The organism is bacterium, assembly GCA_019637795.1.
GTDB lineage: Bacteria > Desulfobacterota > Binatia > HRBIN30 > CADEER01 > JAHBUY01.
In genome coordinates this window covers 1-453,546 of record JAHBUY010000005.1, presented here as the reverse complement: position 1 = coordinate 453,546, position 453,546 = coordinate 1, and the positions used below count along the sequence as shown (strand labels likewise).

The following is a 453,546-nucleotide window of genomic DNA, read 5'->3' as shown; positions in this document are numbered from 1 at the left end:
ATGAACGCCGGCACCAGCTCGGGATCGCGGCGCAGCTCGATGCGATCGACGAAGGGAAGGGGGCGGCCGACCATCGCCGGGTCGAGCAGCCCGTCGGCGGCGTCCTGCGGCTCGCCGCGGTCGGGATACACCGCGCCGGGGGCGCGCCACTCGGGATGGGTGATGCCGTACCAGTTGTCGTTGCGCTCGAGGACGATGCGGTTCAGGCGGTCGTAGTGGCCGAGGCGGAAGGGGCCGGCGCCGACCGGGTGGTCGGCGAGCGGCGGCCGGCCGTCGCGGCCGTCGTAGGCGGCGACCGCCTCCCAGGCCATCGGCGCGGTGAACGGCATGGCGAACCAGTAGACGATCTGCGGATAGGGCTGGTCGAGCTCGATCTCGAGGGTGAGCGGGTCGAGCGCGCGCACGCCGGCGATGCCGCCGAGCGCCGCGTACTGCTCGTGCGCCGGCCGCGCCGCGAACGCCGGGTCGACGCGCGCCGCGCGCAGCCGCTCGGAGAAGTCGCGGAAGCCGCGCAGGCGGGCGAAGGTGTCGATCACCGGGCTGCCGACGTCGGGGTCGGCGATGCGGGCGAGCGCGAAGGCGACGTCGGCGGCCTCGATGCGGCGCGTCGTCTGCCCCCCGCCGCCGCGCGCGAAGCACGGGTCGTCCTGGAAGCGCAGATCCGGGCGCAGGCGGAAGGTGTAGGCGACCCGTCCCTCGGGCCGCGCCTCGCCGTGCGGCACCGCCTCGGCGAGCCCCGGGATCAGGCGGTACGGGCGATCGAGGTAGTGGTACTCGAGCAGGGTGTCGAAGACGTTGCCGGTGATGACGTGGTCGATCACCGTGTACGAGACCTGCGGGTCGAGGGTCTTGGGCGGCGCCTGGAAGGCGACGTAGACGATCTTCGCGGCCGCATCGGCCGATGGATAGGGATCGTTGGTGCAGCCGTTCGCGCCCAGCAGCAGCGCGGCGAGCCAGGCGGCGAACGGGATCGTGGCGCGGGCCGGCGCAATCATCTAAATGGTGCGCCTATGGCGCAGACGTTCGACGGGTACAAGCGCATCCTGCTGCCGATCGACTTCTCGGATCACTGCACGCCGGCGGCGATGCAGGCGGCGTGGCTGGCGGCGCGGTCCGGCGGCGTCATCCATCTCGCGCACGTCGTGGTGAACCCGCTCGACCCGATCTACGAGCCGGACGCGGTCGAGCACTGGGTGGTCGTCGAGCACGCCAACGCCAAGGCGCGGGCCCTGCTGGAAGGCGTCGCCGGCACCTGCCTGCCGCCCGAGACGCCGCGCGAGCTGCACATCCTCGGCGGCGATCCCTACGCCAAGCTGATCGACCTGGCGCGCGTCCTCGCCGCCGACCTGGTGGTCATGTCCACCCACGGCAGCAGCAACCTCGCGCAACTGGTCATGGGCAGCGTCGCCGAGAAGGTCGCGCGCCACGCCACCTGTCCGGTGCTGCTGGTGCGGGCGCCGCGGTGAGCGGCCGGGGTGGGGGCAGGGGCGCCCACCCCCGCGTTGCGGCATGCGTTCGCTCCACCTGACCGCCAATCGCCTCCGCCATCACCTGCTGGAGTGGGGGAGCGGCGACCGGGTGGTGCTGCTGCTGCACGGCTTCCTCGAGCACGCCCACGTCTGGGAGCTGGTGGCGCCGCGGCTGGCGGCGGCGGGGCTGCACGTCTACGCGCCCGACTGGCGCGGTCACGGCGATTCCGAATGGGTCGGCGCCGGCGGCTACTACCACTTCGCCGACTACGTCGCCGATCTCGACGGCATCGTGCTGGCGCTCGGCGGGCGCGCCGCGCTGGTGGCGCACTCGATGGGCGGCAACGCCGCGCTGCTCTACGCGGGCACCGCCCCGGAGCGGGTGGCGGCGGTGGTGTCGATCGAGGGGCTGGGACCGCCGGACGTCGATCCCGCCGAGGCGCCGCCGCGCTACGCGCAGTGGCTCGCCGACCTCGCCCGCGCCACGGCGCGGCCGCGCCCGCCGCTCGCGCCGGCGGAGGTGCGCGGCCGGCTGCGCGCGCGCTATCCGCGGCTGTCCGAGGCGGCGCTGACGCTGCTCGCCGAGCACGGGACGCGTTCCGCCGGCGCGGGTCGGGCGTGGAAGTTCGATCCCCTGCACCAGACGCGCTCGCCGCAGCCCTACTACGCGGCGCAGGCGCGCGCCTTCTGGCAGCGGATCGCCTGTCCGGTGCTCTACGTCGAAGGCGACGACAGTTGGGTGCGGTTGGCGGATCTCGCCGAGCGCCTGGCGGCGCTGCGCGCCAGCCGCGCCGTCATCCGCGGCAGCGCCCACCACCCGCACCTGGAGCAGCCGGAGGCGCTGGCGGAGGTGCTGGTGCCCTTCCTGCGCCGCCTCTGAGCGCCGCCGCTCCCGCGACGCGGCGCCGGACGGGCAACGCCGCGTGTGGCGGGCTCAGTACGCGCCGCCGAGCTTGCGGTGGTCCCAACTCGCGATGCGCGCCGGCCGGACGATGACGACCGTGCGCTTCTGCGCCATCATCTTCGCCGCCTGCGGGACCATGTCCTCCGGCATCTCGGGGTTGTTGCGGCGCAGGATGTGGGCGGCGTAGCGCTCGACCGCGATCGGATCGTCGACCAACTCGGCGTGCCCGTTGATGGAGACGCCGCGCAGCTCGTCGTAGGTGGTGCCGTCCTCGACCAGCACGGCGATGCGCGGGTCGCGCCGGAGGTTCACCACCTTCTGCGACTTGGTGAACGTCTCGAAGACGATGGCGCCGTCGACCACCGCGAACCACAGCGTGGTGAGCTGCGGCGTGCCGTCCTTGTTGAGGGTGGCGACCTGGAGACTCTTGCGGCCCTCGATGAACGGCCAGAGCTCCTCGTCGGTCATGCGGATCGCGTCGCGTCGCTTCGGCATGAGCGCTCCCTATCGCGTCCGTTTTCGACCGCCAAGCGCGCCGGCCGCGGCGGCGCGACGGAGGCGCGGCGGGGGAGCGGCGGATCGGGCTCCCAACGTGGTAGGGGGCGAGAGGGAGGAGGCGATGAGCCGCGCATGGGACATTGAAGGCAAGGTCTGCGTCGTCACCGGGGCGACCTCAGGCATCGGTCGGGTCACGGCGCTCGAGCTGGCGCGGCGCGGCGCGCACGTCGTGCTGACGGCGCGCTCGCGCGAGAAGGGCGAGCCGGTGGCGGAGGCGATCCGGGCCGCAACCGGCAACGCGCGCGTCGAGGTCCATCCGCTGGAGCTGGGCAGCCTGGCGCGGGTGCGCGAGAGCGCCGCGGCGCTGCTGGCCCGCGACCGGCCGCTCCACGTCCTGATCAACAACGCCGGGCTCGCCGGCCAGCGCGGTCTGACCGAGGACGGTTTCGAGCTGCAGTTCGGGGTCAACCACCTCGGCCCGTTCCTGTTCACGGCCCTGCTGCTCGACCGCCTGCGCGCCTCGGCCCCCGCCCGCGTCGTCACCGTCGCCAGCAAGGCGCACGTCGATGCCAAGCAGGGCATCGACTTCGCCGCGGCGCGCCGGGCGACGTCCTCGCTGACCGGGCTGCCGGAGTACGCCGTGTCGAAGCTGGCCAACGTCCTCTTCTCCAGCGAGCTGGCGCGGCGCCTCGAGGGCACCGGGGTCACCACCTATGCCCTGCATCCGGGCGTGGTGGCCACCGACGTCTGGCGGCGCATTCCGGCCCCGGTCGCCTGGGTCATGAAGCGGTTCATGATCTCGTCGGAGGAGGGCGCCGCGACGACGTTGCACTGCGCCACCGCTCCCGCCCTCGCCGCCGAGAGCGGGCGCTACTACGACGATTGCCAGGAGCGCGCGCCGAGCCGGGTCGCCCGGGACGCGCACCTGGCGCGCGAGCTGTGGGCGCGCAGCGAGCAGATGACCGGGTGGTCGTCCGCCTGACGGGCGCGCCGTTGCGATGCGGGCTGCGCCCTACGAACCATCCCGGCGGCGCCGGCGCCGCGCCGGCGCCGCCGGCAGCGCGCGCGCCGCGAGCAGGTCGGGCAGGCCGTCGCCCTCTCGGAATGTGTCGCAGAGCGCCGCGAGCGCGGCGCGCTCCGCGGCGCCGCGGCCGCGGGCCTGCAGCAGGCGGGCGAGACTGGTGGCGGCGCGCAGCTCGTACCAGCGCGCTCCTCGGCTCCTCGCCAGCGCGATGGCGTGCCGCAGATGCGCCTCCGCCGCGCCGGCATCGCGGGCCCCCCGCATCTGCGCCTCGGCCAGCAGTCGATAGAGCTCCGGCTCCGAGTGCGCCTCGCCCGACTGGGTCGCGAACTGCAGCCCGTCGTGAACCACCTCCTCGGCGCCGGGACGATCGCCGCGCAGCAGCTCGTCCGCCAGCAGGCAGCAGAGCTCCGAGCGGTCGAACACCTCCCCGGTCTCGCGCTGTCCCGCCAGCGCCGCGCGCATGGCCGCGAGGCCATCATCGAGACGCCCCTCGCGGGCGAGCAGCCATCCGGACAGGAACCGGGCGCGTTCGAGCCAGCCGGCGAAGCCGTGGTGCGTGGCCAGCCCCATGGCGCGCTCGATCGAGCTGCGGGCGCCGGTCGCGTCGCGCAGGATCGCCTGCACCTCCACCGCCAGGATGCGAATCGTCGATTCGTTGTACGCGCCGCTTGCCGACGCCGCGGCGATCGCCTCGCGCGCCAGGCGCCGCGCCGTATCGGGCAACCCGCGCTTGCCGGCCACCAGCGCGGAGACCACGAGCGCCGTCGCTCTGAGATCGACGCCCATGGCCGAGGCCGGAATGCTGTCGCAGCGCAGACTCTCCTCCAGGTCGGCGCCGGCCGCCGCGAGCTCGCCGAGTCGATAGCGCACGCTGCCGGCGCAGAAGTAGGCCGCCTGCTTCATCGGCGGCATGCCCATGCCGTTGGCGAGATCGACGAGCTGGCGGTTGATGGCGGAGGCGTCCTGATAGCGCGCGGCGAAGGTGAGGGCCGTGGCCAGTCCCGCCGCTGCGACGAACTGCAGGGCGGGGGTCTGAGCGGCCTCGGCGAGCGCGCGCGCGTCCTCGAACAGCGTGCCGACCCGCGCGTCGACGAACCCGAGGGCGAGCTGGCGGGCGTGGGCGAGCGCCAGGCGCGCGGTGATGCGTTCGGTGTCCCGATCCGCCAGCCCCGGGGATCGCTCGATGAGGTCGAGGACCCGCTCGCGCATCGCTGCGGCGTCGCCCGGCGCGCCGCGCTGCACGGCGGCATCGGCGGCCGCGCGGAGGTAGTGGATGGCGCGAGGGACGTCGCCGGCGCGCTCGTAATGGAAGGCGAGCTGCGGCGCGAGGTCGTCGACGCCGCCACCCATTTCCATCTGCTCGGCGACGCGCCGGTGCAGGTGCCGGCGACGGGTCGGCGGTAGGCGATCGTACAACACGTGCTGGACGAGCCCGTGCACGAACTCGATCGCCGGACCGTGCACGTCCCGCGCTGCGCCGGCATCGCTGCTCGGACGGAAGATCCGTCCGCGCGACGCCAGCCCCTGCCACAGCTCCTCGATGCGTTCCGCGCTCTCGCCGCGCAGGGCGGCGAGCGCCGCCGTCGTGAGCGGACCGGTCGCGACGCTGGCGGCCTCGGCCAGCGCCAGCTCCGCGGCTGACAGCCGCGAGAGCTGGCGCTCGAGAAACGTGCGGAGGCTGTCCGGAATGGCCCGCCGCAGCTCGTCCACATCGCCTGCCAGCGACCGGCCGGCGGCGGATTCCGCCAGCAGGCCCTGCGCCAGCAGGTCGTCGACGACCGCCGAGACGAAGAACGGATTGCCCCCCGTCTGATACGAGAGCCAGCGCACCACCTGGTCGCCGAACGACGCGCCGGGGCAGCGCTCCGCCAGGTACGCGCGCACCGACGCCTCCGAGAATGGAGCGAGAGGGATCTCGCTCGCCAGGCGCTTGTTCGCCAGCTCCGTCTTGACGCCCAGGATGGGGTGATCGACGGCGACGATGTCGGCGCCGCGCAGCGTCACGATGACCATCAGCGCCGCGGGTTGGCGCCGGCGCGCCAGCAGGTTGAGCACGTCCGTCGTCGCCAGGTCGGCCCAATGCGCATCCTCGATGACGAGCACCAGTGGCTGGGTCGCCGCGATCTCGTCGAGGGCGGCCGCGAGCTCGCGCATCACGGGAGCGGCTCGCATCGGCTCCGGTAGCGACGCGGCGGCGGCGCGGTCGCGCAGCGACGGCATCTGCGCCAGCCAGCTCGGCGCGTGCCGCCGGAGCGCATCGACGATGCGAGGCGCGCCGGCGCCCTGCGCCAACTGCTCGAGCGCTTCGAGCAGTGGCCGATACGGCTCGTGCTGTCCAAAGGACTCGATGCATTGGCCGAGCGCCGAGACGACGGCGCCCGGCGCGAGCGCGTCGTCCAGCCCTGCGAGGAAGGCATCCACCAGCGTCGTCTTGCCGCCCCCGGCCTCGGCGGTGACGAAGACGACCTGTCGGTGGCGCTCCAGCGCGGCGGCGAGATGGCGGTGGAGCGCCGCCAGCTCGGCGTCCCGGGCGATGAGACCGGGTGCCGACCGGGGTGGGAGGTGGCCGCCGCGCGTGTCGGCGGCCGGCGCATCGGCGGTCGCGGCCACGATCACGTCGGCGGTCTCCGCGATCCACCGAAAGCCGCGCCGCGCGACGGTCTCGATGAAGCGGGGCGCGCGGCGGTCGTCGCCGAGGGCGTCGCGCAATTCGCCGATCGACTTGTTGAGCGTCCCCTCGGTCACGGCGATGCCGGGCCAGACGGCATCGAGCAGGTGATCCTTGGTGACCAGGATGCCGGGGCGCGTGGCGAGCTCGCGCAGCACGGCCCACGACTTCGGCCGCAGGCGTACGGCTCGCTCGCCGCGCCACAGCCGTTCGGCCACGAAGTCGATGCGAATCGGCGCGTTCGACGGCGTCCGCCGACCTTCCATCGGGCGGACGGTAGGCCGGGCGGCGCGCCGCCGTCAATTTGCGATGTGGTCGGCCGGCGGCCCGGCGCCGCCCTCGGCTCCTGCCGCCGCGCGCCGGGTTTCCAGAATGCTTCCAAGAAATTGCCAGGTTTCGTCGATACGCCGGCGGCGCGGCGGGGCTATTGACGGCGCCCATGAGCAACCACGTGCCCTCGACCCGCCGTCAGGCCGCCGCGGAACCGCCCCCCGCCCTCGCCGAGCCGCAATCGTCAGACGCCCGCGCCACGACCCAGCGCGTCTTCGTGGTTCGAGTCAGCCCCGACTGCTCGCTGGCGCCGGGCGACTTCAGGGGCCGGGTGCAGCATCTGTCGTCGATCGACGGCGGCAACTTCAGCTCCATGGACGGCCTGATCGCGATCATGCGCCGGATCCTGGCGTGCCGCGCCGGCGAGTCGGGCCTGGAGGAGGCGGACGAATGACCCCCATCGACAGGACACTGCCCACGCCCACCGCGTCGCGGTCGGCAGGGCCCACCGCTCAGATCAGCACGGAGGAGAGAACGATGGAAAGGACAGCGCAGCGCAGACGCATCATCGGCATCCCAGGGGTGGCCCTCCGCGCCATCGCGGCCGGCCTGTTGGCGGGCGCGGTCAGCACCGCCGCGCTCGCCGCGGCGAGCCTCCCCGGTTCCGCATCCTGCTCCGACACGCCGACCGCCGTCCGGGCGGACGCCAGCGGCAAGGCGAACAAGACGCCGACGCCGACGAAGACCTTGCGCCCGACCAACACGCCACGGCCGACCAACACGTCACGGCCGACCAACACCCCGCGGCCGACCAACACGCGACGGCCGACGCGCACCCCGCGGCCGACCAGGACGCCGCGCTGGACCTGGACGTCGAGCCCGCTCACGGCGACGGCGACGGCGATGCCCACCTGGACGGCGACCATCGAGCCGACCGAGGAGCCGACCACGACGCCGACGCAGGCGGCGACGGCTACCGCGACGGAGCGATCGACGGAGACCGCGACGCCGACCGCGACGGCGACGCCCGGCAACGGCAGTCCGGTCGACGACGACGGCGATGGGGTTGCCGACGAGATCGACAACTGCCCGCACATCGTCAACCCCGATCAGGCCGACCAGAACGGCAATGGCGTCGGCGACTACTGCGACCCCGACGCGGCGCTGACGACCGGCGCGCTCTGGATCCTGGCGTTCGAGAACGGCGAGCCGATCAGTTTCCCCGCGAATCGGATCTGGTTCGATCTCTTCGCCGCGACGGACGACGACTCGCGCGGGCAATGGCTGGCCACCACCTTCCCGGGGTACGTGTACGGTCCGGGAGGCTGGCTCTCGCCCCTGCCCCCGGGCCGCTACGTGCTGGCCAACACCGGAAACGACAACGGCCTGGGCCTGGTGGCCGACCGGGTGGTGACGATTGCCGCCGGCGAGGTCACGACGGTCGCGATCGAGACGTTTCCCACCGGCCTCATCGAGGTCCACGCCGTCGACGGCCAGGGACAGCCGGTCCCGGGCGCCTGCTTCGAAGCCTCGTGGCCGGGCCATGTGATCGCCGGGTGCGACGGGACCCACACCGGCGTCATCGTCCTGCCCTGGATCTCGCAGGGCGACATCCTGCTGCGCGAGACGGCGGCACCGGCCGGCTACAGCCGCGTCGCCGACCGCAGCATCTTCGTCGCCGGCGGACAGGTGGCCCAGCTCGACGTCGTTCACGAGAAGCGCGGCGTGCTGACGGTGCGCGTCGTCAACGCCCTGACCCAGGAGCCGGTGCCCAACGCGTGGGTCGACATCTTCTCCCATGCCCCTGGCCAGTCCGATGCCCACATCGCAAGCATCGCCGACGGCGCCCAGTTCGATCTCGATGGCATCGCCAACGGCGAGCTGGTGACCGATCTCGTCGATCCGGGCGAGGTCCTGATCCGGCCCACGCTGCCGACGCCGGGATGGCAGGACAGTGGCGACCTCGCGATCCTGATGACCCGGGAGGATCAGACCGTCACGCTCGCGGTCACGCCGCCGGGAGCGGTCACGGTGACGGCGAGCGACGGCAACGGCGTCCCGGTGGTTCCCGTCGCCTGCTTCTTCTGGCTGTTCACCGACATCGGCGGCGGCGAGCCGGGCCAGCTCGCGCCGCTCCCGTGGACCTGCGACGACAGCGCGGAAACGAAGACGTTCGCCTTCGTGCCCGCCGGCGACTACGTCCTCGTCGAGCTCGGCGACTGGCCCGGCTTCCGGCACGCGCCGAATCGGCCGGTCACGGTCTCCCCTGGCGCGGACATCACGATCGCCGTCGTCCTCGATCCCGCCTGATCCGACCACGCGAGCGGGCCGTTCCACGCGGACGGCCCGCTCGCCCGCGGCGGTGTCCGGGGGCGGGAGAGCCGCAGACCGGCGCCGGCGCCCACCGTGTGCACGTGAGGAGACCGATGCTGCAGACGCTCATGCGCCCGATCGCCGCCGCCCATTTCGCGGAACGGTGTCTGCCCTGCCCGAGGGACGTCGATGCCGACGGCATCGTCGGGCGCGGCAGGCGGCGCCGCCCGCGATGCCGGCCGGTCTCGATGTCGCCGCTACGGCTCGGGCCGCAGACGCGGGCGCGGTGGCGGGCGCCGGGTCGTTTCGTCGCGGTCGCGCGGCGGCGTCACCGGCGCTCCGGCTTCGCCGGCGTTGGCGCGCCGCCAGATCAGCCAGGCGATGCCGCCGATGGCGGCCAGCGGCAGCAGCGACAGCAGGGCCGTGGTTGCCACGTAGGCGTCCATGCGGCGGGCGTCGGCTGCCATGCACACCGGGCAGGCGAGGGCGAGGCGCGGCAGGACGACGAGCGCGGCGGCCGGGACGGCGTGCACGAGGCGGCGCGGCATCGGCTCAGGCCAGGTAGACGGCGACGTACAGGAAGGGCCACACGCCGACGACGAACCCCCAGAAGATCTCCGCCGCCCACAGGGCGCTCGGCGTCAGCGTCCCCGCCGCCAGCCGGGCCCGGGTCCAGGCGAGGCCGAGGATGGCCGCCAGCGCGTGCAGGGCGTGGGCGCCGACGATGAGGTAGAAGAACGCGCCGTAGCTGCTCGACGTCATCGTCAGGCCGAAGCGGATCAGGCGGGTCCACTCGACGCCCTGCACGGTGACGAAGGTCGCGCCGAGCAGCATCGCGCCGGTGAGCCAGCGGCCGACGCTCGCCTCGCGGCGGGCGCTGGCGACGTGGGCGCGGGCGAGGCAGGCGCCGCTGGCGAGCAGGACCAGGGTGTTGAGCGCGGTCACCTCGACCGGCAGGCGCGGCTGGCCGAGCGGCGGCCACATCGTCGCGCCGGCGCGGGCGACGGCGAAGGCCGTGCCGAGGCCGGCGAAGAACATCAGCTCGGCGACGACGAAGATGAGCATGCCGGCGACGCCGTTGGGCAGCACCGCGCCGCGCTCGCGCGCCGTTCGTCCCGGCGCCGCCGCCACCGCCATCGTCCGCGCCACCGTGGACCTCAGTGGTGGACCGGCGGCGTCGGCGGCACGAAGCCGCTGGCGTCGCGCCAGTTCTGGCCGCTGCTCTTCATCACGTCGGGCGCCACGCCGGCGAACAACACCAGGATGAACACCAGCATGGCGAGCAGGATGTACCAGATGTACCGCTTCTCGACGTTGAGGTGCATGAAGTAGCCGGCGACCATGGTCGCCTTGACGACCGCCAGCCCGAAGGCGGTGATCAGCGTCACCGCCTCGATGCCGAGCGTCGGCCCCAGCACGCTGATGACGAAGAGCGCCAGCAGGATGCCGTAGATCCTGACGTAGTTGGTCTCGTGCGCGCCGTGCGCCGCGTTCGATTCGCTCATGGTCGGTCTCAGCGGGCGATGTAGAAGAGGGGGAAGAGGAAGATCCACACCGCGTCGACGAAGTGCCAGTAGGTGCCGATCAGCTCGACGCGGTGCAGGTTGCGGTCGCGCCGGGCGTCGGCGGCGATCAGCGTCATCAGGATCATGCCGACGACGACGTGCACGCCGTGCAGGCCGGTGGCGGTGTAGTAGAAGGACCAGAAGGTGTCGCGGAACAGCGTGAAGCCGTGCGAGATCTCGGTGCTCCACTCGAACGCCTTCACCAGCAGGAAGATCGCCGCGCCGCCGATCGTGGCGTAGAGCAGGCGCGCGGCCCTGGGGCCGTCGCCGCGCAGCGCCGCCTGGTGGGCGAGCACGGCGAAGAGGCTCGACGTCAGCAGCACCACGGTGTTGAAGCCGCCCGCCCAGGTGTTGGTGTGCGAGGCTTCCGCGTGCCAGTGCGGGTGGTGGAGCCGGAACATCACGTAGGCGGCGAGCAGGCCGCCGAAGATGACGATCTCCGAGGCGAGCACCCACCACACCGCGAGGCGTCCGGTGGGGATGCCGGTGGCGCTGCGGGTGGTGGCGAGGGGGACGTGAGCGGCGGACATCGGGCCTCCGGGGTCAGTTGGCGACGTGCTGCGGCCAGTAGTCGTCGGCGCGTCCGGGGACGCTGTACTCGTACGGGCCGCGGTAGACGCTGGGCATGGTGGCGAAATTGCCGTGCGGCGGCGGCGACGGCGCCGTCCATTCCAGCGTGTTCGCGCGCCAGGGATTGGCCGGCGCCTTGGGCCCGCGGAACAGGCTCCAGAAGAAGTTGAACAGGAACACCACCTGGAAGAGCAGCAGGATCACCAGCGACACCGTCGCGACGATGCGCAGCTCCTGCAGGAACGGCGTCATCTGCATGGGGAAGTTCTCGTAGCTGTAGATGCGCCGGTGGTCGCCGCCCATGCCGGTGATGAACAGCGGGATGAAGATGAAGTTGAAGGGGATCACCGTGCCCCAGAAGTGAATCTTCCCCAGCGTGTCGTTCATCATGCGGCCGAACATCTTCGGGAACCAGAAGTAGAGCGCCGCGAAGGTGGCGATGATGGCGATGGGGAAGAAGGTGTAGTGGAAGTGCGCCAGCACGAAGTAGGTGTCGTGCAGGTAGATGTCGGTGCCGCTCGAGCCGAGGAAGATGCCGGTGACGCCGCCGATGAGGAACTCGGCGATGAAGGCGAGGGCGAACAGCATCGGCGTCGGGAAGGTGATCGAGCCGCCGTACAGCGTGGCGATGAAGACGAAGGTCATCTCGGCGATGGGGATCGAGATCAGCAGCGTCGTCACCGTGAACAGGTGCGCCATGCGCGGATCGATGCCGGCGACGAACTGGTGGTGCGCCCAGACGAGAAAGCTCAGCACGCCGGTGCCGGCGGCGGTGAGGAGGACGGTGTTGTAGGCGAACAGCTTCTTGCGCGAGAAGACGGTGATGATCTCGGCCACGATGCCCATCGCCGGCAGCAGCACCACGTACACCTCGGGGTGGCCGAAGAACCAGAAGAGGTGCTGCCAGAGCAGCGGATCGCCGCCGCCGGCCGGATCGAAGAACCGGGTGCCCAGGATCTGGTCGAAGAGCAGCATCACCGCGCCGGCGACCAGCGGCCCGACCGAGGCCATGAAGAGGATGCTGGCGATGATGATCATCCACACCACCATCGGGATGTAGCTCGCCTTCATGCCCGGCGCGCGCGCGTTCATCACCGTGGTGACGAAGTTGATGCCGCCGAGCAGGAAGGCGACGAACTCGAGCGCCACGGCGACGAGCCACAACGGCGCGCCGTAGGGCGTGAGGTTGTAGGCGCCCTTGGCCGACAGCGGCGGGTAGGAGGTCCAGGCGCCGCCGAAGCCGCCGCCCGGCACCGCCAGCGAGCCCAGCAGCACCAGCGCGCTGAGCAGGAAGATCTGGTACGAGAGGCGGTTCAGGCGCGGGAACACCATGTCGTCGCAGCCGATCATCAGCGGGATGAGGAAGTTGCCGAGCGCCGCGATCAGCACCGGCATCGCCACCCAGAAGATCATGATCGAGCCGTGGTTGGTGACGAGGGCGTTGTACTCCCCCGGGGAGACGACGCCGTAGCCCGGCACCGGGGCGTCGGGCCAGGCGAGCTGCATGCGGAAGACGTAGGACATCAGGCCGCCGATGACGGCCATGGCCATGCCGGTGAACAGGTACTGGCAGCCGATCACCTTGTGGTCGGTGGAGAAGACCCAGCGGCGCCAGACGCTGCCGTGCGCGGCGGCGTGGGCGGCGGTGTCGTGGCTCATCGCGGTCGATCCTCCTGCGACCCGCTCACGCCTGGCGGTCGCGCAGCCAGGCGGCGTGCGCCGACTCGGTCTCGACGTACAGGCGCGCCGGCATCAGCGCGTGGCCGATGCCGCAGATCTCGGCGCACTGGATGTCGTACTGGCCGATGGTGGTGGGCTGGAACCAGCCGGTGATGATGCGCCCGGGGACGGCGTCCTGTTTCAGGCGGAAGGCCGGCACCGAGAAGCTGTGCAGGACGTCCTTCGAGGTCAGCTCGAAGTGGTAGACGGTGCCGTTCGTCACGTGCAGCTCGTTGACCTCGGTGACGTCGTCCTCGGTGCCGAGCTGCTGGTCGGGGCCGGGGTGGACGAAGGTCCACGCCCACTGCTGGCCGATGACGCGGATGGTCTCGTCGGCCGGCGGCAGCACCTGCTTGACGTTGCGCCACACCATCACGGTGGCGGCGATGAGGAAGACGTCGCAGGCGATGACCAGCGCGTGCGGGATCGAGATCCAGCGCTTCTCGGCCTTCTCCTCGCCGGTGATGTACTGCGCCGGCACGCCATCGCGCCTGCGGAAGCGGAACAGCAGCCAGAAGAAGACGGCCTGCGCGAGCAGGAACCAGAAGCCCACGGTGAGGAAGATGCTCGTGAACAGCCAGTCGATGTCGCGCGCGTAGGTCGAGGCCTCGGGCACCAGCCACTCGATCATCGCATGTCCTCGTCGCGCGCCGCGCTCAGCGCAGCACGAAGATGAAGCTGCACAGGGCGAACGCCAGGCAGCCGCCGACGGCGATCCAGAAGACGCTGCGCGCCGTGTGTTCGTCGATCGGACCCTTGGCCATCGCCGCCGCTCCTCGCGTCCCGTGTCACTTGCGCAGCGTGCGGACGTACGCCGCGACGTCCTGCACCGCCTGCTGGTCGGCCAGGGTCGCCGACATGCCGCGCATCTGCATGCCGGTGACGTCGCCCTCGGCGCTGCCGCGCCGGCCGCTCTTGAAGTTGTCGAGCTGGGCGACCAGGTACCAGTCGCCCTGGCGGGCGATCGGCGGCGCCTTCAACTGCTCGTTGCCCATGCCGTCGGGGCCGTGGCAGGCGAGGCAGACGGCATAGGCTGTCTGGCCGCGCCCGGCGTCGCCGCCGCCGACGTCGGTCGGCGGCACCGGCGGCAGGGTGGCGACGTAGGCGGCGACCGCCTGCACGTCGGCGTCGGTGAACAGCGCCATCGCCATCGGCCGCATCTGCAGGCCGGCGGCGTCGTCGGGGTGATAGCCGCGCCGCCCGGCCTTGAAGTTGCCGATCTGGGTCGCGACGTACCAGGCGGGCAGCGCCGCGATCACCGGCGCGCGGCGGTCGAGGCTGCCGGCGCCGTTGGCGCCGTGGCAGGGGACGCAGGTGTCGAACAGTTGGGCGCCCCGCGCCACGTCCTGCGCGCCCGCCTCGACCGGCGCCGCCAGCGTCAGCGCGAACAGGCCGCACCCGGCCGCGCGACCGACCCTCTTCAGCAATGCCACGGGCTCCCCCCTCTGCCTCCGGCCCCGCACCCCGCGGGTCCGGCTTCGATCGAAGCGCGCCATTTGGACCGAGAGCGGCGGCCGATGCGCTGACGTTGGTCAGGGATCGAGATGACGAAGGTCAGCAGGGCGGCGCGTCGCCGGTGGCCGCCCGCCCGGGGGGCGCCCGGTTGCATCGCCCGACGCCGCCAGCGATGGTCCGGCGATGCCCGCCGACGAATCGCCGCGCGCCGTCCTGCTCGGCGTCCAGCTCCCCGGCGTCGACGACGCCGAACACGCCGCGTCGCTGACCGAGCTCGGCCGCCTGGCCAAGACGCTCGGCCTGCAGGTGGTGGCGCGGATCAGCCAGAAGCGCGCCGCGCTCGCCCCCGCCGCCGTGGTCGGCGCCGGCAAGCTGCGCGAGCTGGCGCGGCTCACCGGCGGCAGCGGCGTCGTGCCCTCGGGCGTGCCGAGCCATCGCCAGCGGCGCGGCGGCCGGCCGCTCGAGGACGGCGAGGGCGACGACGGCGCGGTCGAGGCCGACGACAGGGCCGCCGACGAGGTCGACGGCGCGGCCGACGCGGCGAGCGAGCCTCCCGCCGCGCGGGCCAGCGTCGTCGTCGTCGACCACGAGATCTCGCCGTCGCAGGCGCGCAATCTCGAACGCGCCACCGGCGCCGAGGTGCTCGACCGCAGCGCCGTCATTCTCGCCATCTTCCACCGCCACGCGCGCAGCCGCGAGGCGCGCCTGCAGGTGGAGATCGCGCGCCTGGCCTACATGGCGCCGCGCCTGCGCGAGGGCGGCGGCGCCGACCGGCAGGGCGGCGGCATCGGCGGCAAGGGCGCCGGCGAGTCGCAGATCGAGCTCGACCGGCGCAAGGTGCGCGACCGCATCGCGCAGTTGCGCCGCGAGCTGGCGGCGATCGAGCAGGACGCGGTCACCCGCCGTCGCCGCCGCGCCGACCAGGCGACGGTGGCCATCGTCGGCTACACCAACGCCGGCAAGTCCTCGCTGATGCGCGCCCTGACCAGCAGCGAGCCGCTGGTCGCCGATCAGCTCTTCGCCACGCTGGACACCACGGTGCGGGCGCTGCAGCCGGAGAGCGTGCCGCGCATCCTGGTCAGCGACACGGTCGGCTTCATCAAGAAACTGCCGCACGACCTGGTCGCCTCGTTCCGTTCGACGCTCGACGAGGCGCGCGAGGCGTCGCTGCTGGTGCACGTCGTCGACGCCGCCGACCCCGACTTCCCGGCGCAGATCGCCGTCACCGCGCAGGTGCTGGCGGAGATCGGCGCCGCCGACCAGCCGCGCCTGCTGGTGCTCAACAAGGCGGACCGCCTCGACGCCGCGCGCCGCGACGATCTGCGCGCCGCCTATCCCGACGCCCTGCTGCTGTCGGCGCGCCTGCCCGACGACGTCGCCGCGCTGCGCGCCCGCATCGTGCAGTTCTTCGAGCGCGATTTCGTCGAAGCCGAGCTGCTCATCCCCTACGCGCGGCAGCGCCTGGTCGGCGACGTGCACGCCGCCTGCCGGGTGCTCGACGAGCGCTGCGACGATGCCGGCCGCCATCTGCGGGTCCGCGCCCACCCGGCGGTCATCGCCCGGCTGCGCGCCGCCTGCTGAATGCGCCGGCGACCCGTCGGGCATCGCGGGGACGGCGGACGCGGGCGAGACATCCCGCCCCTGGGGCTCCGGGGCTCGCATTGCGCGGTCGCATGTGCGACAGGTGGAAGAAGTTGAATACCACCCCACCCCCGCCGTGCGGCGTCGCAGAGCCTGCGGACGCGGCCGCGGGGAGTGCAGCGACGGCCCCTGCAGCCTCACGAGGGCCCGGGCCGTCCGCAGACATCGGAGAAGCATGAGCACATCGATTGAACACCTTGGCCTGGTCCCCGCCCTGGCCGACGCCGTGGCGGACATGGGCTACACCCAGGCCACCCCCATCCAGGCCAAGGCCATTCCGGTCATCCTCACCGGCCGCGACCTGATCGGCTGCGCCGCCACCGGCACCGGCAAGACCGCCGCGTTCCTGCTGCCCATCCTGCAGCGCCTGGCGGAGCCCCGGCCCGACGGCTGCCGGGCGCTGATCCTGTCGCCGACGCGCGAGTTGGCGATGCAGATCGACGAGCAGGCGCTCGCCCTCGGCTATCACCTCGGCCTCAGCGCCGTCTCGGTGGTCGGCGGCGTCGACATGGGGCCGCAGGAGCACGCGCTCAAGCAGGGCAGCGACATCGTCGTCGCCACCCCCGGCCGGCTGCTCGACCACATGCGCTTCAACACCGCCAAGCTCGGCAACGTCGAGGTCGTCGTGCTCGACGAGGCCGACCGCATGCTCGACATGGGCTTCCTGCCGGACGTGCAGCGCATCCTCGCCGCGCTGCCGGCCGAGCGGCAGACGCTGCTGTTCTCGGCCACGCTGTCGCCGCGCATCCTCGATCTCGCCGCCAGCATCCTGCGCGATCCGGTCACCGTCACCGTCGACCGCCAGCGCCCCGCCGAGCGCATCGATCATCAGACGTATCGCATCAGCCAGGGTCGCAAGGCGGCGCTGCTCAGCAGCCTGCTGCGCCCCGGCGGCGACATGCGCTCGGTGATCGTCTTCGTCAAGCGCAAGGTCGACGCCGATCGCCTGGCGCGCGGCATCACGCGCGGCGGCGTGCCGAGCACCAGCATCCATTCCGACCGCAGTCAGCCGGAGCGCAGCGAGGCGCTCGAGGCCTTCCGCCGCGGCGACTTCCCGGTGCTGGTCGCCACCGACGTCGCCGGCCGCGGCCTCGACATCAGCGGCATCTCGCACGTCGTCAACTTCGACGTGCCGCGCACCTCGGACGACTACATCCATCGCGCCGGCCGCACGGCGCGCGCCGGCGCCACCGGCCAGGTGATCACCTTCGTCGCTCCGGACGACGCCTACCAGATGGCGGACATCGAACGCGCGCTCGGCATGCGCCTGCCGGTCATCGACCACCCGCTGGGCAGCGGCGAGGAGGCCGCGGCGGCGCCCCAGGCGCGCCGTCGCCCGCGCGGCGGGCCGCCTGCGGCACTCCGCGCCCGGCGCCAATGCCGCGATTGACCGACGGCGCCGCCCCGAGCACGCGCCGCCGTCACCTTGCACCGGGGCGCCCGCCCGGCTGCGAGCTGATCGCGGTCCGCGGGGCGGCGCTGCTCCACGGCGGCGGCGCTGCCGACCCTGACCGCCGCGCCGCGGCGCCAGCCACCCCCAGCGGTCGCGAAGCGCCGCCGCGCGCGCGGTCCGCCCGCCGCCGCCGACCTCGCCGGTCTCCGCGCGCGCGGCGCGCATCGCGGCGCGCCGCGACGTGTTGCAAAGGGCCGGGGCGATTGCCAGAACGAACCGGTTCGGAACGCGGGCGGGGAGGCCCGTGCTCCCTGAGGAGCGACGCCATGGATTTCAGCATCTCGGCCGAGGACCGCCTGTTGCAGCAGTCGGTGCGCGACTTCATCGAGGAGAAGGCCAATGCCGGATGGCAGGAGATCGAGCGCACCGACACCCTGCCGCACGAGCTGATCGAGGGGGCGCGCGACGTCGGCCTGCTCGGGCTCTCGATCCCGCAGGAGTACGGCGGGCTCGGCCTGTCGGTGGTGCAGAAGACGCTCTGCCACGAGCAACTCGGGCGCGGGCCGTGGGGCCTGGCGAGCTTCATCAGCGTCCACACCGGCATCGGCTGCGTCGGCATCGTGCGCTTCGCCAGCGAGGAGCAGAAGCGCCGCTACCTGCCGAAGATGGCGACCGGGGAGTGGATCGGCTCGTTCGCGCTGACCGAGCCGCAGTCGGGATCCGACGCCGCCGGCCTGCAGACCCGCGCCGAGCGCACGGGCGACGGCTACCGCGTCAACGGCCACAAGATCTTCATCACCAACGCGCCGCGCGCCCACCACTTCGTGACCTTCGCCCGCACCGCGGCCGGCATCTCGGCGTTCATCATCGATGCCGACTCGCCCGGCGTCTCGATCGGCCAGATCTTCGACACCACCGGCCACCGCGGGTCGCAGATCTCCGAGGTGGTGTTCGAGGACGCCCGCATCCCCGCCGACGCCCTGATCGGCGAGGAGGGCAAGGGCATGGAGTACGCCAAGCGCTGTCTGTCCGAGGGGCGGACGACGCTGAGCGCGCGCTGCGTCGGCACGGCGCAGAAGGCGCTCGAGCTGGCGGTCGAGCATGCCGAGCAGCGCAAGACCTTCGGCAAGCCGCTGATCGAGCACCAGGCGCTGGCCTTCCGGCTGGCGCAGATGAGCGCGCGCACCGAGGCCTCGCGCCTGGTCGTCTATCGTTCGGCGTGGATCCTCGATCAGGGCGGGCAGTCGATCCGCGAATCCTCGACCGCCAAGTACTTCGCCGCCGAGAGCGCGTGGCAGACCGTGGACGACGCGATGCAGATCTTCGGCGGCTACGGCTACATCAAGGGCGAGTACATGATCGACCGCCTGTGGCGCGACCTGCGCGTCGGCCGCGTCTACGACGGCTCGAGCGAGATCCAGCAGATCGTCATCGCCGGCCGCCTGCGGAAGGGCGATCTCGAGACGGCCTGGGCGTGAGCGGCGCGGCGTGCTCGGCGCGCCGCGTCATCACGGCGTCAGCCGCAGGCCCGACGCGGCGTGCGCGGCGGCCAGGAGCACCGCGGCGGCGCCCAGCCAGGGGTGCCAGTCGCGGGCGGCGCGCGAGCCGCGCGCCATGGCGCGGGCGGTGAGCGCGCTGCCGGTGAGCAGCAGGGCGAGCGCGGTGCCGGTGCGGAAGTGCAGCGACGCCGCGAGGGTCAGGTCGTCGCGGTCGAGCAGCACCGACAGCGCTCCGCCGAGCCAGCTCAACAGCACCGCGAGGTAGGCGATGCGCGCCCAGCGCGCGTGCCGCGCGGCGCGGGCGGCGCGGTCGCGGCGCGCGGTGCGCAGCGTCAGGCCGAGGGACCCGACGTACACCAGCAGCGCCAGCGTCGCGGCGCCGGCCAGTGGATGCAGGTAGGCGACGGCCGGCACGCTCAGGCGCTCTTCAGCAGCGCGTCGGCGGCGGTGACGCCCGACCACACCGCGCCCTCGATGGTCGAGCCGGTGAGCCAGTCGCCGGCATAGAACAGCCGGCGGCGCGGTCGACGCAGGAAGGCGGCCATGCGGCGGTAGTGGCCGGGCTGGGTGATCACCGTGCCCTCGGGACGCGGATAGAGGCGGACCCAGTCGGGGTCGGCGAGGCGGCCGAACACCTCCTCGGCGTCGCCGCGCAGCGCCGCGGCGATGCGGCCGGGGTCGCGGTCGAGCAGCTCGGCGCTGCGCCAGCCCATCGCCTGGATGGCGAGCAGTTCCTTGCCCTCGGGGACGTAGGCGGGGCAGAGCGTCGACCAGGTGCGGACGCGGGCGATCGCGTGCCGGCCGGGTCCGGCCGGGGTGACCAGCGGATACTGCACCGTGATCGGGCGTTCGTAGCCGAAGTAGAGGACCACGTTGGGCATCGTGCGCACCGCGGCGACATCGGCGCGGTCCTCCGCTGCCAGCGGCCCGTCGAGTCGGGCGATGGCGGACGCCGGCGCGGCGAGGATGCAGGCGTCGGCCTCGACGACGCCGCCGGCGTGGGACACCTCCACCGACCGCTCGCGCAGCTCGATGCCGCTGGCCTGGCAGCCGGTGCGCACCTCGATGCCGGCGGCCAGCGCGTCGCAGATGGCCCCCATGCCCGCGGGCACGACCAGGAGCTGCCAGCCGAGCGCGTGGCGTAGCAGCGCCTTGCCGAGCGCCGCCGACTGCTCCTCGGCGCCGATGTAGAAGAAGGGCTCGACGCCGGTGCGCAGCAGGTACTGGTACGCCGTGTCGCCGACCGTGCGCCGGCCCCACTGCTCGAGGGTCTCGCCGCGATCGAGCCAGGCGAGGCGGGTCGGCCGCGCCACGTGCACGCGCCGGCGCAGCGCCGCGCCGGCGAACATCGCGGCGGTGCGCAGCTTGCCGCCGAGACTGATCAGCGGGAAGCGCAGGATGCGGCGCGGCGCGTTCAGCTCCATCTCGATCTTGCCGAACGGGGTGGCCATCGAGCCGAGTTGGGTCGCCGGCGCCTCGCTGCCGATGCCCAGCGTCCGCAGCAGCGCCAGGGTGGCGTCGTAGAAGGTGGTGAGGAAGCTGGCGCCGGTGTTGACGGTGAACTCGCCGACCCGCTCGCTGCGCGTGCGGCCGCCGATCGCGTTCGACGCCTCGAGCACGGTCACCTTGACGCCGGCGGCGGCCAGGCGGTGCGCCGCCGCCAACCCCGCCGGCCCGGCGCCGACGATGACGCAGGTTCGCGACATCACGCCGCGCGCCGGGGCGCCGGGGCGCCCGCAGGCGCCGCATCGCTGCGCGCCTCGATGCCCCTTTGCGGGTGGGTGCTCAGGAGATCCGTCGCCATGTGTGCTCGGCAATCCGTTCGACGCGTCGGGCGCGCTCCAGGCGGGCGAGGTGCTGCGCGATGGTGCGGCGCTCCGCGGCGTCGGCATAGCTCAACTGGGCGTGCGGCGGGTAGAGGAAGCGGTGGCGCACCAGCTCCTCGAGGGTGCGCGGCGCGGCGAGATGGTCGAGCAGCGCGGCCTCGCGTTCGCCGATGCGGGCGGCGAAGCGGTCGAGCTTGGCGAGGAAGGTGGCGCGGTCCTCGATGACGCCGGCGTGGTGGAACGACACCCAGACGCGGGCCTCGATCTCGCGCACCCGCGCCAGCGAGCGCTCGAAATCCTCGAGGTCGGACCAGGCGTCGCCGTAGTACGGCCCGAAGCTGCTGAGGTCGATGTCGCCGAGGAACAGCACGCCCTCGGGCTCGACGAGCAGGGCCGAGTGGCCACGGGTGTGGCCGGGCAGGTGGATGGCGCGCACCGCCGTGCCGCCGAGGTCGAAGACCGCGCCGTCCTCGTACGCGCTGGCGTCCGGCCGCGCCGCGTAGTGGAATTCCTCCACCACCCAGGTGCGCAGCGTCGCCAGCAGGCGGGCGTCGGCGTAGCCGTAGATGGCCAGCAGGCCGTCGAGGTGGTGCAGGCCGGGCAGGTCGGCGCGGTGCGCGACGACGCGCGCCGTCGGGAAGCGGAAGAGGCCGGCGACGTGATCCTCGTGCACGTGGCTCTGGATGACGAGGTCGACCGCGCCCAGCTCGCCGGCCCGGCGGGCGACGCTCAGCGAGGGATCGACGACCGCCACCGCGTCGCGGCCGCGGATCCACAGCGAATTGCCGTCGGGGTACTTGCCGGTCTTCTCGCCCACCAGGACGGTGACCCGGCCGAAGGTGCGGTCGGTCGCTCGCATCGGAACCTCCCGTCACTGCCAGCCGGGCGGTCGCGGGTCAAATTTCGTGCTGACAGGCGACGCGCGCCGGCTATCCTGCGCGGCGGAAGGAGAACCGCCGTCATGCGCCGTCGCCTCATCGTCGTTCTCGCCGCAAGTGCCATGCTGTGCGCGGTCCGCGCGTCGGCGCATGATCTCGATCCGCAGCAGGATCGGCCCCGCCACCCCGGCGCCGCGGCCCTGGCCGCCGTCGGCAACGTCGTCTACGCGCCGGTGCGTTTCGTGGTGACGCTCCTCAACGCCGGCACCGGCGGGCTCACCGGCCACCTGACGATGGGCGACCGGGTCGCCGCCAACGACGTCTTCGGCCTCACCGACGGGCAGGGCTTCCTGCAGCCGGAGATGTTCACCGGCCAGGAATCGCTGGCGTTCGGCGAGTATCGCTACAGCCTCCAGGTGACCAAGCCGTAGCAGCCCGTTGAAAGACCGGTCGGCTACTGCGGCCGGGTCTTGCGCGCCGGCGGTTCGCTGCCGAATCCTCGACACAACCGACCAAAGCATTTCACCACGGAGGCACGGAGACACGGAGTAACGCGGACAAGAGGGGGTTCGGGGCGAGATCCCCAACGCCATCAGCAATGGCCATAGGGATCGCATCCACCCGCCATTGCGACGCTGCACCCTCCGTGTCTCCGTGCCTCCGTGGTGAAGGTGTTTTCTCCCATCGTGGTGAAGGTGTTTTCTCCCATCGAGGTTGATCCCTCGCCCTCGCTGCGCGGCCCGCTTCTTCAACGGACTGCCTGGTCTGGCGCCGGTCGGTTGGCCGCGCCGCGTCCGCTCGCTAAGGGGAGCGCATGGCGGCGGCGGACATCGCGATCATCGGCGCCGGCGTGATCGGCTGCGCCATCGCCCGCGAGCTGGCGGGTCGCGGCGCCGGGCGCATCGTCGTCATCGACCGCGGCGAGCCGGGCGGCGAGGCCTCCGGTGCCGCCGCCGGCATGCTGGCGGTGGCCAGCAGTCGGGCCCGGCGCGGCGCGCTCGCCGACCTCAAGCGCGCCAGCGCGGCGCTGGCGGCGCCGTTCGCCGCCGCGCTCGCCGCGGAGACCGGGATCGAGGTCGAGTACGCCGCCAACGGCGTCCTCGACCTCGCCTTCTCCAGTCGCGAGGCCGAGCGGCTCGACCGCTTCGCGACCCGTCAGCGCGAGCGCGGTTTCGCGGTCGAGCTGTTGGACGGCGACGCGGTGCGCGCCCGCCATCCCGAGATCAACCCCGCGGTGCGGGCGGCGGCGCGCTTCGCGGACGACGCATCGCTCAACGCCGGGCGACTGGTGGAGGCGCTGCACGTCGCGGCGGCGCGCCGCGGCGTCGAGTTCCGCCTCGGCACGCCGCTGCGCCGCATCGTCGCGCGCCGCCGCCGGGTGGAAGCGCTGGCCGTCGGCGACGACCTGCTGCCCGTCGGCCGGGTGGTGATCGCCGCCGGCGCCTGGTCCGGCGCCGTGGGCTCGCTGCTGCGGGCGCCGATTCCGGTCTGCGCCGACCGCGGCGAGATGCTGGCCGTCCGGCCGCGGGCGCCGCTGGCGCTGCCGATGTTCTGGGGCGACGCCTGCCTGGTGCCGCGGCCGAGCGGCGAGGTGCTGATCGGCAGCACCAGCGCGCCGCGGGCGCGCGCCAAGATGGTGACCGCGGCGGGCGCGGCGCTGCTGCTCGGCCGCGCCGTGCGCATGGTGCCGGAGCTCGCCGACGCGCCGGTGACTCGCGTCTGGTCGGGCCTGCGCCCGCTCTCCCGCCTCGGCCGGCCGCTGCTCGGCCCGCTGCGCGGCTGGGACAACGTCACGCTCGCCTGCGGCCACCACCGCACCGGCGTGCTGCTGGCGCCGATCACCGCCCGCCTCATCGCCGAGCTGCTGCTCGAGGGCGCGACCAGCATCGACCTGCAGCCGTTCTGCTCGCGCTGAGCCCGGCCGCGACGGCCGCGGTTGTCGGCGCCGCCCGGACCGGGTAAGCGGCGGCGCATGAGCGAACGCAGCCCCATCCCGATCACCTTCGAGCGCGATGGCGATGCCGTGCACCTGACGGCGATCCGGCCCGCCGGGGAGGGGCCCTTCCCGGGGCTGATCCTCATTCCGGACGTGCGCGGCGTGTCGGATCACTACCTCGACGTCGCGGCGCGCTTCGCGGCGGAGGGGTTCTTCACCGCCGTGATCGATCTGTACAGCCGGGAGGGCGCGCCGACGCTCGCCGACATGCCGGCGGTGTTCGCCTGGATCGCGGCGCTGCCCGATCAGCGCGTGCTCGCCGACCTGGCCGGGGCGGCGGACGCGCTGGCGGCGCGCCGCGAGGTGCGCGCCGATGCGGTCGGCATCACCGGCTTCTGCCTCGGCGGTCAGTACGCGCTGATGGCCGCCTGCCGCGTGCCGCGCCTGCGCGCCTGCGTGAGCTGGTACGGCATGCTGCGCTACGCCGAGCACACCGAGCGCAAGCCGCTCAGCCCGCTCGAGATGGCGCCGCAACTCGGCTGTCCGTACCTCGGCCTGTTCGGCGCCGAGGACGGTCTCATCCCGCAGGCCGACGTCGAGGAGCTGCGCGCGATTCTCACCCGCGCCGGCAAGTTGTTCGACCTGCGCGTCTACCCCGGGGCCGGTCACGCTTTCTTCAATGATGCGCGCCCCGACGCCTACCGTCCGGAGGCCGCCGCCGACGCCTTCCCGCGCGCCGTGCGCTTCCTGCGCGCTCACCTCGGCTAGATCCATCGTCCCCGGCGCCCAGGCGTGCCGCGGCACCTGGGAGCGGAGCGGCCGGGCCACCACCGCCATCGCCACGAAACTGTCGCTTTCCGGCGCTTCGTCCGGTTCGAGGCTGGTGCGTCACCGCCGGCGTCGGCGCGGCGTGACGCCGGGCGCGCCGGCCGCGCTGCGCGGCAACATGGCACGTCCCCTGCTGCATCGCTCGGTCAGATGACTGGCTCCCTCTCCGCGGCGACGCCGCTCCATTCCCTGTCGGCGGCGGACACGGCGCTGCTCCGATTCCTCTTCAAGCACGGCCTCGTCGATGCCGACACCGCCGCCGCCGCCGAGCGCAGCGCGTGCGACCGCAACCAGCACCTGGTCGAGGCGTTGTGTGACGACGGCTTCGTCGACGAGACCGCGCTGGTCACCCTGCTGCAGCGCGAGCTGCACCTGCCGCGGGTCGATCCCAGCAGCAGCGCCGACGTGGCGTCGCTGACCGACGACGCGATCCTCACCGGCCACCTCGCCGCCGTCGTCGGCCTCGACGACACCCACATGCTGCTGGCGATGACCAACCCGTTCGACCACGAGCTGATCCGCCAACTGCGCTTCGCCTACAACGTGCGCATCGAGCCGGCGGCGGTGGCGTTGAGCGACCTGCGGGCCGCGTTCTCGTCGCCCGCGCCGGCCGACGGCGCGGAGGCGACGGTCGCGGTCAAGCGCCGCGAGGACTCGCAGAGTCCGATCGTCAAGATGGCGGCATTGCTCATCGAGCGGGCAGTGACACAGCGCGCCAGCGACATCCATCTCGAACCGACGGCCGATGGGCTGACGATCCGCTACCGCATCGATGGCGCCCTGGAGGAGGTGTCGCGCGTCTCCGCCGCCGTCCGCGGCCCGCTGACGGCGCGTCTCAAGGTGATGGCGCGGCTCGACATCACCGAACGCCGCGTGCCGCAGGACGGCGGACTGACGATGACGGTCGCCGGTCGGGCGATCGACTGCCGGGTGTCGACGTTGCCGACGCAGTACGGCGAGAAGGTCGTGATCCGGCTGCTCGACGCGCGCCGCGCCCTGGTGACGCTGGACGAGCTCGGTCTCGAAGCGGCGGAGCTGGCGACCCTGCAGGAGGTGCTGCGTCATTCCGAGGGCCTGATCCTCACCACCGGACCGACCGGCAGCGGCAAGTCGACGACGCTCTACGCCATGCTGCGCGCCATCCAGACGCCGGCGCTGAACATCGTCACGGTCGAGAACCCGATCGAGTACCGCCTGCCGGGGATCAACCAGACCGAAGTGCGCGAGCGCCAGGGCATGACCTTCGCGGCCGCGCTCCGCTCCATCCTGCGCCAGGACCCCGACGTCATCCTCATCGGCGAGATCCGCGATCGCGAGACGGCGGAGATCGCCATCCAGGCGGCGCAGACCGGACACCTGGTGCTGTCGACGCTGCACACCAACGATTCGATCGGCGCCATCACCCGACTGCAGAAGCTCGGCATCGAGTCGGAGCTGATCGCGTCGACGCTGTTGCTGGTGATCGCGCAGCGGCTGGTCAGGCGGGTCTGCCCCGCCTGCGCCGAGCCGGCGCCCGCCGAGACCTATGCGTCGCTCCGCTTCGCCGCCGCGCTCGAGCCGGGCGCGGTGCGCCGCGGACGGGGATGCGTCAAATGCCGCCAGACCGGCTATTTGGGGCGCATTGGCGTCTACGAGCTGCTGCGCACCACCAACGACGTCCGACGGGTGATCGAGGACGGCGGCAGCGAGACGGCGCTGCGCGATCTCCTGCGCCGGCAGGGCTCGCGCACGTTGATGCAGGTGGCGCTCGACAAGATCCGCCTCGGTCTGGCCACGCCGGAGGAAGTGGCGGCGGTGATCAAGGCGGACGAGATCGCCCGCTGCCGCGAGTGCGGCGCCGAGCTCGACGAGCGCAGCGGCGCCTGTGCGGCGTGCGACACGACGCCGGCCGCCGCCGCGGCGGCAGCCGTCACGGTCGCCGCGCCGGCGCCGGCGGCCGCGCCGCCGGACGACCGCGTCATCAGCATCCAGGCCGGCAAGGCCATCGGCGGCGGCGCCCTGCTCGCGACCGCGGTGCGGGCGCTGAGCAGCGCCGGCGGTCTCGACGACCTGGCGGCGCAGGATCTCGAGCTGGCCATCGCCGAGAGCTGCGCCCTCGCCGCCGACAGCGACGCCAGCGGCGAGGTCCACCTCGAGGTCGAGGTGTCGCGGCAGCACTGCCGGGTCTGCGTCTGGGACCGCGGCGCGCCGTGGGCGTGGCCCGGACCGGGCGCCCGCATGCCCGACGTCGACCTGCTGTCGAGCGACATCGGTCCCGAGGTGCGCGCGTTCGTCATCCGCTCCGCGGTCGATGCCGTGAGCTACGAACGCGCCGGCGACACCAACCGCCTGTGGTTGACCAAGCACGCCGCGGACGACGTCCGGCGAGCGGAGCCGGCGTGACGGCTGGCCGACGATGCCGCCGGTGTCGGAACGGCCCCAGGGCTCCGCCGATGGAGGCTTTCTCGATCCCGCCGCGCGTCGGCGCGCGGCGCCGTGGCGAGCGGACGCGGAAGTGATGCCGGCCGGCGGCGCCATGCCGCTCGCGACCTCCGATCCCTTTCGGGCGCTGGCCGCCGAGATCGAGCGGCTGCCGCCCGTCGCCATCGCCATCGACGAGACCCCGCCGCGCCGCCGCCGCGTGGGGCCGTGGGCGCTCGTCCTGCTGGCCGCGGTGGCGGTCGCGGCCGCTGCGTTGTTGAGCTTTGGGGGTGGCGAGCGCGACGTCGCGCCGGTGCCCGTGTTGGTGCCGCCGAGCATTGCCGACAATGCCTGCGCCGCCCGGGCCGCGATCATCATGCAGGCCGTGGCCGCGCACGTCGCGCGCACCGGCGCTCCGCCCAGCAGCCTGGCGGCGCTCTCTCCAGCCGAGCTGACGGTGCCGCCGGTCGATCCGGTCAGCGGCGATCCCTACATCTACGAGTTGCAGCCGGGCGGCGCAGTCACCTTGAGTTGTCCGACCGCGCCGGCCCGCGACTGACCCGGCGGCGGCGCCGAGCGCGAAAGCCAACCGCTGCCGCTGGCTGCCCCGTCCCGCGCCACGGGCGCCCCTGAGCAACCGCGTCCGGCACTGCTATCGGTGCCGGAAAGGAGGCGATCTCGGTTGGGATGGCACGCCGGGGTGCGGGTGGCACGATGGTGAACAGGAAGACAGGGCGGAAACACGACGATCTCCCCGCCGAGGCGGGCCGGTTCCAAGCGCTGATGCGGTCGCGCGAGCAACGGTTGACGGACGGCGCCGCGCTGCGCGATCGCGTCCGGCGGCGCAGTCACGGCGAATGGAAGCGGCCGCCGAAGCGCCGCGATCCGATCGCGATCCTCGAGGCATCGAACCGCGACCGCCTCGCCGAGTTGGTGCCCATCCGCTACGGGCGCATGCTGCGCACGCCGTTCACGTTCCTGCGCGGTTCCGCCGGACTGATGGCGCACGACCTCGCCGCCATGCCGAGCACCGGCGTCCGCGTCCAGGCCTGTGGCGACTGCCATCTGCTCAATTTCGGGCTGTTCGCGACGCCGGAGCGCAACCTGATCTTCGACATCAACGACTTCGACGAGACGCTGCCGGCGCCCTGGGAATGGGACGTGAAGCGCCTGGCGATCAGCTTCGCGGTGGCGGCGCGCGCCAACCGCCTGAGCGACGCGCAGGCCAGGTCGGCCGCCGCCGAGTGCGTGCGCGCCTATCGCGTCCGCCTGCGCGAATGTTCCGAGATGAGCCCGCTGGACGTCTGGTACGACCATCTCGATGCCGAGCAGATCATCGCCATGGCGCCGAACGCGAGGATCCGCAAGGCGCGCGCCCAACTCGTGGCGCAGGCGCAGGAGCGGCTCGGCGACTATCTCTACCCCAAGATCAGTGGCGAGGTCGGCGGTCGGCGGCGGCTGATCGACCAGCCGCCGGTGCTGTTTCACGTCTTCGAGGAAGGGCGCCTGCACGAGATCGTGCACGAGGCGATGACCGCCTATCGGGCCAGCCTGCCGGAGGAGCGCCGGGTGTTGTTCGACCGCTACCGCCTCGAGGATCTGGCGATCAAGGCGGTGGGGATCGGCAGCGTCGGCACGCGCTGCTTCGTGGGCCTGTTCTTCTCCGCCGAGAACCACCCCTTGCTGCTGCAGTTCAAGGAGGCGGGCGCCTCGGTGCTCGAGCGGTACGCCGGAAAGAGCGCGTACGAGAACCACGGCCAGCGCGTCGTCACCGGCCAGCGCCTCATGCAGTCGGCCAGCGACATCTTCCTCGGCTGGACGCACGGCCGCGGCGGTCGCTCCTTCTACGCCCGCCAGTTGCGCGACATGAAGCTCTCGGCGCCGGTCGAGGGGGCGACCGCGACCCAGATGCACCTGTACGCCGAGCTGTGCGGCCGCACGCTGGCGCGCGCCCACGCCAAATCCGGCGACGCGGCGCTGATCAGCGGCTATCTCGGCAAGTCCGACGCGTTCGACGAGGCGATCGGCGACCTGGCCCTCGCCTACGCCGATCAAACGGAACGGGATCACGCCGCCCTGGTCGCCGCCGTACGCGCCGGCCGCCTCAAGGCGGTGATCGAGGAGGAATAGGGCGGCCGTCGGACGTCGCATCCTGGTCGCCCCGCCCCCGGTACCATTCGTTGGCGAGCGGCACCCAGCGGCGGATCCAGTCGAAGCGCGGCTGTTGCCACACCGACGCCTCGTCGTCGGCGAGCGGCACGTCGGGACGCGACAAGAGGAAGTGCTGCGCATCGATGCGCGACGCCGCCGGCGGTGAGAGCAGCACCGTGAGCGGGGGATCGAAGAAGACGCGACCCGCGTCGCCCAGCTCGACGACGTAGATCGTCTGGTCGTTGCGCGACACGAAGACCACCCCCTCCGGTCCGAGAGCCGATCGCACGCGCGCCAGGTTCGCGATCAGCGTCGCGTTGCCGTCGGCCGAGCGGACCGCCAGCTTCAGCACGCTGTTGTCCCTTGCTGCTCGGTCGCCCGTCGCGGCGTCCACGACCAGCACCAGCAGAACGGTCGCCACCGCCAGCGCCGGCACGGCGCGTGCGGGGAGCGGGGCGATCAGCGGCAGCACGCCGATGGCCGCGGTCGCGGCGCCGAACGCGGCGATGCCGACCAGATAGTCGTAGTAGTGGTGCGCCAGCGGCGCGATCGGCAGGCAGGCGATCAGGAAGAAGTCGATGCCGAAGGCGAGCAGTCGCCAGCGCGGGTGTCCGCTCAGCGCCCGCCGGGTCGCGAGCACGGCCGTCGCGCAGAGACCGACCCCGAGAAGGGTCGCGGCGCCCGGCGAGAGCGCGGCCAGGGTGAGCAGGTTCAGGCTCGCGCACGCATACCGGCCGATGTTCATCAGCAGCGGCAGCGGGTGGATGGCGATGGCGTAGCCATACGTCGGCCAGCCGACGGCCGTGTAGTACGTCAGCTTCACCGCGGCGTACGCCACCACCACCAAGCCGGGGCCGCAGACGTCGCGCAGGAGGGACCGCCAGGGCTGCGGCCGCGGCGAGAAGGCCGCGACGACGACGAGCAGGAGCGGGCCGACCGCCGCGTGCTCGCTGCAGAGCAGCGCGACGCCCTGCAGCAGCGTCGCCGCGATGGCGCGCCTGGGCCACCGGCTGACCTGCCAGCACAGCACCATCGCGAAGACCGCCAGCGCGCTGCCGACCATGGTGAAGGCCGCCACCCAGAACACCGCCACGGCATGGCCCGGTGCCGCCGCGTAGAGGAGGGCGATGCAGAAGCCCAGCAGCAGCGATCCCGCGAGGCGCGTCGCGATGGCCAGCGCCAGCACGGTGCTGGCGGCGAAGGCGGCGAGCTGCACGAGATGGTAGCCGCTCGCGTCGGTGGCGAAGAGGCCGTGCAGGAGGAAGAAGTACGCCGCCTGCGTCAACGGCCGATAGAGGTAGAAGCCCGCCCGCGGGTTGAGCTGGAAGAGGGTCGCGATCCCGGATGCCGACCACGGCGTGGCGGCGGCATCGCGCACGAGCCAGAAGTCGTCGAGGAAGAAGAAGCCGCGGACGCTGTCGCCGTAGCGGACGAGCGAGAAGGCGACGAGCAGCAGGGCGGCGCCAGCGAACCATGCCCGACGACCCCGGCGGGACGCGATGCGCGGCCGCGGAGGCGCCGCTTGGACCGTGGTCTCCGTCATCGGACTCGCCGCGGCATTTCTGGCCCCGCCGCCGCGGTCGCGTCAACCGCGCCCGCCACGCCGCTCCTCATCAGCGGCCCGCGCCGTCGCCGCCCCCCGCGCCCCCTGCGGCGTGCCGCGCCTTTTGGACCAGAGGCGCTGAGACTGAAAGCGGCACGCTACGTCCTCGCCGCGCGCCGCGTCGGTGCTGGAGTTACCCAGGCGGCGCCGCTGCCCGCGGACCAGGCGGAGGTGGTCGAGGTGCTCGACGCCATAGCCGCCGACGCGGAGACGATTCGCCAGGTCTACGCGCAGATGCACAGCGCTGAGATGGATGATGTCGGCGCGCTCACCGCCGCCGAGAAGCCCAGCGGGCCGCAGCTGGAGGCCGAAGGCCCGGGCAGCGGCATCCGGCGTGCGCAGGAGCGGCTCGAGCGCCGCAAGCAGCGCCAGCGCGAAGCCGCCGACCTTGGGAGGCGGTACCCCGCCGAGCGCGTAATCATCCGGCCCCCTGCGGGCAGGCCGGGCGTCCGCCCTCCGGTTGAGGTGGAGGTGGTGACGTTGGGAATGAGGATTGAAGAAGCAGTCGCCAGGCTGCTCGCTGCCGCCGCGGCGCTCGACGCGAACGCCGGCGCCGACGGTGGGCACCATGATAGCTAGTGCAGCTCGTCGAGGACGTCGCTCCGCAGTCGCTTGTATTCCTGATCCGACAGAAGCCCCTTGTCGTGCAGACTCTCGATTTTCTTGAGCCGCTCTTCGACGGAGCCCTGCGCAACGGCCGGCGCCTTATTCGCCAGGGAGGTAACCGGCTGCAACTCGACTTCCGCAGGCGGGAAGTACGTCACACTGCGAAAAATGAGCAGGATACCAGCGGTGAAGACGGCACCCACGATGCGTCCCGGCGCGACGCGTCGGGTGAACACGCCATCGGCCGCTTCATAGTTCTCTTTCTCGACTTTGTAGGTGTACTGCTTCGCACCGCTGTCTTCCGGCAGCTGGTAGTCCACCGGCGTGATGCCGACGAACTTACCGTTGATCGTTGCCTTTGCTCCCGGCGGATAGGTTTTGAGGCTCAGCGTCTGCGTCCCGCACCCGGCGGCGGTGATGACAGCACACGCAGTCGCGACTGCTGCATGGCGCATATATTCCCCCCTGAAAAATCGGTCCGCGATTACGGAACACCGCGACGAAATGCAACCGGCGTCGTTAGCCGACGGTCGCGGTGCCCACCGCGCAGACGAGGAGCACGACCATGCCCACGACGAATAGATCCATGAGTGCCGCGTCGCACGCCCACCTGTTACCCGTTACGCCTGTTGCCCCAGGATTCGGGATGCGGCCGGCCGCGCGAAGAGGTCACGCGCACGCTGGATCCCTCGGCACCTGCTGCCGCATGCGGTCGTGTGTTGCCGCGCCGGCGATGGCCCTGCTAGGCTCGCCCGCGATGACGCTCACCGCCGTATTCGAGCCCGCGGAGGAAGGCGGGTTCATCGCATACGTGGAAGAGCTACCCGGCGCCAACACGCAGGGCGAGACGCTCGAAGAGGCACGCGCCAACCTGCTCGACGCGGTCGCCCTGCTGCTGGAAACGAACCGCGAAGCCGCCGAACGCGAGATTGCCGGCCGGCCGGTGATCCGCGAGCCGCTGCATCTCGGCGAGTGAAACGGGTCGACCTGATTCGCCACCTCGAAGCGCACGGCTGCGCATTCGTGCGCGAAGGCGGCGCCCATACCGTGTACCGCCACGCTGCCAGCGGCCGGCAATCGACGGTCCCGCGGCATCGCGACATCAAAGAGGGACTCGCACGCCGCATCTGCGACGCGCTGGGCGTGCCGCGCCCGTAGTGCCATCCGCGGCGGCGCCGCGCGCGCCGAGGGGCGTGGACCGCAACACCCGGCCGAGGGACGACCATGTCTCTTATCGATTGAGAAGACTGATGGTCATGCAGTAGACGCTCCGTCCAAGGGGGGACGGCTGTGAAATACGGCAGACGTGGGGTCGCGATCGCGGCATCGCTAGCGGTGATCATGTTCCTTCCGACGATCGCGATGGCGGGCCCCGCGCGATTCGTGGACAACCATGACGGCACCATCACGGACACGCGGTACGGGCTGCAATGGGAGAAGAAGATCAGACGAGAAGGGTTCGCGGGCGACTACTCGGACCTGGCGCACGCGGATAACGCCTATCCTTGGTCCGGCTTGTGCGAGGGGAACCCGGCGAAGCTCTGCCAACCAACGTCCGAGGCGGCGGCTCTGTGTGCGGCCGAGCGGGAGGGGGCAGCGGTGGGGTGCGATGAATGCGCCGAGGCCGAGGGGCCGTGCGTCGCCGACAGCATTCTGGCCAGCGAGGTTCCCAAGACCGCGTGGGCCGTCGCGGCGGCACGGAACGCGATGAGCTTCGCGGGCCATGCGGATTGGCGATTGCCCACACGGAAGGAGCTCCGCAAGATCCGTCATCGCCGCCACGAGGGCCGGGGCGGAAATATCTTCTCGGCATTCGACGCAGCAGGGTGCGGGCCGTCGTGTACGGACATCACCAGCGAAGCCTGCTCCTGCAATCAAAGCGGAGAATACTGGTCGGCGACCACCTACCCGCGCGATGCGACGATGGCGAGGGCCACCTACTTCAGTTACGGCGGAGCATCCTCGCACAAGAAGGGCGGCACCAGGGAATACGGGTACGGTGGGTTGTACGTGCGCGTGGTTCGCGGGCCGCGGTTGAAGTAGGTTGCGGTCGACCGCTCCGAGGAGGGGCGTCACGCAGCGATCCAGGCCCCAGGGGTGGGCGCCGTGAGGAGCGCGCTACGCGGGCGCGGCGGCCGGGGGCAGGTCAGAGGCATCGCACCCTCCCCCGATGCGCGTACGCGTGGCACAGGGCCGGCGCGCGCGGAGCGACGTACCTGTTCTCGTCCAACTCGATTCCGCGAGGCCGAGCGGGCGCATGGCGTCCGCGACGTGCCGCCGGGTGCTTACCTGGTGCTCACCCGGCGCGTCTCGCTGAGCACGAGCCCGCGAAGAAGACGGGAGCCCTTGCGCCGCAAGGGCTCCCAAGAGCGCGCCCAGCATGATTCGAACATGCGACCTTCTGATTCGTAGTCTCAGGTAGCCCGTTTTCGCTCACCTTCGCTCTGCTCCGCTGCGGCGCGCTCCAGCCCTTGTGGCAGAAGGCGAAAGCGGCTATCTGCCGGCGCGATGCGTGCGTGCGCGTACTCTGCGAAACGCTGCCTTTTGCTTACCTAGTGCTTACCCACTAACCCGCTGATTGTTGGCTAGAACCCGCTGATTCTTGCCCGGAGGAGCCGCCATGCCCGACACGTCCAAGCGTGTGCACCTGACCAAGCGCGCCGCCGACGCCGTGGCGCCGCGCGCCGGCGGCGACGTGGTGCTGTGGGATGACGAGGTGCCCGGCTTCGGGATGCGCGTGAAGCCGAACGGGCGCAAGTCCTATGTGCTGCAGTACCGCAACGGGAGCGGCACCAGCCGCCGGGTGACTATCGGGAAACACGGCGTGCTGACGGCCGAGGGCGCTCGCGCCGAGGCGCGCCGGCTGCGCGCGCGCGTCGCCGAGGGCGGCGACCCGGCAACCGAGCGCCAGCGCCAGCGCCAGGCCGACTCGCTCGACGCCTTCGCCAAGCGCTATCTCAGCCACCATGCCGAGGCGCACAAGAAAGCCGCGTCAGTCGTGAATGATCGGCTGCTCTTGAAGCTGCACATCCTGCCGGCGCTCGGGAGTCGCAAGCTCGCCGACATCACGCGCGAGGACGTGACCAAGCTGCACCAGGCGATGCGCAAGACGCCGTACGCGGCGAACCGGATGCTGGCGCTGCTCTCGAAGATGATGAACCTGGCCGAGAAGTGGGGCGCTCGCCCGGACGGCTCGAACCCCTGTCGGCACGTCGAGCGCTTCAGGGAGAAGCGCCGGCAACGCTTCCTGGCGCCGGCCGAGCTGGTCGAGCTGGGCAAGGCGCTGGCCAAAGCCGAGCGCGAGAACGTCGAGCATCCATCGGTGGTGCCGGCGCTGCGCCTGCTGCTGTTCACCGGCGCCCGCCGCGGCGAGGTGCTCGGGCTCCAGTGGGCGCACGTCGACTGGGAGCACCAGTGCCTGAACCTGCCCGACTCGAAAACCGGCGCCAAGGCCGTGCACCTGAACGCGCCCGCACTGCAGGTGCTGCAGGCACTCGCCGAGGGGCGCGCCGATGACTCTCCGTGGGTGCTCCGCGGCCGGGCGAAGGGGAGGCCCCTGGTCGGACTGCCGCACGCCTGGCAGCGCATCCGCACGGGCGCCAAGCTGCCTGACGTGCGCTTGCACGACCTGCGGCATTCGTTCGCGTCGGTCGCGGCCGCCGAGGGCTCGAGCCTGCCCATCATCGGCGCGCTGCTCGGGCACACGCAGCCGGCGACGACGGCGCGCTACGCGCACCTGGCGGCCGACCCGCTGCGCGAGGCGGCCGAGCGCGTCGGCGCCCGCATCGTCCGGCTGATGCAGCCGCCGGCGGACGCGGCGGGCAGTGTGGTCCCGCTGCGCCGCCGCCGGGGCGGAATGCCGTTGCGCCAGCGGGCGCGGGGGCGCTAGCATCGACGCCATGACGCGGCTGCGCGCCATCCACGACCCGGAGCAACTGACCGCCAGCCTCGACCGCGTCGAGAAGGGCGAGCGCGTGCTGGTCGAGTCGGGTGGGAAAGCCGTGGCCGCGCTGGTGCCACTGGCCGACTTGGCCGCTCTCGAAGCGCTCGAAGATGCCGAAGATGTCGCCGCCGCCATGGCGGCGCTCGCCGACTCCGACGGCACAGTATCGCTCGCGGAATTGAAAGCGCGGCTCGGCCTGTAGGGCAGGGCCCGCGGTGGCCGCCTATCGGGTCGAGATTCGCGCCATCGCGCGCAAGGCAATCGAAGCCCTGCCGCGGCCCGCGCAGCGGCGCGTTGTCGCCGCCATTGAAACGCTGGCCGAGACGCCGCGCCCCGCCGGCTGCAAGAAGCTCCGCACGCCTGCCGGCGTCGACCTCTACCGCCTGCGGGTGGGCGAGTATCGCGTGGTGTACAGCGTAGAGGATCAAATGCTCGTGGTGCTCGTGGTGCGCGTTGCGCATCGCCGCGAGGTGTATCGCTGAGCAGCGCCGCCGCCCCGCCCCCAGCGTCCAGCCGCGTCGCAGTGCGGCACTCTAGGCGCGTCCGGGTCGATGTGATATGGGCGGCGCGCATCATCGTTCCGCCGCGCACGCGGCGGCCCCATTAGCTCAGACTGACCGGGCGCGGCGGAGAGACAGCCGCCGCGCAGGATGAGTCGCGCACGCGCGAGCGCAGTGCTCGTGGTGTGCCCATCACCCAGAGCTGCGACCTGACACGGTCGCGAAAGGGGCGGTCATGGTAGGCGAGCGCATGATGCGCGAGTCGGAGGTAGCGGCGCTGCTCGGCGTGAGCCGACGGACGCTGCAGGGGTGGCGGTGGCGCGGCGGAGGCCCGCCGTACGTGCGCATCGGCGGCGCGGTGCGGTACGAGCCGGCCGAGGTGCGCGCGTGGCTCGACGCGCAGCGCCGCACGTCTACCAGCGACAGCGGCGGCGAGGTGTCGCGATGATCGGCGCGGCGACTGCAGACGCGATGGCGGCCGACATGGCCGAGGCGCTCGGCACGCCCCCGCGGCGCTGCGCTGCGCTACTGCGCCTGGCCGACGTAGCGCCGGCACCGGTGGACTGGCTCTGGCCGGGACGCATCCCGCGCGGCATGGTGACGTTCGTTGATGGCGACCCGGCTGCGGGCAAGACGACGATCGCGCTCGACCTCGCTGCACGCGTGAGCACGGGCGCGGCGTGGCCCTGCGGCGCAGCGGGAGGCGAGCCGGGCGCGGTGCTCTACCTCACGGCGGAGGACGCGCTGGCGCAGACCATCCGCCCGCGCCTCGATGCAGCGGGCGCCGACTGCGCGCGCGTCTACACCCTCGACGCCGAGGCGCACGGCGGCGTGACCATGCAGGATGCCGACATCCTCGCTGACGCGCTGGAGCGCACCGGCGCGGTGCTGCTGGTCGTCGATCCCCTGACCGCCTATCTCGGCGCCGGTGTCGACATGCACCGCGGCGAGCAGACGCGCCCGGTGCTGCGCCGTATCGGCGCGCTGGCCGAGCGGCACGGCTGCGCGGTGGTCATCGTCCGCCACCTGCGCAAGTCGGGGACGGACCGCGCGCTGTACCGCGGGCTCGGCAGCGTCGACCTCGCCGGCGTCGCGCGCAGCGTCCTGCTGGCCGGTGTCGACCCGAGCGACGCGGACCAGCGCGCGCTCGCCCACATCAAGCTCTCTGTCGGTCCGCACGCGCCGACGCTCGGATACGCCATCGAGTCGGTACGCGTGCCGCTCAGCGACGGGCGCTGTGCTGACGTGGGGCGCGTGCGCTGGACGGGACCGAGCGACCTGACCGCCGACGCGCTGCTCGCTGCGGCGCCGGACGCCGACCAGCGCAGCGAGCTGGCCGAGGCCGTCGACTGGCTGAGAGAGCGGCTGGCCGAGGGGCAAGCGGTATCGCGCGCCGTCGAGCGCGAGGCGGGCGGCGCCGGTATCAGCGCCCGCACGCTGCGGCGGGCGCGCAGCGTGCTCGGCGTGCAGTCGCGGCGCACCGGCCTGCCCGGCCGCCGTGGCGGCGGCGAGTGGGTGATGGCGCTGCCCGGCTGCGCCGTCGCCGACGCCGACGAAGAGACAGGCGTGATCGCCTAGGGCGCGGCGATTAGGCGGCCGAGCGCGCACGCTTGGACGCCTTAACGATGATTTCACCGGCAGGCACCCGTAAGTGCACGACGCATCATGTCTTTGAGGCGCGATTAAGATGACCACGATTAAGCTGACCAAGGTGAGTTGGTCACCTAAACGGAGGACCGATGGACCGCACGGCTACTGAGCTGCTCGACGTGCTCACCCGCCGCGGCGTCCGGCTGCACGTCGACGACGCTGGCCAATTGCACTACCGCGCGCCGCGCGGGGCGCTGGATGAGCAGACGCGCGAGGCCCTCGCTCGCTACAAGGCGGAGTTGCTCGCCGCGCTGCGCGCCGAGCCGATAACTGACGGCACCGTCGCCGCCGTACTGCTGCGCGGCACCTGCTGGGGCGAGCTGTGGCTGATCGCCGGCGATGACGTGCTCGCCGAGCATCCCGACGTCGAGCGCAGCGGCCTGCCGGTTGTGCGCTTCGCCGAGCTGCCGTACCTGCACCGCCTCGACGCCGAGGGGCTGCGGGCGCTCGGCCTGGTCAAGCGGACGTGGCCGACGGCGCGGGTGCTCCAGTGACGGCGCCGACGGTCGCGCTCGACTTCGACGCGGAGGCGCTCGCCCGGGCTGGGCTCCCGGCGCTCGGGCGCCGCTATCTGCTCTGGCGCACGTTCCCGCCGCGCAAGCCGGGCGGCAAACCGGTCAAGTCGCCGTGCGCGCCGGCCGGCTACCCAGTCACGGGGCACGACGAGCGGCGGTGGCTCGACTTCGAGCGCGCCGCGCCGCTCGCGCAGCGCTGCGGCTACGGGCTCGGCGTCGCGCTCGGCTGGGGCGTGGGTGGGCTCGACCTCGACCGCTGCCGCGCCGAGGACGGCACGTTGTCTGACCTGGCGCGCCGTCTGCTCGGCTACTTCCCGACCTATGTCGAGCGCTCGCCGTCAGGGACGGGCTGCAAGGCATACTTCCTCGCCGGCCCGGCATTCCGCGTCTCGGCGAAGGATGACGAGCGCGGCGTCGAGCTGTACGCCGGGCGGCGGTTCTTCGCGCTCACCGGGGCGCCGCTCGGCGAGCTGCGCCCGCTCGCCGACTGCACCGCCGCTGCCTGCACGCTGGCCGCGGTGCTGCGCCCGCCGCGGCCAGCGCCAGCGTACACGGGACCGCCGCGCCCGCTCGGCGAGACGGCGAGCGAGGTGCTCGCCCGGTGCGATACTGTGCGCGAGCGGCCGAGCATCCACGGCGGCACGGTCTACACGCTGCGGCGCTGCCCGTGGACGGGCGAGGAGCACGACGGCGGCGGACCGTACGCCATCGCATTCCCGGACGGCGCCCTACGTGTCTGCTGCGAGCGGAGCAGCCACGGACCGCGGACGGCGATGCTACGCGGCGCTGGAGCGCGGCGGTGAGCGCTCGACGGCGGCAGCGCGCGCGACGCGCCGACCTGGCGCCCGCGGTCCCCTCAGCGTGCCCGCCGCCCTTGACCGACGCCGAGCGCGCCGAGGTGCAGGCCTTCGCGGCGCGCCAGGCGAGCCGACCGCGCCCGCCGCGTTTCAAGGCCGCCAAGAAGGCCGACGGCAGCGAGGCGGTGTCGCCGGCGGACGATTCCGGCTCGGCACTGTTCGTCGCGCGTGTCGCGCGGACGGTCGGCGCCAGCGAGGAAGCGGCGGCCGAGTGGCTGATGGGCCAAGCGGCGCTGGCGACCGAAAGCGCGGCGCTCGCCGACAAGTGCAACACCGCCATGGCACTGCTCGCCGGTATCGGGCCGCGCGACGAAGCCGAGGGAATGCTAGCGGTGCAAATGGTCGCCGCCCACAACCTGGCGCTGTCGATGGCGCGCCGGGCGCTCAAGACGGACCGCGTCGACTTCCTGGCGACGTACAGCAACCTGTCGGCGAAGCTGATGAACGTCTACACGCGGCAGTTGGAGGCGCTCGCGCGGCTGCGCGGGCAGACGGGACAGCAGACGGTGCGCGTCGAGCACGTCACGGTGCAGGCCGGCGGGCAAGCCGTCGTCGGCAACGTGGCGCCGAGGGGGCGGGGGGATGACGAGCAAGGCTGACGAACAACCCCATGCACCGCGACCGCGGCCCCACACACCGCCATCCCACAGACGGCGCGGCTGGCTGCGCCACGGCAATCCCACTGGCGACCCGTCGACGGCGCCACGCTGCGAAGCGCAGACGCGGACGGGGACGCCATGCCGAGCACCGCGGGTGCGCGGCCGGGGGCGCTGCCGGATGCACGGCGGCGCGCACGGTAGCGGCGCCCCGTTGGGAAACCAGAATGCCTGGAAGCACGGCGAATACAGCGCGGCGGCCGTGGTGCAGCGGCAGGCGGCGAGGGCGCTGCTCGGCTACTTCCGGCGCGGCATGCCTCCGGCGCCTGGCGTCGACGTGGAGGCGCTGCGGGCGACCGCCAGGCGTGGCCGCCCATGACACTGCCCGATCGCGTGGCCGCCCATGGAGGCGCCCTGGCGCTGACCGTGCGCGGTGGCTGCGTCGAGCTGCAGTGCCGGCGTTGTGGACTGACGCTACAGCAGCCGTTCCGAGAACCGATCGCCGCGCAGTGCCCACGCTGCGGCGCGGACTGGCGGCGGTAGCCGCGAGCAGCCGGGCGCAACCCGGCGCCGGCGAGCGGTCGCACTGTCGCAGCGTCGCAGGGCGGCCGGCGACATCTGCAGCGCTCGACGAGGGGCAATAATTCTACAGAATCACTGTTGACACTCCCAGGATTCGCTCGTATACAGAAGGGGAATCGCAGCGAATCGCATGGGAGCGACGATGGCAAAGGCGGTGGCGTACCTGAGGGTTTCGGGCAAGGGGCAGGTGGACGGCGACGGCTTCCCGCGCCAGCGCGAGGCGGTCGTGCGCTACGCCCGGGCCGCGGGCTTCGAGCTGGTCGGCGAGTACCGCGACGAGGGCGTGAGCGGCGCGAAAGAGCTGGAGGACCGCGAAGGGCTCTCCGAGCTGCTGGCGCGCATCCGCTCCAACGGCGTGCGCGTGGTTATCGTCGAGCGCGCCGACCGCGTGGCGCGCGACCTGCTGGTCGGCGAAGTCATCCTTGGCCAGTTCCGGGACCTTGGCGTCAAGGTGATCGCGGCCGACAGCGGTACCGAGCTGACCGCCGGCGACGATGACCCGACCCGCACGTTGATTCGCCAGGTGCTCGGCGCCGTGGCACAGTTTGAGAAGGCCGTCATCGTCTCGAAACTCAAAGCCGCGCGCGTCCGCAAGCGCCGCGCTGAAGGCCGCTGCGAGGGCCGCAAGCCGTTCGGCGCGAAGCCGGGCGAGGCCGAGGTGGTCGCCTACATCCTCAAGCTGCGACGCAAGCCGAAGGGCGGCGAGCGCCTCAGCTTCCAGGCCATCGCGGACCGCCTGAACGCCGAGGGCGTGCCGACCCGCACCGGGCGGCCGTGGGCGGCCGAGACGGTGCGCGGCATCGCGCAGCGCCGGCGGTCGGGGCAGGCGGCATGAAGGAGCGCGGCGCGCTGCCCGACCGCGAGGCGGCGGCGCTCTGGGCGCTCGCTCGGCAACGGGGCGTGCACGTGACCGAGCACGCGGCGCGCCAGTTCTGTGCCCGCATCGCGCCCGGCCTGAGTCTTGAGGAGGCGCGCGCCGCCATTCGCGACGAGCTGGTCGCCCGCGGGCGGGCGCCGCGCCCCTCGCACAGCGGCGCCGGCATCATCGTGCGTGCGCGCGGCGGGCGCTATGCCTTCCGCGCCGTCATCACCCCCGCCAGCGGCGGGCCGTTGCCTGAGGTGGTCACGATCTACGCGAGCGGTGCCTGACGAGGGCCGCGAAACGGCGCCGGGTGCTTACCTAGTGCTTACCCAGGCAATCCGTCGGCGCTGAGCCCCAGCCCGCGGAAAGGCCGGGAGCCCTTGCGCCGCAAGGGCTCCCAAGAGCGCGCCCAGCATGATTCGAACATGCGACCTTCTGATTCGTAGTCAGACGCTCTATCCAACTGAGCTATGGGCGCGTGCGGGTTCGGTAGGACTTGGCCGTGTACCACGCGAGTTTTTGCGTCGCAAGGCAGGGGTGGACGCGCGGCGCGTTGGCCGTCGCCGGCGCATCGGCGCGCGTTGCTTTTCGCCCGCCGCGCCACTAGGGCGGAGCGCGCATGGCGCACGACGACAATCACGGCCTCGATCGCGAGCTGGTGGATTTCACCGTCCTCGACCGCTGGATGGACGAACGGGGATTGCCGGCGGGCGCGATCGGCGACGTGCGGGTGCTCGCCGGCGGGACGCAGAACGTGCTGGTGCGTTTCACGCGCGGCGGCGGCGACTACGTGCTGCGGCGCGGGCCGCAACACCTCCGGCCGGCGAGCAACGAGGTCCTGCGGCGCGAGCAACGGGTGCTGACGGCGCTCGCCGGCACCGACGTGCCGCACCCGCGCTTCATCGCCGGCTGCACCGACGAGACCGTGATGGGCGGCGCCGTCTTCTACCTCATGGCGCCCGTCGAGGGGTTCAATCCCTCCACCGGCCTGCCGCCGCTGCACGCCGGCGACCCGGCGATCCGGCGCGCCATGGGGTTCGCGGCCGCCGACGCGCTGGCCAGTCTCGGGCGCGTCGACCATGTCGCCGTCGGGCTCGCCGACTTCGGCAAGCCGGAGGGGTTCCTGGAGCGCCAGGTCGGCCGCTGGATGAAGGAGCTGGAGTCGTACGGCCGCTACGGCGGCTATCCCGGGCCGCAGATTCCCGGTCTCGATGCCGTCGCCGCCTGGCTGGATCGCCAGCGACCGACGAGCTGGACGCCGGGGATCATGCACGGCGACTATCACTTCGCCAACCTCATGTTCGCGCTCGACGGGCCGCGCCTGGCGGCGATCGTCGACTGGGAGATGTGCACCATCGGCGATCCGCTGCTCGACCTCGGCTGGCTGATCGCCACCTGGCCGAGCGAGGGGTTCGCGAGCCCGGCGGCGGCGCTGGCCGAGGGCGGGGCGCTGCCGACCACCGACGAGGTGGTGGCGCGCTATGCGCGCGGCTCGCGGCGCGACCTCTCGGCCATCCAGTGGTACGCCGTCATGGCCTGCTTCAAGCTCGGCATCGTGCTCGAGGGCACGCACGCCCGCGCCTGCGCCGGCAAGGCGCCGAAGGCGACCGGCGATCTCCTGCACGCCATCACCCTCGGCCTCTTCGCGCGCGCCCAGGAGCTGATGGCGCGCTGATCGGCGCGCCGTCAGAGCAGCTCGCTCGCCAGGTGCGCGAGCTTCGAGCGCTCGCCCTTCTCGAGATTGACGTGGGCGTAGAGACGCTGCCCCTGCATCTTCTCGATCAGATAGCTGAGGCCGTTCGACTGCGCGTCGAGATAGGGGTGGTCGATCTGGAAGACGTCGCCGGTGAACACGATCTTGGTCCCCTCGCCGGCGCGGGTGATGATCGTCTTCACTTCGTGCGGGGTCAGGTTCTGCGCCTCGTCGACGATGAAGTAGATGCGGTTGAGGCTGCGGCCGCGAATGTAGGGGAGGGCGGAGACGGTGAGCTTCTCGTCGTCGAGCATCTGCTGGATCTGCTGGCTCGCGGGTTTGCCGTCGCCGTTGCCGTTCTGCCCCATGATGACCGCCAGGTTGTCGTAGATCGGCTGCATGTAGGGGTCGAGCTTGGCCTTCACCTCGCCCGGCAGGTAGCCGATGTCCTTGTTGCTGAGCGGGACGATGGGGCGGGCGAGGAAGATCTGCCGGTACAGCCGCCGCTGCTCCAGCGCCGCCGCCAGCGCCAGCAGCGTCTTGCCGGTGCCGGCGGTGCCGGTGAGGCTGACGAGCGGGATCTCCGGGTCGCAGAGCACGCTGAGGGCGAAGGTCTGTTCGGCGTTGCGCGGCGAGATGCCGAACACCGGCGCCTTGTTGACCCGCCGCACCACCCCGTCGGTGGGATCGAAGCGCGCCAGCGCCGACTTCTGGTGATTGCGCAGGATGAGGCTCTCGTTGGCGATCAGCGGCGTCCGCAGCGCCAGGTGCTCGGGGGGCACGGCGCCGCCCGCGTAGAGGTCGTCGATGACCGTCGCGTCGAGGTCGCTGACCTCCCGCTTGCCGGTGTACAGGGTGGCGAGATCCTTGACGTGGTCGGTCAGGTAGTCGTCGCTCATCAGGCCGACGGCCTTCGCCTTCAGGCGCAGGTTGACGTCCTTCGACACCAGCACGACGCGGCGGCGCGTGTTCTCGCGCGCCAGCGTGTAGGCGCAGTTGAGGATCAGGTCGTCGGGCTTGCTGCGCGAGAAGTTGAACGCGAGGTCGGGATGGAGCTCGCGCTCGAGCTGGATGCGCACCGTGCCGTGGCCGGGGCCGATCGCCACGCCGCGCTCGAAGATCGCCTCGCCGCCGAGCGCATCGAGCGAGCGCAGGAATTCGCGGGCGTGGTAGTTGATCGACTGGCTGCCCTTCTTGAACTGGTCCAGCTCCTCGAGGACGGTGATCGGAATGACGATCCCGTGCTGCTTGAACTGGGTCAGACACGAGCTGTCGTGCAGGATGACATTCGTGTCGAGGACGAACGTCTTGCGCGCTTCCGCCACCGCCATCACCCCTCCACTGCTCCCTCCTATACGGCACGCGGCGGGCGGCTCACAACAAAAAACCCGAGCCCGCGCGCCCGCGATGCGGGGCGCCGTCCGCCCGCTCGCCGGCGCGGCGCTCAGCGGCTCGGCGCGCCGGCCGACTGCGGCTTCAGCGTCATCCGGTACACCGTCTGGCCCTCGCCGTTGACGATGCTGACCGAGAGGCGGCCGCTGGCGAGGACTTCGATGACGCCGAAGTTGAACCAGCGGACGGCATCGTCGAACGAGGGGATGCCGTCCGCGCTCGGCGGCGCGTAGAAGAAGAGGCGCTCGGGGCGGAAGGTGGGGTCGAGCGCCTGCTGCGGGAAGACGCCGGCGTTGAGCGGGCCGGTGATCAGCTCGCGCGACTCCCACTGCGGGTCGTCGGCGATCGGCCGGTAGACGAAGCCGGTGGCGAAGTGGACGTCGGTGGTGATCCAGAGCGGGTTGCGGACGCCCCGCTGGTGCAGCACCGCGAACAGCTCCGCCGCCTCGTGTTCGAAGCCGCGGTCGGTGTCGCCGGAGGCGAAGCCGTCGCCGTTGGTGGGGATGGCGAGCGGCACGCTGGCGACGATGATCTTCCAGGTCGCGGTCGAGGCGCCGATCGCCTCCTCCAGCCAGCGGCGCTGCTGCGGGCCGAGCAGGCTCTTCGGCGCCGCGGGATCGTCGGGCGCGCCGTTCGGGTCGCGGTACTGGCGGGTGTCGAGGAGGAAGATCTCGACGTGCTTGCCCCAGCGCTGGCTGCGGTAGAGCCGGGTGGGATCGGCGGCCGGCGGTTGCAGCGGCTGATAGTCGAGGAATGCCGCCAGCGCCGGCGCCAGCAGATGGACGTCGGGTTCGCCGGGCGGCGAATCGTGCGCCGGACCGGCATCGTTGACGATCTCGTGATCGTCCCATACCGCCGCCATCGGCGTGCCGGCGAGCAGGGCCTGCTGGCCGGGATCGGCGCGGTTGTAGCGCCAGTGCGCCCAGTAGCCGGCGCGATCGCGCGCCGGCGGCGGACCCGGAATCTGCGCGTTGCCGTAGCGGCCGGTCGGGTGGCAGGCGTCGTCGCCGTAGATCATGTCGCCGAGGGCGATGAAGAGATCCGCCTGGCGCGCCGCCATCACCGGGAAGATCGGGTAGCCGCGGGTCGCGTCGCGGCAGACGTTCTGGCCGCCGAGGTCGCCGCTCCACAGGATGCGCAGCGGCCGCGCCGCGTCGGGCGCCGGCGCGGTGGTGAAGTGGCCGTCGGCGCCGTCGCGGTCGCCGCGCGCGTTGTCGCCGTCGGCGCTGCACCAGGCGCGATAGGCGTAGCGCGTGTTCGGGGTCAGGTCGGCGAGCGCGATGCGGCCCGTGTAGTCGCGCTCGGCGTCGACCGCCACCTCCGCCTGCCGCTCGCCGTCGAGGCGAACGTGGAGGGACCCGGCGCGGTCGCAGCGGCCCCAGACGATGGCGCTGGTGTCGGAGACCTCGCCGACCGCCATTCCGTGGGTGAGCGTCGGCGGCGTGGGCGAGACGCCGCCGCGCAGGCCGCCGCAGGCGGCGAGCAGCGCGGCGAGCGCCAGCATCGGGCGCAACCGGGTGGTCATCGCCGCACCGCCGCGGGCGGCAGGCGCAACAGCAGCGGCGCGCCCTCCGGCGCGCCGATCGCCTCCAGGCACGGCTCCGCCGCCGCTCGGCCGCACGGCCGCACCAGATCGCGGCGATAGAAGACCGTCTCGCCGCCGCTGGCGACCGCCGCCCAGGCGCCGCCCAGCGCCGACAGCAGCGGCTCGGGAGCGAGGGCCGGGCTGATGGCCAGGACGTCGAAGTCGGCGCCGATCGCCGCCGCGGCTGCGGCCACGTCGGCCACGGCGGCGTCGGCCAGCTCGGGGAGCCGCCAGGCGCCGACGCGCAGCGGGCGCGCCGCCGGCAGAGGCAGGGGAGTCGGGGTCAAGGCCGCCGTGGCGACCGGCGTCCCACCGGCGGTCACCGCCTCTGCCGCGCCTGCCGCGGGCGCGGCGGCGGCAGGCGCGGCGCCGGCGATCAGTGGCGTCGGCGTCGCCGCTGGGGCGGTGCCCTGGCAGCGGGCGATGGCGTCGTCGTCGGCGGCGATGGCCGGATCGCGGATCCACGCCTCCCAGGCGCCCGACCAGCGCGGGCTGTTGAAGTCGCCCAGGGGCCGGGCGAGCAGATAGTACTGCCGCCCGGCCTGGGCCTCGAACGTCAGCTCGCAGACGCCGGTGCCGGCCTGGGCGGGGAGCGACTTCAACCCCAGCGCGCGCGCCGGCAGCTCGAAGACCAGCGTCAGGTGGTGCGGACCCGGGGCGACCTCGAAGGCCGAGACATCGAAGGCGCCGCCGCGGCGGTGCTGGCCGTCGATCTCGCGGACGACCGTGGATCCGACGTTGATCACCGCCACCTCGCCGGGCGAACGGGGCGGGGTCGGCGACATGTGCGCGGTGCAGCCGGCGAGGACGAGCGCGGCCGCGACGAGGCGGATGTCAGGACCTGTCGATTCCCCGGTGCGCACGGCCTGCCGCCTTTAGCCGGCCGACGGGGCCGGTCTCAAGGGGGCGGAACGCGGCAGTCGAAAAGCTGACGCATTCCTTCATTCCGCGGGATTGGCGACGGGGCCGCGGGGCGCCTGCCGGCGCAGAAACCGGGGAACCTGGCTGTGCATGTTCCCCATCGGAGTGGTGGGCGAATCGGCATGCATCTTGCCTTTGCTGAGCGAAGAAGGACGCACGCGAGGTGAAGCACATGACTGACGAGACTCGTACGACCACCGTCGAATCGCGGCCGGCCGCGCCCGACACCGTGCCCCCGCCCTCGCACGCCGAGGTCGAGGCGCAGGGTGGCGTGATCCGCTACCTGCGACGGCAGGTGGGGCTGACCCAGGAGGAGCTGGCGCACGCCCTCGGCATCACCGTCGGCACCGTCAGCCGCTGGGAGAAGGGACGCTTCCGTCCGAGCCGGCTGGCGCGCACGCTGATCCTGGACTTCGCCCGCTCGCACAACGTGGCGCTCGACCTCAAGTCGGCGTCGCGCTCGAACTAGACCCCCCGAACCGCGACGCCCCCGATGCGGCCGGGCGTGACGCGGGGGCGCCGCTCGCCCCCGCCGCCGGCCGCTCCTACGGCCCCTTGCAGTTGGCGCCGTCGAGGACGCTGCCCTTCAGCTTGGTCTTGCACGAGGGCTTGGGCGAGGTGGCAATCGGATTGCCGGTGAACAGGGCCTCGGCGCACTGACCGGCGCGCGCCTGGGCGCTGGCCACACCCGGCGCCGGCTGCGCGCCGAGCGCGACGTCGACCTGAATGCGGGTGAGCGGCAGGTCGGGATCGCGCAGGAGGGTGGCGCTCTTCGCCTTCACCTTGAACTGCAGCGCCCGCTTGCTGGACTGCCGCCCGTCCTTGATCTGCACCGAGCTCACCCCCTGGGCCGAGCCGGGCGCGCAGGCGGGCGGCAGCGCATCGCTGCGGTTGCGATACTTCCAGATCGTGGCCGCCGGCGAGCCGCCGCTGGTCCAGCCGTCGCCGGCGATGCAGCCGGCGCCGCCGGGCACGCTGAGGTCGAAGATCGGCCCGCTCGCGTCGGCGGCGTAGAGGTGCACGCCGTTGCTCGCCGGATCGATCGGCAGCGCCGCCGGCGGGACGTTGAAGAGGCCCTTGATCAGCATGCCCTGCGCGCCGTCGTGGGCCGAGAGCTTGGTGGCGAGGAAGCCGAACTTGGCCGGGAACTGATCCGGCGGCGTGGTCGGCGGCGAGGTCCAGGCGATGGTCGTGCACTCGTCGACGTCGTCGATCTTGCCGTCGTGATCGGTGTCGGCGCAGCCCGGAATGGGAACGAACTGGCAGCCGGCGGACTGGGCGCAGGTGTCGATGGTGCAGGGATCGTTGTCGTTGCAGACGGCGGGGACGCCGCTGCACACCCCGTTCAGACAGCCGTCGTTCACCGTGCACGGGTTGTTGTCGTTGCAGGCGTTGAAGTTGTTGGTGTGGAGGCAGCCGCCCTCGTCGCTGCAGGTGTCGTCGGTGCAGACGTTGTAGTCGTTGCAGTTCGCCGCCGTGCCGACGCAGACGCCGGCGACGCAGCGGTCGTTGCTGGTGCAGGTGTTGCCGTCGTCGCAGGCGGCGGTGACCGGGACGTGGAGGCAGCCGCTCGCCGGGAGGCAGGTGTCGAGCGTGCAGGGGCTGTTGTCGTCGCAGTTGGCGGCCGCGCCGCCGACGCAGACGCCGGCGACGCAGACGTCGCCGACGGTGCAGGCGTTGCCGTCGGAGCAGGCGCCCTGGATCACGGCATAGAGGCATTCCAGGCCGTCGGCCGAGCAGGTGTCGGTGGTGCAACTGTTGCCGTCGTTGCAATCGGCGTTGGATTCGCAGACCCGGCAGGGCGCCAGCAGCGGATCGAGCACCGGCGTGGTCGCCGGCGAGAAGCTGGCGGCGATGGTCGGCGGCGCGGCGCGCGTGCCGTAGCGGACGCTGATCCCGCCCGAGCCGGCCTGGAAGACGCCGCGCAGGGTCAGCTTGTCGTGCGCTTCGACGCGGATGTCGCCGGCGTTGCCGGTGGCGGTCACCCGCGCGGTGCTCGCGGTGTCGACCTTGCAGCCGATCAGACCGAGATCGCCGCCGCCGTCGACCAGGGCGCTGCCGCCGCTCGCGGTGACGGTTCCAGACACCGTCAGGCTGCCCGTGGCGTTGAGCTCCAGCAGGGTGGCGCCCGGCGAGGTGGTGGTGCGCCCGTTCGCCCGCAGTTGGCCGGCGACGACGATGTCGCCGTCCGACTGCAGCACCAGATCGCCGGCGCCGCCGGTGCCACCCTGGAGGTCGATCACCGCGTTGCTGGCGACCTGGATCAGGGTGCGCGCCGACACGTCGAGATCGCCGCCGTCGCCGTCCGTGCCGTCGCCGCTCATCCGCAGTGAATTGTTGAAGAAGACCCGCCGGGCGTCGATGTCGAGGAAGCCGCCGGAGCAGTCGAGGCCGCGGCCGCGCATGTCGATGGGGCCGTTCAGCAGGACGTCGCCGGTGGCGAAGATGTCGATGTCGGCGGCGTCGCCGCAGTTGCCGCCGCTGCTGCCGCCCAGGCCCGTCAGGGTGCCGATGGTGACGGTGCCGCCGTCGATGGTGGCCAGGCCCGCGTCGCCGTACTCGCTGCTGCCGGACAGGTTGAGGTTGTTGATGGTCAACGCGCCGGCGGCGGTGACGTCGAGGTAGCCGCCGCCGGACTGGCCGCCGGTGAGGACGAGGGAGCCGCTCAGGATGACGTTCCCCGGGGCCTGGATGACGAGCGTGCCGCCGGCGCCCTGGCTGCCGCCCGAGAGCGAGATGGTGCCGCTGTACGCGACGTCGGCGGCCGAGGTCATGGTCACCGTCCCGGCGGAGGCGATGATGCCGTCGGCGGCGACGTTGATGCGGCCGCTGCCGGAGATGGAGCCGATGCCGGTCGTCAGGGTCAGCGTGCCGCCGTCCTGGCCGGTGAGGCGGATATCGCCGGCGGTGGTCGTGCCATTGAGCTGAATCGCGTTGACGGCTTGGATGGTGAGGGTGCCGCCCGGGCCATTCGAGCGGCTGCCTTTGATGACGCCGTCGCCGGTGGTGCGAAAGGTCCCGCAGCGGATCGTCAGGCTGCTCAGCGCGCCGCCCGGCAGCGGCGACATGGTGATCTGCTTCTGCAGCACCACCGTGCGGGTGCCGAAGTCGAGCACGATGCCGGGATCGGCGGCCTTGTCGGCGCTGATCACGCAGGGGTCGCCGGTGCAGAAGGAGTTGGGGTTGCTCAACGCCAGGGCCCGTCCGACGGCGCACACCGCCAGCACCCCCACCAGGACTCTGCCACCCCAACCGACCATCGATTCGCCTCCCGCGCCGCCGCGCCAGCCGCCGGCTCGCGTGTCGCCGCCTGAATCTCCCCCCCGGGATCGACTGCCGGCCCGCTCCGGACAGTGCGCTCCTCGTAGCAAGGACGCCGGGCATTCTCTAGGGCGAATTGCGCTTCCCGATTGCTGCGGCAGTCGGGATCGTTGCGGCTCCCGGGGGGACCGCCCTCTGGGGCAGCAGAGGGCGGCCTTTCGCTCCGGGGGGTACGCCCGTTAGGGCGCCGGATGTGTCGAGAGCACCCTACCGCACTCTACACGGCAGTCTAGTTGGGACTTTCCCCCATATGACTAGGGAATTCCCTATGCGGCGGCCTGCGCTCGGCGTGGCGCCGGCGGAGGCGGGCGAGCCGGCGAGGCGCGCGCTCAGGTCGCGCGCGGCGGTCCGATCCGCAGCTCGATGCCGGCCATCCGCTCCATCAGCTCGACGATGTCGGTGAAATCGCGGTCGCCGAGGCCGGCGCCGATGGCGGCGACGAAGGCCTGGGCGATCTGCGCCGCGGCGGGGGTCGGGACGCCGTGCTCGCGCGCCACGTCGAGCAGCAGTCCCGCGTCCTTGGCGGCGAGCGCCAGGGAGAACTGCGCCTCGCGGCCGCGCGCGTTGATCCCCTCGACCATGCGATCGGTGAAGATGTTCCCGGCGCCACCGCTGCGGATGATGTCGATCATCGTCCGCACGTCGATGCCCGCTTTCGCCGCCACGGCCAGGCCCTCGAGCGAGACCCAGGTCGCCGAGAAGGCCATCAGGCTGTTGATCAGCTTGGCGACGTTGCCGAGGCCGAGCGGACCGACGTGGAACGTCGCGCGGCCGAGGCGCGCGAGCAGCGGCTGCACCGTGGCGACGGCGTCGGCGTGACCGCCGACCATGAACACCAGCGTCCGCGCCTGCGCGCCGGGCGCGCCGCCGGTGAGCGGCGCCTCGACGAGATGGTGGCCGGCCGCCTCGAGGCGGGCGCCGACGGCGCGCAGCAACGCCGGCGCGTTGGTCGACAGATCGACCAGCACCGAGCCGGGCTCGGCGGCGGTGAGCCAGTCGGCGGCGACGGTCTCGAAGGCCCGCGGCGTCGGCAACGACGTGAAGGTCACCTCGCTCACGCGCGCCACCGCCTCGGTGTCGACCGCCTTGCGCGCCCCGGCGCCGACGAGGCGGTCGCCGCGCGTGGGGTCGCTGTCGAAGACGGTCACCGCGTGCGCGTCGGCGACCAGGTTGGCGGCGATCGCTCCACCGATGTTGCCGAGCCCGATCACTCCGACGCGCGCCATGGTCCGCTCCCCGTTCTCATCGATGCTGCAGCACGCGCCCGGCGGCGGCGCCCATGATGCGCCGGACCAGCGCCCGCGGCAGCGCGGCGGCGAGGCCGCTCATCGTCCAGTTGCCGAAGCCGGGCACGCACACCACGTCGCCGCGCCGATAGCGCTGCAGCGCCGCCTCCACCACCGCCTCGGCGCTCATCCAGGCGAGCGACGGAATGCCGCTGGCGTCGATGCCGGCGCGCTCCTGGAACTCGGTGCGCGTGAAGCCCGGGCAGAGCGCCATCACCCGCACGCCGCTGCCGCGCAGCTCTTCGTGCAGCGACTCGGTGAAGCTGTTCACGAACGCCTTGGTGGCGCCGTAGGTGGCGTTGAACGGCGCCGCCTGGAAGCCGGCCATCGAGGAGACGTTGATGATGCCGCCCTGCCGGCGCCGCAGCAGGCCCGGCAACGCGGCGCGGGCGAGGCGCGTGAGGGCGACCACGTTGAGGCGGATCTCGTTCTCCTCGCGGTCGACGTCCAGCGTGGCGAAGGCGCCGATGGTGCCGAAGCCGGCGTTGTTGACCAGCAGCGCGAGGTGGGGGTCGTGCGCCACCGCGTGCTCGACCTCGCGCAGCGCCGCGGCGTCGGTGAGGTCGGCGGCGACCGCCCGGGCGTGGATGCCGTGCGCCGCCTCCAATTCGGCCGCCAGCCGCTCGAGCGGCCGCGCCTGGCGCGCCACCAGCGCCAGGTCGTAGCCGTCGCGCGCCAGGCGCCGCGCGAAGGCGGCGCCGATCCCCACCGAGGCGCCCGTCACCCACGCCCGCCTGCCGTTGCCGCGCTGCTCGCTGCTCATGCCCGGTGTGTATCGAGCCGGCCGCGCGCCGGGCAAGGGCGCGACGCGAGGCATCTGCTCGATCACCTGACCGGGCGCCTCGCCGGTTGGGATGATCGAATGCGGAAGTCAATGCGAAAGCGCTCGAAAGTCCGCCAGCTCTGTGGTTTCAATGACGCCTTGCGATGACCGCTCGGTACGCGTTTCTGCACGCCGCTGACCTGCGCCTCGACGCGCCGTTCACCGGCGTCGGCCGGACGCCGGCGCCGCTGGCGGCGGCGCTGCGCGACGCCTCGCTGCACGCCTGGGACGCGCTGGTGGCGACCGCGATCAGCCGCCGGGTCGCCGCCGTGCTGCTCAGCGGCGGCCTGTGCGATGGGCTGGAACGCGGCGCGCGCGCGCAGGTGCGCCTGCGCGACGGCGTCGCCCGTCTGGTCGAACACGGCATCCCCGTCTTCATCGCCCTCGCCGCCCGCGATCCGCGGGACGGCTTCGCCGCTATCGACGACTGGCCCGACGGCGTCGTGGTCTTCGGCCACGGACGCGCGGACGCCGTGCCGCTGCGTCGCGACGGCGCGCATCTCGCCACCGTGCACGGCGTCGGCATCGATCCGGAGGAGGGGGCCGAGCTGGCGGCCCGCCGGCTGCGCCGAGGCGATCTCGCCGGGCCGCACATCGCCCTGCTGCCGAGCCCGGTCGGGCGCGGCGGGGTCGCGCTCGACGCGCTGCGCGACGCCGGCATGGACTACTGGGCGCTCGGCGGCGGCGCCGAGCTGGCGGTGCAGCACGCGCGCGACCCGTGGCTGGTGAGCGCCGGGACGCCGCAGGGGCGCAGCCCGCAGGACGTGGGTCCGCGCGGCGCCGCGTTGGTCGAGGTCGAGGATGGCGTCATCGCCCGCGTGGGCCTCGAGCCGCTCGATCGCGTCCGCGCGGCCGTCGTGCGGATCGACGAGGCCGACGATGGCGCGGCCCTGCGGCAGCGCCTGCGCGACGCCGCGGCGGCGCTGCGCGCCGCCCATCCCGAGCACGTGCTGCTGCTGACGGCGCTGCTCGGGTCGCGCGCCCGCGTCACCCGCCTGGCGCGCCAGCCGGACCTGCGCGCCGCCCTGCTCGCCGAGGCGCGCCGCGACGCCGAGCGCGACGATCCGCTGCTGTGGTGGGCGGCGCTGCGCGCCGCCCCGCCGGGCCCGCTGCCGGCCGCCGCCGACGACCTGCCGGGCGAGGTCGCGCGCCGCCGCGCCGTGCTGGCCAGCGACGCCGAGCGCACGCTGCGCTTCGTGCAGCAGCGCTTCGAGCCGCTGCGCGACACCTGGAGCGCGGCCCTCGATCCGCGCGACGTCGATCCGCTGCTCGACGACGCGGCGGCGGTGGCGATCGACGCCCTCGTGCTCGGCGACGGCGACCGATGAAGATCCGCGGCTGGGAGATCGACGGCTTCGGGGCGCTGCGCGACAGCGCCGTCGATCGCCTGCCCGACGGCCTGACGGTGGTGCACGGCGCCAACGAGGCGGGCAAGACGACGCTGCTCGAGTTCCTCCGCCGTTCGCTCTTCGGGCCGCTGTCGAACGGCGCCGGCGTGTCGTACGCGCCGCTCGGCGGCGGCGCCTATCGCGGTCGGCTGCGCGTCGAGGGCGGCGACGGCGCCTACGTCATCGCCCGCGATTTCGCCCACGCCGCGCTGCAGGTGACGCGCCCGGACGGCTCGCTCGGCGGCGCTGCCGATCTGGCGCGGCTGCTCGGCGGCGCCGACGAGAAGCTGTTCCGCGCCGTCTTCGCCATCGCCCTCGACGACCTGCAGTCGCTCGCCGGCCTCGACGAGGCGGCGGTCAGCGAGGCGCTGTTCTCGGCCAGCCTGGCCGGCGCCGGGCGCTCGGCGCGCGCCGCGCTGACCCGGCTGCGCGCCCAGGCGGCGCGGCGGCTGGATGAGACGGGCGCGGCGCAGATCGGCGCATGCATTGCCGCGCTCAACGCCCTGCGGCCGCGGCTCGCCGCCGCCCGCCGGGCGGCGGAGGAGTATCCGCGGCAGCGCGCGGCGGCGGCGGCCGCCGCCGCCCACGCGGCCGCGCTGCGCGAGCGTCTCGCCGTCGAGCGGCAGCGCCGCCAGCGCGCCGCGGCGCTGCTGCGCGCCTGGCCACTGTGGGACGCGCTGCAGAACGCGCGCACCGAGCTCGCCGCGATCGTCGCCCTGCCGGTGCCGCCGCCCGAGGTCGCGGGCGAGCTGCAGCGCGCCCGCGAGCGTCTGCTGGCGGCGCGCGGCGCCCTCGACGCGCTGCGCGCCGAACAGGCGGCGGCGGAGGCGCAGCGCGGCCTGCTGCCGCCGGACGACGGCGCCGCGGCGCTGGCGCCGGAGATCGACGCCCTCTGCGGCGATCTGACGCTGCACCGCTTCCAGCTCGCCACCCTGCCGGCGGCGCGCGCCCGCGCCGAGGAGGCGGCCGCCACGATGCGCGCCCGCCTGCAGCGACTCGACGACGCCGGAACCGAGGCGGCGGTGCGCGAGTGGGGTCGGCTCGGCGTCGATCGCGAGCAGGTGCGCGACTGGCAGGTGCGGCTGAAGCGCCACGACGAGCGCGCCCGCGCCGCCGCCCTGCGCGCCGAGGCGGCGCAGCGCCACCGCGATTCGCTGCGCGAGCAGTACGAGGCGGCAACGGCGCAGTTGCCGGCGCGCCCGCCGCTGCCGGCCGAGGCGGTGGAGGCGCGCCGCCAGGCGCTCGACGCGCTGCGGAGCGCCGTCGTGGCCATGCTCGACAAGCGGTCGCGGGGCGAGGGCATGGCGCAGACCGTGTTCGACCGCGAGCAGGTGCTGCGCGCCTTCGACGCCGAGCGGGACGCGGTGCCGGTGGCGTGGCTGCCGCCGCTGCTGGCGCTGCTGGCGGCGGCGACGGTCCTGGCGACGCTGTGGAGCGCCATGGGCAGCATGCCGGCGGCGACCCTGGGAGCGAGCGCCGCGGTCGCGCTCGCCGCCGGGGCGATCCATGTCGGCCGCCAGCGGCGGTCGGCGCTCGGCCGGCGTCGCGATCGCGAGCGGGCGCGCCGCGTCCTGCGCAGCGAGCTCGAAGCGGCCCGCCGCGGCCGCGATCAGGCCTGGCACGCCGCCGCCGAGCTGGCGGAGCAGATCGCGCGCGACGGCGAGGCCCTCGGCCTGCCGCGCGCGCCGACTCTGGCCGACTGCGACGCCGCGGCCGCGGGGCTCGACGCCGAGGACGCGGCGCGGGTGCGCGACGGCGGCGCGCGCGCCCAGCTCGCCAGCCTCGAGCCGGCCCTGCGCGGCGCCGAGGAGGCCTACGCGGCGCGCGAGACCGAGCGCCTGGCGGCCGAGGCGGCGCGCGACGAGGGCGAGATCGAGTGGCGCGCCTGGGTGGAGCGCGCCGGCGTCCGCGGCGCGGTCGATCCGGAGCTGGTGCTCGAGCGCGTCACCCGCCTGCAGGCGGCGCACGAGGCGCTGCTGGCGCACGATGCCGCGGAGCGCGAACGGCGCCAGCTCGAGCCGATGGTGGCGGCGTGGGAGACGCGCGCCCGCGCCGTGCTGGCGCGCCTCGGCGACGCCAGCGGCGGCGGCGAGGCGCTGGTCGAGCGCATCGTCGGCCTGCGCGCCCGCCTGCAGGAGCAGGCGCCGCTGCGCCAGCGGCGCGCCGCGCTCGACGCCGAGGTGCGCGAGCGCGCGCTTCGCCTCGCGGTGGCGAGCGAGGCGCTCGATCAGGCGGAACGCGAGCTGACGGCGGTGCTGGCGCGCAGCGGCGTGCGCGACGAGCAGGACCTGCTGGAGCGGCGGGCGGCGGCGGCGCGGCGGCAGCAACTGCAGCGGGTGGTCGCCGAACGCGAGGCGCTGGTCGCCGAGCGCGTCACCTGGCCGGAGGCGTTCGACGACCTGGCGCGCGGCGCGGTCGGCGAATGGGAGGTCCTGGCGGCGAACGCCGACGCCGTGCTCGCCGAGCGCGAGCGCGAGCTGGACGCCGCGGACGCGGCCGGGCGCGCCGCCGGCGCCGCCTGCGCCGCGCTCGAGCGCGCCGACGAGGTGCCGACGCTGGAGCTCGAGTGGGCGGCGTTGACCGCCGAGCTCGAGGAGGCGGTGCGCGACTGGCGGGTGCTGGTCGCGGCGGCCGGTTTCGTCGAGGAGGCCGAGCAGGAGTTCGAGCGCACGCGGCAGCCGGCGGTCCTGCGCGAGGCGTCGCGCGCCTTCGCCACCGTCACCGGCGAGCGCTACGAACGCGTCGCCCAGGACGAACGCGCGGCGGCGCTGGTGGTGGTCGAGCGCGGCGGCCTGGTGAAGCAGGCGGGCGGCGACCTCAGCCGCGGCACCGCCGAGGCGCTCTACCTGGCGGTCCGCCTCGGCCTGGCCGGCGAGCTGGCGCGGCGCGGCACGGCGCTGCCGCTGGTGATGGACGACGTGCTGGTGAACCTCGATCCGGAGCGCGCCGCGGCGATGGCGCGGGTGCTCGGCGAGGTCGCCCAACGCCACCAGGTGCTGTTCTTCACCTGCCATCCGTCGACCCGCGATCTGCTCGTCCGCGCCGGCCACGCGGCCCGCGTCGTCGAGCTCTGAGGCGGCCGATGCGGCCCGGCACCGACACGCTCCTGGCCAAGGCGACGCGCGCCCTGGCCGCGGCCGAGGCGGCGCTGACCGCCGGCGCCGCCGACATCGCCGCGGGGCGCGCCTTCTATGCCATCCTCTACGCCGCCAAGGCGCGGCTGAACGAGAGCGGGCTGCGGCTGCGCACCCACGTCCGCGTCGCCGCCGCCTACGCCGCCCTGCCCGAGATCGAGGAGGCGCCCAGCGAGTGGTTGGACGAGGCGCTGGCGCTGCGCCGCCGGCTGGCGGCGGAGCCGGGCGGGCTCGACTTCACCGCCGCGGCGGCGCTGGTCGAACGCGCCCGCCGCTTCGTCGGCGCCGCGCGCTGAGCCTGCTGGCGACGGACGGAGGCCCCCCGGCGGCGCGTCCGCCGTGCCGCGGCGCGCCTTGCGCGTCCCGACCGGCGTCGGTACGGTCCGCCGACACGACGGAGGCGACATGCGACTGAACGGACGAGTGGCGGTGGTCACCGGCGCCGGGCGCGGGCTGGGCGAGGCGATCGCCCTGCGCTTCGCGGCCGAGGGCGCAGCGGTGATGCTGAACGACATGGACGCCACCACCGGGGCGGCGACGGTGGGGCGGATCGAGCAGGCCGGCGGCCGGGCGGCGGCGGTGATCGGCAGCGTCACCGACGAGGCGACGGTGCAGGAGCTGGTGGCGCGCGCCGTCGCGGCCTTCGGCGGCGTCGACATCCTGGTCAACAACGCCGGCATCACGCGCGACAAGCTGCTCAAGGACATGCGCCTCGAGGACTGGGACGCCGTGCTCGACCTCAACCTCCGCGCGACCTTCGTCTGCTGCAAGCACGCGACGCCGCTGATGGTGGCGAAGGGCTGGGGGCGGGTGATCAACATGAGCTCGCGCGCCCACTACGGCAACAAAGGGCAGGTCAACTACGCCGCCTCGAAAGCCGGCGTCATCGGCCTCACCCGCTCGCTGTCGATGGAGCTGGGCAAGTTCGGCGTCACCGCCAACTGCATCGCGCCGGGCATCATCGCCACCCCCGGCGTGACCTCGCTGCCGCACTACGACCGCCTGGTCGAGCGCGTCGCCCCGACCCTCCCGATCCCGCGCCTTGGCCGGCCCGAGGACGTCGCCGGCGTCGCCGCCTTCCTGGCCAGCGACGACGCCGAGTACATCACCGGCGAAACGATCCACGTCTCGGGCGGGCGGTACGGGTGATGCGAGGACGTTTGAGTCGGCTGTCACGCTGCTGGGCTGTCAGGGGTCCCGACCTCCGGCCCCTGACAGCCTGACAGCGAACCTCGATACGACAAAACACCTTCACCACGGAGGCACGGAGCCACGGAGGGTGCAGCGTCGGACTGGCGGGTGGGTGCGATCCCCATGGCCATTGCCGACGGCGTTGGGGATCTCGACCCCGGACCCCCTTTTGTCCAGGTTACTCCGTGTCTCCGTGCCTCCGTGGTGAAGCGTTTTCGTCACATCAAGCCCCAACAGCCTTCTCACATGTACCGGCCGCCGTTCGGGCTCAGCACCTGTCCGGTGACGAACGACGCCTCGTCGGACACCAGATAGGCGACGGCGGCGGCGATGTCGTCGGGCACGCCGATGCGGCGCACCGGGGCGCCGGCGATGGCGCGCTCGCGGATCTCGGGAGAGACCATGGCGGCGGCGACCATCGGGGTGTCGATCAGACCCGGGGCGACGGCGTTGACGGTGATGCCGGCCGGGCCGAGCTCGTGCGCCAGCGCTTTGCTGAAGGCGATGATGCCGCCCTTGGCAGCGGCATAGTGCGACAGCCCGGGGCCGCCGCCGCTCAGGCCGGCGACCGAGCTGACGTTGACGATGCGTCCCCAGCCAGCGGCGACCATGTCGGCGACCACCGCCCGCACGCCGTGGAAGGTGCCGGTGAGGTGGACATCGAGCATGCGCCGCCACTGCGCATCGCTCATGTCGGCGAGCAGCGCGATCTCTCCGATGCCGGCGACGTTGACCAGGATGCCGGCGGCGCCGAGCGCGGCGCGCGCCGCGGCGACGGCGGCGCGCACCGCCTCGCCGTCGGCGACGTCGACCGCCCACGCCGCCGCCCGGCCGCCGGCGGCGGCGATCGCCGCCGCGGTCTCCTCGGCGCCGGCGCGGTTGAGATCGAGCACGGCGACGGCGGCGCCGTCGCGCGCCAGCCGCCGGCAGACGGCTCTCCCGATTCCCGACGCGCCTCCCGTGACCATGGCGACCCGTTGCATGGCGGCGCTTGTAGCAGGGGCCGCGGGGTGTCGTCAGCCGTGACCGGCGGCGCGCACTTTCCTGCCGGCAACCGTCCATCCCTCGACGCCGCGAGTGCCGCGGCGGCATGAAGCCTCGATAGCCGCATCGTGCAGCGGCTGGCATGTCACTTGAAGTGACGGGCGCCAGAGGGCGTGAGGACTCAGGGCGCGGGGTACGGAGTGGAGCACCGGGAGACGCTGCATCTGCTGCCGCAGTGGGCATCGCTGAACAAGGTGGTGCTCGATCTGCTCGAGCAATATCAGCCGGCGATGGCGGTGAAGCGCCTCGGCACCGGCCTCGATCTCGATCCCGGCCTGCCGCTCAGTTGGGCCGACCGCGCGCAGCTCGAGTTCGGGGTCGGCCGCATGCTGCGCCACGCGGTCAAGCATTCGCGGCGCGGCGGGCTCATCCTCTGCCGCACCGGCATGGACGGCGAATGGTTGACCCTCACCATCGGCAACGACGGGCCGCGCCTGCGGGCCGAGGACGCCGAGGCGATGCTCAACCGCGACGACGTCGCGCTGACCGACCGCGGCCTCGAGGCCGACCTGGCGAGCGCCCAGGCCATCGCCGCGGCGCACGGCGGCCGCATCGAGCTCGACCGCTCGCACGATCGCGGCGCCTGGTTCGTGATGAAGCTGCCGGCGATCGCGCGCGAGAACGAGCGCCTGCTGGCGGCCATCGACGAGGTGCACCGCGGCCGCTCCGATCTGGTCGCCGGCATGTCCTACGAGCTGCGGACGCCGCTGCACGTCATCATGGGCTACACCGACCTGCTGCTCGAGGGCGCGTTCGGCTATCTGAACCGCGACCAGCTCGACACCCTGCGGCGCATGGACCAGGGCGCGCGCGAGCTGCTGGCGGTGATCAACGGGGTCATCGACCTGCGCGCCCTCGACGCCTCGCGGGCGCCGCTCGAGCTGCGCCAGGGGCAGCTCCCGGACCTGGTGCGCGGCTGCTGCCAGCTCATCGTCGAGGTGCTGGGGTGCGACGTCGGCCAGGCGTGGGTGTGGCAGCCGGCGACCGACGTGTACGTCCCCGTCGCCTCGCACGGCGCCTTGCGCCAGCACGCCGCGCCGCCGCGCGAGGCGCGCCTGCCGCGCACCCGGCTGGTGTCGCTGTTCAGCCGCCGCAACGGCCACGGCGGCGTGGTGGTGGAGGCCAACGAGCTCTTCGCGCCGCCCGCCAGCTACGGGCACGGCCTCAGCCGCTGTCTGCTGGTGCCGCTGCATCGCAACGGCGCCGAGCTCGGCCTGGTGGTCGCCGGCGTGCAGAGCGGCGGTCGGGTGTTCGGCGAGGAGCAGTCGCAGGTCGCCCAGGGCATCGCCGACCTCGCCGCCCTGGCGCTGGAGAACGCGCGCCTCGCCGAGGAGCTGTCGCAGACGACGCGCCTCAAGTCCGAGCTCATCGCCGGCCTCTCGCACCGCTTCCGGGTGCCGCTCGACGTCATCATCGGCTACGCCGAGCTGCTGCTCGAGGGCCAGTTCGGACACGTGACGCCGGACCAGGCGGGGGTCATCCGCGAGCTGCGCAGCAGCGGCGTCGATCTGCTCGCGGCGCTCGACCGGGTGGTCGACACGGCGTGACGGGCTTTGCACATGAACCCGTCGCGTCTCACGTGAGGCTGTTACGCTGTTGAGCTGTTCGCTGTTAGGGCCTGAGAATTGCGGCCCTCAACAGCGAACAGCCCAACAGCTAACAACCGACCGGCGCTGATTGGGTTCGACCGTGGGCTTTCTGTGCAAAGCCCGTGGCGGTCGCAGGCGGCCTTCCGGCATCGACGGCGTGCCGGCCGCTGGCGGGTGCCCGCTTGGCCGGTTGAACCGAGCGGCGGTTCCCGACTAGACGGGTCAGGTGGATTCGCTCGACCGCGACCTCTTCCGCCGCATCCAGGACCGCATGGCCATCGTCGGCATCGGCCATCTGCCGTTCGCCAAGGACATCGGGCGGCCGATCGGCGATACCGCGGTGGAGGCGATCCAGCTCGCGCTCGCGGACGCCGGGCTGGAGAACGAGGACGTCGACGGCATGTCGATGTTCGAGATGGAGCACACCCACGAGGTGTCGATCGCCCGCCGCCTCGGGGTGCGGAATCTGCGCTGGTGGGACAAGATCTCGTACGGCGGCGGCGCCTCGTGCGCGACGATCATGCACGCCTGCGCGGCGATCGCCAGCGGCCTCGCCGAGGTGGTCGTCTGCCACCGGGCGCGCAATCGCGGCGCCAAGACCTCGCGCCCGTGGTCGCAGGAGAAGGGCCTGGTGATCGACGACAAGGCGCTGCACGTCCCCTGGGGCCTGATCCGCCCGGTGGACGTGATCGGCATGTGGGCGCACCGCCACATGTACGAATACGGGACGACGCGCGAGCAGCTCGGCAATGTCGCCATCGCCGCCCGCACGCACGCGCAGCGCAATCCCTACGCGATGATGCGCGATCGCCCGCTGGACATGCCGACCTATCTCGCCGGCCGGGTCATCGGCTATCCGCTGACCCTCTACGACTGCTGTCTCGAGACCGACGGCGCGCTGGCCTGCGTCGTCACCTCGATCGAGCGCGCCCGCGACCTGAAGCAGAAGCCGGTGCTCGTGCACGCGATTGCCCAGGCCTCGGGGCCGAACCCGGTGCACCTGGCGAACTACAATACGCCCGGCATGCAGACGACGTCGGTGGCCTGCGCCGAGCTGCTGTGGCAGCGCTCGCAACTGAAGCCGGCCGACATGGACTGCGCCCAGATCTACGACGCCTTCACGCCGCTGGTGGTGATGGGCCTCGAGGATTACGGCTTCTGCGCCCGCGGCGAGGGCGGGCCCTTCACCGAGAACGGCCGCATCGAGCTCGGCGGCGAGCTGCCGGTCCTCACCTCCGGCGGCGGCCTCTCCGAGGCCTACGTGCACGGCTTCAACCTGATCCTCGAAGCCGTGCGGCAGATCCGCGGCACGTCGTGGAACCAGGTGCCGGACTGTCGCGCGACGCTGGTCACCGGCGCCTCCGGCGTCGCGACCAGCGCCATGGTGGTGCGGGGAGCATGAGGGCAGGGGGGGATCGATGACCGGTGACCGTCGAGCAGTGCGCGGTGACGGAGCAGCGACGGCGATGGTGCGAGTCGCATCATCTCCGCGCTGCGCGCGGGTGGCGCACCACCTGCGGCGAGCGGTCACCGGGGAGCGGCCGGCGCTCGGGTTGGGCTCCGCGCCATGACCCTCCATCCCGACTATCCCCTCCCCGACGTCAGCGATCCGGTCACCGGCCCCTTCTGGGCCGGCTGTCGCGAGGGCCGGCTGCGCGTGCAGCGCGATCGCAAGACCGGCGAGGTGCACTGGCCGCCGAAGCCCGGCTACTGGAAGGGCGGACGGCTCGAGTGGATCGACGCCAGCGGGCGCGGCGAGGTGTACTCGTACGTGGTGGGCTACGAGCCGTTTCTCCCGGCGTTCAAGGAGCTGCTGCCGCACATCATGGTGCTGGTGCAGCTCGCGGAAGGGCCGCGGTTGGTCGGCTACATGGTCGGCGCGACGCCGGATCGGATGCGCATCGGCATGCCGGTGCGGGTCGTCTTCAAGCGGTTGACCGACGACGTCACGCTGCCGGTCTGGGAACCGGCCTGAGGCGCGGCCGCGCCCGGCGCCGGCGCGGTCAGGCGGTCGTGTTCGCGGCCGCGGAGCCGGTGCGTTCGCGGAGCAGCGAACCGGCGATGGCGGTCGCCAGGATGCCGGCGATGACGCCGAGCGAGACCGAGATCGGCAGCTTGTAGAGATCGGCCAGCACCATCTTGCCGCCGACGAACATCAGCACGAAGGAGAGACCGACCTTCAGGTAGTGGAAGCGGTCCATCGCGCCGGCGAGCAGGAAGAACATCGCCCGCAGCCCGAGGATGGCGAAGATGTTGGACGTGTAGACGATGAAGGGATCCCTCGTGACGGCGAAGATGGCGGGGATGGAGTCGATCGCGAACACCAGATCGGTGACCTCGATCAGCACCAGCACCAGCAGCAGCGGGGTGACGAAGCGGCGGCCGTCGCGGCGCACCGTGAAGCGGCCGCCGTGGTACTCGGGCACCGACGGCACCAGGCGGGTGAACCAGCGGAAGAGGGGATTGTGCTCCGGGTGCGGCTCGACGTCGCGCTGCCACAGGAGCTTGAAGCCGGTGAGCAGCAGGAAGGCGCCGAAGAGGTAGATGATCCAGTGGAAGCGGGCGAGCAGCGCCGCGCCGGCGAAGATGAAGAGCGCCCGCATCACCAGCGCGCCGAGAATGCCCCAGAAGAGCACCCGGTGCTGGTAGGCGGCGGGCACTTTGAAGGTCGAGAAGACGACCAGGAAGATGAAGATGTTGTCGACCGCCAGCGCTTTCTCGATCAGGTAGCCGGTGAGGAACTCGAGGCCGCGCTGGGCGCCGAAGCTCGCCGCCAGCCAACCGTTGAACGCCAGCGCCAGGGTGATCCAGACGACCGTCCAGGTCGCGGCCTCGCGCGGGCGGACCTCGTGGGCATGGCGATGGAAGACGCCGAGGTCGAGCGCCAACATCCCGAGCACGAGTCCGGTGAAGGCCAGCCACATCGCCGGCGTCGCGATCGAGGTGATTTCCATGTCGCCGGAGGCTAGGGCCGACCCCGCTATGCGACCAATAGATAGTTCCGGCGCGGCGGATCGCGTTTTTCGAAGCGGCGCCGCCAGGCGGCGAGTGGACGGCTCAGGCCGCGCTGGATGGCTCACGCGCCGCCGCCGTCTGGTGTAACCGGTGGACGCCGTGCCGCGCGCTGTCCCCTCTCCAGAGATCGTCGTCTTCGCGGCGCTGGGTTGGGAATGCCGGCCGGTGCTGCGCGCCCTGCGCGGCGTGCGTCGGCTGCGCGGCCTGCGCGTTCCGGCGTGGCGCGGCGCGGCGCGCCACGGCGAGGTGTGGGTGGTGCGCAGCGGCGTCGGCCCGCGACGCGCGGCGGCGGCAGCGGCGGCGGTCGACCTCTCGGCGTGCGCCCTGGTGGCGTCGACCGGCTGCGCCGGCGGCCTGGCGCCGCCGTTGCGCCCCGGCGATCTCGTGCTCGCCAGCGCCGTGCACGCCGACGATGCCCGGCACGACACCGACCAGGCGGCCCGGGCGCGACTCCTGGCGATGGCGACTGCCCGCGGCATGACGATCCACGAAGGGCCGATTCGCTGCAGCGCGGTTCTGCTCGCCTCGCGCGCGGACAAGCGCCGCGCCGCGGCCGCCGGCGCCGTGGCGGTCGAGATGGAGGCGGGGCCGATCGCCGCCGCCGCGGCGGCCGCCGGGCGACCGTTCGTGTCGATTCGCGCCATCATCGACGCCGCCGAAGACGACGTGACGCTGCTGGCCCGCGTCGGCGATCCGGTATCCGGACAGCTCCGCCCGGCGGCGCTGGCCGCCCACGTCCTGCGGCACCCCGGATCCGTCAGCGAGCTCTGGCGGCTGCGCCAGGCGCAGCAGGCCGCGGGGAACGCCCTCCGCCGGTTCTTCGCCTGCTGGTTTCATGAGAGCATGGCCTGACCTTCAGGTTAGGCGACTTGACGACCCCGGTTCCCTCCCGTAAAGGCCCTAACCGCGCGGTTAGTAGCTGGTCAGTCCGCAAGGCGCGCGCGCTGGCTGACCGAGAGGTTAGGGATGGAAGAAGTGGTCGCTCGAGCCTACGGCAACGTTCCCCTGATCCAGTCCTGGGGGATGCGGGAACCGGCCCTGAACCTGCCCTACACCGGCAGCCTCTCGCTGACCCTCGATCGGCTGGAGAGCACGGTCCGCTGGCAGGCCCGACGCGATCTGCGCCACGACGAGCTGACGGTGAACGATCGCCCAGCCGCCGGGGCGATGGGCGAGCGGCTGCGCGGGTTCATCGACCTCCTGCGCCGATGCGCCGGGCGCACGACGCCCTGCGCGGTGTCGATCGCGACCGGGCGCACGTCCGGCATCGGGGCGACCGCCGCCACGTTCGCGGCACTGGCGCTCGCCGGCAGCGTCGCCCTCGAGCTGCCGACGGCGCCCCGGCAGCTCTCGATGCTGGCGCGGCGCGGCACCGGCTCGGCGGCGCGCTCCGTGTTCGGCGGCTTCGTGGAAGGCGTCGGCGGCGAGCTCGGCGACGGTTCCGACTGCTACGCCGAGCCGCTGGCGCCACCGGCGCACTGGTCGTTGGCGGCGCTGATCGCCGTCGTCGATGCGACGGCGCCGCCTGCCGACGCGCACGCGCTGAAGCGATCGCCGTTCTTCCCCGCCTGGCTGGAGGGACACGAGGACGACCTCGACGCGGCGCGCGCGGCGGTGCGCGCGCGCGATCTCGAACGCCTCGGCGGGTTGATCGAGCACCACTGCCTGAAGGCGCGCGCCGTCGCGCTGGCGGCGACGCCGGCGATTCTCGGCTGGGCGCCCGGCACCGTGGCAGTCGTGGAGCGGGTGCGCGCGCTGCGCGCCGCGGGACAGGCGGTGTACTTCACCCTCGGCGCCGGACCGCACGTCACCGCGCTCTGTCCGCCCGACGCCGCGGCGGCGGTGGCGGCGGCGCTGGTCGAGACGCCCGGCGTCGCGCGGCTCATCTGCGCCGCGCCGGGCGCCGGCGCGACGGTGGTGCAGGCGGCATGAGCACGGCGTGGACGACCTCGGCCGGCGTCGGCGCCGCGCTGCGCGACCGCAAACAGTCGCACCTGGCCCTCTGCCGCACCCAGCCGGTCGAGCACGCCCTGAAGACGACGCTCTTCGAGGAGGTCGAGCTGATCCACAACGCGGTGCCGGAGCTGGCGCTGGCGGAGATCGACTGCTCGACGACCTTCCTCGGCAAGCGGCTGCGGACGCCGCTGCTGATCAGCGGCATGACCGGCGGCACCGAGGACGCGGGGCGCATCAATCGCGACCTCGCCGCGCTCGCCGAACGCGCCGGCGTCGCCTTCGGCCTCGGCAGCCAGCGGGTGATGCAACGCGACCCGGGCGCTGCCGACACCTTCCGGGTGCGCGCCGTCGCGCCGTCGGTGCCGCTGCTCGCCAACCTCGGCCTGACGCAGGCGGCACGACAGTCGACCGCCGCCGTCGCCGCGCTCGTCGAGGCGGTGGACGCCGACGCCGTCTGCCTGCACCTGAACCCCGCCCAGGAGCTGATCCAGCCGGAGGGCGACCGCGATTTCCGCGGCGGGCTCGCGGCGCTGCGCCGCCTGTGCCGCGAGCTGCCGGTACCGGTGATCGCCAAGGAGACCGGCTGCGGCATCTCGCGCGCCGTCGGCGAGGCGCTGCGCGACGCCGGCGTCGGCATCGTCGACGTCGCCGGCGCCGGCGGCACCTCGTGGGTGCGCGTCGAGGCGCTGCGCGCCGACCGCGACGGTCAGGCGCTCGGCGAGGCGCTCGCCGGCTGGGGCATCCCGACCGCCGCGTCGCTGCTCATGCTCGACGGACTGGGACTGCAGCGCATCGCCAGCGGCGGCGTCCGTACCGGGGTCGAGATCGCGAAGGCGCTGGCGCTCGGCGCTGATCTCGCCGGCGCCGCCCTGCCGGTCTTCCGCGCCTACGGCGACGGCGGCATCGCGGCCGCCGCGGCCTGGCTCGAGGCGCGGCGGCAGGAGCTGCGCGCCGTCATGCTGCTCACCGGCGCCGCATCGCTGCGCGCGCTGGCCCGCCAACCGCTGCTGCTCGGCCCACGCCTCGCGGCGTGGGTACGCGCCGCCCGCTCGCCCCACCCACGTCTCGACGAGGAGCCCGATGTCCAACGCCAGCCCGATGCTCACCGGCGCGCGCCACGCTAGCCGCGCGCGCGGCGCCGCCGCGACGGCGCCGCTGGAGCGCCTCGACGCCGCCATCGCCCGCAGCCAGGCCGCCTTCCTGCGCCAACAGCACCGCGAGGGCTACTGGCACGCGCCGCTCGAGGCCAACGTCTCGATGGACGCCCAGTACCTGTTCCTCAACCGCTTCATGGGACGGCAGCCGACGCGCATCGATCGCCGCATCGTCGACCACATGCTGGCGACCCAGAGCGACGACGGGAGCTGGCCGCTGTACGCCGGCGGTCCCGGCCATCTCAGCGATACCATCGAGGCCTATTTCGCGCTCAAGCTCGCCGGCTTCGCCGCCGACGAACCGGCGCTGACCCGCGCCCGCGAATTCATCCGCGCCCACGGCGGCCTCGCCAGGGCAGGCGTCTTCACCCGCACCTTCCTCGCGTACTTCGGGCAGTTCCCGTGGAGCGGCCTGCCGGCGATGCCGGTCGAGCTGGTGCTCCTGCCGCCGTGGTGCCCGATCAACATCTACGCCCTGTCGAGTTGGGCGCGCGAGACCGTCGTGCCGCTCACCATCCTGATGGCGAAGCGGCCGCGCATCGCCATCGCGCCGGAGGAGGAGATCGCGGAGCTGTGGCTCGAGCCGCCGACCGCGGCCGCGCTCGCCTATCCGCGCAGCCGCCAGTGGCTGAGCTGGCGGAACGCCTTCCTGGCGCTCGACCGGACGCTGAAGGTGCTCGGTCGCAGCCCGTGGAAGCCGCTGCGCCGGCGCGCCCTGGCGCGCGCCGAGCGCTGGATCCTCGACCGCCAGGACGTGAACGGCGGCTGGGGCGGCATCCAGCCGCCGATGGTGAACTGCGTCATGGCCCTGCGCGCCCTCGGCTACGCCGACTCGCATCCGGCAGTCGCCAGGGGGCTGCAGGCGATCGACGACTTCGTCATGGCCGACGGCGATCACCTCTTCTTCCAGCCCTGCGTCTCCCCGACCTGGGACACCGCGCTGATGGCGAAGGCGCTGCTCGAGTCCGGCGTGCCCGGCGATCACCCGGCGCTGCGCCGCGCCGCCGACTGGCTGATCGCCAACCAGATCCTCGTCCCCGGCGACTGGTCGGTCTACAACCCCGACCTCGAGCCCGGCGGCTGGGCGTTCGAATTCGCCAACGACTGGTACCCCGATGTCGACGACAGCGCCGTCATCCTGATGGTGCTCAAGCGCATCGCCCACGCCGAGCCGCGGCGCGCCGATCGCGCCATCGCCGCCGGCCTCAACTGGGTGCTCGGCATGCAGAGCCGCAACGGCGGCTGGGGGGCCTTCGACACCGACAACGACCGCGCCTTCCTCAACCAGATCCCGTTCGCCGACATGGAGGCGATGATCGACCCGCCGACCGAGGACCTGACCGGCCGGCTGCTCGAGATGATGGGCGCCTACGGCCACGACCTGCGCTTCAACCGCGCCCGCCGCGCGCGCGAGTTCCTCCTCCGCAGCCAGCGCGCCGACGGCGCCTGGTGGGGGCGCTGGGGCTGCAATTTCATCTACGGCACCTGGTCGGCGCTGGCCGGCCTGCGCGCCATCGGCGACGACCTCGACGCCGCCCACATCCGCCGTGCCGTCGCCTGGCTGCGGGCGCGACAGAACGCCGACGGCGGCTGGGGCGAGACGATGGCGTCGTACGACGACGAGCGCCTGGCCGGCCGCGGCGCCTCCACCCCGTCGCAGACCGCGTGGGCGATCCTCGGCCTGCTCGCCGGCGAGGACGGCGTCTCGCCGGCGGTGCAGCGCGGCGTCGACTACCTGCTCGAGCGGCAGCGCGCCGACGGGCAGTGGGACGAGACCCTGTTCACCGGCACCGGGTTTCCGCGCCACTTCTACCTGCGCTACGACATGTACCGGAACTACTTCCCGCTCATGGCCCTCGGCGGCGCGCGCCAGCGCCTGGGCGGCGCGATGGCGCCACCGGCGGCATGACCGGAGCGGACTCCTCGCCGCCCGCGGCGCCGTCGCTCGAGGCCGCCTACGAGCACTGCCTCCGCCTGGCGGCGGGGCACTACGAGAACTTCACCGTCGGCTCGTGGCTGCTGCCGCGCCATCTGCGCCGGCCGCTCGCCGCGCTGTACGCCTTCGCGCGCGGCGCCGACGACCTCGCCGACGAGGGCGAGGCGCCGGCGGCGATCCGTCTGGCGCGGCTCGACGACTGGGAGCGCCAGCTCGAGGCCTGCTTCGCCGGCACGGCCGACACGCCGGTGTTCGTCGCCCTCGCCGATACCGTGCGGCGCTTCGCCATGCCGCTGGCGCCGTTTCGCCGCCTGTTGCGCGCCTTCCGCCGCGACGCCGCGTTCACGCCCTTCGCGACCGTCGACGAGCTGATCGACTACTGCCGCGACTCGGCGGCGCCGGTCGGCCACCTGGTGCTGGCGCTCTTCGGTCATGCCGACGCCGCGCGCCAGGCGCTCGCCGACCAGCTCTGCATCGGCCTGCAGCTCGCGAACTTCTGCCAGGACGTCGGCGTCGACGCGGAACGCGGCCGCGTCCATCTGCCCCTCGACGTGCTGCGCGCGCACGGCGTCGATCCGGCGGCACTGCGGGCGCCCGCCATGCGCGCGCCGCTGCAAGCCGTCCTGCGCGCCGAGGTGGCGCGCGCCCGCGGCTATCTGCTCGACGGCCTGCCGCTCGCCGACCGCGTCGCGCCGCGCCTGGGGCGCGAGGTGCGCCTGTTCGCCTGGGGCGGACTGGCGATCCTGGCCCGCATCGCGGCGCAGGACTTCGCCGTCGTCGACGCCCGCCCGACGGTGCCGCGGCGCCAGAAGGCCGCGCTGATCCTGCGCGCCCTGCTGCGCCGCGAGCCGCCGCGCCGCCTGCTCGCCACGCCGCCGCTGGCGCGCGATCCGCAGCTCGCCGAGGCCTATGCCTACTGCGCCGAGGTGACGCGCCGCAGCTCGAGCAATTTCTTCTACGCCTTCCGCCTGCTGCCGCCGCCGCGCCGCGAGGCGCTGTGCGCCGTCTACGCCTTCTGTCGCTTCGTCGACGACATCGCCGACGACGCCGCGCGGCGCGATCCGGCGGCGCTGCTCGGGCGCTGGCGCGACGAGCTGACGCGCCTCTACGAGGGCGCCCCGACGCACCCGATCGGCCGCGCGCTGGCCGACGCGGTGCGTCGCTTTCCGCTGCCGCGGCAGTGCTTCCTCGACCTCATCCGCGGCGTCGAGCTCGACCTGACGCGCCGGCGCTACGCGACCTTCGACGAGCTGCACGAGTACTGCTACCTCGTCGCCGCCACCGTCGGCCTGCTGTGCATCGAGATCTTCGGCTACCGCCAGCCGAGCGCCCGCGACTACGCCGTCGACCTCGGGGTCGCGTTCCAACTCACCAACATCCTGCGCGACGTGACCGAGGACGCGGCGCGCGGCCGCCTCTACCTGCCGCTGGAGGACCTGCGCCGCTTCGACTGCCGCGAGGCGGACCTGCTCTCCGGCCGCTACTCGCCGCGCGTCGGCGCCCTGCTGGCCTTCGAGTGCGGCCGGGCGCGCGCCTACTACCTGCGCGCCGGCGGCGCCCTGGCGCCCGAGGATCGCGCCGCGCTGGCGCCCGCCGAGGCCATGCGCCTGATCTACGAGCGCCTGCTGCGGCGCATCGAAGCCCGGCACTTCGACGTCTTCGGCGGCGGCAAGGTGACCCTGCCGCGCTACGAGAAGGTGACGCTCGCCCTCGCCGCCTGGGGGCGCGCCCACCTCGCCGGGTTGCAGGCGTGAGCGAGATCGTCGTCATCGGCGGCGGCTTCGCCGGTCTCGCCGCCGGCGTGGCGCTGGCGGCCGGCGGGGCGCGCCCGCTGGTGCTCGAAGCCGGGCCCCAACTCGGCGGCCGGGCCCGCTCGTTCACCGACGCCGCCAGCGGCGAGCGGCTGGACAACGGCCAGCACGCGATGCTGGGCTGCTACACCCACACGCTGGCGTTTCTCGAGCGCATCGGAACGGCGGGCCGCGTCGTCCGCCAGGATCGGCTGCGCGTGGCGATGCGGGACCGGACGCGCGGCGCCGGGCGCATCGTCGGCGCCCGCCTGCCCGGACCGCTGCACATGGCGGGCGGCGTGCTGGGGTACCGGCTGCTGCGGCCGGGCGAGCGCCTGGCGGCGCTGCGCGCCGGGGTCGCCATCCTGCGCCGCCATCGCCGCGGCGACGCCTCCCTGGCCGACTGCACGGTCGCCGAGCTGTTGCGCGCGCTCGGCCAGTCGGCGGCGGCGCAGGCGAGCTTCTGGAACCCGGTCGCCGTCGCGACCCTGAACGAGCTGCCGGAACGGGCCGCGGCGCGCCCCTTCGCCGCGGTCCTGGCGCGGGCGTTCTTCGGCGGTCGGCGCGACGCCCAGTTCGTGCTCCCGGGCACCGATCTGAGCGACCTGTACACCGGCGCGGCGGAGCAGTTCATCGTCGCCCGCGGCGGGCGGGTCGAGACCCGGGCGGCGGTCACCGGGCTCGCGCTCGGTCCGACCGGGGTGCGCGCCGTGCGCCTGCGCGACGGCCGCCGTGTCGCCGCCGCCGCCTGCATCGCCGCCGTGCCGCCGCGCGCCCTCGCGGCGCTGCTGCCGGACGCGCTGCGCGCCGCGCCGCTGCTGCGCGGGCTCGACACCTTCGCCGGCTCGCCGATCGTCTCGGCGCACCTGTGGCTCGACCGGCCGGTCATGGCGGAGCCGTTCCTCGGCTGCATCGGCACCACCGCGCAGTGGTTCTTCAACCGCAGCGCGCTGCAGGCGCGCGGCGCGACCGATGGGCAGTGGCTGAGCGCAGTGATCAGCGCCGGCCATGCGATCGTCGACTGGCCGGCCCCGCGCATCGCGGCGACGATCTTCGATGACCTGCGGGCGCTCCTCCCCGATGCGGCCGGCGCGACGCTGCGCCGCGCCGTCGTGGTGAAGGAGCGACAGGCGACGATTTCCAACACCCCGGCGACCGAACGGCGCCGTCCCGGAGCGGCCACGCCGCTCGCCAACCTGTGGCTGGCCGGCGACTGGACCGCCACCGGCCTGCCGCCGACGATCGAGAGCGCGGTGATGAGCGGCCACCGGGCCGCGGCGCTCGCCCTCGGCCGCGGACCCACCGAGGAGCCGTGATGCGATTCCCGCTGCACATCGTCACCGACATGCTGAAGTGGCAGGCGCGCAACTGGTGGCGCGGCGCCGCGCGCTATCCGTACGTGCTGATGCTCGAACCGCTGCACACCTGCAACCTGGCGTGCGTCGGCTGCTCGCCCGAACGCTACAGCGGCGATCTCGGAGACCGCCTGTCGCTGGACGACAGCCTGCGCGCCGTCGACGAGGCGGGCGCCCCCGTGGTGTCGATCTGCGGCGGCGAGCCGACGATCTACCCCGAGCTGGCGGAGCTGGTGGACGGCATCATCGCCCGCAAGCGCCACATCTACCTCTGCACCAACGGCATCCTGCTCGAGCGCTTCTACCGCCGCGGCCGGCCGCACAAGCGGCTGGCGATCAACGTCCACCTCGACGGGCTGCGCGAGACGCACGATTTCGTCGTCCGCCGCGCCGGCGTCTTCGACCAGGCGATCGCCATGATCCGCGAGGGCAAGCGGCTCGGCTACGCGGTGTGCACGAACACCACCATCTATCGCGAGACCGACATGGACGAGGTCGAGGCGATGTGCGCCCAGCTCAAAGCCCTCGGCGTCGACGGCATCCTGCTGGCGCCCGGCTATCGCTACGAGAAGCTGGCCGGCGACCACTTCATGTATCGCGACGAGATCCACCGCAAGTTCGCGCGCGTGCTGGCGCTCGCCGAGCGCTACCCGATCTCGTCGACGCCGCTGTTCCTGCAGTTCGCGGCCGGCCGGCGCGACTACCCGTGCACGCCGTGGGGCAATCCGACCCGCACGCCGAAAGGCTGGAAGGGCCCCTGCTACCTGATCGAGGACCGCTATTACGGCTCCTGGTCGGAGTTCTGGAAGGGCGTCGACTGGACCTACTGGGAATCGCGCCGGGATGCGCGCTGCCAGAACTGCCTGATGCACTCGGGCTTCGAGCCGTCGGTGATGCGCGGCCTCAAGGACAGCCCCCGCGACGTCCTGACGATGGCGCGCTGGATGCTGTCGCGGCCGGCGGCCTGAGGCCGGTCGCGCGAGCGCCGCCTGCCCTTTGCCCTTGCCCGGCCTTGCCCAAGAATTCGCTGCTCCCGCGAGGCAGCCCCAGGTTGTTAGTTAGGTTGCTAGGTTGTTAGTTGTTAGGCCTGAACGGCTTCTGAGACCAACAACCTAACAACTAACAACCCAGCAACCTTTCTTGGGCAAAGCCCCCTTGCCCGTATCCCGGCCCTGACCAGAGGATCCGGCGAGGAGGGCGGGGCGGGCGAGGGCGGGATCCTCCCGGGCCGGCATCGGTCGGACGCCGGGCCGGTGTGGTCGACGGGGGTTTGTCGCTGCGGCGCGGTCGCGATCGGCTGAGGCGGCGCCGTGTCGAGCCCGGGCACGTGGCATGGCGGGTGCATCGGCCGGGCGTGATGGGGAGCGGCGGCGTGTCGTTCGGCCGGGACAGCGCGGCGGGCAGTCTGTCCGAGCTGCTGCTGCAGCGGCTGCGGGTGGGGCTGTGGCTCTGCCTGGCGATCTACGTCCTGTTCATCGTCATCGTCCTCGCCGACCTGCAGGCGACCCCTGATGTCCGCCTGCAGATCGCGTTGCTGCGCGGCCTGTGCGCCGCCGCTTTCGCCGCGGCGCTGCTCGCCCTGCGCCGGCCGGCGGTGCAGCCCTACGCGCTGCCCATCGGCGTCGCGGCGATGATTCTGGTGGCGATCTCCGCCGGTGCCTCGGGGGTATTGATTCCGCGCGACAACGCCCTCGTGCCCATGTCCTTCGTCGTCATGTCGATGTTCACGGCGGCGCTCCTGCCGTGGGGATGGCGAGCGCAGGCGCTGCTGGTCGCGGTGCAGGCGGCGACCCTGGTGGTCAACGCGCTGCTGGTTCCCGGCGGCGGCGCCGGCGCGCTGCTCCAGCCGACGCTGCTGCTGACCTTCGTGGCCTTCGTCGTGTCCCTCGTCGTCGCCCGCGAGGTCAGCCGCCATCGCGCCCGCATCGAGGATCGCGAGCAGGAGCGCGATTGCATGACGGCGGCGCTGCAGCAGAGCGAAACCCGCCTGCGGACGCTGATCGAGCAGACCTCCGATCTGATCACCATCGTCGATGCCGACGGCATCGTGCGCTACGAGAGCCCCTCGTTCGCGCACATCTTCGGCGGCCCCGCCGACGTCATCCTCGGGCAGTCGCTGTTCGCCTTCGCGCATCGCGACGACGCGGCGGCGATCCGCCAGGCGTTCGCGCACGCGCTCGCGTCCGCCGAGCCGATTCCGCCCACGCGCTGCCGCTTCCGTCGCTTCGACGGGTCGTGGTGCACCGTCGAGGCGGTCGGCAAGCGCCTCGACGACGCCGGCGGCGGCCGGCCGGGGATCATCTTCAATTCGCGCGACGTCACCGAGCGGGACCGCGCCGAGGCGCTGCTGGCGGTGCAGAAGCAGGTGCTCGGCATGATCGCCGAGGACGCGCCGCTGTCCGATTCCCTGCAGGCGATCGCCCACTTCGTCGAAGCGCAGGCGCATCGGGCGCTGTGCTCGATCCTGGTGCTCGACACCGCGACGGGGATGTTGCGCCACGGAGCGGTGCAGAGCCTGCCGCCGGCATACGCCGCCGCCACCGCATCCGTCGCCTTCGGCCCGGCCGTCGGCAGTTGCGGCACCGCCGCCTTCACCCGCCAGCGCGTCGTCGTGACCGACATCGCCACCGATCCGCGGTGGGTCGACTACGCGGCGGTGGCGCTGGCGCAGGGGCTGCGCGCCTGCTGGTCGACGCCGGTGCTCGCCACCACTGGCGCCGTGCTCGGCACGCTCGCCGTCTACTACCAGGAGCCGCGTGGGCCCACGGCCGCCGAGCTGCGCCTGGTCGAGACCATGGCCGATCTCACCGCCATCGCCATCGAGCGCAAGCACGCGGCGGTCGAGCTGCGCCAGGCGAAGGAGGCGGCGGAGGCGGCGAGCCAGGCGAAGAGCGAGTTCCTCGCCAACATGAGCCACGAGATCCGGACGCCGATGAACGGCGTCATCGGCATGACCGAGCTGGCGCTGAACACCGCGCTCACCGCCGAGCAGCGCGAGTACCTGGAGATGGCGAAGTCGTCGGCCGACTCGCTGCTGGCGGTGATCAACGACATCCTCGACTTCTCGAAGATCGAGGCCGGCAAGCTGGTGCTCGAGGCGAGCGAGCTCGATCTCGACGCGGTGGTCGACGCGACCCTGAAGACGCTGGCGGTCCGCGCCCACGCCAAGGGGCTGGAGGTGGTCTACGATCGCGCCCCGGACGTGCCGCCGGTGCTGATCGGCGACGCCAACCGCCTGCGTCAGATCCTGGTCAATCTGGTCGGCAACGCGGTGAAGTTCACCGATGCCGGCGAGGTGGTGGTGCGCGTCGAGCTCGAGGCCGCGCACGGGACCGAGGTGACGCTGCGCCTGTCGGTGCGCGACACCGGCATCGGCATCTCGGCCGAGCAGCAGACGCGCATCTTCCAGGCGTTCGAGCAGGCGGACTCCTCGACTACCCGCCGCTACGGCGGCACCGGCCTCGGGCTGGCGATCTGCGGCCGCCTGGCGAACATGATGGGCGGCCGCCTCTGGGTGGAGAGCGAGCCCGGGCGCGGCAGCACGTTCCACTGCACGGCCCGCGTCGGCGTCGCCGCGCTGGCGCCGCGCGCCAACCTCGACGGCGAGACGGTCGCCCAGCTCCGCGACCTGCGCGCCCTGGTGGTCGACGACAACGCCACCAACCGGCGCCTGGTCGAGCAGTGCCTGCGCAACTGGCGCATGCTGCCGACGGCCGTGGAGAGCGGCGCCGAGGCGCTGCGCGCCCTGATCCGCGCCCGCGCCGCCGGCACGCCGTTCCCGCTGGTGCTGATCGACGGCCGCATGCCGGAGATGGACGGCTTCGCGCTGGCCGCCCGCATCCAGGAGGATCCGACCCTCACCGGCAGCACGGTGCTGATGCTGACCTCGGACGATCGCCCGGGCGACCTGGCGCGCTGTCGCGAGCTCGGCATCGCCGCCTATCTGGTGAAGCCGATCCGCCAGTCGGAGCTGCTCGACGCCATCGTCACCGCGCTCGGCTCGCCCGAGCCGCGGGCGAGCGCCCCGCCGCCGGCGCCGCGCGCCGCCGGCGGCCGCGTCCTGCGGGTGCTGCTGGCCGAGGACAACCAGGTCAACCAGCGGCTGGCGGTGCGGCTGCTCGAGAAGCGCGGCCATCAGGTGGTGGTCGTCGACAACGGCCGCGATGCGGTCGCCACCGCGGTCGAGCAGCGCTTCGACCTGGTGCTCATGGACGTGCAGATGCCGGAGATGGACGGCTTCGAGGCGACGGCGGCGCTGCGCGCCGCCGAGCGCGGCACGGGCATCCGGCGGCCGATCATCGCCATGACCGCGCACGCCATGAAGGGCGACCGCGAACGCTGTCTGCTCGCCGGCATGGACGACTACCTGGCGAAACCGATCCAGCCCAGCGAGCTGTTCGAGCTCATCGACCGCATGCTGCCCGTCGAGGCCGACGCGCCGGCGCGCCACAGCGCCTGAGCGCGCGTCGCCCTCGCGGCGCCGGTGGTGTATGGCCGGCGCGTGACGCGCACCGGGTCGCTGGCGATCGCCGTCGCCTCGTCCGCCCTCTTCGCGGCGCTCGCGGGTCATCAGCTCGCCGCCCCCGGCCTCTACTACGACGAGGCGCACCAGGTGCCGGCGGTCTTCGCCTGGCTGGGCGGTCGGCCGGGGCACTTCTGCCGCGCCGTCCTCGGCGGCGTGCCCTGGATGACCATGAGCTACAGCGGCGCGGTCAAGTCGGCGCTCTTCGCCCTCGTGCTGGAGGCCAGCGGCTGGTCGTTCACGGTCGCCGCCTGGCGCTGGTTCGGCGTCGCCTTCGTGGTCGCCGGTTGGATCTGGTGCGGCAGCGCCGTCGGCCGGCGCTGGGGTGGGGTGGCGGCGCTGGTCTTCGCGGCGCTCCTCCTCACCGATGTGACCCTGCTGCTCACCACGCGCCACGACTGGGGGCCGACGGCGCTGGCGTTCGCGCTGCGCTGCGCCTTCATCGCCGTGTGGCTGCGGAACGACCGACCGACGCCGGCGGCCGCGGTCGCGCTCGGCGCCATCGTCGGGTTCGCCCTGTACGAGAAGCTGAGCAACGTGGTGCTGCTGCCGGCGCTGGCGATCGCCCTCGCCGGCGCGCCGCGCCGCCAGCTCGCGCTGGCCGTGCTCGGGCTGGCACTGGGCGGGGCGCCGCTGGCGATCGTCAACGCGGTGACGTGGTGGCAGGGCGAGGGGCCGATCTCGCTCTCGGACCTGACCGACCCGACGGCGCGGCCGTGGTGGCAGATCCTCGGCCACTATCTCTCGCTCGGCCAGGGCGACTGGGTGCGCCGCTGGGTGCTCGATCTGCCGGCGCCGCGACCGCTGATCGGCAGCGAGGCGCTGCTGACGCTGGTCGCCATCGGCGTCGGCTGCGCGCGCCGCGCGTCGCGCCGCTTCATGCTCGCCTACGTCGCCATCCTCGTCGTCCTGCTGCTGCTGCCGCGGCGCACCGGCGCGCACCACTGGATCGCCGGCACGCCGTTCCAGTACGTCGCCCTGGCGGTGCTCGCGGCGGGGCCGGCGCGGCGGTGGGGCGCGGCGCGGATGCTGGTCGCGCTGCTGGTGCTGCTGCGCCTGCCGACGTTGGTGACGACGATGACCGCGATCGCCGACCATCGCACCGCGCCGCGCTTCGATCCGGCGCAGACGCGCGCCGCGCAATGGCTGGCGGCGCAGCCGGACGCGATGGTGGTCGCCGCGACCTGGGGGATCGGCAACCAGATCGTCGCCTTCGCCAACGGTCGGCGCGACGCCTTCTACGAGCCGATCTACGACGACCGCGAGGTGGATGCCTTCCTCGACGCGCTCGCGCACAGCGACCGGACGACGCTGTACGTCGCGACCGTGCCGTCGATGACGCCGCTGTTCGCGCCGCGAACGGCACGGATCCTGGCGGCGATCGCCGGCGACGGGCGTTGGCGCGAGGCGCCGCTGGAGCCGCCGCCCGCCAACCCGGCGATCGTCATGGTGCGCAAGCTCGTGCGCGGCGATCCATGACCGCGGAGCGCGCGGGCGGCGTCAACCCGGATCGCAGCCGTCGGCGCCGCCGGCCATCCGCTTGCATGCCGTCGGGGTGTCCGTCCGGTCGCAGAGGGTCGCGTAGTAGTTGCACATCGCGTGATCCTCCTCGAGGTCGGTGAGATCGCGGATCGGTCGGCCGAAGGTGATGCCGTATTCGCTGTCGATGTGCTCGTAGAAATAGAAGGTGGGGTCGTCGCCGTGGAAGACCACGGCCACCGCCGGCGGCAGCTTCGGCACCTCGTCGTTGCTGTTGGCGATGCGCCAGCTCGTCGGCAGGGCGTCGACCAGCGAGGCGAACTCGGGATCGCCGACGCGCGGGCTGGCGAAGTTGTAGAGGATCGGCGCCGAGAAGCGGGTCGCCCGCGCCAGCTCCGGCGCGGCGAGCGTGGCGAGGGCGGCGCCGAGGCTGTGGCCGGTGACGTACAGCGTGGTGTAGCCGCTCGACGCCGCGAGCCCGTTCACCTCCGCGATGATGGCGGTGTTGACGGTCTCGTAGATGGTGGTGAACCCGGTCTCCGTCTTGCCGCCGCCGCTCACCGGCGCGTACGGCACCTGGGTGAAGGTCGCGTCGGAGATCCATTCCGCGATCGTCTTGGTGCCGCGGAAGACGACGTAGATCGCGTTGCCGCTGGTGGCGACGAAGGCGATCGGCACCTCCGACGAGAACGGCTCACCCGGATAGTGCTCGGGGGTCAGATACTGGGCCTGCAACGTGTACGGCGGCGGCAGGGAGAACGTCGTCCCCTGCTCGTAGTCGGTGAGCATCTGGTACGACTGCAGACAGAGCCGCCCGAGGGCGAGCGCGAGGCCGAGATCGAACGGCTGTTGCTCCTGTCCGATCACCGGCGTGGGCGTCGGGGTGGCGCCGCCGCCGTGGTGCCCGTCGCTCCCGCAGCCGCCGAGGAGGGTCGCGAAGCCGATCGTCAGGAGGAGCCGCCGCAGCATGACCATGGCCCCTTCTAGCCGGGGTGAGGCTTTGAGCAAACCGCGATGGGGGATCCGCTGGCGGGCCCGCCGCGGCGGGAGCCTATTCGACGGCGAGGGTGCGGAAGTAGGCGTCGTTGTCGAACGGCTGGCCGAGCAGGATGCCCTGGCCGCCGCGGTAGCCGTCCGGGTCGCAGGGCGGGGCGCCCTGATCGGTCAGCCACATGAGGACCGCGTCCTCGGCCGTCAGCTCGATGACGTAGCGGCGGCCCGGCTCGAGCGGCAGCGGCGTCGGGAAGAGGAAGCGTTGCCAGCCGGCCGCCGACGGGGGGAAGGTGGCGAACCGGGTCGCGCTGCCGAGCACCGCGCCGTCGATGGTGTCCTCGTGGACGAGCATCGAGACGCTGCCCTCGTACGGCGGCGCGGAGGCGCGCAGATACACCTCGGCGCCCGCCAGCAGCGGATGGGTCGGCGTGAACTCCTGTCCGATCGGCTGGTGGGCGCGGATCTGGTAGATGATGCTCGGCTTGTCGCAGGGGCCGACCGGACCCTCCCAGCGTTGGTCGATCACGGTTGGACAGCCGTCGAGCGCGTGCCCGACGGCGGCCACCAACTCGCCCACCGACACGCGGCCGTCGCCGTCGGCGTCGGCCGCGACGCAGCGGTCGAGCGCGCTCTCGCCGAGGGCGATCGACACGGCCAGCACCAGGTCGGTCACCCCGACCGCGCCGCGGCTGGCGCAGTCGCCACTGCAGGCGCCAACCGGCGCGGCCACGAGGCTGAGCGCCAGCAGCGCGCCGCCGAACCCGGCGGCGGCGCGGGCCGCGAATCCAGTGCTCGCCGGCGCCGGCGTCACAGCATGCCCAATTCGAGCTTCGCGGCCTCGCTCATCATGCTCTGGTTCCAGGGGGGATCGAAGACCACCTGGACCTCGGCGTCGGCGACCCCGGGGAGCGCGGCGATGCGGCGGCGGGCGTCGTCGGCGATGATGTCGCCCATGCCGCAGCCCGGAGCCGTGAGGGTCATCTTCACCGCCACCTTGCTGCCGCCGCTCGCCAGCTTCTCGATGGCGAGGTCGTAGACCAGCCCGAGCTCGACGATGTTGACCGGGATCTCCGGGTCGTACACCTGTCGCAGCTCGGCGTAGACCTGGTCCTCGCTCACCGGCGCGTTGGGATCGACGGGCGCCTGCGCGGCGCCGCCCGCCGTCTTGCCGATGGCGTCGGCGTTCGCCCCGGAGAGGCGATACAGCCCGCCGAAGCTCTGCACCTGCAGCGTGTAGCTGTCGCCGAGCGACTGGGTGATCACCGCCGGCGTGCCCGCCCGCAGCGTCGTCGTGACGCCCTGCGGGATCATGACCACCTCGACGTCGCGCGACAGGGTTACTTCTTCGAAGGGCATTGTCGACTCAATCCTTCACCGCCGCGGCGCGGAGTCGCGGAGAGCGCCTGCTGGCGGGCAGCCTCCGTGTCTCTGCGTCCCTGCGGTGACCATCGTCATTCCGTGGAGACGGGCTCGTCCTTGCCTTCCAGGGCCGCGCGGGCGGTGTGCCAGCACAAGGTGGCGCACTTGACGCGGGCGGGGAATTCGCTCACGCCCGCGAAGACGGCGAGCTTGCCGAGCTGCTCGGGGTCGGCGTGGCCGTGGCCGGTGACCAGATCGTGGTATTCGTTGAAGATCGCGTCCGCCTCGGCGCGGGTCTTGCCCTTCAGCGTCTCGGTCATCACCGAGGCGGCGGCGGTGGAGATGGCGCAGCCGTGGCCCTGGAAGGCGCAGTCGCTGACCCGCTCGCCGTCCATGTCGACGTAGACGGTGACGGTGTCGCCGCAGAGCGGATTGTAGCCCTCGGCCTTGGTGCCGTGCGCGAGGGCGTGGAAGTTCCGCGGCCGCTTGCTGTGCTCGATGATGACGTCCTGGTACAGCTCGCGCAGCTCGTCGTTCACGCGAACACCTCGATCACCGAGCGGACGCCGGCGACCAGCGCGTCGACCTCCGCCGTGGTGTTGTAGAAGGCGAACGACGCGCGCGTCGTCGCCGGGACCCGGAAGCGCTGCATCACCGGTTGCGCGCAGTGGTGGCCGGCGCGCACGGCGATGCCGTCGCGGTCGAGGATGGTGCCGATGTCGTGCGGATGGACCCCCTCGATGACGAAGGACAGCACGCTCGCCTTGTCGTGCGCCGTGCCGATGATCCGCACCTGCGGCAGCTCGGCGAGGCGGGCGGTGGCGTAGGCGAGCAGCTCGTGCTCCCAGGCGCCCATGGCCGGCAGGCCGATGCCATTGACGTAGGCGATGGCGGCGCCCAGGCCGACGACGCCGGTGATGTTCGGCGTGCCGGCCTCGAACTTCGCCGGCAGGCCCTTGTAGAAGGTCTTCTCGAAGGTCACGGCGCTGATCATCTCGCCGCCGCCCTGGTAGGGCGGCATGCCGTCGAGCAGCGCCGCCTTGCCGTAGAGCACGCCGACCCCGGTGGGGCCGAACAGCTTGTGGCTCGAGAAGGCGTAGAAGTCGCAGTCGAGCGCCTGCACGTCGACCGGCAGGTGCGGCACCGCCTGGGCGCCGTCGAGCAGCACCGGGATGCCGTGGGCGTGCGCCAGGCGCACCATCTCGGCCACCGGGTTGACGGTGCCGAGGGCGTTGGAGACGTGCACCACCGAGACCAGTTTGGTGCGCGGCCCGAGCAGGCGGGCGTAGGCCTCGAGGTCGAGCTCGCCGGCGTCGTTCATCGGGATGACGCGCAGCACGGCGCCGCGCTCGCGGCAGACCATCTGCCAGGGCACGATGTTGGAGTGGTGCTCCATCGCCGAGACGACGATCTCATCGCCGAGGTTGCACACCGCGCGGGCGTAGCTGTGGGCCACCAGATTGATGCTCTCCGTGGTGCCGCGGGTGAAGATGATCTCCTTGCGGTCGGCGGCGTTGAGGAAGTCGCGCACCGCGTCGCGCGCCGCCTCGAAGGCCGCGGTGGCGCGCTGGCTGAGGGCGTGCACGCCGCGGTGGATGTTGCTGTAGTCGGTGGCGTCGAAGCGGGCGACGGCGTCGATCACCTGGCGCGGCTTCTGCGCCGAGGCGGCGTTGTCGAGGTAGACGAGCGGCTTGCCGTGCACCTGCTGGGAGAGGATGGGGAAGTCGGCGCGCAGGCGCTCGACGTCGAGCGCCGGGGAGGCGGCGCGAGCGGCGGTGGTGGCGGCGCGGCTCACGCGAGCGCTCCCACGACGGCCGGCAGGCGATCGGCCAGCATGGCCTCCATCTGTCGCCGCAGCGACTCGACGGCGATCCGCTCGACGAGCTCGTTGGCGAAGCCGTAGATCAGCAGGCGGCGGGCGTCGGGCTGGTCGATGCCGCGAGCGCGCAGATAGAAGATCGCGTCGTCGTCGAGCTGGCCGATGGTCGCGCCGTGGCTGCACTTCACGTCGTCGGCGAAGATCTCGAGCTGCGGCTTGGTGTCGACCTGCGCGTCGTCGCTGAGCAGCAGGTTCTGGTTCATCTGTTGCGCGTCGCTCTGCTGGGCGTCGGGGCGCACGAACACCTTGCCGTTGAAGACCCCGGTGGCGCGCCCGGCGAGGATGCCCTTGTACAGCTCGCGGCTGGTGCCGCGCGGCGCGGCGTGGTCGATGGTGGTGTGATGGTCGACGTGCTGGGTGCCGTCGGCGATGTACAGGCCGTCGAAGTCGCAGACCGCGCCCGGCGCGTCCAGGCGGGTGGCGATGGCGCTGCGCGACAGCGCCGCGCCGAGGGCGACGGCGTGCGAGGCGAAGCGGCTGTCCTGGCGCTGCTCGGCGGCGATGGCGGCGAGGTGGTAGGCGCGCGTGTCCTCGCGCTGCACCTTGTGGTGCGCGATCGACGCGCCCGGGCCGACGACGATCTCGCTCACGGCGTTGGTCCAGTAGCGGCCGCGGCCGACGTACTGCTCGATCACGCTGGCGGCGCTGCCCGCGTCGGCGACCACCAGCACGCGCGGGTGACTGACGGTCGGCGCGCCGTTCGCCAGCGACACGAACAGGCAGTGGATCGGCGCCGCCAGCCGGCAGCCCGCGGAGAGATGCACGAACACGCCGTCCTGGACGAAGGCGCTGTTGAGGGCGACCACGCCGTCGTCGTCGATCGCCGCCAGCGAGCCGAGGTGGGGCTCGACCAGCGCCGGCGTCACGGCGATCGCCTCCGCCAGGCTGCCGACGGCGGCGCCCGGGGGCAGCTCGCGGCGGGTCGACAGGGCCTCGGCGAAGCGGCCGTTGACGAAGACCAGCTCGATCGCGCCACCGAGATGGTCGGCGGCGGCCAGCTCGCCGGCGCCGTCGATGCCGTCCGGGGCGAGCGCGAAGCTCTCGCGCGCGATCGGCGCGAGGTTGGTGTATTTCCAGTCCTCGATGCGGGTGGTCGGGAAGCCGAGCGCCGCGAAGCGAGCCATGCCGCGCTGGCGCAGGGCGCCGACGAACCCCGGCGCGCCGGCCGGCAACTGGCGTGCCGGCGCCAGGTGCTGCGCGATGTCGGGCTGCGCGGTCATGGCGCGGCGGCGACCTCGATGCCGGCGTAGCCATCGCGCTCGAGCTCGGCGGCGAGGCTCTTGTCGCCCGACTTGACGATGCGGCCGTGCGCCAGCACGTGCACGACGTCGGGCACCAGGTACGTGAGGAGGCGTTGATAGTGGGTGATGGCGACCACCGCGTGCTGGTCGTTGCGCAGCGCGTTGACGCCGTCGGCGACGACCTTCAGCGCGTCGATGTCGAGCCCCGAGTCGGTCTCGTCGAGGATGGCCAGCCGCGGTTCGAGCACCGCCATCTGCAGGATCTCGTTGCGCTTCTTCTCGCCGCCCGAGAAGCCTTCGTTGACCGCGCGGTTGAGGAACCTGGGGTCGAGATCCACCAGCCGCATCTTCTGCTTCACCAGGGCGAGGAAATCCATGGCGTCGATCGGCTCCTCGCCGCGGTGCTTGCGCAGCGCGTTGAGCGCCGTGCGCAGGAAGTAGGTGTTGCCGACGCCGGGGATCTCGACCGGGTACTGGAAGGCGAGGAAGACGCCCTCGCGCGCCCGCTCCTCCGGCGCCATCGCCAGCAGGTCCCGGCCGTCGTAGCGCACGCGCCCGCCGGTCACCGCGTAGCCGGCGCGGCCGGCGAGCACGTTGCACAGCGTGCTCTTGCCCGAGCCGTTCGGCCCCATGATCGCGTGCACCTCGCCGCGCCGCACCGTCAGGTCGATGCCGCGCAGGATCTCGGTGCCGTCGACCGAGGCCCGCAACCCTTCAATCTCGAGAATCACATCACCCATAGGTTGTTTTCTTCACCACGGAGGCACGGAGACACGGAGGCAAAACCCAAAGCGGATGTCTCCGTGGGCGCAATCCTATCCCACGCTGCCTTCCAGGCTCACGCCGAGGAGCTTCTGCGCTTCCACGGCGAACTCCATCGGCAGCTCCTTGAACACCTGCTTGCAGAAGCCGCTGACGATCATCGACACCGCGTCCTCGGCGGAGAGGCCGCGCTGCATGCAGTAGAAGAGCTGGTCGTCGCTGATTTTCGAGGTGGTCGCCTCGTGCTCGACGGTCGCCGAGGCGTTGCGCACCTCCATGTAGGGGAAGGTGTGGGCGCCACACCGGTCGCCGATCAGCAGCGAGTCGCACTGGGTGTAGTTGCGGGCGCCGGCGGCGCTCTTCATCACCTTCACCAGGCCGCGGTACGAGTTCTGGCCGCGGCCGGCCGAGATGCCCTTCGACAGGATCGTGCTGCGGGTGTTGCGGCCGATGTGGATCATCTTGGTGCCGGTGTCGGCCTGCTGGCGATGGTTGGTGAGCGCCACCGAGTAGAACTCGCCCACCGCGTTGTCGCCCTTGAGGATGACGCTCGGGTACTTCCAGGTGATCGCCGAGCCGGTCTCGACCTGGGTCCAGGAGATCTTGGCGTCGGCCTCGCAGAGACCGCGCTTGGTGACGAAGTTGTAGATGCCGCCGCGGCCCTCGGCGTCGCCCGGGTACCAGTTCTGCACCGTCGAGTACTTGATGGAGGCGCCGGCGTGCGCGTACAGCTCGACCACCGCGGCGTGCAGTTGGTTCTCGTCGCGCATCGGCGCCGTGCAGCCCTCGAGGTAGCTGACCGTGGCGCCGTCCTCGGCGATGATCAGGGTGCGCTCGAACTGGCCGGTCTTGGCGGCGTTGATGCGGAAGTAGGTCGACAGCTCCATCGGGCAGCGCACGCCGCGCGGGATGAAGCAGAAGGAGCCGTCGCTGAACACCGCCGAGTTGAGCGCCGCGAAATAGTTGTCGCTGTATGGGACCACCGAGCCGAGGTAGCGCTGCACCAGCTCCGGGTGCTCGCGCACGGCCTCGGAGAACGAGCAGAAGATGATGCCGTGCTCGGCGAGCCGGCTCTTGAAGGTGGTGGCGACGGAGACGCTGTCGAACACGGCGTCGACCGCGACGCCGGCCAGCAGCTCGCGCTCGCGCATCGGGATGCCGAGCTTCTCGTAGGTCTCGAGCAGCTTGGGGTCGACCTCGTCGAGGCTCTTGGGCGCGTCGGCGGCGGACTTGGGGGCCGCGTAGTAGGTGATGTCCTGGTAGTCGATCGGGTTGTAGTGGACGTTCTGCCAGCGCGGCTCGGTCATCGTCTGCCAGTGGCGGAAGGCGCGCAGGCGCCACTCGAGCATGAACGGCGGCTCGTCCTTCTTCGCCGAGATGAGGCGGATGACGTCCTCGTTGAGGCCGGGCGGAATGGTGTCGGCCTCGATGTCGGTGACGAAGCCGGCGTCGTATTCGCGGTTGATGAAGTCTTCGATCTTCGGGCTGGCGGAGGACATGGCAACCCTCTCCTACCCGCCGGCCGCCGGGCGGGCGGCGGGCAGCGGCATGACGCGCGGGCGGCGGGCGAGATCCGCCAGGGTGACGCTGTCCAGCGCCTGGCGGATGGCGAGGTTGATCAGGTTGAGATGGCCGCGCACCGGGCAGATCGGCTCGTGCGAACAGTCGCTCGGCGCCGCCGAGGTGCAGGTGGTGAGGGCGATCGGCCCCTCGAGGGCGGCGATGGCGCTGCTGACGGTGATCCGTTCCGGCGCCCGCGCCAGGCCGTAGCCGCCGTTGACCCCGCGCTGCGACTGCAGCAGGCCCTCGCGGGTCAGCAGGCGGAGCAGCTTGCTCACCGTCGGCAGCGGCAGATGGGTCTCCGCCGCCAACTCGTTGGCGGTGTGCACGGCATCCGGCGCCGCCGCCATATGGCTGAGCAGCACGATGCCGTAATCGGTGAGCCTGCCGATGCGAATCATTGATACCGGACTGGATTGGTCTTGTTTCTCTAACCAACCCGGGCCGGCGCATGCAACAGGGGGGGTGGGGGATCGCCCGTCAGCGCGGTGGCCGCCGGCGCTCGTGGAACCAGACGCGATAGCGCGCCATGCGCGCCGCCTGCTCGGCGGGCGCGTGACGCCGGCAGGTGGCCATCTCGGCGCTGCCGGGGGCGGCGCCCCAGCGGACCTCGACGCAGTCGTTGGGGTTGTAGGCCATCTCCAGCGCTTCGGCGCGGCCGAGGAGGTCGGCCAGGGTCAGCGTCCACGGCGAGCCGTCGCTGCGGGTGTAGGTCAGTTGCCGCGCCGCCGACTCGGCGCGCAGCAGGTCGTCGAGGTCCGCCCGCACCTCGGCGGCGCGGCGCCCCGCCGGCATGGCGAAGCGCTGCGGCTGCGCCTCGACCTTGGCCGGGAAGGCGCGCACGACGTCGAGCGCGATCAGGAGGCGCAGGTCGCGCGACGGGGTCGCGAAGTCCTCCCAGGCGCCGCTGGTCTCGAAGATCGAGGCGCCCTCGGGCATGGCGATGACGCCGGGATGGGCGGCGACGTACGCCTCGCCGTTGGCGACCGAGCGCAGGCGCGCGCGCATCTGCTCCTCGAGGGCATCGATGGTGGCGCGGAACACGCGCTCGGGGTCGACCGGCCGCGGCGAGAGCACGGCATCGACCCGATCGTAGAAGCCCTCGACGCCGGCGTCGTACTGCTCGAGCCCGTAGTCGCCGTAGTCGGGCGCGGCGGCGATCTCGCGGTTGGCGAGCGGCCGCAGCGCGCCGCGCTCGCCGACGACCGGGCGGAAGCGCTTGAATCCCGGGCTGCCCAGCGTCGGATCGAGGGCGAAGAGGAAGTTGCCCCGCCAGTAGCGCTTGCGCGCCACCGTGCCATCGGGCTGGGCGTCGACGGCGAGGAGGAGGCCGGGGCTCGACGGCGTCTGATCGACGCGCTGGACGAGCAGCAGCGTGTGCCCGTAGGGATCGGCGTACACGGTGCCCGGGCGCAGCCCGTCGACGGAGAGACGGGTGGGATAGAAGTCGCCGCCGTCGCTGGTCGCCGGCACGCGGCCGTTTCCCGACTGCACGGCGTCCTCCAGGGCGAGGAAGAAGCGCTGCGCCGCGGCGAGCTCGTCGCCGCCCGCCGGCAGGGTGGGGGCCGCCGACCAGCGCGGACAGCTCGGTGGGTGGCCGCCGTCGCCGCGCGAGCACTCGGACCAGCCGAACGGCAGCCCGAGCTTCCAGGCGAAGTAGGCGCGCAGCACGTAGGGCAGGTCGGCGCAGTCGGGCTCGAGGCGCAGGCCGCGCTCGCCGTCCTCGCCGAGCCCGAGGTGATCGAAGAGGAAGTTGCGCTCGGGTTGGCGCGTCACCTCGTGCAGCGAGCGCCAACTCGGTTCCGCCGCCAGCGGGTCGTCGAACAGCTTCTCGATCCACGCCGCGTAGAGGTCCTCGCTGGCGCGGTTCCACTGCCGGGCGATGGGCCATGCGCCGTCGCCGACCGGACGGCGCCCCGCCGCCGCGTCCACCCGCACCTCCTCGCACGCCATGGTCCCACCCAGGCACGCCCGATACGTGCCGGGGTGGCGGGTCGTCACCTCGACCTCCCACCAGTACGGCGGCCCGCCGTGGCGCTCGCGGGTGCGCGCCAGCAGCACGCCGCGCGGGTCGAGGACGGTGAGGGCGACGTCGAGCGGGCGTTCGGCGACGGCCATCGCGCGCAGCGGCCCGCCGGCCACCGGCGCGGCCGGACTGGCAAGGACGGCGACCGCATCCGGCGCGGATTCGCTCGCCGCCGCCGCGCCGGCGACGATGAGGAGCAGCCCGAGCGTCACTGGCGCTGGCGGCCGCGTGCGCCATCTCCCGATGCCCTTCACCCCCGATCGGGGACGCGTGCCGAGATCCCCCGCCCGAGCCTTGCCGATCATCCCGAGGCCATCCGCGCCATCATTCTCTTCTCCGCGCGCTCCGCGGTCAAAAAAGAGACGGCGCCGCGGCGCGCATCATTCCTGGTGACTTTCGCCGCCGTCCCGGCTACCTGCTCTTCGTCGTGAGGGATGGGGGCGCGAACGCCGCTGGGTGGCGCACGGGGTGGGTCCTGGCGTTGCTGACCTGGGCCCTGGCCGGCTGCATGGCCGCGCCGTCGCGGCTGTCGCCGCCGCCGGCGGCGCAGGTCGAGCCGGCGGCGCAGGCGTGGCCGCGTCGCGAGGTCCTCGACCTCGCCCTGCGGGCGTTCCGCTGCGGCGCCCGCGAGGGCCGCTTCCCCCGCCCGCTCCTGACCGTGATCGACTACAGCCTGCCGTCGACCGAGCGACGCCTGTGGGTCATCGACCTTCGCCAACGCCGGGTGCTGCACCAGGAACTGGTCGCGCACGGCGACCGCAGCGGCGACACCATGGCGGTGGCGTTCTCCAACGAGCGCGATTCGCACCAGTCGAGCCTCGGCCTCTTCCGTACCGACGAGGCCTATACCGGCAGTTACGGATACTCGCTGCGCCTCACCGGCCTCGAGCCCGGCGTCAACGACAACGCCCGCGCGCGCGCGATCGTCGTGCACGGCGCCTCGTACGTGAGCCGCGCCACCATCGCCCAGTACGGCAGGATCGGCACCACCTGGGGGTGCCCGGGCCTGCCCGAGGACGTCGCGCCGCAGGTGATCGACGAGATCGCCGGCGGGTCGGCGATCTTCGCCTACTATCCCGAACAGACCTGGCTGCGCACCTCGCGCTACCTGCACTGCGACGGCTCACTCGCCAGCGCCTCCGACGCCGACGCGCTGCTGGCGGGGCCTGGCGGGGGCTGACGGTCGGCGGGCCCGCGAGCGGGGACGCGATCCCCGACGCCGGGTCCTCGCGCTCGGCCGCCGATTCGTCGCCGTGCGGTCCATCGCCGCCGGGGCTGCATCGAGGACCGGCCAGCCGATCGCCGGGTCGGCGACGAGGTTGCGCATCGATCGGGGTTCGCTCGCTCCCGGATCGCGCTACTCTCCCTCCATGGCCGGCAACCGGACCCGCGCGGCCGGCGTGGCGCGATGGCGGTGGATCCTGCTCGCCGCCGCGCTTGGCGCGGCGGCGCCCGCCGGCGCATCGCCGCCCGCCGCCGCGCCGCCGCCGGCGCCGCTGCGCGCCTGCTTCCTCTCTCTGAACGAGCCCGACGAGCTCGACGTCTTTCGCTCCCATCTCGACGCGCAGCGCTTCGTCTTCACCGATCTCGGTCCCGCCGCCGCCCACCCGCCGCTCAGCGCCGCGACCAGCGGCGCGCCCCAGCCGTGGCTGCGCAGCGCCTGCCGCGCCGACCTCACCTGCGATCTGGTCGTCGTCTCGGGCGAGTTCGCCGGCCGGTTCTTCGGCCGCCGCGGCTACTCGCTCAGCCTGCAGGAGCTGGAGGAGGCATCGTGCGATCCGCGCTGCGCCGGCCTCTTCCATCGCCCGCGCGAGGTGTTCCTGCTGGCCTGCAACACCCTCGCGTCCAAGGACGCCGACAGTCGCACCCCCGAGGAGTATCTGGCGGTGCTGCTCGACCACGGCTTCGATCGCGCCGCCGCCGAGCGCGTGGTGGCGCTGCGCTACGGTCCGCTCGGCCCGAGCTTTCGCGAATCGCTGCGGCGCATCTTCGCCGGCGTGCCGCGCCTGTACGGCTTCGCGTCGGTGGCACCGCGCGCCCGCTACAGCGCCCCGATGCTCGAACGCTACCTGCGCGCGCGCCCCGACTACGGCGCCGCCCTGGCGACGCCGGGCGCCGACGGCACGCCCAATCGGGCCCTGCTCAGCGCCTTCGCCGGCACGGCGTTGATCCAGAGCAGCGGCATGTCGGCGGCGGAGAGCGCGGCGACCCAACACGACCAGATCTGCGCCCTCTACGACGAGCGGCGATCGGTGGGCGAGCGCCTGCGTGTCGCCTACGGGCTGCTGCTGCGCCCCGATGCCCTGGCGTTCGTGCCCACGCTGCAGGTCTTCCTCGCCCGTCATCCGCCGGCTGGCTACGACCAGGCCGAGCGCTCGGTGCTGACGGAGATCCAGGCGCTCGACGGCGCCCGCAGGGCCGTGCTCGACCTGCTGCCGCAACTGCACGCGTCGGCCCTGCAACTGGAGCTGGCGCACTTCGCCACGCTGGTCGGCTGGCTGCATCCGGCCGAGCTCCACGCCCTCGCGCTGCGCGCGGCCAGGCAATTGCTCGCCGAGCCGCTCAGCGACGAGACGGTCGACATCCTGTGCGCGATCACGGACCACGACTCGCTGCGCGACGACATCGCGGCCGAGCAGATCCCGCCACTGGCCTACGGCGATCCGCAGGGCCTGCGCCTGATCGCCTGCCTGGCGCCGCGCGACCGGCGCGTGCCGGCGCACGTCGTGCCGGCGCTGGCGGTCGGCGGCGACCCCATGCTGCGGGTGTGGGCGGCGCACGCGCTCGTCCGCCTCGAGCCCAACGACGAGGCCGTGCTGCTGGCGGTGGTGCCGTACGTGCGCGACCCCACGCCGGCGGTCGCCGAGCGCATCCGCTGGCTGATCCAGTCCCGGCGCCCGCTGCCGCCCGCCGTCGCGCGCGCCGTCGCCGCGGTCGACCCGACCCTGCTGCCGCCCCCCGCGCGCGGTCGGCGCGGTGGATAGCGTCGGCCGCTGCCGTGTCCCCTGTCGCGCCATACCCGGCGCGCGGGCCGCGATCTCCGCGCCGTCGTCGCCGCGCCTCGTGGTGTTCGCCACAGAGGAGCGCGGAGGGGCGTGCTCCTCCGCGCCCTCTGTGGCGGCGGGGCGACGCCCGGGGACGGGATCCGGCGTCGCCAGCTCGGCCGATCAGTCGCGCCCGCGCTCGTCGCGCCGCGCGTCGCCGCGATCCCGGTCGTCGTCCCGGCCGCCGCGGTCGTCATCGCGGTCGGTCCCGTCGCAGGGCCGGCCGCGCTGCGCGGTGGCGGTCGGCGTCCGCGTCGGGGTGGCGGTCCGCGCCAGCGTGGGCGTGCGGCTGGGCGTCGGCGTCCGCGTCGGGGTCTGGGTGCGCGTCGGGGTGCCGGTCCGCGTCGGATTGCCGATGACGATCGCCGTCGCCGTCGACTCCACGAAGGTCGCGGTCTGGGTCGGGGTCGCGGTCGCCGGCAATGGCGTCCAGGTGTCGGTCGCGGTCGGCGTGCTCGTCGCCGCCGCCGGCGGCGCGCCGGCGACGATCTGGAAGACCTCGCCGCCGCCGTCGACGATGTAGAGCTCGCCGCGCGCGTCCTCGCCGAAGGCGGTGATGTCGTCGATGCTCAGGCCGCCGCCGGGGGTGAGCTCGGCGGTGTGGTCGGCGTCATCGACCGCGACGCCGCCGTCGAGCGCGACGCTGCGGACGAAGGCGCTGCAGTGGTCGCCGTAGAAATATCGGCCCTGCAGATCGGGGAGGGCGCAGCCGCGGTAGACGAAGCCGCCGATGACGGCGCAGCCCTGGCCGTGGTCGTACTCGCGCACCGGGAAGGTGAAGCCGGCGGTCGGCGCCGGGCAGCTCGGGAACAGCGGCGCCGGCTCGAAGCAGAGGCTGCCCTCGAAGACATCCCAGCCGAGGTTGGCGCCGGCGCTGCCGGCCGGCAGGACGTCGATCTCCTCGCGCTGGTCCTCGCCGACGTCGCCGATCCAGAGCGCGCCGGTGACGCGGTCGAAGCCGAAGCGCCACGGATTGTGCAGCCCTTTCGCCCACACCAGGCCGAACATCGGGCCGAGCGCCGCGTTCGGGTTGTCGGGCGGCACGGCGTAGAAGGGCGGGGTCTCGACGTCGACGTCGAGGCGCAGGATCTTGCCCAGCAGGCTGAAGGCGTTCTGGCTGTTGTCGGACGGATCGCTGACGCCGCCGCCGTCGCCGAGGCCGTAGTAGAGGCGGCCATCGAGGCCGAAGGCGAGCTGGCCGCCGTTGTTGGTCGGGAACGGCTGCGGCACCACCAACAGGATGCGCTCGCTGCTCAGCGCCACGACGTCGGGCGCCGCCGTGGTGCTCTCGAAGCGCGACAGCACCGACATCCCGCGACCGTCGGTATAGGCGACGAAGACGCGGCGGTTGTTCCGGTAGTTGGGGTGGAAGGCGATGCTCAGCAGGCCCTGCTCGGCGCCGCTGCTGACGCGGCCGACGAGATTGAGGAACGGGGTCGGCAGCAGGCCGCCGTCGCGCAGGATGCGCACCGTGCCGCCGCGCTCGACGAGGTAGAGGCTGTTGGGATCGAGCGGCGGCGCGGTCACCTGCACCGGCTGGCTGAGGCCGGCGGCGACCCGCACCGCCGCGAGCGCCGTGCCGCTGTGGGTGGCGACGCCGGCGCAGAGCGCCGACGCATCCTCGAGCTGGCAGGTGGCGGAGCAGCCGTCGCCGCTCGTCGTGTTGCCGTCGTCGCATTCCTCCGGGGCGAGCACGGCGCCGTCGCCGCACTGCGCCGCCACCGTCTCCGGGGCGGCGGCGAGCGCGAGCGCGATCAATGCGCCACCGAGGTGCGTTGCCACGCTGTGTGAACGCCGAGCGGTCATCGCGATCCCCTCTCCCAGCGCGCCGCGCGCGCCCGCCGCCGGCGTGCCGCGCGACGTGATGTGCGCGGGCTCATGCCGGGGAGCGGTCGCGCTCGCCGCGACTGCTGCAGTGTTCGATGCGGTCGCGAACGCAGTGCAAGATGCGTTCTCGCAGCGCGACAATCGCGTCAGTGCCGCGAAGTGGTCGGCGCCGTCGAGATCGTGGCGCCGCGCGCGTGACGGTCCGTCGAGCGCGTGGCGCGCGCGGCCGTCAGGCGCTCTCGCGCGCGGCCGCTTCGCCGAGCTCGGCGGCGATCAGCGCCCGCACGTGATCGGTCAACGCCTCGACCGAGAGCGAGGCGACGCGCGCATACGGGATCGCATCGAGGACCCGAATGCGGATCGCATGCCGTCCCTGCAGCACGAAGCCGCGCTTCGGCAGCGCCGCCGCGGTGCCCTCGACGACGATCGGCAGGATCGGCGCGCCGACCCGCTTGGCGAGCGTGAACGCGCCGTGCTTGAACGCCTTCAGGCGGCCGTCGGCGGAGCGCGTTCCCTCGGGGAACATCATGATCGAATTGCCCTCGCGCAGCGCCTGCTCGCTGGCCACCATCATCTGCTCGACGCTCTCCTTGTCGCCGCGCCGCAGCTTGATGTAGCGGTTGAGGCTCATGTTCCAGCCGATGCAGGGGACGCGGAAGTTCTCGATCTTCGATACCCATTTGAAATGGGTGAAGAGGCGGAAGAGCACCAGGATGTCGAGCAGCGACTGGTGATTGGCGACCATGACGTAGGCGGCGCCGGGATCGATCTTGTCGCGGCCCTCGACGTGCACGCGCCACACCGGGTTGAGCCACGAGTAGAGCGACGCCCAGAAGCAGGTGAACCGGTGCAGCAGCACGAGGCGCCGGTCGAACCAGACGGTCGCGGCCCAGATCAGCACCGCGATCGGAAACAGCAGCAGCGAGCTGACGACGAGGAACACCCAGAACAGCGTCGAACCGAGACGGCGCAGCAGCATCGGACCCATCTACCACAGAGGGCGCTGAGGGCCACAGAGGAGGGGCGATGAGCTTCCAGGTTCCCGAACACATCCGGCCGCTGCGCGCGCGCGTGCGGCAGTTCATCGAGGAGCGCATCTATCCGCTGGAATCGGCGCTCGACGCCGGCGGCGAGGCCGGCCGCCTGGTGCTGCGCGGGCTGATGGCGGACGCGAAGGCGGCGGGTCTGTGGGCGCTGGGCCATCCGCGGGAGCTCGGCGGCGGCGGCCTGCCGTTCCTCGACTACGTGTACGTCAACGAGGTGATCGGCCGCTCCGAGCACGCGATGGTCGCGCTCGGCACGCACTCGCTGCAGGACTCGATCATGCTCAACCTGCACGCCTCGCCGGAGTGGCGCGACCGCTACCTGGCGCCGCTGGTCGCCGGCGAGGTGTTCCCCAGCTTCGCCATGACCGAGCCGGAGGTCGCCAGCTCGGATCCGACCCAGTTGCAGACCACGGCCACGCTCGACGGCGATCACTGGGTGATCAACGGCCGCAAGTGGTTCACCACCGGCGCCAACGTCGCCGCCTACACCACGGTGATGGCGCGCACCGAGCCCGCGGCGCCGCCGCACGCCGCCTTCAGCATGATCATCGTGCCCACCGACACGCCCGGGTACACCATCGTCCGCGAGGTGCCGGTGATGGGCATGCACGGCGGCCATTGCGAGGTGGTCTACGAGAACGTCCGCGTGCCGCGGCGCAACCTGCTCGGCGAGCGCGGCGCCGGCTTCCTGATCGCCCAGCAGCGCCTCGGGCCGGGGCGGATCTTCCACTGCATGCGCTGGCTCGGCCAGGCGCAGCGCGCCTTCGACCTGATGTGCGAGCGCGCCCTCGGCCGCGCCGCGTTCGGGTCGCCGCTCGCCGACAAGCAGCAGGTGCAGCAGATGATCTTCGAGACCGCGGCCGAGATCCAGGCGTGCCGGCTGCTGACCCTCGACGCGGCGCACAAGATCGACCAGGGGGATCCGGCGCGGGTGGAGATCGGGCTGATCAAGGTGGTCGGGGCGCAGATGCTGCACCACGCGATCGACCGCGCCATCCAGGTGTTCGGCGCCAAGGGCGTCAGCGCCGACACGCCGCTCGAGCGCATGTACCGCCATGCCCGCTTCGCCCGCATCTACGACGGGCCCGACGAGGTGCACCGGGTCAGCGTCGCCCGCCTCATCCTGCGCGCCTACCAGCGGGGCGCGGGCTGGGACTTCGGCGGCTGAGCCGCGACGGTCAGCCGGCGATGCGGATGGTGAGGAACAGGACCAGCGCGCCGAGCAGGGTCATGAAGGTCGTCCAGAAGGTCGGATGCGCGTGGTGGCTCTCGGGGATGAGGTCGGCGGCGCCGATGTAGAGGAAGAAGCCGCCGAACAGGGCCATCAGCAGGCCGAGCGATGCCTGGGAGGCGCTGACGAGCAGGGTGAGGAGGATGCCGAGCACCGGCGCGATCGCGTCGAGCAGCAGCCAGCGCAGGGCGCTGCGCAGGTCGCCGCCGTGGCGCACGATCACGTTGACGGTGTTGATGCCGTCGGAGAAGTCGTGCACCAGGATCGCCAGGCCGACGACGAGGCCGACCGACGGCGAGACCTGGAAGGCCAGGCCGATGCCGATGCCGTCGAGCAGGCTGTGCAGCGACAGCGACCCGGCGCGCACGCTGCCGCGGGCGTCGACGCCGTGGCGGTGGCCGTGATCGTGCTCGCCGCCGGCGTGGGCGTGTCCGAGCAGGAGCAGTCGGTCGAACAGCAGGTAGAGGAGGAAGCCGGCGGCGACGACGGCGGTGACGGTGGCGGGCGGGTGGTGGCCCTCCGACAGCTCGATCGCCTCCGGCAGCAGGTCGAAGAACGCCACCGCCACCACCGCGCCGGCGCTGAAACCGAGGATCAGGTGCAGGCGGTCGCGCAGGCGCAGCGCCACGGCGCCGCCGAGCATGGTGGCGGCGAACGCCGCGGCGGCGAAGACGAGGACGTTCATGCGGCGCGTCCGACGCGGGCGAGCGGAGGCGGCTCCCTATGGCGCGCGGTAGGCGATGGCGCGGTATTCGACGAAGGGCCCCGCGTCGCCCTCGCCGTCGCGCTCGAAGACGAGGGCGTCGGCGCCCATCGACGCCGCGGCCTGGCGCAGCGCCGTCTCCACCTGCTGCGCGCTGGCGCCGCCGCGCGGCGTGGCGCGGATCTTCCCGAGGCGCACGTACGGTCGGACCGGATGGCGGCGCAGCACCTCCACCTGCGCCGGGTCGGTCGGCGCCAGCGTCGGCGCGCCGAGGCGCGGGAACTTCGAGGTGAGGACGCTGCCGCTGCAGGCGGCGAGCAGCGCGACGGCGACGGGCACGAGGCGGACGGCCCGCGGCGCGGGTCCGCACGCGGGCCGAACGCGCAGCGGACTACGTATCATACGACTCCGCGTTCGCCATCGCCGCGCCCAGCTTCGCCAGGTGCTGGGTGGCGCCGCCGAGGGACAGCTCGATCGCCTTCGACCAGAGGAAGTAGCGGTGCACCGGGTAGTCGAGGTCGAGGCCCATGCCGCCGTGCAGGTGCTGGGCGGCGTAGGTGGTGAAGTGACCGCCCTGGGCGGCCCAGAACTTGGCGACGTCGACGTCCTCGCGCGCGGCGCGGCCCTCGGCCAGCTTCCACACCGCCTGCCAGGCGGTCCAGCGCATGCCCTCGACCTGGATGAAGGCGTCGGCGGCGCGCTGCGCCACCGCCTGGAAGGTCGCCAGCGGCTTGCCGAACTGCTTGCGGGTGGTGAGGTAGCTGGCGGTCATGCGCAGCGCCGCCTCGGCGACGCCGACATTGGTCGCGCACAGCGCCGCGATGGCGCGCTGCACGGTCCAGTCGACGATCGCGCCGCCGCCCTGCGGGTCGCCGAGCACGTCGTCGGCGCCGACGGTGGCGCCGCTCAGCCGCAGCTCGGCCAGCGGCTCGCCGTTGGTGGCGACGTCGCGCTGCAGCTCGACGCCGGCGGCGCGCGGGTCGACGAGGAAGACCCCGGCGGCGGCGTCGCCGGTGCGCGCCGGCACCAGGATGCGCGCCGCGAGGTGCGCGGCGGGGACGCAGGCCTTGGCGCCGTCGAGCCGCCAGACGGCGCCGTCGCGCCGGGCGGTGGCGGTGATCGCCGCCGAATCGTCCCAGCCGTTCTCGGTCAGCGCCGCCGTCAGCACCGTCTCGCCGCGCGCCACCCCGGGCAGCCAGCGCTGCCGCTGCGCCTCGGAGCCGAAGAGGTTGATCGGCAGCGCCGCCAGCGCCAGCGTCGGCCACAGCGGCACCGGCGCGACCGCGCGTCCCTGCTCCTCGAGCAGCACGGCGAGCTCGAGGAAGCCGAGGCCGCTGCCGCCGACGTCCTCGGGCAGCGCCACGCCGAGCAGATTGGCCCGGGCGAGCTCGTCCCACAGCGCGCGGTGGAACCATTCCGGCGACTGTTCGACGGCGCGCAACTGCTCGTGCGTGCCGTGGTCCTCGAAGATCTTGCGCGCCAACTGGCGCAGCGCGTCCTGTTCCTCGGTGAAGGCGAAATCCATCTCGGTGTGCCTCTGTCCGTCTCGTGGGGGATCAGCGAATCGACCGCGGCATCTGCAGCCCGGCCATGGCGATGATGTCGCGCTGCACCTCGTTGGTGCCGCCGCCGAAGGTGAGGATCAGCATGGCACGATAGAGCATCTCGAGGCGACCCTGCAGCACGGTGGCGGCGGAGTCCTTGCGCAGCGCGCCGCCCTGGCCGACCACCTCGAGCAGCAGGCGGTAGGCGTCGACGTAGAACTCGCTGGCGTACACCTTCACCGTCGAGGCGTCGGCGAAGTTGACGCCCCCGTTGGTCATGCACCACGCCTGCCGCCAACTGAGCAGCCGCAGCGCCTCCCACCCGGCGCGCACGCGCGCCAGGTTGAGCTGCACCCACCCCTGATCGATCACGCGGCGACCGTCCGCGAGCCGGGTGGCCCGCGCCCACTGCCGCACCTCCTCGAGATTGCGGCCGAGCGGGCCGACGGTCATCAGGGCGATGCGCTCGTGGTTGAGCTGGTTGACGATCAGCGACCAGCCCATGTTCTCGCCGCCGACCAGCGCCGACTTCGGCACCCGCACGTCCTCGAAGTACGTCGCGTTGGTGCGCACCCCCGCCATGGTCCAGATCGGCGTCAGCTTGAAGCCGGGCAGCTTGGTGTCGACCATGAAGATCGAGATGCCGGCGTGCTTGGGGGCATCGGGGTCGGTGCGCGCCGCCAGCCAGATGTAGTCGGCGTAGTTGGCGAGGCTGGTGAAGACCTTGGTGCCGTTGATGACGTAGTCGTCGCCGTCCTTCACCGCCCGGGTGCGCAGCGAGGCGAGATCGGTGCCGGCCTCCGGCTCGGTGTAGCCGATGGCGGCGTGCAGCGTGCCCTGCAGGATGCGCGGCAGGAGCTCCTTCTTCTGCTCCTCGCTGCCGAACTGCATGATGGTGTTGCCGACCGAGTTGATGGTCAGGAAGGGCAGGGGGAAGCCGGCCCGCTGCACCTCGTCGCTGAAGATGAACTGCTCGATCGGGGTCCGCCCCTGGCCGCCGTATTCGACCGGCCAGCCGATGCCGATCCAGCCGTCGGCGCCCATCTTCTGCAGCGCCTGGTGGTAGAGCGGGCCGCCGCCGCCCTCGCCGCTGCTCTGGATCTCGCGCGTCAGCTCCTCGGTCATCATGGCCGCGAAATAGGCGCGCAGCTCGTCGCGGAGCTTCTTCTGCTCGGGGGTGAAGTCGAGGTACATGGAATCCTTTCGGAGGTCGTCAGGTCGTCACGTCGTGGTGTCGTTGGTCGGAGGACGCGGATCGGTTCGGCGCCACGACGAACACCCTCGCACCCGCACGACCTGCAGTTACTCGCCCCAGTTGCTCAGGTCGACTCCCAGGGCCTTCAGGCCGGCGATGATGCGCGCCGGCTTCACCGCCACCGGCGGCCAGTCGTAGCGGTGCATGCGGTTGGCGGCGGTGTCGGCAACGAAGCGGCGCGCCTGGTCGAGGGTGACGAGCACGCCGCGGCGGGCGATCCGCTGCTCGTAGCGCTCGGCGTGGTCGGCGTCGTGGACGAAGTTCATGCTGTCGCACATCGAGACGATGTTGGTCGTGTTCCAGTCGCGCGGGCTGGCGCTGATGTGGATGCGCACCGCCTCCGGCGACGCCGCCAGCACCGCGCCATCGCGGGTCGTGATCGACACCGGGGCGAGGCAGCAGGCGCAGTACGACTCGAGGCGGATCTCCCTGCCGGCGAACGGCGGCATGCGCGACAGCGCGATCGATTCCATCGCGCAGCCGGCGTAGCAGTGGAAGCGGCCGTCCAGGTGCACCTCGACCTGGCTGGGAAAGCTGGAGAACGGCTGCGCCTTCAGCAGGTTGCAGTTCTGCGTCTCGTGATCGACGACGCAGATCACCCCGAGGTCGAGCTGCCGGTAGGCGGCGATGATCCGTTCGCGGTCGAGCCCGGTCGCCTCGTGCGCCGCGCGCAGGTTGGGGCCACGCCCGTTGGCGCACCAGTACTCGTAGATGAACTGGCGCAGCGTCAGCGCGTCGGCGCTGAACTGGAACTCGGGAACGTCCTGGGTCATCCGTCGATCCGCAAACGGGCGTTTGGCTAACACAGATGCACACCGATGGCCACCGATGGGCGCCGACGAGCGCGGATGCAGCCTGGCTGCGTGCGCTGCCGCGGCGGGGGATCGGTCGACTACGCGCCGTACTTTTCCACCAGGTCGCGCAGGGTGACGTAGAAGACCGACACGAAGGGGATGGCGAGAGTGCGTCTTCTTGCCGGCCGATCGTCGGCTCCGGCCTGGCGGGCGATGTTCTGGCGCGCGATCGCCAGCCGCGCAGCGTCGTGCGCAGCTCGACGTAGGCGCTGGCGACGTCGCCGATCAGCGTCACCAACAGTCGTAGCGCGACGCCGCCGCGTGTCCTTCTTCCAGCACCCGACCCTCTCCGCTGCGGCCCCTTGTCACCACGGCGGCCGCAGGGGAACGCGCGTCGCCGGCGGCGCCGGCGCGTGCGCTCCGCGATTGCTACTCGAACGCGCCGTGCCGCCCCTTGCCGCTGGCGAAGCGGGCGGCGCCCGCCGCCGCTTCGTCGAGCACCGCCATGCCGCCCTCGGTCTCGGCGCGCAGCGCGTCCGGCAACGAGAGGTCCCACTGCCGGTAGGAGGACAGGCGGTCGGCGCGCAGGCAGCGCTGCGGGAAGGCGGCGATCTGCGTCGCCAGCCGCACCGCCTCGCGCCGCGCCGTGCCGGGCTCGACCAGCCGATTGGCGAGTCCCATGCGCAGCGCCTCCTCGCCGGACACGCCGCGGCCGGTGAGGATGAGGTCGAGGGCGTGGCTGTGGCCGAGCAGGCGCGACAGGCGGATGGTGCCGCCGTCGATCAGCGGCACGCCCCAGCGCCGGCAGAAGACGCCGAACACGGCGTCGCGCGCCGCCACCCGCAGGTCGCACCAGGCCGCGAGCTCGAGGCCGCCGGCGACCGCGTAGCCCTCGACCGCGGCGATCACCGGCTTGTCGAGTAGCAGGCGCGACGGCCCCATCGGCCCGTCGCCGTCGAGTCGCACGGCGTTGCCGCGCCCGAGCGCCACCGCCTTGAGATCGGCGCCGGCGCAGAAGGTGCCGTCGGCGCCGGTCAGCACCGCCACGGCGAGCGTTTCGTCGGCCGCGAAGCGGCGGAAGGCCGCCGCCAGCTCGGCCGCCGTCGGTCCGTCGACCGCGTTGCGCGCCTGTGGCCGATCGATGGTGACGATCGCGACCGGCCCCTCGACCTCGTAGTGTACGGCGTCCATCCGTCGTCCCTCCGTCTCCAGCCCATACGCCAGAAGCGGGGCGTGCTTGAAGCCACGGCGCGCGACGGCGTAGAGCGCCGGGATGGCGACCTGGGGCGAGCTGCTGCCGCGTCTCACCGAACAGCCGCGCGAGAACGGCAGCGCGGCGCTGCACGAGACGGCGGCGTGGCTGGCGGAGACGCTGCAGCGGCTGGGAATGGAGGTCAGCACCGTCGCCTACACGGCGCACCCGTATCGCCTGCGCCTGGCGGGCGTGCTCGCGCTGCTTGGCGGGCTGCTCTACGCCTGGTGCCTGCGCGCCCGCCGGCCGCTCCTCGCCCTCGCCCTGGCGGTGGCGCTGCCGGCGCTGCTGCTGCTCGAGCTCGATCGCTACGTGCCGATCGTCTCGTGGATCGGCGCCGTGCCGCAGCATCACGTGGTCGCCAGGCTGCCGGCGCAGCAGCCGCGGCAGCGGCTGATCCTGGCGGCGCACTACGACACCAAGACCGATCTGCTCGACCACGTGCAGCGGGCGCCGATCGAGCTGCTCGGCCTGCCGGTGACGGTCCTGATGATCGGCGCCGCCGCGTGGGCGGCGCGCCGCCGCTACCGCCGCGGGCCGCTGCCGCGCCTGGCGCGCATCGCCGCGTGGGCGGCGCCGCTCTACGGGCTGGGGCTCTTCCTGTCGCTGAGCGCCGGCATGGTCGTCGCCGCGCGCAGCCCGGGGGCGCTCGACGACGGCGCCGCCTGCGCGACGCTCGTCCGCCTCGCCGAGCGCCTGCGCGCCGCCGGCCCGCTGCCGCGCACCGAGGTCGAGATCGCGCTCCTCTCGGGCGAGGAGATCGGCGTCCAGGGCTCGTGGGAATGGGCCCGCCAGCGCTTCGCCGAGGCGGCCGATCTGCCGACCGGCGTCATCAACCTCGAGTTCATCGGCGCCGCGCCCGACCTGGCGGTGTTCGGCAGCGAGAAGTTCTCCCTCCGCGCCTTCCCGCCCGATCCGGCGCTGCTCGCCCTCCTCGATGCCGTGCACCGCCAGCAGCGCGGCAAACCGCTCTACGTCACCTGGTACGGCGCCGCCACCGACGCGCGCTCGTTCCTCGCCCACGGCGTGCCGGCGCTGACCCTGTCGAGCGACCTGCCGCGGCACGCCCTCGGTCGCGGCATGCACGGCGCCACCGACTCCCCCGATCGCATCTACCCCGCCGCGCTCGACGCGACCCTGGACTACCTCGAGGCCGCCGTCCGCGCCGCCGACCAGCGCGGCCTGCGCTGAGGCGCGGCCGGTTGTACGGAGGCGCGCCGCAATGCTCTAGTCGGGTCATGATGCCGTGCCGCGCGACGCGATGGGGGCGCGCGCTGGCGTTCGCCGGCGCCCTGGTCGGAGCCTCGCCCGGCGCGGGCGACGAGCGCGGCGCGCCGGGCGCGACGATGGTGCGCGACATCTGGGCGCGGACCCAGCCGATGTCGAGCTGGCCGCGCGAATTCCACCGCCTCGGACCGTGGACGGTGTTCCTCGCCACCACGCCGGCGGCGGGCGAGGAGCTGTGGCGCAGCGACGGCAGCGCGGCAGGCACCAGCCTGGTGACGGATCTGGAGCCCGGCCCGTGGAGTTCCGAGGTGCAGTGCATGGTCGAGCGCGGCGACAGCGTCTACTTCCTCGCCCGCGTGCCCAGGGTCGACGACGTCTCGCGCGAGCTGGCGCTGTGGCGCAGCGACGGCACGGCGCAGGGCACGGTCGAGCTGGCGCGCGTCGCCGGCGACCGCCGCTTCCAGGGACCGTGCGCCATCGCAGCCACCTCCGAGCGGGTGATCTTCGCCGCCGTCCACCGTCAGGACGACGGCTTCGCGCTCGACGTCTGGCGCAGCGACGGCACCGCCGCCGGCAGCGAGCGCATCGCCCGTCTCGTCTCCGCCGGTCGCTGGGATCCGCACCTGTTCGCGGTCGGCGACCGCGTCTACTTCGACGCCCTGAGCGACGGCGCGCCGGCGCTCTGGAAGACCGACGGCAGCGGCGGCGGCACGCGCCTGGTGAAGACGCTCGCTGCCGCCGGCGAGACGGCCTATCCGATTCCACTCGCGGCGCTCGGCGATCAACTCCTCTTCGCCGTGTACGGCCGCGAGGGGACGGCGGCGTTGTGGCGCAGCAACGGCACCGCCGGCGGCACCGCGCCGGTGGTCGAGCGCACCTTTCCCGCCGAGCTCGGGACGCCCAACCTGGTGCTCGGCGGCCGGATGCTGTTCTCGGTCGCCGGCGAGGGCATCTTCGCCACCGACGCCACCCGCGCCGGCACCGCCCTGGCGGTGGCGGGCGTCGAGGCCGCCGCCTTCGCCCGCCTCGGCGCCGCGGTGCTGTTCCTCGGCAGGGACCCCGACGGCAGCGCGCTCTGGCGCTGGGACGAGCGCGCCGCCGCGCCGGCCAGGGTCGTCGATCTCGGCCAGGCCGCCTTCGGCCAGGAGATCGCGGCGCTCGACGGCCAGGTGCTGTTCACCCTCGCCTCCGGTCCCGAGAAGAGCCTCTGGCGCAGCGACGGCACCGCCGCCGGCACCCGGCTCCTGACGACGCTGCCGACCATCGATGCGCTGAGCGGCGCTGGCGGCCGCGCCTTCTTCGCCGCCCCCGGCGACGACGAAGCGAGCGAGCTGTGGACGAGCGACGGCACCGCCGCCGGCACCCACCTGCTGGCCGACATCGCCGCGGACGATCAATTCACCGACTCCTCGTTCCCCGCCGATCTCGTCGCCGTCGGCGACCGCCTCTTCTTCACCGCCGTCGACACGGCGGCGCGCGGTCGCCAGTTGTGGGCGAGCGACGGCACCGCCGCCGGCACCGCGCTGGTGCGCGAGATCGGCGAACCGTACCGCGCCAACGACATCGGCGACCTCACCGCCTTCGCCGGGGCGCTGTTCTTCGCCACCGGCCGTCCGTCCACCGGCAGCCCGCAGGCGCTGTGGCGCAGCGACGGCACCACCGCCGGCACCGTGGTCGCCCAGTCGCGCTTCGCCGGCGCGCCGTACCGCCTGACGGTGGCCGGCGGTGCGCTCTACTTCCTGCTCGCCGACTACGGCTGGGTGTGCCGGACCGACGGCAGCGACGCCGGCACCGGTTGCGGCGGCGGCTTCCGGCAGGTGCGGGAGATGGTGGCGCACGGCGACCGCGTCGTCCTCAGCGCCGACCCGTTCATGCAGGGCGCCGAGCCGTGGATCAGCGACGGCACGATCGAGGGCACGCGGCTGATCAAGGACATCGCCCCCGAACCGGGGCGCGGCTCCGAGCCGCGCCTGCTGGCGACGCTGGGCGAGCAGACCTACTTCGTGACTACCGACGACAGCCGCGCCTCGGTGCTCTGGCGCAGCGACGGCAGCGAAGCGGGGACCCAGCCGGTCCGCAGTTGGCCCGGAACCGCCGAAGGGGTCGCCGTGCAACGGATGGTCGCCAGCGGCTCCCAGCTCTTCCTCAGCGTCGACGCCGCCGACGCCAGCACCGGACTGTGGGTCAGCGACGGCACCGCCGACGGCACCCGTCTGCTGCGCCGCTTCGACCCCGCCGCGGATGGCAGCGCCGGCATCCTCGCGTTGGCGCCGTTCGCCGGCCGGGTGGTGATGAGCGCCGCCGACGGGCCGCACGGCGCCGAGCCGTGGATCAGCGACGGCACCGCCGACGGCACCCATCTCTTGCGCGATCTGCGCCCGGGGCCCGACAGCTCGTCGCCGCAGTCGTTCGTCGACCTCGGCGATCGCTGCGCCTTCGTCGCCTGCACCGATCTCGGATGCGAGCCGTGGATCACCGACGGCACCAGCGCCGGCACGACCATGGTTGCCGACGTCGCGCCCGGCGTCGCCTCCTCCTCGCCGTCCGGCTTCGCCGCGCTGCACGGCACGCTGTACTTCGCCGCCAGCGACGGCGTGCACGGCTGGGAGCTGTGGCGCGAGGGCGCGGCGCCGACCTGCCGCGGCGACTGCGGCGGCGACGGCCGGGTGACCATCGAGGAGCTGATCCTGGCGGTCGGCATCGCGCTCGGGTCGCGCCCGGTCGGCGACTGCCGCGCCGTCGATGCCAGCGGCGACGGCCGGGTGACGATCGACGAGCTGATCGCCGCCGTCGGCGCGGCGCTGGCCGGCTGCTGACGGGCGCGGATGGTCGACGAGGACGCCGGCAGCCGCCGTGTCGCGGTGATTCGGGTCGCGGCCGGCGTGCAGGCCCCGGCGCGCGACGCCGTCGCCTGCGAGGAGCCGCTCGAGATCCAGGTGCGCGGCGTGTCGGTGGCGGTGCTGATGCGCACGCCGGGGCACGACGAGGAGCTGGCGCGCGGCTTCCTGGTCAGCGAGCGCATCGTCGGCTCGGCGGACCAGATCCTCGCCGTGCGCCACTGCCGCGTCGTCGCCGATCCGGCGGCCGAGGACAACGTCGTCGCGGTCAGCCTGCGCGACGACGTCGCCCTCGACCTCGAGGCGCTGCGCCGCAACTTCGTCAGCAGCGCGAGCTGCGGCGTCTGCGGCAAGGCCACGATCGAGCAGGCGCTGGCCACCGCGCCGCCACTCGACGTCGCCGTCCGCGTCGCCCCGGCGGTCGTGCGCGAGATCATGGCGGCGCTCGCCGCCGCGCAGCCGCTGTTCGCCGCCACCGGCGGCATGCACGCCGCCGGCCTGTTCACCGTCGTCGGCGAGCGGCGCGTCGTGCGCGAGGACGTCGGCCGCCACAACGCCGTCGACAAGGTGATCGGCTGGGCCTGCGCGCGCGGCGTGCCGCCCGCCGGCCACGTGCTCGCCGTCTCCGGCCGCATCTCCTTCGAGATCGCCCAGAAGGCGCTCGCGGCGCGGATCCCGATCGTCGCCGCCGTCTCCGCCCCCACCTCGCTGGCGGTCGACCTCGCCGAACGCGCCGGCCTGACCCTGATCGGCTTCGCCCGCGGCGAGCGGTGCAACGTGTACGGCAACGCGCGGCGCGTCGGGTGAGCGGCGGGCGGTGCGACGCGGGCACCGCGGGCGCGGCAACTTCCGAGTTGACACCCCCTCCCAACCCGATACTTACCGCTGCGGTCGACGCGTGAAGGAGGAGCCATGCAACTCGGCATGATCGGTCTCGGGCGCATGGGCGCCAACATGGTGCTGCGGCTGATGAAGGCGGGGCACCAGTGCGTGGTCTACGACGTCTCGCCGGAGGCGGTGCAGGGACTGGTCGCCCAGGGCGCGGTCGGCGCGACGTCGCTCGACGACTTCGTCGCCAAGCTGACGGCGCCGCGCGCCGCCTGGATCATGGTGCCGGCGGCGGTGGTGGACCGAACGCTGGCCGATCTCAGCGGCCGGCTGCAGCGCGGCGACATCATCATCGACGGCGGCAACTCCTACTACATCGACGACATCCGCCGCGCCGGCGAGCTGCGCGCCAAGGGCATCCACTACGTCGACTGCGGCACCAGCGGCGGCGTCTGGGGCCTGGAGCGCGGCTACTGCCAGATGATCGGCGGCGAGACCGAGATCGTGCGCCACCTCGATCCGATCTTCGCCGCCCTGGCGCCGTCGCGCGACGCGGCGCCGCGCACGCCCGGGCGCGAGAAGATCAGCGGCAGCACCGCCGAGGACGGCTACCTGCACTGCGGTCCGAACGGCGCCGGCCACTTCGTGAAGATGGTCCACAACGGCATCGAGTACGGGCTGATGGCGGCCTACGCGGAGGGCCTCAACATCCTGCACAAGGCGAACGTCGGCAAGGCGACGCAGGCGGTGGACGCCGAGACGACGCCGCTGCGCCATCCCGAGCACTACCAGTACGACTTCAACCTCGCCGACATCGCCGAGCTGTGGCGCCGCGGCAGCGTCGTCGCCTCGTGGCTGCTCGATCTCACCGCCCAGGCGTTCGCCGGCGACCCACAGCTCGGGCAGTTCGCCGGCCGCGTCTCCGACTCCGGCGAAGGGCGCTGGACGGTGCAGGCGGCGATCGAGGAGGGCGTGCCGGCGCACGTGCTGAGCGCGGCGCTGTTCGACCGCTTCGCCTCGCGCGCCGAAGCGGACTTCGCCAACAAGGTCCTGTCGGCGATGCGCTTCGGCTTCGGCGGGCACCTGGAGAAGAAGAGCTGATGCCACGCGGAGGACGCCGAGCAATTGCTCCGCGCGCCTCGTGGTCTCCGCGTTGATGGGCCATCGAGCCGCATGGACGTAGAGGTTCTCCCGGATGCCGAGGCCGTCGCGAAGCGGGCGGCGACGCTGATCGCGGCGGCGGCGCGCGAGGCGGTGAAGGCGCGCGGGCGCTTCAGCCTGGCGGTGAGCGGCGGCCACACGCCGTGGGTGATGCTGCGCCTGCTGGCGGCCGAGGACGTGCCGTGGCCCGGCGTCGACGTCTTCCAGGTCGACGAGCGGGTGGCGCCGGACGGCGATCCCGACCGCAACCTCACCCACCTGCGCGAGAGCCTGCTCGCCGCGGCGCCGCTGCCCGAGGCGCAGCTCCACCCGATGCCGGTGACCGACGCCGACCTCAACCGCGCCGCGCAGGAGTACGCCGCGACGCTGCGCGCCGTGTGCGGGGCGCCGCCGGTGCTCGATCTCGTGCACCTCGGCCTCGGGCCGGACGGCCACACCGCGTCGCTGGTGCCGGGCGACGCCGTGCTCGGCGTCCACGCCGCCGACGTCGCGCCGACGGCGGGCACCTACCAGGGCCGGCGGCGCCTGACCCTCACCTATCCCACGATCGACCGCGCGCGGCAGGTGCTGTGGGTGGTCACCGGCGCCGAGAAGGTGGAGGCGCTGCGCCAACTGCGAGCCGCGAATGCGGCCATCCCCGGCGGACGCGTGCGCCAGGAGCGGGCCCGCCTGCTCGCCGATCGCGCCGCCGCCGGCGAAGGGTGAGCGCGCCGCGCCATGGCTGATCCGCGCGCCGACGCGAAGGAGCAGGCCGGCCGCCGCGCCGCCGACTACGTCGTCGACGGCATGACCGTCGGCCTCGGCACCGGCTCGACGGTCCACTTCACCATCGTCGCGCTCGGTGAGCGCCGGCCGGACATCGTCTGCGCCGCGACCTCGGAGCGGACGCGCGCCCTGGCGACCGGCCTCGGGCTGCGGGTGGTGCCGCCCGACGAGCTCCTGACGCTCGACATCGCCATCGACGGCGCCGACGAGGTCGACGCCGGCTGTAACCTCATCAAGGGCGGCGGCGGCGCGCACGCGCGCGAGAAGATCATCGCCGCCATGGCGCGGCGCTTCATCGTCGTCGTCGACGAGGCGAAGCTGGTGGAGACGCTGGGCGCCTTCCCGCTGCCCCTCGAGGTGCTGCCCTTCGCGCCCGCCGTCGCCGCGGCGCAGGTGCGCGCCCTCGGCGCCCGCGCCGTCACCACCCGCGGCGAGCGCAGCGACAACGGCAACCTGCTGATGGACGCGTCGTTCGGGCGCATCGTCGATCCGGCGTCGCTGGCGGCGCGGCTGGATGCGATTCCGGGCATCGTCGAGCACGGGATCTTCCTCGCGTCGATGGTGGAGCGCGTGGTCGTGGCCGGTCGCGACGGCGTGCGCGAGCGGGCGCGCTGAGCGGCGGCGGGAGGAGCGACGGCATGCGGGTCCTGGCGATCGACATCGGCGGCACGCACGTGAAGATCCTGGTCAGCGGCGAGACCGAGAAGCGCGCCGTCGCGTCGGGCCCGACGATGACGCCGCGCCGCATGGTCACGGCGGTGAAGAAGCTGGCGCGGGGATGGACGTACGACGTGGTCGCGATGGGCTATCCGGGGCCGGTGCTGCACAACGCGCCGATGTTGGAGCCGCACAACCTCGGCCACGGCTGGGTCGGCTTCGACTACCGCCGCGCCTTCGGCAAGCCGGTGCGCATCCTCAACGATGCCGCGATGCAGGCGCTCGGCAGCTACCGGGGCGGGCGCATGCTCTTTCTCGGGCTCGGCACCGGGCTCGGCACGGCCCTGGTCATCGAGGGGCAGGTGGAGCCGCTCGAGCTCGCGCACCTGCCGTACAAGAAGGGCCGGACGTTCGAGGACTACGTCGGCCTGCGCGGCCTCGAGCGCCTGGGCAAGAAGAAATGGCGCAGGGAGGTGGCGGAAGTGGTCGCCCGCCTGCGCGCCGCGATGCAGGCCGACTACGTGGTGGTCGGCGGCGGCAACGCCAAGAAGCTCGCCGACCTGCCGAAGGGGGTCGAGTTGGGCGACAACGCCAACGCCTTCCTCGGCGGCTTCCGCATGTGGGAGGGCGAGTCCGCGCGCGGCCGCCGCCAGCGCCAGCCGCCGCCGACGCGCAAGCGGGCCTGAGCGCCGCCGGGCGCGTCGCCGGGCGGCGGTCAGATCTCGGCGCCGCCGGCGTCTTCGTCGAAGGCGTCGAGCGGCGCGGCCGAGATCGCGTCGTCGACCGCCGGCGTCGCCGGCAGCGGCGGGCCGTCGGCCTCGGCGAAGGCGGGGAGCGCGTCGTCGCCCGTCACGGCTTCGATCGGCACGACCGCGTCGTCGTACGTCGCGGTCGTCTCGACCTCGCCGCCGGGGCGGGGCGGGATCACCTGTTGCATGACCAGGACCGCGAGCAGCGACGCGATCGCCACGCCGCTCCCCACCGCGCCGGAGCTGGGCAGGCGCAGCGACGGCCAGGCGCGGGCGCGCCCGCCGGCGCCGCGGCGGCGATCGAGCCACTCGCCGGTGGCGGCGATGGCGACCAGCAGCGCCGCCGCCAGCGGCAGCATGGCGGCGCGGGCGAGCGGCGTCGGATCGAGGAGCGTCAGCAGCTCGAGGATCGGCACCTCCAGGAAGAGGTGGGCGGTGTAGACCAGCAGGCTCTTGCGCCCCAACTGGCAGAGCCACTCGGCGCGCTCGCGGACGAGCGGGCTCCGCTGCCACAGCGCCGCCGTCCACGCCAGGACGAAGGTCGAGGCGATCAGATACCAGGCGAGCTCGGCGGGGCTCAGCGGCACCTTCACGAAGGCGAGGCCGGCCGGCGGCGCCGGCAGCGGCAGGCCGAGCGCCGCGCCGTTGCGCACCGCGAACACCAGCGCGAAGGCGCTCGAAACGGCGACCAGGAACCGCGGCGTCGGTCCGGCCGCGAACCACCGCCGCAGCGGGTCCGACAGCACGTAGCCGGTGACGAAGATGGCCTGCCACAGCAGCGGCGGGAACGGCCAGGTCGTCCCCGCCGATCCGGCGTAGCCGGCCGCGTAGACCGCCGCGCTCAGCGCCAGCAGCGCGCCCGACCCGAGGCGCCGCCGCAGGGAATCGAGCAGGGGCGTCGCCACCAGCAGGATGGCGTAGAGCGCCAACAGCCCGCCGGTGACGCCGGGCGAGGCGAAGGTGAGCAGGGGGAGCAGGTCGGCGGCGCGCGGGGCGTAGCTCGCCGGCGATCGTGCCCCCTCGATGAGGACGAAGGCCAGGGCCGCGGCGCGGTCGATGGTCAGCAGCAGGAGGGCGCGGCGGAGCAGGCGGCGACGGGCCTGGCGCGCCGCCGCCGGTGGGCCGGCCAGCGCGGCGCCGAAGACGCGCGCCACCGCGATGCCGGAGATCATCACGAAGGTGCCGGCGGCGAAGCGCGTGTAGGTGCCGATCCACAGCGCCAGCGTCGCCGGCATGCCGATCGGGTAGAGCGCCAGGTGCACCCACGTCATGTCGATGAGCGCCAGGCCGCGCCACAGGTCGAGCAGCGGCTCGCGGCGCGCGGAAGATGTGGTGGGGGTCGGCGGCAAGGAGCCTACCCTAGCCGCGCCGGGGGCGGATGGCGAGCCGTGCCGCCGGTCGCCGGAGGGCGGCGAGCGGAAAATCCTTGCCCGCGCCGCCGCTCCTGCGGCATGGAGAGCGCGGGAGGAGGCGATGCCACTGATCCGGCGGGCAGGCCTGGCGTGGGTGGCGCTGGCGGCGTTGGTCGGCGCCGCGGCGGCGCAGAACCATCCCTTCGCCTCGCATCCGGGGAGCTACGCGGCGGGATCGATCCTGCCCGACCACCTCGGTCAGGCGGCGCTCGACCAGGCGACGCGGGATTTCTACGACGCCTGGAAGGCGCGCTTCCTGAAGCAGACCTGCGGCGCCGGGCGCTACGTCGTCGAGGCGAGGACGCGCGCCGGCAACCTCACGGTCTCGGAAGCGCACGGCTACGGCATGCTGCTGGCGGCGCTGATGGCGGGGCACGACCCCGACGCGCGCGTCATCTTCGACGGCATGGTCACGTTCTTCCGCGAGCATCCGTCGGTGTTCACGCCGTCGCTGATGGCCTGGTACCAGCGCAAGTCGTGCGGCAGCGGCCAGGGCGCCGACAGCGCCACCGACGGCGACCTCGACATCGCCTACGCGCTGCTGCTCGCCGACAAGCAGTGGGGGAGCTGCGGCCCGATCGACTACGCGGCCGAGGCCGCCGCCGTGCTCGCCGGCATCGCCAGCGGCGAGGTGGACGGCAGCGGCTCGTACATGCGGCTGGGCGACTGGACCAATCCCGCCGAGGCCACGTACTACCAGTCGACCCGCTCCTCGGACTTCATGCCCGACCACCTGCGCGCCTTCGCGGCGGCGTCGGGCAATCCGCTGTGGTCGAACATCCTCGATCACACCTACGGCGTCTTCGACGCGCTGCAGACGACGCACAGCCCGCTGACCGGCCTGTTGCCCGACTTCATCGCCAACCCGCTCGGCACGCCGGCGCCGGTGGGGCCGAGCTTCCTCGAGGGGCCGAACGACGGCGCCTACGACTACAACGCCTGCCGCGATCCGTGGCGGCTCGGCACCGACTTCCTGGTCTCGGGCGATCCGCGCGCCAAGACCGCGGCGCAGCGCATCACCACCTGGATGCGCGGCGCCACCGGCGACGATCCGGGCAACATCAAGTCCGGCTATCAGCTCGACGGCACGCTCAGCGCCGGCGCCGACTATCGCTCGATGGCCTTCGTCGCGCCGCTCGGCGTCGCGGCCATGGTCGACGCCGGCAACCAGGCCTGGCTGAACGCCACCTGGGATCTGGTCGCCGCGACTTCGCTCGCCGACGAAGCGTACTACGAGAACACGCTCAAGCTGCTGGCGATGATCGTCATGTCCGGCAACTGGTGGACGCCGCAGGCGGTGGCCGGCGGCTGCGTGCCGCCGCCGAGCGCGCCGTTGTGCGCCGGCGGCGGCGCGCTCGGCGCCGTCCAGCTCAAGCTCGGCGGCCTCGCCGCCGCGCCCGGCTCGCAGAGCCTGACCCTGAAGGCATCGCTCTTCTTCCCCGGCGGCATCCCGGTGGCGCCGCCGTTCGCCGATGGCGCCCAGCTCCTGATCGAGGACCTCGGCAGCGGCGGCGCGTCGGTCTACGAGCTCAGCCGCTTCACGACGCCGGTGCCGGCGCCGGCCGCCGGCGGCTGCGCGCCCGGCGACGGCTGGGACGCCGCGCGCAGCCTCTACCGCAACCGCTCCGGCGCCCTCGATCCGCCCGCCTGCACCGCCGGCAGCGCCAATGGCCTCGGCCAGATCCGCTACAAGGTGCGCGGTCCCTCCGACCTCGACCTGCAGATGAAGGCGCGCAACGCCACCATCGCGCCGCCGCTCGGCCCACTCCGGCTCACCTGGGTGCTCGGCGCCACCCAGGCCGCCAGCGACGGCGGCGCGTGCGCCTTCAGCACCGCCGTCACCTGCGCCAGCAACGGCGGCGGCAGCGTCAGGAAGTGCCACTAGGGCGCGCGCGTCCGCCGGCGCGCCCGGCGCCAGTGGGCCGGCGCGCCCTCGCGAGCGGCCCGCCCTGCCGATCCAGCGACGTTGCGCCGCGCCGCGGTCGACGGCGACGGCAGCATTGACGACCGCGATGGCGATGTGGTTAGCGGGCGGCGTGTGGTGGTGCGGGGTACGAGAGCGTGATGGGTTCGGCGCGCTCGCACTGCTGGCGGGCCTGCTCCTCGCGACACGCGGCGCGGCGGCGCCCGGCCCGGTCCCGAGCATCTTCGAACCGCTGTCGCCGCCGGCGCACGAGATCCACGCCCTGTCGCTGCTGCTGCTCGGCATCTGCGCCGCGATCTTCGTCATCGTCGGCGCGCTGCTGACCTACAGCATCGTCCGCTTCCGTCAGCGGCCGGGCGACGACGACCGCGAGCCGCCGCAGGTCTACGGCAGCAACCAGATCGAGCTGGCGTGGACGGTGGTGCCGACGCTCATCGTCTTCGTCCTCTTCCTGGTGACGACGCGGACGCTGATCGCGGTGGAGAACGCGACGCCGCCCGGCGACGCGCTGCAGGTGCGGGTGATCGGCCACCAGTGGTGGTGGGAGTTCCGCTATCCGGACCAGGGGGTCGTCACCGCCAACGAGCTGCACGTGCCGCTGGGGCGGCCGACGTTCCTGAGCCTCGAGTCGGCGGACGTGGTGCACAGCTTCTGGGTCCCGCAGTTGAACGGAAAGACCGACGTCATTCCCAACCGCGTCAACCGCATGTGGTTCCAGCCGGCGGTCGCCGGGACCTACCTCGGCCAGTGCGCCGAGTACTGCGGCACCCAGCACGCGCGCATGATGCTGCGCGTCGTCGCCCACCCGCCGGAGGAGTTCGAGGCCTGGGTCGCCGGTCAGCGCCAGCCGGCGGCGGTGGATGCCGCCGCGACGGCCGGCCGCGACCTCTTCCAGTCCGTCGCCTGCGTCAACTGCCACCGCATCGGCGGCACCGTCGCCGACGGCGTCTTCGGCCCCGATCTCACCCACCTGATGAGCCGCGAGACCATCGCCGCCGGCGCCGCCGTCAACACGCCCGACGCGCTGCGCGCCTGGATCACCAACCCCGACGCCATCAAGCCCGGCGCCCTGATGCCGGCGATGAAGCTGGCCGACGCCGACGTGAAAGAAATCGTCGCGTATCTGGCGACGTTGAAATGACGCATTCCACCGCAGAGGCGCAGAAGCGCGGAGATCACGGACTGGCGTTGCGAGGCCGCCGCGACGCCGCGTCGCGGCGGTGAAGAGCAGACCATGGCTGTCGCCGAACATCCGATCGCCATTCCCTGCAGCCGCCCGGGGGTCACCAGCGTGCTGCACGAGTGGGTGACGACGGTCGACCACAAGAAGCTGGGGATCATGTACATCCTCTCCGGCCTGGTGTTCTTCGTCGTCGCCGGGCTCGAGGCCTCGGCGATGCGCATCCAGCTCGCGGTGCCGAACAACACCTTCCTGTCGCCGCAGGTGTTCAACCGCTTGTTCACCATGCACGGCACGACGATGGTGTTCCTGGTCGGCATGCCGATCATCGTCGGCATGGCGAACTATCTCGTCCCGCTGATGATCGGGGCGCGCGACCTCGCCTTCCCGCGCCTCAACGCCTTCGGCTTCTGGATGTTCTTCTTCGGCGCGCTGCTGCTCTACTTCAGCGTCCTCGGCGGCGACGGCCTGTACGGCGCCGGCTCGATGCCGGACGTCGGCTGGTTCGCCTACGCGCCGCTCACCGGCCGCGCCTTCTCGCGCGGCAACAGCACCGACTACTGGATCGTCGGCCTGCTGGTCGGCGGCGTCGGCAGCCTGACCACCGCCGCCAACCTCGTCGCCACCATCTGCACGATGCGCTGCCCGGGGATGACCTTCCGGCGCATGCCGCTGTTCGTCTGGCTGCTCTTCGTCGTCTGCCTGCAGATGCTGGTGGCGCTGCCGCCGCTGTCGGCGGCGCAGGTGATGCTGCTCTTCGACCGCTTTCTCGGCGCCCACTTCTTCGACACCCAGGCCGGCGGTTCGGCGGTGCTGTGGCAGCACTTCTTCTGGATCTTCGGCCACCCCGAGGTCTACATCCTCATCCTCCCCGGCTTCGCCTGCGCCTCGGAGATCATCCCGGTGTTCTCGCGCAAGCCGATCTTCGGCTACGCGATCATGGTCGCGGCGACGGTGGCGATCGGCTTCATCAGCCTCGGCGTCTGGGCGCACCACATGTTCACCGTCGGCCTGAGCACCGGCGCCAACGCCTTCTTCGTCTTCTCCACCATGCTTATCGCCGTTCCCACCGGCATCAAGATCTTCAACTGGCTGGGGACGATGTGGGGCGGCCGCATCCGCTTCGCGACCCCGATGCTCTTCTGCACCGGCTTCCTCTTCCAGTTCCTGGTCGCCGGCCTGACCGGCGTGATGCTGGCCACGGCGCCGTTCGACTGGCAGCTCTCCGACTCCTATTTCGTCGTCGCCCACTTCCACTACGTGCTGATCGGCGGCCTGCTCTTCACCATCTTCGCCGCCATCTACTACTGGTTCCCGAAGGTCACCGGCCGGATGCTCAGCGAGCGGCTGGGGACCTGGCAGTTCTGGATCTTCGCCGCCGGCTTCAACCTCACGTTCATGCCGCAGCACATCTCGGGCGTGCTCGGCATGCCGCGCCGCATCTACACCTACGACGCCGGCCGCGGCCTCGAGCTGTGGAATGGGCTCTCGACGGCGGGCGTGCCGCTGCAGATCCTCGGCGTGCTGCTGCTGGTGCTCAACATCGCCTGGGCGCTGCGCCGGGGCGCGCCGGCGGGCGACGACCCGTGGGACGCGTGGACGCTCGAGTGGTCCACCACCTCGCCGCCGCCCGAGTACAACTTCGAGACCATCCCGACCGTCCGCTCGCGGCGGCCGCTGTGGGATCTGAAGCACCCCGACGATCCCGACTGGAGGTACGAGTGAGCGCCGCCGTCGCCGTCGAGCCCGCCGACCACGGCGCCAACCGCGGCCGGGTGGGGATGGCGTGCATGATCCTCGCCGAGTCGTGCCTGTTCGCGGTGTTCGTCGCCGCCTACCTGTTCTACATCGGCAAGAGCCTCAGCGGGCCGTATCCCCAGGACGTGCTCGACACGCCGGTGGCGGCGACCGTCGCCCTGCTCTCGAGCTCGCTCACCATCACCCTGGCGGTGCGCGCCCTGCGCCGCGGCGGGCGTGGCGCGTTCGCGCTCTGGTGGGCGCTCACCATCGCCCTCGGCGCCTACTTCCTCCTCGCCACGGCGCTCGAGTGGCGGGGCCTGATCTACGGCCACCACCTGACCATCTGGACCAACCTCTTCGGCACCACCTATTTCTCGCTGGTCGGCTTCCACGCCGGCCACGTCACCGTCGGCCTGCTGCTGCTCGGCCTGGTGCTGGTGTTGGCGCTGCGCGGCGCGGTGCGCGCGGCGGACGCCGAGCGCGTCGAGGTGCTGTCGTGGTACTGGCACTTCGTCGACGTCGTGTGGGTGGTGGTGTTCACCGTCGTCTACGTGGTGGGGCGATGAGCGACCGCGACCACGTCGAGTTGCCGGCGCCGACCGCCTGGCCGATGATCGCCGCGCTCGGCATCGCGCTGCTCTTCGCCGGCCTGGTCATGCATCCGTTGGTGTCGGTGGTCGGCGGCGTCCTGACCCTCGCCGGCGCCGTCGGCTGGTTCGGCGAGGTGCTGCCGGTCGAGCGCCGCGAGCGCGTGCCGCTGCGGCCGCCGGCGCAGCGCCCCCGGCCGGTGCAGCCGGCGCCGCGCGCCGTGGCGCAGTTGGTGCCGGGCGTCGAGGGCCACCGGCTGCGCCTGCCGGTCGAGATCCATCCCTACTCGTCGGGGGCGCTCGGCGGGCTGGTCGGCGGCGCGGCGATGGCGGTGGTCGCCTGCGCCTACGGGCTGATCGCCCATGGCAGCCTGTGGTACCCGATCAATCTGCTCGCGGCGGTGGCGATCCCGTCGCTGGCCGCCGCCGACACGGCGCGGCTGGCGGCGTTCGACGCCCTGGCGTTCGGCGTCGCGGTGATCGCGCACCTGGCGATCTCGCTCTTCGTCGGCCTGGTCTACGCCGCCATCCTGCCGATGTTCCCGCGCCGCGCCACGCTGGCCGGCGGGCTGGTCGCGCCGCTGGTGTGGAGCGGCGTGCTCTGGGCCTCGCTCGGCGTCGTCAACCCGACGCTGAACGCGCGCATCGACTGGCCCTGGTTCGTCGCCTCGCAGATCGCCTTCGGGCTCGCCGCCGGCGCCCTCATCAGCCGCACGCAGCGCATCCGCACCATGCAGAGCCTGCCGCTCGCCGCCCGCGCCGGCATCGAGGCGCCGGGTCTGAGCGAAGGGAAGGGTGGCGAGTGAGAACCTGGATCGCGGCGCTCGCGCTGCTCGCGCCCCTCGTCGCCTGCGACAGCCTGCCCGGCAGGCCGACGGCGGCGGAGCGGCCGCTGCGGCCGGCGGAGGTCACCGACTTCGCCACCCTCTACCGGCAGAACTGTTCCGGCTGCCACGGTCCGGACGGACTGCTCGGCGGCGCGCGGCCGCTGAACGATCCGGTCTATCTCGCCGTCGCCGGCCGCGACCGGATCATCGCGCTGACGGCGCAGGGCGTGCCCAACACGACGATGCCCGGATTCGCGCCATCGGCCGGCGGCACCCTCACCGACCGACAGATCGAGATCCTCGCCGACGGCATGCTCGGCCAATGGGGGGCGCGCGGCCTGCGCGATTCGATGCTGCCGCCCTACGCGCCCAGCGCGCCCGGCGCGGCGAGCGCCGGCGCGCAGGTGTTCGCGGCGCGCTGCGCCGAGTGCCACGGCGCCGACGGCAGCGGCGGAGCGAAGGGCGGCTCGGTGGTGGACGGCGCCTATCTCGGCCTGGTGAGCGACCAGGCGCTGCGCTTGGCGGTGATCTGCGGCCGCCCCGATCTCGGCATGCCGCCCTGGCGCGGTCGCTCCAGCGACCAGCCGACGAGCGACCAGGAGATCAGCGACGTCGTCGCCTGGTTGGTCGCGCAGCGGCCGCAGTTTCCCTGATCGTCACCGCAGAGACGCAGAGACGCCGAGACGAGACCCATGAAGGCAGCCACCCGCAGTCGAGCAGACGATCTCCGTGCCTCTGCGTCTCTGCGGTGAAATTCTTCGGAGTGCGAATGAAGACCACGCGACGCAACTTTCTCGTCACCCTGGGCGTGGCGCTCAACGCCATCGCCGGCGCGCTGCTGGCGGTACCGATCATCGGGTATCTCGGCGGGGCGCTGAAGAATCGCAAGCGCGATCAGGCGTGGATCAGGCTCGGGGCGCTCGCGGACTTCCCGGTCGGTCAGACGCGGCTGGCGACCTACACCAATCCCTTCACCACGCCGTGGGATGGCGAGACGGCGGAGATCCCGTGCTGGGTGCGGCGCATCGCCGACGACCGCTTCCAGGTGTTCGCCATCAACTGCACCCACCTCGGCTGCCCGGTGCGCTGGTTCCCGGAGTCGGGCCTGTTCATGTGCCCGTGCCACGGCGGCGTCTATTACGAGGACGGTGAGCACGCCTCCGGCCCGCCGCCGCGCCGCCTCTACGAGTACGAGTATCGCGTCGACGGCGACCAGCTCCTGGTCCGCGGCGGCCAGTTGCCGACGCTGGCGCAGGGGGTGTGAGCTGACGGCCGACGGCTGACAGCCGGGAGCTCGCGATGCGCCTCGCCCGATCCATCGCCGTCTGGCTCGACGAACGCCTGCACCTGACGCGGCTGTTCGAGTCGACGGCCGGACACACCGTGCCCGCCAGCTCGGGGAGCTGGTTCTACGTCTTCGGCAGCGGCACCCTGCTGTGCTTCGTCATCCAGATCGTCACCGGCATGTGCCTGTCGCTGACCTACGTGCCGTCGGCGGACCAGGCGTGGACCAGCCTGATCTTCCTCAATTACGAGCAGTACCTCGGCTGGTTCCTGCGCGCCGTCCACAACTGGGGCTCCAACTTCATGGTGGCGATCATGACGCTGCACATGATCCAGGTGTTCCTGTTCGGCGCCTTCAAGTACCCGCGCGAGCTGACCTGGATCACCGGCTGCGTGCTCTTCCTGTGCGTGCTCGGCATGGCCTTCACCGGCCAGGTGCTGCGCTTCGACCAGGACGCCTACTGGGGGCTCGGCATCGGCACCGCCATCCTGGCGCGCACCCCGGTGCTCGGCGCGGCGCTGACGTCGCTGCTGCTCGGCGGCCCGATCATCGCCGGCGAGACGCTGTCGCGCTTCTTCACCCTGCACGTGTTCGTCCTTCCCGGCCTGATCATCGCCATGATCAGCGTCCACCTGCGCCTGGTGCTGGCGGCCGGGATCAACGAGTACCCGCGGCCGGGGCAGCCGGTGGATCCCGCCACCTACCGCGAGGAGTACGAAGCGCTGCTGCGGCGCGAGGGCGTCGCCTTCGTGCCGCACGCGATCGGCAAGGACCTCGTCTTCGCCGGCGTCCTGATCCTCGCCATCCTCGGCTGCGCCGCGCTCTTCGGACCCGCCGGTCCGAACGGGCCGCCGAACCCGACCCTGATCGAGACCAACCCGCGCCCCGACTTCTACTTCCTGCCGCTCTTCTCCGTGTTCGCGCTGCTGCCGCCGTACATGGAGACGTTCCTCATGCTGACCGCGCCGGCGATCGGCATCGTCGTGCTCTTCCTGGTGCCGTTCCTCTCCAACCGCGGCGAGAAGAGCGCGCGCCGCCGCCCGGTGGCCGTGGTCGGCGTCATCCTCATCATGCTCACCCTGTCGGTGCTCGCCTGGCTGGGCACCTACTCGCCGTGGTCGCCGGTGATGGACGCCTGGAGCGGCGCCGCGACGCCGGTGGAGCTGGTGAAGGGCCGCACGCCGCTCGAGCTGCAGGGCGCGGTGGTGCTGCAGGCCAAGCAGTGCCGCAACTGCCACAGCCTGGGCGGGCAGGGCGGCCTGCGCGGGCCCAGCCTCGACGCGGTGGCGACGCGCCTCACCCGCGACCAGCTCGTGCGCCAGGTGCTGCAGGGCGGCGGCAACATGCCCGCCTACGGCAAGAACCTGCGGCCGGCCGAGGTGACCGCGCTGGTCGCCTTCATGTCCACCCTGCGCCCCGACTACGAGCCGCGCGCCGTCGACGTCGCCGGGCCGTAGCGCGCGCGAACGCCGGCCGTTCCCGGCCGGGCGCTGCCAAACCGTGTCGTCGCCGGCTGCGGTCGTCGGGGGCGGGATCCTGCGGGCGAGACACGCGCGGCGCGGCCTCGATCGGATCAGCTCCGCGGCAGCCCGCGCGGGGCTTGCGCCGCCGCCGACGTTCGCGCTCCCGGCAGGCCGACCGCCGTCGGAGGTCGGCTTGCCGCGCCGAACGGTTCATGCAAGAACCGGCGGCTGTTCAACCTGTCTAATGAGATGCCCGTAGTCGAAACGGCCCTTCTTCGTTGGATCGTGCTCTGCCCGCTGCTCGGCACGATCCTCTGCCTGTACGCCGCCAAGAGCGGTCGCGACGCGATCGCGAAGTTGGCCGGCCCGCTGTCGGTGCTGGCCGCGTTCGCGGTGACGCTGGCGGCCGTGGCGCAGCTCTGGCAGTTGCCGCCGGAGGGCGCGCTGCTGGATCGCATGTACACCTGGATCCACGCCGCGCCGCTCACCCTCGAGGCGGCGTTCCGGCTCGATCATCTGAGCAGCGTGATGATCCTCGTCATCACCGGCGTCGGCTTCCTGATCCACGTCTACTCGCTCGGGTACATGCACGACGATCCCGACGTCGCGCGGTTCTTCGCGTACATGAACCTGTTCACCGTCTCGATGCTGATCCTGGTGCTCGGCGATTCGCTGCCGCTGCTCTTCATCGGCTGGGAGGGCGTCGGGCTCTGTTCCTATCTCCTGATCGGCTTCTGGTACCTCGACGAGGCCAACGCCGACGCCGGCCGCAAGGCCTTCATCGCCAACCGGATCGGCGACGCCGCCTTCCTGGTCGGCATGTTCCTGCTCTTCTGGAGCCTCGGCCAGGTGGATGCGCCGACGCTCGCCTTCACCGACATCAACCACCTCGCGCCGAAGTTGGCGGAATGGTCGCCGGCGGTGGTGACCGCGATCTGCGTCCTGCTCTTCATCGGCGCCACCGGCAAGTCGGCGCAGATCCCGCTCTACGTCTGGCTGCCCGACGCGATGGCCGGCCCGACCCCGGTGTCGGCGCTCATCCACGCCGCCACCATGGTGACCGCCGGCGTCTACATGATCGCCCGCCTGTCGCCGCTCTACGTGCTGTCGCCGTCGACCCTCGAGCTGATCGCCGTCATCGGCGCCGCCACCGCGTTCTTCGCGGCCACCATCGGCCTGGTGCAGCGCGACCTGAAGAAGATCCTCGCCTACTCGACGGTCTCGCAGCTCGGCTACATGTTCCTCGCCCTCGGCTGCGGCGCCTTCTCGGCGGCGATCTTCCATCTCATGACGCACGCCTTCTTCAAGGCGTGCCTGTTCCTGTGCGCCGGGAGCGTCATGCACGCGCTGCACGGCGAGCTCGACGTCTTCAAGATGGGCGGCCTGAAAAAGGCGATGCCGATCACCGCGCGCACCTTCCTGGTCGCGGCCCTGGCGATCTCCGGCTTCCCCGGCTTCTCCGGCTTCTTCTCCAAGGACCTGATCCTCGAGGCGGCGTACATGAGCGGCCACACCTGGCTGTGGCTGACCGGCGTGGTCGCCGCCGGCATGACCGCCTTCTACGTCTTCCGCGCCTACTTCCTCGTGTTCGAGGGCGTCAGCCGGGTGGACGAGGCGGCGCGCCACCACCTGCACGAATCGCCGCGCACCATGACCATTCCGCTGATCGTCCTCGCGGTGCTGTCGCTGGTCGGCGGCTTCATCGGCCTGCCCCATGGGCTGCTGTGGGGCGACGAGATCGGCCACTACCTCGAGCCGTCGGTCGCCGCGCTCGGACACCTGCCGCATCCCAGCACCGGCACGCTGGTGTTCCTCATCGCCGTCGCCAGCGGCGTCGGGCTCGCCGGCATCGGCCTCGATTACCTGATGTACGGCCAGCAGTCGGACCTGCCCGATCGCATCGCGGCGCGCCTGCGCGGGCTCTACACGCTGTTGTGGAACAAGTACTACGTCGACGAGCTCTACGACGCGCTGGTGATCACGCCCTACGTGCGCCTGTCGCGCTACTTCTGGCAGACCGTCGACGCGCGGTGGGTCGACGGCGCGGTGAACGGCGTCGGCGACCTGGTGCGGGTCCTCGGCGGGCGCGCCCGCCGCATCCAGACCGGCAACGTGCAGGCCTACGCGCTGGCGATGTTGATCGGCGCCATGGTCGTGGTCGCGGCGCTGGTGATCTGAGAGGCGCGCGATGCCGATCCTGTCGCTGATCATCTTCACGCCGATCGTCGGCGCGCTGCTGGTGGGCCTGCTGCCCGGCGAGCCGCTGCAGATCCCGCGCCGCGCCGCCTTCGCCTTCTCGCTGATCCCCTTCCTGCTGTCGCTGGTGATGCTGGGGATGTTCCAGCCCGGGGTCGGCGAGCTGCAGTTGACCGAGAAGGCCTCGTGGATCCCCAGCCTCGGCGTGTCCTACTCGCTCGGCGTCGACGGCTTCTCGCTCTGGCTGGTGGTCCTGACGACCCTGCTGACGCCGTCGATCATCCTCGCCGCCTGGGGCGACATCGAGAAGTACTGCAAGCACTTCATGATGCTCATCCTCGCGCTCGAGGGGATGATGCTGGGGGCGCTGCTCAGCGTCGACCTGTTCCTCTTCTTCCTCTTCTGGGAGCTGATGCTGTTCCCGATGTTCTTCGTCATCGGGGTGTGGGGCGGTCCCAACCGCCGCTACGCGACCATCAAGTTCGTGCTCTTCACCATGAGCGGCAGCGCCCTGATGCTGGCGGGGATGATCTATCTCGTGCTCCGCCACGCCCAGTCGCACCCGCTCACCTTCGACATCGTGACCCTCTACTCGGTCGACCTCAGCGAGCTCGAGCAGGTGCTGCTGTTCGCGGCGTTCACCCTGGCGTTCATGATCAAGGTGCCGATGGTGCCGCTGCACACCTGGCTGCCGGACGCGCACACCGAGGCGCCGACCGGCGGCTCGGTCGACCTGGCCGGCGTGCTGCTGAAGATGGGCTGCTACGCCTTCCTCCGCTTCTCGCTGCCGATGTTCCCGCACGCTGCCGAGCAGGCGTTCCCGGTGATCATGACCCTGGCGGTCGTCGGCATCGTCTACGGCGCCATGGTGGCGCTGTTGCAGCCGGACATGAAGCGGTTGGTCGCCTACTCCTCGGTCAGCCACATGGGCTTCGTGATGCTCGGCCTATACGCCTTCAACAACGTCGGCGTCACCGGCAGCGTCCTGCAGATGATCAACCACGGCCTCTCGACCGGGGCGCTGTTCATCCTCGTCGGCTACATCTACCATCGCCGTCATACCCGCATGATCGACGAGTACGGCGGCCTGTGGAGCATCATGCCGGTATTCGCGGCGCTGTTCCTGGTCATCACGCTGTCGTCGATCGGCCTGCCGGGCACCAACGGCTTCGTCGGCGAGTTCCTGATCCTGCTCGGCGCCTTCCGCGCCCATCCCCTGGCGGGCGGCATCGGCGTCCTCGGCGTCGTGCTCGGCGCGGCCTACATGCTGACCCTCTACAAGCACGTCTTCTTCGGCCCGGTGACGAACGCCGTGAACCGGACGCTGAAGGATCTGTCGGCGCGCGAGGTGCTGGCGCTGGCGCCGATTCTGATCCTGGTCTTCTGGATCGGGCTCTACCCGAAGCCGTTCCTCGATCGCATCGAGCCGACGACCCAGATGCTGCTCGGCCGCCTGAGCAAGGCGGGCGCGACGCGCTGGATGGCGGACGCGCCGCTGCCGCACACCCTGACGGCGCGCGCCGAGTAGCGCGCTGGCGGCGCGACGGACGCTGGGCGGCGCGCGCGTGCTGGATGACGCCGCCGGTGGGCGCGCCTTGCCGCCGGCGCGTGCGCCTGTCAGGTAACCCGCTCGGAGGGAGTGTCGCGTGCAGTATCCCGACTACCAGCATCTGCGTTTCGAGCAGCGCCCCGACGGCGTGCTGCTGCTCACCCTCGATCGGCCGCCGGTCAACGCCACCGACGAGCGCATGCACTGGGAGCTGGCCGAGGTGTGGAAGACCATCGGCGCCGACCCGGCGGCGCGGGTCGTGCTCGTCACCGGCGCCGGCACGGCGTTCTCCGCCGGCGGCGACATCCGTCTGCTCGAGGGCATGGCGGGCGACGCGGCGGCGGTGTCGCGCACCCTGCGCGAGGCCGCCGACATCGTCTACAACATGGTGAACCTCGAGAAGCCGATCGTCTCGGCGATCAACGGCGTCGCGGTCGGCGCCGGGTTGGCGGTGGCGCTGATGGCCGACATCTCGATCATCGCCGAGACGGCGCGCCTCACCGACGGCCACCTGCGGCTCGGTGTCGGCGCCGGCGACCACGCCGCCATCATCTGGCCGCTGCTCTGCGGCATGGCGAAGGCGAAGTACTACCTGATGACCGCGGAGTTCCTGGACGGACGCGAGGCGGAGCGCATCGGCCTCGTCAGCCTGTGCGTGCCCGCCGCCGACCTCATGGACCGGGCGTCGGCCGTGGCCGCGCGCCTCGCGGCGGGGCCGCAGAACGCGGTCCGGCTCACCAAGCGCGCGCTCAACGGCTGGCTGCGCGTCGCCGGGCCGATCTTCGACACCTCGCTCGCCTACGAGATGCTCAACTTCATGGAAGCCGACGTGCGGGAGGGGATCGCGGCGCTGAAGGAGAAGCGGAGCGCGCGCTTTCCGTCGGCGCGGTGACGCGGCGCGCGATGCCCGACGATCTGGGGCGGCTGCACACCGCGCGCCTGCTGCTCACTCGCATCGCCGCCGCCGATCTCGACGAGCTCCGTCGCATGCACCGCGACCCGGTGGTGATGGCGACCCTCGGCGGCGTGCGCTCCGACGAGGTCAGCGCCGACATCCTGACGCAACTGATGGCGCACTGGGACGCGCACGGCTTCGGCTACTGGATGGCGCACGAGCGCGCCACGGGCGCGTTCGTCGGTCGCGGCGGCCTGCGCCGCGTCGTGGTCGGCGGCGGCGACGAGGTCGAGGTCGGCTACGCGCTGATGCCGCAATTCTGGGGCCGCGGCCTCGCCACCGAGCTGGCGCGCGAGTGCGCGCGCGTCGGCTTCGAGGTGCTCGGCCAGCGTTCCCTGGTCGCCTTCACGCTGCCGACCAACGTCGCCTCGCGCGCGGTCATGCAACGGGTCGGCTTCGCGTACGAACGCGACGTCATCTGGGCCGGCATGCCGCACGTGCTGTACCGGCTCGACGTCGCGGGCTGGCGGGAGGCCGCCGGGACCCTCTGACCCTGCGCCGACCCGGATCGCGACGCGGACGCGCTCAGCGTCGCGCGCCGTCCGCCGGCGCCAGGCGCAGCGCCGGATCGAACCACTCCAGGATGCGGGCGTTCTCCTCGCGCGGATAGGTGTGCGACAGGTCCGCGATCTCGCGGTAGGTGACGTCGGCGCCGGCGCGCTGCAGCTCGCGGTGCGCCATGCGTGCCGTCGCCACCGGGAACATCCAGTCGCGCGCCCCGTGGACCAGGTAGACGCGGCGGCCGGCGGCGCGCGCCAGGTTGCCGTTCAGCAGGTTGGCGGGGTGCAGGACGCCCGAGACTGGGGCGAGCGCGGTGAAGGGCATGTCGTCCCGGAGGCCGCACAGCAGCGTGTAGGTGGCGCCGTCGGACAGGCCGGTGAGGAGCACGCGGCGGTCGTCGACGCGCCAGTGGGCGCGCACGTAGTCGACCATGGCGCGCAGCGCCGGCGCGTCGACGTCCTCGTCCATCAGCGACCACGTCGAGCCGAGCGATGTCGGTGCCAGCAGCAGACAGCCGCGGCTGCGCGCTTCGGTGAGCCAGGTCCAGAGGAAGTCGCCGCCGCTGCCGCTGCCGCCGTGCAGGGCGACGACCAGCGGCCAGTCGCGGGCCGGGTCGTAGGACTCGGGCACGTAGAGCGAGAAGCCGCCGCGGGCGCCGTCCTTCTGGCGGGCGACGATGATGCCGGTCGGGTGTTCGGGATGCGGCTCCGGGTCGAGCTCGGCGGCGCGGTCGTGCAGCGCCGGCTCGAGGAAGAAGCGCCCGACCGGCGGCAGCACGCGGCGCAGCGGATACAGCAGCTCCTGGGCGCGGCAGTGCTGGTGCATGGCGCCGAGGACGCGGGGGATCGCCTGCGCCGGCGATGCCTCGTCGCAGAAGAGCGCGAAGGCGCCGTCGGCGGCCTCGGCGGACTGCCGGATCTGGCTCGCGAAGTCGTCCAGCCCGCTCGGCACCGGCGCGGCGGTGAACGCCGCCAGCGCGGCGCGCAGGCGCGCGTGGATCGGGCCGGCCGCCTCGCGCAGCGCTGGCAGGTGCGGCGGGTCGAGGTGGCGTCGCACCTCCTCGAAGGCCGACAGGGCGGTGAGCAGCGCCGGGCCGAGCTCGCCGAGCCGCTGGTGGAACGGGTCCGCGGTCATCGCGGGGACCATATCAGACCCCGCGCGGCCGCGGACTCCAACCCCGCGACAACCCCCGCGACCCCTTGGCGATCGGAGCGGGGCGCGCTAAACGCCGCGCGGGAGGGGGTGCTCATGCGTTCATCGTTGGTCTCCGTCGTCATCACCACGGTCCTCTGCGCCGCGGCCGCCGTCTCCGCCGCCGACCTGAAACCAGGCGAGGCCGCGTACCGGCGCTACTGCAGCGCCTGCCACGGCATGGCCGGCAAGGGGGACGGGGTGGTGGGCGGCCTCATGACGCCGCGGCCGGCGGATCTCACGGTGCTGGCGAAGAACAACGGCGGCACCTTTCCGACCCTGCGGGTGATCAACATCATCGACGGGCGCGAGACGCTGCGCGCCCACGGCGAGAGCGAGATGCCGGTGTGGGGCGAGGTGTTCACCCGGCAGCGCAGCCAGGCGACCAACGCGCGCGCCCAGGTGCGCGGCCAGGTGCAGGAGATCACCAGCTACCTGCAGTCGATCCAACAGCAGTAGCGCCGGCGGCGGACGCGCCGGCGCGCGGGCATCAGTCCGCGGCCGGCGGCGCGTTCACGGTCGCCGGCGCAGCACCAGCCACTGGTGCAGCGCGTAGACGGCGACCGCGAGCGCCGGCAGGGCGAAGTAGGGCCAGTAGGTTCGCCACGGCGGCAGCGGCGGCGCGGCGTCGACGTCGAACGTCACCGCCGCTGGCGGGTGGCCGGCGCGGTCGATGGCGACCTCGACCCGCCAGGCGCCGGCAGCCGGCAGGTCGAGCAGCGCCGCGTAGAGCAGCTTGTTGGTCGCCTGGGCGCGGCTGGCGGTGGCGGTGACCATCGTCTCCTCCGGTTGCGGGTTCCGCAGGGTGACGGTGACGCCGGCATCGCCGATGACGTCGCCGCTGCGGCCGTCGAGCAGCAGCGCGCTGACGTCGATCGGGCCGGCGCGCAACGGCGTCGGCGAGGTGAAGACCGTGATGACGAGGTCGCCGACGCGCTCGCTGAGGCGTACCGCGCCGCCGTCGGCGCCGGCGGGCGCGGCGAGCGGGAGCGCCGCCAGCAGCAGCGCGGCCGGCGCGATGCGCGTCCGGCGCCGAGGTGGCGGCATGTCAGTGCACCATGCCGCGCATCTGCATCGGCTGGAAGACGATCCAGGCGCCGGCGACCCAGAGCGCGATCGCCAGCGCCGCCCACGGCAGGTGCAGCGCGACCGCCGGCCGGCCGCGGCCGTGGTTGAGCTCGAGGGCGGTGCGCCAGCCCACCGACAGGCTGAGGAGCAGGCCGGCATCGAGCAGCAGCAGCTCGAGCGGCGTGAGCCAGGCGGGCGCGTGCATGGCCGCCGCGTGCGACCAGTCGGGGGAGCCAAGGGCGACGCCGAGGTCGGCGAGGGCGCGCTGCGCCACCGGCACCGCCGTGCCGATGCCGGTGGCGAAATGGAAGAGGAAGTGGGCGCTCCACATGGCGAGGCCGATCGGGACCAGCGCCAATGCCAGGCGGCAGGCGAGGGCGCGCGGCGTCGCCGTGGCGCCGCTCCAGCGGTGGCCGATGGCCACCGCGGATCCCAGCGCCGCGACCGGGAGCGCGACCAGCGCCACCGGCAGCGCGGCGAGCGTCAGCGCCAGCGGCGAGTCGAGGCCGAGTCGCGCGGCGAGGGCGGCCTCGGCGCGCAGCACCGGCTCGAGCATGCCGGCCGCGTTGGCGAAGGCGCCGAACACGCAGAGCAGCGCCAGGGCGGCGATGTCGGGGCGTTCGGAGAGTCGCCGCAGCGAGGAGCGCGGCGGGTCGGTTGCCAGCTCCGCCGCCGGGGCGACCGCCAGGAGGCCGACGTTGTCGTGCGGGCAGGCGCGGACGCAGTCGAGGCAGAGGGTGCAGTCGAGGTTGCCGCGCTTCTCGGGAACGAAGAGCTCGAGCTCGCAGCCGCGCCGCGTGGGGGTGCCGCGGATGCAGTCGGCGCCGGCGCAGCTCCGGCACGTCTCCGGGTCGCGCGCGGCGATCGTGAACGGCGACACCGTGGCGTGCACGAAGTGGAACTGGCCGATGGGGCAGAGGTGCTTGCAGAAGGCGGCGCCGCGGAAGATGCCGTCGACCACCAGCGCGGCGGCGAAGTAGGCGAGGGCGATCGCCGCCGTCAGACGCGGGGCGTCCCAGAGGGCGAACGCCTCGTAGGCGCAGAGGTAGACGACGAGCAGGGCCGCCGCCAGCCATTTGCCGCGCAGCCGGCGCGGCCAGGCGCGGCGCCCCGGCAGCAGTCGCCGGCCGAGCGCGCGCGGCAGCATGAACGGGCACGCCATGCAGAACACGTTGCCGACGGCGAGCAGCGCGATGACGACCAGGCCGCGCCAATAGGTCCACGGCAGCACGCCGGCGAGGTTCATCGGGCTCATGCGCGGTCCGAGCAGGCCGTCGGCGATCACCGCCGCGGCGAGCAGCAGCATCAGGGCCTGGGCGGCGCGGCGCAGCGCCAGCGAACGCAGTGCGGCGCCGAGCCGGGGCACGCGCAGCAGGTCGAGGCGGCGGCGCGGCGCCGGAGGGGGACGGGGCGGTGCCGCCCTCGGCGCCAGGGCGCTGCCGTTCAGCCAGCCGATGACGATCGCCGCCGCGGCGACGAGATAGGTGGCCGAGCCGGCGACCCACATCAGCGCGCCGGCGGCCGCCTGATCGCCGCGCGCGTCCAGCGCGGTGAGCGCCGGCGCCGCGGCGTAGGCGGCGTAGAGCGGCCGATCGGCGAAGACGAAAAGGGCCGCGAGCAGGGTGTTCTGCGCGTCGGCGAGGAGGAGATACGGCACCATCGCCCAGCGCGGCCAGCGGGCGCGGCTGGGGTAGGGCTGCACGACCGGGAACCAGAACAGCAGGCCGGCGACGAGGAAGCAGGCGTGTTCGAACTGGTGCCAGTCGGGATCGCGCAGGGCGAGCTGGTAGGGGCCGGGGAGGTGCCACAGCAGGGTGGCGATCACCAGCGCCAGCCACGCCACCAGCGGGTGGACCACGAAGCGGCCGGCGGCCAGCAACGGCGGCCAGGCGAGGAAGGGGCCGAGACCGTGCTTCGCCGCTCCCTGCGGCAGTCCGCGCAGGAGCGGCAGCGCCGGCGCGCCCAGCCAGAGCAGGGGTGGCGCGACCATGGTGAGGAGGATGTGCTGCAGCATGTGGACGCGCAGCAGCAGCGGCGCGAAGGCGTCGATCGGCGAGGCGACGGCCAGGATGACGGTGGTCACGCCGGCGAGGAAGGCCGCCAGGCGGGCGGCTCCGAACTGCGCCGGCAGTTGGGCGCGCAGCGCCCGCCAACCGCGCCAGTAGAGGAGGACGGCGAGCACCGCGAGCGTGGCCGGCAGGAGGGGCAACTGCCAGGAGGCGAGCGCGGCGGTCGCGGCGTCCATTGGCTCCACCTCGACTGCGCCGGCCGGCCTGTCAACCGCCCGCGGCATCGCTTGTCGCTGCTCAGTGATTCTGTCCGCCCTCAACTGCTCAGTGATTCCGTCCCCCCGGGGTTCATCGTGGTGGTGACGGGATCATGTCGGTGGGGGAAACGGAAGGAGCCCGCAGGGCGACTGGAGTTTTCCCCACCGAGGCGGCGCTCGGCGGCCGCCGCCGCCGGCGCTTGAGCGTGCGGAGGGCGCCGGGCGAGGTGGCGGCGGCCGTGGCGATCACCGTGTCGCCGCCGTAGACGCGCCAGCTGCCGTCGAGGAGCTGGCGCACCTCGACGCGCGTCCCCGCATAGCTGCGCTTGCGCGGGCCGGGCGGGATGTCGAGGACCAGGCCGCCGATCCGCACGGTGTTGTCGTTCAGCACGGTCGCCTCGTACTGGAAGCTGCAGATCCGGCTCAGATCGGTCCCCCGTCGCACCGGCCGCCACGCCGGGGTGGCCTCGGCCGGGGGAATGGCAAACCGCTGGTTGTGCTCCGCCCGAAAGGCCTCCAGCACGGCATTGGCCTCCTCCACGGTCGTGGCCCCCACCAACCGGAGCTCGGAGACCAACCGATCCTGCAGCGTGCCCCACAGCCGCTCCACTCGGCCCTTCGCCTGCGGCGACAGCGCGTAGATCACCTCAATCTCCAAGGCCGCGAGCGCCCGGCCCACCTGCGTCGGGTCTTGGACCCCGCGTAACTCCTCTTCCAGCGTCCAGTGCGCGTCGTTGCGCTTCAGGCTCCCGTGCCGATCCATGTAGGCGCTGTACGGAAGTCCTTTCGCCTCCGCGATCGCTCGCAGCACCCGCAGGTACCCTGCCGCGCACTCCTGCTCCACGAACGACGCCCCAGGCAGCAGCTCGCCGGTCGCGTCATCGATCGCTCCCATCAGGCACAGCATCGGCCCGCGCCCCTCGAGCCACTCGTGTCGGCTGCCGTCCCAGAGGATCATCAACCCCGCCTGCGGTTTGCGGTCTCTGCGCCGGCGGTGTTTCGGGGCGCGCCGCCGGCGCGGCGGCCCGATGCCCGCCGCGCGCAGCAGCCGCTGCACGCTGGCCCGAGAGACCTTGACCCCTTCCACGTCCCCCAGCTTCTCGGTGAAGTGCTGGTCGTTGAACCCGTCGTACTTCTTGCGCCGCAGCTCCAGGATCTGCTCCCGCACCGCTTCCCCCAAGCGGTGCTTCGGCGCCCGCCCCGTGTTCCCGTGCTGCACTCCTTTCGCCCCACGCCGCCCCACCGCCCGCCGCAGCCGTCGCACCTGCCGCTTCGACAGTCCCAGCACCTCCGCCGCTTCTCCCACCGTCAGCGCCCCTCGCTCGATCCGCTCCACGGCGTCCAGCCGCTTCCATTGCCGCTTGCTCATCCTCTCCATCCCTCCTTCTTTGCCGCGGAGGGGCGGACATTTTCACTGAGCAGTTAGGCGGACAAAATCACTGAGCTTCAACACCGCCCGCGGCATCGCTCCCGTGCCGCGCGCTCCGGCCCGGCGCGGGGTGGCGAGACGCCGTCATGTCCTACCGCGGCTTGCGTCAGGCCGTCCCCGCGCCCGGTGAATCGCGGTGGTGTTTGCCGGTGCGTCGCAGTACGCTGCGCGCGCGTTGGAGGGCGGGCTTGGGCGGTGGAAGGCCAGGCGGGGTGGCGCGGGCAGCATCGACGGCGCTGTGCGGGATTCTCCTCGCGTTCGGCGCGGCGCGGGGCGATGACGTCGGGGCGGCGGTGCCGGCGCCGACACCGATGCCGCCGACGCTCCCGGCCGCGATGCGCAGCTTCGATCGCGTCTCCGACCTGATCCAGGAAGGCGAGACGGACATCGAGCGCTGGTGGGCCGGGCAGTATCTGACCGGCAACTGGTTCGGCTGGCGGCAGCGGCTGAGCGACCTCGGCCTGCAGGTCGCGCTCACCTACACCGCCGACATCCTCGGCAACGCGACCGGCGGCGTCGATCGCAAGGTGCGCTACTTCCACAACATCGGGCTCGACTTCCTCTTCGACCTCGACCGGCTGGTGCACATCCCGGGGGCGCACTTCCACCTCGCGGTGTCGCAGCGCACCGGCAAGAGCCTCTCGGACGAGGACATCCACAACGTGTTCAACGTCGCCCAGGTCTGCTGCGGGCCGTACACCCAGGTCGTCACCGTGGCCTGGGAGCAGCAGCTCTTCAACGACCGCCTGGGCATTCGGGCCGGCCACCTGTCGATGGGCGACGACTTCGCCACCTCGCCGCTCTACTGGCAGTACGTGACCAGCGGCATCGACGGGAACCCGGGCTCGCTGGTCTTCAACGTGCCGTTCACCGAGTATCCGGACGCGACCATCGGCGTCCGCATCCGCGGCCGGCCGATCGAGCACCTGACGATGCAGGTCGGCGTCTACAACGACGACCTCGACACCAACGCCGCGCACGGCGGCAACTTCGCGGTCAACTTCTCGGACGGCGTCATGGTGCTGGCCGAAGTGAGCTACCACGATCACCTGGGCGACGTGCGAGAGGCGCTGCCCGGTCACCTCACCATCGGCGGGTTCTACCACACCGGCCGATTCCGTCGCCTCGACGCGCCGGCGGGTTCGACCCTGCCGTCGGACACCGAGTACGGCAACGGCGGCATTTACGGCGCCATCGACCAGATGGTGTGGCGCTTCGCCGACGCCCCGGACCCGCGCGGCGTGCTGCCGTTCGTGTCGCTCGTCGGCGCGCCGAACGCCGACGTCAGCACGTTTCCGTTCTTCTTCAATTCCGGCGTCGTCGTCCGGGGCCCGCTTCCATCGCGGCCGTACGACGACGTCCTCTTCGGCCTCCTGTACGGCGAGTTCTCCAACGTCCTGCGCCAGGGGCAGCGCGCTGCCGGCGAGCCGTTGCAACACTTCGAGATGGTGCTCGAGCTGTCCTACATCCTCCAGCTCACCCCGTGGCTGCAGCTCCAGCCCGACATCCAGTACGTCATCGAACCCGGCGGCACCGGCGACATCCCCAACGCCCTGGTGCTGGGGGCGCAGATCGCGATCAACATCTGATAGCGGCACACGTCTGATAGCGGCACACGTCGGCCGGCTTCCTCCCCCGGGGCCAGCGGCCGTCTCGCCGCCGCGCCGGGCGGGAGCCCCGCCTGCCCCGTGCGGCACCCCCAGGGGGGAGGGTGGGTCACCGGAGCGCCGGCGGGGCTCGACCGTCAGGACAGGCCCTCCGAGACCAGGTGGTCGCGCATCGCCACCATCAGCTCGGCGAAGGCGTCGAGCACCCGCTCCGGCCATGGCGGTCCCTGCGCCAGCGCCGCCAGCACCACGGTCAACCCGGAGTGCAGCATCTCGTCGGCGCCGTCGAGCTCCAGCGCCTCGGTGAGGACTGGTCCAGAGACCTCGATCTCGCAGGTGAAGAGTCCGACGCTGTCGGCGATCAGGTGTGTGGGCATGCCTCCTCCATTCCTCGACGGGCCGCTGTGGTCCCATCTGAGATGGGTTGGAAGACGGCCAACATCCGACGCGCGGGTGCCAACAGGCGCGACAATCCGCGTTGGGGTCCTAGGGAAAACCCTAACGGCGCGTAGGGAAAATCCCATCTAACCGGAAAAATTCCACCGTGGTAACGACCCCTTACGCATCAATTCCCGGGGCTGGGGGAGACCACATGAGCCGCCGCTGCATTTCCGACGAGTCTGGACGCTTCAATTTCGAGGTAGAGGTGCACGGCACCGTTCTCGAGGGCGCCATCGGCCACAACGACGCCGAGGAGGTCCTCAAGTGCGCGCTGATCATGGCGCTCTCCGTCCTCGCCCAGGACGGCCCCTGGCCGACCGCCGCGCTCCAGTCCATGAGCACGTTCATGACCGACATGCGGACATCGCTCATCGGCGAGCTCCACTGAGCTGACGGGCTGTTCGGGCGCGCCGCCCGGGACCTTTGCGAGCCCGCTTGCCCCTGTGGGTTGGCGAGGTTACGTTGGCGTCCGACGTTCCTACTTGAGGGGGCGATCTGGGTTCGACGGAGGTCGTGAAGCGGCAGTTGCGTGCAACGGGTACTTGGGGCCCGCCAAAACCCAGGCTGCGAAAACTAAACGCAGACGATTCGTTCGCTCTGGCTGCCTAACGGTCGCCAGCGTCTGACCGGCACGCGCCCGTAGGGCCGGACCCAGACGTCATAAATTCGGGATAAGCTCCAGCCAACGCTCGTAGGCCGGGGACGAAAACTCACGAGCTGGCCGTCGCGGATCCTGCCGGTGGGAGCCAAGACGGCGAGATCAAACCACCAGGCTACGCACGTAGACGCTGACGTGAATCACTTCCGGACGGGGGTTCAATTCCCCCCGCCTCCACTTTCGCAATACATTCGAACCGGACTCCGGAGCGGGTTCCTCCTCGGGATCCGGCTCTGAGGAGGGCCGAGGCGTCCAGGCTGGAGCGGGCTCGGTGATCGGGGCGCCCGACGTCCGGCTGGAGCGGCTCCGGGACGATCGGGCCTTGTGATCCGGCGCGACGGCAGGGCGCTCACTCCGTCTTCTCTTCCAGCCGCTTGCTGACTCAGGCGTCGGACGGGGATGTCCCGCTCCCTGTTGAAAGGCCCTGAGCGGCGGCTCCAGCGATGGGCGTCTACGCGACCTCCTTTCGGGTGTCGAGGGCCGAGCGATCGAGCGCCCGGATGAGGGCGGGGAGATCGGCGTGGCCGCGGATGCGGCGGAAGCTGCGACGCGCCTCGTGCAGCCCGGCGGCGATCCAGCGAACGAGCATGTGGCCGTCGCGCCAGCGGCGCACGTTGCGGATGAAGCGGCCGACCAGGCCGTTGAGGTTCTCGATCGCATTGGCGCTGCGCAGCGTGCGGTAGAGCGCGCCGCTGACGCCCAGGCCCGGCAGCGTGAGCGTCTCATCCAGTCCTTCGCGCAACGAGGCGGCCGCGCCGGGGTGCGCTCGCTCGAGGCCGGCGGCGAGCTGGGTGAGGCGCCGCTTGGCCAGGGCGGCGTCGGGCAGCGCGTAGGCCTCGGCGAGCGCCCGGCGCAGGCGCGGGCGCTCGGACTCGGGCAGATGCTCCAAGACGTTGCGGGTCTTGTGGACCTGACAGCGCTGGACCACGCCGAGCGCGCCGCAGCTCTCCCGGATCGCCTTCCGCAGCCCGGTGCCGCCGTCGATGATGAACAGCGTCGGGCGGTCGAGATCCAGCCCGCGCTGGCGCACATCGGCGAGCAGCGCTTTGCAGACCGCTGCGTTCTCGGTGGTGCCCTCGCGCAGGGCCAAGACGTGCTTGCCGCCGTGGGGATCAACGCCGACGGCCAGCAGGATCACGTGGTCGCGGAAGTGCAGCCCGTCGATCAGGACGATGCGGATGTCGAGCCCGTCCAGCGGCGTGGCCAGCCAGGTGGTCAGTTGCGCGGTGGTCAACGCCACGAAGCGGCGCGACACCGCGCTCTTGGAGACGGCCCGCTCGGGCAGCTCGGCCGGCAGGGGGGCGAGCGTGCGCGCATACTGGCGTGTGCTGACGCCGACCGCGATCGCTTCCAGCGTATGGGCGTCGAGCGGATCCTGGGCACTGGCGTAGGTGAAGCTCGGCAGCGCGAGTTCCTCGCCCGCCACGCTGCGGGCGCGCAGCCGCGGCAGCACGATGCGCCGCCCGCCCAGCACCACCTCGCTCGGCGCGCTCCCGCTGCGGTACGCCCGGCGGGCGGGGTTGGGCAGATGCTTCGGCCCGCAGAGCTGCTCGCGGTCCTGCTCCATCAGCGCCTCGAACACCTGCTGCCCGGCCGTCAGGCACAGTCCGAAGAAGGCGGTCTTCGCGTCGGCCAGCACCGTCACCAGCGGCAGCGGCACCTGCACCATGGCACGCGCCTCCGTCGATCGGGCTTCCCCCGCGGATCCTCCTGTGCGACTTCTCTTCATGGCGGCTTCCTTTCTTGGTTGTGGTGACCCCGTCCTTACCGGACGGTGAAAGGAGCCGCCGCTCTTTTTTCAGAGAATCAGTTCAACAGGATCCGGGACATTCCCCGTCGGACGGCGGCTCGAAGATAGCCGTGCGCGATCGACTCAGTCCTCGATTTCTGCCCACGGGGCCGCCGCGTCAGTGAGGCGATCGCCATCGTGCCCGGCGCGAATCAGCGCCATCATCGGGTCATCGGCGGGGGCCTGGCTGCGCCGCTCGATCAATTCTCGGACATGGGCGAGCAGGTCGGTGATCGCGGTTTCCGCGCGCGTGATCTGATCCGGTTCCATGAACAGGAACACGGGGCTGAGTGCATCCACTACCTCGGCGTGGACACCGGGCCCGGGCGCGTGGCGGCCGCCGAGCCTACGCGACGCGATGCGAGCCGCCGACGAGCCGCAAACCACCGGCGCGCACGAACTGCCGGAAGTCGGCATCCCTGGTGACCAGGCCGACGTCGTGGTCGATGCAGCTCTGGGCGATCAAGGTGTCGGCGAGTCGTGCCCGTCGCTTCTGGCCGAGCACCTTGGCGCGCAGGGCCCCAGCCCGCTCCCAGTATCCAGGCAGCAACTCCAGCCGTGGGATCTGCACGAGGAGCTCCGCCACCTGTTTCGGTAGTTTCGGGTCGCTCAGCATCTCGGTCAGTACCACGGGGGGCAGGTATGCGGCGAACAATCGATCGACGAGGTCGGCATCGCGTCCCGTGGCGCCCGCGAGGAAGGCGAACACACTCGAGTCGAGGGCGATCATGGTCGGTCTTTCCGAAGGGTGTCCAGGTCGATCGAGAAGCGTACTTTCCCCCGCAGCCTGCGGAGCCCCTCGAATGCCGGGCCGGCAGCCACCAGCTTGAGGCCGTCGCAGATGGTGGCCGTGAGGTTCTTGCCGCTCGATCGTTGCGCCTTCTCGAGCAAGTCCGCCGGAAGCTGGAGGGTTACCTTGCGCGCTGCGCTCATGCGGCGATGGATACCAGGCGATGGATACCAGCGCCTCTGCCGTATGCCAATACGGCCCATGCCCCCATGCCCCCGGGAGATGTCGCTGGCGCCCATGGATGGGATGGGGCGGCTGCCCTCCTCTCGCACCTGACAAGCAGAGCCCCTGTGAATCGGCCGAGTCCTCCCTGGGATCGGCGTCGAGAGATGACACTACCCGACGTCGCGCAACCTACCGCTCATTGTGAGCGTCCCGATCGCTGTCCCGAGTCGCGTTTGGGCGCCGAAACGGGTCAAAGCCCAGGGCCGATTCTCAAAGACGGTGCCGTGCTGCTTGCCGCGGGAGCCGCAGGTGTGTATGACATTTGACTCAACCTGTCATACGAAAGGAGACGGTCCATGGCCAGTCGCGCAATCACCGTCCGCATCCCCGCGGCGCGGCTGCGCAAACTGATGCGCGCCCGCAAGGCCGCGACGCAGTCGGAGCTCATCAACACCCTGTTGGCAGAGGAGGAGGAACGACTCCACTCGCACGCAGTGCTGCGCGATACGGCACGAACCGTGCGCGCCGCCGACATCGATGCTCGCCTTCTTTGACACCAGTATCCACGTCGACATTCTCCGAGGGACACGCCCGCTCGCTCAGGTCCTCGAAGCCGCCGGCAACCCGCCGGTGCGGCTGTCGCCCGTGGTCGCGAGCGAGCTCCTGCGAGGTGTGTCGGGTCGGGGCACGCGCAGCGTGATGCGGTTGGTGCGCGCATTGGTTCCCGTGGAGCCACCGTCATGGCGCGCCTGCTGGCTCGAGACCGGTCGGCTGCTGCCGCGCGTGTTCCCTGATCACGAGGCGATCGGACTGGCGCGGCTGCAGAATGACCTGCTGCTCGCACTGACGGCCCGCCACACTGCGAGCCTGTTCGTGACCGGCGATGCGCACTTCACCGCGCTGCGGCGGCATGTGTCGTTCACTGTGAAGGTCTTGCCGTCGGCCTAGGTTCCCGCTGCCGACTTGCACCATCTGGAGCAGCGACAGCCCCGCCGGGCAGAACTTCTGCGGCGAATGCGGCGCTGCACTCGGAAATCGATGTCCGCAGTGCGGCGCGGACAACCCGGCGGGCAAGAATTTCCGCGGCGATTGCGGAACTGCCCTCACCGGGATCCGGTTCGAGGAGTGCAGGAGTGCCAGGGCGTCCGGGCTGGAGCGGGCTCGGTGATCGGGGCGCCCGACGCCCGGCTGGACCGGCTCCGGGACGATCGGGCGTTGCGATCCGGCGCGACGGCGGGTCGCCCACTCCGTCTTCCCTTCCAGCACGATCCTTAGGGTCGCCAGCCCCTCGCTGACCCAGGCGTCGGACGGCGGCTCGAGGGTCGTTGCGCGCGATCGACTCAGTCCTTCGATTTCGGCCCGTGGGTCGGCGGCGCGCGAGGCTGGGTGCGGGTTGGGTCGGCCCGCCGTCGGTTCGCGGCGCTTCGGGGAGGTCGAGATTGCGCCGCGCGCTCGGGGGCGGGTAGGCACGACGGAATGCTTCCGGAGCACCTCGCGGTGTTGATCCTCGGCGTCCTCCTGATCGCCGTCCTGTACTCGTCGGTCGGCCAGGCGGGAGCGTCGGGGTACATCGCGGTGATGTCGCTCGTGGGACTCGCGCCCTCGTTCATCAAGCCGGCGGCGCTCGCCCTCAACACCGTCGTGGCGCTGATCGCCGCCGTGCAGTTCCATCGCGCCGGCCACTTCGCGTGGCGCCTGTTCTGGCCGTTCGCCGCGCTCTCGGTCCCGCTGGCGATCCTCGGCGGCGCCGTCAGCCTGCCGAGCCGTGTGTTCAACGTGCTGGTCGGCTGTCTGCTGCTCGTGTCGGCGCTGTCCTTCGTGCTGCGGCCGTCCAGCGCGACCGCCGCGCGGCCGCCCACGCGCGCGGTGGCGATCGGCGTCGGCGCGCTGCTCGGGCTGATCGCCGGAGTGACCGGGACCGGCGGAGGGATTTTCTTCACGCCGCTGCTGCTCGGCATGCGTTGGGCGACCCCCCGCCAGGCCGCCGCGGCCTCGGCCTTCTTCGTCCTGGTCAATTCGCTGGCGGCGCTGGTCGGGAACGTGAGCAGCGCCCGCGCGTTGCCCATGTCCGTCGTCCCGCTGGCGGGTGCGGCGATGGTCGGCGGGAGCGTGGGGGCATGGCTCGGCAGCCGACACCTGGCGCACGCCGTGATCGAGCGCGTGCTCGCCGTCGTCCTGCTGATCGCCGGCGGCAAGCTGATCCTCGTGCCGTGAGGAGGGCGCCCCCGGAGTCGCTCAGCGCGGGGCGAAGAAGATGATCCCCATACCGAGCAGGCAGACGCCGCTGCCGACCAGGTCCCACTGGTCCGGCCGCTGCCTCTCGATGACGCCCAACCACAGGACGGCGGTCGCCACGTAGACGCCCCCGTAGGCGGCGTACGTGCGACCGGCCGCCGCCGGGTGCAGCGTCAACAGCCACGTGAACAGTGCCAGGCAGCCGGCGGCCGGCAGCAGCACCCAGGCCGGGGCGCCATGCCGACGCCACAGAAACGGCAGGTAGCATCCGAGGATCTCCGCCACCGCGGTGAGGAAGAAAAGGGCCGTCGTTTTCCCGATCTCGACCATGCCGGCGTCCTTACCGGAGCACGTGGGGCGTTGCATCCGTTCGCGATCGATCCTGGCCGAGGTGCCGGTCAACCCGTCGGATCGCGCGACGGATTGGGGGCGGGCGCGCCACGGGACCGGCGGCGCGCCTCGGCGTTGTTCTGGCGGGCGACCCTGTGGCACAGGATGCCCGTGATGGCTCCGACCCGCCCGGCGCCCCGCCTGCGTTTCGACCGCCACGAGCTGGCCGGGGCGTTCGGTGACATCGGCACCGATCTGCCGCTGCTGATCGCGCTCATCGCCACCTGCGGTCTCGACCCGGCCAGCGTCTGCATCCTCTTCGGTGCCCTGCAGATCGCCACCGGGCTCGTCTACGGCATCCCGATGCCGGTGCAGCCGCTGAAGGCGATGGCGGCGATCATGTTGGCGCAGCGCCTGTCGCCGGGAATCCTCGCGGGCGGCGGGCTGGTCGTCGGGGGCGCGATGCTCGTGCTGGCGGTGACCGGCCTCCTCGACTGGTTGACGCGTGTCGTCCCCAGGGAGGTCGTGCGCGGCATCCAACTCGGACTCGGTCTCACGTTGGCGACGCTGGCGTTGAAGGAGTACGCCAGCGCCGACGGCGTGGGCGGCTACGTTCTCGCGGCGGCATCCGTGGCGCTGCTGCTGGCGCTGCGCGGCCAACGCCGGGTGCCCGCGCCACTGATCGTGATGGGACTGGGCGTGCTCTACGCGGGCGTGTTTCGGCTCGAGGGACATGCGCTCGCGGGAGCCATCGGACTGCGACTGCCCATCGTCCAGATGCCGAGCGCCGACGACCTCCTGCGCGGCGCCCTGCTGCTCGCCCTGCCGCAGATTCCGCTGTCGCTCGGGAACTCGGTGATCGCGACCAGCCAGACGACGAGAGACCTCTTTCCCGATCGCGCCGTTCCGGTGCGCAAGATCGGCATCACCTACGGCGTCATGAATCTGATCGCGCCGTGGTTCGGCGGCGTCCCGGTGTGCCACGGCTGCGGCGGGCTGGTCGGCTTCTATGGGTTCGGCGCGCGCACCGGCGGCGCGCCGGTCCTCTACGGAACGATGTACCTGTTGTTGGGGCTGATCTTCGCCCCCGGGTTTGCGGACGTCGTGCACGTGTTCCCGATGCCGATTCTCGGCGTGGTGCTGTTGTTCGAGGGGGTCACGCTGATGACCCTGGTGCGCGACGTGGCCGCCGACCGCGGCGCGCTGTGGATCGCGTTGGTCGTGGCGGCGGCCGTCGTCGGCCTGCCGTATGGATACGTGGTCGGGTTGATCGGGGGGACGCTCATCGCCTGGGCGGTGCGCCGCGGCTGGGTGACACCTCCCGCGCTGGCGAACGGCTGAGTCGCCGCCGTCTCCCGGCCCACCGCACCGTCCCGGATGTCGGGCAATCCGCCGCGCGCCGGCGCTGGCGGCATCCGCAGCGGGGCGACCGACAAGCGGATGAGCGCTGCGACGCGCCCACGGAGGGCGGGCCGCGGCGGCGGGTCGATCAGGCGCAGGCGGCGAGGGCGGTGGCGCGGGCCCGTTCGAGGCGGGCGGTGAGCTCGATGCGCAGCGCCTCGACCTCGGCGTCGTCGGCGTCGGGCGCGACGTGGAGCGCCGGCTCGAAGGCGAACACCATGCGCGCGAAGGGCAACGGCACGATGGTGCGATCCCAGGAGCCGAACTCGAGGTGCGGCGTCGCCCACCAGGTGCCGGGCACGATCGGCAGGCCGGTGGCGCGGGCCAGCAGAATGGCCCCGCGCTTGGCGATCCCCGCCGGACCGCGCGGACCGTCGACGATCACCCCGGCGCTGCAGCGCGCGTCGTTCACCTCGCGGATCATCGCCTGCAGCGCCTCGGCGCCGCCGTGCCGGGTCGATCCGCGGGCACTGCGCAGGCCGAACATGCCCATGGTGCGCGAGATCAGGTCGCCGTCGCGGCTGGCGCTGACCATCACCACGCCGTCGCGGTCGCGGAAGTGGAACGGCAGGTAGAGCATCCCCTGATGCAGGCCGGCGAAGCAGATCGGTTCGCCCCGGCGGAGGAATTCGTCCTCGTGCTCCTTGCCGAGATAGGTGATGCGGCACGAGCGGAAGAGCAGGTGGGAGCATCCGAAGAAGAGCTTGGGGATGCTCCACACCAGCAGGCGCGTGGGCAGCGACGTCCGTTTCCGGAGCAGCGCCATCAGCCGTCCAGGCGTCCGGCGGTGCTCGCCAGCGCACGGCGAGGACTCGCGGATCTCATCATCCAGCCGACGCCGCCTGCCAGGCGCGAGAGCACGGAACGACGGGGAAGGCGGCGGCCGCAGCGGGCGGGAGCATCAGAGGAGGATCCGTGCGGCTGTCCGGCAGAGCGACAGCGGCTTGCCTCCTGCTCCACCTTTCTCACGACTCGCCGCACCATCGTCCGTCAGCGCCGGCACCGCAAGGGGGGCCATGCGGGCCGTCCGGGCCGACTCCGCCCATCGCCGAGATGCGGCCGCGCGCCGCGTCCGGAATTCCTCCTTGTCGGGAGCGCGGCGATGCCGCCGGCCGGCACGCCGTCGCCCGCCGTGGCTTGCCCTCCAACTACCCGTTCAGTAAGGCACCAGCGCGGAAGGGTGGACGATGAGCAGATGGACATCCCGCGCGGCGGCCGTCACCTGGATCCTGGCGCTGACGGCTGGTTGCACACAGCCGGCGAAGCCGGTCGCCGAGCCCGTGCGGCCGGTCAAGACCAGCCTCGTCACCGCCGGCGGCGCAGCCCGTGAGCGGCTGCTGCCGGGCACGGTCGAGGCATCGCGGCGCGTCGAGCTCGCCTTCCAGGTGCCCGGGATCATCGCCCAGCTCCCGGTGCGCGAGGGGCAGGCGGTCAAGCAGGGGGAGCTGATCGCGCAGCTCCGCCAGGACGAGTTCCAGACGCAGCTCACGGCGCGACAGAGCCAGCTCGACCAGGCGCGAGCGGCGCTCGATCGGCTGGTCGCCGGCGAGCGGCCCGAGGAGCGGCGTCGCCTCGAGGCGCAGGTGCGCGCCGCCGCGGCGCGGCTGACCAACGCCCGCACCGAGTTCAGCCGCTTCCAGCAGTTGCTCAGCTCGGGCGCCATCTCGCGCCAGGAGTTCGATACTGTCCGCACCGCCTATCTGGTGGCCCAGGAGGAGCACGCCGCCGCCCGCCAGTTGCTCGAGCAGAGCGCCACCGGGCGCGCCGAGGACATCGCCGCCAGCGAGGCGCAGGTACGCGGGCTGGAGGCGCAGGTGGTCGACGCCAACATCCAACTGCAGGACAGCACCCTGCTGGCGCCCTACGACGGCGTCATCGCCCAGCGCTTCGTCGAGCCGAACCAGAACGTGCGCGCCAAGCAGCCGATCGTCCGCTTCCAGGACGTCGACGAGATCGACATCGCCGTCGACGTGCCGGAGACCCTGATGGTGGTCGACATCCGATCGGCCGACATCCTGCAGATGACCGCCGAGCTCACTGGCGCGCCCGGCGTGCAGTTCCCCGTCCACATCCGCGAGGTCGCCCAGGAGGCCGACCCGACGACGCAGACCTACCGCATGCGGGTCGCCATGAAGGTGCCGCCGGGCATCACGGTGCTGCCCGGCATGACGGCGGCGGTCCACCTGACCTACCGCCGCGCCAGCATCCTCGGCGACGCCATCCTGGTGCCGCTGTCCGCCATCTACAAGGATCCGGAGGGCGAGGCGGTGGCCTGGGTGATCGGCGCCGAGAACGTCGTCCAGCGCCGGCCGGTCCGGCTCGGCGCCGTCACCGGCTCGCAGATCGAGGTGGTGGAAGGGCTGGAGCCGGGCGACCGCATCGCCATCGCCGGCGTGCGCTTCCTGCGCGACGGCATGACCGTCCGCGACCTCGGTGACGAGCTCGGAGCGCGGGCGTCGTGAACAGCGGCGAATTCTCGGTTCGCAACAGTCGCATCGTCGCCACCGCGGCGGCGATCGCGGTCCTGGCCGGCATCGGCGCCTACCTGTCGATGGGCCGGCTCGAGGATCCCGAGTTCACGATCAAGGAGGCGCTGATCATCACGCCCTATCCGGGCGCCAGCGCCGCCGAGGTGGCCAAGGAGGTCACCAACCCGATCGAGAGCGCGGTGCAACAGCTCGGGCAGTTGAAGCGCGTCGAGTCGGAGTCGACGCGCGGCCGCTCGGTGGTCAGCGCCATCATCCGCGACGAGTTCCACGCCGACTCCATCCCGCAGGTATGGGACGAGCTGCGGCGCAAGATCAACGACGTGCAGCCGCTGCTGCCGCCGGCGGCGCGCGGCCGTTCGATGGTGGTCGACGACTTCGGCGACGTCTACGGCATCTTCCTGGCCATCACCGGCGACGGCTTCACCCAGGCGGAGCTGCGGCGCTACGCCGAGTTCTTGCGCCGCGAGCTGCAGACGGTGGGCGACGTCAAGAAGGTCGATCTCTTCGCCGAGCCGCAGGAGGTGATCTACCTCGAGATGTCGCGCCAGCGCCTGGCGCAGCTCGGCATCAACGAGGAGGTGATCTACCGCCAGATGCAGGCGCGCAACGTCGCCGCCGACGGCGGCCGGGTGCGGGTCGGCGAGAGCTACCTGGTGGTCGATCCGCAGGGCGCCTTCACCTCGCCGGAGGACATGCTCAATCTGGTGATCGGCGCCGGCGGCTCCGGCGCCCAGCTCACGCTCGGCGACGTGGCGACGCTCGAGCGCGGCGAACAGGATCCGCCGCGCCGCCTGCTGCGTTTCGACGGCCGACCCGCCATCGGCCTGGGCATCTCGACGGTGCGTGGGGGCAACGTCGTCACCATGGGCGAGGCGGTGCGCGCCAAGCTCGACGCGTTGCGCGCCCTGCAGCCGATCGGCGTCGAGATCGAGGCGATCAACTTCCAACCCGAGGCGGTCGACGTGGCGACCAATGCCTTCGCCTTCAACCTCGTCAAGGCGGTGACGATCGTCTTCGTCGTGCTGCTCATCGCCATGGGCATACGCGCCGGCCTGTCGGTCGGCCTGGTGCTGTTCCTGACCATCCTGTCGACGTTCACCATCATGTACCTGATGGGCGGCATCCTGCTCGAGCGCATCTCGCTCGGCGCCTTCATCATCGCCCTGTGCATGCTGACCGACAACGCCATCGTCGTCACCGAGAGCATCAAGGTCGGCATCGAAGGCGGCAGGGACAAGCTCACCGTCTGCCGCGACGCCGTCGCCCACAACCAGTGGCCGCTGTTCGGCGCCACCGCCATCGCTGTCGTCGCCTTCGCCGCCATCGGCCTGTCCGAGGACAATACCGGCGAGTACACCAACTCCCTGTTCTGGGTCATCTTCATCTCGCTCACCCTGAGCTGGGTGGCGGCCGTGACGGTGACGCCGCTGCTCGGCTACGCGCTGTTCAAGCCGCTCACCGGCGAGCGCCGCGACCCCTACGCGGGCGCCTTCTTCCAGGGCTATCGCCGCCTGCTGGTGGCGGCGCTGCGCCGCCGCTGGCTGGTCCTGCCGCTGCTCCTGGTCTCCTTCGTCGCCGCGATCTACGGCTTCGGCAAGGTGCCGCAGAACTTCTTCCCGCCGGCGACGCGACCGCAGTTCCTGGTCGACACCTTCCTGCCGGCCGGCTCGCACATCCTGGACTCGGAACGCTTCGCCGAGCAGGTCGAGCAGTTCATCCTCGCCCAGCCCGGCGTCGAGCACGTCTCGAGCTTCGTCGGCGGCGGCGGCCTGCGCTTCCTCCTCGTCTACACGCCGGAGCGCGAGAACCGCGCCTTCGTGCAGTTCCTCGTCCAGGTCGAGGACGAGAAGCAGATCGACGGCCTGCTGGTCTCGGTCCAGCAGTACCTCGACGACAACTACCCCGACGCCAACGCGGTGGCGAAGAAGTTCCTGCTCGGGCCCGGCGCCGGCGGCCGCGTGCAGGCGCGCTTCAGCGGGCCGGATCCGGCCGTGCTGCGCCAGCTCGCCGACCAGGCGGAACGCATCATCGTCGCCGACGGCGGCGCCATCGGCATCCGCGACGACTGGCGCGAGCGCGAGAAGGTCATCGAGCCCGACCTGCGCGAGGTGCAGGCGCGGCGCAACGGCCTGACCCGGGTCGAGGTGGCGCAGGCCCTGGAGACCGGGTTCGAGGGCCGAACGGTCGGCTTCTACCGCGAGCCGGGGAGCAGCGGCGGCGGCGTCTTCCCGCAGGAATCGCGCCTGCTGCCGATCGTCGCCCGGCCGCCCGAGAACGAGCGGCGCTCGGTGGACGCGCTGTACAGCATGCAGATCTGGAGCCCGGCGGCCGGGCGCATGATCCCGCTCAACCAGATCATCAGCGGCATCGAGATGGGATGGGAGGACCCGGTCGTCATGCGGCGCGATCGCATTCCGACCATCACCGTCCACGCCGATCCGCGCGCCGGTCTGCCGAGCGAGCTCTTCAACCGCGTCCGCGCCCCGATCGAGGCCATCGCGCTGCCCGAGGGCTACCGCTTCGAATGGGGCGGCGAGCACGAGGACTCGGCCAACGCCCGCGCCGCCCTGGCGACCTCGATCCCCGGCGTCCTGCTGGCGATGGTGTTCATCGTCGTCTGCCTGTTCAACTCGCTGCGCACGACCATGATCATCGTCCTGACCGTGCCCTTCGCGATCATCGGCGTCACCATCGGCATGCTGCTCACCGGCCTGCCGTTCGGCTTCATGGCCATGCTCGGCGTGCTGGCGCTGGGCGGCGAGCAGATCAAGAATTCCGTCGTGCTGATGGAGGAGCTCTACCTGGAGATCGGCAAGGGCAAGGCGCCGTACGACGCCATCCTCGACGCCGGCGTCGCCCGCCTGCGGCCGGTGCTGCTGGTCGCCATCACCACCATCCTGGGCATGATCCCGCTGGTGACCGACGCGTTCTTCGGCGCCATGGCGGTGACCATCATGTTCGGCCTCGCCTTCGCCTGCGTGCTGACGATGATCGTCGTGCCGGTGCTGTACGCGATCATCTACAACGTCCAGGCGCCGGCGCCGTCCGGCGCGGCGCGCTGACGACCCCGCGGCCCGCGGCCGCGGCGGGCCCCGCGCGTCACGCCGGCAGCGCGGCGCGCAGGCCGAAGAAGTCGGCGATGCCGGTGAGCACCAACTGCGCGCCGATCGCCACCAGGACCAGCCCCATGAAGCGGGCGACGATCGCCTGGCCGCGCTCGCCGAGGCGCGGCTGCACCCAGCTCGACAGCGCCAACACCACCCAGACGAAGGCGGCGACGACGGCCACCGCCGCGATCATCAGCACCGGCCGGCCGGCGTCGGCGGCGCGCGCGGTCATGGTCATGGCGGTGATGATCGTGCCCGGCCCGGCGATCAGGGGCATCGCCACCGGCACGATGAGATGCTCGGCGGCGCGCGCCGGCACGGTCTCGTTGGCCCCGGCGCCGTGGCCGCTGCGCAGCATGTCGAGCCCGGCCAGGGTCACCACCAGGCCGCCGCCGACCCGGAAGGCGGCGAAGGAGATGCCGAACATCTCCAGGACGATGCGGCCACCGACCACCGCGCCGATGAGGATGGCGAAGACGGCGAGCGCGACACGGGTCGCCGCCTGGCGGGCGGCGGGCGCATCGCCGCCCGGCACCAGCGACAGGAACACCGGCACGGCGGCGAGCGGGTTGGCGATCGCGATCAGCGCCACCAATGCCTGCAGGGCGTTGCCCGGGTCGCCCGCGGCCATCAGCGCGACGGATCCCCGGGCCCGTCGATGCGGATCATGCGCCAGCCGGCATAGGCGCTGATCACGGTGATGATCGGCGAGAGGATGTTGAACAGGGCGTACGGCGCGTAGTGCAGGGTGGCGACGCCGAGCGTCGCCGCCATGTAGGCGCCGCAACTGTTCCAGGGGATCAGCGACGAGGTGACGGTGCCGGAGTCGCCGATGGCGCGCGACAGGACGATCGGCGCCAGACCGCGCTGGCGAAAGGCGTCCTTGAACATGCGGCCCGGCAGGACGATGGCGATGTACTGGTCGGCGGTGACGATGTTGGTGCTGATCACCGCTCCGACGAGGTACAGGACCAGCCGGCCGATCGACTGGGCGGAGGCGATGACCGGGGTGATCAGCCGCTCGAGGACGCCGGCTTTCTCGACCACGCCGCCGAAGGCGAGGGCGGTGATGATCAGCCAGACCGTGCCCAGCATGCTCTCCATGCCGCCGCGCGAGATCAGGCGATCGATGGCGGCATCGCCGGTGTTGGACACGTAGCCGTCGGCGAGCGCCAGCCAGACGCCCTTGAGCAGCCCCAGGGCGCGCGGCAGGTGCTCGGCGCCGGCGTAGGCGATGACCCGGTCCGGGGCGACGACCACCGCCAGCAGGCCGCCGACCAGGGCGCCGAGGAAGATGGTGGTGAAGGGCGGCAGCTTGGCCACCGCCAGCACCACCACCACCGCCAGCGGCAGAAAGTGGATCGGCGAGACGTTGAACAGCCGCTGGATGGCGTCGACCTTCTGCGAGGCGTCGAAGTCTCCCGGCGCGCCGAGGTACCAGAACAGGGCCAGCGCCCCCGCCATCGCCGGCACCGAGGTCCACAGCACGGCCCGGATGTGCGCGTAGAGATCGGCGCCGGCCGCCGCCGCCGCCAGGTTGGTGGAGTCGGAGAGCGGCGACGATTTGTCGCCGAAGTAGGCGCCGGAGATGATCGCCCCGGCGGTGACCGCCGGGCTGAGATCCATGTTGATGGCGATGCCCATCAGGCCGATGCCGATCGTGCCGACGACGGTCCACGAGCTGCCGATGCTGAGCGAGACGATGGCGCAGATCACCGCCGCGGTGAGGTAGAAGTAGTGCGGGTGCAGGATCTGCAGGCCGTAGTAGACCATGGCCACCAGGGTGCCGCTCATCGCCCAGGTGCCGATCAGCGAGCCGACGGCGAAGAGGATGAACATGGCGCCGATGCCCGACGAGACGCTGGCCACCGCCGCCTCCTGCAGCGACGCCAGCGAGTGGCCGCAGCGCCAGCCGATGAACACCGCCACCATGGTGGCGACCACCAGCGCCACCTGGTTGGGCCCGAGCGCGCCGGCGTCGCCGAAGAGCGCGAACGAGAGACTGACCAGTCCGATCAGGCTGACGATCGGCACGAGCGCCTCGACGAGAGTGACAGGCCGCGGCGACGAAGCGCTGGCGTCGGTCATGGGTCGGGCTCCCTTTGCACACTCCGGCGGCACAGGGCCAGCCCGGGCGGCGCGGCGCGCGCCTTGACCGCGGCGCGATCGCATGTGAGCTGGCGGCGTGTCGCGCCATCGTCTCGCCGCCTGCCTCGCGGCGTTCGTCGCCGCCTGCGTCGCGCTGTCGTGGCGCGCCATGGCGGGCGACACCTGCCCGGGAGACCTGCGCGGCGACGTCGCCGTCGTCGTCGACAACCGCCACGGCGGCGACCAACCGATCCGCGTGCACCTGCGCGGACGCCGCGTCGCCGGCGCCTGCGCGCCGGCCGGCGCCGCCACGACCTACGACACCATCCTCGAGCTGCCGGCGGGCTGCGCCGGCGCCTGCGATTGCGGCGCCGGCAGCGCCTGCGCCTGCGCCGGCGGCGTGCCGCGCTGCACGCGCCGGCTCGACGGCCTGGCGCCCGGCGAATGGCTGCACCGCGTCGAGGTCGAGGCCAGCGGCCAACGCCAGGCGCGGCGCGGCCTGGTGATGGCCGACGCGGCGGCGCCGGCGGCGCTGCGCTGGACCGCCTACCGCACGGTCGTCACCGTGCGCTCGGACGCCGACGACGGCGCGCCGGGCACGCTGCGCCAGGCGGTGGCGGCGGCCGCGGCGGGTCCGCCGTCGCTGATCCAGTTCGCGCTCCCGCCGCCGGCGACCGGGCCCCTGGTGGTGCGCCTCACCGATCCGGCGCCGCTGCGGATCGACGCCGAGATGGTGATCGACGGCACCGACGACGACGGCAACCCGTCGCCGCTGGCGCCGTTCGCGGATCGCCGCTACCGCGCCATCATCGAGCTCGATCCGCGCGATCCGACGCGGCCGAGCGCCGCCGCCATCCGCATCGCCGCCCCCGACGCCGGCCTGCGCGGCGTCTACGTCCGCCGCCTCCTCGGCGCCGACGCGCGCATCGCCCGGCTCGACCAGGACGTGCTCGCCTTCGACGCCGGCGCCCGCCGCGCCTTCGTCGAGACGGCGCTGCTCGACGGCGGCAGCGCCCACCGCGCCATGCAGGACTGCCCGGCCAACGACCGCGCGGCGGCGCGCAATCCCGCCCAGGGCAAGGACTGCGTCGACGTCGAGGCGACCGGATACCACGACTGGGCCGACGCCGTCGTCGTCGCCGACAGCGAGCTGCGCCACTGTTACGACCGGGCGGTGAAGTCGCGCGACGCTGCCACGGTCGTGCGCCGGAGCTGGATCCACCACAACGCCCGCGGCGGTCTGTTCGCGCAGAGCCCGCGCGGTCGGCTGCAGGCGGAGGAGAACCTCATCGAGGGCAACGGTCGCAACTGCCCGACAGCGGCCCGCTGCCGCGGCGGCCCGCGCGACGGCCAGCCGTGCTGCGCCTGGGGGCTGGAGGAGGGCGCCTGCCGCGCCGCGCCGCCGCCCGCCTGTCCCGGTGCCGACGATGCCGGCTGCGGCGACGGGATCTGCCGCCCGCTCGACGCCGCGCCGCCCGCCTGCGATGCGACGGCGACGCGCGCCGCGGCGGCGCAACTGTCGGCGGAGCCCGATCCGAGCGTCGCCCTGCGGACGCGCGGCAACGTGGTCCGCGACGGCGAACGCCGCGGCGTCTTTCTCCGCCACCACGCCCGCGGCACCCTGCAGGACGACTTCATCTGCGGCCACGAGCTGGGAATCGAAATGGCGGCCGACGCCGGGCGCGGCGTGCCGATCGCCGTCGTCGGCGTCGCCAGCGTGCGCAACCGGCGCGCCGGGGTGCTGCTCAACCAGCAGGACGGACGCGTCGCCGAGGCGAGCTTCGGCGCTCCCGCCATCCCCGGCCGCAACGCCTTTACCGGCAACGGCAGCGGCGCCGGCGCCAATTTCAACATGGGCAGCGCGCAGGCGCGGCGCTCGGCGGTCGGCAACCAGTGGCAGCACGGCGGCGAGGGGGCGCGCTGCCGGGCGGCGCAGGTGACGCGCCGCGACGTCGCCGCCGCCAACCCCCACCTCGCGGTGGCGCCCTGCGAGGCGCCGCGCCAGCCGAGCGGCGGCACGGCCGTGCAGTCGGTCAGTCCCGCGGCCGGCCGCGAAGGGACGGTGCTGCGCATCGGCGGCCGCGGCTTCAACGCCATCGACGGCTACGGGCGCGGCGGCGCCTCCGGCTGTCTCGACGTGGCGGCGGGGAACACCTGCGCGCCGCTGCGCGGCACCTGCGTCGAGCTCGAACGCCTCGACGGCGGCTGGACGCCGGCGCCGGTGCTGGCGGTGACGCCGACCCAGCTCGTGGTGCGATCGCCGTTCGACTGCGTCGCGCCCCGGCGCGTCCGTGTGCGGCGCCTGAACGCCGCCGGGCGCGCCGCAACCTTCACCTCGGCGGAACCGCTCTACTGCCGCAACGAATGAGCCCGCCGACGCCGTCGATCCTCCGCCGGGCGCGCATTGACCGTGTCGCATCGCTGTGTGTATGCGCTGCGCGGACGTTGTCGCGAGGCGAAGAGGGAATGCGACCTGGCGCCGGCCGTGCGCCCCTGCCGTTGGCGTTGCTGCTGGCGCTGCTCATCCTGGGCGGCTGTCAGTTCGGCGCTCTGGGCGAGAACCTGCGGGTGCTCGACCGCTACGGCTACCTGCGCGGCCAGGTGACGCCGCCGCCCGGCGGCGAAGCGGCGCCGCTGGTGGTATTCGCCACGGCGGCTGGCGCTGGCGCGGAGGCGGCCGACTGGGTGGTCCTGTCGCGCCCCGGGTCCTACTTCCTGGTGGTGCCGGCCGGCGCCTACCGGGTCGGCGCCTTCGAGGATCGCGACGGCTCGCTGACCCACGACGCCGGCGAGCCGGTCACCTGGGCGCGCGGCGGCGAGCCGATCGAGGTGCGGTCCGGCGCCACCGTCGCCGGCCTCGACCTGCCGCTGGCCGCCGCCGGCGCGGCGCCGATCGACGTCGGCCTGCTACCGGTGCGCCAGTCCGGCGAGGTGTCGGAGCTGCCCGCCAGCCGCATCGGCGAGGTGGTGACGCTCGAGGACGCGCGCTTCTCCGAGGACAACGCCCGCCTCGGCCTGTGGCAGCCGGCCCGCTTCCTGATCGACGTCGGCGCCGGCATCTACTTCCTCGAGCCCTACGATCCGCAGCGCACGCCGGTGCTGTTCGTGCACGGCGCGCTCGGTCATCCGGCCAACTTCAAGGCGTTGATCGAGCGGCTCGACCACCGTCGCTTCCAGGCGTGGCTGGCCTACTACCCGAGCGCCGTCGGGCTCGACGTCGTCGCCGCCGCCCTGGGCCGTTGGCTGCAGGCGCTGGAGGTCGAGTACGGCTTCCCGCGCCTCGCGCTGGTGGCGCACAGCATGGGCGGGCTGGTGTCGCGCGCCTACCTGGTCGGCGACCCGGGCGGTCTCGGCGGCAGCCTCGACGCCCTGACCTTCGTCACCATCGCCACGCCCTGGCAGGGGCACGCCGGGGCGGCGCTCGGCGTCGCCCGGGCGCCGGTGGTGGCGCCGGCGTGGCGCGACCTGGCTCCCGGCAGTCCGTTCCAGACCCACATCCTGGGCACGCCGCTGCCGCGCTACGCCGCGCACGACCTCTACTTCGCCTACGGCGGCTCGCGCCGCAGCCGTATCGCCAACGACGGCGTCGTCACCGTCGCCAGCCAGCTCGACGCCCGCTCCCAGGCGCAGGCGCGGCAGATCCTCGGCTTCGACGCCGGGCACGCCGCCGTGCTCGACGATCCGGCCGTCGCCGCGGCGTTGCAGCGCAGCCTGGCCGGCGTGGCGCCGCCGTGAGCGCCCGCTCGACTGCGCCGCGTCGCGGTCTCAGCGATCCATCGCCGGCAGGCCGGCGCGGATGCGGTCGGAGAAATCCGCGGCGCCGTCCGCCGCCCGCGCCGCGCGGTTGATGTGCGAGCGCTGGCGCAGCTCGGCGAACGGCAGCGAGGTGTCGATGCGGCCGGTGGCGTAGAGATAGCGATCGATCAGGCCGTTGAGGACGTGGCGCCAGTCGAGTCGTCCGTGGCGCCCGGCGGCGTTGGCGTAGCGGATGATGTTGATCGTGCAGTTGTTGCTGAGCAGGTGGTACCACTCGGGGTGGTCGGCGAGCTGGTTGATGCGGTCCAGGTAGACCAGGAACAGACGTCGCGCGGTCTCGCGGTCGGTGAGGATGCGGTAGAGGAAGACCTCCTCCCCGCGGTGGCTGGTGCGCGAGCCGACCACGTCCGGCTCGCTGCCGACGACGTAGATCAGCTCGAACTGCTTGAACAGCGACGCGACCGGCGCGAACGTCTCGCCGACCTCGGGGCGCGTCTCGATCGAGATGCTGAGCGGCGGGGCGTTGTCGAACACGAAGCTGACGAAGGTGTGGCCGATCGGCCCGGGCATCCAGAAGGAGACGAAGAAGTCCACCGCCACCAGATGCGACAGCTCGACCTCGCGGTCCACGTAGCGGACGGTGAAGTCGTGCCGACTGCGGTAGGTGAAGTCGCGCACGCCGGTGAGGCGCACGCGGTCGCCGTCGATGACGGCGCGCGGCAGCACCGCCACCTCCGGCCGCCAGTTCCGCTCCTGCGATGGCTGGATGGTGCTCCACCACACCAGCAGCGCGGCGAACGCGGCGGCGAACAGCCAGCGGCCGCGGCGCGGCGCCAGCCACAACGCCCACACGCCGAAGACCAGGAAGACGCCGGCCGCCGCGGTGCGCGCCCAGGGCCACGGCAGGTTGGAGTAGTGGATCGCCAGGGTCGACCAGAGGAGCACCAGGGCGCGGATCAGGAACCACAGCAGGGCGCGGCTCCAGCGCAGGAGGGCGGCGAGGCGGCCGCGACGTTGGGGAGCCGGGGACGTCATGTGATCGACCGGCCAGCGGTCTACCAGGCGCCCCGGGGCGTGCCAATGGCGGCGCCGGCGGCGGGCGCGCCCGCCGGTCGGCGGATGCACCCTTGACGACCGGTCGGAAAGTTGCGCAAGCAGCGCCGCATGGCGACGCATGCGCGACAGGGGCGGCCGTGCATCTTCGGCCGGGGGACGCGGTGGCTGCTGGCCATCGCGCTGGCGATTGGTTTCGGGGTGCCGGCGACGGCGCGCGGCCAGGAGGCCGACGAGCTGATCCTGGGCGAGCTGATGGCCGACGGCGCGCACCCCTCGCTGCGCGTGCTCGGCGAGGGCGGCTTCGTCTACCAGGGCGACGCCGACATCGACAAAGGCGGCAGCCTGCAGGTCTATCGCTACGACCTCGGCCTCGCCGGCGGCCTCGGCCTGATGGATCACCTGCGCTGGGGCAACACCTTCTTCTTCGGTGTCAACGACTACGATTTCGGCGGCGGCAGCCCCTGGAACGTCATCTACTCCATGCGCCTGGGCAGCAAGCTGACCTACGACATCAACCAGCAGTGGGGCGTCTCGGCCGGCGGCATCCTGATGTTCTCGCCCGAGGACGGCGCCAACTGGGGCGACAGCGTCAGCGGCGGCGGCCTGCTGGCCGCCGAGTACCGCCACAGCGACACGCTGTTCGCCGGCGTCGGCGTGGCGGTGATCACCCAGATCGAGGACGACCCGACGGTGGTGCCGCAGGTCGACCTGCGCTGGATCCCGGGGCCCAACTGGATCGTGCGACTGGGCGGCGTGCCGGCCAGCGGCGGGGCGGCGGCGTCCGGCGAGGTCGCCTACCAGTTCCCGGTGCCGCTCGAGATCGGGCTCGGCCTCCTCTATCAACAGCGCCGCTTCCGGCTCAACGATTCGAGCCTGGCGCCGAACGGGGTCGGCGTCGACAACAGCCTGCCGCTGCGCGTGCGGTTGGGGTGGAACTTCAATGAGCACATCGGCCTCAACGTGCTGGCGGGCGCGGCGTTCGCGGGCGAGGTGGAGTTGGAAGACAGCAACGGCAACCGCATCGCCTCCTCAAACTACGATCCGGCGCCGTACGTCGGCCTCCGCCTCGCGGGAGCCTTCTGAGGCCGCTCCCGGCTCCACCGGCGATCAGGCCGAACGACTTCCTCGCCGGAGGCGGGGACCTGGCCTGGCTCGGCGAGACGGTCGGCCGCAGGCGCGTCTTCCCCAGCGGTGGCCATCTCGGCAGCCTGCGCCAGCGGGCGGTTCAGGCGGAGATCCTCGGCGCCATCTCGGACCTAGCCTCGATACGACACAACACCTTCACCACGGAGGCACGGAGGGTGCAGCGTCGGAATGGCGGGCGGGTGCGATCCCCATGGCCATTGCTGATGGCGTTGGGGATCTCGCCCCCGAACCCTCTCTTGACCAGGTTGCTCCGTGTCTCCGTGCCTCCGTGGTGAAATGTTTTCGTCACATCCCTCCGCTGCCCGACCGCTTGTCGAGTTGGATTGACCTGATACACGAAGTCGGCGCTATGCGAGCTCTTGATCCCAGACCGCGGGCGATGCCAGCCGGGGCCTTCTTCGGTCGCCCCCGTCCCTGACCCCCACCTGAACGAGGAGGCGAACATGGCAGCGCAGAGCGAGCAGAAAGTCCCCCTGGCCACCCTCACGGCGATGGTGGTCGGCGGCATGGTGGGGGCGGGGGTGTTCTCGATCCCGCGCAACTTCGCCCAGGCCACCGGCGTCTACGGCGCCCTGATCGCCTGGGCGATCGCCGGCGGCGGCATGCTGATGCTCGGCTTCGTCTTCCAGACGCTGGCCACCCGCAAACCCGATCTCGATGCGGGCGTGTACGCCTATGCGCGAGCGGGCTTCGGACCCTATCTGGGCTTCATCTCCGCCTTCGGCTACTGGGCCAGCGCCTGCGTCGGCAACGTGTCGTACTGGGTGCTGATCAAGTCGACCCTCGGCCGCATGTTCCCGGCCCTCGGCGAGGGCAACACGCCGCTCTCGGTCTTCCTCTCCTCCATCGGCATCTGGGCCTTTCACCTGCTGGTCATGCGCGGCGTCAAGGAGGCGGCCGGCATCAACAAGGTCGTCACCATCGCCAAGGTGATCCCGCTGCTGCTGTTCGTGGTCCTGGCGCTCTTCTTCCTCAGGACCGACGTGTTCGTCGCCAACCTCTACGGCGGCGATCCGGCGGTGTACGGCGGCCTCTTCGAGCAGGTGAAGGCGACGATGCTGGTGACGGTGTTCGTCTTCCTCGGCATCGAGGGCGCCAGCAACTACTCGCGCTTCGCGGAGAAGCGCTCCGACGTCGGCGTCGCCACCGTCACCGGCTTCCTCGGCGTGCTGGCGCTCTTCGCCTCGGTGTCGATCCTCGCCTACGGCATCCTGCCGAGCGCCGACATCGCCCGCCTGCAGCAGCCGTCGGTCGGCGGCGTGCTCGAGGCGGCGGTCGGGCCGTGGGGCGCGGTGTTCATCGGCGCCGGGGTGATCGTCTCGGTGCTCGGCGCCTACCTGGCGTGGACCCTGATGGCGGCGGAGGTGCTGTCGATCGCGGCGAAGAAGCTGGACATGCCGGCCTTCCTCGGGCGCGAGAACGCCGCCCAGGTGCCGGCGGCGGCGCTGCTCATCACCTCGCTCCTGATCCAACTGGTGCTGCTGGCGACCCTGTTCTCCGACGATGCCTTCACCTTCGCGCTGTCGCTGTGCAGCCATATGTCGCTGATCCCCTACTTCCTCTCGGCCGCCTACATGCTGAAGCTGCTGCTGACGCGCGAGACCTACGACGCCGACGCCGGCGGTCGGGGCAGGGACATGGTGGTCGCCGTGCTGGCGACCGGCTACACGATCTTCCTCCTGGTCGCCGCCGGCATGAAGTTCATGCTGCTCGGGCTCATCATCTACGCTCCGGGGACGTTCCTGTTCTTCATGACGCGGCGCGAGCAGCGCCTGCAGCTCTTCTCGCCGGCGGAGTGGATCCTGTTCGCGGCGGTGGTGCTCGGCGCCATCGTCGGCCTGCACGGACTGGTGACCGGCTACATTACGATCTGAGCGACTGCGACTGACGACGGAGGTTCACATGGCAGCAGAGAAGAAGGGCGCGGCGCCGGCGTTCGGCGTCCATTCCGAGGTCGGCCAACTGCGCAAGGTCATGGTCTGCGCCCCCGGCAGGGCCCACCAGCGGCTGACCCCGAGCAACTGCGACGCGCTGCTGTTCGACGACGTGCTGTGGGTCGAGAACGCGAAGCGCGATCACTTCGACTTCATGACCAAGATGCGCGACCGCGGCATCGAGGTCGTCGAGATGCACAACCTGCTCGCCGAGACCCTGGCGGTGCCGGAGGCCAAACAGTGGATTCTCGACAACCAGGTGGTGCCGAACCAGGTCGGCCTCGGCCTGGTCGACGAGATCAAGAGCTACCTCGGCGGTCTGTCGAACCGCGAGCTGGCCGAGACCCTGATCGGCGGCCTCTCCACCCACGAGTTCCCCGAGACGCACGGCGGCGAGGCGATCGCCATCGTGCGCGAGGCGGCGGGCGAGACCGAGTACCTGCTGCCGCCGCTGCCGAACACCCTCTACACCCGCGACACCACCTGCTGGATCTACGGCGGCGTGACCCTCAACTCGCTCTACTGGCCGGCGCGCCACGAGGAGACCATCCTCACCACCTCGATCTACAAGTTCCATCCCGACTTCGCCGGCAAGGTGAAGGTGTGGTGGGGCGACCCGACCCAGGACTGGGGCCAGGCGACGATCGAGGGCGGCGACGTCATGCCGATCGGCAAGGGCAACGTGCTCATCGGCATGAGCGAGCGCACCTCGCGCCAGGCGATCAGCCAGGTGGCGGCGGCGCTGTTCAAGCAGGGCGCCGCCGAGCGCGTCATCGTCGCGGCGATGCCGAAGCTGCGCGCCGCCATGCACCTGGACACCATCTTCACCTTCGCCGACCGCGATTGCGTCCTGCTCTATCCGGACATCGTCAACCACATCACCGCCTATTCGTACCGGCCGAGCAGCCATCCGAGCGGGGTCGAGCTGCGCAAGGACGAGAAGCCGTTCGTGCAGACGGTGGCCGAGGCGCTGGGGCTGAAGAAGCTGCGCGTCGTCGAGACCGGCGGCAATGCCTACATGCGCGAGCGCACCCAGTGGGACAGCGGCGCCAACCTGGTCTGCGCCTCGCCGGGCGTGGTCTTCGCCTACGACCGCAACACCTACACCAACACCCTGCTGCGCAAGGAGGGCATCGAGGTGGTGACCATCGTCGGCGCCGAGCTCGGCCGTGGCCGCGGCGGCGGCCACTGCATGACCTGCCCGATCATCCGCGACGCGGTCGAGTACTGAGCGGGCCATCGCGCACCGCGCACGGGGGGTTGCCGATGCGATCGATCGTTCCGTTGACCGTCCTGCTCGTCCTCCTGGCCGCGGTGGCCAGGGCCGAGCAGGACAGCTTCCTGAACCGCGACCAGACGTCGGCGGCCGAGACCTATCTGCAGAGCGACGGCGCGGTGGTCGGCGACCAGCCGGCGGCGAGCGCATGGGACACCTGGACCGGCGAGGCGCCACCGTCGAAGGGATTCGAGATGCCCGGCATCTGGCCGATCCTGCAGACCGCGCCGGAGCTGCAGACCCTGGTCGCCGGCCCCACCTTCCGCAACCAGAAGAACCGCATCGAGCTCGGCGCCGGCCTCGCCTACATCAACTCGCGCTGGCGCTTCCCCTTCGAGCTCAGCGTCGAGCCGACCTGGCGGCGCAACAAGAACGCCGACCCCGACAACCGCTACTTCAGCCGCGTCCGCACCTTCGCGCTCGTCGACCTGTGGGGGCGCGGCAGCGACTGGGAGTCGACGTCGTTCGCCATGACCGGCTTCTACGACACCCAGAACAACTCGTTCGACACGCTCGAATTCGGCGGCTCGGTGACCCAGGTCATCGGCCGCCGCCTGGCGATCTCCGGCAACCTGCTGTGGGGCGGCGAGTGGGCGAACGGCGCCAAGTTCAACAACGCCGCCCTCGGCTCGTTCGGCGTCTCCTACAACCTCGGCGCCGGGGCGCGCTTCGGCGGCTTCTTCGAGCCGCACAACAACCTGTACGGCGAGAACGACTTCGGCGGCTTCGTGTCGTACCAGGGACTGCCCTTCGGCGAGCTGGCGGTCAACGTCGGCAAGCACGAGTTCGTCATGGTCCGTTTCATGGTGTCCTATGCGCTGGAGCGTCCATAGGGCGGCGGCGCTGCTGCTGCTGCCGCTGCTCCTCGGCGCCACCGCGGGCGCCGTCGAGAGCTTCCTCGATGGCAATCCCAAGGCCCCGGAGGCGATTCCCGATCGGCGCCGCGGCGCGGCAACGCCACCGGCGACGGCGGCGCCGATGGTCACGCCGTCCCCTGCGCGCTGACGGCGCGGCGCGCGCCGTCAGCGCGTGGACAGTCCCGGAAGGTCGTGTATACATCCTCAGCCCGGATTCCAGTCGCGAAGGGAGCCACCGATGTTGAACACCTCGTTCGGTCACGGCGACATCCTCATCTGGTTCGTGGAGATCTTCTTCTTCGTCGTCTGGTTCTGGCTGCTGATGTCGGTCGTCTCCGACCTGTTCCGCGACCACGAGGCGTCGGGCGTCACCAAGGCGATCTGGGTCGTGCTGGTCTTCTTCTTCCCGGTCTTCGGCATTCTCGCCTACCTGATCGTCCGCGGCGGCGGCATGGCCGAGCGCGCGGCCCGGGCGCAGAAGGAGGTCCAGGATCGCTTCGACGCCTACGTTCGCTCCGTCGCCGGCGCCTCGTCCGCCGGGCCCGCCGACCAGATCCAGAAGGCCAAGGCGCTGCTCGATGCCGGGGCCATCGATCGCGCCGAGTTCGAGCGCCTGAAGGCGAAAGCGCTCTCCTGAGAGAGGCGCCAACGGTCGCCCGCCCACATGGCGAGCGACCGTGGCGCGGCGCATGGCGAAGCGCGCCCGTCCCATCGCCGTCGTCACGGCGCTGTGCCTGCTCGCCGCCTTCGTGCTGCCGGCGGTGCCGCAGCCGACCGGCTACCACGACTTCGCCGACCACCGGGCGTGGTTCGGGGTCGCCAACTTTCTCGACGTCGCCTCGAACGTCGGTTTCCTGCTCGTCGCGCTGCTCGGCTTCGGCGCCGTCTTCGCGGCTCCCGCCGCTTTCGCCGAGAGGCGCGAGCGGGTGCCCTATCTGGTGTTCTTCACCGGCATGCTGCTGACCGCCATCGGCTCCGCCTACTATCACCTGGCGCCCGACAACGAGCGGCTGTTCTGGGATCGGCTGCCGATGACCATCGCGTTCATGTCGCTGCTGGCGGCCCAGGTGGCCGATCGCCTCAGCGTCCGCGCCGGTCTCCTGCTCCTGGTGCCGATGCTGCTCCTCGGCGCCGAATCGGTGGTGTACTGGCGGGCGACGGAGCGGGCCGGCGCCGGCAACGTCGTGCCCTACGCCATCGCCCAGGGCTACACCGTGGTGATGCTGTTGATGATCACCTGGCTGCACCCGTCGCGCTACACCCGCGGCAACGATCTCTACTGGGTGTTCGGCGCCTACGTGGTCGCCAAGGTGTTCGAGACGCTGGACGGCCAGGTGCTGGCGCTCGGGCACGTGATCGGCGGCCATGCCCTCAAGCACCTCGCCGCCGCGGCCGGTGGCCTGGTGATCTGTCGCATGTTGATGTTGCGGACCCTGCAGCCCCCGCGCGCCGTCGGCTCGTCCACGCCGGCCGGCGCGGTCCGCCGGCGGAGGAACCCGATGCGAACCCACCACGCGCTGCTCGCCCTCGTCCTCGCCGCCGCGCGGCCCGCCGCCGCGGCGGACGCGCCGTTGATCTGCTTCGGCAGCGAGCCGTCCTGGAGCGTCGCGCTGGTGACGCCCGACACGGCGCAACTGACGCTGCCGGAGGCGCCGGCGGTGGCCTTTCGCGGCGCCAGCAGCCGCATCGACGCGCTGCGCGAACGGGTGTGGCGTGGCGCGCCGGCGAGCGGCGGCGGCGATCTCGTGCTCTTCCTGCGCGACGCCGCGTGCAGCGACGGGATGTCGGACGTCGCGCACCCGGTGGTGGCGCGGGTCTCGCTGCCGGACGGGCGCTTCCTCGCCGGCTGCTGCCGCCTCGCCGCGGCGAACGCCGCCGCCGCGGCGGAGTCGCCGGCCGCGACGCCCGGGCCGCCGGCGCCGATCGAGGGACCGCTGTGGCGGCTGACCAGCCTGCGCGGCCTGGACGCGAAACAACTCGCCGCCGTGCGCCAGGGCGTGACCGTTCGCTTCGACGGCGGCCGCCTGCAGGGCTTCAGCGGCTGCAATCAACTGGTCGGCTCGTACACCGTCGCGGGCGATCGGGTGACGATCCCCGCCATGGCCGGCACGATGATGGCGTGTCCGCCGCCGGTGATGCGGGTCGAGGACGCCGTCAAGGCGGCCCTCGCCGGCACGCTCCGCTTCGCCGTCGCCGCGGACGGCCTGACCCTCACGCCGCCCGCGGAGGACGAGCCGACGCTGACCTTCGTCGCCGCGCCGGCGCCGCGCCTCGACGGCGTCGCCTGGGAGGTGACCGGCTTCAACAACGGCCGCCATGCGGTGGTCAGTCCGCTGCTCGGGACCACCCTGACCCTGACCTTCCAGGACGGGACGGTCAGCGGCACCAGCGGCTGCAACACCTTCCGCGCCAGCTACACGCGCGACGAGCGCCGCCTCAGCATCGGCCCGGCGGCGGTCACCCGCACGCACTGCGACGGCAGGGGCGTCATGCAGCAGGAGCGCGAGTTTCTCGCCGCGCTGGAGTCGACGACGACCTGGGCCATCGACCGCGATCTGCTGGACCTCCACCGCGCCGACGGCGAACGCGTGCTGTCGGCGCGCCGCAAGGACAAATAGGCCGGGCGGGCGCCGCGCCGCCGCACGCGGCGGCGCGGCGCCCGGATCACCTCACGGGGCGATGGTGACGCCGAGGACGTCCTCGCTCCACAGCTTCCACTGGCCGTTCTCCTGGTGGAAGAGGACGATCGCGTCGACGGTATTGTCGGTGAAGCCGCTGCCGGGCTTGCCGGTGGTCTTGGCCTTGATGCGGGCGACCGCGAACTCGTCGTCGTGCCCCATGGGCACGAAGTCGACCAGCTCGGTGGTGACGTCGAGGTCCTTGAACTGCGCCTCCGCCGCCTTCTTGGTGGGTTCGTAATCGGGCGAGCGGCTGTCGACGCCCTGCATCAGGGCGTTGATGTCCTTCTTGTTGTAGGCCTCGAAGTTGCCCGCCATGACCTGCCGCAACGACTGGATGAGCGGGCCGTCCATGACGAAGGCCGCCGCCGGCCGCGCCGCGGCGCCGCCCAGCAGGGCCAGGATCGCGAGTCGAGCCACCCACGCACGCGCCTTCATCGCCGTTCCTCCTTCGCCTCTCTCAATTGAGAACATTGTGTCCTCGCTGGCGCATGCAGTTGACGTAGGCGCGCTGGAACGCCTGCTCGGCCTGCGACGCGCGCTGGGCGCCCATGCCGATGCCGCCGGCCGCCGCGCCGACCGCCGCCCCGCGCCCGGCGCTGCCGAAGGCGGCGCCGATCGCCGCGCCGGCGGCGGCCCCGACCAGTCCGCCGGTCGCCGCGCCCTGCACCGCCTGCTGCGGCGCCGAGCCGGAGACCTGGAAGGCGAGCTGCCGGCACTCCTCCATGTCGCGGCTGACGTACTGCGCCCGCGAGCTGCCGAATGTGTCGACCGTGGGTCGCCACGGCTGTTGCGTCTTGCAGCCTGCGCCGAGCAACAGCAGCAGCGTCGTACTGGCTGCCAACGTTCGTGTCATCACACGTCCTCCCTGAGGGCAGTGGGTTCAGAAGCGAAACGCATTCCCTGCGGCTGACGGCGCCGGCCGTGCGCGCGCGACCCGCCGCGCGCACCCGCGCAACCTGACGGTCCATCGCCGAAAGCGGCAGGCTCGTCAACCCGCGCCACAGGCGATCCGCGGGCCCGCGAACGACGCGGCGGCGTCCGGTCAGCGCGGCGCCGCCAGGTGCGATTCGACCCGCCGCACGGCCTCCGCCAGGTCGGGGTGGTCGGCCACCGAGCGCGCATAGGCCCTGGCGCGCTCGCGCAGCGCCGGATCGGCGAGCATGCCCGCGATGGCGTCGCGGATCGCGGCGACCTCGGCGTCGGGGGGGAGGACGGCGCCGAGGCCGAGGCGGGCGACGCGGTCGGCGATCAACGGCTGATCGCGGCCCATCGGGAAGCACAGCATGGGCACCCCGTAGGTCGCGCCCGCCAGCGCGGTGCCGTGGCCGGCGTGGGTGATCAGCAGGTCGGTTGCCGGCAGGATGAGGTCGTGCGCCACGAAGCGCACCACGCTGGTGTTGTCGCCGGGGCGCAGGGCCTGCGGATCGATCGCCGGCCCGCTCGTCACCACGGCTTCCACCGCGAGCGGCGCCAGCGCGTCGCACAGGCGCTGCAGCAGGGGCTGTTGCATCTGATTGCTGGTGCTGAGCCCGACCAGCACCAAGGGGCGGTCGGGCGCGCGGCGCTGCCACGGCGCGGCCGCCTCGTGTCCCGCGCGACAAGGGCCGACGTGCACGACGTGCGGCGCCGGATCGTCGACCTCGTCGAACGAGCGATAGGTCGGCACCAGCACCAGCGCCGCCGCCTCCACCAGCGCCTGGTGCGAAGCGAACGGCGCCACGCCCAGCTCCGCCGCGTAGGCATTGGTTTCGTCCAGCCGCGACGCCGTCACCGGCGCGAACGGCCCGAGCAGGATCTGGTACGGGAAGTGGCCGAGCGCCGTCGTCGGCAGGCCGGTGCGGTGTGCCGCGACCAGCGCGTGCGTCAGGCAGAGGTCGACGAGCAGGCCATCCGGGCGGCGGTCGGCGACCGCCGACAGCAGCGCCTCGCCGAATGACCGCGCGTACCAGACGTGCTCGAGCACGTAGCCCAGCTCCTCCGCCGGCTGCATGGCCAGGTGCGCGTCGTAGCGCCGCAGCCCGGGCACCGGCAGGCACTCGGCGCCGTCGCCTGTCAGCGCCTCGCGCAGCGAATCGTGCGCCAGGGCGCGCAGCCGATGCCCGCGCGCCAGCAGGGCGCGCGCCAGCGCGCGCTGCGGTGGCAGGTTCCCCGCCCCGTCCCAGGTGACCCAGACGAAATCAGCCACGGGCGTCCTCCTATCACGAGCGACCGGCACTGCGACCCAGCCGGGCCGACCCAGCCGACCCGGCCGGCGTTGACCGTCCGGGGGCTTTCTGCGACAAGCCCGGCGAACGCAACGCTGCAGTCTGGTGGGGGCGACGTACGACGACGAGCGGAAGCACTGCCGGCACGAGCGAGTCGCCGCCGGTGGGTGATGAGCGGGGAGGTGGTGTGCGACGCTCGTTCGCGGCGACGGGGGTCGCGGCGCTCGTGGTGGCCATCGCCGGCTGCGCCGTCGGACCCGACTTCGTCCGGCCGGAGCCGGCGGTGCCGGCGGCCTACCGCAGCGAGCTGGCGCCCGCCGAGGCGGGGTCGTTCGCCGACGACGCCTGGTTCGACGTCTTCCACGACGCCACCCTGCGGGAGCTGATCGACGAGGCCCTGGCGGCCAACTACGACCTGCGCACCGCCTCGGCGCGGGTCGAGCAGGCGCTGCACCAGGTCGGCGTCACCCGCTCCGAGATCTTCCCCCAGGCGAGCTACCAGGGCGGCGTCCAGCGCGGCCAGTCGTTCCTCGGTCCGAACACCGACAACCAGACCTTCAACACCTTCCTCGGCACCTTCAACCTCGCCTGGGAGCTCGACGTGTGGGGGCGCATCCGCCGCGCCACCGAGGCGTCCGAGGCGGTGCTGTACGCCACCGACGACGTCCGCCGCGGCGTCGTGCTCAGTCTGGTGAGCGGTGTCGCGGCGTCGTATTTCACCCTCCAGGAGCTCGACCTGCAGCTCGACATCGCCCGTCGCACCACCCAATCCTTCACCGAAACGGTGCAGCTCTTCACCCGCCGCTATCAGGGCGGCGTCGATTCCAAGCTCTCCGTCGAACGCGCGCGCGCCGCCCGCGCCCAGGCGGCGGCCACCATCCCGCAGATCGAGCAGCGGATCGTCCAGCAGGAGAACGCCATCTGCATCCTGCTCGGCCGCGCGCCCGGACCGGTGCCGCGCGAGCCGCTGATGACCATCGAGGCGCTGCCGCCGCAGACCCCGCCGGGCCTGCCGTCCGAGCTGCTGCGGCGCCGGCCCGACGTCCTCGCCGCGGAGCGATTGATCGAATCGAGCAACGCGCAGGTCGGCGTCACCATCGCCAACTTCTTCCCGCGCCTCGGCCTGACGGCGCTCTACGGTGGCCAGAGCTCGGACCTCGAGAACATCGTCAAGACGCCCGGCGTGGTGTGGGCGATCGCCGGCTCGCTCGTCGGCCCGATCTTCCAGGGCGGCCGGCTGACCGAAGCGTACCGCGCCCAGGTCGCCGACTGGGAGGCCACCAAGGCGCAGTACGTGCAGACGGTGCTGACGGCGCTCACCGAGGTGTCGAACGCGCTCATCGCTCAGCAGAAGCTGGAAGGGGTGCGCGCCGAGCAGCAACTGGCGGTCGACGCCCTGCGCGAATCGGTGCGCCTCGCCCTGTTGCGCTACAACGGCGGCCTGTCGACCTACTTCGAGGTTCTGGAAGCGCAGCAGCAGCTCTTCCCCGCAGAGCTGGCGCTGGCGCAGACGGATCTCAGCCGCATCCTCGCCGTCGTCGATCTCTATCGCGCCCTCGGCGGCGGCTGGCAGAACAACGACCTCGCGGTCGACCCCGGCTTCTGGCCCACCGGGCCCTGAGTCGCGCCGCGGGGCGCGAAATCCGCTCGCGAAATCCGCTGTTGACACTCCCGCCCTGGCGGCTCAGGCTCGCACTGCTGGGACGTCGCTATCCAGATCGGTACATGCAGACGGTAGATCTTGCAGAAAGGGTGCGAGTTCGGTCGCAGGGACAGCCGCGGGCCACGAGCCCAACGCAAGACGGACGGTTGAGAGCCGGACGTGCTGTTGACTCCGCCTCGAAAGTCGCACCGCAAAGTCTGGGCCGCGCGCTCGCGCGCGCGAACCGGCGGGGAGATGCGGCTCCTCCCCCTGCCCCTCTTCCGTCATCGGAGGCGCGGTGGCGGCGCGCCTGACGCGGCGGCAGTTCCTGGTGGCCGCCGGCACGGTCGCCGCCAGCGCCCTGGTGCCGAGCGGGGCGCGCGTCGCCCACGCGGCGCCGGGGGCGGGTCCGCGGACCATCTACCGCCTCTCGGTGCGCGGTCGGCGCGGCTCGCGGGCGTCCAAGCTGCACAACGCGAACCTGCGCTTCGCCACCGCGCAGGCGGCGGATCAGCACCGCGCCCATCCCGGTGACCGCTCGCGCATCGTCACCCTGGTCGTCAGCGCCGACGAGTTCGACCGCCTCTTCACCGCCCGCCGGAGCGAGGTTGCCGACCTGCGGGCGCTCGGCGGCCCGGTGCTGGTCGGTGACTGCAACCGCGACGGCACGGTGTCGATCGACGAGCTGGTGCGCGGCGTCACCATCGCGCTCGGCAGCACGCCGGTCAGCGAGTGCCCGCCGTTCGACCGCGTTCCCGACGGCCGGGTCACCGTCGACGAGCTGGTGCGCGGCGTCACCAACGCGCTGCGCTGAGCCTCAGAACACCGGCACGCCGGCGAGCCCGGCCATCGCCCAGGCGGCGAAGCCGACGACGATCGGGATGGTGAGGTTGTCGTCGATCCGCAGCGGCACCAGCTCGAGCAGCAGCGCCACCGCGCCGATGCCGAGCGCGGCGGCGGCGATCATCCAGGCGGACGCGCCGGTGCCCCAGCGCAGCACCGCGACGGCGATCAGCAGCGCCGCCGCGAAGAACGCGGCGGTGCCCTCGAGGCTGCGCGTGGCGGTGATGCGATGGCGGCCGAAGCGGATGCCGACCACCGCCGCCAGCGGGTCGGCAATCGCCAGGGTGTAGATCGCGATCAGCGCCGGCAGCTTCGGCAGCGCCAGGATGGTGAGCAGGACGGCGATCGCGAACGGCGTCATCGCCGATTCGCGCACCTGCTCCTCGGCGCGCACGAACAGCCGGTTCACCCACGGCAGGCGCCGCGCCACCAGCTCGGGATAGGCGATGCGGACGCGGTCGGCGATGTAGACCAGGCAGGCGACGGCGCCGAAGGTGTGCACCACCTGCTCGTGGCTGAAGAGCAGCGCGTAGGCGGTGGCGATGGCGACGCCGTTGCCGAGATGGAACAGTCGACGACCGAGCTGCAGGTCGTGGCGCGTCGCCGAGGGCGCGCGGGCGGCGAGGTCGGCGTCGGAGTTCACGGCCTCCCGCTGATGACCCAGCCGGCGCCGGCGCGCAAGCGGCGCCGCATCGATCGACGGCCGCGGCGTCCGCGCCGCGTCTTCGCAGCGCCGGGGTGCGATCGCCTGCCCGCCGGCGGTGTCCGGGGCCGCCTGGCCCCGCCGACCGGCGTGACCGGCGCCCCGTCCGGCGACGGCAGGCGGCGGAGGAGCGCGAAGTCGACCTGCCGCCGCTGCAGCGAGACGTTGGTCGCCTCGACCTCGACGCGATCGCCGAGGCGGAAGCGCTGGCCGGTGCGCAGGCCCTTGAGCGCCCGCTCGCTGTCGATGAACGTCCAGCGGTCGCCGGGAATCGCGTCGGCGCGCACCAGGCCTTCGACCGGATACGCGTCGAGCTCGACGAAAAGACCGGCGCCGATCACCGACACGACGGTCGCCGGCTCGGGCTCGAGCAGGTGGCCGAGCATGAACTCCGCTTTGCGCAGGTCGAGCATGGCGCGTTCGGCTTCCATCGCCTCGCGCTCCGCCTGCGAGCTGGCGGCGCTCGCCGCTTCCAGCGCCGCCGCCGCGGCGCGCGCCTCCTCGACGCGGCCGTCGAGCAGGCGGCCGATCTGGCGATGGACCAGCAGGTCGGGATAGCGCCGGATCGGCGAGGTGAAGTGACAGTAGACCGGAAAGGCGAGCCCGAAGTGTCCGGCGTTCGCCGTGCTGTAGCGCGCCTGCCGCAGGGCGCGCAGCACCTGGCGCGAGAGGACGCGGCCGAGGCGGTGGCCGGCGAGGCGATCGAGGAGCTGCTGCACGTCGGCCGGTTCCACCACCTCGTCGTACGCGATGCGCAGGCCGAACGGCGCGAGCAGCTCGTTGAGCTCGTCGACGTCGTCCGGCGCCGGCGGCTCGTGGATGCGGTAGGGGAAGGGGATGCCCTGGTCGCGCAGCCAGCCGGCGACGGCGCGGTTGGCCTCGAGCATCAGCTCCTCGATCAGGCGATGGGCGTCGTTGCGCGGCGCCACCCGCACGCCGATGCTGCGGCCTTCCTCCGAGAGATCGACCAGCGCCTCCGGCAGGTCGAGGTCGAGCGAGCCGGCGCGCACCCGGCGCTCGCGCAGCGTCAGCATCAGCTCGCGCATACGGCGCAACTGCGGCAGCAGGGGCGCGAGCTGCGCTCGCCAGGCGGCGATCTCGGCGGTCTCCGCCGCCGAGAGGACGGCCGCGACCTGGGTGTAGGTCAGGCGGGCGCGGCTGCGGATGACGGCGCGCCGGCAGGTCAGGCCGCGGCGCCGGCCATGGGCGTCGAGGGGCATCTCCGCCGCCAGCACCAGGCGGTCACGGTCGGGCTGCAGCGAGCACAGCCCGCTCGACAGGCGCGCCGGCAGCATCGGAATCGCGCGGTCGGGGAAGTACACGCTGGTGCCGCGCGCCGCCGCCTCGCGATCGAGCGCCGAGTCCGGCGGCACGTAGTGGGCGACGTCGGCGATCGCCACCCACAGCGTGCCGCCGCCGTCGGGCCGCTCCTCCAGACAGACGGCATCGTCGAAGTCGCGCGCCGTCTCGCCATCGATGGTGACGAAGGGCAGGGCGCGCAGGTCGGCGCGCGCGCGCAGGTCCTGCGGCCGCGGATCCTCGGGCAGGCGCTCGGCCTCGGCGGCCGCCGCCGGCGGAAAGGCGATGCGCAGGCCGTGCTCGCCGGCGATGGCGAGGAACTGCACCTCGGGATCGTCGCCGGGGCCGAGGACGCGATCGAGCACGCCGCGCACGCCGGCCGCGCCGCGCGGCGGCGGCGTCAGGCGGACGCGCGCCACCAGGCCGGCGTCCTCGCGCCGCGGCGACGGCGCCCCGCTGAGCTCGACGACGGGCAGGCGCTCGTCGAGCGGGACGGCGAACCAGCGCTGCTGCCGGCGCTCCAAGGTGCCGATGATCTCGTCGTGCCGGCGTTCGAGCACGGCGGTGACGCGCCCGGTGGCGCGTTGGCTGCGCCGGTCGCGGCGCACGATCTCGATCCGCACCCGGTCGCCGTGCAGCGCCAGGCCCTCGAGGCCGGCGGGGATGAGGACGTCGCGCGGCCGCGCCGCCGCGGCCGGCGCGGCGATCTCCACGAAGCCGAAGCCGGCGCGCACCCGCAGGTAGCGGCCCTCGAGCGCGCTGGCGTCGCGGCGGCCGCGCCGGGCGCCGGCCGGCCGTCCGGCGGCCTCGCGGCGCGCGCTCTCGCGTCGCCACTGGTAGCGCGTCTTGCCGATGCGGCGCAGCCGCTGCGCCGCCACGCCGGCCTCGAGCGCGGCGCGGAGGCGCTTGCGATCGTAGCGGTCGAGCGACAGCAGGGCGGTCATCTCGGGGATCGACAACGGCCGCGGCGCGCGCTGCTCGAGCAGCGCCAGGCAGGCGGCGACATCGTCGCCGGGCTCTTCGTCGCGCATCGCCGGCGACGCTGTGCTTCGCCGGCATCGTTGTCAACGCCGGCGCGCTCCGGCCGCCGCCACCGCGCTGACCCGCCGGCGACCACCTGCTACAGGCAGCGGATGGCGCTGCTCCTCGGCTGTCAGGCGATCACCAAGGCCTATGGTGCGGCGCCGCTCTTCTCGGCCCTGTCGTTCGGCATCCACGACGGCGACCGCATCGGCCTGGTCGGGCCGAACGGCTGCGGCAAGTCGACCCTGCTGCGGGTGCTCGCCGGCCGCGAGCCGCCCGACGCCGGCAGCGTGTCGCTGCGCCGCCTGACGCGCCTCGCCTACGTCCCGCAGCACCCCGGCGACGGCGGCGCCCACACCGTCGCCAGCCTGCTCGACGCCGCGCTCGCGGACAGCGACCTCGACGGGACGGCGCGCGCCGCGCGGCGACGGGCGACGCTCAGCCGCTGCGGCTTCGGCGAGCCGGACGCGCCGGTGGCGACCCTCTCCGGCGGCTGGCGCAAGCGGCTGGCCATCGCCGAGGCGCTGGTGTGCGAGCCCGACCTGGTGCTGATGGACGAGCCGACCAACCACCTGGACCTCGACGGCATCCTCTGGCTCGAGCAGATGCTCGGCAGCGAGCCGGCGGCGTGTCTCGTCATCAGCCACGACCGCTGGTTCCTCGAGCACGTGGCCCGTCGCATGTTCGATCTCGATCCCGTCCACCCCGGCGGCTTCTTCGAGACGCGCGGCCGCTACAGCGAGTTTCTCGAACGCAAGGACGCGGCGCTGCGCGAGCAGGCGCAGTGGCAGGAGACGCTCGGCAACCGCGTGCGCCGCGAGCTCGACTGGCTGCGCCACGGCGCCAAGGCGCGCACCACCAAGGCCCAGGCGCGCATCGACGAGGCGGCGCGCCTCGCCGGCGAGCTCGCCGCGGTGCAGCGCCGCAGCGCGCGCCGCGTCGCCGGCATCGACTTCGCGGCCAGCGAGCGGCGCACCCGGCGCCTGCTGGTCGCCGAGCGCGTCGGCAAGTCGTTCGGCGCCCGGCGCGTGCTGGAGGACGTCAGCCTCGTCCTCGGACCCGGCACGCGCCTCGGTCTGCTCGGCCCCAACGGCAGCGGCAAGTCGACGCTGATCCAACTCCTGGTCGGCGGGCTGCACCCCGACGCCGGCCATATCGAGCGCGCCGAGGGGCTGCGGGTGGCGCTGCTCGACCAGCACCGCGGCGCCCTCGATCCGACCCAGACGCTGCGCCGGGCGCTGGCGCCGCAGGGCGATCAGGTGGTGTTCGGCGGCCGCTCCATCCACGTCGCCGGCTGGGCGCGGCGCTTTCTGTTCCGCGCCGAGCAACTGGCGATGCCGGTCGGCCGCCTGTCGGGCGGCGAGCAGGCGCGCGTCCACCTGGCGCTGCTGATGCTGCAGCCCGCCGACCTGCTGATCCTCGACGAGCCGACCAACGACCTCGACATCCCGACGCTCGAGGTCCTGGAAGAGAGCCTGCTCGAGTTCCCGGGCGCGGTCGTCCTGGTCACCCACGATCGCTTTCTCTTCGAGCGCGTCACCACCAGCGTGCTGGCGCTCGACGGCAGCGGCCGCGCCACCGCCTTCGCCGACTACCGGCAGTGGGAAGCGGCGCGCCGCCCGCCGACGCCAGCGGTGGCGAAGCCGCGGCCCGCGGCGGCGCCGAAGCCGGCGGCGCCGAAGCGCCTGAGCTGGGGCGAGCAGCGCGAGTGGGAAGGCATGGAGGCGGCGATCCTCGCCGCCGAGGAGTCGCTGGCGGCCCGCCACGCCGCGGCCCACGACCCGACGATCGCCACGCGCGCCGACGAGCTGGCGGCGCGCTGGCAGGCGGTGCACGAGGCGCAGCAGGAGGTGGACCGCCTCTACGCGCGCTGGGCCGAGCTCGACGCCAAGCGCGGTTGAGCGCCCACTCCGCGATGCCGATGGCGGCGCGCGGCGGCGGTGATGGGTCGACATCGCCCGAGGGTGGCCGCCAGGCCCGGCAACCCGGCTGGACACTCCAAACCGCGGGGCGTAAGGCCGAGGTCTATGCGGAATCGGGCCGTGGCGCGGGTGGTGGCGGGCGTGATGCTGGCGGCGATCGCGCTGGCGCCGCGCCCGACGCGCGCCTTCGTGACCTTCGAGGTCGGCCAGGTGCGGCCGCTGGCGCGGACGCCGGACGGGCGCACGCTGCTGGCGCTGAACACGCCCGACGCGCGGCTCGAAGTCTTCGCGCTCGACGGCGCGGCGCCGCCGCGGCACGTGATCTCGGTCCCGGTCGGCCTCGAGCCGGTGGCGGTGGCGGCGCGCACCGACAGCGAGGTCTGGGTGGTCAACCACCTGTCCGACAGCATCAGCATCGTCGACCTGGCGGCGACGCCGCCGCGCGTCGTCCGCACCCTGCTGGTGGGCGACGAGCCGCGCGACATCGTCTTCGCCGGCCCCAGGGACGGCGGCGGCCACTTCCGCCGCGCCTTCATCACCACCGCGCGTCTCGGGCAGAACCTGCCGCCGTCGGTGCCGATGAACCTGACGACCCCCGGCACGCCGCGCGCCCTGGTGTACGTGTTCGACGCCACCGACCTCGGCAGCGGGCTCGGCGGCACGCCCGAGACCGTCGTCGAGCTGTTCGGCGACACCCCGCGCGCGCTCGCCGCCACCGCCGACGGCGCGACCGTCTACGCGGCGGTGTTCCAGTCGGGCAACCAGACGACGACGGTGACCGAGGACGCGGTGTGCGACGGCGGCGCCGCGGCGCCGCCGTGCGCGCTCGACGGCGTGCAGGTGCCGGGCGGCCTGGCGAACGCGCAGCTCCCCGGCGGCCTGCCGCCGCCGAACGCCAACGTCGACGGCGATCCCGGCCCCGAGGTCGGCCTGATCGTGCGCCGCAACGCGGCCGGCATCTGGCAGGACGAGCTCGGCCGCAACTGGAACAACGGCGTCCGCTTCGATCTCCCGGACCAGGACGTGTTCCGCATCGACGCCCTCGCCGCTCCGCCGCGCCAGACGGCGGCGTACGCGCACGTCGGCACGATCCTCTTCAACATGCTGGTCAATCCCCGCACCGGCGCGCTCTACGTCAGCAACACCGAAGCGCGCAACGAGGTGCGCTTCGAGGGCTCGGGCGAGCACGGCAGCTCGCTGCGCGGCGACCTGCACGAGAGCCAGATCACCGTCATCGCCGGCGCCACCGTCGCGCCGCGCCATCTCAACAAGCACATCCGCGCCCTGCCGGACGGCTATCTCACCATCCCGATGCCGGCCGGCATCAAGGAGGCGAGTCTGGCGACGCCCGTGGACATGGCGTTGGCGAGCGACGGCACGCTGTACGTCGCCGGCTTCGGCTCCAGCGCCGTCGGCGTCTACGCCAGCGACGAGATCGAGCGGGACACGTTCGTTCCCGCCGCGGCGAACCTGATCGCGGTCAGCGGCGGCGGGCCGTCCGGCCTGGCGCTCGACGAGGCCAACCGGCGCCTCTACGTGCTCACCCGCTTCGACGACGCGGTGAAGGTCATCGACACCGCGACCCGGCAGGAGATCGCGCAGGTGCCGATGTACAACCCCGAGCCGCCGCCGGTGCGCAACGGCCGGCGCTTCCTCTACGACGCCCAGCTCACCTCCAGCAACGGCGAGGCCTCGTGCGCCACCTGTCACGTGTTCGGCGACCTCGACAGCCTGGCCTGGGACCTCGGCAATCCCGACGACCCGGTGAAGCCGAACTACAACCCCCTCGGCCCGACCGGGACCCGCGAGCCGTTCGATCCGTTGAAGGGGCCGATGACGACGCAGACCCTGCGCGGCATGAAGCACCAGGGGCCGATGCACTGGCGCGGCGACCGCACCGGCGCGATGTTCGTCACCGATCCGCTCGCCTACGACTCGACCCTCGCGTTCGAGGCCTTCAACGTCGCCTTCGAGTCGCTGCTCGGCCGCGACGAGGGCGAGCTCTCGGCCGACGACATGGCGGCGTTCACCGAGTTCGCGCTCGAGATCGAGCCGCCGCCGAATCCGGTACGCGGCCTCGACAACCAGCTCACCGCCGCGCAGAGCCGCGGCCGGGCGCTGTTCCGCGACCGCCGCCTGATCACCGACACGGCGGCGCACTGCGCCGGCTGCCACACGCTCAATGCGGCGGACGGCAACTTCGGCACCCTCGGGCAGTCGACCTTCGACGACGAGCCGCAGCCGTTCAAGGTGCCGCAGCTCAAGAACGCCTACCAGAAGATCGGCATGTTCGGGACGCCGAACGGCCGCTTCTCCGACGTGCTGCCGCAGCACGCCGCCTACCAGGGCGAGCAGATCCGCGGCTTCGGCTTCCTGCACGACGGCAGCATGGCGACGGTGTTCGACTTCCTGCGCGCCCGCGTCTTCCTCCTCGACGACCACCAGCGCGCCGACCTCGAGCAGTACGTGCTCGCCTTCGACACCACCTTCGCGCCGATCGTCGGCCAGCAGATCACCCTCACGGCCGACACCGCCGACGTCGCGGGACCGCGTGTCGACCTGCTGATCGCCCGTGCCCGCACGCCGTTCGATCTCGTCGACCATCCCGGCGCCAACGAGTGCGACCTGGTGGCGCGCGCCGTGGTCGACGGCCTGCCGCGCGGCTACCTGCTCGATCCGGCCAGCGGCGCCTTCCGCAGCGACCGCGCCGCCGAGGCGCCGCTCGCCGATGCCGCCCTGCGCGCCATCGCCACCGCCAGCGGCGAGCCCGTCACGTACACCTGCGCGCCGCCGGGCGAGGGCCGCCGCCTCGCCCTCGACCGCGACGAGGACGGCGTCTTCGATCGCGACGAGATCGACCGCGGCTCAGATCCCGACGACCCGCGCGATCCGTTCCTCGAGACGCCGACGCCGACCGTCACCCTGACGCCGACCGTGCCGCCGACCGCGACCCGGACCAAGACGCCGGGCGTGCTGCCGGGCGACGCCGACTGCAACGACGTGCTCAACACCGCCGACGCGCGCGCGGCCGCCCGCGCCGTCTTCGACCGCCGCGCCCAGGCGCAGTGCGACGCCGACTGCAACAAGGACCGCCGCGTCAGCGCCGCCGACGTCACCTGCATCATCACCCTCGTCGCCAACAGCGCGCAGGAGTGAGCCGGCGCACGCGCCTCGGCGCGGCGGCGAATCCACCGGTCGGGCATCCGCCGGACCACGCTTGCCACTGCTTCGCGGCGCGGGCTACAGGCCGGGCATGGGACAGCGGATCGGATTCACGCGCCTGGCCGGGGCGCTCGGGGCGGAGGTCACCGGCATCGACCTGCGCCAGCCGATCGACGATGCCACGTTCGCGGATCTCGAGGCCGGACTGCTCGAGCACCAGGTGCTCTTCTTCCGCGACCAGCGCATCGAGCACGCCCATCACCGGGCGCTGGCGCGCCGCTTCGGCGCGCCGGTGACCCATCCCGCGTATCCGTCGGTCGAGGGCTTCCCCGAGATCACCGTGCTCGAGAGCACGGCCGAGAACCCGACCAAGATCGACACCTGGCACACCGACATGACCTTCCTCGAGCAGCCGCCGCTGGGATCGATTCTGCGCGGCCGCATCATTCCCGAGCACGGCGGCGACACCATGTTCGCCAGCCTGTTCGCCGCCTGGGACGGGCTCTCGGACCGCATGCGGCGCTACCTCGACGGCCTCACCGCGCTGCATTCCTTCGCCCACGGCTTCCGCCACAGCCTCGCCGAGCCCGGCGGCTGGGATCGCCTCGGCGAGACGGTGCGCGCCAATCCGCCGGTGCGCCACCCGGTGGTGCGCACCCATCCGCGCAGCGGCCGCAAGGCGCTGTTCGTCAACCGCCTCTTCACCACCCACATCGAGGGCCTGCGCGAGGCCGAGAGCGACGCCGTGCTGCGCTTCCTCTTCGATCACCTGGAGACCCCGGAGCTGAGCTGCCGCTTCGCGTGGCGGCCCGACTCCCTGGCCTTCTGGGACAACCGCGCCACCCTGCACCGGCCAGTCAACGACTTCTTCCCGGCGCACCGCCGCATGGAGCGCATCACCATCGCCGGCGACCGGCCGCGATGAGCCTGCGGCTGCTCGTCCTCGACGCCTACGACGCCGCCGGCCGGCAGGCATTGCAGGGCGCCGGCGCGACGCTCGCCGGCGAGCTCTATCGGCGCTTGCTGCAGACGCTGGAGCCGACGGCGCACGTCGCTGTCGCGGCGCTGGAGTCCGACGGCTTCCATCCGCCCGCCGCGCTGGCCAGCTACGACGGCATCGTCTGGACCGGCTCCAACCTCACCGTGCATCGCGATGGGCCGGCGGTGCGCCAGCAGCTCGAGCTCGCCCGCGCCGCCTTCGCCGCGCGCGTGCCCAGCTTCGGCAGTTGCTGGGCGGTGCACATCGCGGTCACCGCCGCCGGCGGCCGTTGCGCCGCCAACCCGCGCGGCCGCGAGTTCGGCGTCGCTCGCAAGATCACGCTCACCGACGCCGGCCGCGCCCACCCGCTGTACGCCGGCAAGCCGCTCGCCTTCGACGCCTTGACCAGCCACGAGGACGAGGTGGTCGAGCTGGGCCCGCACGCGACGCTGCTCGCCGGCAACGGGTTCTCGCGCGTGCAGGCGGTGCACGTCGAGCGCGACGGCGGCGTCTTCTGGGCGGTGCAGTACCATCCCGAGTACGACCTCATCGACGTCGCCCGGCTCGCCATCCTGCGCGCGCCGCAGTTGATTGCGCAGGGCTTCTTCGCCGACGCCGACCAGGCGGCGGGCTACCGGCACGAGCTCGAGGCGTTGCACGCCGACCGCTCGCGGCGCGACCTCGCCTACCGCCTGGCGGTGGACGACGACGTGCTGCAGCCGCGCGTTCGCACCCGCGAGGTGCGCAACTGGCTCGAGCAGCTCGTCAAATCGGGGGTGAGACGATGACCATCCGCGCCCTCTGCATCACCAGCGCCGCCGCTCTGCTGCTGGCGGCGTGCGGCGATGACGATCACCCGGGGCGGACGCCGACCGGCATCCCGACGGCCGCCTTCACCGCGACTGCCGGCGCGCCGCGCACGGCGACGCCGACGGCGACCGGCGGCGGGCAGCCGCAGCCGACGCCGACGGAGAGCCAGCCGGCGGGCAGTCCGACCACGCCGGCCGCCGCCTATACGGTGACCGCGACGCCGACGGCCGGCCGCAGCGCCGCGCTGGCGATCGGTTCGGCGCTCGCCGAGCCGGCGGAGGTGATCGAGATCAGCGTCGTGCTGACCGCCGGCGGCGCCGTCGCCGGCACCCAGAACGACATCGGCTTCCCGCCCGAGGCGCCGATCGTGGCGACGACCGCCGGGCGGCCCAATTGCAGCGTCAACCCGTCGCTTGGAAAGGGCGGGACCAGCTTCGCCTTCCAGCCGCCGGGCTGCGCGGCGGGAGGCGACTGCGCGGCGGTGCGCGCCATCGTTCTGGCGCTCGACAACGTCGATCCGATCCCGATCGGTGCGCTCCTCTACTCGTGCCGCGTCGCCGTCTCGCAGAACGCCGCCGACGGCATCTATCCGCTGCCCTGCACGAACGCGGCGGCGAGCGATCCGGACGGCAACGCGCTGGCGACGACGTGCGCGCCTGGCTCGGTCGTCGTCGGCTCCCTGCGCACGCCGACGCCGACGGCGCCCGCGATCACGCCCACCGTCGTTGCCCCCACCGCCACCGTCACCGTGCCGCCGACGCCGACGCCACGCACCGGCGCCGAGGGCGCGCTGCCGCCGATCGGCGCCGCCGGACGCTGGTTCACCGATGCGCTCGGACGCGTCGTCCAGTTGCGCGGCGTCAACATGGTGGCGAAGCGGGATCCCTTCTATCCGGCGGCGTTCGGCTTCGGCGGCGACGACGCGGCGTTCCTCGCCGCCAACGGCTTCAACGCGGTGCGCTTGGGCATCGACTTCCGCGGCCTGATGCCGACCCCCGGCGTCGTCGAGACGGCGTACCTCGACCACCTCGCCGAGACGGTGCGGGTGCTGGTCGCGCACGACCTCTTCGTGCTGCTCGACTTCCACCAGGATGGCTTCGCGCCGATGTTCAACGGCAACGGGCTGCCGGACTGGATGGCGATCAGCGACGGCCTGCCCAATCCGCCCGATGCCGTGTTCCCGCTGTACTACATCCAGAATCCGGCGATGCAGCGCGCCTTCGAGAGCTTCTGGGCCAATCGCCCGGGGCCCGGCGGCGTCGGCATCCAGGACTATTTTCTGCAGGGCGTGCGCGCCGTCGCCGCCCGCTTCGCCGACGAGCCGCGGGTGCTCGGCACCGAACTGATGAACGAACCCTGGCCGGGCGCCGACTGGGGACCCTGCGCGCTCGACGCCAACGGCTGCCCCGACATCGAAGCGCAGCGGCTGCGGCCCTTCTACGATCGCGGCGCCGGCGCGGCGCGCGCCGAGGCGCCGTCGCAGATGGTGTTCGTCGAGCCCTTCGTGCTCTTCAACTTCGGCCAGGCCAACACCAGCCTCCCCGGTCCCGACGAACGGCTGGCGCTGTCCTTCCACTCCTACGCGCTCGATGCGGCGAGCGAGGAGGGCGTGGTCGCCAGGGCGGTCGCGGCCGCCGAGCGCGATCGGCGACCGGTGCTGTGCAGCGAGTTCGGCGCCTCGGTGGATCCGGTGCTGCTCAATCGCATCGCCGGCCAGCTCGAGCAGGGCCTGGTGCCGTGGCTGTTCTGGTCATACGACGAGAACATCACCATCGACCTGACGCGGCCGCCGGGGGGCGACAATCTGCGCAGCAGCGAGGCGTTCGACGCCCTCGTCCGGCCGTATCCGGTCGCCGTCGCCGGCACGCCCACCGCGATCAGCTTCGATCCGGCGACCAGGGTGTTCCGCTTCGAGTACGACACGACGGCGCCCGCCGGCGGCGCGCTCCCGCCGTGGGTGCTGACCGCGGTGTCGGTGCCGGCGCGTCAGTATCCGGGCGGCTACCTGGTCGAGGTCGAGGGCGCCGTCGTGACCTCGCCGCCGGATGCGCCGTTGCTGACCCTGCAGCGCACGCCCGGCGCGGCGGCGGTGACCGTGGCGATCGCGCCCGCCGTCTGAGCCGACGAAGAGCGCGACGAGCGACGCGTGTGCAACGGGTTGCCGCGTCCGCGGCGAAGGACACGACGGCCGTGTCGTTCGTCGTGCAGTCAGTCGCTATTCGCCGCCACCGGGAAGACCTCGACGTTGGACAGGATCGATCCGCGCAGCAACGAGATGGTGAGCAGCGGCACTTCGAGGAACACGGTCAGCGAGGCGGCGAAGACGATCAGGCCGCGGGCGACGCGGGTGGCGAGCAGTCCCTCGGGGAGCAGGCCGTAGACCACGACCAGCGCCATCGCCGTCACCGCGAACCCGGACAGGCTCATGATGACGAACTGGCGCTGCGAGTTGCGGCGGCTGTCGAAGCTGAAGAGGAACGGCGAGCCGAGGCGCGCCGGGGCGGCGACGCGCGAGCCGGTGGCCAGCGCGCCGACGAGATGGCCCCACTCGTGCGCCAGGTGGCCGACGACGAAGGCGCCGATGCCGAGCAGCGCGCCGCTCAGATCGGCCGCCGGACCACGGCCGGCGGAGAGCGGCGCCGCCGCCCACCAGGCGAGCAGCACCAGGGCAACGACGGCGAGATCGCGAGCGAGCAGTCGGCCGAACATGGTCGCGCTCACGCCGCCGGCGGCCGGTAGAGGCCGCGGCCGGTGATCAACGGCAGGTCGAGCATCGACAGCAGCCCGGGGGCGGCGTCGCAGACGGCGGGAATCGCGTTCACCAGGCGGGTGGCGGTGAGGACGACGCCGCCGACCGCGTGGTCCCCGTGCTCGTCCTCGAACTCGAGCTCGCAGCGCATCTTCGGGAAACCGGTGATGACGACGCGATAGCTGCCGTTGCCGGTCGGCCACTCCGGGGCGAGGGCGTCGTCGAGCCGGGTGACGTGCTCGACGACGATCGGGGCGCGGCCGCCGGCGATGCCCTGCACCTCGAAGCGCAGCGCCGCCATGGTGCCCGGCGCGACCGTGTGGGCGCCGATGCGGATCGGCCGCACCGCCGGCCGCTTCTCGTAGGTCGAGCGGATCGTCTCCAGCTCGATGCCGAGGCCCTCGGCGAGCAGGCGTACGGTGCCGCCCCAGGCGAACTCGAGCGTCCCCGGCGTCAACAGCAGCGGCGTGTCGTCGAGCGGCTTGCCGAAGCCCATGGTGTCGAAGAGCACCGTCGGCTGGTCGTAGGTCGCGTAGTTGATGATCTCGAGCACCCGCACCTCCTCCCAGGTGCCGCAGAGGCCGGTGAGGGTCAGCGGCAGCAGGTCGTTGGCGAACCCGGGATCGATGCCGGAGGTGAAGAACGAGGTGCCGCCGGCGCGGCAGGCCTCCGCCAACTGGTCGCGCACGGCGGGCACGAACGACCGCGGATGCACCAGCGGCACGATCGAGCTCGACACGACGTTCTTGCCGCTGGCGAGGATGCGGCAGATGTCCTGCGCCGCCTCGAACGGCCGCAGGTCGGCGGTCGCCGTGTAGCAGACGCAGTCGGCGTCGAGCGCCAGCATCGCCTCGACGTCGTTACTGGCCCGCACCCCGACCGGTCCGGCGCCGCACAGCTCCCCGGCGTCGCGCCCCGACTTCTCGGCGCTGTGCACGCAGACGCCGACCAGCTCGGTCTGCGGGTGCGCGATCAGGCAGCGGAGCGCAAACAGCCCGACGTTCCCGGTTCCCCACTGGATGACCTTGTATGGCATGTGCTGCCCTCCGTTGCGGCTCGAAAGACGAAAGACCAGGGCAAACGGCAACGATCGACCGGCAAGGGGAGCGCGCCGTTGCCCGACCATTCGCGCCCCCGCGCGTCCGTCCTTCCGCCGTCCGCCGCCAGCCGAAGCGACCCTACCACGTGCTCGTATCGGTGAAGCTCGTCACGCCGATGAAGTCCTGCTTGCCGAGCGGCACGCCGTTGTGGCGCAGGATGGCGTAGGCGGTGGTGACGTGGAAGTAGAAGTTGGGGACGGCGATGCGGATGACGTAGCGGTCGCCGCGCACCGAGTTGCCCTGCATCCACGCCGGCGCCACCGCGCGGTCCTCGCCGCCGGCGAAATCGCCGGGCGCGAAACCGGCGAGATACTCGCGGCAGGTCTGGATGCGCCGTCGCAGCTCGGCGACGGTCTTCTCGGTGTCGGGATGCGACGGCGGCTTCTTGCCGGAGAGGTAGGCGGCGGCGAATTTCGCCTGGTCGCAGGCAGACTGCACCTGCTGCGCGAGGGGGTACTGGTCGGGCGCCAGGCGCGCCTCGGCCAGCATGTCGACGTCGAAGCCGCGCTGGCCGGCGTACGCGGCCGCCGCCTGCAGCCAGCGATCGAGGTTGTCGAGCATGACGGCGAAGTGGGCGAGGGTGTCGAAGAGCTGCATGATTCACTCCTTGCGGCGCGGTGGCCGCCTCTGACGAGCGATACGACGAAACACCTTCACCACGGAGGCACGGAGACACGGAGGGTGCTGCGCGGGAATGGCGGGTGGGCGCGATCCCCATGGCCATTGTTGATGGCGTTGGGGATCTCGCTCCCGAACCCTCTCTCGTCCAGGTGACTCCGTGTCTCCGTGCCTCCGTGGTGACGTATTTTCGTCACGGCAAGGCTCGATGTGGAACGGCGCCTCCGCCGCGCCGATCCAGGGGAGGGCGTGCGCGCCCGACGCATCAGCGGCGGCCGCCGAGCTCGGTGGCGCGCCACAGGTACCAGCTCGCCGCCGTGCGATAGGGGCGCCAGCGCGCGCCGCGCCGGGCGACGGCCTCGCGCTCCGGCAGCGCCCGCTTGCGCAGGGCGACCGCGAAGCCCTTGCGGATGCCGTAGTCGTCCAGCGGCAGGACGTCCGGCCGGCCGAGGCGGAACATGAGCAGCATCTCCACCGTCCAGCGGCCGATGCCGCGCACCGCGGTCAGGGTCTCGATCAGCGCCGCGTCGTCCATGCGCCGCGCCGCGGCGAGCGAGGGGATCTCGCCCGCCAGCTCGCGCTGCGCCAGGTCGCGCAGCGCCAGCAGCTTGGGGCGCGAGAGCCCGGCGCCGCGCAGGGGCTCGTCCGCGGTCTGCAGGATGTGCGCCGCCGTCGGTCCGTGCCGGGCGCGCGGGAAGAGGGCGCAGACGCGGCCGTGGATGGTGGCGGCCGCCTTGCCGCTCAACTGCTGGTAGACGATCGCCTCGGCGAGGGCGGCGAAGATGCTGGGCGTCCGCTTGAGCTCCATGGCGAACGGCCCGACGGCGTCGATGATCCGCGCCAGCGCCGGATCGACGGCGCGCAGGTGGGCGACCGCCGCCGCTGGGTCGAAGGCAAAGCCGCCGTCGCGGGAACGCATCACGCAGCAGCTAGTACGCCGGCCGGGGCGGTGGCAACGCGGAAATGCGTGCGGCGCCGTGTTCGCCGCCGCCGGGGGTAGCGGACCGAGCCGCGATCCGGGGTCGGACGACTCACCGCAGAGGGACCGACTGCCACAGGCGCGGCGGTGGCCCGTCGCGCATCGGTCCGGGCGCCGTTTCGCCTGGAACTGGCACGCGGCTGGCTGTTATGACAATCGCGTGACAACCAGCCCGCCACGTCAGAAGCCGGCCGAGATCCAGGCCTATTATCGCGATCCGACGGTGGTCGCGGAGTACATCGAACGCCGCACCGCGCAGCCGCTGAACGGCATGCTGCACCGCCGGCAGGTGCAGTTCATCGACCAGGTGATCGGCGAGCGGCGGCCGCAGCGGGTGCTCGAGGTGGCGCCCGGGCCCGCCCGGCTCACCGCCGAGCTGGCGTACGCCGGCCGCGGCATCGCGGTCGACGGCAGCGCCGAGATGCTGGCCGTGGCGCGCGACCGCCTGCGCGCCCGTCCCGGCCACTGGCTGGTGGTGCGCGGCGACGCCTTCGCGCTGCCGGTGCCCGATGCGAGCGTCGACCTCGCATTCGCCATCCGTTTCGTCCGCCGCTTCGCGCCCGAGGTTCGCCGCCGGCTGTACGCCGAGATTCGCCGCACGCTCACCCCCAACGGGGCGCTGATCGTCGATGCGCAGAACCGGGCCGTCAGCCTGCCGCACCGGCAGCGGAAGGGGCTCGACAGCTACCCGGTGTTCGACGCGCTGTACGACCGCGACGAGCTGGTGGGGGAGATCGAGGGCGCCGGCTTCCGGGTGCGGCGCCTCGAGGGGATGGTGCGGCACTTCGCCGTGCAGTCGCGCCTGAACCGCCTCCGTCACCGCGGCCTGGCGCCGGTGGCGAGCGGCATGATCGGTCTGATCGAGTGCCTGCCCAGCCGCGCCCCGTCGACCTGGATGGTGCTTGCCGAGGTGACCGGATGACGGCATCGGGCGGCGCGCCGGCGCGCGCCGGGGACGAGAACGGCGTCCTGACGGTCGATCTCGCGGGTGTCCGTGCCCGCCTGGCCAGCGACTTCCCGCCCTTCCTGGAGTATGCGCGGCAGCACATGGCGCCGCTGCGCGCCCGCGGCGAGGGCGCGCCGCGCATCAGCGCCCGCCTCTTCTGGCACGAGGGGCCGCCGCCGAATCGGCTCGAGGCGCATCCCGATCTGCAGGGCTGGGATCGCGCCGACCGCGACCTCTACCGTCGCGATCGCTCGCTCGCCTGGTTCCGCATCGACGACTTTCCCGATCTCCACCTGCGCCTCACCCACGACGGCGACGAGCTGACCATCGTCGGTCACTACTACCACCGGCTGAGCAAGACGGCGGGGCGGGACTGGCTGCGCCGCGCGGTCTACCGCCGCTCGCTGCCGACCCTGCGCCGGCGCCGCTTCACCACGCTGCTCTACTATCTCGTCTACTATCCGTGCTTCTGGTGGCTGGAGCACCGAGGCCTCGGTCACCCCATCCATGCCGGCGGCGTGCAACTGCCGGACGGGATCGTCGCGCTGGCCGGGCCGAGCGGCGTCGGCAAGTCGACGTTGGTGGCCGGCCTGGCGTCCGATCCGACGGCGCGCCTGTTGTCCGACACCTTTCTGATCCAGCGGGGCACCAGCGTCCGCGCCGTGCCGGAGCCGCTCTTGCTCGATCAGTGGAGCCGCGGCTGGCTGGGCAGCAACGCCGACGTGCTGCTGCCGATCCCGCATCGCTATTCACTCGGCCGCGGCGGATTCCACTGGCCGGACGAGCAACTGGTCGGCGGCGGCGAGGTGCGCCTGCTGGTCTTCCCGCAGCGCGCCGCGACCCACTACGTCCGCCCGCTGCCGCCGCAGCAGGCGCAGGGCCGCATCCGCGCCGGCGACCTGATCGTCAACGACGTGCGCCGCTACTGGGCCTACGCCTCGGTGCTCGAGGTGCTCGACCCGACGCCGCTGGTGCAGGCGCGCGAGCAGAGCCTGGCCGAGCTGGTGAACCGCGTGCCGGCGTTCGAGGTCGGCCTGACCGCGGACGTGCCGCGCCCGGTGATGGTCGGCCTCATCAACGGCCTCCTGCAACGGGAGACCGCCGGCGGCGCGAGCATCAGCGCCAGCGCCTGAGGCCGGCGCGGCGGCGGCCTGGCCGTCGCGAAGCTGACGCCTGCTGGACCGCGGCGGGCCGAGCCGTCACCGCGCCGCCGCTCGGGCGGCGTTTCATTCGCTCGCCCGAGCGGCGGCGGTCGACACGCGAATTGCTAGGTGACCCAGCATGAGCGGCCGGCGCGGGCCCGAGCGGGTGCCATGCGGGATGCGTTGAGCAGCGATATCCGCGCCCTGCTGCGCGCCGAGACGCAGCCGCAGGTGCTCGACCGCATCGCCGTCGTCCTGCTCATTTCCGGCATCGCCCTTTTGGCCGCGGTGCCGATCGGCCGCGAGTTGCCGGTGTGGCCGCAACTGGCGGCGGCGCGCGGCATCGGCGCGGCCGTGCAGTTGCTCGCGGCGCTGGGGTTGCGGCGTGCTCGACGGGCCTCCTGGCGCCTCGCCACCGCCGCCGCGGTGGCGGCCTTCGCCACCTCGAGCGCCTCGACGCTGGCGATCGCGTTGATCGCCGACGATTCGCTGCTGCTCCTGCTGGTCGTCACCCTGACCACCATCGGCGCCGCGATCGTCGTGCCGTGGGGCGTCGTACCGCAGATCGCGCTCGGCACCATCACCACGCTCTGCTGGCTGCCGTTCATCGGTCGCCAATCGGCCAACGTCACCGTCGGCGTGCTGTCGGCGTTCGCGGCGTCGATCTATCTGGCGTGGCTGCTCGACCGCCAGCGCCAGCGCCAGAAGGCGGAGGCGTTGCTGCGCGTCGGGCACGAGCGGGCGCTGCAGCAGGTGGCGTCCGACGCCGCGCCGCGCCAGGTGCTGGAGACGCTGCTGGCGGTGCTGGCGCAGCAGGCGCCGGAGGTCCGGTGCATCGCCTTCCTGCGTGCCGCCGCGGCGCCATCGCGCCTCGAGCCGGTGGTCTGGAGCGACGGGCTGGCCGCCTACGTGCAAGCGATCGGCGCGCGCGTCCTGGGCGCTGCCGGCGACCCCTACGCCGCCGCCGCCGCCGGGCAGGCCGTCGAGGTGGAGGACGTGCTGGCAGACACGCGGGGCGTGGCGGTGCGCGATGCCGCCGTCGCCAGCCGTGTCACCAGCGTGTGGTGCGAGCCGATGCGCGACGCCGGCGGCGCCGTGCTCGGCGTCTTCGCCTGTCACGCCGGGCGGCGCCGCCGCCCGACGCCGGCCGAGCGGGAGCTGGTCGCCGGCGCGATCCGCATCGCGGTGGTCGCCATCGAGCGGCGGGCGGCGCGCGAGCAGCTCGACCGCAACCTGGCGGCGCTCGAGGCGGCGCGCGCCAGCGCCGTGCGGCAGAGCGAGCGCCTGCACCAGCAGGCGGTGGAGCTCGCCGAGGCGCGCGACCAGGCGTTGGCGTCGACCCGCGCCAAGTCCGAGTTCCTCGCCAACATGAGCCACGAGATCCGCACGCCGCTGAACGGCATCATCGGCCTGACCGAGCTGCTGCTCGACGCCGACCTGACGGCGGAGCAGCACGAGCAGGTGCTGACGGTCAGCCGCTGCGGCGAGCACCTGCTGCGGGTGATCAACGACATCCTCGACTTCTCGAAGATCGAGGCGGGCAAGATGGAGATCGAGCAGGTCGAGCTCGATCTCCGCGCCGTGATCGAGGAGGTAGCGGAGGTGCTGGCGCCGAGCGCGCACGAGAAGGGGTTCGAGATCGTGTGCGACGTGCCGCCGGCGCTCGCGGCCGGGGTGCGCGGCGATCCCGGCCGCTTGCGCCAGGTGCTCACCAATCTGGTGGCCAACGCCATCAAGTTCACCGAGCGCGGCGAAGTGGTGATCGCAGCGCGCCTGCGCGCCGAGAGCCCGCGCCGACGCCGCATACGCATCGCCGTGCGCGACACCGGCATCGGCATTCCGGTCGAGCGCCAGGCGGCGATCTTCGAGAGCTTCACGCAGGTGGACGGCAGCACGACCCGCCGCTACGGGGGCACCGGTCTGGGCCTCACCATCTCGCGCCAGCTCGTCGAATTGATGGGCGGCGAGATCGGGGTCGAGAGCACGCCCGGCGTCGGGAGCTGCTTCTGGTTCGAGCTCGGGTTCGAGCCCGCCGCCGCCGCGGTGGCGCCGCTGGCGGCGCCGGTCGAGCACCTGCGCGGCCTGCGCATCCTGATCGTCGACGACAATGCCACCAACCGCACCATCCTCCGCGAGACGCTGCGCGCCTGGGGCTGCCGGCCCGAGGAGGCGGCGAGCGGCGCGGCGGCGCTGGCGGCGCTGGATGACGCGGCCGGCGACCCCTTCGCGCTGGTCGTTCTCGACATGCAGATGCCGGAGATGGACGGCGCGGAGACGGCGCGGCGGATCCGCGCCGACGCGCGTGTCGCCGACCTGCCCCTGCTGTTGCTGTCGTCGACTGCGGCGCTGCGCGACAGCGGCGCGACGCCGTTCGCCGCTGCGCTGGCCAAGCCCGTGCGCCAGGCGGCGCTCCTGCGCACCCTGCGCGAGATCCTCGGCGGCCGCGCCGAGCGGCGCCCGCGTCGTGTCGCGCCGGCGCTGGCGAGCGGGGGCGAGAGTCCGCGGGTCCTGCTCGCCGAGGACAACGCGGTGAACCGCACCGTCGCGCTGCGCATGCTGCAGAAGCTCGGGTGCCGCGCCGAGGCGGTGGAGACCGGCCGCCAGGCGGTGGGCGCGGTCGAGCGCGCGCACTACGACCTCATCCTCATGGACGTGCAGATGCCGGAGATGGACGGCTTCGAGGCGACGGCGGAGATCCGCCGGCGCGCCGACGACCGCCGGCGCACGCCGATCATCGCCATGACCGCGCACGCGCTCGAGGGCGACCGCGAGCGCTGCCTCGCCGCCGGCATGGACGACTACGTCAGCAAGCCGATGACCATCGCTGCCCTGGCGGAAGCCCTGGCGCGTTGGACGAGCACCTGACCCGGGCGGTCGGCGGCCGTCTGGGCGCGGGAGCCTCGCGTCCCGACGGTCGAACGGTCAGCCCCGCCGCGGCGGCGGCTCGCGGAGGATCGTCGGTCGGCGGGTGATCGCGGTCACCGGGCGGCCCCGAGCACCAACCCGGCCACGTAGCCGTCGCCGCCGGCGGCGATGTCGAGCAGAACGTCCGAGTCGTAGATCGAATCGGTGGCGTTGGTGGTGCTGCGCTGGTCCCTGGCGCTGTAGGGCGCGAGCGCGTAGACCGCGTCGGTGACGGGCTCGGGAAAGTAGAGCTGGGTGACGAGGATGGTGGTCGCGTCGAGGTGGACGCGGACGTGGATGTGGGTGGTGCGGCCCGGATACCAGCCGGGATAGATGGTGACGAAGCGCACCAGGCCGTCGGCGTCGGTCACCTGGAAGCCGCGCAGGAAGCTCTGGCCGCGGGCGTCCACGCCTCCGGGTTGGCCGGCGAAGCCGGAGTACACGCCGGCGGCGTCGGCGTGCCAGACGTTCACCAGCGCGTCGCGGATCGGCGCGCAGCCGGCGACGTCGACGATTCGCAGGGTGAGGCTCAGCGGCACGCCCTGGCGATCCTCGCGGATGTCGCTGCGCGCCAGGCCGACGTCGATGAAGTAGGGGCCGAGCGTCTGCTGCGGGCTGAGGATGCAGTCGATCTGCTCCGGCGTCACCGTCGCGGTCGCAGGCGGCGTTGCGCTCGGCGCGGCGGTGGGCGTCTCGCTGGGCGAGGCGGTGGGCGGCGGGGACGGCGGTGCCGTCGGGGACGCGGTCGGCGACTCGGGGATGGAGGTGGCGGAGCGCGTGGGCGACGGCACCGCGGTGGAGGTCGCGGCCGCGGCGGTGGCGGTCGGCACGGCCGTGGGCGGCAGCGCGGTGGCCGTCGCGGTGCGGCTCGCCGTCGCGCTGGCCGTCGCGTCGCCGCCGTTCGAGCCGCCGCCGCAGGCGGTGACCACGGCGCCGACGCCGAGCACGCCCAGTCGTTGCAGGGCGTGACGGCGCGAGAGCGCGGGGGGCGGGGGCGTCATCTCGTGTCCTCCTCCGGCGGCGGGGATGCGTGCCTCACCAGGTATAGCCGAGTTGGCTGCCGACGCCGACGTCGGGGCTGCCGTTGGTGAGGCCGATCGACACGTAGGCGTCGAGCGACCACGGCGGCGTCACCACCCACGACACGTAGGGGACGAGCTCGAGGCGCTGGCCGGTCTGCGCCGTCGGCGGCTGCCGGTAGTCGAGCAGCGCGCCACTGCTGAGGATCGGCGAGAAGCGGTAGAGCGCGCCGACGGAGGCGGTGATCACGTCGTACAGGTGCGTGCCGGGCGGGCTGCCGAGGAAGCGGTAGCCGAGGCTGCAGAACGGCGCCCAGCGGCCGAGCGTCCACGTCAGCTCCGATTCGATGCCGAAGTCGGGCTCGCCGGTGCCGAGCCCGTCGCTGCGACTGGCGGTCGGAATCTTGATGAGGCCGATCGCGTCGACGTAGGGCAACCAGGCCGGCACCGGCTCGTCCGCCGGCAGCAGGCGCTCGACCGGCAGCAGATACGAGCCGCGCAGCAGCAGGTCGCCGAGCCCGTCGGCCGTGCCCTTGGTCTGGATCGGCCCGTTGGGGCCGTCGATGATGCCCGCCGGACCGCTCACGTACAGCCAGGGGATGGTGCCCTGGACCCGCCAGCGCTCGACGTCGGCGGTGAGAACGAGCGGGACGTACTGGATGACCGTGTTGCTCGAGCCGGTGTAGTCGCCGCTGCTGAAGTGGTAGCCGAGGCTCGCCTTGACCTGCCACCACAGCGGCCGGGGCGTCGGCGCGGCCGCTGGGTCCGCTGTCGGTGCCGCGGCTGCGTTCGCCAGGCGCGCCGTCAGCAGCAGGGCGCACGCGACCAGCAGGAGGCGCATGGCTCGCTGCTACGGGTTCGTCCTGACGACCGCAAACGACGGGGCGATGGCGTTGACGGGCGGGCATACGTCGGGGAGCGGAAGCGGCAGTCGACGCTGGCGGGGGCCGCGCGTCGACTGCCGCTGCGGATCAGCGTGGCGGCCGCGTCACTGGCCGCTGCCGCAGGCGGTGCGGCAGGCGCTGAGCGTGGTGCGACAGGCGGTCGCCGCGGTGGCGAGGTCGCCGAGGCAGGAGTCGGCGCAGGTGGCGAGGGCGTTGACCGCGGTCTTGCAGGCGGTGGCCATGCGGTCGGTGGCGCACGCAGCCTGCGCCGCGCTGACCTCGCTCGCGCAGGCGCCGCTGACGCAGGTGAGCGCGGTGCTCTCCGCCGCGTCGTTGCAGGCCTTGGCGTCGCCGGCGCAGGACGCCTCGCAGGGGAAGAGGAGTTGCGCCAGCAGGCCGCGGGAGTGCGGCGCGCTGGGAGCGCTGGGGCGGCTCGGCGGCGTGTTCTGGTTGCCGCCACGGCCGTGGGCGAAGGCGGGCACGGCGAGCAGGGCGCCGAGGGCGAGGATGGCGGTGATGGTCCGGGTGGTGGTCATGTCGTTCTCCTTGGTTGGAAGTGGATTGTGGTCAGCGAGCAGGCTCGGCCGCGGGTGATCACCGCCGGTCGAATGAGGGCGGTGCGTGGACGGCGCGCATGGCGTCTCCCTCCTTTCTCCTCGTCGTTGCCGCCGCCCGCGGCCTGTGCCTGGGTGACCCGTTTTCGACAGGGATGGATCACTTCGTGGGATTATTTCCCACGCAAATGGCGTTTGCAAAGAAAAGGTGGTATGGATTCCCACGTGGCTGAAATCACAGGGGAAAATGGCATCTCCCATCAGCCGTCGGACGGCCTGGTGGCCGGCATCAGGCGCATTCTGCGACCGCTGGTCCGGCTGTTGATCGCGCGCTCGTTGACCTTTCCGTGGGCCGCGAACCTCTTGCGGGCCGTCTACGTCGAGATCGCGCTGCGCGAGTTTCCGGTCGCCGGCAAGCGCCAGACCGACAGCCGCATCACGTTGCTCACCGGGGTGCATCGCAAGGACGTGAAGCGGCTGCGCGCCCAGCGGCGCGACACGGCGCGGCCGCCGCGCGGCGCCTCGCTCGGAACGCAGTTGATCGCGCGCTGGACCGGGTTGCCGGAGTATCGCGACGAGCAGGGCGCGCCGCGTCCGCTGGCGCGTTTGGCGACCGCCGGCGAGGAGCATTCCTTCGAATCGCTGGTGCGCTCGCTCAACACCGACATCCGGCCGCGCGTCGTCCTCGACGAGTGGCTGCGCCTCGGCCTGGTGACCCTCGACGAGGCGGATCGCGTCTGCCTCGAGGCGCGGGCCTTCATCCCGCGCCAGGGGTCGGAGGCGATGGCGTATTTCTTCGGCCGCAATCTTCACGACCACATCGCCGCCGCGGCGCACAACCTGCTGGGCGAGCCGCCGCCGTTCCTCGATCGCAGCGTGAACTACAACCATCTGACCCCGGAGTCGGTGGCGGAGCTCAGCGAGCTCGCGCGGCGGCGCGCCATGGAGGTGCTGCAGGAGCTCAACGCGCGGGCGCTGGAGTTGCAACAGCGCGACGGCCATGGCCCCACTGCGTCGTGGCGTTTCAACCTCGGAGTCTATCTCTTCCGCGAGGATCAGACGCCGACCGACGAATCGTCCGATGAGCCGAAGTAGCGCCCTGACGGTCGCCCTTCTCGCGTGGGTGCTGGCCGGCGGCGCGCCGGGCGCCCACGCCGACAACCGCTGCGCCGACGGCGGCGGTCCGCGGCCCGACGAGAGCGGCATCGGCGGCACCGGCCTGCGCGCTGGCGGCGACGACGACGGCATCGGTGGCACCGGTCTGCGCGCTGGCGATGACGACGATGGCATCGGCGGCACGGGCATCTCCGCCGCCGACACCGGCGTCATCGGCACCATCACCGGCTTCGCCAGCATCTGCGTCGGCGGCGTCGAGATCCACTACGACGCCGACAGCCCGGTGCGCATCGACGGCCGCGCCGCATCGGCCGCCGAGCTGGCGGTGGGGCAGGTGGTCGAGGTGGTGGCCAGCGGCCGCGGCGACGAGCTGACGGCGCGCCGGATCGGCGTCACCCATCTCGTCGCCGGCCCGGTCACGGCCGTCGACGCGGCGCGCAACCAGATCGAAGTGATCGGCCAGACCGTCCGCCTGTCGGCGGCGACGCGCGGCGCGGGCGACGGCGCCGCCGCGGCGAGCGACTTCGCGCCCGGCGCGGTCGTGCAGGTGAGCGGCCTGCGCCAGGCCGACGGCGCCATCGCGGCGACGCGCGTCGCCACCGGCCGGCCGGAGCTCGCCTGGGTGAGCGGTACGGCGGCGGATCCGACCGCCGACACCGTGGCCATCAGCGGCACGCCGGTGCGCGTCAGCGACGGCGGCGCGCTGGCGAGCGGCGAGGAGGTGCGCGCCAGCGGCCGCTGGGACGGCCGCCAACTGATCGCCGAGCGGCTCGATCGCCTTCCGGCGCTGCCGTTCGCCGGCCGCGTCGGCCGACTCGAGATCGAGGGTTTCGCCAGCATCGCGGCGGGCGATCAGTTGCGCGTCGGATGCTACGTGCTCGAGGTGCCGGCGGGTGCCGCCGCCGAGATGCTGCCGGCCGCGACCGGGGCCGAGCGGGTGCGGGTCGAGGCGGTGATCGACGGTGGGCGCGCGGTCGTGCAGCGGCTCGACGTCGCGCCGCCGCTGCCGCCGCGTCCGCAATCGATCGGCGACGGGTCGGCGGCGCGTCCGCCGCGCCAGCCACCGCCCGATCGCGGTCGCCCACCGGCGGTCGGCCCGGGGCGCGACGAGCCGCGCCCCGGGCCCCCGGACGGCGCGCGCCCCGAGGCGGTGATGCGACCCGATCGGCCGCAGCGGCCGGCGCGTCCCGATCTGCCGGACCGCCCGCCGATCGAGCGCCCGCCGCTGCCGGAGCGGCCGCCAGTGCCAGAGCGGCCGCCGATCCCGGAGCGGCCGCCGCGCATCGAGCGTCCGTTCAGGCCGGAGCGACCGGCGCCGTGACCGGCGCGACGGCGGTGCTACACTGCCGCCGGTGAGCGCTCCGCAGGGACGTGGTGGCCGGTGGATGCGGCGGCTGTTGCTGGCCGGCCTGGCGGGTGTCCTGCTGCTGCTCCTCCTGGTCGCCCTGCTGCCGTGGCTGGCGCGGCCGCTGGTCGCCGGGGCGTTGAGCGTCGCCCTGCGCCGGCCGGTGTCGATCGCGGCGCTGCGCTGGGACCTCGCCGGTCTCGCCGTCGTCGCCGACGACGTCCGCATCGGCGCGCCGCCCGAGGTGGTGTCGGTGCGCCGGGTGACCGTCGTCGCCGCGGCGCGCGCCAGCGACTGGCGGCACGTCGTCCTGCGGCGCATCGCCGTCGAGGCGCCGAGCGGCGACGTGGCGCTGGACGATGTGCTGGGCGGCGACGAGGGCGGCGCGGCGGCGCGGCCGCCGGCGCTGCCGGTCGCGGTCTCGGTGCGCGAGCTCGTCATCAGCGACGCGGCGCTCACTCTGCACCCGCCGCGCGGCGCCGCGCAGGTGGCGCTGGTGGTCACCCGCGCCGCCGCCAGCGACCTCGCGCTCGGCAGCGGCGGGACCCTGGCGTTGAAGGGCGAGATCGACGGCACCGTCGACGGGGCGCCGCTCGGCGGCACGGTCGAGATCCATCTCGATGCCGACGGCAAGCGCGTCAGCGGCTCGCTGCGGGTGCAGCACCTGGCGCTCCGTTCCGCGGCGCTGCCGCTGCCGGCGGCGATCCGCTCGCTCGGCGGCACCGCCGACGCGACCGCCACGCTGGCGATCGGCGATCCCCCCGGACGCGCCGAGGTGCAGCTCGACCTGCGGGTCGGCGAGGTCGCGCTCGACACCGCGTACGGCGCGACGCTGCGCGCGGCGCGGGTCGAGGTGCCGGCGGCGCGGATCGATCTCGCTGGCCGTCGGATCGATCTCGGCGCCGTCAGCGTCCGCGATCCGGTGCTCGCTCTCGACCTCGCCGCGGCCGGACCGCCCGCCGCCGCGGGCCCGGCGGCGGCGGCGTGGTCGGTGCGCAGCGGACCGGTCAGCGTCCGCGGCGGCGAGGTGCGCCTCCGCCGCGGCGATGCCAGCACCGCGCTGCGCCTCCAACGCCTGCGCTGGGACGGCCTGCGCGAGGCGGCGGTGCCGTTGTCGCTCGCCGCCAGCGTCGCCGGCGGCGGCACGCTCGCGGTCGAGGGCCGGGTGCGGATCGATCCGTTGCGCGCCGATCTGACGCTGCGCGTCGACGCGCTGCCCGCGCCGCCCTGGACGCGGCTGCTCGACCTGCCGCTGCAACTCGCGCGCGGCGCGGTCAGCGGCACGGCGCAGATCGCCTATGACGATGGGCTGCGCAGCGTCAGCGGCGACCTGCAGGCCGCCGACGTCCATACCCTGCCGCCCGATCCGTCGCGGCCCACCGAGGTCCTGGCGGTCGCCACCGCCAGCGCCGCGTTCGCCTGGGTCCCGGGCGATCCGACCACGATCGACGTCAGCGCGGCGGCGCTGCGCTACCCCTATGCGATGGTGGTGCGCAGCGACGCCGGCACCTTTCCCTACTCGCTGCTCGGCGTCGGCGGCGCCGGCTCCGCCAGCGCCGGCGCGACGCCGGCGACGCTGCGGATCGCGCGCATGACGGTGGAATCCGGCAAGCTCGAATTCGTCGACGAGACGCTGGCGCCGCCGTTCTGGACGAGTCTCACCGACATCGCCGCCAGCGCCGAGCAGATCGCCATGCCGTCGGGCACCGTCGAGCGCTTCACCCTCGCCGGCAAGCGCGACGAGCTCAGCCCGGTGGTGATCGCCGGCACGCTCGGCGACGAGGGGCTGGGCGGCCGGGTCGAGGTCACCGACGTCCTGCTCGACTCGCTCAACCCCTACATCGCGCCGCGGCTCGGCTACCGGATCACCGCCGGCCGTCTCTCGACGGTGGCGACGGCGCATCCCAGACCCCCGCTCCTGGTGTCCGCCGCCGACGTGGTGCTGAAGGGCGTGGACGTGCTGCAGACCGGCACCGACGTCATCCTCGAGCAGAGCGGCGTGCCGCTGCCGATCGCCCTCAGTCTGATCGCCGACGTCGGCGGCCGGATCGACCTGCGGCTGCCGTTCTCGATCGACACCACCTCGGGCGACGTAGCGGTCGGATCGGTGCTGTGGCAGGCGGTGCGCAAGGCGCTGGTTGCGGCGCTCACCAGCCCGCTGCGCGTGCTCGGCAGCCTCTTCGGCACCGGCGGGGCGCCGCACGCCTTCGCCGTGGATCCGATCCCCTTCGCGGCCGGCAGCGCCACGCTCGACGCCGCCGGGCGGACGCGCGTCGCCGAGATCGCCCGCATCGTGCAGGCGCATCCGGGGCTGCTGCTGGTGCTCCTGCCGCAGCTCACCGATGGCGATGTCGCCGCGGTCAGCGCCGCCGGCGCCGCGGCCCTCGCCCGCGAGCGCAACGCGGCGGCGCGCGATGCCTTCCTCGGCGGCGGCCTGCCGCCGAAGCGCCTGCTGCTGGCGCCCTGGGCGCCGGACAAGGGCGCCCGCGCCACCGGCCGGCCGGGCGTGTACGTCGAGCTGCAGGACGCCGGCTGAGGATCGTCCAGCGGCGGCCAGCTCGGCGACCAGCGGGGCCCAGCCGTCGAGCATCGCCAGCACCGCGTCGGGCGCCGCCGGCGGGACGGCGAGGATGGCGCGCGCGATGCCCATGTCGCGGTAGCGGCGCAACTGATCGCCGTCGCCCGGCGCCCAGAAGAGGGAGAGCTCGATCGTGGCGGGATCGCGCCCCGCCGCGGTCGCCCTGTCGCGCAGGGCGGCGATGGCGCGCGGCAGGTCGCGCATCGCCAGGCCGATCGGCACCCAGCCGTCGCAATACGCGACCACCCGGTCGAGGCTCTTGCGCGAGGCGCTGCCGAGGATGATCAGCGGGTGCGGCTTCTGCCCCGGCTTGGGCAGCGACCAGATCGGGTCGAAGCCGCCCCCGCCAGCGCGAGCGCGCGCAGGCGTCCGCGGTTCAGAACAGGTCTCCGGCCGCCAGGCGGTGACAGAGCTCCGCTGCGGGCAGGAGAAGTTGACCAGCTCCGTATCCGACAGCGCCGCGATGTTGAGGAACGCGGAGAACGTCGGCAGGCGGCGCACCAGACCCTCGGCGGCGACCTCTTCCTTCAGGTAGTCGGCGACGTAGGCGTTCAGAAGCGGCTGCGGACGCTGCGCCAGATAGTGGCGGGGCAGGTAGCCGTGATTCACGAGCCGCGGCAGGTCGACGCCGGCGCCGATTTCTGCCGCCGTCAAGCCGAACAATTCGTGCCGCACCGCCCGCCCGCCGAGGAGGTTGGCGGCGCCGCGGCGCACCTTGCGCGCGCTCGATCCGCACGCGCGAACTGCACCCCGTGCTGCGCGAGGAGGCCGTGCACCTCATCCAGCAACTGCCGCACCTTCTGTACCTCGTCGATGACGACCTGCGCGACCGGCCGCTGACGCAGTTCCTCGCGCCGGCGCTCCGGGTTCTGCAGATAGCGGCGATAGTCCTCTGCGCGCAGGAGATCGATCCACATCGCCTCGGGATAGACCTCGCGCAGCCGCGTGGTCTTGCCCGCCTGGCGCGGGCCCCAGAGGAAGAACGTCTCCCTTCCCGGCGCTGGAAGCTGGAGGGATCTCTTGAACATGCACTTCAAATTATCATGATAATCTGAATCGGAAACATCGCTCATCGAGCCAGCCCTGCGGGCTGAAGCCAGCCGCTGCATCGGCGTGGCCAGCGTTCGCTGGTGTCGCGCGTATGCGCCGCAGTCTCCCCAGTCTCTCGGTGCCGAGGAGAGCGTTGGACGTTCGACGACTGGAACCGACTCCTGCCCGCCTTCCGCAGTGGCGTCGGGAGGCGTCTACCGGTCCGCGCCGCGTCCGAGCGCTGGTATGGAGCCGCGCGTGGCCGCCGACCGCGCGCCGAGCGCTTCGGTCGGGTGTGGCTCAGCCGCGGGCCTGGCCCATCCGCATCGCCACGTTGGCCATCGCCGCCTGCCAGCGGCGGGGCATGAAACGCAGGCTCCACGCCGCGACGGCGTTCATGGCGCCGGCCACCTTGCTCGGCGTGCCGCGCAGCATCGCCGTGATGCCGATCTCGGCCACCGGGCGGCTCGGCATCATCGACAGGCGCTGGTAGAGCGTGCGCGCTTGGCCGGCGACCGCGAGGAACTCGGTCTCGGTGACGCCGGGCGACAGCACCGACACCTTCACGTTGCTGCGGCGCAGCTCGTAGCTGAGCGCTTCGCCGAAGCTCAGCACGAACGCCTTGGCGGCGGAGTAGGTGGCGTAGGTCGGCGACGGCTGGTAGGCGCCGATCGACGAGACCTGCAGGATCCATCCGCTGTCGCGCCGCAGCATGTCGCGCACGAACAGCTTGGTGAGATGGACGAGGGCGATGATGTCGAGGCGCAGCATCTCCTCCTCGCGCTCCCAGAGCACCTCGGCGAACGGTCCCCAGACCCCGAAGCCGGCGTTGTTGATCAGCACGTCGACGGTGCGGTCCATGTCGCGCAGCCGATCGTACAGCGCCTGCGCGGCGCCGAGCGGCGACAGGCTCATGGCGATGACGTCGACGCGCACGCCGTGCGTGGCGATCAACTGGTCCGCCAGGGCGCGCAGGCGGTCCTCGCGCCGCGCCACCAGGACCAGGTGGCAGCCGCGCTCGGCGAGAATGGTGGCGAAGTCGAGGCCGAGCCCGCTCGAGGCGCCGGTGACCAGCGCCGTCCGTCCGTGCAGCACGTTCATGCGTTCCTCCTCCCGCCGGCGCGGGCGTCGCAGCCGTCCGCGCCGCCTGTAGCGCCGCGCCGGGGGCGGCTCAAGGGTCGCCGCTTCTCTTCCCCGGAACCGGGTGATAGCGGCGGAGGATGCGTCTCTCGCGCCCGATGCGCCACCTCGCGTCGTGCACCGGCGCCCTCGGCGTCGGCCTGCTGGCCGTCATCGGCCTCGCCGCTCCGGCGCGCGCCTTCAGCGGCCGCATCGCCTACTCGGGCGCGCTGGGGCCGATCAGCTCCCGGCGGCCGCTCTGCGTCTGCGTGTACACGCGGCCCGATCTCGGCAACCGCCTCGGCTGTCTGCTGTATTCGCGCAACGACGTCGCCTACGACCTCAGCAACCTCGGCGACCGCGACTACTACCTGATCGCCTTCGTCGACCTGCGCGTCAACGAGCGCCGCGATGCCGACGAGCCCTACGTCATCTTCGAGGGCCGCTCCGGCGCCCCCGGCGATCCCCTGAACGGGCGCTCCACCCGCGCCGACGTCGACTTCGTCTTCGGCGACGAGAACCTGGCGCCTGCGGCGACGCCGACCGAGACGCCGCCGATCGCGCCGACGCCGACGGTGACGACCTCTCCTGCGCTCGCCGGCGACTGCGACGGCGACGGCACGGTGTCGGTCGACGAGCTGGTGCGCGCCGTCGGCATCGCCCTCGAATCGGCGCCGCTGGCCGCGTGCCCCGCCGCCGATCGCGACGGCGACGGCACCGTCCGCATCGACGAGCTGATCGCCGCCCTCGGCGCCGCCCTGGCCGCCTGACGAGCGCTGCGCCGGCCGCGCCGGAGGGACGAAGCAGGGGCAGCTCCGTGGCTTTGACGGGGCTCGATCGAACGAGCCAGTCGGACCACATGAAGGCGGCGCCGGTGACGGATATGAAGAGTCGCCTCAGCCACTACCTGCGGGTCGTGGCGCGTGGCGAGAGCGTCACCATTCTCGATCGCGGCCGTCCCGTGGCGCGCCTGACGCGCGTCGAGGCGGACGACGCCGAGCTGGAGGCGCTGGTGGTCTCTGGGCTCGTCCGTTCCCCTCTGGCTGCGCTGCCACGGGCCTTTCTCAGCCGGCGCCTGCCGCGGGCGAGAACCTCCGTGTCGCGGGCGCTGGCCGAGGATCGCGAGGATCGCTTCCGAGCGTGCGCTACTGGGACGCATCCGCCCTGGCGGCCCGCTGTGTCGCCGATCAGCCGCTGACGTCGAAGCGCACCGGGACGGTGATCTGGATGCTGTCCCCCGCGAGCTCGGCGGGCAGCGGGTCGAACGGCGCGGCGCGCGCGACCATCGCGGTCGCCTCCTCGTCGAGCAGCTCGCTGCCGCTGGAGCGCTGGACGCTGACCGCGGCGGGGCGGCCGGCGCGGTCGATGACGATTCGCAGCGTCGCCGTGCCGGTGCTGCCGCGCCGCCGCGCCAGCGCCGGATAGCGCTTCACGGCCTCGAGGCGTCCGCGCAGGCGGCCGAGGTAGCCGGCGAGGGCGTTGCCCGCGGGATCGCCGGCGGTGCCCGGCCGATGTCCCGGACCGCTGCCAGCTCCACTGCCGCCGCCGGCGGCGTCGCTCGGCAGTCCGGCCGGCGCGCCCGCGGTCATCGGCGGTGGAGCCGCCTGCGCCGTCGCCGCGCGCGCCGGTCGCTGCGGCCGAACGACGGGGCGCGCGGCGGTCGTCAACTTCCCTTTCATCGCCTCCGGTCTAGCCGCCGGCGGCGCCGCCGCGACCAGCGGCGCCGGGTCTGGCGGCGCCGCCGCGGGCGGCCCGGCGCTCGCTCCGACGCCGCCGGCGTCGCGGGTGCCCAGGAGGGTGACGCGGATCGGCGCCGGCGGTGGCGGCGGCGCGACGGCCACCGCCATGCAGAGCGCGAGCAGGCCAAGGTGCAACAGCAGCGAGATCGCGATCGCCGGCGCGTGCGCTGGGCGGCGGCCGTTGCCCGGCGGTGCGTTCCATGTCTCGCAGGCGGTGGTCATCGCTGCGCCGGCATGCGGCGCGGCAGCACGACGGGGGCGGCGCCGTCCGGATGTTCGGCGATCACGACCTCGATCCCGAACACCGCCGTGATCAGCCGCGGACACAACACCTCGCGGGCGAGGCCGTCCGCCACCACCCGTCCGCCGGACAGCACGATGATGCGATCGGCGTGCGCCGCGGCCAGAGTGAGATCGTGCAACACGACCAGCACGCCGGTGCCGTCGCGTGCCCAGGCGCGGGCGCGTTCCAGCACCTGCTGCTGATGTGACAGATCGAGGGCCGCGGTCGGCTCGTCGAGCAGCAGGTAGCGTCCGCCGCTCGCCGGACGCTCCCAGATCTGCGCCAGTGCGCGCGCGAAGTGGACGCGCTGCCGCTCGCCGCCCGACAGCGTGGGGTAGGGCTGGTCGCGTAGGCCGCCGGCGCCGGCGGCGCGCAGCGCGGCATCGGCGATGGCGCGGTCGCCGGCGGCGCCGGCCCGCCCCCGGTGCGGGGCGCGGCCCAGCCGCACGACCTCGAGCGCCGTGAAGGCGAACGTCAACGCGCTGCGCTGCAACACCACGGCGCGCACGCGTGCCAGGGCGCGCGGCGACCAGACGGCGAGCGGACGATCCTCGCAGCGCACGACGCCACTGGCGGGTCGGCGATCGCCGGCGAGCGTCTCGAGCAGCGTCGACTTGCCCGCGCCGTTGGGACCGACCACGGCGACCAGCTCGCCGGGGGCGACGGCGACGCTGACCTCGCGCAGCAGCGTCGCCGAGCCGGCGCGGACGGTGAGGGCGCGGCCGCTCAGCACGATCACTCCTCGACCCGGGCCCGCCGCAACAGGAAGAGGAAGAACGGCGCGCCGACCAACGCGGTGACCACGCCGAGCGGCAGCTCTGCCGGGGCGACGGCGGTGCGCGCCGCGACGTCGGCGCCGACCAGCAGCGCGGCGCCGAGCGCCATCGAGCCGGGGATCACCACGCGATGGTCCGGCCCGCCGGCGAGACGGACGAGGTGCGGCACGACCAGGCCGACGAAGGCGATGACGCCGCTCAGCGCTACCGCCGCGCCGACGCCGAGCGCCATGAGCAGCACGGTGCGGCGCTGCAGGCGTTCCACGTCGATGCCGAGATGGCGCGCCTCGCGCTCGCCGAGCAGCAGGAGATTCAGCGGCCGCGCCGACGCCAGGAGCCCGAGCAGCGAGGCGACGAGCAGGGGCGCGGCGATGCCGAGCCCCTGCCAGGTGACGCTGCCGAGGCTGCCGAGCGTCCAGAAGGTGAGGGAACGGAGCTGGGCATCGTTGGCGGCGAAGGCGAGCAGGCCGGTGCCGGCGCCGGCGAGCGCGTTGACCGCGATGCCGGCGAGGAGCAGGGTCGCCGGCGCCGTGCGGCCGTCGCGGTTGGCGATGCCGTACACCGCGGCGGTGGCGGCGAGGCCGCCGAGGAAGGCCGCCGCCGGCAGCGCCGCCAGGCGCAGCCAGTCGGGCGCCCACGCCGGCGCCGGAGTCAGCGCGACGACGGCGGTCGCCGCGCCGAGCGCGGCGCCGGCGGCGGTGCCGATCAGGGCCGGATCGGCGAGTGGATTGCGGAACAGCGCCTGCACCGCGGCGCCGCCGCCCGCGAGGGTCGCGCCGGCGAGGGCGCCGAACAGCGCCCGCGGCAGGCGGATCGCGAACAGCACCGCGTCCTGGCGGGACGCGTCGGCCCACGTCGCCGTGCCCCAGCCGCCGCGCGCCGCGACGAGCGCGAGCAGATCGGCCGGGGCGATCGGCACCGCGCCGATGCCGAGCGCCGCCAGCACGGCGAGCGGCACCAGCGCCGCGAGCACGGCCAGCGGTACGGCGCGCGGCAGCCGCGCCCCGCGGCGGGGCTCGGCCGCCGGCGCCAGCAGGGTCATCGGGCCGCGACCTCCGGGTGCAAGTGGCGGCCGAGGTCGCGCACGGCGTCGCCGAGGCGCGGTCCGAAGCCGAGCAGGTACAGGTCGTCCATGACCACGAGCCGGCGCGCCTGGCCGGCGGGGGTTTGGGCGAGGCCGGGCTGGGTCCAGATGGCGGCGGCGCCGCCGGCGGCGTCGACGCCGCGGCTGAGCATCAGGAGCACGTCCGGCGCTGCCGCCACCACCGCCTCGGAGGTCAGGGCCTTGAACCCCTCGATCTCGGCGACGGCGTTGCGGCCGCCGGCGAGGCGGATCATCGCGTCAGGCCCGGTGTCGCGCCCGGCGACCGCCAGGCTGCCGGCGCGGGCATAGACGAAGAGCACGCGCGGCGCCGACGTGGCCACCGCGCGCTCGCGCTCGGCCGCGGCGAGGGCGCCGCGCATGGCGGCGATCAGTCGCTCGCCCTCCGCCGCGCGATCGAGCCGCGCGGCGACCTGCGCGATCTTGTTGGCGGCGCCGTCGGCGCTGTCGGCGGTGGGGATGACGTCGACCCGCACGCCAGCAGCGCGGAGCTGGTCGAGCGCGGCCGGCGGTCCGGCCTGATCGCTGGCGAGGATCAGCGTTGGCCGCAGGGCCAGCACGCCCTCGGCGGAGAGCTGGCGCTGATAGCCGATCTTCGGCAGGGCAGCGGTGGCGGGCGGATGGACGCTGGAGGTGTCGGCGCCGACGACATGGTCGCCGGCGCCGAGCGCGTAGACGATCTCGGTGACGTCGCCGCCGATGGTGACCAGCCGCTGCGGCGGATCGGTGGCGGCGCCGGCGGTCCCGGTCCCGAGCGCGGCGCAGAGGGTGAGAATGACGGCAGACGGTCTCATAGCTCGAATTGCACTCCTGCGAGGAAGGCGCGGCGGCTGACCACGGCGCCCATCTGCCCGAGCGTCGGCGCCTCCACGCGGTTGTCGAAGATGTTCTGCCCTTCGAGGAAGACCGTGGTGTAGCGCAGTGCCGGGCCGAGGCCGCCGTCCTGATCGATGAACCAGAGCAGGCGGTCGAGCTGGGCGCTGAGCTTGACGCTCCACAGCCAGTGGGCGGCGATGACCGTGTTGCCGTCCGTGCCGGGCAGGGTCGGCGGATCGTTGGGCAAGGCCGCGTACATGTTGTCCTCGTACTCGCCCCAGACCTGCAGCGCGCTGCCGAGCGGCAGGTACTCGTAGCTGAGCGCCGGCAGGAAGCGGTTGGGCGGACGGAACGGCAGCGCGTCGCCGTCGCTGCCGAGCGGGCAGCCGCTCTCGCACTGCGAGTCGAGATAGCCGTAGCTCAGATCGAGCCGCAGGCGATGGGCGGTGAGCGGCCACCACGGCATCGCCGAGAAGTCCGTGGACACCGTCAGCTCGATGCCCTGGGCGAGGGCCCGCGCCGCGTTCTGGTACTGGAAGACCTGCTGCGGGCCGCCGGCCGGGCAGGGCGGCAGGCCGCTGATCCCGCAGACCGAGTTGATGAAGATCAGGTCGTCGAAGTCGTGGCGGTAGAAGATGAGGAAGCCGCTGACGCCGACCAGCGGTTGGAAATCGAGCTGGAGATTCCACGCCAGGTCGGTTTCCGGTTGCAGGTTCGGGTTGCCGAGGATGGCGTAGCCGAAGCCGGGCGACGGGGTGTTGATGTCCTCGCTGTAGAGCTCGAGCAGGTTGGGGGCTCGGTAGCCGCGGGCGACGATGCCGGTGAGCCGATAGTCGCGCGTCGGACGCCAGGCGACGCTGAGGCGCGGGTTCAGGTCGGCGCCGTAGAGGCGGTGGGCGTCGATGCTGGTCCCGAGCACGGTCGAGACCCGTTCGCCGATCAGGATCTCGTCTTGCAGATAGGCGCTGTTCAGCCAGGCGTACTGGTCGACGTCGGGGCTGACGCCGAAGCCGCGGCTGTCGATCGTCTCATAGCGGAAGCGATCGCCGGCGGTCAGCAGGTGCGACTCCCCGCAGAGGCCGCTGGCGATGGTGCGCAGGACGCGCGGCTCGGCGACGACGTCGCTGTACCGGGTGTCCTCTTCGAAGCCCGGCAGTGAGTTGTCGCGGGTGAAGCCGTACCAACTGGCGCCGAAGGTCGGTTCCCAGGCCTCGCTCAGGCGCCAGCGCCAGTCGCCGCCGATGGTGGTGTTGGCGCGCGTGCTGTCCGGCCCCTCGCGGATCGGGTTGTAGTCGGCGTTGAGGCTGAGGAGATGCCCGGTCGCCGGTTCGTAGTCGAGGTCCACCGAGAGGTCGTTGCGCACCTGCGTGGCGTTCGAGTCCTCGAACTGGCGGCTGATCGCTCCGTAGAGCTGCGCCAGCGCCACCTCGTTGTGCTGGTACGACAGAAAGTAGCCGATCGGTCCCAGGCGCCAGCCGTGGCTGGCTTCCACCAGCAGGCTGTCGGCGGTGCCGGCGGCGGTGGTCAGCGACGCGTGCGGCTCCGTGCTGCCCTCGCGGGTGACGATGTTGATCACGCCGCCCATCGCGTCGCTGCCGTAGATGCTCGACGCCGGGCCGCGGATGACCTCGATACGTTCGACGTCCTCGACGGCGATGTCGCGCAGGTCGACGACGCCGTTGACGCCGCCGCGGAAGCGGCGGCCGTTGCGCAGCACCGCCACCTGGTTGGCGTTCGTGCCCTGCATCCGCACGGTGCTGGCGCCGAGGCCGAACTGCTCGTTCTGGCGGACGTAGATGCCGGGGATGCGGTTGAGCGCCTGCGCGATGTCGCGCGCCGACACCGCTTCGATCTCCTGGCGCGAGATCACCTGCACGGGCACCGGCGCCTCGTCGACCGAGTATTCGGTGCGCGTGCCGGTGACGACGATGTCGTCGAGGGCGTGCACCGGCTCCGCTGCCGCTTCGGGCGGCGGCGCCGTCTCCTGGGCGCGGCTCGGTGTGAGCGCGGGGGCGCAGAGCATGGCGACGAATCCGATCACGGCCGCCCCCGCGGCGTGGCGCGCCACGGGGGCGAGCACGAGCATGGCACCGATCGACTCAGCAGCCGCCCAACGCCGCATTGACGGCGCGTACCAGCTCGTCGATCGCGACCCGTCCGTCGCCGTCGGCGTCGAGGGCGGCGCAGTCGCCACCGCCGCCCAGACCCATGGCGACGCCGAGCACGATTTCGTCGATCGTCACCACTCCGTCGCCGTTGCAGTCACCGGCACAGGTGCTCGGCGCGCTCGGCGCCGCGGAGGCGATTGGCGTGGGCGTGGCGGGCATGGCGGTGGTGGTCGGCGTCGGCGTGCCCGCGACCTCGGGGTCGAGGTCGACGCGGAGGTACGGCAGAAACGAGCCGTTGACCCCCGGTGGGCCGGCGCCGTGGTCGCCGAGATTGTCGAGCGACGTGGCGCTCGGCGAGTCGGTGGTGCGGAAGACGACGCCGACGGCGACGGGGGCGGCGGCGAGGATGGCGAGCACGTCCCCCGTGACGTCGACCTCGAAGACCAGCGGGCCGGTCTGGGCCAGCGTCTGGTCGGTGATGCGGCCCTTGGGTTCGACGATGTGCGCCGGCCGGCCGATCTCCAGGTGATCGGCGATCGTCACCACGCCGTCGCCGGCGTAGAGGTGAATGAGCATGCGCTGGCTGGCGGTGCCGCGGAAGCTGGTCCCGGGGCCGAAGGTGCCGATGACGTCGTCGATGTTGAATACCAGCGTCGCCGAGCGCAGGCCGGCGACGGCGTTCGCCGGCAGGGCGGCGATCGGAAACTCACCGATGCCGCGCACTTCGGTGATGCCGAGCTGCAGGCCGATGGCCAGTGTGTTGTAGCCGGTGGGGAAGTCCGGCACGCCGTCGAACAGCGCCAGCATGGGGAAGCCGTCGACGATGGAGTCGAACGCGGCGCCCTGTTCGACACCGACGACGACCTCGTCGGCGCCGGCGGGAGGGGTGGCGAGCGCCAGCAGGACGGCGATCAGGGCGGAAAGGCGGTTGCGCATGTCGATGCTCCGGCAGGCAGTGCACGCGGCCGGCCGGCGGATCCGGGGGCCGCGCCGCGGAGACCGCGGCGCGGCGTGACCACCGGCCGGTCGCGTGTTCGGTTCAGGCGCTCAGTTGCCACACAGCGCCGGATAGGTGCCGTCGAGCCCGACGGCGGTGATCACTGCGCACGCGGTGGCGTATTCCGCGGCCACCGCAGTGGAGACCTGGGCGCGGTGTTGGCCGGCGATACAGCTCGCGACGTCGGCGAAGCTGGCGGCGCTGGGCGAGCACGGCGTGCCGAGGTCGATGGGAAGCAGCCCGGCGCACTTCTTGGCGATCGCGGCGGTGAGCTGGGCGATCGCCTTGCCGACCTTCGAGCCCGGATCGGCGGGCGCCAGCGCGGCGGCGCACTTGGCGCTGATGGCGCCGAAGGCGCCGCCCTCGGCAGCGGCCCTGAGCGCGCCGTTGAGACACGTCACCAGTGCGCCGTGCAGCGTCCTGGTCAGCTTCGCGCCGCCCTTGCTGATCGCCGCCTGACAGCCGAGCTGCAATTTGTCGTACGTCGGCGGCTCGCTCGCCACGGTGGCGACGGTCAGGTACGGCATGCGCGAGCCGTTGACGCCGGCGGGTCCGGCGCCGCTGAAGCCGAGGTTGTCGATCGACGTCGCGGTGCCGGCGTCGGTGGTGGTGAAGACGATGCCCATGTGGGTGGCGTGACCGTCGAGCAGGGCGCGGAGCGCGGCCGTGACGTCGACGTGGAAGAACAGCGGTCCGGTGACCGCCAGCGTGGCGTCGGTGATGACGCCGTGCGAGGTGGTGTCGACCACCGCCAGCGGCGCGCCGGCGACGTTGCCGAAATCGGCGAGGTCGATCACGCCGTTGCCAGCGTAGCGGAACAGCACGATGGTCGACGCGGCGACGCCGCTGAAGGTCGTTCCCGGCCCGAAGGTGCCGATGACGTCGTCGATGTTGAACGTCAGTGTCGCGGTGGCGATGTCGGACGAGGCGAGACCCGCGAGCGGCGCCAGCGGCAGCTCGACGATGCCGCGCTCCTCGGTCACGCCGGGCTGTAGCGCGACCGCCATGGCGTTGCCGGCGAAATCGCCGATGCCGTCGGGCGCCAGGCCCGGGGGCGGGAAGGGGAAGCCGTCGAGGATGCCGTCGATGACGGTGCCGGCGGTGCTGTCGTCGATGACGATGGTGTCGGCGCGGGCGCTCGCGGCGAAGGCGAGGCCGAGGGCCAACGTGGTGAGAAGGGTGCGGACGTCGTGAACGGTCATGGGTGATCTCCTCCAGAGCGTGGGCGACGGAGGTCGCCGCGTTGGTGATGAGGGCTCTGGGTGATCACCGCTGGCCGCTGGCTGGGCGGGCGCTACGTGGGCGGTGGGCGGGCGTCGGGCACCGGGACGACGACGTGGCGCTTGCAGCGGCGGCACTTCAGCTCGAGGCCGGCCGGCGTCCAGCGCGCGAGGAGGCTGCCACAGGGGCAGCGGACGTCGCCGTCCGTTGCCGTGGCGTGGCCATGGCAGGGCGCCGACACGGCCTGCCAGCCGCCGGCGAGTGAATCAGGCCGATGCGCCATGGCCCGCGGCCTCGGATGGCGGCGCGCTGTGGAACACCTCGTGGATTTCGAGGTGCGGGTGCTGGGTGAAGGTCCCCGCCGGCAGGGTACCGATGCGGGCGTGTCCGCGCCTGAACTCCTCACTATGGGTCCAGGCCTCGAACGACGACCGCGAACGCCACTGGGTGAGGATGACGTACGGCTGCCCAGCGGCGGTGGGGCGCAGCAGGTGGATGGCGACGAAGCCCGGCATCGAGTCGACCAGCGCGACGCGGGTCTCCAGCATCGACTCGAATGCGTCGCGGTGCGCGTCGGCGACGTGGATGCGGTTGGCGACCAGGATCATGTTTCCCCTCCGATGCGAATGTTCCGTGCAGACGGCGGGCGTCCTGCGCCGCGCGCACCGGCAGTCCGGCGCGGCCATGTGAGACGACTCACATATTGAGAATGATTTTCAAAGTCAAGCGATGCTGCGAGGAGGACGCCGCGCAGGTGTGGTGCCATGGGCACGCCCCGATCGGAGCGCGGGCGAGCGGCGAGGTCGCGGCAGGGCGAAGGTGGCGACACCTTCGCCCTGCCGCGATGCGTGGCCCCCGTGGGCCAGGTGCTCGCCGCGTCGGAGGTCTTCGACCGCTTCGAGGCTAGTTGTGGTGCGCAGAGCCCTCGGCCGGCGTGAAGGACAGCGTCAGGTCGCTGGAGCTCTCGTAGCCGGAGGCGGTGGTGGTGACCTTGAAGGACACCGAGTAGCTGCGCGTCGGGGTGCCGGTGGGCAGCGCCAGTTGGGCTTGCATGTCGGCGTGGAAGTCGGGCGCGCTGCCGAGCAGCACGGTGGCGCCGACGCGGTCGAGCGTGGTGTCGCCGAGGCGCATCGTCAGGCCGGCGTCGAGGGCGGTGATCTCCAGGGTCACCGGCGTGTCGGCCGCCAGCGCGTACAGCGATTCGTCGGGCTCGCTCTCGGCGAGCGGCTCGATACCGGGGTTCACCGTGGTGAAGACCTGCGTGCCGCCGGTGCACTCGTCGTCGCTGCCGCCGAGGCAGTCGGAGAGCGAAGCGGGGATCGCTTCGCTGGTGTCGAATTCGGGGTGCAGGAGGAGGGCGCCGCCGTTCTCCTCCGTCGAGGCGACGAAGACCTCGCGGTGGCCGTCGTCGGTCGCGGGGCGGCCGGCGCGGAAGAAGCGCTGGCCGCTGATCGGGGTGCCGGCGGGGAAGGCGAGGCCGAAGCTGTTGAACAGCGGTCCGCAGTCGGCGTCAGTCGGCGACGACATGCATCCCGGGTCGGTGTTGGGGGCGTTCTCGTCGATGTCGTTCTGCGACAGCAGCGCCTTGAGATCGGCGATGACGACGTCGTGGGTGATGTCGAAGCTGCCGAGCGCGACGGTCGCGACGTTGGGCGCCGAGCAGGACGTCGGCGGCCGGCTCGGTCCCTCGCCGACGCAGCCGGTGCTGCCGAGGTGGATGCGGAACTTGTCGTCGGCGGTGTCGACGCGGACGAACTTGTAGCCGAACTGCCAGTTCCAGAACATCGCCGTGAAATTGAGCGGCGACGGCGCGGTGGCGGCGTTGCCGTGGTTGAGGTCGAACGGCAGACCGAGGTTGAACGTGAGACCGGTGTAGACGCCCGGCGGCACGGTGCCGCGCAGGGTGGTGTTGGTCGCCTCGTTGCCGAACGCCGCGCAGGCGCCGGCGCCGTTCTCGAGGTCGATCAGGGCGACGTTCTGGTACTGCCAGATGCCGTCCTGTTCGAGCTGCACCGGCACCTCCGTGCCGCCCGGGGTGACCAGGCGGACGTCGGAGACGTAGAAGCGGAAGTCGGACGGCACGAACTGCGAGTCGCCGGTGCCGATGCCGGAGTACGACTGCCCGCAGGCGAAGGGCCGGTCGCCGACCATGCCCTTGAACTCGATCGCGACCGGGCGCTCGGGGCAGCCGCCGAGGGCGTTGTTCACCGCCGTGATCAGCTCGTTGACGGCGACGACGCCATTGCCGTCGGCGTCGCCGACGCACTGGCCGTTGGTGTCGAGGCCGGGCGTGTGCTCGTGCGCCCGGGCACGGGAGGCGGCGGCCGCCGCGAGGGCGAGTCCGCAGGCCAGGATGATGCGGGATGCGTTGCGCATGTCTCCTCCTAGAGATGCAGTCAGTAGTGGTGGACGATCTGTGTCAAGAATGCGGCTGGCGCACGGTCAGAAGCGCCACGTGGCGCCGCCGCGGAGGCGGTAGTCCGGAACGATCTGCAGATTGGTGTTGTTGAGCAGCACCGGCAGGTCGGCCGCGATCTCGGCCGCCAGGTGCGTGCCCCAACCGAAGGCGAACTGGGGGCCGAGGTAGAGTGAGGTGATGCCGGTGTCGTTCAGGCGAGTCTCGCCGACCCAGTCGTTGCCCTTGGTTTCGCCGCTGAAGAGCGCCTGGGCGCGGAAGGCATACGGCTCCCCGAACAGCGCGTCGCCGGTGGCCAGGTAGAGGCCCGGGCCGGCGCCGAACAGCAGGTCGTTGGCGAACCGGTACTGGTAGGCGCCCTGGTTGCGCGCCATGTACTGGATGAAGGCCGTGGCGAAGGCGCGCTGCCAGCTCGCGAAGGCCTGGGCGCCGATGACGCCGTCCACCGAGCCCGACCCGAGCGTCAGGTCGTGCCCGTGGACGCCGCTCGGCGGACCAGTGCTGTGATGGCCGTAGAGGTCCGGCGGCACCCGCACCCGTTGCAGGCAGGAGGTCGGGTCGGGAAACGGTATGCACGGCGGTTGGGTTCCCTGCTGTTCCTCCGCGAGAAATGACGGGCTGCCGCTCGGCAGCTTGACGCCGGCGAAGGCGACGACGTGGGCGACGCTGTCGAGATCGGCCCACGAGAGCAGCTTGCCGATGGCGATCAGCGACAGGTCGCCGAACCCGGTGACGTTGCCGTCGTCGATGCCGGAGGTGACGGCGCGCCGGTAGTCGCGGCTGATCACCGGCACGTTCAGTTGCACGCCGAAGCGCGGGAAGACGTTGTACCCGAACATGAACTGGGTGATGGAGCTGGCGATCTTCTCGCCCGCCGGGTTGGCGACCTCCCGGCCGTTCTTCTGCAGGGTGTGGAAGTACGTGAACTGCTCGCCCAGGCCGACGCGAAAGCCGGTCTGGTCCTCGCGCGCCTCGCTGGTGGTGTAGATCGCGCACAGGTCGCACGCCCGCGCCGGCGGAACGGCGCCCGCCGCCGCCAACGCGGCCATGACCGCGAGCCCGCGCGCGCGCGCGACGGCGGAGCGGCCGCCGCGGACGCGGAAAGTCCTCGAGAACAACGACACCCCTGGAGGGCTTTGTGCCCTCCGACGAAACCGCTGGGAATGCGACCAATCGCCGCACCCAGCGGCGCGATGGATGGATGATGGAACGGAACGCGCCGCTCAGGCGGCCACGTCGGGGGGTGGCGTGTCGGGTGGTTCGCCGCAACGGCCGCCGGAGCTGGCGGACCCTGGCGGCGCGGCGGCGACGCGCGGCGCCCAGCGCCACGACAGGGCTCCCCCCGGCAGCATCGGTGCCAGGTCGAGTCCGGTGATGGCGGCGTGCGCGCCGCAGGGCGGCCGGCTGATGCGCGGCGCCGACGTTGCGCTGTCGGCTGATGCCGGGGCGTTGTGGCAGCGCAGGCGGGGCGTGCCGTGCCGCTGCTGCTCCGCGTGCGCGCCGCCGCGGTGGGCGGCGTGCATCGGGCAGTCGGGCGGGCAGAGATCGCAGCCGCCGACGCTGGCGCGCAGCGGCGCGGTGAGCAGCAGGAGCGCCGCCGTCAGGGCGATCGCCGCCAGCGATCGCCGCTGGCCGCGCCAGCGACCCAGGATGGCATCCCCTCGCATCATGATCCGCTGCGAACAGTGAAGGATCGACCGCGGCTCAGTCAACCGGCCCCCGCCGGACAACGCCGTGGCGGCGGGTCAGCGGAGCTGGAAGCGGATCGGCTGCTGGACGATCACGCGCACGGCGCTGCCGTGGTCGTCGCGGCCGGGCCGGAAGCGCCAGCGGCGGAAGGCCGCGAGGGCGGCGTCGTCGAAGGGCGGTTGCGACTGCAGCACCCTGAGGCTGTCGCCCTCGATGTCGCCGCTGCGGTCGATGATCGCCTGCACGACGACCACCCCCTGCTGGCCGCGGGCGCGCGCGATCGCCGGATAGACCGGCTGCACCACGCTCAGGACCGACGGCGCCACCGCCACCTGGTCGGGGCGGAAGACGTCGTCGCCATGTCCGCCGAGGCGGCCGCCGTGCCTGCCGCCCGGCGCCCCGCCGGCGACCCCCATGGCGCCGCCGACGCCGCTCCCGAGCTCGGGCGCGGCAGCGACCGGCGCCGCCGCCGCCGGCTCGGCGGCGGGCGGCGGTGGCGGGGCGGGTTTCGCCGCCGGCTTCGGCCTGGCGGCGATCTTCGGCTTGGGCGCCGGTGCCGCCGGCTGCGCCCTGGGCGCGGGTCGCGGGATGACGGCAGGCTGTGGCTGCGGTGGTTCGACCGGCGCGACGTTCGCCGCCGGCTCGCCGAGCGTCGGCGCGCTCGGGGCGCCGGGCAGGGGCAGGGGCGCCGGTTCGCGGATGATCAGCGGGATGATGTCGCGCTCGGGGTCGGCGATGCGCAGCGTCGCCGTGGCGAGCGCCAGCAGCGCGGCGAGGTGCAGCGCCCCGGAGAGCGCCGTCGTCACGGCGCTGCGCCGCCCGATCCAGGTGCGCGGCGGCGCCGCCAGCTCGCTTCGCTGCTCCATCGCGATCGACCCTACAGAGAGCACAGCGGGGCGGGAGAGGCGATGCATCGCATCCGTGCCGATCAGAAGAAGACCTGCAGTCCGCCGCGTGCTCCGAACGGGTTGCCGGGGGTGAACGAGATGCCGTCGATGCCGTCGGCGAAGGTGTTGGTCGCCGGGCGACTGCCCTGCACGGGGCACGGCTGGCCGGTGCTCGGCGGGCTGTTGAAGTCGAGGCCGCTGCGCTGGTTGACGCAGGTGGACTCGGCGAACTGCGCCTCGCGCCAGGCGGTATCGGTCAGGTTGGTGAGCGCGAGCGAGGCTTCGACGTTGCGCCAGCGATAGCGCAACAGCAGGTCGAGCAGGGTCCAGCCCTGGGCGGTGAGCGTGTTCTGCTCGTTGGCCGGCCGCGAGCCGAGGTAGCGGAAGCGCAGGGCGGCGCCGAAGCCGCTGGCCCAGCCCTCGGTGAATTCGGCGGTGAGGCCGCCGTTCATCACCAGGCGCGGCGCCAGCGGAATGTCGGTGCCGCAATCCTGGCCGGTGGGACTGCTGAGATCGGGAACGCAGACCTCGGAACGGAAGTGCGGGTCGGCGAAGGTCAGGTCGTAGTCGGCGAAGAGCCAGTCGGTGAGTTGGTAGCGGGTCTCGAAGTCGACGCCCCACCGGCGGGTCGGCGGGCCGGGGATGAAGTTGCTGGTCACCGGATCGAGGTCGGCGTCGACGTTCCCGGCATCGCCGGAAAAGACGAGCTCGCTGTCGAGGTCGAGCAGCCAGATCGCCGCCGCCATGTCGAGGCGGTCGAATTGGCGGGTGCGCACCCCCGCCTCGTAGCCGTAGCCCTGGGCCAGCCCGTCGGTGCCGGTGAGGATGACGCTGCGGGCGTCGTTGGAGTGAAAGCCGTAGCCGAAGTTGAGGTAGTACTCGGTGTCGTACCAGGGACCGAGGACGAGGTTGGCTTTGGGGCTGGGCAGGCCTTTGACGTTGGTGCCGTCGATGTAGACGGACTCGAAGTTGGGATCGAGGCCCTGCTGCGGCAGGTGGTTGCCGACGTTGAAGAAGAAGACGTCGCCGCGCACGCCGCCTTCGAGGCGGGCCCAGTCGGTGAGGAAGATCTGCTGTCCCCACCAGCCGCTCAGCGACTGCTCGCCGACGCCGACGTCGTTGACGGTGAAATACGGGTTGCGCCGCACCTGGTTGCGCAGCGAGACGTCGATCTGGTCGCGGCGGGTCGAGATCCCGAGCTCGCTCTGCATCGGCACGTTGCCGAGCCACGGCACGCCGCCGACCGAGTAGAAACGATTGTACTGGAGGAAGCCGCCGAACAGCAGGCGGGTGTCGGTCTGCTCGATGCCGTCCCCGGGGACGTACTGCGCGTTGGGGATCGACGGGTTCGGCGCCTGCGGGCAGGTGACGCCGAGTCCGGCGCAGCGGTCGATGACCTGGTTGCTCCCCGGCATGGTGTAGAAGCGCAGCCCGGTGTTCTGGAAGAAGGAGAAGTCCGAGAACAGGCGCAGGTGGTAGCGGCTGCCCCACAACTGTCCCGTCCAGCTCGCGCCGTCGCCCGGGTCGTAGCTCCACAGCATGCTGAGGTTCTCGCGGTCGGTGTGCCCGCCCTCGCTGGAATCGAGCGAGCCGAAGCGACCGATGTCGCCGGGCTGGCTGCCGACGACTCGAGCCGGGATCTGGCCGGAGCCGTCCCAATCGCCGGAGTAGACCGAGCCCAGGAACTGCAGCTTCTGATCCGCTGCCTGGGTGATCGTCACCTTGCCGAAGCCGTTGTAGCGCCAGTAGTTCTGCGGGTTCTCGAACGGGCCGTTGCTGTTGTAGACCTCGGCGGCGAGCAGGTTCTTGCCCCAGGGCACCGGCACCGAGCCGCCGAGCACGTAGCGCTGGGTGTCGAACGAGCCGCCCTCGGCGAGGGCGAAGCTCTCGCGGAATTCGTCCTTGGTGGTGATCTTCAGCGCTCCGGCGAGCGAGAAGTCGCCGAGCTCGACGAAGTACGGTCCCTTGAAGAGCTGCAGATTGTTCACGGTCTCCGGGATCAGGTAGTTCAGATCGGCGTAGCCCTGACCGTGGCCGTGGGTGACCATGTTCACCGGGATGCCGTCGGTGAACAGCGCGAAGTCGGTGCCGTGGTCGGCGTCGAAGCCGCGGATCAGGTACTGCACCGCCTTGCCGCCGCCCTGGTGCTGGACGACGGTGAGACCCGGGACGTTGTTGAGGATCTCCTGCGTCGTGGAGTGCGGCCGCAGGGCGTAATCGCGGGCGCGGATGACCTGCGACGAGGCGGCGCTGAGCGGCTTGTCGGCTTCGACCACCAGCTCGTCGAGCGTCGTCAGGCGCGGCCCGCGCTCCTCGCGCCGCGCGCCGGCGGGCGGCGCGTCGGTGGTGGTGTCGTCGGATGGTGGGTTGCCGTCGCGTGCGGTCTCGGGTGGCGTGGGCGGATCGGCGGCGGGCGCTTGCGCCAGCGCGGCGACGCCGCACAACGACACCACGAGCACCGCGAGCGGGACGAAGGTCCGGCTCGCATGCATGTGTCTTCCCCCCGGCTCCCGCCGGGCGGGAGCGGTCGATCAGTCGCTGTGGAACGACGGTCTGATCAGCGGACGGGGACGCGCGGCGGGCCGCGCGCCGTGGCGGGCGCGGCGAGGCGTGTCGGGGGACGGCGATCGACGCTGGCAAGCAGCGGCGCCAGCGGGGCGGCGACGGCGAGGAACGGCGCCGCCACCGCGACGGCGGCGTGGTAGCGGGTCTGCTGGTGGACGTGGCCGGCGGCGCTGCCGCGGTCCTGGTGGTACGCGGGGCGGCGCCCGCCGTCGCGCGCCGGCGCCGGACGGTCGGCGGCGGCGAACAGCGCGCGCAGGCCGGCGTCGGCGTGGACGTGCGCGTGCTCGCCGCCGGCGTGGCGGTGGTAGACCAGCGGCGCGCGCGGCGCCGCGAGCGTCGCCAGCAGGAGCAGCGCGCCGGCGACGCGCACGTCGCCGAGCGGGCGCAGGGCGCGCAGGCTGCCGCCGCGCCGCCGCCGGCGTCCGCTCATGCGTACCACCAGGCCCAGAGCGCCAGCACGCCCTGCAGCGGCAGTCGGACCCAGTTCCAGATCCCGGCGCCCTCGGGATTGCCGAAGAGCGGCACGTTGTTGAGCGCGATGTGGATGTTGGCCGGGAAGACCGCGATGAGCAGCAGGATGATGCCCCACGCCGCATAGGGCCGCAGGCGCGCGCTCAGCACCGCCAGGCCGAGCCCGATCTCCGCCGCGCCGGAGAGCAGGATGAGGCCCCGATGCCAGGGCAGGTACGGCGGCATCATCGGCATGTACACGTCGGGGCGGATGAAATGCATGACGCCGGCGACGACGTAGAAGGCGGCCATGATCCAGAGCAGGATCGTCTTGATGCGGGACATGGGAGCGACGGTGGCGATGGCAGGACCGTTGGCGAGCCCGATCGGTGTCACCCCGGACGGCAAAAGGCAACGGCGGACTCTCGATCGGGCGCTCCGCCCCGCCAGGGAACCAGGAGGCGCCCGGCGCGGTGCATTCGCATGCGCGCTCGGGATCGGTGTAAGCGACGGGTCGTGGCGGTGGCGCACCCCTCTCCCCCGGCTTCGAGCCCGCGCGAGCGCGCCGGCGGGTGGCGCCTGGCGCTGCTGTGGGTCGTGCCGATGCTCCTCGCCCTGCTGGTCTGGGCGCCGCTGGTCGACAACCAGTTCTTCGGCGACGACTTCGTCATCCTCTTCCATCTGCGCGATCGGAGCCCGTTCGAGTTCCTGCTGCGGCCGCACGGGTGGCACCTGTACGGCACCACCGGGGCGGTGTTCCTGGTCGCCGACGCCCTCTTCGGGCCGCAGCCGCGGCCGCTCTTCTGGCTCGTGCTGTGTACCCACGTGGTCAACGTCGGCCTGCTGTTCGCGGTCATTCGCCGCCTCGCCGGCAGCGATCGCCTGGCCTGCCTCGGCGCCGTTCTGTGGGGCACGTCGCCGGTCCTCGAGGCGGCGCTGGGATGGCTGGCGGTCTATGGTCAGGTGCTGGTTGCCACCGCGACCTTCTGCCTGCTGTGGCACCTGGCTCGCCTGGCCGACGGGGCGCGGGCGTCGGCGTGGGCCCCGGTGGGATGGGCGCTGCTCCTGTTGGCCGCCGTCACCAGTTTCGGAGTCGGCATCGGCATCGCCCTCGCCATGCCCCTGGCCGCCTGGCTGATCCTGCCGCCCGGACCGACCCGCCGCGCGGCGGTGCCGACGATGGCCGGCGTCGCGCTCGCGACCGTGGCGACGTACGTGGTCATCTCGCGCTACGTCGCGCTGCGCGGCTCGGGCGGCTACGGCTTCCTCGCCTCGATGGACTTCTGGACCCCGACGATGGGGTTCGTCGCGCACCTGTTCGGCTACGCGACGGGGCGCGCGTTGACGGGCACGCTGGCACCGGCGGCGCCGTACCCGGGACCGGCCGCCGCCCTCCTGGCGGGAGCCGGCGCGGCGCTGCTGGTGGCCGCGCTGGCGCGCGGGCCGCGCGCGCTGCGCCGCCGCACGATGGCGGTGCTGATCGTCGCCGCCGGGGGATACGGCCTGATCGCCGCCGGACGCGCCATCTTCCTCGGCGGCGGCGCCGCCGCCGGCCGGGTGAATCGCTATCACTACCTCGGCCTGGCGTTGGTGGTGACGGCGCTGTGCATCGCCGGCAGCGCCGTGACGGCGCGCTGGCGCGTTCCGCAACGGCTGCGGGATGGAGCGCTGGCGCTGGCGATCGGCGTCCTGGTCGTCGCCTGGGCGCGCTCGGCGCCGCGCATCGACCATCACGACGACGTCGCGCGGCAGGCGCAGGCCGCGTTGCGGTCGATCGACCGCGTCATCGATGCCGTGCCGCCGGGCGACAGCGTGTTCGTGAGCAATTCGCCCTTCGCCGGGCTCGGGCCGTTGTACACCGCGAAGACCGTGTTCCCGGGCTGGGCGGGCCTGTTCGTCATCTACCACCCGGACAACACGGTGCGCGGCCGTCCCGTGTACTTCATCGAGCCGAGTTGGCAGGTGCGCGAGACCATGCGCGGCCGGCGCACCGCCGGCCTGCTGGTCAGCCAGACGCCGCTGCCATCGCTCCCCGGCCCCTGACGCCGCGGCGCGGCGCGCTGTCCGGGCAGCATTCGGGACGGTGAAGAGACGCCTTCGGCGTGTCATGATCGTTCCGGGCCGGCCGCACGGCTCGCTGCGCTCGACGCCAATGACGATCCGCGACGACATCCATCACGACCTGCCGCACGACCCCACCCGGCGGCGCTATGAGGGGGATCCAACCGCCGCGGCGGCGCTGGAGAAGGATCCGGCCCTCGCCGCGGCCCTGCGTCGCCGGCTGCTGGCGCGCCTGGGCGGCGAGGCGGGGCCGCCGCCGCGGGTGGTCCGACGCGGCGGCCGCTGGCAGGTGCCGCTGGCGGCGGCGGTGGCGCTGCTGCTGTCGATCCTCGGCTATCGCGAGATCGGCTTTCGCGCGGAGCGCGCCCGCACCAGCGCGACGCTGTCGGCGCTGCAGTACGCCCTCACCGCCCGCGAGGGCGAGCTGGCGGCCGCCAACGTCACGCTGGCGCGGCAGGAGCGCGACGTCGCCGAGCTGCGCGCCGCGCTCGCCGCGGCGCAGGCCTCGGCGGCGATCCTCGATCATCCCGGGCTGCGGATGGTCTCCCTGAAGACCACCGTTGACGGGCAGCCGGCGGAAGGACACGTCCTGCTCAGCCCGCCGACCGGCCGGGCGCTCTTCTACGCCTTCGGGCTTCCGGCGCTCGCCGCGGCCGAGGTCTACGAGCTGTGGTGGATGACCGAGAAGGCGGGGCCGCTGCGGGCCGCGATCTTCCACCCCGACGCGCAGGGCGTCGCACGCGCCGACCCGTCGCTGCCCGACGACGCCGGTGCCGTCCGGGGGGCGATGGTGACCGTGGAAGCCGCCGGTGGCGCGCCCGCGCCCCGGGGCTCGGTGGTGCTGCAGGGCGACGCGCCCTGACCCCGCGGCGGCGCGGTCGCGGCAGATTGACCCAACTGCCACGAGGCTGCAGAGTCGGCCGGGTGGCGAAGGCTCGGATTCTCGCGTGGCCGGGACTGTTGGTCGCGCTCGTCTGCGGGGTCGCGGCGCCGGCGCCCGCCGCCTGTGTCGGCGACTGCGACGGCAACGGCGCGGTGGCGATCAACGAGCTGGTCACGCTGGTCGACATCGGGCTCGACGGCGGTGGGGTGGCCCGCTGCCTCGCCGGTGACGTCAACGGGGACGGCCTCATCACCATCGAGGAGCTCGTCGCCGCGGTCGCGGCGGCGCTGAACGGCTGCCCGGCGACGCCGACGGCGTCGCCGCCGCCGGCCACCGCCACGGCGATCGGCACGACGACGCCGGTGGACTCGCCGAGCGCCACGGCGACGGGGTCGCCATCGCCGTCGCCGAGCGGCACCGAGACCGCCGTCGCGACGGCGAGCGCGACGCCGGCGGCGTCGGCCAGCGCGACGACGACCGGCGGGCTCGTCGACTCGCCGACCCCGACGCCGCCCGCCACGGCGTCGGCGACCGCCAGCGCCGAGGCGACCGAGGCGCCGCCGACCGCGACGGCCGAGGTCAGCGACACCGCCACCGCGGTGCCCACCGCCACCCACTCGGCGACTCCCTCGCCGTCGGGCACCGCGACGTCGTCGAACACCGCCACGCCGTCGGCCAGCGCGACCGTGCCGCCGCCGGCCAGCGCCACGGGCACGCGGACGCCGACGACGACGGTGACGCCGAGCGGCACGGTCACCGCGGCGGCCACCGCGACCGCCGGCGCGACGAACAGCGTCACGGCCGCGCCCACGCTCACGGCGACGGCGTCCACCACGCCCACCGCCACGGCGGTGGCGCCGTCGCCGACCTCGACGCGGACCGAGGTCCCGCTGGCGACCGCGACGGTGACGAGGACCGCGACCGTGACCCCGACCGCCAGCCGCTCGCTCACCCCGACCCGCACCAGCACGGCGACGCGCACCGCCACCGCCACCGCGTCGGGCACGCCGACGGCGACGGCGATCCGCACCGCCACCGAGACCCGCACCCCGACCGTCACGCGGAGCGCGACGACGACGCTCACGCCGACGCCGACGCTGACGTGGACGCCGACGCGCACGCCGACCCGCACCGCGACCGCGACCCCCAGCGCCACCGCGACGCCGAGCGCGACGCGCACGCCGTCCGCCACCGCCACCTTCACGCCGAGCGCGACGGCGACGCCCGGGCTCGGGCCGCGCCGCTTCTCGCTCGCGCCGGCGACCAGCACCCTGGCGCTGCTGCCCGACATCGGCACCTTCCCCGGCTTCACCGGCTATCTCGACCTCGCCGCCGGCGTTCCGGATCCGCAGACCGGCATCGCCCGCGTCGCCGTCGTCGGCGCCTCCGAGTTCCTGGCCATCGACGTCGGCGGCGGCTTCACCTTCTGCATCCGCCCGCTCGTGCCGGTGAACGATGCCGGCATCCTGTCGTGCGACGGCGGCATCGACCTCGGCGTCACGACGACGATCGATCACGACATCGGCGTCGTCGGCGTCGACGGCTTCACCGCCGGGGACTGCGCCGCCGCCGGCGGCACGGTCGAGGGGGCCAACGACCCGCACCCCGGCGTCTGCAACGGCCGCACCGAGGTCGGTCCGTCGCCGGAGACGGACTCGGGCCCGGGGGCGCTGCTCATCGGCGAGGATGCGCGCTTCGCCACCCACGGGCTGCCGGTCGAGATCTCCTTCGAGGCCGGCGCCTGCGCCACCCACCAGCACCGCTCGAGCACGATCCTCGGCCTGGTGAGCGGCATCTCGCGCGCCGTCATCCACGATGCCGACGCCGAGCCGGACGCGGTGATCCAGATCGACGCCAAGGGGGAGGGCTTCTCCTGCGCCGCCTGGAACGCCGAGAACGGTCCCGGCCGCCTGGTGCTGGCCGTGCCGACGCTGCACGGCTTCAACGACGCCGACCTGGTCACCGTCTTCACCTTCGATGACTGAGGCGGCGCGCCGGCGGCGGGGCGGGCGCGGCGCGCGGCGTGGCGCGTCGTCAGGCGAGGGCGGCGACGATCCGTTGCGCCAGGGCGGCGCCGGTCGCGTGGTCGAGCGTGCCAGCCGGCCAGGCGATGCCGAGACCGGTGTCGGGCGATGGCTTGGGGATGATGTGGAAATGGACGTGCATCACCACCTGGTGCGCGGCGCTGCCATTGTTCTGCAGCACGTTGTAGGCGGTGGTCCCGGTGACGCGCATGATCGCCCGCGCCAGGCGGGGCAGGACGCGGCCGATCGCCGCCGCCGATTCGTCTGAGAGCTGGTCGATGGTGGCGGCAGGCTCCTTGGGGATCACCAGCGCGTGGCCGGCGCTGAGCGGACCGACGTCGAGAAACGCCAGCACCCGCTCGTCCTCGTACAGTTTGTGGCAGGGAATCTCGCCGCGCAGGATCTTGCCGAAGATGGTGTCCGCCATGGACGCGAGAGTACGCGAGGCGCCGCCGCCGGCGCAACGCGCCCGATGAGCCGCGCCATGTCCGCGCGACTGCCGATCCACATCAAGCTCAGCTACGGCATCGGCCAGGTCGCCGAGGGCGTGAAGAACACCGCCTTCAGCGTCTTCCTGCTCTTCTACTACAACCAGGTGCTGGGCCTGCCGGGCGCGTTGGCGGGTCTGGCGCTCGGCCTGGCGACGGTCAGCGACGCCATCACCGACCCCCTGCTGGGCTCGATCTCCGACAGCTTCCGCCACCGCTGGGGGCGACGCCATCTCTTCATGTACGCGGCGGTGCTGCCGCTCGCCGTCAGCTTCACGCTGCTCTTCATGCCGCCCGCCGGTCTCGGTCCCTGGGGGCTGTTCGCCTGGCTGCTCGGCGGCACCATGGCGGTGCGCGGCGCGATGACGCTCTACGGCGTGCCGCACATGGCGCTCGGCGCCGAGCTGTCGACCGACTATGCCGAGCGCACGGCGATCGTCGCCTACCGCAACGTCTTCGGCTTCCTCGGCGGCGTGTTGGTGGTGGTGGTCGGCTGGGGCTACTTCTTCCGCACCCAGCCGGGGTTCCCGGAGGGACAGCTCAATGCCGGACAATACCCGCTGTTCGGCATCTGCTGCGGGCTCGCGGCGGCGGCCAGCGTGCTCTGCTCCGCGCTCGGCACCCACGCCCGCATCCCGCTGCTGGTGCAACCGCGGTACGCCAGCGAGCGGCTGTCGATCGGCCGCCTCTTCGGCGAGATGCGCGAAGCGCTGGCCAATCCCTCCTTCCGCGCCCTGTTCATCGGCACCGTGCTGCTGTTCATCACCCGCGGCATCGAGCAGGGGCTGGGGATCTACATGGCCACCCACTTCTGGCTGATCTCGCCGAGCGAGATCCTGCGCGTGCAGGGCGCGGGCCTGGGGGGCCTGTTCGCCGGCACGATCCTGTGGGTGCTGGTCTCGCGGCGGGTCGACAAGCGGCCGGCGTTCCTCGCCGGCGTCATCGTCTTTTCGATCTTCTCGCTGCTGCCGCCGCTCGGCAAGCTGCTCGGCTGGTTCCCGCACCACGACAGCGCCGGCTACGTGCCGCTGCTCGCGACCCTGGCGGTGATCGCCTCGCTCGGCGCCGCCGCCGGTCTGGTCACCTCGGGGTCGATGATGGCCGACATCGCCGACGAGCACGAGCTCGACACCGGCCGCCGCCAGGAGGGCATCTTCTTCGGCGCCCTCCTGTTCGCGGTGAAGGCGACCTCCGGCCTCGGGCAGTTCATCGCCGGCTGGGGGCTCGACCTGATCGACTTCCCGATGCGCGCCGCGCCCGGCACCGTGCCGAGCGAGACCACCGACGCGCTGGCGATCCTCTACGGCCCCGGCATCGCTTTCCTCGCCGTTCTCTCGGTGATCGTGCTCTCGCGCTACCGCATCACCACCGCCCGCCATGCCGAGATCGTCGCCGCGCTGGCGCGCCGCGCCGAGCTCACCGCGACCGCGGCGCGCGCCGGCGCGCTGCCGCCGCGGCGCGACGGCGCGCCGGCCGCGACACCGGCGCGCGCCGATGCCGGCGCGCCGGGCGAGCGATGACGGACGCGCCGCTGGAGCGCGTCGCCAAGCTGATGGCGGCGCGCGGGTTGTGCAGCCGCCGCGAGGCCGAGCGCCTGATCGACGCCGGCTGCGTCCTGCTCGACGGCGTCCCGGTGGCGGCCCAGGGCGCCAAGGCGGCGGCGGACGCCGACATCCGGGTCACCGACGCCGGCCGCCGTCTCCTCGGCGGCCGCAGCACCGTCCTGCTGCACAAGCCGCTCGGCATCGTCAGCACCCAGCCCGAGCCCGGCCAGACCCCGGCCTGGCGACTGGTGCGCGCCGCTACCCGGCGCGGTCCGATCGCGCCCGCGGTCGAGCAGGACCTGCTCGCCGATCGGCAGTCGCTGTCGGTCGCCGGCCGGCTCGACCGCGCCAGCCGCGGCCTGCTCGTGCTCACCCAGGACGGCACCGTCGCCCGCCGCATCATCGGCGGCCAGGGGGTCGAGAAGGCCTACCTGGTGCGCACCGCCGCGCCGGCCACCGACGGGCAGGTGCACAAGCTCAACGGGCCGATGCGCCTCGACGGGCAGGCGCTGCTGCCGATGCGCGTCTCGCGCGTCGACGGCGACACGCTGCGCTTCGTGCTGGTCGAGGGCAGGAAGCACCAGATCCGGCGCTGCGCGCGCACCGTCGGCCTGACGGTGGTCGATCTCTTCCGCGTCGCCGTCGGGCCGCTGGCGCTCGGCGACCTGCCGGAGGGATGCTGGCGGCTGGCGTCGGAGGACGAGCTGGCGGCGTTGCAGCGCGACGGGCGGGTGCGGCCGGAGCCGACGCGGCGCGGGCGGGGGCGCGGGCCCGCCGAGGGGCGCGGCGGCAGCGGGCGCGCCGACGCGCGCGGCTCGGCGGCGGGCCGGTCGGGCGACCGGCGGAAGGCGCCGGGCAGGAGACAACCGTGAGGACTCGGCCACGATGAGACGTTCAGACCCCATCCTCCCGCTTCCCGCCGGCTGATCGCCTGCCGGTTGCCGTGCGTGCCTCCCGGATGCGCTTCTTCGCCACCTGCGCTCGCGCCCTCGAGCCGTTGCTCGCCGACGAGCTGCGCGCGTGCGGCGCCAGCGCGATCGAGCCGACACGGGCCGGAGTGGCCTTCGCGGGCGGGCTCGAATCCGCCTACCGGGCGTGCCTCTGGTCGCGCGTCGGCAGTCGCATCCTGCTGCCGCTGGCGCGCTTCGAGGCGGCGACGCCGGAGGCGCTCTATGCCGGCGTGCAGGGCATCGACTGGACGGCGCACCTGGCGCCGCGGCGGACGCTGGCGGTCGACTGCAGCACGGCGCAGTCGGCGATCGCCCACTCGCACTACGCGGCGCTGAAGACCAAGGACGCGGTGGTGGACCAGCTCCGGGCGCGCCGCGGCGCGCGGCCGGACGTCGACGTCGAGCGGCCGGACGTGCGCATCAACGTCCATCTGCACCGCGACCTGGCGACGGTCAGCATCGACCTCTCCGGCGCGAGTCAGCACCGGCGCGGCTACCGGGTGAAGGGCGCGGCCGCGCCGCTGAAGGAGACGCTCGCGGCGGCGGCCCTGCTGCTCGCCGACTGGCCGCGGCGCGCCGCCGAGCGGCAGCCGTTGGTCGACCCGATGTGCGGCACGGGGACCTTCCTCGCCGAGGCGGCGCAGATCGCCGGCGACGTCGCGCCGGGGCTGCGGCGCGCCCACTTCGGCGGCGCCGGCTGGGCGGGGCACGACGCCGCGCTGTGGACGCGCCTGCGCCGCGAGGCCGAGCAGCGGGCGCGCGCCGGCGCGCGGCGGCGGCCGCAGATCCTCGGCTACGACGCCGACCCGCGGGCCGTGCGCGCCGCCGCCGACAACGCGGCGCGCGCCGGGCTGGCCGATCGCATCCGGGTCGAACGCCGCCGCCTCGCCGACTGCGCCCCGCCGCCCGGCGCCGCCGCCGGCCTGCTGATCACCAACCCGCCGTACGGCGTGCGGCTGGGCGAGGAGGCGCAGCTCGGCGCACTCTACGCCGAGCTCGGCGACGTCATGCGCCGCCGCTTCCTCGGCTGGAGCGCCTACGTGCTCACCGGCAGCAGCGCGCTCGCCAAGCGCATCGGCCTGCGGCCGGCGCGCCGCCTGCCGCTGTGGAACGGCGCCATCGAGTGCCGCCTGCTCGAGCTGCCGATCTCGTCCGCACCGGTGCAGGACGCCGCGGGCCCGCACTGGCGCCGCTGACCGCCCCGGCGGCCCCTCAGCGCACGCCGGCGATCGGCTGCATGGCGGTGTCGCAGACGCCGCCGACGGCGACGGTCGCGGGGCGGGGCGGCGCGCCGCACGACTCGTCGCCGGCGCGCACCCGGCAGGTGATGCGGATCGGATCGCCGCCGGCCAGCCAGCGCGGCGTCTTGCGCTGGCGGCCGACGCTGGCGAAGCGGCAGCCGGGCGGCGTGCCGTACGGGGTGCAGCCGGTGGGTCGCTTGAGCGCGATCTTGCGCCCGTCGATGACGAAGCCGGGATAGCGGTCGGCGAGCTGCACGACGTCGCGATCGCCGCCGTCCTCGACGTCGGCGATGCGGAAGCGATAGCCGGCGCCCTGCGGCTCGTCGACGCGGACGCGGCTGTTGACGATCAGCGCCCAGTCGTCGCCGCGGCGCGCCACGGCGGCGGAGACGTACTCGAGCCGCGGCTCGTCGGGGAAACACTTCCCCATCGCCGGTGGGTGGTAGTAGTGCCGCAGTTGCGTCAGTCGCGCCACCGGCTCGCCGGGGAAGGCGCTCTCCAGGCCGCGGGCGCCGCCGAACAGGATGTCCTCGACGTCGCCGACGTTCTGCGCGTACATCGCCTGCAGCCGCCCGTAGGCCGGCACGCCGGCGAGGTCGGGGCGGAGGAAGCACGAGGTCAGGCCGGTGGTCTGGGTCAGCACCTCGTCCCAGATGTTGTACTGCGCCACCGCGGTGGCGACGCCCTCGAAGTCGCCGTCGCCGCGGCAGCCCTGGCCGCGCAGGCAGCGCTCGAGGCCGCGGTTGCGGATCGACAGCGCGATCAGGTTGCGCTCGCAGGCGCCGTAGGCGGTGCAGCCGCGGCCGAGGTGCCCCTCGTAGAGGGCGGTGCGCATGACGTAGTCGAGCTGCCGTGCCTGGCGCAGCGCGTCGCGCGGCCAGCGCCCGGCGTTGGCGGCGGCGAAGGCGTCCCAGGCCCGCTGCAGCGCCTGCCGCCGATCCATCAGCCCCAGGTTGGCCGATGCGCACTGCGGCGAGACGTGAAAGGCGCGCACGATCTCGTCGCGCTGGCCGCGCGCGGCGGCGGCGGTCGCGCCCGGCGGCCGCGGCGGGTCGAAGCTCGGCGGCTTGTTCATCGCGTACAGCGACGCGGCGCTGACGACGTAGCGGGTTCCCGGCGGGCAGTGGTGGTTGTCGACCGTCAGCGCCTGGCGCCGCGCCGCGACCTCCTTGAAACGAGCGCTGTCGGCGGGAGTCGCGGCGCGGGCGTCGACCACCACCTCGAAGCCGACGTAGGGCGTGCCGTCGCGATCGGTGAGCGGCGCGCCGTCGCGCAGGACCAGGCAGGGGACGACGCTGGTGCCCTGGGCCAGCGTGCCGGCCGGCCGGGTGGGGAACGCGTCCAGCGGATAGTAGGGGACGCCTTCCGGACCGTTGAACTGATAGACGGTCAGCAGCGGCGTGGCGGGGATCGCGCCGGCGGGGGCGGCGAGCAGCAGCGACAACAGCACGAGACGGGCCATCGACCCGCCAGCCTGGCATTTTCGTCGCGCACAGCCCAGAGGAACGGGAAGGGGAAAGGAGATCGCCATGCACGAGTTGCTCTCGCTGTCGTTGACCGAGCTCTGCGAGCGCCTGCGCCGGCGGACGGCGTCGCCGGTGGAGGTGATGCAGGCGGTGCAGGCCCGCATCGACGAGACGCACGCGGACCTGAACGCCGTGGTCCTGCGCCGCGATCCGGAGACCTGCTTCGCCGAGGCGCGCGCCGCCGAGCGGCGCTTCGCCGACGGGACGGCGCGCCCGCTGGAGGGCATCCCGCTCGGCGTCAAGGAGCTCGAGCCGGTGGCGGGGATGGCGTGGAGCGAGTGCTCGCCGCTGTTCGCCGACCGCGTCGCCGACCACGACTCGGTGCAGGTCCAGCGGCTGAAGGCGGCGGGCGCGATCGTCGTCGGCAAGACCAACGCGCCGGAGTTCGGCGCCCCGGCGTTCACCCGCAACCGCCTGCACGGGGTGACGCGGTCGCCGTGGAATCTCGAGCTGACGCCGGGCGGTTCGAGCGGCGGCTCGTCGGCGGCGATCGCGGCCGGCGTGCTGCCGCTCGCCACCGCCGGCGACGGCGGCGGCTCGATCCGCATCCCCGCCAGCTTCACCGGCTGCTTCGGGCTGAAGACCTCCTTCGGCCGCGTGCCGCGCGAGCAACTGCACCACTGGGACTACGGCGCGACGGCGGTGTACGGACCGCTGACGCGGACGGTCGAGGACGCGGCGCTGGTGCTCGACCAGGTGGTCGGCGTCAGCGAGCTCGATCCCACCAGCCTGCCGCACCCCGGCTTCTCGTATCTCGAGCGGGTGCGCGGCGAGGCGCCGCGCGGTCTGCGCATCGCCTACTCGCCGGATCTCGGCTACGCCGTGGTGCAGTCCGACGTCGCCGCCGCGGTCGAGGAGGCCGCCGGCGTCTTCCGCGCCCTCGGCCATTCGGTCGAGCGCATCGCGGGCGGCCCGCCGGAGGCGGGTCGGGCCTGGGGACTGCTCGGCGCCTTTCTCCTCGCTTCGCAGCTCGATGCGCATCTCGCCGGCCGCGAGCACCTCATCGGGCGCGGCCTGATGAGCGGCATCGCGCTGGCGCGGCGGGAGATGAACGCCAGCCACTTCGGCGAGCTCGCGGCGCTGCGGGCGGCGATCGTCCGCTGGTGCGCCGCGCTCTTCGACCGCTACGACCTGCTGCTGACCCCGACCGTGCCGTTCGACCCCTACCCGGCGCCGGGGCCGTATCCGCAGGAGACCGAGGGGCGGCCGCAGCCGTGGTCGAACGTCGGCTCGTTCACCATTCCCTTCAACCTCTCGTGGCATCCGGCGGCGACGGTGCGCGTCGGCCTGTCGCGCCGCGGCCTGCCGATGGGGATGCAGATCGTCGCCGCGCGCCAGCGCGACGACCTGGTGCTGCAGGCGGCGCGCGCCTTCGAGCGCGAGCGCCCCTGGCATCCGCACTGGCCGGAACGCTGGTGAGGCGCCGGCGCGCGACGCATCCGCCGGCGGCGTTGCCCCGCCGCCGGCGCGGCGATAGGGAGCGGGCGTGCTGACCCTGATCAATCCCGCCACCGGCACGGTCCTGGCGACCCTCGACGCCGACACGCCGGCGATCATCGCCGACAAGGCGGCGCGCGCCCGCGCCGCGCAGCCGGCCTGGGCGGCGGCGCCGGTGCGCGAACGCATCGCCGCGCTGCGCCGCTTCCGCGACCGGCTCCACGCCGACGTCGAGCCGCTCGCCCGGCTGCTCAGCGAGGAAGTCGGCAAGCCGATCACCCAGGCGCGGGCGGAGATCGGCAACACGCAGCGGCTGGAGTTCGTCCTCGAGCACGGCGAGGCGGCGCTGGCCGCCGAGGAGGTGTTCGCCGACGGCGGCGGCAGCGAGCGCATCACCTGGGAGCCGCTCGGCGTCGTCGCCCACGTCTCGGCCTGGAACTATCCCTACTTCGTCGCCGCCAACGTGCTGCCGCCGGCGCTGCTGGCGGGCAACGCCGTGCTCTACAAGCCGTCGGAGCTGGCGACCCGGACCGGGCTGGCGATGGTCGAGCGCCTGCGCGACGCCGGCGTGCCGGCGGACGTCGTCCAGCCGGTGGTGGGCGGCGGCGAGGCGGGGGCGGCGCTGGTCGAGGCCGACATCGACGCGGTCTACTTCACCGGCTCGTACGCCACCGGCGTGCGCATCGCGCGCGCCGCGGCGCCGCGCCTGCTGCGCGTCCAGCTCGAGCTCGGGGGCAAGGATCCGATCTACGTCTGCGACGACGTGCCGGTGGCCGAGACCGCGGCGGCGGTGGCCGACGGCGCCTTCTACAACGCCGGCCAGAGCTGCTGCGCCGTCGAGCGGGTGTACGTGCAGCGCGCCATCGCGCCGGCATTCATCGACGCGTTCGTCGAGACGGTGCGCGGCTTCGCCGTCGGCGATCCGCTCGACCCCCGCACCTACATCGGCCCGCTCGCCCGTCGGCCGCAGCTCGCGGTGCTCGCGGCGCAGGTCGCGGACGCCCGCGCCAGGGGCGCCACCGTGCGCACCGGCGGCGCGCCGCTGGAAGGGCCGGGCAACTACTTCGCGCCGACCGTGCTGACCGACGTGGATCACGCGATGACGGTGATGCGCGAGGAGTCCTTCGGCCCGGTGATCGGCATCCAGGTGGTGGGCGACGACGCCGAGGCGGTGGCGCTGATGCGCGACACCGAGTACGGGCTCACCGCCGGGGTCTACACCCGGGCGCGGGCGCGCGCCGAGCGCATCCTCGCCGCGATGCCCACGGGCAGCGTGTACTGGAACTGTTGCGACCGCGTCACCCCGCGCCTGCCGTGGTCGGGCCGCCGCCACTCCGGCACCGGGCTGACCCTCTCCACGCACGGCATCCGCGCCTTCGCCCAGCCGAAGGCGTGGCACCTGCGAGGGTGAACGCGCCCGCGGTCACTTCTTCAGCGCCGGGATGACGTGCTGTCCCATCAGCTCGATGGACTCCATGACGGCGCGGTGCGGCACCTTGTAGGGATTCATCAGGCAGAGGAGCAGATCGCAGCCGGCGGCCTCGTAGCGCTTGGCGGTCTCGATGCAGTCGGCGGGCGTGCCGACGATGCAGGCGCCGCTGGATTCCAGGAAGTCGTAGGTGAGGAAGCTGGTGTCGAGATCGGCGAGCGCGTCGCCGTAGGCGTAGGTGCCGGACGCCTGGCCGAGCTCGCGCATCCACTTGGACACCGACGCCACCGCCTCGGTGCCGCGTCTGGCGTACCACTCGAACGACTCGGCGGCGTTGGCGCGCGCCTGCTCGCGGCTTGCGGCGACGTTGACCATGGTGAAGGTGCCGGCGCGTCCGTTGACGAACTTGCCGACCGGCGTGGCCCGCGTCAGGCCGTCGCGGTAGAGGTCGATGCGCTCCTTCAGCTCCTCCGGCGGCGTGCCGATGGTGAAGGAGAGCAGTCCCATGCCCTTCTCGCCCATGATGCGGTGGCTGTCGGGGCTCGACGTGGCGCCCCACAGCGGCGGGTGCGGATCCTGGATCGGCTTCGGCAGGACGCGGCGCGGCGGGATGTGGAACTGCTTGCCGTTCCACTCCAGGACGTCGTTCGTCCAGGCGGCGACGACGACGTCGAGCGCCTCCTCCCAGAGCTCGCGCGTGCGGTGCGGATCGATGCCGAAGCCCTCGAGCTCGGCGCGGGTCGACGAGCGGCCGGTGCCGAATTCGACCCGGCCGTCGGAGAGGAGATCGAGCACCGCCGCCGATTCGGCGGAGCGCACCGGGTGGTTGTAGGGAAAGGGCATCAGCCGCACGCCGTAGCCGAGCCGCAGCCGCGAGGTGCGGGCGGCGATGGCGCCGTACAGCACCTCCGGATTGGAACAGTGCGAGAACTCCTCGAGGAAGTGGTGCTCGACGGTCCACAGGCTGTGGAAGCCGGCCTGCTCGCCGAGCACCGCCTGCTCGAGGACCTGGTGGTAGGCGTCGCGCTCGCTGCGCCGCGTCCACGGGCGGGCGACGGGGATCTCGTAGAAGAGGGCGAATTCCATGGCTACCTCCCCACCGTGACGCTGCCGTCGACGCCGACGCCGCTGATCACCTTGCCGCCGGGATCGCTGAAGCCGACCCGCGACAGGCGCAGCGGCTTGGCGCCCGAGGTCGCGTCGAGGCTCACCTCGACGGTGCAGGTGTAGAGCACGCTGCCGTCGGGGATGGTGTCGATGTTGGAGAGCGACAGCACCAGCGCCCGCATGCTGTCGCAGGCCCCCGGGGCGCAGAGCTGCGGCACGAAGGTGAAGGCGGTGCCCTCCTTGCCGAGCGCGGCGTTGGCGCGGCAATCGGGCCTGCCGTTGGCCTTGCGGACGACGGCGATGGCGTGCGGGTCGAAGCTGATGTCGTTCTGCGTGCCGGCGATCCGCGCCCCGCCGGTCTGCAGGGTGGCGGTGATGGTCACCGTCGCCCCGGGGCCGGCGGTGGCGCTGCTGAGGATGATCTTCGGCCGCCCGCGGCCTTCCGGCGGCGCGCTCACCGTCTGTGGTGGCTTGCCGAAGGTGTGCGCGCAGCCGGCGAGCATCGACGACGCGGCGATCGCCGCGAGCAGTGGTCGCATTCCTCTCCTCTCCTCCCGTCCCGGCGATTGAGCAGAGCCGGGGGAGCCTGCGCAAGAGGCGACGCGTTCGCTGGGTCGGCCGCGACCCGGGCACGGATCTCTTCGCGGAGGCGCGGTCGATGCCGTGCGGCGTGGCGAGCGACGGGGCCGACCCGGCGCGCGCGCGGGTTTGTGCGTCGGCGCCGGCCGTGCGAGGACACCGCCATGTACGACGGCGCGGACTACTACCAGATCGAGGAGCTGCTGGAGCCGGAGGAGCGGTTGGCGCGCGACACGGCGCGGCAGTTCGTGCGCAACGAATATCTGCCGGTGGTGACGCGGCACTTCCGCGACGGGACGTTTCCGGTCGAGCTGTCGCGGCGGGTCGGCGAGCTGGGGTTCTACGGCGCCAATCTGCCGACCGAGCACGGCTGCGCCGGGCTGAACAACGTCGCCTACGGCCTCATCAATCAGGAGCTCGAGGCCGGCGACTCCGGCCTGCGCTCGTTCGTCAGCGTGCAGTCCGGCCTCGTCATGTACCCGATCCACGCCTTCGGCTCCGAGGCGCAGAAGCGGCACTGGCTGCCGCGCCTGGCGCGCGGCGAGGCGATCGGCTGCTTCGGGCTCACCGAGCCCGACTTCGGCTCCAACCCCTCCGGCATGCTGACGCGCGCCGTGCCGGTGGACGGCGGCTACCGGATCAGCGGCACCAAGCGGTGGATCACCAACGGCTCGATCGCCGACGTCGCGCTGGTGTGGGCCAAGGTCGCCGACGGCGACCGCGACGTCGTCCGCGGCTTCCTAGTGGAGAAGGGGACGGCCGGCTTCACCGCCGGCGACATGCACGGCAAGTTCAGCCTGCGCGCCTCGATCACCTCCGAGCTCCACCTCGAGGACTGCGTCGTTCCCGCCGAGGCGATGCTGCCCGGCGTGCAGGGGATGCGCGGCCCGCTCTCCTGCCTGACGCAGGCGCGCTACGGCATCAGTTGGGGCGCCGTCGGCGCCGCCATCGCCTGCTACGAGTGCGCGCGCGACTACGCGCGCGCGCGCATCATGTTCAGCCGCCCGATCGCCGGCTACCAGTTGGTGCAGGCGAAGCTGGTCGACATGATCACCGAGATCACCAAGGCGCAGCTCCTCTGCCTGCGCCTCGGACGCCTCAAGGACGCCGGCCGCATGCGCCCCGAGCAGGTCAGCCTGGCGAAGATGAACAACGTCTCACAGTCGCTGCGCATCGCCCGACTGGCGCGCGACATCCTCGGCGCCAACGGCATCACCGACGAGTATCCGATCATACGGCACATGCTGAATCTCGAGACGGTGAACACCTACGAGGGCACCGAGGACGTGCATCGCCTGATCATCGGCAAGGACATCACCGGCTGGGACGCCTTCGGACAGTAGCGAGTCCGCCCCGCGCGCCGGGGCGCGCCGCTTGACCCGCCCCGGGGCGTTCCCGAGTATTGCCCGAGGCTCGGCCGGATGGGCCGAGCGCGCGTGGGAGATCCGACATGGCGGTCGTGGATGTCGTGCGTTCCGTGGTTCGCGGCGCGACCCGTTCGCGCTGGGTGATGCTGGCGCTCGCGGCCGTCGCCGGCGCGGCGGTCATCGTGGCGGCGCAGGTGGCGATGCGCTTCGTGCTGCCGCACCGGCCGAGCACGGTGCTCGCGGTGGTGGACGGGCAACCGATCAGCGTCGAGCGCCTGCGCGCCGAAGTGGCCCTGCGCGGCGGCGAAGAGGCGTTCGCGACGCCGGCGCAGCGGCGGGCGCTGCTCGACGAGATCATCCGCGTCGAGGTGCTGGCGAGCAATGCGCGCAAGGAGGGCTACGCCGATCGGCCGGACGTGCGCCGGACGATGGACCAACTGCTCGCCGACCGCTACGCGCACGACGCGATCGACCAGCCGCTCGCCGGCCTGACGGTGACCGACGCCGAGATCGACGCCTACTACCGCGCCCATCCGGCGGAGTTCACCGTGCCGCGCTCGGCGCGGGTGGCGCTGATCGCCGTGCGGGCGCCGGCCGACGTCACCGCCGAGCAGCGCGAGACGCTGCGCCAACGGGCGCAGCAGGCGCGCACCCTGGCGCTGGCGCAGCCGCAGGGCGTCGACTTCGGCGACCTGGCCGACGAATACTCCGACGATCCCACGACCCGCGAGCGCGGCGGCGAGGTCGGCTGGATCACCGACGGCGGCGACCATCCGCACCTCGAGCCGGCGGTGCTGGCGGCGATCTTCGGACCGAAGGGCGAGGAGGACCTGCCGCCGGTGATCGAGACGCCGAGCGGGTTCTACGTCGTCAGGCTCATCGAGCAGCGGCCGGGCGCCACCCGGCCGCTGGGCGAGATGCGCGACGCGATCCGCCAGCAGCTCATCCGCCAGGCGCGCGCCGACCGCGCCGCCAAGCTCTACGCGGCCGCCCTCGCCAAGGTGCCGGTCAACGTGAGCGAAGCGGCGGTGGCGGCGATGGAGGCGGCGCAGGAGAGCGCGGTGGGGCTGTCGGCGGCGGCGCCGCCGCCCAAGGGCGGCTGAGCGGCGCGGCGGGCGCTCAGACCCGCTGCACCTCGCCCGGGGAGAGCGGGATGCCGAGCTCCTCGAGCTTGCGGTAGAGCGAGGACAGCGACACGCCGAGTCGCTCGGCGGCGCGGCGCTTGTCGTGATCGAGCCGCGCCAGCACGGCGAGAATGTGGGCGCGCTCGTAGGCGCGCAGCGCCTCGCGCAGGTTGTCGCCCGCCGGCGCCGGGATGTCGCTGACGCTGCGCAGGCCGCGCGGCAGGTCGGCGGTGGTGATCCACTCGCCGTCGCTGACGATCATGGCGTGCTCGATGACGTTGTCGAGCTCGCGCACGTTGCCCTTCCACGGCAGGGTCATGAACAGCTTCAGGGTCGCGGCGTCGGCGCCCTTGAACTGCTTCTTCAGCTCGCGGTTGTGCAGGCGGATGAAGTGGTCGACCAGCGGCGGAATGTCCTCGCGCCGCTCGCGCAGCGGCGGGATCTCGATGCCGAAGACGTTGAGCCGGTAGTAGAGGTCGTCGCGGAAGCGGCCGCCCTCGACCTCGCGCCGCAGGTCGCGGTTGGTGGCGGCGATGATGCGGACGTCGACCCGGGCCGGCGTCGTCGAGCCGATCGACAGCACCTCCTTGCTCTCGATCACCCGCAGCAGCTTCACCTGCAGCCCGATGGGCAGGTCGCCGATCTCGTCGAGGAAGATGGTGCCGCGGCGGGCGTGCTGGAACAGGCCCTCCTGGTTGCCGACGGCGCCGGTGAAGGAGCCGCGCAGGTGGCCGAAGAGCTGGCTCTCGAGCAGGGTCTCCGGGATGGCGCCGCAGTTCACCGGCAGGAAGATCGCGTCGCGGCGGTCGCTGAAATGGTGGATGGCGCGCGCCACCACCTCCTTGCCGACGCCGCTCTCGCCGGTGATCAGCACCGTGCTGGGCGCCGGCGCGACGCGCTTGATGAGCTGCATGACCTCGCGCATCGCCGGCGACTGGCCGACCAGGTGCTCGACGTCGACCTGCCGGTCGACCTGCGCCCGCAGGTACTGCCGCTCCCAGGCCACCTGTTTGTGCTCGATCAGCGACTGCACCTTGTGCAGCACCTCGTCGAATAGCACCGGCTTCAGGAGATAATCCTGCGCCCCGGCGCGCAACGCGTCGACGGCGCTGTCCACCGTCGCGTGCGCCGTCATCAGCAGCACCAGCGTCTGCGGCGCCACCTCGTGCGCGTGTCGCAGCAGGGTCAGGCCGTCCGCCCCGGGCATCCGCAGGTCGGAGAGGATGACGTCGAACTCGCGCGCGCCGAGCGCCGCGATCGCGGCGCTGCCGTCGGGCACGGCGACGACGTCGTAGCCTTCCTCGGCCAGCACCTGCGACAGGCTGTCGCGGACGCCCTCCTCGTCTTCGGCTATCAGGATGCTGCCGCGCGCCCCCGTCGCCTCACCGCTCATGCTCCCTCCGCGAGGTAGCTCGCCAGCAGCCGCAGGCAGTCCGATTCGCTCAGCAGGCCGACCAGCCGGTCCTCGGCGTCGACCACCGGCAGACAGCCGAAGCGCCCTTCCAGCATCACCTCGACGGCGTGTCGCACCGGCCAGTCGGCCTCGGCGGTGACGACGTCAGCGGTCATCACCTCGGCGACCCGGATCTTGGCCAGCCACTCCCGCTCCGCGGCGGGCCGGAACTGCAGGGCCGACGAGACCGCGCCGCGGAACAGATCGCGCTGCGACAGGATGCCGACCAGCTTGCCGTCGCGCACCACCGGCATGTGGCGGATGCGGCCCAGGGTCATGATGTCGCTGGCCAGATCGAGGTGATCCCCGGCATCGAGGGTCACCACCTCCGTGGTCATCACGTCGCTGACTCGCTGCGCTCGGTCGCCCATGCGTCTTCCCAAATACAACATGCATGCCGTGGCACGAGCCGTGACGCAGCACAACCTCCGACCGGGCCTCGTTCCCATCGCTGGTACGGGAAGCACGGGTCGCCCAGGCGGGATTCCCGGCGGTGGGAAGGTCCTGGAAAGGAGTCTCCTGGCTGTCCTTTGCCCGCTGGCTGTCCTAGATGTGCGCCGTCGTGGTGAGCGAGGCGGTGCGAGCGCGTCTGCGCTACGTGCGGGCGCGGGGAGACGAGGATCTCACGCGTTTCCCGGATTTTCTCATCCTCGGGCCGCAACGCACCGGCACCACCTGGTTGCATGCGCATCTGCGCTTCCATCCGCAGATCTTCCTGTCCGAGCCCAAGGAGCTCTACTTCTTCTCCAGCCTCGAGCGTCGCGATGCGAAGCGCTTCGTCTCCGACCAGCTCGACTACTACCTGCGCTTCTTCCGCGACCCGCTGTGGCGCGTCGCCGCCAAGAACGCCATCTGCCTGCGCCGGCACGGCGAGCTCTACCGGCCGATCGTTCGCGGCGAGGCGACGGCCAGCTACGCGGCGATGGCCCCGGCGGTCATCGACGACCTCGTCGCCCTCAAGCCGGACATCCGCGCCATCCTGATGATCCGACACCCCGTCGATCGCGCCTGGTCGCACGCCAAGAAGGACCTGGTGCGCAACCGCAAGCGTCGGTTCGAGGACGTCTCCGCCGACGAATTCCGCCGCTTCTTCGCCGATCCCTACCAGCGGCACTGCGCCCGCTACGCCGAGCTGGCGGATGTCTGGGGATCGCGCCTGCAGCCGGGGCACCTGTTCGTCGGCATCTTCGACCAGATCGCCTCCCGTCCCGAGGCGATGCTGCTCGACGTCATGCGCTTCCTCGGCGTCCGCGCCGACCGCCGCTACATCGACCCGGACGCCAAGAACCCGGTGAACCCGACCGCCACCACCCGCATCCCCGCCGACCACAAGCAGTACCTGGAGGCGCTGTTCGCCGACGACCTGCGGGCGGCGCGCGAGCGCTTCGGCGTCGACTGGCGGTGATGAGCGGGCTCGCGAACCGTCTCGCCGCTTCGGCGGCGACGATCCGCGCGCTGGTGCGGGTTCTCACCTGCGCCGGCGTGGTGGGATGGTGGCTGTGGGCGTGGCCGCCGAGCCAGAACCCCGAGCAGTGGACCGACAGTTGGTTCTACGCCGGCCCGGGCGCCTGGTCCTTCCTGCGCCCCTGGCCGACGGTGCTCTTCTGGAAGACGGTGGGGATCACGCCCTACGCCGTCTATGCGCTGCACACGCTGTCGGTGCTCTGTTGGGCACGCCTCGGCTGGGTGAGCGCCGGACCGCTGGGAGTGGCGGCGGCGCTGACCATCTCGGGAACCGATCTGGTGCGTTCGTGGAACTTCACCGTGCTCAGCGAGCCCTTGGCGATCAGCGGCCTGGCCTGGCTGGCGGCGGAGACCGTCGAGTTGCGCGACCGTGACAACTGGCGCCGGCGACTGCTCTGGCTGGCGGCGGCGGTGCTGGCGACGACGCGGGTGGCGACCGCGCCGCTGGTGCTACCGGCCGCGGTGGCGGCCGTGGCGTGGCGCAGGTCGCTGCTGTGGATGCTGCCGGTCGCGTTCCTGCTCGCGGCGGCGCCCATCGTGCAGCAGCACCACTATCCCGAACACGAGCGCGAGCAGGCCGCCAATCTGGCCGCCTTCCGGGTCGGCCAGGTGCCCGCGCTGTTGTCCTGGATGCAGCAGCGCGGCATGCCGTGGCCGTTGCCGGAACGGTGGGCCAACGTCATGTACCCCAACCGCGCCGAGATGCGGAATGACGCCGAGGCGCTGGTCGACTACATCGAAGGTCCCTTCTACCCGGTGTATCAGCGCTTCCTGCTCGCCCATCCCGAATACACGGCGCGCACGGCGCTGTGCATCGGGATGGCGCAACCGCCGCAGACGCTCTACCCGAATCACGGCATCCCCGAGTGCGACGCCTGGTGGAAGGAGGTCGGCGCGCACGTCGGCTACTTCACCTGTCTGATCCTGGCGCTGATGGTCGAGCCGTGGGCCGGCATCGCCTCGTTGCTGATGCCGGTGCTGACCTACCACGCCAACGTCAACGAGCTCGAGCGCCTCAACGCCGTCACCTGGGCCTGGACGTGGATGGTCGCCCTGCTGCTGGTGCGCGCCGGCCTGCGGTGGATGCGCCACGCCGCGCAGTCGGTGCGCGCGTATCGTTCCGCGCGCCGCGTCTCTGCGCCTCCGCGCTAGGACCCTGGGTCGGGCTGCGCGCGCCGGGCTGGTGGCCGGCGCGCCGCCGCGCGATGTTCCGTGGCGTCAGTGGCCGCCGAGCTGCGCCAGATTGCCGGTCACCGTGTCGCGAAAGGCCCAGTCCCACGGCGCCAGGTCGAGGGCGCGCCGATAGTCCGCGGCGGCGCCCTCGAGGTCGCCCTGGAGATGGCGAACGCCGCCGCGATTGGCGTAGCCCTTGGGATCGTGGGGACGCAGGCGCACGAAGGCGTCGTAATCGGCGAACGCGCCGTCGAGGTCGCCGCGCGTCCGCTGCACGTTGCCGCGGCCGAAGTAGGCGTCGGCATAGCGCGGATCGCGGTCGATGGCCGCGGCGTAGTCGGCGGCGGCGCGATCGAGATCGCCCTTCGCCTCCCAGGCGGTGCCGCGGTTGACGTGGGCGATCGCGTTCTCGGCATCGAGCGCGAGGGCGTGGTTCCACAGCGCGATCGAGTCGCTCCAGATCCGCACCTGGCGCGCGGTGAGCGCGGCGAGAACGATCAGGGCCGCCATCGCCGCCGCGGCCGCCAGCCGCGCCTGCCGCTCCGCGAGGCGGCCCAGCGCGGCCGCGGCGAGCAGCGCGAACGGCAGGCAGGAGAGATAGGTGTAGCGATCGGCCGCCGCCTGCGGTCCGGTCTGCGCCACGCCGAGCACCGGGGACACGACCGCCGCGAAGCACAACCAGCTCACCGCGAGCCACGGCCAGCGCCGCCAGCCGGCGATGGCGGCGGCGGTGATCGCCAGGACGACGGCCGCCGCGGCGAGGTACGCCGGGCGCGCGGCGTCGAGGTGCGGATCGAGGGGATAGACGGGTGAGAGCTGGATCGGCAGCAGCGTCTTGCCGAGGTAGAAGCAGAGGCCCCACGCGGCCTGCGCCGCGCGCGCCGCGATGCCGTGCTGCTCGAGACTGAGCATCTCCGCGCCCTGGCGCTGCGCCAGGAAGGCGAGCACGGCGGCGATGGCGGCGGCGGCGAGCCAGGGCAGCTTCTCGGCCAGCAGCGCGGCGCGCGTCTCGCCGGGCGCCGGCCGCCGCAGCGGATACGCATCGAGCGCGAGCAGCACCACGGGCAGCGTCATGCCCCACGCCTTGGCGCTGAGCGAGAGGACGAGCAGGCCCACCGACGCCGCGTGCCAGCGCCGGCGCACCGGCGACGGCCGCGGTGCCGCCTGCATGCGCAGGTAGGCGAGAATCGCGCTCAGGTAGAAGAGACCCGAGAGCACGTCGCGCCGCTCCGACACCCATGCCACCGACTCGACGCGCAGGGGGTGGATGGCGAAGAACAGCGCCGCCGCCGCCGCCGTCCAGCGCAGCCGCGCCCCGTCCGGCGCGGGCGCGCCGCGCGAGCCGTGCGCCAGCCGCAGCAGGCGCAGGCAGATCCAGTAGAAGAGGACGGCATTCGCCGTGTGCAGCAGGACGTTGGTCAGATGGTAGCCGCGCGCGTCCATGCCCCAGAGGAGATAGTCGAGGCCGAGCGTCACCCAGGTCAGCGGCTGGTAGTGCCCCATGTGGAAGGTGGTCGCCATCCAGCGCAGGTGCGCCCAGGAGAGCCCGCGGTAGTAGGCGTTCAGGGTGAAGTTGAGCTCGTCGTCCCAGACCACGAAGTCGTGGCCGAGCGCCGGCGCGAAGCAGGCGAAGACGACGACCGCGACGGCGAGGGGAAGGAGCGGCCAGGCCGCGGATCGACCGGAAGGCGGCGGCGGTTGCGGGCGTGCGGACACAGGGGCTCCGCGCCGCGGTGGGGGACGTTTCTGCGTGCGCGCAGCCATGGCGGGCGGGTGGAAGACCCTTACCGGCGCCGACGCGCGAGCGTCAACGCGCGCCGCCACCCGCCGCGACGTCGCGCGCGCTGCGCGCGCCAGCGCCGGCCGGGCGTCGGATCCGCCGGCGGCTGGTCCAGCTACGTCAGGCGCAGCAGGCGATCCGCTTCGAGCAGGCGGGCGCGGATCGGGATCTCGACCGGGCAGCGCGCTTCGCACGGGGCGGGGCAGGTGACGCAGCGGTCGGCCTGACGGGCGAGGGCGGCATAGCGGCGCATGCCCTCCTTCTCGCGTCCGTAGTCTTCGAAGTACATGCGGTAGCGCAGCACGTCGTTGATCGCGATCCGCTCGGGACAGGCGTCGAGGCACTGGCCGCAGTGCGGGTGGCAGTAGGTGCCGGCGATCCGCTGGTCGTAGCGGCCGAGGACGGCGAGGTCGTGCCCGTCGAGCCGGCCGCCCGACGCGTAGAGGTATTCGTCGACGTGCTCGGGCTTGAAGAAGGACACGACGAGGCAACTGACGTCGGGGTTGGAGAGCACCCAGCGGAACGCCGCCTGGGCGTACGAGGCGGCGTCGGCGCGGAACGCGGCGAGGTTCTGGTGCCGCGCGCCCTTCAGGGTCTTCATCGCCACGATGCCCACGCCCTGCGCCGCCGCGTCGTGGATGATCGCGTCGAGGTTGGCCCAGATGCCGTGATGATAGGCGAGCATCATGACGTCGAAGCGCTGCGACGCCAGCGCCGCCCGCGCCACCTTCTCGAGGTCGGGGGTATGGGTCGAGACGCCGAGGAAGCGGACCTTGCCCTGTTCCTTCAGGCGGTCGAAGGCCTCGTGGGCGTTGGGGTCGAGCAGGCGCTCGACCTCGTCGCAGGCATGGATGTGGACGAGGTCGACGTGGTCGGTCTGCAGGCGCCGCAGGCTGCCCTCGATCGCCTCCATGTACGCCGACACCGGGCTGCCGGCGGGGAGGTGGCCGTCCGGGGTGCAGAACTTGGTGGCGACGAACATGCGGTCGCGATGGCCCTTCATGGCGCGGCCCATCGCCTCCTCGGATCCGGCGCCCGAATAGTCGGGCGCGGTGTCGAAGTAGGTGACCCCGCGCTCGATCGCGTCGCGCGCGATCGCCTCGCCGTTCTCGCCCTCGATCGCGCCGGTGCCGAGCGCGATGTCCGAGACGGTCGCGCCGGTCCGACCGAGCGGGCGATAGGCGCGGACGCGCGCCCCCTGCCACGCCGGCAGCACGCGCGGCGCCGTCTTCTCGACCTCGGGGCGGAAGATCTCCTCGATCGGCTGCCGCCAGCGCCGGTACGGACGCGCGACCCCGAGCCCGCCGACCGCCGCCGCGCCGACGATCGCCGCCGTGCCGGCGACGCCGCGCGCCAGGAACTGGCGGCGTTCGAGCGCCGCCTGCCGCTCCGCCGCCGCGAGGCCGCGCAGCCTGCGCGCCAGGAGCGCCCGGGAGATGGCGCGGTAGGTGAGAATGGCCGCGGCGCCGAGGACGGCGGCGGTGAGCGCCACCCCGGCGTACGACAGGCGCGCCGGGTCGATGCCGATCAACCACCACGTGACCCGCGCCGCGACCAGCTCCCAGGAGAGCCATGCCGCGCCGATCCAGAGCGCGAGCAGGACCAGCGGGTGTTGCGAGCGGGGACGCGGCGCGTCGGGGTCCATGACCTCCTCGTGTAGCCCAGGACGTTCGGTGGTGCTACTCGCGTCCCCACGGTCATGGCGCCCGGCGGCGATCGTCCCCGCTCACCCTCGGCTGCGGCGGTCGGCCAGCCGCGACGGGGGTCGGGCGCCGGTCGGGAATCCGCTGACGGACGAGAGGGGCACGCGATGGGGTGGGCCGGGACGCTGCGGCACGGGTTGCACGTGTGGACGTGGGTCGAGCAGGCGCGCTTTCGCGGGCCGCGCGACGGCGACGCCGTGGCCATCACCATCGACGACGGCCCCTGCCTGGAACACTCGCTGGCGTTGGTCACCCTGCTCAACCGCCGCGGCGCCCGCGCCTCGTTCTTCTGGCTCTCCGACCGGGCGCGCGCCCTCCGGGCCGCATCGCCGGAGTATTTCCAGGCGCTGCGGGACGGCATCCGCGAGGGCGGGCACGAGGTGGGCGTGCACGCGCCCGACGACTACCAGCCGACGCTGGCGACGCGCCTGCTCGGCAAACTGACCTACGGGGAGCTGTCGACCGCGAAGCAGGTGCTGGAAGAGCTGGTCGACTCCCGCGTGCGCCTGTACCGGCCGCATTACGTCCAGCTCGGGCCCGAGGTCGTCCATGCCACGGCGCTCGGCCTCGCCACCGTGTTCGGCAACGTCGGGCGCTATTTCATCGACCCGCTGGCGCCGGCGGCGCGCCAGATCGAGCGCCTGTCGCAGGCGCCCGCCGGGACCATCCTGGTGTTCCACGAGAGCGCGACGATGCGTCGCCCCGGCAGCCGCATCCTCGAGGTGTTGCCCGATGTCCTGGAGCGACTGCGGGCGCGCGGCCTGCGCGCCGAGCGCGCCTCCGCCGTGCTCGGGCTCGCCTGACGCCGCGGCGACACCGAGCGCGCCGGCGGCGGCATCGCCGCCCGCTCAGTCCGCCACGGGCTCGGGGCAGGTGCCGACGGACTCGCAGATCCGGCGGCCCAGCGGCGGCAGGCGGCGCAGGCTGGCGCGCAGCGCGCCCTCGTCGGGGCGCGTCTCGATGAAGTCGGGCGGGTAGTTCTTCAGCGCCATCGGCGAGGGGTCCGCGGCCAGGACGAGCCGCCCCGAGCGCGCTCCGCCCCGCTCGAGGACGACGTGGCGCGCCGGCAGCGCGCCCCGGTAGTCGACGCCGTCGACGCGCACGATCCGCCACGGCGCGACGCCGATGAGCCCGACGATGTCGACGTGGCGCTCGCGATCGCTGCCGGTGATCTCGATCGGCAGCTCCCAGGCGAAGCGGCGGTCGCGGGCCACCGCCGGTTCCTGCCGCGCCAGCGCGGCTTGGAAAGCGGGAAAGATGCGCTGGTAGAGATCCCGGTAGCGCCCGGTATAGGCGATGGCGTCCGAGTCGATGTCGATGCAGTCGGGGACGCCCGTCGCCGCCAGCGGCTCGAGGCAGACGCGCGACGGCGCCAGGCGGACCCAGCCGTCGAGCGGCAGGATCCAGGCGCGCCGGCCGCGCCCGAGGTCGAGCTCGGTTCCGCCCGCCGGCAGCGGCCCGTCGGGCCGGTTGGACTGGGAGAAGGCGAGGACCCGCAGGTCGGGCATCGGCCGCTCGGGGGCGGCGTCGGCGCTCGGGGCGAATGCCGAGATCGCCCCCATCAGCTCGAGGCCCTGCGGGCCGCGGAGATGGCGCTGCACGTCGGGAAAGACGTATCCCGCGCTCCAGAAGTGCCGCGCCAACGTCTCCGCCTCGCGCATGCGGTAGGTGGGCGCGGCCGGGGTCCCGGTCGCGACGCCGAGCCGCCAGCCGATGCCGACGCCGAGCTCGATTGCGAGCAGCGCCAGCGGCAGCGCCGGCGCGGCGAAGCGGCCGACCCCGCCGCGCGCCCGCCAGCGGCGCAGCGCGAGCGCGGCCAGGATGGCCAGGGCGGGAAGCGAGAACAGGACGTAGTGGGGCCGGAGGAGCAGCGAACGCGCCGCCGCCGAGGCGGCGATGATCGCCGCCGCGTTGAAGGCGACCGTGCCGACGAGGAGCAGCACCAGCCGCCGCTCGACGGCCAGCGCCAGCCAGCGCCGTCGTCCCCAGGTCGCGATCGCGAGCCCGCAGCCCGCCGCGCCGGCGATCAGCGGCACCGTCCACGGCGTCATCAGCAGCGCCCGCGCGTTGTCGATCCAGGTGTGAAACGAGGCCGCCAGCGCCATGGCGACGCCGCTCGCCACCCCCGCCGACAGGGCGCGAAACGGCCGCGGGCACGACATCCAGGTCGTCACCAGGAAGACCGGCACGCCGAGCAGCAGCACGGGGTGCATCTCCGCCGCGAGCGCGAGCGAGGCGCCGCAGGCCGCGGCGGCGAGCGACGAGCCCCCCGCCGCCACCTGGAGCAGGGTGAGGGTCGACGCCACCAGCACCGGCGCTCCGAGGTACCCCGTGTCCGCCAGCGGAAACGCGGCGGCGACGACCAGCAACGGCAGGAGAATGCCAACCGGTGTCCAGCCGACGTCGGCGCCGAACCATCGGCGGACGCCGCGATCGAAGACGGCCATGCTCACGCCCCAGGCCATGGCGACGATCATCTGCAGGGCGACCATGCCCAGGCCGCTCGCGAGCACGGCGGCGAAGCAGCGGATCATCAGGGTCCCCGTGCGCAGGCCCGCGAAGGTCGTCGCGTTGCCCTCGAAGCGCCCCGAGGCGAGCCCGTCGCGCGCCAGGAGCATGGCGAGGTTGGTCTCCTCGTAGACCGGGATCTCGCCCGCCACCGCGAGCAGGTACGCCGTGCTCAGTATCGCGATCGCGAGCCCGCGCAGCATCCGACGCGGCTCTACTGGTTGGCGGTGCATGGCACAAGCCGCCACCGGCGCGGCGCGGCGATCGCGATCCGCGACGACCGCGCCGTCCTTGACTGGATTCGCCAGCGCCTCCTCGCGCGCGAAGCGGACTTGGCGGTATCGACGGTGAGAACGCGCCGGTCGGTATCAGGGGAAGCCGGAGCGACGAGGGACCGCGGACGACGCGTCAACGAGCCGCGGGCTGGCGGACGAGGGCCATCAGCTTCCCGTCGTCCGTCGTTGCATCACCGCTTGGTGACCGCCGTGCCCAGCGCGGCCAGCGTGGCGACGAGTCCGAGCAGCCCCCAGGGTGACGCGGCCGGCGCGTGCTCCACCGGGCAGGCGCCGATGTAGATGGCGGCCGACGCTTCCGCGTCGCTCCGCGCCGAGCCGGCGCCGGTCAGGGCAGCGAAGGCGGCGGCGCCGGTGTCGAGGCGGATGACGTCGCCGACCGTGGCGGTGAAGAGCGCGCGTTGCGTGTCGCTGTTGGCCTGGTTGGGGAGGAAGTTCGCCTGGAACGTGGCGAGGGCGTTGTTGTTCAGGAATACGCCGCCCGGGTTGGCCGGCGGCACGCCGCCCACCTGTGCGATGGCGTCGACGTTGTTCGGCGGCCCGCTGGCGGACGTCGCGGCGGCGAAGCGCACGACGTAGCAGATCGGCGTCGTCGCGCCCGGCGCTCCGGTGAGGGTGGCAGTGATGGACTGGGTCGCCGTGTTGTTGCTCGAGGAATCGCAGTCGACTCCCTGCACGCTGCCGCGGGCCGCGCTGCCGATGGACACGTGCGTCGACGAGAAGCTGCTGGGGTTCTCGCTCTCGCCGCTCACGCGACAGGGGTCCGCCATCGCGGTCGGCGGCGAGGTGTGCGCCTCCTGGCTCACGACCTGCAGCCGCACGTCGGCGGCGCCGGCGACCCCGGCCCAGGCGAGGCTCGCGATCGTCATCAGGATCCGTGCCGTTCGCATCGTTCGCTTCCTCCAGCCCGGCGCTGCCTATCGCATCGATGCGACGCTGTCACGCCCGGTGGACGATCTGCGGCCGGTGGCGGATGTGAGCCTCGATGCGACGGAGGAAGACCACCGCGGAGGCGCCGGCGCTGAGGGGCGCCGGGAATCGGAGCCGGGTGCCAGGAGCCCAAGGTCGCGCCTGCCGGCGGCATCGCCCTCCGGGCCGCCGGCCGCAGCGCGATTCGCCCCGTTCGTCAGACACCGACGCAGGTGAAGCCGAGGGCACGCGCCGCCAGCGCCTGACGGGCGTCGTGGGTGGCGAAGAGGAGGTCGCCGGCGCGGCGCTGGCGGACGGCCAGGGCGCTGGCCAGGTGCAGCGCATCGAGCGTCCGCACGGCGGTGGCCATCGGCTCCCCGGCGCGGTCGAGAATGCGGCGGCCGATGCGGACGATGCCGATGGTGCGCTCGACGCGCCCGAGCTCGGCGACCGCGTCGGCGACTCCGGCGTCGTCGAGGGCGCCCGCCAGGCGCAGCCGGTCGAGCGTGCGCCGCGTCTCGACCCGTAGGATCTCGCTGCTGTAGGCGGCGTCCCAGTTGCCCCAGCCGGCCAGCGTCGGCCGCTGGCCGAGGATCACCCGCAGCACCGCGCTCGAGTCGAGATAGACGATCATCGCTGGTCGCGGCTGTCGCGCAGCGCCGCCACGACGTCGACCCGCTTGCGCAGCCGTACCGACCGGATCTGCTTGAGCGGAATCGGGGGCGCCTTGGCCGGCAGGATCTCCACGTCCTCGACCTCGCCGCAGGGAATGAGCACCGCGATGGGGGTGGCGCGATCGCAGACCAGCAGGCGCTCGCCGTTGCGCACCTCGGCGAGATAGCCGCTCAGCCCCGCCTTCAACTCGGCAATCTTGACCTGCTTCATCGCCACTGCCTCCCGGCGCGCCGGCGTCCCGGCTGGCGCGCCGCCCAACCTGACCACTTCTGGTCAGCTCGGGTCAAGACGGCGCGCTGGCGCGCCGGCCCGGTCGCGGCATCTTGCCGGCCTTCGACGTCGCTCGCAGCGTCACGCCCCCTTGGAATAGTTCCCGATATTCCTGCGACGGCGTTCCTCGCGAGGACCGCCGATGACCGGCAACCTGCTTGGGCCCATCTCGACGACGGTGCACTAGCCTGTGGTCGCGCGAACCGGCCAGAGCGTCGCCATCAGCCAGCTCACCGCGAGGCCCACGAGGCAGCCGAAGATGACCTCGGCGACCTTGTGCAGGCCGTGCTCGACGCCGGTCAGCTTGGACTCGTGCATGAGCCCGGCGGCGATGACGATCGCCGCCGTGATCGGCGCCTGCCGCCACATCGTCTGGATGCGGACGACGTACGAGGAGATCAGCACCGCCACCCCCAGCGCGAGGGGCAGCTTCCACTCCTTCTCGCCGCCGACCAGCAAAAACAGCAGTCCGATCGCGCAGCCGACGAGCACGTTGATCATGCGGCTGCGGAACATGCGCTTGGCCTCCACCACCTGCGGATCGGCCGCCGCGATCATCGACGCGATGGCCCAGATCGGGTTGGTGTCGGCGACGTGGCGCAGGACGTACCAGAGCACCGCCGACGCGATGCAGACGTTGAGCGCGAAGCGGACCCCGAGCAGGTCGCCGTGGAGCAGGTCCGGCCGCTTCACGATCGGCGCGCGACGACTGGCGGTGAGGGGTGACGGAACACGGCCGCCGTCTCACTCGTGGGCGTGCGGCGGGTTGCCCTTGAGCCGGTAGACGACCCCGGTCTTGGTCGCGCCGAGCGAGATCCAGTCCTTGGCCTCGTCCTGCAGGCCGAGGAAGAACGCCTCGGCGCGCCGCATCGCCTGCTCGTTCAGGTCCTCGCGCCGCTTGAACTTGATCTGGAACGCGAACTCGCCGATCAGCGGCCGGTGGTCGCCACGGGTGCGCCACAAGGCGACATTGGGCACCGCCGTGACGCCGCCACCGAAGTCGAGGCTGCCGATGTCCTGCAGGATCTCCTCGACGATCGTGTCGGAGACCATGTCCAACCGCTCGCCCGGCTTCCGCTTGAGCGAGCTCAGCGCCGGCAGGATGCTGACGATCGTGTCGAGGGAGGTGCGATCGCCCTCCTGCATGGCGCTCAGCCCGAACTCCACGTTGTGCGAATAGAGCATCCGGATGCCGCCGAGACGGTCCTTGAGCGGCAGGGCCTCGGCCTTGAACTTGATCCGGAAATCGCCGCGGATGTTCGGTCGCACGTCCATCTCGGCCGCCTTCTGGATGTCCGGGTGGCGGAACTTGAAGACGATCTCGGGATCGCCGATCGGGAAGCCCTCGAAGTACGGAATCCGCCGGCGCAGGATGAAGGCGTTGTTGTAGAGGCGGAAGTCGGGCGTATCCATGAAGAGCACTTCACGGATCTGCAGCGGCTCGTCGGCGAAACCGTCGCCGTCGAAGTCGACCCCCGCGGCGGCCGCCGGCCGCCGCATCACCTTGGCGAAGTCGAAGAAGCTCTTGCGCGAGGTGAAGTGGTTCGGCCGGAGGATCAGCTTGGCCTCGAGGTACTGCACCTCGTTGTACGGCATCCCGTCGGCATAGCGCCCCGGCTTGACGTCGGGGACGCGCCGGGCGCGCCCGATCCGCTTCGGCGCTCGTGCGCGCGGTGGTTTCTTCGTCGCCGTCCTGTTCGTCGTGGTCTTCTTCGCCGTCTTGGCCATGGGCCACTCCTCCCGCCGTCCCGTCAGTGTCTAGCCTCGATGTGACGAAAATGAGTCCACCACGGAGGCACGGAGACACGGAGGGGACAGCATCGGGTTGGCTGGTTGAAGGGAATCCGTACGGTCATTGCTGATGGGGTTGGGATCCCGGCCCCGTGCCGCTCGTTCTCCGGGCTGTTCCGCGTCTCCGTGCCTCCGTGGTGAGAGTTCCTCCGTGACGTCAAGGCTAGCTGTGTTCGCGGTGCTCGGCGAGCACCCCGCACGGCCCGCCGGCGGCGATCGCGCGCTCGCCCGATCGAGTGTCCGGGCGCCAGCGAAGCCCCCAACGCGGCTCAGCCGCGATCCTCGCCCACCGCTGGCAGCCGGCAGCGCCAGAACAGGTCCCGGAGCACGGCCTTTCCCAGCACTCCCTCCAGCCTCTCGAAGGCGAAGAACGGAACGAAGGCCCAGAACATGATGACGCGCTCGGCGCGCAGCTCGTTCCGCCCGCGGCTCGCGAGCTCGGCCGCGCCCGCGGACAGGCCCTTGCCGCCGCGCCAGGCGGCGGTGGCTCTCGGCCTCGCCGGCGCGGCGCTCGACGAACAGCGGCGACGCGCCGGCGGCCGCTACGGCTCCGGAGTTGGGGTCGCGGTTTGCGTGCGGGTCGGCGGGGCGGGGCACCCGGACCGCGCGTTCAGGCACGCGGTGCACAGATCGACCTGGCCACCGCCGTTGGCGGCCGCAGGACAGGACGAAAGCGGCGCGTTGCCCAGGCGGATAGCGCAGATCGTCCGCAGCTCGCTCGAGCTGACCAACGCATCGCCATCGCAATCGCCGACGCAGAATTCTGACCCTCCCGACCGCGTGCACCCCGCGCAGGTGGCGAAGTCGACGCCGCAATCGGGAATGGCAGTGTCCGTTGCCCTGGCGGTCGGCGTCGCGACGAAGGTCGGCGTCATGGAGAAGGTCGGCGTCACGGCGACGCTCGCGGTCACCGTCGCGGTGGGAAGCGGCGTCGGGGTGTTGCGCGTCGTCTCGATCGCCAGCAGCACCGCCGGGTCGGCGCTGGCGGTGGTGAACGCCAGTGCAGTTGCCGCGTCTGGGGTCAGGCCGTCAAAGGAGAGTTGGGCGGTCGCCTGCTCGACGGCGCGGAGCACCTCCAGCGCGCCAGCGTCGGAGTAGTTCTCGAACCCGTTGGCGTTGAGCAGCTCGACGGCGGCCTCGGTCACCGGCGAGATCGTCGTCGATGCGAAGATCGCGCCGCGCGTCAGGCTCCCCCGTAGCGCCCCACCGGCGCCACCGAAGGCCAGCGTGCGGTAGACCACGGCCTCGGTGATGCCGGCCTGGACGATCAGCGGCGCGCCCGCGTCGGCCGTCGGGACCTGAACCGACCAGGCCCCGCCGCGCGCGACCGTCGTCGCTCCGACGATCGTGAGCCCCTGCTGATGCAGACACTGGGCCCGGTCGTCGCAGCGAAAGACGGTGACAGGCGTTCCCGTCTCGCAGGGCAGGAGGCCGGGGTCGCCGGGCCCTGGCGCGGCGCAGGAGCCGCTCAGGGTGATGGTCGACGGGCCGGTGGTGGGAGTCGCCGGACATCCGGTGAGGGCGCTGTTCACGCCCTGAACGAGGCAATTGATCGGCACGGTGCCGTTGCCCTCACAATCAAATGCCTGACATGTCGTCGGCGGTTGGCTGCCGAGCGCGATGTTCACGCCGACGACCAGCTCGTTGATCGCCACCCGGTCGTCCCCATCGCAATCGCCGACACAGGCCACCGCCGCGCCCGGCCGCAGCCCGAGTCCGACGACGATCAGTGCCACGGCGATCGGGCGGCTCCATTGGCGCCGTCGGTCCGCTCGCCCGCCTCTCCGTGTCTCGAGAGGCGCCAGGTCGCCACCATCCGTGCTGCCCGAGATCGTCACGCTCCGCGAGGTCATGTTCTCCCCTTCGTCGCGGCGGTCACGCATTCGCCGTTGGCTGCTGTGCACGCAGGGCTCGGTCATCGAATCGCTCATGATCGATGGCCGAGGCCACGTCCTCCCCTCATCGCAGACGAACGCGAACAGTTGCAAGGTTTCCGCGGTCGCCGTGAGCCGGCGCGCCCCGGGTCTCGCCGTCGCGGCGGCCGCCCAGCGCCGGGGATGCCGACAGCGAACCCGTGCGTCGATGAGGGGCGGGGCGCCGTCCGCCCCGACCCCTACTGGTCAGCTCGGGGGCGGGGCGTCGCCAACGCCCGGCGCAGCGCCGCCTCGATCTCGGCCAGGACCGCCGCCGCCGGGCGGCTGGTGTCGATCGTCAGGTGCGGTTCGTCGTCGGCCAGCGGTTCGTAGGTTGCGCGCTGGCGTTGGTAGACCGCCCAGTCGGCGTCCGACGGGTCGTCGGCGCGCGCGCCGCGCCGCGCCAGGCGGCGGCGGGTCTCGGCGTCATCGGCGCGGCACTCGACGAAGAGCAGCGGCGCGCCGGCGGCGCGGGCGACGGCGGCGGCGCGGTCGCGGTGCTCGCGGCGCTGGAAGGTGGCATCGATGATCGCGCCGCGGCCGGCGGCGAGCGCGGCGCCGGCGCCGTCGTGCAGGGCGGCGTAGGTCGCGGCGCTGCGCTCGGGGGTGTAGAGCTCGGGGCCACCGCGCTCGGTCGGCGCCAGGCCGGCCAGCGCCTTGCGGGTGCGGTCGGAGTTGAGGTGGACGAAGCCGGTGCGGGCGGCGAGCGCGGCGGCCACGGTCGACTTGCCGCTGCCGCTGAGGCCGCAGACGACGACCAGCGGCGGCGCGTCGCCCCACGTGTAGCGGAGGGCGAGGGCGAAGTGGCGGACGGCGCTGGCGCGCGCCGCGGCGGCGTCGGCGGGGGCGACCTCGGCCTCGCGGCTCTTCAGGCTGTCGACCTTGCCGCGGATGTAGGCGCGCTGGCAGGCGTAGAAGGGGATGAGCGCCGGCAGCTCGGGGTCGTCGGTCTGCCCGGCGTAGCTGGCGACCAGCCGCGCCGCCAGGTCGTCGCGGCCGTGACAGGCGAGATCCATCGCCAGGAAGGCGAGGTCGGCGGCGACGTCGCGCCGGCGGAAGGCGGGGTTGAACTCGATGCAGTCGACGATCACCAACTCGCCGCTCTCGAGGCAGTAGACGTGCTCGGCGTGCAGGTCGCCGTGGCCGTCGCGGATGCGGCCGGAGACCTGGCGGCGGCGCAGCAGCGGCGCCAGCGCCGCCAGGCGGGCGTGGCACCAGCCCTGGATCGCGGCGTCGTCGTCGGCGCTGATGGTGTCGCCGTGCAGGGCCGCGACCTCGGCGAAGTCCTCGTCCATGAGGCGGGCGATCTCCGCCGGGTCGCCGCCGCGGGCGATCGCCGGGCTGGTTTCGGCGGCGGCGTGAAAGGCCGCCAGGCGGGCGGCGATGCGGTCGATCAGGGCCGCGTCCGCGCCGCCGGCGTCGAGCAGACTGGCGAGCACGCGCGCCTCCGGCAGGCGGCGCATGTGCACCGCGTACTCGACGGCGTCGGCGGCGTCGGCGGGGGCGAGCGCGAAGCCACCGTCGCGCGGCACGATCGCCAGCACGCCGCGGTAGACGTCGTCGGCGAGGCGGCGGTTGAGCCGCACCTCCTCCGCGCAGAAGTGGCGGCGGCGGGCGAGGGTGGAGAAGTCGAGGAAGGCGAAGCGCACCGGCTTCTTCAGCTTGTAGACCTGATCGCCGGCGAGCAGGACGTAGGAGATGTGGGTCTGGCGCAGCTCCACGGATGCCGGCGGCGCCGGATAGAAGCCCGGCTCGAGCATGGCGCGGACGACGGGCGGCAGGGGGTTCACAGGGGCAGCGGCGGTCCGGCGTCGTCGTCGCGGTACAGGCGCTTGGCGACCTGCCAGCCCCAGGTCGCGAAGCCGACGGCGCCGAGCAGCGCCACGGCGGTCCACAGCCATTCGTCGGTGAAGACGGCGAAGGCGAGACAGCCGACTGCCGCCAGGCCGAGGGTGTAGAGCAGTCCAGGTGTCGGCGGCGGCAGCCTCATGAGCCGCATTCCAACACAGCGCCCGAGCCGGGCCAAGTCGAAGACGCAGGTGGGCTGCGGATGGGGCCGTCTCCGGCGGCGCGGCGCGCCGCCGCGCCGGTCGCCTACTGGACGGGCGCCTGGCGGCGGCCGGTGAACCAGAAGGCGAGCGCGAAGGCGCCCATCAGGGCGATGCCGAGGGCGGCGCCGAACGGCCAGTTGCGGGCATTGCCCTTGAACTGGTTCTCGATGATGTTGCCGATCATGTCGACCTTGCCGCCGCCGAGGATGTCGTTGACGGCATAGAGGCCGAGCGCCGGCACGAACACCAGCAGGATGCCGGCGGTGATGCCCGGCGAGGTCATCGGCACGATCACCTTGGAGAAGGCGCGCAGCGGGCCGGCGCCGAGGTCGAAGGCCGCCTCGATGAGGGCGTTGTCGAGCTTCTCCACCGACGTGTAGATCGGCAGGATCATGAACGGCAGGAAGGTGTAGACGAGCCCGAGGATCACCGCGCCGGGGGTGTAGAGCATCTCGAACGGCTGCGCGATCAGGCCATACTGCAGCAGCACGCTGTTCAGCAGCCCCTCGTTCTTGAGAATCGTCACCCAGGCGTAGGTGCGGATCAGGAAGCTGGTCCAGAACGGAATCATCACCAGCATGAGCAGCAGGTTGCGCTGCTGCTCCGGGGCGCGGCCGATGAAGTAGGCCACCGGGTACCCCATCGCCAGGCAGATCGCCGTGGTCAGGGCGGCGAAGACGATGGAGCGGACGATGATCTGCAGGTAGGTCGGATCCAGGACCGCCGCGTAGTTCGCGAGCGTGAAGTTGAACACCACGCCGCCGAGCGTGCCGCGCTCGCAGAAGCTGTACACCAACATGATGAGGGTCGGCGCGACGACGAACGCCAGTACCCAGAGGAAGAGCGGCGCCACCAGCAGCCACGCCGCGCGCCCCGGTTCGCGCTGGCGGACCGGGGTGGCGGCGCTGACGGAGGTTGCGGCGGTGCGCATGCGGTCTCGGGGTCGGGCGATGGTTGCCAGGTCGTTCGGTCGTCAGGCTGTCGGGTGTCCGGGCCGGTGACCGGGTTCACCGCTCTCAACTGACAACCCGACGACGCGGCACCGTTCCAGCACCCTGCAACCCGATTCCGACCGGTGCCCCGATCGCATCACCCCTGCGCCTTCATGTCGGTGACCAGCTTGTCGATCTGGACCGCCGAGTCGCCGATGTCGCGGAAGGTGTCGAGCTTCGGGCTGCCCGGCGGATAGCTGGCGGGGTTCGCGAGCTCCTCGGGCGAGAGGACCTTGCGCGCCTCGAGGTTGGGGTTGGTGTAGGGGAAGTCGGCCGAGATGAGCTTGCTGACGTCCGGGCGGAGGACGTAGTTCATGAACAGCATCGCCGCCTCCGGATTGGGCGCGTTGGCGGGAATGGCGAGGCTGTCGATGAACTGGTGCGCCCCCTCGCTCGGCAGGATGTACTTGAACTTCGGGTTCTCGTTGTAGAGCAGCGCCGCCTCGCCCGACCACACGACGCCGATGTCGACGTCGCCGTTGAGCAGCGCCGTCTTCGGGCTGTCGGAGTCGTACACCTTCACCAGCGGCAGCCACTGTTTGAGGATCGGCTTCACGGCCTCGAGGTTCTCGGGGGTGACGTCGTTCGGTCCCTTGCCGATGGTCGCCAGCGCCCAACTGACGATCTCGCGCGGGTCGTCGAGGACGACGATGCGGCCCTTGTACTTCTCCTGGAAGACGTCCTTGAAGCCCTTGATGTCGTCCTTCACCTTGTCGGTGTTGACGACGATGCCGACCGAGCCCGCCATCCACGGGATCGAATACTTGTTGTCGGGATCGTGGGGCAGGGAGCGGTACTCCTTGCCGAGGTTGACCGCGTTCGGCACCTTGGCGGGATCGATCGGCAGCAGCTTGTTCTCCTTCACCAGCGCTTCGATGGTGTACTCGGAGGGCTGGATCAGGTCGTAGCGCTGGGCGCCCGACACCAGCTTGGCGAGCATCTCCTCGTTGGAGGCGTAGGTCTCGTAGTTGACCTTGATCCCGGTCTCCTTGGTGAAGCCGTCGATCACGCCCTGCGGCACGTACTCCGACCAGGCGAAGAGGTTGAGCTCCTTGGGCGGGGCCGACGCGGACTGGCAGGCGGCCAGGGCGGTCACCAGGACGGCGGCGACGAACGCGATGCGCTGCATTGGAGCCTCCTTGCTCGGCGCTCAGGAATTGCGCCGCTTCAGGATCTCGGTGGCGATGACCAGCACCGCCGTCGAGAGGATGAACACGGTCGAGATGGCGTTCAGCGTCGGATCGAGTCCCTTCTTGACCCGCCCGAAGATCTCCAGCGGCAGCGTCCGCGTGCCGGCGCTGGCGGTGAAATAGGTGACGATGAGCTCGTCCAGCGACAGGGTGAACGACATCAGCGCGCCGGAGATGATCGCCGGCATCAGGAACGGGACGAGCACCCGCCGGAAGGCCCCGGCGGGGGTGGCGCCGAGATCCATCGCCGCCTCCTCGAGCGCCGGATCGAGGCCGGACAGCCGCGCCTGCACCGCCACCATCACGAACGGGAAGCAGAAGGTGACGTGGGAGATGATGATGGTGCTGTAGCCGAGCTCGAGGTTGATCACGACGTAGAGGATCAGGAGGCTGACGCCCATGATCACCTCGGGGATGATCATCGGGATGAAGATCAGCGTCTGCCAGAGACGCAGCGCCGGGAAGCGGTAGCGATAGAGCAGCCAGGCGCCGCCGGTGCCGAGGGCGACCGACAGCACGGTGGTGACGGCGGCGACGATCAGGCTGTTGTTCAGCGACTGCAGCAGCACCCGGTCGTGCCAGATCGCCGCGTACCACTTGAGCGTGAAGCCCTCCCAGAGAATGTTGAGGCGCGAGGTGTTGAAGGAGAAGCCGATCAGGATGGCGATGGGCAGGTAGAAGAACGCCATCACCAGGGCGGTCCAGGAGCCGAGCAGCCAGTTGATCCGCTTCATTCGGGTGGAAGGCGTGTACCCGTCGTGCGGGGGAAAGCCAACCGCTCAGGCGCCGTACACCTCGAGCGCCGCGTCGAAGGTGTTCAGATGGACCCGCACCACCTGCGAGGTGTCCTTGGTGTAGCCGCCGGCGAGCACCCAGGCGACGGGGATGCCGGCGGCGCGCGTCCAGGCGAAGACGCGGCGGTCGCGCTCGCGCAGATCGTCGTGGTCGAGGGCGAGCGGCGAGTAGGGATCCTCGCGATAGGGATCGGCCCCCGCCTGGTAGAGCAGCAGGTCGGGTCGTCCCCAGGCGAGGATGCGCCGCATCCCCTCCTCCAGCGCCGCCAGGAGGACGGCGCGGCCGCTGCCGTTGGGCAGGGCGATCGACTGGTGGTTGGCGCCGTCGACGTGGCGCACCGTGGCGACGTCGCGATGCGCGGTGTTCTGGTGGTAGTCGTTGCCGTAGATCGAGAGGGTGAAGAAGTACGGGCGCGCCGGCGCCAGCGACGCGGTGCCGTTGCCGTAGTGCAGATCGAGGTCGAGCACCGCGATGCGTCGCGCCGCGCCGGCGCCGTGCAGCAGCTCGGCGGCGACCACCAGGCCGTTGAAGGTGCAGAAGCCCTCGCCGTGGTCGGCGTGCGCGTGGTGGAAGCCGCTCACCACCGCGGCCGCGATGCCGTCCCGCAGCGCCCGCCGCGCTGCCGCCACGCAGCCGCCGCCGGTCAGGCACACCGAGGGGTAGAGCTGCGGCGACCAGGCGAACTTCTGCGACTCCGCCAGCGCCCGCGGCTCGCCGGTGCGCACCGCCGTGACGTATTCGCGCGTGTGCACGCGCAGGAGATCGTCCTCGCGCAGAGGCGCCGGCTCCTCGAGGCCGATCCCCGCTCGCCCGCGCAGCCCGTCGGCGACGAGCGAGAACTTGGTGATCGGCATCACGTGGCCCTCGCCGATCGGGGCGGCGTAGCCGGGGTGGTAGTAGGCGGTGATCGTCATGCGCCCTGGAAACACAGATGGACGCCGATGGCCACCGATCGACACCGATGCGCGCGAGCGCGAGCGCGGGCGCGGGCGATCGCCGGCGGAGGAGCGCCCTCGTGGTGTGCGGTGGACATCGCGGTCACGCGAGCGGCGAGCGCAGCGCCACTTCCTCGCCCGGGCCCGGGAAGTGATCGAGCAGCGCCCAGAGAGGCGCCATGTGGTCGGCGCGGCAGTGGACGCCGAACATGGTGTAGAGGGCGCGGACGATGCCGCGCGCCTCGGCGCCGGGCAGGGTGGTCTCGTGCTCGCGGCCGACCCGGCGCACCACCAGGGCCAGCGGCACCGGCTGCAGGGAGCTGGCGTCGATCTCGGCCGCCGGGCGGAAGTCGGGCTGCACGTAGCGCACGGCGTCGGGATCGATCTTGAGAAAGCCGGCGCGGTCGTAGGAGCGCAGCCGCGCCATGATCATCGGCGTGTGGCCGTCGGGATGCTCCATTTCGGCGACCAGCGTGATGCGGTCGCCCGCCGGCTCGCCGGCCGCCGCCGCGCACTCGCGCCCGGCCTGCAGCGGGAAGGCGCGGAGCCAGGCGGAGAGGCCGCCGCCGCGCAGGGGCGGCTCGACGATGACATGGGAGAGATGGACGACGACCTGCCCCGGATGGTCGTCGCGGTGCGGCGGCATCGGCACGATGGCGGTGTGGTCGCGCAGGCCCACGATCTCGTCGCCGGCGAGCACGGCGAGCATTTCATAGAGCAGGGCGTGATGCTCGACCGGCCGACGCGGATCCCAGCCCAGGCGTTGGGCGATCACCGGCTCCTTCTCCATCTCGCCGCGCGCGCCGAACTCGCGCCACAGGCGGTCGTACAGCCGCCGGAACAGCGGATGCGCCGGGGAGCGCACGCGCTCGACGCGCAGCCCCGCCCATTCCATTTCGAGGCCCCGCAGGTCGCCCGGCGCCAAGTCTTCGGGGATCAACCGCGGCGGCTCCACCATCGGGCCACAGATGAACACAGATGGCCGCGGATGAACACCGCTGGTCCGGGCGGCATCGCCTCGGCGCGGGATGGGGTGGGCGCCGCGGGCTTCCGCGGCCATTCCGTGTTCATCGGCTTCCGCGGCCATTCCGTGTTCATCGGTGGTCTCCACGCCGGCGGTGCACTATCCTCCGGGCATGGACGCCAGCCATCTCGCGACGCTGCGCCGGCTCGACGAAGCGCACCTCCTGCACCCGTTCACCGACCACCTCGACCTGCACCGGCAGGGCACGCACGTCATCGAGCAGGCCGCCGGCTGCCACGTCACCGACGAGACCGGCCGCCGCCTGCTCGACGGCCTCGCCGGCCTGTGGTGCGTCAACGTCGGCTACGGCCGGCGCGAGATCGCCGATGCGGTGCACCGGCAGATGGCGTCGGTCTGCTACTACCCGTCGTTCTTCAACACCACCACCGAGCCGACGATCCTGCTCGCCGACAAGATCGCCGCCGCGGCGCCGCCCGGCCTCGGCAAGGTGTTCTTCTCGAACTCCGGTTCCGAGGCCAACGAGACGGCGCTGAAGCTGATCCGCGCCTACCACAAGCTGCGCGGCCGGCCCGGCAAGACGAAGATCCTCACCCGCTCGTTCAGCTACCACGGCGTCGGCCTGGCGACGACCAGCATGACCGGCCTGCCGACCTGCACCGAGCCGTTCGATCTGCCGCTGCCCGGCTTCCTCCACGTTCCCGGGCCGCACCCCTACGGCGTCGACAGCGACCTGTCGCCCGCCGCCTTCGCCGCGCACTGCCTGGCCGAGACCGAACGCGTCATCGCCCGCGAGGGCGCCGACACGATCGCCGCCCTGTTCGCCGAGCCGGTGCAGGGCGCCGGCGGCGTCATCGTGCCGCCGCCCGGCCACCTGCGGGCGCTGCGCGACCTCTGCCGCCGGCACGACATCCTCTTCGTCGCCGACGAGGTGATCACCGGCTTCGGCCGCCTCGGCGCCTGGTTCGCGTCGGTGCTGTGGGATCTCGAGCCCGACCTGCTCACCCTGGCCAAGGGCATCACCAGCGGCTACGTGCCGCTCGGCGCGACGCTGGTCAGCGAGGCGATGACCGAGGTCTTCGAACGCGGCGGCTATCTCGCCCACGGCTTCACCTACAGCGGCCATCCCGTCGCCACCGCCGCCGGGTTGGCCAATCTCGAGATCCTCGAGCGCGAACGGCTGATCGAGCGCGTCCGCGACGACGTCGGCCCCTACTTCCAGCAGCGCCTGCGCGCGCTCGCCGGCCATCCGGTGGTGGGCGAGATCCGCGGCGAGCAACTGATCGGCGCCGTCGATCTGCTGCCGCGCGGCGGCCGGTCGGCGCGCCAGACGCCGCCGGTGCTCGGCGCGCGCGCCGTGGCGCTGGCCCGCGCCGAGGGCCTGATCGTCCGCGGCATCCGCGATCTCATCGCCATCGCGCCGCCGCTCATCGTCAGCCGCGAGGAGATCGACTTCATCTTCGCCACCGTCGGGCGCGTGCTCGATCGGCTGTGGGACTGAGACACGGATGAACACCGATCCCCACGCCCCGCCCGCCGATGGACACGAAGCCACCCCTCCGCCCACTGAAGCAAAGAGGTGGGGCGGGGATCGGTGTTCATCGGGGAGCCGGGGGGGCGGGGATCTGTGTTCATCCGTGTCACGAGGGAGCCGATGACCGAGCCCGCGCGCGACACCGGATTCGTCCCCGCCCTCGGCTATCACTGGTTGACCCGCCTGTACGATCCGCTGCTTGCGCTCACCATGCGCGAACGCGCCCTCAAGCAGCAGTTGGTGGCGCAGGCCGGACTGCGCCCGGGCGCCGACGTGCTCGATTTCGGCTGCGGCACCGGCACGCTGGCCCTGCTGCTGAAAGCGGCGTGCCCGGCGGCGCGGGTGGTAGGGATCGATCCCGATGCCACCGCCCTGGCGCTGGCGCGCCGCAAGCTCGCCGCCGCGGCCGTCGACGTCGAGCTGCGCCAGGGCTTCCTCACCGCCGATACCTTCGCCGCGGCGAGCTTCGACCGCATCGTGTCGTCCCTCGTGCTGCACCACCTCACGCACGACGAACGCGCCGCGGTCTGCGCCGTCTTCCGACGCATTCTGCGACCCGGCGGCGAGCTCCACATCGCCGACTTCGGCGCCCCGCGCGGCGCCTACGCGCGCGTCGTCAGCCGGCTCTTCCGCCACTTCGATGGCGCGGAGAGGACCGCCGACAATCTCGCCGGCCGTCTCGCCGACCAGATCGCCGCCGCCGGGTTCGCGGCCGTGGCGGTGGTCGCGCATCGCGGCACCGTGTTCGGCACCGTCGACTATCTGCGCGCCGTCGCCCCCGCGAGCGCCTGATGCCGGGGGACCGCCGCCGCGCGCTCGCCGCCGCGCTGGTCGCCGCGCTGCTGTTCGGCGCCGCCACGCCGCTGCTCAAACCGCTCGCCGACCGCGTTCCGCCGCTGCTCGTGTCCGGCCTGCTGTACGCCGGGGCGGCGCTGGCGATGCTGCCGGTCGCCGGCCGCCGGAGCGTCCGCGCTCCGCTCGACGCCGCCAACGCCCGGCGGCTCGCCGGCGCGGCGCTCGCCGGCGGCGTGGGGGCGCCACTGGCGCTGCTCGTCGCGCTGCGCCTGGCGAGCGCGGCATCGGTGGCGCTGCTGCTGTCGTTCGAGGCGGCGGCCACGGCGCTGCTCGGGGCGCTGGTCTTCCGCGATCCGCTCGGGCGGCGCGGCTGGCTGGGGGTCGGTCTCGCAGTCGCCGCCGGCGCGCTGCTCGCCTCCGGCGCCGGAGCGCCCGGCGCGCTCGCGGCGCTGTTGGTGGTGACCGCCTGTTTTCTCTGGGCGCTCGACAACCACTTCACCTCGCTGATCGATGCGTTGCCGCCGGCGCGCACCACGCTCATCAAGGCGGCGGTCGCGGGCGCCGTCAGCCTGCTCGCCGCGGCGCTGCTGACGCCGGCGGTGCCGACCGCCGGCGAGGCGCTGTGGGTGCTCGCCGTCGGCGCCGGCTGTTACGGCCTCAGCATCGCCCTGTACATCGGCGCCGCGCAGTGCCTGGGCGCGGTGCGCTCGCAGGCCGCCTTCGCGACCGCGCCCTTCTGGGGGGTCGCGGTGGCGGCGCTGTTCCTCGGCGAGCGCCTCAGCGGGACGATGGTGGTCGCCGCGGGGCTGGCGGCGACGGCGGTGATCCTGATCGCTCGCGACCAGCACGCCCATCGCCATCGCCACGCCGCGGTCGAGCACGCGCATCGCCATCGCCACGACGACGATCATCACGACCACGTCCATGCCGGGCTGCCGGCCGAGCTCGAGCACGTCCATCGCCACGTCCATCCGGTGCTCGAGCACGAGCACCGCCACGTGCCCGACCTGCATCACCGGCATTCGCACTGAGGACGAGCCGTCCGCTGTCAGCCGTCGTCCGCCAGCACGAATGATGGCGGCTGCAGCATGGCCAGGGGGTTCCCAAGTGGCGGCGCTCGCCTATAATCCAGCCGACCAATGGCTCGCGGGAGATGACTCGTCACGTCCTCGCCATCTGGCTGGTGGCGATGCTGCTCGGCGCGCAGCCGCTCGAGGCGCCCTGTGCGGCCGCTTCCTGTTGGCTGGTCCCGGCGATGAGGTGCTGCCAGCACGGCGGCCTGACGCGGCCGGCCTGCTGCTCGCCGGGGCTGCGGCTGGGTGTCCGGGCGCTGGCGACCAGCGACAACACGCCGAAGGGGAGATGGATGGGGGTGGCTACAGGGCCGTCGATCCTCCTCGCCGTCGCCGCGCCGGCGGCGACGGTCGCGATCACCTCCCGGACGCGTGTTGGCCCCCGGCGGGGTAGCTTGTTCGCTCAGCGTACGTCGCTCGTCGTTTGAGGCGGCCCAGGCGCCTGCGGAAGCACTCTCGCGCCCATTGTTCACCCACGCATTCACAGGAGAGGCCCATGAATACCTGGAAGTCGTTTCGTTTCTCTGCCGCCGCGTTCGCCCTCGGGTTGCTGATCGGCGGCGCAGCACCCGTCGTCGCCCAGACCATCACCGCCGACAACGTCGGCGAGATGGTGCAGAAGGCCAGCACCGCCGCCGAGCACACGGCGCTCGCGGACTACTTCCGCGCCCAGGCGAAGGTTGCGAAGGACAACGCCCAGAAACATCGCTCCATGCTGGTCAGCGGTCCGGCGAAGTCCTCGCGTGAGGTCTGGGACGCGCACTGCCGGCGGCTGATCAAGAGCTTCGAGGCCGAGGCGGCCGCGTATGCCGACCTCGCGAAGGAGCAGGACGTGCTCGCCAAGCACGTCGCCGGAAAGAAGTGAGCTGGCGCGGGCTGGGGCGTGCTCGCGCCCCAGCCCGCTCCGCGGCGCGTCGTTCCTCCATTACCGGGATCGCCACCTGCCGCACCGCGGGCTATCGGCGGCAGGGGATGTTGTCAAAGAAGCGCTGGCGCTAGGTGTTGACGACCACCATCACGGAGGAGGGCACATGATCGCACGCATCGCACTCGTGTTCGGGGCAGCCGCCCTGCTGGGCGCCGCCATGGCGACGCCGGGAGGCGCGGCCGAGGACGGCAAGGCGTCGTTCGCCGCTCTCAAATGCACCACCTGCCATTCGGTCACCGCCGCCGGCATCGAGTCCAAGAAGCCGAAGCCGAAGGGTGGCGACCTGTCCGGCATCGGCGGCAAGCACGACGCCGCCTGGATCCAGGACGTGCTGGCCAAGAAGGCGGACACCGGCAAGGGCAAGAAGCACTCGGTGAGCTTCAAGGGCACGCCCGAGCAGGCCAAGGCGATCGCCGACTGGCTGGCGGCGCAGAAGTAGGACCGGCGCCACGGCGTGCGCGGATGCCCGCAGGCTGGTCCGCGCGCGCCGTGGCGGCTCGCTTCGCTCAGCCCTGCCGGCTCCAGACGATGCGGTAGAGGGCCGGGAGGACGACCAGCGTCAGCGCGGTGCTGGTGACGAGGCCGCCGATGACCACGGTGGCGAGCGGGCGCTGGACTTCGGCGCCGGTGCCGGTGGCGAGGGCCATCGGCAGGAAGCCGAGCGAGGCCACCAGCGCGGTCATCAGCACCGGCCGCAGGCGGGTGAGCGCGCCCTGGGTGATCGCCTCCTCCAGCGCCGCGCCCTCGCGCCGCAACTGGCGGATGAACGAGATCAGCACCAGGCCGTTGAGCACCGCGACGCCGGAGAGGGCGATGAAGCCGACGGCGGCGGTGATCGAGAACGGCATGTCGCGCAGCCACAGGGTCGCGACGCCGCCGCTCAGCGCCAGGGGCACGCCGCTGAAGATGATCAGCGCGTCGGCGAAGGAGCCGAAGCTGGCGTAGAGCAGCAGCAGGATGACCAGGAAGCAGAGCGGGACGACCACCGCCAGGCGGCGGCGGGCGTCGAGCAGGCTCTCGAACTGGCCGCCCCATTCGAGCCAGGTGCCGGGGGGCAGGTGCACCGTCGCCTCGACCCGCGCCTGCGCGTCGGCGACGAACGACCCGAGGTCGCGGCCGCGCACGTTGGCCTGCACGACGACCCGCCGCTTGCCGTTCTCGCGGCTGATCTGGTTCGGGCCGTCCTCGAGTCGCAGGCTCGCCAGGGCGCCCAGCGGCACGAAGCGCAACGGCGCGCGGCCGACGTCGTCGCCGCCGAGCGCCAGCCCCCGGCGCGGCCGGTCCTCGTGCGAGAGCAGGATCGGCAGCCGCTCCAGGACGTCGAGGTCCTGGCGCGCCGCCTCGGGCAGGCGGACGACGATGTCGAAGCGCCGATCCCCCTCGAACAACAGGCCGGCGCGGTGGCCGCCGACGCCGGCCGCGACCACCGCGTGCACGTCGGTGACGCTCAGGCCGTAGCGGGCGATGGCCGCGCGGTCGACGTCGATGCTCAGCACCGGCGCGCCGCGCACCGGCTCCACCCGCACGTCCGCGGCGCCGGGGATGGCGGCGATCGCCGCCGCGACCGCGGCCGCCGCCGGCTGCAGCACCGCGAAGTCGTCGCCGAACAGCTTCACCGCCAGGTCGCCGCGCACGCCGGCGAGCAGCTCGTTGAAGCGCATCTGGATCGGCTGCGTGTATTCGTAGCGATTGCCCGGAATGCGGCCGAGCGCCGCGGCGACGCGCTCGCGGACGGCCTCCTTCGGCGCGTCGGGGTCGGGCCACTCGGCGCGCGGTTTGAGGACGACGAAGGTGTCGGAGAGATACGGCGGCATCGGGTCGGCCGCCATCTCCGCCGTGCCGGTGCGCGAGAAGACCAGCGCCACCTCGGGGAACTCGGGAAAGGCGCGCTCCAGGTCGCGCTGCATGCGCGTCGACTGCTCGACCCCGGTGCCCGGAATGCGCGCCGCGTGCACCAGCAGGTCGAGCTCACCGAGCGTCGGCACGAATTCCTGCCCGAGTCGGTTGAACAACAGCACCGCGCCGGCGCACACGGCGACCGCGCCGCCGACCACCAGCCAGCGCAGGCGCAGGGTCCAGCGCACGGTCGGCCGGTAGGCGCGACTGACCAGGGCGATCACCGGATTGGTGTGCGCCCGCGCCGGCTCGCGCACCCAGATCGCCACCATCGCCGGCACGAACGTCAGCGACAGCACGAAGGCGGCGACCAGGGCGAAGATCACGGTCATCGCCATCGGCCGGAACATGCGGCCCTCGACCCCGGTGAGGAACAGCAGCGGCACGTACACCAGGATGATGATCGCCTCGCCGAAGGCCGTGGCGCCGCGCACCTGGGTGCTCGCCTCGCCGACCGCGGCGAGGCGCTCGCTCAGGGTGAGCGGCCGGCCGAGCGTCTCGCGGCGCTCGCCGAGGACGCGCAGGCAGTTCTCGACGATGATCACGGCGCCGTCGACGATGAGGCCGAAGTCGATGGCGCCGAGGCTCATCAGGTTGCCGCTGGTGCGCGTCTGCACCATGCCGATGGCGGTGAGCAGCATCGACAGCGGGATCGCCAGCGCCGTGATCACGGCGGCGCGCAGGTTGCCGAGCAGGGCGAAGAGCACGGCGATGACCAGGATCGCGCCCTCGAGCAGGTTGGTGGCGACGGTGCGGATGACGGCGTCGACGAGCTGCGAGCGGTCGAGCACCGGCGTCACCACGACGTCCGGCGGCAGGGTGCGCTGGATCTCGGTCAGCCGCGCCGCGACCGCGCGCGCCACCGTCCGGCTGTTGGCCCCGAGCAGCATCATCGCCGTGCCGCTCACCACCTCCTCGCCGTTCTGGCTGGCGCTGCCGGTGCGCGGTTCGCCACCGATCGACACCCGCGCCAGGTCGGTGAGGCGGATCGGCGTTCCGCCGCGCTCGGCGACGGCGATGTCGGCCAGCGCGTCCACCGACTCGATGCGCGCCGAGGCGCGCACCACGTAGGCGGCGCCGTGGTGCTCGATGACGCCGGCGCCGGTGCTGAGATTGTTCGCTTCCAGCGCCGCCACCAGGTCGGCGAAGCCGAGGCCGTGCGCGGCGAGCTGGCGCACGTCGGGCTCGACCACCACCTGCTTGACGAAACCGCCGATGGCGTCGATGCCGGCCACGTCGGGCACGCCCTGGAGCTGCGGCCGGATGATCCAGTCCTGCACCGTGCGCAGGTAGGCCGCCTGCTCGATCGGCGTGCGCAACCGTTCGCCTTCGGGGGTGCGGTAGGCGCCGTCGGGCTGCCAGCCGGGCGCGTCGTCGACGACCGCGGCGCCGCGGCCGTCGGGGTGCGCGAAGGCGACGGTCCACATGAAGACGTCGCCCAGGCCGCTGCTGATCGGCCCGAGGCGCGGCTCGGCGCTCGCCGGCAGGCGGTCGCGCACCGCCAGCAGCCGCTCGCCGATCTGCTGGCGCGCGAAGTAGATGTCGGTGCCGTCGCGGAAGACCGCGCTCACCTGCGAGAAGCCGTTGCGCGACAGCGAGCGGGTGCGCTCGAGGCCGGGGATGCCGGCGAGGGCCGTCTCCACCGGGAAGGTGACCTGGCGCTCGATGTCGAGCGGCGACAGCGACGGATCGACGGTGTTGATCTGCACCACCGGGCCGGTGATGTCGGGCACGGCGTCGATCGGCAGCACCCAGAGGGCGCGGGCGCCGAGCGCGGCGACGGCGAGCGTCGCCGCCACCACCGTCCAGCGCCGCTGGATGGAGAAGTGGAGGATGCGGTCGAGCATGGCGCCGATCCTCAGTGGTCGTCGTGGCCGCTCTCGTCGGCCTCGAGCTCCGCCTTGAGGAGGAAGGTGCCGTCCTCGGCGTAGCGCGTGCCGGCGGCGAGGCCGTCGACGATCTCCACCCGCTGCCTGCCGCTGCGCCCGAGGCGCACCGGCCGCGGCTCGACGCGATCGCCGTCGACCACGAACACCACCGGCGCGCCGCCCATGCGCTGCACGGCGCTGCGCGGCACGACGACCGCGGCGGGTTGGGGATCGAGCACGTGCGCGGTGACGAACAGGCCGGGGCGCCACAGGCCGGTGGCGTTGGCCAGGACGACGCGGGCGATCGCGGTGCGGGTCGCCTGGTCGAGCACCGGGCTGATGAAGGAGACGGCGCCGTCCGCCTCGCCGACGCCGTGGCCGCCGAGCACGCGCACCCGCTCGCCGATGCGGACCGCCGCCAGGTCCTTCTGGTAGACGTTGATCTCGACCCAGACGGTGGCGAGATCGGCGACGACGAACGCCGGCGCCCCGGGGCCCACCGTCTCGCCGGGGGTGACGTGCTGGTCGATCACCGTCCCGTCGAAGGCCGTGGTGAGCGGGTAGGGGGCCAGCGTGTCGCTCTCGACGATCGCCAGGGTCTGGCCGGCGCGCACCGCGTCGCCCACCCGCACCCGCACCTCGCGCACCCGGCCGGCGAACTGCGCCGCCACGTGCGCGGTGCGCTCGGCGTTCGGCCGCACCTCACCCGGCAGCTCGACGCCGGTGTCGACCATGCCGGGGCCGGCGCTGGCGAAGCGGACGCCGAAGCGCTCGAAGTCGGCGACGGTGAAGTGGGAGTCCTCGTGCCCGGCGGGCGCCGCGTCGGCGCCCAGCGGCGGCGCAGCGGCGGCGAGCACGAGCAGCAGCGTGGGGATTGTCCTCCGGCGGCTCATCGCAGCACCTCGCCGGGCAGCGCGTCGGGGTCGGTCGGCTCGCCGTCGTCGGGTGGCCGGCCGAGCAGCCGCTCGAGCTCGGCGGCGGTCTGGTGATAGGCGGCGAGGACCTCGATCTCGCGGCTGCGCAGGTCGAACAGCGCCCGTTGCGCGTCGCCCAGCTCATCGAGCGGCAGGGCGCCGCGGCGAAAGGCGGCGCGGCTGGTGGCCAGCGCCGCGTCGGCATCGGGCAGGGCGTGCTCGCGCAACACCGCCGTCTGCGCATAGCCGGCGACGAGGGCCGCCTGGGCACGGGTCACCGCGGCGCGCAGCGCCACGGCGGCGGCGCGCCGCTCCGCCTCGCCGGCGGCGAGGTGGCTGCGCGCTGCCTCGATGGCGCCCTGGCGGCGGTCGAACACCGGCAGCGGCAGCGTGACCTCGGCGACCAGGGCGACGTCGCCGGTGTCGCTGAAGTAGCGCGGGCCGGCGCCGAGCAGCAGGTCGGGCACGGCGCCGGCGCGCTCGGCGCGCACCGCCGACTGGCGGGCGCCGAGCTCGCGCTGCCAGCGGGTCAGCTCCGGCGCCGCGTCGAGGCGCCCGAGCAGTGCCGGCAGCGGCGGCGGCGGCGCCAGGTGGCGCAGGTCGCCCTCCGCCGCGGTGAGCGGCGGGTCGTCGTCCGCCCACAGGGCCGCCAGGGCGGCGCGCGCCGCCGTCAGCTCCTGGTGGCGCCGCAGGCGCAGCAGGACGGCTTCGTTGCGCAGCAGCCGGGCGCGCAGGACGTGCACCTCCGAGGCGGCGCCGGCCCGCGCCTGCGCCGCCACCGCCGCCACCGTCTCGGTCGCCAGCGCCTCGAGCCGGTCGGCCAGGTGGAGCTGTTCCTGAGCTGCCAGCACGGCGACGAACGCCTGCGCCACGCTGGCCGCCACCGCGGCCTGGCGCAGCTCGACGTCGGCGGCGGCGGTGTCGCGCTCGCCCTCGGCGACCGCGACGCGCGCCGGGCGCTTGCCGCCGAGCTCGACGCGCTGCAACAGCCTGGCGGTGGTCTCCGCCGATTCGACGCCGGCGAGATCGCCGGAGCCGCCGATGTTCTCCGCCTCGAGCCGCAGCTCGGGATTGGGCAGCAGCCCGGCCTGCCAGACCTGCGCCTGGCGGGTGCCGACGGCCAGCGCCGCGGCGTCGATGTCGGGATTGTGGCGGAGCGCCGCCGTCAGCGCCTCGCGATAGGTGAGCGGGGCGGCGGCGGTCGCGGTGGTCAGGGTCAGGGCGAACGTGAGCGCGGCACGGTGGCACAGCATGAGTCGTCTCGCGGGTCGGCCGCGTCCGTCGGTGGACGCGGCGGGATCGTCAGGAGCCGCAGGGCGGCGGGTGGCGGATCCGCGGCGCGAGACTCAGAGCTGCAGCACGATGCTGCGCGGCGGTGCCGGACGATCGGGCGCCGCGACGGTCGCCCGCCGCGGCGCGGCGGTGGCGGTCGCCACGCGAGCGTGGCGCGCCGGCACCAGGGCGGCGAACGCCATGCCGCAGCCGTCCAGCGACGGCGCCCCCCGCAGGCCCACGGCATCGACGAGCACCGGAATGTCGCGGCAGCCGTGCGCCGCGTCCTCATGCCCGGGGTCGCACTCGTCCTCGAGGCAACGGGTGTATCCCGGCGGGGCGGTTTCGAGCTCGACGCAGCCGTCGCTGGAGACGCAGATGACGACGGCGTTCGCCGGCGCCAGGGCGGCGAAGAGCTGCAGGGCGAGCGCCAGCAGGAGCGTCGGACGGAACATCGGCATCACGTGTCTAGCACAGGAGCGGCCGCCGGCCAGCGGCGGGCGGGCGCGGCCGCGCCGATCGGGGATGGGCGATCGTCGCGGGAGCGCCGTCGCGAGTCGTCACGGCGCCTCCGTGACGGCGGCGCGCGGCGACGGGAAGCGGTCCTTCCACAGGGAGTACAACACCGGATAGACCAGCAGCTCCATGCCGAACGAGGTGAAGACGCCGCCGACCATCGGGGCGGCGACGCGCTTCATCAGATCGGCGCCGGTGCCGATCGACCACATCAGGGGCAGCAGCCCCATGAACATCGCCGTCACCGTCATCATCTTGGGCCGGATGCGGCGCACGGCGCCGTGCACGATGGCCTCCTCGAGATCGGCGCGCCCGTTCATCCGCCCGGCGCGGCGGCGTTCGTCGTAGGCGAGGTCGAGGAACAGCAGCATGAAGACGCCGGTCTCGGCGTCGAGGCCCATCAGCGCGATCATGCCGACCCAGACGGCGATCGAGAGGTGGTAGCCGAGCGCGTAGAGGAGCCAGATGGCGCCGACCAGGGAGAACGGCACGGCGAGCAGCACGATGCCGGCCTTCACCGCCGATTTGGTGTTCAGATACAGCAGCAGCGCGATGAGGAAGATGGTGAGCGGCAGCACGAAGACCAGGCGTTGGCGGACGCGCGCCAGGTTCTCGTACTGGCCGGACCAGATCAGCGAGTAGCCGGTCGGCAGGGTCAGCCTCTCGCCGACCACCTGCTTGGCCTCGTCGACGTAGCCGCCGATGTCGCGGCCGCTCATGTCCACGTACACGTAGCCGGCGAGCTGGCCGTTCTCGTTGCGGATCATCGCCGGCCCCTCGCGCTTGCGGATGTCGGCGATCTGCGCCAGCGGGATCTGGGCGCCGCCGGCGGTCGGCACCAGGACGCGGCGCAGCGCCGGCAGATCGTCGCGGAAGTCGCGCGCGTAGCGCACGTTGACCGGGTAGCGCTCGCGGCCCTCGATGGCGGTGGTCACGGTCTCGCCGCCGATCGCCGAGAGGATCACCGACTGGGCGTCGTCGACCGACAGGCCGTAGCGGGCGAGGGCGGCGCGATCGAGGTCGAAGTCGAGGTAGTAGCCGCCGGCGGTGCGTTCGGCGAGGACATTGCGCGTCCCCGGCACGCCGCGCAGGATCGCCTCGAGCTCCTCGCCGATGTGCTGGATGACCGCGAGGTCGGGGCCGAGGATCTTGATGCCGATCGGCGTGCGCACGCCGGTGGACAGCATGTCGATGCGGTTCTTGATCGGCATCGTCCAGATATTGGGGATGCCCGCGAAGCGGAGCTGCCGATCCATCTCGTTCTGCAGCTCCTCGAAGGTGCGGTGCGGCGGCACGAAACGGGCGCCGATCGCCTGCACCCAGCGCGGCCAGTCCGAGTACCAGCGCGGAACGCGCCGCCACTCCGACTCCGGCTTCAGCAGGACCGTCGTCTCGACCATCGAGAACGGGGCCGGGTCGGTCGGGCTGTCCGCGCGCCCGGCTTTGCCGAAGACCCGCGCCACCTCGGGGAAGGTCATCAGCACGCGATCCTGCGCCTGCAGGATGCGCTGCGCCTCGGTCACCGACATGCCGGGGAGGGCGGTCGGCATGTAGAGGAAGTCGCCCTCGTTGAGCGGTGGCATGAACTCGGAGCCGAGGCGGAGGTAGACCGGCACCGTCGACGCCACCAGGGCGAGCGCGACGATGAGGGTCAGGGCGCGGTGTCGCAGCACGAAGCGGCACGCCGGCTCGTAGAGAAAGAACAGGACCCGGCTGATCGGGTGCCGCTCCTCGCGGTAATAGCGGCCGACCACCAGCAGGTTGGCGAGGCGGGCCAACGGTCGCGGTCGGAAGCGGAAGTCGGTCATGCGCGTGAACAGCATGCGCATGGCGGGATCGAGGGTGATGGCGAGCAGCGCCGCGATCGCCATGGCGAGGTTCTTCGAGATGGCGAGGGGCCGGAACAGGCGGCCCTCCTGGTCGACCAGCACGAAGATCGGCAGGAAGGCGACGGCGATCACCAGCAGCGAGAAGAAGACCGACGGCCCGACCTCCTTGAGCGCCTGCAGGCGCACGGCGTGGAAGTCGCCGCGGCGGCCGCCGGCGACCCACTCCTCGAGCCGTTTGTAGGCGTTCTCGACCTCGACGATGGCGCCGTCGACCAGCACGCCGATCGAGATCGCGATGCCGGCCAGCGACATGATGTTGGCGCTGAGGCCGAGATAGTAGAAGGGCAGGAAGGAGAGGACGACCGACACCGGAATGGTGACGATCGGGATGATCGCCGACGGGATGTGCCAGAGGAAGACGAGGATGACCAGGCTGACGATCAGCATCTCCTCGCCGAGGGCGTGCAGCAGGGTGTCGATCGACCGTTGGATGAGGCCGGAGCGATCGTAGGTGGTGACGACCTCGACGCCGGGCGGCAGCGACGGCTGCAGCTCCGCGAGCCGCGCCTTCACCCGCTCGATGACGGTGAGGGCGTTCTCGCCCTGGCGCATGACGACGATGCCGCCGACGGTGTCGCCGAGGCCGTCGAGGTCGGCGACGCCGCGCCGCATGTCGGGCCCGACGACGACGTCGGCGACGCTGCGCAGCAGGATCGGCGTGCCGGTCCTGGCCTCGACGCCGACCACCGCCTGCGCCAGGTCGTCGACGCCCTTCAGGTAGCCGCGGCCGCGCACCATGTACTCGGTGCCGGCGAATTCCATCAGCCGCCCGCCGACCTCGTCGTTGCTCTTGCGCACCGCGTCGATGACCTGGGTGAGCGGGATGCCGTAGGCGAGCAGGCGGGTCGGATCGACGTTGACCTGGTACTGCTTGGTGAACCCGCCGACGGCCGCCACCTCGGCGACGCCGGGGACGGCCTGCAGGTGATAGCGCAGGTACCAGTCCTGCAGGCTGCGGAGCTGCGCCAGGTCGTACTGGCCGCTGCGGTCGACCAGCGCGTACTGGTACACCCAGCCGACGCTCGTCGCATCCGGTCCGATCTCGGTGCGCACCCCCTCGGGCAGCCGCGGCAGGATCTTGCTCAGGTACTCGAGCACCCGCGAGCGCGCCCAGTAGAGATCGGTGCCGTCCTCGAAGATGACGTAGACGTACGAGTAGCCGAAGTCGGAGAAGCCGCGGATCGCCTTCACCTTCGGCGCGCCGAGCAGCGCGGTGACGATCGGGTAGGTGACCTGGTCCTCGAGGATGTCGGGGCTGCGGTCCCAGCGCGAGAAGACGATCACCTGGGTGTCCGAGAGGTCGGGAATCGCGTCGAGGGGGACGCGGCGGATCGCCCACCAGGCGCCCGCCAGCGCCACCGCCGTGAGCACCAGGACGAGCACCCGGTTGCGGGCGCTGAATTCGATGATGCGCTCGATCATCGCCGCCTCAGGGGATGTTCTCGCGCTGGAAGGCGGCGACCGCGGCGCGGAAGCGCGATTCCGAGTCGATGAGGAAGTTGGCGGAGGTGACGACCTCCGCCCCGGGATCGACGCCGGCGACGATTTCCGTCCAGCCGTCGGCCTCGCGGCCGGTGCGCACGGCGCGCGGCGTGAAGCGGGTGCCGTCCTCGATCACGAAGATGAACTGCTCGCGGCCGGTGTCGAGAATGGCGTCGCTCGGCACCGCGACCACCTCGGCGGTCGGCACGTGGATGAGCGCGGTGACGAACGACTCCGGGCGCAGCGAGCGGTCGGCGTTGCCCACCTGCACGCGCACCCGCGCCGTGCGCGTCGCGGCGTCGAGGATCGGGTCGATGGCCGCCACCGTGCCGTGGTAGGTGCGATCGGCCTGCGACGGCACGCTCACCGTCACCGGCTGGCCGGGCCGCACCGACTCGATCTCGTACTCGTACACCTGGGCGTAGATCCATGCGGTGGCGCCGGGCAGCAGCAGCGCCTGCGGGTCGCCGCCGCCGCGGCCGATGTCGCGCACCTGCGCCTCGGACAGGCCGAGCTGGCGCAGGCGCAGCGCCGCGGCGCGGGCGATGGCGTCGCTGCCCTCGCGCGTCTCGGGCAGCGCCTCCTGCAGCCGCGCCCGCCCGGCCAACGCCTGCCGGTAGTCGTTGATCGCCTGGTAGAGCGCCGGGTCGTAGGCGACGGTGCCGACGGCGCGGATGTCGCGCGACAGCGGCCGGCGTTCGACGCGGCCGCGGCGGACGCCGATCAACTGCTGCCGTTCGCGCGACAGCGAGAACGCGGCGTGGCCGGCGACCTCGCTCGCGCCGACCGGCGATTCGCCCGTGTCGTCGGCGTAGACCGGGAGGTAGTCCATCCCCATCTCGTCCTGCGCCGGCACCGGCGAGGTGACGTCGGCGCGCATCGGATGGCGATAGAAGAGCGGCGTCCGTTCGCCGCGCGGCGCCGGGGTGATCGGGTGCGTGCCGTCGTCCACCAGGCTCAGCGGCATCTGGCAGATCGGGCAGGTGCCGGGATGCTCGGAGACGATCTGCGGGTGCATCGAGCACTGGTACTTCGGCGCGTGCCGGGTGGCGGTCGCCGCCGGGCCGGCGGCGAGGCGGGCGTCGAGCAGCGGCCGGCCGGCGTAGCCGGCGGCGAGCGCGGCGAGCAGCAGGAGGGCGACGAGGAGATGGCGCGGGCGCATGATCGGCCTCATTCCGCGGCGGCGTCGAGCGCGCCGCCGACGGCGCGTTCCAGCGCGGCGACGGCGCGCAGCCAGTCGGCGGCCGCCTCGGCGTGCTGGAGGTGGGTGTCCTGCATGGTGCGCAGGGCGTCGAGCAGGGCGGCGAAGCTCACCGCGCCGCTGGCGTAGGCGGCCTCGGTGGCCGACACCGCCTGCTCGGCGTGCGGCACGTGCGTGCTGCGCGCCAGCTCGTACTCGAGCGCGGCGGCGTTGGCCTGGGCGTACGCCTGGGCGACGTCGCGGCGCACGCCGTCCTGCAGCCCGCGCAGGGCCGACTCGGCGCCGCTGACGCGCACCCGCGCTTCGCTCGTCGCGGCGCCGTACTTCTCGAGATGGGCGAAGGGCAGGGTCACCGACGCCATGGCGCCGAAGCCGTCGCTGCGGCCGTAGTTGAGGAAGCGGCCGACGCTGACCTCGAAGTCCGGCAGGTAGCCGAGCTCGGCGAGCGCCACCCCCGACTGCTCGCGCTCGATCATCGCCCGCTGTCCGGCGAGCTCCGGGCGCGTGCCGAGGGCGCGTTCGATCAGCGTCGCCAGCGGGGTATCGATCGGCCGCACCGGCGGCGGCTCGGGGTCGCCGAGCGGCGCGTCCGGGGTGCGGCTGAGCAGGGCGTTCAGCTCGGCGCGGGCGGCGTCGATCGTCAGGCCGGCGGTGCGCTGCGCGATGACCGAGTGGGTGAGCTCCACCTGGGCGCGCAGCACGTCGGCCTGCGCCGTCTGTCCGATGGCGTACTGGCTCTCGGCGGTGCGGGCCGAGCGCTCGAACAGGGCGCGGTCGCGGGCGATGATGCGGGCCCGCTCGCCGGCGAACCAGAGGTCGGCGTAGGCGCGGGTGACGGCGGCGCGCACGTCGAGCCGGGTGCCGCGCGCCTCCTCGCCGGCGGCGTCCGCCTCGTGCGTCGCGGCCACCCCGGCGAGCCGGCGCTTGCCGGGGAAGGGCAGCTTCTGGGTCAGGCGGAAGATGTTGTTCTCGGCGGCGTCGATGCGCCACGACTCGGGAATGTCCCAGGCCTCCCAGCTCAGGGTCGGATCGTCGAACGCCGACACCTGCGCCGGCCGGGCGCGCAGCGCCTGGGCGCGCTGACCGGCGGTGGCGATCGCCGGGTTGTCGCGCAGCGCGATGGCGAGGACGTCGGCGAGCCGCAGCGGTTCGGCGAGCGCCGGCCGCGTCACGGCGAGCGCGGCGAGGATGAGTGTGGCTGGCGAACGCCCCCAGCGGGCGAGCGCGCGCAATGCAAGCTGCATGATCTGCTCCTGTGTGCAGCGCCCGGCAGGGCGCGACATCGCGGGGCGGTCCCCGCGCCGGCGATCGATCCCGTCGACGGGATCGCCGGTTCACAGCAGCAGGCAGGTGTGCTGGCGGAGCAGGGAGTCGGGTGGTCCGATCCCGGGCGGCGGCGCGGCGGTCAGCGGCGCGCTGAGGAGCGCCGCGGTCGTCGCCGGCAGGCGGGCCGGCAGGGCCAGTGGCAGCGGCGCCTGCGGCGCGCGTTCGAGCGCCGCGGCGGGCGCCGGCGCGGCCTTGCCGAGACGGCCATCGCAGCAGCTTCGCGCCTGCTGGATGCCGTCCACCGGACAGCAGCGCATGCGGGCGCGCGTCATCTGCGCGCAGGACGTGGTGGCGCAGGCCGACGACATCAAGCCGCCGAGGGCGATGACGACGACCAGCAGCGCGGTACCGACGCGGCGCAGCATGACCCGGCGATCATGCGAGCCGGCGGGGTGGGTGTCAACGGCCATCTGCGAACAGATGTAGCCGTCGCGCCGCGGCGTGCCAGTGCCGCGACGGGTGGCCGGCGGACCAGCGCTCAGCGCCGCGGCGAGCGGCCGGTGAGGCGGGTGTAGAGCTGGTAGCCCAGCCAGCGCAGGGGCTCGGGCGGCAGGCGGGGCAGGGGCTTCTGATGGAAGGGAAGATCCCGCCAGCGGGCGGCGTCGCCGCTGTAGAGGTCGCGCAGGACTTCGCCGGCGAGGGCGCCGAGCGCCAGGCCGTGGCCGCTGTAGCCGAGGGCGTAGTACAGGTTGCGGTGCGCGCCGGTGACGCCCATCGAGCAGACGCGGTCGAAGGTGATCGCCAGCGGTCCGCTCCAGCGGTGCGCGATCGGCGCATCGGCCACGCCCGGAAAGTAGCCGCGCAGCCGGCGCTCGACGGCCGCGAACCGCGGCCGGGCGGCGTCGGGCGAGGGGAACGTCGGCGCGCCGCCGTAGCGGTAGCTGTAGGCGAGGTTGCCGCCGCCGCCGAACAGCAGGCGCCCCTGCGGCGTGCGGCAGCCGTAGGCGATGCGGTCGCGGTCGTCGGCGAAGCCCTCGGCCGCGCCCCAGCCGAGCGCCGTCCAGCGGCGCGCCGAGAGCGGCGCGGTGGCGACGACGTGCGAGTGCAGGGGCAGGATGCCGGCGCGGAAGTAGCCGAGCAGCGGGGTGTAGGCGTTGGTGGCGAGGACGGCGGCGGGGGCGCTGACGCTGCCGTCGGGGGTCGTCACGGTGATCGTCGCGCCCTCGCTGACGCGCAGCACCGGCGTGTCCTCGTGGATCGCCACCCCGCGCTCGAGCAGCCGCGGCCGCAGGCCGCGCAGCAGGGCGGCGCAGTTGACGCGCGCCGCGGTCGGGTCGCGCACCGCGCCGTGGGCGCCGCGCAGCGGCACGGCGCTCGCCGGCAGGTGCTCGAACGGCAGGCCCCAGGCGCGCCAGGCGTCCACCCGCGCCGCCGCGGCATCGGCCGAGCGTGCGGTCGTCTGCACCTCGAGACATCCGGTGCGGGCGAAGCCGCAGTCGAGGCGGCTCGCCGCCGCCAGCGCCGCGACGATGTCGATGCCGCGGCGGGTAGCGGCGAACACCCGTTGGGCGGTGGCGGCGTCGCGCGGCTCGACGCCGTTGATGCCGTTCAGCACCTGGCCGCCGTTGCGCCCGCTGGCGCCGTTCGCCAGCGCCCGGGCTTCGAGCAGGACGATGCGGCGGTCGGGAAAGCGCTCGCTCAGGTGCCAGGCCGTGGACACCCCGGTGATGCCGCCGCCGATGATCGCCACGTCGGCGGTGACCGCGCCGCGCAGGGACGGCAGCCGCTCGTAGGGCGGCAGCTCGGACAGCCAGGCGGAGGTGTTGTCGTCGAGGGGCGCGGGACGCATGCGAAGGTTGTCAGCCTCGATGCGACAAAAGACTTTCACCACGGAGGCACGGAGACACGGAGAGTGCTGATCTCGAAGCCCGCTCAGCGTTCATCCCAAAGCTCATTGGAAATGGAGTGAGAGGGAGGGCCCGCGCCTTCGCTATGGCACCGAGCCCTCCCTGTCTCCGTGCCTCCGTGGTGAGGAGTCTTTTGTCTCAAACACCTTCACCACGGAGGCACGGAGACACGGAGGGGGCAGCGTCGGAATGGCGGGTGGATGGGATCCCTATGGCCATTGCTGATGGGGTTGGGGATCTCTCCCGAACCCGCTCTTCTCCAGGTTCCTCCGTGTCTCCGTGCCTCCGTGGTGAAATGTTTTCGTCATATCAAGGTTGGGTTGTCAGGGTGTTCCGTGGTTCGTCAGAGCGCGGACATCGATTGGCGACCTCAGAGTAGCAAGCAACACCATGGCAACCGAACAACCCATGCTTTACTCCACCCCATCGGAGTGGGCATCCTGCCTCAGCATGGCCCTCGGCACCCGCGTCCGCCTCTGCCTCAAGGACCTCTACCAGCAGGACATCATCGAGATGATCGAGCGCGAGACGCGGCGCTACGAGCTGTGCTCGATCGAGCATCCGGATCATCCCGACTTCAGCCGCAGCTACGCGATCCTGTGGAACGCCTTCGGGCCGCAGGGCGAGATGGAGCCGGAGCACGCGATCCGTCGCTTCCTGCTCGACGACGCCTTCGACCCGCTGCCGTCGGGCACGTTCATCCGCTATTTCCTGCTCGTCGCCAAGGATCGCGACGGCAACCTGCGCGGCGTGCGCGACGGGTCGGTGATCTACAACCCGCGCTGGGCGCCGGACCTGTGCACCGTCTACCTGTCGCACATCTTCATGCTGCCGGAGGCGCGCGGCACGGTGCTCACCTACTGGCTGCGCATCGCCCCGGTCGAGCTGGCGGTCGAGTACCTGTTCCAGCTCCACCATCGCGGCCTGGTGGCGCTGCCGCAGCCCGACCAGCCGGGCCGGTACTTCGGCGTGCAGATGAACCTGGCGGCGGAGATGGAGTACTTCTCGCCCGACGATCGGCTGTCGCTGCAGCGCATCCTCTTCTACGGCCGCGGCGGCTTCGACGTCATAGACCCGCGCCACTTTCCCTATCGCCAACCCGACTTCCGCGATCCGGCGGTGATCCAGGCCACCGGCAACACGCCGGTGCCGTTCATGTTGCTGCTGCGGCGCATGGGGCGCGAGCGGCAGGCGCGGCTGCCGCTCGACGAGGCGCGGGCGACGATGCGCCTGCTCTACGACGAGTTCGCCTGCTTCTGCACCCCGGAGTTCCTGCAGAACAGCCTCGACATCGTGCTGCAGCGCCTCGAGGACCGGCAGGCGAAGGGCAAGACCGACGTCGCGCTGCTGCCACTGCCGACCGGGCCGCGCAACCTGCATCGCCTGAAGCGGCTCTTCCGCTACGACATCTACCGCCGCTACTACCCGCAGGCGCCGGGCACCGCGCACTATCTCGAGCGCCTGCGGCCGCTGCTCGCCGCCGATCCGCGCTGGTTCGACGCCCAGGTGGCGTCGCTCGCCGAGGAGCTGGGACGCACCCCGCACTACGTCTACGGCTCGCGCGACAAGCGCTACGAGGTGGATGCCATCCCGCCGCTGCTGGCCGAGGTCGACGATGCCTTGCAGGCCGATGGCGCATCTGCCAGAAGCCCCGAGCGCGCGAGCCCGGCGGCGCCGGGGCGCGCCACAGAGGAGCGACGCGGCTGAGCATGGTTTCGACCCCGCCCGCGGGTGACCCGGCCACCCCGGTCATCGCGCTGGAGAACGTGCACAAGCGCTACGGCTCGTTCGTCGCCGTCGAGAACGCCAACTTCGACATCCCGCGCGGCGAGTTCTTCTCGATGCTCGGGCCCTCGGGCTGCGGCAAGACGACGATGCTACGGATGATCGCCGGCTTCGAGGAGGTCACCCGCGGCCGCATCCGCCTCGACGGCGTCGACGTCTCCGCCGTGCCGCCCTACCGCCGCAACGTCAACACCGTCTTCCAGCAGTACGCGCTCTTCCCGCACATGAACGTGTTCGAGAACGTCGCCTTCGGGCCGCGCACCAAGGGCGTCGCCGAGGCGACGACCCGGCAGCGGGTCGAGCAGATGCTCGACGTCGTCCGCCTGCGCGATTTCGCCACCCGACGCCCCGATCAGCTCTCGGGCGGGCAGCGGCAGCGCGTCGCCCTGGCGCGGGCGCTGGTGAACTTCCCCAGCGCGCTGCTGCTCGACGAGCCGCTGAGCGCCCTCGATCTCAAGCTGCGGCAGGCGATGCAGATCGAGCTCAAGCGCATCCAGCGCGAGGTCGGCATCACCTTCGTCTTCGTCACCCACGACCAGGAAGAAGCCCTGACCATGTCCGACCGCATCGCGGTGATGAGCGAAGGACGGGTGGAGCAGGTGGGCACGCCGGAGGAGATCTACCATTCGCCGGCGACGGTGTTCGTCGCCGGGTTCATCGGCACCGCCAACCTGCTGCCGGCCGTCGTCGAGCAGGTGAACGGCACGCGCGCCGTGGTACGGCTGGCCGGCGATCACCGCGTCGAGGCGCCGATCGGCCACGGTGAATTCCACCCCGGCGGCCATTGCGTCGTGATGTTGCGGCCGGAGCGGATCAGGCTCACCCGCACGCCGGCCGAGACCCGCTGGAGCGCCATCCCGGTGCAGGTGGGGGAGGTCATCTTCCAGGGGCCGGTGCTGCGCTGCGTGCTGCGCGACGCCGCCGACGGCGAGATCATCGCCAACATCGACGACGACGAGCGCCCGGCGGGCCTGGCGCGCGGCGCCCACATGTGGGCGTCGTGGGACCCGAACGGGGCCCGCCTGCTGCCGCCGCGCCCGTCGACGGTGGAAGCGGAATAGCCGGCCACTCGCCCCCTTGCCCTCATCCTCGCCCGCTCCTCGGCGCCAGCAGGGCCAGGGCAAGGAAAGGGCAGGGGCGAAGCGGGTCAGTATTCCATCGCCAGGCTGAGGGTGCCGACCGGGAACGGGTTGTCGTTCGAGTTGATCGCCTTCAGCGTGTCGTTCAGCACCAGCACCCTGATCCCGGCGCCGACGCTCCAGGCGCCGAAGTCCTCGGGGATGAAGGCGAGCGGCATCGTCGCGGCGAGGCCGAAGCTGAAGAAGCCCCAGATCGGGTCGTCGACGCCGTCGTTGTAGTAGTCGTAGAGCGAGATGCCGACGGCGAGCGGGACGCTGAGGGTGACCGGATACTTCTCGGGATCGAGCATCGGCACGGTGATCTCCAGCCCCGGCTCGACGGCGAATTCGCCGTAGCCGCCCTTGGTGGTGCCGAACGAGGTGTTGTCGGTCTCGAAGGCGAAGGTCGCCGTCGGGCCGAGCGCGAAGGGGCCGAGCAGCTCGCTGTCGTCATAGGCCAGGCCCACCGCCACCTCCTGGGTGGTCGCGAAGGCGCCGTTCGGGCTGGTGTAGACGTTGTAGGTGACCGAGGTTTCGATCCCGCCCTGCCAGCCGAGGGTCAGGCTGGGGTAGTAGTCGGTCTCGTACAGGTTGGTGGGACCGCCGGTGGCGCCGGTCTTCTCGGTCTGAAAGCTGTTCCAGATCCCCATGCCGAGCGTGGCCGAGCGCAGCGGCGCGTCGCCTTCCCAGAGGTGGAAGTTGAGCTGCGCCGACGGCTGCCAGATGAAGCCGTTGCGCTCCTGCAGGATGCCGCGGAAGAAGTAGGCGGTGGTGAAGTCGTTGGTCAGCCCGAACGACAGCCGCCCGTGGTTCGGTCCCTTCGCCACTTCCTCTTCCTTCGGCTCGGGCGTGCCGAGGGTATCGGAGCCGCGCTCGTCGAGTGCCGGCGCGGCGTCGTCCTGGGCCCGCAGGTTGCCCGGCAGCAGGACGACCAGCGCGGCCACCGCCGCCCACCCGATCTGGCGGGCGCCGCCGGTCCAATGACGACATCGACCCATACGTTCCCCCTTTCCCTTCCACCCCACCCCATGTGGGTCGGCCCATCACGAATCCGAAACGCGCTTACACCCAACGTCGATGCTGCCGCAAATCGCGGGCGGCGCCGGGCGCGCTCCGTCGCCTCCGCGGCAGGGCGCTCGGCCGTGGCGATGATTGCGCCCACGGCGGGGCTCGGCTAGCCCCTCGGCAATGGGGAACCGGCGGCCGAGCGAGCCGAGCCCGGACGCGTTGCACGACCTGCAGCTCACGGATGCGCGCTGGCGGGCGGTGTTCAGCGCCGCCCGGGACGCGATCATCAGCATCGACGCCGCCGGCATCATCACCCTGTTCAATCCCGGCGCCGCGCAGGTGTTCGGCTATCGCGAGGACGAAGTGCTGGGACGCAACGTCGCCATGCTGATGCCGGAGCCGTACGCCGCCGATCACGACGCCTTCATCCGCCGCTACCAGCGCACCGGCGTGGCGCACGCCATCGGCCGCGTCCGCCACGTCCAGGCGCGGCGCAAGAACGGCGAGGTCTTCCCCATCGAGCTGACGGTGTCGGAGGCGCGGCTCGGCGACGAGGTGCTCTACACCGCGATCCTGCGCGACATCTCGGAGCAGCGCGAGCTGCAGCGGGTGGTGCGCGAGCGCGAACGCCTGGCCGATATCGGCGCCATCACCGCCAAGATCGTGCACGACCTCGGCAACCCGCTGGCCGCGCTCTCGATGCAGGCGCAACTGCTGCTGCGGCGTGCCAAGCGCGGCGACTTCGCGCCGGTGTCGAAGGTGCGCGACCCCGCCGAGCAGATCCTGCAGACGCTCGGCCGGCTCGAGACGCTGGTGCGCGAGTTCATGGAGTTCGCCCGCGAGCAGCGACCGAGCCTGCGGCCGATCGCCGTCGAGCGCCTGCTCCGCTCCTGCGTCGACATGTGGCAGCCGCTGGCGCAGGAGCGCGACATCACCATCCGGCTCGACGGCCGCCAGGCGCTGCCGGAACTGCGCGGCGATGAGATCATGTTGCGCCGCGTCCTCGACAACCTGGTCAAGAACGCGATCGAGGCGATCCAGCAGGGACCCGGCAGCATCGTGGTGCGCGCCGAGCTTCCAACGGCCGCGAAAATCTCGCTCGTGGTCGAGGACGATGGTCCCGGGGTTCGCGAAGGACTCGACGTCTTCCGGCTCTTCGAGACAACCAAGTCGGAGGGGACTGGAATTGGCCTCGCGGTTGCTAAACAACTCGTCGGAGCCCACGGTGGCTCGATCGCTCACCAGCCGCGCAAACCGCGCGGCACGGTGTTTCGCATCGAGCTGCCGTTGGGGGGTCCAACGAGCCGTGAGTAGGTAGAACCAATGGTGCTGTTGCTGGACGACGACGAGGACTTCCGCAAGGCCCTGGCGGACAATCTCGCCGACGACGGAATCGCCGTTCAACAGTTCGGGCGTCCATCGCAGGTGCCGCCGCTGGAGAGTCTGGAGCGGCTGACGATGCTGATCCTCGACTATCAGATGGATGGCGAGAACGGCCTCGACTTCGCCGACCGTTTCCACGACACCCATCCCGACGTGCCGGTGGTGATGGTGACCGCCTACTGGAGCGCGCACCTCGATGCCGAGGTCGAGCGTCGCGGCTACCTGCAACTGCGCCGCAAGCCGGTCGACTACGAGGAGCTGGCGCGGCTCCTGCCGCCGCAGTGAGCGCGGCGCGCCTCCCGCTTCTCATCCGCATCCCGCCAGGGCCGCTTCGACGGCGGCGACCAGCTCGTCGACGGTGACCGTGCCGTCGCCCGAGCGGTCCATCGCGGCGCAGGCGTCGAGGCCGCTGCCGGCGAGCGCGATGGTGACGCCGCGCACCAGCTCGTCGACGGTGACGGCGCCGTTGCCGTCGCAGTCACCGACGCAGCGCGGCGCCGCGACGTCGACCGACACGGTGGCCAGGTTGCCGTCGGTGTCGCCGTCCGAGGCGGTGAAGGTGAAGGCGTCGGATCCGGCGAATCCCGCCTCCGGGAAATAGCGGGCGGTGGCGCCGTCGAGCCCGACGGTGCCGTGCTGCGGCTGCGAGACGATGCGCAGCGTCACGGGGGTGCCGTTGGCGTCGCTGGCGACCAGCGGGATCGACACCGCCGCGCCCGCCCTGGTGGTCGCGGTGCCGTCACTGGCCACCGGCGGCGTGTTGGGGTTGCGGCTCTCGCTGCCGGGTCCGTTGTGGCAGTTCCAGCAGCCGACCTGGAAGCCGGGCCAGAAGTGCTTGCTGCCGAAGTCGGTGCTCAGCATCCGGTCGCCCCTGACGCGCGACAGCGGCGTGCCGCGGAGATCGGCGCCGTGGCAGGCGCGGCACTGGTCGAGGCGGCCCTCGGCGGCGTCGGGATGGCTCTCCACCCACGCCTGGCCGAGCGGGTGCAGGCCGTGCGGGCCGCCGTTCACGGTGCGCGGCGTCTGCGCGTGGCAGGCGGTGCACTCGGCGAGCGCGCCGGCGTGGCCCTGCAGCGCGATGCTCTGCAGGTTGTCGTTGCGCCCGGCGCTCGGGTACTCGGCGTGGGTCGAGCCGTGGCAGGCTTCGCACTGCAGGCCGCCGTGGCCGGTGGAATAGCGGTACAGCGAGTGGCCGGCGAGCGGCGTGTCCGGCTGCGTCGCGAAGGTCGGATCGACCGCCTGGCGCACCGCGCCGTTGGCCTCGAAGACGCTCGTGTAGCGCAGGGCGCCGGCGTTGTTGACCGCGGTGCCGGTGTGGCAGCTCTGGCACGCCGGCTCGTCGAGCCAGCCGGTGCGGTCGGCGCTGGCGACGTCGCGCATGCTGCCGTGGCAGCTCTGGCACTGCATGGCGAGGCTGCCGTCGGCCGCCACCGCGCTGCCCATGGCGCCGCGCAGGCAGCGGGTGACGGACCCGGGGTGGCAGCGATAGCACGCCCCACGGTTGTTCTCGTCGTCGAGGCGCAGGCCGGTGAGCGGGTCGACGACTCCCGCCATCCGCTTGTGGATCGCCTGCGTCAGCGGCTCGATCCCCGGCAGGCCGCTGCCCGGCAGGGCTTCCGAGAGATGGCAGCGGGCGCAGAGGATCGGGGTGCCGCCGGTCGCCGTCGCGTACAGGCCGGCCGGATCGTAGCCGGCGCTGGCCAGCGCGTCGGTGAAGGCCGCGGTGCCGCCCTCGAGGTCGTCGTGCAGGAGGAGCACGTTGAGGCGGCTGTCGCGTTCCGGGTCGGGATCGCGCACCCAGCCGCCGGACGGTCGGGCGGCCGGACTGGATCCGGAGGCGTGGCAGGCGCGGCAGTTCAGCTCCTCGGAGACCGGCAGCACGATGTCGGTGCGCGCCAGCTCGCCGCCGCCGGCGTCGCGGGCCACCAGGCGCATCAGGGGATAGGTGTTGATGGCGCCGTTGTCGTCGTGCGGCGTGATCGGGATGCCCTCGGCGAGGAACCAGCTCTTCGCGGCATCGAAGCTCATCGGCTGGGGGACGTTGGCGGCGCCCGGCATGGCGTTGCCGGCGAGGCCGACGTCGGGGGCGGGCGCGACCCCGAACAACGCCTGCACGTACGTCCAGAAGTTGGTCTTGCCCGCCGACGTGGCGTTGATCGAGCCGTCCGGGTCGGCCACCGCCTGATAGGTGACGGTGATGCCGTTCGCGGCGCCGACCAGATGCCCGTTGGGGTCGACGAGCTGCGCCGCGATGGTGTTGTACGGCGGCAGCAGGGCGAACACCTGGTAGTCGGGGTCCATGCAGTGCATGCCCAGGTTGTTCCAACCGACCAGGGTGTAGCGCCCCGCGGCGGCGGCGCCGCGCGGCAGCGCCGCCATGGTGAGCCCGGCGATCAGGGACAGGGGCAGAGACAGGGAGAGGCGGATCGGTCTACGTGGCATCATCGCTCACCTGCTAGAGACGAAACAGTAGCGGCGGATCTTGCGCCATGACACCCGCGACGTCTCACACCCTTCTCATGACCCTGGCCATGCCCGACGGCGGCGCGATGCTCGACGCGGCGGCGCGCCTGGCGGCGGCGGCGATCGGCGGCCTGGCCGTGGGCATCGAGCGCCAGTGGTCGGGACACGCGCAGGCTCATTTCGCCGGCGTGCGCACGTTCACCCTGCTCGGCGGCGGCGCCGGGCTGGCGGGGTGGCTCTTCGCCCAGGGCGCGCAGCTCCCCGCGGCGGTGCTGATGGCGGGCGCCGCGGCCCTGATCGTCGTCGCCTACCGGGTCTCCAGCCGACACGACGTCGACGGCACCAGCGAGGTGGCGGCGCTGGTGGTCATCGCCGCCGGCTTCCTCAGCGGCTTGGGCGAGCTGGCCCTGGCGAGCGGCGTGGTGGCCGTCACGGTGCTGATGCTGGTTGAGAAGAGCCGCCTGCACGCCTGGGTGCGGAGGCTGAACGACGCCGAGATCCGGGCCGGCGCCCGCTTCGCGGTGATGGCGGTCGTGATCCTGCCGCTCCTGCCGCAAGGCCCCTACGGGCCGCTCGGCGGCGTGCGCCCGCGCCTGCTGTGGATGCTGGTTCTCCTCTTCTCCGGGCTGAGCTTCGCCGGCTACATCGCCCGTCGCGCCATCGGCGCGGGCCGCGGCACCGTGCTGACCGGCCTGCTCGGCGGCATCGTCTCCTCGACCCAGGTGACGCTGGCGCACGCCCGCGCCAGTCGCGATCAGCCGACCCTCGGGTTGCCCCTGGCCAGCGGCGCCCTGGCCGCGTCGACGGTGCTGTTCGCGCGCACCGCCCTGGCCGCGGCGATCCTCGCGCCGTCGCTGGCCTGGGCGCTGCTGCCCTGGCTCGCCGCGCCGGCCGCCTGCGGCCTGCTGGCCACGCTGCTGGCGCTGCGGCCGTCGGCGGCGCCGGAGAGCGCGCCGGCGCCAGAGAATCCGCTGCAGCTTCGCGGCGCGCTGCAGATGGCGCTGCTGTTCCAGGCGGTGCTGATGGTGGTTGGCATCGCCCGTCAGGCCTTCGGGGCTACCGGTCTGCTGGTGTCGGGCGCTCTTCTGGGCCTCACCGACGTCGATGCGGTCACCGTGTCGATGGCGCGCATGATCGCCGACGGCGCCGATGCCCGCGCCGCCGCCCAGGCGCTGGCCGTGGCCATTCTCTCCAATACCCTGCTCAAGCTGACGCTGGCGCTGGTCGTCGGCCGGGGCCGCTTCCGTCTCGTCATGGGCGCCGGTCTCGGCGTCATGGGCGCCGCCATCGCGGCCAGCCTGCTCCTCCTCTGATCCGCTTCTCTCGGCCCCACGGGGCCGCTGTCCCGCCTGGAGAGCCGCGCCCGGCGCGGCCGCTCGACGCCCCGGCGTGGCCACCGCGCGCCTGGCGGGGCAGCGGGGGCGGATCACGGCCCGATCGAAAGGCGGCGCGTTGTAGCAGATCGCACCGGTCCTACCAGTCCTGACGATACGGGCATCGGGATTTCCCAGGCATGGGAGATCGTTGGCCGTGGATCGGCGCTGAGCGCCGATTCACGGCTGGCACGCCGCTCGCTCTCATGTAGCCGCACATGGGACGAGGACTGGCGACAGGGCGGCGCCCCACGGGGCGCAGGAAGGAAGATGCCATGTACTACTTCTTCGACTTCCGCGGCGCCTATCTCGGATACCTGGACGACACGGGGGAACTCTTCGACGAGCGTGGCGTGCGCTGGGGGCGGCTGGTGCGCGGCGGGCGGGTGATCGGCGCCGACGGACGCGAGCGCGGCTACCTGAACGCGCAGGGGTGTTTCTTCGAACCGGGCGGCGCCTGTCGCGGCTATCTGCGCGACGAGACGGCACGGCCGCCACTTGCGGAGCTGAGATGATGTCGGCTGAGCGCGGCGCGAGGCGCGAGGCGGTATCCGACGACGAGTTGGAGACCGCGCTCGAGGAGGCCGCCGATCCGGTGGCGGCGACGATGGAAGTGGCCGAGAGCGAGGAGACGGACGTCGAGCTGTCCGGGCGGCCGGACGCCGAGCGCCTGTTCGCGGTGGCCCTCGGTCGCGAAGGGTTGCTGAGCCGCGGCGAGGAGGAGGTGCTGGCGCGGCAGATCACCAAGGCGCGGGCGCGCATCCGCAGCGTGCTGCGCGGCGCCCGGCGGCTGAGTCGCCTGGCGCTCGGCAATGCCGGCCGCGGCGTCGTCCGTCCGGAGCAGGATTTCCGCGAGCGCGAGGCCGTGGCCATCCTGCGCTATGCCGAGCGGGCGGTGGGAAGCCGCCATCCGGGCAGCAGCGGCGGCATGACCCGGCCGCAGATGCGCGCCTTCATTCGCGAGCTGCGCGCCGCGCTGACCGCCTACCGCGAGTTGCGCGATCAGATGGTGCGCGCCAACGTCCGCCTGGTGGCGACGCTGGCCCGCCGCTACCACCATCCCACGCTGACGTTCCTCGATCTCTTCCAGGAGGGGACCTTCGGCCTGATGCGGGCGGTGGAGAAGTACCAGCCGGCGCGCGGGGTGAAGTTCAGCACCTACGCCTCGTGGTGGATCTGGCAGCAGCTCGGCCGCACCGCCGACATGCAGGGCGATCTGATCCGCACGCCGGTGCACTGGAACCAGTTGCGGCGCCGCGTCGGCCGCACCCACACCGACGGCGACGACAGCGTGCTGGCGGACGCCGAGGGCATCGCCAGCGAGCGCTTCGCCACCATGACGCAGGCGTTCCACTACGTCTCCACCGAAGCCCAGACGGACGACGACCGGCCGCTGGCCTCGGTGCTGCCCGCCGCCATCGCCGATCCCGAATCGCAGGTGGCGCAGACGGTGCTCGGCCAGCGCCTCGGCGCGCTGGTCGAGGGGTTGCCGCCGCGCGAGCAGCTCATCGTCCGCCGCCGCTTCGGCCTCGGCCGCGAGGACCCGCATACCCTGGAGGCGCTGAGCAGCGAGCTCGGGGTCAGCCGCGAGCGCGTGCGCCAGCTCGAGACGCGCGCCCTGGCGCGCCTGCGCAAGGCGTGCATCGCGGAGGGGCTCGGCGACTATCTCGGCTGACCACGGCGCGGCCGTCCCCCCCGGCCGTGGCGGGTCAGTCGAGCAGCCGCACGCGCAGCGAGCGCAGCGCGTGCGGCCGCACCTCGCAGCGCAGGGCGTCGCGGTGGTGCACGACGGCGGCGCCGTCGGCGCTCTCGTCGAGGCGCACCGATTCGACGCTGCGAATCGGCAGCGCGATGGTCAGCCGCGCCTCGAGCGGGGCATCGGTGGGGTTGAGGACGCGGACGATCACGCCGTCCCCGTCCTCGGCCGGCTTGAGCGCCGAGAGGACGATGCCGTTGCGCTCCAGCGACAGCAGCGAGCGGCCCGGCGCCAGCAGCGGCGCATGGCCGGCGATGACGCCGCGCAGCCCGAGCTCGGCGTCGCGGGCCGCCACCGGGTCGGCGCCGGCGAGCAGTGACAGCCGCGCCTCGAGCGGGCCCAGCATCTGCGCGCCGTCGACCGGCATCACCGGCCCCGCCGGCTGCATGCGGCTGCGCAGGGAGAAGCGCGCCAGCCAGCCGACGGCGCGCAGCAGGGTGACGACGATCTCGCCCGCGTCGGTGACCTCCGCCTCCGGCAGCCCGGGGGCGACGACGGTCAGGCCGTTGGCGCTGATCCATCCCTGGTGCGGAAAGGTGGCGGGCGCCGGGTGCACCCAGTCGTGGTCGTGCGGCCCGTGGTGGGTCGGCGGTCCGACGTCGAAAGTGGTGGCGGCAACCACCGCGGTCGCCGCCCCGGTGGGGATGCGCAGGCGCACCCGATGGTCGCGGGCGGTGTTGTGGATGCGCACCACGACGTCGACGCGCGGGACGCCGGGGGCGACCCGTACCTCGGTGATCACCCGCAGCGCCGTGCCTTCCTCGGCGCGCTGCTCGCGGTCCTCGTGGACGCCGACCGGGACGTTGAGGACGCGCGTGATCTCGAGCCGGTGGATGCCGGAGGGATGGCGCAGGCGGCGCCAACTGACGGCCGCCAGCTTGCCGCCGGGATCGCCGGGGATGGCGTCGAAGTCGTAGGTGTCGCCGCCGTCGCCCAGATCCTCGATCGTCAGCAGGCCGCCGAAGCGGCGGCCGCCGAGCTCGACCGCGATCGTGCCGTCGTCCGCGACCTCGGCGCGCACGTCGCCGGCGGCGATGTCGCGTCCCTCGTCGACCACCTCCTCGCCGCGCGCGATCTGCGTCAGGGTGAAGCGGCGGTACCCGAACGGGGGCACGTCGGCGGCGACGAACTCGAGATCGAGCGGCGACTGGATCGGCAGCCAGCGCGTGCGCTGCGGGTCGTCGGAGGGGACGATGCGCACCGGCTGGCCGTCGATCGCGAAGCCCGGCTCCTCGAAGGCGGCGAGCGTGAAGCGCGGGAACTGCGGCTGGCCGAGCTGCAGGCTGAAGCTCGGATAGGGATCGAGGGCGACGTGGACGACGTCGGTACGCAGATGCGGCGACGGGTTGAACACCGCGACGTCGTGCTCGACGACGTCGGGGGTGCGCCGCTCGACGTCGTGGCCGGCGAGCCGCTCGAGCAGTCGGGTGACGGTTTCACGGGCCAGCCCGTTGGCGCTCTCGTAGCGGCCCATCACCTGCGCCGCGACCGCATCGACCGAGCAGCCGCACAGCGAGTCGTGCGCCTGGTTGTGCAGCACCCGTTTCCAGGCGAGGCGGACGGCCGGCCGCTCGTCGAGCGCGCCGAGCGCGTGCGCCAGCGCCGCCCACGGTTCGGCCCAGCCTTCGAGCAGCGCCTCGCAGCGGCGGTTGGCGAGCTTGATCGGCATGCGCGTCGACCACACGCCGGGCAGCAGGTTGGCGAGCCGGGCGCCGACCAGCGGGCCGCGGAATGGCGGCTGATCGAGCGGGGGCGCGACGACCAGATCGTCGAGCAGGCCGCGTTCGACCGGCGCCTCGACGAGCGCCTGCAGGGCCTCGGCGACGGCACCCACGTGCGCGTCGGGCAGCATGTGATCGAAGCCGTTCATCAGCAGGCGCGGTCCGCCGCCGGCGTCGAGCTTCTGCAGATAGGCGGCGAGCCGCGCCGCCGCCTGCTCGGCATCGTCTGGCAGGCAGGCGGCGTTGAAGTAGCCGTCGCGCAACAGCAGCGCGGTGACCACGCTGCCGTCCGGCGCCTGCCAGCGGTAGAGGCCGCCGAGGCGGTCGATCTCGCTGCCGTTGCCGCGCCAGTAGATGAAGGTGTCGAGGCCGAAGCCGGCGAAGAGCTGCGGGAACTGCGCCGGGTGGCCGAAGGAGTCGGGGACGTAGGCGATGCGCGACGGGCGGCTGCCGAACTCCGCCGCCAGGCGCGTCCCGTAGAGGAGGTTGCGCACCAGCGCCTCGCCCGACGGCAGGAGCGAGTCGGGCTGCACGTACCACGGGCCGGTGGCGAGCCGGCCGGCGCGCAGCCAGGCCGCGAGCTCGTCCCGGCGCTGCGGCCGCACCGCGAGATAGTCCTCGAGCACCACCGTCTGCCCGTCGAGCAGGAAGTGATAGCCCGGGTCGGCGTCGAGCAGCTCGAGCACGCGATCCACGGCGTCCGCCAGCCGCCCCCGGTACGATTCGAAGGTGCGATACCATTCGCGATCCCAGTGGAAGTGGGAGACGATCAGGCAGCGGCGCATGCCGTCAGTTACGCGGATACGCGCCGACGGGGCAAGGGGAGGGCGGGCGGCGCGCTCCCATCCCGGCGTCGCGGCGCGCGTCTCGCCGGCGGCGCGTTCCCGCGCGCCGCCGCCGCTGGTGCGCGGTCGCCGATCGGGTATAGTCCGCGCATGCCGACGCTCGACCCGCGCGCCGAGCAGCAGGTGCAGGCCTATGCCGCCGAGGTCGTGCAGGCGCTCGGCGAGGCCGCCGTCGGCGTCGTCCTCTACGGCAGCGCCGCGGGCGCCGATTGGGTCGCCGGCCGCTCCGACATCAACACCGCCATCGTCCTGCGGCGCGTCGCGGTGGCGTCGCTCGACGCGCTGGCGCCGGTGGTCGCGCGCTGGCGGCCCAAGGGCTTCGCCCTGCCGGTGCTGCTCGACGAGGGGCAGGTGGCGCAGGCCTGCCGGCTGTTCCCGATGGAGCTCGACGACATCCGCCGCCAGCACCGGCTGCTCGCCGGCAGCGATCCCTTCCTGGCCCTCGGTACCGACGAGGCGGCGCTGCGCCGCGAGTGCGCCCAGGAGGCGTTCGGCAAGCTGCTGCGCCTGCGCGCCTACTACGTCGAGCACGCGGCGCGCCCCGCCGACCTGGCGACGATGATGCTCGACTCGATCAGGAGCTTCGTCACCGTCACCCGCCACCTGCTGCGCCTGCGCGGGATGGCCGAGCCGCCCGACTTCGCCGCCGTGCTGGCGGCGGGCGAGACGGTGGTCGGGCCGCTGCCGGCGCTGCGGCGCGTGCTGGCGCAGCGGCAGGCCGACAATCCCGCCGGGCTCGGCCAGCACGCGGCGAGCTACGTCGACGAGATCGAGCGCCTGGTCGCCGCCGTGGTGGCCGACTGTGCGTAGTCTGATTCCCCTGCTGGTGGGGGTGCTCGCCGGCGCCGCCGCCGCGCAGCAGATCCCGGCGCCGCGCGGCTTCGTCACCGACCAGGCGGGCGTCATCGACGCCGCCAGCCGGGCGCGCATCGAGGCGCTGGCGCAGGAGCTGCAGCAGAAGACCGGCGCCGAGATCGCCGTGCTGACCGTGGACACGACGGCGCCGCTCGACGACTTCTCCTACGCCATGAAGGTCGCGGAGGCGTGGAAGGTCGGCGAGAAGGGGCAGGACACGGGCGTGCTGGTGCTGGTGGCGGTGCGCGACCGCAGGGTGCGCGTGGTCACCGGCTATGGCGTCGAGGGCGTGCTGCCCGACGGGCTGGTGGGCAGCATCCAGGATCGCGAGATGGTGCCGGAGTTCCGCGCCGGCCGCTACGGCGAGGGGATCTGGCGCGGCGTCGCCCAGATGGCGCAGCGCATCGCCGGCGAGCGCGGCGTCGCGCTCAGCGGCGTCCCCGCGCCGCGCCCGCCCGCGGCGGCGCCGCAGATTCCCTTCTGGGTGGTCGTGCTGGCGTTGGTGCTGGTGATGCTGCTCATGAGCCGCGCCACCCGCCGCGGCCTGCGCGGCGGTGGCGGCCCGGTGTTCATCCCGGGCGGGTTCGGCGGCCGCCACGATGGCTTCGGCGGCTTCGGCGGCGGTGGCGGCGGCTTCGGTGGATTCGGCGGCGGCGGCTTCGGCGGCGGCGGCGCGGGGCGGAGCTGGTGAAGCGACGATGCGACGGAAGGAGGGGATCATGCGACGGATGCGCGTGGCAGTGACGAGCGTCGTGCTGCTGCTGACCATGAGCGGCTGCGGCTACAACACCATGGTCACCATGAAGGAGGCGGTCGATTCGGCCTGGGCGCAGGTGATGAACCAGCTCCAGCGCCGCAACGACCTGATCCCGAACCTGGTCGAGGTGACCAAGGGCTATGCGACGCACGAGAAGGAGATCTTCGAATCGGTCGCCAACGCCCGCGCCCGGCTGCTCGCCGCGAGGACGCGGGACGAGCAGATCGACGCCGCCACCGACGTCTCCGGCGCCCTCGGCCGCCTGCTGGCGATCGCCGAGAGCTACCCGCAGTTGAAGGCCAACGAGCAGTTCGCGCGCCTCTCCGACGAGCTGGCGGGCACCGAGAACCGCATCGCGGTCGAGCGCAAGCGCTACAACGACACGGTCCAGGAGTACAACACGTACGTGAAGCGCCTGCCGCAGGCGCTCTATGCCCGCTTCATCGGCTTCGGCCCGGAGAAGTACTTCGAGGTCTCGGCGGCCGCGCAGCAGGTGCCCAAGGTCGATTTCGGCACCGCGCCGTGAGCGCGCGGGCCCGCCCGGCCGTTGCGCCGCTCAGTTGCGGCAGAAGGGCACCGGCGCCGACACCACCTCGGCGCCGTCGAGGGCGCGGCGGCGGACGCGCAGCTCGGTCGGCGCCGCGCAGGTGATCGGCGAGCGGACGACCAGGTGGGTGGGGGTGACGCCGAGAACGTCGGCGACCTCGACCCACTGGCCGTCGGCCAGGACCTCGACGCAGGTGCCGCGCAGCGGCGCGCAGCCGTTGCCGCTCGCCAGGGCGCGACAGTCGCGGCTGCCGCCGGCGTGCCCGGAGATGGCGTCGAAGCCGCGACCGACGATGCGCACCGGCTCGCCGGCGGCGGCGCGCGATGGCGTCACCGCGTCGATGACGGGCGCGGCCGTCGAGGCGTGCGGCTCGGCGTCGCTTGCGTCGACCCGATCCGGCGCGCCGGTGTTGCTGTTGTTGGTGTCGTTGCGCGAGATCGCGGTGGCGCTGCAGGCGTCGGCGCTGGCGCCGCTGCTCGGGTAGCAGTGCTGCCACTGGTTGCCCCGCGCCGCCGCGAGCACGGCGGTGTCGACCAGCGCGTTGACGAAATTGCGCTTCAGGCGCGCCGTGCCCGCCTCGGTGAAGCCGTTGTTGGTGAAGGCGTTGCCGCCGGCGTCGCCCTCGCTGCCGAAGTCGGCGCTGCGATAGCCGTTCAGGCGCACGCCGGAGTCGCCGTTCCAGACGGTGGTGACGCCGCGCGCCGACACCTCGGGGGCGCCGCCGGTGTCGTCGACGCAGACGCCGTCGAGGCAGATGCCGTCGTCCTCGCAGTCGCCCTCGCTCAGGCAGGGCACCGGCGGCATCGGCGTCGCCTGTTTGACCAGGATGCCGATGCCGGCGCCGCTGCCGTTGCTGATGCCGCAGACGTAGTCGCCGTTGATGGCGCCGGCGGAGCGGCCCTGGAAGTAGAGGCCCTGCAGGACGCCGCCGCGCACGACGTTGCCCTCGGTGACCAGCGCCGTGCGGTTGCCCTGCGCCGACAGCTCCGAGGCCTGGGTGCGGGTGATCGCCTGCGCCGGCCCGCAGGCGCGCGGGTCGCCGCTCGGGCAGTTGCGGCCGCTGCCCTCGATGAGGTTGCCCACCGCCTCGATGACGCCGGTGCCGGTGGTGCCGGCGGTGGGTGACAGGGCGAAGACGCCGCCGCGCAGGTTGTGATGGATCCAGTTGCGCTCCAGGCGCAGGGCGCCGAGCTTGCTCTTCACGCCGCGGTCGTGACAGTAGCGCAGCTCGCTGTCGGCGACGACGATCGGATCGTCGGCGGTGGCGCCGGTGTTGCGCGCCTCGACGCAGTCCTTGCCGGTGGGCGCGTGCGTCTCGCCCTGCGCCACCTGGGCGCTGCTGATGGCGCGCCCGCCGCCGTCGAGGAGGCAGGTCGCGACGGCGCCGCCGCGGCTGCCGGCGTCGAAGTCGACGAGGTCCTGGTCGCCGCAGCAGATGCTCCCCTCGGCGGCGAGCTGGCGGACGATGGCGAGCCCCTCGAGGCGCACGCCCTCGGCCTGCACGCGCAGCACGCCGCCGTTCGACTCCTGGCAGGGGCAGGCGAGGCCGGGTTTCGGATCGGGGTTGGCGTTCTCGGCGACCAGGGTGATGGTCGTCGGGTAGAAGCGCTCCGCGAAGCCGTCGAGCGGCGACGGATGCCCGGCCGCGTCGCGGCCGTCGATCATGGTGCCGGGCGCGCGCAGGCGCAGCGGCGGGTTGCGGTCGACGCGGATGCGGACGCGGCCCTCGCCGTCGGCGAGGCGGTCGGCGGCGAAGCGGATGAGCGCCGGCGGCGGCGCCGTGGCGGACGCGTCGACGGCGTCGCGCAGGGTGCAGCTCTCGTCGCACACGCCGTCGCCGGCGTCGTCATCGCGCGTCACCGTGAGCAGCGAGCGGAAGAGCCGCCATTCGACGATGGCCGGCGCGGCGGGATCGGCGACGACGAGCGTGCGCTGGTGCTGCGCGTACGCCGCGCTGCCGGCGGCGACGCCGATGTGGTGCAGCCAGGTGCCCGGGGCGAGCCCGTCGGGCAGGCGCTGCTCGACCGGGTCGGCGTCCTCGGCGGTCACGGTCAGGGCGACCGGCCCGTAGGCGACCGCGCGCCCCGCGGCCGCTGGGCCATCCAGGCGGACGCCGGAGAGTTGCAGCGCGGCGTCGTCGGCGCCGGCAGGGCGCACCCGCAGCAACAGCGTCGCCGCGTCCGGCAATGGGGTCGCGGTGGCGGTGCCGGTCTCGGTCGGCGTCGGGCTGTCGGTCGCGGTGGGGGGCGGCGTGTCGGTCGGCGTCGCGGTGCGGCTGGCGGTCGGCGTCGCCGTGGGCGTCGAGGTCGCGGTGTCGGTCGGAAATGGCGTGTGCGTGTCGGTGGCCGTCGGGCTCGCCGTCGCCGTGCGGCTCGTCGTCGGCGTCGCGGTCGCCGTGGGGGTCGCCGGACAGCCGTTCAGCACGCTGCCGGCGGCGGCGATCAGGTCGTCGATCGTCACCGCGCCGTCGCCGTTGCGGTCCGCCGCGGGGCAGGCGGCGACCGGCAGCGTGCCGAGCGCGATGGCGACGGCGCGGACCACCTCCTCGACGCCGACGACGCCGCTGCCATCGCAGTCGCCGGGACAGGTCTGCGCGCCGATCGGCGCCGCCGGCGCCAGCGCCGACACGGCGAGCAGGCAGGCGATCAGGCGACGCCGAGCGGCGCGGCGGACTGCGGTGGGCACGACCATCATGGAGCCGCGGAACGAGCGGGCGGGACACAGAATGGGTACGCCGCCGCGTCGCGTGAGGCAACGAAAACGCCCGTGGCGGTGCTCACGCTGCCCGCGTCGGCGGGGAGGGGATGGCGTCCTGGCGAAGGGGCGCGTCGCCCTCGCGGCGCATGTCCGCGGCGAAGATCTGCGTCCCGCGGGTCTCCGGGAGCACCCAGACCCAGATGCCGGTGAAGAGCGCGAAGCCGGCGCCGAGCGAGATGCCGAGCCCCAGGTCGCGCGCGTTGCCGATGCCGTGCGCGGCGACCCAGGTGATGATCAGCGGGGTGAAGAACTGGACGCCGCGCGCCAGATTGAACGCGGCCCCCATGGCCGTGTTGCGGATGCGGGTGGGAAAGAGCTCGGCGAAGATCGGTCCGTAGGCGGAGAAGTTTCCCGTCCCGACGCCGACCAGGAACATCGAGGCCAGGATCAGCGCCGGCAGCGCGACGAGGTCGCTCCAGAACCAGGTCACCAACAGCAGGCCCGTCGCCCAGATGACCGAATAGATGCTGTAGGCGATGCGCCGCCCGTGCCGGTCGGCGATGACGCCGAAGGAGAGATAACCGAGCAGCGCCCCGCCCTGGGTGACGAGCATCCAGACGCCCGACCTGGCCATCGAGAAGTGGAGGCGGTCGTAGAGGTACGCCGGCATCCACGAGTAGGTGAACCAGTAGGCGGACATGTCGGTGACGGCCAGCACGAGGCCGACGAGGAACAGGCGTCGCAAGCCGCGGTCGCGCCGCAGCGAGACGAGGAAGTCGCCGCCGGACACCTCGGCGCGTTCGGGGTGCCGCTGCCACTCCTCCCAGATGTCGGACTCGGGCAGGAAGCGGCGGATGACGATCACCAGCGCCGCGGGCAGCACCGAGATGAAGAAACACGTCCGCCATCCCCAGCTCGGCCCGAACGTCTGCGCGAACAGCGGCTCGAGGAAGGCCCCGACCACCGTGGCGAGCGCGATGCCGACCGGGGCGCCGGTCTGCATCACCGCCGAGACGCGGGCGCGCATGCGCGCCGGGAAGGTCTCGCCCACCATCGTCTGCCCGGTCGCCCACTCGCCGCCGACGCCGAGGCCGGTGATGACGCGGAAGAGCAACAGCGCCGGCAGGCTGACGCCGAACCCGCACAGGAAGGTGCCGAGCGAGTAGGTCAGGATGGTGGCCGACAGCACCAGCTTGCGGCCGACGCGATCCGCCAGCCAACCGAAGAACAGGCCGCCCACCGCGGTCGCGGCGAGGCTGGAGCCGAGCAGGAGGGAGAGCTCGCTGTCCGCCAGTCCGAGGTCGCGCTGGATCGCCACCAGGAGGAAGGAGAACAGCATCAGGTCATAGAAATCGAAAACCCATCCCGCCCACGCCATGGCGAGGATGAGATAGTGGCGGGCCGAGGGTGTCTCGTTCTGGTTGAGCAGCACGACGCCGAGTCGCCTTTCCGTGCAGCGCCGCCGACGAGCGGGCCGCGGCGCGCGGTCGAGTCTGCGCCACCGACCCGAAAGTTCAAGCGACGAACTTCCACGGGGCTGCCGGGCGGTCAGAGCAGGGTCAGGCGGGCGTTGAGCACCACCGCGCCGGCGCCGGGGGCGAGCAGGGCGATGGGGTCGAGCTCCAGGGCGACGATCTCGGGAACGATCTCGACCAGCGCCGAGACGCGGCGGATGAGATCGAGCAGCGCGGCGCGATCGGCGGGGGCGCGACCGTAGTAGCCGTCGAGCAGCGGCGCCAGGCGGAGGCGATCGAGCATCGCCGCCGCGTCGACGTCGCTCACCGGCGGCAGGCGGTGGGCGACGTCGCGGGCGAGGATGCCGATGGCGCCGCCGAGACCGCAGGTGACCAGCGGGCCGAAGGTGGGATCGACGCAGACGCCGACGCGCGCCTCGAGCACCGGTTCGATCTCGCGCTGCAGGATCACCTCGGCGAGCCCCGGCGCCGCGGCGCGCAGCTCGGCGATGGCGGTCGCGACGTCGGCGGCGGTGCGCAGGCCGAGGCGCATGGGCCTGGGAGCGCGCACGCCCTCGGGATGCGGCGCGCGCACGGCCTTGACGACCAGCGGGTAGCCGAGGCGCTCCCCGGCGTCGGCGGCCTCGTCGAGGTCGACCTGCTCGCTCATCGCCTGGGCGATGCCGCCGGCGCGCAGGATCGCCGCCAGGTCGGCCGGCGCGACCACGACCGGACCGGTCGCGCCGGCGCGGACGCGATCGACCACCGCGCGCACCGCCTCCTCCTCCGCCGCGGCGAGCGCGCGCACCTCCCCGACCGGTCGCTGCCGCCACGCCGCGTAGCGCGCCGCCGCCGCCAGCGCGTGCGCCGCGCTCTCCGGGAACTCGTACGCCGGCAGCCGCCCGCGGGCGCCGGCGTGCAGCGCCTGCGGGATGCGGCCGCCGCAGAGGAAGACCGCCAGCACCGGCTTGTGCGCCGGCACCGCGGCGGCGCCGGCGGCGATCGCGGCGGCGTAGGCGTCGGCTTCGGCGGCGCGTGGCGAGACGAAGATGGCGACCACGGCGTCGACGTCGGCCTGGGCGCCGAGCGCGGCGAGGGCGGCGGTGTACTCGGCCGGGCGCGCCGGCGCCAGCAGATCGAGCGGGTTGGCGAGGGTCACCGCGGCGGGCAGGGCGCCGCGCAGCGCCGCGCGGGTCGCCGCGTCGAGCGCCGGCAGCCTCAGGCCGCCGGCGAGGCTGGCGCTGGCGAAGAACGCCGCCAGGCCGGCCGCGTTGCTCGCCGCGGCGACGCGCGGCCCCGCCGGCACGGGTTGGTTGGCGAGCAGCGCGGCGACCTCGAACAGCTCCTCGAGGCTGTCGGTGCGGATCACGCCCGCCTGCTCGAAGAGCGCGTCGACGACGATGTCGCGTTCGCCCGAGGCGGCGTCGCGCAGGGCGCCGCGGCTGGCGGCGACGGCGACGATCGGCTTCTGCCGCGCCACCATCGGGGCGAGCCGCGCGAAGCGGCGCGGATTGCCGAAGGCCTCCAGGTAGAGGAGCACGACGGTGGTGCGCGGATCCTCGTTCCAGTAGGCGAGCAGGTCGTTGCCCGAGACGTCGGCCTTGTTGCCGACCGAGACGAAGCTCGACAGGCCGATGCCGAGGCGCGCGCAGCGCTCGAGCAGGGCCAGGCTGACGGCGCCGCTCTGCGCCAGCAGGCCGACGCCGCCCGGCGTCACCGCCCGGTCGGCGGCGGTCGCGTCGAGCGACACCGCCGGGTCGGTATTGAGCACGCCCATGCTGTTGGGGCCGATCAGCCGCATGCCCGAGGCGCGCACCAGCGCCGCGAGCTGGCGCTGCGCCTCGCGCCCGGCCGGGCCGGTTTCGGCGTAGCCGCCGGAGGCGACCACCAGGGCGCGCACGCCGGCGGCGGCGCAGTCCTCCACCACCGCCGGCAGCTCCTCCGCCGGCACCGCGACGAGGGCGAGGTCGACGGGGGCGCCGATGTCGCCGACGCGCGCGAACGCCGGCAGCCCGGCCACCGCCGTCGCCTGGTGGTGCACGGGGTAGATGGGGCCGCGGAAGCCGCCGCGCCGCAGGTGGGAAAGGAAGGCGCCGCCCAGCGAATCGGGCCGCGGCGAGGCGCCGACCACGGCGACGGCGCGCGGCGCCAGCACGCTGCGCAAACTGGCCGCGGCGGCGGCGCGCTCGCGGCGCTCCTGGACCGCGAGCGAATCGGGGGTCGCCTCGGTCGGGAACGAGAGATGGAAGACGCCGTGCTCGAGCGCCCGTGTCACCCGGAAGCCGCTGCGCAGGAAGACCGCCAGCATGCCGTTGTTCTCGCCCAGCACGTCGGCCTCGAATTCCTCGATGCCGTGGCGGCGGGCGATGTCGGCGAGGTGCTCGAGCAGCACGGCGCCGATGCCGCGCCGCTGGTGGTCGTCGGCGACCGCGAAGGCGACCTCGGCGCGGCGCGGCTGCCCCGGCGCGCCGATCTCGGCGTAGCGGCCGACGCCGATGATCCGCTCGTCGCCGTCGCCGCGCAGGGTGGCGACCAGCCCCACCTGGCGGTCGAAGTCGAGCTCGGTGAACTGCCGCAGCTCGTCGTCGGTCAGCCGCTTCTTGACGCGGAAGAAGCGGAAGTAGACCGAGCGGGCGCTGAGGCGCGCGAAGTGGTCGTTGAGGCGCGCCTTGTCGTCGGGGCGGATGGCGCGGACGTGGATCGAGCCGCCGTCGCGCAGCACCCGATCGGCCGCGAAGGTGGCCGCGTCGCTCGCCATGCGTTCCTTATCCACAGATGGACGCGGATGGCCACAGATGGGCACGGATGACCACGGATGGCCACCGCGGAGCGCCGGGTCGCGGCCGCGCGCTGCTGGGAACGTCGGGTTGGCCGTGCGGATTCGCACTCCCGGCGCCGTGGCGCGGGTGCTAATGGCCCCGCATGAGCACGCACGCCGAGGTCTACGAGCAGAAGCTGCGGACGCCGCGGCAGGTGGTGGACGATCTGCGCCGCAACGACACGGTGGCGGTGCCGATCGCCACCGGGCAGCCGGCGGCCTTTCTGGCGGCGCTCGGCGAGCGCGACGACTGGGATGGGCTGACGGTGTTCAGCGGCCTGCTGATCGAGCCGTACGGCTTCCTGCAGCGCCGCGGGGTGCAGTTCATCAGCGGCTTCTTCGGGCCGATCGAACGCATGATGGTCGCCGCCGGCGTGCCGATCGACTACCTGCCGGCCGACTTCATCGGCTGGGAGCGCTACGCCCGCGCCGCCAAGCCGCGGGTGCTGGTGTCGGCGGTGGCGCCGATGGACGAGCGCGGCTACTTCAGCTTCGGCCTGCACGCCGGCGCCACCTTCGAGGCGTTCATCGATGCCATGCGCGACCGCGACCGCCTGGCGGTCGTCGAGGTGGTGGCCGACATGCCGCACGTCTTCGGCCTGGGACAGTACGGCGGGCACCGCGTGCACGTGTCGGAGGTCGACGCGGTGATCGAGTCGGACCGCCACGCCTTCGTCCTGCCGGACATCGCGATCGGCGACGCCGATCGCACCATCGGCGCCAGCGTCGAATCGCTGGTGCCGGACGGCGCGACGCTGCAGTTCGGCATCGGCGCCATCCCCAACATCGTGGCGCAGCTCCTCGCCGACGGCCGCAAGGGCGACTTCGGCATCCACACCGAGATGTTCGTCGACGGCATCATGCGTCTGCACGCGGCGGGCAAGATCACCAACCACAAGGGCGTGTTCGACGGGTTCTCGATCGCCACCTTCGGCGCCGGCAGCGGCGAGCTCTACCGGTGGCTCGACCACAACCCCGAGGTGCGGATGCTGCCGGTCATGCAGGTGAACGATCCGGCGGTGATCCGCCGCAATCGCCGCATGGTGAGCATCAACGGCGCGATCGCCGTCGACCTCAACGGCCAGGTGATGGCCGACACCATCGGCGCCCGGCAGTATTCCGGGGTCGGCGGTCACGAGCTGTTCGTCATCGGCGCGCACGACAGCGAGGACGGGCGCAGCATCATCTGCCTGCACTCGACGGCGACGGTGAACGGCGCGCCGGTCTCGAGCATCGTCGCCAGCCTGCCGCCGGGCACCCCGACCAGCACGCCGCGCCACCATGTGCAGTACGTCGTCACCGAACACGGCATCGCCAACCTCGGCATGCTCACCGCCCGCCAGCGCCGCGAGGCGCTGATCGCGATCGCGCACCCGGACTTCCGCGCCGATCTCGCGCGGGCGGGCGGCGACGGGCGCTGACGAGCGGCGGCTGGCCAATCTCCGGTCGCCCCTTGACGGCTCGCCGTGACGGGGAGAGAAGAAAGGCAGCGCATCATTCCAGCCCTGGGAGGATCCGCCATGGCGATCACGCAGCCGCTGTCCGAGAGTGGAGCCGCCAACGTCACCGGTCGTCCGCGAACGGTTCGCCGGGTGACCGCCCGCCTGCAGGGGGTCGACCGCGCGCTCCTGCGCGCCTTCCTGCGCTTCGCCGGCGACCCGCCCCTGCGCTGCGTCCTGCCCGACGAGACGGTGATCGATCCGCCCCACGGCGAGGTGGTCGGCACGGTCCGCTTTCGCGACCGACCGACGCTCTACGCGATGCTGCGGATGCCGGAGATCGGGTTCGGCGAGGGCTACACCGACGGCCGGATCGAGATCGAGGGCGACCTCGTCGAGGTGGTCGCCGCCGCCTATCGCACGCCGCCGTCGCCGTTGATCGAGCGGCTGTTCTTCTCCGCGCGCAAGCCGCGCGCCAACTCGCTGCGCGGCTCGCGCCACAACATCCACCAGCACTACGACCTCGGCAACGACTTCTACCGCCTGTGGCTCGACGAGCGGATGCTCTACACCTGCGCGTACTACCCGACGCCAGCGGCGACCCTGGAGGAGGCGCAGGTGGCGAAGATGCACCACGTCTGCCGCAAGGTGGCGCTGCGCCCCGGCGAGCGGGTGGTCGAGGCCGGCTGCGGCTGGGGCGCGCTGGCGCTGCACATGGCGCGGCACTACGGGGTCACCGTACGCGCCTTCAACATCTCGCACGAGCAGATCGCCTACGCGCGCGAGCAGGCGGAGCGGCAGGGCCTCGGCGATCGCGTCGAGTTCGTCGAGGACGACTATCGCAACGTCACCGGCACCTACGACTGCTTCATGTCGGTCGGCATGCTCGAGCACGTCGGCGTCGCCAACTACGGCACCCTCGGCGCGCTCATCGATCGCTGCCTCGAGCCGCACGGCCGCGGCCTCATCCACACCATCGGCCGCAGCCGGCCGGCGCGCCTCAATGCCTGGGTCGAGAAGCACATCTTCCCCGGCGGCCAACCGCCGTCGCTGGGGCAGATGGCGGCGATCTTCGAGCCCGCCGGGCTCTCGGTGCTCGACGTCGAGAACCTGCGCCTGCACTACGAGCGCACCGCCGCCGAGTGGCTGCGGCGCTTCGAGGCGCGCGCCGACGACGTGCAGCGGATGTTCGACGCCCGCTTCGTCCGCGCCTGGCGGCTCTATCTCGCCGGCACCACCGTCGCCTTCCGCCTCGGCCTGCTCCAGCTCTACCAGGTGGTGTTCGCGCGCCAGCGCCACAACGGCATTCCCTGGACGCGGGCGCACGTGTACGCGGACGGGTGCTGACGTGGCGACCCGTGGACGCGCCGCTGCGCTGCGTGCCGACGGCGCGGCGGCACCGCGCGAGGGCGGCAGCGACGTGAGGCATGGAATCGGCTGACGTCCTCATTGTCGGCGGCGGTCCCGCCGGCTCGACGGCGGCGTGGGCGCTGCGCCAGCAGGGCGCGGACGTCCTGGTCTGGGATCGCGCGTCGTTTCCGCGCGACAAGATCTGCGCCGGCTGGATCACGCCGCACGTGGTGGCGGCGCTGGGCCTCGATCTTTCGGCCTACGCGGCGGGCGGGCGGACCTGCCAGCCGATCCGCGGCTTCCAGGTGAGCCGGCAGGGCGACCGCGAAGCGCGCGTCCGCTACCCCGATGTCGTCAGCTACGGCATCCGGCGCTGCGAGCTCGACCACTACCTGCTGGCGCGCGCCGGAGCGCGCCGGCATCTCGGCGAGCCGGTGCGGACGCTGGTCCGGCGCGACGGCCACTGGGTGGTCAACGACGCCGTGCGGGCGCCGGTGCTGATCGGCGCCGGCGGCCACTTCTGTCCGGTGGCGCAGCGGCTCGGGGCCCGGCTCGGCCACGGCGAGCCGATCATCGCCGCCCAGGAGACGGAGTTCGCGATTCCGGCCGCGGGCAGCGGCTACCGCGTCGACCCCGATTTGCCGGAGATCTTCTTCACGCGCGACCTCAAGGGCTACGGCTGGGTGTTCCGCAAGGGCGACCACATCAACATCGGCCTCGGCCGGCAGGGCAACGCGCATCTCGCCCAGCACGTCGCCGCCTTCGTCGACTGGCTGGCGGCGCGCGGCACCGTGCCGGCAACGCTGGGCGGCACGCTGAAGGGCCATCCCTACCTGCTCTACGGCCAGGCGCCGCGGCCGCTCTCCGGCGATGGGGCGCTGCTGGTCGGCGACGCCGCCGGCCTCGCCTATCCGAAGAGCGGCGAGGGTATCCGGCCGGCGGTGGAGTCGGCCCTGTTGGCGGCGCGGGCGATCGCCGGCGCCGGCGGTCGCGTCGATGCCGGCGCCCGCGACGCCTACGAGCGCGCCGTGGTCGATCGCTTCGGCCCGCGGCAGGCGGCGCCCAGCCTGCTCGACCGCCTGCCGTCCGCGCTGCTCGCCGCGCTCGCCGGCCGGTTGTTCGGCCAGCGCTGGTTCGCGCGCCGCGTCGTCCTCGACGACTGGTTCTTCCACGCCCGGCAGGCGCCGCTGGCGGCGCCTGCCTGAGGCGCCGCCGCTGTTGCCGGCGCAGTCGATCTGCTAGGACGCGCCGCATGCGAACCCTCGAGCGCATCGGCGTCGGCACCAACTTCTCCCCCCAGGCGGACGTGGCGCTCGGCGTCGCCGTGGCGCTGGCCCGCGCCACCCGGGCGCACGTCGACCTCGTGCACGTCGTCCACCGGCCGCCGCTCTACGAGCGCATGGTGCTGTCGGAACAGAAGCTGCTCGCCGACCTGCAGCAGAAGGCGACGGCGCGCCTGCAGCAGTTGGCCAGCGCCCCCGCCTTCGCCGGCGTCCCGATCGCCGTGCACACGCGCACCGGGGCGCCGTTCGCCGAGTTGTTGGCGGTGGCGCAGGAGCAGCGCCACGACCTGATCGTGGTCGGCGCGCGGCAGCGCGGCGGGCTGACCGATCTGCTGCTCGGCAGCACGGCGGAGCGCGTGCTGCGCAAGGCGCCGACGCCGATCCTGCTCGCCAAGGCGCCGTTCGCCGATCCGCCGCGCTGCATTCTGGCGCCGACCGATTTCTCCGAGGCATCGCAGCCGGCGCTGCAGGAGGCGATCGCGCTCGCCCGCCGTTGGCAGGCGCGGTTGGTGCTGCTGCACGTCATCGAGCCGATCGTCCAGGCGTACGCCTGGGCGAGCGACCTCGCCGGCGGCGAGATCTACGTCATCGAACCGGAGGAGTTGCAGCCGGAATGGGCGGCGCTGCTCGAGCACCTCGACCTGACGGGCGTGCAGTGGGAGCAGCGGACGATCAAGGGCGACGTCGCCACCACCGTCGCCGCGGTGGCGCAGGAGCTGCCCGCCGACCTGGTGGTCGTCGGCACGCACGGCCGCACCGGCCTGGCGCACGCCCTGCTCGGCAGCGTCGCCGAGGGCGTCGCCCGCGCCGTCGAGCGCAGCGTGCTCGCGGTCCGCACCGGCAGCGAGCCGTTCGCGGTCCCGTGAGGCGGTCCCGAGGCCCTACTTCACCCGGATCGTCAGCACGGGAACCGGCGACGAGCGCACGACCCGTTCGGCGACGCTGCCGAGCAGCAGGTGGGTCATGCCGGTGCGGCCGTGGGTCGACATGACGATCAGGTTCGCCTTCACCGACTTCGCGGTGTCGACGATCGCCTGGTAGGGGGTGCCGGTCTGCAGCAGGGTGCGCAGCTTGACGCGCTTGCGCGCGTAGCGCGTCTGCAGGCGTTCGAGCTGCTGTTTGCCGCTCTTGCGCTGCTCCTCGAGCAGGCCGACGGAGGCGCCGGCGGCGGCGCCGGCGAGGTCGGGCACCGCGTAGTAGATCGGCTCGACCACGAACAGCGCGCACAGCTCGGCCTTCAGCGGCTGGGCGAAGTCGGCGGCGTAGTCGAGCGCCTTCAGTGAGGCGGGGGAGAAGTCGATCGGCACCAGGATGCGGGTGATCTTGGGCATGGACGGGTCCTTTCCGGTCAGGCCGCGCGCACCTTCAGATGCTGCACGGCGTCGATGAGGATGTCGGCACGGCTGAGCGCCTCGATCACGGCCTCGATCCGCGGCGCGGTGACGCGGACGAAGAAGCGGCGCGCGCCGCTGCCGTCGCCGGTGGCCTGGAAGGTGCCGAGGCCGAGCACCGTCGCGCCGGCCTGCTCGACCGCCTGCACGACCTCGGCGAAGCTCTGGCGCGGCGAGGTGAAGGTGAAGTCGATGCGCGCGGCGTGCTCGCCGACGCCGATGCCGTCGAGCAGGCCGTCGAGGATGTCCGTTTCGGTCAGGATGCCGATGACCCGGCGCTGCGCGTCGACCACCGGCAGGGCGCCGATGGTGTGCTGGCGCATGAGGTGCGCGGCGCGCTCGATCGGCTCGTCCGGCCCGATGGTGATGGCCGGCTCGCTCATCGCGGCGCTGACCCGCGTCGTCGGCAGGTACCCCTTGTGCTCGCGCAGGTCGCGGTCGCTGAGCATGCCGACCAGATGCCCTGCCGGGTCGACCACCGGCGCGTGGCGGAAGCCGCCCTCGGACATCGCCCGCGCCACGTCATCGAGTCGGTCGTTCGCGGTCACGCAGTACGGCTTCTCCTTCATCCACAGAGAGACCTGCATGGCGCTTTCTCCTCGGAGCTCTCATTGAGCAAGTGATGAGCCATGGCCGGGGTCGTCCGCGCACGCGTCCTACCACAGGTTTCTTCGCAATCGTAGGCGAGACCGCCGCCGGCTTCTCGCGGCTGCGAAGAAATGCTTCGCGCCACTGCGAGGAGCGGGTCGCTGCGGGTCTGACGCGAGGCGCGCCGCACGGGTGGCAGGAAACTTGCGGATTGTCTGGGCGTCGCCGACGGGAAGCGCAGCCCGGGGGCAGAGGAGGAGTCATGCAGGTGCATCTGTCGTTTCGCGACATGGAGCCATCGCCGGCCGTCGAGGAGCGGGTACGCGAGCGCGCCGCTCGCCTCGAGCGCTACTACGATCGGATCACCGCCTGCCGGGTGGTGGTCGAATCGCCGCACCACCACCATCACAAAGGACAACTGTATCGCGTCCGCATCGACCTGACGGTGCCGGAGCACACCATCATCGTCGACGGGCGCTCCGCCGACGGGTCGCACCAGGACGTGTACGTGGCGATCCGCGACGCCTTCGACACCGCCCGCCGCGAGCTCGAGGACTGGGTCCGTCGGCGCCGCCCGCACTGAGCGGCGCCCTGCCGTTCCCCTACGGCGCGCGGCTGGCGTCCAGCCACAGGCGCTTGAGATCCTTGGGAAGCTGGCTGAAGACGTCCCAGGCCTCGCCCTCGGTGCCGCTCGGGCTGCCGAGCAGATGCTGCAGGACGGCGAAGACGGCGCGGGTGCCGCGCTGCGCCTCGGCGTCGTCCGGCAGGGCGGCGTGCTGGCGAACGCGGCCGATGAACTCCGGCAGGTGCAGGCGCTCGACCGGGCGGTCGTCGCGCTCGTTCTCGAGCCACAGCTTCTTCAGGCCGGTGGGAAGCTGGGCCGCCACGTTGCTCGCTTCCTTGGGCGTGATGCGCGCCCGCAGCTCCTGGAAGACGACATAGGTGATGGCTTCGGCACGCCGCTCGTCGCAGCGCAGGCGGGCGGCTACTTCGCGAAAGAAGGCGCGATCGTTCATGTTCCCCTCTCTTGTTGCCGAGTGTAGCGCCGAATCGCGCCCGCGCGTAGAGCCGAGCTCGGTCCCCGTCCCCGGATGGCGCGGCCGGCCGCAGTCTTCGCTGCACCACTGCTCGCCCGCCCGCAGCGAACACCAGACGATGCTGCGCCGCCAGCCGCCGCGCTCGCGCCGCTCGACGGCGTTGATCAGCGCCTGGGCGCCCTGGCGGGGACAGCGGACGAATCCCGATCGATTGCGGATGGCCCACCGGCCCCCGGGGTCTCGTGTCGTCCCACGGCTCATGGGGCCAGGCCAGCAGATCGCGCGATGCCGGCAAAGGGCTGGGCGCAGTGCGGTGGCTGATCATTGTCAGCGGCTTGCCTTTCCCACGTCTGCGACGCCGGCCGCGACGCGCGCGCGGCCGGCACCGGATCCGTCCCTGGCGCAGCGATTGCGAGACGAGGGGCACGGGGTGCGTGGCATGGAGCATCAAGCAGAACGCCTGCGGGGCGAGGACCTGACGTTCTGGTGGCTCGATTCGCCGCAGCAGCCGACCACGATGGCGATGCTCATGCTGCTCGATCGGCCGCCGGACCGCGAGCGCCTGCGGGCCGCCCTGCGGCGGAGCATCGCCGCGGTGCCGCGGCTGACGCAGCGCGTCCGCGATGCTCCGCTCGACCTGACCTTGCCGCACTGGGAGGACGATCCGACCTTCGACCTCGACTACCACCTCCGCCACCACGCGGTGCCGGGCGGCGCGTGGGCCGAGCTGCTGCGCGAGCTCGGCCCGGCATACGAGACGCCGTTCGACCGCAGCCGTCCCCTGTGGGAGGCGCGGGTGTACGACGGCCTGGCCGACGAGCGCGCGGCGCTCTTCTTCAAGCTCCATCACGCGGTCGCCGACGGGGTCGGCGGCAACGCGATCTTCGCCGCGATGACCGACTGGGACCGCGCCGGCAGCGCCGATGCGGATGCGGCGTCGCCCGCGGCGGGGCGCAAAGGGGCGTGGCCGCGCCCGCAGGGCTTCGGCGAGCAGCTCGTCGAGGCGCTGCGCGACCGGGTCGAGCTCGACCTCGAGCGGGCGGCCGCGGCGGCGCGGACGCTGGTCGACACCGTGCAGCACCCCGGCCAGATCGCGCGCGCGCTCACCGCCCTGCGCTCGCTGGCGGAGACCATCCGTTTCGACAGCCACTCGCCGCTCAAGGGCGCGGCCGGCCGGGCGCGGCGCCTGAGCGGCATGGCGCTGCCCTTCGCGGACATGCGGGCGCTCAAGGCGGCGCTGGGCGGGACGATGATCGACGTCATCTGCACCGTCATGGCCCGCGCCATGCGGAGCTGGCATCGCGCCCACCGGCTGGGTGAGGTTCGCGAGCTGCTGACGCTGGTGCCGATCAACCTGCGCAGGCCCGAGGAGTGGACCGAGAAGGCCGCCACCGGCAACGTCGCCACCGGCATCCTGGTGCGGCTGCCGATCGCGATCGACGATCCGCTGGCGACCTTTCACGCCGTGCGGGCGCGGATCGAGGCGGCCAAGGCCGATCCCTCCGCCAACGCTTCGCCGATCCTCGCCGAGGCGCTCAGCGTGCTGCCGCGTTCCCTGATCACCTGGCTCACCGAGGGCACGTTCGGCAATCTCGACTTCATCGTCACCAACGTGCCCGGCATTCTGGTGCCCCGCTACCTCGCCGGGGCCGAGATCCTCGCCGCCTACCCGTTCGCGCCGGTGGCCGTGCGCAGCCCGGCGAGCGTCGCGCTGTATGGCTATCGCGACGCGCTGTTCATCGGTATCACGTCGGACATGGCGACGATGCCGGACGTCGAGCGCTTCGAACGCGCCGTCGAGCGAGCCTTCCGCGAGTTGCAGGCGGCGGCCGGCATCGAACCGCCGGCGGCGCGCCGGCGGCGGAGCCGGGCCGCGACTCCGCGCGGCCGCGGCAGCAGGAGGTCGCATGCGCGACGTGCGTAGGGCGCCGCTGGTCGCGGCGGCGATCGGCGTGCTGGTGCTGGCAACGACGGCCCGGGCCGCCGACGGCCGGGGGCTCTATCTCCGACAGTGCGCGCCGTGCCACGGCGTCGACGGGCGCGGCGACGGTCCCAATGCGGCTCTCTTCGCGATGCACCCGCGCGACCTGCGCGAGGGATTCCTGGCGCGCTACCCCACCGACGAGCTCGTGAAACGGGTGCGCAGCGGCGAGCCGCTGCGCCTGGCGGTCGATCCCGCGGCGCTGCGACGGCGCACCGCCGACGTCGAAGCCATGGTCGCCTATCTGCAGCGGTTGCCGACCATCGACTGGCGGCAGGCCGACCCCGGCTGGGAGATCTACGTCGATCGCTGCGCCGGTTGCCACGGGCCGTACGGCACGCCGCTCGCGCCGCCACCCGAGGGGGTGCGGCCGCCGCGTTCGCTGGCGGACCCGGCGTTTCAGGCCTCGCTGTCGGACGAGACCATGGTCGAGGTCGTGCGCCACGGTCGCGCCGGCATGCCGGCGCTGGTGCCGCGCCTGAGCGATGCCGAGGCGCGCGACGTCGCCGCCTACGTGCGCCTCTTCTCGCCCGGCTTCGAGACCTACACCACCACCTGCGCCCCCTGCCACGGCGATCACGGCGTCCCGACCGGCGACTCGGGCGAAGCGGTGCGGCAGCCGACGGTGATCTTCAACCGGCAGTACTTCGCCGCGCACGATCCGGAAGCGCTGCGCGGGACCATCTGGCACATGCTCGACGAGCATGCGCCGGTGATGCCGCACTACGCCGGCGTCCTGACGGAGGCGGAGGCGCGCGCCATCGTCGACTACCTGCGGGCGACGCGCTGAGCCGATGCCGGCGGCCGCTCGCGCGCCATGCGGGGCAGGCAATCCGGGCGCCGACCGCTATATTCCCCGTGCGAGAAGTGGGTGCTCGGAGAGGAGGGGCACATGTCCACGATCGAGACCCTGATGGCGACCGAGATGATCACCGTCGCGCCGGGCGACAGCGTGGCGGAAGCGGCGCGGCGCATGCTGGCCAACCGGGTCGGCGCCGTGCTGGTCGTCGAGGGCGGGCGGTTGCGCGGGCTGGTGTCGGAGCGCGACATCGCGGCCCGGGTCGTCGCCGTCGGTCGCGACCCGGAGCGGACCCTGGCGGCCGAGGTCGCGACCCGTGATGTGGTCAGCGTCGACGTGAATGCGCCGGTGCGGACGGTGTTGGAGACCTTCCGCTCGCACCGCGTGCGCCACCTGCCGGTCCTGCGCGATGGCCGCCTGGTCGGCATTCTCTCGACCCGCGACTTCCTCGCCTTCGTGGTCGAGGGGCTGGAGCGGCACATCGAGCGCGCCCGCTACGACGCCTCGCTGGCCGCCGGCGCCGATCCGTACGACCACTTCGGCGGCGGCTACGGGAAATGACGGCGGTCGCTACGTCGCCGCCGTCGCCTCCGTCTGCGGCGGCTTCTCGATGATCTGCACCTGGGTGACGCGGTTGCGCGACAGGTCCGCGACCACGATCTCGTAGCCGGGGACGTGGATCGACTCGCCCCGGCGCGGAGTGCGGCCGAGGGTGTTGAAGACCAGGCCGGCCAGGGTGTCGCCGGACTCGGCGGGCACCTTCCAGTTGGTCTGGCGGTTGAAGTCGCGCACCTTCACCCGGCCGAGCGCCTGGTAGCGTCCGGGCGCGACCTCGCGGATGGTGAGCAGCTCGTCGCGATCGAATTCGTCGCGAATCTCGCCCACCAGCTCCTCGAGGATGTCCTCCTGGGTGACGATGCCGAGCGTGACGCCGAATTCGTCCTTGACGATGGCGAAGTGGACGAACGCGTTCTGCATGTCGGTGAGCAGCTCGAGGATGCGCTTGCGCTCCGGCACCTGCAGCACGGGGCGCAGGATGCGGCGCAGGTCGGCTTTGCTGTCGCGCACCAGCTCGACGAGGTCCTTGAGGTGGGCGACGCCGAGCACGCGGTCGATCGAGCCCTCGTAGATCGGCACCCGCGTGTAGCCTTCCTCGAGCACGCTCTTCAGCAGGTCCGCGGTCGGGGTGTCGACCGAATACGCCACCACCTCGGTGCGCGGCACCATGATGTCGGCCACCGTCATGTCGACCGCGCGCGCCGCCGCGGCGATGATGCCGATCGGGCGGTCGCCGGTCGTGGTCTGCGCCTCGGCGCCGCGCGCCAGGCGCATCAGCTCCTCGACCGAGCTCATCTGCGGCGCCGTGTCGGCGCCGCCGGCGAGGCGCTCGACGAGGGGATCGACGACGCGGTCGTAGAGCACGTGCAGCGGCCGCAGAAGCTGGTGCAGGAGATAGAGGGGCAGGGCGACGAGGTAGGCGACGCGCTTGGGGTGCGTGGCGGCGAAGGCCTTCGGCATCACCTCGCCGAAGACGAAGGTCATCAGGGTCATGACCACGGTCGCGACGACGATGCCCCAGGAGTCGCCGAGGTAGCGAACGGCCAACGCGGAGGCGACCGCGGCGCCGAGCGTGTTGACGATGTTGTTGCCCAGCAGGACGGTGACCAGCAGGCGCTGGATCGAGTGCAGCAGCTCCCGCGCCGCCAGCACGGCGGGGCCCGTGGGGCGCTTGACGTCTTCCTCGAGGTCGGCGCCGCGGATGCGCAGCAGCGCCGTCTCGCTGCCGGAGAAGAAGGCCGATCCGACCAGGCAGACGAGCAGGATCAGCAGGTAGGTGACGGACTCCATCAGCGCGTCGTCAGCGGCGCGGAGGGGGGCTCGGGGTCCACGGGGCGGGAACGTACCTTGCGCGCCGGCGCCGGGCAACCGGGCGCGCCACTCTCACCTCCGGCTCACAATTCGCGGCGCCGGCGCCTGGGTCGCTTGCCGGCATGGCGGGATGCGGATAAGTGGGCCCTACCCTCGAGGGAGACGGCTGCGCGCAGGCGGCGGCCGCGGGCGAGCTCGTCGAGAAGAAAGAGGCCCGATGCCAAGCGCCAGGCGCCGTGAGCGCGATCAACTGTTCCAAGAGGCCGAGCGGCCGGTCGCCGATTTCAGCTTCAATGCCGAGACGGCGTCGGTGTTCGACGACATGCTCGAGCGCTCGGTGCCGTTCTACGGCGAGATGCAGCGCATGCTGGCCCAGTTGGCGGGCGATTTCGCCGCCGACGGGACCAACATCTACGACATCGGCTGTTCGACCGGGACGACGCTGGCGCTGCTCGACGCGCTGCCGCAGCAGGTGACGCTGGTCGGGCTCGACAACTCGCCCGCCATGCTCGAACGCGCCGAGGCGGCGCTCGCCGGCCGGCTGCGTCACCCATACGAGCTGCGGCATGCCGATCTCAACGAGGGCCTGTCGATCACCAACGCCTCGGCGGTGGTGATGAGCCTGACCCTGCAGTTCGTCCGGCCGGTGCACCGCGAGGGCTTGCTGCGCGAGGTCTGCGCCGGCATCAACCGCGAGGGCTGCCTGCTGCTGATCGAGAAGCTGGTGGCGCAGGAGTCGCTGCTCAACCGGCTGTACATCCAGCACTACTACGAGTTCAAACAAGCCAACGGCTACAGCGAGCTGGAGATCGCCCGCAAGCGCGAGGCGCTGGAGAACGTCCTGATCCCCTATCGACTCGAAGAGAACGACCTCATGCTGCGGCGCGCCGGCTTCCGCGCCGTCGACGTCTTTTTCAAGTGGTACAACTTCTGTGGCATCATCGCCGTCAAGTGACGCGGCGGCGGCGCCGAGCGGGATCGACGGCGCGCTGGTCGCGTTCGGCAACCTGGTCTTCCGCTATCGCAACGGCCTAGCGCCGGTCCTGCTGGCTGGCGTCCTCCTGCTGACCCGACCGCGGCCGTTCGGCCGGTCGACGACCAGCGAGCTGCTGTGGGACGCGGCCGGGCTGCTGGTGGCGACCGCCGGCCAGGCGCTGCGCGTCCTGGTGATCGGCCTCGCCTACATCCAGCGCGGCGGCAAGAACCGCACGATCGCCGCCGACAAGTTGGTGGTCGACGGCATCTTCGCCCACGTCCGCCACCCGCTGTACGTCGGCAACTTCCTCCTGCTGACCGGGCTGATGATGATCTGGAACGCCCCCGGCGCCTACGGGATGCTCGCCGTCGCTGGGCTGGCGCTGTTCTCGATGGCGCGCGCCGAGGAGGTGTTCCTGTCGCGCAAGTTCGGTCCCGCCTTCGACGACTTCTGCGCCCGCGTCCCGCGCTTCATCCCCAATCTGCGCGGCATCCGGGCGACGATGGCGCGCTTCGCCTTCGACTGGAAGCGGGTGGTGCGCAAGGAGTACGGCACGACCTTCGCCTTCGCGAGCTGCGCCGTGGCGTTGATCGCGCTGCAGTGGATCGAGTGGGACGGCCGCGCCGGGCTGACGCGGGCGCTGGCGACGCTGCTGCCGGCGTGGCTGGTCATCGTCGCCGCCTGGGCGACGGCGCGCTGGATGAAGAAGACGCGGCGCCTGGTGTCGCCCGACTGAGTCGCGGTCGCGGGGCGCCTTGACCGCCGCCGGCACCCTCTCTATTTCGGCGCAGATGGCGGGGGAACGCGCGCGTGTCGTGGTGACCGGTCTGGGGGCGGTGTCGCCGCTCGGGATCGGCGTCGCGCCGAACTGGGAGGCCGTCACCGCCGGCCGCTCCGGGATCGGCCCGATCGAGCTGTTCGACGCCTCGGCGCTGCCGGTGCGGATCGCCGGCGAGGTGCGCGGCTTCGATCCCGCCGCCTACCTGGAGAAGAAGGACATCAAGAAGGTCGACCGCTTCGCGCAGTTCGCGATCGCGGCGGCGCAGATGGCGGTCGACGACGCCGGCCTGCGCATCGCCTCCGACGAAGCCGGGCGGGTCGGCGTCGTCATCGGCGTCGGCATGGGCGGCCTGGCGACGCTCGAGGAGTACCACAAGGCGTTTCTCGAGGGCGGCCACAAGCGGCTGTCGCCGTTCGTCATTCCGCGCGTCATCGCCAACATGGCGCCGGGGCTGATCGCGATCCGCTTCGGCTGCACGGGCGTCAACTACACGCCGACCAGCGCCTGCGCGTCCGGCGGGCAGGGTGTTGGTGAGGCGTTCCGGTTGATCCGCGACGGCGAGCAGGACGTCGTCATCAGCGGCGGCGCCGAGGCGGCGATCACGCCGCTCGCCGTCGGCGGGTTCGCCGTCATGCGCGCCATGTCGACCCGCAACGAGGAGCCGACCCGCGCCAGCCGGCCGTTCGACCGCGATCGCGACGGCTTCGTCATCGGCGAGGGGGCCGGCGTCCTGGTGCTCGAATCGCTCGCCCGCGCTCACGCCCGGGGCGCCCGTATTTACGCCGAGGTGGTCGGCTACGGCGCCAACTGCGATGCCTACCACATCACCTCGCCGGCGCCCGAGGGCCGCGGCGCCGCCGAGTGCATGCGGCTGGCGCTGGCGAGCGGCGGGCTGGTGCCCACCGACGTCGACTACATCAACGCCCACGGCACGGCGACGCCATACAACGACGCCAACGAGACGCAGGCGATCAAGCGCCTCTTCGGCGAGCACGCGGCGCGTCTCGCCGTCAGCTCGACCAAATCGATGACCGGCCACCTCTTCGGCGGCGCCGGCGGCCTCGAAGCGGTGTACACCGTGCTGACGCTGCAGCACGCCGTCATCCCGCCGACGATCAACTACGAGCACCCCGATGACGAGTGCGATCTCGACTACGTTCCCAACACCGCCCGCCACGCCCCGGTGCGCGTCGCCCTCTCCAACTCCTTCGGCTTCGGCGGCGCCAACGCCTGCGTCGCCTTCCGGCGCTGGGAGGGCGCGTAGGCGCTCGTCATCCGCGCCGGCGGTGGTATGGTCGCCATGGGGTGACCAGTGACCGGCGCCCGGTGACCGGTCGGTCGCGGCCAAGCTGATGCGTACTGAGACGGTTCTACTTCCGGTCACCGGCCACCGGACACCGGTCACGCCATGGGAGCGGTCGTGACCCTCGACGATCTCTTCCGCCGCCGACTGCTGTTCGTGGTCGGCAAGGGCGGCGTCGGCAAGACGACGGTGGCGTGCGCGCTGGCGCTGGAGGGGGCGCGGCGCGGCAAGCGGGTGCTGCTGTGCGAGGTCGACGGCGTCGCCCGGGCGCCGCAGTTGCTGCAGGCCGAGCCGGGTCCGCTCGGCCAGGCGGTGCCGACGCCCGCCGGCCCCTGGCTGATGGCCATCGAGGGCAAGGCGGCGCTGGCCGAGTACCTGTCGATGATCATTCCGGTGAAGCGGCTGCTGCAGGCCGTCTTCCGGAGCCAGCTCTACCAGTACTTCGTCGCCGCGGCGCCGGGGCTGAAGGAGCTGATGACGATCGGGAAGATCTGGTTCGAGGCCGAGCGCGGCGACGACGGCGGGCGCGGGCCGGGCTGGGATCACGTGATCGTCGACGCGCCGGCGACCGGCCATGGACTGCAGTACCTGCGCATGCCGGCGGCGGCGCGCGACACCTTCGAGATCGGGCTCGTGCACCGCGAGGCGCAGCGCCTGGTCGATCTGCTCACGGATTCGGCGCGCACCGCGGTGAACCTCGTCACCACCGCGGAGGAGATGCCGGTCAACGAGACGATCACCATGCACCGCGCGCTGCGCGACGACCTCGGCATGCCGACCGGCCTGCTGTTCGTGAACCGGCTGCACGCCGGCGGTCTGGCGCTGGAGGACGCGCAGCGTCTCGAGCGCGCGGCCGGCGGCGCGCGCGACGCCAAGGCCGGGCCGCTGCTCAGCGCGGTGGCGACCCGCGCCCGCGAGGAGATCGGCTGGGCGGAGCTCAACGCCCGCCATCGCGCCCGCCTGGTGGGCGCGGTCGACCTGCCGGTGATCGACCTGCCGTTCCTGTTCGCCGAGGAGTTCGGCTACGCGGAGCTGCGGGCGCTGGCGCAGCGCCTGACGGTGCCGGCGTTGTCGACGCGCCGCGCGGGGCGGACGTGAAGTCGCTCGCCGAGGTGGTGGCGCGCCACCACGTGGTGATCTGCGCCGGCAGCGGCGGAGTCGGCAAGACGACCACCGCGGCGGCGCTCGCCGTGCACGGCGCCGAGCAGGGCCGGCGGACGATGGTGATGACCATCGATCCGGCGCGCCGCCTGGCCGACGCGCTCGGGCTGCGCTCGCTCGGCAACCAGGCGCGCAAGGTGCGCATCGGCGGCGGCGCGCTCGACGCCATGATGCTCGACCAGAAGGGCGCCTGGGACGCGCTGGTCGAACGCTACGCCCCCAGCGCCGAGGTGCGCCACCGCATCCTCGCCAATCGCTTCTACCAGCACCTGTCGGAGAGCTTCGCCGGCTCGCAGGAGTACATGGCGATCGAGCAGCTCGCCGAGCTGCACGCCAGCGGCCGGTACGACCTGATCGTCGTCGACACGCCGCCCGCCCGGCACGCGCTCGACTTCCTCGACGCGCCGCGCCGCATCGCCGCCTTCCTCGATCGCCAGGTGATCCGCTGGTTCATCAAGCCGTACTTCTCCGCCGGCTGGTCGACGCTGCGGGTGATGAACCGCGCCGCCGGCACCCTGCTGCACCGCCTCGAGGATGCCACCGGCGTCAAGGCGCTGGTCGAGATCTCCGATTTCTTCAACGCCATGAGCGGTCTGTTCGACGGCTTCGAGGCGCGGGTGCAGGTGGTGGACAAGCTGCTGCACTCCAAGCACACCGCCTTCGTCGTCGTCACCTCGCCCGAGGAGCAGGTGCTGGGCGAGGCCGAGGAGTTCTGTCGCCAACTCGCGGCGCTCGACGTGTCCCTGCGCGCGGTCGTCTTCAACCGCGTGCAGCGCGAGGCGCTGGCCGGCGTCCGCCGCCTCGACGAGGCGTGGCTGCGCGAGCTGGTCGGCAGCGTCATCAAGCGCAGCGGCCACGCCGACCGCCTGGTCGACAACTTCCTCGACTACGAGATGCAGGCGCGCGGCGACCAGGTCCGGATGGAGGCCTTCCGCCGCCAACTGCCGCCGCGCACCGTCGTCGCCGCCGTTCCCAACTTCGACGAGGACCTGCACGACATCACCGGCCTGCGACGGATGATCCCGCACTTCCTCGCCGCGTAGTCCGCGGCCGCGGCGTACCGCTATGTCGGGTCGCGCTGCCGCGGCCGTCCAGCGTCAGGCGGCTTCCCCGGCGCGGTAGGTGTCCCAGCGGCCGCAGCCGCCGCAGTAGCCGACCCAGGCTTCGCTGCTGCGGCCGCACACCGAACAGCGGTGGTCGGCGGCGGCGGCGCCGAGGCGGTCGGCGGCGCCGCTGAGGGCGGTCCAGGCGGCCGCATGGTCGCCGCGCTGGTGGTGCAGCTCGGCCCAGGCGCGCTGTACGGTGGGGGCGTCCTGCTTGCCGATGGCGCGCAGCTCGCGTTCGGCGGTCTCGGCGTTGCCGCTGGCCAGGGCGGTGCGGGCGAGGAGCAGGCGGGCGCCATCGCCGTCGAGGTCGCTCCAGTGTTTGCCGAGCAGGGCGAGGATGCGCTCGTGCTCGCGGGCCGAGCGCTCGTGCGCCAGCAAGCGCTCGATCAGCACCAGCCGCGGCTGGGCGCGCAGCGCCTTCTCCCACAGCTTCATCGCCTCGTCGACGCGGCCGCACTCGGCGAGCGCGTCGCCGAGGCTGACCTGCGCCGGGACGAAGGCGCGGTCGCGCTGCACGACCGCGTCGAGCGCCGCGGCGCGCTCCGCCGGATCGCTCAGGGCCAGCGCCGCCTGGTAGCGCAGCTCGGTGAGGCGGCCCTGCTCGCCGGCCCGTGCCGCCGCCGGCAGCGACTCGAGGTAGGCTGCCTCGACGTCGGCCGCCTCGCGCCAGCGCTCGGCCTCGCGGTAGAGCTCGCGCAGGCTGATCAGGACGCGCGGCGCGTGCGGGAAGCGCACCCGCAGCGTTTCCAGCATGCGGATGGCCTCGAAGATCTCGCCGCGCCGGCGCAGGGTCTCGCCGAGCGCGTAGCGCAGATCGGCGTCGTTCGGATCCTCTTCGAGCGCCGCCTGCAGCACCTCCTGGGCGGCGGGATACTCGCCGGTGTCCATGTACGACGAGGCGAGCGACAGCGCCGCGGCGCTGTTGCCCGCCTGGCGGCGCCAGGCTTTGCGCATCAGGGTGCGGCTGCGTTCGAGCTCGCCGGCCCAGGCCGCGGCCTCGCCCGCCTCGTGCCACGCGGCGGCCTGCGCCGCCTGCTTGGCGCTGCGGCGGGCGCGCCAGTCGCCGAGCCGGATCGAGAGCTGGCGCATGCCGCCGCCGACCAGCACGAGCGCGCCGCCGGCGCAGAAGGTGAGGATCAACAGCACTCCCAGCATCGGCCGGAAGCTGTGCAGGTGGGTGGGATGGAACTCGACCTCGCCCGGGTTGAGCGCGATCAGCAGGGCGAAGATGGCGACGAGCGCGATGCCGCCCAGCACGAAGAGGCCGCGCTTCATGGCTGGCCGCTCAGCGGGCGTTGCTGGCGAGGCGCAGGTCGCGCGCCTGACTGCGATACGGCTCGGGGAGCTGGACCACCGTGCCGCGCGCCCACAGGCGCTCGAGATCGTAGAACTCGCGCACCGACTCGAGGAAGATGTGGACGACGACGTCGCCGTAGTCGATCAGCACCCAGTGGCCGCTGCTCAGCCCCTCGATCATGCGCGGCTTGCGGCCGAGGCTGCCGAGGCCCTCCTCGATGCTGGTGGCGATCGCCTGTACCTGGGTGTCCGACCGGCCGGTGCAGATGAGGAAGAAGTCGGCCAGCGAGGTGAGGCCGCTCACGTCGAGCAACAGGAGATCGTACGCCTTCTTGTCGAGGGCGTAGCGGACGCACAGGAGCGCGGTCTCGCGCGGGTCGGTGGCGGGCTTCTTCAAGAGACGACGCGGCCCCGGTAGAGCCCCTCGCGAAGCACATGACGCTCGACGGCCGGCGGCAGCAGGTAGCGCACCGAACGTCCGCTGCGCAGGCGCTGGCGGATGTTCGAGGCCGAGATGTCGAGCGCGGTCACGGTGAGGAATTGGATACGGGTCCCCGTGCGATGAATCAACGTGGTCTGGTCGTCTGCGTAGCAAAAGTCCCCGCGAGCGGCAACGGGCAGGAGCGCGCGCGGCCGGCCGCGCGCGCCCGGAGGGCGGGTCCACACGGCGCAGTCGGCGAGGGTGAACAGTGTCCGATAGTCCTTCCAGGTGCCGATGTCGCGGAAGGCGTCGAGCCCGAGCAGCAGGACGAGTCGCGCCGTCGGGCCGAGGCGCAGCCGCAGGCTGCGCAGGGTGTCGACGGTGTACGACGGTCCGCGCCGTTCGATCTCGATATCGGAGACGCGGAAGCGTGGATTGCCGGCGGTCGCCAGCCTGACCATCGCCAGACGGTGCGTGGCCGGGGTGATCCGCCGCTGCGGCTTGTGCGGCGGATCGGCGGCGGGGATGAACAGGATGTGGTCGAGCCCGAGCTGCTCGCGCGCTTCCTCGGCGCAGCGCAGGTGCCCGAGATGGATGGGATCGAAGGTGCCGCCGAAGATCCCGAGCGATCGGCGCGCCGGGCGCCCTACCCGCGCCGGCGGGGCGGGGGGGCCTGCCGGCCAGCGTCCGGGCGCCGCGGCGCGCCTGCGAGGGCCGCCGCGGCTCACGAGCGAATCTGCCCGTTGCCCTGGATCACGTATTTGTAGGTCGTCAGCTCGCGCAGCCCCATGGGCCCGCGGGCGTGCAGCCGGTTGGTGGAGATGCCGACCTCGGCGCCGAAGCCGAACTCGAACCCATCGGTGAAGCGGGTCGAGGCGTTCACGTACACCGCCGCCGAGTCCACCGCCGCGGTGAAGGCCTGGGCGTGGGCGACGCTGTCGGTGACGATCGCGTCGGAGTGTCCGGTGCCGTAGGTGGCGATGTGCGCGATGGCCTCGTCGAGCGACTCGACGACGCGGATCGACAGGATGAGATCGAGATATTCGGTGCGCCAGTCCTCGTCGGTGGCGACGGCGGCGTCGGGCAGCACGGCGCGGGTGCGCGGACAGCCGCGCAGCTCGACGCCGGCGGCGCGCAGCGGCGCCGCGACCTGCGGCAGGAAGCGCGCCGCGATCTCGCGGTGCACGAGCAGCGTCTCCATGGCGTTGCAGACGCCGGGGCGCTGCACCTTGGCGTTGACGGCGATCGCCTCCGCCATCGCCAGGTCGGCGCGGTCGTCGACGTAGACATGGCAGATGCCGGCGTAGTGCTGGATCACCGGGATGGCCGACTGGCTGGTGATGGCGTCGATCAGACTGGGGCCGCCGCGCGGCACGATGACGTCGACCAACTCGCGCTGGCGCAGCAGCGCCGCCACCGCGGCGCGGTCGGTGGTGGGGATGAGCTGCACGGCATCCGTCGGCAGCCCGGCGCTGGCAACCCCATCGGCCAGGCAGGCGGCGATGGCGCGGTTGGTGGCGAAGGCCTCCGACCCGCCCTTGAGGATCACCGCGTTGCCGGACTTCAGGCAGAGGCCCGCGGCGTCGGCGGTGACGTTCGGGCGGGACTCGTAGATGATGCCGACGACGCCGATCGGGATGCGCACCTGGGCGATCTCGAGCCCGTTCGGGCGCCGCCAGCGGGCGATGGTCTCGCTGAGCGGATCGGGCAGGGCGGCGATCTCGTCGAGCCCGGCGGCCATCGCCTCGAGGCGCGGCGGCGTCAGCGTCAGGCGGTCGACCAGCGCGGCGCTCAGCCCGTCGCGGCGGGCCCCCGCGACGTCCTCGGCGTTGGCGGCCACGAGCGCGTCGCCGCGCGCCCGCAGCCGCGCCGCGGCGGCGCGCAGGGCGCCGTTCCTGGCCGTCGCCGCGCTGGTCGCTAGGCCGCGTGCCGCCTGGCGCGCGGCGCGGCAGAGCGCGACGACCTCGTCGCCGATGTCGGTCATCGGGTTCGTATATCGACGCGCCCGAGCCGCTTCAATCGCGGTCGCCGGTCGGCGCGACAGGGATGAACGCGGATCCAGCCGCCCCGCCTCTCCGACGAGCACCGAGCTCCGCCGCCCGCCTCGGGAACGGAGGAGGGAAGAGGGACTGGGGCGGGAGGATTTCTGCCCATGGCTGGGTTGATCGGCGCCCATCCCTTGCGCTGCGCGCCGCGTTGCCCGAGGGAACAGCGGTGTCCGCACCGGCCCCCGACCGCCTTCCCGCCCTCACCAAGTCCATCTACGGCCTGGGCGATCTGACGATCAACGCCGCCCTGGCGTCGCTGGCCCTGGTCTACACGTCGTACTTCCTCACCCAGGTCGCCGACCTGCGGCCGGCGCTCGCCGGCCTGGTGCCGCTGATCGGCCGCGCGGTGGACGCGGTTACCGATCCGCTGATGGGGCGGATCTCCGACCAGACGCGCTGGCGCGCCGGCCGCCGCCGGCCGTATTTCCTGATCGGCGCGCTGCCGTTCGGCCTCAGCTTCGCAGCCCTGTGGATCGATCTGCCGGCCGCGTCGCAGGCGGTGAAGTTCGCCTACTACGCGGCGATCTACTCGCTCACCTCGGTGTGGATGACGGTGCTCGCCATTCCCTACCTGGCGCTGCTGCCGGAGATGGCGACCGACTACGACGAGCGCACGTCGTTGAACACCTACCGCAACGCCGGGTCGCTGGTCGGCGTCTTCGTCGCCGTCGCCATGCGACCGCTGGCGGAGGCGTGCGGCGGCGGACCCGCCGGCTACGGGCTCGCCGCGGCGCTCGTCGCCTCGTTGCTGGTGGCGCCGTGGCCGCTGATCTACCGCCACAGTTTCGAGCGCCGCGAGTTCCGCGACCGGCCGGCGGCGACCGCCTGGCGGCGCGAGCTGCGCCAGGTCCTCCGCCACCGCTCGTTCGCGCGCCTCACCGCCGCGTACCTCAGCGGCCGCATCGCCATGGATCTGGTCGGCGCGCTGCTCATCCTCTACCTGGCGTACTGGATCGGCCGCCCCGACGACTTCGAGATCGTCATGGGGCTGTTCCTGCTCGGCGTCGCCGCGGCGCTGCCGTGCTGGTTGCGCCTGGCGCGCGGTCGCGACAAGGCGGCGATGTTCCTCGTCGGCTCGCTGTGGTGGATGGCCGGGAGCTCGCTGTTCATCTTCGCCACGCCGCAGTGGTCGGTCGGCACGCTGGCGCTGGTCGCGGCGCTCACCGGCATCGGCTATGCCGCGGTCGACCTGATGCCGTGGGCGATGCTCGGCGAGGTGATCGACGAGGACGACCTGCTCACCGGCGAGCGGCGCGAGGGCGTGTACAACGGCATCTTCACCTTCCTGCGCAAGCTCGCGGGCGCGCTGGCGGTGTTCCTGGCGCTCGGGCTGCTGGATCTCCTCGGGTTTCAGCGCGGCGGCGAGCAGGCGGAGCCGGTGCGCCAGGCCATCCGTTGGATGACCGCGCTGGCGCCGGCGTTGTTCCTGCTGATCGGCATCGCCCTGTTGTGGCGCTATCCCCTGACCCGGCGGGTGCACGAGGAGATCCGCGCCGGTCTGGAGGCGCGGGCGCGGCGTTGAGCGTCAGCGGCCGTCGACGCGGACGAGCGGGTCGCCGATCGGCGCCAGCGCGTCGTCGAGCAGGCGGATGCTGCGTTCGTCGACGACGATGAAGTGGCGGCGCTGGCCGGGGCGGTCGGGATCGAGCTGGTAGACGAGCGCCTGCTCGTCCTCGGGGACGCCGCGCAGCGTCGCCCAGGTGCCCTCGCGCTCGACGGTGCGGCCGTTCTGCGCCGCGCCGAGGTAGGTCTCGCGCAAATGATAGAGCTGCAGCCCCTCCCAGTTGCCGGCCAGCAGCAGCTCGGTGCGAATGCCGTCGCAGCCGGCGCACGGCAGGACGCCGGCGAAGCGCCCCACCTGCTGCAGGTCGGTGGCGCGCGGCCCCGGGGTCGCGACCGCCATCGCCGGCAGCGCTGGCGGCACCTGCCGGGCGCAGCCGGCGACGGCCAGCAGCGCGAGCGCGCCGGCCAGGGCGAGGCGAGGCGCCGTCATGGCTTCGCGCGCGCTTCGGTGAGGACGAGATCGTCGCGGTGAATGGCTTCGTTGCCGGCGGTGTACTGCAGCACGGCTTCGATCTCGCTGCTGTGCAGGCCCTTGATCCGGTCGAGCTCGGCGGCGCTGTAGCTGACCAGGCCGCGCGCGAACTCGGCGCCGGCGGGGGTCAGGCAGGCGACGCACTCGCCGGCGCCGAAGCCGCCGCTGACCCTGGTGATGCCCTTGGGCAGCAGGCTGCGGCCGCCGGCGCTCACCGCGGCATAGGCGCCGGCGTCGACGGTGAGCGCGCCCGCCGGCCGCAGGGTGTGGGCGATCCAGTGCTTGCGGCGGGTCAGCCGGTCGCCGGTGGCGAGGAAGAGCGTGCCCTCGTCGGCGGTCGGATCGAAGACGCGCGGCAGGACGCCGGGGCGCAGGCCGTCGGCGATGACGCAGGGAATTCCCGCCTCGCTCGCCTTGCGTGCCGCCTGCAGCTTGCTCGCCATGCCGCCCTTGCCGAGCGGCCCGGAGCTGCCGGCCAGCGCCTCGACCTCGCGCCGCACCGCGTCGACGACCGGCACCAGGCGGGCGCCGGGATCGCGGCGCGGGTCGGCGGTGTGCAGGCCGGCGACGTCGCTGAGGATCACCAGCAGGTCGGCGTCGATCAGCGTCGCCACCAGCGCCGACAGGTTGTCGTTGTCGCCGAAGTTGAAGCGCACCTCCTCGACGGCGACGCTGTCGTTCTCGTTGACGATCGGCAGCACGCCGGCGCCGAGCAGCTCCTCGAAGGTGTGACGGGCGTTCAGATAGCGCCGCCGGTGCGCGAGGTCGTCGTGGGTGAGGAGGATCTGCGCGACGGGCAGCCCGTGGGCGCTGAAGCGCTCGTCATAGAACGCCATCAGGCGGATCTGTCCGACCGCGGCCGCGGCCTGCTTCTGCGGCACGGTGCTCGGCCGCTCGCGCAGCCCGAGGCGCGCCATGCCGGCGGCGACGGCGCCGGAGCTGACGAGCACGACGGCGTAGCCGCGCCGGCGCAGGCCGGCGAGCTCACCGACCAGGCGTCCGATGCGTTCGCGGTCGATGTCCTGCGGCCCCGACAGGATGCTGCTGCCGATCTTCACCACCACCCGCTTCACGCGCGGGAGGAGGGCCTGCTTGTGTTGGAGCTGGTCAGTCACTGGGCAAGCCGAAACCACAAATGAACGCGAATGGCCACGAAGGAACACGAAGGAGGAGCTCGATCGGCGTGGTGTTCTTCGTGGTCATTCGTGTTCTTCGTGTTCCTCTTTCGCGTCGAGGCGCTGTACGACCATGCGCAGCAGCGCCGTGACGCCGGTGCCGGCGACGGCGGAGATGGGGTGGATGGTGACGCCGCGGGCGGCGAAGCGGGCGGCCAGGTCGTCGACGAAGCCGGGCGGGGCGGCGTCGATCTTGTTGGCGGCGACGACCTGTGGCTTGGCAGCGACGGCCGGATCGTAGAGCGCCAGCTCCCGGTTGATGACGTCGTAGTCGTCGAGCGGATCGCGGCCGCTCATGCCGCTGGCGTCGAGCAGGTGCAGCAGCAGGCTGGTGCGCGAGACGTGGCGCAGGAAGCGGTCGCCGAGCCCGTGCCCTTCGTGGGCGCCGGCGATCAGGCCGGGGATGTCGGCGACGACGAAGGTGCGGTGGTCGTCGACGCGCACGACGCCGAGATTCGGCACCAGGGTGGTGAAGGGGTAGTCGGCGATGCGCGGGCGGGCGGCGGAGACGCGGCTGATGAAGGTCGATTTGCCGACGTTGGGGAAGCCGAGCAGGCCGACGTCGGCGACCAGTTGCAGCTCGAGCCGCAGGCGGTGCTCCTCGCCGGGCAGGCCGGGCTGCGCGTACCGCGGGGCCTGGTTGGTGGAGCTCTTGAAGTAGGCATTGCCGCGGCCGCCGCGGCCGCCGCGGGCGACGACGACGCGCGTTCCGGGCGCGGTGAGGTCGGCGATCACCTCGCCGCTGTCGACGTCGCGGACGATGGTGCCGAGCGGCACCCTGGCCACCGCGTCGGCGCCGCGATGCCCGTGCTGATCCTTGCCGCGGCCGTGCTCGCCGCGCTTCGCCGCCAAGCGCGGCTGGTACTTGAAGTCGAGCAGCGAGGTCAGGCTGGGATCGACCTCGAGGATGACGTCGCCGCCGTCGCCACCGTCGCCGCCGTTCGGTCCGCCCTTCGCCTTGAACTTCTCGCGCAGGAAGCTGACGCAGCCGGCGCCGCCGTGGCCGGCGATGACTTCGATCTGGGCCTCGTCGACGAATTTCATGACGCAACCCAGGGGCGGACGCGCGGCGCCCGCGACCGGGACGGCGAACCGCCCCGGCGAGCTACGGCTTCGGCAGCACGTGCACCTGCTTGCGGTCCTTGCCCAGACGCGCGTACTGCACGGTGCCGTCGATGAGCGCGAACAGCGTGTAGTCGCGGCCCATGCCGACGTTCTTGCCCGGGTGGATGCGGGTGCCGACCTGGCGGACCAGGATGTTGCCCGCCCTGGCGACCTGGCCGCCGAACACCTTGACGCCGCGGCGCTGCGCGTTCGAATCGCGCCCGTTGCGCGTGCTGCCCTGTCCCTTTTTGTGCGCCATCGCTCACGCTCCCGCTTCGATGCCGGTCACCCGCAGGGTGGTCAGGTACTGCCGGTGGCCCTGGCGGCGCCGGTAGTTCTTCCGCCGCTTCTTCTTGAACACCAGGATCTTCTTGCCGCGGCCCTGCTTGATGACCGTCGCCGTCACCCGCGCCCCCGTGAGGGTTGGCGTGCCCACCCTGAACGTGCCACCGCTGCTCGCGGCCAGCACCTCGGTGAAGCTGAGCTCGGCGCCCGGCTCGCCGGTCAACTTCTCGACCGTGAGCACGTCGCCCGGCGATACGCGGTACTGCTTCCCGCCGGTCTTGATGACGGCATAATCCATTGCGCTGCCTCCGCGGCTGAATCCCGGTAACTAGTCGACGGGATTGAGGCAGTCAACCACGGTTCCCCCCGCGGCCGCCGCCGCGGGGGCGCGGCCGCTGCGCCCCTGCCGCTTGAGGGGGCACGGCGACCGCCGGTATCCTGCCGGCGATGCCGGCGATTGCGGTGGATGCGATGGGCGGGGAGCACGGGCCGGAGGCGGTGGTGCAGGGGGTGGCGGCGGTGTCGCGGCAGACCGACATCGACTGCGTGCTGGTCGGCGACGAGGCCCGGCTGCAGCCGCTGCTCGAGGCGACCGCCTACAACCCGGAGCGGATCGCGATCCTGCACGCCAGCGAGGCGATCGGCCTGCAGGAGGAGCCGCGGGCCGCGGTGCGCTACAAGCGCAACAAGGCCTCGCTCTTCGTCTGCCTGCGCGAGGTGGCGCAGGGCCGCTGCGCGGCGGCGGTCAGCGCTGGCAATCCCGGGGCGGCGATCGCGGCCGCGCTGCGCGAGCTGACGCTGCTGCCGGGCGTCGGCAAGGCGGCCCTGGCGAGCGTCTACCCGCGGGCGGCGGAGGGCCCGGAGCAGGACACGCTGGCGCTGGCGCTCGACGTTGGCGCCACGGTGCGCTGCAACGCCGACGAGCTGGTGCGCTTCGCCGTGATGGGCAGCACCTACGCGCGCGTCATCTCGCGCGTCGCCGAGCCCCGCGTCGCCCTGCTCAACATGGGCCGCGATCCGCTGCAGGGCGACGAGACGCTGACCGCCGCCCACCGGCGCCTGCGCGACCTGCCGGGCATCAACTTCGTCGGCAACATCGAAGGCCACGAGCTCACCAGCGGCCGCGCCGACGTCGTCGTCTGCGAGGGCCTGCTCGGCAACATCGTCCTCAAGCTGCTGGAGTCGGTCGCCAACATGGCGGTCGATCTCACCAGCTCGGCGGCGCAGCGCACCTGGCGCTGGCGCGCCGGCATGGCGATCATGGCCTCCGGCGCGGACCGGCTGCGCGCCCTCGCCGACTACGCTTCCTACGGCGGCGCGCCGATCCTCGGCTTCGAGCAGGTGTTCATCAAGGCGCACGCCCGCTCGCAGGCGCCGGCGATCGCCAACACCGTCAAGGTCGCCGCCAAGGCGGCGCGCGACGGCCTGATTCCGGCGCTGCGCGACGCCCTGGCGCCCCTCGCCGACGAGTGAGCCGGCGATGCACGCCGACGGTGGCCCATGAACGCCGACCCGACGCCGCTGATCTTTCGCTGGGACCTCGACAAGACGTACCTGCTGAGCGAGTTCGAGAGCCTGCGGGAGATGATGCGCATTCCGTTCGAGCGCGCCGAGGACAAGGTCGCGGCGCCGGGCGTGGCCGCCCTGATCCGCGGTCTGCGGACGACGGCCCTGGGGCGCGGGCGCGCCGTCCGGGTGTATTTCCTCTCGGCCAGCCCGCCGCAGATCGGGCGCGCCATCCGTCGCAAGCTCGAGCTCGACGGCATCCTCCACGACGGCATCGTCTTCAAGGATCAGTTGCAGCGGCTGTTCCGCGGCAAGTTCCGCCATCTGCGCGAGCAGGTGGGGTACAAGCTCACCGAGCTGCTCAAGGCGCGCCAGGCCGAGCCGCCGGCGGCGCGCGAGTACCTGTTCGGCGACGACTGGGAATCCGATCCGCTCATCTACTCGCTGTACGCCGACGTCGTCGCCGGGCGGGTGGCGCCGGCGACCCTGTCGGAGCTGCTGCAGGCGGCGCGCGTCGACCGGCCGCTGATCGAGGAGGCCGTTCACCTGGCGGCGGCGCTGCCGCACGCCGACGCCGTGGCCCGCATCTACATCAACCTCGAACGCCCGACGCCGCCGGCGACGTTGCGCGTCTACGGCCCGCGCCTGGTCCCCAGCTTCAACTACTTCCAGACGGCGGCCTGTCTGTTCGCCGAGGAGGCGCTCTCCGCCGCCGGCGTCGGCGACGTGGCGCGGGAGCTCATCGAGGAGTCGGGATTCACGCCAATCCGCCTCGCCAACTCGCTCGATGACGTCGTTCGCCGCGGCCATCTGCCGGCGCCGATGGCCGACCTGTTGCGCGAACGCTTGGCCATCGCCGGATTGCTGCCAGCGCCGGCCCGCCCGCGGTATCGCCGCTGGTGGCGTCGGTCGGCGCCACCCGCGCCGGCGGCGCCGCCGGCGCCGCCGGTCGAGTACCGCGCCCTGGTCGGCGCGCAGGAGGGAGCGGCGGAATGAGCGAGGTCGTGGTCGTGCTGGTCACCGTGCCGACGCGCGAGGACGGCGAGCGCCTGGCCGAGGCCCTGGTGGGCGAAGCGCTCGCCGCCTGCGTCAATCTCGTCGGCCCGGTGCGCTCCATCTACCGCTGGCAGGGCGAGGTCGCCCGCGACGACGAGCACCTGCTGCTGATCAAGACCACCCGCGCCGGCTACGCCGCGCTCGAGGCGCGGGTGCTGGCGCTGCATCCCTACGAGAATCCCGAGGTGATCGCGCTCCCGGTGGAGCGGGGCGCGGGGGCGTATCTGCGGTGGGTGGCACGGAGCGTCGGCGGCTGAGACCCGCTCGCGCGTCACCTCCCCACTGCCCGCGCCCTGGCCAGCGCGCTCATGCTCGCCGGCTCGGTTGGGAGCGGGGCGAGGCCGCGACACGCGGGGGCGTCACATGCGGCGGTACATGTCGGCCGACACGCCCTGGATCCGCAGCCCGGCGCCGGTGTCGTCGAGAATCTTGCGGTCGGACTGACGGAGGTCGAGGTTCTTCATCTGGATGCGCAGGTTGTTGGCGCTGTCGGCGTTGGCCAGGGCCTGTTCGGTGTCGATGCGACCGGTCTTGTACAGCTCGAAGATCGCCTGGTCGAAGGTCTGCCCGCCCTCCTGGGTGCTGCGCTCCATCGCTTCCTTGATGGTGTCGACCTCGCCCTTCTTGATCAGGTCCTTCACGTACGGCGTGTCGATCAGGATCTCGAGCGCCGCGACCCGCTTGCCGTCGATGCCGGGCACCAGGCGCTGCGACACGATGGCGCGCAGGTTCAGGGAGAGCTGGAGGAAGATCTCCGGGTGCCGCTCGATGGGGAAGAAGTTCATGATGCGTTCGATCGCCTGGTTGGCGTTGTTCGAGTGCAGCGTGGCGAGGCAGAGATGCCCGGTGTCGGCGAAGGTGATCGCGGCCTCCATGGTCTCGCGGTCGCGCACCTCGCCGATGAGGATCACGTCCGGCGCCTGGCGCAGGGTGTTCTTGAGCGCCGATTCGTAGCTCTGGGTGTCGAAGCCGATCTCGCGCTGGGTCACCAGCGAGCGCTTGTGCGGGTGCATGAACTCGATCGGATCCTCGACCGTGACGATGTGACCGGCGGTCTGCTCGTTGCGCCAGTCGAGCATCGCCGCGAGCGTGGTCGACTTGCCGGAGCCGGTGGCGCCGGTGACCAGCACCAGGCCGCGCTTGGTGAGCACGATGTCCTTCAGTACCGCCGGCAGGCCGAGACCGTCGATGGTCGGGATCTGCATCTTGATGGTGCGGACGACGACGCCCACGGCGCCGCGCTGGCGGAAGACGTTGACCCGGAAGCGGCCCATCTTGCTCGAGCTGATCCCGAGGTTCATCTCCATCTGCTCTTCGAAGGTCGCCCGCTGGCGCTCGGTCATCAGCGAGTTGGCGAGCGCCTCGACCTCGGTGGGCGTCAGCGGCTCGCCCGCGACCGGATGGTTGATGCCCTCGATCCGGATCACCGGCGGGCTGTCGACCGTGATGTAGAGATCGGAGGCCCCGCGCTCGACCATCTCGAGGAGCAGGGACCGGATGTCGGCCGCCATCGGCTACGCCCTCACGCGCCCTAGGATCGCAGGCCGCCGAGCCGCGACGCGGGCTGCGCGCCGTTCGGCCCGCCCGGCCGCTCGACGGCGTTGCTGGCGAAGAGGTTGGGAGTGAGCGTCCGGTACTGCGCCTCCTCGGCGGTCACGACGTTGCGCCGCACCAGGTCGATCAGCGCCATGTCGAGCGTCTGCATGCCGACCTTCTGACCGGTCTGCATCGCCGACGGGATCTGGTGGATCTTGCCCTCGCGGATGAGGTTGCGCACCGCCGGCGTGCCCATGAGGATCTCCAGCGCCGCGACCCGTCCGCCAGCGCGCTTCTTCAGCAGCGTCTGGGTGATCACCGCCTGGATCGATTCCGAGAACATGATGCGGATCTGCTCCTGCTGCGCCGCCGGGAAGACGTCGATGATGCGGTCGACCGTCTTCGGCGCGCTCGAGGTGTGCAGCGTGCCGAAGACCAGGTGGCCGGTCTCCGCGGCGGTCAGCGCCAACGAGATGGTCTCCAGGTCGCGCATCTCGCCGACCAGGATGACGTCCGGATCCTCGCGCAGGGCGCCGCGCAGGGCGTTGGTGAACGACATCGTGTGCGGGCCGACCTCGCGCTGGTTGATCAGGCACTTCTTCGAGTGGTGCACGAATTCGATCGGGTCCTCGATGGTGAGGATGTGTCCCTCGAAGCTCTCGTTGATGTAGTCGATCATCGCCGCCAGGGTGGTCGACTTGCCGGAGCCGGTCGGCCCGGTGACCAGCACCAGGCCCTTCTCCTTGTCGCAGATCTCCTTGAGGATCGGCGGCAGGCCGAGGTCCTCGACGGTCATCACCTTGGTCGGGATGGTGCGGAACACCGCGCCCTCGCCGCGGCGGCCGCGGAAGACGTTGACGCGGAAGCGGGCCAGGTCGCCGAGCTCGAAGGAGAAGTCGACGTCGTTGGTCTCCTGGAACTGCCGGCGCAGGCTGTCCGACATGATGTCGAACACCATGTTGTGGACCTCCTCGGGGCTCAGCGGCGGATACTCCAGCTTCTTCATGTCGCCGTTGATGCGCAGCCGCGGCGGCTCGGCGGAGGTCAGATGGCAGTCCGAGGCCCCCGACCGGTGGGCGAACGTGAGCAGCTCCGTGATGTCCATTCCCTCTCCCTCGCACCTGATCCGTTGAAGGGCGGCCAACGGGGCACGCCCGGCGGCCAACAACACAAGCAACGCGCACGCCAGTTGCGGGGCGGATGCGCGAGGGGGAGGTGGGAGCCCGCGCGATCGGGTGGCGCCGTCACGGAATTGCCGGACGAGCGGATTCCACCCGCGTCAGCCGACCATGCTGCGGGCCATGAAGTCGTACAGCAGGTTGGCGAAGCCGTGATAGGCGGCGGGGACGGCGATGCTGCCGGTGCGCTCGCGCAGCCAGCCGGCGAACAGACCGAAGAAGGCGACGCGCATGCGGGTCAGGTCGCCGGTGACGATGTGGCAGAGGCCGAAGAGCAGGGCGGCATAGATCAGCCCGCGGCCCCAGGGCGCGCCGAGGAAGCGGCGCGGGCGGCCGTAGGCGGCGTTCATCTGGGTCTGCAGGTAGCCGCGGAAGAAGAACTCCTCCGACAGGCCGACGACCACCAACTGCGCGAACGCCGCCTGCAGCGGATCGGGCGGCAGCGTCGCCTCGAAGTGCAGGCCGAGCACCCAGCGCGCGAAGGCGTAGTGGAGCAGCGCGTAGCCGCCGAAGATCACCGCCGCCGTGGTCAGGTGGAAGCGCGGCGACCCGAGGTTCTCCCAGGTGAGGCCATAGGCCTCGTAGGGACGCCGGGTGAGCGTGATGATGGCGAACGGGACCAGGAACCACAGGGTCGGAAAGCGGAGCCAGATGGCGAGTGGCAGGGTGACGAGCATCGCCGCCACCGCTTCGCCGACCGAACCGAGGCGCGGCGGGGCGTCAGCGCCCACTGACCACCACCAGCGCCGGCGCGCCGAGATCCGCCAACTGCCGCGCGGCGCGCTCGGCGGCGCCGCGGCTGGCGAACGGACCCGCCCGCAGTTGGTAGAAGCGCGCGTCCGGCGCGTCGACCAGCACCAGCCGCACCGGGCCGGCCACGCCGTCGAGCCGCCGTTGCTCGCGGCGGGCGCGCTCGTAGTCGACGTAGACGCCGACGTGCACGCGGTAGCTGCCGCCGCGGTCGACCACGGGCGGCGCCGCCGCGACCGGCACCATCGCCAGCGGCGCCGGGCGCGCCGGCGGCGGCGGCGCTGGCGGCGGCGCCGCGGCGACCGGAATCGCCTGCGGCAGGAGATCGCCCTCGACCACCTCGACCCGCACCGGGGCGATGCCCGAGCGCACCATGTCGAGGCGCTGCGCGGCGGTGTACGAGAGATCGATGACGCGATCGTCGACGTACGGCCCGCGATCGTTGATGCGCACCCGCACCGACCGGTCGTTGCTGAGGTTGGTGACCTCGACCCAGGTGCCGTGCGGCAGCGTCCGGTGCGCCGCGGTCAGCCCGTACTGGTCGTAGACCTCGCCGTTGGCGGTGCGGCGGCCGTGGAAGCCCGGGCCGTACCACGAGGCGACGCCGATCTGGCTCGCCCCCGGCACCGGCTCCAGGGGCTTCGGCGCCTTGCGGAACAGCCCGCAGCCGGTGCCCAGCACCGCGAGGCCAACCGCCACCGCTGCCACACCCCACCGCATCGGCTGCAGTATCGCCGATCCGGGGGGGAAGACAAAGCCGTCCGTGTCCTACCGCGGGGCGGAACACGGATGAACACCGACCCCGCTTCCCCACCCCCCAATGAACACCGAGCCGCCGCTTCCCCGCCTGCCAATGAACACCGAGCCGCCTCCCAGCCCGGGTCAACCCCGAGCGGAGGATCCGGTGGCCGGGTGGGAGTCCGTGTTCATCGGGGGGCGGGGGCGCGGGTCCGTGTTCATCCGTGTTCGGGAGAGGCGTATCCCGGGCCCGCTGTCCGTCGGTGTCTCAGGTACCCGCCACGGTCATGCGCGCGATCTTGAGCGTCGGCGCGGCGATGCTGTGGCGCAGCACCAGGTCGGAGCCGACGACTTCGATGTCGCGCAACATCTGCAACAGGTTGCCGGCGATGGTGATCTCGCTCACCGGGTAGGTGAGCTGGCCATTCTCGATCCACAGCCCCGAGGCGCCGCGCGAGTAGTCGCCGGTGGTGGCGTTGACGCCGAAGCCCATCAGCTCGGTGACGTAGAGACCCTGGCGGACGCTGCCGATGATCGCCTCCGGCGTCGCCGTGCCGGCGGGCAGGAAGAAGTTGGTCGGGCTGACGTGCGGCGAGTCGCCGACCGAGCGCGCCGCGTTGCCGGTGGGCCGGCACGACAGCTTGCGCGCCGCGTAGGTGTCGCAGAGGTAGCTCGTCAGCACGCCATCCTCGATGACCGGCGTGCGGCGCGTGGGCAGGCCCTCGCCGTCGAATGGCTTCGAGCCCAGGCCGTCGGCCAGCAGGCCGTCGTCGTAGACGCTCAGCGACGCCGGCGCGATGGTCTGGCCGAGCTTGCCGGCGAGGAACGACAGCCCGCGGTAGATGGCGCCGCCCGACACCGCGCCGGCGAGGTGGCGCAGCAGGCTCCCCGCCATGTCGGGATCGAAGACCACCGGGCACTCGCAGGTCGCCACCTGTCGGGCGCCGAGCCGGCGCAGGGCGCGCGCCGCGGCGGTGCGGCCGATCGACTCCGGCGATTCGAGCCGCGCCAGGTAGCGCTGCACGCTGTACCAGTGGTCGCGCTCCATGCCGCCGTCGTGGGTCGCCACCGGCACGCAGCTCAGCGAGCAGCTCGAGCTGCGATAGCTGCCGGAGAAGCCGTTGCTGGCGGCGTAGAGGACCAGGTGCGAGCCGCCGTCGAATTCGGCGCCCTCGGAGTTGGTGATGCGCGGGTCGGCGTCGCGCGCCGCGGTCTCGGCGGCGAGGCACCATTCGGTGGCCTGCTCGGCGGTCACCTCGCCGACCGCCGGGTCGAAGAGGTCGAGCGTCGGCGGCGCCGTCGCCAGCTCGGCGGCGTCGGGCAGGCCGCTGAACGGGTCCGGCGCGGTGACCCGCGCCAGCGCCACGGCGTCGGCCGCGAGCTGCGCGAGGGCGGCGGGCGAGAAGTCGGCGGTCGACAGGATGGCGCTGCGCTCGCCGGCGAAGGCGCGCAGGCCGAGGTGCTTGCCGCGGGCGCGCTGCACCTTCTCGACCGCGCCGAGGCGGACGCCCACGGTGAGCGCGTCGCCCTCGGCGACCACCACGTCGGCCGCCGTGGCGCCGTGCCGCGCCGCCCCGCGCAGCAGGATGTCGGCGATCTCCTCCAGCGACAGGGCGCTCACGCCTGCGTCCCGCCGACCGTCATGGAGTCGATCTTGATCGTCGGCATGCCGACCCCGACCGGCACCGACTGGCCGTCCTTGCCGCACGTGCCGATGCCCTCGTCGAGCGCCAGGTCGTTGCCGACCATGGACACCCGGGTCAGCGCCTCCGGCCCGTTGCCGATCAGGGTCGCGCCCTTCACGGGTCGGGTGACCTGGCCGTCCTCGATCAGGTAGGCCTCGGTGGCGGAGAAGACGAACTTGCCGCTGGTGATGTCCACCTGGCCGCCGCCGAACGAGACCGCGTACAGGCCCTTCGGCACCGAGCGGATGATCTCCTCCGGCGTCGACTCGCCGGCCAGCATGAAGGTGTTGGTCATGCGCGGCATGGTCATGTGGGCGTAGCTCTCGCGCCGGCCGTTGCCGGTGAGCGGCGCGCCCATGAGGCGCGCGTTCAGGCGGTCCTGCAGGTAGCCGCGCAGGATGCCCTTCTCGATCAGCACCGTGCGCCCGGTCGGCGTTCCCTCGTCGTCGCAGTTGAGCGAGCCGCGGCGGTTGGCGAGGGTGCCGTCGTCGACCACGGTGCAGAGCGGCGACGCGACCAGCTCGCCGACGCGGCCGCTGAACGCCGACGTGCCCTTGCGGTTGAAGTCGCCCTCGAGGCCGTGCCCCACCGCCTCGTGGAGCAGCACGCCCGGCCAGCCGGGGCCGAGGACCACGGTCATCGCGCCGGCCGGCGCGTCGACCGCCGTCAGGTTGCGCAGCGCCTGCTCGGCGGCGATCCGCACCCAGCGCTGCCAGCGCTCGCCCTCGGTCAGGAAGGCGAGCTCGACCCGGCCGCCGCCGCCCGCGGTGCCGTGCTCGCGCTTGCCATGCTCCTCGGCGATGCAGGTGACGCTGAGCCGCACCAGCGGCTGCACGTCGCCGACCACGACGCCGTTCGAATTGACGATCAGGATGATCTTCTGCTCGACGCCGAGGCTCGCCATCACGTTGCGGATGCGCGGGTCCAGCCGCCGGGCGGCGATGTCGATCTGATTCAGCAGCGCGATCTTCTCGTCCAGCGCGGCATCGAGCGGCGTCTGCGCCAGCGGGTAGAGGTCGTGCGCCGGACGCGCCGGGCGCACCGCCACGGGCGCGCGCTGGCCGCTGCCGTCGGCGATCGCCTGTGCCGTCTGCGAGGCGAGGCGCAGGGTGTCGACGCTGACGTCGTCGGTGTGCGCGCAGCCGGTCTTGTCGCCGGCGACGACGCGGACGCCCGCGCCCTGGGAGACGTTCTTGGCGGCCTTCTTGACGATGCCCTCCTCGAGCACGAAGGCCTCGGAGGTGCGGAACTCGAAGTAGAGGTCGGCGAAGTCGGCCTGGCGGGCGATGGCCGTGCCGATGGTGTCCTCGATCGCCTGCTCGTTGAGCGCGAACCGATCGAGGAAGAAGCGACGTGGCTCGAGCGCGGTCGACATAGGCCGCCACGGTAGCAGGCCGGGCGGACCGCCGGTAGCACGGTCTCGCGCCTGCGGGCGGGGTCAGGCGTCGAGCAGCGCGTGCCGGTCACAGCGGGCAGGGCGAGGTCGTCGGCTTCGCCGCCTCCGGCGACTTCCGCGCCTGGCCCCGCGCTGCCGCGCGCCGCGGCGCTCGGCAAGCACGTGATGGTCGGCGCCATCGACGCCGCCAACGGCGCATCGATCCACATGCACGAGCAGCTCGGCTTCACCCGCGCCGCCACGCTGCGCGAGGTCGGTCGCAAGTTCGACCGTTGGCTCGACCTGGTGTTCGTGCAGATCGTGCTCGACCCGCCGCGCGAGGAGCCCGGCCGCGGTGGATCGGCGCCTGGCTAGCGGCAGCCGTCGAGGGCGTTGGCCACGGCGCCGACGAGCTCGTCGATGGTCACCAGCCGGTCGCCATCGCGGTCGCCGAGACACGGCGTCGGGGTGGCCGTCGGCAGCGGGTCCATGGGCACCCAGACGTCGACGACGTCGGCGTCGTCGACGTGCACCGGGGTGTCCTGCCAGCAGCCGGCGGCCGTGCAGCTCGAGGGCGCGCCGTCGTAGGGGGTGGCGACGATCAGGTAGTCGCCGGGCGGAATCTCGCGGAAGCAGAAGATGCCGGGCGATGCGTACGTCGCGATCCGCCGGGACGGCAGCAGCATCGCGTGGACGGTTGACGCCGGCGTCGGCTCGCCGGGCTGCTCGGCGGCGCTGCCGCAGATGCGGAACAGGGGTGACGGGCGCGGCCCGACCATCGTGGCGACGACGACGACGTCCTCATCGGCGACCGTGACCACCGAGTCGATCCGGCAGCCGAAGGGATTACATCCGCCGGCGCCGAGAATGTAGTTGCCCGGCGCCAGATCGGAGAACGTGTACGACGGATACGGACGCGTGGCATCGCGTGTCGCGGCGTGTGTGGTGCTGGAGGGGATGGGGCCGCGCAGCGACGGCGGTTCATATGGAACGCCGAACGCGCTGCACCATGAGCTCGGGACCTCGGAGTAGCAGGCGGTCACCGAATACGTGCGCGGCGTCGCGATGGCGGTCGGGGTGGCGTCGGGATCGACGTGCGTCGAGCAGCCCGCCGGCGCGGCGTTGCAGGCGCAGCGCCGCGAGCAGTCGAGCATGCACTCGGGCATCCCGGGGCAGCGCTCGGCGACGCAGGCCGCAAAGCACCGCCCGACGTCGCAGGGGCAGTCGCCTGGACCCGGCTGCCCGCCGTTGGCGAGGCAGGCGCAGTCGCCGCCGGCCGCCACCCCGGCCAACAGCGCGAGCGCAACGACCATGACCATCGCGAGGGTCAGGTGATACCAGCGTCCGAGATCAGTCAATGCGTCGCTCAGTGGCTGGCGCGCAGGAGACCCGGCAGAAGGGCGATCAGCTCGCGGTCGGCGTCGAGGAAGTCGAGCCCCGCCAGATCGGCCAGCTCGACCCAGCGCAGGTCGGCGAACACCAGGTTGCGCGGCTCGCCGGCGAAGCGGTCGATGCGGAAGAACACCAGCGCCACCGGCGGGCCGCCCGCATAGGCGTGCTCGTGCCGCCACAGCTCGGCGCCGACCTCGACGTCGATCCCCAGCTCCTCGCGCAGCTCACGCCGCAGGCACTGCGCCATGGTCTCGCCCGCCTCGCGCTTGCCACCGGGGAACTCCCACTTGCCGGCGTGGGATTGATCGGCGCGCCGCTGACACGCGAGCACTTGCCCATTTCGCACGAGAATCCCGGCGCTTACGTGGATGGGGTCGGACGGCGTCGACATCGCGGGCGGTCGGAGTTTTCGGCCTCAAGCGGCCTAACGCGGCCTGACGTAGCACTCCATGCGCACATAGCGCGAGGGCGGGCCGGCGACCGGGACGGCGCCCATCGGCCGCGACTCATCTTCTACGGCTCGATTCCGTTCGCCGTGAGGAAGGTGCGGAGGTCCTGCGTTGTCGTAGTGTGTCCGACGACCGTCTGCGTCTGGTCGCGCATGAACTCTAGTATCTCGCCGAGCAATTGGCCCTGATGGATCTCTCTCGTTGTCCCGTCCGGCAACTGCACCCCGACCGAGAACCCGGCGCTGTTGGTGCGTAAGAAGTTGAGGGCGGCGACAATCTCATTGGGGTACGGGTCGAGTTTGCTCGACACGACGCCGATCACCGATCCGTCATCGAGGTTCAACAACGGGCCGCCAGAGTTCCCGGGGTTGAACGCCGCGTTGATGAAGAAGCGGGGCGCGACGCCGCCGTCTGTCTTGACCTGCGCGGCGCCGGAGATGAACCCGACTGCGAGAAGCGGGCGCTCACCTCTGTAGCCGGCCGGATAGCCCCATGCGGACACAGGCATCCCGAACTGAAACTCGCTCTGCGTGCTTATCGGTAGTGTCGGCCCCGTGAACGGCTTCGACGTCGTGAGAAGCGCGAGATCAAGCCGAGCGTCCGATACGATCGCCGTGACCCCCGTTGGTTGCAGCGCACTGTTTATGATCACGACCTTCGCTCGATCGCATTCCGCCACGACGTGGGCGGCGGTAATCACTCGGCCGCTTCGATGAAAGAACCCGGTTCCGTGTCCGCGGTCGCATGCGACCCTATTGAGTCTCGCAGAATATAGTGACGGGATCTAGAACAGCTCCGCTTGCTGCCAGAAGGCGGTCACCAGCGTGGGGCGGCGCTGCATTCGGCGCAAGGCGCGGCGCGCCACGGTGGTGAGCTGCGAGAAGTCCTTCGGACAGAAGTTGGGCAGCTCATGCTTCTTCCAGTACCCCCAGATGTATTCCACGGGGTTCAGCTCCGGCGCGTAGGCGGGCAGGTACTCCAGGTGAATCGCGCCGCGCTGGCGAGCGATGAAGTCCTTCACCAGTCGACTGCGTTGCCGCAGCCCATCCCAGGCGATGAGCAGCTTCCGGGAGGCCCGTTGGAGACGGCCCAAGAAGTCGACGATCTCCGGACTCTTGATCGTGCCGGGTACAGCCGGAAGTAGAACTGCCAACACGTTACGCCCGCGATCGCCGAGAGTCCTTCCAGTGGAAGTGATACTGGAGGACCGGGGTCCGCCCCCGCGGCGCCCATGTCCGACAGCGGTGCGGGCGCTCACTGAGTCCGCTTTCATCGATGAAGACGATGGCGCTCGCGGCGGGCTTTTAAGGGCGGGCCAGTGCTCGCGTTTCCACCAGCGGATACGGGCTTCGTCGTACCCAGGGCGCGCCGGTCGGCCGCTGGCAGCTCCACCCGAGCTGCCGGAGCAAGCGCCAGACGTGGCCGGATGGGGCCCGCGAACTCCTGCTCGATCAGCTCCGCGACGCGCCCGGTGGTCCACAACCCGGTGGGGTATCCGAGCGCTTCCGGGCCGCGCTGCAGGGCGCGTTCGAGCTGGCGGCGTTGCGAGGCGGTCAGGCGCGGTGGGCGCCCCGCGCGCCCCGCCTTCTTCAGCCCGGCCCGCCCGTGGGTCGCCAACTGCTGCACCCAGCGACTCACCGACTGGCGATGGACGCCCACCCGCCGCGCCACCTCGGCCGGGTGGTGTCGGTCAAGTGGTGGAAAAGAGTCGCGCCTCGCATCCGGCAGCGTAACCAGTAATGGACTCTATGCGGTCAGGCCGCGTTGCTCCGTTGGGTAACCGCCGGCATCTCCTGCCAGCCGACCATGCGCCGCAAGGTGATCTGCCCGCTGCGGATCAGGCCGAAGAGCAGCAGCAGGACGGCATCCTCGCTCGGCAGGCTCGCCTGGGTCTTGGTGCGGCGGCGGAACTCCTCGTTGATGCGCTCCAGCGCGTTGGTGGTGCGCAGCGCCTTCCACTGCGCCACGGGATAGCGCAGGAAGGTGAAGAGGCGATCCCCGCCTCCTCGAAGCTGCTCCACGCCGCCTGCAGCGCAGCTTCCACTTGCGGCTGAACGCCACGCGCGCCTTCTCCACGTCGGCCGCCGTCGCGGCGTAGATCATCCGGCGGTAGTCCTCCGCGGCCTCGCGCAGGTGCGCGCCGGGGCCTTGGCGAGCAGGTTCCAGAGCTTGTGATTGGTGCAGCGCTGCACGTCGAGCTGCGGCCAGGTCGCCTGCAGGGCCGCCTTCCAGGCCGGGCGTTGCCGTCGATCACCGCCAACACCGGGCGTCCCAGCTGGCGCTTCTGCAGCGCCTCCAACACCTCCTGCCAGGCGGCCTGCTCTCCCGCCCGCCACGCGCAGATCGAGCAGCACCCGCCGCCCGTCCGCGCACGTCCCCAGCGTCACCAGCACCGGGACCCGTACCCGCTTGCCGATGCGTGACCCGCGGATACCAGCCGTCGAGAAACAGGTAGCGGATCTGCTCGGCCGCCAGGGTCCCGCTGGCTCCACGTGGAAGTCTTCGCGCAACCGCCCGACCAGGCGCGAGATCGCGTCCTGCCCAGCGGCGCGCCGCAGCAACGGCGCCAGCGCCCCGCGCAGCCGCCGCGTGTTGGTGCCGCTCAGGTAGATCCCCAACAGCCTCGTCGACCCGCGCCGTGCCCGCGCGCGTAGCGCTCGAACATCGCGCTGCGCCACTCGCCTCGCCGGCGGCGTCGTGCAGCCGGGCACGCGCAGCGCGAACGTCGTCGGTCCCAAGCTGGTGCTCAACGTCCGCGCGGCCGCCGGCCGTGGCGATAGCCCACTCGCTCGCCGCCCACTCGCGCCGATTTCGCCGCGCCCAGCGCCGCTTCCAGCTCCTCCTCGACCAACACCTCGATCGTCTCCCGAATCCGCTCCCGCATCACCTGCTCGATCGAATCGCGGCCGAACGCTTCTCCCGGTCTCGTCCCCTTGCTATCGCTTCCCATGGCGTCATCCTCCGGCACCCGCTCTGGCCAGCGGGCGCGAGCTGTGGGTTACAACTCGCCGGATGATGACGCCTTTTCGCTTTTCCACCAATCAGCCGACACTACCCTCGGCCGGTTTCACCCCGGCCTTCAGTAACCGCGCGGCCTCCAGTCGCCGCCGTTCCAACTCATCAAAATCCCGCTTCACCCCCGCCGGATTTCCCATGGATCGTCGTGTATCACATCCGCCGCTCAATGTCACTATATTTTACGATACTCAATAACTACACTGGCAACCGCGACGGCTCGGTTTTTTCCAGCGAGCTCGCTCAGTTGTCGTGCGAAACCAAGTTGGTCGTCGGCCACGGCCGCGTTCGCAATCAACACGGAAAGCGCGATTGCTCCACTTCTCCACGCGCCGGAGCGCCCAAGGCGCATCATTCGACCTCGAAAGTGAAGCGGCTCGGGCGGTCGGTGTAGAGGCGGTGGTCAACGAGACGGATCCGGCCGCAATAGGTGAAGTCGTCGCGCGGGTGCTCACGGTGGAAGAGGTGAATCTCGTCGCCGTTCGCGCGGGTGTTGATGGTGCGGTCTTCGGCGAAGTGATCGTCCGGGCCGTCGATCGTGAGGGTGTGGCCGTCGAAGTGGTTGGAGTAGCGCTGCGCTGTTGGCTGCTGCCCCTCGCCCTCGGTGATAAAGAGGATGAGCTTGTTGTCGTCCCGCGGGGTCACGAGGCCACGTGCGATCGCGTGGAAGCTGCGGTATCCCCACAGTGCAGCAAGCCGCTGGCGCGAGTAGCGGGATCCTCTCTGGATGCCCTGGAAGCTAACCGGCATGAGCTACTCCGTCTCCGTCGTCGAAGGCCCTGTGCGCATCTTCGTAGCGGGTAATCACCTCGGCCCGCCGATCGGCCAGAGCGATCGTTCCCTTGGTCTTGCGATCAGTCCAATACTCTCCTGCCATACTGGTCGGCCGCTGCTCGGGACCGTGCGTGTCGACCGACAAGGTGCCGAAGTGCATCGGGCTCCGCCCCGTCCGGAGTTCGGGCTTCGGCTTGTTGTGGTAGACGCCAACGACGGTGTAGCCGGTCGTCGTTTTCTTTGATGTCTCAATGCAGTGGGCGGTGAGCCACGACTCCGACTCGGACGTCATCAAGTGCATGGTGATCTTCGAGTACGTCTGCTCGATTCCCATGTAGGCGGTGATCGGCCCGATTCGCCGGCGCGTCACGGGATCTTCCCACTCGGAGTCAAGCAGCACACGCCATGTGCCGCGAAGATCGGGCTGCTTTGAGAGCCACCCATACGCGATGGGCCATCTCCACGCCCACCGGTTGAAGACCGTGGCGGCTAAGCCGACGGCGCTCACGGCTGTCCCGAAGGGAGCGGCATGTGCCCATGACACCGTCGTACCGCTGAGAATAAGGGCGACGCCCCATGCGATGCCGGCGACGACGAGCAGCGCGGCGATTTGCGGCCGTGTCGGCATCAGCCTATCGGCGGATCCCGACGTACTCCCACGCGGTTTCGATGAAGCTGTGTGCCTGTTCGCGTGTCCACGGCTGAATAGGTCGGAAGAGGTACTTGAGTTCACTGACCTCGCCCCACTCCTTGCACGGCTCATCGGTCAACGTGTCGACCCACAACGACGTGAGCGCATCCTGAACGATGTCCTCCCACCGTTCGTGATCAAGCCTGGAGTCGGCGACGTTCCACGCGAGACACTCAAGAAGGAAGCCGCACATCGGCTTGGCGACCTCAATGCCGGCGTCATCCATTTCGTTGCGGAGCGATTTGAGGATGCGGACGAGTCCTTTGTAGGCCCGGTTGGTCCGCAGGTTCTTCGCCACGCCGTTCTCGTAGTGCTGCTCAGGCCAGTTGATGATCCGCCACCCGTTGTCGGGAAACAGGACGACGCCCGACTCGTGGTAATACTTGCCTTCGTGTTCGAAGTACCGCCGGTGCTCGAAGAACGGCGCGACATCAGCGTCAACCAACTGACTGTTCGCGCGGATGTCGAACGCCTTGTTTCCCCGGTGGACTGAAGAGCGCCCGAAGTAGTCGACCAACGCCTCTTCGACCTCGTTCTTGAACGTTGCGTAGCCGTACGTCGCTGGCTGGTGTCCGAGCTGATCGCCGGTGATGCCGGGCGGATAGTAGGGATTGAAAGTGTCGACGCAGAGCACGCCTACGTCGACATCGCTTTCGCGCGGGCTGTTCACCCGGTTGCGAAAGGACCCATGAGTGAAGACGGTGATTTCACGGTACTGGAGCTTCCGGCTTGCGCGGATGGCTTCCCGCACTGCGCGTTCTGCGTTGGCGCACCGCTGTTGTTCAGCCTCGCTCGGCGGTCGCGCCCACACCGCAAACGTGTTCTCCCAATCGCGCGACTTAACCGGGGCTTGAACCTGCATCTTCGCTCTCCTTTCGCCGGGGGGAGATTGCCACGCGGCGAGCTCCATTTGCAACCCCTGGTGCTAAGTTTTCTTACACACCCCTCTATCTAGTGTAGTCAACTCAAAAGGGCCTGGAAGCGCGTTGGCCGTTCCCCGGGGGTGATGATATTCGCTTAGCGAGCCGCGGCTAGGTCGATGTCGGACGGTATCGGCCGCCTCGTGAGGGCGAACCCGGTCGCCGACCTCTCCGATGACCTGCCGCGGAACCGCCCGCCCGAGATCGAGCCCCTCGAACGCGACGAACTGACTGCGTTCCTCGCCGAAGCTACGAAGCGACTCGACCCGGCCGACTACCTCCGGACGTTCGTCCTCGCCCGGACCGGGATGCGGGTCGGTGAGGCGACCGGGCTTCGCGTCGGCGACGTTATTGAGTCTCGCAGAATATAGTGACGGGATCTAGAACAGCTCCGCTTGCTGCCAGAAGGCGGTCACCAGCGTGGGGCGGCGCTGCATTCGGCGCAAGGCGCGGCGCGCCACGGTGGTGAGCTGCGAGAAGTCCTTCGGACAGAAGTTGGGCAGCTCATGCTTCTTCCAGTACCCCCAGATGTATTCCACGGGGTTCAGCTCCGGCGCGTAGGCGGGCAGGTACTCCAGGTGAATCGCGCCGCGCTGGCGAGGGTGGTGTCGGTCAAGTGGTGGAAAAGAGTCGCGCCTCGCATCCGGCAGCGTAACCAGTAATGGACTCTATGCGGTCAGGCCGCGTTGCTCCGTTGGGTAACCGCCGGCATCTCCTGCCAGCCGACCATGCGCCGCAAGGTGATCTGCCCGCTGCGGATCAGGCCGAAGAGCAGCAGCAGGACGGCATCCTCGCTCGGCAGGCTCGCCTGGGTCTTGGTGCGGCGGCGTGGAATCTCCGTTGATGCGCTCCAGCGCGTTGGCGGTGCGTTTCCACTGCGCCACGGGATAGCGCGCAGGAAGGTGAAGAGTGATTCCCCGCCTCTTCTTCGAAGGCTGCTCCACGTCAGCTCCTTGCAGCGCAGCTTCCACTTGCGGCTGAACGCCACGCGCGCCTTCTCCACGCCGGCCGCCGTCGCGGCGTAGATCATCCGGCGGTAGTCCTCCGCGGTTCTCCTCGCGCAGGTGCGCCGGGGGCCTTTATGAGCAGGTTCCAGAGCTTGTGATTGGTGCAGCGCTGCATCATCGAGCTGCGGCCAGGTCGCCTGCAGGGCCGCCTGCGTCGGGGTTGCCGTCGATCACCGCTACCACTGGTCCAGCTGGCGCTTCTGGTAGCGCCTCCAACACCTCCCGGCCAGGCGGCCGTGCTCTCCTCGCCCGCCACGCGCAGATTTACAGCACCTCGCCGCCCGTCCGCGCACGTCCCCAGCGTCACCACAGCACCGGGACCCGTACCCGCTTCTTGCCGATGCGGACCCGCGGATACCAGCCGTCGAGAAACAGGTAGCGGATCTGCTCGGCCGCCAGGTCCCGCTGGCTCCACGTGGTGAAGTCTTCGCGCAACCGCCCGACCAGGCGCGAGATCGCGTCCTGCCCAGCGGCGCGCCGCGCAGCACGGCGCCAGCGCCCCGCGCAGCGCCGCCGCGTGTTGGTGCCGCTCAGGTAGATCCCCAACAGCCCTCGTCGACCCGCCGTGCGCCGCGCGTAGCTCGAACATCGCGCTGCGCCACTCGCGCTCGCCGGCGGCGTCGTGCAGCCGGGCACGCGGCAGCGCGAACGTCGTCGGTCCCGCTGGTGCTCAACGTCCGCGGCCGCCGGCCGTGGCGATAGCCCACTCGCTCGCCGCCCACTCGCGCCGATTTCGCCGCGCCCAGCGCCGCTTCCAGCTCCTCCTCGACCAACACCTCGATCGTCTCCCGAATCCGCTCCCGCATCACCTGCTCGATCGAATCGCGGCCGAACGCTTCTCCCGGTCTCGTCCCCTTGCTATCGCTTCCCATGGCGTCATCCTCCGGCACCCGCTCTGGCCAGCGGGCGCGAGCTGTGGGTTACAACTCGCCGGATGATGACGCCTTTTCGCTTTTCCACCAATCAGCCGACACTACCCTGGCGAGCGATGAAGTCCTTCACCAGTCGACTGCGGTGCTGCCGCAGCCCATCCCAGATGATGAGCAGCTTGCCGGGGAGGGCCCGTTGGAGACGGCCCAAGAAGTCGACGATCTCCGGACTCTTGATCGTGCCGGGGTACAGCCGGAAGTAGAACTGCCACCACGTTACGCCCGCGATCGCCGAGAGCGTCTTCCAGTGGAAGTGATACTGGAGGACCGGGGTCTGCCCCCGCGGCGCCCATGTCCGACAGCGGTGCGGGCGCTCACTGAGTCCGCTTTCATCGATGAAGACGATGGTGCCGTCGCGGCGGGCTTTTTTTTAAGGGCGGGCCAGTGCTCGCGTTCTTCCACCCAGCGGATACGGGCCGTCGCGCTCCAGGGCGCCCGGTCGGCCGCTGGTGCTCCAATTCCGGAGCTGCCGGAGCAAGCGCCAGACGTGGCCGGGATGGAAGCGCTCCGCGAACTCCTGCTCGATCAGCTCCCCGCGACGCGCCCGGTGGTCCACAACCCAGGGTATCCGAGCGCTTCCGGCCGCGCTGCAGGGCGCGTTCGAGCTGGCGGCGTTGCGAGGCGGTCAGTGCGGCGCCCCGCGCGCCCCGCTTCAGCCCGGCCCGCCCGTGGGTCGCCAACTGCTGCACCCAGCGACTCACCGACTGGCGATGGACGCCCACCCGCCGCGCCACCTCGGCCGGTTTCACCCCGGCCTTCAGTAACCGCGCGGCCTCCAGTCGCCGCCGTTCCAACTCATCAAAATCCCGCTTCACCCCCGCCGGATTTCCCATGGATCGTCGTGTATCACATCCGCCGCTCAATGTCACTATATTTTACGATACTCAATAACCTCCGAGACGGGTACGCGATCGTCCGCCGGACGTTCGACGACACGTTCGGAACCGGCACGCCGAAGTCGGGGAAGACGCGCCGAGTCGACCTCTCACCGCAGCTCGTCGCCGCGCTCCGCGCCTGGCTCACCGAGCGGGCGGTCGTCGCCCTCGACCCAGTCCGCCGGCGTGACGCGTGGGTGTTTCCGGCGCCGGAAGATCCGTCGAAACCGGCGCCGGTCGACCGCTACCGCCGCCGCGTGAACGAGGTCGCCCGCCGCGTCGGGATCGGCCGCTTCAACCTCAAACTCCTCCGCCACACGTACGCCTCGCACCTACTGGTGTACGAGAACGCGCCGCCCCACTACGTGCAGGCGCAGCTCGGCCACCACTCGCCGGACTTCACACAACGGGTGTACGGCCACCTGCTCGCCCGCGACCGCGGCCGGTACGCCGACCGGCTCGACGATCACGAGGTGAACGGATGGTCGAGCGAGCGCGATACGGGAAAGACCCGAACCTAGCGGGCATCCGACCCAATCTGATCGTGAGGTGGGGGCGCGAGGCGTGCTCCCTTCCGCAGATTGCAGTCTCTGCAGAGCAGCTCGACGTTCGCAGCCACGCTCGCACCGCCCCACGCGCGGGGCACGACGTGATCGAAATGGAGATCACGCCGCGACCCGCAGTTCCGACAACGCCCACCGTCCCTTTGCCACACGAAGATACGGGTATCGTGCGAGATCGGATCAGCATTCCGGGCAGAGACTACGATCGCGGTCCGCGGTCGAGTTGCGACGGAGGGATTCCGACGTAGACGAAGCGGCTTTGGCATTCCCGCGATCCGTGACATCAGAGCTTGATCTCCGCCAACGTCGCCAAGTCGTCGATCGCCCGATAGAGGTTGCGCAGCATAATCAACTTCTGCGGATTCCCGCTCTTCAAGTCCTGCAGGTCGCTGACGGGCGCGGCCTTGAGCTTCTCGGTCGCCTTTTTGATCGCGTGAAAGAGGTCGCTTTCCAGCGACGGATCCTCCTGAATGAGCACTCTCGAAGCCTCGACGAATCCGCTGTCGTCGAGCGCCTTCAGGGCGTCGGGATTCGCGAGGATTCCCGGAAGAGCGCGAACCTGTCTGGCGTCGGTGATCCGACCTTCGGACAACCACCGGTGGAACCGCTGCTTGAACTCGTCGAACATCTTGTACTCTTCGCGAAGCTCCTTCTTCTTCATCAACTCATGGAAGAAGCTGAACTTCCTCACATTACCGGATGCAGGATTCGCAACGAGGAAGTCGGTCATCGCCGAGTAGGCACTCAGAAGTTCGACGATCTTGGACTTGCTGAGACGCAGGTGATTGCTCAACCAGTCGTAGGTCTTTCCATACACGTTGAAGAGATCATGAACGTGCTTCGCCTGCTCGTAAGCGTCCCATCGGATCTTTCCCGCGACGTGCATGTCGGCGAGCAACACCGCGAGATCTTCTTCGGTCAGATCGACATCGAAGATCATCGCCGGCATCGTCGCGAAGCGCTTGTCTCCCGGATACTGCTCGAGCAGGTGGCGACACGCGACGGTTCGGCAATTCCCTTCGCGGACCCGGTACTTGTCCCCTCGGCGTTGGACGATCAGCTGCTCATAGACTCCGCCATTCTGCTGGATCGACTGCGCTAGTGCCTTGACGGAGTCCTTTTGCCAAACGAGCTCGTCGAGCTCCTCTTGGCTGATCGACCCTGCCTTCTGTCCAATGAGGTACTGGATGCGAGGGTTCCCGGGGTCCAGTTCGCAACTGTCGACCTGAATAGACCCTCTGGTGAACGGTATGTCCTTCCCCTGGACGGTCATTGTTTGTGGCGACATCAGTATTCCCCTTTCGTTGATGAGATGACGCCATAGTACGGCTTAGTTCTCGATGTGTCAAGAAGTAATTCGGTACTGATCGAAACCAAACGGTACTAAGTAGGACCATGAGGTACCGATGACCGCATTCGACCGCACACCACGCGCATCCGGCTCGCGGAACGCGTTGGGAGAGAATGCGTACCGGGAAACTCCCATTTGCCGGCGTGGGATTGGTCCGCGCGTCGCTGACACGCGAGGATCTTCCCGTTTCGCACGAGAATCCCGGCGCTGACGTGGATGGGGTCGGACGGCGTCGACATCGCGGGCGGTCGGGGTTTTTCGGCCTCGGCCTGACGCGACCGGACGTAGCACTTCATGCGCACATGGCGCGAGGGCGCGGTGGAGGCCGCAAACGCCGCGCTTCCCGCCATCTCCGCGACTGTGGGATGATGCGCGCCAGGAGGGACTCACCGTGCGGGGCATCGGGCGGTCGGGAATCGGATTGGTTCTCGTGTGCGCGCTCGGCGCTTCGCTGGCGTCCGCGACCACGGTGACGCCGTCACGGACGGCGACGCGAACGTGCACGCCGGGGGCGAACCCGGCGCCCGGGTGCGGGTACGAAGGTCCAACGTTCACGGCCACGAGTACGACCGCGACGCCGACCGCGACGGGGAGGTCCGAGGCCTGTTGTCAGCTCGCGGAGTCGTGCCAGCGGCCGCCGATGCCGTTTCGCCCCTGCTATCCGTTTCTTCCCGGCGCCCAGGGCTATCCGGCGCCATACGAGTGCAATGAGATATCCGGGCGCTGCGAGCTGCCAGAACCGTCGCGCACGCCGACCTGCACGCCGCATTCTGGTTCGGCCACTTGTGGGCCGGACGAGTCGCGGGTCTGCCCGCCCGATCCCTGCGGCTACTGCGAGTGCGTCGAGAACACGCCGACGCCGACACCCACGCGCACGGCGACCTGTTCCATGAGCCCTCCGCCGGGCGGGTGCTCGCCCACGCTGCTCGTGTGTGAAGATCCGCGCTGCCACCAGCGTTGCTCGTGTCGCACCGTTCCGCCCACACCCAGCGCCACGCCGACCTGCGCGCCGCCACCGGCGGCGCCGACCTGCGCGACGGGAACGACCTACCTCTGTCGCGACGAGTGTCGGAGCGACTGTTACTGCGCCACCGAGACACCGCCCCCGTCTCCGACGGCCACGCCCACCGGCGAGTGTCGACCGACCGTACCGCCGCCCTGCGATGACGGCGAGACCGCCGTGTGCGCCGACTACCGCTGCGCCGTCGGGTGCGAATGCGCGTGCACCGGCGACTGCGACCGCAACGGCATCGTCGGCATCGAGGAGATCATCACCGCCGTCAACATGGCGCTGAACGGCAATGCCTTTCCCACCGGATGCCTGGCTGCCCTGTGTGGGTGCCGACCAGGGTCCTTCTGCCGAAACCTCGGCGTCACGGTCGAGTGTCTGGTGCGAGCGGTGGGCCACGCGCTCAGCGGCTGCCCGGGCGAGGCGGCGACGCCGACGGTGACGCCATCGCCGATCGTGACGCCGACGATTCCCGCCGCGCTGTCGGCGGCGGTCGCCGCCGTCTGCGGATCGGGACCTGGCGAGAGCCGCGAGGTGAGCGCGGCCGACGGCGCCTACACCATCGCCTGCGATCGCTTCGAGCACTCTCTCGGCGCCGTCGTGCGCCCGTTCGCCGACGCCGCCCTGGCGACCGCCGCGCTCGACGATCTGCGCGGCCGCGGGGCGCCGGTGGCCTTCCACGATCTCGATGCGGTGGCCTGGTCCGCACGAGCGCAGAGCGATCCGGCCCTTCGACAGAACCATCTCTGGGTGGCGGGCTGCTGGCTCGTCTGGGCGTACAGCGTCGATGTCGGCCTGACCCTGCTGAACCCCGTGGCCCTGTCGGAGGCGATCTACTCGGCCGGCGTCGCCGATGGGCTCTTCGACACCTGCGCGTCCGCGCCGACCCCGACCCCCATCGTCGCCTGCGATGCGAGCCTGAACGGACCAACCGCCGGGCCGGCGCCGGGCCAACAGGTCGTCTTCCGCCTCGCCGACGAGAGCACGATCACCCTGCCCGACGGCTCCATCGAGCCGCTGCGCGGTTCGCTGCTGACGTCGTCCTGTTTCTCCCCGAATACCTTCTTTGCCGCGCGCATCGAGGCGCTACGGTTCACGTCGGCCTCGTTGGTCGTCGAATCCGGCTGCGCGGCCATCGGCCGCGCCGTCGCCTCGACCCTGTATGGCGGCGACATGCCGGTCGAGCTGTCGAGCGCGGTGCGGATCGGCGGCGATCTCTTCACCCTGAGCGGGCGCGGTTCCCAGGTCAGCGATCCGGCGGCGACCCGCTTGACCGTCCAACTGACGGCGGGTTCGTACCGCTTCCACCTCGTCGCCGCCGGCGACGTGCCAGCGAACCCTGGAGCGGAGTCGCCGCTCTGCGCCGCATGGGGCTTTGCATAGACCCCACCTGTCCGGTGCCTGGCGACTGGCCGGGCCGGCGCGGTCACTCCTCCATGCTCGGCGTCACGGTCGGGGTCGGCGACGGGGCGGGGCAGAAGCCGGCCGGCGTGGGGGGGATGCTGCAGACGGCGGTGTCCTGGGTGATGACCTGCAGGGGGCGATTCCAGGTGGCGTCGTCGGGGAAGCAGGTGACCAGGGGCGCGCCGGCGTCGGCGTAGGACTTCGGCGTCCAGCCCGCCGGCAGGGTGAAGGCATAGCCGAGGCAGCCGCTGGCCGGGCAGTCGGAGAGCGACAGGCCGTCCGACGTCGCGGTGGTGCCGGCGACGCGGGTGGCCCACTTGCGGCAGATCGACGTCACGGTGTCCGCCAGGTCGGGCTCGGCGAAGCCGCTGGCGAGGGTGCAGTGGGTGTTGTCCGTGGAGACCTCGCAGGCGTCGCGCGGGATGCACTTCTCGTCGTCGTCGCGGGTGGCGAAGGCGAACTGGTCGGCGATCAGGCCGCCGGCGCCGGCGATGATGCTGTTGTCGAAGGTGACCTCGAGGATGCCGTCGGCGTTCTGGCTCACGTTCTGGTTGAGCGCCGCCAGCAGGTCGTCGCCGGTGACCGGGGTCACCGCCAGGTTGTTGCTCGGCTCGCCGGCGATGGTGAGGTGGGGCTGTACCCACACCCACTGCCCGGGCGCCGCGGCGCCGGTGTAGAGTTGGTAGGTGACGTTCGAGTCGGCCTTGGCGAAGAGCTGGTAGACCACGTAGCTCGTGCCGGGCGAGAAGGACGGCGGGCTGAAGGACGAGCCGGGGATGCAGGCGGTCGACTGCCCGGCGGCGTCGGTGTCGATGTAGTACACGCCGCCATTGGCGGTGAGATAGGGCGCCTGGCCGTTCTGCGCGCCCATCATGAAGCTGGCCTGGTCGCAGCTCCACGTCGATCCGTTGCAGATCGGCCCGCCGCACGGCGCCTCGTCGGCGAGCAGGCGCTGGCGGTAGATGGGGACGGCGGGGAAGGGCGCCATCAGATTCCACGTCCCGGGGTCGATCGCCGTGCCGTCCGCGGTCAGCGGCGCGATGACGCTGGTCAGGAACTCGCTCGGGGAGGTCTGGACGCCGTAGCTCAGGCACTCGGGGGCCTGTGACGGCGCGTCGAAGAAGTGGTTGGCGCTGACCGACGAGGTGCGGCGCCGGGCGCTGTCCGCCGGCAGGCTGTCGCAGCCGTCGCCCCAGCAGGTGCCGGTGAAGGTGCCGTCGAGGTCGTTGAGGATGGTGGAGGCGTCGATCGGCGTGATGCCGTTGTAGGTCTGGAGCGGTTGGTATTTCGACGGCTGCGAGGGGTTGGCGAGGTTGCCCTGGACGTAGTCGTTGTACTGGTCGACGACGTTGTGGCGCACCGTGTTGGGGCCGAAGGCGGTGTTCTCGAAGGCGAACGCGGGCGGGTAGTAGAAGCCGTTGGGCTGCTTCCAGCCGACCGTGGCGTCGATGACGCACATGCCGCCGGCGGTGGACGGATCGGCCTCGACGCTCGGCAGTCCGGCGCAGCTCTCGGGCTGCACGGTGGACATGTAGATGCCGCACTGCGGGTTGCCGTCGGTCACCGCCGTGGGGTCGCATTCGATCGCCGGCGCGTGCGTGAAGGCGTTGCCCTCGGCGAAGAACGGGCCGTCGTAGATGTTGATCAGGCGTTTCGGCTGGAAGCCCTGGGTGAACAGCGACGTGCCGTCGACCGGCAACGCGCAGGCGTTGTGGCCGCAGTCGGCGATGTCGAGCGCCGGCCCGAGGCGGCCGGCGTCGGGCGACTCCGGCTGCGTGCTGCCGACGTAGAGGCTGTCCTTGGTGATGGTGAAGTAGCCCGGCGGGGCCTGCGTCCAGGCGCCGCCGCTGACGAAGGTCAGACCGCCGAAGAGCTGATCGGTGACGGCGCCGTTGGTGAAGGCGTAGAACTGCGGCCGCAGCCAGATGGAGCCGAAGTCGACCGGCGCCCAGTTGAACGAGGTGGTGAAGCGATCGATCAGGGTGAGCGCGCACGAGCTGGCGTTGCCGCCGGTGTCGGCGCTGGTGCGCTGGGTGGCGCAGCCGACGCCGCCGATGAGCACCGGCAGGTAGTCGCCGGCCACCTGCGGCAGCATGTCGTCGGTGATGTCGTACGGATTGACCGCCGGCGTGTAGCCGTAGTTGGCGGCGCTGAAGGTCGGCGGGTCGACCTGCAGGGTGGTCTCGAGCGCGTACTGCGCCGTCGAGCAGGAGTTGCCGCGGAAGCGCTTCAACGGCGCCTGCCGCGCCGACGCCTGGTTGTATTTGGCATAGCCGGCGGGGGTGGTGGTGCTGGTCGACCATTTGAGCTGCTGGCTGGGGCCGCTGACCCCGGAGCCGAGCAGCCAGTAGCAGGAGCCGTAGCCGCCGACGCCGACGACCTTGTTGCCCACCAGCTCGTTCCAGGTGTTCATCAGCCAGAAGCCGACCGGGAAGTAGCTGTCGCTGCCATAGGGCGGGCCGGCGGAGACCGACGGCAGGATCGGCGGGCTGAAGCGCGAGGTCGGGCTGCCGGGTTCCTGGGCCTGGAAGTACTCGACCAGCGAGCCCTGCACCGACACCGCGAGGTTGTGGCAGAGCAGATTGTCGATCTCCGTGCCGTCCTCGATGTAGTAGCCGTGACCGTTGGAGCGGAAGCCGACGTTGCGCGCCACGGTGACGTTGTGGGTGGCGTGGATGGTGACGAAACGGTTCAGCGAGTTGTGGATCGAGGAGTCCTTGAGGAAGGCGTTGGTGTAGGCGGTCGACTTCGCCATGTGGAAGTGGACCGGATAGTGGGCGAGGCGGCCGCCCTGGCCGAGCTGGTCGAATTCGGCGCCCTGGACCTGGAAGCGCGCGAAGCCCTGGCGGGCGATGACGTGGCCGCCGAAGTAACAGCGGCCGGGCGTGGTCGCGTTGCCGCCGGCGCTGCCCTGGTAGCCGCAGTCGGCGGCGGAGGGGAACGGCTCGTCATAGGTGTCGCCGAGCGAGTAGACGCGGATGTCGCGCGACAGCAGGCCGACGGCGGCGCGGGTGTCGACCTGCTGGTTGGCGCTCGGCGGATCGGGGATGTCCCTGCTGACGTCGTAGATGTCGCCGGAGTGGGTGAAGTCGAGCGGCGCGTTGAGCGCGATGGCGCTGCCGTTGGGCGGGGCGGCGATCACCACCTCCTCGCTGTGGCTGGGGTGCCAATCGGTGCTGGTGACCACCAGGCGGTCGCCCTGCTGCCAGTTCACGGCGCGGTCGAGGGTGATGCTGCTGCTCTGCGCCGGCGCCGTGTCGTCCAGACGCGCCCAGCCGCCGCCGCTCAGCGCCGCCCAGGCGGTGGGATCGTCCTGCGCCGTCGGTGTCGGCACGGCGCAGGCGGTGTCGGCGGTCGACGGATTGGTGCGGTTGGCGGGATCGACGCCCTTGGCGCCGAACAGCTCGAGGCTGCCGCCGTAGGCGACGGCGAGCACCTTGTAGCCGAAGGCGGCGCCGCCATCGAACGGCAGGCCGCCGCCGTGGTGATCGGTCTCGCCCTCGAAGAGCGCGTTGTCGCCGATGTCGGGAGGGGGGGTGGTGCTGCTGCACGGATCGTCGGAGCCCGCCACCGTGCAGTAGTGCGGCGTCGCGACGAGCTGGTGGGAGAAGCACGGCGCGGGGAAGCCGAGCGCGTTGACGCAGCCGATGCCGCGCGTGCTCGGCGTCGGCGTCCGCCCCTGGTCGGTCGGGTCGGTGCCCCACAGGCCGACGTCGAGCGTGCCGCCGTAGGAGCCGAACGGGCAGCACCACGAGCCGGCCTTCACCCGACCGCCCTGTTGCACGAGGATCGAGCTGGCGCGGAAGTCGATCGGTTGGCCGTCGTCGGCGAAGTACAGCGTGCCGCCGTCGACGACGTTGACGTAGCCGTAGGCGTACTGGCCGCTGCCGACGACCAGGCACGAATCGACGATCAGGTCCGGCGGCGTGCCGCTGATGCTGTCGGCGTTCGGCGGCAGCGGCGTGCAGCTCGGCGGCGGGCCATTGTCGCCGCAGGCGACGTCGCAGGTGCCGGGCGCCAGGGTCGGTGTCGGGATGCCGCCCGTCGGGGTGTCGGTGGCGGTGGGGGAGTTGGAGGCGGTCGGCGTCGCGCTCGCGGTCGCGGTTCCCGTTGCCGTCGGCGTGGCGACGACGACGCACGCCGCGCCGGGGTCGTCCTTGCACAGCGTGTTGACGATGCCGCCGTCGAGCGCGAAGCACTGCGGCGTGGTGCTCGCGGTGCAGCATCCGCCGCTGCCGGCGCACACCGCGCAGGCGCTCTGGTCGGCGCCGCTGCACGGGGCGAGCATGTCCGGCGTCGCCGTCGGCGTGGCGGGTGGCGTGCCGGGCGTGGAGGTGGCGGTGACGCTGGCCGTCGGCGTGGGGACCACCTCGCAGGCCTCGCCGGGATCGTCGTTGCACAGCGTGTTGACGATGCCACCGGCGAGCGGGAAGCACTGGGGAGGGGAGGTCGCGGTGCAGCAGCCGCCGCTGCTGGCGCAGACGGCGCACGCGCTCGCCTCCGCGCCGCTGCACGGGGCGAGGCCGCCGGGGGTCGGCGTCTCGCCGACGCAGACCCCAGCCGGAGCGCCGTAGACGCTGCACAGCACCGGGCGGGTCGGGGTGACGCTGGGCACGGTGATGGTATCCGGTATCCGACCCGTCGGCGTCGGCGTCGCCGCCGGCGTGCCGCCGTTCGATCCACACCCGCCGCTCGCCATCACCAGCGCCGCCAGCAGCGGCGCGGCGAGCGCGCCGGCGCTGCCGACGGGCAGGCGGAGGAGGGATCTCGGACGGGCGGGAGGACGAGCGGGGGACGCCATGGTCGGTGCGGACAGCACGGCGCGTGCCAGGCATGTGTCGCGGGCGTGCGGCGCGTCACATGCCTGGCGCGACGCCGGGGAACGGCGGCGAGCGCACGTCAGTGGACAACAGCGTCGGCGCGATGCCGCTCGCCGTCGTCGAGGAGTGGCGCGGCGCCTCGCGGCCGTGCTACCCGGGCGCCGCGATGGTGAGGGGATGACGGCGGGTCCGGTGCGCTTCGCGTTGCGCAGCGGCGAATCGTGGCGCGACCCCTTTCCGATGTACGCGGCGCTGCGCGACCACGACCCGGTGCACCACGTGGCGGCGGGCGACTTCTACGTGCTGACCCGGTTCGACGACGTGTGGGCGGCGGCCGGCGATGCCGAGACGTTCTCCTCGGCGCAGGGGCTCACCGTGGCGTACGACGAGCTCGCCGTCACCGGGCTGGCGGTGGCGATGCCGATGGTGTTCCTCGACCCGCCGGCGCACACCGCCTTCCGCCGCCTGGTCACCAGGCAGCTCACGCCGCGCCAGGTGGCATCGATCGAGCCGGCGGTGCGGGCGTTCGTCGCCGAGCGGCTGGACGCGTTGCCGGCGACGGGCGCGGTCGACATCGTCGCGCATCTCTGCAAGCCGCTGCCGAGCTTCGTCGTCGCCCATTACCTCGGCGTTCCCGAGGCCGACCGCCCGCTCTTCGATCGCTGGACCGAGGCGATCGTGCAGGCGGCGGCGGGCGGCAAGGCGGGGGCGGCCGGCGACCCGTTCAGCGAGCTGCTCGGCTACTTCGTCAGCCTGATCGAGCGCCGACGCCGCGAGCCGGCGGACGACATCGTGACCGACCTGGTGCGCCTCGGCGAGGACACGGTGACGACGGCGCGCATCCTCGGCTTCGCCTTCACCATGGTGACCGGCGGCAACGACACCGCGACCGGCATGCTGGCCGGCGCCGCCTGCCTGCTGACCGAGCAGCCCGAACAGCGGGCGCGCTTGCTCGCCGAGCCGGCGCTGATCCCGAACGCCGTCGAGGAGATTCTCCGCCTGACCTCGCCGGTGCAGAACCTGGCGCGCACGACCCGGCGCGACGTGACGCTGCGCGGCGTGACGATTCCCGCCGGCCGCAAGGTGCTGCTCGGCTACGGCGCGGCGAATCGCGATCCGCGCCAGTTCGGCAGCGACGCCGAGGCCTTCGACGTCACGCGCCGCATCGCCAAGATGCTGACCTTCAGCTACGGCACCCATTACTGCATCGGCGCCGCGGCGGCGCGGCTGCAGGGGCGGGTGGTGCTGGAGGAGCTGCTGCGGCGCTGGCCCGACTTCCACGTCGACGTCGCCGCCGGCCGCTACGCCGAGGGCAACTACGTGCGCCGGCACGTGACGCTGCCCTGGCGCGCGTGCTGAGCCGCGCGCGGGGGATCGAGGGCCCCGGCTTGCAGGTGACCGCGTTCCGCGCTCTGGCTACGGGAGACTGCCGCGGCGGGCGCGGCGATCGCGCCCGGAGGAGGAGCTGCACGTGACCGACAGCATCGAGTACACGCCGCCCAAGGTGTGGACCTGGAACAAGGAGAGCGGCGGGCGCTTCGCGCAGATCAACCGCCCCATCGCCGGCGCCACGCACGAGAAGGAGCTGCCGGTCGGCCGGCACCCGCTGCAGCTCTACTCGCTCGCCACCCCGAACGGGGTGAAGGTGACGGTGATGCTGGAAGAGCTGCTGGCGGCCGGCCACGCGGAGGCGGAGTACGACGCCTGGTTGATCAACATCGCCGGCGGCGACCAGTTCGGCTCCGGCTTCGTCGCCATCAATCCGAACTCGAAGATTCCCGCGCTCCTCGACCGCTCGACGCCGCAGCCGACGCGGGTGTTCGAGTCCGGCGCGATCCTCCTCTACCTCGCGGAGAAGTTCGGTGGCGCCTTTCTGCCGACCGACGCGAGCGCGCGCGCGGAATGCCTGTCGTGGCTGTTCTGGCAGATGGGCGCGGCGCCCTTCCTCGGCGGCGGCTTCGGCCACTTCTACGCCTACGCGCCGACGAAGATCGAGTACGCGATCGACCGCTACGCGATGGAGGTCAAGCGCCAGTTGGACGTGCTCGACCGGCAGTTGGCGACCCACGAGTACGTCGCCGGCGCGGAGTACACGATCGCCGACATGGCGATCTGGCCGTGGTACGGCGCGCTGGTCAAGGGCCTGCTGTACGAGGCCGCCGAGTTCCTCTCCGTGCACGAGTACCGGCACGTGCTCCGCTGGACGGACGCGCTCGCCGCGCGCCCCGCGGTGCGCCGCGGCCGCATGGTCAATCGCGCCTGGGGCGAGCCGGCGACGCAGCTCCCGGAGCGCCACGCCGCGAGCGATTTCGACCGGCTGAAGGCGGAGTAGGCGAGGGACGGGGATCGTCGGGGGCGGCGGCCGCCGCTCAGTGCAGCGTCGCGCCGCCGTGGCGGCGGATCTCGATCAGCTTCTCGCGCACGACGTCGGCGCTCTCGTCGTGCGGCGCCAGGGCGAGGAAGCGCTCGAGGTCGGCCTGCGCCGCCGAGTAGCACTCGAGCTGGTGATAGAGCAGGCCGCGATCGCGCAGCTCGGGCGGCAGCTCCGGCTGCACGAGGAGGATGCGCTCGCTGCAGGCGAGCGCCGGCTCGAACTCGCGCGCCTGCAGGAAGACCTGCTTCAGGTTGCGCAGCATGCGCACCAGGATCTCCTTCGGCGTGGCGCGCCGGAGGTAGGCGCGGTCGAACGGCGTCTCCGCGCCCATCACCGCCTGCAGCCGCTTGGCGCACTGCTCTTCGCTGAGCACCAGGCCGAAGAACGGGTCGAACACGATCTCGACCTCGCCCTGGTACTTGGCGAGGAAGTGGCCGGGAAAGCCGATGCCGTGGACGACCAGCCCGGCGCGGCGCGCCACCTCGATGTAGACGATCGCGAGCGTGATCGGGATGCCGGTGCGGCGGTCGAGGACGTCGTTCAGGAAGCTGTTGCGGCGGTCGTAGTAGTCGTCCTGGTTGCCGGTGAACCGCTGCTCGCGGGCGACGTACTGGATCAGGGCGCGCAGCCGCGCGTCGTCCGACCCGGCGCCGGCGACGTGGGCCCGCGCGCCGTCGCCGAGCGCGTCGAGCATGGCGAGATAGCGATCGCCGTCGAGCCCGGGATACGCCTCGGCGGCGATCAGCAGCGCGACCTCGGCGAGGTCGATCGCGTCGTCCGGCGCCTGCACGGCGGCGGCGAAGCGCGCCCGCGGATCGTCGATGGGCGACATGCGGGTGGCCATAGCCGAACCGCGCCGGCAAAGGGAAGCGAGTCGGCGGGGGCCACGGGGGGCCACGGCGCCCCGCGGTCGGCGTCGGTGGGGCGCGGCCGGCGGCGCCCCATGGACACCGCGGCGAGGGGTCATCTATATCGGGGGCGTGATGGGAAACGGATCGGGCAAGGGCGTGCCGCCCGCGTTGCTCGACGTGTTGGAACGACCCGGGCCGCTGGTCATCCTGCCGCACGACAACCCCGATCCGGACGCGCTGGCGAGCGCCGCGGCGCTGCGCTTTCTGGCCGCGCAGTTGGTGGAGCGCGATGCGACCATCGCGCTCGGCGGCTACGTCGGCCGGGCCGAGAACCGCGCCATGCTCCGCTACCTCAACATCCCGCTGGTTCCGGTGCAGGACCTGCGGCTCGACCACGGCACGCGCATCGCGCTCGTCGACACCCAGCCGGGGCGCACGAACAACTCGCTGCCCGCCGGGCTGCAGCCGGCGATCGTGATCGACCATCATCCGCGGTACACGCCGGTCGGCGACCTGCCGTTCAGCGACCTGCGCGAGGGCTACGGGGCGACCTCCACCATTCTCACCGAGTATCTGATGGATCCGCGGTTGCGCATCGAGACCAAGATCGCCACGGCGCTCTTCTACGGCATCATGGCCGAGACGCAGGATCTGGGGCGCGAGGCCTCGACGCCCGACATGGACGCCTGCAGCTTCCTCTATCCGCACACCAACAAGCGCCGGCTGGCGAAGATCGAGAACGCCCGCGTCCCGCGCGAGTACTTCTCCGCCTTTCGCGCCGCCATCGAGTCGGCCAGCATCTACGGCACGCTCGTCGTCTCCATCCTCGGCGAGATCCGCTACCCGGACATGGTGGCGGAGATGGCGGACTTCCTCCTGCGGCTGGACGAGGTCGACTGGGCGGCGGCGATCGGCCGCTACGGCGCGTACCTCTACGTCTCGCTGCGCACGACCAATCGCGACGTCAACGCCGGCGACATCCTGCAGCGCGTGCTCGGCAGCGACCACGCCGGCGGCCACGACATGATCGCCGGCGGGCGTCTGGTGCTCCCCGCCGGCGCCGACTGGCGCGAGGCGGCGGCGCGGATACGCGGCCGCCTGGTGGCCGCCGTCGGCCAGCAGCAGGCCAACGCCGTCAGCCTCTGCGACGCCAAACCCTGAGCGCGCTTCCCCTGCCGCACCCGCGTGTGGTAGCGCCGAGAGGTTGCAGAACGGGGCGAAGGGGACGGGAGGCGCGACCGCGGGGAGCGCCCGCGCCGACGGCTGGTCCTCTCGCCGGTGATCCCATCCTCGGAGGAGCAATGGATTTCGGATTCAGCGAAGAGCAGGAGATGCTGCGCCAGAGCGTGCGCGAGTTCCTCGAGGCCGAGTGCCCGATGACCTACGTGCGCCAGATGATGGAGGACGAGCGCGGGTTCTCCGAGGAGCAGTGGCGCAAGATGGCCGAGCTCGGCTGGACCGGCCTGATCGTGCCCGAGCAGTACGGCGGCGCCGGCCTGAACATGGTCGACATGGTCGTCGTGCTCGAGGAGATGGGCAAGGTCGTCTTCCCCGGCCCGTTCTTCGCCTCGGCGATTCTCGGCGGCATCGCCATCGACCTCGGCGGCAGCGAGGCGCAGAAGCAGCGCTGGCTGCCGGGCCTCGCCGACGGCTCGCGGCGCGCGACGCTGGCGCAGGTCGAGGAGAGCGGCCGCTGGGACGCCGACGGCATCCAGCTCGCGGCGCAGGCGGCGGGCGGCGGTTTCACGTTGTCGGGCACCAAGCTGTTCGTGCACGACGCGCACAACGCCGACCTGCTGATCGTGCCGGCGCGCAGCGGCGGCCGCGGCGTCAACGGCATCACCATGCTGGTCGTCGAGCGCAAGGCGCAGGGCGTCGGCGTGCGGGTCCTGAAGACGATGGATCAGACGCGCAAGCTCTGCGAGGTCACCTTCGACGACGTCGCGGTGGGCGCTGACGCGGTGCTCGGCGCGGTCGGCCAGGGCTGGCCGCTGCTCGACCGACTGGTCGACCGCGCCAAGGTGGCGCTGTGCGCCGAGATGTGCGGCGGCGCCCAGAAAGTGCTCGAGATGAGCGTCGAGTACGCCAAGGTGCGCGAGCAGTTCGGCAAGCCGATCGGCAGCTTCCAGGCGATCCAGCACAAGTGCGCCAACATGATGGTGCAGGTGGAGAGCGCCAAGTCGGCGACCTACTACGCCGCCTGGGCGGTGGCCAACGACGTCGCCGAGGCGCACCTGGCGGCGTGCATGGCGAAGGCCTACACCTCCGACGCCTACCGCTTCGTGTCCGCCGAGGGCATCCAGATCCACGGCGGCATCGGCTTCACGTGGGAACACGACATGCATCTGTACTTCAAGCGCGCCAAGGGCTCGGAAGTGACCTTCGGCGACGCGACGCACAACCGCGAGTTGGTCGCCCAGGTGGTGCTCGACGGCCCCGAGGCCGGCGCCGCGCCGGCGTGAGCTCGGGATGCGACGCGGCGGGCGGCGCGACCGCGCCACCCGCCGCCCGTCAGTCGACGACGCGCGCGTATTCGTAGAATCCGACGCCCTCGCTGCCGCCGCGCGTGACGCGCGCCAGGCCGAGGGTCACCCGGGCGCGGCGGCCCGGTGACAGCGGGCGCACGATCGACAGACGCGCCGTCGCGTCGGCGGCCAGGCCGCCGGCCGCGTCGCCGACGACGATCCGCCGTGGCGCGTAGGGCTCGCCGTCGAAGGTGATGGCGAGCGCGCCAGTGGCGCGCGCCGCCGCGCCGTCGCGATCCGTCTCCAGCAGCGTGCCGCCGGGCACGCGATGGCGGAGCGCGAGCGCGCTGCCGTTGGCGAGCGCGGCGCGCAGGACGAGGTGCGACCGCCAACCGCTCTCCGTCGGCTGGCCGACGCCGCCGGCCGGGGCGAAGCCGATGGCATCGACGCGCTGGGGGAGGCCGTCGAGCGTCACCGTGCCGCGCACGCGGCCGTGCTCGCCGCCGGCGCGCGGGGTGAAGGTGAGATCGGCGTGCACGGCGAGCAGGCGCGACGCCGCCAGCGCGCGCTCGAGATCGACGTACAGGGCGCCGTCGGTGGCGCACAGCGCCCAGCCATCGAAGGCGAGATGCGACCCGCCGGCGGCCGTGGGGGTGAACCACGGGCCGCCGCGGGCGCGGTCGCCGGCGTGCGGGTCGTCGCCGGTGAAGAGCGCCACCCGCCCGCGGTCGAGAAAGAGCAGCAGGCGGCCGCTCGTTCCGCCGCCGCGCTGCGGATCGACGCGGGCCAGCAGGCCGAGGCCGCTCGCCGGGTCATAGACCTGCAGCGCGGCGGGCGGGGGCGGCGGCGGCGCGCGGCGCCGCGGCACGGGCGGCGGCGCCGCGGCGACCGGCGCCGGCGCCGCGAAGGCGTCGCGCAGCGCGCTCGCGAACGCCCCGCGCAGCGGACCCGGCCAGCGCAGCGGAGCCGCGAGCTCGAGCTGGACGGCGTCGACGCGATCGGCCGCCACCCAGGCGCGGATCCGGGGGGCGAGGAGGGAATCGCCGTCGCGGCGGAAGAGCTGCAGGAGGTTGTTGGCGTGGCGCCCGGGATAGCGCTCGCCCAGCGGCGCGGCGATGCCGCGCGCCGCGCAGGCGGCGCGCAGGGCGGCGAGGCGGCTGGTGACGTAGCGGACCGAGGCGGTGAGCGCCGGCGCGTGGCGGGCGGCGTCCGCCGGATGCGCCAGCGGGTGGCCGATGCCGATGTCGCACTTCGGCTGCAGCGTGTTCCAGCCGTGGAGGAAGAGCACCTCGGCGCGCTCGTGGCGGGCGAGGATGTCGGCGAGCAGCGTCTCCAGCAGCGCCGGAAACCAGGGGGCGGCGCGGGCGACCTGGGAGATGCGGTTCAGGTCGAGCTGGTTGCGGTCGAGGCTCGGGTTGGCGATCAGGCTGGCGTCCAGCGTGGTCGCCAGCTCCTCCGCGAGCCCGGCGGTGTGCAGGTCGTTCACCTTCACCGCGCCGCGCGCCGGGCGGATGGCGTCGCGGGCGCCGCCGTGCGGCGCCACCAGCAGGAGCGGGCTGCCGCCGCCGCGCACCCGGCACCAGGCCGGCACCTCGCGGGGACGATTCATGCGTCGGCGATCCTAGTGTCCCGAGTTGGAAGTTCGTTGCCTATTTCGCCGGCAATCGGCGCCCCTGGCAAGGCGTCCCGACGCAGGAATATCGGGAATATTCCAAGGAGGGGCAACGCAGTCAGGGGCGTCGAGGGCCGGCGAAATAGGTGACGAACTTCCAACTCGGGACACTAGCCGAGGGCGGTGGTCGGGCGACAGCCGCACGGCGCGTCGCCGCGAACCGGCGCGGCCGGGCAGGGTGGGGCGTGCGTCTTGCGACCGGGCCCGAACGTGCGACAATCCGGTCCGCGGACATGCTCCCGCGCTCCGGGAGGGAAACCACCAGCGGGCGGAAGGAGGTGACGGGAATGCGATCGGATCTACGGATCGCGGATCTGCGGCGCCGCGAAGGCAGCCGCAGCAAGCTGATGAACGTCAAGATCCCGACCGCACTGAGCGAAGCCATCGACCGGATGGTGCAGGAGCTCGGCGCGGTCAAGACCGACGTGGTCATCGCCCTGCTCAACGAAGGGCTGGATCGCTCGTCGGAGATCCTGCGCGGCTGGCGGCCGAAACCGGTGGTCGTGGCGCCGCCCAAGCGCGTCTGCACGCGCAAGGGGTGCGGCCGCCCCTACGTCGCCAAGGGCCTGTGCGCCAGCCACTATCAGGCGGCGCGGCGCGACCGGGGGAGAACGCCGGCGGGGTGACGCCGCCTGGCGGTCAGGCGTAGTGCGAGCGGCGCTTCACCGCGAGCGAGCGCTCCAGATAGAAGATCTCGACCTTCTCCGAGGCGCCGTCGCGGCTGACGAACTTGTGGCCGCGCAGGATGGTGTCGAGGACGCCGAGATCGGGCCGTCCGGCGAAGTCGCGGGTGGCGACGATCTCGGTCGACGCGAAGACGGTGTCGCCGGCGAACAGCGGCGCGCTGTGGCGGCCGGTGCGGTAGACCAGGTCGCCGAGCGAGTTGTCGGCGACGTCCGGGCAGGAGAGCCCGAGGCAGAGCTGGAACGGGATGCCGCCGAAGATGATGAGCTGCCCGCCGACGAAGCGCTCGGGGTTCTGATCGATCATGTGCTGGTTGCAGTGCACCTGTGACGTGTTGTCGAGCATCGCGGTGAGGGCGATGTGCTCCGCCGTCATGGTGCGGCCGCGGGAGTGCTCGATGACGTCGCCCGGGGTGAAGTCCTCGAAGTAGGTGTCGTCGTTGCTCAGGTGGGCGAGCGAGCGGTACGGCGTCGCGGCGTCGTAGGCGGGCAGTTGCAGGTGGCAGTGCACCGGCGCCGCCTCGGTCGACGCCTTGACGACCTCGGCGTCGGCGGCGTTCTTCCACACCTGCACCTTGCGCTCGTAGGTCAGGACGACCTCGTCGTGCTGGTTGCGGCCGGTGGTCTGGACGTGCACGACGCCGAGGGATCTGTCGCGCGACGACGGCGTCACGCCGAGCACGATCGACGTGCTCTCGATGGTGTCGCCCAGGTACACCGGGGCGCCGAAGCGCATGTCCACGTACTCGAGGTTGGCGCGGGCGTTCTCGGAGACGTCCTCGACGCTCTGGCTGAAGACCACCGCCATCACCAGGCCGGGCGGCAGGATGAGGTCGCGGTACCCGTAGAGCTGCGCGTAGCGGCGGTTCTTGTGCAGCGGGTTGGTGGTCATCGCGAACTCGGTGAAGGCGTTGAACAGGCCCTCGGTGACCGTCTTGCCGACCTTGTGGCGGAGCACGCCGCCGATCCTGAAATCCTCGAGGAAGTTGCCGGTCTTCTTGCGGATGATGGCCATGCGCGATCCCCCACGGGCGGCGTGAATCTGAGCTGCTTAGCAGGCGTGCCCGGGTGCTCCAAGACGACCGGCGGGGCTCGCGCCGCGCGATGAGGGGGGCTTCAGGAGAGTGTCCGAAAGGCGTTGGGTTTCGCCGCGCCGGCTGTTACAGCATCGGAGTGGTGTTGCTGCGACGGGCTCTCCTCTTGGCGCTCCTGATCGGGTTGGTGCGGGTGTCCGGCGCCGCCGCGCAGGGGCGGCCCGACTGCAGCACGGTGTTGCGCGAGCTCAATCGTGTCCACGGCACGCCCGACTCGGGGCGCGTCGCGTTCAAGCTGAAGACCGAGAGCGACTGGGTGGAGAAGTGCGCCACGACCTACGGGCGGCGGGTGAAGCGCCAGCCGAGCAAGCCGGACGAGAACGACCAGGACCTCAGCGCCAAGGCGGAGGAGCGCGAGTACGAGGAGACCGCGCGCGAGGAGGCCGGTCAGCAGGCCAACATCGTCCAGGGCGACCTGGACAACTACAAGGATCGCGACCGCCTCCGCGGCATCGATCCCGATTCGAGCGAGGAGTGGGAGCCGTACATCACCCACGAATGGCAGCCCTACGTGGGCCACCAGTGGGAGCCGTACCTCCTCGACGACGACCATCCGAACGAGGAATGAGGCCGCCGACGCGGCGGCGACTTGGGGGGACGCTGAACATGGCATTGCTGGTCCTCGTGCGACATGGGGAGTCGCAGTGGAACCTGGAGAACCGCTTCACCGGCTGGGTCGACGTTCCGCTCACCGGCACCGGCCGGCGCGAGGCGGCGCGCGCCGGCGCGCTGCTCAAGGGCACGCGCTTCGATCTCGCCTATTCGTCGGTGCTGCAGCGCGCCAGTGAAAGCCTCGACATCATCCTCCGCGAGCTGGGGCAGGTGGACCTGCCGATCGCCAAGGACGAGGCGCTGAACGAGCGCCACTACGGCGACCTGCAGGGACTCAACAAGTCCGAGACGGCGAAGAAGTACGGCGACGAGCAGGTCCACATCTGGCGCCGCAGCTACGACGTCCCGCCGCCCGGCGGCGAGAGCCTGAAGGACACGGCGGCGCGCACCCTGCCGTACTTCGACCGGGTGATCGCGCCGCAGATCGCCGCCGGCAAGAACGTCCTGGTGGTCGCGCACGGCAACTCGCTGCGCTCGATCGTCATGCAGCTCGACCAGCTCACCCGCGAGCAGGTGCTCGAGCTCAACATTCCGACCGGAGTGCCGATCGTCTACGACATCGCGCCGGACCTGACGATTCGCTCGAAGCGCATCCTCGGGCAATGACCGATCCGCGGCGGCGGAAGACGGTTCGCCTCACCACCCGTGGCCGCAAATCGGGTCAGCCACGCACGGTCAGCCTCTGGTTCGTCATCCAGGGACCGCGCACCGTGCGTGTCCAGCACGCCTCGCCAGCCCCGGCGCAGTGGTACCGCAACCTGGTCGCCGACCCGCACGTCACGCTGGACTTCGGCGACGGCCCCATCGCCGCTCTCGCCCGTCCGCTCACCGATGCGGAGGATGTGCAGAACGTGCTCGCGGCCATCCGGCGCCGCTACTGGACGGCGCGGCTGATCCAGTGGCTCGGCCGCAGGGCGACCCCGATCGCCGCCGAGATCTCCTGGTAGCCCCGCTCGTCCTTGCCCTGATTTCCCCGCGCGCGAACCAGCGGAGCAGGACCGGGTTCATCCCCCGGGAGGGGGGACGTGGAATGGGCGCTCGGGGGGGGCGAGGGGCGCGCGGGGGGAGGTGCGCTCCCGGAAGTTTCCTTCCCGCCCATTCCACTGGAGGACAACGAAGGATTTCATTTCCCTCGCTGGCAATGTCCCTATCCAAAGCAATGGGCGGGCCAAGATGCTGGGAGCACCCGACCCAGCATCTTCCATGGATCCGCCCCGATCACGGGGCGGGATTTCTGTAGCGCTTCTGCAATGACCGTTGCACTTGCGTCAGGCGCGCTCGATGTAGCCCTTCTTTTCGAGGAACTGCAGGAGCTGGTTGAGGCACTCCTCCTCGCCGTCGCGGTCCGTGTGAACCGTCAACTCCGGGCTGAGAGGTGCTTCGTAAGGCGCTGAAATGCCAGTGAATTCTGGTATCTCGCCGGCGCGGGCCTTCTTGTAGAGACCCTTCACGTCGCGCCGCTCGCAGACCTCGACCGGGCAGTCGACGTGCACCTCGACGAAATCGCCACCGTCCATCAGGGCGCGGACGGAGTCGCGGTCGGCCCGGTAGGGGGAGATGAAGGCGGTGACGTTGATCACGCCGGCGTCGGTGAACAGCTTCGCCACCTCGCCGATGCGGCGGATGTTTTCGGTGCGATCCTTGGGCGAGAAGCCGAGATCCTTGTTGAGGCCGTGGCGGATGTTGTCGCCGTCGAGGACGTAGGCGCGGACGCCGCGCTCCCACAGCTTCTTCTCCAGGGCAACGGCCAGGGTCGACTTCCCCGAGCCGGACAGCCCGGTCATCCAGATGGTGCAGCCCTTGTGGCCGGTGATGTTCTCGCGGTCGGCCTTGGTGACCATCCCGGCGTGCCAGGTGATGTTGCGCGACTTCGGCGTGCTCATGACGTTGCGTATCCTCCCCTCGTGGAACCGCAACCCTTATCGGAGGGCACGCGGGGCCTCAAGCCGGTCCCGCCAGAGCCGGTCCGGCGGCTCGATTCGCGTCCGCCCCGCGGACAGAATTGCACCGATCCGGCGGGCGGCGCGTACAGAGACGTCCAGGGCGGCGCCGGCGGCGGCGGCAGCAATCAACGCCCACGGGGCATCGTCCTTGCTCCCGCTTGCACGTCTGCAAGGCGGTGCGTGCTTCCCGGCCGCCTGCAGCGGAGCGGAGGCGGTGATGCACGAGCGGGTCCTGATCGTCGACGACAACGAAGATGTGCGCCGGATCCTCGCCTTGCGCTTCGCGCTGGCGGGATTCGAGGTGCGCGACGCGGCCGATGGGCGCGCCGGACTGGCCGAGCTACGGGCTGGCCAGTGGGATCTCGTCCTGCTCGATCTCATCATGCCGGAGCTCGACGGCTTCGAATTCCTCGCCCAGTTGCAGGATCCCGAGCGGGAAGCGGCGCCGCCGCCGGTGGTGGTGATCACCCAGTACGATGACGCCGTCTACCGGCAGCGCGCGCTGGCGCTCGGCGCGGCGCAGTACGTCGGCAAGTCGTCGGCGCTCGACCGCGCCTTTCCCGGCGCCGTTCGCAACTGGGTGCAGGAGCTGAAGGCGCAGCGCGCCAGCCTGGCGCGCTGATCGGCGCGGCGCCGTTCGCCGCGTCGGCGACCGGTCCCGCCGGCGGCGAGGCGCCGAGACTCACTGCCCCTGTTGCCGGGGGGCGGTGCGGATGGCGCGGTCGAGCGCCCAGGAGCGGATGTGCTCGACCTGCTCCTTCATCGTCTTCGAGAGCGGGACGATCTTGGCCGTCTGGTTGAGCAGGTCGTCGCCGGTCAGGACGCGGTTCTCGAGCTTCGCGGTGGTCAGGGCCGACACCACCAACTGTTCGATCTCGGCGCCGGTCCAGCCGCGGGTGAACTGCTTGAGGCGATCGATGCCGAGGGCGGCCGGATCCATGCCGCGGCGCTCGAGGTGGATGCGGCAGATGTCGAGCCGCTCGTCGTCGGTGGGGAGGTCGACGAAGAACACCTCGTCGAAGCGGCCCTTGCGGATCATCTCGGCGGGCAGCAGGTCGATGCGGTTGGCGGTCGCGGCGACGAAGAGGCCGCGCGTCTTCTCCTGCATCCAGGTCAGGAAGAAGGCGAAAATGCGGCCCTGCACGCCGGCGGCATCGTCGGCCTGCGACGACACGCCCATTTCGATCTCGTCGAACCACATCACCGCCGGCGCCATCTCCTCCATCGTCCGGCAGGCCTGGACGAACACGCCCTCGGGATTGCCGTGGCGGCCGGAGAAGACCTCGATCATGTCGATGCGGTAGAGCGGCAGGGAGAAGGTCTGGGCGATCGCCTTGACGGCGAGGCTCTTGCCGCAGCCCGAGATGCCCATGAGCAGCAGCCCTTTGGGCACCAGGTCGCGGCTGACCTCGTCGCGCATCTCGAACAGGCGGCGGCGCTCCGCGAGCCACTTCTTGAGCACCGGCGCGCCGCCCACGTTCTCCATCCCGCCCGGGTCCGAAATGTACTCGATGACGCCGGTCTTCTTCTTCACCAGCAGGTGCTTCTCCTCGAGCAGATAGGGGACCGAGCTGCTGTCGAGCTTGGGCGCCGCGGCGGTGGCGCGGCGCAGGGCGTGCCGGACCTCGTTCAGCGTCAGGCCGAGCAGGGCGCTGCCGAGCTGGGCGATGGTGCCGGGATCGCTGTCGACCGCGATCCCCTTCTCAGCCAGGGCTTTCGCCTCGATCTCGACGATGGTGCGCATCTCGGCGAGGTCGGGCAACGGCAGCTCGATCAGCGCGATGTCGCGGTTCAGCTCGTCGGGGATGTAGGCCACCGGGGAGGCGATGACGATGAACTTCCCGCTGTCGAGACAGCTCGCGTAGAGGTCGCGCAGGCGGCGGCGGACGTCCTGTTCGTGCAGCGCGTCGTGGAAGTCGCGCAGGACGAACAGCGCCGCGCCGTGGTGCGACAGGATGTGGTCGAGCGCCGCCCGCGGCTCGCTGGTGGCGGCGACGGCGGCCCCGTCCGGGCCGCGCAGGCCGTCGGTGACGGTCCAGGTGTAGACCGGGACCGGATGGGGGAAGAGCCGTTCGGACGCCTCCTGCACCATCTGCTGCACCCGGCTCTCTTCGGCCGAGTGGATGTAGATCAACGGGCGCCCGGCATCGATGAGATCCTTGAGCCGGGACAGGGCACGGGAGATCGGGGCAGTACCTTCGCTCATCGAATGGGGGAGTGTATCGGGCGGCAGCGACCGCCTCAACCGAGCGTCAGCGGGCCGGCCGTCTCGGCCGCCGCGGGGAGCGACGCTTGCAACGATGCAAGGCACCGGGCGGGGTCGCGCGGGCGGCGGGTCCAAAGGTCCCAGGGCGCGCGCGACGATGTCCCACCCGACCCCTCGCCGGCGGTCCGGTTCCTCCCGGCCGGCGATTGCCGGCGCCGCGGTCTCGAGGTTGCACGACGCGGCTGGCGAATGGCTGCCCACACTCGTCCCCTCCGCGCCCTCCCGCGTCCCCTCGGCCTTCTCCTGCGCGCCGCCGTGCTCGCGCTCGGCGTGCGCCCCGTGCCGGCCCGTGCCCAGCCCTTCGTGCTGGTGACCGAGAAACACTCGAACGGCGTCACGGTGATCGATGCCGTGACCAACAAGGTCACCGGCACGATCGGCGTCACCGGCAGCCCGTCCGAGATCGCCGTCTCGCCGAACAGCCGCCTGGCATACGTCGCCAACGCCAGCGACCACGCCAACAACGTGGCGGTCATCGACACCGCCGCGCTCAAGGTCGTGCGCACCATTCCCGTCGGCCACCGGCCGCTCGGCGTCGCCTTCGCACCTGACGGGCGACATGCCTACGTCACCAACCAGGGCGACGGGACGGTGGCGGAGATCGACGTCGCCAGTAGCGCGGTGCAGCGGACGATCGCCACCGGCGGTCAGAGCCCCTCCGGGGTCGCGGTCTCGCCCGACGGGGCGACGCTCTACGTCACCAACAGCACCGACCTGGAGCTGTCGTCCAAGGGCACCCTGGCGGTCATCGATCTCGCCAGCGGCGCGATGCGTGCCCAGGTCGACACCGGGCGCAATCCCTTCGCCGTCGTGGTGTCGCCCGACGGCGGCACGGCGTACGTGGCGAACAGCAACTCCCTGCAGACGCGCGGCGCGGGAACGATCGCGGTGGTCGACACCGCCACCGCGACCGTGGTCGCCACCCTGCCGGTGGGCGACAATCCGCTCGACCTCGCGCTGTCGCCCGACGGCGCCACCGCCTACGTGACCAGCTTCAGCACCGACACCGTCGACGTCATCGACACCGCGACGCGGACGATCACCGACCCCATCCACGTCGGCAAGGGGCCGTTCGGGATCGCCCTGGTCGGTGACGGGCGCTACGCCTACGTCGCCGATCGCCAGCCGTTCGGCACCGCGGCGCGCGGCGACGTGTCGGTGATCGACACCACGACCAACCGCGAGGTGACGCGCATCGAGGTGGGCGAGAATCCCACCGCCATCGCGGTGGTCGACGCCGCGCTGCCGAGCTGTCCGGGCGATTGCAACGGCGACGGCCGGGTGTCGATCGACGAGCTGCTGCTGGCGGTCAACATCGCGCTCGGCGGCGCCCCGATCGACCAGTGTCCGCTCCTCGACGGCAACGGCGACGGCACGGCGACGGTGAACGAGATCCTCGCCGCCGTGGACGATGGCCTGACGGGCTGCGCGTCGCGGTGAGCCGGCGGCGCGGGCGGCGGCCCCGGAACCGGTGGCTCAGCCGACGGCGCCCGCTTCGATCAGGCGCGCGATCTCGTCCGCGGCGAAGCCGTACTCGCCGAGGACGGCGCGGGTGTGCTCGCCCACCTCGGGCAACGGACGGCCGCCCTCGCCGGGCGTGCGCGACAGGCGCGGCGCCGGCGCCGGCTCCAGCTTGCCCTTGGCGTCGGAGACGAGGAGCCGCCGGTAGGCGTTGTGCGGGTGGTCGGCGACCTCGCCGAGGTTGAGGATCGGGGCGACGCAGGCATCGCTGCCGTCGAAGACCGCGCACCACTCGGCGCGCGTCCTGGTGGCGAAGATCTCGGCGAAGCGCGCCCCGGTCTCCGCCCACTTCGACTGGTCCATCTGGTGCGGCATCGTCGCCGGGTCGATGCCCAGTCCCCGCAGCAGGGCGGCGTAGAACTGCGGCTCGATCGCGCCGACCGACACGTACTCGCCGTCGCGCGTGCGGTACGTGTCGTAGAACGGCGCCCCGCCATCGAGCATGTTGGTGCCGCGCTCGTCGCGCCACATGCCCGAGTTGCGGAACTTGTAGACGAAGCTGGCGAGGTAGGCGGCGCCGTCGACCATCGCCGCATCGACGATCTGTCCTTTGCCGGAGTGGGCGCGCTCGAGCAGGGCCAGGGTGATGCCGAGGGCGCAGAGCATGCCGCCGCCGGCGAAGTCGCCGAGCAGGTTCACCGGCGGCAGCGGCCGTTCGCCCTTGCGGCCGATGAGCGCCAGCGCGCCGGAGAGGGCGATGTAGTTGGTGTCGTGTCCGGCCATGTTGGCGTAGGGGCCCTCCTGCCCGAAGCCGGTGAGGCGGGCGTAGACCAGGCGCGGATTGCGCCCGGTGGCCACGTCGGGGCCGAGGCCGAGGCGTTCCATCACCCCGGGGCGATAGGGTTCGAGCAGGACGTCCGCCTGCTCGAGCAGGCGCAGGACGGTCTCGACGCCGTCGGGGTTCTTGAGGTTCACCGCCAGCGAGCGCTTGCCGCGCGCCAGTTGGTCCATCGAGCCGGCGCCGACGCGGTCGACGCGCACGACGTCGGCGCCGAAGTCGGCCAGGATCATGCCGCAGAACGGCGCCGGCGCCAGGCCGGCCATCTCGACGACGCGAATTCCCTGCAGGGCGCTCATGGGGACCTCCTCGAACGGGAGTCCTGCCTACGCAGGGCTCCGGACAAAGACAAGACGACGCGCGGCCGCCGGCGCGCGGGTCAGGCCGACTTCGCTGCCGCCATCGAGCCGGCCGACTCGCCGCGGCCGAGCACCCGGTACCAGACGCGCACCGCTTCGACGAGGATCAGTGCCACCAGGGCCATGAAGAGGCCGGTGACGGCGGCGTCGATGCGCAGATTGACGATCTGGACCCGGGTGGCGGCGATGCGTTCGGCGGCGACGGTGCCCGCCTGCAACGCGGCGCTCAGCGCGTCGGCCTGGGCCAGGAAGCCGAGGCTGGGGTCGGGCGAGAGGATCTTCTGGTACCCGGCGGTCATGGTCACCGCCAGCAGCCAGGCGAGCGGCAGCAGCGTCGTCCAGACGTAGCGGCCGCGCCCGTCGCGAATCAGGAAGGTCGTCGCGACGCAGAGCGCGATCGCGGCCAGCAGTTGGTTCGAGATGCCGAACAGCGGCCAGAGGATGTTGATGCCGCCCAGGGGGTCGACCACGCCCTGGTAGAGGAAGTAGCCCCACGCCGACACCACCAGCGTGCTCGACAGCAGCACGCTCGGATACCAGCTCGTGCGCCCGAGCGGCTCCCAGATGTTGCCGAGCAGATCCTGCAGCATGAAGCGCCCGACCCGGGTTCCCGCGTCGAGGGTGGTGAGGATGAACAGCGCCTCGAACATGATCGCGAAGTGGTACCAGAAGGCGAGGGCGCTGCCGTTCAGCGCCTTGGCGAAGATGTGCGCCATGCCGACCGCCAGGCTCGGCGCGCCGCCGGTGCGGGCGAACAGGCTCTGCTCCTGGATCTCGGCGGCGAGCGCCGCCATCTGCTCCGGCGTCACCGGGAAGCCCCAGCCGCTGATCGTCGCCGTTGCCGTCGCCGGATCGGCGCCGACGACGCCGGCCGGGCTGTTGATGGCGAAGTAGACGCCCGGCTGCAGGGCGGCCGCCGCGATCATCGCCATGATGGCGACGAAGGATTCGAGCAGCATGCAGCCGTACCCGATCATCGGCGCGTCCGTCTCCTCGCTCAGCAGCTTCGGCGTCGTGCCCGACGAGATCAGCGAGTGGAAGCCGGAGATGGCGCCGCAGGCGATGGTGATGAAGGCGAAGGGGAACACCTTGCCGGCGAAGATGGGCCCGGTGCCGTCGACGAAGCGGGTGAGCGCCGGCAGCTCGATCTCCGGCCGCATGGCGATGATGCCGATGGCGAGCGCGAAGATGGTGCCGAGCTTGACGAAGGTGGAGAGGTAGTCGCGCGGTGCCAGCAGCAGCCACACCGGGACCACCGAGGCGGCGAAGCCGTAGAGGATGATCGACCACGCGAGCTGCGTGGCGTTGAGCGTGAACATCGCCGCCAGCGTCGGGTGCTCGCCCACCCAGCGCCCGCCGACCAGCGCCAGCGCCAGCAACAGCAGGCCGAGGATGGTGGCGCCGAGCACGTCGTGCGGCCGCAGCCATTTCATGTAGGCGCCCATCAGCATGGCGATGGGGATCGTGGCGCCGACGGTGAACGTGCCCCACGGGCTGTGGCGCAGCGCGTTGACCACCACCAGCGCCAGGACGGCGATGAGGATCACCATGATCGAGAAGACGCCGACCAGCGCCGCGAAGCCGCCGATCGGGCCGATCTCGTCCTTCGCCATCTGGCCGAGCGAGCGCGCGTCGCGGCGCAGGCTGCCGCAGAGGATGCAGAAGTCCTGCACCGCGCCGCCGAGCACGACGCCGACGAGGATCCACAGCGTTCCCGGCAGGTAGCCGAACTGCGCCGCCAGGGTCGGCCCGATGAGCGGCCCCGGTCCGGCGATGGCGGCGAAGTGATGGCCGAACACCACCCAACGGTTGGTGGGGACGAAATCGCGCCCGTCGTTGATGCGCTCCGCCGGCGTCTGCCGCGCCGGGTCGAGCGCGAACAGCTTGGCGGCCAGGAAGGCGCCGTAGAAGCGGTAGGCGATCGAGTAGACGGCGACCGCGGCGATCACGAACCACACCGCGTTGATCGTCTCGCCGCGCCAGAGCGCCAGCATGCCGACGGCGACGGCGCCGATCAGCGCGACGGCGATCCATGCCAGCGCTGCCAGGATTTTCATTGCTCCGCCCCTCCCTCCCCACTCCGCGCGCGCCGCGGGCTCGATGGTCCCTGGGCGTCCGCCCTCGCCGGCCCGCCCGGAAACGCTTCTACCAGCCCCGCAGGTCCACCGGCCAGGTGTCGATCACGTCCTCTCCGTCCACCAGGTGCAGACGCTCGTGGTAGGCGATGGTCGGATCGACGTGCGCCGGCGCGACGCGCACCCGGTCGCCGACGCGCAGCGGCTGCTCGGGGCTGAACGTGGTGTGCTCGTCGGAGCAGAACCACACCGAGCCGCCGCGCACCGTCGGATTGCCGTGATCCATGCCGAGGGACTTCAGGCCGCAGTCGGCGACCGCATAGGCCGGGGAGACGGAGATCACCGTCGACCACAGCCACAGCGCCTGCGCGAAGGGCAGTCCGAGCTTGCCGTAGGCGGTGTCCATCAGCGCGTACGACCCGGCCTGGATCTCGTTCGCCCAGACGTTGATGTCGTACGTGCCGGTGCCGCCGGCCGAGATCACCTCGCCGCCGACCGCGCGATGGGCGGCGAGCAGCAACTCCATCGCCTGCGCGCACAGTTGGCTGCGCACCGCCCGGTCGTTCATGCCGACGGCGTGGCCCTCGTAGCCCATGACGCCGCGCACCGTCAGCCCCTTGGCGCGCGCCAGGTCGGCGAGCCGGCCGGCATCGCCCGGATCGCAGCCACAACGCGGCAGGCCGACGTTGACGTCGATGATCACCTCGCGCACCGCGCCGCCGGCGCGCGCCGCCGCGTCGATCGTCGCCTCGGAGTCGACGGCGACGGTGATCCGCGCCGCCAGTCCGGCCAGCCGCTCCGGCTGCAGCGTCTCGTTGGCCAGCATGAGGTCGCCGCCGAGGCCGGCGGTCGCCATGCCGATCATCTCCCGCACCGTCGCGCAGCAGAACGTCTGGTGGCCGGCGGCGGCCTGGCGGCGCGCCAGCGACGTGCACTTGTGCGCCTTGACGTGCGGACGCAGACGCTCGCCGGGCAGCGCGGCGGCCATGGTCCGGAGGTTGTGCTCGAGGGCCGGCGCGTCGATGAGCAGGGCCGGCGTCACCAGGTCGTGGACAGAGGGCATCGTTCTCCTCGGGGCTGGTGGCGGCGCCGTCCGCGCCGCCGGCGGGGGCTCATGCGCGGTCGTCCGGGGGCAGGGTGAAGTGGAAGGTGGTGCCGCCACCGGGATTGGGCGTGTGCCAGAGCGTGCCGCCGTGAGCGATGACGATCGAGCGGCTGATCGCCAGCCCCATGCCGAGCCCGCCCGGCTTGGTGGTGAGGAACGGGTCGAAGATCCGGTCGGCGACGGCCGGATCGATGCCGCTGCCGTTGTCGCCGACGGCGACCTCGACCACGTCGTCGGCGATCGTCGCGCGCACCTCGACCAGGCGGGGCTCGGGCGCGCTGCGCGTCGCGTCGACGGCATTCAGCATCAGGTTGACCACCACCTGCTCGATCTGGATGCGATCGACGAACACCGGCAGCGCCGGCATGTCGCTGCCCACGGTGAGGGCGACGTCGTGGCGGCGCGCCGTCGCGGCGACGATCTCGAGCGCGGCGCGAATGATCTCGGCGGCGTCCGCCCAGGCGCGCGGCGCCTCCTCCTTGCGCAGCAGCTCGCGCACCCGCCGGGTGATCTCGCCGGCGCGCAGCGCTTCGCGCGCGATCGCTTCGACGGTGTGCAGCAGCTCGGCCTGGTCGACCCGGCCGGCGACGAGATGGTTGCGGCAGCCCTGGGCGTAGTTGGCGATGGCGCCGAGCGGCTGGTTGACCTCGTGCGCCAGGCTCGCCGCCATCTCGCCCATGGTGTGCAGGCGCAGCACGTGCGCCAGCTCGGCCTGGTGCTGGCGCGCGTCCTCCTCGGCCCGCCGCAGCTCGGTGATCTCGCGGCCGAAGACGGCGACGCCGGTGACGGCGCCGTCCTGCACGGTGGGGTTGAACGCCACCAGGAACTGTCGGCCGCCGCCGATCGGCAGGGTGCGCTCGACGGTGAAGCGTTCGCCGGCCATGCCGCGTTCCAGCAGGCCGCGCCACTGCGCGGCGAAGTCCTCTGGAATCTGGCCGAGCGATGCGTGCACGGGGGGCAGGCTGCCGATCAGCTCCGGAATGAGGCGCGAGGCGGCGGTGTTCAGGGCCACCAACTGCCAGTCGCGGCTGAGGGCGCAGATGGGGTCGATGCTGCTCTCGATGATCGACGCCAGGGTCGCCTCCGAGCGACGCAGCGCGGCCTCCATCTGCTGCCGTTCGGTGATGTCGGTGGACATGCCGCAGATGCCGTAGACATTGCCTTCGGCATCGCGGAGCGGGAACTTGACCGAGATGTAGGCGCGCTCGCGGCCGCGGATCGGCACCAGCTCCTCGATGTGCAACGGGCCGCCGGATTCGAGCACCAGGCGGTCATTGGCGCGCACCGCCTCGGCGGCGGCGTGGGGGAATACGTCGTAATCGGTTCCCCGCCCGACGAACTCGGCGCCGCGCACGCCGAACAGGCGCTCGAAGTGCTGGTTCACCAGGAGGTACCGGCCCTCGAGGTCCTTCAGGTAGATGACCGCGGTGGAATGGTTGATGACGGCGCTGAGCAGGCGCTCGCCGCGGCCCACCTCCTCGAGCGCGCGCAGCCGCTCCAGCGCCTCGCGCTCGCGGCCGTGGATCGCCTGCTCGAGCTCGGTCGTCCGCTCCTGGACGCGCCGTTCGAGCTCCGCGTTCAGTCGCCGCACCTGCTCCTCGGCGCGCTTGCGCGGCGTGATGTCGACCGCCGTCGCGACGGCGCCGATGATCGTGCCGCCCGGGTCGCGCAGCGGCGCGGCGCCCAGGTACATGTGCTGCTGGGTGCCGTCGGCGAGGTCCTTGCGGAGCTCGATCGGCGCCACCACCTCGCCGCGCAGCGCCCGCCGCAGCGGCCACTGTTCGACCTGCAGGGGGCCTCGCTCGTGGTGCCACTGCCCCCAGAAGGCCGCGTCGTCGGCGATCCGGCTGCCGGTCGCGTCGCGGTCGGCGAAGCGCTTGGCCGCGGCGTTCAGGTAGATGAAGCGGCCGGCGGTGTCGCAGATGGCGATCGCCCCCGGCGCGTCCTCGAGCGCGGAGGCGAAGACGGCGCGTTGGGTCTCGACGCTGATGTCGGGCGTCGACTCGGCGCTGCCGAGCACCCCGACGATCGCGCCGCCGCCGTCGCGCAGCGGTTCCAACCGGCAGCGCACGCGATGGCCTTCGACGACGGCCATGACCTCCGCGGCGGCGTCCTCCAGCGCCGCCCGGTGCCCCTCGACGAGCGCGCCGCCGGTCTCGCCGAGGGGCGCCAGGGTGGCGGCGAGATCGGCGCCAACCGTCAACCCGAGGGCGCGCCGCGCCGCCGGCGAGGCGTACCGGCAGCGCAATGTCCGGTCGGCGGCCCAGACGACGCCCGGGAGCTGCCCGAGCAGGGCGGAGAAGAGCGATGTCTCGCTCGCCGGCGCATCGCCAGCCGGCGCGGGCACGGGAGCCGTGGGCCGGATCGCCATCGCTACGCCAGTTACCCCGTCCGGGATCGCAAGGCGACCCCGGACCGCGCCCTGTCACCGGAAGACGATTTCGAAGGGGGGGAGGACGAGATCGAGGACCCCGTCGGTCAGCGGGGTGCCGTCGCTGGCGCGAAAGACGCGAATGCCCGGTGCGCGTCGCGTGCGATCGGCCAGGTAGAGCTCGCCGCGGTCGTTCAGCTCGATGTCGAAGAGCGTGTAGCCGCTGCTCGTGTGGTGGGTGGCGAGCAGACGCCCGGTGGCGGGGTCGAAGGAGACGAGCGCGTTGGTGAAGCCGGGACGGCTGATGATCGCATAGGCGAGGTGGTCGGAGACGATGGCGAAGTCGGTGATGTCGCCGCCGAGCGCGGCCTCGGTGACGACGAAGCCGCTGGCGGTGCCGGTGCGCAGGTCGACGCGCTCGAGGCCGCCGTCGAGGACGTTGAACTCGCCCGCCTCGGCGATCCACAGCGCGCCGTCGCGCACCGTCAGGCCCTTGGTGGCGGCGAACGGGTTGGCGCCGGTGAGCTCGATGCCGCCGAGCACGCGATCGGTGGCGAGGTCCACGACCGCGAGGGCGCCGTTGGTCGCCGGCAGGCGCAACACCGACTTGATGTCGAGCCGCTGCAGCGACACGTAGAGCCGGTCGCCGACGATCGCCATCTGATCCATGTCCGGAATGCCGTCGGCGTCGGCGAGCGAGGAGAGATCGATGCGGCCGCGGAGGAAGCCGCTGCAGTCGCGCGGCGCCGCGGGATCGACGATCAGCAGCTCGCGTCTCTCGAACAGCGTGACGTACGCCTTGTGGGCGGAGACCACCGCGATGTCGTGTGGGTTGGTGCCGTTGCCGGTCGAGCACTGCAGCCGCGTCCGCAGGCCGTTGGCGGGGTCGAGGACCTGGAGGTTGTCGGCATACAGGCGGTTGAGGACGTAGATCAGGTCCCCGAACCCGCGCGCCACCGCGTCGCGGAAGATGCGCCGCTGCGGCGTCGAGGGCGTCACCGCGCGCGGCGCTGCGAGGGCCACGGTGGCGAACGATCCTTCCTCGAAGGTGCTGGTGACGACGAAGGCCTGGGTGTCCGCCGGGCAGCGCCCGAGCGCATGACCGACGGCGGCCACCAACTCGTCGATGCCCACCGCGCCGTCGCCGTCGCTGTCGAACGCGGCGCAGGCGAGCGGCGCGCGGCCGTCGAGCACCGCGTTGACGCCGATCAGCAGCTCCGCGATCGAGACGGTGCGATCGCGATCGCAGTCGCCGGTGCAGGCCGCCCCCGCCGGGAGGGCGACGAGGAGCAGCAGCAGGCCGCAGATGGCGCGGAGGCGGTCCGCCGCGGTCCGCGTCGTCGCCGCGCCCGTCACAGCGTCACCGTGATGCTGCCGAACAGGGTCAGGCCCGGCAGCGGGAAGTCGCCGAGGTCGCGGATGTCGGCATTGGTGATGTTCGCGGCCTGGAACTGGACGGTCATCCACGGATACGGCTGCAGCGAGGCGCCGACGGTGTGGATCGAGCGGCTCGGCACGGTGATGAAATTGCCCACCGTCGTCGGGTTGGAGCTGATGAACGTGTACTCGTAGTAGGTGCTGGCCCAGGGGACGAAGGCCTCGAGGCGCAGGAACAGCTCGTCGTCGGGGCGCAGCGGAAGCTGGTTGCCATCGGTGTAGTCGCCGCTCCGGTCCTCCGACTGCTGGTGCGTGTAGTTGAGCTGCAGGCCGAGGTGCCGCAGCGCGGCGCCGGCGGCGCTGAGCTCGAGGCCGCGCACCCGCGCCTTGCCGATGTTCATGGCGCGGAACTGGTCCGGGCTCGTCGCCTCGAAGGTGATCAGGTCGTCGTAGTCGGTGTTGAACAGCGCCAGCTCGAGCAGGGCGCGGTCGATCCAGCGCCAGGCTCCGGACGTGGCGGTGGCGCCGACGTCGGCGTTGAGTCCCTTCTCCGGTTTGAGGTCGGCGTTGCCGAGCACGCTGCCGGTGTTGCCGAACAGCTCGGCGAAGTTCGGCGCCCGTTGGAAGTAGCCGACGTTGCCGCGCAGCGCTGCCCAGGGGGTCAGCCGCAGCATGGCGCCGAAACTGGGCGAGACCAGATCGAGGTTGTTGGTCATCGGCGGCGTGTCGGGTTGGTTGGCGAGGTTGACGCCGCTGAAATCGTCCAACAGGTGCTCGTAGCGCAGGCTCGGCACCAGCAGCAGGCGGTCGTCGAACAGACGCGCCTCGTCCTGCGCCGCCAGGGTGACGCGCAGGCGGGTCTGGTCGGGTCCGTCGGCCGGCACGTCGACGGCGGCGCCGTTGTACGGGAAGAACTGCTCGTAGGCCACCTCGTCGAACCAGGACAGCGACTGCTGCCACGGCGTGTACCAGGTGCCGGTGTTGCTGCCGCCCGCCACGGCGGTCTGGTTGTGGGTGTCGTAGGGGCCGAAGTCCTGCGGCGGGCTGAAGAAATTCTGGAAGCTGTAGACGCCGTACAGCGTGCCGGAGGTGTCGACGGCATTCCCCGCCAGCCCCGCCGCGGACAGGCGCAGGTAGGTGAGCGAGCGCAGCTCCTCCAGCGACGGCTGCGTGAACTGGACCGTCGCTGGCCCGGGTACGCCCTGGCTGCGATAGAAGAGCTCCTGCGTGCCATCGAGGCGGAGCCCGTCGCCGAGGTCGCGCCCGGCGCGCGCCAGGCCGCCGACCGCGTCGAACTGGTTGTTGACGCGCGTCGTCTCGCCGTCGTCGGTCGGATTGTCGGGGGTTCCGTTGTCGTTGAAAGAGGTGAAGTTGCCCTTGCTGCCGAGGTAGGTGACGTGGCCCAGCAGGTCGACGCCGTCGACCTGCTGGGTGTGCGAGGCGACGACCTTGCGGGTCTCGAACGAGCCGTAGCCGGCCTGCAGCTCGGTCGACGGGGTGGCCGACGGCGGTTTGGTGATCAGGTTGACGACGCCGCCGATGCCGCCGCCGCCGAAGCCGACCGGGATGGTGCCGCGGTAGACGTCGATGCGCTGCAGGCTGTCGAGGGGCAGGGTCGAGAGATCGACGGTCTGATTCTGCGCCTGCGAGAGCGGCACGCCGTCGAGGTACACCGGCACCTGGTTGGCGGACGAGCCGCGGATCGAGATGGTGGAGAAGGCGCCGAGGCCGCCGTAGCGCTGCACCTGGACGCCGGCCGCCTCCTCCAGCGCGTCGACGGCGGTGTCGAGGGCGCGGTTGCGACTGCCGACGTCGACCTCCGAGACGAAAGCGGTGGGCGCCTTCCGCTCGGCCTCGCTCGGCGGCTCGGCCGTGACCTCGACCTCGGGCAGCAGCACCGCGCCGGCGGGCGGTTCGTCGTCGGCGCGCGCCGCGACGGCGACGAGGAGGAGTCCGGACCCGATCGCGGCGCGCATGTACCGGCTCGCCGCGCGCATCAGCGGGCTCGCGCGATGGCGGCGAGATCGGCCGCGGTGATCAGACCGTCGCCGTTGACGTCCACCTGCGCGCCGGAGGCCACGTCACCGCCACCGGCGTCGTCGCGCCGGTCGCCGTCGCCATCGAAGATCTCGCGCACCAGCCAGGCGCGGTCGGCGTCGTCGACGCGGCCGTCGCCGTCGAGGTCGCCGGGCAGCACGGCGGCGGTGGTCGGCGTCGCCGTGGCGCCGGCGAGCGGCGTCGCGGTGGGCGTGAACGTCGGGGTGACACTGGCCTGGCTGCCGGGATCGCAGGCGTGCAGCGCCGCGATGGCGTCGAGATCGAAGCCGCCCTTGTCGCCCGGCGGGATGCGGTCGCCGGGGTCGGGGATGTCGGGACCGGGGTCGGTGATGCGCACGAAGGCGACCCACGGCAGGCCGACGGCGGCGAGGTCGAAGGCATCGCCGCCGGACACCGTGGGATCGAGCGGGTCGATGCCGTTGTCGGGGTGGCTGAGCACGGGGGTGCGGCCGGCGAGGCCGGAGTGGGTGATCGGGTCGTAGGGCAGGTCGATGAAGGTGGTGCCGTCCTGGCTGACCGAGACGATGCCGTATTCCTCGAACACCGGACCGTCGGGCGTGCCGACGTGGAAGGCGTTCTCGAAGACGGTGAAGTCCGGGCCCGGTCCGTCGCAGATCACGGGCAGATCGAAGCGCAGGGTGATGACGCCGCGGTTGCCGAGCGAGACGACGTCGAGCGACTGCTGCAGCGGGCCGCCGCCGCGCGGCGGGCCGAGGACGATGTCGGGCAGCAGGTCGCTGCCGAAGCCGCCGCCGTCGCCGACCGTGAAGTCGACGACGGCGTCGGCGAACGGATCGCCGGCGGCGCTGACGGCGCTCGCGGCGAGCAACGCCGCCGCGAGCGCCGCGATCAGGTGGCGATGGGTCGGCACGCGCTCACGGAGCCGGCGAGCAGACCAGCTTGACGACGTCCGTGTCGACCCGGCCGTCGCCGGTCCTGGCCTTCACCTTGAGGGTCGCCTTGCCGTCCTTCTTGCCGCCGCCGCTCTGCCCGACCGGCAGGGCATAGCCGTCGCTGAACTGGCAGGTGGTGCCGCCGATCGGCAGCGCCGCGTCGATCGAGCGCGCCAGCGTCGCGATGGCGGCGCTGGCGGGCTTGGCGTCGAGGCGCAGCTCGGCGATGGTGTCGCCGTCGCTGCAGTCGCTGAGGTTGGGGTCGGCGACGTTGAAGCACAGCCCGATCGGGAAGAGGCAACTGTCGTTCACCGTGCCGTCGGCGTCGCAGGCGGCGCCGTCGACGCAGGTGGCGGTCTTGCCGGTCGCCGCGAGGCCGTAGAGCTCGACGGCGCAGTCGCTCTTCGAAGCGCCGCCGCCGGCGAGCAGGCGGTCGATCGGCGTGAAGCGGTGCAGGGACCTGTCCTCGGCGGCGCCGGTGAAGGTGGACGAGAGAATCTGCACCCGATGGGTGAACGGATCGACGGTCATGCCGGATGCGAACGTCAGGCCGCCGGCAAAGGGGACCGAGCTGCCGGTGGCGATGTCGAACGACACGACGTCGGCGCCGAAGTTCCCGGAAGCGAGGAGGCGGCCGTCGCTGTTGAACGCCAGGTCGAGCGACCCGAAGCCGTAGCTCGGGCCGGCGAAGGGCACCGGCGGCAGCGGCGTTCCGGCGGCGGTGTAGCGGCGGACCTGGTTGTCGAAGAACGGCAGGCCGAGGTTCTCGGCGACGAACAGATCGCCGCTGCCCGGCGCCAGGGCGATGCCGCCGGCGTAGGCGAGGCCCGATACCAGGGGGCTCACGCTCGGGCCGGCGGTGATCCTCAGGACCCTGCCGCTGGTGCCGCCGGCCGCATCGCTCACCAGCACGGCGCCGCCGGCGTCGATGGCGACGTTGGCGGCGAACTCGATGCTGTTGGCGGGCAGCAACTCGAGCCCGGCGGCGCCGAGGCCGCTCGCCGTCGAGGCGTTGGGGATGCGGAACACCGTGTCGCCGGTCTGCGCGCCGGTGTTGCCGGCGAACGAGGTGGTGATGCCGAGGTCGGCGTTGTCGGCGTTGTCGGTGACGTACAGCGCGTCGGTGGCCGCATCGTAGGCGCAGTCGGTGATCGAGCTGAAGCCCATCGCCACCAGGCGCAGGTCGCCGGACTCGCGGGCGAGAACGATGGCCTGGGCATTGGCGGTGAAGGTCGCGCCGATGCCGACGAAGGTGCCGCCCGGCCCGGCGGCGATGCAGCCCTGGGTCAGGTTGGCGAGGAGCTGTGTCGAATAGATGTAGCCGGCCGGCGCGGTGACGCCGCCCACCGCCGGACCGGCGAGCACGGCGCCGGCGACGAGCGCGGCGGTGACGGTGCGGAGCTGCTGCATGGTTCCCCCTCCAGAGAAGTGATTGGCGATCGCGATGTCGGAACGCGGGCCTGCGCGGCCCGCGGGCGGAGCATGGGTGGGATGCGCGGCGGATCGCGACCGCCTCGAGAGCGATCGCCGGTGCGGCCGGAGGAGTGCCGCGTGGCCCGTCGGGCCAACAAAAAACCCGGCGACGCATGCGCGTCCCGGGTATGGTTGGGAGAACCTGTCAGCATGATTCTCGTCCCCACACCCCGGAGGACATCGAACTACGCTGCTGAGCCAGGTCTCCTGGCTTCCGGCTTTCTACTGACGGCGCCTTCCCATCCCCTTTCGGGACAGTGGCGAACGTGCCGCGTTCGTTACCGGTTACAGTGGCGGGGGCCGCGCCGGTGTCGCACCGGCTTCCCTCAACTCATCAACGTTGCGTGCTGGCTAGCACGAGCCTTTCGCGCCGGTCAATACATTTGGCCCCATCTGTTGCGCTCGCGGCTCGGCACCGGGAAGGTGACGGGGATGCGACGCGCCTGGCTCATCGCGCTGGTGCTGGCGCTCGCCGCGCCCGTTGCCGCGGCGGCCCCGCAGCGGATCATCTCGCTGGCGCCGTCGGTGACCGAGACGCTGTTCGCGCTCGGCGTCGGCGAGCGCGTCGTCGGGGTTTCCACCTACTGCGACTATCCCGAGGCGGCGACCCACGTCGACAAGGTCGGCACCTTCCTGCAGCCGAATGTCGAGCGCATCCTCGCCAAGCAGCCGGACCTGGTGATCGCGGTGCCGAGCCCCGGCAATCGCGCGCCGGTGGAGCGGCTGCGCGACCTCGGCCTGCCGGTGCTGATCGTCGACCCGGAGCGGATCGCCGAAATCCTCGAGGCCGTGCGCCGCATCGCCGACGCGGTCGGCGAGCCGGAAGCGGGGGCGCGCCTGGTCGCCGACATCGAGCGCGACGTGCGGGCGGTCGAGGCGCGGGTGGCCGGCGTGGAGCCCGTGCGCGCGTTGCTGCTCGTCGGTCGCGCCCCGTTCATCGCCGCCGGTGCCGGCACGTACCAGGACGAGCTCGTCACCCGCGCCGGCGGCACCAACATCGCCGCCGGCAGCGGTCAGCGCTGGCCGAACCTGAGCCTCGAGCTCATCGTCGCGCAGGCGCCGCAGGTGATCATCGATGCCAGCATGGGCAGCGAGGAGGCCGCCGACGGCGCCGCGTCGGTCGCCTTCTGGAGCGACTTCCCGACCATCCCCGCGGTGCGCGACCGGCGCATCCACGGCTATCGCGCCTACGAGCTGCTGCGCCCGGGGCCGCGCGTCGCGCAGACGCTGGCGACGGTCGCGCGCTTCCTCCATCCCGAGCGCTTCGCGTCCGCCGATCCCTGAGCGAGCCTCTACAAATCGCCATCCGACGGTGCTACGAGGCGCCACCATGCGAGCCGCCGTTCTCGAGCAGGCCGAAGCCCCGGTGCGCTACTGCGACGATGTCGAGATCGCGCCGCCGCGCGCCGGGCAGGTGCAGGTGCGGGTCACGCACTGCGGCGTCTGCCACTCCGACCTCAGCATCGTCGACGGCGTGTTCCCGTCGCCGACGCCGATCATTCTCGGCCACGAAGCGGCCGGCATCGTCTCCGCGCTCGGCCCCGACACCACCGGCATCGCGGTCGGCGACGCGGTGGTGCTCAGTCCCATCCCGCCCTGCGGCGCCTGCTACTGGTGCGTCCGCGGCGAGCCCGGCGTGTGCGTGAACGCGACCGCCATCCAGACCAACACGTTCGCCGATGGCAGCACGGGGCTGAGCCGCCGCGGCGAGACGATCTTCCGCGGCGTCGGCCTCGCCGCCTTCGCCGAGTACGTCAACGTGCCGGTATCCGGGGCGGTGAAAATTCCCGGCGGCGTGCCGCCGGAGGTGGCCTGCGTCGTCGGCTGCGCGGTGCAGACGGGAGTCGGCGCGGTGCTCAACACCGCGCGCGTCGAGGAAGGGGCGACGGTGCTGGTGATGGGCCTGGGCGGCATCGGGCTCAGCATCGTCCAGGGCGCGCGCCTGGCCGGCGCGTCGCGCATCATCGCCGCCGATCCGGTCGCGGCGCGGCGGGAAAAGGCCGAGGCGCTCGGTGCCACCGATCTGCTCGATCCGGCCGGAGTCGACGTCGCCTCGGCGGCCTTCACGCTCACCGGCATCGGGGTCGACTACGCCTTCGACGCCGTGGGCCGCGCGAGCCTCATCCAGGCCGGGGTGGCGGCGACGCGCGCCGGTGGCACGACGGTGTGCGTCGGCGCGGCGCCGATCGAGGATGCGGTGACCCTGTCGCCGGCGGCGCTCTTCACGCTCACCGAGAAGAAGGTGGTCGGTTGCGCGCTCGGGAGCTGCAACGCGCTGCGCGACATCCCGCGCCTGCTCAACCTGTATCGCGCCGGCCGCCTCGACCTCGACGCCCTGATCACCGCTCGCCGCCCGCTGGCCGAGATCAATGCGGCGATGGACGATCTGCGGGCCGCGCGAGGCGTGCGCACGGTGCTGCACTGCTCGTGACGAGCGGTTCCCCCGATCGCGGGTCGCGCGCGCGCGTCGGATCGGGGGCTCGTCCACGGACGGACGCGAATCGGCGAACGGGGATGCGCGTGCCCGACACCCATCTCACTCCGGCGCGCTTCCGGCGCGTGCTCGCGGCGCTGCTGGCCATCCTCGTCGCCGCCATTCTGCTCAGCGCGCTCATCGGCAGCGAGTCGATCGGGTTGGCGCGGGCGGTCGCCGACGCCGGGGTCGACCGCACCATCCTCTTCCGCATCCGCCTGCCGCGGGCGCTGCTGGCGACGGTGGTCGGCGCGGCGCTGGCGACCGCGGGGACGGTGCTGCAGGCGCTGTTGCGCAACCCGCTCGCCGACCCGCACATGCTCGGCGTCTCCGGCGGCGCCGCGGTCGGCGCGGCGGCGATGCTGATGCTCGGCGGCAGCGGCGCGCTGCCGGCGGTGCTGGTGCCGATCGGCGCCTTCGCCGGCGGCCTGCTGGCGATGGTGATCGTGTATCGGGTGGGCAGCGTCAACGGCCGCTTGCAGCCGTACATGTTCCTGCTCGCCGGCGTGGTCACCAACGCCTTCTGCGGCGCGCTGATCATGGCGCTGAACGCGCTCGCCGACTTCTTTCAGGCGCACGGCATCCTCTTCTGGCTGCTCGGCAGCCTGCAGACGCAGAGCTATGCGCTGGTCGCCGCCAGCGCCGCCTACGTGCTGGTCGGCCTCGCCTGGTTGACCCTGCACGCGCGGCGGTTCAACGCCATGAGCCTGGGCGAGGAGAGCGCGGCGCAGCTCGGCGTCGATGTCGGCCGCGTGCGCCGCACCGCCTTCGTCGTCTCGTCGCTGCTGGTCGGCGCGGCGGTGTCGGTGAGCGGCATGATCGGCTTCGTCGGTCTCATCGTGCCGCACATCACGCGCCTGTTGATCGGCGCCGATCATCGGCTGCTGCTGCCCGCCTCGGCGCTCACCGGCGCCATCTTCCTGCTGCTCGCCGACACCGTCGCGCGCAGCGTCGGCGGCGGCATGGAGATCCCGGTCGGCGTCGTCACCGCCCTGTGCGGCGGGCCCTTCTTCGTCTACCTGCTGCGGCGCGAGGGGGGGCGCGGTGTCGAGTGACGCGGCGCTCGCCCTCGCGGGCGTGACCTTCGGCTACGGCGCCGAGGCGGTGGTGCGGGACGTCTCCTGCGCCGTGGCGCGGGGCGAATTCGTCGGCGTGATCGGGCCGAACGGTTCGGGCAAGTCGACGCTGCTCAAGCTGATGAGCGGCTACCTGCGGCCGTGGCGCGGCAGCGTGGCGATCGAGGGACGGGAGGCGGCGCGCCTGTCGCGCGCCGCCCTCGGGCGCGTCGTCGCCGTCGTGCCGCAGGACACTGCGGTGACGCTGCCGTTCACCGTCATGGAGATGGTGCTGCTGGGCCGCACGCCGCACGGCTCCGGCTTCGCCTTCGAGGGCGAGCGCGATCTGGCGGCGGCGCGGCGGGCGATGGAGCGAACCGAGACCCTGGCGCTGGCGGGACGTCGCGTCACCGAGCTGAGTGGCGGCGAGCGCCAGCGGGTGATCCTCGCCCGCGCCCTGGCGCAGGAGCCGCGCATCCTGCTGCTCGACGAGCCCGCCGCCTTCCTCGACATCCGCCACGAGGTCGAGATGTACGACCTGCTGCGCGACCTGCAGCGCGCCGGCATGACCGTGGTGAGCGTGCTGCACGACCTCAACATCGCCGCGCTGTACTGCGATCGGTTGATCCTGCTCGCCGGCGGCGCGGTGGCCGGCGACGGCACGCCGGCGCAGGTGATCACCTACGCGACGCTGACCGCCGTCTACGGCACCGAGGTCTACGTGGCGATGAACGACGTCACCGGGGCGGTGAACGTGCTGCCGCTCAGCCGCGAATACCGCGAGCGGTTGCGCAGAGAGTTCGGCTGAGAAGCAGCGCGGCGCTACGCGCGTTGGCGATGCGGCTCGGCCTCGTCCGGCGCCGCCATCGCCGGGCTCGACGTCAGGTCCTCCATCTCGCCGCCGGAGCCGACCTCGAAACGGTGTCCGCTCCACACCACGGTATTGCCGGCGAAGGCGGCGAACCAGACCGCCGTGACGAACAGGTCCTTGGGTGCGACCAACGCCAGCGCCGCCAGGCCGTGGTCGGTCTTGAGATGCGTCCACGCCATGCGCGCCGCGGCGGTGTAGCGCAACGCCAGCAGGCCGCCGCTCGCCAGGCAGCTCAGCGGACTGAAGCCGTTGAGCAGGACGTTGAGCAGGGCCCAGAAGGTGCCGTGGGTGAGGATGCTGCCGAAGTAGCCGCCGGGGCGGTTCACCCGGTAGGTGCGCGCCCAGCGCACCTGGTGGTCGTAGAGCCGCCGCCAGCTCCCGACCGAGAGCACCGTGTCGACGACCTCGGTGCTGAGCTCGTTGACGTAGCCGCGCTGGAAGGCGCGGTAGCCGATCTCGTAGTCGTCGGCGAGCAGGTTGGCGATCGGCAGGAAGCCGCCGATCTCGTCCAGCACCTCGCGACGCATCGCGATCGTGGCGCCGAAGGCGTAGCTCGCCTTTTCCACCTTGCGCGCCAGCATGACCAGGTTGGCGAAGTCGGTGTTGATGAACAGCGACTCGATCAGCGTCGGCAGGCCGCCGGTGTTGACGGCCCGGTAGAGGCAGGTGGAGACGCCGACCCGGCGGTCGCGCAGCGGTTCGACGACGCGCGTCAGGTACTCGGGTCCGACCCGGATGTCGCTGTCGGCGAGCACGATGACGTCGTGCCTGGCGTGGCGATACATGTTGTGGAGGTTGGAGACCTTGTAATTGGTGCCGTAGACGCGGCCATCGATCACCAGGCTGAGGGCGACGTGGGGGAAGTCGCGCTGCAGCCGGCGCACCACCTCGATCGCCGGGTCGTCCGCCGCGGCGACACCGCAGATGATCTCGAACTCGGGGTAGATCTGCCGGCAGAAGGTGGCGAGGTTCTCGTACAGCTCGACGTCGACGCCCTTGAGCGGCTTGAGAATGGTGACCGGCGGCTGAAACAGCGGGTGGACGACGGGGCGGGGGCGGAAGAACTGGCGCGCCGACCAGATCTCGATGACGTAGAAGATGGCCGAGGCGACCAGCCCGAGTGCGATCGGAAACTGCAGCAACCCGACACTCAGCAGTGACTCCATCTCCACTCCACCCCCTTGACCGGCCGGTCAGGTACGGGTCCAAAAAATCGCCCACCGAAGCGGGCGTTTTGTGCGTTGCGGATGTTCGGGTTCCTACCGCTGACCGCCTGGCGAGTCAATCGGAGCCGGGCGCTGCGGCGCCGCCCTCGGCGTCAGAGCGGGCCCTGGCCGATGCGCCGTTCGGGGCTCTCGGGATCGGCGATGTGGGCGGCGGCGCGCAGGGCGAGGGCGATCAGGGTGAGGGTCGGGTTGTAGCCCGAACCGGTCGGCATGACGCCGCCGTCCATGCAGTGGAGGTTGTCGAAGCCGTGGAAGCGGCCGTAGGCGTCGGTCACGGACTCGTCCGGCGTGCTGCCCATGCGCAGGCCACCGAGGACGTGACGGCTGCGCGGCGGTCCGCTGCTCGGGTCGATGAAGCCGAACTGGGCGCCGGCGAGGCGCATGATCTCGACCAGCTTCGGTTTGTAGAACTCGGCCGCGTCGAGCTCGAAGCGGTGGTTGGCGTAGGTCAGGCGCACGACCGGCAGGCCGAAGACGTCGCGCACGTCGGGGTCGAGATCGACCCGGTTGGTCGCCTGCGGGGCGTCCTCGGCCTGGACGATCATCACCGCGATGTGGGCGTGGAACGGGCTCTCGACCAGGAGCTGCTTGAGGGTCACGTTGCGGATGCTGGGGATGTTCGCGGCGACGTCGAGCGCCTGCTTCGACGACTTGGCGGTGCTGATCGGCTCCGACGACGTGCCGAACTCGACGATGCCGGCCAGCGGCCGGCCGTCCGGATGCAGGGCGGTGCCGCCCTCGGCGACGCCGCGGAAGTCGGAGATGCCGTTGGTCACCGCCTGGCCGCGCTCGCCGTGGATGCGCTGTTTGAAGATGCCGACGCCGTTGGTCTGGTAGTGGAAGAGCATGTGCCGGCCGAGGTGGTAGGCCGGCCCGTCGCCCAGCGCGAGATCGGAGAGCAGCGCCAGGCGCACGCTCTCCATCGCGCTGGCGGCGAGGATCACGTGGTCGCCGCTGGCGGTGCGGACGGCGCCGCTGGGGTCGACGTACTCGACGGCGCTGACGCGGCGCCCCGCGGCGAGGAGTCGGCGCACGTGGCAGTTGAAACGCAACTGGCAGCGGCCGCTCAGCAGCGCGGCGCGCAGCGTCGTCACCGCGGCCGAGCTCTTGGCGTTGTTCGGGCAGCCGAAGCCGGAGCAGAAGCCGCAGTTGACGCAGGGCGGCCGCTGCAGCGCCGGCGCCGCCGGATAGGGGCGGGAGTTGATCGCCGCCGGATAGTGGAAGGGCGTGTAACCGGCCTGCCGCGCCGCCGCCGAGAGCAGCCGGCCGACGTACATCTCCGGCGACGGCGGCATCGGGTACGGCCCCGAGCGCCACGAGGCGAACGGATCGTCGCCGGCGATCCCCGCGACGCCGGTGATGCGTTCCGCCTCGGTGTACCAGGGCTCGAGCTCGTCGTAGGTCAACGGCCAGTCGATGAAGCTGGCGTCGGCGGGCAGGCGCCCGGCCTCGCTGAGCGCCGACGCGAGGCGGAAGTCGACGTCGTTGAAGCGCGGGTACTTCATGTCGGCATGGACGGTGGTGCCGCCGACGGTGCGGTTGAGGATGTTGACGTCCTCGTTCGGCTGCGCGGCGACGGCATCCGTGACGCGGAAGGTGCGCGGCTCGAGGATCGGGTCCTGGCGGTCGAACAGCCGGACCGCCGCCTTCAGCTCGTCGTTGCCGTAGCGCGGCACCGGCATGCCGGGCGCCGGGTCGTCGAGGCCGGGAAAATTGTTGTCCCCGGCTTCGAGGATCAGCGCGTTCTTGCCGGCGCTGGTGAGCACGTAGGCGGCGGCGGAGCCGCCGGCGCCGCTGCCGACGATCACGGCGTCGAAGCGGTCGAGGCTGGTGTTGCCGAGCACGTTGGGGACGGCGGAGGACTGGCCCATCGGTCACTCGTCGAAGCAGAACGGTGTGGGGAATTCGGTCGCGCCAGCGAGCTGTACCAGCACGACGCGCAGGAACTGCGTCATGCCGGGGCTGAAGCCGCTGCACGGATCGTCGGGATCGAGGCGCGAATTCGGCTTGTCGGGACGCTCGCGGTAGTCGCCGATCGTCTCGTCGAAGATGGTGTAGCCGAGCGGCTGGCTGTCGCCATCGAAGCCGACCAGCGTCCAGCCGGCGAGGTCGCGATTGCCGCCGTACTCGGGCGCGCACAGCATGCCCTCGATCGTGTGGTCGACGAGCAGGTCGTAGAACGGGCGCAGTTGACGCTTGAGCTTCGCGATCACCGCGTCCTGCTGGGCCGGGGCGAGCTGGGCGAACGGCGCGCCGTAGTCGGCGGCGCTGATCGACGCCACCAGCGCCAGGCCATCGCGGTAGCGGGCGCGCAGGTCCACGTCGGCGAGCGTCCGGGCCAGGGGGTTGTCGCGCACCTCGGGGACGGCGTCGGCACCGAGCAGGCGCACGGTCCAGGCCAGCCGCTGCAGTCGGCTCAGCGGCAGCGCGCTGGCGAAGGCGTTGGCCGGGAAGTCGTTCGACGGCGTGCCGGTGCGGGCATCGGGGTACGGGTTGCGATCGCTGAATGGCCCGCCGGCGAAGATCGGCCGCCCCGCGAACGCCGGGGGGCCGGCGAGCACCGGGCCGCCGAAGAGCGAGGCCACCGTCGTCGCGCGGTCGCCGTCGTCGACCACGCCGTCGCCATTCGCGTCGGCGTTGGGATCGGACCCGCCGGTGGCGAGCCCGACGGCGGTGAGGTCGGCGGCGCTCACCCGGCCGTCGGCATTGGCGTCGGCGCCTGGGAAGGCGGAGAGCAGCCCCTGGACGTAATCCGCGACCCCGCATTCGCGCGCGCCGGGTTGACCGTCGTCCGCCGACACCAGGCGCGCCGTCAGCGCTTCGACGGCGCGGTACTGCTCGTCGCTGAGGAAGCCGGCCAACGGCGCCGGCGCCGTGGCGCCGGCGCGGCGCGCCCAGCGCGGCGCGAGCAGGGCGCCCGAGGCGACGGCAACGCCCTGCAGGAAGCGACGCCGGCGCACGGCGATGCGAAAGAGCTCGTCGATCCCGGGCATGATGCTCGCAGAGCTATCCGCGTCCCTGCGCTTTGGCAAATGTCGTCGCCGGCCGCGCCGTCCGGCGCGGATCCGGACAGGACGACGGCGCGCGGCGTGGATTGACCCCCGCGCGCGCCTTCCGATAGACAAACAGCCGTTTCACCACCGGCGGCACGGACACGCCACAGCGGGAGATCGAACCGATGACGGACGAGGAATTCGAAGCGAAGGTGAAGTCGCTCACGTTCTGGAGCGGCAAGAACAGCATGACGCTCGAGGACATGGCGACCATCCAGCCCGGTCTGGCGCGCCTCATGCCCGAGGTCGGCGCGCGCACCTGGAAGCTGTATTACGCCGCCAAGGCGGAGAACTGGCCGATGGCCAAGTTCCAGTACAAGGAGATCCGCGGTCTGATGGAGCTCGGCGCCTTCATGCGGCCGAAGCACGAGGAGGCGCTGAACCAGTTCCTGGAAGAGAACTGGAAGCCGCTCGAGACCGCGATCGAAAAGAAGGACTTCGCCGCCTTCGAAGCCGCGTTCCACTCCGCGATCGACATGGCGAACGCCTACCACGAGCTGAAGGAGAAGCCCTACATCCGTTGGCAGCTTCCCGACGCGCCGCCGCCCGACCTCGACATGACGCCGCGCGGTGGCGGCAAGAAGTGATCAGCTCGCGCTCGAGCGATTGAGAAAGGCGGGCCGCAGACGCAGCAACCGGCGTCGCGGTCCCGCCGGTCGCTCCAGCGTCGCCGGCGCGGCGGGCGCCGGCGGCGCCGTCGCGGCGGCGATCTCGCTGCCATTGCCATTGCCGTTGGCATCGTGCGCGTGCGGCGCATCCTCCCAGACGATCTGCCGGTAATCGAAGCGCGGATCGCCGAGGTGGTTGAACTTCACCACCTCGAAGTAGGGCGACAGGTCGAAGTCGCGCGGCGTGATCACCGACGTGTTGGCGCGCCGGAAGCGGACCGCCGGCAAACCGCTGTGGTAACCCATCCAGCGCCGCCACCACGGGCCGGGCGCGCCGGCGTCGATCAGCACCACCTCGGGCAGGATCGGATAGCCGACGCGCGCGAAGGCCTCGGCGATCATGGTCGAGCAGATCGCCGCCCGTCCCGAGCGCGAGCCGCCGAAGGCGAGCGCGGCGCGCCGCCAGCGCCGCGGCACCAGGCTCACCGGGAAGAAGAAGCGCGCCAGCTCGAAGAGGTGGCGGACGTTGTAGCGCACGCCGAGGTGGTCGATGACGTGGCTCATCACCGCGTCCACGTCCTCGCGATGCAGCCCCTGCGGTCGGCAGATGCGGATGTTGTAGCGCTCGTACTTGGCGAGCGGGCTGACGACGACGCCGTCGCCGGCCTCGGCCTCGATGAGCAGGTGCTGGGCGGCGTCGCCGAAGCGAGCCCGCAGCTCGTCGGCGCGCGCCGGGTCGCGCTGCAGCAGCTCGTCGCCGACGTACAGCGCGCAGTGCGACCACGAGCTCTGCGTCAGGTAGCGGATCACCTGGCTGATGCGCTGGTCGCCCTCGACCAGCAGCACGTCGCCCTTGCGCAGCGTGCGCTGCAGCGTGTCGACGTTGTTCGGGACGCGCTGGACGTAGGTGGCGAGCGGCTGGGTGAGGAGCCGAGTGCACTCGGCGATCAACCAGCGCCGCAGCTTGCGGATGGGCTTCGAGGCGACCATCGCGTCCCCATGCTATCGGCCGGCAATTCGATTGTCGCCTGAGAAATGCGCCGCCCGCGCCCCGCCCCGCCCGCCGCCGCCGTGCGGCGCTTCCAGCGCCTCCTGCTGGCCTGGTACCGCGCCAACGGCCGCCGATTGCCGTGGCGGCGGACCCGCGATCCGTATCGGATCCTGGTCTCGGAGGTGATGTTGCAGCAGACCCAGGTGGAGCGGGTGAAGGGATTCTACCGGCGTTTCGTCCGCCAGTACCCCTCGTTCGCCGCCCTGGCGGCGGCCGACGAACCGCAGGTGCGCGAAGCCTGGGAGGGGCTCGGCTACTACGCCCGCGCCCGCAACCTGCAGCGCACGGCGCGCATCGTCGTCGCGGAGCATGCGGGTCGCCTGCCGGCGGACGCGCAGCGCATCCGCGCGCTGCCCGGCATCGGCCGCTACACCGCCGGGGCGGTGCTCAGCATCGCCTTCGGCCGGGACGAGCCGATCCTCGACACCAACGCGGCGCGGGTGCTGCAGCGCTGGTTCGGGATCCGCGTCCGCGGCGGCAAGGCCGTGTTGCACCGCCGTCTGTGGGATCTCGCGGCCCAGGTCACGCCCGCCGGCGCCGCCGGCGACTTCAACCAGGCGATCATGGACCTCGGCGCCACCATCTGTCAGGCGCGCCGCGCCGACTGTCCCGCCTGCCCGGTGCGCCGCGGTTGCGCGGCGCGGAAGACGGACCGCGGATAGGGACGACCACGCTCGACCCGCGGCGCCCGGCCGTCGGCCGCGTTCGGCTGACGCCCGACCGCGGGTGGCTGACGGCGTTGCCCGTTCTACGCGATGTCGTCCCGGCGGAGGATGTCGACGAACTTCTCCGCCGCCGGCGATAGGTGGCGGCCGCGCTTGTGGATGATGCCCAGCGGCCGCAGGAGCGTCTCGTCGGTGAGCCGCACGACCTTCAGCAGCCCGTGCTCGACCTCGAGGCGGATGGCCGGCAGGGGCACGATGGCGACGCCCTGGCCGATCTCCACCGCCCGCTTGATGGTCTCGATGTTGTCGAACTCGGCCGCGTAGTGGACGTTCACGTGGTGGTTGCGCAGCATCTGGTCGGTCGCCTTGCGGGTGGCGATGTCGCGCTCGTAGCCGACCATCGTCTCGCCGTCGAGCCGCGAGACGGAGATCTTCTTGGCGTTGGCGAGCGGGTGCTGCGGCGCGCAGGCGAGCACCAGATGGTCCTCGCGCAGCGGCGTGATGATGATCTGCGGGTGCTTCTGCGGGTAGGCGACGATGCCGAGGTCGATCTGCTGCGCGATGACGTTCTCGTAGATCTTGTTCGGCCGCGAGTACTCGACGTGGACGTTCACCTCCGGGTAGTTGCGCAGGTACTCCTTCAGGTACGGCGGCAGCTCGTGCAGGCCGACGCTGTAGACGATGGCCAGCCGCAGGTGGCCGCCGACCACCGCGCAACTGTGCTGCAGCTCGGCCTCGACGTCCTGGAAGCGGTCGATGATCTCGCGGCTCGTCCGGTACAGGATGGCGCCCTGCGGCGTCGGCTTGGCGCCGCCGCGGCTGCGCTCCAGCAGCTTGCACCGGTACTTGGCCTCGAGGGCCCGCAACTGCTGGCTGACCGCGGACTGGGTGATGAAGTTCTGCGAGGCCGCCAGGGAGAAGCTGCCCGTCTCGACCACGTCGCAAAAGACTTTCAAGGTCTCGATATGCATAAACGTTGCTAATCCTAGGCGCCGACATCCGAGAGTCAAGCCAACGTGCGGCGTCCGCGGGTGGGAGGGAGACGCGACGGCGGAGCGCGAGCGGCGACCCGCGCGGCGAGCGGACTGGTCGTTCCGCGGCGATTGCGCGCCCGCCGCGGATCGGGTCACTATCCGCAGCACACGGAGGCCGCATGACGCCGACGACGCTGCATCACTGCTCGATCCGCGTGGCGAATCTGGCGCGCGCCATCGCATTCTATGAAGGGGTGCTCGGGCTGCGCCCGCTGCCGCGTCCGGACTTCGGGATCCCGGGCCGCTGGTACGGGATCGGCGGTGGGCAGTTGCACCTGATCGAGGGCGCGCCGCCGCCGCCGGCGCTCGATCCCAGCGGCCCGCACTTCGCCCTCGCGGTCGACGATCTCGCTGCGGCGCGCCGCGAGCTGGCCGACCTCGGCATCGCGACGCTGGATCCGGGCGGCAATCAGCTCTGGCTCCAGGACCCCGACGGCAACGTCATCGAGCTCACCGATGCGCCGCGCTGACGGCCGTCACGACGGCGGCGGGGCGAGAGCGCGCTCGATCTTCTCGAGGTCCCAGAGCAGGAGGGCGCCGGTGAGCACCACCGGACCGTCGGCGCCGACGCGGACGTAGACGCCGGTGGCCGGCGGGTTGCGGGCGCCGACCAGCAGCACCAGCGGTGGCGCGCCGCTTCGCGTCAGCTCGATCGAGGCCTGCGGCGGATCGAGCCCGTGATCGCGCAGGGTGTCGGGCGCGACCTCGATCGGCATGATCTCGGCGAGCGCCGCGAGGTCGTGCAGGAAGTCGTTCATGTCGGTGGCCCTGCCGGCGCCCGACCAGCCGTCGGCGGTGCGTTCGGCGCGCCACTCCTGGGTGCCGCGGCGGACCGTGATGGCGGTGATGCCGGCGGCATCGAACGCCAGCAGTCGCTTCACCAGATCGGCCGGCGGCGGCTCCTGCGGCTCTTCGAAGATGGCGCTCCACGAGCCGTCCGTCCGGCCGGCATTCACATCGTGGTAGAGGTACGCCGCGGCGGCGACCACCACGACGAGCAGCGCCACGGTGCCGCGCCAGCCCACCTCAGCGTCCTCCGCGCTGGCGCAGGCGGCGGACGCCGACCAGCGATCCGATCAGCAGCGCGGCCAGCGGCATCACCAGCACCGAGGCCCAGAACACGGTGCGGCTCTCGGCGGCGGTGAGCGAGATCGGCGACAGCGTTCCACCCGGCTGGCTCTTGCGCCGCACCGCCACCAGCGCCGGGTCCTCGGCCAGCACCGCGATGGCGCTGAGGATCAGGTCGCGGTTGCCGAGCAGATCCAGGTAGAAGTTGGTCGCGAAGTCGGAGTCGCCGAACACCATCAGTTGGCCCGGAGGCGCGTCCGCGGCCTCGGGTGCGAACGTGGCGAGGACGCCGACCGAGAGCGGCCCCGGGTGATCGACCTCGCGCCGGAAGCGCGGCTCGCCCTCGGGCGGCGTGACGGTGTCGGCCATCGCCCAACTGTCGGGGCTGGTGGCGGCGATCGAGGTCACGGTGATGCCGGGGGGACGGTCGTCGCCGAGCGGGCCGACCGGGCGCGCCAGCGACAGCACCGCCGGCGAGGTCAGGGCGTTGTGGAAGGTCTCGGCGCGGAAGCGCAGCACCTGCGGCATGAAGCTGTCGGCGCCGACGAAGCGGTTCTGCTCGTCGACGATGAGGTCGCGCCTGGCCTCGATGCCGACGCCGCGCAGGAAGTCGATCACCGAGGGGGGCGCATCGGGATCGACCAGCAGGAGCACGCGCCCGCCGCCGCGCAGGTAGCCGAGCAGCGCATCCGCTTCGCCCGGGAGCAGGTCCTTGGAGGGGCCGGCGAGCACCAGCACCGTGCAGTGCGTCGGCACGCCCTGGCGCGGCAGGGTGCGCAGGACGTCGACGCCGAAGCGCTCGCGCGTCAGCGCCCGGCCGAGCTCGGAGTAGCCGGCGCGCTCGTCGGTGTCCTCCGGGCTGCGCTCGGCGTGCCCGGTGAGGAAGCAGACGGTGCGCTGCCGGGCGCGGCTCAGGCTGAGCAGGGCGGCGGTGAGCTCGGCTTCGTCGATCGAGCGCAGGCGGATGAGGTCGTCACCGGCTTCGAGGACGCCGCTGTTGTAGCTCGACACGTTGTACTTGCCGGCCAGCGCCGGCGAGCGGTCGAGATCGACCAGACGGTAGGTGAAGTCCGGCGCCGCCACCGCGAACTGCTCGAGCAGATCGTTCATGTCGCGCCGGCTGTCGGCGCTCTGGCTGTTGTAGAAGGCGGTGACGCGCAGCGGCCGGTCGAGGCCGGCGGCGACCTGGCGGGCGCTTCCCGACAGCTCGAAGGTCTTGGCCGGCGTCAGGTCGAAGCGCTGGTTGTGGCGCGTCGCCAGCAGCTCGAGAACGATCAGCAGGACGAGGACGAGCGCGACCTGGACGCCGAGCTGCAGCCAGCCGCGCAGCGACGGCGACAGCAGCGGACGCGCCGCCATGTCAGCGCACCCCCCGCCAGCTCCGGGTGGCGAGCGACTGCCAGGTGAGGAAGAGGAAGAAACCGGTGAAGAGGACGAAGAAGACGACGTCGCGGGTGTCGATGACGCCGCGGGTGAAGTTGAAGAAGCGGTCGAACAGCGAGACGCCGAGCAGCCAGCGCATGATGTCGTGCGTCGCCGCCTCCTCGTTCCAGGTGATGAACCAGAACAGGACGATGATGCCGTAGGTCACCATGGCGCTGACCACCTGGTTCTCGGTCAGCGAGGAGACGAAGAGGCCGCAGGCGATGAAAGCGGCGCCGAGCAGCACCATGCCGAGATAGCCGGCGAGCACCGGCGGCACGTCGAACGCGTGGTAGTGGTGGAAGACGACCGGTCCCGCCGCGGTCGGCAGCAGCATGGCGAGGTAGAAGAGCAGGGCGGCGAGGAACTTGCCGAGCACGATCTCGCCGTCGCGCACCGGATACGTCCACAGCAGCTCCATGGTGCCGAGCTTCTTCTCCTCGGCGAGCAGCCGCATGGTGAGCAGCGGCAGGATCAGCATCGCCACCATGCGCATGTCGAGGAAGACGAACTGCCACAGGCCGGTGGCGAGCGTGAAGCCGCCGAAGAGGATGAAGAAGATGAGGTCGCTGTAGAAGAAGTACCCGCTCAGCACGAGGAAGACGGCGAGCAGGACGTAGGCGGCGACCGACCCGAAGTAGGCGGACAGCTCGCGCCGGCAGATGACCAGCAGCTTCATCGTCGCGTCACGTGCCGCGCGCCGCCGTGTCTGCCGCCGGCGCGTCGGACGGGCTGGCGACCAGGGCGAGGAAGATCTCCTCGAGGGTCAGCGTCTTGGGGCGCAGCTCGCGCAGGCCCCAGCCGCGGCCGACGACGGCGGCGGCGAGATCCTCGCGCAGGTCGCGGTCGGGATCGGCGCTGACGAGGGCGTGCGTGCCCTCCCCCGGCAGCGCGTCGACGGCTCGCACCCCGGGCACGGCCAGCAGGGCCGGCAGCACCTCGGCTGGCGGGCCGTGCACCTCGACGACGACCTGGGCGACGCGGCGGACGCGGCGGTTGAGGTTGGCGGGGGTGTCGAGGGCGAGGACGCGGCCGCGGTGGATGATGATCACGCGATCGCAGGTGGCCTCGACCTCGGGGAGGATGTGGGTCGAGAGGATCACCGTGCGCTCGGCGCGCAGGTCGCGGATGAGGCCGCGCATGTCGGCGACCTGCTCGGGATCGAGGCCGGCCGTCGGCTCGTCGAGGATGAGCACGCGCGGCGCGCCGACCAGGGCCTGGGCGATGCCGACGCGTTGGCGGAACCCCTTCGACAGGGTGCCGATCAGGCGGTCGGCGACCGGTTCGAGGCTGCAACTCGCCATCGCCGCCGCGGCGTCGCGGCGCGCGTCGCGCCGGTGCCGGCCCTTCATCTCGCCGACGTAGCGCAGGTAGTGCTGCACCGTCATGTCGAGGTAGACCGACACCCGTTCCGGGAAGTACCCGACCAGCGTCCGCGCCCGCAGCGCGTTGCGCGCCGTGTCGTGCCCGTCGATCCGCACCCGTCCGTGAGTGGGGGGGAAGACGCCGGCGAGGATCCGCATGGTGGTGGTCTTGCCGGCGCCGTTCGGTCCGAGGAACCCCACGATCTCGCCGCGCGCGACCTCGAACGACACGTCCTCGATGGCGGTGAAGGCGCCGAAGCGCTTGGTCAGTCGCTCGGCGGAGATCATGGCTCGGTCGGCATCGATCGGAGGTGAGCGGCCGCACCCGGTGGCCGCTCCGCATCCTAGTCGAGGGGCGGAATGGGCTCAAACCGCGATCGGACGGAGGGCTTTTTCCGCCTCCGCGCGACGCCTAGAATGCGGCCATGTCGGCCGCAGGATGGAGGGGCGCGGGCGCGGCGCTCGGACTGACGCTGCTCGCGCTGTCGGGCTGCTCGACGGTTCCGTACACCAATCGCAGCCAATTCATGATGATGGCGGAATCCGACGATCTGAGGCTCGGCGCCGCCGCGTACCAGCAGGTGTTGAAGAAGGAGAAGATCGTCCGCGATCCGCGGATCACCGCGCCGGTGCAGGAGGTCGGGCGCCGCATCGCCGCCGCCGCCGACAAACCGGAGTACCAGTGGGAGTTCACGGTCATCGACGATCCCAAGCAGGCGAACGCGTTCTGCCTGCCGGGCGGCAAGGTCGCGGTGTACACGGGGATCTTTCCGATCGCCAAGGACGAGGCTGGCCTGGCGACGGTGATCGGGCACGAGGTGGCGCACGCCCTGGCGCGGCACGGCGCCGAGCGCATGAGCACCGGCATGGCGCTGCAGGCCGCCGGAGCCGCGGTGGCCATCGCCTCGGGCGGCCAGAGCGCGGCGACCCAGCAGGCGATCATGACGGCCTACGGGCTCGGCGCCCAGGTCGGCGTCGCGCTGCCATTCAGCCGCTCGCAGGAGTCGGAAGCGGATCGCATCGGTCTCATCCTGATGGCCAAGGCGGGCTACGACCCCGAGGCAGCGCTCGGACTGTGGCAACGGATGGAGCAGAATTCGGGCGGCAAGGGGCCCCCGGAATGGCTCTCGACCCACCCCGCGGAGGGGACGCGCCAGGACGACATCCGCGGCTGGATCGCCGAGGCGCGGCAGTACTATCGGCCGCCGCCGGCCCCCGACGCCATGCTGCCGGCGATCGCCGGCACGGGCGGCGGCAGCAGTGGGCGCGGCAGCGCGACGGACGAGCCCAGGTTCCGCTGACCGCCGCCCGCCTTGCCGCGCGCCGGCCGCGATCGGCAGGAGCCGTGCGGGTCGCGGCTACGGCTCGTCCTCGTAGTCGGCCGGACGGGTCGGCGACGGCGGCGTGCGCAGGTGCAGGAACACCGAGATGCCGACGTAGTAGGCGGGGAAGAGCAGGGTGCCCACGCTCAGCAGGCGCGATGGCGCCGGAAACTGCGCCAGCATCCAGAAGACGCAAGCGCCCCAGACGGCCCCGAGCGCGTAGGTGGTCTTCTGCGCCGTGCGCATGCGGCTCGGGTAGAGGTAGCGGATGGGCACGAAGACCAGCACCGCGAAGACGATCAGCACCAGGGCATTCACCCAGGCCGGCCAGCCGAGGACGAACAGGTAGAGCGCGACGACGTTCCAGTACGACGGAAAACCGGTGAAGAAGTGGTCCGGCGTCTTGGCCGCCGCCTGGCAGAAACCGTAGCCGCTGGCGAGCAGCGGCAGTGCCGCGGCGATCAGCGCGCAGGCGTGATCCGGGAGCAGGCCGGCGCGCAGCACGAGGACGATCGGAACGAAGACGTAGTTGAGGTAGTCGATGATGTCGTCGAGCTTCGAGCCGTCGAACTGCGGCAGGACGTGCTTGACGCGCGCCCGCCGCGCCAGCGTGCCGTCGGTGCAGTCGACGAACATGGCGATGGCCATCCACAGGAAGGCGGCGCCGAAGGCATCGCGCATCACCGCGTCGAGCGCCAGCAGCGCCAGCACCGCGCCGCTGCCGGTGTACAGGTGCACGCCCCAGGCGCGCAGGCGTGCGCCGGGCTCGTGGAGTGCGGGTTCCGCCATCGTCGGCCGTCGTGTCGGCGGCGCTCTCCTAGCAGGTTGTCGCGCCGCCATGCCACGTCGCTGCGCCGCCTTTACTCCCCAGGGGGTCGATGCTAGCGACCCCACTGTCATGAGATCGCGCCTCCGTCTGCTGGTCGGCATCGCGCTGGTCGCGACGATCGGCGGTGGGGTCTGGCTCCTCTGGCGCGACGCCGCCGCGCGGCGTGCCGCCGAGCGCGCGGCGACGCCGGTCGAGGTGCTGCCGGACGTCTCCCAGCGCATCCAGAACTTCCACCGCGTCAAGGTCGAGAACGGCCGCAAGGTCTGGGAGGTGGAGGCGCGCGACGCACAGTACAGGGAGGGGGAGGGCGTCGTGAGCGTCATCGATCCCGTGGTCGCGCTCTACCTCGCCGACGGGCGTGAGGTGTCGTTGCGCGGCACGACCGGCACCGTGTTTCTCGACGGCCGCGAGCTGAAGCGGGTCGACGTCGAGGGCGCGATCGCCGTGCGGCTCGGCGACTACGCATTGAGCACCGATCGCGCCAGCTACGAGGTCGCGACCGATCTGGTGACCGCGCCCGGCTCCGTGCACATCACCGGCGGCGGCCTCGACATCGTCGGCCAGCACATGGAGGTCGAGGTCGGCGCCCAGCGTCTGCGCCTCGCCGAACAGGTGCGCGTCGTCCTGCAGCCGGCGACCTGAAGCGAGCCCCGATGCGGCTCCTCATTGCGGCCCTCGTCTTCCTGGGGGCGACTGCCAGCGCTCGCGCGCAGGACGCGCCCGGGGCGCCGCCGCGCATGGACGGGTTGCTCGGCAACTTCTCCCTCGGCGGCAACCGCGGCCCGGTGAACGTCGCGTCGGACCAGATGGAATTCGACTACAAGACGATGGTGCTCACCTACCGCGGCAACGTCCTGGTCACCCAGGCCGACATGACGTTGCGCGCCGACACCCTGACCGTGACGCTGGCGAAGGACGGGCCGCAGCGCGCCAAGGAGGTCGTCGCCGAGGGCAATGTGCAGATCGACGCCGGCGAGCGGCACGCGTCCGGCGGCCGGGCCGTGTTCGACGACGCCAAGCGGACGGTCACCCTCAGTGACGACGCGCGGCTGAGCGACGGTCCGAACGAGGTCGCCGGCGACCGCGTCGTCGTCTTCATCGACGAGCAGCGCAGCGTCGTCGAGGGCGGCCCCGAGCGGGTGCGCGCCGTCCTCTACCCGCCCACCCAGCGACCCAACGAGGGGGCAGAACCGCGCCATGGCCGCTGACGGACATCGCCCCAGCGGGCTGCTGCGCGCCGAAGGGTTGACCAAGCGCCTGGGCGGGCGCGACATCCTCGGCGGCGTCAGCGTCGAGGTGCGCGGCGGCGAGGTGGTCGGTCTGCTCGGACCGAACGGCGCCGGCAAGACCACCACGTTCTACTGCGTGGTCGGCCTGCTGCGGCCGGACGGCGGCACGGTGTCGCTGAACGGCGTCGACGTCACCCGCGAGCCCATGTACCGCCGGGCGCGCATCGGCATCGCCTACCTGGCGCAGGAGCCGTCGGTGTTCCGCCGCCTGACCGTCGAGGAGAACCTGCTGGCGATCCTCGAGACCCTGCCGCTCTCGCACGAGGAGCGCAGCGAACGCCTGGCGCAGTTGCTCGAGGATCTGAGCATCGCCCACCTCGCCAAGAGCCCGGCCTACACGCTCTCCGGCGGCGAGCGCCGCCGGGTGGAGATCTCGCGCGCGCTGGTGACGTCGCCGACCTTCATGCTGCTCGACGAGCCGTTCGCCGGCATCGATCCGATCGCCGTGCTCGACATCCAGTCGATCATCACGCAATTGCGCGCGCGCGGCATCGGCATTCTCATCACGGATCACAACGTTCGAGAAACGCTTGGAATTTGTGACCGAGCGTATATCCTCAGCGGCGGAGTCATTCTGGAAGAAGGCACACCGGAAGTGATCGCGGCGAGCCGTCGGGCCCGCGAACTGTACCTGGGAGAGGGGTTCAGCCTATAACGCTCCGTCGCCATGGCGCTCGAAATCAAACAGCAACAACGCATGTCGCAGACGCTGGTGATCACCCCCCAGCTCCGGCAGGCGATCAAGATCCTGCAGGTCTCGCGCGCCGAGCTCGAGCAGTTGGTCGAGGAGGAGCTGGAGGAGAACCCAGTCCTCGAGGAGGCGGTCACCGACGAGCGCGAGCCGACACCCGAGGAGGAGCCGCCGCGCACCGAGGAGCGGCTCGAGGCCAGCGGCGACGCCGACCAGGAGTGGCCGGAGGTCCCGCAGCGCGAGACCACCACCGAGGTCGCCGACAACGGCCTCAACGGCGTCGACTGGGAGGACTACTTCCGCAACCACGAGAACGACCGCCACGACATCGCGGCGCCGCGCAACGACTTCGACGACGAGAAGCGGCCGAGCGTCGAGAACACGCTGGTTCGCGGGCAGTCGCTCACCGATCACCTGCTCTGGCAGTTGCAGATGAACGAGCTCGACGAGGAGGAGCAGGCCGTCACCGCCATGCTGATCGGCAACATGGATGACGACGGGTACATCCAGTTGGCGGTCGAGGAGATCGCCTTCCAGAGCGGCAAGGACTTCGAGGTCGTCGAGTCCGCCCTGCGCCGCATCCAGGAGCTCGATCCCCCGGGGGTGGGGGCCCGCGATCTGCGCGAATGCCTGCGCCTGCAACTGCGGGCGCGGGGCGAGGAGGGCTCGCTCGCCGATCGCATCGTCTCCGAACACCTGCTGCTGCTCGAGGGCAAGCGTTTCGACAAGATCGCCAAGGAGCTCGGGGTGACCGTCGAGGACGTCGCCGCCGCGGCCACCGCGATCGGCACCCTCGAGCCCAAGCCGGGGCGCAACTTCGGCGACGGCGACGTCCGCTACATCACCCCCGACGTGTTCGTGCACAAGGTCGGCGACGAGTACGTCGTCACGCTCAACGACGACGGCCTGCCGCGCCTGCGCGTCAGCTCCTACTACCGCCAGGTGCTCGAGGGCGCCGGCGGCGGCGAAGCCAAGCGCTACGTGCAGGACAAGATGAAGTCGGCGCTGTGGCTGATCAAGAGCATCCAGCAGCGCCAGCGCACGCTGTTCATGGTGACCTCGAGCATCGTCAAGTTCCAGCGCGCTTTCCTCGATCAGGGCATCGCCCACCTGCGGCCGCTGGTGCTGAAGGACGTGGCGCTCGACATCGGCATGCACGAGTCCACGGTCAGCCGCGCCACGGCCAACAAATACGTCCACACCCCGCAGGGGATCTTCGAGCTCAAGTTCTTCTTCACCTCCAGCATCAGCACCGGCAGCGGCGACGACGTGTCGTCCGAGAGCGTCAAGGATCGCATCAAGGCGATCGTCACCGGCGAGGATCCCAAGCACCCGCTGAGCGACCAGCACATCGCCGAGATCCTCGACAAGGAGGGCGTGAAGGTCGCCCGCCGGACCGTTGCCAAGTATCGCGAGATCATGAACATCCTGCCGTCGTCCAAGCGCCGGCAGGTGTTCTGAACGGCACTCGCCGCGCCGTCCGCGCGACGACCGCCATCGAGGTCGGACAGATGCAGGTTCTGGTCACCTTCCGTCACATGGACGCCACGCCGGCGCTGCGCCGGTACGCCGAAACCAAGGTGCAACGCGTGCACAAGCTGATGCGCCGACCGATCGAGGCGCACGTCATCCTCGAGGTCAGCAAGCGGCGGCACATCGCCGAGATCACGCTCAGCGGCGAGCATCTGCACATCACCGCCAAGGAGGCGACCGCCGATCTCTACTCGGCGATCGACCTGGCGATGGACAAGGTGGAGCGACAGATCCAGAAGCACGTCTCCAAACGCCTCGCGCACCGCCACGACGGGCCGCCGCCGGAGGAGCCGGTGGCGCGCAAGCGCGCCACCACGCCGACCGTCGCCCGCGAACGGGTGACGGTCGAGCCGATGCGCCTCGCCGAGGCGGTGCGGCGCCTCGCCCGGGACGGCGGCGAGTACCTGCTCTTCCAGAACGAGAAGACGGAGGTGGTCAACCTCCTGGTGCGGCGGCGCGACGGCTCCCTGGCCCTCGTGGAGCCGGAGGTCGCGGGCGGATGAAGATCCTCGACATCCTCACCTCGGAGGCGCTGGTGGCCCCCGACCTCGCCGGGGCGGACAAGACGGCGGTGTTGCGCGAGCTCGCCCACCACCTGGCGCAGGCCCACCCCGCCATCGATGCCGACCGCCTGGTCGAGGTGCTGTGGGAGCGCGAGCGCCTGGGCAGCACGGCGATCGGCGACGGGATCGCCATTCCGCACGGCAAGCTGCCGGGACTGTCCGGCGTGATCGGCGCCTTCGGCCGCCATCCGGCGGGCGTCGATTTCGAGTCGCTCGACGGCAGCCCCACCCACCTGTTCTTCCTGCTCGTCGCACCCGAGGATTCGGTCGGCCAACACCTCAAGGCGCTGGCGCGGGTGTCGCGGTTGCTGAAGGACCGCGCCTTCCGCGAGCGGCTGCTCGCCGCCGCGGATCGCAGCGCGCTGTTCCGTCTCATCCGAGAGGAGGATGAGAAGCTCTGATCTCGATGGCGGCGCGTCGGTGACTGCCGGGCTGGAGGTCGTCGTCGTCAGCGGGCTCTCGGGCTCCGGCAAGAGCACCGCGATCCACGTGCTCGAGGATCTCGGCTTCTACTGCATCGACAATCTGCCGGTGGTGCTGGTGCCGCGCTTCCTCGAGCTCTGCACCAGCTCGCGCGAGCGCATCGGCCGCGTCGCGCTCGGCATCGACATCCGCGAGCGCCAGTTCTTCGGCGAGTACCCGCGCACCCTCGATGAGCTGCGCGGCGCCGGTCACAAGGTCGAGGTGCTGTTCCTCGACGCCGGCGACGACGTCCTGGTACGGCGCTTCAGCGAGACCCGCCGCCCGCACCCGCTGGGCGGCGACGGCGGGCCGCTGGCCGGCATCCAGCGCGAGCGCCGCGAGCTGAGCGAGCTGCGGGCGCGCGCCGACCGGATCGTCGACACCTCGGCGTTGACCGTGCACCAACTGCGCGACGAGCTGCGCCGCCTGTATCGCGCGCCGGCCGCCAGCGACAGCCTCACCGTGCTGCTGGTCTCGTTCGGCTACAAGTTCGGCGTTCCCACCGACGTCGACATGGTGCTCGACGCCCGCTTCCTTCCCAATCCCTTCTTCGTCGAGGAGCTGCGGGCCCATGCCGGCGACGATCCGGCGGTCGCCGACTACGTCCTGCGCCGCGACGAGGCGCAGACCTTCCTGCGCCTGACCGAGGCGCTGCTCGATTTCACCCTGCCGCTCTATCGCCGCGAGGGCCGCAGCTACTTCACGCTGGCCATCGGCTGCACGGGCGGGCGCCACCGCTCGGTGGTGTTGGTCGAAGACCTGGCACAGCGCCGCGCCCGCGGCGGCACCCGCGTGCAGGTCCAGCACCGGGACGTGCGGCGATGAGCGGGCGAGCCCCCCGCGCCCGCCGCGAGGTCGAGGTCTGCAACCGGCTCGGCCTGCACGCCCGCGCCGCCCGCCTGCTCGTCGAAGCGCTGCGCGGGCTCGATGCCGAGGTGGCGATCCGGCGCGAGGATCAGACGGTCAACGCCAAGAGCATCCTCGAGATCATGATGCTCGCCGCCGGCCCCGGCACCGCGCTCGAGGTCATCGCCACCGGCCCGGATGCCGACGCCGCCGTCGCCGCGATCTGCGAGCTCGTCGAGCAGAAGTTCAACGAAGCCGATTGACGCCTGGCGCGCGCCGGGGACGTCTGGTCGCCCCGTGCGTCCGCCATGCGGCCGCCGCGAAACGCCTTGACCACTAGAAACCAGCGTTATAACGCTCGGGATCGGGCTCTTCGCCCATTCACCCCGCCCGGGAGGAGCATTCCATGCCGTTGCAGAACTTCGTCTTCACCTCGGAGTCCGTGTCCGAGGGACATCCCGACAAGATGTGCGACCAGATCTCGGACGCGGTGCTCGATGCGCTGCTGAGCGAGGATCCGAACAGCCGCGTCGCCTGCGAGAGCCTCGCCAAGACGGGCATGGTGGTCGTCGCCGGCGAGATCACGACGAAGGCCAAGATCGACTATTCGGAGGTGGTGCGCCGCACCGTCCGTCGCATCGGGTACACCTCCTCCGACATGGGCTTCGACGCCGACACCTGTGCCGTGCTGGTGGCCATCGACCGCCAGTCACCCGACATCTCGCAGGGCGTCACCGAGGGGCAGGGCCTGCACAAGGAGCAGGGCGCCGGCGACCAGGGCCTCATGTTCGGCTTCGCCTGCGACGAGACGCCGGAGCTGATGCCGCTGCCGATCGTCCTGGCGCATCAACTGGTCGAGCGCCTCGCCGCCGAGCGCCGCACCGGCAAGTACCCGTTCCTCCGTCCCGATTCGAAGTCGCAGGTGACCGTCCAGTATCGCGAGGGCCAGCCGGTGCGGGTCGACGCGGTCGTGCTGTCGACGCAGCACAGCCCCGACGTCGCCCACGAGACGCTGCGCGACGTCCTCACCTGCGAGGTCATCAACAAGGTGATCCCGGCGCAGTACCTCGACGACCACACCGCGGTCCACGTCAATCCGACCGGTCGCTTCGTGGTCGGCGGTCCGATGGGCGACTGCGGCCTGACCGGCCGCAAGATCATCGTCGACACCTACGGCGGCTACGGCCGCCACGGCGGCGGCGCCTTCTCCGGCAAGGACCCGAGCAAGGTCGACCGCAGCGCCGCCTACCTGGCGCGCTACATCGCCAAGAACATCGTCGCCGCCGGCCTGGCGCGCCGCTGCGAGGTGCAACTGGCGTACGCCATCGGCGTCGCCCAGCCGCTGTCGGTGCTGGTCGACACCTTCGACACCGGATCGGTGTCGGACGAGCTGCTCGGCAAGCTGGTGCGCGAGAACTTCGAGATGACGCCGCGCGGCATCATCGAGTCGCTCGACCTCAAGCGCCCGATCTACGAGCGCACGGCGTCGTACGGTCACTTCGGCCGCCACCCGGCGGACGGCTTCTTCACCTGGGAACGCACCGACAAGGCGGAGGCCCTGCGCAAGGCGGCGGGCGACCGCCTGTCGGGCCCGAGCCGGCGGACCGCCTGATCCCGATCGCCTCGTCGCGGGGCACCGCCCCGCGCCCTCTTGCCCGCCGCCCGGCGGGCCGATGACGCGGCGGCGCCGGCACCCGGCGCCGCCGCGTCACGTTGTGCCGCCAACGAGGATCCTGCGATGTCCAAGAAGCCCCACGACGTGAAGGACCTGAAGCTGGCCGACCAGGGGAGGCAGCGCATCGAGTGGGCCGATCAATCGATGCCGGTGCTGCGCAAGGTGCGCGAGCGCTTCGCCAAGGAGAAGCCCCTCAAGGGCATCACCATGGCGGCGTGCCTGCACGTGACCGCCGAGACCGCCAATCTCATGCGCGCCCTCAAGGCCGGCGGCGCCAGGGCGTTCCTCTGCGCGTCGAATCCGCTCTCGACGCAGGACGACGTCGCGGCGGCGCTGGTGAAGCACGAGGGCATCCCGACCTTCGCCATCCGCGGCGAGGATCACGCGGCGTACTACGTGCACCTGCGCGCCGTGCTCGACGAATCGCCGGTGCTGACCATGGACGACGGGGCGGACCTGGTGTCGCTGCTGCACACCGACTATGCCGCCCAGGCGGCGAAGGTGCGGGCGAGCCTGGAGGAGACGACCACCGGCGTCATCCGCCTGCGGGCGATGGAACGCGACAAGGCGCTGAGGATTCCGGTCGTCGCCGTCAACGACGCCGCCACCAAGCACCTGTTCGACAACCGCTACGGCACCGGCCAGTCGACCCTCGACGGCATCCTGCGCGCCACCGGCATGCTGTTCGCCGGCCGGACCATCGTCGTCGCCGGCTACGGCTGGTGCGGCAAGGGCGTGGCGATGCGGGCCCGCGGCGCCGGCGCGCAGGTGGTGGTCACCGAGGTCGACCCGATCCGCGCCCTGGAAGCGGCGATGGACGGCCTGCGCGTCATGCCGATGCGCGACGCCTGTCGCATCGGCGACGTCTTCATCACCCTCACCGGCGACAAGCACGTCGTGCGCGAGGAGCACTTCCAGTCGATGCGCGACGGCGCCATCGTCTGCAACGCCGGCCACTTCGACGTCGAGATCGACATGAAGACGCTGCGCCGGCTGGCGCGCCGGATCGACACCGCCGTGCGCCCGTCCGTCGACGCCTACCACCTGCCGAACGGCCGCACCGTCTACGTCATCGCCGACGGCCGACTGGTGAACCTCGCCGCCGCGGAGGGACATCCGGCGGCGGTGATGGACATGAGCTTCGCCACCCAGGCGTTGTGCGCCGAGTGGGCGCTGCGGATGGCCGACAAGGGCAAGCTGCCCCCCCGGGTGCACAACGTCCCGAAGGCGATCGAGGACGAAGTGGCGACGGTGAAGCTCGACACCATGGGGGTGAAGATCGACCGCCTCACCGGCGAGCAGAAGCAGTACCTGTCGTCGTGGGCCGAGGGGACGTGAGCGCCGCGGCCGACCGCTGATCGGGCGGGCCCAGCGCCGGATCGATGCGCCTGCTCTGCTTCCAGGCCAAGCGCTTCTGGTGGCGGCCGTTCGAGCGCACGCTGCCCGAGGCGGCACCCGACACCGGCGCGACGGAGGTGCGCGAGGCGGTGATCGCCTTCGTGCACGTCGAGCGCAGCGACGTCGCCGGCGCGGCCGCCGAGTCGGCGTTCCGGCAGGCCCTCAAACATCTCAAGTGGCTGGCCAACAAACGCCGCCTGCGCGTCGTCGTCCTGCACTCGTTCACCCATCTCGGCGGCGACGCCGCCGAGCCCGGACCGGCCCAGGCGCTGCTCGAGCGCCTGGCGGCGCGACTCGCCGACGCCGGCTACACCACCCACGTGACGCCGTTCGGCTGGATGAACGAATGGGAGATCGCCGTCTACGGCGAGAGCCTGGCCAAGGTGTGGAAGCAGATCTGACCTGGGCGCGCCTCGAGCGCGCCGTCATCCGCTGCCGCCGCTGCCCGCGCCTGGTGGCGCATCGCCAGGCGGTGGCGCGCGAGAAACGCCGCCAGTACCGCGACGAGCCCTACTGGGGCCGCCCGGTTCCCGGGTTCGGCGACCACGCCGCGCGCCTGCTGATCGTCGGCCTGGCGCCGGCCGCGCACGGCGGCAACCGCACCGGCCGCCTCTTCACCGGCGACCGCAGCGGCGACTGGCTCTTCGCCGCCCTGCACGCCACCGGATTCGCGAGCCAGCCCACCTCGGTGCGCCGCGACGACGGCCTCGCCCTGCGCGACGCCTACGTCGCCGCGATCGCGCGCTGCGCCCCACCCGACAACAGGCCGCTGCCGGAGGAGGTCGGCAACTGCCGCTCCTACCTGGTGCGCGAGCTGGCGTTGCTGGCCCGCCTGCGCGTCGTCGTCTGTCTCGGCGGCATCGCCCTCGACGGCCTGCTCCGCGCCTGGGCCGCCGCGGGCGGCACCCTGCCGTCGCCGCGCCCGCGCTTCGCGCACGGCGCCGCGCACGAGCTCTCCGCGACCGTCACGCTGCTGTGCTCGTACCACCCGAGCCAGCAGAACACCTTCACCGGCCGCCTGACCATGCCGATGCTGGAGGGCGTGTTCGCCCGCGCTCGCTCGCTCCTGGAGGACGCGACCGGCGAGCGCCGCGTCGACGCGCGGCGATCGCAGCGCCCGGTCGGGCGCCGGCGCGGCGGCCCCGCCAGGTGATGAAGCGGGGACACGGCGAACCGTGCCCCCGCGACAGTCGGGGCGAGCCGATTTGAACGGCCGACCACTCGCACCCCAAGCGAGTGCGCTACCAGGCTGCGCCACGCCCCGTTCGAGCATCTCGCTTGTAGCCGGGTTGCGCGCCGCAGTTCAACACGGCCGGACCACGGTTGCCTGCCCGGAGGGGCGCTGGTAGCGTGCCCGCGGTGCGCATTCTGCTCTGCAACGACGACGGCATTCGCGCCGCCGGAATCCGCGCGCTCGAGGCGGCCCTGGCGTCGCTCGGCGATGTGTGGGTGATCGCTCCCGATCGCGAGCAGAGCGCCGCCAGCCATTCGCTCAGCCTCTACCGGCCCCTGCGCGTCGAGCAGCTCGACGATCGCCACTTCGCGGTGGACGGCACGCCGACGGACGCCGTCAACCTGGCGATCAACGGCATCATGAAGACGCGGCCGGACCTCGTGGTATCCGGCATCAACCACGGCGGCAACCTCGGCGACGACATCACCTACTCGGGCACCGTGTCGGCGGCGATGGAGGGCACGCTGCTCGGCGTGCCCTCCATCGCCGTGTCGCTCGTCGCCCGCGACAGCCTGGAGTTCGGCGCCGCGGCGGAATTCGCCGCCCGCCTCGTGGGACTCGTCGGCCAGCGCGGGCTGCCGCGCGACACCCTGCTGAACGTCAACGTGCCAGGGCTGCCGCTCGCCCAGTTGCGCGGCTACCGCATCACCCGCCAGGGCAAGCGGCGCTACGGCGACGCCATCGTCGAGCACCTCGATCCGCGCGGCCGCAAGTACTACTGGATCGGCGGCGACGATCTCGGCTTCGTGCCCGCCGAGGGCACCGACTGCACGGCCGTCGCCGACGGCTTCATTTCGATCACCCCGCTCCACCTCGATCTCACCAACTACGCCTCGATCGCCGCGCTCGGCGAGCTGGCGCTGCCGTGGCCCTGATCGCGACGCGAGCCGGCGATGCGAGGGTGGTGGGGGAGTGCGGCCTGTAGTCTGCTGGCGTTGACGCTCGGCGTCGGCTGCGGCAGCTCGCGGGTGGCGCCGGAGGCGCGGGTCAGCGTCGTCGGCGTGCGCAGCGCGCCGCGGCCCAAGCTCGCCAAGGCGCGATTCGGCGGCAACCGCGACATCGCCGCGCCGAACGCCGAGCGGTCGGTGCCGGTGGCGCCGACCGACGGGCTGGCCCTGGCGCCGCTCGAGCGCGCGCCCGTGGAGCAGCGCCCGAAGGGCGCTCCCAAGCTGACATGGCCGCTGAGCGGACCCGTGACCTCGCAGTACGGGCGCCGCGGCCGCCGCCACCACGACGGCATCGACATCGGCGCCGCGCCGGGCACCGGCGTGCGCGCCGCCGCCAGCGGCACCGTCGCCTACGCCGGGTCGGTGCGCGGCTACGGCCGGATGATCATCATCCTGCACGACGGCGGCTTCGCGACCGTGTACGCCCACAACGCCCGCCAGCACGTGCGCGCCGGCGCTCGCGTCCGCCGCGGCGACCTGATCGCGACCGTCGGCCGCAGCGGCCGCACCACCGGGCCCAACCTGCACTTCGAGGTGCGGCGCCACAACGTCGCCTACGACCCGCTGGCGCTGCTGGCGCTGTCCGACGCGCGGGTGGCGCAAGGAGAGTGAGGATGGATCTGCGCCGCTACATCCGCGACATTCCCGACTTTCCCAAGCCCGGCATTCTGTTCAAGGACATCACGCCACTGCTCGCCGACGGCCCGGCGCTGCGCTGGACCATCGACCAGTTGAGCGAGCGCTACCGGGGCACCGTCGACATGGTCCTCGGCATCGAGTCGCGCGGCTTCCTCATCGGCGCGGCGCTGGCGTACGGGCTCGGCGTCGGCATCGCCATCGTCCGCAAGCCGGGCAAGCTGCCCGCCCAGACGTTCTCCGCCCAGTACGAGCTCGAGTACGGCACCGACATCCTCGAGATCCATCGCGACGCCTTCGGCGAGCGGGCGCGCGTGCTCATCGTCGACGACCTGCTCGCCACCGGCGGCACCGCCACCGCCGCGATCCAGCTCGTCGAGCACCTCGGCGGCGCGATCGTCGAATGCGCCTTCATCATCGAGCTCGGCTTCCTGCACGGTCGCGACCGTCTGGCGCCGCGGCCGGTGCACTCGCTGATCCGCTACGACTGACGGTCGCGCGGGGTGCCGCGGCCGCGGTGCCTGCCGCGATCCCGCATGGACAACCCGCCGGCAATCGGGAACACTTCGCCGCCATGCACCACGACCACGGGGGCGGCGGCGATCGCATGCAGGATCGGCGCGCGCTCGGCTGGGCGCTCGGCCTGACCGCGGCGTTCTGCGTCGTCGAATTCGTCGGCGGCTGGCTGACCAACAGCCTGGCGCTGCTCTCCGATGCGGTGCACATGCTCACCGACGTCGGCGCCCTGACGCTCGGGCTGTTCGCGCTCTGGGTCGCCGGGCGGCCGGCGACCGACAGCAAGACCTTCGGCTACCACCGCGCCGAGATCCTCGCCGCGCTGGCCAACGGCGTCGCCCTCGGCATCGCGGTGCTGTTCATCCTCGGCGAGGCATGGGAGCGGCTGCACGATCCGCGGCCGGTGCGCACCGGCGGCATGATGATCGTCGCCGCCGCCGGCCTGGTCGTGAACATCGTCTGCGCCCGTCTCCTGGCGCCGGGCGAGAGCGGCAGCCTCAACCGCCGCGCGGCCTTCCTGCACGTGATCTCCGACCTGCTCGGATCGCTCGGCGCGCTGATCGCCGGCGCCGCCATTCTGGTCACCGGGTGGCCCGGCGCCGATTCGGTGGCGGCGGCGCTGATCGGCCTGCTCATCCTGTTCAGCGCCTGGCAGTTGGTGCGCGAATCGCTCGACATCCTGATGGAGGCGGTGCCGGCGCACATCGATCTCGAGCAGTTGCGCGACGCCATGGCCGGGGTGCCCGGAGCCTGCCGGGTGCACGACCTGCACGTGTGGACGCTGACCACCGGCCGCTACGCGCTGGCCGCGCACGTGGTGGTGGACGCCGACGCCGACGGCGAGGCCGTGCTGGAGGCGATGCGGGAACTGCTCGCCGACCGCTTCGCGATCCACCACGTCACCATCCAGCTCGAGTGCACGCGGCCCTGCGAGCCGGCCTCCGTGCACGCCTGACGCGCGGGGGCGCCGCGCGCGCCGGCGATCAACGCCCGCGCAGTTGCGCCAGCAGCGTCCGCGCTTCGGCGAGCTGGCGCTGCTTCCCCTGGCGCTCGGCGATCAGCATCGCCGTGTCGAGCAGCGGCAGGCCGCGGTCGGGGTTGCCCATGTCGCGATACGTCGCCGCCAGCTCGATGCGGGCGCCGACGGCGTCGGGGTCATTGGCGATCGCCTTGGTCAGGCACTCCTCGGCGAGGCTGAGGCTGCCGCCGAGCACCCACGGCAACTGGCGATAGAGGCCGCCCTTGGCGGCGAGCGCGTCGCTGTGGTTGGGGTCGATCTCCAGCGCCCGTTCGAGCTCGCTGTTCACCTTGAGGAGGCTGATCGGGTTGGGGGTGATGCCGTCGAGCAGCATCAGGCGCCCCTCGTTGCCGAAGACGGCGAAGTGGGCGTCGGCGTTGCCGTCGTCGAGCTCCACCGCCCGGCGCGCCAGCGCCAGGCCCTCGTCGTAGGCGCGACGCTTGACGTCCGGGTCGTTCGCGTCCTCGCCGCGCTGCAGGCAGAGCAGGGCGTGGTGCGCCAGGGCTTGCGCCTGTTCGCGCGGTGTCTCGGCCAGTACCGACGCCGGGACGAGTCCCAGAATGAGCGTCAGCCCGGCGCGTGCCAGAGCTCTGCGGCGCATGCGGTACGCGCGGACCGTACCAGGGGCGCGGCGCTGCGGCAATCGGGGCTAGCGCTAGCGGAGCGCCGCGGCAGCGTCCACGCCGCCGGTGAACCCCGCCACCGCGGCGCTGAGCTCGGCGCCGCGTTCGAGCGGCAGGTTGTGGCCGGCGTCGGGGAACATGAGCAGCCGCGCCGCGGGCAGGGCGCGCTGCATCTTCACCGAGCCGCCCGGTGGCGTGAGCTGGTCGGCCAGCCCCTGCAGGATCAGCACCGGGACGCGGACCCGCGCCAGGTCCGCGGTCCAGTGGTAATCGCTCATCGCCCGCGCCGCGGCGGCGTAGGCGAAGGGGGCGTTGCTGGCGGTCTGCGCGCCGGCGGCGGCGACCACGTCGGGGTGCGCGGCGGCGAAGGACGGCGCGAAGGAGCGCGAGGCGTCGCGCGCGCCGCCGCCGAAGCCGCGCTGCTCGATGGCGTCGGCGAGGCGGCGCCAGGCCGCCGTGCCCGCGGCGCCGATCTCGCTCGAGGTGCTGCAGAGGATCAGCGAGCGCAGCCGCTCGGGGTGGTCGAGCGCGAAGCGCTGGGCGATGACGCCGCCCATCGAGATGCCGCCCAGGTGCACCCGTTCCATCCCCAGGGCGTCGAGCAGGGCCGCCAGGTCGGCGGCGAACAGCGCCGCGCTGTACGGGCCGGGCGGCTTGTCGGAGGCGCCGAAGCCGCGCACGTCCCAGCGCATGACCGCGTGGTGCGAGGCGAGCGCCGGGGTCACGCCGTCCCAGAAGCGCAGCGAGTCGCCGAGCCCGTGGGTCAGCACGAGCGGCGTGCCGCTGCCCTCGATCTCGTAGTTGAGCGTGATGCCGCCGGCGGCGATGCGCATCGGGCGTGCCTAGCACAGCCGGCCGCGCATGGGCATGGCGGTGGCCCTCGCGCCGCCCCTGTGCTGAAAGGCGGCCATGGCGACCGGATCGGCACCGGCGACCGGAACGATGCGGCTGTCGGTGATCGTTCCGGCGCTCGACGAGGCGGCGCGGATCGCCGCCGCCGTCGCCAGCGCGCGCGCGCCGCTGGTGTGCGAGGTGATCGTCGTCGACGGCGGTAGCGCCGACGAGACGGCCAAGCGGGCGCGCGCCGCCGGCGCCGTCGTCGTCGCCGCGCCGCGCGGCCGCGCCCGACAGATGAACGCCGGCGCGGCGCGGGCCCGCGGCGAGGTGCTGCTCTTTCTCCACGCCGACACGACCCTGCCGCCCGGGTTCGACGTCGCCGTGGCGGGAGCGCTCGCCGATCCCGCGGCGGTCGGCGGCCGCTTCGATCTCCGCCTGGCGCCGAGCAGCCCCTTCCTGTCCCTCACCGCGGCGCTGATCAACCTGCGCTCGCGGCTCAGCGGCATCGCCACCGGCGACCAGGCCCTGTTCGTCCGCCGCGAGGCGTTCGCGGCCGTGGGCGGTTTCGAGGACCTGCCGCTGATGGAGGACATCGCCTTCACCCGCGCGCTGAAGCGCCGCGGCCGGATGGTGGCGCTGCGCGCGACGGTCACCACCTCCTCGCGCCGCTGGCTCCGTCACGGGCCGCTGCGCACGGTGCTCCTGATGTGGTGGCTGCGCTTCCTCTACTGGCGCGGCGTCGCCCCGGCCGAGCTCAAGCGCCACTACGCCGACACCCGCTGAGCGAGGCGTCAGACGGTCGCCGCGTCCGTGGCGCCGTCCCGGCGGCGCAGTCCCGCCCGCCTGTCCTGCAGTGCCGGCACTGCGGGGCGGCCCGCCTGACGGGAGCCCGGGCGCCACGAGCGGTGCTGGCACGACCATTGCCCTGCTTGCGCGCAACGCACGGAGGGGCCAATGGGAATCGTCGATCCGATGGCAATGACCAACAGCATGGCAACCGGGATGGTGGACTTCGGCGCCGGCGGCGCGCTCTGGCTGATGCTGCTCGGCCTGCTGGTCGGCAGCGCCGCCGGGATCCTGTTCGCCGGCGCCGCGCCGCGCCGTCCGCGGTGGTTCCGCCCGTCGCGCTTGGTCCCGTTCGGCCGGCCGGCGGGACTGGCGCGGGCGGCGAAGTGAGCTGAGGAGGCGGGGTGCTGGCGCTCGTCGGGCTCGCCGTCGCGGTGCTGCTCTTCCTGCACGTGCGCGGCCGGATCCACGGCGCGGCCGGCGGCGACGAGCCGCCGCCGGGCGGCGCCGAGTGCCAGTCCGACTGGCACAAGCGCTGGGTCCACAAGCTGCAGACCCACATCGAACGCGAGCAACGCCGGGCGGAGAAGCGGGCGGCGCGGGCCGAGCGGCGCTACGGCGTCAGCATCGAGGTGCCGACCGCGCGCATCGCGGCGGCGGCGGCGGCGGAAGCGACGGACGCCGCCAGCGATGCGGTGCTGCTGCAGCGGGCGCGCAAGCGGGCACGCGCCCAGTTGGGCTTCTACACCCATCTCCTGTGGTACCTCGGGATCATCGCCCTGCTGGCGTTGATCAACCTGCTGACCACCCCATACCCGTGGTTCATCTGGCCGGCGATCGGCTGGGGCATCGGCCTCTTCTCGCACTACATGGGGACCTTCGGCACCCGGGTGATGCGCGAGCGCTACCTCGAGCCGGCGGTGGAGCGCGAGCTGCGGCGCGAGCGGGTGGTCATGCAGAGCGAGAAGCAGGCGAGCATCGACCAGCTCTCCTCGACCCTGGCGCACGAGATCCGCAACCCGATCGCCGCCGCCAAGAGCCTGGTGCAGCAGATCGGCGAGGACCCGACCTCGGTCGAGAACGTCGAGTACGCGAAGGTGGCGATCGACGAGCTCGATCGCGTCGAGCGGCGGATCTCGCACCTGCTGCGCTTCGCGAAGGAGGAGGACTACCGCTTCGAGCACGTCAACCTGGCGAGCGTCGTCGACGCATCGCTGACCCAGCTTCGGGCGAAGCTCGACGCGGCCCAGGTGCGGGTCCTGCGCCACTACATCGGCGGCCCGACCGTGAGCGCCGACAAGGAGAAGCTCAAGCAGGTGTTCGCGAACATGCTCGACAATGCGATCGACGCGCTCGCCGGGGTCGACGCGGAGCGCCGCGTCGAGCTGTTCATCGAGAACGGCGGCAAGCGGGCGACCGTGCGGGTGCGCGACAACGGCGTCGGCATCGCGCCCGACAAGCTGGAGCGCATCTTCAATCCCTTCTTCAGCACCAAGGACACCGGCACCGGCCTGGGCATGGCGATCTCGCGGAAGATCGTCGAGGCCCACGAGGGCACGGTCGACGTCGTCAGCGAGCCGGGGCGCGGCACCGAGTTCGCGGTGACGCTGCCGCTGCCGACGTAGCCCCGGGCATCGCATCGGATCCGACATGCAGGGGCGCGTTCTCGTCGTCGACGACGAAAAGGGCATGCGGCTCGCCTTGAGCGGGTTGCTGTCGAAGGAGGGATACCAGGTCGAGACCGCGGAGAGCGGCGAGGCGGCGGTGCGGCTCATCGAAGCGGGACGCTTCCACGTCGTCATCACCGACCTGAGCATGACCGGCATCTCCGGCATGGACGTGCTGGCGCACGCGCGGCGCGTCGATCCGGAGCTGGCGGTGCTGATGATCACCGCCTACGGCTCGGAGAAGATCGCCGTCCAGGCGATGAAGCTCGGCGCCGTCGACTACCTGCCGAAGCCGTTCGACAACGACGAGGTGCGGATGGTCGTGCGCCGGGTCATGGAGACCGTGCTGCTCAAGCGCGATCACAGGCGGCTGCTCGAGCAGGTCCAGGGCGACTACGCGTTCGAACAGCTCGTCGGCCGCAGCGCCGGCATGCGGCGGGTGTTCGACACCATCGAGAAGGTGGCCGACACCGACATCACGGTCCTGGTGCGCGGCGCCAGCGGCACGGGCAAGGAGCTGGTGGCCAACGCGCTGCACTGCCGCAGCCCGCGCCGCGCCCGGCCGCTGGTGAAGATGAACTGCGCCGCCCTGAGCCGCGAGCTGGTGGAGAGCGAGCTGTTCGGCCACGAGAAGGGCGCCTTCACCGGCGCCGTCGCCCGCCGCGAGGGCAAGTTCGAAGCGGCGGATGGCGGCACGCTGTTTCTCGACGAGGTCGGCGACATGCCGCTCGAGACGCAGGCCAAGTTCCTGCGCGCCCTGCAGGAGCGCGAGATCGAACGGGTCGGCGGCAACGCGTCGATTCGGGTCGACGTGCGGGTGGTCGCCGCGACCAACCAGGATCTCGAGGCGGCGGTGCGGGCCGGGCGCTTTCGCGAGGACCTGTACTATCGGCTGCGCGTCGTCGAGCTGACCATTCCGCCGCTCGCCGAGCGGCGCGAGGACATTCCGCTGCTGGTGGACCACCTCCTGCGCCAGGCGGCGGAGCACTTCCGGCGGCCGGCGAAGCCGTTGAGCCCGGCGGCGTTGCGCGCCTGCGTCGATGCCGAGTGGAAGGGCAACGTCCGCGAGCTGCGCTCGACGGTCGAGCAGGCGCTGCTGCTCAGCGCCGGCGAGGCGATCGAGGTCGGGGACCTGTTCCCCGGCGCCGCGCGGGCCGTGGCGGCGCTGATCGACAACGGCGCCGGCGCGGGGAGCTTCCGCGAAGCGAAGGCCGCCGCGGTCGAGTCGTTCGAGCGGGCGTTCCTCCTCGCCGCCCTGCGCCGCCACCACGGCAACATCAGCAAGGCGGCGGAGGAGATCGGGATGTACCGGCAGAACCTGCAGCAGAAGATGCGCGAGCTCGGGATCTCGGCCGAGGAGATCGCGGCCGGGGAGTGAGCCGCGGCGGCGCCCGGCAATCAGTTCCAGGCGAGGCCGGCGCGGGCGCTCCAGTAGCGCTCGGGGAGCTCGGCGAGCGGGCGCAGCGCGGCGTCGAGGTCGCTGCTCCAGACGAGGTCGCGCGCCGCCGCGTTCGCGCGCACCTGTTCGACCGTCGCCGCGCCGCTGAGGACGACGTCAGCCCACGGCTGGGCGAGCGCGGCGGCGAGCGCCAGGGCGTCGGGGGTCGCGCCGATCTCGTCGGCGGCGTCGCGCAGCGCCCGAACGCCGCCGCGCGCCGTCAGACGGCCGTTGGCGAGCGCCTCCTTGATGATGACGCCCAGGCCCGCGTCGTGCGCCTCGCGGAGCGCCGCGCCGGCCGAGCGCTCGAGCAGGTTCCAGGTGGCCTGGACGACGGCGAAGAGCGGCGCGCCGTCGATGCGCACCGCCAGGGCGCGGCGCAGGGTGTCGGCCTGGCGCGGGCCGCTCAGCGTCAGGCCGATCGCCAGGCCGTCGTCGCGCGCCGCGGCGAGGGCGCGCAGCACGTCGCGATCGTCGAGCACGCCGCTCTCCGGGGTGGCGGAATGGATCTGGTAGAGCTGCAGGTGGGCGCCGAGCAGGGCGCGGCTCTCGGCGAGCTGGGCGGTGAAGACCGCGACCGAGTGGTCCTTCACCTCGTGCGGATCGGCGTCGACGCGCCAGCCCGCGGTGTAGGCATACCCCCACTTCGAGCCGACGGTGATGCTGCCCGGCGGATGACCGCGGCTGGCGAGCCAGGCGGCGAGGAACGCCTCGGCGCGGCCGTAGGAACGGGCGGCATCGATGTAGCGGATGCCGGCGGCGTGGGCGGCGTCGAGCACGGCGCCGGTGGCCGCCTGCATGGTCGCGACGCGGTAGTCGCGGCGCAGGTCGTCGGCGTGGCCGACGGTGATGTAGCCGGGGCGCCCGAGGGCGGCGAGGCCGAGGCCGAGGCGCGAGACCGGAAGCCCGGTGCGGCCGAGCGCGTGCATGGGCGCGCAGGCGTTCGCACGGCGCGCTCTGACGGGTCAAGCGACGGGCCCAACCCGCGGCGGGCCCCGACCGGTCGCACCGGGGCCGGCACGCCGCGCCCCATGGCACCTTCTGCGCCGCGCGGCGATGTGAGATAGGTCGCGGCCGAGGAGTGGGCGCATGGCGACGAACCCGGAGAGCGGCGGCTCCGCGATGCCGCGAGGACCCCATGCTTGAGCCATCGCGCATCCTGCTCACCGACCGGGTGGTCGTCGTGACCGGGGCGGCGAAGGGCATCGGCCGCGCCATCGCGTTGGCGGCGGCGCGCTTCGGGGCGCACGTCGCCATCTGCGACCGCGACGCCGACCTGCTCGCCAGCGCCGCGGCGGCGATCGAGGGGACCGGTCGCCAGGCGGTGCCGGCGGTGATCGACGTGCGCGACGGCGACGCCGTGCGCGACTTCTTCGTCGACGTGCAGGCGCGGCTCGGACGGCTCGACGGCCTGGTGAACAACGCCGGCGGCGGCTTCTTCGCCGCCTTCCTGGCGGTGAACGAGAAGGGCCAGGAGGCGCTGGTGCGCGAGAACTTCACCAGCGTCACCCACTGCATCCGCGCCGCGGTGCCGCTGATGCCGGCCGGCGGCTCGATCGTCAACGTCACCTCGATCGAGGCGCACCGCGCCGGCCCGGGGTTCGCGATCTACGCGGCGATGAAGGCCGCCGTCGCCAACCTGACCAGGAGCCTGGCCCTGGAATTCGGGGCGCGGCTGATCCGGGTCAACTGCCTGGCGCCCGACGTCATTCCGACCCCCGGCACGGGGCCGATCGCGGTGAAGACGCCGCTGCCGCGCCAGGGCACGGTCGACGACGTCGCCGCCGCGGCCCTCTTCCTGCTGTCGGACCTCGCCGCGTTCATCACCGGCGCCACGCTGCACGTCGACGGCGGCAACTGGGCCGCCGGCGGCTGGCGGCGCGCCGGCGACGGCTTCGAGACCTGAGCGGGGCCGCGCCCGGTTCTCATCCACGCTCGGAGAATCGCCCCCTAACCCATTGCAAAATCTTGGACTTGTGCGACTCTGGCGCAACCCATACCGGGAGCAAAGGTGACCTCATGCCGACGTTGGTGAAGCCCACTCGTAGCGCGCGTTCGGAAGGTGCGGCGGCCACGCCACATCCGCTGGCCGGGACGACCATGATCGGAGCCGACGCGATCGTGCAGGTGCTCGCCGACGAAGGGGTGGATACGATCTTCGGTTACAGCGGCGGCGCGATCCTGCCGACGTACGACGCCATCTTCCGGTACAACGAACCGCGCAGCGCCGCGGAGCAGATCCGGCTGATCGTGCCGGCGACCGAGCAGGGCGCCGGGTTCATGGCCGCCGGCTACGCGCGCTCGAGCGGACGGGTGGGCGTCTTCCTGGTCACCTCCGGACCCGGCGCGACCAACGCGGTGACGCCGGTGCGCGACTGCCAGGCGGACTCGGTGCCGGTGGTCCTGATCTGCGGCCAGGTGCCGCGCGCCGCGATGGGCACCGACGCGTTCCAGGAAGCGCCGGTGTTCAACATCATGGCGTCCTGCGCCAAGCACGTCTTCCTGCTCACCGACGAGCACAAGGTCGAGGCGACGATGCGCAGCGCCTTCGAGCTGGCGCGCAGCGGCCGCCCGGGGCCGGTGGTGGTCGACATCCCGCGCGACGTGCAACTGGCGCAGTCGGTGTTCCGCGGCGAGGGAACCCTGTCGCTGACCGGCTATCGGCAACGCCAGGACCAGCTTTCGCGCACCACCATCTCGACCGCGGAGGCGGAGGCCTTCTTCGCCCTGCTCGGCAACGCGCAGCGGCCGCTGCTCTACGTCGGCGGCGGGATCATCAACAGCGACGCGGCGGGCGAGTTGCGCAAGTTCGCCAAGCGCTTCCAGATCCCGGTCGTCACCACGCTGATGGGCATCGGCGCCGTCGACACCACCAGCGACCTCTCGCTGCGCATGCTGGGCATGCACGGCACGGCGTTCGCGAACTACGCGGTGGAGGACTGCGACCTGCTGATCGCCATCGGTTCGCGCTTCGACGACCGCGTCGCCGGCAAGGTGAAGGAGTTCGCGCCGCGCGCGCGCATCGCCCACCTCGATGTCGACGCCTCCGAGATCGGCAAGGTGAAGAACGTCGACTGGGCGCACGTCAGCGATGCCAAGCGCGGCCTGCAGCAGCTCCTCAAGGCAGGCGAGGCGCTGGGCGTCAAGCGCGATTTCGTCGACTGGCACCGCCACGTCAGCGCGCTGCGGGCCACCCACGCGCTCAACTACAACCGCGAGGCGAACCGCATCCAGGTCGAGTACGTGCTCGAGCAGATGAACGAGATCACGCGCGGCAACGCCATCGTCACCACCGGCGTCGGGCAGCACCAGATGTGGGCGGCGCAGTATCTGGATTTCATCAATCCGCGCACCTTCCTCACCTCGGGCAGCATGGGGACGATGGGCTTCGGCCTGCCGGCGGCGATCGGGGCGCAGATCGCCAATCCGGGCGCGCTGGTGATCGACGTCGACGGCGACGGGTCGATCCGCATGAACCTCGGCGAGCTGGAGACGCTCACCACCTACGACATCCCGGTCAAGGTGCTGCTGCTCAACAACCAGGGCGACGGCATGGTGCGCCAGTGGCAGGATCTGTTCTACGCCAACCGCTACTCGGGGTCGGACAAGACGCTGCACAAGAAGGACTTCGTCAAGGCGTGCGAAGCCGACGGCTTCGGATTCACCCGGCGCGTCGCCGAACAGGGCCAGGTCCGGCCCGAGCTCGAGGCGTTCCTCGCCTATCCGGGGCCGGCGTTCCTCGAGGTCATGGTCGACCCGTCGGCGCACGTCTACCCGATGGTCGGCCCCGGCATGGGGTACAAGGACATGATCACCGGCAAGTGGATCCCGGCCCGCGACGCGGCGGCGGCCAAGAAGGCCGAGGAGCCGGCCGAGTATTTCTGATCGCTCGGCGTCGGCGGCGTCGCGGCGGCGCACGGACGCCGCCGCTCTCGCGCCCGCCCGCCAGGGCCCCGCTCCCGCCTACGAGGTGAGGCGGGCCCGCACCGTCCGACGGGCCCAGAGGAGCAGCGCCGCCGCCACGACGGCGATGTACGCGACGTCCCAGGCGGCGACCGCGACGCTGCCACCCTGGCCGAAGGCGAAGCGGGCCAGGCGCACGGGGTGCAGCAGCGGCAGGGCCTCGGCCACCCACAGCCAGCCGCCGGCGAGCCGTTCCTGGAGCGGGAAGAAGATGTCGGAGAAGAGGAACAGCGGCGTCAGGAAGAGGGTGAAGTAGAAGCTGAACAGCTCGATCATCGGGATGCGCAGCGAGAAGGCGATGCCGATGGCGGCGAACAGCAGGCCGGCGAGCGGGATCACCGGCAGCGCCAGCACGGCGCCCGGCAGCGGCGCGAGGCCGAAGAGGGCGACGACGAGAAAGAAGGTCGTGCCGTAGACGGTGGCGCGGCTGACCGCCCACAAGACTTCGCCGAAGAGGACGTCGTCGGGCTGGATCGGCGTCGTCAGCATGGCGTCGTACTGCTTCTCGAAGGTGAGGCGCACGAAGATGTTGTAGGTCACCTCGAAGCTGGCGCCGTTCATGGCCGCGACGCACACCAGTCCGGGGGCGAGGAAGCCGGCGTAGGAGGTGCCGCCCATCTCGGTGATGTAGGCGCCGACGCCGAGGCCGATCGACAGCAGGTACAGCACCGGCTCGAAGAAGTTGGGCAGCAGGTTGAGCCACCAGGTGCGCCGGTACATGGCGGCGTTGCGCCGCCAGACCGCGACGGCGTGCGGCACCGAGATGCTCACGCGCCGCCCTCGAGCGTGCTGCCGGCGAGGCGGAGGAAGACGTCCTCGAGGTTGGCGGGGCGGACCACGACGTCGCGGCGATCCTCGGGATCGCCCCGGTGGAGCCGTTCGACCAACGCCGTGGGATCGTCGAGGTAGCAGATCAACCGCCGGCCGCTGCGCAGGCGGTGGCGCGGCGCGGCGCCACCGAGCAGCCCGGTCTCTTCCTCCGGCGTGCAGTCGAGCTCGACCGCCTCGCGCGCCAGGTGGCTGTGGATCAGCTCGCGCGGCCGGCCGAGAGCGATTACCCTGCCGGCGGCGACGATGGCGACGCGGTCGCAGAGCCGCTGCGCCTCGTCCATGTAGTGGGTGGTGAGCAGGACCGTAGTGCCGCCGGCGCGCAGGTCGCGGATGCGCGCCCACAGCGCCAGGCGGACGGCGGGGTCGAGCCCGGTCGTCGGCTCGTCGAGGATCAGCAGCTCGGGGCGGTTGATGAGCGACATCGCGATCGCCAGGCGCCGCTTGAAGCCGCCCGACAGGCGCTGCACCGGCACGTCGGCGTGCGAGCGCAGCTCGAGGAAGTCGAGCAGCTCGTCGATGCGCCGGCCGAGCTCCGGCTCGACGAGCAGATGGTAGCGGCCGAAGACGCGCAGATTCTCCACCGGGGTGAGCGCCTCGATCTGCACGTTCTCCTGCAGCGTGACGCCGAGGCGGCGACGCACCGCGCGCGGCTCGGCGGCGATGTCGATGCCGAAGACGCGCACGCTGCCGGACGTCGGCCGGCAGACGCCGTAGATCATGCGCAAGGTCGTGGTCTTGCCGGCGCCGTTGGGCCCCAGCAGCCCGAAGCACTCGCCAGCCCGCACGTCGAGATCGATGCCGTCGACCGCGGCGCGCGCGCCGAAGTGCTTGGTGACGCCGCGCGCCTCCACGATCATGGGGGCGGTTGTAGCGGGAAGCGGGTGCGAGGCAAACCGGGCCAGCCGTGGCGGGTCGGCGCGTGCTCGCGGGCGCGCGCGGGATCGCCACGCGCGCCCGCGCTCACGCGCGCGCTCCGCTCACCTCGGGCTCACGGCAGGCACGCCGGCGGCGCCGGACAGTCCTTTGCCTGGAACAGCTTGCCGTCGCTGCCGTCCTTGAAGGGCAGGCCGGCGCAGCTCATGCAGACGCCGGCGGCCGGCGTGCGGAAGGTGACCGCGACCTCGCCCTGGCTGGTGCCGATCTCCAGGTCGTACGACAGCACGGTCGGGCCCTTGCCGAAGAGCAGGGCCTTGAACTGCTTGTGGTGCTTCCACATCACCGTCTTCGCCGTGCCGTCGTCGAGCTCGGGGTCGGCGTACTTGTATCCCTTGGGGCTGCTCGGGCTGCCGAGGAGGGTCCAGTTCTGACAGGGCAGGTCGGTGGAGTAGCTCTGCCCGGAGGTCGCGCTCGACAGGCGCAGGGTCGCCTTGACCGTGCCCGACGGATCGCCGTTGCAGCGCGGGTCGCCGGTGCCGCCCGGCGACGGGATGACGATGCCCGGGTCCTTGGACAGGACGATCGCCTTGTTCTTGCTCTCGACGTCCGGCAGGGCGTTCTTGATCAGCAGCTTGCCGGCGGAGACGGACAGCCCGGGAATGCTCGACGCGTCGGCCGGGTCGCTCCCGGCGTCGAGCTCGTCGCGGTCGAAGTAGCCGTCCTCGTCGCGGTCGACGCCCATGCGCAGGCCGGAGCCCGGCGGCGCGCAGGTGTACGTGAGCTCCTGTCCGGCGGTGCTGGCCTGCAGGCGGAGCGCGGCGGCGGTCAGCGCCGGCTCGCTGGCGCGATCGCTCTGGAAGGTGCCGTCGGCGAGGCGGTACCAGCCGCGCGGCTCGCCGGCGAGCGTGCCCTTCACCACCACGTCGCACTCGTGCTGGGCGGCGCGCTGATCGAGCAGGTTGAGACGCGCGAGCACGGCGGCGACGCCGCTGTTGGCAGCGGTCAGCGTGGTCTGCTGGCCGACGATCGGGGCGAGGTCGCTGTCGAAGGCGAGCACGAATGCCTCGAGCTGCTGTTCCTCGGTCGCGGTGGTGCTGAACACGGCGGCGCTGTGGAAGCGCCGCAGGGTGTCGACGCTGCCGTCGTGCAGGAAGCCGAAGCCGCGCACCTGGCGGCCCTTGTGGGCGTTGTCGCGGTCGCGCAGGAACGGCACCGCCGGCATGCCGAACATCCCCACCTTCTGGTACATGTTGCGCAGGTGCGGCACCTTGAACATCTGCGGCTCGGCCTCGAAGGTGGTCTGGCCGTCGCCGCCGAAGAACCCGGCCAGCGGGTCGAGCACGTGGCAGCCGTTGCAGTTGGTGAAGCCGTCGGTGGTGCGGCCGAAGTAGAGGTTGCGGCCGAGCTGCTGTGAGGCGGTGAGCGAGTTGTCCAGGTTGCGGATCGGATTCGGCGGATAGGTGACCTGGAGGATGAAGTCGGTGAACGCCTGCATCTCCTCGTCGGTCAGCGGCCCGCCGCGGCCGAGCAGGCCCTCGAAGGCGACGTTGAACTTCTTGAACGCCGCTTCCTCGCTGTAGGCGCCGCCGTTCGGCTGCACGCTCGGCCCATCGAGGCCGCCGGTGCGATCGCCCCGCCAGTGCATCGGTCCGTGGTTGGCCATGCCGCGCAGGCTCTGGGTGGTCATCGGGCCTTTCATCGGATGGAAATTGGGGTTGGGGCCGCTGAGGCGGATCGGATTGGCGTTGATCAGCACGGAATCGTCGGGGTTGCCGAGATCCCAGGCGAGGCTGTCGAAGTCGCCGAAGACGTGGCAGCTCGAGCAGGACGCCTCGCCGTTGCTGGAGGTGAACGCGGCGTCGTAGAGGAACGGCCGGCCGCCGGTGATGCTCGCCGACTCCGGGTTGTAGAGCGACTGGCGCAGGCCGGCCTCCTCGCTGAGGCTGGTGGTGCTGACGACCCGCACGGAATTGTCGAAGCGGGTCAGCACGTAGAGGCGGTCGTGCGCCTCGTCGAGCACCACGCCGGTGGGGCCGCCGCCGCCCAGCGCGACGTGCTGCACGCCGTTCTGCGGCTGGGTGGTGAAGCTGTCGTCCTCCAGCTTGGCGGTGTCGAAGACGCCGATCTTCTGCGAGCCGAAGGCGGCGACGTAGAGCCGCGTCCCGGCGCCATTGACCGCCAGGCCGACCGGCGTCGCCAGGCTCGCCGCCGCGGTGCCGGGATCGCTCGGGACGACCGCATAGTTGATGTGCTTGTTGAGATGGCGGGGCAGGACGTTGCCGCCGTCGAGCACGGTGATGCGCGCCTCGTGCAGGTGGCCGCGCACCGTCGAGCCGCCGAACATGCCGGAGCGGATGCCCGGCCCCTCGAAGCGCACCTCGTTGATCGCTTCCGTGTTGGTCACGTAGACCTTGCCGCTCACCGGGTTGGTGGCCATGTCGAACAGCACCGTGCCGACGTGCGCGTACTGCTGGTCGTCGATGCCGATCTGCACCGGCGGATTGGCGTCGGCGTTGATCTGGAACACGTCGAAGTCCGGCAGATCGAAGCGCACCGCGTTGTTCCAGTCGCGGCCCAACTCATCGCGCCAGGCGCTCCCGTCGTACTTGACGATCAGGCCGGTCTCCGGCCGCGGCGCGCCGTCGGCGCTGCGTTCCGGGTTCGGCAGGCCGCCGGGCATGGGGACGTCGTATGGGGGCGGCAGGGGGACGGTGCACGGTCCAGCCGGGGTGTCGTCGCTGAGATTGCCGTCGTCGCACACCGCCCCTTCGCTCACGGCGGTGGTCTGGTTGCCGGAATGGAACACGGCGGCGTAGACGGTGCTGCCGTCGGGGCTGACGGCGAGGGCGCGCGGCGTGTCGCCGAACAGCGGCACGATGGTCAGCGGCGTCCCCTCGAGCGTGTTGCCGAGGTTGTTGGCGTCGAAGACGTACACCAGGGCGCGCGGCGTCCCCGCCGTGGTGAGCAGCGGCGGCATGCTGCCGGGCACGTTCTGGCCGCGGCGGGCGGTGGTGATGAAGGCGCGGTCGCCGCCGCTGCCGGCGAAGACGATGTCGCGCGGTTCGTCGCCCACCAGCAGGGTGCGGATCACGCGCGGCGGGCTGCTGCCGACGTCGACGATGCTGATGCTGTCCGACAAGTGGTTGACCACCCAGACTTCGCTGTCGTTGCGGGCGGCGACGGCGACCGGCTCCATGCCGACGCCGACCGAGCCGCTGCGGGTCAGGCCACCGGCGCCGACGGTGAAGATCTCCAGTCGGTTGTCCGGGCTGTTGACCGCGAAGAGCTTGCTGCCGTCCGGCGACATCGCCAGCGGGCGCACCTGCCCGGACTCGAACAGGACGTACGAGGCCAGCGACGGGAGCGCGGACAACACCAGTGCCGCGGCTGCCATCACCTGCAGCCACGGACGACGAACGATGCGCATCGACATGGATCCCCCCTCGGAGCTGCTGCCCCTCAGGGGCGGCCTACCACGGCCGAAAAGGCGGAGTAAACGAACAATCCACGCCATCCGGGGGCGCCCGTCGGGCGACGCCGCCGGCGCTGGTCACTGGAGGGGGAAGGGGATGCGGACGAAGTCGCGGCCGGCCGAGTGGCAGCCGGTGCAGGTTCCCAATCCGACGCCCTCGAGCGGGGCGCCGCTGCCGAAGGTCTCGTACCAGTACCAGCCGCGGCCGCGGTCGCTGTCGGCCTGCAGCTTCACCATCACCGCCCAGCCGCGGACGGTGTCGCCGTTGAAGTAGAGCTCCTTCACCGCGGCGGCGCCGGCGGGATGCTGCGCCTCGCCGGCGTCGAGCGAGGCGAAGAGCTCGGGGTTGAGGAAGGTGCGGACGCGGCCGCCGTGCGGACCGGCCGAGGGGTGCGGGGCGGACTCGGCCGCCCAGTCGAGATAGCTGCCCGCCTGCAGCCAGCGCAGCAGCCCGTCGGGGTCGCTCGGCGGCGGCGCGGCCGGCGTCGGGGCGACGGTCGGGGTCGGCGTCGACGTCGGCGCGGTGGCGTCGTCGCAGCCGTCGAGCGCGGCGCCGATGGCGGCGATCAGCTCGTCGATCGAGACGGTGCCGTTGCCGTCGCCGTCGAACGCCGGGCAGCTCGCCAGCTCGCTGCTGCCGAGGGCGATGGCGATGCCGGTGATGAGCTCGTTGATGGTCACGCGGCCATCGCCGTCGCAGTCGGCACAGGCCGCCGGCGCGGCGGCGGGCAGCAGCAGGGCCGTCGCGGCGGCGACGAGCGCGGAACGCAGGTGCGCGATGATCATGCCGGGTTGGATGTCGCAGCGGCTGGTTCGGTGTCGGCGTCGGTCCTGGCGACCACCGACTGGCGCCACAGCCAGATGGTGGGGAGGAGCGTCAGGCCCATCAGCGCCGAATACGCCTGCCACGCCGGGCGGTAGTCGCCGACGCGATCGAACACCTGGGCGGCGAACATGTTGCCGGCCATGGTGGCGCTCATGCAGGCCACCATCGCCACGCCCATGAGACGGCCGATCCGCGCCGCGCCGAACAGCTCGGCGAGGACGAGGGTCAGCAAGGCGACGACGCCGCTGTTCACCAGGCCGTAGGCCACTGCCCAGGCGGTGAAGGCGGGGATCGTGCGCGCGTTCCACAGCACCAGCGAGCTCGCCGCCAGCCCGACCACGACCACCAGCAGGCCGAGCCGCGCCGAGGTGCGGCCGGCGAACCAGCCGAACAGCGGCGCGCCGACGGCGCCGACGAGGGTGAGGGTGCCGAGCACGTTCGCCGCCTCGGCGGGCGTGTGGCCGATGTCGGTGAGGAAGGCGTGCAGGTGGAGCTGCACCGAGGTGATGAACGCGTAGATCCCGGCGTAGGCGAGGCAGAGCACCCACAGGCGCGGGTCGCGCCACGGCACGTCGCGCAGCCGCACCGGGCCGCGCGGCGCCTCGTCCTCGGCCGTCGCGCCGGGCCGCAACACCAGCAGGATCAGCGCGGCGAGCACGAAGTAGGCGGCGCCGAGGCTGGCGATCGTCCAGCGCCAGCCCCACAGCGCCAACAGCGCCGCCGCCGCCGGGTAGATACCGCTGTTCAAGAGGTTGTCGCCGCCGTTCAGGATGCCGATGGCGAGGTTGCGCCGTCGCTGGAACAGGCGCAGCACCAACGCGGAGGCGGCCACGGACCCGATCGCCGCCTGGCCGGGCCCGAGCCAGGCCATGACGCCGTAGAGCCCCGGCAGCGAATGCACGAACGACAGGCCGACGTTGCCGAGGCCGATGATCAGCGCGCCCGCCGCCAACACCAGGCGCGCCCCGATGCGGTCCGTGAGCAACCCGGCGAACGCCAACACCAGCACCATCACCGACATGCGCAGCGTCATGGCGCCGGCGAAATCCGTCCGCTCCCAGCCCATCTCGGCCAACATCGGTTTCATCAGCACCGAGAAGGTCATCGACGACGCGGTGTGGGCGCTGATGGCGACGACGCCGACGGCGAGCGCCACCCACGCCTGCCAGGATTCGCCGAGCACGCCCCGCTGCCGCTCCATGCGCGGCGGGTATGCGGGGTGGGGAGGGGGAAAGGCAAGGGGCCGGCACGGGCCGGTCGGTCGGCCCGGTTGACTAATTGGTTGGACCATTCAATAACCCGACTTCGATGGCTGAGCGCGTGGTGCCCTTTCGGCCGCCGGTGCGGCGACGGATCCACGAGTCGGTCGCGGAGCAGCTCCGCGACGCGGTGCTCGACGGGCGCTTCGCGGTCGGCAAGCGACTGCCGCCGGAGCGCGAGTTGGCGCTGGAGTTCCAGGTCAACCGCACCTCGGTGCGCGAGGCGATCAAGGTCCTGGAGGGCCTCGGGCTGGTGCGCGTGCGCCAGGGGGCGGGGGCGATCGTGCAGCCGCTGGCCCACTGGTCGCTCAGCGTCCTGCCGCACATCATCCACCGCGGCGGGCGGACCGACGCGCGCGCCATGGCCGACGTCGCCGAGGTGCTGAATCCGCTGTTCGTCGAGATGGCGCGGCTGGCGGTGGCGCGTTTCCGCCCGGCGCAACTGGCGGCCCTGCGCAGCCTGCGCGCGCTCGTCGCCGACGAGGGCCGCGAGCGCGAAGAGCGGTTCGAAGCCGCGCGGCAGGTGTTCGAGCTGGTCGCCGACATGACGGCCAACCCGGTGTGGCAGATGCTGGCGCGCAGGACGACCGAGTTCCTGCGCTCGCAACCGATGCGCCAGGCGCGGCGCGACCTGCGGCGCGATCCCGGCCACATCGTGCCGACGATGGATCGCTGCCTGGCGGCGCTGGAGGCGGGGCGGCCGACCGACGCGCTGGCGGCGCTGCAGGACGTGGTCGCGGCGGTCGGCGAGGCCGGGCTGCGCCCGCGCGGCGGCAAACGGAATCGCGTCGCCTCCTGAGCGACCGCACATCTCGAGCCGGCGACGGCCCATGGAGGAGCATCCGATGAACAGCGACACGACGAATCACGCCTTCAGCCTCGAGACCCCGACGCAGGAGCCGGGGTACGACACGGCGATGCAGGTCGTCTTCCAATGGAACTACGAACCGCAGGTCGAGGAGCTGCGCCGGCTCTACGTGAAGGCGACCGAGGCGCAATGGGTGGGCGAGCGCGACCTCGACTGGGACCGGCCGATCGACCTCGAGCGCTTCGCCAGCACGCCGCTCGGGACGGCGGTGCCGATCGAACGCAGCTCGTACTGGCAGGCGCTGCCGGAGGCCACCCGCTGGGAGGTCACCCGCCGCACGGCCGCCTTCCGCCTGAGCAACTTCCTGCACGGCGAGCAGGGGGCGCTGATGGTGGCGGCGCAGCTCGTCAACGCGGTGCCGCACACCGACGCCAAGTTCTACGCCGCCACCCAGACCATGGACGAGGCGCGCCACGTCGAGGTCTTCGCCAGGTACATCAAGAAGCTCGACGAGGTGCGGCCGATCGCCGAGCCGGTGAAGCAGGTGCTGGACACGACGCTGCAGACCGACGACTGGCTGAAGAAGCTGGTCGGCATGCAGATCGTGGTCGAGGGCCTCGCCCTCTACAGCTTCCGCGAGATGCGCAACCTCACCGAGGAGCCGCTGCTGAAGGATCTGCTCACCTATGTGGCGCGCGACGAGTCGCGCCATCACGCCTACGGCGTGCAGTACGTCGAGCGCTGCGTTCCGGAGCTCGGCGACGCGCAGCGCGCCGAGTTGGAGGACTTCGCCCTGGAGGCGGCGCGGACGCTGATCGACAGCCGCAACCAGCAGACGCTGTTCACCGCCGCGCTGCGCATCTGGGAGGAGGCGGGGGTGGACACCAACGAGCTGTTCGCCTGCCTGGCGCGCGAGCGCGAGGAGCTGCTGCGCGATGCCACGCTGGGGCGCCGGCTCGGGCCGGTGCAGGGCTTCGTGGTGCCGACGCTGCGCCGCTGCGGCCTGCTCAGCGAGCGCGTCGCCACCCACTTCCACTCGTTCCTGCGCGAAAACCTCGGCGGCAAGCTGGTCGGCGAGGACGTGCAGGAGTTCCTCGCCCACATGCCCGAGCTGCCGCGCGATACCGCGGCGTGGGTCCTCGGCGCCGCGAGCTAGTGTCCCGCGGCTGGCGGGCCGCGTTCGGCGCGGCCCGTCGCGGGGAGCCGTCAGGAGAAGGAGCGCTTGAACAGCGCGTCGATCGCCGCCTGGCCGTTGTCGCGCAGGTGGCGGGTACCGCTGCCGCAGAAGTGCGGATGGGTGATCGTCGGCTCGCCGGGCTGCCAGGCGGTGCCGGTCCAGCCCAGCCACTGGTCGCGTTGCTGGTCGAACACGTACACCGGCTTGTTGCACAGCTTGCCGAACTCGGCGCCCCAGCCGGTGCCGCCCATCACCGTATCGTCCTCGAGCACGGTGCCGATGGCGTAGATCTCCTGCGCGTTGTTCACCTGGTGCCAGATGCTCTGCAGCACGCGCTTGATGTAGTCGGTTTCCGGGTAGTGGCGGCGCATCAGCTTCGAGACGTAGGCGAGGCTGACGTCGCCGTGCAGCAGCTCGGCGTGGCTGAGGGTGCGGACGCCGCGCTGGCGTTCGATCTGGTGGCCCTCGAAGGTGAAGTTCACCTCCTCGACGCCGTAGCGTTCGGCGCAGGCGCCGAACGCCGCCTCGGCGCCGCGCAGGCCGCCGCTGTAGAGGACGCAATCGCGCGGGTTCAACATGGGAAACCTCCGGCGCCTCAGTTGATGGCGTGCGGCTCGCCGAGCGAGAACGGGGCGATCTCGGCGTCGAAGCGCTCGCCGCTGGTGGTGACCATCTGGTACGTGCCGTGCATCGTCCCGAACGGCGTCTCGAGTGGACAGGCGGACGTGTAGGTGAACGACTGGCCCGGCTCGAGCGTCGGCTGCTCGCCGACGACCCCGGGGCCGCGCACCTCGCGCACCGTGCCGTCGGCATCGGTGATGATCCAGTGCCGGCTCACCAACTGCGCCGTCTCGTTGCCGACGTTGGCCACCTCGACGGTGTAGATGAAGAACCAACTGCCCCGCTCGGGTTCCGAGCGCTCCGGCACGTAGCTCGATTCCGCCCGCACGCGGATTCCGCGGGTGACCGCCTCGGACGTGAACACAGGGGCGGGGTAGCGGGAATGACGCAAGGGGTCAACCGGACCCGGCGCCCGGGCGCGGCGCCCCGCCGGGCCGCCCCCGCCATGGCGGGACGGGCGGCGCCGAGCTATGAACGGGTCGTGAAGGCGACGCGAGGAGAGGCCGCATGAGCGAGCTGGTGGTCATCGGATACGACAGCGAATTCAAGGCCGACGAGGTGCGCATCCAACTGCTGAAGATGCAGAAGGACTATCTCATCGACCTCGAGGACGCCGTGGTGGCGGTGAAGAAGGCCGACGGCAAGGTGAAGCTGCACCAGAGCTACCCGCTGTCGGCGGCCGGCGCCGTCGGGGGCGGCTTCTGGGGCCTGCTCATCGGCACCATCTTCCTCAGCCCGCTGCTCGGCGCCGCGGTGGGCGCCGCGGCCGGGGCGGCGGCGGGCGCGCTGTCGGACATCGGCATCGACGACAATTTCATGAAGGAGCTCGCCGGCACCCTGCAGCCGGGGTCCTCGGCGCTCTTCGTCCTGGTGCGCAAGGCGACGCCCGACAAGGTGCTGGAGGCGATCCGCGGCCTGGGCGGCACGGTGCTCAAGACCTCGCTCAGCCACGAGGACGAGGCCAAGCTGCAGACGGCGCTCGCCGCCGGCAAGGCGGGCGCATGACCCGGGCGCCGCTGCTCGCTGCCGCCGCCCTTCTCGCCGCTCTCTCCCCGGCGCGGGCGCAGACCCCGGCGGCGACGCCGGACCTGCTGCCGCCGGACATCCGGGTCCGCTTCCAGACCGCCGACCTCGATCAGAGCGGCGGCCTGACCCAGGACGAGGCGATCAAGGGCGGGTTCTCCTCGACCACCTTCGCGGCCGTCGACAAGGACGGCGACAACATCGTCACCGTCACCGAGATCGCGACCTACCTCGGCGAGCGCGCGAAGGAATGGGCGAGCGCCGACACGAATCAGGACGGCGTCATCACCGCCGAGGAGGCGGACCGGTCGCCGACCATCCGGTCGGTGTTCAGCGCCGCCGACCAGGACCACGACGGCGTCCTGCGCAGGCAGGAGCACGAGCGCTGGGCGCAGACGACGCTGATGCAGAACGTCGACCTGCCGGTCGTCGTCCCGAACATCATCAACAAGAAATTCTGAGACGACCCGCGACGCTGGGAGCGCGGAGAACGGAGCGGAGCGGGAAGTGGCTCCTTCCGATCGTGCTCCCACGGCGCGGTGCCTCGGTGATCAGCCCTTCTTGTCCTCGGGCTTCGCCAGGGACTCGCCGGCGGCGTTCTTCTCCTTCAGGAGCACCAGCAGGCGGTCGGGACCGCCGTTGGCGACGATGTCCTGGAATTGCGAGCGGAAGTTGGAGACCAGGCTGACGCCCTCGATGATGACGTCGATGATCTTCCACTGGCCGCTGCTCTGGCGCAGGCGATAGTCGACCACCACGTCCTCGGCGCCGCCGCCGCGCAGGATCTTGGTCAGCACGGTGACGTCCTCGCGCGCCTCGGGCCGTTCGCCGAGGATCTGCACCTTCTCGTTCTTGTAGTTGTCGACGTTGCGGCCGTAGGTCATCGACAGGTGCTGCCGGAACTCCTGCTCGAACTGATCGCGCTGGGCGGGCGAGAACTTCGGCCAGTTGCGCGCCAGCACCAGCTTGCACAGGGTCGGGAAGTCGATCGCCCCGTAGGCGATGTTCTCGATCTCGGTCCGCTTCTGCTGGCTGTCCAGGGACGCGTTCTTGAGCACCGAAATGACCTGGCTGGCCAGCGCGTCGACCACCTGGGACGGCGACTGCGCCGCCGCCGGCGGCGTCGCGCCGACCAGCGTGGTCAGCAGCAGCGCGGCGACGCCGCGCTCAATTCCCCTCTTCCATGTAGTCTTCATAGATCTCCGTGTCGTACAGCTCGTCCCGCTGTTCGGCGCTGGTCGGCGTCTCGCCATGGACCAGCCTTTCGCGGCGTTGCGTGTACGCGTCGCGCACGAAGGTATAGTAGTCGATCGACGCGTCCTTCGCAGCACGGACCTCGTCGAGGATCAGCGATCGGCGGTTGACGACGTCGATGCCGCTCGCCGCCACGGTGACGCCCGGAACGGTGATGAACCAGGGGTAGACCGCGAGGCCGAGGTCGGCGGCGAATCCGACGGTGTCGCGGGCGTTCGACGGGCCGAAGAACGGCAGCATGATGAAGGGGCCCGCCGGAATCCCCCAGCGGCCGAAGGTCAGACCGGTATCCTGGATGTGCGCGGGGACGCCGAGGTCCCGCGCCAGATCGACGAAACCGAGACCGCCGAGGAAGGTGTTGCACTGGAAACGGGCGATCGTCTCCACTGCCAAGCGCGGGCGGCCCTGCAGCACATCGTTCACCAGCACGATGGGGAAGCGCAGGTTGTCGAAGAAATTGCTGAAGCCGTGCTGCACCGGGTCGGGGACGACGTCGTCCCAGCCGCGGGCGATGGGCTCGAGCACGTGGACATCCAACAGGTCGTTGAAGCGGAAGATCCTCCGGTTCGCCGGCTCGAGCGGCTGGTCGAGCCGCCACAGCACCTTCCGGTCTCCGACCTCGGTCCGCGGCAGGGAGAGCGTCCATGCCGAAGGGAACGGCCGCGGGCTGAACGAACACCCGGCGCCCAACAGGAGGCATGCGAGCGCGAACGTCGCACCGAGCAATCGGCGGATCACTTCTTGTCTCCGTTCCCGCCGACGTCGGTGTTGTGGATGAGCTTGCCGATCATGCGCTCGAGAATCACCGCCGACTCGACGAACTCGATGCGATCGCCGGACGCGAGCAACTGATCCTCGGCGCCCGGTTGGAGCGAGACGTAGCGGTCGCCGAGGACGCCGGATGTGACGATGGAGGCTGTCGTGTCGATCGGCAGCTTGAGAGCGGGATCGAGGTTGAGGACGACGCGGGCCCGATAGTCGTCGGCGAGCCCGATCGACTCCACCGCGCCGACCTTGACGCCCGAGATCACCACCGGCGCGCGCGGCTTGAGGCCGCCGATCTCGTCGAAGTCGGCGCTGATCTTCAGCCCCGTGGGGCCGGTGTAGGAAATGCCGCCGACGCTCAGCGACAGGTAGGCGATGGCGGCGAGGCCGGCGAGGACGAAGCAGCCGACGATGAGGTCGCGGACGGGCGATCGGCGCATCTCTCACACTCCCCACAGCGCGGTGATGAAGTAGTCGACCACCAGGATGCTCACCGACGAGACGACCACCGTCGACGTCGTGGCGGCGCTGACCCCGGCCGAGGTCGGCGCGGTGGTGAAGCCGCGGTAGGTGGCGATCAGGCCGACCAGCCCGCCGAACACCAGCGCCTTGAGCAGGCTGCCGAGCACGTCGTCGTGAAAATCCACCGCGTCCTGGAGGCTGCTCATGTAGCGTCCGGCGTCGAGGCCCATGACCCGCACCCCGATCAGGTAGCCGCCGAAGATGCCACAGACGGTGAAGAGGGCCGACAGCAACGGCATCACCGCCGTCATCGCCAGGGCCTTGGGCGTCACCACGTAGTGCACCGGGTCCACCGACATCATGCGCAGCCCGTCGAGCTGCTCGGTGACCACCATGGTGCCGATCTCGGCGGTGGTGGCGGACCCGGCGCGTCCGGTGGCGAGCAGCGCGGTGAGCACCGGCGCCAGCTCGCGGATGAGGCTCAGGCCGACCACCGCGCCGAGCGAATCGGCGGCGCCGAAGCGGGCGAGGGTGTTGTAGCCCTGGAGGCCGAGCACGGCGCCGACGGCCGTGCCGCAGAGCACGATGATCACCAGCGACAGCACGCCCAGGTGATAGATCTCGTCGATGAACTGCCGCAGGCGCGGCGGTGGCGTCACCACGCTCGCCAGCACCCGGCCGCCGAAGCGGGCGATACGGCCGAGCTCGCTGACGAACTGCAGCCAGAGGAAGCCGAGGTCGCGAACCGCCGTCACCATGCGGTCCCTCCGGGGGCCACCTCGACCGGTCCCGCCTCGGCGCGCACCGCCGCCTCGACGTCGGGAGTGAGGAACGCCGCGACCCGCGGATCGGTGCTCGCCTGCAGCGCCGCCGGCGAGTCTTCGACCGCGCCGCCGGGGAGCAGGAGGAGGACCCGGTCCGCCATGCGCATCGTCGAGGGGATGTCGTGCGAGACCACGACCACGGTCATGCGGAAGCGCTGGTTGATGCTGACCAGCAGCGCCTCGATGCGACGCGCCGAGACCGGGTCGAGACCGGAGAAGGGCTCGTCGCAGAGCAGGATGACCGGCTGCGTGACGATGGCGCGCGCCAGGGCCGCGCGCTTCACCATGCCGCCCGAGAGCTGGCTCGGCAGCAGCCCGTCGGCGTCCGCCAGCCCGACGGCGTCGAGACTGCGGCGCACCCGCTCGCTGACCTCGGCGGCGCCGAGGCGGAGGTGCTCGCGCAAGGGGAAGGCGACGTTCTCGAACACGGTGAGCGAGTCGAGCAGGGCGCCGCTCTGGAACAGCATGCCGAGCTTGCTGCGCACCCGATAGAGCTGCCGCTCGGACAGTTGCGTGACGTCGTCGCCGTCGACCCGGATGCGGCCGTGCGTCGGCTGGATGAGGCCGCCGATGAGGCGCAGCGCCGTGCTCTTGCCCGAGCCGCTGCCGCCGAGGATCACCGAGATGCGTCCGGCGGCGAAGCGGAAGCTGAGGTGGTCGAACACCCGGCGCTCGCCGAACGCCATGCAGACGTCCTCGAATTCCAAGTGGGGTGGTGTGGTCTCGACGTCCGGCACGACAGCCCCGCACCATATCGGGGGGGGCGGAAGGGGAAAAGGGGGCGCTCGGGGCCGGCCCGCCGCGGTCGCCCGTCCGCGGCTGTGCGCGAGGCGTTGGCGACCGGCGCGGCCGCGCCGGCTCAGTCCTCCAGCGGCTCCCCCAGCTTGTCCGCCAGGCCGCGCAACTGACGCTGCAGCCGTTCGACGCTGGCCTCCAGCGCCGCGATGCGGTCGCCGAGCGCGGCGCGGGTCGGCGCGTGAACCTCCTCCGGCGCGCCCTCGGCCGCCACGCTGGTGGGGGCCGCGGCATCGAGGGCGTGCAGACCGGGGCACAGGCACTGCGCGTGCCGCTCGACGCGGCTGCCGTGGCCGGCCGGGATGCGCTCGACCAGGCCGCGCGACTCCAGCGGCAGGAGCAGGGCATCGAGCGCCGCCGGCGAGGCGATGGGAATCATGCGGCCGACCCGTGTCCGCAGCTCGTTGTGGGTCTGCGGCCCGCGCATCAGCAGCTCGGCGAGCACGGCGAGCTGACCGATCTCGATCTTCAGCGCCGAGGTTCCGGTGTGGGCATATTTGTCCACCCGGCTGTTGCCCGGGAACACCTTGCGCGCCAACTGCTTGTCGATCAGACCGTCGAGCGCCTCGCCGACCTCGTCCTCGGACAGCGAGAGGATGGGAAAGCGGTTGCTCTTCTGGTTGGCGCCCAGCGTCGCCGCGTTGAGCGACAGTGGGTACTGCTCCGGTGTCGTCAGGGCCTTTTCGACCAGCACCCCGAGGAGCCGCGCCTCGCCGGGCGTCAGGCGGAGCCCGGGGTCCATCAGCAGGGGCGCTCGCGGCGCTCGCGCTCGCGCTCCGCGGCCTTGTCGCGCAGGGGGCGGCCCTTGTCCGGCGTCGGATCGGCGACGTGCCCGTACATCCGCCGGCCCTCGTGATCCTCGGGCAGGTGCTCGGTGATCGGCAGCCCTGCGTCGGTGACGAACAACAGGCAGTGGCAGTACTTGTAGATCTGCATGTCGTCGCAGGCGCAGATCCAGGTGCGATGCTGCGCCTCGGCGCGCTTGTCGGGATAGAAGCGGCAGGGGCAGAGCGGGCGCCCGAGCGTCTCGCTGTGGTGCGCCAGGCCCTTCACCACCGCCTCCGTCACCTCCGGATCCGGGTGCGTGATGGTGCCCGACTTGGCGCAGTAGCTGGCGACGAAGCGCCGCATCTTCTCGATGCTGGCATCGCTCGGATCTGTGGCCATGCGGCTTCTATATTCGTCGAATCGCCGCGGCGCAAAACGCCTTGCGGGCGACCGCCGCGCGGGCGAGAGCGACGGCATGACGTTGCGCATCATCCAGGTCGACGCTTTCACTGCCGAGCCCTACGCCGGCAACCCCGCCGCCGTCTGCCTGCTCGATCCGCCGCGCGACGACGCCTGGTTGCAGGCGGTGGCCGCCGAGATGAATCTCGCCGAGACCGCCTTCCTGTGGCGGCGCGACGACGGCTTCGCGCTGCGCTGGTTCACGCCGACGGTGGAGGTGCCGCTCTGCGGCCACGCCACCCTCGCCAGCGCGCACGCGCTGTGGGAGTGCGGCGTGCTGCCCGCCGGCGCGGCGGCGTGTTTCCACACCGCGAGCGGCCAGTTGCGCGCCTGGCGCGACGACGGCTGGATCGGCCTCGACTTCCCCGCCCGGCCGCCGCTCGGCGACGCCGTTCCGGACGCGGTGTGCGCGGCGCTCGGCGCCGACCCGGTGGCGACGGCGACGACACGGACCTGTCATGTCGTCGAGGTGGCGTCCGAGGCGGCGGTGCGGGCGCTACAGCCGGACATGCGTGCGCTCGCCGTCGCCGCGCCGGAGTGCGGGGTCGCGGTTACGGCGCGGGCCGCCGCGGCGCCGTACGACATCGTCTCGCGCTTCTTCGCGCCGGCGCATGGCATCGACGAAGACCCGGTGACCGGCTCCGCCCACTGCGCCCTCGGGCCGTACTGGGCACCGCGGCTGGGCAAGCGCGGGCTCCTCGCCCGCCAGGTCTCGCGCCGCGGTGGCACGGTGCGCGTGGTCGTCGAGCCGACGCCCGGCCGCGCCCACCTGTTCGGCCAGGCCGTCACGGTGCTGCGCGGCGAGCTGGTCTGACGGCTCCGCCGTCGGACGGCGCTGCCCAGCGATCTTCCACGGCTGGAGCCCCCGGGAGAGGGACCGCTCGCTGTTGCTGACGCCAGCGGCAACCGCCGGCCGATCGGGGCGCGCTGCCTCTGCCGGTCACAGGCAGGGGCGGTGAAAGGGCAGGCAGCACCCCGCCTTGCGGGCGCGTTCCGCCGACGGCAGAGTGCGCCGATGTCGATGCCGCTCCACACCCGCGCCCTGGCGGTCGAAGCCGCCGCCGGCGCGGGCGGGATCGCGGTGCGCGCGTCGCTCCTGGACATGCGCAAGAGCGGGGTGGTGCCGGTGGGCGGCGACCTGGGCGCACCCGGCATCGTGCACCACATGTGGGTGGACGCCCTGGTCGATCCCGAAGGGCCGCGACTGACCGCGCTGCAGGCGCACCAGCCGCGGGTCGCCTTCGAGCCGTCGGCGCTGACCGGAGGCGAGAGCTGTCGCGATCCGGTGGCGCGGCTCGGCGAATTGCGGGGCGCCGCGCTCGACGATGCGTTCGCGCGCCGCCTGTCGGCGGTGCAGGGCGGCGCCCGCGGCTGTTCGCACATCCTGACCATCAGCCAGGTGCTGGTCGCGGCGGTGTCCTGGGCCTTCCGTCCCGGCGGCGCCCACGCGGTGGCGGCGGGGCACCGGCCGGGCGAGCGAATGTTCCGCCGCGACATCGTGGTCGACGGCAGCCGGCGGGCGGACGGCGACCTGGAGCTGGTCGCCCAACTGACCGACCTCGCCTTTGCGCCGGCGCCGCCGATCGCGCGGCCGATGCAGCGCTTCGCTTCGCTGCACGAGGTGCGGGTGGTGGCGCCGATCGAGGTCGCGACCATGCGCTTCGGCGCCGTCACCGCCGGCGAGCGGCGGCGGGGGCCCGATTCGCTGGACGCTGCCGCATGGCTCGACCGGACGCCGCGCGTGGCGGGATTGCGCGGCGTGACGGTGTTCCGCGGCGTCTCGGCCGCCCTCATGGAGCAACTCGGCGCCGTCGCCGATCGGCCGCTGCTCGACGCGGCGCTGATGCTGGCCCCGACCTTCATCCAGGTCTGCGGCGCGATGTCGGAATCCTGGCTCGCCCGTGCCGCCGCCGCCGATTCGGTGCTCGGCATGGGTGGCCTGCCCGACTCCTGCTACATGTGGCGCCGGGGCGGGGCGCTCGATCGGCTGCGCAGCCCCGAGGACCCGGTCCCAACCCTGTAGCCGCCGCCCGCGGCGCCGCAGGTATCGGAACGAGAAACGATCACCCGCCCGTCACCGGCCCGTAACCCGATCCGGGTAGGGTGACACGCGTGAACGTACAGACTGAAACAGACCCCCATCATCCGTATTCCTTCCTCTGTCCGCAGTGTGGGTCGCCCACCCACGGCTCGGCCACCTCCCAGGGCCAGCGTTCCAGCTTCTGCGAGGACTGCGTTGGCGACCGGGAGATCGACGACCTGATCAGCGCCTGAGCGTCAAAGAACCGTCAGTCGCCGGTCAAATCGCATTGCAGGTGCCACGGAACGGGGTGGGCAGGCGCCCCGCGACATCGCACGACGGGTGGCCCGATCGCGGGTCCGGCTCTTGCTTTGGGCTCGCAGCGTGGATTCCGGCGCCCGCCTGCACGCGTTCCTGCTGCTCCGTTACACGCTGATCATCGCCACGGCGTACCTGCTGCTGGTCGAGCAGGACTTCGCCACCCCGTCCCTGCTCGCCGGCGGATTGATCGCCCTGGCGCTGGCGACCAACGTCGCCTTCGCCCAGTTGCCGCGGCGGTTCACCGACTCCACTCGCTTCGCCGTCGCGGTGATCATCTACGACACCGCGTGGGTGACGGCGGCGCTGATGAGCAGCGGCAAGTTCAGCGCCGACTTCTTCGTCCTGTACTTCTTCCTTCTCCTCCTGGCGGCGGTCGGTGAGAACCTGCGGCTGATCGCGGTCGCCGCCTGCGTCGTCTGCGGCGCCTACCTGTTCGGCCACTCGCTGACCGGCGGCGGCGACCCGTGGACCTCGCCATCGCTGATCCGCATCCCGTTCCTCTTTACCACCGCCATCTTCTACGGGCACCTCGTCGAGCGCGCCCGCCGTGAGCAACAGCGCGCCGATTCCGCCGAGGCCCTGAACGCGCAGCTCCAGCGCACCCTGGCGGAATTCAAGATCCTCTACGCCAAGGCGCAGGAGGCGGAGCGGATCAAGACCGAGTTCCTCGCCACCGTGTCGCATGAGCTGCGGACGCCGCTGACGACGCTGCTCGGCTACACCGAGCTGCTGATCGACGACAGCTACGGCCCGACGACCGGCGAGCAGCGCGGCGCCCTGCACAAGGTGCGCGCGTCAGGGCGTATCCTGCAGCAGGCGATCGGCCGCATGCTCGATGCCAGTCGCATCGACTTCGGGTACGAGGAGCTGCGCTGCGACGAGTTCGAGCTGGCGGATCTGCTGGCCGAGCTGCGCGCCGGCCTCCCGGACACGCCGGAGGTGGCGGTGTGCTGGCCCGACACGGCCGGTCTGCCGACCCTGCGCACCGACGAGGAGAAGCTGCGCACCATCCTGCGCAATCTGCTCGAGAACGCGTGCAAGTACACGCGGCGCGGCATGATCACGGTCGACGCGCGCTGGAACCGGCGGCGCGACGAGCTGGAGATCGACGTCAGCGACACCGGCGTCGGCATCGAGCCGGCCGAGATCGACGCCATCTTCGAGGCCTTCCGCCAGGGCGGCAACCGCGGCGACCTCGCCACCGCGGGAGTCGGGCTCGGGCTCTACATCGTTCAACGCCTCGCCAGCCGCCTCGGCGGCGAGGTGCAGGTCTGCTCGACCCCCGGGTATGGTTCCACCTTCACGGTGACCATTCCCCGCCTGCTGCACCGCGGCGCCGCGGTCGCGGCGGGCGAGCCGATCAGCCTCGCGGGCTGATCCGCGGTCCGCGGCGCCGCACTGCTGCCGGACTGCCCCCTGACGACTTTCTTGCTCCACTCCGTCGCATCTGGCACGGTCCGCCGACGTTCGAGGGAGGACGCGATGGCGGAGCAATCCGACTTGCTGGCGCGCGGGCGCGAGGTGACGGCGACGCTGTGGGGCGATCTGATGAAGAGCGCGCCGACCCTGCCGGCGGCGGCGCTGGCGCCCGAGTTCTTCTCGCTGGTGACGCAGTTCGTCTTCGGCATGTTCTGGTCGCGGCCGAATCTCGACCTGCGCAGCCGCAGCCTGTGCACCGTCGCCCAGCTCGCGGCGCTGGGAAAGACCGACGAGCTCAAGGGGCACCTGGTGGGCGCGCTCAACCTCGGCATCGGCCGCGAGGAGCTGGTCGAGGTCCTGATGCAGACTGCCTGCTACGCCGGCGTGCCGGCGGCGGTGAGCGCCCTCAACGCGGCCGCCGAGATCCTCCAACCACGCTCGGGATCCTGATCCGGTGGCGAGCGGACGCGCGACCGCCGCCGCCGGACCGCGACTGCGCGTCCGGCGCCGACGCCGGCGGCCGCTGCGCGTGATGCTGCGCTGGCTGGCGGCAGCGCTCATCGCCTGGTTCGCGCTCTGCGTCGGCGGCTTGGTCTACCTGCGCTTCTTCCCGCCGCTGTTGACCGCGCTACAGCTCCAACGGTGGATCGAGCACGGCGACGTTCCCGGATCGGCCAGCGGCTTCGTGCCGCTGCCGCGCCTCGGACCGCACTTGCCGCACGCGGTGGTGGCGGCGGAGGACGCGCGCTTCTACGAGCACGGCGGCGTCGACTGGCGCGGCATGCGCGAGGCCGCGGCGGACAACTGGGAGCGCGGCCGCCTCTGGCGCGGCGGCTCGACGATCACCCAGCAACTGGTGAAGAACCTGTTCTTCCCCACCTTCGGGTCGCTGCCGCGCAAGATCCTGGAGATCCCGCTCAGCCTGCTCGCCGAGCTGATCCTGTCCAAGCCGCGCATCCTCGAGCTCTACCTGAACGTCATCGAGTGGGGGCCGGGCATCTACGGCGGCGAGGACGCCGCCCAGCACTACTACCAGGTACCGGCCGCCTTCCTCAGCCGTGGCCAGGCGGCGCGCCTGGCCGCCGTGTTGCCAGCCCCGCGTAGCCGGCGGCCGCAGCACATGAACGCCTACAGCGCCAAGATCCTCGGTCGCATGGCGGCCGTGGGCTGGTGAGGGAAGCTTCGCCAGGGGCTCCGGGAAGAGCCGGCCCGCGGCGTTCCCTCGCCGGTCCAGTCGCCGCCTTCCGCTCGGCCGAGTTCGCAGTGCAAGCCGCGTGATGCACGTCATCCGCGTGGAGATGCTCAACGCGGATGGCAGCGCAGGTGGCGGCCGCGGCCCGCCGGCCGCACGGCGCCGTTGGCAAGGGGGTTGCTTGGCAGCGGGGTATGCTTCCTGAGACGGAATCGGCGATCGTCGCCAACTCGCCCAGCGTCGCCGCCACGGCGGGACCGATGCCGAGCGTCACCTCCCTCCCCGAGGCCGTTCGATACGAGTGGTAGGCGAACTTCAGGCGCGCTCCCCCAGCAGCGCCTCGCCAATGCGGCCGAGGGCATCGTCGATGTCCTCGGCCGTGACGTCCAGGTGGGTCACGGCGCGCAGGGTCTGGCGATCGACCGGGTTCACGAGCACCTGACGCGCCTGCAGGGCGCCCACTAGGCGGCCGATGTCGGCGCCGCCGAAGAGCACGATGTTCGTCTCGGGCTCCGGCTGGACGGTCAGGCCGAGCCGGCGCAACCCGTCGGCGAGTCGGCGCGCGTGGCGATGGTCCTCGGCGAGGCGGTCGACGTGGTGCTCGAGCGCGTGCAGCCCGGCCGCCGCCAGGATGCCCGCCTGGCGCATGCCGCCGCCGAGCATCTTGCGGACGCGGTGGACGCGGTCGATCACCTCCGCCGAGCCGCACACCAGGGAGCCGACCGGCGCGCCGAGTCCCTTCGAGAGGCAGAAGGAGACGGTGTCGAAGCCCGCGCACCAGCGACGCGCCTCGATGCCGCTGGCGACGACGGCGTTCCACAGCCGGGCGCCGTCGAGGTGGAGGCGCAGGCCGCGGCTGCGCGCCGCGTCGACCACGGCGCGCAGGTCCTCGAACGGCCAGACGCGGCCGCCGGCGCCGTTGTGGGTGTTCTCGAGCGCCACCGCCGTCACCGGCGCGTAGTGGTGATCGCGCGGCGGCAGCGCGGCCAGCACGTCGTCGGGCGTGAACACGCCGGCGGCGCCGACGGTGACGATCTGCACGCCGGCCAGCGCCGCCGCGGCGCCGGACTCGTGGCGCAGCAGATGGCAGCCGGCGCTGGCGACCACCGCATCGCCGTGCCGGGTCAGGGCGCGCAGCGCCGCCTGGTTGGCCATCGTCCCGCTCGGCACGAAGATCGCGGCCGCCAGGCCGAGGCGCGCCGCTGCTGCTTCCTGCAGGTGGTTGACGGTCGGGTCCTCGCCGTAGACGTCGTCCCCGACTTCCGCTTCCGCCATCGCCGCGCGCATGGCCGCCGTCGGCCGCGTCACGGTGTCGCTGCGCAGGTCGATGCGTCTCATTGCCGGCCGAACAACAGCAGCAGACCGATCACCACCACGACCACCAGCGCCACCGCGACCATCGACGTCGACTGCGGTTGTGGCGCGCCGGCGGTGGGGTCGTCGGCGATCGCGCTCGCCGGCTCCTCGAACGGCCCACCGGCGATGGGGCTGGCCGCCGCGGCGGCCTCGGCGATCTCCTCGTCGCTCCACTGGTCGCCGATCAGGTCCTCGGACGCGAGGGAGTCGAGCACCTCGCGCGCCGTGTCGAGATCGGCGCCGCGCACGTGCACGGTCACCGGCAGCGTGACCGCGAACGGCTCGGCCGGCGGGGTGCCGGGGTGGTACGTCTTGGTCAGGCCCTCGCACTCGACGAAGCAGGGAATCTCCTCCAGCAGCAGCGCCCGCACCGCGTGATCGGCGCGCAGGCCGGGCAGCCGCGCCAGGACCGCATCGAAGCCGCCCGCCGGCGCGGACGCGCTCGCGGCCGGCGCGTCCGCGCCGCGCGGAGCCGCGTAGCGGTCGAGCGGGCCGGGCGCCAGTGGCCCGCCGCAATCGGCGCACGCCGCGATGCCGGCGACGTACTCGGTCTGGCAGGTCGGACAGTGCTGCGGTTGGTTCGCCATCAGCTCGCCTTCGGGTCCCGCCGCGGTTCCGGCGCTGGATCAGACGTCGACGTCCTCGACCTTTGGCGCCCGTTCCATGATCAGCTTGAAGCGCGGCTCGACGTCCTTGCCCATCAGCGTCTGGATCGTCTGTTCGGCGGCCTCGGCGTCGTCGATCGACACCCGGAGCAGGGTGCGGCGCGTCGGTTCGAGGGTCGTCTGCTTGAGGGTCGGCGGGTTCATTTCCCCCAGGCCCTTGAAGCGCTGCACGATGACCTGCTTGCCGTTGGCGCCGCCGAGCACCCGATCGCGCTCCTGGTCGCTCAGCGCCCAGTGCACCTGCTTGCCGATCTCGATCTTGTAGAGCGGCGGCTGGGCGATGAAGACGTGGCCGCGCTCGATGAGCTCGCGCATGTGGCGGTAGAAGAACGTCAGCAGCAGGGTGCAGATGTGATGGCCGTCGGAATCGGCGTCCATCAGCAGGCAGACCTTGTGGTAGCGCAGCTTGCCGGCGTCGAACTGCTTGCCGGAGCCGCAGCCGAGAGCCGAGACGATGTCGCTGAGCTCGCGGTTCGAGAGCACCTTGCTCAGCGACGCCTGCTCCGAGTTCAGCACCTTGCCGCGCAGCGGCAGCACCGCCTGGAACTCGCGGTCGCGGCCCTGCTTGGCGGAGCCGCCGGCGGAATCGCCCTCGACGATGAACAGCTCGCTGCGGGTCGGATCGGTCGAGCTGCAGTCGGCGAGCTTGCCGGGCAGGTTGAGGCGGTGCGACACCGCGGACTTGCGCTGCACCTGCTCGACCGCGGCGCGCGAGGCGCTGCGCGCCCGCGCCGCGAGGATCACGCGCTCGGCGATCGCCGTTGCCTGGGTGCGATTGTGCAGCAGGTGGTTCTCGAGCGCGGTGCGAACGAAGGTGTCGATCGGCGCCGCGACCTCCGGATTGTTCAGCCGATCCTTCGTCTGCCCCTGGAACTGCGGGTTCTGGATGTAGACGCTGAGGATGGCGACCAGGCCCTCGCGCGCATCCTCGGCGGCGATGGCCAGGCCCTTCGGGGCCAGGTTCTGCACGCTGAGATAGTTGCGCACCGCCTTGGTGAGCCCGCCCTTGAGCCCCGCCTCGTGCGTGCCGCCGTCGCCGGTCGGGATGCCGTTGACGAACGACAGCACGTGCTCTTCGGTCGCCTCCGTCCAGGCGATCGCGCACTCGGCGACGAAGCCGTCGCGCCGCTCGGCGTAGAACGGCTCCGCCACCGCGTGTTTGCCGCGTTCGGCGATCAGCTTGCCGATCCACTCGGCGATGCCCTGGTCGTGCTGGAAGGTCTCGGTGGTGCGCTCGACTTCGTTCTCGAAGACGAGTTGCAGGCCGCGGTGCAGATAGGAGCGCGACTCCAGGCGCTGGCGGATCACCGCCGGATCGAACTGCGTCTTCGGGAAGATCTCGCGGTCGGCGGTGAAGGTGATGGTCGAACCCGTGCCGCGCGCCGGGCCCACCTTCCTGATGCGGCCGCTGGGGGCTCCGCGCGCGAACGACTGCTCCCACAGGAAGCCGTCGCGCTTGATGCGGGCCACCAGCGACGACGACAGCGCGGTGACCACCGAGGCGCCGACGCCGTGCAGGCCGCCGGCGTGGAAGTAGTTGCGGTTCTCGAACTTGCCGCCGGCGTGGAGGGTCGTGAGGATCAGCTCGAGGGCCGACTTCTTGTGCTTGGGATGGACGTCGACCGGAATGCCGCGTCCGTTGTCGGTGACCGTGACCGTCTCGCCGTCCCGGTGCAGGGTGACGACGATCTTGTCGCAGTGGCCGTTCATCGCCTCGTCGACGGCGTTGTCGAGCAGCTCCCAGACGAGGTGATGCAGGCCGGCGCTGTCGACGCCGCCGATGTACATGCCCGGCCGTTTGCGGACCGGCTCCAGCCCCTCGAGTACCGTGATGTCCTTCGCGGTGTACTTCTGCGCCATGCGAATCGCCGCACGGTGCCACAGTCGCGGTGTCCACGCCAGCCGCCGCCAGCGATGACGGCGGCCCGGGAGGACGGGCGGGCGAGGGATCGAGCCGCAGGCGACGCGGCGCCGTCAGGCCCTGGCGTCCGACTGGTGGGATGCGCCACGGGAGCGGGGGCAGGTCACGAGCGCATCGGGATCATCCGAGCGCACCGGCGTCGCTCTTGAAACTTTTATCAGGCTATCAGATTGTCCCGTCGCGGTTCGCGGGGGGATATGGCGCGACGGAGCGACAGGCTGGGACGAATCCTGCTGGCGGTGGCGGCCAGCATGGTGGCGGCGGCGCGCGCGCACGGCGCGGCGCTCGATCAGGAGGGCGACATCAGGCTCGGCCTGCGCGCCTACACGGCGGCGCGCGTCGGCACGCAGGACACCAACATCCAACTGATCGAGCAGGCGCCGGGGCGGATCACGCAACGCAGCCTGACCTTTCCGGTGTCGGCCACCGGCCATCTGCGGCAGAGTCGGAGCTTCGTCGAGGCGACGCTCGAACACGACCTCGACCGGCTGCTGAAGGAGGGGTTCGGGCCGCTGGCGCTGCTGCAGACGCTGCCGTTCTCGCTCCGCAAGTTCGGCTACTTCCTCTCCTATCGCGGCGAGTACGACGGGGTGTACGACTACGGCCCGGCGGAGTACCGCACCGCGTACCAGTACTACAATCGCACCCTGGTGCCGGCGAGCCCGTTCGGCGCCCAGCCCAACATCGGCTACGCCCGCCAGCATCTGCGCGACACCGCGGTGCTGCGCAACCGGCTGTTCCAGGCGTACGTGGAATCGGACGTCGGGCGGCTCTTCTTCCGCTTCGGGCGGCAGATCCTGGCCTGGGGCGAGACCGACGTGTTCCGCCTGCTCGACAACATCAACCCGCTCGACAACAGCTTCGGCGGCTTTCTGGTGCCGCTCGACGAGCGCCGCGTGCCGCTCGACATGCTGCGCGCCAGCTACGCCATCGGTTCCATCCCCGGCACGCCGTTCTTCGAGACCTTCGTGGAGGGGTTCGCGGCGATCGACAACAAGGTCGGCTTCTCGCCCGGCATTCCCATCGGCTCGCCGTGGGCGCTGCCGAACTTCGTGCCGTCGGCGACGCAGCTCACCGTCATCGACACCCCGAACCGCACCTTCAACGACATCCGCGGCGGCTTGCAGCTCAAGTTCATGTCCTCGGTCCCGCTCGTCGACACGGCGACGTTCGCGATCGCCCACTACTATACGTACCTCGACAACCCCGCGGTGCGGATCAAGACGCAGAGCTTTCCGCTGCCGATCACCCAGGGGCAGGGCACCGGATTCTCCGCCCTGGTGACGCAGACGGCGCCAAAGGCGCAGATCACAGGCGGCACGATGTCGTTCGCCATCCCGCCGGAATGGGCGCGCTGGGTGTATCTGAGCAGCGAGCCGATCTTCCGCAGCGAGCTGGCCTACTTCCACAACGAGCCGCGCTGGTCGCAGCAGGGGCTCGATCCGTTCGTGTTCGCCCTGCCGCGCAACGGCGTGGCATGCCCGCAGGGGCGCCTCGGTGCCGACGGCTTCTGCGTCTCGGAGCCGCGGACGGGTGACTCGTGGAACCTCATGATCGGCTTCGACACCCAGCAGGCGGTCCGCTGGCTCAATCCCAACGCCTCGTTCTTCATCACCACCCAGTTCTTCTACAAGCACCTGGTGGGCGCACTGCCGCGCACGGCCATTCAGACGCCGGCGGCGCAGCTCCCGGGGCAGCCGGTGTTGTTCAACGGCGAGGTGCTGCCGGTGCAGCGGGCGATCTACTCACCGGATCGCTGGGGCCTGCCGACCGCGGCGGCGGAACCGGAGTTCGTCCACAACGCCGCCGACCAGTACCTGCAGACGCTGCTCATCGGCACGACCTACTTCGGCGGCAAGGTGACGCCGAGCCTCAGCGTGCTGTTCGACTGGTCGGGATCGGTGGTGGTGCAGCCGAACGTGGTCTACTCGTACGACCCGTTCCGCTTCACGTTCAACTACAGCTACCTGTGGGCCAGCGAGCTGCGCGGCAATTCCGGCACCAGCCTGCTGCGCGATCGCGACAACGTCCTCTTCCAGCTCGACTACGTGCTCTGAAACCCGCGATGCGAGCGGGGCATGGCGCGGCGCGGTGACGGCTGTCGGACGGCGGCCGCGTCGCGGCGCCGGCATGATTGGGGAAACGCCGCGGCGGCGCTCGCGGTGGTTCCGTCGTCGCGCTACGGCTCGTCGGGCAGGTAGCCGGTGGCGCGCAGACGTTCGCGGGTCGCGGCGTCGAGCTCGACCGCCGTCCCCGGCGCGCCGGCCTGGATCAGCGCGCCGCGCGCCGCCAGGGCGTCGCGCAGCTCGGCGCTGGCGGTGTGGGGATGGCGTTCGAGCGGGTCGGTCGCGAGGTCGAAGGACAGATAGCGGCCGTCGTTGGTCGCGATGACCTTCCTGGTTGGGCTGACGAGCGCGTCGGTGTGGGTCCGCACCTTGTACAGCCCACTGTCGAGCAGCTCGCTGAAGGCGGTTGCCGGCTGTCCATCGAGGGTGTGGTCGGATGGTTCCCGGACGTGGAACGAGGGCGCGGGCGGCAGGCCGGCCGCCCTGATGGCCATCGCGCCGAGCCCGGCGAGCTCGACCGGCGCCGCGACCCGCCGCCCCGCGGTCTGATTCGGATAACGAACGATCAGGGGGACGTGGATCAGCGAGTTGTAGAGTGAGGTGCCGTGATTGTAGGCGCCGTGGCGACCGAATTGTTCGCCGTGGTCGGCGGTCACCACGATCAGGGCGCGATCGAGAAAGCCTCGCCGGCCGAGCTCGTCGAACAGGTGCCGCAACAGGGTGTCCTGGTGGCGGACCTCGGCGTCGTACAGATCCTCGAGGCGCCAGATCTCGTCGGCGGCGAACCCCCAAGTGGTCCGCCGGCGTTCGATGTCCGCCTCCCAGGTGCCGGCTGATACCGCGAAGTTCAGGGCCGCGTCCCCGCGCTTCAGAGTGGCATCGCGCGGTGGCGTGATCCCCGCGTGGGCGCGGTAGGGCGCGTGGACGTCCATGTAGTGCAGATAGAGAAACTGCGGTCGGTCGGAGCCGACGTCGTCAACCCGCTTCAACGCCTGCTCGCTGACCAGGCTCCCGTCGAACTTGGGTGTCTGGGGCGTGGCCGTTCCGACCACCTCGTACTGCTCGAAACCCTGCGCGAAGCCTCCGTCCGCGCGAATGGTCGCGTTGGCGGTGACGGCGGAGGTGGCATAGCCGTGCGCCGCCAGCACCTCGGCCAGGGTCAGCTCGCTCTCCTGCAGCGGCGCCAGGAGCGTCACCGTCTGGTGCTCGGAGGGATACCGGCCGGTGAAGATGGATGCCACGGAGGGCACCGTCCACGAGCTCGCGGCATAGGCCTGCTCGTACACCGTGGCCCGCTCGGCGAACGCATCGAGGAATGGTGTCAGCCGGCGCGGCGATCCGTAGGCGCCGACGCGATCGACGCGCAGGCTGTCGATGACGACGACCAGGACGTTGGGGGGGCGTTGGCGCAGGCCCCACCCGAAGGTCCAGGCGAGCCCGAGGGCCGCAGAGACCGTGAGCAGCGCACCGGCCAGAATGATCCGGCGCTGCCAGGCTGCCGCGATGCGGTGCGAGGTCATGCCGAGACTTCACAGTACTAGGCGCAGGGTAAGGCTGTCGCAAGGACTAGAACTAGGCGAGAGGGGGATGCGCGGCGGCCGAGCGGACATCGGCGCGATGCCGCCGGGTCTCGGCCGTGGAGCGGAGCCAGCTCGGGCGCCGTCAACGCCGGGTCGCCACGGTCTCACCGTGGCGACCCGGCGTTGTGATGCGGGCGCTCAGGGCCGCCGGCGGCGACGGCGCAGCGCCAACAGGGACAGGACACCGCCGAGCAGCGGCAGCGCGCCCGGCGCGGGCGCCGGGCCGATGGCGCAGCCGCCCAGGTTGTCGGCAAGCACCGTTGGCCGGAAGATCGTCGCGGTGGGGGTGACCGTCGGGGTGTTGGTGGGGACCGGTATCGGTGTATCGGTCGGCGTCAGCGTCACCGTCGGGGTCAGGGTGATGGTCGGCGTGTTGGTCACCGTCGGGGTCGATTCCGGGGCGCTGATGACGATTTCGCCGTCGATGGTGTCGACCGCGACCGGCTCGCCGCCGGCATCGGTGACCGCGACGTTCGCCAACTCGAGCGCCGCGGTGCCCGCGGGCGTGCCGAGCGCGATGGCGAAGTCGCAGCTCGCGAGATCGCCGTCGCCGAGCGGCGGCGCGCCGGCGAGCGGCGCGATGGTCAGGCCGAGCATGCCGGGCAGCGGTCCGGCGGCGGTGAGGCGGTGGGTGCCGGCGAGGCGGGCGGCGAGAGTGCAGGTCAGGGGATCGGCGTCGAGCGGTGGCGACGGGTAGTCGATCGCGAAGGTGGCCGCCACCGCCTCGCCGGTCGGGTCGTCCGCCAGCGAGACCACGGCGGCCACGGTGCCGCCGGGGACGCCGATGCCGCCGTCGACCCGCAACGCGGGCGTCGCCGATGCCGGCGCCGCCGCGAGCACGATGCCGCCGATCAGTGTCGCGATGCTCCACTCTCGTCCGTGTCGCACGGATCGTTCCCCCCCACGTGTGTCGCGCCGCGCCGCGTCAGTCGGACAGATGCGTCAGCGTGCGCAGGCTGAAGTAGTCTTCCGGCCACTCGCGCTCGAAGAACTGCGAGCTGTAGCGGCCGCCCAGCGCGGCGCGATTGGTCTTGTCGTTCACCCCGACCACCAGGTTCGGCGCCACCGCCGAGAACGACCCGTCGGCGCTCTTCGCCCAGTGATAGGCGCACATCGCGTTGTAGAAGTACTCGCCGGCACGGTTGTGCACCAGCTTCCAGTAGATCCGGTACATGTCCTTGTCCATGTACATGATCACCTTGCCGAAGTTGTAATACGGATCGTTCGACTCGCCCTCGAGGATCCACACCGGGCGTGGGATCAGCACCAGGTTGTCGACGATCAGCCAGGGCGCGCCCTTGGCGCCCGGGGTTTCGTAGGCGCCCTTGAAGTACGGGATGGTGACCTCGGAGCGGCTCTTCGTGACCTGGGTGGGAACCAGCGGATCCGGCTGCAGGACGGGGGCGAGAATGTTCGTCTCGCCGATCACCTTCCATTTGTAGTACTCGACCTTGCCGGCATAGCAGTTCAGATCGTCGGCGAAGATGTCCATGCCGGCGACCGGCTCCGAGCGCGACGCGGCGCTGGCCTGGCGTACGCGGCGCGTCGCGGGAACGTAGAACCAGGCCTTGTCCTGCGCCGTCCAGGTGTTGGTGCGCTTGGTGAGCCCGCCGACGCCGTCGACGTCGCTCGGCTCGAGCACGCCGGTGAGCGCGGTGCCGGCGAGGTTCTCGGGATTCGGCACCGGGCCGCCGTGACGGCCGAGGAAGGCGAAGCTGTGGATCCACGCCTTGATGCGCTTGTACTCGCCGGTGCTGTCGATGCCGTTGAGGGTGAAGGTGGCGCCGCCGCCGCCGCCCTGGTTGGTGGCGGCGACGAAGTTCCACGCCATCTTGCAGCCGGCCTGCGGATCCTTCGGGTCGACCTTGGGGAACGGATAGCCGAAGTAGAACTCCGGCGGCTTCCCGGTCTGCAGATCCTTGAGCCCGCAGGTCTCCGCGTCGAGGCCGTACTTGCCGTCGTTCGACTCGCTCGCCGCCCAGAAGGCGTCGGAGTAGTTGTGTTTGAAGCGCTCGGGATCGATCGGCTGGACGCGGAACCAGTAATCGCCTTTCTTCACCCGCTCCATGACGGGGTCGGGCAGCAGACCTTCCGCTTGCTTCCAACTGTTGCTGTCCAGGATCCACGGCTCGCCGCTCCTGGCGCTGTCGGCGGCGCGCGCGGGGACGGCGAGAGCAAGCCACATCGCGGTGGCGATGCAGCGCGTCGTGCGTGTCATCATCGTATCCTCGTGTGATCTGATGGATGGTTCGACGGCGCCGGCAGGGCACGGGGCGTGCGCCGTGCCGCGGCGACGTGGGTGGGCAGGAAGAGGCGTACCACCGCGTCGGCGTAGGCGGCGCGCCGATCGGCACGAAAGGGGTCGTCGCCGGTGAGCAGCTCGTACGCCGGGCCCATGACGAAGGCGCTCGTCGCCGCGCCGACGAACAGGTAGTAGGCGCTGATCGGATCGATGCCGGCGAGGGCGCCGCGCCGCTGGGCGGCGCGGATGAGTGCCAGCGCCGCTTCGAACGACGGCCGCAGGTGATGGTCGACGATCCAGCTCAGGCGCTCGCCGTGGCTCGCCGTCTCCTTGAGCATCAGGCGCGAGAGTTGCGGCCGCTCGGCGGTGAAGAGCACGAAGTGGTGCAGCATCGCGGCCAGCGCCTCCGCGGGGCCGAGCGCCGACACCTCACCCAGCCGGCCGGACACGCTCTCCTGCAGCTCGGAGAAGAGGTGGGCGACGACGGCCCGCCACAACCCCTCCTTGGAGCCGAAGTGGTAGTTGATGAGCGGCTGCTGCACGCCGGCGGCGGCGGCGATGTCCCGGGTCATCGCCCCGTCGTAGCCCTGCTCACCGAACGCCCGCAGCGCGGCTTCGATGATGCGTCGCTGGGTCGCTCCGGAGCTGGCGCGCGCCCGCCGCGGGCGCTGGCGCGGGACGCCGCGCCGATGGGCGCGACGAGAGGGCTGACGCGAGGCGCGGCGGGCGGTCACATTCAATGTGTCTTATACGCTGATAAAGAACGCAAGGCCGCGGCGGCCGCGGCTCACGCCGCCGCGGCTTCCAGCAGCGAGATCGCCGCCGCCGTGCGGTGGACGCGCACCAGGCGCAGTCCGGCGCGGGTGAACAGGGCGGCGAATTCCTCCTTGGTGCGCTCGCGACCGCCGGTCAGCACCAGCATGTTGATGTCGAGCATCTTGCCCCAATCGGGCGCGTTGCCGGGTCGGATCACGTGTTCGGCGACCAACACGCGGCCGCCCGGGGCCATGGCGCGGCGGCAGTTGGCGAGGATGCGTTCGCACTGCTCGTCGTTCCAGTCGTGGATGATGTACTTCATCAGATAGGCATCGGCGCCCGGCGGCACCTCGTTGAAGAAGCTGCCGCTCTGCACGGTGACCCGGCCGGCCAGCTTCGGGGCGGTGATGAAGCCGCTGTCGGCGGCGCCGGCGACCACCTGCGGTTGGTCGAACAGGATGCCGCGCAGGCGGCGATGGCGGCCGAGAATCGCCGCCAGGAGATGGCCGTGCGCGCCGCCGACGTCGACCAGGGTGTGGAAGCGATGGAAGTCGAGCCCGCGCGCGACGGCGGCGTTCTCCGGGCCGGAGATGCTGGCCATCGATTCCGAGAAGATGCGGTCGTCCTCGGGATGGTCGCGCAGGTAGTCGAAGATCGGCTTGCCGTGCACCCGGTCGAAGGGCAGGGCGCCGGTGCGGACGCCGCCGAGCAGGTCCTGCCAGGCGGTCCAGTTGTACCCCTCGACCATCATGCTGGCGAAGGGCTTGAGCGAGCCCGGCACGTCGCCGCGCAGGGTCGCGGCCAGGGGCGTGAGACGGAAGGTGCCGTTGGCGGTCTCGGCGAAGATGCCGACGCTGGCCAGGGCGCGCAGGATCCGGCGCAGCGCCGACGCGTCGGCTCCGACCCTCTTCGCCAGGGTCGCGACCGAGCGCGGGCCGGCGGCGAGCTCGTCGGCGAGATTGAGCTTGGCGGCGACGAACACCATCTGCGAGATCCAGTAGCCGGTGATATGGGCGAGCATGGCGTCCTGAGCGGGCGGGCGCTTGTCGGTGGTCTTCATGGCCGGCGGTTATGCGCGGATGCGCCCGGCTGGCGCAAGCCGCGAGAATCCTTCCGGCGGCCGCCGGGCAAAAAAAAGGGCGACCCCGTTGGGGGTCGCCCTTCGACGCGAGTCGGGCGCGGCTCACATGTCGTCGAACCCGCCGCCCGGAGGCGCGGCGGGGGCCTTCTTCTCTTCCGGCTTGTCGGCGACCATCGCTTCGGTGGTGAGCAGCATGCCCGCCACGGAGGCGGCGTTCTGCAGCGCGGTGCGCACCACCTTGGTCGGATCGATGATGCCGGCCTTCAGCAGGTCCTCGTACTCCTCGGTGGCGGCGTTGAAGCCGTGCGCGCCCTTGCTGTTGCGGACCCGGTCGAGCACCACCGCGCCCTCGACGCCGGCGTTCATGGCGATGCGGCGGCAGGGCTCCTCGGCGGCGCGTTGGACGATCTGCACCCCGATGCGCTCCTCGTCCGGCACTTTGAGCTCGCCGAGGTCGGCGATCGCCCGCACCAGGGCGACGCCACCACCCGGCACGATGCCTTCCTCGACCGCGGCGCGGGTGGCGTGCATCGCGTCCTCGACGCGCGCCTTCTTCTCCTTCATCTCGACCTCGGTCGCGGCGCCGACCCGGATCACCGCCACGCCGCCGACCAGCTTGGCCAGCCGCTCCTGCAGTTTCTCGCGGTCGTAGTCCGAGGTCGTCTCCTCGATCTGGGCGCGGATCTGCTTGATGCGGCCCTCGATGTCCGCCTTCTTGCCGGCGCCATCGATGATCGTGGTGTTGTCCTTGTCGATGACGACGCGCTTGCAGCGGCCGAGATCCTTCAGGGTCACGTTCTCGAGCTTGAGGCCGAGCTCCTCGGCAATCATGCGGCCGCCGCTCAGGATGGCGATGTCCTCGAGCATGGCCTTGCGGCGGTCGCCGAAGCCCGGCGCCTTGACCGCGGCGGCGTGCAGCGTGCCGCGGATCTTGTTCACGACGAGGGTGGCCAGCGCTTCGCCCTCGATGTCCTCGGCGATGATCAGCAGCGGCTTGCCCGACTTGGCGATCTGCTCGAGGATCGGCAGCAGATCCTTCATCGCGCTGATCTTCTTCTCGTGGATCAGGATGTACGGATCCTCGAGCGCCGCCTCCATGCGCTCGGGGTCGGTGACGAAATAGGGGGACAGATAGCCGCGGTCGAACTGCATGCCCTCGACCACGTCCAGCGTCGTCTCGAGGCTCTTCGCTTCCTCGACGGTGATGACGCCCTCCTTGCCGACCTTGTCCATCGCCTCGGCGATGATCTCGCCGATCGTCCGGTCGCCGTTCGCCGACACCGTGCCGACCTGCGCGATCTCGTCGCGCCCCTTGGTCGGCTTCGACAGGCCCTTCAGCGACTCGGTCACCTTGCTGACGGCCTTGTCGATGCCCCGCTTCAGGTTCATCGGGTCGTGCCCGGCGGCGACCATCTTGGCCCCTTCGGTGTAGATGGCGCGGGCGAGCACCGTGGCGGTGGTGGTGCCGTCACCGGCGACGTCGGAGGTCTTCGACGCCACCTCCTTCACCATCTGGGCGCCCATGTTCTCGAACTTGTCCTCGAGCTGGACCTCCTTCGCGACGGTGACGCCGTCCTTGGTCACCGTCGGGGCGCCCCAGGACTTCTCGATCACCACGTTGCGACCCTTGGGGCCCAGAGTGACGGTCACCGCATCCGCCAGCAGGGACACGCCCCGCAGAATCTTGGCGCGGGCGTCTTCGCTGAATTTCACGATCTTGGCAGCCATTGCTGATGTTCTCCTTTGTGGATTGTCGGGTCTGTTTGGGGTCAGCCTTCGATGACGCCGAGGACGTCTTCCTCGCGCATGATGATGTGTTCCTCGCCGTCGAGCTTGATCTCGGTGCCCGCGTACTTGCCGAAGAGGATGCGGTCGCCGGCCTTGACGTCGAGCTTGATCAGCTTGCCGTCCTCGGTCCGACCGGGGCCGACGGCGACGACGCGGCCTTCCTGGGGCTTCTCCTTGGCGGTGTCGGGGATGATGATCCCGCCCTTGCTCTTGGTCTCCTCCTCGAGCCGCTTGACGATGATGCGATCGTGCAGTGGACGCACAGACATTGCCCTGAACCTCCCTCTCGGTGATCTATGGACGCCGCCGTCGGGCGGCGGCGGTCGAATTCACGAGTGCCTGCTATGAATGGCGGCGCGCAGATAAGGCCGGCGCCGTGGCGTGTCAACCGGCTTCGGGGAAAGATCTGGCCGCTGCGGCGGGATTCTACCGCAGGTCGACCACGGTGATGCGTTTGATGGCCTTGCGGCCCTTCTGCGCCCGGTGGGCGAGCTCGGGCAGGGTGATCCTGCGCTCGCTGCCGTCGTCGCCGATGGCGACCGGGTGTCGGGAGGCCGGGTGGCAGACGGCCGCCACCAGCGATTCGTCGGCGTCGAGCCGCATCAGGATGACGCCGCGACCGGCGCCGGCGAGCTCCGGCAGCTCCTCGGCGGGGAAGCTCAGGACCTTGCCACCCTGGCTGACGGCGGTGATGACGTCGCCGGCCGCGGCGGCGACGGTGACCAGGGCGTCGTCGTCCTTGGTGCGGGCGAAGCGGCGGCCGCTGCGGGTCGTCTCGCTCAGGTCGGGGCGGCAGAAGAATCCCATGCCCTGGGCGGTGGCGACCAGCCAGCGATCGACCGGCACGGCCTGCTCGGCGCCGGTCACCAGCACCATCAGCGAGGGCGGCGGCGCCGCCGCTCGGGCGGCGAACAGCTCGCCCTGGCCCGCCTTGCGCGGCGCCTCCGCAGCGCCGGGCTCCGGGGCGCTGCCGCCGGGCAGCAGCACCGCATTGACGATCCGCTCCTTGTCCTTGAAGTTGAGCAGCGACTGCACCGGCTCGCCGTAGCCGGTGGTGGCGGGCACGCTGGCGACCTTCATGACGTACGCGATGCCGAGGCTGGAGAAGAGGGCGAGACTGTCGCGGGTGTTGCCGCGCAGGATCCACTTCGCCTGATCGCCCTCGCGGACGCGGGTCGCGCTGGGGTCCTTGATCTCGCCGACCCGCTTCATCCAGCCGTCGCGGGTGACCACCACGGTCGCGTCCTCGTGGACGACGTAGGCCTCGGCATCATAGGTCAGCTCGGCCCCGGCCCGCAGCACGGTGCGCCGCGCATCGCCGTAATCCTTCGCCGCCTGGCGGAGCTCGCTGGAGACGAGCTGCCAGAGCGCCTTGTCGCTCTTCAGCAGGCGCTCGATCTCCTTCGCCCGCGCCGCCTTCTCGCGCTGCTCCTCGCGGATCTTGTCGATCTCCAGCCGCGCGAGCTGGTAGAGCCGGGTGTCGAGGATGGCGTCGGCCTGGATCTCGTCGAGATCGAAGGCCTTGATCAGGCCGCGCTGCGCTTCGGCGCGCGATTCGGCGGCGCGGATGATCTTGATCGCCCGGTCGACGCCGTCGAAGAGCTTCAGGAACCCCTCGAGGATGTGGAGGCGCTGGCGCAGCTCGCCGAGCTCGTGGGTGAGGCGGCGCCGCACCACCTCGCGGCGGAAGTCGAGAAAGTGGCGGCAGATCTCGAGCAGGGTCAGGCGCGCCGGTTGGCCGACGCCGGCGTGTCCGGTCGGCACCAGCGCCGTCAGGTTGACGTTGAAGTTCATCTGCAGGCTGGTGTGCTTGAACAGGTACGCCATCACCGCGTCGGCGGACGCGTCGGCCTTGAGCTCGACGACGATGCGGACGTCGTCGGTCGACTCGTCGCGCACGTCCACGGCCAGCGGCAGCTTGCGGCTGGCGATGTGCTCGGCGATCTCCTCCACCAGGCTGGCCTTGTTGGTGGTGTAGGGGATCGAGGTCACCACCACCGCGTCGCGCCGGCCGATCTTCTCCGGCTTGTACTGCGCCCGCACCCGCACCGGCCCCTGGCCGGTCTCGTAGATCTGGCGCAGCTCGGCCTTGGTGTTGAGGATCTCGCCGCCGGTCGGGAAGTCGGGTCCCTTGATGTGCTTGAGCAGGTCCTTGATCTGCAGGCTCGGGTCCTCGACCAGGGCCACCAGGGCGTCGACGACCTCGCGCAGATTGTGCGGCGGGATGTTGGTCGCCATGCCGACGGCGATCCCGGTGCTGCCGTTGACCAGCAACTGCGGCAGCGCCGCGGGCAGGACGATCGGCTCGCGCAGGGTGGCGTCGTAGTTGTCGCGGAAGTCGACGGTGTCGTGGCGGATGTCGCGCAGCAGCTCTTCCGCGATCGCCGTCAGCCGCGCCTCGGTGTAGCGCATGGCCGCGGCGCCGTCGCCGTCGAGCGAGCCGAAGTTGCCTTCGCCGTGCACCAGCGGGTAGCGCAGCGCGAAGGGCTGCGCCATGCGGACCATCGCCTCGTACGCCGCCTGGTCGCCGTGCGGGTGGTATTTGCCGAGCACCTCGCCGACCACCGCCGCCGATTTGCGCGGCCGCGCCCCGGCGGTCAGCCGCAGGCTCTGGTACATGGCGTAGAGAATGCGCCGCTGCACCGGCTTGAGGCCGTCGCGCACGTCGGGCAGGGCGCGCGAGGTGATGACGCTCAGGGCGTAGGAGATGAAGCGTTCCTCGGCGGTGCTGCTCAGGTCGACCGCGATCACGTCGCGTGGCTGCTCCGCCATCCGCTTCTCCCCACCGCCGCGCCGCGAGCCGGCGCGGGTCCGGTCGTTACTCCTTGGCGCGCGAGACGAAGCGCGCCTCGCGCGTGTCGACCTGGATGAGCTCGCCCGATTCCAGATACGACGGCACCTGGATCACCAGGCCGGTTTCCAGCGTCGCCGGCTTGGTCTGCGCCTGGGCGGTGGCGCCCTTGATCGCCGGGTCGGTCTGTTCGACCCGCAGGCTGATGATGTGCGGCAGCTCGATGCTGATCACCTCGTCGTTCACGACCACCGAGCGGACGCCGGCCAGGCCTTCCTTCAGGTAGCCGGCGGCGTCGCCGATGTCGTCGGCGGCGAGCGCGAACTGCTCGTAGGTGTTGCCGTCCATGAAGTGGTAGCCGTCGCCGTCCGCGTACAGGAACTGGACGGGGCGCAGCTCGACCTGTGGCTCGACGATGCGGTCGGCGGTCTTGAACGTTTTCTCCAGCACCGCGCCGGTCCGCAGGTTGCGGACCTTGGCCTTCACCAGGGTGGAGGCGCCGCGCGCGGAGGGGCTCTGGAAGTGGACGTCGACGACGGTGAAGGGCTCGCCGTCGAGCTCGACGCGTCCGCCGCGCCGGAGGTCACCTGCGGTTGCCATATCCAGCCTCTCTAGCGCGCCGCGTCGTCCGGATTCAATTCACCACGGCGGGCG

The 453,546-nt window shown here is 72.1% G+C and carries 416 protein-coding genes, 2 tRNA genes, 1 other RNA gene, 3 pseudogenes and 1 riboswitch (1 of these 423 only partly in view); of the genes and pseudogenes, 205 read left to right on the top strand and 217 right to left on the bottom strand.

Features of this window, described 5'->3' with window-relative positions:
* Nucleotides 1–995, bottom strand: the start of a protein-coding gene (locus KF840_19020; GenBank protein MBX3027004.1) for a peptide ABC transporter substrate-binding protein. Its footprint begins 1,030 nt before the window's first position; 995 of the gene's 2,025 nt are visible here — the first part of the coding sequence; its start codon is at nt 993–995; its stop codon lies off the left edge, out of view.
* A gap of 15 nt (nt 996–1,010) precedes the next feature.
* Between KF840_19020 and KF840_19015 the strand changes: the two genes are divergently transcribed.
* Together KF840_19015 and KF840_19010 are read left to right on the top strand one after the other, a co-directional pair.
* Entirely contained in the window at nt 1,011–1,466 is a 456-nt protein-coding gene (locus KF840_19015; GenBank protein ID MBX3027003.1) for a universal stress protein, read from the top strand.
* Nucleotides 1,467–1,509: 43 nt separating this feature from the next.
* Entirely contained in the window at nt 1,510–2,349 is an 840-nt protein-coding gene (locus tag KF840_19010; protein MBX3027002.1) for an alpha/beta hydrolase, read from the top strand.
* A 54-nt stretch (nt 2,350–2,403) separates the two neighbouring features.
* Here the strand turns inward: KF840_19010 and KF840_19005 are convergent, their stop codons facing one another.
* Nucleotides 2,404–2,868 carry a TIGR03618 family F420-dependent PPOX class oxidoreductase gene (locus KF840_19005; GenBank protein MBX3027001.1) on the bottom strand — a complete coding sequence of 155 codons (465 nt, stop codon included), beginning with the start codon at nt 2,866–2,868 and terminating at the stop codon, nt 2,404–2,406.
* A gap of 124 nt (nt 2,869–2,992) precedes the next feature.
* Between KF840_19005 and KF840_19000 the strand changes: the two genes are divergently transcribed.
* Nucleotides 2,993–3,853, top strand: coding sequence for an SDR family oxidoreductase (locus tag KF840_19000; protein ID MBX3027000.1), 861 nt, complete (start codon nt 2,993–2,995; stop codon nt 3,851–3,853).
* Between the two features lie 30 nt (nt 3,854–3,883).
* On the opposite strand, the gene KF840_18995 is transcribed toward KF840_19000, so the two are convergent.
* The gene (locus KF840_18995; protein ID MBX3026999.1) at nt 3,884–6,829 is read right to left on the bottom strand and encodes an AAA family ATPase; all 2,946 of its coding nucleotides are present in this window, start codon (nt 6,827–6,829) and stop codon (nt 3,884–3,886) included.
* Nucleotides 6,830–7,002: 173 nt separating this feature from the next.
* Between KF840_18995 and KF840_18990 the strand changes: the two genes are divergently transcribed.
* Nucleotides 7,003–7,287, top strand: coding sequence for a hypothetical protein (locus KF840_18990; protein ID MBX3026998.1), 285 nt, complete (start codon nt 7,003–7,005; stop codon nt 7,285–7,287).
* 58 nt (nt 7,288–7,345) lie between these two features.
* On the opposite strand, the gene KF840_18985 is transcribed toward KF840_18990, so the two are convergent.
* Nucleotides 7,346–7,744, bottom strand: a complete 399-nt coding sequence (locus KF840_18985; protein MBX3026997.1) for a hypothetical protein — start codon at nt 7,742–7,744, stop codon at nt 7,346–7,348.
* On the opposite strand from KF840_18985, the gene KF840_18980 reads away from it, so the two are divergent.
* On the top strand, nt 7,737–9,143 hold the full coding sequence (locus KF840_18980; protein ID MBX3026996.1) for a hypothetical protein: 1,407 nt from the start codon (nt 7,737–7,739) through the stop codon (nt 9,141–9,143). The genes KF840_18985 and KF840_18980 overlap by 8 nt on opposite strands.
* Nucleotides 9,144–9,403: 260 nt before the next feature.
* On the opposite strand, the gene KF840_18975 is transcribed toward KF840_18980, so the two are convergent.
* From KF840_18975 to KF840_18945, 7 genes are all read right to left on the bottom strand, one after another.
* Nucleotides 9,404–9,694 (bottom strand): hypothetical protein, encoded by a 291-nt coding sequence (locus tag KF840_18975; protein MBX3026995.1) that lies wholly within the window; start codon nt 9,692–9,694, stop codon nt 9,404–9,406.
* 4 nt (nt 9,695–9,698) lie between these two features.
* Nucleotides 9,699–10,295 carry a cytochrome c oxidase subunit 3 gene (locus KF840_18970; protein ID MBX3026994.1) on the bottom strand — a complete coding sequence of 199 codons (597 nt, stop codon included), beginning with the start codon at nt 10,293–10,295 and terminating at the stop codon, nt 9,699–9,701.
* Between the two features lie 8 nt (nt 10,296–10,303).
* Nucleotides 10,304–10,651, bottom strand: a complete 348-nt coding sequence (locus tag KF840_18965) for a cytochrome C oxidase subunit IV family protein (protein MBX3026993.1) — start codon at nt 10,649–10,651, stop codon at nt 10,304–10,306.
* A gap of 8 nt (nt 10,652–10,659) precedes the next feature.
* Nucleotides 10,660–11,241: a cytochrome c oxidase subunit 3 gene (locus tag KF840_18960; GenBank protein MBX3026992.1), complete on the bottom strand. Its 582-nt coding sequence runs from the start codon at nt 11,239–11,241 to the stop codon at nt 10,660–10,662.
* A 13-nt stretch (nt 11,242–11,254) separates the two neighbouring features.
* Nucleotides 11,255–12,940, bottom strand: coding sequence for a cbb3-type cytochrome c oxidase subunit I (locus tag KF840_18955; GenBank protein ID MBX3026991.1), 1,686 nt, complete (start codon nt 12,938–12,940; stop codon nt 11,255–11,257).
* Between the two features lie 25 nt (nt 12,941–12,965).
* Nucleotides 12,966–13,631, bottom strand: a complete 666-nt coding sequence (locus KF840_18950; protein ID MBX3026990.1) for a cytochrome C oxidase subunit II — start codon at nt 13,629–13,631, stop codon at nt 12,966–12,968.
* A gap of 157 nt (nt 13,632–13,788) precedes the next feature.
* Nucleotides 13,789–14,433 carry a cytochrome c gene (locus KF840_18945; GenBank protein ID MBX3026989.1) on the bottom strand — a complete coding sequence of 215 codons (645 nt, stop codon included), beginning with the start codon at nt 14,431–14,433 and terminating at the stop codon, nt 13,789–13,791.
* 205 nt (nt 14,434–14,638) lie between these two features.
* On the opposite strand from KF840_18945, the gene hflX reads away from it, so the two are divergent.
* The 3 genes from hflX to KF840_18930 all read left to right on the top strand — a co-directional run bounded on the left by hflX (nt 14,639) and on the right by KF840_18930 (nt 18,967).
* Nucleotides 14,639–16,036, top strand: coding sequence for a GTPase HflX (gene hflX, locus KF840_18940; protein ID MBX3026988.1), 1,398 nt, complete (start codon nt 14,639–14,641; stop codon nt 16,034–16,036).
* Nucleotides 16,037–16,271: 235 nt separating this feature from the next.
* Nucleotides 16,272–17,486 carry a DEAD/DEAH box helicase gene (locus KF840_18935; protein ID MBX3026987.1) on the top strand — a complete coding sequence of 405 codons (1,215 nt, stop codon included), beginning with the start codon at nt 16,272–16,274 and terminating at the stop codon, nt 17,484–17,486.
* Nucleotides 17,487–17,815: 329 nt separating this feature from the next.
* On the top strand, nt 17,816–18,967 hold the full coding sequence (locus tag KF840_18930) for an acyl-CoA dehydrogenase family protein (GenBank protein MBX3026986.1): 1,152 nt from the start codon (nt 17,816–17,818) through the stop codon (nt 18,965–18,967).
* A 30-nt stretch (nt 18,968–18,997) separates the two neighbouring features.
* Here KF840_18930 and KF840_18925 read toward each other — a convergent pair whose 3' ends face one another.
* The 3 genes from KF840_18925 to KF840_18915 form a co-directional block, all read right to left on the bottom strand.
* A complete protein-coding gene (locus KF840_18925; GenBank protein ID MBX3026985.1) occupies nt 18,998–19,402 on the bottom strand; it encodes a DUF4079 family protein in 405 nt (134 codons plus the stop codon).
* 2 nt (nt 19,403–19,404) lie between these two features.
* On the bottom strand, nt 19,405–20,694 hold the full coding sequence (locus tag KF840_18920; protein ID MBX3026984.1) for an FAD-dependent oxidoreductase: 1,290 nt from the start codon (nt 20,692–20,694) through the stop codon (nt 19,405–19,407).
* A 79-nt stretch (nt 20,695–20,773) separates the two neighbouring features.
* Entirely contained in the window at nt 20,774–21,673 is a 900-nt protein-coding gene (locus KF840_18915) for an MBL fold metallo-hydrolase (GenBank protein ID MBX3026983.1), read from the bottom strand.
* 102 nt (nt 21,674–21,775) lie between these two features.
* On the opposite strand from KF840_18915, the gene KF840_18910 reads away from it, so the two are divergent.
* From KF840_18910 to KF840_18885, 6 genes are all read left to right on the top strand, one after another.
* Nucleotides 21,776–22,123 (top strand): hypothetical protein, encoded by a 348-nt coding sequence (locus tag KF840_18910; protein MBX3026982.1) that lies wholly within the window; start codon nt 21,776–21,778, stop codon nt 22,121–22,123.
* A 383-nt stretch (nt 22,124–22,506) separates the two neighbouring features.
* Nucleotides 22,507–23,607, top strand: a complete 1,101-nt coding sequence (locus tag KF840_18905; protein MBX3026981.1) for an FAD-dependent oxidoreductase — start codon at nt 22,507–22,509, stop codon at nt 23,605–23,607.
* 57 nt (nt 23,608–23,664) lie between these two features.
* Entirely contained in the window at nt 23,665–24,396 is a 732-nt protein-coding gene (locus KF840_18900) for a dienelactone hydrolase family protein (protein ID MBX3026980.1), read from the top strand.
* A gap of 210 nt (nt 24,397–24,606) precedes the next feature.
* Nucleotides 24,607–26,838, top strand: a complete 2,232-nt coding sequence (tadA, locus tag KF840_18895) for a Flp pilus assembly complex ATPase component TadA (protein MBX3026979.1) — start codon at nt 24,607–24,609, stop codon at nt 26,836–26,838.
* A 115-nt stretch (nt 26,839–26,953) separates the two neighbouring features.
* Nucleotides 26,954–27,415, top strand: coding sequence for a hypothetical protein (locus KF840_18890; GenBank protein ID MBX3026978.1), 462 nt, complete (start codon nt 26,954–26,956; stop codon nt 27,413–27,415).
* A gap of 155 nt (nt 27,416–27,570) precedes the next feature.
* The gene (locus KF840_18885) at nt 27,571–28,986 is read left to right on the top strand and encodes a DUF2252 domain-containing protein (protein MBX3026977.1); all 1,416 of its coding nucleotides are present in this window, start codon (nt 27,571–27,573) and stop codon (nt 28,984–28,986) included.
* Here the strand turns inward: KF840_18885 and KF840_18880 are convergent.
* Nucleotides 28,961–30,550: a hypothetical protein gene (locus KF840_18880; GenBank protein MBX3026976.1), complete on the bottom strand. Its 1,590-nt coding sequence runs from the start codon at nt 30,548–30,550 to the stop codon at nt 28,961–28,963. The two genes, KF840_18885 and KF840_18880, sit on opposite strands and share 26 nt — an antisense overlap.
* Nucleotides 30,551–30,781: 231 nt before the next feature.
* On the opposite strand from KF840_18880, the gene KF840_18875 reads away from it, so the two are divergent.
* A complete protein-coding gene (locus KF840_18875; GenBank protein MBX3026975.1) occupies nt 30,782–31,189 on the top strand; it encodes a hypothetical protein in 408 nt (135 codons plus the stop codon).
* Here the strand turns inward: KF840_18875 and KF840_18870 are convergent.
* A complete protein-coding gene (locus KF840_18870) occupies nt 31,186–31,671 on the bottom strand; it encodes a PEGA domain-containing protein (protein ID MBX3026974.1) in 486 nt (161 codons plus the stop codon). The two genes, KF840_18875 and KF840_18870, sit on opposite strands and share 4 nt — an antisense overlap.
* 302 nt (nt 31,672–31,973) lie before the next feature.
* Between KF840_18870 and KF840_18865 the strand changes: the two genes are divergently transcribed.
* The 14 genes from KF840_18865 (at nt 31,974) to KF840_18800 (ending at nt 41,008) form a co-directional block, all read left to right on the top strand.
* Nucleotides 31,974–32,192, top strand: coding sequence for a type II toxin-antitoxin system HicB family antitoxin (locus tag KF840_18865; GenBank protein ID MBX3026973.1), 219 nt, complete (start codon nt 31,974–31,976; stop codon nt 32,190–32,192).
* Nucleotides 32,189–32,374 carry a type II toxin-antitoxin system HicA family toxin gene (locus KF840_18860; protein ID MBX3026972.1) on the top strand — a complete coding sequence of 62 codons (186 nt, stop codon included), beginning with the start codon at nt 32,189–32,191 and terminating at the stop codon, nt 32,372–32,374. The genes KF840_18865 and KF840_18860 overlap by 4 nt, the downstream gene beginning before the upstream one ends.
* Nucleotides 32,375–32,506: 132 nt before the next feature.
* Nucleotides 32,507–33,259, top strand: a complete 753-nt coding sequence (locus tag KF840_18855) for a DUF1566 domain-containing protein (protein MBX3026971.1) — start codon at nt 32,507–32,509, stop codon at nt 33,257–33,259.
* Between the two features lie 577 nt (nt 33,260–33,836).
* The gene (locus tag KF840_18850; GenBank protein MBX3026970.1) at nt 33,837–35,105 is read left to right on the top strand and encodes a tyrosine-type recombinase/integrase; all 1,269 of its coding nucleotides are present in this window, start codon (nt 33,837–33,839) and stop codon (nt 35,103–35,105) included.
* 10 nt (nt 35,106–35,115) lie between these two features.
* On the top strand, nt 35,116–35,361 hold the full coding sequence (locus KF840_18845) for a type II toxin-antitoxin system Phd/YefM family antitoxin (protein MBX3026969.1): 246 nt from the start codon (nt 35,116–35,118) through the stop codon (nt 35,359–35,361).
* A 13-nt stretch (nt 35,362–35,374) separates the two neighbouring features.
* Nucleotides 35,375–35,641 carry a type II toxin-antitoxin system RelE/ParE family toxin gene (locus tag KF840_18840; GenBank protein MBX3026968.1) on the top strand — a complete coding sequence of 89 codons (267 nt, stop codon included), beginning with the start codon at nt 35,375–35,377 and terminating at the stop codon, nt 35,639–35,641.
* A gap of 253 nt (nt 35,642–35,894) precedes the next feature.
* Nucleotides 35,895–36,107 (top strand): helix-turn-helix domain-containing protein, encoded by a 213-nt coding sequence (locus KF840_18835; protein ID MBX3026967.1) that lies wholly within the window; start codon nt 35,895–35,897, stop codon nt 36,105–36,107.
* A 23-nt stretch (nt 36,108–36,130) separates the two neighbouring features.
* Nucleotides 36,131–37,237, top strand: coding sequence for an AAA family ATPase (locus KF840_18830; GenBank protein MBX3026966.1), 1,107 nt, complete (start codon nt 36,131–36,133; stop codon nt 37,235–37,237).
* Between the two features lie 161 nt (nt 37,238–37,398).
* On the top strand, nt 37,399–37,803 hold the full coding sequence (locus tag KF840_18825; protein MBX3026965.1) for a hypothetical protein: 405 nt from the start codon (nt 37,399–37,401) through the stop codon (nt 37,801–37,803).
* The gene (locus KF840_18820) at nt 37,800–38,627 is read left to right on the top strand and encodes a hypothetical protein (GenBank protein MBX3026964.1); all 828 of its coding nucleotides are present in this window, start codon (nt 37,800–37,802) and stop codon (nt 38,625–38,627) included. Before KF840_18825 ends, KF840_18820 begins: the two co-directional genes overlap by 4 nt.
* Before the next feature lie 71 nt (nt 38,628–38,698).
* Nucleotides 38,699–39,280, top strand: a complete 582-nt coding sequence (locus tag KF840_18815; protein ID MBX3026963.1) for a hypothetical protein — start codon at nt 38,699–38,701, stop codon at nt 39,278–39,280.
* A gap of 211 nt (nt 39,281–39,491) precedes the next feature.
* On the top strand, nt 39,492–39,656 hold the full coding sequence (locus KF840_18810; GenBank protein MBX3026962.1) for a hypothetical protein: 165 nt from the start codon (nt 39,492–39,494) through the stop codon (nt 39,654–39,656).
* 345 nt (nt 39,657–40,001) lie between these two features.
* Nucleotides 40,002–40,694 (top strand): recombinase family protein, encoded by a 693-nt coding sequence (locus KF840_18805; GenBank protein MBX3026961.1) that lies wholly within the window; start codon nt 40,002–40,004, stop codon nt 40,692–40,694.
* Nucleotides 40,691–41,008 carry a hypothetical protein gene (locus KF840_18800; protein ID MBX3026960.1) on the top strand — a complete coding sequence of 106 codons (318 nt, stop codon included), beginning with the start codon at nt 40,691–40,693 and terminating at the stop codon, nt 41,006–41,008. The genes KF840_18805 and KF840_18800 overlap by 4 nt, the downstream gene beginning before the upstream one ends.
* Before the next feature lie 117 nt (nt 41,009–41,125).
* Here the strand turns inward: KF840_18800 and KF840_18795 are convergent.
* Nucleotides 41,126–41,199: transfer RNA gene (locus KF840_18795), tRNA-Arg, on the bottom strand.
* Between the two features lie 141 nt (nt 41,200–41,340).
* Between KF840_18795 and KF840_18790 the strand changes: the two genes are divergently transcribed.
* Nucleotides 41,341–42,396 (top strand): phosphotransferase family protein, encoded by a 1,056-nt coding sequence (locus tag KF840_18790; GenBank protein MBX3026959.1) that lies wholly within the window; start codon nt 41,341–41,343, stop codon nt 42,394–42,396.
* Nucleotides 42,397–42,407: 11 nt separating this feature from the next.
* Here the strand turns inward: KF840_18790 and KF840_18785 are convergent, their stop codons facing one another.
* The 3 genes from KF840_18785 to KF840_18775 form a co-directional block, all read right to left on the bottom strand.
* On the bottom strand, nt 42,408–43,745 hold the full coding sequence (locus KF840_18785; protein ID MBX3026958.1) for a PhoH family protein: 1,338 nt from the start codon (nt 43,743–43,745) through the stop codon (nt 42,408–42,410).
* Between the two features lie 113 nt (nt 43,746–43,858).
* Nucleotides 43,859–45,331: an alkaline phosphatase D family protein gene (locus KF840_18780; protein MBX3026957.1), complete on the bottom strand. Its 1,473-nt coding sequence runs from the start codon at nt 45,329–45,331 to the stop codon at nt 43,859–43,861.
* A complete protein-coding gene (locus KF840_18775; GenBank protein MBX3026956.1) occupies nt 45,328–46,254 on the bottom strand; it encodes a hypothetical protein in 927 nt (308 codons plus the stop codon). Before KF840_18775 ends, KF840_18780 begins: the two co-directional genes overlap by 4 nt.
* Nucleotides 46,255–46,484: 230 nt before the next feature.
* Here KF840_18775 and KF840_18770 point away from each other — a divergent pair, with 230 nt between their 5' ends.
* Nucleotides 46,485–46,781, top strand: coding sequence for a helix-turn-helix transcriptional regulator (locus KF840_18770; GenBank protein MBX3026955.1), 297 nt, complete (start codon nt 46,485–46,487; stop codon nt 46,779–46,781).
* A gap of 76 nt (nt 46,782–46,857) precedes the next feature.
* Here the strand turns inward: KF840_18770 and KF840_18765 are convergent, their stop codons facing one another.
* The 3 genes from KF840_18765 to KF840_18755 all read right to left on the bottom strand — a co-directional run bounded on the left by KF840_18765 (nt 46,858) and on the right by KF840_18755 (nt 51,682).
* Nucleotides 46,858–49,572 (bottom strand): hypothetical protein, encoded by a 2,715-nt coding sequence (locus KF840_18765; protein MBX3026954.1) that lies wholly within the window; start codon nt 49,570–49,572, stop codon nt 46,858–46,860.
* 390 nt (nt 49,573–49,962) lie between these two features.
* Complete coding sequence (locus KF840_18760; protein MBX3026953.1) at nt 49,963–50,859, bottom strand: NAD(P)-dependent oxidoreductase; 897 nt, start codon at nt 50,857–50,859, stop codon at nt 49,963–49,965.
* Nucleotides 50,860–50,875: 16 nt separating this feature from the next.
* On the bottom strand, nt 50,876–51,682 hold the full coding sequence (locus tag KF840_18755) for an SDR family oxidoreductase (protein MBX3026952.1): 807 nt from the start codon (nt 51,680–51,682) through the stop codon (nt 50,876–50,878).
* Nucleotides 51,683–51,846: 164 nt separating this feature from the next.
* Between KF840_18755 and KF840_18750 the strand changes: the two genes are divergently transcribed.
* The 4 genes from KF840_18750 to KF840_18735 all read left to right on the top strand — a co-directional run bounded on the left by KF840_18750 (nt 51,847) and on the right by KF840_18735 (nt 57,413).
* Nucleotides 51,847–53,070: a hypothetical protein gene (locus tag KF840_18750; protein ID MBX3026951.1), complete on the top strand. Its 1,224-nt coding sequence runs from the start codon at nt 51,847–51,849 to the stop codon at nt 53,068–53,070.
* Nucleotides 53,067–56,204, top strand: a complete 3,138-nt coding sequence (locus KF840_18745; protein MBX3026950.1) for an AAA family ATPase — start codon at nt 53,067–53,069, stop codon at nt 56,202–56,204. The genes KF840_18750 and KF840_18745 overlap by 4 nt, the downstream gene beginning before the upstream one ends.
* 8 nt (nt 56,205–56,212) lie before the next feature.
* Nucleotides 56,213–56,560, top strand: coding sequence for a HEPN domain-containing protein (locus tag KF840_18740; protein MBX3026949.1), 348 nt, complete (start codon nt 56,213–56,215; stop codon nt 56,558–56,560).
* Nucleotides 56,561–56,669: 109 nt separating this feature from the next.
* The gene (locus tag KF840_18735; GenBank protein ID MBX3026948.1) at nt 56,670–57,413 is read left to right on the top strand and encodes an SDR family oxidoreductase; all 744 of its coding nucleotides are present in this window, start codon (nt 56,670–56,672) and stop codon (nt 57,411–57,413) included.
* A 284-nt stretch (nt 57,414–57,697) separates the two neighbouring features.
* On the opposite strand, the gene KF840_18730 is transcribed toward KF840_18735, so the two are convergent.
* Nucleotides 57,698–58,438, bottom strand: a complete 741-nt coding sequence (locus KF840_18730; protein MBX3026947.1) for an SDR family oxidoreductase — start codon at nt 58,436–58,438, stop codon at nt 57,698–57,700.
* Nucleotides 58,439–58,639: 201 nt separating this feature from the next.
* Here KF840_18730 and KF840_18725 point away from each other — a divergent pair, with 201 nt between their 5' ends.
* From KF840_18725 to KF840_18715, 3 genes are all read left to right on the top strand, one after another.
* Nucleotides 58,640–60,046: a hypothetical protein gene (locus KF840_18725; GenBank protein MBX3026946.1), complete on the top strand. Its 1,407-nt coding sequence runs from the start codon at nt 58,640–58,642 to the stop codon at nt 60,044–60,046.
* A 313-nt stretch (nt 60,047–60,359) separates the two neighbouring features.
* Complete coding sequence (locus KF840_18720) at nt 60,360–61,490, top strand: lipid-transfer protein (protein ID MBX3026945.1); 1,131 nt, start codon at nt 60,360–60,362, stop codon at nt 61,488–61,490.
* 165 nt (nt 61,491–61,655) lie between these two features.
* Nucleotides 61,656–62,063: an OB-fold domain-containing protein gene (locus KF840_18715; GenBank protein MBX3026944.1), complete on the top strand. Its 408-nt coding sequence runs from the start codon at nt 61,656–61,658 to the stop codon at nt 62,061–62,063.
* A gap of 28 nt (nt 62,064–62,091) precedes the next feature.
* Here KF840_18715 and KF840_18710 read toward each other — a convergent pair whose 3' ends face one another.
* Nucleotides 62,092–63,042, bottom strand: a complete 951-nt coding sequence (locus KF840_18710) for a TerC family protein (protein ID MBX3026943.1) — start codon at nt 63,040–63,042, stop codon at nt 62,092–62,094.
* 160 nt (nt 63,043–63,202) lie between these two features.
* Here KF840_18710 and KF840_18705 point away from each other — a divergent pair, with 160 nt between their 5' ends.
* From KF840_18705 to KF840_18660, 10 genes and pseudogenes are all read left to right on the top strand, one after another.
* Nucleotides 63,203–63,955 (top strand): hypothetical protein, encoded by a 753-nt coding sequence (locus KF840_18705; protein ID MBX3026942.1) that lies wholly within the window; start codon nt 63,203–63,205, stop codon nt 63,953–63,955.
* A gap of 123 nt (nt 63,956–64,078) precedes the next feature.
* Nucleotides 64,079–65,035 carry a diphosphomevalonate decarboxylase gene (locus tag KF840_18700; GenBank protein MBX3026941.1) on the top strand — a complete coding sequence of 319 codons (957 nt, stop codon included), beginning with the start codon at nt 64,079–64,081 and terminating at the stop codon, nt 65,033–65,035.
* The gene (gene fni, locus KF840_18695) at nt 65,032–66,183 is read left to right on the top strand and encodes a type 2 isopentenyl-diphosphate Delta-isomerase (GenBank protein ID MBX3026940.1); all 1,152 of its coding nucleotides are present in this window, start codon (nt 65,032–65,034) and stop codon (nt 66,181–66,183) included. Before KF840_18700 ends, fni begins: the two co-directional genes overlap by 4 nt.
* A complete protein-coding gene (gene shc / locus KF840_18690) occupies nt 66,158–68,122 on the top strand; it encodes a squalene--hopene cyclase (protein MBX3026939.1) in 1,965 nt (654 codons plus the stop codon). Before fni ends, shc begins: the two co-directional genes overlap by 26 nt.
* 65 nt (nt 68,123–68,187) lie before the next feature.
* Nucleotides 68,188–68,985, top strand: a pseudogene (hpnC, locus tag KF840_18685) (squalene synthase HpnC).
* 90 nt (nt 68,986–69,075) lie between these two features.
* Nucleotides 69,076–69,903: a presqualene diphosphate synthase HpnD gene (hpnD, locus tag KF840_18680; GenBank protein MBX3026938.1), complete on the top strand. Its 828-nt coding sequence runs from the start codon at nt 69,076–69,078 to the stop codon at nt 69,901–69,903.
* On the top strand, nt 69,900–71,255 hold the full coding sequence (hpnE, locus tag KF840_18675) for a hydroxysqualene dehydroxylase HpnE (GenBank protein MBX3026937.1): 1,356 nt from the start codon (nt 69,900–69,902) through the stop codon (nt 71,253–71,255). Before hpnD ends, hpnE begins: the two co-directional genes overlap by 4 nt.
* On the top strand, nt 71,255–72,262 hold the full coding sequence (gene hpnH, locus KF840_18670) for an adenosyl-hopene transferase HpnH (GenBank protein ID MBX3026936.1): 1,008 nt from the start codon (nt 71,255–71,257) through the stop codon (nt 72,260–72,262). Before hpnE ends, hpnH begins: the two co-directional genes overlap by 1 nt.
* 404 nt (nt 72,263–72,666) lie before the next feature.
* A complete protein-coding gene (locus KF840_18665) occupies nt 72,667–75,753 on the top strand; it encodes a response regulator (GenBank protein MBX3026935.1) in 3,087 nt (1,028 codons plus the stop codon).
* Between the two features lie 42 nt (nt 75,754–75,795).
* Complete coding sequence (locus KF840_18660; protein ID MBX3026934.1) at nt 75,796–77,295, top strand: hypothetical protein; 1,500 nt, start codon at nt 75,796–75,798, stop codon at nt 77,293–77,295.
* 21 nt (nt 77,296–77,316) lie between these two features.
* Here KF840_18660 and KF840_18655 read toward each other — a convergent pair whose 3' ends face one another.
* From KF840_18655 to KF840_18610, 10 genes are all read right to left on the bottom strand, one after another.
* Nucleotides 77,317–78,264 (bottom strand): lipase family protein, encoded by a 948-nt coding sequence (locus KF840_18655; protein ID MBX3026933.1) that lies wholly within the window; start codon nt 78,262–78,264, stop codon nt 77,317–77,319.
* Between the two features lie 82 nt (nt 78,265–78,346).
* Nucleotides 78,347–79,099 carry a hypothetical protein gene (locus KF840_18650; GenBank protein MBX3026932.1) on the bottom strand — a complete coding sequence of 251 codons (753 nt, stop codon included), beginning with the start codon at nt 79,097–79,099 and terminating at the stop codon, nt 78,347–78,349.
* Nucleotides 79,096–79,644 (bottom strand): putative Fe-S cluster assembly protein SufT, encoded by a 549-nt coding sequence (gene sufT, locus KF840_18645; GenBank protein MBX3026931.1) that lies wholly within the window; start codon nt 79,642–79,644, stop codon nt 79,096–79,098. The genes KF840_18650 and sufT overlap by 4 nt, the downstream gene beginning before the upstream one ends.
* 95 nt (nt 79,645–79,739) lie before the next feature.
* On the bottom strand, nt 79,740–80,186 hold the full coding sequence (locus KF840_18640; GenBank protein MBX3026930.1) for an SUF system NifU family Fe-S cluster assembly protein: 447 nt from the start codon (nt 80,184–80,186) through the stop codon (nt 79,740–79,742).
* Nucleotides 80,183–81,442 carry a cysteine desulfurase gene (locus KF840_18635; GenBank protein ID MBX3026929.1) on the bottom strand — a complete coding sequence of 420 codons (1,260 nt, stop codon included), beginning with the start codon at nt 81,440–81,442 and terminating at the stop codon, nt 80,183–80,185. Before KF840_18635 ends, KF840_18640 begins: the two co-directional genes overlap by 4 nt.
* The gene (gene sufD / locus KF840_18630; GenBank protein MBX3026928.1) at nt 81,439–82,746 is read right to left on the bottom strand and encodes a Fe-S cluster assembly protein SufD; all 1,308 of its coding nucleotides are present in this window, start codon (nt 82,744–82,746) and stop codon (nt 81,439–81,441) included. The genes KF840_18635 and sufD overlap by 4 nt, the downstream gene beginning before the upstream one ends.
* Nucleotides 82,743–83,507, bottom strand: coding sequence for a Fe-S cluster assembly ATPase SufC (gene sufC / locus KF840_18625; GenBank protein ID MBX3026927.1), 765 nt, complete (start codon nt 83,505–83,507; stop codon nt 82,743–82,745). Before sufC ends, sufD begins: the two co-directional genes overlap by 4 nt.
* Before the next feature lie 75 nt (nt 83,508–83,582).
* Complete coding sequence (sufB, locus tag KF840_18620; GenBank protein MBX3026926.1) at nt 83,583–85,028, bottom strand: Fe-S cluster assembly protein SufB; 1,446 nt, start codon at nt 85,026–85,028, stop codon at nt 83,583–83,585.
* 12 nt (nt 85,029–85,040) lie between these two features.
* Nucleotides 85,041–85,490, bottom strand: coding sequence for an SUF system Fe-S cluster assembly regulator (locus KF840_18615; GenBank protein MBX3026925.1), 450 nt, complete (start codon nt 85,488–85,490; stop codon nt 85,041–85,043).
* Between the two features lie 79 nt (nt 85,491–85,569).
* Entirely contained in the window at nt 85,570–87,327 is a 1,758-nt protein-coding gene (locus tag KF840_18610; GenBank protein MBX3026924.1) for a hypothetical protein, read from the bottom strand.
* Nucleotides 87,328–87,542: 215 nt separating this feature from the next.
* On the opposite strand from KF840_18610, the gene KF840_18605 reads away from it, so the two are divergent.
* Both KF840_18605 and KF840_18600 read left to right on the top strand, forming a co-directional pair.
* Nucleotides 87,543–88,295, top strand: coding sequence for a murein L,D-transpeptidase catalytic domain family protein (locus KF840_18605; protein ID MBX3026923.1), 753 nt, complete (start codon nt 87,543–87,545; stop codon nt 88,293–88,295).
* Nucleotides 88,296–88,485: 190 nt separating this feature from the next.
* Entirely contained in the window at nt 88,486–90,099 is a 1,614-nt protein-coding gene (locus KF840_18600; GenBank protein MBX3026922.1) for a hypothetical protein, read from the top strand.
* 183 nt (nt 90,100–90,282) lie between these two features.
* Here the strand turns inward: KF840_18600 and KF840_18595 are convergent, their stop codons facing one another.
* The gene (locus KF840_18595; protein ID MBX3026921.1) at nt 90,283–91,941 is read right to left on the bottom strand and encodes a PQQ-dependent sugar dehydrogenase; all 1,659 of its coding nucleotides are present in this window, start codon (nt 91,939–91,941) and stop codon (nt 90,283–90,285) included.
* A gap of 274 nt (nt 91,942–92,215) precedes the next feature.
* Nucleotides 92,216–92,965 (bottom strand): 1-acyl-sn-glycerol-3-phosphate acyltransferase, encoded by a 750-nt coding sequence (locus KF840_18590; GenBank protein MBX3026920.1) that lies wholly within the window; start codon nt 92,963–92,965, stop codon nt 92,216–92,218.
* A 47-nt stretch (nt 92,966–93,012) separates the two neighbouring features.
* Between KF840_18590 and KF840_18585 the strand changes: the two genes are divergently transcribed.
* Nucleotides 93,013–94,200 (top strand): acyl-CoA dehydrogenase family protein, encoded by a 1,188-nt coding sequence (locus KF840_18585; protein ID MBX3026919.1) that lies wholly within the window; start codon nt 93,013–93,015, stop codon nt 94,198–94,200.
* A gap of 10 nt (nt 94,201–94,210) precedes the next feature.
* On the opposite strand, the gene KF840_18580 is transcribed toward KF840_18585, so the two are convergent.
* The 6 genes from KF840_18580 to KF840_18555 form a co-directional block, all read right to left on the bottom strand.
* The gene (locus tag KF840_18580) at nt 94,211–94,948 is read right to left on the bottom strand and encodes a ZIP family metal transporter (GenBank protein MBX3026918.1); all 738 of its coding nucleotides are present in this window, start codon (nt 94,946–94,948) and stop codon (nt 94,211–94,213) included.
* Nucleotides 94,949–94,984: 36 nt separating this feature from the next.
* Nucleotides 94,985–95,305: a hypothetical protein gene (locus KF840_18575; GenBank protein MBX3026917.1), complete on the bottom strand. Its 321-nt coding sequence runs from the start codon at nt 95,303–95,305 to the stop codon at nt 94,985–94,987.
* A gap of 52 nt (nt 95,306–95,357) precedes the next feature.
* Entirely contained in the window at nt 95,358–96,491 is a 1,134-nt protein-coding gene (locus KF840_18570; protein MBX3026916.1) for an acyl-CoA/acyl-ACP dehydrogenase, read from the bottom strand.
* A 31-nt stretch (nt 96,492–96,522) separates the two neighbouring features.
* Complete coding sequence (locus KF840_18565) at nt 96,523–97,704, bottom strand: acyl-CoA dehydrogenase family protein (protein MBX3026915.1); 1,182 nt, start codon at nt 97,702–97,704, stop codon at nt 96,523–96,525.
* A gap of 108 nt (nt 97,705–97,812) precedes the next feature.
* Complete coding sequence (locus tag KF840_18560; protein MBX3026914.1) at nt 97,813–98,538, bottom strand: hypothetical protein; 726 nt, start codon at nt 98,536–98,538, stop codon at nt 97,813–97,815.
* 450 nt (nt 98,539–98,988) lie between these two features.
* Nucleotides 98,989–99,750 carry a crotonase/enoyl-CoA hydratase family protein gene (locus KF840_18555; protein ID MBX3026913.1) on the bottom strand — a complete coding sequence of 254 codons (762 nt, stop codon included), beginning with the start codon at nt 99,748–99,750 and terminating at the stop codon, nt 98,989–98,991.
* An 82-nt stretch (nt 99,751–99,832) separates the two neighbouring features.
* Between KF840_18555 and KF840_18550 the strand changes: the two genes are divergently transcribed.
* From KF840_18550 to KF840_18520, 7 genes are all read left to right on the top strand, one after another.
* On the top strand, nt 99,833–101,002 hold the full coding sequence (locus KF840_18550; protein ID MBX3026912.1) for a M28 family peptidase: 1,170 nt from the start codon (nt 99,833–99,835) through the stop codon (nt 101,000–101,002).
* A 47-nt stretch (nt 101,003–101,049) separates the two neighbouring features.
* Nucleotides 101,050–103,854, top strand: coding sequence for a hypothetical protein (locus KF840_18545; GenBank protein ID MBX3026911.1), 2,805 nt, complete (start codon nt 101,050–101,052; stop codon nt 103,852–103,854).
* A gap of 9 nt (nt 103,855–103,863) precedes the next feature.
* Nucleotides 103,864–104,682, top strand: coding sequence for a formate dehydrogenase accessory sulfurtransferase FdhD (fdhD, locus tag KF840_18540; GenBank protein ID MBX3026910.1), 819 nt, complete (start codon nt 103,864–103,866; stop codon nt 104,680–104,682).
* A gap of 105 nt (nt 104,683–104,787) precedes the next feature.
* Nucleotides 104,788–105,804 carry a decarboxylating 6-phosphogluconate dehydrogenase gene (gnd, locus tag KF840_18535; GenBank protein ID MBX3026909.1) on the top strand — a complete coding sequence of 339 codons (1,017 nt, stop codon included), beginning with the start codon at nt 104,788–104,790 and terminating at the stop codon, nt 105,802–105,804.
* A 72-nt stretch (nt 105,805–105,876) separates the two neighbouring features.
* The gene (pgl, locus tag KF840_18530) at nt 105,877–106,569 is read left to right on the top strand and encodes a 6-phosphogluconolactonase (protein ID MBX3026908.1); all 693 of its coding nucleotides are present in this window, start codon (nt 105,877–105,879) and stop codon (nt 106,567–106,569) included.
* A gap of 12 nt (nt 106,570–106,581) precedes the next feature.
* Complete coding sequence (rpiA, locus tag KF840_18525) at nt 106,582–107,244, top strand: ribose-5-phosphate isomerase RpiA (GenBank protein MBX3026907.1); 663 nt, start codon at nt 106,582–106,584, stop codon at nt 107,242–107,244.
* Nucleotides 107,245–107,267: 23 nt separating this feature from the next.
* Entirely contained in the window at nt 107,268–107,972 is a 705-nt protein-coding gene (locus KF840_18520; GenBank protein MBX3026906.1) for an ROK family protein, read from the top strand.
* 29 nt (nt 107,973–108,001) lie between these two features.
* Here KF840_18520 and opgC read toward each other — a convergent pair whose 3' ends face one another.
* Nucleotides 108,002–109,384, bottom strand: coding sequence for an OpgC domain-containing protein (gene opgC, locus KF840_18515; protein ID MBX3026905.1), 1,383 nt, complete (start codon nt 109,382–109,384; stop codon nt 108,002–108,004).
* A 163-nt stretch (nt 109,385–109,547) separates the two neighbouring features.
* Between opgC and KF840_18510 the strand changes: the two are divergent.
* The 12 genes and pseudogenes from KF840_18510 to KF840_18455 all read left to right on the top strand — a co-directional run bounded on the left by KF840_18510 (nt 109,548) and on the right by KF840_18455 (nt 123,644).
* A pseudogene (locus KF840_18510) lies at nt 109,548–110,738 on the top strand (hypothetical protein).
* A gap of 727 nt (nt 110,739–111,465) precedes the next feature.
* Complete coding sequence (coxB, locus tag KF840_18505; GenBank protein ID MBX3026904.1) at nt 111,466–112,512, top strand: cytochrome c oxidase subunit II; 1,047 nt, start codon at nt 111,466–111,468, stop codon at nt 112,510–112,512.
* A 93-nt stretch (nt 112,513–112,605) separates the two neighbouring features.
* Nucleotides 112,606–114,276, top strand: coding sequence for a cytochrome c oxidase subunit I (gene ctaD, locus KF840_18500; protein MBX3026903.1), 1,671 nt, complete (start codon nt 112,606–112,608; stop codon nt 114,274–114,276).
* A gap of 56 nt (nt 114,277–114,332) precedes the next feature.
* A complete protein-coding gene (locus tag KF840_18495; GenBank protein ID MBX3026902.1) occupies nt 114,333–114,857 on the top strand; it encodes a cytochrome c oxidase subunit 3 in 525 nt (174 codons plus the stop codon).
* On the top strand, nt 114,854–115,684 hold the full coding sequence (locus KF840_18490; GenBank protein MBX3026901.1) for a hypothetical protein: 831 nt from the start codon (nt 114,854–114,856) through the stop codon (nt 115,682–115,684). The genes KF840_18495 and KF840_18490 overlap by 4 nt, the downstream gene beginning before the upstream one ends.
* An 8-nt stretch (nt 115,685–115,692) precedes the next feature.
* Nucleotides 115,693–116,358 carry a c-type cytochrome gene (locus tag KF840_18485; protein MBX3026900.1) on the top strand — a complete coding sequence of 222 codons (666 nt, stop codon included), beginning with the start codon at nt 115,693–115,695 and terminating at the stop codon, nt 116,356–116,358.
* Nucleotides 116,359–116,474: 116 nt separating this feature from the next.
* Nucleotides 116,475–116,969 carry a ubiquinol-cytochrome c reductase iron-sulfur subunit gene (locus KF840_18480; protein ID MBX3026899.1) on the top strand — a complete coding sequence of 165 codons (495 nt, stop codon included), beginning with the start codon at nt 116,475–116,477 and terminating at the stop codon, nt 116,967–116,969.
* A 35-nt stretch (nt 116,970–117,004) separates the two neighbouring features.
* Complete coding sequence (locus KF840_18475) at nt 117,005–118,447, top strand: cytochrome b N-terminal domain-containing protein (protein MBX3026898.1); 1,443 nt, start codon at nt 117,005–117,007, stop codon at nt 118,445–118,447.
* 255 nt (nt 118,448–118,702) lie between these two features.
* Complete coding sequence (gene nuoL, locus KF840_18470) at nt 118,703–120,631, top strand: NADH-quinone oxidoreductase subunit L (protein MBX3026897.1); 1,929 nt, start codon at nt 118,703–118,705, stop codon at nt 120,629–120,631.
* Between the two features lie 10 nt (nt 120,632–120,641).
* A complete protein-coding gene (locus KF840_18465) occupies nt 120,642–122,177 on the top strand; it encodes an NADH-quinone oxidoreductase subunit M (GenBank protein MBX3026896.1) in 1,536 nt (511 codons plus the stop codon).
* A 118-nt stretch (nt 122,178–122,295) separates the two neighbouring features.
* Entirely contained in the window at nt 122,296–123,090 is a 795-nt protein-coding gene (locus tag KF840_18460; protein ID MBX3026895.1) for an enoyl-CoA hydratase/isomerase family protein, read from the top strand.
* A gap of 11 nt (nt 123,091–123,101) precedes the next feature.
* Entirely contained in the window at nt 123,102–123,644 is a 543-nt protein-coding gene (locus KF840_18455; GenBank protein MBX3026894.1) for a GNAT family N-acetyltransferase, read from the top strand.
* 34 nt (nt 123,645–123,678) lie between these two features.
* On the opposite strand, the gene KF840_18450 is transcribed toward KF840_18455, so the two are convergent.
* Nucleotides 123,679–124,788, bottom strand: coding sequence for a phospholipase (locus KF840_18450; GenBank protein MBX3026893.1), 1,110 nt, complete (start codon nt 124,786–124,788; stop codon nt 123,679–123,681).
* Between the two features lie 114 nt (nt 124,789–124,902).
* Between KF840_18450 and KF840_18445 the strand changes: the two genes are divergently transcribed.
* Complete coding sequence (locus KF840_18445; protein MBX3026892.1) at nt 124,903–125,304, top strand: cytochrome c; 402 nt, start codon at nt 124,903–124,905, stop codon at nt 125,302–125,304.
* 54 nt (nt 125,305–125,358) lie between these two features.
* On the opposite strand, the gene KF840_18440 is transcribed toward KF840_18445, so the two are convergent.
* The 3 genes from KF840_18440 to KF840_18430 form a co-directional block, all read right to left on the bottom strand.
* Nucleotides 125,359–125,892, bottom strand: a complete 534-nt coding sequence (locus KF840_18440; protein MBX3026891.1) for a hypothetical protein — start codon at nt 125,890–125,892, stop codon at nt 125,359–125,361.
* Between the two features lies 1 nt (nt 125,893).
* Nucleotides 125,894–128,158: a cytochrome c oxidase assembly protein gene (locus tag KF840_18435; GenBank protein MBX3026890.1), complete on the bottom strand. Its 2,265-nt coding sequence runs from the start codon at nt 128,156–128,158 to the stop codon at nt 125,894–125,896.
* Between the two features lie 112 nt (nt 128,159–128,270).
* On the bottom strand, nt 128,271–129,548 hold the full coding sequence (locus KF840_18430; GenBank protein MBX3026889.1) for an ISNCY family transposase: 1,278 nt from the start codon (nt 129,546–129,548) through the stop codon (nt 128,271–128,273).
* A 272-nt stretch (nt 129,549–129,820) separates the two neighbouring features.
* On the opposite strand from KF840_18430, the gene KF840_18425 reads away from it, so the two are divergent.
* Complete coding sequence (locus tag KF840_18425; GenBank protein MBX3026888.1) at nt 129,821–131,197, top strand: carbohydrate porin; 1,377 nt, start codon at nt 129,821–129,823, stop codon at nt 131,195–131,197.
* A 155-nt stretch (nt 131,198–131,352) separates the two neighbouring features.
* On the opposite strand, the gene KF840_18420 is transcribed toward KF840_18425, so the two are convergent.
* Nucleotides 131,353–131,592, bottom strand: coding sequence for a hypothetical protein (locus KF840_18420; protein ID MBX3026887.1), 240 nt, complete (start codon nt 131,590–131,592; stop codon nt 131,353–131,355).
* A 215-nt stretch (nt 131,593–131,807) separates the two neighbouring features.
* Between KF840_18420 and KF840_18415 the strand changes: the two genes are divergently transcribed.
* Together KF840_18415 and ssrA are read left to right on the top strand one after the other, a co-directional pair.
* Entirely contained in the window at nt 131,808–132,044 is a 237-nt protein-coding gene (locus tag KF840_18415) for a hypothetical protein (GenBank protein ID MBX3026886.1), read from the top strand.
* A 98-nt stretch (nt 132,045–132,142) separates the two neighbouring features.
* Nucleotides 132,143–132,494, top strand: a transfer-messenger RNA (tmRNA) gene (gene ssrA, locus KF840_18410).
* A gap of 271 nt (nt 132,495–132,765) precedes the next feature.
* Here the strand turns inward: ssrA and KF840_18405 are convergent.
* From KF840_18405 to KF840_18390, 4 genes are all read right to left on the bottom strand, one after another.
* Nucleotides 132,766–133,983, bottom strand: coding sequence for an IS256 family transposase (locus KF840_18405; GenBank protein ID MBX3026885.1), 1,218 nt, complete (start codon nt 133,981–133,983; stop codon nt 132,766–132,768).
* A gap of 204 nt (nt 133,984–134,187) precedes the next feature.
* The gene (locus KF840_18400) at nt 134,188–134,385 is read right to left on the bottom strand and encodes a hypothetical protein (GenBank protein ID MBX3026884.1); all 198 of its coding nucleotides are present in this window, start codon (nt 134,383–134,385) and stop codon (nt 134,188–134,190) included.
* Nucleotides 134,386–134,449: 64 nt separating this feature from the next.
* Entirely contained in the window at nt 134,450–134,833 is a 384-nt protein-coding gene (locus KF840_18395; protein MBX3026883.1) for a PIN domain-containing protein, read from the bottom strand.
* Nucleotides 134,830–135,036, bottom strand: a complete 207-nt coding sequence (locus KF840_18390) for a hypothetical protein (protein MBX3026882.1) — start codon at nt 135,034–135,036, stop codon at nt 134,830–134,832. The genes KF840_18395 and KF840_18390 overlap by 4 nt, the downstream gene beginning before the upstream one ends.
* A gap of 378 nt (nt 135,037–135,414) precedes the next feature.
* Here KF840_18390 and KF840_18385 point away from each other — a divergent pair, with 378 nt between their 5' ends.
* The 4 genes from KF840_18385 to KF840_18370 all read left to right on the top strand — a co-directional run bounded on the left by KF840_18385 (nt 135,415) and on the right by KF840_18370 (nt 137,272).
* Nucleotides 135,415–135,612 (top strand): hypothetical protein, encoded by a 198-nt coding sequence (locus tag KF840_18385; GenBank protein MBX3026881.1) that lies wholly within the window; start codon nt 135,415–135,417, stop codon nt 135,610–135,612.
* Nucleotides 135,596–136,006, top strand: a complete 411-nt coding sequence (locus KF840_18380) for a PIN domain-containing protein (GenBank protein MBX3026880.1) — start codon at nt 135,596–135,598, stop codon at nt 136,004–136,006. Before KF840_18385 ends, KF840_18380 begins: the two co-directional genes overlap by 17 nt.
* A gap of 7 nt (nt 136,007–136,013) precedes the next feature.
* Complete coding sequence (locus KF840_18375; protein MBX3026879.1) at nt 136,014–136,226, top strand: zinc ribbon domain-containing protein; 213 nt, start codon at nt 136,014–136,016, stop codon at nt 136,224–136,226.
* A gap of 308 nt (nt 136,227–136,534) precedes the next feature.
* Nucleotides 136,535–137,272, top strand: a complete 738-nt coding sequence (locus tag KF840_18370) for a sulfite exporter TauE/SafE family protein (protein ID MBX3026878.1) — start codon at nt 136,535–136,537, stop codon at nt 137,270–137,272.
* Nucleotides 137,273–137,293: 21 nt separating this feature from the next.
* Here KF840_18370 and KF840_18365 read toward each other — a convergent pair whose 3' ends face one another.
* Entirely contained in the window at nt 137,294–137,623 is a 330-nt protein-coding gene (locus KF840_18365; protein ID MBX3026877.1) for a YnfA family protein, read from the bottom strand.
* Between the two features lie 165 nt (nt 137,624–137,788).
* Between KF840_18365 and KF840_18360 the strand changes: the two genes are divergently transcribed.
* Entirely contained in the window at nt 137,789–138,964 is a 1,176-nt protein-coding gene (locus tag KF840_18360; protein MBX3026876.1) for a putative sulfate/molybdate transporter, read from the top strand.
* Between the two features lie 148 nt (nt 138,965–139,112).
* Here KF840_18360 and KF840_18355 read toward each other — a convergent pair whose 3' ends face one another.
* Nucleotides 139,113–139,790: a lysophospholipid acyltransferase family protein gene (locus KF840_18355; GenBank protein ID MBX3026875.1), complete on the bottom strand. Its 678-nt coding sequence runs from the start codon at nt 139,788–139,790 to the stop codon at nt 139,113–139,115.
* Between the two features lie 421 nt (nt 139,791–140,211).
* Between KF840_18355 and KF840_18350 the strand changes: the two genes are divergently transcribed.
* Both KF840_18350 and KF840_18345 read left to right on the top strand, forming a co-directional pair.
* Nucleotides 140,212–141,486, top strand: a complete 1,275-nt coding sequence (locus KF840_18350) for an efflux RND transporter periplasmic adaptor subunit (GenBank protein ID MBX3026874.1) — start codon at nt 140,212–140,214, stop codon at nt 141,484–141,486.
* Nucleotides 141,483–144,575: an efflux RND transporter permease subunit gene (locus KF840_18345; GenBank protein MBX3026873.1), complete on the top strand. Its 3,093-nt coding sequence runs from the start codon at nt 141,483–141,485 to the stop codon at nt 144,573–144,575. The genes KF840_18350 and KF840_18345 overlap by 4 nt, the downstream gene beginning before the upstream one ends.
* A 37-nt stretch (nt 144,576–144,612) precedes the next feature.
* Here the strand turns inward: KF840_18345 and KF840_18340 are convergent, their stop codons facing one another.
* Both KF840_18340 and nhaC read right to left on the bottom strand, forming a co-directional pair.
* Nucleotides 144,613–145,251, bottom strand: a complete 639-nt coding sequence (locus KF840_18340; GenBank protein ID MBX3026872.1) for a MarC family protein — start codon at nt 145,249–145,251, stop codon at nt 144,613–144,615.
* Nucleotides 145,251–146,708 carry a Na+/H+ antiporter NhaC gene (nhaC, locus tag KF840_18335; protein MBX3026871.1) on the bottom strand — a complete coding sequence of 486 codons (1,458 nt, stop codon included), beginning with the start codon at nt 146,706–146,708 and terminating at the stop codon, nt 145,251–145,253. The genes KF840_18340 and nhaC overlap by 1 nt, the downstream gene beginning before the upstream one ends.
* A gap of 97 nt (nt 146,709–146,805) precedes the next feature.
* On the opposite strand from nhaC, the gene KF840_18330 reads away from it, so the two are divergent.
* Together KF840_18330 and KF840_18325 are read left to right on the top strand one after the other, a co-directional pair.
* Complete coding sequence (locus tag KF840_18330; protein MBX3026870.1) at nt 146,806–149,076, top strand: hypothetical protein; 2,271 nt, start codon at nt 146,806–146,808, stop codon at nt 149,074–149,076.
* Between the two features lie 98 nt (nt 149,077–149,174).
* Nucleotides 149,175–150,443 (top strand): hypothetical protein, encoded by a 1,269-nt coding sequence (locus KF840_18325; GenBank protein ID MBX3026869.1) that lies wholly within the window; start codon nt 149,175–149,177, stop codon nt 150,441–150,443.
* A 30-nt stretch (nt 150,444–150,473) separates the two neighbouring features.
* On the opposite strand, the gene KF840_18320 is transcribed toward KF840_18325, so the two are convergent.
* Nucleotides 150,474–151,499 carry a DUF4105 domain-containing protein gene (locus KF840_18320; protein ID MBX3026868.1) on the bottom strand — a complete coding sequence of 342 codons (1,026 nt, stop codon included), beginning with the start codon at nt 151,497–151,499 and terminating at the stop codon, nt 150,474–150,476.
* Between the two features lie 129 nt (nt 151,500–151,628).
* Here KF840_18320 and KF840_18315 point away from each other — a divergent pair, with 129 nt between their 5' ends.
* The 7 genes from KF840_18315 (at nt 151,629) to KF840_18285 (ending at nt 159,351) form a co-directional block, all read left to right on the top strand.
* Nucleotides 151,629–152,603: a hypothetical protein gene (locus KF840_18315; GenBank protein ID MBX3026867.1), complete on the top strand. Its 975-nt coding sequence runs from the start codon at nt 151,629–151,631 to the stop codon at nt 152,601–152,603.
* 506 nt (nt 152,604–153,109) lie between these two features.
* Nucleotides 153,110–154,540, top strand: coding sequence for a basic amino acid/polyamine antiporter (locus KF840_18310; protein ID MBX3026866.1), 1,431 nt, complete (start codon nt 153,110–153,112; stop codon nt 154,538–154,540).
* A 28-nt stretch (nt 154,541–154,568) separates the two neighbouring features.
* Nucleotides 154,569–155,831 carry an arginine deiminase gene (gene arcA, locus KF840_18305; GenBank protein ID MBX3026865.1) on the top strand — a complete coding sequence of 421 codons (1,263 nt, stop codon included), beginning with the start codon at nt 154,569–154,571 and terminating at the stop codon, nt 155,829–155,831.
* Between the two features lie 35 nt (nt 155,832–155,866).
* A complete protein-coding gene (locus tag KF840_18300; protein MBX3026864.1) occupies nt 155,867–156,709 on the top strand; it encodes a hypothetical protein in 843 nt (280 codons plus the stop codon).
* Nucleotides 156,690–156,881 (top strand): hypothetical protein, encoded by a 192-nt coding sequence (locus KF840_18295; protein MBX3026863.1) that lies wholly within the window; start codon nt 156,690–156,692, stop codon nt 156,879–156,881. The genes KF840_18300 and KF840_18295 overlap by 20 nt, the downstream gene beginning before the upstream one ends.
* A gap of 90 nt (nt 156,882–156,971) precedes the next feature.
* Nucleotides 156,972–157,370 (top strand): SHOCT domain-containing protein, encoded by a 399-nt coding sequence (locus KF840_18290; protein ID MBX3026862.1) that lies wholly within the window; start codon nt 156,972–156,974, stop codon nt 157,368–157,370.
* A gap of 52 nt (nt 157,371–157,422) precedes the next feature.
* Entirely contained in the window at nt 157,423–159,351 is a 1,929-nt protein-coding gene (locus tag KF840_18285) for an META domain-containing protein (GenBank protein MBX3026861.1), read from the top strand.
* Between the two features lie 51 nt (nt 159,352–159,402).
* On the opposite strand, the gene KF840_18280 is transcribed toward KF840_18285, so the two are convergent.
* The 3 genes from KF840_18280 to KF840_18270 form a co-directional block, all read right to left on the bottom strand.
* Nucleotides 159,403–159,849 carry a hypothetical protein gene (locus KF840_18280; protein ID MBX3026860.1) on the bottom strand — a complete coding sequence of 149 codons (447 nt, stop codon included), beginning with the start codon at nt 159,847–159,849 and terminating at the stop codon, nt 159,403–159,405.
* Nucleotides 159,850–159,871: 22 nt separating this feature from the next.
* On the bottom strand, nt 159,872–160,267 hold the full coding sequence (locus tag KF840_18275) for a hypothetical protein (GenBank protein MBX3026859.1): 396 nt from the start codon (nt 160,265–160,267) through the stop codon (nt 159,872–159,874).
* 189 nt (nt 160,268–160,456) lie between these two features.
* On the bottom strand, nt 160,457–161,599 hold the full coding sequence (locus KF840_18270; protein MBX3026858.1) for a glycosyltransferase family 1 protein: 1,143 nt from the start codon (nt 161,597–161,599) through the stop codon (nt 160,457–160,459).
* A gap of 206 nt (nt 161,600–161,805) precedes the next feature.
* Here KF840_18270 and KF840_18265 point away from each other — a divergent pair, with 206 nt between their 5' ends.
* The gene (locus KF840_18265; protein MBX3026857.1) at nt 161,806–163,239 is read left to right on the top strand and encodes an efflux transporter outer membrane subunit; all 1,434 of its coding nucleotides are present in this window, start codon (nt 161,806–161,808) and stop codon (nt 163,237–163,239) included.
* Between the two features lie 319 nt (nt 163,240–163,558).
* Nucleotides 163,559–164,074, top strand: a complete 516-nt coding sequence (locus KF840_18260; protein MBX3026856.1) for a hypothetical protein — start codon at nt 163,559–163,561, stop codon at nt 164,072–164,074.
* A gap of 3 nt (nt 164,075–164,077) precedes the next feature.
* On the opposite strand, the gene KF840_18255 is transcribed toward KF840_18260, so the two are convergent.
* The gene (locus KF840_18255; protein MBX3026855.1) at nt 164,078–164,746 is read right to left on the bottom strand and encodes a hypothetical protein; all 669 of its coding nucleotides are present in this window, start codon (nt 164,744–164,746) and stop codon (nt 164,078–164,080) included.
* The gene (gene rnr / locus KF840_18250) at nt 164,743–167,136 is read right to left on the bottom strand and encodes a ribonuclease R (GenBank protein ID MBX3026854.1); all 2,394 of its coding nucleotides are present in this window, start codon (nt 167,134–167,136) and stop codon (nt 164,743–164,745) included. Before rnr ends, KF840_18255 begins: the two co-directional genes overlap by 4 nt.
* 102 nt (nt 167,137–167,238) lie before the next feature.
* On the opposite strand from rnr, the gene KF840_18245 reads away from it, so the two are divergent.
* The 5 genes from KF840_18245 to KF840_18225 all read left to right on the top strand — a co-directional run bounded on the left by KF840_18245 (nt 167,239) and on the right by KF840_18225 (nt 176,120).
* Nucleotides 167,239–169,029: an ABC-F family ATP-binding cassette domain-containing protein gene (locus KF840_18245; protein ID MBX3026853.1), complete on the top strand. Its 1,791-nt coding sequence runs from the start codon at nt 167,239–167,241 to the stop codon at nt 169,027–169,029.
* Nucleotides 169,030–169,155: 126 nt separating this feature from the next.
* Nucleotides 169,156–172,206, top strand: a complete 3,051-nt coding sequence (locus KF840_18240; protein ID MBX3026852.1) for a hypothetical protein — start codon at nt 169,156–169,158, stop codon at nt 172,204–172,206.
* A gap of 97 nt (nt 172,207–172,303) precedes the next feature.
* The gene (gene tauD / locus KF840_18235; protein ID MBX3026851.1) at nt 172,304–173,137 is read left to right on the top strand and encodes a taurine dioxygenase; all 834 of its coding nucleotides are present in this window, start codon (nt 172,304–172,306) and stop codon (nt 173,135–173,137) included.
* Nucleotides 173,134–173,979 (top strand): type 1 glutamine amidotransferase, encoded by an 846-nt coding sequence (locus KF840_18230; protein ID MBX3026850.1) that lies wholly within the window; start codon nt 173,134–173,136, stop codon nt 173,977–173,979. The genes tauD and KF840_18230 overlap by 4 nt, the downstream gene beginning before the upstream one ends.
* On the top strand, nt 173,976–176,120 hold the full coding sequence (locus KF840_18225; protein ID MBX3026849.1) for a cellulase family glycosylhydrolase: 2,145 nt from the start codon (nt 173,976–173,978) through the stop codon (nt 176,118–176,120). Before KF840_18230 ends, KF840_18225 begins: the two co-directional genes overlap by 4 nt.
* An 89-nt stretch (nt 176,121–176,209) precedes the next feature.
* Here KF840_18225 and KF840_18220 read toward each other — a convergent pair whose 3' ends face one another.
* From KF840_18220 to KF840_18205, 4 genes are all read right to left on the bottom strand, one after another.
* Nucleotides 176,210–176,722, bottom strand: a complete 513-nt coding sequence (locus KF840_18220) for a hypothetical protein (GenBank protein ID MBX3026848.1) — start codon at nt 176,720–176,722, stop codon at nt 176,210–176,212.
* A complete protein-coding gene (locus tag KF840_18215; GenBank protein MBX3026847.1) occupies nt 176,719–177,786 on the bottom strand; it encodes a diacylglycerol kinase in 1,068 nt (355 codons plus the stop codon). The genes KF840_18220 and KF840_18215 overlap by 4 nt, the downstream gene beginning before the upstream one ends.
* 142 nt (nt 177,787–177,928) lie before the next feature.
* Nucleotides 177,929–178,447, bottom strand: coding sequence for a DUF1993 domain-containing protein (locus tag KF840_18210; protein ID MBX3026846.1), 519 nt, complete (start codon nt 178,445–178,447; stop codon nt 177,929–177,931).
* 286 nt (nt 178,448–178,733) lie between these two features.
* Nucleotides 178,734–179,387 carry a DNA-3-methyladenine glycosylase 2 family protein gene (locus KF840_18205; protein ID MBX3026845.1) on the bottom strand — a complete coding sequence of 218 codons (654 nt, stop codon included), beginning with the start codon at nt 179,385–179,387 and terminating at the stop codon, nt 178,734–178,736.
* Nucleotides 179,388–179,607: 220 nt separating this feature from the next.
* Between KF840_18205 and KF840_18200 the strand changes: the two genes are divergently transcribed.
* The 3 genes from KF840_18200 (at nt 179,608) to KF840_18190 (ending at nt 184,400) form a co-directional block, all read left to right on the top strand.
* A complete protein-coding gene (locus KF840_18200; protein MBX3026844.1) occupies nt 179,608–180,369 on the top strand; it encodes a class I SAM-dependent methyltransferase in 762 nt (253 codons plus the stop codon).
* Nucleotides 180,366–181,526, top strand: coding sequence for a hypothetical protein (locus KF840_18195; protein MBX3026843.1), 1,161 nt, complete (start codon nt 180,366–180,368; stop codon nt 181,524–181,526). Before KF840_18200 ends, KF840_18195 begins: the two co-directional genes overlap by 4 nt.
* Nucleotides 181,527–181,718: 192 nt before the next feature.
* On the top strand, nt 181,719–184,400 hold the full coding sequence (locus tag KF840_18190; GenBank protein MBX3026842.1) for a response regulator: 2,682 nt from the start codon (nt 181,719–181,721) through the stop codon (nt 184,398–184,400).
* Nucleotides 184,401–184,513: 113 nt separating this feature from the next.
* Here the strand turns inward: KF840_18190 and KF840_18185 are convergent, their stop codons facing one another.
* The 3 genes from KF840_18185 to KF840_18175 form a co-directional block, all read right to left on the bottom strand.
* The gene (locus KF840_18185) at nt 184,514–185,440 is read right to left on the bottom strand and encodes an intradiol ring-cleavage dioxygenase (protein ID MBX3026841.1); all 927 of its coding nucleotides are present in this window, start codon (nt 185,438–185,440) and stop codon (nt 184,514–184,516) included.
* Between the two features lie 34 nt (nt 185,441–185,474).
* Nucleotides 185,475–186,299, bottom strand: coding sequence for a transporter (locus KF840_18180; GenBank protein MBX3026840.1), 825 nt, complete (start codon nt 186,297–186,299; stop codon nt 185,475–185,477).
* 147 nt (nt 186,300–186,446) lie between these two features.
* Nucleotides 186,447–186,878 carry a hypothetical protein gene (locus tag KF840_18175; GenBank protein MBX3026839.1) on the bottom strand — a complete coding sequence of 144 codons (432 nt, stop codon included), beginning with the start codon at nt 186,876–186,878 and terminating at the stop codon, nt 186,447–186,449.
* A 252-nt stretch (nt 186,879–187,130) separates the two neighbouring features.
* Here KF840_18175 and KF840_18170 point away from each other — a divergent pair, with 252 nt between their 5' ends.
* From KF840_18170 to KF840_18160, 3 genes are read left to right on the top strand one after another with little or no spacing between them, the layout of a single operon-like run.
* Nucleotides 187,131–187,991 (top strand): hypothetical protein, encoded by an 861-nt coding sequence (locus KF840_18170; protein ID MBX3026838.1) that lies wholly within the window; start codon nt 187,131–187,133, stop codon nt 187,989–187,991.
* On the top strand, nt 187,978–189,333 hold the full coding sequence (locus KF840_18165; GenBank protein MBX3026837.1) for a hypothetical protein: 1,356 nt from the start codon (nt 187,978–187,980) through the stop codon (nt 189,331–189,333). Before KF840_18170 ends, KF840_18165 begins: the two co-directional genes overlap by 14 nt.
* Nucleotides 189,334–189,364: 31 nt before the next feature.
* Complete coding sequence (locus KF840_18160; protein MBX3026836.1) at nt 189,365–191,893, top strand: DUF748 domain-containing protein; 2,529 nt, start codon at nt 189,365–189,367, stop codon at nt 191,891–191,893.
* A gap of 692 nt (nt 191,894–192,585) precedes the next feature.
* Here KF840_18160 and KF840_18155 read toward each other — a convergent pair.
* Both KF840_18155 and KF840_18150 read right to left on the bottom strand, forming a co-directional pair.
* Nucleotides 192,586–192,963, bottom strand: a complete 378-nt coding sequence (locus tag KF840_18155) for an AAA family ATPase (GenBank protein MBX3026835.1) — start codon at nt 192,961–192,963, stop codon at nt 192,586–192,588.
* Between the two features lie 301 nt (nt 192,964–193,264).
* A complete protein-coding gene (locus tag KF840_18150; GenBank protein MBX3026834.1) occupies nt 193,265–194,065 on the bottom strand; it encodes an SDR family oxidoreductase in 801 nt (266 codons plus the stop codon).
* Between the two features lie 119 nt (nt 194,066–194,184).
* Here KF840_18150 and KF840_18145 point away from each other — a divergent pair, with 119 nt between their 5' ends.
* Nucleotides 194,185–194,853, top strand: coding sequence for a hypothetical protein (locus KF840_18145; GenBank protein MBX3026833.1), 669 nt, complete (start codon nt 194,185–194,187; stop codon nt 194,851–194,853).
* Nucleotides 194,854–194,942: 89 nt separating this feature from the next.
* Nucleotides 194,943–195,281 (top strand): type II toxin-antitoxin system prevent-host-death family antitoxin, encoded by a 339-nt coding sequence (locus KF840_18140; protein ID MBX3026832.1) that lies wholly within the window; start codon nt 194,943–194,945, stop codon nt 195,279–195,281.
* On the opposite strand, the gene KF840_18135 is transcribed toward KF840_18140, so the two are convergent.
* From KF840_18135 to KF840_18060, 16 genes are all read right to left on the bottom strand, one after another.
* On the bottom strand, nt 195,271–196,044 hold the full coding sequence (locus KF840_18135; GenBank protein ID MBX3026831.1) for an energy transducer TonB: 774 nt from the start codon (nt 196,042–196,044) through the stop codon (nt 195,271–195,273). The two genes, KF840_18140 and KF840_18135, sit on opposite strands and share 11 nt — an antisense overlap.
* Entirely contained in the window at nt 196,041–196,838 is a 798-nt protein-coding gene (locus KF840_18130) for a heme ABC transporter ATP-binding protein (GenBank protein ID MBX3026830.1), read from the bottom strand. The genes KF840_18135 and KF840_18130 overlap by 4 nt, the downstream gene beginning before the upstream one ends.
* Nucleotides 196,839–196,840: 2 nt before the next feature.
* Nucleotides 196,841–197,923: an iron ABC transporter permease gene (locus KF840_18125; GenBank protein MBX3026829.1), complete on the bottom strand. Its 1,083-nt coding sequence runs from the start codon at nt 197,921–197,923 to the stop codon at nt 196,841–196,843.
* Nucleotides 197,920–198,777 carry an ABC transporter substrate-binding protein gene (locus KF840_18120; protein ID MBX3026828.1) on the bottom strand — a complete coding sequence of 286 codons (858 nt, stop codon included), beginning with the start codon at nt 198,775–198,777 and terminating at the stop codon, nt 197,920–197,922. The genes KF840_18125 and KF840_18120 overlap by 4 nt, the downstream gene beginning before the upstream one ends.
* Nucleotides 198,774–200,885, bottom strand: a complete 2,112-nt coding sequence (locus KF840_18115; protein ID MBX3026827.1) for a TonB-dependent receptor — start codon at nt 200,883–200,885, stop codon at nt 198,774–198,776. Before KF840_18115 ends, KF840_18120 begins: the two co-directional genes overlap by 4 nt.
* 13 nt (nt 200,886–200,898) lie before the next feature.
* On the bottom strand, nt 200,899–201,843 hold the full coding sequence (locus tag KF840_18110) for a hypothetical protein (GenBank protein MBX3026826.1): 945 nt from the start codon (nt 201,841–201,843) through the stop codon (nt 200,899–200,901).
* Between the two features lie 111 nt (nt 201,844–201,954).
* Nucleotides 201,955–203,106, bottom strand: coding sequence for a hypothetical protein (locus tag KF840_18105; GenBank protein ID MBX3026825.1), 1,152 nt, complete (start codon nt 203,104–203,106; stop codon nt 201,955–201,957).
* Nucleotides 203,107–203,198: 92 nt separating this feature from the next.
* Nucleotides 203,199–203,408, bottom strand: a complete 210-nt coding sequence (locus KF840_18100) for a hypothetical protein (GenBank protein MBX3026824.1) — start codon at nt 203,406–203,408, stop codon at nt 203,199–203,201.
* Nucleotides 203,392–203,733, bottom strand: coding sequence for an antibiotic biosynthesis monooxygenase (locus KF840_18095; GenBank protein MBX3026823.1), 342 nt, complete (start codon nt 203,731–203,733; stop codon nt 203,392–203,394). Before KF840_18095 ends, KF840_18100 begins: the two co-directional genes overlap by 17 nt.
* A 295-nt stretch (nt 203,734–204,028) precedes the next feature.
* Nucleotides 204,029–205,501, bottom strand: coding sequence for a metallo-mystery pair system four-Cys motif protein (locus KF840_18090; GenBank protein MBX3026822.1), 1,473 nt, complete (start codon nt 205,499–205,501; stop codon nt 204,029–204,031).
* Between the two features lie 66 nt (nt 205,502–205,567).
* A complete protein-coding gene (locus KF840_18085) occupies nt 205,568–206,590 on the bottom strand; it encodes a hypothetical protein (protein MBX3026821.1) in 1,023 nt (340 codons plus the stop codon).
* 174 nt (nt 206,591–206,764) lie between these two features.
* On the bottom strand, nt 206,765–207,211 hold the full coding sequence (locus KF840_18080; GenBank protein ID MBX3026820.1) for a hypothetical protein: 447 nt from the start codon (nt 207,209–207,211) through the stop codon (nt 206,765–206,767).
* Between the two features lie 75 nt (nt 207,212–207,286).
* The gene (locus KF840_18075) at nt 207,287–208,096 is read right to left on the bottom strand and encodes a TonB family protein (GenBank protein MBX3026819.1); all 810 of its coding nucleotides are present in this window, start codon (nt 208,094–208,096) and stop codon (nt 207,287–207,289) included.
* 62 nt (nt 208,097–208,158) lie between these two features.
* Entirely contained in the window at nt 208,159–210,609 is a 2,451-nt protein-coding gene (locus tag KF840_18070; GenBank protein MBX3026818.1) for a TonB-dependent receptor plug domain-containing protein, read from the bottom strand.
* Nucleotides 210,610–210,674: 65 nt separating this feature from the next.
* Complete coding sequence (locus tag KF840_18065) at nt 210,675–211,112, bottom strand: hypothetical protein (protein MBX3026817.1); 438 nt, start codon at nt 211,110–211,112, stop codon at nt 210,675–210,677.
* Nucleotides 211,109–211,477 (bottom strand): DoxX family protein, encoded by a 369-nt coding sequence (locus tag KF840_18060; protein ID MBX3026816.1) that lies wholly within the window; start codon nt 211,475–211,477, stop codon nt 211,109–211,111. Before KF840_18060 ends, KF840_18065 begins: the two co-directional genes overlap by 4 nt.
* Nucleotides 211,478–211,648: 171 nt before the next feature.
* Between KF840_18060 and KF840_18055 the strand changes: the two genes are divergently transcribed.
* The 3 genes from KF840_18055 to KF840_18045 all read left to right on the top strand — a co-directional run bounded on the left by KF840_18055 (nt 211,649) and on the right by KF840_18045 (nt 216,061).
* Nucleotides 211,649–213,175, top strand: a complete 1,527-nt coding sequence (locus KF840_18055) for a hypothetical protein (GenBank protein ID MBX3026815.1) — start codon at nt 211,649–211,651, stop codon at nt 213,173–213,175.
* 64 nt (nt 213,176–213,239) lie between these two features.
* Entirely contained in the window at nt 213,240–214,055 is an 816-nt protein-coding gene (locus KF840_18050) for an anti-sigma factor (GenBank protein MBX3026814.1), read from the top strand.
* A gap of 62 nt (nt 214,056–214,117) precedes the next feature.
* Nucleotides 214,118–216,061, top strand: a complete 1,944-nt coding sequence (locus tag KF840_18045) for a hypothetical protein (protein ID MBX3026813.1) — start codon at nt 214,118–214,120, stop codon at nt 216,059–216,061.
* A gap of 49 nt (nt 216,062–216,110) precedes the next feature.
* On the opposite strand, the gene KF840_18040 is transcribed toward KF840_18045, so the two are convergent.
* The gene (locus KF840_18040) at nt 216,111–216,527 is read right to left on the bottom strand and encodes an HIT family protein (GenBank protein ID MBX3026812.1); all 417 of its coding nucleotides are present in this window, start codon (nt 216,525–216,527) and stop codon (nt 216,111–216,113) included.
* Between the two features lie 57 nt (nt 216,528–216,584).
* On the opposite strand from KF840_18040, the gene KF840_18035 reads away from it, so the two are divergent.
* From KF840_18035 to KF840_18025, 3 genes are all read left to right on the top strand, one after another.
* Nucleotides 216,585–218,108, top strand: coding sequence for an MFS transporter (locus tag KF840_18035; protein ID MBX3026811.1), 1,524 nt, complete (start codon nt 216,585–216,587; stop codon nt 218,106–218,108).
* The gene (locus KF840_18030) at nt 218,105–219,004 is read left to right on the top strand and encodes an rRNA pseudouridine synthase (GenBank protein ID MBX3026810.1); all 900 of its coding nucleotides are present in this window, start codon (nt 218,105–218,107) and stop codon (nt 219,002–219,004) included. The genes KF840_18035 and KF840_18030 overlap by 4 nt, the downstream gene beginning before the upstream one ends.
* A 71-nt stretch (nt 219,005–219,075) precedes the next feature.
* Entirely contained in the window at nt 219,076–220,278 is a 1,203-nt protein-coding gene (locus tag KF840_18025) for a hypothetical protein (protein ID MBX3026809.1), read from the top strand.
* Nucleotides 220,279–220,294: 16 nt separating this feature from the next.
* Here the strand turns inward: KF840_18025 and KF840_18020 are convergent, their stop codons facing one another.
* Nucleotides 220,295–221,785: a hypothetical protein gene (locus KF840_18020; GenBank protein MBX3026808.1), complete on the bottom strand. Its 1,491-nt coding sequence runs from the start codon at nt 221,783–221,785 to the stop codon at nt 220,295–220,297.
* A gap of 67 nt (nt 221,786–221,852) precedes the next feature.
* Here KF840_18020 and KF840_18015 point away from each other — a divergent pair, with 67 nt between their 5' ends.
* The gene (locus KF840_18015) at nt 221,853–223,268 is read left to right on the top strand and encodes an amidase (GenBank protein ID MBX3026807.1); all 1,416 of its coding nucleotides are present in this window, start codon (nt 221,853–221,855) and stop codon (nt 223,266–223,268) included.
* Between the two features lie 67 nt (nt 223,269–223,335).
* Complete coding sequence (locus KF840_18010) at nt 223,336–224,697, top strand: aldehyde dehydrogenase family protein (protein MBX3026806.1); 1,362 nt, start codon at nt 223,336–223,338, stop codon at nt 224,695–224,697.
* A gap of 12 nt (nt 224,698–224,709) precedes the next feature.
* On the opposite strand, the gene KF840_18005 is transcribed toward KF840_18010, so the two are convergent.
* Together KF840_18005 and KF840_18000 are read right to left on the bottom strand one after the other, a co-directional pair.
* Complete coding sequence (locus tag KF840_18005; protein ID MBX3026805.1) at nt 224,710–225,801, bottom strand: LLM class flavin-dependent oxidoreductase; 1,092 nt, start codon at nt 225,799–225,801, stop codon at nt 224,710–224,712.
* 2 nt (nt 225,802–225,803) lie between these two features.
* Nucleotides 225,804–226,361, bottom strand: a complete 558-nt coding sequence (locus tag KF840_18000) for a hypothetical protein (protein MBX3026804.1) — start codon at nt 226,359–226,361, stop codon at nt 225,804–225,806.
* 204 nt (nt 226,362–226,565) lie between these two features.
* Here KF840_18000 and KF840_17995 point away from each other — a divergent pair, with 204 nt between their 5' ends.
* A complete protein-coding gene (locus KF840_17995; GenBank protein MBX3026803.1) occupies nt 226,566–227,744 on the top strand; it encodes an acyl-CoA dehydrogenase family protein in 1,179 nt (392 codons plus the stop codon).
* 107 nt (nt 227,745–227,851) lie between these two features.
* A complete protein-coding gene (locus KF840_17990) occupies nt 227,852–228,871 on the top strand; it encodes a peptidyl-prolyl cis-trans isomerase (protein ID MBX3026802.1) in 1,020 nt (339 codons plus the stop codon).
* 16 nt (nt 228,872–228,887) lie between these two features.
* Here the strand turns inward: KF840_17990 and KF840_17985 are convergent, their stop codons facing one another.
* The gene (locus KF840_17985; GenBank protein MBX3026801.1) at nt 228,888–230,285 is read right to left on the bottom strand and encodes a sigma-54-dependent Fis family transcriptional regulator; all 1,398 of its coding nucleotides are present in this window, start codon (nt 230,283–230,285) and stop codon (nt 228,888–228,890) included.
* Nucleotides 230,282–230,716, bottom strand: coding sequence for a CBS domain-containing protein (locus tag KF840_17980; GenBank protein MBX3026800.1), 435 nt, complete (start codon nt 230,714–230,716; stop codon nt 230,282–230,284). Before KF840_17980 ends, KF840_17985 begins: the two co-directional genes overlap by 4 nt.
* 179 nt (nt 230,717–230,895) lie before the next feature.
* On the opposite strand from KF840_17980, the gene KF840_17975 reads away from it, so the two are divergent.
* Complete coding sequence (locus KF840_17975) at nt 230,896–231,750, top strand: sulfotransferase (protein ID MBX3026799.1); 855 nt, start codon at nt 230,896–230,898, stop codon at nt 231,748–231,750.
* Nucleotides 231,750–232,961, top strand: a complete 1,212-nt coding sequence (locus KF840_17970; GenBank protein MBX3026798.1) for a hypothetical protein — start codon at nt 231,750–231,752, stop codon at nt 232,959–232,961. Before KF840_17975 ends, KF840_17970 begins: the two co-directional genes overlap by 1 nt.
* Before the next feature lie 66 nt (nt 232,962–233,027).
* On the opposite strand, the gene KF840_17965 is transcribed toward KF840_17970, so the two are convergent.
* A complete protein-coding gene (locus tag KF840_17965; protein MBX3026797.1) occupies nt 233,028–234,698 on the bottom strand; it encodes a tetratricopeptide repeat protein in 1,671 nt (556 codons plus the stop codon).
* A 179-nt stretch (nt 234,699–234,877) separates the two neighbouring features.
* A complete protein-coding gene (locus KF840_17960) occupies nt 234,878–236,407 on the bottom strand; it encodes an aldo/keto reductase (GenBank protein MBX3026796.1) in 1,530 nt (509 codons plus the stop codon).
* Between the two features lie 165 nt (nt 236,408–236,572).
* Here KF840_17960 and KF840_17955 point away from each other — a divergent pair, with 165 nt between their 5' ends.
* Nucleotides 236,573–237,268 carry a polysaccharide deacetylase family protein gene (locus KF840_17955; GenBank protein ID MBX3026795.1) on the top strand — a complete coding sequence of 232 codons (696 nt, stop codon included), beginning with the start codon at nt 236,573–236,575 and terminating at the stop codon, nt 237,266–237,268.
* A gap of 45 nt (nt 237,269–237,313) precedes the next feature.
* On the opposite strand, the gene KF840_17950 is transcribed toward KF840_17955, so the two are convergent.
* The 14 genes from KF840_17950 to KF840_17885 form a co-directional block, all read right to left on the bottom strand.
* Nucleotides 237,314–239,176, bottom strand: a complete 1,863-nt coding sequence (locus KF840_17950; GenBank protein MBX3026794.1) for a hypothetical protein — start codon at nt 239,174–239,176, stop codon at nt 237,314–237,316.
* 263 nt (nt 239,177–239,439) lie between these two features.
* Nucleotides 239,440–240,135, bottom strand: coding sequence for a hypothetical protein (locus tag KF840_17945; GenBank protein ID MBX3026793.1), 696 nt, complete (start codon nt 240,133–240,135; stop codon nt 239,440–239,442).
* Between the two features lie 257 nt (nt 240,136–240,392).
* On the bottom strand, nt 240,393–240,809 hold the full coding sequence (locus KF840_17940) for a PIN domain-containing protein (protein ID MBX3026792.1): 417 nt from the start codon (nt 240,807–240,809) through the stop codon (nt 240,393–240,395).
* Nucleotides 240,806–241,060: a type II toxin-antitoxin system prevent-host-death family antitoxin gene (locus tag KF840_17935; protein ID MBX3026791.1), complete on the bottom strand. Its 255-nt coding sequence runs from the start codon at nt 241,058–241,060 to the stop codon at nt 240,806–240,808. The genes KF840_17940 and KF840_17935 overlap by 4 nt, the downstream gene beginning before the upstream one ends.
* Nucleotides 241,061–241,303: 243 nt before the next feature.
* Nucleotides 241,304–241,813, bottom strand: coding sequence for an FUSC family protein (locus tag KF840_17930; protein MBX3026790.1), 510 nt, complete (start codon nt 241,811–241,813; stop codon nt 241,304–241,306).
* Between the two features lie 51 nt (nt 241,814–241,864).
* Nucleotides 241,865–242,716 carry a hypothetical protein gene (locus KF840_17925; GenBank protein ID MBX3026789.1) on the bottom strand — a complete coding sequence of 284 codons (852 nt, stop codon included), beginning with the start codon at nt 242,714–242,716 and terminating at the stop codon, nt 241,865–241,867.
* A gap of 737 nt (nt 242,717–243,453) precedes the next feature.
* Nucleotides 243,454–244,830: a hypothetical protein gene (locus KF840_17920; GenBank protein MBX3026788.1), complete on the bottom strand. Its 1,377-nt coding sequence runs from the start codon at nt 244,828–244,830 to the stop codon at nt 243,454–243,456.
* Nucleotides 244,831–245,024: 194 nt separating this feature from the next.
* Nucleotides 245,025–246,614 carry an AAA family ATPase gene (locus KF840_17915; GenBank protein MBX3026787.1) on the bottom strand — a complete coding sequence of 530 codons (1,590 nt, stop codon included), beginning with the start codon at nt 246,612–246,614 and terminating at the stop codon, nt 245,025–245,027.
* Entirely contained in the window at nt 246,611–246,814 is a 204-nt protein-coding gene (locus KF840_17910) for a hypothetical protein (GenBank protein MBX3026786.1), read from the bottom strand. The genes KF840_17915 and KF840_17910 overlap by 4 nt, the downstream gene beginning before the upstream one ends.
* A gap of 104 nt (nt 246,815–246,918) precedes the next feature.
* Nucleotides 246,919–247,806: an ABC transporter permease gene (locus KF840_17905; GenBank protein ID MBX3026785.1), complete on the bottom strand. Its 888-nt coding sequence runs from the start codon at nt 247,804–247,806 to the stop codon at nt 246,919–246,921.
* A gap of 158 nt (nt 247,807–247,964) precedes the next feature.
* Complete coding sequence (locus KF840_17900; protein MBX3026784.1) at nt 247,965–248,996, bottom strand: spermidine/putrescine ABC transporter substrate-binding protein; 1,032 nt, start codon at nt 248,994–248,996, stop codon at nt 247,965–247,967.
* Nucleotides 248,997–249,017: 21 nt separating this feature from the next.
* On the bottom strand, nt 249,018–249,791 hold the full coding sequence (locus tag KF840_17895; protein ID MBX3026783.1) for an ABC transporter permease: 774 nt from the start codon (nt 249,789–249,791) through the stop codon (nt 249,018–249,020).
* 45 nt (nt 249,792–249,836) lie between these two features.
* Nucleotides 249,837–250,766 carry a histone deacetylase gene (locus KF840_17890; protein ID MBX3026782.1) on the bottom strand — a complete coding sequence of 310 codons (930 nt, stop codon included), beginning with the start codon at nt 250,764–250,766 and terminating at the stop codon, nt 249,837–249,839.
* A 124-nt stretch (nt 250,767–250,890) separates the two neighbouring features.
* Nucleotides 250,891–251,727 (bottom strand): hypothetical protein, encoded by an 837-nt coding sequence (locus KF840_17885; protein ID MBX3026781.1) that lies wholly within the window; start codon nt 251,725–251,727, stop codon nt 250,891–250,893.
* Between the two features lie 196 nt (nt 251,728–251,923).
* Here KF840_17885 and KF840_17880 point away from each other — a divergent pair, with 196 nt between their 5' ends.
* From KF840_17880 to KF840_17870, 3 genes are all read left to right on the top strand, one after another.
* Nucleotides 251,924–253,270: an aminotransferase class III-fold pyridoxal phosphate-dependent enzyme gene (locus tag KF840_17880; protein ID MBX3026780.1), complete on the top strand. Its 1,347-nt coding sequence runs from the start codon at nt 251,924–251,926 to the stop codon at nt 253,268–253,270.
* Between the two features lie 153 nt (nt 253,271–253,423).
* Nucleotides 253,424–254,095, top strand: a complete 672-nt coding sequence (locus tag KF840_17875) for a class I SAM-dependent methyltransferase (GenBank protein MBX3026779.1) — start codon at nt 253,424–253,426, stop codon at nt 254,093–254,095.
* Nucleotides 254,095–255,129, top strand: a complete 1,035-nt coding sequence (locus tag KF840_17870) for a DMT family transporter (protein ID MBX3026778.1) — start codon at nt 254,095–254,097, stop codon at nt 255,127–255,129. The genes KF840_17875 and KF840_17870 overlap by 1 nt, the downstream gene beginning before the upstream one ends.
* A gap of 130 nt (nt 255,130–255,259) precedes the next feature.
* Here the strand turns inward: KF840_17870 and KF840_17865 are convergent, their stop codons facing one another.
* Nucleotides 255,260–255,532, bottom strand: coding sequence for a hypothetical protein (locus KF840_17865; GenBank protein ID MBX3026777.1), 273 nt, complete (start codon nt 255,530–255,532; stop codon nt 255,260–255,262).
* A 135-nt stretch (nt 255,533–255,667) separates the two neighbouring features.
* On the opposite strand from KF840_17865, the gene KF840_17860 reads away from it, so the two are divergent.
* Both KF840_17860 and KF840_17855 read left to right on the top strand, forming a co-directional pair.
* Nucleotides 255,668–256,036, top strand: coding sequence for a hypothetical protein (locus KF840_17860; protein ID MBX3026776.1), 369 nt, complete (start codon nt 255,668–255,670; stop codon nt 256,034–256,036).
* A gap of 166 nt (nt 256,037–256,202) precedes the next feature.
* Nucleotides 256,203–256,538, top strand: coding sequence for a c-type cytochrome (locus tag KF840_17855; GenBank protein ID MBX3026775.1), 336 nt, complete (start codon nt 256,203–256,205; stop codon nt 256,536–256,538).
* A gap of 67 nt (nt 256,539–256,605) precedes the next feature.
* Here the strand turns inward: KF840_17855 and KF840_17850 are convergent, their stop codons facing one another.
* From KF840_17850 to KF840_17810, 9 genes are all read right to left on the bottom strand, one after another.
* The gene (locus KF840_17850) at nt 256,606–259,842 is read right to left on the bottom strand and encodes a CusA/CzcA family heavy metal efflux RND transporter (protein ID MBX3026774.1); all 3,237 of its coding nucleotides are present in this window, start codon (nt 259,840–259,842) and stop codon (nt 256,606–256,608) included.
* An 11-nt stretch (nt 259,843–259,853) separates the two neighbouring features.
* Nucleotides 259,854–260,756, bottom strand: coding sequence for an efflux RND transporter periplasmic adaptor subunit (locus tag KF840_17845; GenBank protein ID MBX3026773.1), 903 nt, complete (start codon nt 260,754–260,756; stop codon nt 259,854–259,856).
* Nucleotides 260,753–262,030: a TolC family protein gene (locus KF840_17840; GenBank protein ID MBX3026772.1), complete on the bottom strand. Its 1,278-nt coding sequence runs from the start codon at nt 262,028–262,030 to the stop codon at nt 260,753–260,755. Before KF840_17840 ends, KF840_17845 begins: the two co-directional genes overlap by 4 nt.
* A gap of 93 nt (nt 262,031–262,123) precedes the next feature.
* Entirely contained in the window at nt 262,124–262,504 is a 381-nt protein-coding gene (locus KF840_17835) for a hypothetical protein (GenBank protein ID MBX3026771.1), read from the bottom strand.
* A gap of 105 nt (nt 262,505–262,609) precedes the next feature.
* Entirely contained in the window at nt 262,610–265,876 is a 3,267-nt protein-coding gene (locus KF840_17830) for an efflux RND transporter permease subunit (protein ID MBX3026770.1), read from the bottom strand.
* A gap of 7 nt (nt 265,877–265,883) precedes the next feature.
* Nucleotides 265,884–267,098, bottom strand: coding sequence for an efflux RND transporter periplasmic adaptor subunit (locus KF840_17825; protein ID MBX3026769.1), 1,215 nt, complete (start codon nt 267,096–267,098; stop codon nt 265,884–265,886).
* An 8-nt stretch (nt 267,099–267,106) separates the two neighbouring features.
* On the bottom strand, nt 267,107–268,381 hold the full coding sequence (locus KF840_17820; GenBank protein MBX3026768.1) for a TolC family protein: 1,275 nt from the start codon (nt 268,379–268,381) through the stop codon (nt 267,107–267,109).
* 90 nt (nt 268,382–268,471) lie between these two features.
* Nucleotides 268,472–268,873, bottom strand: coding sequence for a hypothetical protein (locus tag KF840_17815; protein MBX3026767.1), 402 nt, complete (start codon nt 268,871–268,873; stop codon nt 268,472–268,474).
* 68 nt (nt 268,874–268,941) lie between these two features.
* Nucleotides 268,942–270,252: an FAD-dependent oxidoreductase gene (locus KF840_17810; protein ID MBX3026766.1), complete on the bottom strand. Its 1,311-nt coding sequence runs from the start codon at nt 270,250–270,252 to the stop codon at nt 268,942–268,944.
* 466 nt (nt 270,253–270,718) lie between these two features.
* On the opposite strand from KF840_17810, the gene KF840_17805 reads away from it, so the two are divergent.
* Both KF840_17805 and KF840_17800 read left to right on the top strand, forming a co-directional pair.
* Complete coding sequence (locus KF840_17805) at nt 270,719–272,017, top strand: hypothetical protein (GenBank protein MBX3026765.1); 1,299 nt, start codon at nt 270,719–270,721, stop codon at nt 272,015–272,017.
* A 2-nt stretch (nt 272,018–272,019) separates the two neighbouring features.
* Nucleotides 272,020–273,156: an ABC transporter ATP-binding protein gene (locus KF840_17800; protein ID MBX3026764.1), complete on the top strand. Its 1,137-nt coding sequence runs from the start codon at nt 272,020–272,022 to the stop codon at nt 273,154–273,156.
* Nucleotides 273,157–273,242: 86 nt separating this feature from the next.
* Here the strand turns inward: KF840_17800 and KF840_17795 are convergent, their stop codons facing one another.
* Nucleotides 273,243–274,211 carry a hypothetical protein gene (locus tag KF840_17795; GenBank protein MBX3026763.1) on the bottom strand — a complete coding sequence of 323 codons (969 nt, stop codon included), beginning with the start codon at nt 274,209–274,211 and terminating at the stop codon, nt 273,243–273,245.
* Nucleotides 274,212–274,401: 190 nt separating this feature from the next.
* Between KF840_17795 and KF840_17790 the strand changes: the two genes are divergently transcribed.
* Both KF840_17790 and KF840_17785 read left to right on the top strand, forming a co-directional pair.
* Nucleotides 274,402–275,535 (top strand): PAS domain S-box protein, encoded by a 1,134-nt coding sequence (locus KF840_17790; protein ID MBX3026762.1) that lies wholly within the window; start codon nt 274,402–274,404, stop codon nt 275,533–275,535.
* Between the two features lie 9 nt (nt 275,536–275,544).
* Nucleotides 275,545–275,889 (top strand): response regulator, encoded by a 345-nt coding sequence (locus tag KF840_17785; GenBank protein MBX3026761.1) that lies wholly within the window; start codon nt 275,545–275,547, stop codon nt 275,887–275,889.
* Between the two features lie 21 nt (nt 275,890–275,910).
* Here KF840_17785 and KF840_17780 read toward each other — a convergent pair whose 3' ends face one another.
* A complete protein-coding gene (locus tag KF840_17780; protein ID MBX3026760.1) occupies nt 275,911–278,046 on the bottom strand; it encodes a hypothetical protein in 2,136 nt (711 codons plus the stop codon).
* A 77-nt stretch (nt 278,047–278,123) separates the two neighbouring features.
* Between KF840_17780 and KF840_17775 the strand changes: the two genes are divergently transcribed.
* From KF840_17775 to KF840_17765, 3 genes are all read left to right on the top strand, one after another.
* On the top strand, nt 278,124–279,380 hold the full coding sequence (locus tag KF840_17775; protein ID MBX3026759.1) for a DUF4010 domain-containing protein: 1,257 nt from the start codon (nt 278,124–278,126) through the stop codon (nt 279,378–279,380).
* A gap of 335 nt (nt 279,381–279,715) precedes the next feature.
* A complete protein-coding gene (locus KF840_17770) occupies nt 279,716–279,955 on the top strand; it encodes a hypothetical protein (GenBank protein ID MBX3026758.1) in 240 nt (79 codons plus the stop codon).
* Nucleotides 279,955–281,115 (top strand): sigma-70 family RNA polymerase sigma factor, encoded by a 1,161-nt coding sequence (locus KF840_17765; GenBank protein ID MBX3026757.1) that lies wholly within the window; start codon nt 279,955–279,957, stop codon nt 281,113–281,115. Before KF840_17770 ends, KF840_17765 begins: the two co-directional genes overlap by 1 nt.
* 34 nt (nt 281,116–281,149) lie before the next feature.
* On the opposite strand, the gene KF840_17760 is transcribed toward KF840_17765, so the two are convergent.
* The gene (locus tag KF840_17760) at nt 281,150–283,702 is read right to left on the bottom strand and encodes a hypothetical protein (GenBank protein ID MBX3026756.1); all 2,553 of its coding nucleotides are present in this window, start codon (nt 283,700–283,702) and stop codon (nt 281,150–281,152) included.
* A gap of 150 nt (nt 283,703–283,852) precedes the next feature.
* Between KF840_17760 and KF840_17755 the strand changes: the two genes are divergently transcribed.
* Genes KF840_17755 through KF840_17745 form a run of 3 tightly spaced genes read left to right on the top strand, consistent with a single transcriptional unit; the run spans nt 283,853 to nt 285,900 of the window.
* Complete coding sequence (locus KF840_17755; GenBank protein MBX3026755.1) at nt 283,853–284,572, top strand: hypothetical protein; 720 nt, start codon at nt 283,853–283,855, stop codon at nt 284,570–284,572.
* Nucleotides 284,565–285,308 (top strand): TPM domain-containing protein, encoded by a 744-nt coding sequence (locus KF840_17750; protein ID MBX3026754.1) that lies wholly within the window; start codon nt 284,565–284,567, stop codon nt 285,306–285,308. Before KF840_17755 ends, KF840_17750 begins: the two co-directional genes overlap by 8 nt.
* 28 nt (nt 285,309–285,336) lie before the next feature.
* Nucleotides 285,337–285,900, top strand: a complete 564-nt coding sequence (locus KF840_17745; protein ID MBX3026753.1) for a LemA family protein — start codon at nt 285,337–285,339, stop codon at nt 285,898–285,900.
* Nucleotides 285,901–285,930: 30 nt separating this feature from the next.
* Here the strand turns inward: KF840_17745 and KF840_17740 are convergent, their stop codons facing one another.
* The 3 genes from KF840_17740 to KF840_17730 all read right to left on the bottom strand — a co-directional run bounded on the left by KF840_17740 (nt 285,931) and on the right by KF840_17730 (nt 292,830).
* The gene (locus KF840_17740) at nt 285,931–288,606 is read right to left on the bottom strand and encodes a hypothetical protein (protein ID MBX3026752.1); all 2,676 of its coding nucleotides are present in this window, start codon (nt 288,604–288,606) and stop codon (nt 285,931–285,933) included.
* Nucleotides 288,607–288,697: 91 nt separating this feature from the next.
* Entirely contained in the window at nt 288,698–289,996 is a 1,299-nt protein-coding gene (locus KF840_17735) for an MFS transporter (protein ID MBX3026751.1), read from the bottom strand.
* Nucleotides 289,997–290,166: 170 nt separating this feature from the next.
* Complete coding sequence (locus KF840_17730) at nt 290,167–292,830, bottom strand: GNAT family N-acetyltransferase (GenBank protein MBX3026750.1); 2,664 nt, start codon at nt 292,828–292,830, stop codon at nt 290,167–290,169.
* Between the two features lie 164 nt (nt 292,831–292,994).
* Here KF840_17730 and KF840_17725 point away from each other — a divergent pair, with 164 nt between their 5' ends.
* From KF840_17725 to KF840_17710, 4 genes are all read left to right on the top strand, one after another.
* Nucleotides 292,995–294,311 carry a 4-hydroxybutyrate CoA-transferase gene (locus KF840_17725; protein MBX3026749.1) on the top strand — a complete coding sequence of 439 codons (1,317 nt, stop codon included), beginning with the start codon at nt 292,995–292,997 and terminating at the stop codon, nt 294,309–294,311.
* A 99-nt stretch (nt 294,312–294,410) separates the two neighbouring features.
* Nucleotides 294,411–295,676 carry a class I SAM-dependent methyltransferase gene (locus KF840_17720; protein ID MBX3026748.1) on the top strand — a complete coding sequence of 422 codons (1,266 nt, stop codon included), beginning with the start codon at nt 294,411–294,413 and terminating at the stop codon, nt 295,674–295,676.
* 80 nt (nt 295,677–295,756) lie between these two features.
* Nucleotides 295,757–296,884 (top strand): NAD(P)/FAD-dependent oxidoreductase, encoded by a 1,128-nt coding sequence (locus KF840_17715; protein ID MBX3026747.1) that lies wholly within the window; start codon nt 295,757–295,759, stop codon nt 296,882–296,884.
* A gap of 47 nt (nt 296,885–296,931) precedes the next feature.
* Entirely contained in the window at nt 296,932–297,828 is an 897-nt protein-coding gene (locus KF840_17710) for a universal stress protein (protein ID MBX3026746.1), read from the top strand.
* Between the two features lie 15 nt (nt 297,829–297,843).
* On the opposite strand, the gene KF840_17705 is transcribed toward KF840_17710, so the two are convergent.
* Together KF840_17705 and KF840_17700 are read right to left on the bottom strand one after the other, a co-directional pair.
* Complete coding sequence (locus KF840_17705) at nt 297,844–298,293, bottom strand: universal stress protein (protein ID MBX3026745.1); 450 nt, start codon at nt 298,291–298,293, stop codon at nt 297,844–297,846.
* 17 nt (nt 298,294–298,310) lie between these two features.
* Nucleotides 298,311–298,940: a CBS domain-containing protein gene (locus KF840_17700; protein ID MBX3026744.1), complete on the bottom strand. Its 630-nt coding sequence runs from the start codon at nt 298,938–298,940 to the stop codon at nt 298,311–298,313.
* Between the two features lie 263 nt (nt 298,941–299,203).
* Here KF840_17700 and KF840_17695 point away from each other — a divergent pair, with 263 nt between their 5' ends.
* Nucleotides 299,204–299,524, top strand: a complete 321-nt coding sequence (locus KF840_17695; GenBank protein MBX3026743.1) for a ribosome-associated translation inhibitor RaiA — start codon at nt 299,204–299,206, stop codon at nt 299,522–299,524.
* Nucleotides 299,525–299,543: 19 nt separating this feature from the next.
* Here the strand turns inward: KF840_17695 and KF840_17690 are convergent, their stop codons facing one another.
* The gene (locus tag KF840_17690) at nt 299,544–299,957 is read right to left on the bottom strand and encodes a DUF2267 domain-containing protein (GenBank protein ID MBX3026742.1); all 414 of its coding nucleotides are present in this window, start codon (nt 299,955–299,957) and stop codon (nt 299,544–299,546) included.
* 460 nt (nt 299,958–300,417) lie between these two features.
* Here KF840_17690 and KF840_17685 point away from each other — a divergent pair, with 460 nt between their 5' ends.
* The 3 genes from KF840_17685 to KF840_17675 all read left to right on the top strand — a co-directional run bounded on the left by KF840_17685 (nt 300,418) and on the right by KF840_17675 (nt 303,319).
* Nucleotides 300,418–301,902 (top strand): wax ester/triacylglycerol synthase family O-acyltransferase, encoded by a 1,485-nt coding sequence (locus tag KF840_17685; protein ID MBX3026741.1) that lies wholly within the window; start codon nt 300,418–300,420, stop codon nt 301,900–301,902.
* Complete coding sequence (locus KF840_17680) at nt 301,886–302,749, top strand: c-type cytochrome (GenBank protein MBX3026740.1); 864 nt, start codon at nt 301,886–301,888, stop codon at nt 302,747–302,749. Before KF840_17685 ends, KF840_17680 begins: the two co-directional genes overlap by 17 nt.
* A gap of 102 nt (nt 302,750–302,851) precedes the next feature.
* Nucleotides 302,852–303,319: a CBS domain-containing protein gene (locus tag KF840_17675; protein MBX3026739.1), complete on the top strand. Its 468-nt coding sequence runs from the start codon at nt 302,852–302,854 to the stop codon at nt 303,317–303,319.
* A 9-nt stretch (nt 303,320–303,328) separates the two neighbouring features.
* Here the strand turns inward: KF840_17675 and KF840_17670 are convergent, their stop codons facing one another.
* The gene (locus KF840_17670) at nt 303,329–304,606 is read right to left on the bottom strand and encodes an HlyC/CorC family transporter (GenBank protein ID MBX3026738.1); all 1,278 of its coding nucleotides are present in this window, start codon (nt 304,604–304,606) and stop codon (nt 303,329–303,331) included.
* Nucleotides 304,607–304,844: 238 nt separating this feature from the next.
* Here KF840_17670 and cmoA point away from each other — a divergent pair, with 238 nt between their 5' ends.
* From cmoA to KF840_17645, 5 genes are all read left to right on the top strand, one after another.
* The gene (cmoA, locus tag KF840_17665) at nt 304,845–305,582 is read left to right on the top strand and encodes a carboxy-S-adenosyl-L-methionine synthase CmoA (protein MBX3026737.1); all 738 of its coding nucleotides are present in this window, start codon (nt 304,845–304,847) and stop codon (nt 305,580–305,582) included.
* The gene (locus KF840_17660; protein MBX3026736.1) at nt 305,560–306,339 is read left to right on the top strand and encodes a hypothetical protein; all 780 of its coding nucleotides are present in this window, start codon (nt 305,560–305,562) and stop codon (nt 306,337–306,339) included. The genes cmoA and KF840_17660 overlap by 23 nt, the downstream gene beginning before the upstream one ends.
* Nucleotides 306,340–306,394: 55 nt before the next feature.
* The gene (gene fabF / locus KF840_17655; GenBank protein ID MBX3026735.1) at nt 306,395–307,648 is read left to right on the top strand and encodes a beta-ketoacyl-ACP synthase II; all 1,254 of its coding nucleotides are present in this window, start codon (nt 306,395–306,397) and stop codon (nt 307,646–307,648) included.
* A 144-nt stretch (nt 307,649–307,792) separates the two neighbouring features.
* Nucleotides 307,793–308,785, top strand: a complete 993-nt coding sequence (locus KF840_17650; protein ID MBX3026734.1) for an ArsA family ATPase — start codon at nt 307,793–307,795, stop codon at nt 308,783–308,785.
* Entirely contained in the window at nt 308,782–309,891 is a 1,110-nt protein-coding gene (locus KF840_17645) for an ArsA family ATPase (GenBank protein MBX3026733.1), read from the top strand. Before KF840_17650 ends, KF840_17645 begins: the two co-directional genes overlap by 4 nt.
* A 54-nt stretch (nt 309,892–309,945) precedes the next feature.
* Here the strand turns inward: KF840_17645 and KF840_17640 are convergent, their stop codons facing one another.
* From KF840_17640 to KF840_17625, 4 genes are read right to left on the bottom strand one after another with little or no spacing between them, the layout of a single operon-like run.
* Nucleotides 309,946–311,229: a tetratricopeptide repeat protein gene (locus KF840_17640; protein MBX3026732.1), complete on the bottom strand. Its 1,284-nt coding sequence runs from the start codon at nt 311,227–311,229 to the stop codon at nt 309,946–309,948.
* A 10-nt stretch (nt 311,230–311,239) separates the two neighbouring features.
* Nucleotides 311,240–311,647, bottom strand: a complete 408-nt coding sequence (gene rsfS, locus KF840_17635; GenBank protein ID MBX3026731.1) for a ribosome silencing factor — start codon at nt 311,645–311,647, stop codon at nt 311,240–311,242.
* Entirely contained in the window at nt 311,644–312,399 is a 756-nt protein-coding gene (gene nadD, locus KF840_17630; GenBank protein ID MBX3026730.1) for a nicotinate-nucleotide adenylyltransferase, read from the bottom strand. Before nadD ends, rsfS begins: the two co-directional genes overlap by 4 nt.
* On the bottom strand, nt 312,396–313,655 hold the full coding sequence (locus KF840_17625) for a glutamate-5-semialdehyde dehydrogenase (GenBank protein MBX3026729.1): 1,260 nt from the start codon (nt 313,653–313,655) through the stop codon (nt 312,396–312,398). Before KF840_17625 ends, nadD begins: the two co-directional genes overlap by 4 nt.
* 230 nt (nt 313,656–313,885) lie before the next feature.
* Between KF840_17625 and KF840_17620 the strand changes: the two genes are divergently transcribed.
* Complete coding sequence (locus tag KF840_17620; GenBank protein MBX3026728.1) at nt 313,886–315,241, top strand: MFS transporter; 1,356 nt, start codon at nt 313,886–313,888, stop codon at nt 315,239–315,241.
* 3 nt (nt 315,242–315,244) lie between these two features.
* On the opposite strand, the gene KF840_17615 is transcribed toward KF840_17620, so the two are convergent.
* The 5 genes from KF840_17615 to rplU all read right to left on the bottom strand — a co-directional run bounded on the left by KF840_17615 (nt 315,245) and on the right by rplU (nt 318,616).
* Nucleotides 315,245–315,712, bottom strand: coding sequence for a copper resistance protein NlpE N-terminal domain-containing protein (locus KF840_17615; GenBank protein ID MBX3026727.1), 468 nt, complete (start codon nt 315,710–315,712; stop codon nt 315,245–315,247).
* Nucleotides 315,709–316,869 carry a glutamate 5-kinase gene (gene proB, locus KF840_17610; GenBank protein ID MBX3026726.1) on the bottom strand — a complete coding sequence of 387 codons (1,161 nt, stop codon included), beginning with the start codon at nt 316,867–316,869 and terminating at the stop codon, nt 315,709–315,711. The genes KF840_17615 and proB overlap by 4 nt, the downstream gene beginning before the upstream one ends.
* 84 nt (nt 316,870–316,953) lie before the next feature.
* Nucleotides 316,954–317,973, bottom strand: a complete 1,020-nt coding sequence (gene obgE / locus KF840_17605; protein MBX3026725.1) for a GTPase ObgE — start codon at nt 317,971–317,973, stop codon at nt 316,954–316,956.
* Between the two features lie 61 nt (nt 317,974–318,034).
* The gene (gene rpmA / locus KF840_17600; GenBank protein MBX3026724.1) at nt 318,035–318,292 is read right to left on the bottom strand and encodes a 50S ribosomal protein L27; all 258 of its coding nucleotides are present in this window, start codon (nt 318,290–318,292) and stop codon (nt 318,035–318,037) included.
* 3 nt (nt 318,293–318,295) lie between these two features.
* Nucleotides 318,296–318,616 carry a 50S ribosomal protein L21 gene (gene rplU, locus KF840_17595; protein ID MBX3026723.1) on the bottom strand — a complete coding sequence of 107 codons (321 nt, stop codon included), beginning with the start codon at nt 318,614–318,616 and terminating at the stop codon, nt 318,296–318,298.
* 149 nt (nt 318,617–318,765) lie between these two features.
* Here rplU and plsX point away from each other — a divergent pair, with 149 nt between their 5' ends.
* From plsX to KF840_17580, 3 genes are read left to right on the top strand one after another with little or no spacing between them, the layout of a single operon-like run.
* Nucleotides 318,766–319,791: a phosphate acyltransferase PlsX gene (gene plsX, locus KF840_17590; GenBank protein MBX3026722.1), complete on the top strand. Its 1,026-nt coding sequence runs from the start codon at nt 318,766–318,768 to the stop codon at nt 319,789–319,791.
* A gap of 27 nt (nt 319,792–319,818) precedes the next feature.
* Nucleotides 319,819–320,820 (top strand): hypothetical protein, encoded by a 1,002-nt coding sequence (locus tag KF840_17585; protein MBX3026721.1) that lies wholly within the window; start codon nt 319,819–319,821, stop codon nt 320,818–320,820.
* The gene (locus KF840_17580) at nt 320,817–321,137 is read left to right on the top strand and encodes a divalent-cation tolerance protein CutA (GenBank protein ID MBX3026720.1); all 321 of its coding nucleotides are present in this window, start codon (nt 320,817–320,819) and stop codon (nt 321,135–321,137) included. The genes KF840_17585 and KF840_17580 overlap by 4 nt, the downstream gene beginning before the upstream one ends.
* A 102-nt stretch (nt 321,138–321,239) precedes the next feature.
* Here the strand turns inward: KF840_17580 and KF840_17575 are convergent, their stop codons facing one another.
* The 6 genes from KF840_17575 to tldD form a co-directional block, all read right to left on the bottom strand.
* Complete coding sequence (locus tag KF840_17575; protein MBX3026719.1) at nt 321,240–322,391, bottom strand: PilT/PilU family type 4a pilus ATPase; 1,152 nt, start codon at nt 322,389–322,391, stop codon at nt 321,240–321,242.
* Between the two features lie 20 nt (nt 322,392–322,411).
* Entirely contained in the window at nt 322,412–323,521 is a 1,110-nt protein-coding gene (locus KF840_17570; protein ID MBX3026718.1) for a type IV pilus twitching motility protein PilT, read from the bottom strand.
* A 174-nt stretch (nt 323,522–323,695) separates the two neighbouring features.
* Nucleotides 323,696–324,325, bottom strand: coding sequence for a CPBP family intramembrane metalloprotease (locus KF840_17565; protein MBX3026717.1), 630 nt, complete (start codon nt 324,323–324,325; stop codon nt 323,696–323,698).
* Nucleotides 324,315–325,043 (bottom strand): septal ring lytic transglycosylase RlpA family protein, encoded by a 729-nt coding sequence (locus tag KF840_17560; GenBank protein ID MBX3026716.1) that lies wholly within the window; start codon nt 325,041–325,043, stop codon nt 324,315–324,317. Before KF840_17560 ends, KF840_17565 begins: the two co-directional genes overlap by 11 nt.
* A gap of 307 nt (nt 325,044–325,350) precedes the next feature.
* Nucleotides 325,351–326,694, bottom strand: coding sequence for a TldD/PmbA family protein (locus KF840_17555; GenBank protein MBX3026715.1), 1,344 nt, complete (start codon nt 326,692–326,694; stop codon nt 325,351–325,353).
* A gap of 5 nt (nt 326,695–326,699) precedes the next feature.
* Nucleotides 326,700–328,142, bottom strand: a complete 1,443-nt coding sequence (gene tldD / locus KF840_17550; protein MBX3026714.1) for a metalloprotease TldD — start codon at nt 328,140–328,142, stop codon at nt 326,700–326,702.
* 186 nt (nt 328,143–328,328) lie between these two features.
* Between tldD and KF840_17545 the strand changes: the two genes are divergently transcribed.
* Entirely contained in the window at nt 328,329–328,517 is a 189-nt protein-coding gene (locus tag KF840_17545) for a hypothetical protein (protein MBX3026713.1), read from the top strand.
* Here KF840_17545 and KF840_17540 read toward each other — a convergent pair.
* From KF840_17540 to KF840_17490, 11 genes are all read right to left on the bottom strand, one after another.
* A complete protein-coding gene (locus KF840_17540) occupies nt 328,514–329,500 on the bottom strand; it encodes a hypothetical protein (GenBank protein ID MBX3026712.1) in 987 nt (328 codons plus the stop codon). The two genes, KF840_17545 and KF840_17540, sit on opposite strands and share 4 nt — an antisense overlap.
* 8 nt (nt 329,501–329,508) lie before the next feature.
* The gene (locus KF840_17535; GenBank protein ID MBX3026711.1) at nt 329,509–329,925 is read right to left on the bottom strand and encodes a (deoxy)nucleoside triphosphate pyrophosphohydrolase; all 417 of its coding nucleotides are present in this window, start codon (nt 329,923–329,925) and stop codon (nt 329,509–329,511) included.
* A gap of 122 nt (nt 329,926–330,047) precedes the next feature.
* A complete protein-coding gene (locus KF840_17530) occupies nt 330,048–330,683 on the bottom strand; it encodes a trypsin-like peptidase domain-containing protein (GenBank protein MBX3026710.1) in 636 nt (211 codons plus the stop codon).
* Between the two features lie 84 nt (nt 330,684–330,767).
* Nucleotides 330,768–331,076: a transposase gene (locus KF840_17525; GenBank protein MBX3026709.1), complete on the bottom strand. Its 309-nt coding sequence runs from the start codon at nt 331,074–331,076 to the stop codon at nt 330,768–330,770.
* A 176-nt stretch (nt 331,077–331,252) separates the two neighbouring features.
* Nucleotides 331,253–331,609: a helix-turn-helix domain-containing protein gene (locus tag KF840_17520; GenBank protein ID MBX3026708.1), complete on the bottom strand. Its 357-nt coding sequence runs from the start codon at nt 331,607–331,609 to the stop codon at nt 331,253–331,255.
* Nucleotides 331,610–331,737: 128 nt separating this feature from the next.
* Entirely contained in the window at nt 331,738–332,004 is a 267-nt protein-coding gene (locus KF840_17515; GenBank protein ID MBX3026707.1) for a transposase, read from the bottom strand.
* A gap of 78 nt (nt 332,005–332,082) precedes the next feature.
* The gene (locus tag KF840_17510) at nt 332,083–332,601 is read right to left on the bottom strand and encodes a hypothetical protein (GenBank protein MBX3026706.1); all 519 of its coding nucleotides are present in this window, start codon (nt 332,599–332,601) and stop codon (nt 332,083–332,085) included.
* Nucleotides 332,602–332,729: 128 nt separating this feature from the next.
* Nucleotides 332,730–332,933: a hypothetical protein gene (locus tag KF840_17505; GenBank protein MBX3026705.1), complete on the bottom strand. Its 204-nt coding sequence runs from the start codon at nt 332,931–332,933 to the stop codon at nt 332,730–332,732.
* Nucleotides 332,934–333,349: 416 nt separating this feature from the next.
* Entirely contained in the window at nt 333,350–333,748 is a 399-nt protein-coding gene (locus KF840_17500; GenBank protein ID MBX3026704.1) for a hypothetical protein, read from the bottom strand.
* Nucleotides 333,738–334,400 carry a hypothetical protein gene (locus KF840_17495; GenBank protein MBX3026703.1) on the bottom strand — a complete coding sequence of 221 codons (663 nt, stop codon included), beginning with the start codon at nt 334,398–334,400 and terminating at the stop codon, nt 333,738–333,740. The genes KF840_17500 and KF840_17495 overlap by 11 nt, the downstream gene beginning before the upstream one ends.
* 4 nt (nt 334,401–334,404) lie before the next feature.
* The gene (locus KF840_17490; protein ID MBX3026702.1) at nt 334,405–335,325 is read right to left on the bottom strand and encodes a nucleotidyltransferase; all 921 of its coding nucleotides are present in this window, start codon (nt 335,323–335,325) and stop codon (nt 334,405–334,407) included.
* Nucleotides 335,326–335,502: 177 nt separating this feature from the next.
* On the opposite strand from KF840_17490, the gene KF840_17485 reads away from it, so the two are divergent.
* On the top strand, nt 335,503–335,754 hold the full coding sequence (locus tag KF840_17485) for a hypothetical protein (GenBank protein MBX3026701.1): 252 nt from the start codon (nt 335,503–335,505) through the stop codon (nt 335,752–335,754).
* A gap of 9 nt (nt 335,755–335,763) precedes the next feature.
* On the opposite strand, the gene KF840_17480 is transcribed toward KF840_17485, so the two are convergent.
* The 5 genes from KF840_17480 to KF840_17460 form a co-directional block, all read right to left on the bottom strand.
* Nucleotides 335,764–335,961: a transposase gene (locus KF840_17480; protein MBX3026700.1), complete on the bottom strand. Its 198-nt coding sequence runs from the start codon at nt 335,959–335,961 to the stop codon at nt 335,764–335,766.
* A gap of 98 nt (nt 335,962–336,059) precedes the next feature.
* Nucleotides 336,060–336,413 carry a hypothetical protein gene (locus tag KF840_17475; GenBank protein MBX3026699.1) on the bottom strand — a complete coding sequence of 118 codons (354 nt, stop codon included), beginning with the start codon at nt 336,411–336,413 and terminating at the stop codon, nt 336,060–336,062.
* 280 nt (nt 336,414–336,693) lie between these two features.
* A complete protein-coding gene (locus KF840_17470; GenBank protein ID MBX3026698.1) occupies nt 336,694–336,936 on the bottom strand; it encodes a transposase in 243 nt (80 codons plus the stop codon).
* Nucleotides 336,937–337,353: 417 nt separating this feature from the next.
* The gene (locus tag KF840_17465; GenBank protein ID MBX3026697.1) at nt 337,354–337,665 is read right to left on the bottom strand and encodes a transposase; all 312 of its coding nucleotides are present in this window, start codon (nt 337,663–337,665) and stop codon (nt 337,354–337,356) included.
* Nucleotides 337,649–338,152: a helix-turn-helix domain-containing protein gene (locus tag KF840_17460; GenBank protein ID MBX3026696.1), complete on the bottom strand. Its 504-nt coding sequence runs from the start codon at nt 338,150–338,152 to the stop codon at nt 337,649–337,651. Before KF840_17460 ends, KF840_17465 begins: the two co-directional genes overlap by 17 nt.
* An 8-nt stretch (nt 338,153–338,160) precedes the next feature.
* On the opposite strand from KF840_17460, the gene KF840_17455 reads away from it, so the two are divergent.
* The gene (locus tag KF840_17455; GenBank protein ID MBX3026695.1) at nt 338,161–338,715 is read left to right on the top strand and encodes a tyrosine-type recombinase/integrase; all 555 of its coding nucleotides are present in this window, start codon (nt 338,161–338,163) and stop codon (nt 338,713–338,715) included.
* On the opposite strand, the gene KF840_17450 is transcribed toward KF840_17455, so the two are convergent.
* Together KF840_17450 and KF840_17445 are read right to left on the bottom strand one after the other, a co-directional pair.
* On the bottom strand, nt 338,712–339,041 hold the full coding sequence (locus tag KF840_17450) for an HNH endonuclease (GenBank protein MBX3026694.1): 330 nt from the start codon (nt 339,039–339,041) through the stop codon (nt 338,712–338,714). The two genes, KF840_17455 and KF840_17450, sit on opposite strands and share 4 nt — an antisense overlap.
* Nucleotides 339,041–340,030: a hypothetical protein gene (locus KF840_17445; protein MBX3026693.1), complete on the bottom strand. Its 990-nt coding sequence runs from the start codon at nt 340,028–340,030 to the stop codon at nt 339,041–339,043. The genes KF840_17450 and KF840_17445 overlap by 1 nt, the downstream gene beginning before the upstream one ends.
* Before the next feature lie 1,258 nt (nt 340,031–341,288).
* On the opposite strand from KF840_17445, the gene KF840_17440 reads away from it, so the two are divergent.
* Nucleotides 341,289–342,500, top strand: a complete 1,212-nt coding sequence (locus KF840_17440) for a hypothetical protein (protein ID MBX3026692.1) — start codon at nt 341,289–341,291, stop codon at nt 342,498–342,500.
* A 43-nt stretch (nt 342,501–342,543) separates the two neighbouring features.
* Here the strand turns inward: KF840_17440 and KF840_17435 are convergent, their stop codons facing one another.
* Nucleotides 342,544–347,322 (bottom strand): G8 domain-containing protein, encoded by a 4,779-nt coding sequence (locus KF840_17435; GenBank protein MBX3026691.1) that lies wholly within the window; start codon nt 347,320–347,322, stop codon nt 342,544–342,546.
* 59 nt (nt 347,323–347,381) lie between these two features.
* Between KF840_17435 and KF840_17430 the strand changes: the two genes are divergently transcribed.
* From KF840_17430 to yghU, 3 genes are all read left to right on the top strand, one after another.
* Complete coding sequence (locus KF840_17430) at nt 347,382–347,522, top strand: hypothetical protein (GenBank protein ID MBX3026690.1); 141 nt, start codon at nt 347,382–347,384, stop codon at nt 347,520–347,522.
* Entirely contained in the window at nt 347,519–348,700 is a 1,182-nt protein-coding gene (locus KF840_17425; protein MBX3026689.1) for a cytochrome P450, read from the top strand. The genes KF840_17430 and KF840_17425 overlap by 4 nt, the downstream gene beginning before the upstream one ends.
* A 112-nt stretch (nt 348,701–348,812) precedes the next feature.
* A complete protein-coding gene (yghU, locus tag KF840_17420; GenBank protein ID MBX3026688.1) occupies nt 348,813–349,673 on the top strand; it encodes a glutathione-dependent disulfide-bond oxidoreductase in 861 nt (286 codons plus the stop codon).
* Between the two features lie 37 nt (nt 349,674–349,710).
* Here the strand turns inward: yghU and KF840_17415 are convergent, their stop codons facing one another.
* Nucleotides 349,711–350,547, bottom strand: a complete 837-nt coding sequence (locus KF840_17415; GenBank protein ID MBX3026687.1) for a tetratricopeptide repeat protein — start codon at nt 350,545–350,547, stop codon at nt 349,711–349,713.
* A 151-nt stretch (nt 350,548–350,698) separates the two neighbouring features.
* Here KF840_17415 and KF840_17410 point away from each other — a divergent pair, with 151 nt between their 5' ends.
* On the top strand, nt 350,699–351,727 hold the full coding sequence (locus KF840_17410; GenBank protein ID MBX3026686.1) for a DHH family phosphoesterase: 1,029 nt from the start codon (nt 350,699–350,701) through the stop codon (nt 351,725–351,727).
* A 140-nt stretch (nt 351,728–351,867) separates the two neighbouring features.
* Complete coding sequence (locus KF840_17405; protein ID MBX3026685.1) at nt 351,868–353,028, top strand: acyl-CoA/acyl-ACP dehydrogenase; 1,161 nt, start codon at nt 351,868–351,870, stop codon at nt 353,026–353,028.
* Between the two features lie 49 nt (nt 353,029–353,077).
* Here the strand turns inward: KF840_17405 and KF840_17400 are convergent, their stop codons facing one another.
* Nucleotides 353,078–354,640 (bottom strand): hypothetical protein, encoded by a 1,563-nt coding sequence (locus KF840_17400; GenBank protein MBX3026684.1) that lies wholly within the window; start codon nt 354,638–354,640, stop codon nt 353,078–353,080.
* 350 nt (nt 354,641–354,990) lie between these two features.
* Between KF840_17400 and KF840_17395 the strand changes: the two genes are divergently transcribed.
* Nucleotides 354,991–355,329: a hypothetical protein gene (locus KF840_17395; GenBank protein MBX3026683.1), complete on the top strand. Its 339-nt coding sequence runs from the start codon at nt 354,991–354,993 to the stop codon at nt 355,327–355,329.
* A 13-nt stretch (nt 355,330–355,342) separates the two neighbouring features.
* Here KF840_17395 and KF840_17390 read toward each other — a convergent pair whose 3' ends face one another.
* Nucleotides 355,343–356,401: a MaoC family dehydratase gene (locus KF840_17390; GenBank protein MBX3026682.1), complete on the bottom strand. Its 1,059-nt coding sequence runs from the start codon at nt 356,399–356,401 to the stop codon at nt 355,343–355,345.
* Between the two features lie 185 nt (nt 356,402–356,586).
* On the opposite strand from KF840_17390, the gene KF840_17385 reads away from it, so the two are divergent.
* Genes KF840_17385 through KF840_17375 form a run of 3 tightly spaced genes read left to right on the top strand, consistent with a single transcriptional unit; the run spans nt 356,587 to nt 358,039 of the window.
* Nucleotides 356,587–357,048 carry a hypothetical protein gene (locus KF840_17385; protein ID MBX3026681.1) on the top strand — a complete coding sequence of 154 codons (462 nt, stop codon included), beginning with the start codon at nt 356,587–356,589 and terminating at the stop codon, nt 357,046–357,048.
* 38 nt (nt 357,049–357,086) lie between these two features.
* Entirely contained in the window at nt 357,087–357,698 is a 612-nt protein-coding gene (locus KF840_17380) for a 2,3-bisphosphoglycerate-dependent phosphoglycerate mutase (protein MBX3026680.1), read from the top strand.
* Nucleotides 357,695–358,039, top strand: coding sequence for a nitroreductase family deazaflavin-dependent oxidoreductase (locus KF840_17375; GenBank protein MBX3026679.1), 345 nt, complete (start codon nt 357,695–357,697; stop codon nt 358,037–358,039). Before KF840_17380 ends, KF840_17375 begins: the two co-directional genes overlap by 4 nt.
* A gap of 321 nt (nt 358,040–358,360) precedes the next feature.
* Here KF840_17375 and cysC read toward each other — a convergent pair whose 3' ends face one another.
* Nucleotides 358,361–358,975 carry an adenylyl-sulfate kinase gene (gene cysC, locus KF840_17370; protein MBX3026678.1) on the bottom strand — a complete coding sequence of 205 codons (615 nt, stop codon included), beginning with the start codon at nt 358,973–358,975 and terminating at the stop codon, nt 358,361–358,363.
* 277 nt (nt 358,976–359,252) lie between these two features.
* On the opposite strand from cysC, the gene KF840_17365 reads away from it, so the two are divergent.
* Complete coding sequence (locus tag KF840_17365; GenBank protein MBX3026677.1) at nt 359,253–359,657, top strand: response regulator; 405 nt, start codon at nt 359,253–359,255, stop codon at nt 359,655–359,657.
* A 60-nt stretch (nt 359,658–359,717) separates the two neighbouring features.
* Here KF840_17365 and KF840_17360 read toward each other — a convergent pair whose 3' ends face one another.
* Nucleotides 359,718–361,241, bottom strand: a complete 1,524-nt coding sequence (locus KF840_17360; GenBank protein ID MBX3026676.1) for an AAA family ATPase — start codon at nt 361,239–361,241, stop codon at nt 359,718–359,720.
* A 249-nt stretch (nt 361,242–361,490) separates the two neighbouring features.
* Between KF840_17360 and KF840_17355 the strand changes: the two genes are divergently transcribed.
* On the top strand, nt 361,491–362,741 hold the full coding sequence (locus KF840_17355) for a beta-propeller fold lactonase family protein (protein MBX3026675.1): 1,251 nt from the start codon (nt 361,491–361,493) through the stop codon (nt 362,739–362,741).
* Between the two features lie 36 nt (nt 362,742–362,777).
* On the opposite strand, the gene KF840_17350 is transcribed toward KF840_17355, so the two are convergent.
* The 8 genes from KF840_17350 to KF840_17315 all read right to left on the bottom strand — a co-directional run bounded on the left by KF840_17350 (nt 362,778) and on the right by KF840_17315 (nt 375,248).
* The gene (locus KF840_17350; GenBank protein ID MBX3026674.1) at nt 362,778–363,899 is read right to left on the bottom strand and encodes a CoA transferase; all 1,122 of its coding nucleotides are present in this window, start codon (nt 363,897–363,899) and stop codon (nt 362,778–362,780) included.
* Between the two features lie 80 nt (nt 363,900–363,979).
* Nucleotides 363,980–366,016, bottom strand: a complete 2,037-nt coding sequence (locus tag KF840_17345) for a carbon starvation protein A (GenBank protein ID MBX3026673.1) — start codon at nt 366,014–366,016, stop codon at nt 363,980–363,982.
* Between the two features lie 88 nt (nt 366,017–366,104).
* Complete coding sequence (locus KF840_17340) at nt 366,105–367,097, bottom strand: alanine racemase (GenBank protein ID MBX3026672.1); 993 nt, start codon at nt 367,095–367,097, stop codon at nt 366,105–366,107.
* 49 nt (nt 367,098–367,146) lie between these two features.
* The gene (locus tag KF840_17335) at nt 367,147–369,486 is read right to left on the bottom strand and encodes a PAS domain-containing protein (GenBank protein ID MBX3026671.1); all 2,340 of its coding nucleotides are present in this window, start codon (nt 369,484–369,486) and stop codon (nt 367,147–367,149) included.
* A 78-nt stretch (nt 369,487–369,564) separates the two neighbouring features.
* Nucleotides 369,565–370,866: a hypothetical protein gene (locus tag KF840_17330; protein MBX3026670.1), complete on the bottom strand. Its 1,302-nt coding sequence runs from the start codon at nt 370,864–370,866 to the stop codon at nt 369,565–369,567.
* Complete coding sequence (locus KF840_17325) at nt 370,863–372,863, bottom strand: TonB-dependent receptor (protein ID MBX3026669.1); 2,001 nt, start codon at nt 372,861–372,863, stop codon at nt 370,863–370,865. The genes KF840_17330 and KF840_17325 overlap by 4 nt, the downstream gene beginning before the upstream one ends.
* Before the next feature lie 20 nt (nt 372,864–372,883).
* Nucleotides 372,884–373,816 (bottom strand): hypothetical protein, encoded by a 933-nt coding sequence (locus tag KF840_17320; protein ID MBX3026668.1) that lies wholly within the window; start codon nt 373,814–373,816, stop codon nt 372,884–372,886.
* 4 nt (nt 373,817–373,820) lie between these two features.
* Entirely contained in the window at nt 373,821–375,248 is a 1,428-nt protein-coding gene (locus tag KF840_17315) for a hypothetical protein (protein ID MBX3026667.1), read from the bottom strand.
* A gap of 242 nt (nt 375,249–375,490) precedes the next feature.
* A riboswitch (cobalamin riboswitch) is annotated at nt 375,491–375,681 on the bottom strand.
* A 62-nt stretch (nt 375,682–375,743) separates the two neighbouring features.
* Here KF840_17315 and KF840_17310 point away from each other — a divergent pair.
* The 4 genes from KF840_17310 (at nt 375,744) to KF840_17295 (ending at nt 379,647) form a co-directional block, all read left to right on the top strand.
* Nucleotides 375,744–376,595, top strand: coding sequence for an ABC transporter substrate-binding protein (locus KF840_17310; protein MBX3026666.1), 852 nt, complete (start codon nt 375,744–375,746; stop codon nt 376,593–376,595).
* A 46-nt stretch (nt 376,596–376,641) separates the two neighbouring features.
* Nucleotides 376,642–377,742 (top strand): Zn-dependent alcohol dehydrogenase, encoded by a 1,101-nt coding sequence (locus KF840_17305; protein MBX3026665.1) that lies wholly within the window; start codon nt 376,642–376,644, stop codon nt 377,740–377,742.
* 83 nt (nt 377,743–377,825) lie between these two features.
* Nucleotides 377,826–378,839, top strand: a complete 1,014-nt coding sequence (locus KF840_17300) for an iron ABC transporter permease (protein ID MBX3026664.1) — start codon at nt 377,826–377,828, stop codon at nt 378,837–378,839.
* Nucleotides 378,829–379,647, top strand: a complete 819-nt coding sequence (locus KF840_17295; GenBank protein MBX3026663.1) for an ABC transporter ATP-binding protein — start codon at nt 378,829–378,831, stop codon at nt 379,645–379,647. Before KF840_17300 ends, KF840_17295 begins: the two co-directional genes overlap by 11 nt.
* Before the next feature lie 14 nt (nt 379,648–379,661).
* Here KF840_17295 and hpnI read toward each other — a convergent pair whose 3' ends face one another.
* The 3 genes from hpnI to KF840_17280 form a co-directional block, all read right to left on the bottom strand.
* Nucleotides 379,662–380,876 (bottom strand): bacteriohopanetetrol glucosamine biosynthesis glycosyltransferase HpnI, encoded by a 1,215-nt coding sequence (gene hpnI / locus KF840_17290; protein ID MBX3026662.1) that lies wholly within the window; start codon nt 380,874–380,876, stop codon nt 379,662–379,664.
* A 152-nt stretch (nt 380,877–381,028) separates the two neighbouring features.
* Entirely contained in the window at nt 381,029–382,807 is a 1,779-nt protein-coding gene (locus KF840_17285; protein MBX3026661.1) for a GMC family oxidoreductase, read from the bottom strand.
* A 3-nt stretch (nt 382,808–382,810) separates the two neighbouring features.
* Entirely contained in the window at nt 382,811–383,929 is a 1,119-nt protein-coding gene (locus KF840_17280) for a gluconate 2-dehydrogenase subunit 3 family protein (GenBank protein ID MBX3026660.1), read from the bottom strand.
* 185 nt (nt 383,930–384,114) lie between these two features.
* Here KF840_17280 and KF840_17275 point away from each other — a divergent pair, with 185 nt between their 5' ends.
* Nucleotides 384,115–384,576: a hypothetical protein gene (locus KF840_17275; GenBank protein ID MBX3026659.1), complete on the top strand. Its 462-nt coding sequence runs from the start codon at nt 384,115–384,117 to the stop codon at nt 384,574–384,576.
* On the opposite strand, the gene KF840_17270 is transcribed toward KF840_17275, so the two are convergent.
* The gene (locus tag KF840_17270) at nt 384,577–385,587 is read right to left on the bottom strand and encodes a lipo-like protein (protein ID MBX3026658.1); all 1,011 of its coding nucleotides are present in this window, start codon (nt 385,585–385,587) and stop codon (nt 384,577–384,579) included.
* Between the two features lie 45 nt (nt 385,588–385,632).
* On the opposite strand from KF840_17270, the gene KF840_17265 reads away from it, so the two are divergent.
* A complete protein-coding gene (locus tag KF840_17265) occupies nt 385,633–386,310 on the top strand; it encodes an A/G-specific adenine glycosylase (protein MBX3026657.1) in 678 nt (225 codons plus the stop codon).
* A gap of 86 nt (nt 386,311–386,396) precedes the next feature.
* Here KF840_17265 and KF840_17260 read toward each other — a convergent pair whose 3' ends face one another.
* Nucleotides 386,397–387,284: a LysR family transcriptional regulator gene (locus KF840_17260; GenBank protein MBX3026656.1), complete on the bottom strand. Its 888-nt coding sequence runs from the start codon at nt 387,282–387,284 to the stop codon at nt 386,397–386,399.
* Between the two features lie 182 nt (nt 387,285–387,466).
* On the opposite strand from KF840_17260, the gene KF840_17255 reads away from it, so the two are divergent.
* Nucleotides 387,467–387,817 (top strand): VOC family protein, encoded by a 351-nt coding sequence (locus tag KF840_17255; protein MBX3026655.1) that lies wholly within the window; start codon nt 387,467–387,469, stop codon nt 387,815–387,817.
* Nucleotides 387,818–387,823: 6 nt separating this feature from the next.
* On the opposite strand, the gene KF840_17250 is transcribed toward KF840_17255, so the two are convergent.
* The 4 genes from KF840_17250 to KF840_17235 are packed head-to-tail and all read right to left on the bottom strand — an operon-like array spanning nt 387,824 to nt 391,489.
* Nucleotides 387,824–388,372, bottom strand: a complete 549-nt coding sequence (locus KF840_17250) for a hypothetical protein (GenBank protein ID MBX3026654.1) — start codon at nt 388,370–388,372, stop codon at nt 387,824–387,826.
* 1 nt (nt 388,373) lies between these two features.
* Nucleotides 388,374–389,774: a GldG family protein gene (locus KF840_17245; protein ID MBX3026653.1), complete on the bottom strand. Its 1,401-nt coding sequence runs from the start codon at nt 389,772–389,774 to the stop codon at nt 388,374–388,376.
* Nucleotide 389,775: 1 nt separating this feature from the next.
* A complete protein-coding gene (locus KF840_17240) occupies nt 389,776–390,516 on the bottom strand; it encodes an ABC transporter permease subunit (protein MBX3026652.1) in 741 nt (246 codons plus the stop codon).
* A 7-nt stretch (nt 390,517–390,523) separates the two neighbouring features.
* Entirely contained in the window at nt 390,524–391,489 is a 966-nt protein-coding gene (locus KF840_17235; GenBank protein ID MBX3026651.1) for an ABC transporter ATP-binding protein, read from the bottom strand.
* 137 nt (nt 391,490–391,626) lie between these two features.
* Between KF840_17235 and KF840_17230 the strand changes: the two genes are divergently transcribed.
* Entirely contained in the window at nt 391,627–392,502 is an 876-nt protein-coding gene (locus KF840_17230; GenBank protein ID MBX3026650.1) for a M48 family metallopeptidase, read from the top strand.
* Between the two features lie 57 nt (nt 392,503–392,559).
* Here KF840_17230 and KF840_17225 read toward each other — a convergent pair whose 3' ends face one another.
* Nucleotides 392,560–393,312: a CDP-diacylglycerol O-phosphatidyltransferase gene (locus tag KF840_17225; GenBank protein ID MBX3026649.1), complete on the bottom strand. Its 753-nt coding sequence runs from the start codon at nt 393,310–393,312 to the stop codon at nt 392,560–392,562.
* Between the two features lie 109 nt (nt 393,313–393,421).
* Between KF840_17225 and lptC the strand changes: the two genes are divergently transcribed.
* The 12 genes from lptC (at nt 393,422) to KF840_17165 (ending at nt 402,962) form a co-directional block, all read left to right on the top strand.
* Complete coding sequence (lptC, locus tag KF840_17220) at nt 393,422–393,994, top strand: LPS export ABC transporter periplasmic protein LptC (protein MBX3026648.1); 573 nt, start codon at nt 393,422–393,424, stop codon at nt 393,992–393,994.
* An 11-nt stretch (nt 393,995–394,005) separates the two neighbouring features.
* Nucleotides 394,006–394,560, top strand: a complete 555-nt coding sequence (lptA, locus tag KF840_17215; protein MBX3026647.1) for a lipopolysaccharide transport periplasmic protein LptA — start codon at nt 394,006–394,008, stop codon at nt 394,558–394,560.
* A complete protein-coding gene (lptB, locus tag KF840_17210; protein MBX3026646.1) occupies nt 394,550–395,296 on the top strand; it encodes an LPS export ABC transporter ATP-binding protein in 747 nt (248 codons plus the stop codon). Before lptA ends, lptB begins: the two co-directional genes overlap by 11 nt.
* 12 nt (nt 395,297–395,308) lie before the next feature.
* A complete protein-coding gene (gene rpoN, locus KF840_17205; protein MBX3026645.1) occupies nt 395,309–396,793 on the top strand; it encodes an RNA polymerase factor sigma-54 in 1,485 nt (494 codons plus the stop codon).
* Between the two features lie 50 nt (nt 396,794–396,843).
* On the top strand, nt 396,844–397,368 hold the full coding sequence (gene raiA / locus KF840_17200; GenBank protein MBX3026644.1) for a ribosome-associated translation inhibitor RaiA: 525 nt from the start codon (nt 396,844–396,846) through the stop codon (nt 397,366–397,368).
* Entirely contained in the window at nt 397,365–397,829 is a 465-nt protein-coding gene (locus tag KF840_17195; GenBank protein ID MBX3026643.1) for a PTS sugar transporter subunit IIA, read from the top strand. Before raiA ends, KF840_17195 begins: the two co-directional genes overlap by 4 nt.
* A complete protein-coding gene (gene rapZ, locus KF840_17190) occupies nt 397,816–398,715 on the top strand; it encodes an RNase adapter RapZ (GenBank protein MBX3026642.1) in 900 nt (299 codons plus the stop codon). The genes KF840_17195 and rapZ overlap by 14 nt, the downstream gene beginning before the upstream one ends.
* Nucleotides 398,712–398,999 carry an HPr family phosphocarrier protein gene (locus KF840_17185; GenBank protein MBX3026641.1) on the top strand — a complete coding sequence of 96 codons (288 nt, stop codon included), beginning with the start codon at nt 398,712–398,714 and terminating at the stop codon, nt 398,997–398,999. Before rapZ ends, KF840_17185 begins: the two co-directional genes overlap by 4 nt.
* Nucleotides 399,000–399,142: 143 nt before the next feature.
* Nucleotides 399,143–400,348, top strand: a complete 1,206-nt coding sequence (gene metK / locus KF840_17180; protein ID MBX3026640.1) for a methionine adenosyltransferase — start codon at nt 399,143–399,145, stop codon at nt 400,346–400,348.
* A gap of 126 nt (nt 400,349–400,474) precedes the next feature.
* The gene (gene ahcY, locus KF840_17175) at nt 400,475–401,749 is read left to right on the top strand and encodes an adenosylhomocysteinase (protein ID MBX3026639.1); all 1,275 of its coding nucleotides are present in this window, start codon (nt 400,475–400,477) and stop codon (nt 401,747–401,749) included.
* A 44-nt stretch (nt 401,750–401,793) separates the two neighbouring features.
* Nucleotides 401,794–402,210 carry a hypothetical protein gene (locus KF840_17170; GenBank protein ID MBX3026638.1) on the top strand — a complete coding sequence of 139 codons (417 nt, stop codon included), beginning with the start codon at nt 401,794–401,796 and terminating at the stop codon, nt 402,208–402,210.
* Nucleotides 402,156–402,962 carry a uracil-DNA glycosylase gene (locus KF840_17165; protein ID MBX3026637.1) on the top strand — a complete coding sequence of 269 codons (807 nt, stop codon included), beginning with the start codon at nt 402,156–402,158 and terminating at the stop codon, nt 402,960–402,962. The genes KF840_17170 and KF840_17165 overlap by 55 nt, the downstream gene beginning before the upstream one ends.
* 37 nt (nt 402,963–402,999) lie before the next feature.
* Here the strand turns inward: KF840_17165 and KF840_17160 are convergent.
* Nucleotides 403,000–403,073, bottom strand: a tRNA-Pro gene (locus tag KF840_17160).
* A gap of 95 nt (nt 403,074–403,168) precedes the next feature.
* On the opposite strand from KF840_17160, the gene surE reads away from it, so the two are divergent.
* The 4 genes from surE (at nt 403,169) to KF840_17140 (ending at nt 406,097) form a co-directional block, all read left to right on the top strand.
* Entirely contained in the window at nt 403,169–403,918 is a 750-nt protein-coding gene (gene surE, locus KF840_17155; protein MBX3026636.1) for a 5'/3'-nucleotidase SurE, read from the top strand.
* A gap of 18 nt (nt 403,919–403,936) precedes the next feature.
* On the top strand, nt 403,937–404,602 hold the full coding sequence (locus KF840_17150) for a M23 family metallopeptidase (protein MBX3026635.1): 666 nt from the start codon (nt 403,937–403,939) through the stop codon (nt 404,600–404,602).
* A gap of 2 nt (nt 404,603–404,604) precedes the next feature.
* Nucleotides 404,605–405,117 (top strand): adenine phosphoribosyltransferase, encoded by a 513-nt coding sequence (locus tag KF840_17145; protein ID MBX3026634.1) that lies wholly within the window; start codon nt 404,605–404,607, stop codon nt 405,115–405,117.
* Between the two features lie 116 nt (nt 405,118–405,233).
* On the top strand, nt 405,234–406,097 hold the full coding sequence (locus KF840_17140) for a cation transporter (GenBank protein MBX3026633.1): 864 nt from the start codon (nt 405,234–405,236) through the stop codon (nt 406,095–406,097).
* Between the two features lie 28 nt (nt 406,098–406,125).
* Here KF840_17140 and KF840_17135 read toward each other — a convergent pair whose 3' ends face one another.
* Both KF840_17135 and KF840_17130 read right to left on the bottom strand, forming a co-directional pair.
* Nucleotides 406,126–406,761, bottom strand: a complete 636-nt coding sequence (locus tag KF840_17135) for a hypothetical protein (protein ID MBX3026632.1) — start codon at nt 406,759–406,761, stop codon at nt 406,126–406,128.
* 54 nt (nt 406,762–406,815) lie between these two features.
* On the bottom strand, nt 406,816–407,616 hold the full coding sequence (locus KF840_17130) for an alpha/beta fold hydrolase (GenBank protein ID MBX3026631.1): 801 nt from the start codon (nt 407,614–407,616) through the stop codon (nt 406,816–406,818).
* A gap of 109 nt (nt 407,617–407,725) precedes the next feature.
* Between KF840_17130 and KF840_17125 the strand changes: the two genes are divergently transcribed.
* The 4 genes from KF840_17125 (at nt 407,726) to KF840_17110 (ending at nt 411,451) form a co-directional block, all read left to right on the top strand.
* Nucleotides 407,726–408,403, top strand: coding sequence for a TIGR04283 family arsenosugar biosynthesis glycosyltransferase (locus KF840_17125; GenBank protein ID MBX3026630.1), 678 nt, complete (start codon nt 407,726–407,728; stop codon nt 408,401–408,403).
* Nucleotides 408,404–408,574: 171 nt separating this feature from the next.
* Nucleotides 408,575–408,796, top strand: coding sequence for a hypothetical protein (locus tag KF840_17120; GenBank protein MBX3026629.1), 222 nt, complete (start codon nt 408,575–408,577; stop codon nt 408,794–408,796).
* 14 nt (nt 408,797–408,810) lie between these two features.
* On the top strand, nt 408,811–410,031 hold the full coding sequence (locus tag KF840_17115; protein MBX3026628.1) for a 2TM domain-containing protein: 1,221 nt from the start codon (nt 408,811–408,813) through the stop codon (nt 410,029–410,031).
* Between the two features lie 25 nt (nt 410,032–410,056).
* Nucleotides 410,057–411,451, top strand: coding sequence for a sigma-54-dependent Fis family transcriptional regulator (locus KF840_17110; GenBank protein MBX3026627.1), 1,395 nt, complete (start codon nt 410,057–410,059; stop codon nt 411,449–411,451).
* 20 nt (nt 411,452–411,471) lie between these two features.
* Here KF840_17110 and KF840_17105 read toward each other — a convergent pair whose 3' ends face one another.
* A complete protein-coding gene (locus KF840_17105; GenBank protein MBX3026626.1) occupies nt 411,472–412,440 on the bottom strand; it encodes an aldo/keto reductase in 969 nt (322 codons plus the stop codon).
* Nucleotides 412,441–412,649: 209 nt separating this feature from the next.
* Between KF840_17105 and KF840_17100 the strand changes: the two genes are divergently transcribed.
* Nucleotides 412,650–413,417: an SDR family oxidoreductase gene (locus KF840_17100; GenBank protein ID MBX3026625.1), complete on the top strand. Its 768-nt coding sequence runs from the start codon at nt 412,650–412,652 to the stop codon at nt 413,415–413,417.
* 113 nt (nt 413,418–413,530) lie between these two features.
* Complete coding sequence (gene ilvB / locus KF840_17095; GenBank protein ID MBX3026624.1) at nt 413,531–415,396, top strand: biosynthetic-type acetolactate synthase large subunit; 1,866 nt, start codon at nt 413,531–413,533, stop codon at nt 415,394–415,396.
* 78 nt (nt 415,397–415,474) lie between these two features.
* Here ilvB and KF840_17090 read toward each other — a convergent pair whose 3' ends face one another.
* The 5 genes and pseudogenes from KF840_17090 to KF840_17070 all read right to left on the bottom strand — a co-directional run bounded on the left by KF840_17090 (nt 415,475) and on the right by KF840_17070 (nt 422,680).
* The gene (locus KF840_17090) at nt 415,475–416,245 is read right to left on the bottom strand and encodes an ABC transporter permease (protein ID MBX3026623.1); all 771 of its coding nucleotides are present in this window, start codon (nt 416,243–416,245) and stop codon (nt 415,475–415,477) included.
* Nucleotides 416,242–417,162, bottom strand: a complete 921-nt coding sequence (locus KF840_17085) for an ABC transporter ATP-binding protein (protein MBX3026622.1) — start codon at nt 417,160–417,162, stop codon at nt 416,242–416,244. Before KF840_17085 ends, KF840_17090 begins: the two co-directional genes overlap by 4 nt.
* Before the next feature lie 674 nt (nt 417,163–417,836).
* Nucleotides 417,837–420,575 (bottom strand): annotated as a pseudogene (locus tag KF840_17080) (hypothetical protein).
* 156 nt (nt 420,576–420,731) lie between these two features.
* Complete coding sequence (locus KF840_17075) at nt 420,732–421,439, bottom strand: hypothetical protein (protein MBX3026621.1); 708 nt, start codon at nt 421,437–421,439, stop codon at nt 420,732–420,734.
* Nucleotides 421,436–422,680, bottom strand: a complete 1,245-nt coding sequence (locus KF840_17070; protein ID MBX3026620.1) for an MFS transporter — start codon at nt 422,678–422,680, stop codon at nt 421,436–421,438. Before KF840_17070 ends, KF840_17075 begins: the two co-directional genes overlap by 4 nt.
* Before the next feature lie 107 nt (nt 422,681–422,787).
* Between KF840_17070 and KF840_17065 the strand changes: the two genes are divergently transcribed.
* Nucleotides 422,788–423,537 (top strand): FadR family transcriptional regulator, encoded by a 750-nt coding sequence (locus KF840_17065; GenBank protein ID MBX3026619.1) that lies wholly within the window; start codon nt 422,788–422,790, stop codon nt 423,535–423,537.
* Nucleotides 423,538–423,583: 46 nt separating this feature from the next.
* Entirely contained in the window at nt 423,584–424,702 is a 1,119-nt protein-coding gene (locus KF840_17060; GenBank protein MBX3026618.1) for a ferritin-like domain-containing protein, read from the top strand.
* A 50-nt stretch (nt 424,703–424,752) separates the two neighbouring features.
* Here KF840_17060 and KF840_17055 read toward each other — a convergent pair whose 3' ends face one another.
* Nucleotides 424,753–425,301, bottom strand: a complete 549-nt coding sequence (locus KF840_17055; GenBank protein ID MBX3026617.1) for a hypothetical protein — start codon at nt 425,299–425,301, stop codon at nt 424,753–424,755.
* A 17-nt stretch (nt 425,302–425,318) separates the two neighbouring features.
* The gene (gene apaG / locus KF840_17050) at nt 425,319–425,708 is read right to left on the bottom strand and encodes a Co2+/Mg2+ efflux protein ApaG (GenBank protein ID MBX3026616.1); all 390 of its coding nucleotides are present in this window, start codon (nt 425,706–425,708) and stop codon (nt 425,319–425,321) included.
* 143 nt (nt 425,709–425,851) lie between these two features.
* Here apaG and KF840_17045 point away from each other — a divergent pair, with 143 nt between their 5' ends.
* Both KF840_17045 and KF840_17040 read left to right on the top strand, forming a co-directional pair.
* Nucleotides 425,852–426,349, top strand: coding sequence for a DUF1269 domain-containing protein (locus tag KF840_17045; protein MBX3026615.1), 498 nt, complete (start codon nt 425,852–425,854; stop codon nt 426,347–426,349).
* Nucleotides 426,346–426,828, top strand: coding sequence for a hypothetical protein (locus KF840_17040; protein ID MBX3026614.1), 483 nt, complete (start codon nt 426,346–426,348; stop codon nt 426,826–426,828). The genes KF840_17045 and KF840_17040 overlap by 4 nt, the downstream gene beginning before the upstream one ends.
* A 90-nt stretch (nt 426,829–426,918) precedes the next feature.
* Here the strand turns inward: KF840_17040 and KF840_17035 are convergent, their stop codons facing one another.
* The 7 genes from KF840_17035 to KF840_17005 form a co-directional block, all read right to left on the bottom strand.
* A complete protein-coding gene (locus KF840_17035) occupies nt 426,919–427,563 on the bottom strand; it encodes an ABC transporter substrate-binding protein (GenBank protein ID MBX3026613.1) in 645 nt (214 codons plus the stop codon).
* Nucleotides 427,535–428,224 carry a VacJ family lipoprotein gene (locus KF840_17030; protein ID MBX3026612.1) on the bottom strand — a complete coding sequence of 230 codons (690 nt, stop codon included), beginning with the start codon at nt 428,222–428,224 and terminating at the stop codon, nt 427,535–427,537. The genes KF840_17035 and KF840_17030 overlap by 29 nt, the downstream gene beginning before the upstream one ends.
* Nucleotides 428,225–428,355: 131 nt before the next feature.
* The gene (mlaD, locus tag KF840_17025; protein ID MBX3026611.1) at nt 428,356–428,826 is read right to left on the bottom strand and encodes an outer membrane lipid asymmetry maintenance protein MlaD; all 471 of its coding nucleotides are present in this window, start codon (nt 428,824–428,826) and stop codon (nt 428,356–428,358) included.
* Between the two features lie 3 nt (nt 428,827–428,829).
* Nucleotides 428,830–429,606, bottom strand: coding sequence for an ABC transporter permease (locus KF840_17020; protein MBX3026610.1), 777 nt, complete (start codon nt 429,604–429,606; stop codon nt 428,830–428,832).
* Nucleotides 429,600–430,358, bottom strand: coding sequence for an ATP-binding cassette domain-containing protein (locus tag KF840_17015; protein MBX3026609.1), 759 nt, complete (start codon nt 430,356–430,358; stop codon nt 429,600–429,602). The genes KF840_17020 and KF840_17015 overlap by 7 nt, the downstream gene beginning before the upstream one ends.
* A 173-nt stretch (nt 430,359–430,531) precedes the next feature.
* Nucleotides 430,532–431,209 (bottom strand): DUF480 domain-containing protein, encoded by a 678-nt coding sequence (locus tag KF840_17010; GenBank protein MBX3026608.1) that lies wholly within the window; start codon nt 431,207–431,209, stop codon nt 430,532–430,534.
* Nucleotides 431,209–431,634, bottom strand: coding sequence for a ferredoxin:thioredoxin reductase (locus KF840_17005; protein MBX3026607.1), 426 nt, complete (start codon nt 431,632–431,634; stop codon nt 431,209–431,211). Before KF840_17005 ends, KF840_17010 begins: the two co-directional genes overlap by 1 nt.
* A 76-nt stretch (nt 431,635–431,710) precedes the next feature.
* Between KF840_17005 and KF840_17000 the strand changes: the two genes are divergently transcribed.
* The 5 genes from KF840_17000 to KF840_16980 all read left to right on the top strand — a co-directional run bounded on the left by KF840_17000 (nt 431,711) and on the right by KF840_16980 (nt 436,628).
* Entirely contained in the window at nt 431,711–432,508 is a 798-nt protein-coding gene (locus KF840_17000) for a PhzF family phenazine biosynthesis protein (protein MBX3026606.1), read from the top strand.
* A gap of 201 nt (nt 432,509–432,709) precedes the next feature.
* Nucleotides 432,710–433,717 carry a DUF2889 domain-containing protein gene (locus tag KF840_16995; GenBank protein MBX3026605.1) on the top strand — a complete coding sequence of 336 codons (1,008 nt, stop codon included), beginning with the start codon at nt 432,710–432,712 and terminating at the stop codon, nt 433,715–433,717.
* Nucleotides 433,718–434,098: 381 nt separating this feature from the next.
* Nucleotides 434,099–435,412: a HAMP domain-containing histidine kinase gene (locus KF840_16990; protein ID MBX3026604.1), complete on the top strand. Its 1,314-nt coding sequence runs from the start codon at nt 434,099–434,101 to the stop codon at nt 435,410–435,412.
* A 105-nt stretch (nt 435,413–435,517) separates the two neighbouring features.
* Nucleotides 435,518–435,904: a carboxymuconolactone decarboxylase family protein gene (locus KF840_16985; GenBank protein MBX3026603.1), complete on the top strand. Its 387-nt coding sequence runs from the start codon at nt 435,518–435,520 to the stop codon at nt 435,902–435,904.
* Nucleotides 435,905–435,986: 82 nt separating this feature from the next.
* On the top strand, nt 435,987–436,628 hold the full coding sequence (locus KF840_16980; protein ID MBX3026602.1) for a transglycosylase domain-containing protein: 642 nt from the start codon (nt 435,987–435,989) through the stop codon (nt 436,626–436,628).
* A gap of 333 nt (nt 436,629–436,961) precedes the next feature.
* Here the strand turns inward: KF840_16980 and KF840_16975 are convergent, their stop codons facing one another.
* The 3 genes from KF840_16975 to KF840_16965 are packed head-to-tail and all read right to left on the bottom strand — an operon-like array spanning nt 436,962 to nt 440,527.
* Nucleotides 436,962–437,984 (bottom strand): low specificity L-threonine aldolase, encoded by a 1,023-nt coding sequence (locus KF840_16975; GenBank protein MBX3026601.1) that lies wholly within the window; start codon nt 437,982–437,984, stop codon nt 436,962–436,964.
* A complete protein-coding gene (locus KF840_16970) occupies nt 437,981–438,589 on the bottom strand; it encodes a hypothetical protein (GenBank protein ID MBX3026600.1) in 609 nt (202 codons plus the stop codon). The genes KF840_16975 and KF840_16970 overlap by 4 nt, the downstream gene beginning before the upstream one ends.
* A gap of 39 nt (nt 438,590–438,628) precedes the next feature.
* Nucleotides 438,629–440,527: a type IIA DNA topoisomerase subunit B gene (locus KF840_16965; GenBank protein MBX3026599.1), complete on the bottom strand. Its 1,899-nt coding sequence runs from the start codon at nt 440,525–440,527 to the stop codon at nt 438,629–438,631.
* Nucleotides 440,528–440,785: 258 nt separating this feature from the next.
* Here KF840_16965 and KF840_16960 point away from each other — a divergent pair, with 258 nt between their 5' ends.
* Nucleotides 440,786–442,645: a hypothetical protein gene (locus KF840_16960; protein ID MBX3026598.1), complete on the top strand. Its 1,860-nt coding sequence runs from the start codon at nt 440,786–440,788 to the stop codon at nt 442,643–442,645.
* Between the two features lie 122 nt (nt 442,646–442,767).
* Here the strand turns inward: KF840_16960 and KF840_16955 are convergent, their stop codons facing one another.
* The 9 genes from KF840_16955 to efp all read right to left on the bottom strand — a co-directional run bounded on the left by KF840_16955 (nt 442,768) and on the right by efp (nt 453,492).
* The gene (locus KF840_16955) at nt 442,768–444,174 is read right to left on the bottom strand and encodes a sulfatase (protein MBX3026597.1); all 1,407 of its coding nucleotides are present in this window, start codon (nt 444,172–444,174) and stop codon (nt 442,768–442,770) included.
* A 198-nt stretch (nt 444,175–444,372) separates the two neighbouring features.
* The gene (locus KF840_16950; GenBank protein ID MBX3026596.1) at nt 444,373–445,122 is read right to left on the bottom strand and encodes a hypothetical protein; all 750 of its coding nucleotides are present in this window, start codon (nt 445,120–445,122) and stop codon (nt 444,373–444,375) included.
* Nucleotides 445,123–445,159: 37 nt separating this feature from the next.
* The gene (locus KF840_16945; protein MBX3026595.1) at nt 445,160–446,452 is read right to left on the bottom strand and encodes a DUF1329 domain-containing protein; all 1,293 of its coding nucleotides are present in this window, start codon (nt 446,450–446,452) and stop codon (nt 445,160–445,162) included.
* Nucleotides 446,452–447,210 (bottom strand): TetR/AcrR family transcriptional regulator, encoded by a 759-nt coding sequence (locus tag KF840_16940; GenBank protein ID MBX3026594.1) that lies wholly within the window; start codon nt 447,208–447,210, stop codon nt 446,452–446,454. Before KF840_16940 ends, KF840_16945 begins: the two co-directional genes overlap by 1 nt.
* Nucleotides 447,211–447,263: 53 nt before the next feature.
* Nucleotides 447,264–448,292, bottom strand: a complete 1,029-nt coding sequence (locus tag KF840_16935; GenBank protein MBX3026593.1) for an SAM-dependent methyltransferase — start codon at nt 448,290–448,292, stop codon at nt 447,264–447,266.
* Nucleotides 448,293–448,415: 123 nt separating this feature from the next.
* Nucleotides 448,416–450,041 (bottom strand): chaperonin GroEL, encoded by a 1,626-nt coding sequence (gene groL, locus KF840_16930; GenBank protein MBX3026592.1) that lies wholly within the window; start codon nt 450,039–450,041, stop codon nt 448,416–448,418.
* Nucleotides 450,042–450,082: 41 nt separating this feature from the next.
* The gene (gene groES / locus KF840_16925; protein MBX3026591.1) at nt 450,083–450,370 is read right to left on the bottom strand and encodes a co-chaperone GroES; all 288 of its coding nucleotides are present in this window, start codon (nt 450,368–450,370) and stop codon (nt 450,083–450,085) included.
* A gap of 157 nt (nt 450,371–450,527) precedes the next feature.
* Nucleotides 450,528–452,873 carry a DNA topoisomerase IV subunit A gene (locus KF840_16920; GenBank protein ID MBX3026590.1) on the bottom strand — a complete coding sequence of 782 codons (2,346 nt, stop codon included), beginning with the start codon at nt 452,871–452,873 and terminating at the stop codon, nt 450,528–450,530.
* Nucleotides 452,874–452,919: 46 nt separating this feature from the next.
* A complete protein-coding gene (gene efp, locus KF840_16915; GenBank protein ID MBX3026589.1) occupies nt 452,920–453,492 on the bottom strand; it encodes an elongation factor P in 573 nt (190 codons plus the stop codon).
* Nucleotides 453,493–453,546: the final 54 nt, after the last annotated feature.

Bases quoted from the DNA above. Each gene is read 5' to 3' on its own strand.
- KF840_19015 (MBX3027003.1), top strand. From the start codon at position 1,011: ATGGCGCAGACGTTCGACGGGTACAAGCGCATCCTGCTGCCGATCGAC.
- KF840_19010 (MBX3027002.1), top strand. From the start codon at position 1,510: ATGCGTTCGCTCCACCTGACCGCCAATCGCCTCCGCCATCACCTGCTG.
- KF840_19005 (MBX3027001.1), bottom strand. From the start codon at position 2,868: ATGCCGAAGCGACGCGACGCGATCCGCATGACCGACGAGGAGCTCTGG.
- KF840_19000 (MBX3027000.1), top strand. From the start codon at position 2,993: ATGAGCCGCGCATGGGACATTGAAGGCAAGGTCTGCGTCGTCACCGGG.
- KF840_18995 (MBX3026999.1), bottom strand. From the start codon at position 6,829: ATGGAAGGTCGGCGGACGCCGTCGAACGCGCCGATTCGCATCGACTTC.
- KF840_18990 (MBX3026998.1), top strand. From the start codon at position 7,003: ATGAGCAACCACGTGCCCTCGACCCGCCGTCAGGCCGCCGCGGAACCG.
- KF840_18980 (MBX3026996.1), top strand. From the start codon at position 7,737: ATGCCCACCTGGACGGCGACCATCGAGCCGACCGAGGAGCCGACCACG.
- KF840_18975 (MBX3026995.1), bottom strand. From the start codon at position 9,694: ATGCCGCGCCGCCTCGTGCACGCCGTCCCGGCCGCCGCGCTCGTCGTC.
- KF840_18965 (MBX3026993.1), bottom strand. From the start codon at position 10,651: ATGAGCGAATCGAACGCGGCGCACGGCGCGCACGAGACCAACTACGTC.
- KF840_18960 (MBX3026992.1), bottom strand. From the start codon at position 11,241: ATGTCCGCCGCTCACGTCCCCCTCGCCACCACCCGCAGCGCCACCGGC.
- KF840_18955 (MBX3026991.1), bottom strand. From the start codon at position 12,940: ATGAGCCACGACACCGCCGCCCACGCCGCCGCGCACGGCAGCGTCTGG.
- KF840_18950 (MBX3026990.1), bottom strand. From the start codon at position 13,631: ATGATCGAGTGGCTGGTGCCCGAGGCCTCGACCTACGCGCGCGACATC.
- hflX (MBX3026988.1), top strand. From the start codon at position 14,639: ATGCCCGCCGACGAATCGCCGCGCGCCGTCCTGCTCGGCGTCCAGCTC.
- KF840_18935 (MBX3026987.1), top strand. From the start codon at position 16,272: ATGAGCACATCGATTGAACACCTTGGCCTGGTCCCCGCCCTGGCCGAC.
- KF840_18930 (MBX3026986.1), top strand. From the start codon at position 17,816: ATGGATTTCAGCATCTCGGCCGAGGACCGCCTGTTGCAGCAGTCGGTG.
- KF840_18920 (MBX3026984.1), bottom strand. From the start codon at position 20,694: ATGTCGCGAACCTGCGTCATCGTCGGCGCCGGGCCGGCGGGGTTGGCG.
- KF840_18915 (MBX3026983.1), bottom strand. From the start codon at position 21,673: ATGCGAGCGACCGACCGCACCTTCGGCCGGGTCACCGTCCTGGTGGGC.
- KF840_18910 (MBX3026982.1), top strand. From the start codon at position 21,776: ATGCGCCGTCGCCTCATCGTCGTTCTCGCCGCAAGTGCCATGCTGTGC.
- KF840_18905 (MBX3026981.1), top strand. From the start codon at position 22,507: ATGGCGGCGGCGGACATCGCGATCATCGGCGCCGGCGTGATCGGCTGC.
- KF840_18900 (MBX3026980.1), top strand. From the start codon at position 23,665: ATGAGCGAACGCAGCCCCATCCCGATCACCTTCGAGCGCGATGGCGAT.
- tadA (MBX3026979.1), top strand. From the start codon at position 24,607: ATGACTGGCTCCCTCTCCGCGGCGACGCCGCTCCATTCCCTGTCGGCG.
- KF840_18890 (MBX3026978.1), top strand. From the start codon at position 26,954: ATGCCGGCCGGCGGCGCCATGCCGCTCGCGACCTCCGATCCCTTTCGG.
- KF840_18885 (MBX3026977.1), top strand. From the start codon at position 27,571: ATGGTGAACAGGAAGACAGGGCGGAAACACGACGATCTCCCCGCCGAG.
- KF840_18880 (MBX3026976.1), bottom strand. From the start codon at position 30,550: ATGACGGAGACCACGGTCCAAGCGGCGCCTCCGCGGCCGCGCATCGCG.
- KF840_18870 (MBX3026974.1), bottom strand. From the start codon at position 31,671: ATGCGCCATGCAGCAGTCGCGACTGCGTGTGCTGTCATCACCGCCGCC.
- KF840_18865 (MBX3026973.1), top strand. From the start codon at position 31,974: ATGACGCTCACCGCCGTATTCGAGCCCGCGGAGGAAGGCGGGTTCATC.
- KF840_18850 (MBX3026970.1), top strand. From the start codon at position 33,837: ATGCCCGACACGTCCAAGCGTGTGCACCTGACCAAGCGCGCCGCCGAC.
- KF840_18845 (MBX3026969.1), top strand. From the start codon at position 35,116: ATGACGCGGCTGCGCGCCATCCACGACCCGGAGCAACTGACCGCCAGC.
- KF840_18835 (MBX3026967.1), top strand. From the start codon at position 35,895: ATGGTAGGCGAGCGCATGATGCGCGAGTCGGAGGTAGCGGCGCTGCTC.
- KF840_18830 (MBX3026966.1), top strand. From the start codon at position 36,131: ATGGCGGCCGACATGGCCGAGGCGCTCGGCACGCCCCCGCGGCGCTGC.
- KF840_18825 (MBX3026965.1), top strand. From the start codon at position 37,399: ATGGACCGCACGGCTACTGAGCTGCTCGACGTGCTCACCCGCCGCGGC.
- KF840_18805 (MBX3026961.1), top strand. From the start codon at position 40,002: ATGGCAAAGGCGGTGGCGTACCTGAGGGTTTCGGGCAAGGGGCAGGTG.
- KF840_18800 (MBX3026960.1), top strand. From the start codon at position 40,691: ATGAAGGAGCGCGGCGCGCTGCCCGACCGCGAGGCGGCGGCGCTCTGG.
- KF840_18790 (MBX3026959.1), top strand. From the start codon at position 41,341: ATGGCGCACGACGACAATCACGGCCTCGATCGCGAGCTGGTGGATTTC.
- KF840_18785 (MBX3026958.1), bottom strand. From the start codon at position 43,745: ATGGCGGTGGCGGAAGCGCGCAAGACGTTCGTCCTCGACACGAATGTC.
- KF840_18780 (MBX3026957.1), bottom strand. From the start codon at position 45,331: ATGACCACCCGGTTGCGCCCGATGCTGGCGCTCGCCGCGCTGCTCGCC.
- KF840_18770 (MBX3026955.1), top strand. From the start codon at position 46,485: ATGACTGACGAGACTCGTACGACCACCGTCGAATCGCGGCCGGCCGCG.
- KF840_18765 (MBX3026954.1), bottom strand. From the start codon at position 49,572: ATGGTCGGTTGGGGTGGCAGAGTCCTGGTGGGGGTGCTGGCGGTGTGC.
- KF840_18760 (MBX3026953.1), bottom strand. From the start codon at position 50,859: ATGGCGCGCGTCGGAGTGATCGGGCTCGGCAACATCGGTGGAGCGATC.
- KF840_18755 (MBX3026952.1), bottom strand. From the start codon at position 51,682: ATGAGCAGCGAGCAGCGCGGCAACGGCAGGCGGGCGTGGGTGACGGGC.
- KF840_18750 (MBX3026951.1), top strand. From the start codon at position 51,847: ATGACCGCTCGGTACGCGTTTCTGCACGCCGCTGACCTGCGCCTCGAC.
- KF840_18745 (MBX3026950.1), top strand. From the start codon at position 53,067: ATGAAGATCCGCGGCTGGGAGATCGACGGCTTCGGGGCGCTGCGCGAC.
- KF840_18740 (MBX3026949.1), top strand. From the start codon at position 56,213: ATGCGGCCCGGCACCGACACGCTCCTGGCCAAGGCGACGCGCGCCCTG.
- KF840_18735 (MBX3026948.1), top strand. From the start codon at position 56,670: ATGCGACTGAACGGACGAGTGGCGGTGGTCACCGGCGCCGGGCGCGGG.
- KF840_18730 (MBX3026947.1), bottom strand. From the start codon at position 58,438: ATGCAACGGGTCGCCATGGTCACGGGAGGCGCGTCGGGAATCGGGAGA.
- KF840_18720 (MBX3026945.1), top strand. From the start codon at position 60,360: ATGGCCATCGTCGGCATCGGCCATCTGCCGTTCGCCAAGGACATCGGG.
- KF840_18715 (MBX3026944.1), top strand. From the start codon at position 61,656: ATGACCCTCCATCCCGACTATCCCCTCCCCGACGTCAGCGATCCGGTC.
- KF840_18710 (MBX3026943.1), bottom strand. From the start codon at position 63,042: ATGGAAATCACCTCGATCGCGACGCCGGCGATGTGGCTGGCCTTCACC.
- fni (MBX3026940.1), top strand. From the start codon at position 65,032: ATGAGCACGGCGTGGACGACCTCGGCCGGCGTCGGCGCCGCGCTGCGC.
- shc (MBX3026939.1), top strand. From the start codon at position 66,158: ATGCTCACCGGCGCGCGCCACGCTAGCCGCGCGCGCGGCGCCGCCGCG.
- hpnH (MBX3026936.1), top strand. From the start codon at position 71,255: ATGCGATTCCCGCTGCACATCGTCACCGACATGCTGAAGTGGCAGGCG.
- KF840_18655 (MBX3026933.1), bottom strand. From the start codon at position 78,264: ATGCTGCGGCGGCTCCTCCTGACGATCGGCTTCGCGACCCTCCTCGGC.
- sufT (MBX3026931.1), bottom strand. From the start codon at position 79,644: ATGCCCTTCGAAGAAGTAACCCTGTCGCGCGACGTCGAGGTGGTCATG.
- sufD (MBX3026928.1), bottom strand. From the start codon at position 82,746: ATGACCGCGCAGCCCGACATCGCGCAGCACCTGGCGCCGGCACGCCAG.
- sufC (MBX3026927.1), bottom strand. From the start codon at position 83,507: ATGGGTGATGTGATTCTCGAGATTGAAGGGTTGCGGGCCTCGGTCGAC.
- sufB (MBX3026926.1), bottom strand. From the start codon at position 85,028: ATGTCCTCCGCCAGCCCGAAGATCGAAGACTTCATCAACCGCGAATAC.
- KF840_18615 (MBX3026925.1), bottom strand. From the start codon at position 85,490: ATGATTCGCATCGGCAGGCTCACCGATTACGGCATCGTGCTGCTCAGC.
- KF840_18600 (MBX3026922.1), top strand. From the start codon at position 88,486: ATGGCCGGCAACCGGACCCGCGCGGCCGGCGTGGCGCGATGGCGGTGG.
- KF840_18590 (MBX3026920.1), bottom strand. From the start codon at position 92,965: ATGCTGCTGCGCCGTCTCGGTTCGACGCTGTTCTGGGTGTTCCTCGTC.
- KF840_18585 (MBX3026919.1), top strand. From the start codon at position 93,013: ATGAGCTTCCAGGTTCCCGAACACATCCGGCCGCTGCGCGCGCGCGTG.
- KF840_18580 (MBX3026918.1), bottom strand. From the start codon at position 94,948: ATGAACGTCCTCGTCTTCGCCGCCGCGGCGTTCGCCGCCACCATGCTC.
- KF840_18570 (MBX3026916.1), bottom strand. From the start codon at position 96,491: ATGGATTTCGCCTTCACCGAGGAACAGGACGCGCTGCGCCAGTTGGCG.
- KF840_18565 (MBX3026915.1), bottom strand. From the start codon at position 97,704: ATGTACCTCGACTTCACCCCCGAGCAGAAGAAGCTCCGCGACGAGCTG.
- KF840_18560 (MBX3026914.1), bottom strand. From the start codon at position 98,538: ATGACCCAGGACGTTCCCGAGTTCCAGTTCAGCGCCGACGCGCTGACG.
- KF840_18555 (MBX3026913.1), bottom strand. From the start codon at position 99,750: ATGGACGCCGTACACTACGAGGTCGAGGGGCCGGTCGCGATCGTCACC.
- KF840_18550 (MBX3026912.1), top strand. From the start codon at position 99,833: ATGGCGACCTGGGGCGAGCTGCTGCCGCGTCTCACCGAACAGCCGCGC.
- KF840_18545 (MBX3026911.1), top strand. From the start codon at position 101,050: ATGATGCCGTGCCGCGCGACGCGATGGGGGCGCGCGCTGGCGTTCGCC.
- fdhD (MBX3026910.1), top strand. From the start codon at position 103,864: ATGGTCGACGAGGACGCCGGCAGCCGCCGTGTCGCGGTGATTCGGGTC.
- gnd (MBX3026909.1), top strand. From the start codon at position 104,788: ATGCAACTCGGCATGATCGGTCTCGGGCGCATGGGCGCCAACATGGTG.
- pgl (MBX3026908.1), top strand. From the start codon at position 105,877: ATGGACGTAGAGGTTCTCCCGGATGCCGAGGCCGTCGCGAAGCGGGCG.
- rpiA (MBX3026907.1), top strand. From the start codon at position 106,582: ATGGCTGATCCGCGCGCCGACGCGAAGGAGCAGGCCGGCCGCCGCGCC.
- KF840_18520 (MBX3026906.1), top strand. From the start codon at position 107,268: ATGCGGGTCCTGGCGATCGACATCGGCGGCACGCACGTGAAGATCCTG.
- coxB (MBX3026904.1), top strand. From the start codon at position 111,466: ATGTGGTTAGCGGGCGGCGTGTGGTGGTGCGGGGTACGAGAGCGTGAT.
- ctaD (MBX3026903.1), top strand. From the start codon at position 112,606: ATGGCTGTCGCCGAACATCCGATCGCCATTCCCTGCAGCCGCCCGGGG.
- KF840_18495 (MBX3026902.1), top strand. From the start codon at position 114,333: ATGGCGTGCATGATCCTCGCCGAGTCGTGCCTGTTCGCGGTGTTCGTC.
- KF840_18490 (MBX3026901.1), top strand. From the start codon at position 114,854: ATGAGCGACCGCGACCACGTCGAGTTGCCGGCGCCGACCGCCTGGCCG.
- KF840_18480 (MBX3026899.1), top strand. From the start codon at position 116,475: ATGAAGACCACGCGACGCAACTTTCTCGTCACCCTGGGCGTGGCGCTC.
- KF840_18475 (MBX3026898.1), top strand. From the start codon at position 117,005: ATGCGCCTCGCCCGATCCATCGCCGTCTGGCTCGACGAACGCCTGCAC.
- nuoL (MBX3026897.1), top strand. From the start codon at position 118,703: ATGCCCGTAGTCGAAACGGCCCTTCTTCGTTGGATCGTGCTCTGCCCG.
- KF840_18465 (MBX3026896.1), top strand. From the start codon at position 120,642: ATGCCGATCCTGTCGCTGATCATCTTCACGCCGATCGTCGGCGCGCTG.
- KF840_18455 (MBX3026894.1), top strand. From the start codon at position 123,102: ATGCCCGACGATCTGGGGCGGCTGCACACCGCGCGCCTGCTGCTCACT.
- KF840_18450 (MBX3026893.1), bottom strand. From the start codon at position 124,788: ATGACCGCGGACCCGTTCCACCAGCGGCTCGGCGAGCTCGGCCCGGCG.
- KF840_18445 (MBX3026892.1), top strand. From the start codon at position 124,903: ATGCGTTCATCGTTGGTCTCCGTCGTCATCACCACGGTCCTCTGCGCC.
- KF840_18440 (MBX3026891.1), bottom strand. From the start codon at position 125,892: ATGCCGCCACCTCGGCGCCGGACGCGCATCGCGCCGGCCGCGCTGCTG.
- KF840_18435 (MBX3026890.1), bottom strand. From the start codon at position 128,158: ATGGACGCCGCGACCGCCGCGCTCGCCTCCTGGCAGTTGCCCCTCCTG.
- KF840_18430 (MBX3026889.1), bottom strand. From the start codon at position 129,548: ATGAGCAAGCGGCAATGGAAGCGGCTGGACGCCGTGGAGCGGATCGAG.
- KF840_18420 (MBX3026887.1), bottom strand. From the start codon at position 131,592: ATGCCCACACACCTGATCGCCGACAGCGTCGGACTCTTCACCTGCGAG.
- KF840_18415 (MBX3026886.1), top strand. From the start codon at position 131,808: ATGAGCCGCCGCTGCATTTCCGACGAGTCTGGACGCTTCAATTTCGAG.
- KF840_18405 (MBX3026885.1), bottom strand. From the start codon at position 133,983: ATGGTGCAGGTGCCGCTGCCGCTGGTGACGGTGCTGGCCGACGCGAAG.
- KF840_18395 (MBX3026883.1), bottom strand. From the start codon at position 134,833: ATGATCGCCCTCGACTCGAGTGTGTTCGCCTTCCTCGCGGGCGCCACG.
- KF840_18390 (MBX3026882.1), bottom strand. From the start codon at position 135,036: ATGAGCGCAGCGCGCAAGGTAACCCTCCAGCTTCCGGCGGACTTGCTC.
- KF840_18385 (MBX3026881.1), top strand. From the start codon at position 135,415: ATGGCCAGTCGCGCAATCACCGTCCGCATCCCCGCGGCGCGGCTGCGC.
- KF840_18380 (MBX3026880.1), top strand. From the start codon at position 135,596: ATGCTCGCCTTCTTTGACACCAGTATCCACGTCGACATTCTCCGAGGG.
- KF840_18370 (MBX3026878.1), top strand. From the start codon at position 136,535: ATGCTTCCGGAGCACCTCGCGGTGTTGATCCTCGGCGTCCTCCTGATC.
- KF840_18365 (MBX3026877.1), bottom strand. From the start codon at position 137,623: ATGGTCGAGATCGGGAAAACGACGGCCCTTTTCTTCCTCACCGCGGTG.
- KF840_18360 (MBX3026876.1), top strand. From the start codon at position 137,789: ATGCCCGTGATGGCTCCGACCCGCCCGGCGCCCCGCCTGCGTTTCGAC.
- KF840_18355 (MBX3026875.1), bottom strand. From the start codon at position 139,790: ATGGCGCTGCTCCGGAAACGGACGTCGCTGCCCACGCGCCTGCTGGTG.
- KF840_18350 (MBX3026874.1), top strand. From the start codon at position 140,212: ATGAGCAGATGGACATCCCGCGCGGCGGCCGTCACCTGGATCCTGGCG.
- KF840_18340 (MBX3026872.1), bottom strand. From the start codon at position 145,251: ATGGCCGCGGGCGACCCGGGCAACGCCCTGCAGGCATTGGTGGCGCTG.
- nhaC (MBX3026871.1), bottom strand. From the start codon at position 146,708: ATGACCGACGCCAGCGCTTCGTCGCCGCGGCCTGTCACTCTCGTCGAG.
- KF840_18325 (MBX3026869.1), top strand. From the start codon at position 149,175: ATGCGACCTGGCGCCGGCCGTGCGCCCCTGCCGTTGGCGTTGCTGCTG.
- KF840_18320 (MBX3026868.1), bottom strand. From the start codon at position 151,499: ATGACGTCCCCGGCTCCCCAACGTCGCGGCCGCCTCGCCGCCCTCCTG.
- KF840_18315 (MBX3026867.1), top strand. From the start codon at position 151,629: ATGGCGACGCATGCGCGACAGGGGCGGCCGTGCATCTTCGGCCGGGGG.
- KF840_18310 (MBX3026866.1), top strand. From the start codon at position 153,110: ATGGCAGCGCAGAGCGAGCAGAAAGTCCCCCTGGCCACCCTCACGGCG.
- arcA (MBX3026865.1), top strand. From the start codon at position 154,569: ATGGCAGCAGAGAAGAAGGGCGCGGCGCCGGCGTTCGGCGTCCATTCC.
- KF840_18300 (MBX3026864.1), top strand. From the start codon at position 155,867: ATGCGATCGATCGTTCCGTTGACCGTCCTGCTCGTCCTCCTGGCCGCG.
- KF840_18295 (MBX3026863.1), top strand. From the start codon at position 156,690: ATGCGCTGGAGCGTCCATAGGGCGGCGGCGCTGCTGCTGCTGCCGCTG.
- KF840_18290 (MBX3026862.1), top strand. From the start codon at position 156,972: ATGTTGAACACCTCGTTCGGTCACGGCGACATCCTCATCTGGTTCGTG.
- KF840_18285 (MBX3026861.1), top strand. From the start codon at position 157,423: ATGGCGAAGCGCGCCCGTCCCATCGCCGTCGTCACGGCGCTGTGCCTG.
- KF840_18280 (MBX3026860.1), bottom strand. From the start codon at position 159,849: ATGAAGGCGCGTGCGTGGGTGGCTCGACTCGCGATCCTGGCCCTGCTG.
- KF840_18275 (MBX3026859.1), bottom strand. From the start codon at position 160,267: ATGACACGAACGTTGGCAGCCAGTACGACGCTGCTGCTGTTGCTCGGC.
- rnr (MBX3026854.1), bottom strand. From the start codon at position 167,136: ATGCGCGACGAAGAGCCCGGCGACGATGTCGCCGCCTGCCTGGCGCTG.
- KF840_18245 (MBX3026853.1), top strand. From the start codon at position 167,239: ATGGCGCTGCTCCTCGGCTGTCAGGCGATCACCAAGGCCTATGGTGCG.
- KF840_18240 (MBX3026852.1), top strand. From the start codon at position 169,156: ATGCGGAATCGGGCCGTGGCGCGGGTGGTGGCGGGCGTGATGCTGGCG.
- tauD (MBX3026851.1), top strand. From the start codon at position 172,304: ATGGGACAGCGGATCGGATTCACGCGCCTGGCCGGGGCGCTCGGGGCG.
- KF840_18230 (MBX3026850.1), top strand. From the start codon at position 173,134: ATGAGCCTGCGGCTGCTCGTCCTCGACGCCTACGACGCCGCCGGCCGG.
- KF840_18225 (MBX3026849.1), top strand. From the start codon at position 173,976: ATGACCATCCGCGCCCTCTGCATCACCAGCGCCGCCGCTCTGCTGCTG.
- KF840_18215 (MBX3026847.1), bottom strand. From the start codon at position 177,786: ATGCCATACAAGGTCATCCAGTGGGGAACCGGGAACGTCGGGCTGTTT.
- KF840_18210 (MBX3026846.1), bottom strand. From the start codon at position 178,447: ATGCAGCTCTTCGACACCCTCGCCCACTTCGCCGTCATGCTCGACAAC.
- KF840_18205 (MBX3026845.1), bottom strand. From the start codon at position 179,387: ATGCGTTCCCGCGACGGCGGCTTTGCCTTCGACCCAGCGGCGGCGGTC.
- KF840_18195 (MBX3026843.1), top strand. From the start codon at position 180,366: ATGACGGCATCGGGCGGCGCGCCGGCGCGCGCCGGGGACGAGAACGGC.
- KF840_18185 (MBX3026841.1), bottom strand. From the start codon at position 185,440: ATGACGCCCCCGCCCCCCGCGCTCTCGCGCCGTCACGCCCTGCAACGA.
- KF840_18180 (MBX3026840.1), bottom strand. From the start codon at position 186,299: ATGCGCCTCCTGCTGGTCGCGTGCGCCCTGCTGCTGACGGCGCGCCTG.
- KF840_18175 (MBX3026839.1), bottom strand. From the start codon at position 186,878: ATGACCACCACCCGGACCATCACCGCCATCCTCGCCCTCGGCGCCCTG.
- KF840_18165 (MBX3026837.1), top strand. From the start codon at position 187,978: ATGAGCCGAAGTAGCGCCCTGACGGTCGCCCTTCTCGCGTGGGTGCTG.
- KF840_18155 (MBX3026835.1), bottom strand. From the start codon at position 192,963: ATGTTCAAGAGATCCCTCCAGCTTCCAGCGCCGGGAAGGGAGACGTTC.
- KF840_18150 (MBX3026834.1), bottom strand. From the start codon at position 194,065: ATGAACGTGCTGCACGGACGGACGGCGCTGGTCACCGGCGCCTCGAGC.
- KF840_18145 (MBX3026833.1), top strand. From the start codon at position 194,185: ATGCGTCTCTCGCGCCCGATGCGCCACCTCGCGTCGTGCACCGGCGCC.
- KF840_18140 (MBX3026832.1), top strand. From the start codon at position 194,943: ATGAAGGCGGCGCCGGTGACGGATATGAAGAGTCGCCTCAGCCACTAC.
- KF840_18135 (MBX3026831.1), bottom strand. From the start codon at position 196,044: ATGACCACCGCCTGCGAGACATGGAACGCACCGCCGGGCAACGGCCGC.
- KF840_18125 (MBX3026829.1), bottom strand. From the start codon at position 197,923: ATGACCCTGCTGGCGCCGGCGGCCGAGCCCCGCCGCGGGGCGCGGCTG.
- KF840_18120 (MBX3026828.1), bottom strand. From the start codon at position 198,777: ATGAGACCGTCTGCCGTCATTCTCACCCTCTGCGCCGCGCTCGGGACC.
- KF840_18115 (MBX3026827.1), bottom strand. From the start codon at position 200,885: ATGCTCGTGCTCGCCCCCGTGGCGCGCCACGCCGCGGGGGCGGCCGTG.
- KF840_18110 (MBX3026826.1), bottom strand. From the start codon at position 201,843: ATGCGCAACCGCCTTTCCGCCCTGATCGCCGTCCTGCTGGCGCTCGCC.
- KF840_18105 (MBX3026825.1), bottom strand. From the start codon at position 203,106: ATGACCGTTCACGACGTCCGCACCCTTCTCACCACGTTGGCCCTCGGC.
- KF840_18100 (MBX3026824.1), bottom strand. From the start codon at position 203,408: ATGGCGCATCGGCCTGATTCACTCGCCGGCGGCTGGCAGGCCGTGTCG.
- KF840_18095 (MBX3026823.1), bottom strand. From the start codon at position 203,733: ATGATCCTGGTCGCCAACCGCATCCACGTCGCCGACGCGCACCGCGAC.
- KF840_18090 (MBX3026822.1), bottom strand. From the start codon at position 205,501: ATGCGCAACGCATCCCGCATCATCCTGGCCTGCGGACTCGCCCTCGCG.
- KF840_18085 (MBX3026821.1), bottom strand. From the start codon at position 206,590: ATGGCCGCGTTGGCGGCGGCGGGCGCCGTTCCGCCGGCGCGGGCGTGC.
- KF840_18080 (MBX3026820.1), bottom strand. From the start codon at position 207,211: ATGATGCGAGGGGATGCCATCCTGGGTCGCTGGCGCGGCCAGCGGCGA.
- KF840_18075 (MBX3026819.1), bottom strand. From the start codon at position 208,096: ATGGAGCAGCGAAGCGAGCTGGCGGCGCCGCCGCGCACCTGGATCGGG.
- KF840_18070 (MBX3026818.1), bottom strand. From the start codon at position 210,609: ATGCATGCGAGCCGGACCTTCGTCCCGCTCGCGGTGCTCGTGGTGTCG.
- KF840_18065 (MBX3026817.1), bottom strand. From the start codon at position 211,112: ATGAGCGGACGCCGGCGGCGGCGCGGCGGCAGCCTGCGCGCCCTGCGC.
- KF840_18060 (MBX3026816.1), bottom strand. From the start codon at position 211,477: ATGTCCCGCATCAAGACGATCCTGCTCTGGATCATGGCCGCCTTCTAC.
- KF840_18050 (MBX3026814.1), top strand. From the start codon at position 213,240: ATGATCGTTCCGGGCCGGCCGCACGGCTCGCTGCGCTCGACGCCAATG.
- KF840_18040 (MBX3026812.1), bottom strand. From the start codon at position 216,527: ATGGCGGACACCATCTTCGGCAAGATCCTGCGCGGCGAGATTCCCTGC.
- KF840_18035 (MBX3026811.1), top strand. From the start codon at position 216,585: ATGTCCGCGCGACTGCCGATCCACATCAAGCTCAGCTACGGCATCGGC.
- KF840_18030 (MBX3026810.1), top strand. From the start codon at position 218,105: ATGACGGACGCGCCGCTGGAGCGCGTCGCCAAGCTGATGGCGGCGCGC.
- KF840_18020 (MBX3026808.1), bottom strand. From the start codon at position 221,785: ATGGCCCGTCTCGTGCTGTTGTCGCTGCTGCTCGCCGCCCCCGCCGGC.
- KF840_18015 (MBX3026807.1), top strand. From the start codon at position 221,853: ATGCACGAGTTGCTCTCGCTGTCGTTGACCGAGCTCTGCGAGCGCCTG.
- KF840_18005 (MBX3026805.1), bottom strand. From the start codon at position 225,801: ATGGAATTCGCCCTCTTCTACGAGATCCCCGTCGCCCGCCCGTGGACG.
- KF840_18000 (MBX3026804.1), bottom strand. From the start codon at position 226,361: ATGCGACCACTGCTCGCGGCGATCGCCGCGTCGTCGATGCTCGCCGGC.
- KF840_17995 (MBX3026803.1), top strand. From the start codon at position 226,566: ATGTACGACGGCGCGGACTACTACCAGATCGAGGAGCTGCTGGAGCCG.
- KF840_17990 (MBX3026802.1), top strand. From the start codon at position 227,852: ATGGCGGTCGTGGATGTCGTGCGTTCCGTGGTTCGCGGCGCGACCCGT.
- KF840_17985 (MBX3026801.1), bottom strand. From the start codon at position 230,285: ATGAGCGGTGAGGCGACGGGGGCGCGCGGCAGCATCCTGATAGCCGAA.
- KF840_17980 (MBX3026800.1), bottom strand. From the start codon at position 230,716: ATGGGCGACCGAGCGCAGCGAGTCAGCGACGTGATGACCACGGAGGTG.
- KF840_17975 (MBX3026799.1), top strand. From the start codon at position 230,896: ATGTGCGCCGTCGTGGTGAGCGAGGCGGTGCGAGCGCGTCTGCGCTAC.
- KF840_17970 (MBX3026798.1), top strand. From the start codon at position 231,750: ATGAGCGGGCTCGCGAACCGTCTCGCCGCTTCGGCGGCGACGATCCGC.
- KF840_17960 (MBX3026796.1), bottom strand. From the start codon at position 236,407: ATGGACCCCGACGCGCCGCGTCCCCGCTCGCAACACCCGCTGGTCCTG.
- KF840_17955 (MBX3026795.1), top strand. From the start codon at position 236,573: ATGGGGTGGGCCGGGACGCTGCGGCACGGGTTGCACGTGTGGACGTGG.
- KF840_17950 (MBX3026794.1), bottom strand. From the start codon at position 239,176: ATGCTGCGCGGGCTCGCGATCGCGATACTGAGCACGGCGTACCTGCTC.
- KF840_17945 (MBX3026793.1), bottom strand. From the start codon at position 240,135: ATGACGATCGCGAGCCTCGCCTGGGCCGGGGTCGCCGGCGCCGCCGAC.
- KF840_17940 (MBX3026792.1), bottom strand. From the start codon at position 240,809: ATGATCGTCTATCTCGACTCGAGCGCGGTGCTGCGGGTGATCCTCGGC.
- KF840_17935 (MBX3026791.1), bottom strand. From the start codon at position 241,060: ATGAAGCAGGTCAAGATTGCCGAGTTGAAGGCGGGGCTGAGCGGCTAT.
- KF840_17925 (MBX3026789.1), bottom strand. From the start codon at position 242,716: ATGCCGTACAACGAGGTGCAGTACCTCGAGGCCAAGCTGATCCTCCGG.
- KF840_17920 (MBX3026788.1), bottom strand. From the start codon at position 244,830: ATGACCGAGCCCTGCGTGCACAGCAGCCAACGGCGAATGCGTGACCGC.
- KF840_17910 (MBX3026786.1), bottom strand. From the start codon at position 246,814: ATGAGGCTGCCGCCGCCGACACCTGGACTGCTCTACACCCTCGGCCTG.
- KF840_17905 (MBX3026785.1), bottom strand. From the start codon at position 247,806: ATGCGCACCGCCGCAACCTCCGTCAGCGCCGCCACCCCGGTCCGCCAG.
- KF840_17900 (MBX3026784.1), bottom strand. From the start codon at position 248,996: ATGCAGCGCATCGCGTTCGTCGCCGCCGTCCTGGTGACCGCCCTGGCC.
- KF840_17895 (MBX3026783.1), bottom strand. From the start codon at position 249,791: ATGAAGCGGATCAACTGGCTGCTCGGCTCCTGGACCGCCCTGGTGATG.
- KF840_17890 (MBX3026782.1), bottom strand. From the start codon at position 250,766: ATGACGATCACCGCCTACTACCACCCCGGCTACGCCGCCCCGATCGGC.
- KF840_17880 (MBX3026780.1), top strand. From the start codon at position 251,924: ATGGACGCCAGCCATCTCGCGACGCTGCGCCGGCTCGACGAAGCGCAC.
- KF840_17875 (MBX3026779.1), top strand. From the start codon at position 253,424: ATGACCGAGCCCGCGCGCGACACCGGATTCGTCCCCGCCCTCGGCTAT.
- KF840_17870 (MBX3026778.1), top strand. From the start codon at position 254,095: ATGCCGGGGGACCGCCGCCGCGCGCTCGCCGCCGCGCTGGTCGCCGCG.
- KF840_17860 (MBX3026776.1), top strand. From the start codon at position 255,668: ATGAATACCTGGAAGTCGTTTCGTTTCTCTGCCGCCGCGTTCGCCCTC.
- KF840_17855 (MBX3026775.1), top strand. From the start codon at position 256,203: ATGATCGCACGCATCGCACTCGTGTTCGGGGCAGCCGCCCTGCTGGGC.
- KF840_17850 (MBX3026774.1), bottom strand. From the start codon at position 259,842: ATGCTCGACCGCATCCTCCACTTCTCCATCCAGCGGCGCTGGACGGTG.
- KF840_17845 (MBX3026773.1), bottom strand. From the start codon at position 260,756: ATGAGCCGCCGGAGGACAATCCCCACGCTGCTGCTCGTGCTCGCCGCC.
- KF840_17840 (MBX3026772.1), bottom strand. From the start codon at position 262,030: ATGCTGTGCCACCGTGCCGCGCTCACGTTCGCCCTGACCCTGACCACC.
- KF840_17835 (MBX3026771.1), bottom strand. From the start codon at position 262,504: ATGTTCCGTCCGACGCTCCTGCTGGCGCTCGCCCTGCAGCTCTTCGCC.
- KF840_17830 (MBX3026770.1), bottom strand. From the start codon at position 265,876: ATGATCGAGCGCATCATCGAATTCAGCGCCCGCAACCGGGTGCTCGTC.
- KF840_17825 (MBX3026769.1), bottom strand. From the start codon at position 267,098: ATGCGCCCGCGCCATCTCCTCGTCGCCCTCCTGCTGCTCGCCGCGCTC.
- KF840_17820 (MBX3026768.1), bottom strand. From the start codon at position 268,381: ATGCAGCTTGCATTGCGCGCGCTCGCCCGCTGGGGGCGTTCGCCAGCC.
- KF840_17815 (MBX3026767.1), bottom strand. From the start codon at position 268,873: ATGGCCGTTGACACCCACCCCGCCGGCTCGCATGATCGCCGGGTCATG.
- KF840_17810 (MBX3026766.1), bottom strand. From the start codon at position 270,252: ATGCGTCCCGCGCCCCTCGACGACAACACCTCCGCCTGGCTGTCCGAG.
- KF840_17805 (MBX3026765.1), top strand. From the start codon at position 270,719: ATGCTTTACTCCACCCCATCGGAGTGGGCATCCTGCCTCAGCATGGCC.
- KF840_17800 (MBX3026764.1), top strand. From the start codon at position 272,020: ATGGTTTCGACCCCGCCCGCGGGTGACCCGGCCACCCCGGTCATCGCG.
- KF840_17795 (MBX3026763.1), bottom strand. From the start codon at position 274,211: ATGGGTCGATGTCGTCATTGGACCGGCGGCGCCCGCCAGATCGGGTGG.
- KF840_17790 (MBX3026762.1), top strand. From the start codon at position 274,402: ATGGGGAACCGGCGGCCGAGCGAGCCGAGCCCGGACGCGTTGCACGAC.
- KF840_17785 (MBX3026761.1), top strand. From the start codon at position 275,545: ATGGTGCTGTTGCTGGACGACGACGAGGACTTCCGCAAGGCCCTGGCG.
- KF840_17780 (MBX3026760.1), bottom strand. From the start codon at position 278,046: ATGCCACGTAGACCGATCCGCCTCTCCCTGTCTCTGCCCCTGTCCCTG.
- KF840_17775 (MBX3026759.1), top strand. From the start codon at position 278,124: ATGACCCTGGCCATGCCCGACGGCGGCGCGATGCTCGACGCGGCGGCG.
- KF840_17770 (MBX3026758.1), top strand. From the start codon at position 279,716: ATGTACTACTTCTTCGACTTCCGCGGCGCCTATCTCGGATACCTGGAC.
- KF840_17765 (MBX3026757.1), top strand. From the start codon at position 279,955: ATGTCGGCTGAGCGCGGCGCGAGGCGCGAGGCGGTATCCGACGACGAG.
- KF840_17760 (MBX3026756.1), bottom strand. From the start codon at position 283,702: ATGCGCCGCTGCCTGATCGTCTCCCACTTCCACTGGGATCGCGAATGG.
- KF840_17755 (MBX3026755.1), top strand. From the start codon at position 283,853: ATGCCGACGCTCGACCCGCGCGCCGAGCAGCAGGTGCAGGCCTATGCC.
- KF840_17745 (MBX3026753.1), top strand. From the start codon at position 285,337: ATGCGACGGATGCGCGTGGCAGTGACGAGCGTCGTGCTGCTGCTGACC.
- KF840_17735 (MBX3026751.1), bottom strand. From the start codon at position 289,996: ATGGCGTGGGCGGGATGGGTTTTCGATTTCTATGACCTGATGCTGTTC.
- KF840_17730 (MBX3026750.1), bottom strand. From the start codon at position 292,830: ATGGCGAGCGACGCGGCCACCTTCGCGGCCGATCGGGTGCTGCGCGAC.
- KF840_17725 (MBX3026749.1), top strand. From the start codon at position 292,995: ATGAGCACGCACGCCGAGGTCTACGAGCAGAAGCTGCGGACGCCGCGG.
- KF840_17720 (MBX3026748.1), top strand. From the start codon at position 294,411: ATGGCGATCACGCAGCCGCTGTCCGAGAGTGGAGCCGCCAACGTCACC.
- KF840_17715 (MBX3026747.1), top strand. From the start codon at position 295,757: ATGGAATCGGCTGACGTCCTCATTGTCGGCGGCGGTCCCGCCGGCTCG.
- KF840_17710 (MBX3026746.1), top strand. From the start codon at position 296,932: ATGCGAACCCTCGAGCGCATCGGCGTCGGCACCAACTTCTCCCCCCAG.
- KF840_17705 (MBX3026745.1), bottom strand. From the start codon at position 298,293: ATGCCCAAGATCACCCGCATCCTGGTGCCGATCGACTTCTCCCCCGCC.
- KF840_17700 (MBX3026744.1), bottom strand. From the start codon at position 298,940: ATGCAGGTCTCTCTGTGGATGAAGGAGAAGCCGTACTGCGTGACCGCG.
- KF840_17695 (MBX3026743.1), top strand. From the start codon at position 299,204: ATGCAGGTGCATCTGTCGTTTCGCGACATGGAGCCATCGCCGGCCGTC.
- KF840_17690 (MBX3026742.1), bottom strand. From the start codon at position 299,957: ATGAACGATCGCGCCTTCTTTCGCGAAGTAGCCGCCCGCCTGCGCTGC.
- KF840_17685 (MBX3026741.1), top strand. From the start codon at position 300,418: ATGGAGCATCAAGCAGAACGCCTGCGGGGCGAGGACCTGACGTTCTGG.
- KF840_17680 (MBX3026740.1), top strand. From the start codon at position 301,886: ATGCGCGACGTGCGTAGGGCGCCGCTGGTCGCGGCGGCGATCGGCGTG.
- KF840_17675 (MBX3026739.1), top strand. From the start codon at position 302,852: ATGTCCACGATCGAGACCCTGATGGCGACCGAGATGATCACCGTCGCG.
- KF840_17670 (MBX3026738.1), bottom strand. From the start codon at position 304,606: ATGGAGTCCGTCACCTACCTGCTGATCCTGCTCGTCTGCCTGGTCGGA.
- cmoA (MBX3026737.1), top strand. From the start codon at position 304,845: ATGCCAAGCGCCAGGCGCCGTGAGCGCGATCAACTGTTCCAAGAGGCC.
- fabF (MBX3026735.1), top strand. From the start codon at position 306,395: ATGGCGGGGGAACGCGCGCGTGTCGTGGTGACCGGTCTGGGGGCGGTG.
- KF840_17650 (MBX3026734.1), top strand. From the start codon at position 307,793: ATGGGAGCGGTCGTGACCCTCGACGATCTCTTCCGCCGCCGACTGCTG.
- KF840_17640 (MBX3026732.1), bottom strand. From the start codon at position 311,229: ATGAAGCGCGGCCTCTTCGTGCTGGGCGGCATCGCGCTCGTCGCCATC.
- KF840_17625 (MBX3026729.1), bottom strand. From the start codon at position 313,655: ATGACCGACATCGGCGACGAGGTCGTCGCGCTCTGCCGCGCCGCGCGC.
- KF840_17615 (MBX3026727.1), bottom strand. From the start codon at position 315,712: ATGACGGCGCCTCGCCTCGCCCTGGCCGGCGCGCTCGCGCTGCTGGCC.
- obgE (MBX3026725.1), bottom strand. From the start codon at position 317,973: ATGAAATTCGTCGACGAGGCCCAGATCGAAGTCATCGCCGGCCACGGC.
- rpmA (MBX3026724.1), bottom strand. From the start codon at position 318,292: ATGGCGCACAAAAAGGGACAGGGCAGCACGCGCAACGGGCGCGATTCG.
- rplU (MBX3026723.1), bottom strand. From the start codon at position 318,616: ATGGATTATGCCGTCATCAAGACCGGCGGGAAGCAGTACCGCGTATCG.
- plsX (MBX3026722.1), top strand. From the start codon at position 318,766: ATGCCGGCGATTGCGGTGGATGCGATGGGCGGGGAGCACGGGCCGGAG.
- KF840_17585 (MBX3026721.1), top strand. From the start codon at position 319,819: ATGAACGCCGACCCGACGCCGCTGATCTTTCGCTGGGACCTCGACAAG.
- KF840_17580 (MBX3026720.1), top strand. From the start codon at position 320,817: ATGAGCGAGGTCGTGGTCGTGCTGGTCACCGTGCCGACGCGCGAGGAC.
- KF840_17575 (MBX3026719.1), bottom strand. From the start codon at position 322,391: ATGGCGGCCGACATCCGGTCCCTGCTCCTCGAGATGGTCGAGCGCGGG.
- KF840_17570 (MBX3026718.1), bottom strand. From the start codon at position 323,521: ATGGACATCACGGAGCTGCTCACGTTCGCCCACCGGTCGGGGGCCTCG.
- tldD (MBX3026714.1), bottom strand. From the start codon at position 328,142: ATGTCGACCGCGCTCGAGCCACGTCGCTTCTTCCTCGATCGGTTCGCG.
- KF840_17545 (MBX3026713.1), top strand. From the start codon at position 328,329: ATGGTCGGCGCCATCGACGCCGCCAACGGCGCATCGATCCACATGCAC.
- KF840_17535 (MBX3026711.1), bottom strand. From the start codon at position 329,925: ATGTCGACGCCGTCCGACCCCATCCACGTAAGCGCCGGGATTCTCGTG.
- KF840_17505 (MBX3026705.1), bottom strand. From the start codon at position 332,933: ATGGGAAGCGATAGCAAGGGGACGAGACCGGGAGAAGCGTTCGGCCGC.
- KF840_17500 (MBX3026704.1), bottom strand. From the start codon at position 333,748: ATGCCGGTTAGCTTCCAGGGCATCCAGAGAGGATCCCGCTACTCGCGC.
- KF840_17495 (MBX3026703.1), bottom strand. From the start codon at position 334,400: ATGCCGACACGGCCGCAAATCGCCGCGCTGCTCGTCGTCGCCGGCATC.
- KF840_17490 (MBX3026702.1), bottom strand. From the start codon at position 335,325: ATGCAGGTTCAAGCCCCGGTTAAGTCGCGCGATTGGGAGAACACGTTT.
- KF840_17485 (MBX3026701.1), top strand. From the start codon at position 335,503: ATGTCGGACGGTATCGGCCGCCTCGTGAGGGCGAACCCGGTCGCCGAC.
- KF840_17475 (MBX3026699.1), bottom strand. From the start codon at position 336,413: ATGATCTACGCCGCGACGGCGGCCGGCGTGGAGAAGGCGCGCGTGGCG.
- KF840_17460 (MBX3026696.1), bottom strand. From the start codon at position 338,152: ATGGGAAATCCGGCGGGGGTGAAGCGGGATTTTGATGAGTTGGAACGG.
- KF840_17450 (MBX3026694.1), bottom strand. From the start codon at position 339,041: ATGTCACGGATCGCGGGAATGCCAAAGCCGCTTCGTCTACGTCGGAAT.
- KF840_17445 (MBX3026693.1), bottom strand. From the start codon at position 340,030: ATGACCGTCCAGGGGAAGGACATACCGTTCACCAGAGGGTCTATTCAG.
- KF840_17435 (MBX3026691.1), bottom strand. From the start codon at position 347,322: ATGGCGTCCCCCGCTCGTCCTCCCGCCCGTCCGAGATCCCTCCTCCGC.
- KF840_17430 (MBX3026690.1), top strand. From the start codon at position 347,382: ATGCCTGGCGCGACGCCGGGGAACGGCGGCGAGCGCACGTCAGTGGAC.
- KF840_17425 (MBX3026689.1), top strand. From the start codon at position 347,519: ATGACGGCGGGTCCGGTGCGCTTCGCGTTGCGCAGCGGCGAATCGTGG.
- KF840_17415 (MBX3026687.1), bottom strand. From the start codon at position 350,547: ATGTCGCCCATCGACGATCCGCGGGCGCGCTTCGCCGCCGCCGTGCAG.
- KF840_17410 (MBX3026686.1), top strand. From the start codon at position 350,699: ATGGGAAACGGATCGGGCAAGGGCGTGCCGCCCGCGTTGCTCGACGTG.
- KF840_17405 (MBX3026685.1), top strand. From the start codon at position 351,868: ATGGATTTCGGATTCAGCGAAGAGCAGGAGATGCTGCGCCAGAGCGTG.
- KF840_17400 (MBX3026684.1), bottom strand. From the start codon at position 354,640: ATGAATCGTCCCCGCGAGGTGCCGGCCTGGTGCCGGGTGCGCGGCGGC.
- KF840_17395 (MBX3026683.1), top strand. From the start codon at position 354,991: ATGCGATCGGATCTACGGATCGCGGATCTGCGGCGCCGCGAAGGCAGC.
- KF840_17390 (MBX3026682.1), bottom strand. From the start codon at position 356,401: ATGGCCATCATCCGCAAGAAGACCGGCAACTTCCTCGAGGATTTCAGG.
- KF840_17380 (MBX3026680.1), top strand. From the start codon at position 357,087: ATGGCATTGCTGGTCCTCGTGCGACATGGGGAGTCGCAGTGGAACCTG.
- KF840_17375 (MBX3026679.1), top strand. From the start codon at position 357,695: ATGACCGATCCGCGGCGGCGGAAGACGGTTCGCCTCACCACCCGTGGC.
- cysC (MBX3026678.1), bottom strand. From the start codon at position 358,975: ATGAGCACGCCGAAGTCGCGCAACATCACCTGGCACGCCGGGATGGTC.
- KF840_17365 (MBX3026677.1), top strand. From the start codon at position 359,253: ATGCACGAGCGGGTCCTGATCGTCGACGACAACGAAGATGTGCGCCGG.
- KF840_17360 (MBX3026676.1), bottom strand. From the start codon at position 361,241: ATGAGCGAAGGTACTGCCCCGATCTCCCGTGCCCTGTCCCGGCTCAAG.
- KF840_17355 (MBX3026675.1), top strand. From the start codon at position 361,491: ATGGCTGCCCACACTCGTCCCCTCCGCGCCCTCCCGCGTCCCCTCGGC.
- KF840_17350 (MBX3026674.1), bottom strand. From the start codon at position 363,899: ATGAGCGCCCTGCAGGGAATTCGCGTCGTCGAGATGGCCGGCCTGGCG.
- KF840_17345 (MBX3026673.1), bottom strand. From the start codon at position 366,016: ATGAAAATCCTGGCAGCGCTGGCATGGATCGCCGTCGCGCTGATCGGC.
- KF840_17340 (MBX3026672.1), bottom strand. From the start codon at position 367,097: ATGCCCTCTGTCCACGACCTGGTGACGCCGGCCCTGCTCATCGACGCG.
- KF840_17325 (MBX3026669.1), bottom strand. From the start codon at position 372,863: ATGCGCGCCGCGATCGGGTCCGGACTCCTCCTCGTCGCCGTCGCGGCG.
- KF840_17315 (MBX3026667.1), bottom strand. From the start codon at position 375,248: ATGCAGCAGCTCCGCACCGTCACCGCCGCGCTCGTCGCCGGCGCCGTG.
- KF840_17310 (MBX3026666.1), top strand. From the start codon at position 375,744: ATGCGACGCGCCTGGCTCATCGCGCTGGTGCTGGCGCTCGCCGCGCCC.
- KF840_17305 (MBX3026665.1), top strand. From the start codon at position 376,642: ATGCGAGCCGCCGTTCTCGAGCAGGCCGAAGCCCCGGTGCGCTACTGC.
- KF840_17300 (MBX3026664.1), top strand. From the start codon at position 377,826: ATGCGCGTGCCCGACACCCATCTCACTCCGGCGCGCTTCCGGCGCGTG.
- hpnI (MBX3026662.1), bottom strand. From the start codon at position 380,876: ATGGAGTCACTGCTGAGTGTCGGGTTGCTGCAGTTTCCGATCGCACTC.
- KF840_17285 (MBX3026661.1), bottom strand. From the start codon at position 382,807: ATGGGCCAGTCCTCCGCCGTCCCCAACGTGCTCGGCAACACCAGCCTC.
- KF840_17280 (MBX3026660.1), bottom strand. From the start codon at position 383,929: ATGCCCGGGATCGACGAGCTCTTTCGCATCGCCGTGCGCCGGCGTCGC.
- KF840_17275 (MBX3026659.1), top strand. From the start codon at position 384,115: ATGACGGACGAGGAATTCGAAGCGAAGGTGAAGTCGCTCACGTTCTGG.
- KF840_17270 (MBX3026658.1), bottom strand. From the start codon at position 385,587: ATGGTCGCCTCGAAGCCCATCCGCAAGCTGCGGCGCTGGTTGATCGCC.
- KF840_17265 (MBX3026657.1), top strand. From the start codon at position 385,633: ATGCGCCGCCCGCGCCCCGCCCCGCCCGCCGCCGCCGTGCGGCGCTTC.
- KF840_17260 (MBX3026656.1), bottom strand. From the start codon at position 387,284: ATGCATATCGAGACCTTGAAAGTCTTTTGCGACGTGGTCGAGACGGGC.
- KF840_17255 (MBX3026655.1), top strand. From the start codon at position 387,467: ATGACGCCGACGACGCTGCATCACTGCTCGATCCGCGTGGCGAATCTG.
- KF840_17245 (MBX3026653.1), bottom strand. From the start codon at position 389,774: ATGGCGGCGCGTCCGCTGCTGTCGCCGTCGCTGCGCGGCTGGCTGCAG.
- KF840_17240 (MBX3026652.1), bottom strand. From the start codon at position 390,516: ATGAAGCTGCTGGTCATCTGCCGGCGCGAGCTGTCCGCCTACTTCGGG.
- KF840_17235 (MBX3026651.1), bottom strand. From the start codon at position 391,489: ATGATCTCCGCCGAGCGACTGACCAAGCGCTTCGGCGCCTTCACCGCC.
- KF840_17230 (MBX3026650.1), top strand. From the start codon at position 391,627: ATGTCGGCCGCAGGATGGAGGGGCGCGGGCGCGGCGCTCGGACTGACG.
- KF840_17225 (MBX3026649.1), bottom strand. From the start codon at position 393,312: ATGGCGGAACCCGCACTCCACGAGCCCGGCGCACGCCTGCGCGCCTGG.
- lptC (MBX3026648.1), top strand. From the start codon at position 393,422: ATGAGATCGCGCCTCCGTCTGCTGGTCGGCATCGCGCTGGTCGCGACG.
- lptA (MBX3026647.1), top strand. From the start codon at position 394,006: ATGCGGCTCCTCATTGCGGCCCTCGTCTTCCTGGGGGCGACTGCCAGC.
- lptB (MBX3026646.1), top strand. From the start codon at position 394,550: ATGGCCGCTGACGGACATCGCCCCAGCGGGCTGCTGCGCGCCGAAGGG.
- rpoN (MBX3026645.1), top strand. From the start codon at position 395,309: ATGGCGCTCGAAATCAAACAGCAACAACGCATGTCGCAGACGCTGGTG.
- raiA (MBX3026644.1), top strand. From the start codon at position 396,844: ATGCAGGTTCTGGTCACCTTCCGTCACATGGACGCCACGCCGGCGCTG.
- KF840_17195 (MBX3026643.1), top strand. From the start codon at position 397,365: ATGAAGATCCTCGACATCCTCACCTCGGAGGCGCTGGTGGCCCCCGAC.
- rapZ (MBX3026642.1), top strand. From the start codon at position 397,816: ATGAGAAGCTCTGATCTCGATGGCGGCGCGTCGGTGACTGCCGGGCTG.
- KF840_17185 (MBX3026641.1), top strand. From the start codon at position 398,712: ATGAGCGGGCGAGCCCCCCGCGCCCGCCGCGAGGTCGAGGTCTGCAAC.
- metK (MBX3026640.1), top strand. From the start codon at position 399,143: ATGCCGTTGCAGAACTTCGTCTTCACCTCGGAGTCCGTGTCCGAGGGA.
- ahcY (MBX3026639.1), top strand. From the start codon at position 400,475: ATGTCCAAGAAGCCCCACGACGTGAAGGACCTGAAGCTGGCCGACCAG.
- KF840_17170 (MBX3026638.1), top strand. From the start codon at position 401,794: ATGCGCCTGCTCTGCTTCCAGGCCAAGCGCTTCTGGTGGCGGCCGTTC.
- KF840_17165 (MBX3026637.1), top strand. From the start codon at position 402,156: ATGGGAGATCGCCGTCTACGGCGAGAGCCTGGCCAAGGTGTGGAAGCA.
- KF840_17150 (MBX3026635.1), top strand. From the start codon at position 403,937: ATGCGAGGGTGGTGGGGGAGTGCGGCCTGTAGTCTGCTGGCGTTGACG.
- KF840_17145 (MBX3026634.1), top strand. From the start codon at position 404,605: ATGGATCTGCGCCGCTACATCCGCGACATTCCCGACTTTCCCAAGCCC.
- KF840_17140 (MBX3026633.1), top strand. From the start codon at position 405,234: ATGCAGGATCGGCGCGCGCTCGGCTGGGCGCTCGGCCTGACCGCGGCG.
- KF840_17135 (MBX3026632.1), bottom strand. From the start codon at position 406,761: ATGCGCCGCAGAGCTCTGGCACGCGCCGGGCTGACGCTCATTCTGGGA.
- KF840_17130 (MBX3026631.1), bottom strand. From the start codon at position 407,616: ATGCGCATCGCCGCCGGCGGCATCACGCTCAACTACGAGATCGAGGGC.
- KF840_17125 (MBX3026630.1), top strand. From the start codon at position 407,726: ATGCGGCTGTCGGTGATCGTTCCGGCGCTCGACGAGGCGGCGCGGATC.
- KF840_17120 (MBX3026629.1), top strand. From the start codon at position 408,575: ATGGGAATCGTCGATCCGATGGCAATGACCAACAGCATGGCAACCGGG.
- KF840_17110 (MBX3026627.1), top strand. From the start codon at position 410,057: ATGCAGGGGCGCGTTCTCGTCGTCGACGACGAAAAGGGCATGCGGCTC.
- KF840_17105 (MBX3026626.1), bottom strand. From the start codon at position 412,440: ATGCACGCGCTCGGCCGCACCGGGCTTCCGGTCTCGCGCCTCGGCCTC.
- KF840_17100 (MBX3026625.1), top strand. From the start codon at position 412,650: ATGCTTGAGCCATCGCGCATCCTGCTCACCGACCGGGTGGTCGTCGTG.
- ilvB (MBX3026624.1), top strand. From the start codon at position 413,531: ATGCCGACGTTGGTGAAGCCCACTCGTAGCGCGCGTTCGGAAGGTGCG.
- KF840_17085 (MBX3026622.1), bottom strand. From the start codon at position 417,162: ATGATCGTGGAGGCGCGCGGCGTCACCAAGCACTTCGGCGCGCGCGCC.
- KF840_17075 (MBX3026621.1), bottom strand. From the start codon at position 421,439: ATGATCATCGCGCACCTGCGTTCCGCGCTCGTCGCCGCCGCGACGGCC.
- KF840_17070 (MBX3026620.1), bottom strand. From the start codon at position 422,680: ATGGAGCGGCAGCGGGGCGTGCTCGGCGAATCCTGGCAGGCGTGGGTG.
- KF840_17065 (MBX3026619.1), top strand. From the start codon at position 422,788: ATGGCTGAGCGCGTGGTGCCCTTTCGGCCGCCGGTGCGGCGACGGATC.
- KF840_17060 (MBX3026618.1), top strand. From the start codon at position 423,584: ATGAACAGCGACACGACGAATCACGCCTTCAGCCTCGAGACCCCGACG.
- KF840_17055 (MBX3026617.1), bottom strand. From the start codon at position 425,301: ATGTTGAACCCGCGCGATTGCGTCCTCTACAGCGGCGGCCTGCGCGGC.
- KF840_17045 (MBX3026615.1), top strand. From the start codon at position 425,852: ATGAGCGAGCTGGTGGTCATCGGATACGACAGCGAATTCAAGGCCGAC.
- KF840_17040 (MBX3026614.1), top strand. From the start codon at position 426,346: ATGACCCGGGCGCCGCTGCTCGCTGCCGCCGCCCTTCTCGCCGCTCTC.
- KF840_17035 (MBX3026613.1), bottom strand. From the start codon at position 427,563: ATGAAGACTACATGGAAGAGGGGAATTGAGCGCGGCGTCGCCGCGCTG.
- mlaD (MBX3026611.1), bottom strand. From the start codon at position 428,826: ATGCGCCGATCGCCCGTCCGCGACCTCATCGTCGGCTGCTTCGTCCTC.
- KF840_17020 (MBX3026610.1), bottom strand. From the start codon at position 429,606: ATGGTGACGGCGGTTCGCGACCTCGGCTTCCTCTGGCTGCAGTTCGTC.
- KF840_17015 (MBX3026609.1), bottom strand. From the start codon at position 430,358: ATGGCGTTCGGCGAGCGCCGGGTGTTCGACCACCTCAGCTTCCGCTTC.
- KF840_17010 (MBX3026608.1), bottom strand. From the start codon at position 431,209: ATGGACCCCGGGCTCCGCCTGACGCCCGGCGAGGCGCGGCTCCTCGGG.
- KF840_17005 (MBX3026607.1), bottom strand. From the start codon at position 431,634: ATGGCCACAGATCCGAGCGATGCCAGCATCGAGAAGATGCGGCGCTTC.
- KF840_17000 (MBX3026606.1), top strand. From the start codon at position 431,711: ATGACGTTGCGCATCATCCAGGTCGACGCTTTCACTGCCGAGCCCTAC.
- KF840_16995 (MBX3026605.1), top strand. From the start codon at position 432,710: ATGTCGATGCCGCTCCACACCCGCGCCCTGGCGGTCGAAGCCGCCGCC.
- KF840_16985 (MBX3026603.1), top strand. From the start codon at position 435,518: ATGGCGGAGCAATCCGACTTGCTGGCGCGCGGGCGCGAGGTGACGGCG.
- KF840_16980 (MBX3026602.1), top strand. From the start codon at position 435,987: ATGCTGCGCTGGCTGGCGGCAGCGCTCATCGCCTGGTTCGCGCTCTGC.
- KF840_16975 (MBX3026601.1), bottom strand. From the start codon at position 437,984: ATGAGACGCATCGACCTGCGCAGCGACACCGTGACGCGGCCGACGGCG.
- KF840_16970 (MBX3026600.1), bottom strand. From the start codon at position 438,589: ATGGCGAACCAACCGCAGCACTGTCCGACCTGCCAGACCGAGTACGTC.
- KF840_16965 (MBX3026599.1), bottom strand. From the start codon at position 440,527: ATGGCGCAGAAGTACACCGCGAAGGACATCACGGTACTCGAGGGGCTG.
- KF840_16960 (MBX3026598.1), top strand. From the start codon at position 440,786: ATGGCGCGACGGAGCGACAGGCTGGGACGAATCCTGCTGGCGGTGGCG.
- KF840_16955 (MBX3026597.1), bottom strand. From the start codon at position 444,174: ATGACCTCGCACCGCATCGCGGCAGCCTGGCAGCGCCGGATCATTCTG.
- KF840_16945 (MBX3026595.1), bottom strand. From the start codon at position 446,452: ATGACACGCACGACGCGCTGCATCGCCACCGCGATGTGGCTTGCTCTC.
- KF840_16935 (MBX3026593.1), bottom strand. From the start codon at position 448,292: ATGAAGACCACCGACAAGCGCCCGCCCGCTCAGGACGCCATGCTCGCC.
- groL (MBX3026592.1), bottom strand. From the start codon at position 450,041: ATGGCTGCCAAGATCGTGAAATTCAGCGAAGACGCCCGCGCCAAGATT.
- groES (MBX3026591.1), bottom strand. From the start codon at position 450,370: ATGTCTGTGCGTCCACTGCACGATCGCATCATCGTCAAGCGGCTCGAG.
- KF840_16920 (MBX3026590.1), bottom strand. From the start codon at position 452,873: ATGGCGGAGCAGCCACGCGACGTGATCGCGGTCGACCTGAGCAGCACC.
- efp (MBX3026589.1), bottom strand. From the start codon at position 453,492: ATGGCAACCGCAGGTGACCTCCGGCGCGGCGGACGCGTCGAGCTCGAC.